This is a genomic window from Micromonospora sp. WMMD730, assembly GCF_049178955.1.
GTDB classification, from domain to species: Bacteria; Actinomycetota; Actinomycetes; order Mycobacteriales; family Micromonosporaceae; genus Micromonospora; species Micromonospora wenchangensis.
Window position 1 is genome coordinate 1,371,433 of record NZ_JBMHML010000002.1, and the last position, 461,373, is coordinate 1,832,805.

A 461,373-nucleotide genomic window follows, 5' to 3' on the forward strand; every position below is an offset into this window, starting at 1 on the left:
ATCGACCCGGGACGGGTGCTGCTCAGCGGCGCCGCCGCCGACCTCGACGACGCCGCCGTCGGCCGGCTCCAGGACCTGGTCGCCGCCGCCGCGCCCAGCACCACCGAGGTACGCCGGGCCGTGCTCGGCGACCGCGCGGTGCTGCACGGCGCGGTCAGCTACGCCCTCTCGGCCGCCGCCGCCGGGCTACCCACCCTGTTACCAGCCCCTTGACCTGCTCAAACCGCTGATTCTTCCGCCCACACCCCTCGGAGGTACCCCATGAGACGTCGACTTCTGCTCGCCGGAGCGCTCGCCACCGTCCTCGCCGCCGGCACCGCCTGCGGCGGCGGCTCGGACGACACCGCCGCCGGTGAGACGGAGAAGCTGACGATCTACACCGCCCGCGACAAGAAGGTCTCCACCTTCGTCGTGGACAAGTTCACCGCCAAGTACCCCGAGTACAAGGGGAAGGTGGAGATCCTCAACCTGGGCGCCCAGGAGATCCTGGAGCGGGTCCGGGCCGAGAAGGCCAACCCGCAGGCCGACGTCTGGTGGGGCGGCACCCAGCAGGGGCTGGCCGCCGGTGCCGGTGAGGACCTGCTCGCCGCCTGGCAGCCCGCGTTCGCCGGCAAGATGGACGCCAAGTACAAGGACGCCGAGGGTCGCTGGTTCGGGGAGATCCTGCTGCCCGAGGTCATCATGTACAACAACAAGGCGCTCACCCCGGAGCAGGCCCCGAAGGACTGGGACGACCTGCTGAAGCCGGAGTGGAAAGACAAGATCGTCATCCGCGACGTGGCCGCCTCGGGCACCATGCGGTCGATCTACGCCGCGATGATCATGCGGCAGTCGCCGGACGGCAGCAACCCGCAGCCCGGCTACGACTGGCTCAAGAAGCTCGACGCCAACACGGGCGCGTACGCGGCCAACCCGGCCGACCTCTACCTCAAGCTGTCCCGCCAGCAGGGCACCCTGAGCGCCTGGAACCTGCAGGACATCCTGCTGCAAGCCAACCAGTCCAACATGCCGTTCGGCTACGTGATGCCGGCCTCCGGCGCCCCGGTGCTGGTCGACGGGCTCGCCGCGGTCAAGGGCGGCAACAGCACCGGCGCGCAGAAGTTCATCGAGTTCCTCTTCGACGACACGCTGCGCGCCGACCTGGCCAAGGACTACTACCAGATCCCGGCCGTGGAGATCGCCCAGCAGCCGGAGTGGCTGGCCCAGCTCAACCTCAAGCCGCTCGACGTCAACTGGGACATCATCGGCAAGAACGAGACCGAGTGGATCAACCACTGGAACAGCCAGATCAAGAACAAGGGCTGACCTGTACGGGTGCCGGGGGCCGTCCCGCCCCCGGCACCGCCCGTCCCGCCACCCCGCCCGGCCAGGTCCGGTACCGCATGAAGGAGAAGACATCATGATCGATGTCACGCTGGAGTCGGTGAGCAAGCGCTTCGCGCGTGCCGGCGACACCGCTGCCGTCGACGACGTCGACATCAGCATCGCCGCCGGGGAGTTCTTCACCCTGCTCGGGCCGAGCGGCTGCGGCAAGACCACCACCCTGCGGATGGTGGCCGGGTTCTACTTCCCCACCTCGGGGCGGATCAGGTTCGGCACGGAGGACGTCACCCACCGGCCGCCGAACAAGCGCGACACCGGCATGGTGTTCCAGAACTACGCCCTCTTCCCGCACATGTCCGTCGCGCAGAACGTCGCGTACGGGCTGAAGATCCGCAAGGTGGGGCGGGCCGAGTCCGCCCGGCGGATCACCGAGGCCCTCGGCCAGGTGCACCTCGCCGGCTACGGCGACCGCCGGATCGACCAGCTCTCCGGCGGCCAGCAGCAGCGGGTGGCGCTCGCCCGCGCGCTGGTCATCCGGCCGCGTACCCTGCTGCTCGACGAGCCGCTGTCCAACCTCGACGCCAAGCTGCGCGAGGAGACCCGGGTGGAGATCCGGCGCATCCAGCAGGAGGCCGGCACCACCGCCATCTACGTCACCCACGACCAGTCCGAGGCGATGGCGATGTCCGACCGGATCGCCGTGATGGAGTCCGGCCGGGTCCGCCAGATCGGTGCCCCGCAGGAGATCTACCACCGGCCGGCGACCGCCTTCGTGGCCCGGTTCATCGGCCGCAGCAACGTGCTCAGCCTGCCGGTGGTCACCGCCGCCGCCGACACGGTCACCGTGGGCCTGCCCGACGGCAGCGAGACCGCCGTCGCCGCCCCCGCCGACCACGGCCTGCGCGCCGGGGACACCGCCCTGGTCTCGGTACGCCCCGAGCACCTCGGCCTGACCTCGGCCACCGAGCCCGGCGCGCTCACCGGCCGGGTGACCGAGGTGGAGTTCACCGGCATGGCCACCAACCTCGTGGTCGAGGTGGCCGGCGAGCCGGTGCAGGTCGCCGCGATCGACGTCCCGGCCGGCATCGCCGTCGGCGACCAGGTCGGCCTGCGCCTCAACCGGGACCGCATGTGGGTGGTGCGCCCGTGAGCGCGAGGAGTGAGCCGGTTTTGCGAGCCCCGCAGTCGCGAACTGAGGTGACGCCGTGAGTACCATTCCCGCCACGCCGAGCCCGGCCACCGTGCCGCCGGTCACCCAGGACCCCGTCGGGCCGAAGGCCGCCCGGCCCCGGCGCGGCCTCAACGCCAACTCGCCGTGGTTCCCGTACCTGCTGGTGTTCCCGCTGGCGCTGATCCTCTTCGGCTACGTGGTGCAGCCGATGTTCGCCACCTTCGCCGAGAGCGTCGGGGTGGACGGGGTGGCCAACTACACCGAGTTCGTCACCGGCACCGGGGTCGCCCGGTCGGCGTTGCTCACCTCGCTGGGGATCTCGGCGGCCAGCGTGCTGCTCTGCGGGATCGTCGGGGTGGCGATGGCCTTCCTGCTCAAGCGCTTCTCGTTTCCCGGCCGGCGGCTGATCGAGGCGATCATCCTGGTGCCGGCGGCGCTGCCGCCGCTGATCGGGGCGATCTCGTTCCAGCTGCTCTACAGCGAGACCGGCATCCTGCCGCGCGGTCTGCAACAGCTGCTCGGCACCGAGAACCCGGTGCTGCCGTTCACCGGTATCGCCGGGGTGCTGGTGGTGCACACCTTCACCATGTACCCGTTCTTCTACCTCGCCGCCTCGGCCGCCCTGGTGGGGATGGACCCGTCGGTGGAGGAGGCGGCCTACAACCTGGGCGCGAGCCGGGTCCGGGTGTGGCGCACCGTGCTGCTGCCGATGCTCACCCCGGCGCTGGTCTCGGCGTCGCTGCTGGTCTTCATGACGTCGCTGGCGTCGTACACCGCGCCGTTGCTGTTCGGCGTGGACCGGACGATGACCATGCAGATCTACATCAACCGCACCAACGGCGACCTGCCGATGGCCTCGACCTACGCGTCGGTGCTGGCGGTGGCGTCGGTGCTGTTCCTGCTCGGGATGCGCTGGTACGAGGGGCGGCGCAGCTACCGTTCCCAGTCCAAGGGCGTCGCCTCGCACCGCCGGGAGATCACCAACCCGTTCGGCAAGTGGCTGGCGCTGCTGGCCTCGGTGCTGGCCACCATGGTGCTGCTCGCCCCGGTGGCGACGATCGCCCTGGTCGCCTTCTCCCGGGACGGCTCGTGGACCACCGAGGTGATCCCGTCGGAGTACACGATGCAGAACTTCGTCACGATCTTCTCGGACCCGGGGGCGTACCGGCCGATCCTCAACTCGTTGCAGATGAGCCTGCTCGCCACGGTCGGCTGCGTGGTGGTCGGTGTGCTGATCGCGTACGCGGTGCGCCGGCTCGACTTCCGGGGCCGGGGGCTGCTCGACGTGGCGGTCATGCTGGCCTGGGCGCTGCCCGGCACGGTGGTGGCGATCAACCTGATCTCCGCGTTCAGCACGGGCAACGCGTTCAGCTTCGGTCAGGTGCTGATCGGCACCTTCTGGATCATGCCGTTGGCGTACTTCGTGCGGTTCCTGCCGCTGGTGTTCCGGTCGAGTTCGGCGACGCTGGCCCAGATCGACCCGTCGCTGGAGGAAGCCGCCCGAAACCTCGGCGCGCCCTGGTGGCGGGCGTTCGGCACGGTCACCCTGCGGCTGATGCTGCCCGGCGTGCTGGCCGGCGCGCTGCTGGCGTTCGTCAACGGGGTGGGCGAGTTCGTCGCCTCGGTGCTGATCTACACCTCGGAGACGGCACCCATCTCGGTCGAGATCAACAACCGGATGTACTCGTTCGAGGTCGGCACCGCCGCCGCGTACGGCATGCTCCAGGTGGTGTTGATCTTCATGGTGATGGTGTTCTCCGGCCGCCTGCAGAACGGCGGCCGGGCCACCCGGGAGGCGGCGAAGTGGACGGCGTGACCTGGCCGGCCGGGGGCGGGCTGCTGCCCGCCACCCGGATTCCCGGCGGTGAGCTGGCCGCCGTCGCGGCGGCGGCCGACTACGCGGTGCTGCCCGTCGGCGCCGTCGAGTGGCACGGCCCGCACCTGCCGCTCGGCACCGACCTGATCCTCGCCGAGGGCTTCGCCGCCGAGGCCGGCGGCGCGTCGGACCGGGTCGCCGAGGCCGGCGGCGCGTCGGACCGGGTCGCCGAGGCCGGCGGCGCGTCGGACCGGGTCGCCGAGGCCGGCGGCGCGTCGGACCGGGTCGCCGAGGCCGGCGGCGCGTCGGACGGGGTCGCCGAGGCCGGCGGCGCTGCCGGGCCGCGCGGGGTGCTCTTCCCGGCGGTGCCGTACGCGGCCTGCCCGGGGCAGACCCGGCCCTGGCCGGGGACGGTGTCGATCCGGCCGGAGATCGCCGTCGGCTACCTCGCCGACGTGATCGAGGGGATCGTCGCCGCCGGTTTCCCCCGGCTGCTGATCGTCAACGGCCACGACGCCAACATGTCCACCGTCCGGGCCGCGATGGAGTGGGTCTCCGGCCGGCGTACCGCCAGCCTGCTGCTGGTCAACTGGTTCCAGCTGGTGACCCCGGCGGAGACCACCGAGTTGTACGGGCCGCTGACAGCCCGGGGGCACGGCGGCGCGTACGAGACCTCCGGGGTGCTCGGCTTCGATCCCGGCGCGGTCCGCCTCGACGCAGTGACCGACCTGCCGCCGAAGCCGAAGCTGCCGGTGGGCCATCCGTACGTGCTGGTCGAGTCCCGGCCGGACCCGTGGCAGGGCTGGTCGGGGCACATCTCGCTGGCCTCCGAGGCGGCCGGCCGGCAGGTGCGGGCCACGGCCGGCGCGCGGCTGCGGGAGATCGTCGCCGCCTGGGTGGCCGCCCCACCGCCCGCCCCACCCACCGCCGACCCGCTGCCGACGCCCGCCGACCCGGCCCCGGCGGCCGGTGACCCGGCGGTCGGGCCGACCCCGACGGCGGCGGACGGGGCGACCGGGGGAGACCGATGAGCGTGGACCGGGGACTCGACATCGTCGACTTCCACCTGCACTTCCGCATCGGCACCGACGAGACGATCCACGCCTGCGAGGACGCCGCGGGGATGCACCCGGGCGGGGAACACGAGCGGGCCGTGCGGGCCGCCGGCTCCGCCCCGTACGCGAAGGCGTGGCGGCAGGCGTGGAGCTTCCCCGACCCGGAACCACCCGCCCCACGCTGGCAGGACGAGGCCGACCGGTGGGCCGACGAACTGCGCGCGGTGCGGGTCCGCCGGGCCGTCTTCGTCACCGGCGGCGGCAACGACACCGTCGCCGACGTGGTCGACCGGCACCCGGACCTGCTGCTCGGCTTCGCCCACCACGACCCGTACGCGCCGGGGGCCGCCGCCGAGCTGGAGCGCGCGGTGACCGAACGGGGTCTGCGCGGGTTGAAGCTGTTCGCCCCGCTGCTGCGCGGCCCGCTGGACCACGCCGACCTGGACCCGCTGTGGTCCACCGCCCAGCGCCTCGGCGTGCCGGTGCTGATCCACATCGGCCACTACGGCAGCGCCGGTGGCCTGTCCTTCGGCCGGTACGGCGGCCCCGACGAGCTGGCCCGGATGGCCCGCCGCTTCCCCGAGCTGGCCGTGGTGGTGCCGCACTTCGGCGTCCAGCACGTGCAGGATCTGCTCTTCGCCGCCTGGGGCTGCCCCAACATCCACGTCGACACGTCCGGCTCCAACCAGTGGGTGCGCTGGATGCCGTACAGGCTGATGCTGGAGGACCTGTTCCGCCGCTGCTACGAGACGATCGGCCCGCAGCGCATCGTGTACGGCAGCGACTCGTCGTGGTTCCCGCGCGGCTACGTCACCCGCTACCTCGACGACCAGCTGCGGGTCTGCCGTGAGCTGGGGATGCCCGACGACCACCTCCGCGCGATCTTTGCCGGTAACGCCGAACGGCTGCTGGGCCTGACCGACCGACCAGCCGAGAACCCGGGACCCGGCCCCCACGCCGCGTCCCGGCCCGGAAGGAAGTAAGGAACCGCCATGAGCGAGCTGACCACCTACCAGCGGCACCACCTGGCCCCGACCTACGAGCACCACGTCGGCCACCTGTACCCGGCGATGGTGCGCGCCAGCCAGGCGCACGTGGTGATGCTGACCGAGCAGGGCCTCATCCCGGCCGAGCGGGGGGCCCGGCTGCTGCGCGGGCTGGCCACGCTGCGCGCCGACGGCAGCCCCGCCCCGGCGTTCGACGGCAGCTTCGAGGACACCTACTACCTGCTGGAGAAGACCCTCGCGCAGGCGTGCGGCCTGCCCGCGTCCGAACTGGACGTGCAGATGGCCCGCAGCCGCAACGACCTGGACGCCGGGGTGTTCCGGATGCTCCTGCGCGACCAGTTGCTCGGGGTGCTGGAGAGGGTGCTGGCCACCGGAACGACCGCGCTGGACGTCGCCGACCGGTACGCCGACGTGGTGATCACCGGTTACACCCACCGCCGGCCCGCCCAGCCCACCACCATCGGGCACGCGCTGGCCGGTTACGCCGAGGCGCTGGCCGGTGAGGCCGTCGCGTACGCCGACGTGATCGACCAGCTCAACGTCTCGCCGCTGGGCTCCTGCGCGTTCGCCGGCACCGACCTGGACATCGCCCCGGCCCGGGTGGCCGAGCTGCTCGGCTTCGACGGCCTGGTCACCAACTCCTACGAGGCGGTGGCCGGGGCCGACCACCTGGTCCGGGTGGGCACCCTCAACGCGCAGGCCCTGGCCACCGGCGCCCGGCTCGCCCGAACCCTGATGGACTGGCTGACCTGGCAGTGGGTGGCCACCCCCGGCGACTTCACCCAGGGCAGCAGCATCATGCCGCAGAAGCGCAACCCGGTGGTGCTGGAGCACCTGGTGTCGATGGCCGGCGCGAGCGCCGCCGACGCCGCGTCGGTGCTCAACAACGTCGGGGCGGCCTGGTGGGAGGACTCCAACAACGCCACCACCGACGTGCAGGTCCGGCTCTGGGACAGCAACGACCGGGCGGAACGGTTCTTCGCCCTGGTCGGCGGCTTCCTCGCTGAGCTGGAGCCGCTGCACCCGCCGACCCGGGAGGAGATCGTCGCGTCCGGGGCGACCACCACCGCGGCGGCCGACGCGCTGACCCGGCACGGGGTGCCGTTCCGGGCCGCCCACTCGGTCGTCGGCCGGCTGGTGCGCGCGGGCGCGCCGGACAGCTGGACCGCCGACGGGGTCCGGACCGCCGCCGCCGGCCTGGCCGACGGGCTCACCGACGACGCCGTGGCCGACCTGATCGCCGCCGCCGTCGACCCCGAGCTGGTGCTCGCCCGGGCGCAGGTGGACGGGCCGGGTGCCGCCGCCGTCCGTGCCCAGGTCGGCACCCTGCGGAGCGCGTTCGACGGCGTCGCCGACCGGCTCGCCGCGACCCGGGACCGGCTGGCCCGCGCCGACGAGGCGCTGGACACGGTCGCCGCCGAGGTGGCCGGCCGGTGAGCGCGTCGATCCGACGATCCGGTTCCGGTCCGGCCCGGCTGCCCGGCGGGGCACCGCCACGACCGCGGTCGACGGTGGTGACCGGGCGGTGGACCAGGTGAGCATGCGACTGGCCGGCCGGGCCGTCGCCGGCACCCGCACCGACGAACTGCTGCTGGGCATCGACTTCGGCGGAACGAAGATGGCCGTCGGGGTGGCCGACGGCACCGGCCGGTTGCTGGCCCACCGGCGGATCGCCACGCACGCCGAGCGGGGTGCCCCGCAGGCGTTGGACCGGGCGCTGGAACTGGCGGCCACGCTGGTCGCCGAGGTCGGCGGGCCGCTGGTGGCGGCCGGGGTGGCCTCGCCCGGGGTGGTCCGCCCCGACGGCATCGACCTGGCCCCGAACGTACCCGGCTGGGAGCGGTTGCGCCTGGCCGACGCCGTCTCCGACGCCCTCGGGGTGACCCGGGTGGCGGTGGACAACGACCTGAACGCCGCCGCCCTGGCCGAGCTGCGGCTCGGTGCGCTGCGCGACGCCGACCCCGGTCTGGTGGTGGGGATCGGCACCGGCGTGGCGGCGGCGGTCACCGTCGGCGGCCGGGTCCTCGCCGGGCACCGGGGCGCGGCCGGCGAGATCGGGTACGCGGTGGCCGGCGGCCCGTGGCCCGGCACCATGCTGGAGCTGGACTTCTCCGGCCGGGCGCTGGACCGGTTGGCCGACGAGCTGGGGGTGGCCGGGCACGCGGCCGGGCTGGCCGCCGCGGCCGAGCTGCCCGGTGCGGCCCGTGACGCGCTCACCGCCCGGGTCGGCGAGCTGGCCCGGCACCTGGTCACCTGCTGCCTGCTGCTCGATCCGCAGCGGGTGGTGCTGGTGGGCGGGGTGGCCGGCAGCGCGCTGATCCGGGGACTGCTGGTCGACCGGCTGGCCGAGGTGCTCCCGCACCGTCCCGACGTGGTGCTGTCCCGGTTCGCCGACGACGCGGCGCTGCTGGGCGCGGTCACCCTCGCCCGGGAAGCGGTGCCGGCCCCCCGCTGACCTGACGATCCGTGCGTCCGGGCCGTGAGGGGCGGACCGGTCGAACCGGGTGTCCGGCCCGCGAAGGGGGCGGGCCGGACGCCCGGTGCGTCACTCCGGCAGGTTGGCGCTCGACTTCGCCAGCTGGTACGCCGGCAGCATCGCCTCGAACTCCTCGGTGTCCAGGCCGCCGAGGGTGATCATCAACTTGCCGTACAGGGTGGACACCAGGATCGCCCGCTTACGCTCGCCGTCCTCGGTCCAGGTGGCCTCGAAGGCGTCCAGCGGGCCGGCCTTGGTCCGCCGGTACTGCTGCTCCTTCGGACCGTCGAACTCGGCGAGGTACTTGTCCACCGTGTCCTGCGGGTTCAGTGGCGTGCCCCCGGTGATCTGCCAGACCCGCAGGAAGCCGATGTTCCCGGCCGGCTTCGCGTCGATCTCGCACAGCGGCACCGCCGGGCCGAGTTTGAAGTCGGCCCCGCCCTTCACCGCCTTGGCCTTCCACTTCGCCGGCACCGAGAAGGTCATCGACAGCGTGCAGGCGCTGCCCTTCGGGCCGATCGTGGTGGCGGCGGCGGCTGGGGCGACGTCGTCGTACCACGGCGGGCCGGCGACGACGGGCGAGGCGGTGGGGCTGGCCGGCGGGGCGGGCGTCGTCGCCGGTTCCGGGGTGGCCCGGGCGCAGCCGGTGGCGAGGGTGACGGTGAGGGCGGCCAGTGCGGTCGTACGTCGGATCATCGTCGTTTTCCCCGTGAAGAGTTCCCGCCGTCGATCACGGCGGCCGACGGATGCTAGCTGACGGCGCGGGGCCGTGCTGCCCCCCGACCGGCGGCCGGCGGGCCGCCCGGACGCACACCGGCCCGGCACCGTCGCGGTGCCGGGCCGGTGTGCCGGTGCCGTCAGGGGCGGGTGAAGACCAGGGCGACGTTGTGACCGCCGAAGCCGAACGAGTTGTTCAACGCGGCGGGCACGTCCAGGTGGCGGACCTTGTTCGCGGCCACGTCCATGTCGAGACCGTCGTCCGGGTCGTCCAGGTTGATCGTCGGCGGGATGACGCCGTCGCGGATGGTCAGGATGGTGGCGATCGACTCCAACGCACCGGCCGCGCCGAGCAGGTGCCCGGTCATCGACTTGGTGGCGGTCAGCACCGGGTGGTCGCCGAGCGCCCGGTGCAGCGCCTTGATCTCGGCGAGGTCACCCACCGGGGTCGAGGTGGCGTGCGCGTTGACGTGCACGATGTCGGCCTTGGCCACGTCGGCGTCGGCGATCGCCTTGGCGATGGCCCGGATCGCGCCGGCCCCCTCCGGGTGCGGCTGCACGATGTCGTACCCGTCGGAGGTGATGCCGGCGCCGGCGAGTCGGGCGTAGACGTGCGCACCCCGGGCGGCGGCGTGGTCGGCCCGCTCCAGCACCAGGATGCCGGCGCCCTCGCCGAGGACGAAGCCGTCGCGGCCCTTGTCCCACGGGCGGGAGGCCTGCTCCGGCTCGTCGTTGCGGGTCGACATGGCCCGCATGGAGCTGAACCCGGCGATCGGCAGCGGGTGGATGACCGCCTCGGTGCCGCCGGCCACCACCACGTCGGCCCGCCCGGACCGGATCATGTCCAGGCCGAGTGCGATCGCCTCCGCACCGGTCGCGCAGGCGCTCGCCACCGAGTGCACCCCGGCCTGCGCGCCCAGCTCCAGCCCCACCCAGGCGGCGGGACCGTTGGGCATCAGCATCGGGATGGTGTGCGGGGAGACCCGGCGCGGGCCGGACGCCTCCAGGATGTCGTCCTGGGCGAGCAGGGTCAGTGCGCCACCGATGCCGGAGCCGACGCTGGCGCCCAACCGCTCCGGGTCCAGCCCGGAGTCGGCGAGCCCCGAGTCCGCCCAGGCCTGCTGGGCCGCGATCAGCGCGATCGCCTCGGAACGGTCCAGTCGGCGCAGCTTGACCCGGTCCAGCACCTCGCTCGGTTCGACCGCGAGCTGGGCGGCGATCCGGACCGGGAGCTGGCCGGCCCACTCCTGGGTGAGCGGACCCACCCCGGAGTGGCCGGCGAGCATGGCGTCCCAGGTCGACGCGACGTCCCCGCCCAGCGGGGTGGTCGCGCCGAGCCCGGTGACGACGACGTCGACGTGACTCATCTCAGGACTGCGCCTCGATGAAGCTGACGGCGTCCCCGACGGTCTTCAGGTTCTGCACCTCGTTGTCCGGGATCTTGACGCCGAACTTCTCCTCGGCGGCGACCACGACCTCCACCATGGAGAGCGAGTCGACGTCGAGGTCGTCGGTGAAGGACTTCCCCTCGGCCACGTCGTCCGGGTTCACCCCGGCAACCTCTTCGAGGATCTCGGCGAGGCCGGAGGTGATCTCGTCACGGGTCATTACGGTGGGTTCCTCTCATCGGGGTTGGTTCTCCGCCGGATGGCGGCGCGCCGCGGTCGCCGACCGCGTCGGGTCTTCAGGGGCAGCGGACGACCTGACCGGCGTAGGTCAGCCCGCCGCCGAAGCCGAACAGCAGCACCGGCGCGCCCGAGGGCACCTCCCGGCGCTCGACCAGCTTGGACAGGGCCAGCGGCACGCTCGCCGCCGAGGTGTTGCCGGACTCGACGATGTCCTTGGCGATGATCGCCTGCGGGATGTTCAGCCGCTTGGCGATGCCGTCGATGATCCGCGAGTTGGCCTGGTGCGGCACGAACGCGGCCAGCTCGGACGGGTCGACACCGGCCTTCTCGCACGCCTGCAGCGCCAGCGGGGCCAGTGCGGTGGTGGCCCAGCGGAACACCGACTGCCCCTCCTGCGCGATGTACGGCCGCCAGCCCTCGATGCGTACCGCGTCGCTCTTGTCCGGCGCGGAGCCCCACACCACCGGACCGATCCCGGTCGGCTCGTCGCCGGTGGTGGCAGTGACCACCGCCGCGCCCGCGCCGTCGGCGAAGATGATGCAGGTCGAACGGTCGGTCCAGTCGGTGAAGTCGGAGAGCTTCTCGGCGCCGATGACCAGCGCGTTGCGGGACGCGCCGGCCCGGATGGCGTGGTCGACGGTGCCCAGCGCGTAGGCGAAGCCGGAGCAGGCGGTGTTCAGGTCGAACGCGCCCGGGGCGGTGATGCCCAGCTTGGCGGCGACCCGGCAGGCCACGTTCGGGCTGCGGTCGATCGAGGTGCAGGTGGCCACGACGACCAGGTCGATGTCGGCGGCGGTGAGGCCCGAGTTGGCAAGCGCCTTGTCGGCGGCGGCGGTGGCCATGTCGGCGACCGTCTCGCCGTCGGCGATGCGCCGGCTGGCGATGCCGACCCGGTCCCTGATCCACTCGTCGTTGGTGTCGACGAACTGGGCGATGTCGTTGTTGGTCACCACCCGCGAGGGTTGGTAGTGCCCGAGGGCGACGATCCGACTGCCGCTCATGCCTGGCCTCCGATGCGGGCGATGGGTCGGCCCGGCGCGACCGGGTCGGCGGGGTGGGCGAGCCACTCGGTGAGCGGGCCGCTGTCGTGGGCGGTGACCTCGACCGGCCCCTGCCGGGTGGTCACCTGGCCGAGCACCTGGCCGGCGCTCAGTTCGGCGCCCTCCGCGAGGCCCTCGGCGGGGGTGAAGGTGCCGACGGCGGGGGCGACGACCACCCGGGCGCGGGGGGTCGGCCGGTGACCGGGCGGGCCGCTGTGCCGGGCGATGAGGTCGCGGGCGGCGGGCAGGTCGGCGGGGGTGTTCAGGGTGACGATCTCCGGCACGCCGGTGGCCTTGAGTTCCCGCTTGACCAGCCCGGCGAGGGTGCCGGCCGGGGGGAGTTCGAGCACGCCGGTGACCCCCAGCCCGACGAGCGTCCGCATGCACAGGTCCCAGCGCACCGGGGCGGTGACCTGCCGGACCAGCCGGTGCACCAGCTCCCGGCCGTGTGCCACCGCGGCGCCGTCGAGGTCGGAGAGCAGGAGCCGGGCCGGGGTGGACGGGGTGATCCCGGCGGCGACGGCGGCCAGCGCCTGCTCGGCGGGGCCCATGTACGGGGTGTGGAACGCCCCGGCGACCTGGAGCCGGACGATCCGGGCCTTGGCCGGCGGTTCGGCGGCCAGCTTGTCCAGGGCGTCGAGTGTGCCGGCGGCGACCACCTGACCGCCACCGTTGCGGTTGGCCGGGTGTAGCCCGTGGGTCTCCAGCGCGGCGAGCACCTCGTCCGGGTCGCCGCCGAGCACGGCGGCCATCCCGGTGGGGGCGAGGGCGCAGGCGGCGGCCATCTCCCGGCCGCGTACCCCGGCGAGGGTGACCGCCGTCTCGGCGGAGAACACCCCGGCGAGCGCGGCGGCGGCCAGCTCGCCGACGCTGTGCCCGGCGACCAGGTTCACGTCGTGCAGGGGGAGCTGCTCGGCCGCGAGCAGGGCCGAGGCCACCAGCAGCGGCTGGGTGCGGGCGGTGTCCCTGATCTCGTCGGCGTCCGCCTCGGTGCCGAGCCGGACCAGGTCGACCCCGGCCGGCACCGACCACCAGCGCAGCCGCGACTCGACGCCGCGCAGGGCGAGCCACGGTGTCAGGAAGCCGGGCTTCTGGGAACCCTGGCCGGGAGAGAGGACGGCGAGCACGTCTATGACTCTTCCCGATACCCCGGGGTAAGCGCTGTGCGGGCTGACACCAAACCGCACTAGAACTCTTGGAGGGTTCCTACAAACATCGGCCGTGATCGTCGCCTAGCGGCCCTGCTCACCGGTCACCCGGTGTCATTTCTGGCTCGGGCCGGGCGCGCCCGCCGGGACGATCGGGTCCAGCCGGCCCACCGTCAGCGCCACCTGGAGCGCGAACGCGTCCCGGGGGGTCAGCGGGGAGAACCCGGTCACCTCGGCGATCCGACGCAGTCGGTAACGCACCGTGTTGGGATGGACGAACAGGGCGCGGGCGGCGCTCTCCAGCGTCCCGCCGGCGGCGAAGAAGGCGTCCAACGTCTCCAGCAGCTCACCGCCCGCGCGGACCAGGGCGGCGTACACGTCGTGGCGCAGCCGGCGGCGGGCCTCGGCGTCACCGGCGAGGGCCCGCTCGGGCAGCAGGTCGGCCGCCGGCACCGGCCGGGGCGCGGTCGGCCAGGCCGGCGCCGCCCGGTAGCCGGCCAGCGCCGCCCGCGCCGAGTCCGTCGCCTCGTCCAGACTGGGTACGGCGGGACCGACCACCACCGGGCCGTCGCCGAACCCGGGGAGCAGCTTCTCGGTGGCGGCCATCGGGTCGGCCGCACCGCCGAGCACGATGACCAGCCGGTCGCCGTGCACGCCCCCGATCACCTCCACCCCGATCCGACGGGCGTACCGGTAGACGGTGTGCAGCACGGCGGACACCTCCCCGCCCGGGGAGCGGCCCACCGCCACCGCCACCGGTGGGGCGTCCGCCCAGCCCAGCGCGGCGGCCCGGCTGGCCAGCACGTCGGGGGAGTCCCCGCGTAGCAGGGCGTCGACCAGTAGCGCCTGCAACCGGGCGTCCCAGGAGCCCCGGGACTCGGCGGCGCGGGCGTACACCCGGGCGGCGGCGAAGGCGATCTCCCGGGAGAACCGCAGCACCGCCTCGCGGAGCTGCTGCTCCTCGCCGGGCGCGGCCAGGTGCGACACCTGCTCCTCGACCACGTCGATGGTCACCTTGATCAGCGCCACCGTCTGCTGGAGGCTGATCGACCGGGCCAGGGCCAGCGGCGCGGTGGCGAAGACCTCGTCGGACACCTCCTGGGTGCTGTCGGTGGTGCCGCCGCCGGAACCCAGCCACTCGACCAGCGACCGGGCGCCTGCCTGCGCCACCAGCATCACCCAGGAGCGCTGCTCGGCCGGCAGCTCACGGAACCAGGGCAGGCTCTCGTCCATCCGGACCACGCTGGCCGTGGCCAGCGCCCCCGCCGCCCGTTCGATCCGGCGCAGGGTGGCCGTCAGTTCCATCCCGTCCGGCTCGCTCACCGCTCCAGCGTGACATGCCCTGAGCAGGGGCTCGACGTCGGCTCCGGGGCGACCCGCCGGGGGCGGGCCGCCGGGCGTCGGGGCGCAGGTCGGCGGCGTGCCGGGTCAGTTGGTGACGGTGACGTGCACCACCCAGCGCACCTGGGGGGACGGGCAGGGGGTCGGCTGGTGCCGGCAGAGGTTGTCGGTGATGGTGGAGACGTCGACCCGGCCGGGCGCGGTCGCCACGTAGCGGGCGACGAGCGGCTGGCCGCTCGGGTAGCCACCGGTCACCTCGCCCGCCACGACGACCCCGGCGGGGGAGAGCGTCGGGGGCAGGTAGTTGCTGGCCAGGCTCACCACGAGCGTGTCACCGACGCGCAGCGTGAGGTCGCGCTGGTTGTCGGGCGCGGAGACGACGACGGTCTGCCCGCCGTCGGTCGGCGGCAGCTCGATGACCGCGACGTGCACCGTCCACAGCACGGTCGGCAGGGCGCACGGCGGGGTGGTGTGCCGGCAGGCGTGGTCGGTGCTGGTGGTCAGCTCGGCGGTGCCCGGGGCCACGGCCCGCAGCGTCGCCACGAGGGGCTGCCCGGTCGGGTAGCCGCCGCTGGTCGACACGGGGGTCAGTGCGCTCCCGGTGGTGGTGACCGGCAGGTAGTCGGCCGCCAGGGTCACGCCCAGCGTCTGCCCGACGAACAGGGTGACGGTGCGCTGGTTGTCGGCCTCGCCGACGGTGACGTCGGCGCCGCTCGGCGGGCTGGCGGTGGTCGGCGGGGCGGCGTCGTTGGTGCAGCTCGGCGTCGGTGCGGTGGTGGGGCCGGCGAGCTGCACGCCGAAGGTGGTCGACGCGCCAGGAGTGAGCACCCCGTTGTACGACGCGTTGGTCGCGGTCGCGGTGCCACCCGTCGCGCTGATCGAGGTGTTCCAGGACGACACGATCCGCTGGCCGTCGGCGAGCGGCCAGGTGACCGTCCACCGGCTGGCGGTCGCCGACGCGGTGTTGGCGACGGTGAAGGTGACGATCTGGCCGCCGCTCGCGCCGCTGCCCCAGCGGGAGTCGACCCGGACCGTGGCGGTGCAGCCGCCGGCCGGGGTGGCCGTGGCGGGTGCGCCACCGGCGACCGTGGTCATGCCGAGGGCGACGATGGTGGTGGCGGCGAGGATGCCGCCGGCAGTCAGGACGGACCGCCTGGACGCGATCATGACGATTCCTCCGATCCCCGTCGGAGCTCCGATCGGGGGGCGGCGTCGGACCGGCCGCCGGCCGGGGAGCCCATGGTTCCGCTCGCACCCTACGGCCAGCAATGGGTCGTGGTCAATATAGATAGAGACCTATGTCATGGTGGCGGCGCGGGCAGCGCCAGCTCCTGCGCCAGGATCGCCGCCTGCACCCGGCTGCGCAGCGCCAACTTCGCCAACACCCGGCTCACGTGGGTCTTCGCGGTGCTCTCCGCCACCGCCAGCCGGTCGGCGATCTCCCGGTTGGACAGGCCGACGCCCAGGCAGGCCAGCACGTCACGCTCCCGGGGGGTCAACCCGGCCACGGCGGCGCGGTCCGCCCCGTCGACGCCGGGCGCGGTCGCCGCGAACGCCGCGATCAGCCGCCGGGTCAGCGTCGGGGCGATCACCCCCTCGCCCCGGGCCACCGTCCGCACCGCCGCCACCAGACCGGCCGCGTCGGTGTCCTTGAGCAGGAAACCGGCCGCCCCGGCGCGCAGCGCGCCGAAGACGTACTCGTCGAGGTCGAAGGTGGTCAGCACCAGCACGTCGGCGGTGCCGGCGGCGACGATCTCCCGGGTCGCCGACACCCCGTCCAGTCGGGGCATCCGGATGTCCAGCACCGCCACGTCGGGACGCAGCTCCCGGCACAGCCGTACCGCCGCCTCCCCGTCGGCCGCCTCGCCCACCACCTCGATCTCCGGCGCGCCGGCCAGGATCAGCACCAGACCGGCCCGGACCGCCGCCTGGTCGTCGGCCAGCACGACCCGGACCGGGGCGGTCACGGCCGCTCCCCGGCCGGCAGCGTCGCCCGCACCCGAAAGCAGCCGTCCCGGGGACCGGCGGTGAACTCGCCGTCGAGCAGCGCGGCCCGCTCCCGCATCCCGATCAGGCCCGCACCCCCGGCCGGCAGTCCCGCACCGGCACCGGGCCCGCCGGAGCGAACCGGATTCTCCACCGTCACCGCCACCTCCGTCGGCAGGTACGCCACGGTCAGCTCCGCCGTGCCCGTGCCGTGGCGCAACGCGTTGGTCAACGACTCCTGCACGATCCGGTACGCCGCCAGGTCGACCCCCACCGGCAGCTCCCGGGGCGACCCCCGCACCGTCGTGCGGACCCGCAGGCCGGCGCCGGCCATCCGGGCCAGCAGCCGGTCCAACTCGTCCAGCCGGACCCGGGTCGCCTCCTGCACCGGGTCCACGGACGGCTCCCGCAGCAGCCCGATGAGCTGCCGCATCTCGGCCATGCCCTGCACGCTGCTCTCCCGGATCACCCGCAGCGCCGCGTCGATGCGGGGCCGGTCCAGCCCGGGGGCGGCGAGTACGGCGGTGGCGTGCAGGGCCACCGCGCTGAGCTGGTTGGCCACCACGTCGTGCAGCTCCCGGGCCATCCGGGCCCGTTCGGCCAGCACCGCCTGCCGCCGGTCCAGCTCGACCAGCCGGGCGGTCTGCTCGGCGCGGGCCCGTTCGGTCGCCGCCTGGTCCCGGTACTGCCGCACGCTGATCCCGGTGACCACCGGCAGCACCCCGAGCAGCGCGAACGGCATTCCGACGGCGGCACCCCGCCAACCCCAGCAGAGCAGGCCCAGCACCGTGCCGCCGACGCTGAGCCCGACGGTGACCCGCAGCAGCCAGCGCCACCACCGGGGCGGGCCGTACACGCACGTGTCGTACAACACCTGGGTGTAGATCACCGTGCAGCCCACCGACACGCCGAGCGCGGCGTCGGCGAGCACCGCCACCGTGCCCACCGCCAGGCCGGTCCGGGTGGCCACCCGTCGCAGCCCGACCGCCACGCTCACCGCCAGCAGCGGCAGCAGGAAGGACACCCGCGGCACGTCCGGCGCCCAGGGGAACTGGGGTTGCAGGCCGACGCCGTAGGCCGCCAGGCCGCCGACCAGGGACACCCCGGCCAGGGCCAGGTCGCGTCCCGGCCGGCCGGAGCCGACCCAGCCCGGCATCCGCATGGTCCCGATCCCACCACATCCCGGGTCGGCACCCCTCCCACCTGCGGAGGAGGCCGCCCGGTCGGCCGTCCGCCGAAGGGGGTACGCCGGGCCGCCGCTCCGCCGAAGGAGGGACCCGCAACTCGTCCCCGCCGGTGAGGTGACCACCTCCCCGCCCCGGCACGCTGGACCGGGACGGGGAGGTGGACATGCTGCTGGCGGTCATCGTCGGGTGTGAGATCGGGTTCTGGGTGCTGCTCGTGGCCGGGCTGGTCGCCCGGTACCCGCTGCGCCGGCCCCGGCTGGGCGCGGCGCTGCTGGTCTGCGTCCCGCTGGTGGACCTGGTGCTGCTGGGCGCGGCGGCGGTGGACCTGCGCCGGGGGGCCACCGCGGACGCCACCCACGGGCTGGCCGCCGTCTACCTCGGGTTCTCGGTGGCGTTCGGGCACTCCATGATCCGGTGGGCCGACCAGCGCTTCGCGCACCGTTTCGCCGGCGGCCCGCCGCCGGTGAAACCACCCCGGTACGGCTGGGCGCGGGCCCGCCACGAGTGGCGGGAGTGGGGCAAGGCACTGCTCGGCTGGGCGGTCGCCTGCGCCCTGCTGGCCGCCGCGATCGTCGTCGTCGGTGACGCCGAGCGCACCCGGGAGCTGGCGAACTGGATCCGCACCCTCACCGTCGCGCTGCTGATCTGGCTGGTCGCGTTCCCGGTCTGGGAGACGATCTTCCCGCGTCGGCCGAGGTCCTGACCCCGGGGGTACGCGCTGCACGGCGCGTCGGTGCCGGCCAGTACGGTGGCACTGCCGCGCCGGGGTGTCGTCCCGGCGGGCGACGCGAGTGTGAGGAGACCGGGATGGCGCACGGGGAGGCCGACCACGGCTGCGCCCAGGGCGAGCCCTGCCGGCCGGGCCACCACGACCAGCCCGGGGCGGCCCGACCGCACCGCCGGCTGGCGACGGAGCAGGTCTGTCGGGCGGCCGAACGGGCCGACGACGAGCTGGCGCTGCCCCGCCAACGCGGCGTCGAGACGGTCGACGGCGCGGCGGCCCGACCGGCGGCGGTGGAACCCGGCCCGACCGGCCAACCGGACCCGCCGACCCGGGCCTGCCGCAGCGACCTGGCCGGCTGGGCGGGCGGGCACCGGCACGGCCCGGTCCGCCCCGGCCGGCGTCGGCAGCGCGTGCAACGCCCGCCACACCGTTGGTGCTGATCACCTGACGGCCCGTCGACCGTTAGCGTGGGTGACGTGCAGGCGATCGCGATCGACGGGTGGGGTACGGCCGACCGGCTGACCCTGCGGGAACTGCCCGACCCCCCGGTGGGTCCGGACACGGTGCTGGTGCGGGTCCGCGCCGCCGGAGTGAACCCGGTCGACGCGAAGATCCGTGAGGGGTTGCTGGCCGACGCGATTCCCGCGCACTTCCCCCTGGTGCCCGGCTGGGACGCGGCGGGCGTGGTGGTGGCGGCCGGCCCGGCGGTGACCGGGTTCGCCGTCGGCGACGAGGTGATCGGGTACGTCCGCCGCGACCACCTCCAGTACGGCAGCTATGCCGAACTGGTCCCCGCCCCGCAACGCTGCCTGGCGATCCGGCCGTCCCAGGCGTCCTGGGTCGAGGCGGCCGGCCTGCCGCTGGCCGGGTTGACCGCCTACCAGGCGTTGCGGCGGGCCGGCACCGGCGCGGGGGACACCGTGCTGGTGCACGGGGCGTCGGGCGGGGTGGGGCACCTGGCGGTGCAGGTGGCGCGGGCGTTGGGGGCGACCCGGGTGATCGGCACGGCGGGTCCGGCCAATCACGACTTCGTCCGGTCTTTGGGTGCCGAACCGGTCGCCCACGGCGACGGCCTGGCCGACCGGCTCCGCGCGCTCGCGCCCGACGGGGTGGACGTGGCGCTCGACCTGTTCGGCGGGGCGGCGCTGGACGTCTCGGCGGTGCTGTTGTCCCGGCCGTCCCGGCTGGTCTCCGTCGCCGACCCGGAGCACGTCACCCGGCTCGGCGGCAGCTACCTGTTCGTGCAGCCGTCCACGGCGGACCTGGGGTTGCTGGCCGCGCTGGTCGACGCGGGCCGGCTCACCGTCCACATCGAGCGGGTGCTCCCGCTGGCCCAGGCCGCGGACGCGCACCGGCTGGTCGAGGCCGGGCACGTCCGGGGCAAGGTGGTGCTGGCGGTGTGGTCGGCGGCGGGTACGGCGGCCGACCGGGCACCGGCGTGACCCGCACCGGGGCGCGGCGGCGTCCCGGCCGGCCGGGCGGGGCCGGTACCGGCGGCCGGCCCGTGGTCAGCGGGTGCGGCGGCGGACCAGCAGGGCGATGCCCGCCAGGCCGAGCGTGATCACCAGCATCACGCCCACGTTGAGCAGCAGCAACCGCTGAAGTTCGGAGATCGCGTCGTCGATGTCGCGACCCGGGTTGAGGGCGTCGTCCGGAAGGGCCCGTTCGCCGCCACCCACGCCGCCGCTGACCGTGTCGAGCTGCGGCTCCAGCGGCACCCCGGCGGCGCGCAGCGTCTCGGACATGGTGAGCCGGCCGAGGAACCAGCCGGCGGTGGTCTTGCGCGCGTCGGGCTGCTTGGCCGGCCGGAAGGCCCGGGGACCGCCCTTGGCCAGCGGGTAGAGGTCGAACGTCTGCGTGGCGGTGTCCCCGGCGAGCACCACGATGGTGTACTTCGGACCGAGGTCGGCGGCCGTGGGGCCCTTGGCCTGGCCGGTGCGGCCGAACCAGCTGACCTGGTCGATGACCGCGACCACGTGGGTCGGGGCGGTGTCGCTGCGCAGGCGCAGCGGTTCGGTCAGCCCCACCCCTGTGATGTCCACCCCGGCGGGTGGCGTCTTCGGTGCCGCCCGGTGCGCCCCGGCCGCCTGCGCCGCCGGCCCGGTGCCGAGCACCACCGCCGCCGCCACGCCCACCGCGACCGCTGCCAGCAGCCGCCTCACCCTGTCGACCATCGCCGCCTCCTCGCCCCGTTCGATGGATGGCTGTGCTGCGGGTCACGCGCGGGCCGGTCGGCATCGGTGCGTGACCGGGCAGCGCCGGCCCCACCGCACAGACTTCCTGGAACATCGCTCGGATGCAGCTCTGGGAACAATATGTGGAACTATCTGCGATCCTGGAACGACCAATTTCTCAGCCGCGTGATCAGCGGGCGGATCGTACCTTTGCGGAGGGCTTCATGGGGGGCAGGGTCCCACGGCTGGTGCGGGCGGTGCCAGTGCTCGTCGGCGTGGCGCTCGGCGTGGCGTTGTTGCCGGCGTCGCCGGCGCTGGCACACAACTCGCTGACCGGGAGCAATCCGGCCAACGGGGCCAAGGTCGCCACCGCGCCGGCCGCCGTCGAGCTGCGTTTCCTGGCCAAACTCGATCCGGACAGGACGAAGATCACAGTGACCGGGCCGGACAACATCCCGGCCGCCGGTGGCGAGCCGACCTTTTCCGGCAGCCGGGTCAGGGTGCCGTTCGCCCCGGGCGCGGCCGGTCTCTACATCGTCGACTATCAATTGCCGTCCAGCGACGGCCACCCCGTCAAGGGGGAGGTGCGGTTCACCCTCACCACCGGCACCGCCGCCGCGCCCCCGTCGCCGTCGGTCAGCCCGTCGGCCAGTCCCACCCCGTCGCCGACGCCGAGCAGCGCGGCACCCGGCTCCCCGTCGACCACCCCGGTCGCCGCCGGCACCGACGACAACGGCCGGGGTTGGCTCTGGGCGGCGGCCGGTGGCCTGGTGCTGCTCGCCGCGCTCGCCGCGGGCCTGTTCCTGCGCCGCCGCTCCACCCGGTCCTGACCGGACACCGACGCGGGGCCCGCCGGTCACCGGCGGGCCCCGCGTCGATGTCGTGGTAGAGCTAGACCAGGCGGAGCCGGGCGGCGCGCAGCCGGGTCAGGGTGCGCTCCCGACCGAGCACCTCCAGCGACTCGAACAGCGGCAGCCCGACGGTACGGCCGGTGACCGCCACCCGGACCGGGGCCTGCGCCTTGCCCAGCTTGAGGCCGCGCTGGGCACCGACCGCCTCCAGTGTCGACTTCAGCGACTCCGCGTCCCAGGACTCCAGCGCCGTGTAGCCGGCGACGGCCGCGTCGAGCAGGTCGGCCGCCCCCTCCTTCATCGCCTTGGCCCAGGCCGCCTCGTCGATCGACGGCTCGGCGAGGAAGAGGAAGTCGACGTTGGGCACGATCTCGCTGAGCACCGCGATCCGGGTCTGCGCCAGCGGCGCCACCGCGGCGAACGCGTCGGCGTCGAACTCCTCCGGCAGCCACGGCGGCGGGGCGATGGTGCCGGTGCCGGTCAGCCACGGCTGGCAGGCGGCCACGAACTCGTCGACCGGCAGCGCCCGGATGTACTCGCCGTTGAACGCGCGCAGCTTCTTCTCGTCGAAGAAGGCGGGGGAGGGGTTGACCTCGGTCAACCGGAACTCCTCCTCGATCACCGACCAGGGCACGATCTCCCGGTCGCCCGACGGCGCCCAGCCGAGCAGCATCAGGTAGTTGCGCATCGCGGCGGCGAGGTAACCCTCGTCCCGGTACGCCTCCAGGGCCACCTTGTCGCGGCGCTTGGAGAGCTTCTGCCGCTTCTCGTTGACCACCACCGGCACGTGCGCCCAGATCGGCGGCTTGACGCCCAGGGCGTCCCAGAGGAGCTGCTGCTTCGGGGTGTTCGGCAGGTGCTCCTCGGCCCGGATCACGTGGGTGATGCCCATCGTCATGTCGTCCACGACGTTGGCGAGCAGGAACACCGGGGAGCCGTCGCCGCGGGCGATGACGAAGTCCTCGATCAGCTTGTTCTCGAACGTCGGCTCGCCCCGGATCAGGTCGACCACCACGGTCGCGCCCTCGTCGGGGGTACGGAAGCGCAGCGCCCGCCCCTCGCCGGGTGGCAGGCCCCGGTCCCGGCAGAAGCCGTCGTAGCCCTGGTACTGCGAGCCGGTACGGGCCTGCACCGCCTCCCGGGTGCAGTCGCAGTAGTAGGCCCGCCCGGCGTCGTGCAACCGCTGGGCGGCGGCCCGGTGCTCACCGGCGTACGCCGACTGGAAGTAGGGGCCCTCGTAGGTGTCGCGGGCGATGCCGATCCACTCCAGCGCGGACAGGATGCCCTCGGTCCACTCGGGCTTGTTACGGGCGGCGTCGGTGTCCTCGACGCGCAGCACGAACACCCCACCCTGCTGCTTGGCGAAGATCCAGTTCTGCAGCGCCGAGCGGGCACCGCCGACGTGGAACATACCGGTCGGGGAGGGGGCGAAGCGCACACGTACCGTCACGCCGTCCAGCCTACGGCCGGCCGCGACCCGGTTTCGCCAGGGGGCCCGTCAGCGCACGCCCCGGATCTTGAGGACCAGGGCGCTGCCGAGCAGGGTCACCACGGCGGTCACCGCGTACAGCGTGGGGTAGCCGCCCAGGTGGACCACGATCGGGGCGGACAGCGCCGGGCCGAGCACCTGGGGTGCCGAGTTCGCGATGTTGATCACGCCGAGGTCCTTGGCCCGGTCGGTGGCGCGCGGCAGCACCTCGGTGATCAGCGCCGCGTCGACCGACAGGTAGACGCCGTAACCGGCACCGAGCAGCACCGCGGCGACCAGCGCCATCGACCAGGTCGGCGCGACCGCCAGCAGCAGCGCGGCCACCGCCATCACCACCCCGGAGACGATCACGTAGACCTTGCGCCGGCCGGACCGGTCGGACAGCATCCCGGCGACCACGGCGGTGAGCATCATGCCGAGGGTGTAGAGCAGGATCAGCACCAGCAGGCCACCCTCGGGGTCGGGGTAGCGCACCCCGTCGGTGAGGAAGTACAGCAGGTAGAGGGTGCCCAGGGCGTTGCCGATCTGCACCAGGAACCGGGTGATCCAGGCCCAGGCGAAGTCCGGGTGCCGGCGCGGGTCGATCCACATCGAGGCGACCAGCGCGCGCAGCCGCAGCGGCGGGCGGTGCTGCCGGGGCAGCGGGTCGTCGGGGGTGAGGAACGCGAACGGCAACGACAGCAGCAGCACCGCCAGCGCCATCGCGGTGTAGCCGGGCACGGTGCCGCTGACCAGGGCGGTGACCAGCACCGCGCCGAGCACCAGGCCCAGCGCCTGCGGGATGCCCACCCAGCCGGAGACCCCGCCGCGCTGCACCACCGGCACCCGGTCGGGGATGCCGGCGGTGAGGCTGGCCAGCATCGCGTTGAAGCAGACCTGGGCGGCGACCCAGCCCAGCGCCACCCCGGCGATGGTCTGCTGCCGGGCCAGCAGCACCAGCGCCAGCGCGCCGAGCACCGCGCCGCCGGCCGTCCAGACGTGCCGGCGGCCGAACTCCCGCCCGCCGATGCGCAGGCAGGTGCGGTCCGACAGCGCCCCGGCGAGCGGGTTGGCCAGCACCGCCGCGAGCGCGCCCAGCCCGGTGACGACGGCCAGCATCGCCTCCTTGTGGTCCGGCGAGATCCGTTCCACCTGCTGCGGTAGCAGCACCTGGATGGGGGTGAAGAAGGCCATCCACACCCCGAGGTTGGCCGCGAAGATCAACGCGATCCAGCTCCGCCGGACCGGGACGACCGGGTCGGCGAGCGCCGCCGGCAGCGAGGCCGGCGTCGGGTCGACGGTGGTCACCCCCGGCCGACCTGGGCCCGGTACCAGGCGTACGAGGACTTGGGCGTGCGGGTGCCGGTGTCGAAGTCGACGTGCACCAGGCCGAAGCGCTTGGTGAAGCCCTCGGCCCACTCCCAGTTGTCCAGCAGCGACCAGACGAAGTACCCGGTCACGTCGACGCCCTCGTCGATGGCGGCCCGCAGGGCGCGCAGGTGCCCGTCGAGGTAGCCGATCCGGTCCGGGTCGTGCACCATGCCGTCGGCGTCCGGGACGTCGTCGAAGGCGCAGCCGCCCTCGGTGATCTGGATCGGCGGCAGCGCGTCGCCGTACCGGTCGCGCAGGCCGACGAGCAGGGTACGCAGCCCGTCCGGGACCACCGGCCAGTCGAACGCGGTACGCGGGTAGCCCTCCAGCGGGACCAGTTCGAACGGCAGCGGGGAGTCCTCCTCGGGGGCGCGTACCCCGGTCGGGTTGTAGTAGTTGACCCCGAGCACGTCCAGCGGCGCGGCGATCACCGCGAGGTCGCCGTCGCGGACCACGCCCGGGTCGAAGCCCTCGGGGTAGCCCCGGCCCAGCAGCGGGTCGGTGAACAGGTGGTTGTGCAGGGCGTCGTACGCCGCCGCGGCGGCATGGTCGGCGTCGGTGTCGCCGTGCCGGACGACAGGCGAGTAGTTGTTGGCGATGGCCACCGGTGCGGTGCTGTGGGCGCGCAGCGCGGTCACCGCCAGCCCGTGCCCGAGCAGTTGGTGGTGGGCGGCGGGGAAGGAGTCGAAGAGCAGGGTCTGGCCGGGGGCGTGTTCCCCGGTGCCGTGGCCGAGGCTCAGGTGGATGAACGGCTCGTTGAGGGTGATCCAGAGTTTCACCCGGTCGCCGAGGCGGGCGGCGGTCACGTCGGCGTACTCGGCGAAGTGGGCGGCGGTGTCCCGGTTGAGCCAGCCGCCGGCGTCCTGGAGCGGCTGGGGCAGGTCCCAGTGGAACAGGGTGGCGACCGGGTCGATGCCGGCGGCGAGCAGGTCGTCGACGAGCCGGTCGTAGAAGTCCAGGCCGGCGGTGTTGACCGGGCCGGTGCCGCCGGGCCGCACCCGGGGCCAGGCGATCGAGAACCGGTACGCCGACACCCCGAGCCCGGCCAGCAGCGCGACGTCCTCCCGGTGCCGGTGGTAGTGGTCGCAGGCCACGTCGCCGGTGCTGCCGTCGATGATCCGGCCGGAGGTGTGGGCGAAGGTGTCCCAGATGGACGGTCCCCGGCCGTCGGCGTCGGCGCCCCCCTCGATCTGGTACGCCGAGGTGGACACCCCCCAACGGAAACCGGCGGGGAAACCGGGGATCGGTGCGGTCGTCATCCACCCTCCCAGAACGCGAAACGTGTTCGCACTCTAGGGCGCGAAGTCCGCGAGCGCCATAGGTGCGAGGCAATGCGGGCGCAAGGGTTGTCGGCGTGTCTTTTTCCGAACACGTCCCGGTAAGTCCGATTTAGCGCATAGAGTGCGGAATATCGCGGATGTCCTCAGTGGGGGAAGAACAGAATGATCCTCGTCGAACGCAGTGCGCACGTGACGGCGCCGGTGGAAGCGGTCTGGGAAGTTGTCCAACGGGCCGAGCAGTTGCCCGCCTGGTTGGCCGGGGTCCGGGCCGCCGAGGTCCTCTCGGGGGAGGGCTTCGGCCGTCGACAACTCGTCCAGGCCGGGCGCGGCTCGGCGCACGAGGCCGAGGTGATCGCCTACCAGGAACCCACCCTGATCGGCTGGCGGGAACGCGCCCGGGGTGCCGGGGCCCGCGCCGAGGCGCGCACCGAGATCTACGTGCAGCTCACCGCCGACGAGGAGGAGGGCGGCACCATCGTCCGGCTGATCGTGGTCCGCTGGCCGGCCGGCCCGGTCAAGGGCGCCCTGCTGCGCCTCGGGCTGCGCCGGGTCGGTGCCGACCTGGAGGAGTCGCTGGCCCGGCTCACCGACCTGGCCGCCGTCGGCTGACCCGACCCGACGACGCGAAAGGGCCCGGCGCACCGCGCCGGGCCCTTCGTCGTACCTCGGGGACTAGCTGTCCCCGCCGGTCTCGCCGACCGGGGCGGCGTTGACGTCGTCGATCGCGTACTTCTTGGCGGCCTCGGCCGGAACACCGGCCGGCACCACGCCGCGCAGGGCGAGCTGCCGCAGCGTCGCCACCGCCACCGACTCGGCGTCGACGTGGAAGTGCCGCCGCAGCGCGTGCCGGGTGTCCGACATGCCGAAGCCGTCGGTGCCGAGCGAGGTGTAGTCGCCGGGTACCCAGCGGGCGATCAGGTCCGGTACCGCGCGCATCCAGTCGCTGACCGCGACCTTCGGCCCGTCGGCGTCGGCCAGCTTCTGCTGGATGTACGGCACCCGCTGCTCCGCGCCCGGGTTGAGCAGGTTGTGCTCCTCACAGAGCACCGCGTCGCGGCGCAGCTCCGTCCAGGAGGTCACCGACCAGACGTCGGCGGCCACCCCCCAGTCCTGGGCGAGGAGCTGCTGCGCCTTGAGCGCCCACTGCATGCCGGTCCCGGAGGCCAGGATGTTCGCCTTCGGGCCGTCGACCTGCGGGGCCGGCGCGTAGCGGTAGATGCCCTTGAGCAGCCCCTCGACGTCCAGCTCGGACGGCTCGACCGGCTGGTGGATCGGCTCGTTGTAGACGGTGAGGTAGTAGAAGACGTTCTCCTGGTCCTCGCCGTACATCCGGTGCAGGCCGCGCTCCACGATGTGCGCCAGCTCGAACCCGAACGCCGCGTCGTAGGCGACCACCGCCGGGTTGGTGGCGGCCAGCAGCAGCGAGTGGCCGTCCTCGTGCTGGAGGCCCTCACCGTTGAGCGTGGTCCGCCCGGCGGTCGCGCCGAGGACGAAGCCCCGGGCCATCTGGTCGGCCGCCGCCCAGAAGCCGTCACCGGTGCGCTGGAACCCGAACATCGAGTAGAAGATGTACATCGGGATCATCGGCTCGTCGTGGGTCGCGTACGCGGTGCCGGCGGCGGTGAACGAGGCGACCGAACCGGCCTCGTTGATCCCCTCGTGCAGGATCTGCCCGGTCGTCGACTCCTTGTAGGACAGGAACAGGTCCCGGTCGACCGAGGTGTACCGCTGGCCGTGCGGCGAGTAGATCTTCGCGGTCGGGAAGATCGAGTCCAGGCCGAAGGTGCGCGCCTCGTCCGGGATGATCGGCACCCAGCGCTTGCCGAACTCCTTGTCCTTCATGATGTCCTTGAGCAGGCGGACGAAGGCCATCGTGGTGGCCACCTTCTGCTTGCCCGAGCCGCGCTTGACGTCGGCGAACCGCTCCGGCCCCGGGATCGCCAGCTTCTTGTGGCTGGTCCGCCGGGACGGCAGGTAGCCGCCGAGCTGCTCGCGCCGCTCCCGCAGGTAGGCCATCTCGTCCGAGGACTCACCCGGGGTGTAGTACGGCGGCAGGTAGGGGTTGTCCTCCAGCGCCTTGTCCGGGATGTCCAGGTAGAGGCGGTCGCGGAACAGCTTGAGGTCGTCAAGCGTCAGCTTCTTCATCTGGTGCGTGGCGTTGCGGCCCTCGAAGTGCGAGCCCAGCGTCCAGCCCTTGATGGTCTTGGCCAGGATGACGGTCGGCTGCCCGGTGTGCTCGGTGGCCGCCTTGTAGGCCGCGTAGAGCTTGCGGTAGTCGTGCCCGCCCCGCTTGAGGTTCCAGATCTCGTCGTCGGACAGGTGCTCGACCATCTTGCGGGTCCGCTGGTCACGGCCGAAGAAGTGCTCCCGCACGTACGCCCCGGACTCCGCCTTGTAGGTCTGGTAGTCACCGTCGGGGGTGGTGTTCATCAGGTTGACCAGCGCGCCGTCGGTGTCCGCGGCGAGCAGCGGGTCCCACTCCCGGCCCCAGACCACCTTGATCACGTTCCAGCCGGCACCCCGGAAGAACGCCTCCAGCTCCTGCATCACCTTGCCGTTGCCCCGGACCGGGCCGTCCAGCCGCTGGAGGTTGCAGTTGATCACGAAGGTGAGGTTGTCCAGCTCCTCGCGCGCGGCCACGCCGATCGCGCCGAGCGACTCGACCTCGTCCATCTCACCGTCGCCGAGGAACGCCCAGACGTGCTGCTGGGAGGTGTCCTTGATGCCCCGGTGCTGCAGGTAGCGGTTGAACCGGGCCTGGTAGATCGCGTTCAGCGGACCCAGACCCATCGAGACCGTGGGGAACTCCCAGAAGTCCGGCATCAGCCGCGGGTGCGGGTACGACGGCAGCCCGCCGCCCGGGTGCGACAGCTCCTGCCGGAACCCGTCGAGCTGGTCCTCCGAGAGCCGGCCCTCCAGGAACGCCCGCCCGTACATGCCGGGGGAGGCGTGGCCCTGGTAGAAGATGTGGTCGCCGCCGCCCGGGTGGTTCTTGCCCCGGAAGAAGTGGTTGAAGCCCACCTCGTAGAGGGAGGCGGAGCTGGCGAAGGTGGAGATGTGCCCACCGACGCCGATCTCCGGCCGCTGCGCGCGGTGCACCAGCATCGCCGCGTTCCACCTGACGTACGCCCGGATCCGCCGCTCGATGTGCTCGTCGCCCGGGAACCAGGGTTCCTGCTCCGGGGCGATGGTGTTGATGTAGTCGGTGGTGGTCAGGGACGGCACCCCGACCTGCCGCTCGCGGGCCCGCTCCAGCAGGCTGAGCATGACGTACCGGGCGCGTTTGGTTCCGCGCTCGTCGATGACACCGTCGAGCGACTCGACCCACTCGCTGGTCTCTTCGGGGTCGATGTCCGGAAGCTGGCTCGGCAGACCAGCGGTGATCACCGGGCGCTTGCGTTCCGTAGCCACAGGCGTTCCCTCGGTTGTGTGTGGGATAGGTCTCTCCGCCATCCTGCCCTCTGGTGGCACCCGTCGTCACGTGTAGCTCCCCCAGACGCGACGCTGAACACAGGTACCCGCCGGTAACTTTGCGTGGGTGGCCACCCGGCCGCACTCCCGGCCGCCCGGACACGGCACCGTCCGGCGGCCGGCCGTGCCCGGCACCCCGAACCGGCCGTCCCGGCCCCCGGGCCGGGGGCGGTGGCGCGACGGATGCGGCAGAATGCGCCGTATGCGCAGTGAGGTGATCACCGTCCGGACCGGTTCCCGACCCACCGTCGTCGACGTCACGGCCGAGGCGGAACGGTTCGTCGCCGGGCAGGGCGACGGCCTGCTGCACGTCTTCGTGCCGCACGCCACCGCCGGGGTGGCGATCATCGAGACCGGCGCCGGCTCCGACGACGACCTGCTGCGGGCCCTCGACGACCTGCTGCCCACCGACGACCGCTGGCGGCACCGGCACGGCTCACCCGGCCACGGCCGCGACCACGTGCTGCCCGCCTTCGTCCCGCCGTACGCGACGCTGCCGGTGCTCGGGGGCCGGCTCCAGCTCGGCACCTGGCAGTCGGTCTGCCTGGTCGACCCCAACGGCGACAACCCGTCGCGTCAGGTCCGCTTCTCCTTCCTCCCCGGCTGACCCGCACCCGGCCGAACCGTCCCGGCCGACCCGGGCGCGGGCCGCTCAGCGCAGCCCGGTCTCCGTCTCGACCGTGTACCGGTCCCGGTCCACCGGCCGGGCGCGGGCGGTGGACGGCGGCCGGTCGTACGTCTGGTGCAGGCCGGGCACCCGGTCCTCGACCACGAACGACGCCCGGGGGTACGCCGGCGCGCCCGCCCGGCTCACGTACGGCAGCACCATGAAGTCCGCGCTGAGCTGTGCCGGGGTGATCGTGGTCCGGACGAAACCGCGCAGGTCGTTCTGGAACCGCAGGTGCGGGTTGGTGCGCAGCCAGGGGTGCGAGCCGCTGGCCGAGTCGAAGCCGTCGCCGCCCGAGGTGACCGAGGAACAGACCAGCTCGGTGCCGACCGTCCGCGCCGCCGGGTCGAGGTAGTCGAGCTTCAGGTCGGCCGCCCAGTGCGCGTGCACGTCGCCGGTGAGCACCACCGGGTTGCGGACCCCGGCGGCCACCCAGCCCCGGGTGATCCGGTCCCGGGAGGCCAGGTAGCCGTCCCAGGCGTCCATGCTGGTCAGCCGGGTCGGCCCCGGGTCACGGTCGCGGGCGGCGAAGAACACCTGCTGGGCGAGCAGGTCCCAGCGGGTGTCGGAGCGGCGGAACCCGTCCAGCAGCCACTGCTCCTGCGCCGTGCCGGTGATGGTGCGGCCCGGGTCGGCCGCCGCCGGGCAGTCCCGGTAGCCGTCCCCGCACGCCTGGTCGTCCCGGTACTGCCGGGTGTCGAGCAGGTGGAAGGTGGCCAGCCGCCCCCAGCGCAACCGCCGGTACAGCGCGATGTCCGGACCGCGCGGCACCGAGGCCCGCCGCAACGGCATGTTCTCGTGGTACGCCTGGAAGGCGGCGGCCCGCCGGGCCAGGAAGTCTGGGTCCGGCTCCTCCGGCACCGCGCCGGCCCAGTTGTTCTCCACCTCGTGGTCGTCGAAGACCACCGCCCAGGGGGCCACCGCGTGCGCCGCCTGCAGGTCCGGGTCGGTCTTGTACTGGGCGTGCCGCTGCCGGTAGTTGGCAAGCGTCCGGGTCTCCGGCCCCTCGTGCCCGCGCGGCCGGTCCGGGCCGTACTCCCGGGCGTACTCGTACTGGTAGTCGCCGAGGTGCAGGATCAGCTCCGGCGCGCTCTCGGCCAGCCGCCGGTAGGCGGTGAAGTACCCCTGCTCGTAGTGGGAGCAGGAGACGAAACCCATCGCCAGCGCGGCGGGCAGGGACGCCGGGTCGGGTGCGGTGCGGGTGCGCGCGGTGGGGGAGAGGTGCCCCTCGGCCCGGAACCGGTAGAAGTACTCCCGGCCGGGCAGTAGCCCGGTCAGCTCGACGTGCACGCTGTGCGCCGACTCGGGCCGGGCGGTCTCCGTGCCCCGCTGGACGACGTGCCGGAACAGTTCGTCGGCGGCCACCTCCCACTGCACCTCGACCGTCCGTCCGGGCATGCCGCCCAGGCCGTCCTCGGCCAGCGGCTGCGGCGCCAGCCGGGTCCACAGCACGACCCCCTGGTGGTCGGGGTCGCCGGAGGCCACCCCGAGGGTGAACGGCCAGAGCAGCGGCCGGTGCCGGGCGGGGACCGCCGGCCGGGCGGGACGCCCGTCGGCGGCGTCGGCGGGCGTGGGCAGGCCGGCGGTCGCGCCGGCCGCCCCCAGCGCCGCGCCGGAGAGCAGGACGGTGCGTCGGGACAGTGCCATGGGAGCCTCCCCGGGGTCCGGTGCGTTCCTGACCCCGGCAGCGTCGCGACCCACGGTGGCCGTCAGGTGACCACCGGAGACCGTCGCCCCCTCCGGCAGCCGAACAGCGCCCGGCGAACGGGTGCCCGGCAGCCGATGCCGCTGCGCGAACCGGTCGGGTCGGTGTCCTGCCGGGACCGTCCACAGCGGGTGTGGTGGACCGCCGTATCCCGGTCGGGTCGTGTCTGAGTGGGCGAGCGTGGCCTCCGTCGGTAATGCTGATCGCGTGACCACCCCGCAAGATCTCGACGACCGGTTCCGGGAGACCCTGGGCGCGTTGCCCGAGCCCGAGCGGCGGCGTGACCCCGGGCGACCCGTCCGGCCCGGTGCCGCGCTGACCGGGCGGCAGCTGCTCGCCCTGTTCGACGCGCAGGTGACCAGCCGCCAGCTCGACCTGGCCGCGCGTTGGCTGCGCAGCTTCGACGAGGGCTTCTACACGATCGGCTCGGCCGGGCACGAGGCCAACGCGGCGGTGGCCGCCGCACTGCGCCCCACCGACCCGGCCCTGCTGCACTACCGCTCCGGCGCCTTCTACTGCCTGCGTGCCGCCCAGGCCGTCGGCGACTTCCCCGGCGGCGACGTCGGGGCCGGCGGGGATCCCGCGGCGGTGACCGGATACCCGGACGCCGACGACCACCCGCCGGCCGGTGACCCCGACGGCGTCCATGATCCGGCCGACACCCCTGACGGCGACAGTCGGCCGGCCGACGCCCCCACCGACGGCGGCCGCTCGGCGGTCGACGACGTCCCCGCGCCCACCGGAGCGCACCACAGCAGCCCACCCGCCGCAGGTCCGGACACCGGCTCCCGGCCGGGTCACCCGGACGTGCCCGTTTCCCCGCAGGCCACGGGCCCATCGGTCGGGGCGTCGCACACCGTCGCCCCGCCGCCCGCAGCCCCGGACGCCGGCGGCTTGTCGACCGGCCTGCCGGACACCGTGGCCGCGTCGCCGGGAACCCCGGACACCGTGGCCGCGTCGCCGGGAACCCCGGACGCCGTGGCCGCGCCGCACCGGGCTCCGGACGCCGCCGGTCTGCCACCCGTGGCCCCGGACGCCGCCGGCCCGCCGGTCGGGTCGGCCGCCGGTGCCGGGTGGGGCGGGGAGACCAGCCCCGGCTCCCCGGTCCACGACCCGCACCCCGCGTCGGTGCGCCCGACGGACGCGCTCGACGGCGTCGCCGTGCCACCACCCCCGGCCGGAGCGGTCGCCTACCGGGTGGGTGCCGACGGCACCGCCGAGCCGGTGCCCCGCCAGCGGCCCGCCCCGGTAGCCGTCCCCACCGGCCAGGCCGTCACGTCCGCCGCCGGTGCGCCCGGCCCGGCGGGCGACCCGGCCGACGCCGGACCCGTCGTACCCGCCGGCCCCCGCCCCGAGCCGGCGGTGGCCGATTCGGCGGGCGGCCCGGACCTGGACGGGTGGCAGGAGGCGTACGCCGAGGCGGCCCGGGACGTGCTGCGGGGCATCGTCGCCTCGACCCGGGACCCGATCGCCGGGGGCCGGCACAAGGTGTTCGGCCGTGCCGACCTGGCCGTGGTGCCGACCACGTCGACCATCGCCTCGCACCTGCCCCGGGCGGTCGGGCTGGGGCTGGCCGTGGAGCGGCTGCGCCGGATGGACACCGCCGGCCGGCGCGACGACCCGGACGGCCCGCCGCGCTCGCCGTGGCCCCGGGACGCCATCGTGGTCTGCTCGTTCGGCGACGCCTCGGTCAACCACGCCAGCGCCACCGCCGCCTTCAACACCGCCGGCTGGTACGACCACACCGGCCTGCGGATTCCGGTGCTCTTCGTCTGCGAGGACAACGGCCTGGGCATCAGCGTCCGGTCGCCGGAGGGCTGGGTGGAGCGGACCCTGCGGGCCCGGCCGGGGGTGCGGTACTTCGCCGCCGACGGCACCGATCCGGTGGCCGTGCACGCGGTGGCCGCCGAGGCCGCCGGCTGGGTGCGTCGGCACCGTCGCCCGGCGGTGCTGCACCTGCGTACCGTGCGGCTGTTGGGCCATGCCGGTGCCGACGCCGAGCAGGCGTACCGCAGCACCGCCGAGATCGCCGCCGACGAGGCACGCGACCCGGTGCTGGCCACCGCCCGGCTGCTCGTCGAGGCCGGGGTGGCCACCGGGGAGGAGCTGCTGGCCCGCTACGACGAGCGGGGCTGGCAGGTGCGCCGGACCGCCGAGGAGGTGCTCGACGAGCCGAAGCTGTCGGCCGTGGCCGAGGTGGTGGCCCCGCTGTCGCCCCGCCGGCCGTCGCGGGTCGCCGCCGCCGTGGCACAGTCCGCCCAGCGGGCCGCCGGGCCGGACGCGGCCGGCCGGGCGGAGGCGTTCGCGGGCAGGCCGCCGGAGCTGGCCGGCCCGCTGACCCTCGCGCAGAGCATCAACGCGGCGCTCGCCGACGGGATGCTCAGCCACCCGCAGCTGGCGGTGTTCGGCGAGGACGTCGCCGCCAAGGGCGGGGTGTACGGGGTCACCAAGGGGCTGCGGGAGCGGTTCGGGGCGGCCCGGGTCTTCGACACCCTGCTGGACGAGACGTCGGTGCTGGGGTTGGGGCTGGGCGCGGGGCTGGCCGGGATGCTGCCGGTGCCGGAGATCCAGTACCTGGCGTACCTGCACAACGCCGAGGACCAGTTGCGGGGCGAGGCGGCCACCCTGCAGTTCTTCTCCCAGGGGGCGTTCCGCAACCCGATGGTGGTGCGGGTGCCGGGGCTTGCGTACCAGGAGGGGTTCGGGGGGCACTTCCACAACGACAACTCGGTGGCCGTACTGCGGGACGTGCCCGGTCTGGTGGTCGCGGTGCCGGCGCGGCCGGACGACGCCGGCCCGCTGCTGCGGACCTGCCTGGCCGCCGCGGTCGTGGACGGCACGGTCTCGGTCTTCCTGGAGCCGATCGCGCTCTACCACACCCGGGACCTGTACGAGCCGGGTGACGGTGAGTGGCTGGCTTCCTACGCTGAGCCGTCCGCCTGGGCCGCCGGCCACGCCCCGATCGGCCGGGCCCGGGTGTACGGCGTCGGCTCGGCCGAGGACGTCACGATCGTCACGTTCGGTAACGGGGTGCGGATGTCGCTGCGGGCGGCGTCGACCCTGGCCGACGAGGGGATCGGCTGCCGGGTGGTGGACCTGCGGTGGCTGGCCCCGCTGCCGGTGGCGGACCTGATCCGGGAGGCGTCGGCGACCGGGCGGGTGCTGGTGGTCGACGAGACGCGGCGCTCCGGCGGGGTGGGGGAGGGCATTCTCGCGGCGCTGGTCGACGCCGGATACGTGGGGGCGGCGCGGCGGGTGGCGGCAGTTGACTCGTTTGTACCATTAGGTCCGGCTGCCCGTCAGGTGCTGGTCTCCGAGGATGCCATTACCCAGGGTGCCCGTACGCTGCTGGCACGGTAAATTCCGTTCCACCCGGTGCGCCACTTGCGCGACGGACCACAACTGTGTGGACTCTGCCTGACGGCGTCACCGCGACGCCGCCGGGCAGGGACGAGATGAGGAGGCACGCGACAGTGAGCGCGACCGCTGGTCAGGCCGCCGACGGGGTACGTCTCCTGGCGGACCGGTTCGGGATCGAACCGGGCATGGTCGTCATGGAGATGGGGTACGACGAGGACGTCGACCAGGATCTCCGGGACGCCCTGACCGACCGCTGTGGAGAACTGGTCGACGAGGACACCGACGAGGTGGTCGACGCGGTGCTCGTCTGGTACCGCGACGGTGACGGTGACCTCTTCGAGCTCCTCGTCGACGCCCTCGGTCCGCTGGCCGACGCCGGAGTCGTGTGGCTGTTGACCCCGAAGGCCGGCCGCGACGGCCACGTCGAGCCGAGCGAGGTCGCCGAGTCGGCGCAGACCGCCGGGCTCCAGCAGACCTCGACCCTCAACGCCGGCAAGGACTGGAGCGGCGCCCGGCTGGTGCTGCGCCGCGGGTCCAAGGGCCGCAAGTAGGCCGTACGCGACTGAGCAGTCCCACACCCCGGGCGTCGCCCGCGGGTGTGGCAGGCTGAACCCACCTCAGACTCGACCCACCAAGGAGTTCGCATGCCGATCGAGGTTGGTGCCGAGGCACCCGACTTCCTGCTGAAGGACCAGAACAACCAGGAGGTACGGCTCTCGGACTACCGGGGCAACCGCACCGTGCTGCTGGTCTTCTACCCGCTCGCCTTCACCGGCATCTGCCAGGGTGAGCTGTGCGAGGTGCGGGACAACCTCAACGACTACGTCAACGACGACGTGCAGGTGCTCACCGTCAGCGTCGACTCGGTCTACGCCCACAAGATCTGGGCCGAGAAGGAGGGCTACCAGTTCCCGCTGCTGTCCGACTTCTGGCCGCACGGGGCGGTCGCCCAGGCGTACGGCGTCTTCAACGACCTCGCCGGCATCGCCAACCGGGGCACCTTCGTCATCGACAAGGCCGGGATCGTCCGGTTCGCCGAGATGAACATGCCGGGTGAGGCGCGTGACCAGCAGGGCTGGCGCAAGGCCCTCGCCGACACGGTCGCCGCCTGACCGGTCACCGGGCACACCGTTGCGACGGGCCGGTGGCCGGCAGGTAAGCTTGCCAGCCACCGGCCCGCTCGTACGGGCGTTCCGGGCGCGTAGCTCAGTGGGAGAGCACTCGCCTTACAAGCGAGGGGTCGCAGGTTCGAAACCTGCCGCGCCCACCCTCCGACCAGCAACGACAACGGTCGTCGATCATCGGCGGCCGGATCGTTGAGCCGATGGGACACCGCCGGCAGGTCCGCCGGGGGCGTCGCCGTGGCGGCTTCCGGCGGCCCGCGTCCCGACGCCGGTCGGAGGTGAAATCGTGAGCTACGCGCACGTCAACGGGCTGCGGCTGTGGTACGAGGAACACGGCGACGGCCCACCGCTGGTGCTGCTGCACGGCGGCTACGGCGCGGCGGAGATGTTCGCCCCGATCCTGCCGGCGCTGGCCCGCCGCCGCCGGGTGATCGCAGTCGACCTCCAGGGCCACGGTCGCACCGCCGACGTGGATCGTCCACTGCGCTACGAGTCGATGGCCGACGACGTCGCCGCGCTGCTGCGGCACCTCGACCTGCCCGGGGCGCAGCTACTGGGGTACTCCCTCGGCGGTGGCGTGGCGCTGCGGACCGCCATCCAGCATCCGGACCTGGTACGCCGGCTGGTGCTGGTCTCCACCCCGTTCCGGCGGCAGGGTTGGTATCCCGAGGTGCTGGCCGCCATGTCCAGCCAGGACGAGCGGGCCGGCGAACGGATGCGCGGCACGCCCCCGCACCAGCTCTACACGCGGATCGCCCCCCGACCGCAGGACTGGCCGGTGCTCTGGGCCAAGACCGGTGACCTGCTGCGCCGCGAGTACGACTGGACACCGCAGGTGGCGGCGCTCGCCGTACCGACCCTGCTGGTCTTCGCCGACGCGGACGCGATCCCGGTCGCCCACATGGCCGAGTTCTACGGGCTGCTCGGCGGCGGCCACCGCGACCCGGGCGGCGACGGCACCGCCCGCCCGACCTCCCGCCTCGCGATCCTCCCCGGCCTCACCCACCAGGACATCCCCACCACCCCCCTGTTACCCCACCTCGCCCTCCCCTTCCTCACCCACCAACTCCACTGACCCCCGCCCCCTCTCTCCCCCCGCCCCCCCGCCGCCCGCCTTCCGCCCGCGTGATCAAGAGGTTTGCGTCACGGAATCCGCGGTCGGTGACGCCAACCTCTTGGTCAACCGGCGGTCTGCGGGTGGTCGAGGCGGTGGCGCAGCCAGGGCAGCAGAGCGTCGGCCTGGGCCTGCTGGAAAGCGCGAACGGTGGGAATGTTGGGCGGCGGTGGGCGGCGCGCGCTGTCGGTGAAGAAGCCGGCCAGCCCGGCGTAGAAGCCGGTCAGGGCGGCCGGGTCGGCCCCGGCGGTGAGCGGCAGCCGGCGCAGCAGTGCCTCGGTGTCGTGCCCGCCGTGCAACCGTACGTTGACCAGCAGCAGCGCCGTGTCCAGCCAGGCGGGACCCCGGCAGGCCCACGGCCAGTCCACCACGGTGACCGTGCCGTCCGGACCGATCAGCAGGTTGTCGGCCCGCACGTCCAGGTGGCACAGGGTGTCCCCGGTCAGCCCGGCCAGCCCCCGGTCGGCCGCCGCGCACAGCTCGTCCAGGTGCCCGGCGACCCACGGGTCGAGCCGGGGTGGCGGGTCGGCGGCGATCCGCCGCCAGCCGCCGAAATCGTGGGCCAACCGTTCGGCCGCCCTCGGCGTGCCCGGCACCGGGTTCGGCGTGAGTGTCCCGGCCAGGGCTTCCAACGTACGCAGCGTCGCGTCGAGTTCGGCGTTCCGCCAGGGGGTGTACGGGTGCCGTCCGTCGACGTCGGTCAGCACGAGCGCCACCCAGTCGCCGTCGTCGTGGCAACCGAGCAGCCGGGGCGTCGGCGCCGACGGGGGCAGCGCGGCGGTGTGCCGGGCCTCGGCGCGGTGCATCCGGGGACTGTCCGGGTTCTGCGCCGGGCTGACCGCCTTGACGAACGCCCGTCGACCACCGGCGGTCCGCACCCGGTCGGCGGTGCCCGGGGAGTACCCGCCACTCTGGGAGACCGCCTCGACCACCCGGTCCCCGATGATCCGCTCCACCGCCTGCCGGACATGCCCAGGCAGCTCGTCCCACCCGATCCTGCCCGCACCCGCGCTCACACCCGCCATCTCCCCACCCTGGCGAGCACCCCGCACCCCAGGCAACCCGATTACCCCACCCACCCCACGCCCCGCCCTCCCGCTCCTGCCCCCTGCCCCTGCTCCTGCCCCGGCTCCCGCTTCTGCCCCGCCCTCCCGCTCCGGTGATCAAGAGCTTTGCGTCAACAGCCCGGCCCAACCCGACGTGAACCTCTTGGTCACCCCTCCACCCCCGTCGATGTCCCTGTTGACCAAGAGCTTTGCGTCAGCCAGGCGGGGTGGCCTGACGCAAACCTCTTGATCACCCGCCCACCCTCACCGCTGTGCCTGTTGACCAAGAGGTTTGGGCCAGCAAGACGGGGGTGGGTTGACGCAAACCTCTTGATCACCACCCCGCTCCCGTAGGTGTCCCCGGTGACCAAGAGGTTTGGGTCGGGAAGAGCGGGGTGTGGTGACGCAAACCTCTTGATCACCGGGGCGGGAGAGCCGGGTGGGCCGGGTGGGCGGGGCGGGAGCTGGGCGGGGGTGGAGGGCGGGAGAGGGAGGGGAGGGCGGAGGTGGGGGCATGGGTGGGGTGGGAGGGGGAATGCGCGCCGGGACGTTCCTGGGGAGGAGTGACGGATGAGGGGTCCCACCGGATTGACCATCGGTGTGCTCGGCTCGTACGGCGGTCGGAACCTGGGAGACGAGGCGATTCTCACCGGTCTGCTGGCCGACCTGCGGGAGCAGGAGCCGAATGCGCGGATCATCGTGTTCTCCCGCAACCCGGCGCACACCGCGCTCGCCCATCCCGACGTCGAGGCGGTGCCCTGGGAGGGCGTGAGCCGGGTCGACTCCGCCGAGGTGCTCAGCCAGCTTGACCTGCTGATCCTCGGCGGCGGCGGCATCCTGTACGACAAGGAGGCCCGCCGCTACCTGCGGGTCGTGCGGGTCGCCCAGGAACGCGGCCTGCCCCTGCTGACGTACGCGGTGGGTGTCGGCCCGCTCAGCGACGGGGTGGACACCGGCATGGTCCGGGAGACGCTGGCCGGGGCGACCGAGGTGACCGTCCGCGACCAGGAGTCCCGGATGGTGCTGGAGGAGGCCGGGCTGCTCAACCCGATCACCGTCACCGCCGACCCGGCGTTCCTGCTGGAACCGGAGGACTTCCCGGCCCGGCTGCTGCGCGAGGAGGGGGTGCCCGCCGGCAAGCGCCTGGTCGGGCTGAGTGTCCGGGAGCCGGGGCGGGCGGCCGAGCGGCTCGACGTCGACGGGTACCACCGGTTGCTCGCCCAGATCGGCGACTTCCTGGTGCAGCGGATCGACGCGCACGTGCTGTTCGTGCCGATGGAACGCGACGACATCAGGCACTCGCACGGGGTGCTGTCCCACATGATCGCCGCCGACCGGGGGCGCATCCTGCACGGCGACTACTCGCCCCGGCAGGTGCTCGGCCTGATGAAGCACTTCGACCTGGCGGTCGGCATGCGGCTGCACTTCCTGATCTTCGCGGCGATGGTCGGCACCCCGTTCCTGCCGCTGCCGTACGCCGGGAAGGTCTTCGACCTGGCCCAGCGGCTCGGGGTGCCGGCGCTGCGCGGCGTGGAACGCGAGGTGGAGGGTCCGCTGCTGGCGGAGGTCGACCGGCTCTGGGACGAACGGGATTCCCGCCGCGAGGCCACCGCCCGCCGGGTCGCCGAGGTGTGCGACCAGGCCCGGGGCACCTCCCAGGTCACCCGCGCCGTGTTGGACGGCCTGCGCTCGCGCACCCTGGCCCGGATGGCCGCCTGACCGGCGGCCTGACGGCCGGGATCGCGACGACGCCGGCGGTCCGACGGCCGGGTCGCCACCACCGGCGACCCACCCGACCGGCGACCTACACGACCAGAAGTGGTCGTGCCGGCCCCGGCTGTCGGGTCGGCACCCGACCGGAAGCGGTCGTGCCGGCCGGGTCAGACGGCCGGGCCGCGCCAGCGGTAGCGCCACTGGTCGCCGGCGGACTCCAACTCGTAGATCTGGGCGTCGACCAGACCCTGCGGGCCGAGGTGATGGTGGGTCAGCGGGGGACGCTCGTTGCTGTCCAGCTCGACGTCGACCGCCTCGCCGTCAGCCGGGCCGTCCGCCAGGGGAATCCGTACCGTCGCAGCCATGCGCCCATCCTGCCAAGCCGGCCGCCGGAGCGCAGGGTTTGCCGGCGACAGCGGGTTCGCGGGGGGACAGCGGGACGACACGGTCGCCGCTACCGTCCGGTGATGACGGAAATCCGGATCGATCCGACGCTCGCCCCGGTGCTGGCGCGCACCGGCGACGAGCGGGCGGTGCTCGACGCGTTCCTCGACTTCCACCGGGCGACCGTGCTGCGCAAGGCACGGGGCCTGAGTGACGCCGAGGCGACCCGCCGGCTGGTGCCGTCGGCCACCACCGTGGCGGGCATCCTGCAGCATCTCGCCCTGGTCGAGCGAAACTGGTTCCCGTTCCTGCTCGATCCGACCCCCGGCGACGTCTTCCCGACCTCCGAGGAGGACGCGGCGGCCAGCTTCGCCCTGGCCGAGGGGAAGACCCTCGACCAGCTCGCCGACGCCTACGAGCGGGCCTGCGCCCGGTCCCGTGAGCTGGCCGCCCGGTTCCCGCTGGACCATGTCGTGGCGCAGCCGCAGCTCGGCGAGGTGTCCCTGCGTTGGATCATGGTGCACATGATCGAGGAGACCGCCCGGCACGCCGGCCACGCCGACATCCTCCGTGAGCTGACCGACGGCAGCACCGGCGCGATCTGAGCGGCAGGGTCCGACCCTCGCCGCCTATCCTGACCCCTGGGCGTCGACGAGGGGGAACGAGTGCTGGTCGTCCACGGGGTGTGGCTGGTGGGGGCCGGTCTGGCGGTGTGGGCGGAGGATTCGGCCCGGCCGACGCAGGTGCCACGTCGCCCCGGCCGGGCCCCGCGCGAACGCCCCCACCCCTTCGCCGCCGACCCGGGCACCCTGGCCGCGCTGCTCGGTGACCGCCCGGCCGGCACCGTGCCGCTCACCCTCCCCACCCGGGCGGGCGCGCCCCTGCACTCGCCGGAGCTGGTCCCGGCCACCGTCGCGGAACCGGCCCGTGGCCCGGTCACCCTCGCCGCCTGGCGCACCCCCGTCCTGCGGTACGCCCCGGACGACGCGTTCGACCTGCTGCGTACCCTCGACGGGCTCGACGCCGTGGTGGGGGCCGGCCTGCGGCACCTCGCCGAGCTGGCGGGTTTCGCGGTCGACCTGGTGGCCCGGGGTCGGCTGCTGCCCGGTGTGGCCGACCTCCCGCCCGGGGACGTGCCAGCGGACCGGCGCCCGACCGACCGCCCGGAAGAGGACGGGCCGCCGGACCGGAGGCCGGAAGCGGACGGGCCGGTGGACCGGCGGCCGGGCGGCGACGCGCCGGTGGACCGGCGGCCGGGCGGCGACGCGCCGGTGGACCGGCGGGCGTCCGGCCGGTCGACGGGCAAGGCGGTCGGGTGGGCGGTGTGGCGGCCCCTGCTGACCGGCGCGGACGCCGCCTGGGCCCGGTCGCTGGCCCTCGCCCTGCCCCCGGCGGTCCGCGCCGCCGTCGACCCCGGACCGCCCCCCGCCCGCCCGCGTCCCGGTGCCGGCCGGACGGCCGGGAAGCGGCCCGGCCCCGAGGGGGCGTCCGCCTCGGCGCTGCGCGAGGGAGCCGCACCGCCCGCCGGTGCCGGCCCGGCCGGTGGACCCGGCGTGCCCGCCGGTGCCACCGGCGTCGACGGGCTCGGCGGGCTGGTCGCCGACGTGCTGGACCTGCTCACCGATGCCGCCGCCCGCCGGGCGCTGACCGACGTCGACCTGCTCCGGGGCGGTCGACGCGACGGGGTGACCGCCGGGTGGCTGGCGGCGCTGACCGGCCCGCAGCGGCGGTTCACCGCCGAACCGGACGGGTTGGCCACCCTCCGCGCCGAGCTGCACGCCTGGCAGCGCGATGCCGTCGGCGGCCCGGTCCGGGCGAGTTTCCGGCTGGTGGAGCCGGCCGACGACGAGATCGTCGACGCCCTGACCGTGGTGCCGGCCGACCCGTCGACGGTCGTCGGGCAGGGCGGCCGGTGGCGCATCGAGTTCGGTCTCCAGGCCGCCGACGAGCCGGGCCTGCACGTCGCCGCCGGTGACGTCTGGCGGCACCCGGAGCGGCTACCGGCGCTCGCCGGCCGCTGCGGTGACCCGCAGGAGACCCTGCTGGCCGAGCTGGGCCGGGCCGGGCGGCTCTGGCCGGAGCTGGACGGCGCGCTGCGCACTCCCGCCCCGGAGCTGCTGGAGCTGGACGTCGAGGGGGCGCACCGGTTCCTGCGCGAGGGCGCGCCGGTGCTGCACGCCGCCGGGTTCGGGGTGCTGCTGCCGTCCTGGTGGCGGCGGCCGGCGGCGCGACTCGGCGCCCGGTTGCAGGCCCGCAGCCGCACCGCCCCGGGCACGGTCGCCGCGACCGGGGCGCTCGGGCTGGACGCGCTCGTCGACTACCGCTGGGAGGTGGCGCTCGGCGACGAGACGGTCGACGCCGACGAGTTGGCCGCTCTGGCCGCGTTGAAGACCCCACTGGTGCGGCTGCGCGGCCGGTGGGTGGAGCTGGACCCGAAACGGCTGGCCGCCGGCCTGCGGCTGCTGCGCAACTCCGGCGAGCTGACCGTCGCCGACCTGTTGCGGATGGGCTTGGCCGGGGCGGAGACGCCCGACGCCCTGCCGGTGCTTGCGGTGACCGCCGACGGCCCGCTCGGTGACCTGCTGGCCGGGCAGGCCGAACGGCGGCTCGTCCCGCTGGACCCGCCGCCGGCCTTCAAGGGCACCCTGCGGCCCTACCAGCGACGTGGCCTGGCCTGGCTGGTGTTCCTCCAGTCGCTCGGGCTCGGCGGGGTGCTCGCCGACGACATGGGGTTGGGCAAGACCGTGCAGTTGCTGGCCCTGCTCGCCGGGGACCCGCCGGACGCCGGGCCGACCCTGCTGGTCTGTCCGATGTCGCTGGTCGGCAACTGGCAGCGGGAGGCGGCCCGGTTCACCCCCGGCCTGCGGGTGCACGTGCACCACGGCGCGGACCGGGCCCGGGACGACACGTTCGACCAGGCCGTGCACGCCGCCGACCTGGTGCTCACCACCTACGCGGTGGCCGCGCGGGACGCGGTCGCGCTGGCGTCGGTCGGCTGGCACCGGGTGGTGGTCGACGAGGCCCAGGCGATCAAGAACGCGGCCACCCGGCAGGCCGAGGCGGTCCGGGCGTTGCCCGCCCGACACCGGATCGCCGTCACCGGCACGCCGGTGGAGAACCGGCTGGCCGACCTCTGGTCGATCATGCAGTTCGCCAATCCCGGCCTGCTCGGCCCGGCCAGCAGCTTCCGGCAGTCGTACGCGGTGCCGATCGAGCGGCACGGTGACACCGAGGCGGCGGCCCGGCTGCGCCGGGTCACCGGCCCGTTCGTGCTGCGGCGACTCAAGACCGACTCCTCGATCATCAGCGATCTGCCGGAGAAGCTGGAGATGGAGGTGGTCTGCAACCTCACCGCCGAGCAGGCGTCGCTCTACCGGGCGATCGTCGACGAGATGCTGGCGAGGATCGAGACGAGCGACGGGATGGAGCGCCGGGGCCTGGTGCTGGCCACGATGACCCGGCTCAAGCAGGTCTGCAACCATCCCGCCCAACTGCTGCACGACTCCTCGCCGCTGGCCGGCCGCTCCGGCAAGCTGCAACGGCTGGAGGAGATCGTCGACGAGGTGCTCGCGGCCGGCGAGAAGGCCCTGCTGTTCACCCAGTACGCCGAGTTCGGCGCGCTGCTGCGCGGGCACCTGTCGGCGCGCTTCGGCCGGGAGGTGCTCTACCTGCACGGCGGGGTCGGCAAGGCCGACCGGGACGACCTGGTCACCCGGTTCCAGTCCCCGGACGGTCCGGCGCTGTTCGTGCTCTCCCTCAAGGCCGGCGGCACCGGGTTGACCCTGACCGCCGCCAACCACGTGGTGCACGTCGACAGGTGGTGGAACCCGGCGGTGGAGGACCAGGCCACCGACCGGGCGTTCCGGATCGGCCAGCGGCGGCGGGTGCAGGTCCGCAAGTTCGTCTGCGCCGGCACCGTCGAGGAGAAGGTGGCCGCGATGATCGCCGACAAGCGGGGGCTGGCCGCGTCCGTGGTGGGCAGCGGCGAGCAGTGGGTGACCGAGCTGTCCACCGGGCAGCTGCGGGAGCTGTTCTCCCTGGAAGCCGGGGCGGTGGTCGAGTGAGCCCCGGGGGTGCCGGGGCGGAGGGCCCGTTCGCCGGGTTCGGGCCGCCGCGCCGGGTCGACGGCGGGCTGAGGGCACGCAGCACCCGGGGTGCGATCGGGGTCTCCTGGTGGTCCCGGCGTTTCCTGGAGGTGCTGGAGTCGTTCGCGCTGGGCACCCGGCTCACCCGGGGCCGGGCGTACGCGCGCCGGGGTCAGGTGCTCCGGCTCGACGTGTCACCCGGGCGGGTCGAGGCGAGCGTGCAGGGGTCCCGGCCCCGGCCCTACCCGGTGACCATCGCCCTGCCGCCGTTCCCGGACGCGCTCTGGGGCCGGATCGAACGGGAGCTGGCCGGGCAGGCGTTCTTCAGCGCCCGGCTGCTCGCCGGTGACCTGCCCGCCGAGCTGGAGGAGCTGTTCGCCGCCGCGGGCGCGCCCCTGTTCCCCCGGTCGGTGGGGGAGCTGACCCAGCGCTGCGGCTGCCCCGACGTCGCGGTGCCGTGCAAGCATCTCGCGGCGACGTTCTACCTGCTCGCCGAGGCGTTCGACGCCGACCCGTTCCAGTTGCTGCACTGGCGGGGTCGCAGCCGCGACGCGTTGCTGGGCCGGTTGCGCGTCCTGCGCGCCGACGCGGTCGGGTCGGCGCACGACACCGACGGCACGCCGGGGTTCTCCGCCGGCGGGCAGGTCACCGGCCCACCCTCCGCCGCCGGGCAGGTCACCGGCCCGTCCGACCGGGCACCCTCCGGTGCCGGGCCGGTTGCCGGCCCGTCCGACCGGGCACCGGCCCGCGTACCGTCGGTCGTGGACGGTGCGCAGGCCGCTGCGGCGGGGGCGGGCCGGGTGCTCGCCGACCTGCCCGACGTGCCGCTCACCGGGGCGGTGGACCGGTTCTGGGTGGCGCCGGTGCCGCTGCCTGACCGGCCGAGCGTCCTGGCCACCGGCCCGGAGCTGCTGCTGCGGCAGCTCGGCTCACCCGCGGCGGCGATCGGCGGGCCCGGCCTGCTGGAACGCCTGCGTCGGGCCTACCGGGCGTTCGACCCGGGCTGACCCGGCGCGCGGGTCATGATCGACACCAGTGGGGCGATGTCGGGGTGTCCCGTCGCTGCGATGCCGCACCATCGCGCCCCTGGTGTCGATCATGGCCGTGCGGCTCAGCGCCAACGGTGCCGGAAGTGCCACATCAGGCCGGTGTTGGCCGCCAGGACGACGACGCACGCCGCGCCGGCCGTCCGTCCGGCCAGGACGGTCATCGCGGGCAGCGACGCCCACAGGATGACCGTCAGCAGCATCAGCCAGCGCCCGCGTCGGGCCCGGATCCGATGGTCGAGTCGCGCGAAGAACTTCGGGTCGCTCTCCCGGAGCTGCCGGGTGATCTGTTCGAACCTGCGCTGATCCTCTTTGCTGAGCATGGCGGTGCCTTCCCCTCAGGCTTCAGCGGTTCGGCGGCTTACCCGCTGCGGCGGCCGGTCACGCCCTGCTCCTGCTGCTACTTTCGCCCCCGGGCGCCGCCTGCGGGGCGGAGCCGGGAACAGCCGGGGACGGGCCGCCCAAACCGGGCCGGGCGGGCGCGGAGCACCTCAGCGTCGGCTTACCGGGGGCTTAAGTTTCGCTGTGCCGGTGAACGCCGCGCGCCGGGACACGTACCGCCAAAACGTTACGGCCGGCGCGCGGCCGGACACGTCGTCCCTGCTGGGGACGGTGCGGCCCGGCCGGGGCGGAACCACCCGCCCGGCGACGCCGCACAGCGGCACCTTAAGTGCCCCCGCCGACGGCCGTGACCTGCCTTGTCGGCAGCTCAGCGCTTGACTACCTTCCCGTGGCAACTCCTCCGGCAGCCGCCGCCGCACCCTCCGCCCCCGGTCGCAGCGGTACGGCGCATCGAAAGAAAACGGGACCGGTACATGGCCGACCAGAATGTGCCACCGCATCGACCGCACACCCCCGGCGGGCACACCCCGACGTACGAGGTTCCCGCCGCGCCGTACGGGCCGCCGCCGGTGTCCCGGGGCCCACAGTGGGTGGGGCCCGAGGGGTTGGGTCGGCAGGCGTTCCACCAGCCGGCCGGCACCGGACTGCCCCACCTGGACGACGACGGCGACGACCGCGACCGGGTCGGCCGGCGGCGCGCCCTGGTCGCGTTGGGCGGCACCGCCGCCGTGGTGGCCGGCGGCGCGGCGCTGGCGATGAGCCCCCAGGTGCGCGGCCTGTTCGGCGACGCCGCCGCCGGGGACGCCACCGGCGCGACCGCCACCGACGGCACGCCGGCCCGCCCCAGCGGCCAGCAGCCCAGCACCGTACGCACCTACACCGAGCAGAACGAGAGCTACATGGGCTCCCGGGCCGGTGCGGCGCTGAAGAAGAACTCGCCCAGCGGCGGGCGTACCTTCTCCGGCCCGGCCGACGCGGCGGCGCGGACCCCGGTGACGGTGAAGACGGTGCTGGCCAAGGACCCCGTCCGGCACCTGGCCAGCCGGGCCACCTTCGGGGCCACCCCGACGGTGCTCGCCGACATCAGGCGGATGGGCATCGACGCCTGGGTGCGTCAGCAGCTCGACCCGGAGAAGATCGCGCCGAGCGCCGCCGAGCTGAAGCTCGCCGAGCTGCCCACCCTCAAGCTGACCAGCCAGCAGGTACGCGACCAGCGGGAGCAGCTCAACGAGCGGGGCGCGCAGCCGGAGAAGGAGATGGTCGACGGCACGCTGGCCCGGCAGATCTGGTCGCAGCGGCAGCTCTACGAGGTGATGGTCGACTTCTGGAACGACTTCCTGCACGTCGCGGCGGACTTCGACGGCGGTGAGGCGTACCGGAACTCGTTCGACCGGGACGTGGTCCGCAAGCACGCCATGGGCAGCTACCCGGACATGCTGGTGGCGGCGAACAGGCACCCGGCGCTGCTGCTCTACCTCAACCAGAACGACTCCCGGGCCGACGCGGTCAACGAGAACCTGGCCCGGGAGAACCTGGAGCTGTACTCGGTCGGGGTCGACGGCGGCTACACCGAGAAGGACGTCCGGCAGGCCGCCCTGCTCCAGACCGGCCGGGGCGTCGACGACGGGAGGTACGTCTTCCGCCACGACCGGCACTACCGGGGCAAGGTGAAGATCCTCGACTTCAGCCACCCCAACGACTCGACCGACCCGAAGAAGGCCGACCAGGTCATCGACGCGTACATCACGTACCTCGCGCTGCACCCGTCGACCGCCCGGTACGTGGCCCGCAGCCTGGCCACCCGGTTCGTCTCGGACACCCCGCCGAAGTCCCTGGTGGACCGGCTCACCCAGATCTACGTCGTCAACAAGGGCTCGGTGAAGCCGCTGCTGATGTCGCTGTTCAGCTCCTCGGAGTTCTGGGCGGCGGTCGGGCAGAAGGTGCGCCGGCCGATGGAGTACCTGGTCGCCACCTACCGGACGCTGGGCGTCGCGCCGCAGGCCGGGCCGGGCTTCCGGCAGGGCGACAGCAAACGCACCGCGTTCGCCCAGGGGCTGCGCCAGATCCACGACAAGCTGCGCGAGCTGGGCCAGTACCCGATGGGCCAGCCCACCCCCGACGGCTACCCGGACGTCTACGTCGCCTGGACGTCGGCCGGCACGATGGTCAACGGCTGGAACGAGGCCGCCGACCTGATCGCCGGCAACCGCACCCAGTTCACCTACACCCGGCCGGAGAAACTGGTGGCCAAGCCGCCGACCACCGCCGGGGCGTACGTGGACGCGTTGGCCCTGCGGCTGGTGCACCAGAAGTTGTCGACGCGGGAGCGGAACCTGATCCTCGGGGTGGCCGGGGTGTCCGCCACCGCCCGGGTCGACGCCACGTTCAACGGGGCGATCGCCGCCGTCGCGCGGGCGATCCTCGCGTCCCCCCAGCACCACCTGCGGTGAGGCAGACGATGGAGAAGCCGGTGACGCACCCGATGGAGAAGACCGTGCCCGCGTTCCCCCTGCACCCCGAGTGCCCCGACCTGCGCCGGCTCGCCGACGACCCGGCGCAGGCGCTGCTGCGCGCCGAGGCCGACCTGGTCGCCGCCGAGAACGCCGCCGAGGCCGACCGGTACCGCCGGCTGGAGGACCTGGAGGAGGCGCAGCAGGACGGGCGCGGGGTGACCCGGCGGACGTTCGTCGCCGGTGCCGCCGCCACCGCCACCGCGCTGGCCACCGCCCAGTTCGTCACCACCTCCGCGTCGTTCGCGGCGACGAGGACCGGCACCCTGATCCACGTCTTCCTCTACGGCGGGCTGGACGGGCTGAGCCTGGTCGCCCCGGCCGACGACGCGGTGCTCGCCAAGGCCCGCCCCGATCTGCTGCTCGGCGGCGACTCGCTCGCCCTGGGCCGGGGCTTCGCGCTGACCAGCGCCTTCGCCCCGCTGGAGAAGTGGCTCAGGGCGGGTCAGCTCGGGTTCGTCCCGGCGGTCTCCGACGAGCGGCTGTCCCGCAGCCACTTCCAGGCCGCCGACGCCTGCAACCTCGGCGGCCTGCCCAGCGAGACCGGCGGCCGGGGCTGGCTGGACAGCCTCGTCGACTCCCTCGGCAAGGGCACCGCGTTCCGCAGCGTCGGCATCGGCAGCACCCTGCCCCGCTCGCTGGTCGGCACCAACGGCGCGCTGTCGCTCAACAGCGTCGGCTCGCTGCGGCTCAACGGCGACGACCGCTACCGGGCGGCCACCGAGAAGGCGATCCGGGGCCTGTTCACCGGGATCAACCACCCCGTCGAGGAGGCGGTGATCGAGGGGATGGGCGCGCTGTCCACCGCCCAGCAGCTCGCCGCCAAGCCGTACCAGCCGGCCGAGGGCGTGACGTACGAGGGCGTCGGGTACGCCTTCGGGCAGCTCGCCCAGCTCATCAAGGGCGGGGCGAACGTCCGGGTCGCCACGGTCGGGATGGGCGGCTACGACACCCACGAGAACCAGGGCACCCGCTCCGGCGGCCAGCTCCACCGCCGGCTCGGCGAGCTGGCGAAGGCGATGGCGGCCTTCTTCACCGACCTGGGCGACCGGGCCGCCGACGTCACCGTCATGGTGTCCAGCGAGTTCGGCCGTCGGGTCGCCTCCAACGGCGGCGGCACCGACCACGGCCACGGCGGGGTGGTCACCATCCTGTCCGGGCGTAAGCTCGCCGGTTCGCTGCTGGGCCGCTGGGACGGGCTGAGCGATCTGGACTCGGGGGACGTCCCCGAGTACAACAACATGTTCGACGTCTACGGCGCGGTGGCGCAGGGCCGGTTCGGGCTGACCACCGCCCAGGTCGACAAGATCTTCCCGCGTCGGAAGTACACCCCGATGAAGCTCTACGCGTGACCTATCAGGACCTGCCCGCCGCCGGTCGTCGTACCCGGGACCCGTCCCGGTACGGCGGCCGGCCGGCTGCGTCCGTACCCCCGCCGCCGGCCCGGCCCCGGCGTGGGTCCGCCGGCCGACGGGTGCTGTCCGGGCTGTTCTGGGTCGGCCTGGTGGCCGCGGTGCTGCCGTGGTGGCTCGACACCCCGGCCGGTTCGCTGACCGGCACCGCCGACGTGCTCACCGCCGCCGGCCGGGTCACCGGCCTGGTCGCCGGCTACCTGCTGCTGGTGCAGGTGCTGATGATGAGCCGCCTCGGCGTGCTGGAACGCGGGGTCGGCGGCGAGCGGCTGTCCCGGGTGCACCGGGACCTCGGCGCGACCCTGCTGGTGGCGGTGCTGGCGCACCTGTCGCTGCTGGTGGTCGGTTACGCGCGCACCCGGGGCAACCCGGTCACCGCACAGGTGGGGCTGCTGCTGCGCGACTTCGACGACATGGTGTCCGCCTTCGCCGCGGCCGGCATCCTGGTGCTCGTCGGCGGCACCGGCATCCGGGCGGTCCGCCGGGCGCTGCCCTACGAACTCTGGTACCACCTGCACCTGACCAGCTACCTGGCGCTGCTGCTCGGCTTCGGCCACCAGTTCAGCAACGGCGCGCAGCTCTTCCCGCCCGGCCCGGTGCGCACCGGCTGGACCGCCGGCTACCTGCTGGTCGCCGCCGCCCTGGGGTGGGGTCGGCTGGTCGCGCCGCTGCTGCTCAACCTGCGGCACCGGCTGCGGGTGGCCGACGTGGTGGCCGAGAGCCCGGACACCGTCTCGATCTACCTGACCGGCCGCCGGCTGCACCAGCTCGACCCGCTCGGCGGGCAGTACCTGCGCTGGCGGTTCCTGGCCCGGGGCTGCTGGTGGCAGTCGCACCCGTTCTCGCTGTCCGCCGCCGCGAACGGCCGCTGGCTGCGGCTGACCGTGAAGGTGGTCGGCGGGCACACCCGGGACCTGCGTGACCTCGACCCGGGCACCCGGGTCTGGGTGGAGGGGCCGTCCGGCACGTTCACCGCCGCGCACCGCACCCGGGAGCGGGCCCTGCTGATCGCCGGTGGCAGCGGCATCGGCCCGCTGCGGGCGATGCTTGAGGAACTGCCCGCCGGAGCGGCCCTGATCTACCGGGCCCGCACCCCGGCCGACGTGCTGTTGCAGCACGAGCTGGACTGGCTGGCCCAGGCCCGGCAGACCTCCGTCTGGTACGTCATCGGCTCCCGCGACGACGCCGGCCCCCGCCAGGTGATGAGCCCGGACGGGTTGCGCCGGCTGGTGCCCGACCTGACCCGCCGCGACGTCTACCTGTGCGGCCCGCAGGGGCTGGTCGACTCCTCGGTGCGGGTGCTCCGGCAGGCCGGCGTGCCCCGCCGGCAGATCCACCTCGCCCCGTTCGAGCTGTAGGAGGGCACCTGACATGCGTCGCGCGTTGCTCGCGATCACCGGGCTGGCCGCCGGCACCACCGCCCTGGTGGTGCTCAAGGGCGCACCGCAGGACCGCCAGGTCGCCGTGGACCTGCCGGCCGGCGTACCGGTCGGCACGCCGGACCGTACCGGACCCGCCACCCCCGGCGCGACGCCGCAGCGGACCACCGCGACACCCCGGCCGACCGGCCGGCCCGACCCCACCGCCGGCCGCACCCCGGCCGCACGGCGCACCACCCCCGGCGGGGACACCGGCACCCGCCGCACCCCGGCCGCCGGCCGGACCACCGCGCCGAAGCCCACCACCCGTACGGTCACCGGCCCGGTGGTCTCCACCGAGTTCGGCAACGTGCAGGTGCGGATCACCGTCGCCGGCACGCGGATCGTCGACGCGGTGGCGCTGGAACTGCCCCAGGGCGGCCAGTCCGACCTGCGCAGCGACCGGGTCGATGCCGCCTACAGCGGCACCAGCGGCGACGTGGTGCGTCAGCAGGGCGCGAACCTGGACACGGTCTCCCAGGCGACCGCCACCAGCGACGGCTACCGGCGGTCGTTGCAGGCCGCCCTCGACCAGGCCCGCTAGGTGGGCGCGGCGTCGACCCGGCCCGGCCTGCGCCGGGTCGAGCAGGTCATGGGTACGGCGATCAGCCTGGACCTCGCCACCGACCTGCCCGCCGCCAGCCTGCGGGAGTTGGCCGACGACACGTTCCGCTGGCTGCGTGAGGTCGACGCCCGGTTCACCACCTACCGCGAGGACAGCGAGGTGCGCCGCGTCGACCGGGGGGACCTGCCGCTGTCCGGGGCGTCGGCGGACCTGCGCGCGGTGCTGGCCCGCTGCGCCGACCTGTGGGGCGACACCGACGGCTTCTTCGACGCGTACGCCACCGGTCGGCTGGACCCCTCCGGCTACGTGAAGGGCTGGGCCGCCCAGGTCGCCTCGGACCGGCTGGTGGCCGCCGGGGCGGTCGACCACTGCCTCAACGCCGGCGGCGACGTCCGGGTACGCGGGCACTCGTCGTCGGGGCGGCCGTGGCGGATCGGCGTGCGGCACCCGTGGGACGCGGACGCCACCTGCCTGGTGCTCACCGGCACCGACCTGGCCGTCGCCACCTCGGGCGTCTACGAACGGGGGCACCACGTGCTCGACCCGCGCCGGGGCGTACCGGCCCGGGGGTTGCGTTCGGTCACCGTGGTCGGCCCGGACCTGGGTGTCGCCGACGCGTACGCCACGGCGGCGGTGGCGATGGGCGTGGCCGGCGTCGGCTGGCTCGACCGGCTCCCCGGCCACCTGCACGCGGTGGTCACCGACGACGGTCGGCTGCTGCGTTCCACCGCCCTGCCGCTGGCCGACTGAGGCGTCGACGTGGTGGCGGGGTCACCTGCCGGTGGGGGAGTTCACCGGGTCGGACGGTGGGTGCCGGCCGGGCGGGAGCCGTTCGGCCGGGGGCGACCGGGGCGGGAGCCGGCCGGTCGGGTGTCCGACCAGCGGCGGGGCCGTCGCCGGTACGGCGGTTCGGTACCGCCGGTGTGCCGCATCTCGTCCCTGGCCATGTCGTACCCCCGCTCCGGTGGCGCGTGCGCGCCGTCGTGGTGTGCAACGAGTCCGGTGGCGGCGGGGACGCTGGCGGGAACCCGACCCGGCCACGTCCCGCCCCGCCGCTGCCGGCCGGTCAGCGACCGGCGGGTCGGTGGCCGGCGGGTCAGTGGCCGCGTCGGGGCAGCGGGAGCTGGCCGGGCAGCAGCTCCGGGGTCAGCGTCACCCCGTCGGCCCGTAACGTCTCGATCAGGGTGTTCTGCAACAGGTACGAGTCGGGCAGCCGCCAGCGGGCCTGCTCCGGGGCGACCGCCCAGCGCACCGGGCCCTCGGGCAACCGGGTGGGGGGTGCCGGAATCCACGAGCCGGTGCCGTGCCGGACGACGTGGAAGCAGTGTTCCAGCTCGGGGCGCAGCGGGTCGCCGGGGCGGACCAGGAACATCCAGCGTCCGGTCGGGGTCACCACCACCGGGCCCCGGACGCCCGGACCGGCGGGGTGCCCGGGTACGGCGTCGAGCAGTCGCCGGCCCAGGTGTGCCGAGACCTCCAGCACGTCGAAGGCGCGGCCGGTGGGCAGCAGTACCCCGTGCGGGCGGCTGCGCCACCAGGTGGCCACCCGGGCCGGGTCGGTGCTCGCCCCCCGCTCCCAGTTCTCCAGCGCGGGATGGCAGCCGACGGTGGGACAACCGGCCCGGCCGCACACGAACCGGCTGCGCGCCAGGCAGGCGCCGGGGGTCACCTCCCAGCCGTGCACCGCGTACCGCACGGCGATCCGGCGCAGCCGGACCCGTTCGATCGGGGCCAGCTGGGCGACCCGTGGCCCGACGTTCCCCCACATGTCCCGTGCTCTCCTCTGGCCTCGACCGGTCACCGCCACCCCTCACGTCGAGCGCCGTCACTGTCGTGATCCGGGCTCGTTGACACCTGACGAACGACTCGTGCAACTTGCACGAAGGTATGAGAACTGGCTGTACGTGTGACGTACACGCTGTGCGACCAGCGGCAACCTGGGCGGACGGATCGAAGGCGCCCGGTGTGGTCGGCCGGAGCCCGGCCGGACGACCCGGCAGGGGGAGGAACAGGAGAAGATGGACGAGCTTCCGATCGGGCGACGGGTGGCCTACTGGCGCGGGCGACGAAAGATGTCCCAGCAGGTCTTCGCCGACCGACTCGGCAAGTCCAAGAGCTGGGTCGACAAGGTCGAACGCGGGGTCCGCCGGCTGGACAAGTTCTCGGTGCTGTACGAGATCGCCGTGATCCTGCGGATCGACGTGCAACTGCTGCTCGGCAAGGACCCGGAACGGCGTACCGACGCGTTGAGCTGCATCGACCAGTTCGAGGTGCAGGAGATCCGGGCCGCCCTGGAGCAGTACTCCTCGATGACCGCGTACTTCGACGGGGTGTCGTACCCGCCGCCCCTGGCCGACCTGCGCAAGGCCGTCACCCATGCCTGGCTCACCTACCAGTACGGCCGCTACGCGATGCTCACCCGGGCGCTGCCGAAACTGCTGCGCGACGCCCAGGCCGCCGACGCCGGCTACGGCGGCGAGTCGGGGCGGGAGGCCGCCCACCTGCTCGGGCAGGTCTACCAGATCGCCTCCTCGGTGCTGCGCAAGCTGGGCGAGTGCGAGCTGGCCTGGCTGGCCGCCGACCGGTCGATGGCGGTCGCCCAGCGCGCCGACGACCAGCTCCTGGCCGGTGTCGCCACGGCCCGGGTCTGCAACGCGCTGGTGGCGATGGGTCGGGCCCGACCCGCCCTGGAGCTGAACCTCAGCATCGCCAACCAGCTCGCCCCCGGCGGCATGAACGACAGCACGCCGGACCGGCTCTCCGTCTACGGCATGCTGCTGTTGCAGGGGGCGATGGCCGCCGCCCGGTTCGGCGACTCCGACGCCGTCGAGGATCTGCTGTACGGGGCGAACGAGGCGGCGCTGATGCTCGGCAGCGACCAGAACCACTACTGGACCTCGTTCGGCCCGACCAACCTGGAACTGCACCGGGCCGCCGCCGCCGTGGAGCTGGGCGACGGCGGGCGGGCGGTGGAGATCCACCAGCGCATCCCCGAGCCGAGCTTCAACGGGCTGCTGCCCGAGCGGCGGGCCCACCACCTGCTCGACCTGGCCCGGGGCTACACCCAGCTCGGTGACGTCGCGATGGCGGGGGAGATGCTGCTGCGCGGCGACCGGCTCGCCCCGTCCGAGATCCGCTGCCGACCCATCGCCCACGAAGTGATGACCGACGTGCTGCGTCGCACACGGGGTGCGTTGCCCGCGCCGATTGCGGAGTTGGCTGAGCAGATGGGAGTCGGAGTATGAACACGGCGGCGGCCGGATGAGCGGCAGCCCCCACCAGAGCAGTGAGCACCGCGGAGTGCTCTACGTCATCGCCTGCGGTTCGCCGCTGGCCCGTCACCTCGATCGGCTCGTCGGCCTGGCCCAGGACGACGGCTGGGAGGTCTGCGTCGTCACCACCCCCGACGGGGCGAAGTTCGTCGACCGGGCCGCGCTGGCCCGGCAGACCGGGCACCCGGTGCGCACCCACTACAAGAACCCGGGCGACCCGGACCTGCTGCCCGCCGCCGACGCGATGCTGGTCTGCCCGGCCACCGTCAACACGGTCAACAAGTGGGCGGCCGGGATCACCGACACGCTGGCGCTGGGCCTGCTCGTCGAGGGGCAGGGCCGGGGTGTGCCGGTGGTGGTGGTGCCGTTCACCAACGTGGCGATGGCCGCGCACCCGGCGTTCCAGACCGGCCTGCGACGGCTGGGCGAATGGGGTGCCACGGTGCTCTTCGGCGACGACGTCTACCCGCTGCACCCACCCGGTACGGGGGAACGGCACCTGCACGCCTTCCCCTGGGAGGCGGCGGTGGCGGCCCTGCCCGGCCGCTCCCGGGCCACCTCGGCCGCCTGACCCGTCGACGGGCGTGGGCGTGACCGCCACCGTGCGCCGGTAAGCTGACCGGCCGTGAGCACAACCGCGTCCCCGCCGTCCGTCGCCGATGTGGTTGCCGAGCTGGATCGGCGTTACCCGCCCGCCTGGGCCGAGGAGTGGGACCGGGTCGGTCTGGTGCTCGGCGAGCCCACCGACCCGGTCCGCCGCGTCTACGGCACGGTGGACGTCGTCCCCGAGACGGTCGCCGAGGCGCTCGCCGCCGGTGCCGACCTGATCGTCGCGCACCACCCGCTGCTGCTGCGCGGCGTCTCCTCGGTCGCCCCGACCACCTGGAAGGGGCGGATCGTGCACGACCTGATCCGCGCCGGGGTGGCCCTGTACGTCGCGCACACCAACGCCGACATCGCCGCGCCGGGCGTCTCCGACGCGCTGGCCGCCCGGTTCGGGTTGACCGGCCTGCGCCCGCTGCAACCCTCCGCGCCGGGTTCGGCGTCGGCCGGCGGTGGCCGGGGCATCGGCCGGGTCGGTGAGCTGCCCGCCCCGCTGACGCTCGCCGCGTTGACCGAACGCGCCGCCGCCGTCCTACCGGCCACGGTCTGGGGGGTTCGCGCCGGGGGCGATCCCGCGCGTATCGTGCGTACCCTCGCGGTCAGCGGCGGCTCCGGCGACGGCTTCCTGGCCGCGGCGACCGCCGCCGGTGCGGACGCGTTCCTCACCTCCGACCTGCGGCACCATCCCGCCGGTGAGCACCTCGCCGCCGGTGGGCCCGCCCTGCTGGACGCCGCACACTGGGCGACCGAACGACCCTGGCTGGACGACGTGGCCGCCCACCTGCGGGCCGGCTTCGGCGTCGAGACCGTGGTGTCCGACCTGGACACCGACCCGTGGACCGTGCACGCCGCCGCACCCACGACGGACGACAAGGAGCCCCGACCGTGAAGGCTGAACCCCAGGTCCAGCGCCGCCTGCTCGACCTCCAGGCGATCGACACCACCCTCGCCCAGCTCGCCCACCGCCGCCGGTCGCTGCCCGAGCGGGCCGAGCTGGAGGGCCTGGCCCGGGAGCTGTCCGCCCTGGAGGACGAGCGGGTCCGCGCCCAGGTCGCCGTGGACGACCTGGACCGGGACATCGCCCGCCTGGAGAAGGACATCGACCAGGTGCGGGCCCGCAAGAGCAAGGACGAGGCCCGGCTGGCCAGCGGCAGCGGACCGGCCCGGGAACTGGAGGCGCTCCAGCACGAGCTGGTCTCGCTCAACCGCCGCCAGGGTGACCTGGAGGACGCCGAGCTGGAGCTGATGGAGCAGCGGGAGACGGCGCAGGCCACCCTCGACGGGATCGAGGCCCGTCTCACCGAGGCCCGGGACCGGCGGGCCGCCGTCGAGCAGCGCCGCGACGAGAACCTGGCCGCGATCGCCAAGGAGGAGGAGTTCAAGCAGGGCGCCCGCAAGCCGCTCGCCGCCGACCTCCCCGCCGACCTGGTCACCCTCTACGACAAGATCCGCGAGGACACCGGCCTCGGTGCGGCGCTGCTCACCGCGGGGCGCTGCGGCGGCTGCCGGTTGGAGCTGTCCGGCGCCGACCTGGCCCGGATCCGCCGCTCGGACCCGGACGAGGTGGTCCGCTGCGAGGACTGCCGCCGGATCATGGTGCGTACCAACGAGTCGGGGCTGTAGCCCGGTGGCGGTGCGCGCGGTCGTCATCGAGGCCGACGGCGGGTCCCGGGGCAACCCCGGGCCGGCCGGTTACGGTGCCGTCGTCCGGGACCCGGCCACCGGTGAGGTGCTGGCCGAACGGGCCGAGTCGATCGGGACGGCCACCAACAACGTCGCCGAGTACCGGGGTCTCATCGCCGGGCTGGAGGCCGCCGCCGAGCTGGGCGCGGCCGAGGTCGACGCCCGGATGGACTCGAAGCTGGTGGTCGAGCAGATGTGCGGCCGGTGGCAGATCAAGCACCCCGGTCTGCGTCCGCTCGCCGCCCGGGCCGCCGCGCTGGTCGACCGCTTCGAGTCGGTCCGGTTCAGTTGGATCCCCCGGGACCGCAACCGGCACGCCGACGCCCTCGCCAACGCCGCGATGGACACCGCCGCCGGCAGGCCCTCCCGGTCGGCGGCGGGTTCGGCCGGTGGTGAGCCGCCCCGGGAGGTGGCGGGCGCCGACTCGCCCGGCCGGGCGCAGGCCCGCGAGGTCGCCGCCCGGGCCGCCACCCGGTCCACCGGCACCGACCCGGCGACCGCCAAGGCGTCCTGGGAACCGAGGCCGAGTTTCACCGCCACCCGGCTGATCCTGGTCCGGCACGGGGAGACCGAGTGGACCGTGCAGCACCGCTACGCCGGCCGCGCCGACGTGCCGCTGTCCGAGTCCGGTCAGGCCCAGGCACGGGCCACCGCCACCCGGGTGGCCGCGCTGGCCCCGTCCGTCGCGGCCGTGCTCAGCTCCCCGCTGTCCCGGTGTACGGCCACCGCCGAGGCGATCGCCACCGCGCTCGGCGGTCTGCCGGTACGCCCGCAGGACGACTGGATCGAGTGCGACTTCGGCGACTGGGACGGGCACACCTTCGCCGAGGTCCGCGACCGGTGGCCCGGCGAACTGGACGCCTGGCTCGCCTCGACCCGGGTCGCCCCGCCGGGTGGTGAGTCGTTCACCGAGGTCGGGCAGCGGGTCGACCGGGCGATGGTGGCGCTGCGGGAGGCGTACCCCGGGGAGACCGTGGTGGTCGTCTCGCACGTCTCGCCGATCAAGCTGGCCCTGCGCGACGCCCTCGCGGCCGGCGACGCCCTCCTGCACCGGCTCTACCTGGACGCGGCCGGCATCTCGGTGCTCGACATGTGGCCCGACGGGGGCGTCGCGGTCCGTTCCGTCAACGACACCGCCCACCTCCCGGTCCGCTGATTCCGGATCGTCCCCCGAACCGGCCCGGGATTCCCGGGCCGGTTCGTCGTCGGTCGATGCGTCAGGCCCCTCGTCATGCCGTTCGGCGCAGCCGGAACGCCGTTCGGCGCATCGTCAAGCGCCAATTGATCGTGACCGGCCGCACCGGGTCGTAGCGTCCGGCCGTTACTGGCCGGAACGACTACCGGAGGTAGGTCAGATGACCGCTGGCGAACCGGAGACGCCGGGTACGGCGTCGTCCAGGGCGAAGGACCACAGCCCCTGGAACTGGTTGCTCTTCGTACCGATCGTGGTGCCGCTGATCCCGGCGCTGTTCAACGCGGACTCGCCCCGGATCTTCGGCTTCCCGCGCTTCTACTGGCTGCAACTGGTCTGGATCCTGCTCGGGGTGGCCACCACCACGCTGGTCTACCAGATGACCAAGAAGCGGGGAACCCGCTGATGTGGCGTGATCATCTGACCGAGATCATCGTATTCTCGGCGCTCTTTCTGCTGGTCAGCGCGATGGGTTTCGTGGCGGCCCGGTGGCGGGCGCCGAAGGACATGGCGCACCTCGACGAGTGGGGGCTGGGCGGGCGCAGCTTCGGCGGCTGGATCACCTGGTTCCTGGTCGGCGGTGACCTCTACACGGCGTACACGTTCGTGGCGGTGCCGGCGCTGATGTTCGGGGCGGGCGCGGCCGGGTTCTTCGCCGTGCCCTACACGATCGTCATCTATCCACTGGTGTTCCTGGTGCTCTGCCGGCTCTGGTCGGTGTCGCACCGGCACGGGTTCGTCACCCCGGCCGACTTCGTCCGCCGCCGGTTCGACTCGCCGGTGCTGGCGCTGCTGATCGCGATCACCGGCATCGTGGCGACCATGCCGTACATCGCGTTGCAGCTGGTGGGCATCGAGGCGGTGCTCAAGACGATGGGGGTCACCGGGGACAGCGCGGTGGCGCGGCACCTGCCGATCATCATCGCCTTCGCGATCCTGGCCGCCTACACCTACCAGTCCGGGTTGCGCGCCCCGGCGCTGATCGCGTTCGTCAAGGACAGCCTGATCTACATCGTGATCCTGGTGGCGGTGATCTACCTGCCGTACAAGCTGGGGGGTTGGGGTTCGATCTTCGACGCGGCGGACGCGAAGTTCGCGGCCTCGCCGAACCCGAACGACGGCATCCTGCTCAACGCCAACAACCAGCTCCAGTACGTCACCCTGGCGTTCGGTTCGGCGCTGGCGCTGTTCCTCTACCCGCACAGCATCACCGGTGTGCTGGCCAGCCGGAACCGGGACGTGATCAAGCGGAACATGTCGGCGTTGCCGGCGTACAGCCTGCTGCTCGGCCTGATCGCGCTGCTCGGCTTCATGGCGATCGCGGCCGGGGTGAAGCCGCTGCCGGGGGCGAAGGAGGGCACCGTCGACAGCAACACGGTGGTGCCGGTGTTGTTCGACCAGCAGTTCCCGGACTGGTTCGCCGGGGTGGCGTACGCGGCGATCGGCATCGGCGCGCTGGTGCCGGCGGCGATCATGTCGATCGCGGCGGCGAACCTGTTCACCCGCAACATCTACAAGGAGTACCTGAAGCGGGACGCCAGCCCGGCGCAGGAGGCGAACGTCTCGAAGATCACCTCGCTGGTGGTGAAGGTCGGCGCGGTGGCCTGCATCGTCTTCCTCGACCCGCAGTTCTCCATCGACCTCCAGCTCATCGGCGGTGTGATCATCCTCCAGACGCTGCCGGCGGTGGCGCTGGGCCTCTACACCCGCTGGTTCCACCGGGGCGCGCTGATCGCCGGCTGGGCGGCCGGCATGGGGCTGGGCATGTGGATGCTCTACCAGATCCCCAACCCGGCGTCGAAGCGCGCGCACTTCGGCGGGTCGGCGTTCCCGCTGTCCGACTTCGGCTTCGACACCAAGAAGACGATCTACGTGGGCATCGTCGCCGTGCTGGTGAACCTGGTGGTGGCGGCGCTGGTCACGCTGGTGCTGCGGGCGGCGAAGGTGGCCGAGGGCGTGGACGGCACCACCCCCGACGACTACTTCGCCGACGAGGGCGACCCCCGCGTCACCCCCGGCCCCGACCGCGACGCCGACTCGGCCCGCGAACCGGTCGCCTGACCCCGCCGGCCCCCCACCCTCCCCGCTGCGCCCCCGCCCCGCCCCGCTCCACCCCGCCCCGTCCCGCTCCACCCCGTCCCGCCCACCCCGGTGATCAAGAGGTTCGCGTCAACATTCCGCTGGAAACTGACGCGAACCTCTTGATCACGCGACCGACCCGGCCGTCAGGCCACCCGCCGGCCGGTGGGAGGCGGTGGGGGTCGGTGATCAAGAGGTTCGCGTCACCTATCGGGTGTGCAGGTGACGCAAACCTCTTGATCACCGGGGCGGGGAGGGGGAGCCGGAGCGGGTGAGGGTGGGGGAGCCGGGGCGGGTGGGAGGGGGACCGGGGCGAGGGAGTGGCGGGGCGGGTGGGCGGGGTCAGCGGCGGCGGGTGCGGGAGTCGAGGGCCTGGTTGAGCCGGCCCAGCAGGGTGGCCAGGGTGTCCCGGTCGGTGGAGGACCAGTCGGCCAGGATGTCGCCGTAGAGCCGGGTCCGGGCGGCCTGGACGGCGGCCATCCGGTGCAGGCCGGCGGGGGTGGGGGAGATCACCGTGCCCCGGCCGTCCGCCGGGTCGGGGGCGCGGGCGATCAGGCCGTCGCGTTGCAGCGCCGAGACCTGCCGGGTGACCGTGGAGCCGTCCAGGTTGAGCCGGGCGGCCAGCGCCGAGACGTTCTGCGGGCCGGTGGCGTCCAGGTGGCGCAGGATCACGTACGCCGCCCGGTCGAGGACCCGGTGCTCGGCGCTGCCGGTGGCTCGGCGGGTGGCCTCGCCCAGCCGCATCAACAGGGCGACCTCGGTCTCGATCCGGCCGAGGGTGGCCTCGCCCGACTCCGTTCGCTTCGCCTGGTCGTCGCTCATAGCTGTATGATACAACAGAATTACCTGTACGATACAGCTATATGTGGCTTCGGCCCGACAGGAGGCGGAGTGGACCGGCGAACCGAGCCCCACCGCAGTGCCATCTACGCCACCACGCTGGTGGCCTTCCTCGCCATCGCCGGCATCGCCGTGGTGGACCCCATCCTGCCCGTCATCGGCACCGCCATCGGCGTCACCGCCTGGCAGGTCGAACTGCTGTTCACCGCGTACATCGCGGTGATGGCCGTCGGGATGATCCCGGCGACCCTGGCCAGCGGACGCTTCGGCTTCAAGCCGGTGCTCGTCACCGGCGTCTCGGTGGTCGGCCTCGCCGCCATCGCCGCCTCGTTCAGCAACGACATCGTGCAACTGTCGGTGCTGCGCGGCGTGTGGGGGCTGGGCAACGCGATGTTCTTCGCCACCGCCATGGTGGTCCTGGTCAACCTCGCCAACGACCGGGAATGGGTGGTCGGCCTCTTCGAGACCGCGCTCGGCCTCGGCTTCGCCGTCGGCCCGCTGATCGGTGGCCTGCTCGGCGAGATCAGCTGGCGACTGCCGTTCTTCGTCTGTGGCGTGTTCATGGTGTTCGCCCTGCTGGTGGCCGCCCGCAAGCTCCGTGAGCCGACCCACCGGCAGCCGCCCGTACGACTGGGGCAGATCTTCGCCACCTACCGCCGGCCGGCGTTCATCACCCTCTGCGTGGTCACCGCCGCCTACAACTTCGTCTTCTTCGTGGTGCTCGGCTACACGCCGCTCTTCCTCGGCCTCGACGTCATCCCCCTCGGCCTCGCCTTCACCGGCTGGGGCCTCGGGCTGGCCGCCGGCATCCTGCTCATCGGCCACCGGCTCGCCCACCGGATCGGCGCGGTGCAGACCGTCGGGGTGGCCCTGGTCGGCCTGCTGGCCTGCATGGTCCTCTTCGCCACCTCGGCCGGCACCGTCGAGTCGCTGGTGGTGCTCGTCGTCGCCGGCCTGTGTATGGGCATGGCCAACGCCAACCTCACCGACCTGGCCCTCGGCCTCGGCTCCGCCGACCGGCGGGTCGCCACCGGCGCGTTCAACCTGGTCCGCTGGGGTGCCGCCGCACCCGCCCCGATCCTCGCCGGCAAGCTCGCCGAACACGGGCTGGCGCTGCCGTTCTGGGTCGGCGCCGGGGTACTCGCCGCCGGCCTGCTGGTCTACCTGGCCTGCGCGCACCTGATGGCCGCCGGCTACGGCGAACGGCTGCTCTGGTCCCGCTGGAACCGGGCCGCCCGGCAGGCCGAGCACGAACCCGTCGGGGAGGCGTACTGAGCGGCCCCGGGATCGCTCAGCCCAGCGCCCGCCAGAGCAGGTAGAGGCCGATCGCCGTACCGAAGCAGACGATCAGCGTCCGGAGCACCACCGGTGGCAGGCGGCGGGTCACCCGCGCCCCCACGTACCCGCCGAGCATCGTGGCCGGCGCGACCACCGCGACCGCCGCCCAGTTGACCGGACCGAACAGGGCGAACACCACGAGCGTGGTCAACCCCACCACGGCCGACAGCAGGTTCTTCACCGCCGACACCCGGGCCAGCGTCGCGTCCAGCACCAGGGCCAGGCCGGCCACCAGCATCACCCCGAGCGCCGCGCCGAAATAGCCGCCGTACACCGTGCCGACCGCGACCATCGCCTGCACCGTGAGGGTACGGCGGCGCGGGCCCAACTCGGCCGGATGCCCGACCAGCCGACGCAGCGGCCCCTGGAAGGCCAACACCGCGGTCGCCCCGAGCACCAGGAACGGCACCACCAGGTCGAACGCCCGCGCCGGGGTCGCCAGCAGCAGCACGCAACCGACCCCCGTGCCGAGCACCGCCGTCGGCAGCAACGGCCACAGCGTCCGCCGGGGCGGCAGATCCATCCGGCTGCCCGCCACACTCGCCGCGTAGCCGGGGAAGACCGACACCGAGTTGCTGACGTTCGCCGCCACCGGCGGGATGCCCACCGCGATCATCGCCGGGAAGGTGATCAGCGAACCACCGCCGGCCGCCGCGTTCACCGTGCCCGCGGCGAGACCGGCGATGACCAGCAGAAAAACGTCCGAGAGCCCCATGGTGCCCAGAGGCTAGTACCACGGACGTACGGCGGGATCAGGCGGACCGCCGCACACCGCCCCGTGGGACCGACGCAGGTCCGCGCGGTCATCTGTCAAGGATCAGGCAGTTCGTGGTGCCGACAGTCGGCAGAGCCTAATGTCGATGCCTCCCGGGGCGGTCGCGCCGGCCGGACAGCAGCTGCGGAGGAACCTTGCTCGGGAGATTCATCGCGTTGGCCGGCGCCGTCGTCAAGAACGCCATGCTCTACATCCTCATCGCGGGCCTGTGCCTCTACGTCCTGGGCATGTTCCTCTGGCGCGAGCTCGGCGCCCTGCAGAAGTACCAGGTGCCGTTCCTGGCCACCACGCTCTTCTTCATCCTCGTCTTCGTGGTGGCGCAGACGGCGGTGCTGGACCGGCACCGTCAGTCGCTGGCCTCGATCGAGCTGAACGTGTCCGGCCTGGCCCTGCTCGCCGAGCAGGCCGGTCGCGCCGTCGACGTGCAGGTGTACGAGGACGACCAGGTCTACGAGGCCACCCGGCAGGCCGTGCAGAACGCCCGCGAACGGGTCTGCGTCAGCTACCTGCGCAGCCACGGGCCGAACCCGGTGGGCGCGGCGGCCCGCCACATCCAGGCATGCCGGGAGTGGGCGCTCAGCTCGCCGCACCACCGCTTCCGCCGGGTCATCCTGCACAGCGACGAGGAGGCCATGGCCGAATTCCTGGCCACCGAACTCGCAGCCGTGCGGGCGGCCAAAGCCAAGGGCCACCGGTACGGGGTCAAGCTGCTGACCGAGTCCCGGCACGCGGCGGAGGCGTTCAGCATCGGCATCTACGACGACGATCTGGTCATCATCACGTACTCCACCGACTCCCACCGGCACGTCGCCTTCAGTATCCGCAGCCAGGACGTGGTGAACCGCTGCTTCCGCTTCTACTTCGAAAGCCTCTGGGGGTCCGCCACCGACATCGAGAAGTGCATCGGTACCCCCTCCGCAGCCGAGCTGCCCGCCCCAGCCGAGGCCGACCGGTAGCCACCGCTACGACGCGTCCCGCCGGCACCTCGTTAGGATGGGAGCGCGACGGACGAGTCGACCGGGCGGTCGCGTCGGCGGGCTGCGGCCCGCCGCCGAGGAACGTCCGGACTCCACAGGGCAGGGTGGTTGCTAACGGCAACCCGGGGCGACCCGCGGGACAGTGCCACAGAAAACAGACCGCCGACCCCACCCGGGGACGGTAAGGGTGAAACGGTGGGGTAAGAGCCCACCAGCACCCCGGGTGACCGGGGTGGCTCGGTAAACCCCACCCGGAGCAAGGCCAAGCAAGGGCCGTCACCGCAAGCTGACGACCCGGCGCAGACGCTTGAGGGCTGCCCGCCCGATGTCTGCGGGTAGGCCGCAGGAGCCTGTCGGCGACGGCAGGCCGAGATGGATGGCCGCCGCCGGTGCGGGCCCCGCGAGGGGTACGCACCGCGCACAGAATCCGGCGTACAGGTCGACTCGTCCGTCGCCCACCAGCTCAGAGCCGTGATTATGGCTCTGAGCTGGTTCTATGTTCGGGCATCGATGGTCTACCCCGGCTTCACCCCTCCGGTCTGCACCCACCTGCTGCCCACCAGCGGGGAACGCGCCCGGCGTGCGACCGACAATCTCACCCAAGAACCCCGGCCGACGACCTGACCTCCGACCTGTTGTGATCGGTAGCGAAATTCGCTGTTCGGTCGTCGGAACCCAGTGATACAAAGCCCGGTGCACAAAGTTCTCACGTTCCCTGACCATCTGCGGCTGATCGACGAACGGTCGACCGCCTTCCGCGCTGCGGTCGCCGCAGCACCCAGCCTCGACATGCAGGTGCCGACCCATCCCGGGCGGACGCTGTTCGATCTCGTGCAGCACGTGGGCATGAGCCGCCGCAAGTCAGCCGCCATCGTCGCCGCTGGGCCCGCAGACGCGCCTCCGGAGAAGTCGGCCTGGGACGACGGCACGGGTGCGCCTCGTGAACGCGATGCACTGCTGGTCTGGTGGACGGAGTCCGTCGAGTTGCTGACGAGCGTGCTACGTGAGGCTGGCCCGGACCGCAGGTGTTGGACGTGGTGGGATGACTCGCCGTCACCGCAAACCTCTGGTGCGTGGGCCCGGCGTCAGGTGCCGGAGATCGCGGTGCACACCTACGACGTCCAGCTCACCCTGGGTGCCCCGCAGCCGCTACCGGAGGAGGTCGCCCTCGACGGTTTCGACGACTGCCAGTTCACCCTTTGCGCGACGACGATCGCCTGGCCGCATGCCGCAGCCGTCGTCGACTACCACGCCACCGAGGGCCGTTCCTGGCGCCTTCGGCTCTCCCAGGCAGGCGCGGACGTCGCCCGCCTCACGCCCGGTGCCGGAGGGGGCATCGGTACGCCCGACGCCTCCGCCGAGGGCACGGCCAGTGACCTGGTCCTGTTCTTCTACGGCCGGATACCGCTGGAGTCGCTGAAGTTCGAAGGCGACCGTCGTGTCTTCGATCAGCTCGCGGCCTGGGACCCATCTGTGTGACAACCAACGACACGGTGTGATGATCTTGAGCCGGCATCCAGGTCGACTCGTTCGTCGCCCACCAGATGCGCATCGGCTCCGCTCACCGCACGACCGTCCGTTCATCGATGCTGTGATGTGGCTCGGTGAGGAAGACGTCGAGGGAAACGGGGCCGTGGGCGATGTTCCACGTGTCCAGACGGTAGAGCCAGTCTCCCGTGCAGTGACCGGTGAAGCGGTAGTTGATCTGCCAGCGCAGCCAGCGGCCCCGGGCGAGGCGTACGGCCGGCGGGCGACGGTGTCGGCGGGGCATGCCCCGGGCCGACGGGATCACCTCGACGCGGATGTGGTCCCCGCTGTGACGAAGCTGGACGGCATCGCGGGCTGGCACGCGTCGTGCAGTCGGGCATGCGGTTGAAACCCGTCCCGCTCGTGCATGGTGACTTCATGGGTGTGGCGGGCGTGGATCTGCGGTAGCGCGAACGCCGAGGGAGCGGCGTTGCGGCGGGCAGCGTGGTGACCTCCCCGTGACTGCTTGGTCCAGCAGACGCGTACCCACTGAGCCACGATGTCCACCCGATCGATGCTGCCTGCTCCCTGGTCGCCGGACAATCCGATACCACTCCCGTGGGCGTGCAGACAGCGACGCAGGGGCTCGCTGGTCGCGAGGTGCCGACGGTGTGACAAGTCTGAGCCGTACTTGCCTCGGCTCAGACTTGTCACACCGGTGCCCCGCCTATCCTGAAATGCGATGCCGGGACACCCGTCGGAGAATGGTCAGCTGCGTGCTTCCAGCCAGCGGTAGCTCAGGATGACACCGATGGCGGGGCATTCCCTGCGGGAGATGCGGGTCGCCGACGTTCCCGTGTTCTTCCATTCCCCGTAGTAGTCCTGGCCGTTCGAGCAGTGGATGCCCACCCGATGTGTTCCGGTACCCGACGTGCACTTCGTCGTGCCACCGATCCCCACACCGTCCTCGTAGATGGTCGCGACCTCGCAGTTGCTCGGGAATGCGTGTGCCGGCGTTGCTCCCACCAGTCCGGCCGCACCGACCATGGCGACCACCGCGACTCGGCCGAGTTGACGGCGAACGCCCTTAGTCACGAAACTCTCCATTTGCTATCTCCTCGCCTGCGGGAAAGGACTCGGCGGACGCCGAGGCTCCACATTGAGGATCCCCGTGTATCGTCGTACGACTGCCTGTGACCTTAGCAATCGGTTCGGTTGGCGACCAGCCCCGGGCGCGCACAATTCTTGTCGGATCGTCGCGACAGCGTTTCTGGCGCTGAAAGACAACGCAGAATGGCATGCACGGACAACGTCGACCGTTGACTGCGGGACTTTCGTGCCATTCCGACCTGCGGCACCGCCAGCACGTTCCTGTCAGTCGTGGTCGCGGCAGCCGACCTGGTCGCCGATCTCCTTCGGGATGCCGTACGGGCTGCACTCCAGCGCGCTGCCCTCACCGATCTTCTTCCACCCGCTCGCCGAGTGCTCGAACACCAGCACCCCGTCCCCCTGCTGCGACGGGTCGACGGCGAGCACCCCGGCGGTCGCCCACTGCCGGGCGCATTTGATGTGGTCGGGGTCGATCCGGTGGGTCTTCCTGTCCAGCCCGGACACCTGCTGGAGGGTCGCGGCACCGACCGGGCAGGCCGCTCGGGTGGCCGCCGGGGCGGCGGACGCCGTGCCGCGCGTCGGCGACGGGCTGCCGGCGGACGAGGGAGCGGCGGTGCCGCCGGGTGGGGACGACGCGGCGTCCGAACCGGTCACCGGGCCGGGGGAGCCGGAGCCGGCCACCGGACCGGCCGGCGCGGGGTCGCAGGCGGCCAGTGCCGCCAGCAGGGCGAGGGGTACGAGGGCACGCAGGGCGTTCAGGGACATCGTTCCTCCAGATCGGACGTCTCCGGGACTCTGTGGAGTACACCCCTGGGCGGTGGTGCAGGTTTACCGCTGTCGGGCATCCGATCGGCGTGTGGTCGCGGTGCAACGACAGGGTCGTCCGGGCGTTGACGAGGCCCGGACGACCCGTCTGTTCAGCTCAGGTGGTGCACACGCGACCCCCGTCGGCGGCCAGGCTGGCGAGGGAGCACACCTTCAGCAGCGGATAGTGCGGCCCCATCACGGTGGCGGCCGTCTCCGCCGTGCTGTCCACCGGCACGTTCTGGGTGGCGTGCGGGAACCCGGCCACCGGCAGCAGGTTCCGCAGCAGCACCATGTGTGGGGCCAGCGGGTACGAGACGGAGAACGGCAGGAAGGTCGCGTCGGCCACCGCCTCGATGGCCGCCCGCTGCTGCTCCCGGCCGAGCACGTACGTGTAGTAGCCGTGCCGGTCGAGGCGGGTGTCGTCGTCGTAGCGGCAGCCGAGACTCGCCGGCGCGTCGGTGAACCGGTTGATCACGACGGGCTTGACCTGGCCGCCGAGGTTGGTGCACATCGAGAAGTAGCGCAGGTCGGCGTGCCGGCGCGGCCAGATGTCCGGATGGTTGCCGGTGACCGCCCGCGGTGCCCGACCCCGGATCACCAGCACCTGGTCCGCCGCGGGCGGGGTGACCCAGGTCCCGAGGTAGGCGTTGTCGGGGTTGGGGGCGAGGTTCTCCACCTCCGACGTCCGGGTGAAGAGCTTCTGCCCGGTCTCCTCCGGATGCCCCGGCCCGCCCGGCCCGCCCGGCCCGCCCGGCCCGCCCGGCCCGCCGGGTCCACCTGGCCCGCCGGGTCCACCTGGCCCGCTGGGTCCGCCGGGTCCGCCCGGCCCACCGGGATGACCAGGGCCGCCGGGGTGGCCGGGTCCACCAGGGCCAGGTCCGCCGGGGTGACCGGGGCCGCCGGGTCCACCGGGGCCGGGGCCGCCGGGATGGCTGGGTCCGCCGGGATGCCCCGGCCCGTCCCCGGGACCGCCTGCGCCGGACAGCCCCGCCTCCCGGGCGTTGGTGGTCGCCGGGGTGGTGGGGGTGCCGCCTCCTCCCGGCGGGCAGGGCGGCAGGGTCTGCGACACCCCGTCGAGGGTGAGGGTCATGGTGGGCAGGACGACGGTCGCGTCGCCACCGGCGGGCAGGTAGACCCGGAAGATGACCGATGCCTTCGCGCCGGGCAGTGCGTCCTCCCGCGCCAGGGGCATCCGGTTGGTCTGCCCGAAGGCCACGTCGTGGGCGATGGTGAGGGTGAACCGACCGCCCGGCGCGGCGCCGGTCTGCCACGGATTCCTGCTGCCCGCGTCCGGCGTGATGAGGTAATCGGGCATGCTGGAGCTGACGCCATTGCGGGTGAAGTAGGTGGGCTTGTCGTCGTACACGTTGAAAGACACGTACCTGGCGTCGGGGAAGGTTCCGGAGAGCGTGATTTCCAGGCCCGGCGTGACCGGATAGACGGTCGACCAGTAGGTGGCGGCGGTGTCCGGCCAGTAGGCGTTCAGGCTCGTCGCCCCGTACTTCGACGGCCAGGCGCAGGTGGGCATGGTGACGCCGGAGCCGACGGCACGGTCTGCCTCGGCGGGGGCGGCTACCAGGGGGACGGTCAGCGCGAGCAGCCCTGACAGCAACAGAAACTGCCGACGCGTGGCCCGCGTCGCAGGTGCGGATACGGAGAGTCGCATGCGTCGACTTGATCAGAAACATGTGTCGACGTAGTTACTTTCACGGTCAATTATCGTTGCTGTGTCGCGCGTTTTCGGCCAATCTGTGATTACTATTTCCCGGCAGTGGAGATTATTTCGGACAAGCCAGTTCCAGGGGGTCTGGTCGGCTGCTGCGGTGGAGTGTGGACAGAGGTCGGGATTCACCCGTTAGATCGGGTCTTCCGTCCCTTCCGGCGGGGGAGCGGCGTGCACGGCCGCGCCCCCGCCGTGCGGGTCAGGCCTCCGTCGGGACCGGGGTCAGCAGCGCCGCGATCCGGCCGGCCACCCCCGGGGCGTTCAGGTGCAGCCGGGCGACGTTGACGGTGTCCGTGCCGATCACGGCGAGCAGGGCCTGCTCGCTGACCGCGTAGACGCTCAGGTAGCCGCCCTGGTTGCGGACCGTCGACTGTTGGAAGTCGCCCTGGCCGAGCCGCATGCCGACCTGCCGGCCGAGGCCGAAGGTGGTCGCGGCGAGCGCGGCCAGGTCGTTCGGGTCCACCTCGTTCTGCAGATTGTGCGTGATGAGCAGGCCGTCGACGCCACCCAGGACGCAGCCCTGAACCCCGGGGATCTCGTGCCTGAGCTCCGCCAACTCACGACTGATCGCCGGGTACGGCAGCGAGCGGTCCCCGGCCAGCGACGGCGGGAGCGGCCGGGCGGCAGGCGGGGCGGCGGCGCGGGACGCGCGGGCCGAGCGGCGGGGCAGGGCGGTCTCGGTCTTGTCTGCGGTCACAGTTCCAGGCTCTCCTCGATGGTGCGCAGCTGGTGCCGGGCCATCGCCAGGTTGGCCCGGCTCTTGCTCACCATCAGGTAGAGGAAGAGGCCCTTGCCGGTGCGGCCGGTCAGCGGGCGGATCAGATGGTACTGGCTGCCGAGGGTGATCAGGATGTCCTCGATCTCGTCCTCGATCTTGAGCATCTCCAGGGTGCGCATCTTGGCGCGGACGACGTCGGTGTTGCCGGCGGCGGCGACGGTCAGATCGATCTCGCCGGTGCCGCCGGCCACGCCGAGGGTCATGCCGCTGCTGTAGTCGACGAGCGCCACCCCGATCGCTCCGTCGATATTCATCGCGTTCTTCAGGGCGACGTCCAGGCTAGCCACGGTGGTGTTCTCCCGGTTCGGCAGGGCGGCGCCGTCGACATCGTCGTCGTCCCGCCCAGGTGGCGGGCGATGGCAGCGCCGCAAGAGGTCTGACGAGGCTCGCACACACCCCGGGTCGGTCGCACCCGGGGCCGCCGCATCGGGGCTGTCCGGCCGACCCGGGTCGGCCGGCGGTCCCGTCGAGGGGACCAGGTGAGGGATGGTCCGTCTCGGCGGTGAGCTGATAGCAGGTACCTGGTCCGGATGGTAGGGCCGGAAGTCCCCGACCCGTCGGCCACCGCGCGCCACGGCGGCTGTCCCGACCGTGGACACCACGGACGACGGTTCAGCCGGACCAGGCGACGGTCCGGGCCGTCCGGTCGAAGTGCCGGCCCAACTCCGCGTCGAGACGCTCCATCCGGCTGTCGTCCAGCGTCACCGTCGGCTCCTGCGGGGTGCGGGCGGTGAGCATCCGGTGGCGCAGCCCGGCCGGCGGGTGCGGGCGTCCGGTGTCGTACCACCGGCTTTTCGGCCCACCCCGCGCGGCGTCGCGGCGGCCCCGCAACCCGGGCCGACCCGGTGTGGCGGGGGCCGGTTCCGACGACGTCCGGGCAGGTCGGGGGCGATTTCGCGGTTTCGCCTCCGGGACCGTCGAGCACGTCTACTGTGGATGTGGTCGCGACCAATTGCGGCGATCCGGTGGCGGTCGGGCTGCGCCCGGTGCACAGTGATCTCATGAACGACAGCGGAAGTGGTGGGCACTACTACTGGTGCACCCGACACCACCGGGTCGAGACCGATGCCGACGTGTGCCCTGCCAAGCACGTTCTCGGACCGTATCCCTCGGCTGCCGACGCGGAGAACGCCCTGCAGAAGGTGCAGGAGCGTAACGAGGCGTGGGAGGCCGAAGACGCCCGCTGGGCCGGGGAGGGCAACTGAACGGCGCGGGACGGCCCGCGTCGAGGACTCCGTGCCTCCGTGAGGAGGCACGCGGGAGCATGTCCCCAAGGAGGGAACCGAGATGGCCGAAGCAGCACAGGCCACCACCCGCCCGGCCGCGACGAAGACCGCCGCCGCGCAACGAACCGCAGGCGCGACCCGGAGCACCGCGGCCCGCCGCTCGACCACGACCACGGCTGCCGCCCGCAAGGCGTCGGCCGGCCGGGCCACGGCGAGCGCGGCGGGCGCCGGCTCGGGCCGGACCCCGTCCACCGGCACCGCCAGGAAGACGGCGACGAAGGCCCCGGCCGCCAGGAGCACCGCGTCGAAGGCCCCCGCCTCGAAGTCGACGGCGAAGAAGGCGCCGGCGGCCCGCAGCGCCGCGTCGAAGGCCCCCGCGTCGAGGTCCACGGCGACGAAGGCCCCGGCGAAGAAGACCGCCAACAAGACCACCGCCGCCGCCCGTAAGACCGCCGGGGCGGCGAAGAAGACCACTGCCGCCGCCCGGAGCACCGCGGCGAAGAAGACCACCACGGCGAAGCGGACGACCGCGGCGGCGGCGAAGAAGACCACCGCGACCGCCCGGACGGCAGCCAAGAAGGCGACGGCCGTGAAGAAGACGTCACCCGGCAGGAAGACGACACCCGCCGCGAAGAGCACGGCCGCCAGGAAGACCACGGCCGTGAAGAAGACGACGCCCGCGAAGACGACGGCGGCCCGCAAGACCACGCCCGCGAAGAGGGCCACGCCCGCGAAGAAGACCACGGTGGCGAAGAGGACCACGGCGGCGAAGAAGGCCACGCCCGCGAAGAAGGCCGCCGCCACGAAGGCCCCGGCCCGCAAGTCGACCGCCAGGACCGCCCCCGCGTCGAAGTCGACCGCGAAGGCGGCGCCGGCCCGGAAGACGAGCGCGACGACCGCCCGCAAGGCGGCGGCGACGAAGACCACGGGCACGACCGCCCGCAAGGCCACCGCCCGCAAGGCCACCGCCCGTAAGGCGCCCGCGCGGACGGCGGCGGCGCGGGCCACCGCACCGGCGCGCGCCCGCAGGACCACCGGCTGACCGTACGGGGCCTGCGGCCCGATCGCCGGCGAGCGGATCACGCGGCACGCTGCCAGGATTGACCCGTGGTCATCCGACGTGTGCTCGCGCCCCGCATCGACTTCGGCGCGCTGCGCCGTGAGCTGGGACTGCCTGACGGCTTCCCGGCCGCGGCGCAGCGCGAGGCGGACGAGGCGGCCGACGCCCCACCGCCCGCCGTGGCCGACCGTACCGACGTCCCGTTCGTCACGGTCGACCCCGCCACCTCCCGCGACCTGGACCAGGCGATGCACCTCAGCCGTCGACCCGGCGGCTACCGGGTGCGGTACGCCATCGCCGACGTCGCCACCCACGTACGCCCGGGTGGGCCGCTGGAGGAGGAGACCTGGCGGCGTGGGCAGACCGTCTACCTGCCCGACGGCAACGTGCCGCTGCACCCGCACACCCTCAGCGAGGGTGCCGCCAGTCTGCTGCCCGACGTCGACCGGGCGGCCGTGCTGTGGACCATCGACCTCGACGCCGACGGGGCCACCGTCGCCGTCGGACTGGAACGCGCCCTGGTACGCAGCCGCGCCAAGCTGGACTACCCGGGCGTGCAGGTGGCCGCCGACGCCGGCCGGCTGCCCGACCCGATCGCGTTGCTACCCGAGATCGGTGCCCTGCTCACCGCCCGTGGCCTGCGCCGGGGCGCGGTCAACCTGCCCCTGCCCGAGCAGGACGTCGAGCCCGACGGGGACGGGTGGCGGCTGGTGCTGCGCGGTCCCGGCCCGATGGAGGACCACAACGCCCAGATCTCCCTGCTCACCGGGATGGCGGCGGCGGACATCATGCTGGCCGGCCGGATCGGGCTGCTGCGCACCATGCCGGCCCCGAAACCGGAGGCGGTGGCCCGGCTGCGCGCGGCGGCGGCCCCGTTGGGCGTGCACTGGCCCGACGGGGTACGGGTCGGCGAGGTGCTGGCCGGGTTGGACGCCTCCCAGCCCCGGGCCGCCGCCTTCGTCGACCAGGCGGCCGAGCTGATGCGCGGCGCGGCGTACACGGCGTTCGACGGTGAGCTGCCGGAGCAGCCGGAACACGGCGGGGTGGCCGCCGCGTACGCCCATGTCACCGCCCCGCTGCGCCGGTTGGCCGACCGGTACGCCACGGAGGTGTGCCTGGCCCTGCACGAGGGCCGCGAGGTGCCGGACTGGGCCCGGTCGGCGCTGCCCCGGCTGCCGGAGGTGATGGCCTCGACCGACCGGACGGCGGGGGCGGCCACCCGGGGCGCGATCGACCTGGCCGAGGCGGTGCTGCTGGAGCACCGGGTGGGGGAGACGTTCTCGGCGGCGGTGCTGGACACCGACGCGCCCCCGAACGGCCCGGCGAAGCCCGGCCGGGTTCCCGGCGGGACGGTGGCGTTGGACGATCCGCCGGTACGGGCCCGCTGCACCGGTGAGCTGCCGCGGGGTGAGCGGGTCACCGTACGCCTGGTCACCGCCGACCCGGTCGGCCGCAAGGTGCTCTTCGAGCGGGCCTGAACCCGGCCCCGGCGGCCCGGCCCTGCCCGGCGGGTCCGGTCGCGGCCTGGCTCTGCCGGACGGTCCGGTTCCGCCGCCGGGGTGGCGTGGCGGGCGGTCAGCGTCACAGTGCCTTGCGCTGCTGGTGGCGTGGCGGTTTGCGAGGATGACGCCATGGCATACGACGCGAGCACCCTCCCCGACGTGTCCGGGCTGACCGTCGGCATCATCGGCGGCACCGGCGACCAGGGACGGGGGCTGGCCTACCGGTTCGCCCGCGCCGGCCAGCGGGTGCTGATCGGGTCCCGCTCCGCCGACCGGGCGGCCGAGGCGGCGGCCGAGATCGCCGCGCTGCCCCGGCTGCCCGCCGGGGTCGACGTGACCGGCGCGGACAACGACGAGGTGGCCCGCCGCAGCGACGTGGTGGTCGTCGCGGTGCCCTGGGACGGGCACGCGGCCACCGTCAGCGCGCTGGCCGGGCCACTGGCCGGCAAGATCGTCGTGGACTGCGTGAATCCGCTCGGCTTCGACAAGCAGGGCCCGTACGCGCTGCCGGTCGCCGAGGGCAGCGCGGTGCAGCAGGCGGCGGCCCTGCTGCCCGACTCCCGGGTCTGCGCGGCGTTCAACCACGTCAGCGCGCCGCTGCTGGCCGACCCGGAGATCGACCGGATCGACCTCGACGTGTTGATCTGCACCGAGGAACGGGAACTGGTCGACATCGTCGGCGCGTTGGCCGCCCGGATCCCCGGCATGCGCGGCATCTACGCCGGCCGGCTGCGCAACGCCCACCAGATCGAGGCGTTCACCGCCAACCTGATCGCCATCAACAAGCGCTACAAGGCCCACGCCGGCGTCCGGGTCACCGACCTCTGAGACCCAACCGCTTCCTGCCGCGATCTTGAAGGGGAAGTGCTCCCAGGGGGCCGGTGCCCTCCAAGATCGCGGCGGGTGGGGCGGTACTCAGAAGTTGGTGTCGACGCCGGCCTTCTTGCAGGCGGAGTTCGCCATCGCGCTGGTCTTCTGGAACTCGGGGGCGTCGGCGGCGGTGTCCAGGTTCGCCGCCGTCGCCACCCGGCCGGACGCGACCCCGAACGCGGCCAGCGCGGTGACCGCCTCGCTGGCGGGGGCACCGGCGGTGGCCTTCGCCAACTCCTGCGCCATCTCCGTGTAGGCCTTGCGGATCGTCGGCGTGGGGTCGCCACCGGACGTCGCGGCCTTCATCACGTCGGCCTTCGTCGTGTCGGCGATCTTCTTGGCCGCCGTGCAGAGCTTCTTGTCGGCCGCCGGGTCGGCGGCGGCGGTCGGGCCGCCGGTGCTCGGGTCGGTGGTGGCCGGGTCGGTGGTGGCCGACGGGGCGGCAGTGGTGGCCGACGCGCTGGCGGACGTCGACGGCGCGGCAGTGGTCGACGGTTCCGCCTCGCTGCACGCCGCGAGGGCCAGCACGGAGACACAGGTCAGGACGACTGTTGACAAGCGAACATGATCCACGGGCGGAACCCTAGCCGCTCCCGCCGCACCAGGGGACCCCCGGCCTGCGGTGGCTCGTTCCGCGACGGTGGGGCGGGGGCACCGCCCCACCGTCCGTACTCAGAAGGTGTGCTCGGTGGCGGGGAAGTCGCCGCCGCGTACCTCGTCGGCGAACCGGCGGGTCGCCTCGGTCAGCGCCCCGGCCAGGTCGGCGTAGCGCTTGACGAACCGGGGGGCCTTCCCGGTACGCAGCCCGGCCATGTCCTGCCAGACCAGCACCTGGGCGTCGGTGTCGGGGCCGGCGCCGATGCCGACGGTGGGGATCGCCAGTTCGGCGGTGACCCGCTTGGCGACCTCGCCCGGCACCATCTCCAGCACCACCGCGAACGCGCCCGCTTCGGCCACCGCCCGCGCGTCGGCGAGCACCTCGTCGGCGGTGTCGCCGCGCCCCTGCACCCGGTAGCCGCCCAGGGTGTGCTCGCTCTGCGGGGTGAAACCGATGTGTGCCATCACCGGGATGCCCGCCCCGGTGATCGCCGCGATCTGGTCGGCGCAGCGCCGGCCGCCCTCCAGCTTCACCGCGTGGCAGCCGCCCTCCTTCATGAACCGCACCGCCGTCCGCAACGCCTGCGTCGGCCCCTCCTCGTACGAGCCGAACGGCAGGTCGCCGACGACCAGGGTGTGCCGGGTCGCCCGGACCACGGCGCGGACCAGCGGCAGCAACTCGTCGACCGTCACCGGCAGGGTGGTCTCGTAGCCGAACACGTTGTTCGCCGCCGAGTCGCCGACCAGCAGCGCGGGGATCCCCGCCTGGTCGAAGATCCCGGCCGTGTACTGGTCGTACGAGGTGAGCATGGCCCACCGGTCGCCGCGTTCCTTGGCGGCGATCAGGTCGCGGGTGCGGACCCGGCGGGTGGCCGGCCCGCCGTACAGGGCGGTCACCTCGGTCGGGGTGGACTCCACCATGACTGTCTCCTTTCCTCGAGGCCGCTGTCGCGGTCCCCGGGTTCTGCCGCGATCGTCGCACCGCGCGACCGGCCGACGGCAGGGAACAGTGCAGGATTTCACTCCGCCGGGGCGACGCCGACCGACCGGGGCCGGCCGACGCCGGATGCTCAGCCGACCGAAGGCCGGCCGGCCTGGATGCTCAGCCGTCCTCGCGCCAGCGGTTGGTGATCGGCAGCCGACGGTCGCGGCCGAACGCCTTCATCGAGATCTTCGTGCCCGGCGCGGACTGCCGACGCTTGTACTCGGCGGTGTCCACCAGCCGCAGCACCTTGTCGACCACCGCCGGGTCGTGGCCGGACTCGACCAGGCCGGCCCGGCCCAGGTCGCCGTCGACGTAGCCGATCAGGATCGGGTCCAGCACGTCGTAGTCGGGCAGGCTGTCGCTGTCGAGCTGGCCGGGGCTCAGCTCGGCCGACGGGGGCTTGCCGATGGAGTTCTCCGGGATCGGCGGGGTCTCGCCCCGGCGGGCCGCGTCGGCGTTGCGCCACTTCGCCAGCCGCCAGATCAGCGTCTTCCAGACGTCCTTGACCGGGTTGAACCCGCCGACCGAGTCGCCGTAGAGGGTCGAGTAGCCGACCGCCAGCTCGCTCTTGTTGCCGGTGGTGAGGACCAGGTGGCCCTCCTGGTTCGACAGTGCCATCAGGATCACCCCGCGCACCCGGGCCTGGAGGTTCTCCACCGCCACCCCCGACAGTGAGATGTTCGCCAGGAAGGTGTCCACCATCGGCTGGATCGGCTCGACCCGGTAGTCCAGGCCGGTGCGCTTGGCGAGGTCCTCCGCGTCGGCCCGGGAGTGCTCCGAGGAGTGCTGGCTGGGCAGCGAGACGCCGACCACCCGCCGGGGTCCGAGCGCGTCGACGGCCAGCGCGGCCACCACCGCCGAGTCGATGCCGCCGGACAGGCCCAGCACCACCGAGGGGAACCGGTTCTTGTTGACGTAGTCGCGCAGACCCAGCACCAGCGCCTGCCACACCTCGGCCTCGTCGGCCACCGGCGCCAGCGTGCCGCCGTCGGCCGCCGGCCCGGTCGGGGCCGCCGGCACCACCTCGACGGTACGGCGGACCACCCGCATCCCGTCGGCGAGATCCTCGGTGTCGGCGGCGTGCGGGCCCGCCCCGGCCAGGTCCACGTCGTGCACGAGCAGGTGCTCGACGAACTGCGGCGCGCGGGTGAGCAGGTCGCCGTCGGGGGTGACGATCATCGAGTCGCCCTCGAAGACCAGCTCGTCCTGGCCGCCGACCATGTTGACGTACGCGATAGGCGCACCGGCCTCGGCGGCCCGGCGACGCACCAGCGGCAGCCGGACGTCGTCCTTGTTCAGCTCGTACGGCGAGCCGTTGATGTTGACCACCAGACCGACGCCGGCCTGCCGGGCCACCGCGAACGGGCCGCCGGCCTGCCAGAGGTCCTCGCAGATGGTCAGCGCCACGTCCACCCCGCCCACCCGGACCACGGTCAGGGTGTCGCCGGGCACGAAGTAGCGGTCCTCGTCGAAGACGCCGTAGTTGGGCAGGTGGTGCTTGAAGTAGTGGGCCACCACCCCGCCCCGGTGCAGCAGCGCGGCGGCGTTGCGGGCCCCCCGGCCCGGCTGGGCGTCCCCGCTGACCTGCGGCGGCCCGTCGGCGTCCAGGTAGCCGACCACGACCGGCAGGTCGCCGAGGCCGTCGGCGGCCAGGTCGGCGGCGAGCTGCCGCAGCGCGGCCTGCGAGGCGGCGACGAAGGAACGACGGAAGACCAGGTCCTCGACCGGGTAACCGGTGAGCACCATCTCCGGGAAGGCGACCAGCTGGGCGCCGGCGTCGGCGGCCCGCCGGGTCCAGGCGCGGATCAGCTCGGCGTTGCCGGCCGTGTCGCCGACGGTCGGGTTGACCTGGCACAGGGCCAGACGCAGGGTGGGCATGCCCTCATCTTGCCCCAGCCGCAGCCGGTCGACCCGGCGGCTGCGACGAGACGCCGGCCACCCTTTCACCGCGCCCGCCCGGCCCGCCGCTGGTGGCGGGGCCGCCCGTCGATCCGGCCGTCGGGACACCGCAGGACGAGCGGCGGCAGGTCGCGTAACGTCTGCTTAACCAGGCCGGTGAAGACTGGGCGGTCAGGACGGACCGGCCGACCGGTGCCGGACGTACGTGGCGAGGGGTTGGGGAAGTGGACCGTCAGCAGGAGTTCGTCCTCCGTACGCTGGAAGAGCGGGACATCCGGTTCGTCCGGCTGTGGTTCACCGATGTGCTGGGCACGCTCAAGAGCGTCTCAGTGGCCCCGGCGGAGCTGGAGGCGGCCTTCGAGGAGGGCATCGGGTTCGACGGCTCGGCCATCGAGGGCTTCGCCCGGGTCTTCGAGTCCGACATGGTCGCCATGCCGGATCCGACGACCTTCCAGGTGTTCCCGTTCGAGGGCGGGGTCAGCGGCGAGAGCGCCCGGATGTTCTGCGACATCCTGCTGCCCGACGGCGGCCCGTCCTGGGCCGACCCGCGGCACGTGCTGCGCCGGATGCTGTCCAAGGCGGCCGAGAAGGGCTTCACCTTCTACACCCACCCGGAGATCGAGTTCTTCCTGCTGGAGAACGGCCCGCAGGACGGCTCGGTGCCCACCGCCGTGGACACCGGCGGCTACTTCGAGCACACCACGCACGCCGTGGCGCGGGACTTCCGCCGCCAGGCCGTGCTGGCGCTGGAGCGGATCGGCATCTCGGTGGAGTTCAGCCACCACGAGGTCGCCCCCGGCCAGCAGGAGATCGACCTGCGGTACGCCGACGCGCTGACCACCGCCGACAACATCATGACCTTCCGGCACGTGGTCAAGGAGGTGGCGCTCTCCACCGGCGTGCAGGCCAGCTTCATGCCGAAGCCGTTCACCGACCAGCCGGGCAGCGGCATGCACACCCACCTGTCGCTGTTCGAGGGGGAGCGCAACGCGTTCCACGACTCCGGCGACCCGATGAAACTGTCGAAGGTGGCGAAGTCGTTCATCGCCGGCCTGCTGATGCACGCCCGGGAGTACACCGCCGTCACCAACCAGTGGGTCAACTCGTACAAGCGGCTGTTCCCGCAGGCGTTGCCGGACCGGATCACCGAGAGCCCGGCGTACGTCTGCTGGGGGCACCTGAACCGGTCCGCGCTGGTCCGGGTGCCGGCGTACGGCAAGCCGAACTCGGCCCGGGTGGAGGTCCGGTCGCTGGACTCGGCGACCAACCCGTACCTGGCGTTCGCCGTCATGCTCGGCGCCGGCCTCAAGGGCATCGAGGAGGGCTACGAGCTGCCGCCGGGCGCGGAAGACGACGTGTGGTCGCTGAGCAGCGCCGAACGGCGGGCGATGGGCTACGAGGCGCTGCCGGAGAACCTGTCCGAGGCGATCGACGTGATGGCCGGCTCCGAACTGGTCGCCGAGGTGCTCGGCGAGCACGTCTTCGACTTCTTCCTGCGTAACAAGCGGGCCGAGTGGGAGCAGTACCGCCGCGAGGTCACCCCGTACGAGCGGCAGCGTTACCTGTCGCTGTAGCGCGTACCGCCGCCGGCCCGGGTCGTCCGCACCCGGGCCGGCGGCGGGCCCGGTCGCACCGACGGCCCGCGTATCCGCCGCTGCGGGGGTGTCGGGGGTTGCGTGGTGCCGCTATCGTCTCGATCACCGTGCCGGCACCTCCGCCGGGCGCAGGAGGTCGGGAGGCCGTCGGTGCTGGAAGATCTGCTCACCGGAGCATGGCAGAGCGTCGTGTTCGGTGTCGTCGGGGTGGCGCTGATGGCGGCCGGCTTCGTGCTGGTCGACGTGCTCACCCCCGGCAAGCTGCGCGAGCTGATCTGGGTGCAGCGCAACGCCAACGCCGGGCTGCTGCTGGCCGCCAACCAGCTCGGTGTCGCCGGCATCGTCTTCACCGCCATCGTCACCAGCTACGACGACTTCGCCAAGGGGCTCGCCTCGACGGTGGTCTTCGGCCTGATCGGGCTGGCCGTCATGGCGCTCGCCTTCGGTGTGCTGGACATGCTCACCCCGGGCAAGCTCGGCGAGGTCATCTGCTCCGACCAGCCGCACCCGGCGGCCCGGGTCAGCGCCGCCACCCACTTCGGCGCGGCCCTGATCGTCTGCGCCTGCATCGCCTGACCCCCGCCGCCCGCGCGGCCCGTACCACCTGAGCCAGGCCCGTGGTCTGAGCTGTCCCTGCGGGGACGGTCCAGACCACGGGCCTGGCGTCGTCTGCGCCCGGTCCCGCCGGCCCACCGGATGCCCGGTGACGTGCCCCGCCTCCACCGGCCGACGGGACGGGAAGAAATTTCCGTTGGTGAAAGCTACTGCGGGCGGGTCGCGAAATGTCCTCCACACTTCACCGGGATGAACCTCTGGTTTCGGCGTATCGAAGCTGCTAACTTCCTGGCACCGCGTTCGCAACTTCTTGCAACGCCTTCAGTAGCTTGCACCCGTCGGTCGGGTGCGGGTGTCAGGAGAGCCATCATGAGGCGGACCACTACCACCACCCACCGCCGACGGGCCGGCGCACTCGCGCTCGTCGTCGGCGTGGCCGCGAGCCTGTTGCCGCTCACCGCGGCGGCAGCGGCCAACACCGTCACCGTCTACTACCAACCCCCGGCGGCCTGGGGCACGTCGGTCAACATCCACTACGGCGTCGACGGCGGCAGCTGGACCGCCGTGCCCGGCGTCGCCATGGAGGCCGCCTGCGCCGGCTGGCGACGCCGGACCATCGACCTGGGCGCCGCCACCGGCCTCCAGGTGGTCTTCAACAACAACGCCGGCACCTGGGACAACAACAACGGCGGCAACTACCGGCTCGGCACCGGCGCGGTCACCGTCGCCGGGGGCCGGACCGGCGTCGGCGACCCGTGCACCACCACCCCGACGCCCACCCCGACCGCGACCGCCACCCCGACCCCGACCGCCGCCCCGGGCGGTGCCACCGCCGAGGTCTGGTACCACCTCGCCAGCCGGGGATGGCCCGGCGCGAACCTGCACTACCGGCCGACCGGCGGCAGCTGGACCGTCGCGCCGGGGGTGGCGATGCAGGCCGCCTGCGCCGGCTGGGCGCGCCGCACCGTCGACCTCGGCACCGCCACCGGACTCACCGCCGCGTTCAACAACAACGCCGGCACCTGGGACAACAACAACGGGGCCGACTACACCCTGCGCGCCGGGCGCAGCACCGTACGCGGCGGGGTGGTCACCCCGGACGCCGCCGACCCGTGCCTGCCCGCCACCCCGGACACCACACCCCCGTCCACCCCCGCCGGGCTCGCCGCCGCCGCCGACGGGTTGTCCGTCACGCTGTCCTGGACGGCTGCCACCGACGACCGGGCGGTCACCGGGTACGAACTGACCCGTACCGGCGGCACCGGTGGGACCACCACCGTCACCACCACGGCGACCCGGTACGTGGCGTACGACCTCGCCGCGGGCACCGCGTACAGCTGGACGGTGCGGGCCCTCGACGCGGCCGGCAACCGGTCGGCGGCGAGTGCGCCCGCCAGCGCGACCACCGGGACCACCCCGCCGGTGGGTGGTTCGCCGCTCGGCGGCGACCCGCGCGAGGACAGCATCTACTTCGTGATGACCGCCCGCTTCGCCGACGGTGACGTCACCAACAACCGGGGCGGCAGCCAGCACGTCAGGTCCGGCAACGCGGCGAACGACGACCCGATGTTCCGGGGGGACTTCAAGGGCCTGGTCGACAAGCTGGACTACATCAAGGGGCTGGGCTTCTCGGCCATCTGGGTCACCCCGGTGGTGCTCAACCGCTCCGACTACGACTTTCACGGCTACCACGGTTGGGACTTCTACCGGGTGGACCCCCGGTTGGAGAGCCCCGGGGCCAGCTACCAGCAGCTGATCAACGCGGCCCACGCCAAGGGCATGAAGATCTTCCAGGATGTGGTCTACAACCACAGCTCCCGCTGGGGCGCGAAGGGGCTCTTCGTCCCCACCGTCTACGGCGTCCGCGACGAGCAGTGGAAGTGGTACTACGACCAACCGCAGGCCGGCCGCGAGTACGACCCGATGGTCGAGCACGACGGCAACGACCCGACCCTGACCGCCGCGCAGAACGCCAAGGCCAAGGGCCGCCCCTACAACGGCGACCTCTGGTCGGGCACCGCCCCCACCGCCAACCGCTGCCTCAACTGGGGCACCCCCAACGGCGCGTACAGCCAGGAGGGCTACACCGTCTACCACTGCCAGTGGCCGGTGCCGACCGGCAGGCTCTTCCCCGCCGACCTCTACCACCAGTGCTGGATCGGCAACTGGGAGGGCGAGGACGCCCGGAGCTGCTGGCTGCACGAGGACCTGGCCGACTTCAACACCGAGAACGCCACCGTCCAGCAGTACCTGATCGACGCGTACAACAGGTACATCGACATGGGGGTGGACGGCTTCCGGATCGACACCGCCGTGCACATCCCCCGGGTCACCTGGAACCGGCGCTTCCTGCCGGCGATCCAGCAGCACGCCGTCGCCCGGCACGGCGCGAAGGGCCGGGACTTCTACGTCTTCGGTGAGGTGGCCGCGTTCGTCAACGACAAGTGGAACCGGGGTTCGGTCAACCACTCCGCGCAGTTCTTCACCTGGAAGGAGCGCAGGGAGTACAGCCCGGACGACGTGAAGGCCGCCATCGAGCAGTACGACTACGAGCAGCTGATCGGCACCGGCGGGCAGCCGACCAGCGACAACGCGTTCCTGCGGGGCAACACCTACCACGCGCCGGACCACTCGAAGTTCTCCGGCATGAACGTGATCGACATGCGGATGCACATGAACTTCGGCGACGCCGGCAACGCCTTCGGCAACGGCCGGGACTCCGACGACAGCTACAACGACGCCACCTACAACGTCGTCTACGTCGACAGCCACGACTACGGGCCGAACAAGTCGAACACCCGCTACGCCGGGGGCACCGACGCCTGGGCCGAGAACATGAGCCTGATGTGGACCTTCCGCGGCATCCCGACGCTCTACTACGGCTCCGAGATCGAGTTCCAGAAGGGTGCGAAGATCGACTGCGGGCCGACCTGCCCGTTGGCGACCACCGGTCGGGCGTACTACGGCGACCACCTCGCCGGCAGCGTCACCGCCACCGACTTCGGGGTGGTCAGCAGCGCCAGTGGGGCGGTGGCGACCACGCTCAGCGCGCCGCTGGTCAAGCACGTACAGCGGCTCAACCGCATCCGGCGGGCCATCCCGGCCCTCCAGAAGGGCCAGTACTCGACCGAGGGGGTCAGCGGCAACCAGATGGCCTACAAGCGCCGGTTCACCGAGGGCGGGGTGGACAGCTTCGCCCTGGTCACCGTCTCGGGCACGGCCACCTTCGCCGGGGTGCCGAACGGGACGTACCGGGACGCGGTGACCGGGGACGTCCGGACCGTCACGAACGGCACCCTCACCGCTGCGGTCAGCGGCCGGAGCAACCTGCGGGTGTACGTGCTGGACCTGCCCGGCAACCCGGCCCCCGGCAGGATCGGCACCGATGGTCCCTACCTGAGGTGACCACCTGCCCCCGTCCGCCCCGCCGGGGTGGACGGGGGCGGTGCGTCGTACCCCCGTCGTAGCGTGCGGGGGTGAACCGCACGGATCGTCTCTATGCCCTGGTGGAGGAGCTGCGGGCGGTGTCGCCCCGGCCGCGCAGCGCCCGCTGGCTGGCCGACCGGTTCGAGGTGAGCACCCGCACCGTCGAACGCGACATCGCCGCCCTCCAGGGCTCCGGCGTGCCGATCTGGGCCGAGCCCGGCCGCACCGGCGGCTACGTGGTCGACCGGTCGCACACCCTGCCGCCGGTCAACCTGACCGCCACCGAGGCGGTGGCGATGGCGGTGGCCCTGCACCGGCTCGCCGGCACCCCGTTCGCCGTGGCCGGCGGCACGGCGCTACGCAAACTGCTCGCGGTGCTGCCGGCCGCCGACGCCGCCGACGCGCGCCTGCTCGCCGGCCGGGTGCTGCTGGTCGGCACCGGGCCGACCACGTCCGTCCCGGCCGTCGTCGCCGACGCGGTCGCCGCCCGCCGGGTGCTGCGCCTGCGGTACGCCGACCGCTGCGGCGTGGCCTCCTCGCGCGAGGTCGAGCCGCTGGGCTACCTCGGCAACGACCGGCACTGGTACCTGCTCGCCTGGTGCCGGCTGCGCGCCGGGCTGCGCTGCTTCCGTACCGACCGGATCGTCGGGGTCGAGGCGTTGCCGGAGCGGGTGACCCGGGAGTTCTCCCCGGCCGACCTGGACGTCCCGGCCGAGCGGGTACGCCGGCTGACCCTGGTCTGACCCGGCATGCCGGCCGCCCGGGTCGGCCGGCGCGTGGGCTTCCCAGGCCGGCCGCGTTGGCTGCCCAGGCCGGTCGGTGCGGGGCTGTCCGGCCGGATCGGTGGGGGGCTGCCCGGACGGATCGGTGCGACGTGGCCGGGTGGACCGGGCGGTAAACACCGACAGGACGGTGTCGCGGACACCCGGGAGGCTGGCTGCCGAGCCCGCCGGCCGCCCGGTCGGCGGGGGAACAGGAGGCAACGCGTGACCAGCACACCCGTCACCTGGTTCGAGATCGGCACCGACCGGCCGGACGAGGCGCAGAGCTTCTACGCGGAGTTGTTCGGCTGGACCTTCACCGAGGAGGGCACGGCCGAGGGCGGTTCCTACCGGACGACCACGGCGGGGGAGTCGACCGGCATCGGCGGCGGCATCCGGGCTCTCGCCGAGGGCGCACCCGGCTACGCGATCCTCTACGCCGAGGTGGCCGACGTGGCGCAGACCTGCGGGCGGGCCGAGGCGGCGGGCGGCACGGTGCTGACCCCGCCCCGGACCACGCCGAGCGGCCTGACCCTCGCCCTGGTGCGCGACCCGGTGGGCACCCACCTCGGTCTCTTCTCCTCGGGCGGCGGTGCCTGACACCAGGGGGCCGACGTTGCGGTGTCCCAGTGCGTCGGACACCGCAACGTCGGCCCTGGTGTGTCGATCATCGGCCCTGCTGTGTCGACCGTCGGCCCGCCGGGGCGGGCGGGCCGCAGCGGGTCACCTGCCGGGCGTACCCTCCGGGCCGCCGTGGTGGCCGCGACCGGCCGGGCCCGGGAAGACCCCGGCCTCGACGGCCTTGGTGATCGCGTCGGCCTGCTCCTGGGTGAGCTTGCCGTCCTTGACCGCCTGGGCCAGCCGCTCCGCCAGCTTCTCCTGCCGGTCCTCGGCCGACGGACGCTCCGGCCGGTCACCCTTGGCGCGGTCCTTGTGCTGCTCGCGCACCTTCTCCAGGGCGGCGGTCACCTTGTCGGTGTCCACCCCCAGCTCCTTGGCGAGCGCCTCGGTGAACTCGTTCTGCCGGTCGGCGCGCTGCTGCTGCCGGTCGGTGCCCGGGTCGGCCTCGCTGCTGACGCCGGCGGTCGGGGTGGCCGACTCCTCGGCGAAGGCCACCGTCGGAGCGGCGATCCCCACCCCGAGCACGCCGGCGGCGGCGAGGCCGACCAGCAGTTGCTTCTTCGACATCGTGCGGGACATCGGTCCTCCATGGGTCGGTGGTGCTGTTGACGTCACCGACAGTGACCACCGAACCTGGAAAACCCCCGTCCCGACCCTGTCCGCCAGCTGAAAGTTCCACCCTCCACCCCCGGTGATCAAGAGGTTTCGGTCAGGAAGGCGCTTTCCTCTGACGCAAACCTCTTGATCACCGAGGCGGGGCGGGGCACGGCGAGGCGAGGCACGGCGAGGCAGGGCGCGGCCGGGCCGGATCAGGCGGGTGGGGCGGGTTACCGGACGGCGGGGGCGACGGTGAGGGTGCCGGCGGTGGCGTCGAGGGTGGCGCTGGTGCCCACGGGGACGGAGAGCTGGCCGGGGCCGTGGCCGATCGGCAGGCCGCCGAGGACCGGCACGCCGAGGTCGCCCAGCCGGTCGGTCAGCACGTCCACGACGGTGGTGTCCCAACCGTCCGCGCAGTCGGTAAACTGGCCCACCGCCACCCCGGCCAGGCCGTCGAGCACCCCGGCGCGGCGCAGGTGGGTGAGCATCCGGTCGACCTTGTACGGCGGCTCCTGCACCTCCTCGACCAGCAGCACCGCCCCGGTCAGGTCCGGCATGTCCGGGGTGCCGAGGGTGGCGGTGATCAGGCAGAGGTTCCCGCCGAGCAGCCGACCCACCGCCCGGCCGGGGACCCGGACCGGATACGTCTCCTCCCCGGGCACCGCCTCGACGGTGACCGGCGCGGTGGTCATCAGCGCGGTGTGCAGCGACTCCGCCGAGCGCAGCGGGGTCCGCTCGTCCACCCAGGCCGCTCCGGGGCCGTGCACCCCGGCCAGCCGGGCACCCCGCCAGAGCGCGAACTGCAGGGCGGTGATGTCGGAGAACCCGGCCACCACCTTCGGGTCCCGCCGCACGGCGGCCATGTCGATCAGGTCCACCACCCGCTGCGCGCCGTACCCGCCCCGGGTGCAGATCACCCCGCGCACCCGAGGGTCGGCGAAGGCGGCGTTCAGGTCCGCGGCGCGTAGCGCGTCGTCACCGGCGAGGTAACCCCGCCTGGCGTACGCGTTCGGCGCCACCTGCGGGCGCAGCCCCCAGCCGGTCAGCAGCTCGATGCCCCGGGCCACCCGCTCCGGCCTGGTCGGCCCGGACGGCGAGACCAGCAGCACCGTGTCCCCCTCCCGCAGCACGGGTGGGCGCAGGACGGACGGGTCGTCGGCGGTCACAGCGGCCGAGCATAGCCGCCCCGCCGGGCGGACCGAGGCGTTCCCGGCGGCGGTCGACGCACCCGCTAGCCTCGACGGCGTGGGAACCGCACTGGTGATCGAGAACGACCCGACCGACGACCCCCGACGGCTGGGGGAGTGGCTGGTGGAGGGGGGCCTTGAGCTGCGGGTGCTGCGTCCGCACGCCGGCGACGAGCTTCCCGACGACCTCGACGGGTACGTGGCGCTGGTGGTGCTCGGCGGTGACCAGCACGCCTACCCGGCCCCCGACGGCACCCCCGGCGCACCCTGGTTCCCGAAGCTCGAAGGGTTGCTGCGCAAGGCCGTGCGGCACCGGGTGCCGACCCTCGGCGTCTGCCTCGGCGCGCAACTGCTCGCCACCGCGCACGCCGGCCTGGTCGAGCGCAGCCCGTCCGGCCCCGAGGTGGGCCCGGGGGTGGTCGGCCGGCGCGACGCCGCCGAGAGCGACCTGCTGTTCCGGTACGTGCCGCTGATCCCGGACGTGCTCCAGTGGCACACCGACGAGATCACCGAGCTGCCCCGGGCCGCCACCCTGCTGGCCGCCTCGACCCGCTACCCGCACCAGGCGTTCCGGCTCGGCGACCGGGCCTGGGGCCTGCAGTTCCACATCGAGTGCGACACCGCCATGATCGCCGAATGGGCGCACGGCTCCGAACTGCTCGCCGAGCTGGGCTACGACGAGGACCTGGTGGTGGCCGCCTGCGACCGGGTGATGGCCGACGTCGAGGAGGTGTGGCAGCCGTTCGCCGTCCGGTTCGCCGCCCTCGCCCTCGGCGAGTTGGACGACGACACCCGCCGCAGCCTGCCCCTGCTCGGGCACTGAGATGAGCAGACCGACCAGGGGACGGCTGGCCCGCTACGGGTTCGCCGAGGGTGACGGTGGGGTCCGCGCCGCCGATCTGCTCGGCGCGGACGGGCTCGGGCTGTGGCAGGCCGACGAGCAGGAACCCACCGACAGGTCGGCGGCCGACCTGCTGGCCGCGCTCTCCCGGGCCGCCGACCCGGATCTGGCGCTGCGCCAGCTGCACCGGATGGTGGAGACCGAACGCCGCACCGCCGACGACGCGACCGGGTCGGAGCTGCTGGCCGCGCTCGCCGCCGACCCGGGGCTGCGCCGCCGGCTGGTCGCCGTGCTCGGCGCGTCCGCCGCCCTGGGCGACCACCTGGTCGCCAACCCCGGTCAGTGGACGGTGCTCGGCACCGCCCCGGACGGGCTGGCCCCCACCGCCGACGGGCGGCTCGACCTGGCGCTCGCCGGGCGGCTGACGGCCGCCACCGCGCCGGTGGCGGTGCTGCGGCAGGCGTACCGGCTGGCGCTGCTGCGGATCGCGGCGGCCGACCTGACCGGCGGACGCGGCCTGGAGCAGGTGATGTCCGCGCTGTCCGCGCTGGCCGACGCCACCCTCGCGGCGGCGTACGAGATCGCGGTGGGTGAGCTGCCGGCGGGCACGGCCCGGCCCCGGCTCGCCGTGGTGGCGATGGGCAAGTGCGGCGGCGACGAGCTGAACTACGTCTCCGACGTCGACGTGATCTTCGTGGCCGCCACCGACGAGGACCTGCCCGCCGCGACCACCGTCGCCGCCCGGCTGATCCACGTCTGCGGGCTGGTCGCCTGGCCGGTGGACGCCGCGCTGCGCCCCGAGGGCAACCGGGGGCCGCTGGTGCGCACCCTCGCCAGCCACCTCGCCTACTACCAGCGGTGGGCCCGCACCTGGGAGTTCCAGGCGCTGCTCAAGGCCCGCCCGGCCGCCGGTGACCTGGCGTTGGCCGGCGAGTGGATCGACGCGCTCGCCCCGCTGGTCTGGCGGGCGTCCGAGCGTCCCGAGGCGGTCTCCGACGTACGCGCCATGCGCCGCCGGATCATCGACAACGTCCCGCCGAAGGAGTTGGAGCGCGAGATCAAGCGGGGTCCGGGCGGGCTGCGGGACATCGAGTTCGCCGTCCAACTGCTGCAACTGGTGCACGGCCGGGGTGACGAGTCGCTGCGGGTGCCGGGCACCGTGCCGGCGCTGCGCGCGCTGGTGACCGGCGGCTACGTCGGGCGGGCCGACGGTGAGGCGCTGCTGCGCGGATACCGCTTCCTGCGCGGTGTCGAACACCGGCTCCAGCTCCAGGCGCTGCGGCGGACCCACACCGTGCCGACCGAGCCGGCCGCGCTGCGCTGGCTGGCCGCCGCGCTCGGCTACGCCGCCATCCCCGGCCGCAGCGCCGTGGAGAGCTTCCGCGCCGACTGGGTCGCCCACGCCACCGAGGTACGCCGGCTGCACGCCAAGCTGCTCTACCGGCCGCTGCTGGAGTCGGTGGCCCGGGTGCCCGCCGACGGGCTGCGGCTCACCCCGGAGGCGGCCCGGCACCGGCTGGAGGTGCTCGGCTTCGCCGACCCGGCCGGGGCGCTGCGGCACCTCCAGGCCCTCACCGGCGGGGTGAGCCGGACGGCGGCGATCCAGCGCACCCTGCTGCCGGTGCTGCTCAGCGAGTTCGCCGACGCGCCCGAACCGGACCGGGGGCTGCTCAACTACCGCCAGGTCTCCGACAAGCTCGGCAGCACCCCGTGGTATCTGCGGCTGCTGCGCGACTCCGGCCCGGTGGCCCGCCGGCTGGCCCGGGTGCTGTCCTCCTCCCGGTACGCGGCCGACCTGCTGGCCCGGGAACCGGAGGCGCTGCGGCTGCTGGCCGAGGAGAACGAGCTGACCCCCCGGCCCCGGGAGGTGCTCTGCGACGGGTTCGCCGCCGCTGCGGCCCGGCACGCCGACCCGGTCGAGGCGACCCGGGCGGTACGCGCGCTGCGCCGCCGGGAACTCGTCCGGATCGCCTGCGCCGACGTGCTCAGCCGGGCCGACGGGTTGGCCCCGCGACCCGAGCGCGGCGCGCCGGCCGGCCCGCTGGCCGACGTCACCCGGGTCGGCACCGGCCTGTCGTACGTCACCGACGCCACCCTGTCCGCCGCGCTGCGCGCCGTCCGGGCCGCCCAGCCGGAGCTGCCCGGCCTGCGGTTCGCGGTGATCGGTCTGGGCCGCCTCGGCGGGTACGAGTCGAACTACCTCTCCGACGCCGACGTGCTCTTCGTCTACGACCCGCCGGCCGGGACGGCGGAGAGCGCGGCCAGCGCCGCCGCGCACGCGATCGCCGAGGAGCTGCGCCGGCTGCTCGGTGCGCCCGCCCCCGACCCGGCGCTCGGCGTCGACGCCGACCTGCGCCCCGAGGGACGGCAGGGGCCGCTGGTGCGTAGCCTCGCCGCGTACGCCCAGTACTACGCCCGCTGGTCGCGGGTGTGGGAGGCGCAGGCGCTGCTGCGGGCCCGGTTCGTCTGCGGCGACGCCGACCTGGGCACCGAGTTCGAGACGATGATCGACCCGGTCCGCTACCCGGCCGACGGGTTGACCCGGGAACAGGTGGTCGAGATCCGGCGGATCAAGGCCCGGGTGGAGAACGAACGGCTGCCCCGGGGCGCCGACCCGGCCACCCACACCAAGCTCGGCCGGGGTGGCCTCGCCGACGTCGAGTGGGCGGTGCAGCTGCTCCAGCTCCGGTACGCCGGGGCGTACCCGCAACTGCGCGGCACGCGTACCCTCGACGCGCTCGCGGCGGCCCGGGACGCCAAGCTGGTCGACCCGGCGGACGCCGTCGCGATGACCGCCGGGTGGACCCTCGCCGCGCAGGTCCGCAACGCGTTGATGCTGGTCCGGGGACGCGCCGGTGACCAGCTTCCCCGGCACGGGGTGGAGTTGGCCGGCGTGGTGCGGCTGCTCGGCGCGGACGACCCGGGGGAGTTCCTCGACGACTACCTGCGCACCGCCCGGAGGTCCCGGGCCGCGATGCAACGCGTCCTCGACGCCGGGGTCTGAGCCCCGGCGTCGAGGACGGCTGAGGGTACGCCGAATTGACGCGTCATCCGACGGTGACGGCTCGGTGAATGGTTGTGGGACGCATTTTCCGCGCTATTTTCAAGCTACGGAGAAAGGCGTTCCGATTGGCTCGGGGTCAGCACCAGATCTGCGCGTAGCTGATCGAGTCGTTCCACTGTAGACCCCAGAACGTCCCGAGGTTGGAGATCTCGGTGCGCGGGCCGACGGTGATGGGGCTGTCGGAACGGTCGCCGTTGCGGTAGAGCTTGTAGGCGCAGTTGCCCCGGTTGCGGACCGAGGTGACCGCGTTGTCGGCGTTGGTGTTGACCAGGCTGGCGCTGCCGTTGAGCACGTCCAGGATGTTGAGGAAGCCGGCGTCCTTGTAGAGGCAGAGCGCGCCGGTGGAGGGGCAGCTCAGGGCCAGTGCGTCCGTCGCGGAGGGCGCCGCGGCCTGGGCCGGGGCGCCGGCGAGGACGGTGGTGCCGACGAGGGCGAGGCCCGCGAGTGCGGTCCCGATGTGTCGCATGGTTCCTCCCGTGAAGTGGTGGCGGGGGGCATGGCGCGACGCGGCACGTGGCCGGTCAGCGAGCGACCTCCGACCGAGACGTCGACTGTCAATGCTGAGAATTGCGGGTACCCGCATGTGCGGCGGCAGGGCGTGCCTGCGCCGTCGTTCAACAGTTCTCCCAGAGGCCCCCGTGGCCTGTTGTCGGTCCTTAACCTACGTGAAGGGAAATGGGGCGTCAATACTTCTCGATTTCTTTGATGGTCGTCCGGTGATTCCTTCAAGCATGCGGATCTCCGGTCGACCGGTCCATGGTGGACGGAAATCGGGGCGACCTACCGGCGGCGTGCCAACACCAGATGGTCGATCAGGGTGCCGGTCTGGCCGTCAGGGCCGGTCGCCTGCCGCTGCGGGGCGTCCAGCCGTTCGACGTCCCAGCCGTCCGGGTCGAGGTCGAGGTCGGCCAGGGTCTCCTGCGGGGTGGGGAACCGGGTGTGGTGGTGCGCGGCGTTGCCCCACGGCGGCACCGCCCCGTGCTCGACCACCAGCAGTCGGCCGCCCGGTGCGACCGCCCGCGCCGCCGCCCGCAGCACCTCGGCCCGGGGGAACTCCAACGGCGACTGGAGGAACTGCGCGGAGACCAGGTCGAACTCCCCGGCCGGGAAGGTCCGGGCCAGGTCGTGCCGCTGGAAGTCGACAAGGGCCGCCACTCCGGCGGCGGTCACGGCGGCGGCCGACCGCTGCAGGGCGGCGGTGGAGACGTCGACGGCCGTCACCCGCCAGCCCTGCCGGGCCAGCCACACCGCGTCACCGCCCTCGCCGCATCCCAGGTCCAGCGCGGTGCCCGGCGGCAGCGTCCCGGCCACGTCCACCAGGTGCGGATTGGGCCGCCCGCTCCAGTACCGCTCCCGACCCCGGTACAGCTCGTCCCAGTGTCGGGCGGTCGCCTCGTCCACCGCCCCGGCCTGCCCGCCGTCCGTCCCGGCCTGCTCGACCACGGCCCCGGCCTGGTCGTGCCCTGCTCCGGCCTGGTCGTGCCCGGCCCCGGCCTGGTCGTCCACCGACCCGGTCCGCTCGGGCGCGGGCCCGGTCTGCCCCCGTGCGGCCGTGCGTCGCGCGGCGACGGCCCGGTCGGTTTCCTCGGCGATCAGGTCGGCGTTGAGGGCGGCGGCGGCCTTCAGCCCCGCCGCCGCGGCGGCGATGACGGTGGCCTGCGGATCCGTGACGTTGCCGGCCACCCAGACCCCGGGCACCCCGGTCGCACCGGAGGCGTCGGCGGCGACCCGGTCACCGAAGGCGTGCCCGCCGACGATGAAATCCTCCGGGGTCAACCCGAGCCCGGCGAGGAAGGCGGCCCGTGCGGCGAACCGGGGCGCGACCACCAGTGCCTCCCGGGGGACCACCCGCCCGGACCGCAGCCGTACGCCGGTGAGTCGGTCGGCGGTGACCTCCAGCTCCGCCACCTCGCCGTCGACGACGGCGACCCCCCGGGCGGCCAGCCGCTCCGCGTCGTCGGCCGGCAACGGCCCGGCGGTGTGGGTGAAGACCACCAGGTCATCGGTGAGCTGCCGGAACAGCAGCGCCTGGTGGGCGGCCATCGGGCCGGTGGCGAGCACCCCGACGGCCTGGTCGCGCACTTCCCACCCGTGGCAGTACGGGCAGTGCAGCACGTCGCGGCCCCACCGCCCGGCCAGCCCCGGCACGTCGGGCAGCTCGTCGACCAGGCCGGTGGTGACCAGCATCCGCCGGGCGTGCAGCACCTGACCGTCGGCCAGCGTCACCGCGAACCGCGCCGGTCCGACGCTGCCGGCCGGGCGGGGGTTCTCTCCCGCGCCTCCGGCCGGGTTCGCACCGGTGGTCCCGGGTAGGCCGTCGAGCGGGTGGGCGGCGGTGACGGTGGCGTCGAGCAGGGTCACGCCGTACCGGGCCACCTCGGCCCGGCCCGTCGCGTACAGGGTGGCGGGTGGGACACCCTCGTTGGTCAGGAAGTTGTGCACGTGGTCGGCCGGGGCGTTGCGCGGGGCGCCGCCGTCGACCACCACCACGTCGCGGCGGAACCGGCCCAGGGCGAGCGCACCGCTGAGCCCGGCCGCGCCGCCGCCCACCACGACCACGTCGTGCACCATCGGGTACGTCATGACCACTGCCTCCCTACGGGCGGGTCCGTCCCGCCGGTGCTCCGGATCGTCCGCCCGGCTCACCGTACTGCCAAATTTTGTTGCCGGAATGGCAAACTGGTGCGGTGACCGACGATCACAGCGACCAGCTGGCTGCACCCCGACGAGCCGGCCCACCCCCGGCGCGCGACGAACCCGGGCGGGCCGTGGCGGGCCAGGGGCCCGGCCCGGGGCAGTGGACGGTGCCGGGCGACACCGGCGTCACCACCGAGGAGGAGGTGCTCACCACCGTCGGGCCGCGGCTGCGGGCGTTACGGCAGCAGCGCGGCGTGACGCTGAGTCAGCTCGGCGCGGCGACCGGGATCTCGGTCAGCACCCTGTCCCGGCTGGAGTCCGGTGGCCGGCGGCCCACGCTGGAACTCCTGCTCGCCCTGGCCCGTTTCCACCGGGTGCCGCTGGACGACCTGGTCGGTACGCCGATGATCGGGGATCCCCGGGTCCACCGCCGTCCGGTCGTCCGGCACGGCGTCACCATCGTGCCGCTGACCCGCCGCCCGGGTGGCGTCCAGGCGTACAAGATGACGTATCCGCCGCAGGTGCCGACGGGGGAGCCGACCCCGCAGGTGCACGAGGGGTACGAGTGGCTCTACGTGCTCTCCGGCCGGATCCGGCTGCTGCTCGGCAGGCACGACCTCACCCTCGACGCCGGTGAGGTCGCCGAGTTCGACACCCGCACCCCGCACTGGTTCGGCAACCCGTTCGACGTGCCGGCTGAGATCCTCAGCCTCTTCGGCCCCCAGGGCGAGCGCCTGCACGTCCGCGCCCGCCCCACCGCCCCCTCCGCCACCCCCACCCCCACCACCCGACCGAGTTGATCAAGAGGTTTGCGTCAGGTGAACCGTGGCGGATGACGCAAACCTCTTGATCACTCGACCCGGACGGGGTGGTCTGCGGTGATCAAGAGGTTTGCGTCAATTCCAGGCGGCGGGGTGACGCAAACCTCTTGATCAACCCGAGCAGGTGCGGGACGGGGCGCGGGGGTGGGGTGGGGGCGGGTCAGGTGTGGAGGGTCCAGGTGCCGGCGCGGGGGACGGTGACCAGGGTCCAGGGGCCGTCGGGGGTGACGGTGGCACCGGGTGAGACGGTCAGCCAGCGGGAGTGACGGACCCGGACCGGCACCTGGCCGGCGGCGGTGGTCCGGAACGTCAGCGTGGCGGCGTCCTGCCCGACCAGCACCCCGGGCGCGGCGACCAGGGGCGTCGGGTCGGTCACCGCGTACAACCGCCAGTGCCGGTCCGACCAGACCTCGGTCAGGTACGGCAACCCCGCCCCGACCAGTTCCGCCTCGGCCCGGCCCACCCAGGACAGCGGCGCGTCGGCGACGGCGACGTACTGCACGGCGTACTCGTCCAGCCAGGCCCGGTAGCTGTCGGCGGTCAACGGCACACCGGTGCCCCCGGCCCCCGGCACGGTGGTGAAGAACAGCGGGTTACGCCCGATGTCGACCTGGCGCAGCCAGCCCCGGGCCAGCGGCACCTCGCCGAGCTGCGCGGCCTCCCAGTAGTTACGGGTCGGCGGCACCTCCACCCGCCCGGTGAGCCCGCGCCGGCCCAGCTCGGCGGCGAGCGGGGCGAAGTAGCTCCGGTCGGCGGTCGGATCGTCGGCGCTGCGGACGTCGGCGGCGACCACCGGCGGCAACCACCAGCACACCACCGCCAGCAGCACGGCCAACGCCACCGCGCCGGTCCCGACGGACAAACTGACCGGCGGGACCGGTCGGGTGGCCCCGCCGGACCCCGGGGCGGCCCGGCGGCGGGACAGCCGCGCGGTGAGCCGGGCGGGTGGCCGGGCGGCGGCGGCCAGCACCGGCAGCGCGAACATCGTCACCAGGCGGGTCGCGTTCAGCCCGACCGGGGTGTGCACCAGCGCCGCCGCCAGCACCCCGCCCGCCGACAGCAACGCCCCCACCCGCACCGGCCGGTACGCCACCACCGCCGCCACCAGCAGGCTGACCGTGACCGACCGCAGGGTGTCGGAGCCGCTGATGTTCATCCAGCCGCCCTCGCCGAACAGCAGCCCGGTGACCCCCAGCGGCACCGCCGCCGCGACCCCGAGCAACAGGCCGTCGGCCCATCGGCGGGTGACCAGCAGCGCCACCCCGACCAGGCCGACGAACAGACCCGCCACCGGGCTGCTCGCCGACGCCAGCGCCGCGCCGGCCACCGCCAGGACCGGCCGGCCCCAGCGCCCGCCCCGTGCCCAGCGCCCACCCCGGCCGCCCGCCCCGCCCTGGTCGCCCGCCCTGTCCTGGTCGCCCGCCCCGTTCCGGCTGGCTGGCGCGGAACTCGGCCCGTCCGGGCCGCGCCGGTCGGCCGGCAGGGTCAGGGCGAGCAGGGCGGCCAGCCCGAACGCCACCCCGAGGGCGTAGGTGACCCGGCCGGAGACCAGGTTGCCGGTGATCGTCAGCACCCCGACCAGGCTGCCGAGCAGCGGCCGGGGCACCCGGGTACGCACCAGCAGGGCGGCGAACGCGGCTGCCGAGCCGACCAGCGCCAACGCCCCGGTCAGGCGCACCCCGAGGGTCGCCATCAGCGGCGGCGAGACCAGGCTGTAGCCGAGCGGCGTGATGCCGGCGTACCAGCGCAGGTCGACCAGGGCCCAGCCGTGCCCGGCGAAGAAGTCGGCGCGGGCCACCTGGGCCGACAGGTCCGACCCGAGCGGGGGCAACGCCAGCCACACCCCGGCGAGCACGGCGGCGATCACGGTGGCCGACCCCACCACCCTGCTGCCCCGCATGCCCACCTCCGGTCCGCGCCCACGCTACTGGCAGCATGACGGACGTGCCTCACCACCTGTCCCGCTGGCTCGGTCTGTCCGGTTCGGTGCTGCTCGCCATCGCCGCGTACCTCGGGGGCGCGCTGCCGGGGTCGGAGCTGCGGCCCACCCCGGTCAGCATCTGGCAGAGCCGGCACGGGCCACTGATCATCGTGCTCTGGCTGGTCGGCACCGGGCTGCTGGCCTGGGCGTGGTGGACCCTGCGCGACCGGGTGCCGTCGACCCGGTGGGCGCTGGTCACCGCCGGGCTGTGGGTGCTGCCGCTGCTGGTCGCGCCGCCGCTGGCCAGCCGCGACGTGTACGCGTACTCCTGCCAGGGCGCGAGTTACGCGGCCGGGATCAACCCGTACGAGCAGGGGGTGTCGGCGCTGCCCTGCCCGTGGATCGACACCATCTCCTACATCTGGCGGGACACCCCCGCCCCGTACGGGCCGCTGTTCGTGATGATCGCCGGGGCGGTGGTACGGCTCACCGGTGGCCTCGACCCGGACACCGCGCTGACCGTCAACATCGCCCTGTTCCGGCTGCTCGCCGTGGCCGGGGTGGCGCTGACCGCCGCCTGCCTGCCGACGCTGGCCCGGCGCTGCGGCGTGCCGGTGCCCCGGGCGCTGTGGCTGGCGCTGGCCTCGCCGCTGGTCGGCGTACACCTGGTCTCGGGGGCGCACAACGACGCGCTGATGATCGGCCTGCTGGTCGCCGGCCTGGCCGTGGTGGCGGCCAACCCGGGCCGGCGCTGGCCGCTGCTGGCCGGTGGGGTGCTGCTCGGGCTGGCCGGCGCGGTGAAGGTGACCGCGCTGGTGGTGGTGCCGTTCGCGGTGCTGGCCGCGCTGGTCGGGCCGTACCGGATCAGGGCGCTGTTGCGCGACGGCCTGCCGGTCGCCGTCGGCGCGCTGGTCGCGGTGGCCGGCGCGACCCTGGCGGCGGGCCTGGACTTCGGGTGGATCGCCGGCCTGGAACAGGGCGGCCTGGTGATCGCCTGGACCTCGCCGCCGACCGCCGTCGGGCAGACCGCCGGCTACGTGGCGGCCCTGTTCGGCGCGGACGTCGACGCGCTGCCGGTGACCCGGACGATCGGCATGCTGGTGCTGGCGGTGCTGCTGGTCTGGCTGTGGTGGCGGGCCCGCACCCGCGACCCGCTGTGGCACGCCGGCCTGGCGCTGGCCGCGACGGTGGCCCTCGCGCCGCTGTTCCACCCCTGGTACTGGCTGTGGCCGATGGCCGTGCTCGCCGCGACGACCCACCTGTCGACCCGGTGGTTCGCGCTGGTGGCGTTGGTCTCGTCGTTCCTGGTGCTACCGGACGGCACCGGGCTGCCCCGGTTCACCAAGATGCCCGGCGCCCCGCTGATGACGCTGTTGGTGATCGTGGTGGCCGTGCGGTTGGTACGGTCGGCTCGGGCGGGACGGCGACCCGCCACCGTGGATTCGTCCGCCGACTGAGGAGAGGTGGCCGGTGACCGAGGCCGGCGCACCGACCGGGCGGGCCCGCGCGGCGCGCCACCTCGGGCTGACCGGGGCGGTGCTGCTCGCCGTGGCCGGTTGGCTGGGTGGGGTGCTGCCCGAGGTGCCGCCGACCGGCCCGTGGCGCGCGCCGTACGGCCCGGCCGCCGTGAGCTGCTGGCTGGTCGGTACGGCGCTGATGGTGGGCGCCTGGTGGGCGTTGCGTGCCGGTGCCCCGTCGACCGGGTGGGCGTACCGCACCGCCGGGCTGTGGTCGTTGCCGCTGCTGCTCACCCCGCCCCTGGCCAGCCGGGACGTCTACTCGTACGCCTGCCAGGGCTGGTCGTACGCGGCCGGGCACGACCCGTACCGGGTGGGGGTGGCGGCGGCCGGCTGCCCGTGGGTGGACGCGGTCGCGCCGATCTGGCGGGACACCCCGGCCCCGTACGGCCCGGTCTTCGTGCTGTTGGCCGCCCTGGCTGCCGCCGCCGGCGGTTCCCTGCTCGGCACCCTGGTGGTGCTGCGGCTGTACGCGGTGGCCGGGGTGCTGCTGGCGGCGCTGTGCCTGCCCGGCCTGGCCCGTGCCGCCGGGGTGCCCACCCGCCGGGCGGTGTGGCTGGGGCTGGCCTCGCCGCTGGTCGGGGTGCATCTGGTGGCCGGCGCGCACAACGACGCGGTGCTGCTCGGCCTGCTCGCGCCGGGTCTGCTGGTGCTGGTGCGCGCGCCCGGCCGGACCCGGGGGCTGCTCGTCGCCGGGGTGCTGCTCGGGCTGGCGGTGGCGGTGAAGGCGACCGCGCTGGTGGTGCTGCCGTTCGCGGCGTTGACGGCGGTGCACGGCCGCTACACCCTGCGGGCCCTGCTGCGCGACGGCGGTCGGCTCGCCGGGGCGGTCCTGGTCACCCTGGCGGCGGTCTCGGCGCTGTTCGGGTTGGGGCTGGGCTGGGTGGCCGGGCTGGCCCGCAGCGGGGACTCGCAGCAGTGGACGTCGGCGCCGACGGCGGTCGGCTTCGTCGTCGACTACGTCGGTGAGCTGGCCGGTCGCCGGCCGGACGCGGTGCCGGTGACGAGGGCGGTGGGCCTGCTGGCGCTGGTGGTGCTGCTCGCGGTGCTGTGGTGGCGGGCGTGGACGGCGCTGCGCCGGCTCAACGACGTCCGGCAGCGGGTGCACCGGCTGGCGGCGGCCCGACCCCGGGTCACCCTGGGCGCGGCGGGTGCGGCGCTGGCCGCGACGGTGCTGCTCGCCCCGGTCCTGCACCCGTGGTACGTGACCTGGCCGCTGCTGCTGCTCGCGGTGTCGGCGACCCGGACCACCTGGTTCGTGGTGCCCGCGGCGGTGGCGGCCTTCCTCACCCTGCCGGACGGCACCACTGTCGCCCGCTACACCAAGGCGCCCGGCGCGATCGTGATGACCGCGCTGCTGGTGGTGCTGCTGGTCGGTGTGGTGCGGAGCCGGCGCAACGGAACGGGCCGGCCCCGCGGAAGCGGAGCCGGCCCGGCCGGTGGAGCGTGACCGTCGAGGGGGGACCTCAGCAGTCGAAGTACATCGCGAACTCGTGCGGGGTCGGGCGCAGGCGCACCGGGTCGACCTCGTTGGCCCGCTTCCACCCGATCCAGGTGGAGATCAGGTCGGGGGTGAACACGCCACCGTCGAGCAGGTAGTCGTGGTCGGCCTCCAGGGCGTCGAGCACCTCCGGCAGCGAGCCCGGCACCTGCTTGACGTCGCCCCACTCCTCCGGCGGGAGGTCGTAGAGGTCCTTGTCGATCGGGGCCGGCGGCTCCATCTTGCTCTTGATGCCGTCCAGGCCGGCCATCATCATGGCCGAGAACGCGAGGTACGGGTTGCTGGACGGGTCCGGCACCCGGAACTCGACCCGCTTGGCCTTGGCGTTGCTGCCGGTGACCGGGATGCGGGTGCAGGCGGAGCGGTTGCGCTGCGAGTAGACCAGGTTGACCGGGGCCTCGTAGCCGGGCACCAGCCGGCGGTACGAGTTGACCGTCGGGTTGGTGAACGCCAGCAGCGACGGGGCGTGGTGCAGCAGGCCACCGATGTACCAGCGGGCGGTGTCCGACAGGCCGGCGTAGCCGGTCTCGTCGTAGAACAGCGGCTCGCCGTTGAGCCAGAGGCTCTGGTGGGTGTGCATGCCGGAGCCGTTGTCGCCGAAGAGCGGCTTGGGCATGAAGGTGGCGGTCTTGCCGTTGGCCCAGGCCTCGTTCTTCACGATGTACTTGAAGAGCTGGAGCTGGTCGCCGGCGTGCAGCAGGGTGGAGAACTTGTAGTTGATCTCCGACTGGCCGGCGGTGCCGACCTCGTGGTGCGAACGCTCCACGGTGAAGCCGCCGTCGACCAGCCGACGCACGATCGAGTCGCGCAGGTCGGCGTAGTGGTCCACCGGCGGCACCGGGAAGTAGCCGCCCTTGTACGCGGTCTTGTAGCCGCGGTTGCCGCCGGCCTCCTCACGCCCCGTGTTCCACGCGCCCTCGACCGAGTCGATGTAGTAGAACGACTGGTGCGCCGAGGTCTCGTGGCGGATCGAGTCGAAGATGTAGAACTCCGCCTCGGCACCGAAGTACGCGGTGTCGGCGATGCCGCTGGCGGCCAGGTAGGCCTCGGCCTTCTTGGCCACGTTGCGCGGGTCCCGGGAGTAGGCCTCACGGGTGAACGGGTCGTGGATGAAGAAGTTGAGCGCGAGGGTCTTCTGCGCGCGGAACGGGTCGATGAAGGCGGTCGCGACGTCCGGGAGCAGGAGCATGTCCGACTCGTGGATCGCCTGGAAACCGCGGATCGACGAACCGTCGAACGCGAGACCGTCGGTGAAGACGCTGTCGTCGAAGGACTCCACCGGCAGGTTGAAGTGCTGCATCACGCCGGGCAGGTCACAAAAACGTACGTCGACGAACTTTACGTCCTCGTTCTTGAGGTATCGCAGGAGTTCCTCGGGATTGGCAAACACACGTCCTCCTGGCACGTCCACTCCGGTGGCTGGGCTCTGGCGACGCTATGACCGCGGGGTTGCTCGCCCGTGTCTCCAATGTTTCTGCCGTGTTACGCCGCTCGCGGAGCGTCATCTGCGCCGCTCAGTACCCGCCGGGTTGTCCGTTCGGACGATACCGGCTGAAGCACTGTATCGCTTTTCGGGGTGATAAGACCGAATTTGCACAGACTGCGGGAACGCCCCTGCAGTCCACCTGCTGGTCCGCCCCCGAGCCGCCCCGGGGCCGGCGGTGGGCTGCGGGGCGGCCCCGAGACGGTGCTGACTACCCTGGACCACCGTGACGAGTCCGCCCGCCGCGGCACCGGTGCCGCCCGCCACCGACCCCACCTTCGACCCGCCGGGCCTCGGCCGACGGTTCGGCGCCCTGGTGATCGACTGGGTGCTCTGCCTGCTGGTGTCGAACTTCTTCGCCGACCCGGTCCGCGACGGCTGGGCCCCGGTGGTGGTGCTCATCGTCGAGTACGGCTTCTTCCTCGGCCTCTTCGCCCAGACCCCCGGCATGTGGATCACCCGGCTGCGCTGCCTCGACTGGTCCGACGGCGGGCGGCTCGGGATACCCCGGGCGCTCCTGCGTGGCCTGCTCCTGGCCCTGGTGGTACCGCCCCTGATCATGGACGCCCAGCGTCGCGGCCTGCACGACCGGCTCACCGGGGCGGTCGTCGCCGACGCCCCCCGCCCCGCCCGCTGACTCCGGCTCACCCGCCGGCCCCGGCCTGCCCGCCGACCCCGGACACGCCGCGAGCCGGGCCCGACGGACGGGCCCGGCTCGCGGAGGCGTACCAGAGGGGGTCAGCGGCCCCGGGTCTGGCGGAACGCGCGGCCCGGCGGCCGCATGTTCTTGGGAATCGCACCCTTGGGCATCTGCGGGCGGGCGGTGAGCGCCTTGAGCCGCTTGTCGAGGGAGTTGACGTCCTTGCCGTTGAGCGTGCGCGGCAGCCGCATCAGGGTCATCCGCAGCTTGCGGATCGGCAGCTCACCCTCGCCCTGGCCGATCACGTAGTCGTGCAGCGGCGCGGAGCCGATCACCTTGGCCAGCCGGCGCTTCTCCTGGCCCAGCAGGCCCCGGACCCGCTGCGGGTGCCCCTCGGCCAGCAGGATCACGCCGGGCCGGCCGATCACCAGGTGCACCATGTCCATCTGGGTGGTGGAGCTGACCGCCGGGGTGACCCGCCAGTCACCACGCATGCTCTCCATGATCTGCGCCGCCGCGCCGGGCTGCCCCTCGGCGGCGTTCATCATCGCCTTGTTGGACCGCAGGTTGAGCACGACCAGCAGGGCGAGCAGGGCGAGCAGGATGCCGATCGGCAACCAGAGCCAGCCCCAGAGGATCACCGCGACCACGGTCAGCGCGAGCGGGATCAGCACCGCCCCGGCGGCCAGTGGCGCGAACCACCTGTCCTGCTTGGCGGTGAACTTGAACACCATCCCGATCTGCTTCAGCCGTTGGCCGAACGAGACCTTCTCCTGGGGCTTTGCCATGCCGCCGAGTCTAGTGGTCGCCGCCAGGACGGATGATCCCCGGCCGGTGGGCGGCCGGGGCCCGTCCGTGACGGTGGTCAGCCGGTGGGTGAACGGTCCCCGACCGGCGCGGTACGGGGGCGGGGCACCACCGGTGCGGCGCGGCCGGTGCCGGCCTCGCCGCGACCGGCGTGGGCGCCACTGTCGGTGCCGCCCTCCTCGTGGTAATCCTCCTCGACGTTGACCGCCCAGACGTCGTGGTCGGTGCCGTCGAGGATGTTCTCCGCGGCAAGCATCGCGGTGAGCATCGAGTGGTCCTGGTTGTTGTACCGGTGCATGCCGTTGCGACCCACCGGGTGCACGTTCGGCACCGCCTCGGCCAGCCAGCGGCGGATCACCTCGACGGCCTCGGCGTACCCCTCGTCGTAGACCGGGTACGCCTTCGGCATCCGCACCACGTACCCGGTGGTGACCGAGCCGGGGCGGACCAGGCCGAGCCGCTCCAGTTCGGCGGTGCCGAAGGCGACCAGCTCCGGGTCGGGGGTCGACCACAGCTCGTCGCCCTCGTTGACGAAGTACTCCAGGCCCAGGCAGGTGCCGCCGGCCCGGACCATCTCCGGTGACCAGGCGCCGTAGTTCTGGATCCGCCCGACCTGCACCCCGGGGGTGTGCACGTAGATCCAGTTGTCGGGGAAACCGGCCTCGGCCGGCACCACCAGCGCCACGGTCAGGAAGTCCCGGTGCCGCAGCGCGTCGGCGGCCTCGCGTACCTCGGTCGGCGCGGGCGGGTCCATCGCCCGGACCAGGGCCGAGATCGGCATGCTGGAGACCACGTGGTCGGCGGCGATCCGCCGCTCACCGGACGGGCCGTCGACGGTCACCGCGACCGCCCGGCCCTCCTCGCGGTGCACGGTGCGTACCGCCGTCTCCAGCTCCACCGTCCCACCGCCCTTGACCACCAGCTCGGCGCAGCGTTCCCACATCATCCCCGGGCCGAGCCGGGGGTAGCGGAACTCCTCGATCAGGCTGGTCACCTCGGTGCCGCCGCGCTGGGGCAGCAGCGCGCCGCGGATCGCGGCGCCGAGGGAGAGGTTGCGGATGCGCTGGGCCGCCCAGTCCGCCTGCAGCTCCGTCGCGGGGATGCCCCAGACCTTCTCGGTGTACGTCTTGAAGAACATCCGGTACAGCCGGGCCCCGAACCGGGCCGACACCCAGCCCTCGAAGTGGCTCTGGTCGGCCGGCGGACGCACCCGCGCCCACAGGTACGACCCGACGCACCGGCAGGCCTCCCACACGCCGAGGTTGCGCAGCGCGTTGCCGGCCCGCAGCGGGTAGTCGAAGAGCCGACCCTGGTAGTGGATGCGGCTCATCCGGGGCCGCAGCAGGAAGTCGTCGTCGGAGAGCAGCTCGTGCCAGAACGCCTCGACCCGCGACACCTTGGTGAAGAACCGGTGCCCGCCGATGTCGAACCGCCAGCCCTCCCGCTCCACGGTGCGGCTGATCCCGCCCACCACGTCGTCGGCCTCCACCACGTCGACCGGGGCGTGTCGCCGGGTCAACTCGTACGCGGCTGTGAGGCCGGCAGGGCCGGCGCCGATGACAACCGTGTGCGGCTGCGCCATCAAAGACACCACCATCGATGAGTTGCGGGTCAGGGCTGGCGGAATCTAACACGATCCCGGCCTGCCCGGACAGCGCCGTCGAATCGACGCCGAGCTGCGGCCGGACACCTCTTGCGGGTGCGGCCGAGGTCTGGGAAGATCGACACATTCGAATGCCCGGCGGTCGTCGCCGTGGCCGGTGGTTCTCCGCAGGCGTGCCCGGTGGCGTCCCGGGGTCAGCCGACAGTGACCGAGGCGTCCCGGCGGGCCGTCAACGCCTGCTGGTAGAGCCGCCCCGCCCGGTACGACGACCGCACCAGCGGCCCGCTCATCACCCCGGCGAAGCCGATCTCCTCGGCCTCCTCGCGCAGCTCGACGAACTCCTCCGGCTTGACCCAGCGGGTCACCGGGTGGTGCCGGGGGGTGGGGCGCAGGTACTGGGTGATGGTGATCAGCTCGCAGCCGGCCTCATGCAGGTCGCGCAGCGCCTGGGAGACCTCGGCCCGCTCCTCGCCCATGCCCAGGATCAGGTTGCTCTTGGTGACCAGCCCGGCGGCGCGGGCCTGCCGGATCACGTCGAGCGAACGCTCGTAGCGGAACGCCGGACGGATCCGCTTGAAGATCCGCGGCACCGTCTCGACGTTGTGCGCGAGCACCTCGGGCCGGGCGCCGAACACCTCGGCGAGCTGCTCGGGGACGGCGTTGAAGTCGGGGATCAGCAGCTCGACACCGCAGCCGGAACGCAGCGCGTGGATCTGCCGGACCGTCTCGGCGTAGAGCCAGGCACCGCCGTCGGGCAGGTCGTCGCGGGCCACCCCGGTGATGGTGGCGTAGCGCAGGCCCATCGTGGCCACCGACTCGGCCACCCGACGCGGCTCGTCGGCGTCGAACTCGGCCGGCTTGCCGGTGTCGATCTGGCAGAAGTCGCAGCGCCTGGTGCACTGGTCGCCACCGATGAGGAAGGTGGCCTCCCGGTCCTCCCAGCACTCGTAGATGTTGGGGCAGCCGGCCTCCTGGCAGACGGTGTGCAACCCCTCGCGGGAGACCAGCCCGCGCAGCTCGGTGTACTCCGGCCCCATCTTGGCCTTGACCTTGATCCACGGCGGTTTGCGCTCGATCGGCGTCTCGGCGTTGCGCGCCTCGATCCGCAGCATCCGTCGCCCCTCGGGGGCGACCGTCGCGGAGCGCGCTGCCTGCTGGGTCGTCGGCGCGGAGTGCTCGATCGTCACAAAACCGAGCCTACGCCCGACGGCGGCGATCGATGCACGTCGGGCGACCGGCGTCACGTCACGGGTCTTGTGACACCGGCCACCCGGCGGCCGGAAAAGCCCGTTACAGCCCGGTGGGACGGGTGCTAGCGTGCCGGCAGAGCTGTGACGGAGCCGAGTAACGCCCCGATCCGCCAGTGCAGAGAGCCGCCGGTTGCTGGAAGGCGGTCTGACGCCGGGGCGCGAAGACCCTCCCGAGCCGCGGGAAGAACAGCGCGTCCGCGCGCCCAGTAGAGCCCGCCCGGCTGGCCCCGGTGAAAAGGCGACGAATGAGGCTCCCGCCACGGCGGGGGCGAAGGTGTGGTGGCACCGCGAGGTTCCCGCTCGCCCACACCTCCCGGGGATCGCGTTGCGATTGATCGAGGAGGTAACCGCCGTGCAACGCATCCTTTCCGCCCACCTGTCCACCCGCACCGGCACGACCGTGCGGATCGCCGGCTGGGTGCACCGCCGCCGACTGCTCAAGTCGGTGGCCTTCCTGATCGTCCGGGACGCCACCGGCCTGACCCAGGTGGTGGTCACCGACCCGGACGTGCGAGCCGCCGTGACGGCGCTGCCCGAGGAGACGGTGGTCGAGGTGGTCGGCACGGTCACCGCCAACGGCACCGCGCCCGCCGGGGTCGAGCTGACCCACCCGACGGTACGACCGCTCGGCCCGCCCGCCGTGCCGCCCCCGTTCGACCTCTACCGGCCGACGCTCACCGCGACCCTACCCACCCAGCTCGACCACGCGCCGGTGGCGCTGCGGCACCCGACCCGCGCGGCGGCCCTGCGCATCGCGGCGGCGGCGGTGGCCGGCTTCCGGGCCACCCTGGACGCCCGCGACTTCGTGGAGGTGCACACCCCGAAGGTGGTCGCGACGTCCACCGAGAGCGGGGCGAACGTCTTCGCCCTCGACTGGTTCGGCCGGCCCGCGTACCTGGCCCAATCGCCGCAGTTCTACAAGCAGCTCATGGTGGGCGTCTTCGAACGGGTCTACGAGGTGGGGCCGGTGTTCCGGGCCGAACCGCACGACACCGTCCGGCATCTGGCCCAGTACACCTCGCTCGACGTCGAGTTGGGCTTCGTCGAGGACCACCGGGACGTGATGGCGGTGCTGCGGGACACCCTCGCGGGGATGCTCACCGAGGTGGCCCGGCGGGCCGGCGGCGCGGTGGCGGCCCTGGGGCTGACCCTGCCCGACGTGCCGGTCGAGATCCCGGCCGTGCACTTCACCGAGGCGCTGCGGATCGCCGGTGCACCCGCCGACGAACCCGACCTGGCCCCCGCCCACGAACGGGCGCTGGGGGAGTGGGCCCGCGCCACCCACGGGTCGGACTTCCTCTTCGTCACCGGGTACCCGATGGCGAAGCGGCCCTTCTACACCCACCCCGACCCGGCCCGGCCCGCGTACTCGAACGGTTTCGACCTGCTCTTTCGGGGTCTGGAGCTGGTCACCGGCGGGCAGCGGCTGCACCGCCACGCCGACTACCTGGCGGCCCTCGCGGCGCGCGGCGAGCCGGTCGAGCCGTACGCCGGGTACGTGGACGCGTTCCGGCACGGGATGCCGCCGCACGGCGGCTTCGCGATCGGCCTGGAGCGGTTCGTGGCCCGACTGGTCGGCGCGGCAAACGTCCGGGAGGTGACCGCCTTCCCGCGCGACCTGCACCGGCTGACCCCCTGAGCTGCGGTGCGCTACCCGGTGGCCCATCGGTGCCGGCCTTGCGGGGCCGGCCTTGCGGTGGCGGCCCTTGCGGTGGCGGCCCTTGCGGTGCCGGCCCTTGCCGGGGTCACCCGCATGTCGGTCGACGCTGCCGCCTTGGGCGGGTCGAGCACCCTGGGTGACGAATCGGGCTGAGGTCGCCCGCGATCACCCTGGGTGATCGATTTTGGGGGGTGCCGGCGCTGCCCTGCGTCCGAAATTCGCACTCACCCCGCTGAGCAGGACTTCCGCCCCCATCTCCGGCTGCCCCACCTACCTGCCCCTCCACGCTTTGCTCTGCTGCCACCGACGCGACGGTTACCTTCCGCGCTCGGTGCGCCCAGGGCAGCAGAGCAAAGCGTGTGGGGAAGGGTGGGTGGCAGGGGGAGATAAGTGACGCTACGTAGTGAAGGTGAGGTTGTGGGTGCGGTCGCGCACTGTTGCGCTGACCGGTTCAGACCCAAGCTGATGCTTGGTGGCAGCGGGGTCAGGCCGTGCCGAGCAGATCCCAGCGGTTGCCGGCGATGTCCCGGAACACCGCCACCCGGCCGTACGGTTCGGTGCGCGGTGGCCTCACGAACTCAACGCCGGCGTCGACCAGCCGCCGGTGGACGGCGTCGAAGTCGTCCACCTGGAGGAAGAACCCGACCCGGCCGGCCACCTGGTCACCGACCACCGCCTCCTGCCGCTCACCGTCGGCGCGGGCCAGCAGGATGCCGGTCTGCCCACCGGGCGGGCGGACCACCACCCACCGCTTCGGGCGGCCGTCGTTGGTCAGCGACGGCGCGTCCTCGACCAGCTCGAAGCCGAGAATCCCGGTGAAGAACGCGATGGCCGGGTCGTAGTCGGCGACGACGAGGGTGACGAGGTCGATCCGCATCGGCTCAGCCGAGCAGGGTGGGCAGGTGCCGTTCCACCACGGGCAGCACCTCGGCCACCGTCACGGGGCGGCCCAGCTCGGCGGTGAGCGAGGTGGTGCCGGCGTCGGCGATGCCGCACGGCACGATCCGGTCGTAGTACGACAGGTCGCAGTCGCAGTTGATCGCGAAGCCGTGCTGGGTGACGCCCCGGGCGACCCGGATGCCGATGGCGGCCACCTTGCGGGCCGGGCCCCGGTCGTCGTCGGGCACCCAGACGCCGCTGCGTCCCTCGACCCGGCCGGCGGTCAGCCCGAACTCGGCGCAGACGTCGATCAGTAGCTGCTCGGTGCGGCGGACGTAGGCGACCACGTCGACCGGGTCGGGCAGCCGGACGATCGGGTAGCCGACGAGCTGCCCCGGACCGTGCCAGGTGATCTTGCCGCCCCGGTCCACGTCGACGACGGGGGTGCCGTCCATCGGCCGGTCCCAGGGCTCGGTGCGCTTGCCTGCGGTGTAGACGCTCGGGTGTTCCAGCAGCAGCACGGTGTCGCCGCGCTGGCCGGCCACCACCGCCTCGTGCAGCCGCCGTTGCTCGTCCCATGCGGCCGAGTAGTCGACCACACCCGCCCGGACGGCGGTCACCCCGGAAGTCGTCACGCTCACCCTGCCACCCTAGCCCCGCCGGTCTCCGCCGTGCCCCGTGAGCCTCGTCGCGCCACCCTGCGTGACCCCCCTACAGGTCGCGGACCCGTCAGGTGGTGGACCCGTCAGGTGGTGGGGACCGTCCAGAGCCACACGTCGTCCACCCGGCGGGGCTCGCCGAGCAGGGCGGTGGCGGTGCGGCGCAGGGCGTCCTCGTCGAGGTCGTACTTGGCCCCGTGCACCTCGTCGGGGAGCACGACCGCCTCGACCCCCCAGTACCGCAGGTCGGCCCGGGACAGGCGGATGCTGCCCTCGGTGACGATCGGCACCAGCCCGGTCCGCCCGGCCTGGTCCATCAGCGTGTCGAAGGTGCGCGGCGGCGGCCCGATCCGACCCCGCCCGTCCGGGCCGCCGGGGCCGAGGAAGAAGCCGGCGGGCAACCGGAACTCGCCCTGCCGGTGGGACAGGGCGTACGCCTGCCAGCGCTGCCCGTCCGGGGTCACGTCCAGGGTCAGCGGGATCGGGGTGAGCACGCCGCCCGGTGAGACGTACTCCCGCCAGGTGCCGGCGGTGACGAACTCCGGCACCGGCGGGCGGACGCTGGTCAGCAGCGGGGTCGGCAGCAGCGGCAGCAGCGCCGCCGCGAAACCCACCCCCCACACCCAGGCGGCCGTGCGGCCCGGCGGTGTCGCCCGCAACCGGTCGATCGTGTACGCCAGCAGCACCCCGATCACCGGGGCCACCACCAGGGCCAGCCGGGACGGCAGGGCGGCGTTGACCACCGGCAGGTTGTCCAGCACCCCGAAGGGCAGCAGTTGACCGGTGCGCTGACCGTTCCACTTCGCCAGCGGCCCCCAGGACAGCACCGCGAACACCACGGCGGTCACCCCGAGCGCTGTCAGCGTGGCCTGCCGGCCCGGACCGGCCCGACGCCACAGCCACCCGAAGCAGACCACGGTGAGCAGCAGCAGCGGCACCCCGAAGAAGCTGTTCTCCTCGGTGGGGTTGGGCGCCAGCGTGGTGTCCCAGCCCAGCGCCCCGGCCAGCGACCGGCTCGGGTACGCCCCGAACGCGGCGATGTCCTCGGCGTGGATGACCGGGTCGAAGCCGGTGCCGTGGAACCGTTGCGGCCCGGCGAAGTGCAACCACAGCGGGTACGCCAGCAGCACCCCGGCGACCAGCGCGGTCACCCCCAGCCCGCGTAGGAAGTCCGGCAGCGCGGCGCGGGCCTGCGCCCGGCGGGCCGGGTGCACCGCCCAGACGGCGAGGAAGACGACGACCGCCAGGGCGGTGAAGAACAACCCCTCGGCGGCGATCGAGAAGGCCACCGCGACCAGCACCCCGAGCACCAGCCCGCCCCGCAGCCAGCGCCCCGGCCGGCGCAGCGCGAACACCCCGGCCGCCAGCAGCGGCACCAGCCAGCCGGCGGTCCAGTTCAGGTGGGCGTTGGCGTGCGCGACCATGCCGGGGGAGAAGGCCACGAACAGCGCCCCGACGCCCGCCGCGAGCCGACTGGCGACCAGGTGCCGGGAGAGCAGCCAGTACCAGGCCAGCGCGGTGGCGGCGAGGTTGAGGGTGAGGATCACCAGGAACGTCGCCGGCGGCCCGATCAGGTACGTCAACGGCGCGAAGACCACCGCGTACACGGTGATCGAGGTGTTGACGGCGAGGTTCACCCCGTCCGGCACGTTGAGCAGGTGGGTGAAGAGCGGGTTCTCCCCGTGCGTGACGGCGTGCCCGCCGAAGGCGAGCAGCCACTCGAAGAGCGCCTGGTCGCTGGAGTTCACGGTGATCGCCCGCTGGTTCGGGTCGCGCCACAGCCCGCTGGTCACCCAGACCGCCAGCGCCACCGCGACGACCAGCACGGTCAGGTCGGCCCGCCGACCCCGGGCGGCGTCCGGGGCGGCGGTGGGCGGCGGGTCGGCGGCCAGGGTCGGGGAAGTCGGCACGGAGCGGACGTTACCAACCGGAACTGGACCGACCGGTCGGACCCGCGACCCCGGCCACTCCCGGTTCGACCGGGCCGCCGCGCCGGCCCACCCGCAGCGCCGCCCGGGTCGGTCGTCGGCCGGCGGGCCGCCCGGGTCAGTCGTGCAGGGCGGCGTGCAGCGCGGCGGGCAGCTCGGGGTGGGTCCAGGGGAAACCGGCCCGGGTGAGCACGGCGGGCAGGACCCTCGCGCTGGTCAGCGCCTCCTGGGCGAAGCCGCCCAGGGCGACCTTCAGGGCGACCGCGGGAATCGGGACGATCGCCGGCCGGTGCAGTTGGCGGGCGAACTCCCGGGTGAACTCGGCGTTGGTGACCGGGTTCGGGCCGACCACGTTGACCGCGCCGGCGACCTCCCCGGCGGTCAGCAGGAACACCGTCGCGTCCAGCCAGTCCCGCAGCGAGATCCACGGCAGCCACTGCCGCCCGCTGCCGAGCCGGCCGGCGATGCCCAGCTTGAACGGCAGCAGCTGCGGCTTGAGCAGCCCTCCGTCGCGGTGCAGCGGCAGGCCCGTCCGCAGCCGTACCACCCGGACCCCGGCGTCCTCGGCGGGTCGGGTCGCCGCCTCCCAGACCCGGCACACGTCGGCGAGGAACCCCTCACCCGCCGGGGCGTCCTCCTCGACCACCCGGTCGCCGGTGTTGCCGTACCAGCCGACCGCCGAGGAGTTGAGCAGCACCGGGGGCCGGTCCGCCGCCGGCATCCCGGCGATCGTGACGGCCAGCGTGGTGGTGGTGTCCACCCGGCTGGACCGGATCACCCGGCGGTAGTCGTCGGTCCACCGCTTGTCGCCCACCCCGGCCCCGGCCAGGTTGACCACCGCGTCGGCCCCGGCCACCACGGCCGGGTCGAGCTGCCCGGCGGTCGGGTCCCACCGCCGCTCGTCGGGGGTACGCGGTGACCGCCGGACCAGCCGGGTGACCTGGTGCCCGTCGTCGGTGAGGCGGTCGACCAGCCGGCTGCCGAGGAAGCCGGACACGCCGGCCATCAGGATCCGCATACCCCTATCTTCGGGCACGCGCCCCCGATCGGATGCGCCGACCACCAACCCCCACCCAACCCCACCCCCCGACGTCCACCCCCGGCCGGCTCGTTCCGGTGATCAAGAGGTTCGCGTCAAGTTGAAGATCAATCTTGACACGAACCTCTTGATCAACTGACGCGAACCTCTTGATCACCGGGGACGGGGCGGCGACCCGCCGAGGCGGGGCGGGGGAGTCGGGGGCGAGTGGTCGGGCGGGAGGGCGGGGGCGGGAGGATCGGAGCTCGCGGTGGCGGGGACCTACCGGGTGGTCGCGTTGCCGGCCGGGGTCGGGCGCAGGTCGGTCAGGAGGCGCTCCACCTCGGCGAACGCGTCCGCCGGGAGCGGGCCGAGGGTGAGGGCGGCGAAGTTCTCCCGGGCCTGCGCGACCGTCCGGCACCCGGGGATCGGCAGCGTCCGGGGGCTGCGGGCCAGCAGCCAGCCCAGCGCCCCCTGGGTGAGGGTACGGCCGTCCACGGTCAACGCCGCCCGGATCGCCGCCACCCGGGCCGACCACTCGGGGGTGGGCCGGCCGTCGCGGAACCAGACCAGCCACTCCGGCGCCCGGCCCCGCACGTCGTCCGCGCCCAGCGTGCGGGTGGCCCCGGTGAGCAGGCCCATCGCCAGTGGCCCCCGGTTGAGGCTGGCCAGGTCGAAGGCGTCGCAGACGGCGAGCACTTCCGGGTTGTCGTTCAGCACCGACTCGTCGTGTTCGACGGCGACGCAGTGCGGCCCCGCCCCGGCGAGCGCCCGAGCCGAGTCCGGGTTGTCGGTGCTCCAGCCGTACCCCCGGATCTTGCCCTGGGTGACCAGACCCTCCAGGGTGTCGACCAGGTCGAGCGCGGCGGACGCCGGCAGGTCGTTGATGTGCAGCAGGTAGAGATCGACGTGGTCGGTGCCGAGCCGGCGCAGCGATCCCTCCAGGCTGGCCACCGCGTACGCTGGGCTGGCGTCCACGCCCAGCGCCCGCCGGGTCGCCTCGTCGCTGCGGTTGCCGAACTTGGTGACGATCACCGCCCGGTCCCGCCGGCCGGCGAGCGCCCGGCCGAGCACCCGCTCGCTGTGCCCTGCCCCGTAGTTGCTGGCCGTGTCGAAGAGGGTGACGCCCAGGTCGAGGGCCTGGTGGATGGTGGCGACCGACTCGTCGTCGTCCACCTCACCCCAGCCGTACGGCTGACCGTCGTCGCCCCACAGCGGGCCGCCGATCGCCCAGCACCCCATGCCGATCGCGCCGACCTCGATTCCACTGCGGCCCAGAGTCCGTGTCGTCGTCATGCCGACCAGTTTTCAACCTGGAGTGCGCTCCAGGTCAAGCGGTAACATCCGGCCCATGTACCCGCCCTCGGAGGCCGCCCGGCGCAGTGGGTTCAGCCTCGACACCCTGCGCTACTACGAGAAGATCGGCCTGCTCAGCGGCGTCGGCCGCACCTCGGGTGGCCGTCGGGTGTTCACCGACGACGACCTGAGCTGGCTGGTGATCTTCCGCTGCCTGCGCGACACCGGCATGCCGATCGCCGAGATGTGCCGCTACGCCGAGCTGTCCCGCGAGGGGGAACACACCGTCGCCGCCCGGCAGGAGCTGCTGGAACAGCACGCCGCCCGGGTCGAGGAACAGTTGACCCTGCTGCAGCGCCAGTACGCCCACCTGCGCGAGAAGATCCGCTTCTACCAGGGCCTCACCGGGGCGACCCCCACCCCCTGAGCGCCCGGCCGGCCGGTCACGGTCGGGCGGACCCCGACCCGTCCGGAGCGGATGGGGCACCGGGCAGCCGGGCCAGCACCGGGACGAGCGGTTCGAGGGCGTCCCGGCGTACCACGAAGCGGGTGACACCCCAGCGACGCCGGTGGGCCGCGACCGCCGCGACGATCTCGTCCACCGTGCCGATCAGCACGAACGGGGTGGCCAGCAGTTCGGTGACGGTCAGCCCGATCCGTTCGGCCTGCTCGGCGGCGGCGGCCCCGGCGTCGTCGGTGACCACGACCGTCTGCACCAGCGCCTCCAGCGCGGGCGGGGTGTCCCGGCCGGCCGCCCCGGCGGCCACGTGCGCGAGCTGCGCCTCGATCTGGTCGACCCGCCAACGCGCCTCGTGCCGGTGGCCGTCGGCGAGGGTACGCCCGAAACCGGTCAACCCGACCACGTCGGCGTGCGCGCCGGCCCAACGCAGCAACGTCGAGTTGGCGGTGCCCATGGTCAACGGGATGCGGTCCTGCACCGGCCGGGGCGAGGTCAGCCGGGCCTCCCGCGCCGCCAGGTCGGGGGAGTCGACCGTCACCGGGGAGCCGTCGAGCAGGGCGCGGACCGCCTCGGCGACGGCCACGCAGCGGCGTACCCGACCGGCCACGTCGGGGCGTACCCGGCCGACGGCGGCCCACTCGGCGGGGGTGTGGCCGGCGCCGACACCGAGCCGGGCCCGTCCACCGGAGACCAGGTCGAGGGTGGCCACGTCGGCGGCGAGCAGGATCGGTTCCCGCACCCCCAGATTCGACACGTACGAGCCGAGCCCGATCGTGGTGGTCACCGACGCGGCGGCGGCGAGCGCGACGAACGGGGACGTCACGTCGCCCGGGTGGTCGGCGGCGAGCAGGGCGTCGAAGCCGACCGACTCCGCCCGGCGGGCGAGGTCGACCCAGCCCGCCGCGTCGGTCGGAGTGGCCTGGAGCGAGAAGACGGTCACCGGCCCAGCTTCGCCGTCGCGGGTCGTCCCGGCCATCCCGCAGGCCCGGATTCTGCCAACCGGAGAATCGCCCGCCGCCCTCGCCTCGGGGTCCGCCGGGGCCGGCGCGCAACCGTCGGCGCGGAATCCGGCGGCCCGGCTCACCAGTCCGGTGGTGGGGTCACCCCGAGCAGTGCCGTGGTGTCGCCGGCCCGCTGGCCGAGCGCGTCGAGGGCGGCGGTGAGGGTGCGTTCCTCGTAGCGGAAGTGCGAGGCGAGGATCGCGGACAGGCCCTCCAGCTCGACGCGTACCCGGTCGACGGCCGCGGGGTCGTCCGCCGGTGGAGCGGTGACCAGCGCCTCGATCCGGCGGACGATCCAGTCGACCATGCGGTGGTCCCGGCTGAGCTTGTCGAGCACCGGCCGCAGCTCGGGTGCCTCGTCGGCGAGCACCCGGAACGCACCGGCGTCCTCGCCGGTGTGGTGCCGGGTGAGCGCCGAGCAGAAGCTGAGGCAGTGGGTACGCAGACCGCGCAACCGTTCCGCGCCGGGTGACCCGTCGGGACCGGCGGCGAGGCCGGCCCGGAGCTGGTCGAGCAGCCAGAGATGGATCTCTACCAGTTGGTGGCCGAGCGCGGTCAGGCGGTCGGCGGAGGTGGAATCGGGGTGCACAGGTGTCCCTGCTGTCCGGCGCCTCCGTGCCCTCGGCGGTCTGTGTGCCGGGTACACCGCGACGCTGACGACGATTCTACGGCCCCCCGGCGTCGGCGCGGCCCACGCCTGACGGGCCGGGTGCGGCCCGTCGTCAGGGTCGGCGCAGCCCTGCCATGAGCAGGTCGAGCAGGCGACCGGCGAGGTCCCGTTGCTCCGGCCCCTGCGCCGCAAGCGACATCCCGCCCAGCCCGGCCAGCACGTCCCCCGGGTCGACGTCCGGGCGGATCGTGCCGGCGGCGACACCGGCCGCGAGCAGCCGGGTCAACGCGGCGACCAGCAGGTCCCGGCTCTGCGCGTACGGGTTGGTGCCGGCGGCGATCACCAGGCGCAGGGCGTCGGCCATGCCCTGCTTGGTGGCGAGGTAGTCGACGAAGCGGTCCATCCAGGCCCGGGTGGCCTCGGCGGGCGGTAGGCGGGTCAGCAGCTCGTCGGCGGCGTCGCAGAGTTTGGCCAGCTCGTTGCGGTAGGCGGCCTCCACCAGCGCCTCCCGGGTGGGGAAGTGCCGGTAGAGGGTGCCGATGCCGACCCCGGCCTCCCGGGCGATCGACTCCAGGGTCACCTCCGGCCCCTGCCGGGAGAACGCCCGGACGGCGGTGTCGAGCAGTCGCTGACGGTTGCGCAGCGCGTCGGCGCGCAGCGGCCGGGCACCGGGCTGCGGCGCGCCGCCGCTCGGGCCGGTCTGCCCCGTGTGACGACTCGGCCGGGTCTGCGGCGCGTCGCGGTCCGGGCCGGTCTGCGGCGTGTCACGGCTCGGCCGGGTCTGCGGCGCGTCGCCGCCGGGGCTGGTGGGCGGCACGTCGCCTCCTGACATCGGGTGCGGCGGGGCCACCGCACGGGTGCGTGCCGGCGGCCGTCGGCCGCCCCGTTGCGGGGTGACGACGGCGACCCGGACCGGACCGGCCCGGCGACCGGTTGGCAAACGGAGGAACCTCCGGTTAGTCTCGGAAGTCGTAACGGAGGGCCCTCCACTTCTCATCGTACCGGCCGGGCCGCCCGGCCCGCGCCGCACCGACAAGGACGGATCATGACCACCGACACACCGGTCCACACCCCCTTCGACGCCCGCACCACCGCCCTGGAGGTGGTCCGCGACGTCGACCTCACCGGCCGACGCGCCGTGGTCACCGGCGGCGCCTCGGGCATCGGCGTGGAGACCGCCCGCGCCCTCGCCGCCGCCGGAGCCGACGTCACCCTGGCCGTACGCGACCTCGACGCCGGTCGGCGCGCCGCGACGGACATCACCGACAGCACCGGCAACGACCGGCTGCTGGTCGCCCCGCTCGACCTCGCCGACCGGGCGTCGGTGGCCGCCTTCGTGGCCACCTGGGACGGGCCGCTGCACCTGCTGGTGAACAACGCCGGCATCATGGCCTCGCCCGAACGGCGTACCCCCGAGGGCTGGGAGTTGCAGTTCGCCACCAACCACCTCGGGCACTTCGCCCTCGCCACCGGGCTGCACCGCGCCCTCGCCGCCGCCGAGGGGGCCCGCGTCGTCGCGGTCAGCTCCGCGGCGCACCTGCGCTCCCCGGTGGTCTTCGACGACATCCACTTCCGGCAGCGCCCGTACGACCCGTGGGAGGCGTACGGGCAGTCGAAGACCGCGAACGTGCTGTTCGCCGTCGAGGCGACCCGGCGCTGGGCCGACGACGGCATCGTCAGCAACGCGCTGATGCCCGGCGCGATCCACACCAACCTCCAGCGGTACGTCAGCGCCGAGGAACTGGAGCGGATGCGGGCCGCCAGCGGGGGCGGCGCGGCCACCTGGAAGACCGTCGAGCAGGGTGCCGCCACCTCGGTGCTGGTCGCCACCTCGCCGCTGCTCGACGGGATCGGCGGCCGGTACTTCGAGGACTGCCAGCAGGCCGCCCCGAACCAGCCCGGCACCCGCACCGGCGTCGCCGCGTACGCCCTCGACCCGGCCGCCGCCGAGCGGCTCTGGACGGTCTCCGAGCAGACCCTGCGCGGCTGAGCCGCCGGCCGCCGGGAGGTACCGTGCCGGCGTGCCCGGCGGTGCCGTGACGACGAAGGGCGCCCCGGTCGACGACCGGGGCGCCCTTCGCGCAGGCGGGTGTTACAGGCCCAGCTCGGCCTCGAAGTTGCCGCCCTCCAGCCGCTCCTTGACCGCGACCAGGAACCGGGCCGCGTCGGCGCCGTCGATCAGCCGGTGGTCGTAGGACAGGGCCAGGTAGACCATCGACCGGACCGCGATGACCTCGCCAAGGTCCGGGTCGTTGACGACGACCGGACGCTTCACCACGGCACCCGTGCCGAGCATCGCCGACTGGGGCGACGGCACGATCGGGGTGTCGAACAGCGCGCCCCGGCTGCCGGTGTTGGTCAGCGTGAAGGTCGCCCCGGCGATCTCGTCCGGGCTGATCTTGTTGGTCCGGGTGCGCTCGGCCAGGTCGGCGACGCGCTTGGCGATGCCGCCCAGGTTGAGGTCACCGGCGTTGTGGATGACCGGCGTCAGCAGGCCCCGCTCGGTGTCCACCGCGATGCCGAGGTTCTCGGCGTCCGGGTAGGTGATGGTGCCCGCGTCGAGGTCCATCCGGGCGTTCACGATCGGGTACGTCTGCAGGGCCTCGATGGCGGCCAGCGCGAAGAACGGCAGGAACGACAGCTTCACGCCGTGCCGCTGCTGGAACGAGTCCTTCGCCTGCGCCCGCAGCTTGGCGATCCGGGTGACGTCCACCTCGATCACCGTGGTGAGCTGCGCCATCTCGTGCAGCGACTCCTGCAGGCGGTTGGCGATGGCCTTGCGGATGCGGGTCAGCTTCTCGGTGGTGCCCCGCTTGCCGCTCGGCTGCGGCTTCGCCGCCGGTGCGGCCGGGGTCGCCGCGGCGGCCGGCTGCGCGGCGGGGGCCGGAGCCGCCTTGGCCGCCTTCGCCTTCTCCGCCGCCTCCAGCACGTCCTGCTTGCGGATCCGGCCACCCACGCCGGTGCCGTTGACCGACGCCAGGTCGACACCGTGCTCGCCGGCCAGCTTGCGGACCAGCGGGGTCACGTAACCGGGGGCGTCGCCGCCACCCTGGGCGGGCGCGGCCGGTGCCGCCGGGGCGGCCGGCTGGGCGGCCCGCTCGGCCTGCACCGGCTGGGCCGCCGACTCGGCCTCGGCGGCCGGCTCGCTGTAGCCCGCGCCCGGCGTCGGCTCGGTTACCTGCGGCTCCGGCTTCGCCTCGGCCTTGGGCTGCTCCGCCTTCGGGGCCTGCGCCTTCGGGGCCGGCTCCGGCTCCGGCTTCGACTCGGCCGGGGCCGCGCCCGCCGCGCCGATGATCGCCAGGTCCGCGCCGACGGCGGCGGTCTCGTCCTCGGGGACCTTGATCTCCAGGACGGTGCCGGCGACGGGCGACGGGATCTCGGTGTCGACCTTGTCGGTGGAGACCTCCAGCAGCGGCTCGTCGACCTCGACGGTCTCGCCGACCTGCTTGAGCCAGCGGGTGACCGTACCCTCGGTGACGCTCTCGCCCAGGGCCGGCATCTTCACCGGGGTGCCCTCGCCCGACGACGCCGGGGCGGCCTGCGCCGCCGGCTGCTCCCGGGCCGGCTCGTCCTGCTCCGGCTCCGGGCCGGTGCCCTCGGCGGCGGCCGTCGGCTCGGGGGCCGGCGCGGCCTGCTCCTGCCCGTCGGCCTCACCGTCGGCCTGCGGGGCGTCCCCGCCGGCCGACTCGCCCTCACCCGAGATGACGGCCAGCTCGCTGCCCACCTCGGCGGTCTCGTCCTCGCCGACCACGATCCGGCTCAGCACCCCCGCGGCGGGGGAGGGGATCTCGGTGTCGACCTTGTCGGTGGAGACCTCCAGCAGCGGCTCGTCGACCTCGACGGTCTCGCCCTCCTGCTTGAGCCAGCGGGTGACGGTGCCCTCGGTGACGCTCTCGCCGAGCCGAGGCATGGTGACCGATACCGGCATGTTCTGAAACTCCTTCGTGGCCTGGTGCGATCCTCGCCCGCTTGCCGCCGGCGTCGCGGAATGAGTGTGGGTCAGGCGTGCGCGTGCAGCGGCTTGCCGGCCAGGGCCAGGTGCGCCTCGCCCAGCGCCTCGTTCTGGGTCGGGTGGGCGTGCACGAGCTGCGCCACCTCCGCCGGGTAGGCCTCCCAGTTGTAGATGAGCTGCGCCTCGCCGATCAGCTCACCGACCCGGGCACCGACCATGTGGACGCCGACCACCGGGCCGTCCTCGACCCGGACCAGCTTCACGAAACCGGCGGTCTTGAGGATCTGGCTCTTGCCGTTGCCGCCGAGGTTGTAGTTGTAGACCTTGACCTTGTCGCCGTACTGCTCCTTGGCCTTCGCCTCGGTCAGGCCCACCGACGCAAGCTCCGGGTCGGAGTAGGTGACGCGCGGGATGCCGGCCTCGTCGATCACGGCCGGGTTCAGGCCGGCGATCTCCTCGGCGACGAAGATGCCCTGGGCGAAACCCCGGTGGGCGAGCTGGAGGCCGGGCACGATGTCGCCGACCGCGTAGACGTTCGGCACGCCGGTGCGCAGCCGCTCGTCGGTCAGCACGTACCCCCGGTCGAGCTTGACGCCCTGCTCGGCGTAGCCGAGGTCGGCGGTGTTCGGGCCCCGGCCGACGGCGACCAGCAGCAGCTCGGCCTCGACGGTCTCGCCGCCGGCGATGGTCAGCTTCACGCCCTTCTCGGTCTTCTCGACCTTCTCGAACGGCTTGCCGACCTTGAAGTTGATCTTCCGCTTGCGGAACGCCCGCTCCAGCGCCTTCGACGACTCCTCGTCCTCGGCGGCCACCAGCCGGGGCAGCGCCTCGACGATGGTGACGTCCACCCCGAAGGACTTCCACACGCTGGCGAACTCGACGCCGATCACGCCGCCACCCAGCACGATCACCGACGCCGGCACCCGGTCCAGGGTCAGCGCGTGGTCGCTGGTGATGATCCGCTCGCCGTCGACCTCCAGGCCGGGCAGGCTCTTCGCGTACGAGCCGGAGGCCAGGATCACGTTGCGGCCGGTGTACCGCTTGCCGTCGACCTCGACGACGTTCGGGCCGACCAGCCGGCCGTGGCCCTCGACGACGGTGATCGCCTTGTTGCCCTTGATCATCCCCTGGAGGCCCTTGTAGAGGCGGGCGATCACCCCGTCCTTGTACGAGTTGACCCCGGCCATGTCGATGCCGACCAGCTCGGCCTTGACGCCGAACTGCGCCGACTCGCGGGTCTGGTCGGCGATCTCCGCCGCGTGCAGCAGCGCCTTGGTCGGGATGCAGCCGTTGTGCAGGCAGGTGCCGCCGAGCTTGCCCTTCTCGACCAGCGCGACGGAGAGGTCAAGCTGGGCGGCACGCAGCGCCGCCGCGTAGCCGCCGCTGCCACCTCCGAGAATGACGATGTCGAAGGTTGCGTCGTTCGGCTCGCTCACGTCCAACTCCCTGGTCGCTTCGCTGCATCGGGGGGTCACGGTGGGGCGCCACGGGCAGACCCCACCTCGGTCATCTTGTCACTAGCGCGTCCGCAGCGCGTACCGAGGTGCCCAACGACACGTCCCCGACACGTACTCTTGGCACCGGTTCCCGACGACGGACGGGGGAGAGGAGTGCCCGGTGGCGCTGTTCCGGCGACGCAAACCGCCGACCCCGGCCAACCGTGACCGGCCGGCCGACCGGGCCGACCTGGATCACCTGGCCAACTTCGCCCGCACCCGCCGGGGGGTCGAGGCGTTCGTCGAACCCCGGACCACGATGACCGACACCACCGTCATCATGATCGCCGACGACGGCGAGTGGACCCGGCGACGCATCGACGGCCCGGACGCCGCCCGTCGTTTCGCCCATGCCCTGGGCATCCCGATCTACGACGTCCGGCTGATGGGCTACCCGCAGCGGATGCGCGACTACAACGAACGCCGCAAGCGCCGCCCCGAGCGGTACTGACGGCGACCCCGGGCCCGACGACCCGGGAAACACGGACGGGACGCCCGCAGGCGTCCCGTCGTCGTGTCGCGAATCCGTCAGCCGTTGGCGGCGACGTCCTCGACCAGCTGCACCAGGGTACGCACCGGCACGCCCGTGCCGCCCTTGGTCCAGTAGCCGGTCGGCTCCCCCGAGTGGTAGCCGGGACCGGCGATGTCGATGTGCGCCCAGGCCACGTCGTCGGTGACGAACTCGCGCAGGAACACCCCGCCCTGCAACATGTGGCCGGCCCGGTCCATGCCCGCGTTGACCTGCGAGATGTCCGCGACGTCGGAATCCATGCCCTTGCGGACGTCGTCCGGCAGCGGCATCGGCCAGGCCGGCTCGCCGACCGTGTCACCGGCCACCTTCACCCGCTCGCACAGCTCGGGGGTGCCCATCACCCCGGAGATCCGCTTGCCCAGCGCGATCACCTGCCCGCCGGTGAGGGTGGACGTCTCGAACAGGTAGTCGGTGCCGTCGGCGCAGGCGCGGGCCATCGCGTCGCCGAGGATCATCCGGCCCTCGGCGTCGGTGTTGAGCACCTCGACCCGCTTGCCGTTGAACATGGTGACCACGTCACCCGGCCGGTAGCTGGTGCCCGACGGCATGTTCTCCGCCATCGGCAGGTAACCGGTCACCGCCACGGCCGGCCTGAGCGCCGCGATCGCCAGCATCGCCGCGCCGACCGCCGCCGCGCCGGCCATGTCGGACTTCATCTCCCACATGCCCTGCGCCGGCTTGATCGAGATGCCGCCGGTGTCGAAGGTGATGCCCTTGCCGACCAGCGCCACCCGCTTGCCGTTCGTCTGGCCCTGCGGGGTCCAGGTCAGCTTGACCAGCCGCGGCGGGGCCTCCGAGCCCTGCCCGACGGCGGTGATCCCGCCGTACCCGCCGGCCCGCAGCTGCTCCTCGTCGAGCACCTCGACGTCGAGCCCGGCGGCCCGGGCGGCGGTGGCGACGGCCTCGGCGAAGGCCGGCGGACGCAGCTCGTTCGGAGCGGTGTTGACCCAGTCGCGGCTGGCACGCACCGCGCCGGCCACGGCGGTGGCCCGGTCGACCTCGGCCCGCGCGGTCGCGTCGGCGGCGTCCGGCACGGCGATCAGCACCTCGGCCACCGGCTCCCGCCGGGACGGCTGCGGCTTGGTCTTGTAACCGGCGAACCGGTAGCCGCCGAGCAGCGCCCCCTCGGCCACCGCGCGCAGCGCGGCCGGGGCGTCGGCGTCGTCGGGCAGCGGTAGGCTCAGCGCCACCCGGGGCGCCCCGGCCAGCGCCCGGACCGCCGCGCCGGCGGCCCGGCGCAGGGTCTCCGGGGCGGGGGCGGCACCGGTCGGCTCCGGACCCAACCCGACCGCCACGACCAGCGGGGCGGTGACCGTGCCCAGCGTGGCCAGCTTGATCACCTCACCGGGGCCACCGGTCGCGCCGAGCAGGGCCAGCGTCGCGGTCAGCTTGCCGTCGAAGGCGGCGGCGATGCTCTCCGCGCCGTCGGCGAGCAGCAGGGTGCCGGCGGGACCGCTCGTGGCGTCCGGGCCGGTGGTCTGGCTGTGCACGCCGATCACGATCGCGTCGACCGCGAGCTCGGCGGGGTCGGTGTCGACCAGGCTGAGGGTGGTGCTGGACGATGTCACTGAAGCTACTCCGGGCGGGCCGGGCCGGCCGCGGCGTCGCGTACCGGCGGTGATGGTCTCCGGCGGCAACCTACCCGCCGGAGCGCGGGTGCGTCCCGCCGAAGTGCCGACGGGTCCCGCCGATGCTAACCAGCGGGACACCCGGCGGTAAGTTGCCACCCATGACGGACGTGACCTCCGACGCCGCCGCGACCCGGCTGCGCCGTTCCCCGCTGCACGCGCGACACACCGCGCTCGGTGCCAAGTTCGCCCCCTTCGGGGGTTGGGAGATGCCCCTGGAGTACGCCGGTGGCGGCGTGCTCAGGGAACACGCGGCGGTCCGGACGGCGGTCGGGGTCTTCGACGTCTCGCACCTGGGCAAGGCGCGGGTCACCGGCCCCGGCGCCGCCCGGTTCGTCAACTCCTGCCTGACCAACGACCTGGACCGGATCGGGGCGGGCCGGGCGCAGTACACGCTGTGCTGCGACGACGCCACCGGCGGGGTGGTCGACGACATCATCGCCTACCGGTACGCCGACGACCACGTCTTCCTCATCCCCAACGCGGCGAACACCGCCGAGGTGGTCCGTCGGCTGCGCGCCGCCGCCCCGGCCGACGTCGAGGTCACCGACGAGCACGACCGGTACGCCGTGCTGGCCGTGCAGGGCCCCCGCTCGGCCGAGCTGCTCGACGCGCTGGACCTGCCCACCGGGCACGAGTACATGAGCTTCTCCCCGGCGACGCTGGCCGGTGCCGAGCTGACCGTCTGCCGTACCGGCTACACCGGTGAGCTGGGCTACGAGCTGGTGGTGCCGGCCGACCACGCCGTCGCCGTCTGGGACGCGCTGTTCGCCGCCGGGGAGCGGGTCGAGCTGCGGGCCTGCGGGCTGGGCGCCCGGGACACCCTGCGCACCGAGATGGGCTACCCGCTGCACGGGCAGGACCTCTCCCTGGACATCACCCCCGTGCAGGGGCGCTCCGGCTGGGCCGTGGGCTGGGACAAGCCGGCCTTCTGGGGCCGCGACGCGCTGCGCGCCGAGAAGGCTGCCGGCCCCCGCCGGACGCTGCGCGGCCTGGAGGCCGTCGACCGGGCCATCCCACGTGCCGGAATGACCGTGTACGCCGGTGACGCCCCGGTCGGCACGGTCACCAGCGGCACCTTCAGCCCCACCCGCAAGCAGGGCATCGCCCTCGCCCTGCTGGACACCACCCCGAAACTCGCCGACGGCGACCTCGTCGAGGTCGACATCCGGGGCCGCCGCGCCCAGATGCGGGTCACCCGTCCACCCTTCGTCACCCCCTCCGTCCGCTGACCCCACCCCCACCCCCGTCGCCCCGCCCCGGCCCTCCGGTTCGCCCCGGCTCGGTTCGCCCGGTTCCGGTTCGCCCGGGTGATCAAGAGGTTTGCGTCATCCCGCCCCTGGATTTCTGACGCAAACCTCTTGATCACCGGGGTGGGTGAGTGCCGGGGGGTGGAGGAGTGCCCGAGGGCGGGGTCAGTGGGTGGGGTGGGGGCGTTCGCCGGCGTCGAGGACGGCCTGGGTCCAGCCGCCCTCGATGACGCCGGTGCCGTCCAGGACCGCCCAGTCGACGACCTCGGTGACCGCCACCACGACCGGGGAACCGATCTGCACGGTGGGGTCGGTGTTGGCGTCGCTGGCGCTGGCCCCGACGATCCGCTCCGGGGCGTCCCAGGAGCTGACCCCGGCCCACACGTACTCGGGGCCGTCGTCGCCGGGCAGGCCGTACTTGACCACCAGTTGCGCCTCCGGCGGCAGCCCGTCGGCGAGGAACCGGGCCCGGATGTCGTCCAGCCCGGCGCGGGCGGTGGCGACGGCCCGGCTCATCGCGTCGCCGGACCGGGCGTACCGGACGTCCGGCTCGATGCCGGAGAACAGGGTCGCGCAGGCCGCCGCGAAGTAGCGGCCGTCCGGGCCGGGATGACCGGGCGGCGGGCGCAGGCTCAGGAACGAGTCGGCGTCCGGGTCGGTCGCCGGGTCCAGCTCCAACCGCAGCAGCACCGGGGCCGTCGCGCCGTGCTGCTCCGGATTGCCGTACGCCACCGCGATGTCGTGCCCGGTCACCGTGGCCAGCACCGGTAGCTGCACGAACGCCGGCACCTCCTCGCCGGCCAGCCCGTCGGTCCAGTCCCGCAGCAGCCGGCGGGCGGCACCGGTCAGCACCGCGCCCCAGGCCCGGGTGAGATGGTCGGGCACCCCCTGGGTCTGCAACTCCAGCAGCCCGAAGCGGCGCAGCCCCTTGGTGGTGAACCACAGCCCCTCGGTGTCCGAGGAGTACGGCACGAGCACCCAGTCGACCAGCCGGATCCGGCCCTGCGCGTCCGGCAGCGACTTCAACGCCGTCGCCGGGTCGAGGAACTGCAACCCGAACACGTCCACCACGTCACCGCCGACGGACTCGGCCACCGCGGCGGCCACCGCGCGGGCCGCCCACTCGTGCGCCGGTGGCCAACCCGGCCGGTACTCGGCCTGCACCACCACCAGGTGACTGGCGGCGGCGAGCCGGCCCAGCTGGGCCTCGGTCGCGCCGAACGCGGTGAGCAGGTCCGGCGGCAGTTGCGGGAACTCGTCGATCGACCGGGTGTCCACCGACATCAGCGGACTGTCCAGCATCTGCGTGGCCAGGCCGTACACCGGGTCGGCGAGGCGGCCGGCGAGACCCCGTACCGCCGTTTTCGGGCTCACCGGTGGCAACCCCGCCACCGGTACCAGGTAGGTCGCGCTGAGCGACTCCGGGACCGGTACGGGCAGGAAGTCGTCCGTGATGAGCAAGTCGTCCCCCGGAAGGCCGTGCCGGTGCTGTCGGGGCAAACGCTACCCGGCGCGCCGCGTCGTCCTCAGCCGGACAGCACCAAGCCCAGGTAGACCAGCGTGGTCACCACCTCCACGACGGCCCCCAGCACGTCGCCGGTGATGCCGCCGAGCCGGCGTACCAGATGGCGCAGCAGGCCGGTGGCGACGGCGAGCGCGGCGAGCACGGCCAGCGGCCCCTGCCACGGCCGGCCCGGCACGGCCGGCACCGCCACCAGCGCGACGGCGACCGCGCCGACGACCGGCGCGACCGGCCCGACCGTCCCGGCGACCAGCGCGCCCAGCCCGTCGGGGCGGGCGGCCGGCACCCCCCGGCGGCAGGCCAGGGTCACCCCGAGCCGGCCGGCGGCGGTACCGGCCAGCACCGCCGCGAGCACCGCCGGCCAGGACCGTCCGGCCAGCTCGGCCAGCGTCGCGGTCTGCAGCAGCAGGACGACCACCAGCGCGACCACGCCGAACGGGCCGACGTCCGGCTTCTTCATGATCTCCAGTGCGGCCGTGCCCCGCCGGTAGGAGCCCAGCGCGTCCACGGTGTCGGCCAGCCCGTCCAGGTGCAGCCCCCGGGTGAGCAGGGCCGCCGCCGCGACGGTCACCCCGGCGGCCACCAGGGGCGGGGCGAGCGCGGCCAGACCGAGCAGCAGCGCGCCCAGCACCGCCCCGAGCAGCAGCCCGACCAGGGGAGCGAGCGCCATCGCGGTGCCCGCCGTCGCCCGGTCGATCCGGCCGGCCCGGACCGGGACGGTGGTGAGGGTGGTCAGCGCCAGCCGGAGCCCGTCGCCGCGCCCCGACTCAGCCGGCACGCCGGCCGGACGGGTCGGGCTCCGGCCCGGTGTCGGTGGGTGCGGTGGTGGTCGGCCCCGGACCGGCCGGCGTCGGCTCGGCGAACTCCGGGATGACGTCGGGCTGCGCCGCCTCGTCCCCGGCGGCCACCGGCGCTGAGGGTTCCGGCGCGGCGGGCTCCGGCTCGGCGTCGGGGGTGGTCGCGGCGGCACCGGAGGCCTCGTCGTCGGGGCCGCCGTGGTGCGGGTGCACCGGCAGCGACCCGGCCAGCGCCAGCACCGAGCGCAGCAGCGGCAGGGCGGCCAGCGCGTTCGCCCCCTCGCCCAGGTCGAGCCGCAGGTCCAGCAGCGGGGTGAGGCCGAGCACGTCGGCGGCGAGCCGCACCGCCGGGTGACCGCCGTGGTCGACCAGCAGGCACCAGTGCCGGGCCTGACCGGCCAGATCCCGGGCGACCATGCCGGCGGCCAGCCCGACCGGCCCGTCGAGCAGCACCGGCACCCGGCGGGCGGTCGCCCCGAGCAGCACGCCGCAGGCCACCGCCACGTCACCGCCGCCCAGCTCGGCCAGGATGTCCTTGGCGTCGCGGGGGGAGCGGCGGGTGCGGTGCAGCGCGTCGCGGACCGTCGCGCACCGCACCATCCAGGCCGCGTCGTCGATCTCGCCGTCGGCGGTGTGCACCCGGCCGAGCACCGTCGGGGCCTCCGCGCCGGCCGTCGCGACCAGCACCGCCGCGGCGGCGGCCTCCGCGCCCGCGCCGCACGCCCCCAGCACCAGCAGTCGTACGCCCGCCTCGGCGGCCTCCTCGGCCAACCGCCAGCCGTAGCGCAGCGCCGACTCGACGGTGTCGGCGTCCAGCGCCGGCCCGTGCTCGATCGGCGCGGCCGGCGGGGCGTCCACCACCTGCAGGCCGGCCCCGTTCTCGGCGGCCAGCCGGGCCAGCGCCCCCCGGCCGGCGCGGGCCTGCCGGGCCAGCCGGGTCGACTCCCCGACCGGTGCCCCGGCCGCCACGCCACCGGCGTGGTCGCCGTGCAGCAGCAGCACCCGGACGTCCGTCCACGGCGTCGGGGTGGAGGTGCCCTGGGTGGCGGCGGCGAACTCGACCACCCGTTCCAGCACACCCAGCCCGGCCCCCGGCAGGTCCAGGGTGCCGAGCCGCTGCACCGCCTGCGGGCCGGCGTACTCGTCGGGCATCGGCAGTTCCATGCCGGGCTGGATGACCAGCCCGGTGGCGACCACCGGCAGCGCCATGGTCGGCGTGGTCCAGGTCGTGCCGGTCGGGGTCTGCGGGGCCGGCGGCACGGTGGGGGTGAGCACCTCCGGCAGCGGCCCGTCGGCCGGGACCGTGGCGACGGCGGCCGGGGCGCTGCCGTCCAGCCCGTCTGCCGGGGCGGCGGCCCGGGTGGGTACGCCGGCCGGCGGGACCGGTGCCGACGGCTTCAGCCAGGCCGGCTGGCCGGCGACCACCAGCGCGACCGCGTCGCAGGCGTCCGCGACGGCCCGGTTGGCGGCGCCCAGCGCGTCGGCGAACGCCCGCCCCAGCGGGGTGGTCGGCACCAGTGACAGCCCCACCTCGGGGCTGACCAGCACGATCCGTGCCTCGCTGGCGCGTACGGCGTCGGCCAGTTCGGTGATGGTGGCGACGTCGTCGGCCGGCTGGTGGGCCGGGTCGAGCAGCACGGTCACCCAACCGCCCAGGTCGTCCACGAGCAGCGTCTCGTTCGGCCCGGCCGAGGCGAGCACGTCGGCCAGCCGGCGCGGGTCCTCGGCGGTCTCCTCGGTGGTCCAGCTGCCCGGCCGGCGGGCCCGGTGGGCGGCCAGCCGGGCGGCCCACTCGGTGTCGTCCGGGTCGGCGGCGGCCGAGGTCGCCACATAGCGCACCGTGGGCGCGTCGGCCACCAGGGACTCGGCGAACTCCGACTTGCCCGAACGGATACCGCCGAGCACCAGGACCGTGTTCCACCCCTCAACCGACATGCCCGTACCTTAAAGCCGCCCGACCCGGCCCCGCCCGCCGGCCCGGACCCGTCACGCTGGGCGGAACCCGGGTGCGGTGGCGTGCGTGCGGTGCGCGGCGGTGCCGGCCGACTACGCTTGCGGGGGTCCGTCCCCCGGGGACGGTTGAGCGGCGAGGGGAGACGCGGCATGGCGTGGAGCTGGCGGTACGAGGGCACGGACGGCGCAGCGGTCGACGGGCCGGCGGAGACGTTCAGCAGCCAGGCGGACGCCGAGTCCTGGATCGGGCAGACCTGGCGGGAGCTCGCGTCGTCCGGCGTCACCGCGGTCACGCTCGTCGAGGACGACCGGGTCGACTACCGGATGAGCCTGCTGCCGACGGCGGAGTGATGGCGGGCGACCGCCCGGGGGGCGAGCCGCTGGTGCTCGGTGTGCCCCGGGCGGCGTTCCGGCCCAGCCCGGTCTTCCTCGCCCTGGTCGCGCTCTTCGTCACCAGTGGCGTGCTCACCTGGAACGGGGTGGGCAACGTCCGGTTCGACGTGTTCCTCTTCGTCGTCTCCGGCTGGCTGGTCTCGCTGTGCCTGCACGAGTACGCGCACGCCGTGGTCGCCTACCGGGCCGGCGACCGGGACATCGCCCACCGGGGCTACCTGACGTTGAACCCGCTGAAGTACACCCACCCGCTGCTGTCGATCGTGCTGCCGGTGGTGGTGGTGCTGCTCGGCGGCATCGGCCTGCCCGGCGGGGCGGTCTGGGTGGACCGGCACGCCATCCCGGGCCGGCTGCGGCACACCCTGGTCAGCCTCGCCGGCCCGGCCACCAACGTGCTGTTCACCCTGCTGCTGGTGGTGATACTGCGGGTGGGCCTCGACGCGGGCGGCCCGATCGAGTTCTGGGCCGGGGTGGCGCTGCTGGGGTTCCTCCAGCTCACCGCGAGCGTGCTGAACCTGCTGCCGGTGCCCGGCCTGGACGGCGGCAACATGATCCAGCCGTGGCTGAGCCCGCAGTACCGCCGGATGTACGACATCTTCGCGCCGTTCGGGTTCATCCTGCTGTTCGCGCTGCTGTGGAACCCGCGCATCGGCGGCTGGTTCTTCAGCGCCGTGTTCTGGCTCAGCGACCTGCTGGGGCTGCCGCCGTGGCTCTACGGCACCGCGTTGTCCCTGATCCGCTTCTGGCAGAGCTGACCGCACCCCACCCCGAACCGACCGGGGGTGGGGTGCGGCCGGTGCCGGTCAGGGCCGCTTGGCCGGGCTCTCCGTCTTGCCCGGGTCGCGCTCGGTTACCGGGGCGACGATGTCGTCGATGGCCTTGAGCAGGTCGGCCTCCAGGGTCACCCCGGCGGCCTTGACGTTGTCGTGCACCTGGTCCGGGCGGGACGCGCCGATGATCGCCGAGGCGACGTTGGGGTTCTGCAACACCCAGGCGACGGCGAGCTGCGGCATGGTCAGCCCGGCCTGCTCGGCGAGCGGCTTGAGCTGCTGCACCCGGGTCAGCACCTCGTCATTGAGCCACTGGGCGATGAAGTTCGCCCCGGACTTCTCGTCGGTGGCGCGGGAACCGGCGGGCGGCGGCTGGCCCGGCAGGTACTTGCCGGACAGCACGCCCTGCGCCATCGGCGACCAGACGATCTGCGAGATGCCCAGCTCCTCGCTGGCGGGCACGACCTCGGCCTCGATGACCCGCCACAGCATCGAGTACTGCGGCTGGTTGGACACCAGCGGGATGCGCAGCTCCCGGGCGAGGGCGTGCGCCTCACGCAGCTGTGACGCCTTCCACTCCGAGACGCCGATGTAGTGCGCCTTGCCGGCGTGCACGACGTCGGCGAACGCCTCCATCGTCTCCTCCAGCGGCGTGCTGTAGTCGTACCGGTGGGCCTGGTAGACGTCCACGTAGTCGGTCTGGAGGCGACGCAGCGAGCCGTTGATCGACTCCATGATGTGCTTGCGGGACAGGCCCCGGTCGTTGCGGCCGGGACCGGTCGGCCAGAAGACCTTCGTGAAGATCTCCAGCCCCTCCCGGCGCTCCCCGGCCAGCGCCTTGCCGAGCACCGTCTCGGCCCGCGTGCCGGCATAGACGTCGGCGGTGTCGAAGGTGGTGATGCCGGTGTCCAGGGCGGCCCGGACACACGCCAGCGCCGCCTCCTCCTCGACCTGCGAACCGTGGGTGATCCAGTTGCCGTACGAGATCTCACTGACCATGAGGCCCGAGCGGCCAAGGTGTCGGAATTCCATGCTCCGACCCTAGCCCCGTCCGGTGCCGGGCACCCGCCGGCGCAACCGGCGTCAGAGCACGGGGTGGGCGTCGGCGAGCAGCCGGTCGATCTCCGCCACCACCGTGTCCCAGTCGGGGTGCACCGGGGGGATCAGCGGTTCGCCCCGCCGGTCCAGCGCTCCCCAGTGGTTCATCCCGTCGCCGACGAGGAACGCCACCGGGTGCACCACCAGCGCCGGGTGCACCGGCCGGACCAGCACGGCGCCGGTGCGGTCGAGCACCCCCCGCCGGCCGGCCAGCTCCACCACGGCCAGCCCCTCGTCGGTGAACCCGTCGAGCCGGCGGCCGTCGGACAGCGTCGTGTCGATCCCGTGGTAACGCGGCGGGACGACCAGCCGACCGTGCCGGTCCACCGCCCCCCAACCGCCCCGGCGCACCACCGCCACCCCGGCCCGGAACGGCCTGACCTCCTCGAACCCCGCCGGCACCACCACCGTCCCGTCCGGCTCGATCGCCGACCAGTCCGCGTCGCCGCCCTGCGACACCCAGGCCAGGCCGTCGGAGAAGGCCAGCACCCGGGCGTACGCGGGACCGAGCAGGGTGCCGCCCGTCTCGTCGATCAGCTCCCACCCGGCCTGGTCGGGGTGGCGTACCCAGGCCATCCGCTCGTGGAACGGCTGCGCCTCGACGTACCGGTAGTCGACGACCAGCTCGCCGTCGGTGTCGGCGTACCCCCAGCGACCCCGGCCGTCGTGGGTGGGGCGCGGGGACCGGCGGCCGTGCCGCACCTCGTCCCGACTACGCGGGTACGGCCCGAAGCCGCCCCGGGCCGCCGCGCGGGCGTGCACCGCGTCCAGGCACACCGCGATCCGGTCGGTCAGCTCCTCGTCCTCGGCCCGGTACAGGTCCAGGGCCCGTTCGAAGTGTCCACACGCCTCGATCAAGCGGCCCTGGTCGTAGCAGGACCGGCCGGCGTGCTCGTGCAGCGCCGAGCGCAGCCGGTCCGGCAGTTCCGTCGAGTTGGCCTCGGTGAACAGCCGGTCGGCCTCGGTGAACTCACCCTTCCACCGCAGCGCCTCGGCCAGCCGTGCCCGGGCCAGTGCGGTACGCCGCAGCTCACCGGTCGCCTCCGCGTAGGTCAGCGCGAGCCGGCCGTCGGCCACCGCGTCGTCCAGGTCGTCGACCAGCCGGGACAGCACCGCCCGCAGGCTGAGCAGCCGGGCGCGGGCCCGGTTGTCCAGGGCCGAGGCGAGCTTCTCGGTCAACCGGCGGCGGATGCCGCGTAGCTCCGCCGGGTCGTCGACCACCTCGCGCAGGGTCTCCGGGTCCAACCGCCACCGGTAGCCGGCGAGCACCTGCTCCGGGTCGGCCTGCCGGAGCGTCGTCGCGGCGTCCCCGGCCGCCGGGGTGCCCGCGTTCGGGCCCGCAGCGGTGGCCCGGTCCCCGTGCCGCGTGGTGCTGACGTGGTCCCCGGTGGCCCCCCGTTCCGTGGTGCCGGCCCGGTCCGCGCCTGCCGGCCGGTCCGCGAGGGCGGCCTGGTCGTCGGGCGCGGTCCGGTCCGGGGCGGTGGTCCGGTCGGTGCCTGTCGGGCGGTCCGTGGTGCCGGCCCGGTCCCCGGTCGCCAGCGGGTCGGTGGCGGTGGGTCGGTCCGGGGTCGCCGGCCGGTGCGCGGTCGCGGCCGGGCTCGCCGGGACGGCCCGGTCCGGCGACGCCGGTCCGTGCGGGTCGCCGACCGGCACCGGGGCCGCCGGATCGCCGCCGCCCGTCCCGGCGCCGTCCGGTCCGGTGCCGCCGGTCGGGGCGCTGTCCGGTCCGGTGCCGCCGGTCGGGGCGCTGTCCGGTCCGGTGGCGACGGCCACGGTGCTGTCCGGGCCGGTGCCGACGGCCACGGTGCTGTCCGGGCCGGTGCCGACCTGACAGGTGCGGCGCGGTTCGTCGTCTCCCGTGCCGGTGCCGACCGGACCGGCTTCGGTCGATGCGGTGTCGCCCGGACCGGTGCGGGCCGCTCCGTCGTCCTTCGTGGGGGTGCCGCCCGGTCCGGGGCCCGTCGGCCGGGCGCGGGCCAGGTCGTCGCGTCCCACGGCGCTGCCGGCCGGACCGGCCCCGGTCGATGCGGTGCCGGTCGGTGCGCTGTGGGGCAGGGTGGTGTCGGGTAGGGCGGTGTCAGGTGTGGCGGTGTCGACCGGATCGGTGACGGTGCTGCCGGTGGCGGGTGCGGGGGACACCGGGGCGGTGCGGTCGGGGACGACCGCCGGGACGGCGTAATCGTCGGCCGGGTCGCGGCCGGTGGTGGCGACCGGGGTGGACTCCCGCGTCGGGCCGACGTCGACCGCGCCGGACCGGTTCTCCGGGCCGTCCCCGCCCGGCACGTCCAGCGGGGTGGCCGGGTCCGGCGTCGCGGAAGGACCACTCCCGGCGGTTCGGCGGGGGTCACCGACCGGATCGGGGGCGTCGGGCAGGGCGTCGGGGGTCGCCGGGACGGGACGCCCGGTACCGGGCTGCCGGGTGGCGGCTCCGACGTCGGCCGGGCCACCGTGCACGGGGTGCGCCCCGGTTGCGGCGGAGGCCCGGACACCGGGGTCGGCGGGGCCGTCGACCGGGGTGGTCGACCGGCCCGGGTCGCCGGTGGTCGGTGGGGGCGGGCCCGGGTCGGCGGGGTGCGACGGGGGTGCCGGCGAGCGGGGCACGGGAACGTCAGTGCCACCGGTCGGTGCCCCGTCGGGCGTGGCCGGGCGGCCGGGCGTGGCCGGGTCCGGCGCGGCACCGCCCGTCGGCCGGCCGGCCGCCGTCGTGCCGTCGGGCGGGGTGGCCGGCGTGGGGGTCGACCGGCCGGGCCGGAACCAGGCCGTCGAGCCTCCCGGCGTGGTCGGGGCGGTGCTGACGGGACGGCCGGTGCCGCCGGACTCCGGTGCCGGCGGAACGTACCGGCGGGGCCGGTCGGGGGTGATCTCCAGGGCGGGCCGGTCGGTGGCGGCTGCCGCCGGTGGGCGTCCGGCGGTGCCCGGGTCGGTCGGCCGTTCGGTCCCGGTGGTGGGTGCGGCGGAGGAGCGCCGGAAGCCATCCGGGTCGGTCGGCCGGTCGGCCCCGGGTGCGGTCGGGGAGTGTCCGGCGGGCCGGTCGACCGGTGGCGCGTTCTCCGACGGCTGGCGGAACTCGACGTGCAACCGGGCGGCCGGCGGCGCGGAGACCGGGGCGGCCTGGTCCGGGGCGGGGATGGGCGGCCGGCCGGCGGCGTGACGCCTGCGGGTGGGCAGCTCGGTGGGGGACGCGGGGGCGTCCGGTGGTAGGGGGGTCGGCCGGCTGGCCGTCGGTGCCGGTGCATCGGCGTCACCCGGCCGGGCGTCGGCCGGCGGTGGGGGAGGACCGGGCCGGGGACCCCACGGACCGGTCGCGGGCCGGCCCGCCGTGGTCGTGCCGGGTGGCGACGACACCGGAGCCGGTGACACCGGAGCCGGTGACACCGGGAGCCCGGAGACCGGTGCCCCGGACACCGGACGGCCGGGCGGTGGGCCGAGGGGCGGCACGACGCCGCCGGGACGGGTGTCGCCGGGCTGCCCCGGCGCGGTCCAGGCCGCCGGACGGTCCTCGTGGCGGGTGGGTGGCTCGTGCCGGGTGGGGTACGCCGGCCGCCCGTCGCGGCCCTGGTCCGGTTCCCGTGTCGGGCGGGGCCCGGTGCCGGTACGACCCCACGGCTCGCGGTACGGCTCGTCCTGCGGACGCAGGTCGGGGTACGCCACCTGGCGGGCCGCCGGCTCGTACGGCTGAGCCGGCCGACGCTCGCCGTGGCCACGCGGATGCTGCCACCGCTCCTCGGGGATGGCCGGCGTCGTGCCCGGGGCGTCGTGGCGCGGCGGGCGGCCGGGCGGGGTGTCGTCGCGCGGGCGGACCGGCGGGGTGTCGTGGAGCGGGCGCTGCCACCGGTCCGCGTGCCCGTGCGCGGCGGGCCGCCGGTCGGCGTCCCGACGGGGCGGGTCGTCCTCCCGGAACCGGGCCGGCAGGTCCCCGCCCGGTGCGGGTCCGCCCGGGTACGGGTCGTACCGGTCGGGGGCGCGGTGGAGCGGCTCGTCGTCGCCCCGGTGACCGGGTCCGCCGGTGGGGCGTTCGCTGGTGGTGCGCCGCCGGGGCGGGCCCTCGTCGGGTTCGCGCCGCCGGTCCGGCCCGGTGAACCGGTCGGGACGGTCGCGGGGCGGCTCGTGGCGGGGCGCGGGGGACACGGGTGGGCCGCCGGGGGAGACCGGCGTGATCCCGGGGGCGCTGCGCTCCTGCCGGGGCGGGCTGTCGTACCGGTCGGTGTCGGCCCGGTCGCGGTGCCAACCGGTCGGTGCCGGTTCGGCGCCGCCCCGCCGACGGTCCGACCAGCTGACCCGGTCGGCCGGCCGGTCGTCGTGCCGCTCGGCTGCGGGCTGCCGGCGTTCCCGCTGCCAGACCGACTCGTCCGACGGCCGCCGGTACGCCTCGTCGGTGGGCCCCCGGTACGTCTCGTCGGCCAGCCGGCGGTACGGGTCGTGGGCGTGCCGCTCGTCGCGGGGGTCGTCCCGGCGGGGCGGCCCGTCGTCCAGGTCGGACCAGGACCGGCCGAGGTACGTGCCGTCGGAGCGGGTCGGGGCGAGCGGGGGCACCTCGGCGCGGCCGGTGGCGGTGACCCGCCCCCGGGGGTCGGCGTACTGGGAGCCGAGGTCGCCGGGATAGCGCTGCCCGGGGAACTGCGGGTGCCACTCGCTGGTCGGCTCGATCACCCAGGACGGTTCCGCGGGGGCGTCCCAACGGTCGGACCAGCCCGTCACCGGGGGGCTCCGGGTCCACGCGTGCGGCGCGGCCCGATGCCTGGCTCGCGTCGCTCGCTCACGGCGGTGTCACCTCGTTGCAAATTGTCGTGCAGGGCGCCCCGGGATGCCGGTAGAGTCCCCCGTCCGGCACGGCGGGGCTGCGGAAGGAGGGTAACGGCGTGGGCTCGGTCACCGCCACTGCGGCTCCGTCCACGAGCGCAAACGTTACCCGATGGTTCCGGACATTCGGGGCTTTATCCCGGGCCGGCTTCCGTCGCTACTCCACCTACCGGCAGGCGGCCGTGGCCGGTGCCGTGACCAACACCGTGTTCGGCTTCCTGCACTGCGCGGTGCTGCTGGCCGCGGCCGGTTCCGGGACGGTCGGCGGGTACGACCGGACCCAGCTCGCGACCTTCGTCTGGATGGGTCAGGGGCTGCTCGCCGTGGTGCTGCTCTGGGGCTGGAGCGACCTGGCCGACCGGATCCGCACCGGCGACGTGGCCGCCGACCTGCTCCGCCCGGTGCACCCGGTGACCAGCTACCTCGCCACCGACCTGGGTCGGGCCGGGTACGCGGCTCTGGCCCGGCTGCTGCCGCCGGTCCTGGTCGGGCCGCTCTTCTTCGACGTCTACCTGCCGTCGCGGTGGCCCACCGGCGGGCTCTTCGTGGTCTCCGTGGTGACCGCCGTGGTGCTCTGCTTCGGTTGCCGGTTCCTGGTCAACGCCGCCGCCTACTGGTGGCAGGACGCGCGGGGTCCGCTGCTGCTGTGGACCCTCGGCTCGGGGGTGCTGGCCGGGCTCTACTTCCCGCTGCGGTTCCTGCCGCAGTGGCTGCAACTGGTGCTGTGGTGCGGCACCCCGTTCCCGAGCCTGATGCAGACCCCGCTCGACGTGCTGGTGGAGCGGGACCCACCGGCGGTCCAGGTCGGCCTGGTCGCGCTCCAGCTCGGCTGGGCGGTGCTGGTGCTGGCCGCCTGTCGGCTGGTGCAGCGGCGGGCCGAACGCCGCCTGGTGGTGCAGGGTGGTTGAGCACCGGGCGGCGGTGACCGCAGCGGACCGTCCGCTCCGGCCGGGTGGGACGTTCGGGGCGTACCGGGCGCTGCTCGGGGCGCAGGCCCGCGCGCAGACCACCTACCGGGCGTCGTTCCTGCTGGACCTGGTGGGCAACGTGGGGGCCACCGTGTTCGACGTGGTCACCGTCCTGGTGATCTACGGGGTGACCCGGGAGCTGGGCGGGTTCACGCTGCGCGAGACGCTGGTGATGGTGGGGTTGTCGTCAAGCGCCTTCGCGGTGGCGGACCTGCTGGTCGGCAACATCGAGCGGCTGCCCACCCACGTGCGGACCGGCCTGTTCGACGCGGTGCTGCTGCGCCCGCTCGGCGCGCTGCCCCAACTGCTGCTGATGAACCTGCCGCTGCGCAAGGTGTCCCGGGGCGTGTTCGGGGTGGGCGTGCTGGTGGTGGCGCTGACCTCGGCCGGGATCGACTGGACGCCGGCCCGGGTGGCGTTGGCGGTGGTCGCCCCGCTGGCCGGGGTGGTGTTCTTCGGGTCGCTCTTCGTGGCGACCGCCACCGTGTCGTTCTGGTGGGTGGACTCCGGTGAGCTGGCCAACTCGGTCACCTACGGCGGGCGGGACTTCACCACGTACCCGGTGACCATCTTCGACGGGTGGTTCCGGGCCGCCTTCGCGTACGGCCTGGGGTTCGCCTTCGTCAGTTACCAGCCGGCGCTGGCGCTGCTGGGCCGCGCCGACCCGCTCGGCCTGCCGTCGTGGGCCGGCTGGGCCGCGCCGGGGGTGGCCCTGGTCGCCGTCGCGGGCGCGGCGGCGGCCTGGCGCACCGGCATCCGCCACTACCGGAGTACGGGGTCATGAGCGTCATCGAGCTGGACGGGCTGCGCAAGGAGTTCACGGTACGGGTGAAGGCGGGCCGGCTGCGTCGGCAGAAGCGGACCGTCACCGCCGTGGACGGCATCGACCTGCGGGTGGAGCGCGGCGAGATGCTCGGCTACATCGGCCCGAACGGGGCGGGCAAGTCGACCACCCTGAAGATGCTCACCGGGGTGCTGAGCCCGTCGGCGGGTCGGGCCCGGGTGTGCGGGCTGCGTCCGGTCGCCGACCGGACCCGGCTGGCGCTACGGATCGGGGTGGTCTTCGGCCAGCGTTCCCAGCTCTGGTGGGACCTGCCGCTGGCCGACTCGTTCGACCTGCTGCGCCACCTCTACCGGGTGCCGGCCGCCGCGCACGCCGCCCGGCTGCGCCGCTGCCGCGACCTGCTCGACCTGGACGACTTCCTGGCCACCCCGGTCCGCCAGCTCTCGCTGGGGCAGCGGATGCGGGGCGAGTTGACCGCCGCGCTGCTGCACGACCCGCAGGTGCTCTTCCTCGACGAACCGACCATCGGGCTGGACGTGGTGAGCAGGCAGGCCGTCCGGGGCTTCCTCGCCGAGCTGGGCCGTACCGGCGACACCACCCTGGTGCTCACCACGCACGACCTGGCCGACATCGAGCGGCTCTGCGCCCGGCTGGTGGTGGTCGACCACGGCCGGGTGGTGCACGACGGGACGATCGCCGCCCTGCACGCCCGGTACGGCTCCCGCCGGCTCGTCGTCGCCGACCTGGACGCCCCGCTGGCGGTCCCGCCGCGACCGGCGGGGGCGGCGCTGCACCGGGTCGAGGCGGACGGCCACCGGCTGGTCTACGCGTTGGAGTCGGCGGGGGTGACGGAGGTGGTCGCCGCGCTGGCCGGGTTGGTCGCGCTGCGTGACCTCTCGATCGTCGAACCGGACATCGAGGACGTGGTGGCCCGGCTCTACCGCAGCCCGGCCCCCGACCCGCGCCGCCCGTCCTGACCGCCTGTCAGATCGGGTCGCCGATGTTCACCCGGGGGGCCGGGGCGCGCATCCGACGGAAGGTGATCGACCGCATGATCGCGTAGAGGTACAGCGACCCCATCCGCTCGCCGCTGTTGGGGTGGCGTTCCCGCACCAGCTTCTTGATCCGCCGGGAGATCAGCACCGAGTCGATCACCACGCCGAGCGCGAGCGCACCCCACACCACGTTGGAGGCGAGCCGGATCGCCTGCGGCATCGCCGCGTTCGAGCCGATCAGCACGATCAACGCGCCGCCGAAGAACCAGGTGCCGATGGTCCGCCGGGAGTCGACCACGTTGCGGGCGAGCAGCCGTTCCGGCCCCCGGTCCCGGGGGCCACCCTCGCGGCGGAACTCGGCGGCGGCCTCGGTGCGCGCCTTGCGACGCTGCTCCCGGGCCTCCTCCTTGGTCAGCGGCCGGGTCGGGCCGGCCGGCCGGCGGCCGGCGACCGGCCGCTTCGGGGTCTCGACGCCCAGTTCCTTCTTGCTCGGGGTGTAGCCCCGGGGGCGCGCGGCGGGTGGCTCCTCGGTCACCACCGGGGCGGTGGCGGAGGAGTCGGAGTCGGCGGACTTGCGGCGAAACAGCGACGGCACGAGGTGAAGGGTAGCCATACGACGGCGCCCGGTGCACATCACGGGTGCACCGGGCGCTCGATGGAGCGGGTCGGCCGGGCCGACGGCAGGGGTCGGGGCCGGTCGGGGGACGCGGCTGGTTACGGCCGCTCGACGTGCGCGCCGAGGTTGGCCAGCTTGGCCTCGAAGTCCTCGTAGCCCCGGTTGATCAGGTCGACGCCGTACACCCGGGAGGTGCCCTCGGCGGCGAGCGCCGCGATCAGGTGGCTGAACCCGGCCCGCAGGTCCGGGATGACCAGGTCGGCGGCGTGCAGCTTGCTCGGCCCGGCGATCACCGCGGAGTGCTTGAAGTTGCGTCGGCCGAACCGGCAGGGGGTGCCGCCGAGGCAGTCGCGGTAGACCTGGATGTTGGCGCCCATGGTGTTCAGCGCCTCGGTGTAGCCCAGGCGCTGCTCGTAGACCGTCTCGTGGACGATCGACAGCCCCCGGGCCTGGGTCAGCGCCACCACGAGGGGCTGCTGCCAGTCGGTCATGAAACCGGGGTGCACGTCGGTCTCCAGGGCCACCGCGTTCAGTTCGCCGCCCGGGTGCCAGAAGCGGATGCCACCCTCCTGGCCCGGGTCGCCGAGCTTCGGCGGGCGGGCGTCGGTGACCTCGTACTCGCCGCCGACGGAGCGGAAGACGTTCAGGAAGGTCATCATGTCGGCCTGCTGCGCGCCGAGCACCTCGACGTGGCCCCGGGTGGCCAGCGCCGCCGCCGCCCAGCTCGCCGCCTCGATCCGGTCGGGGATCGGCCGGTGGGTGTAGCCGTGCAGCTTCTTGACGCCCTGGATCTCGATCACCCGGTCGGTGTGCACCTTGATGATCGCGCCCATCTTCTGCAGGATGCAGATCAGGTCGATGATCTCGGGCTCGACGGCGGCGTTGCGCAGCTCGGTGACGCCCTCGGCCATCACCGCGGTCAGCAGCACCTGCTCGGTCGCGCCGACGCTCGGGTACGGCAGGGCGAACTTGGTGCCGTGCAGCCCGTTCGGCGCGGACAGGTGCAGACCCTCGGGGGTCTTGTCGACCGTCGCGCCGAACTCGCGCAGCGCCTGCAGGTGGAAGTCGATCGGGCGGGGGCCGATGTGGCAGCCGCCCAGGTCGGGGATGAAGGCGTGGCCGAGGCGGTGCAGCAGCGGGCCGCAGAACAGGATCGGGATCCGGCTGGACCCGGCGTGCACGTTGATCTGGTCGGTGCTGGCGCTCTCGACGTTGGACGGGTCGAAGACCAGCTCGCCGTCCTCGGTGCCGTCGGTCACCTTCACGCCGTGCAGGCCGAGCAGCCCGCGGACCACCTCGACGTCACGGATCTTGGGGACGTCGAACAGCCGGCTGGGCGAGTCGCCCAGCAGGGCCGCGACCATCGCCTTGGAGACCAGGTTCTTCGCGCCGCGCACGCGGATCCGCCCTTCGAGCGGGGTACCTCCGTGTACGACCAGGACGTCGTCCGTCAACGCAAACCTCCAGCGCGCGTCGGGTGGTGCGGGGTGAGTCGATGATGGGGCATGCTGTCCAGCTGTCCGGTACGAGCTGTCCAGGTACCCGGAGCGGGGCCGGCCCAAAACGGTCCCCGCGGTACGTCGCCCCGGCAGCATAGCCCTCCGTGACGAAATGCAAATTGGTCACCGCGCCGGTACGGGAACGAACCGGTGAATCCGGTACGTTCCCGTACCTCGGCGGTGACTTCGGGTAATCAGGCGGTGGCGGGTGGCGGGGTGTCGGCCCCCGGCAGCGCGAGCATCTGGTCCAGCGCCACCCGGGCGTGGTGCGCGGTGTCCGCGTCGACCGTGATCTGGTTGACCACCCGGCCGGCTACCAGCTCCTCCAGCGCCCAGACCAGGTGCGGCAGGTCGATCCGGTTCATCGTGGAGCAGTAGCAGACCGCCTTGTCCAGGAACATGATCTGCTTGTCCGGGTGGGCCAGCGCCAGCCGGCGTACCAGGTTCAGCTCGGTGCCGACCGCCCACGCCGAGCCGGCCGGGGCCGCCTCGATCGCCTTGATGATGTATTCCGTCGAACCGACCTGGTCGGCGGCGGTGACCACCTCGTGCCGGCACTCCGGGTGCACCAGCACGGTCACCCCGGGCACCCGGGCCCGGACGTCCTGCACGCTGTCCAGCGTGAACCGGCCGTGCACCGAGCAGTGCCCCCGCCAGAGGATCATCTTCGCGTCGCGGACCTGCTCGGCGGTGAGCCCGCCGTTCGGCTTGTGCGGGTCGTAGAGCACACAGTCGTCGAGCGAGTAGCCCAGCTCCAGCACGGCGGTGTTGCGGCCGAGGTGCTGGTCGGGGAGGAACAGCACCTTCGAACCCTGCGCGTACGCCCAGTCCAGCGCCCGCTTCGCGTTCGACGAGGTGCAGACCACGCCGCCGTTGCGGCCGACGAAGCCCTTGATGTCGGCCGAGGAGTTCATGTACGTCACCGGGACGGTGTCCGCCGCGACACCCAGGTCGGTCAGCACCTCCCAGGCCCGCTCGACCTGCGACAGCACCGCCATGTCGGCCATCGAACAACCGGCCGCCAGGTCGGGCAGGATGACCCGCTGCGCGTCGGTGGTGAGGATGTCGGCGCTCTCGGCCATGAAGTGCACGCCGCAGAAGACGATGTACTCCGCGTCCGGGCGGGCCGCCGCCTCCCGGGCCAGCTTGAACGAGTCGCCGGTGACGTCGGCGAACTGGATCACCTCGTCGCGCTGGTAGTGGTGGCCGAGGACGAACACCTTCGTGCCCAGCGCGGCCTTCGCCGCCGTCGCCCGGGCCACCAGGTCCGGGTCGCTCGGCGCCGGCAGGTCTCCCGGACACTCCACGCCACGCTCGGTGGCGGGGTCGCTGCCGCGGCCGAGGAGCAGCAGCGCGGTCGCCGTGTTGGAGGGTTCCACCCAGGTCGAAGTCACGTCCTCATGGTCCCACAACGGGGCGTTCGCACGACCGCTGCCGGTGTGGGCTGCCACACTGCCGCCGCGCCGATGTGGCCTGCCACACTCGGGGCATGCGCGTGCTGCTCTGCCCGGACAAGTTCGCCGGAACCCTGGAGGCCCCGGAGGTGGCCGCCGCCGTCGCCGCCGGGTGGCGCGAGGTCGACGACGCCGTCGAGCTGCTCATCCGTCCCCTCGCCGACGGGGGGCCGGGCTTCGTCACGGTGCTCGCGGGCGCGCTCGACGGCCGCCGGGTGGCGGTCCCGACGGTCGACCCGCTGGGCAGGCCCGTCACCGGTGAGATCCTGCTCACCGCCGACGGCGTCGGCTACCTGGAGAGCGCCCAGGCGTGCGGGCTGCACCTGCTGTCCGCCGCCGAACGCGACCCGAAGGCCACCACCTCGTACGGCCTCGGCGCGCTGGTCGCCGCCGCCGTCGAGCACGGAGCCCGCACGGTGGTGGTCGGGCTGGGCGGTTCCGGCACCAACGACGGCGGGGCCGGCCTGTTCGCCGCGCTCGGCGCGGCCCCGCTCGACGACGCCGGCCGGGCCCTGCCGTACGGCGGGGCGGCGCTGAGGGCCGTCGCGGCCCTCGACGGGGTGCCCCGGCTGCGCGACGCCACCCTGGTCGCCGCCACCGACGTGGACAACCCGCTGCTCGGCCTGCACGGCGCGAGCAGCGTCTACGGCCCGCAGAAGGGCGCCGACCGGGCCGACGTGCTGCTGCTCGACGCCGCACTGGAGCGCTGGGCGGCGGTGCTGGAACGGGACCTGCCCGGCTGCCCGCCCGGCCTGGGCACGCTGCCCGGGGGCGGAGCGGCCGGCGGCCTCGGCGCGGCGATCCTCGCCCTCGGCGGGCGCTGCGAATCCGGCATCGACCTGGTCGGCCGGGCGATCGGGCTGGAGGCCGTACTTGACGACTGCGATCTGGTGATCACCGGGGAGGGCTCGTTCGACCACCAGTCGCTGCGCGGCAAGGTGGTCGCCGGGGTGGCCGGGGCGGCCCGCGACCGGGGGGTGCCCTGCGTGGTGCTGGCGGGACGGGTGAGCACCGGCCGGCGGGAGGCCGCCTCCGCCGGGGTGACCGAGGCGTACAGCCTGGTGGAGCACTTCGGCGGTGAGGAACGCGGCGGGGTGGCGGCGGCGATGGGCCGGCCCGCCGAGGGGCTGCGGGCGCTCGGCGCGCGGCTGGCCCGGCAGTGGAGCCGCTGAGCTGTCGGGGCGGCTCCGCCGGTGGCCCGGTGGCCGGGCCACCGCGGGCGGCCGGCGGTGGCGATCGCGCCGGCCGGGTGGGTTCCGCCGGGGCGGCGTACCATCGGAGCTGGACCACACCGGGAATCACTGGGCGACGCGTGCTGTTGGCCAGGGTGTCCGGACCCATACCGCGCAGGGAGATTTCCACGTGACCACGCCAGCGCAGACCGACTCGACCGAGGCCCAGGCCCCTACTTCCGTCGTCCTCACCGACGTCGCGGCGCAGAAGGTCAAGGCCCTGATCGAGCAGGAAGGCCGCGACGACCTGCGGCTCCGGGTCGCGGTGCAGCCGGGTGGCTGCTCCGGCCTGCGGTACCAGCTCTTCTTCGACGAGCGCTCGCTCGACGGTGACGTCGTCACCGACTTCGACGGCGTCGGCGTCGTCGTCGACCGGATGAGCGCCCCCTACCTGGCCGGGGCGACCATCGATTTCGCCGACCGGATCGACGCCCAGGGCTTCACCATCGACAACCCCAACGCGGGCAGCTCCTGCGCCTGCGGCGACTCGTTCAGCTGAGTCCCGGTCCGTCCGAGGGGGCCGTCCCGCGCCGGGACGGCCCCCTCGTCGTTCCGCCCGGACCGGTAGGCTGACCCGCGCCGTGCTCCCGACCCCGAGGGTTGACATGAAGATCGCCGTGACCGGCTCGATCGCGACCGACCACCTGATGAGCTTCCCGGGTCGCTTCGCCGACCAGCTCATCGCCGACCAGCTGCACAAGGTGTCGCTCTCCTTCCTGGTGGACGACCTGGTGCTGCGTCGGGGCGGGGTGGCCGCCAACATCGCCTTCGGCATGGGGCAGCTCGGGCTGAGTCCGATCCTGCTCGGCGCGGTCGGCGCCGACTTCGCCGACTACCGCTCCTGGCTGGAGCGGCACGGCGTCGACTGTGACTCGGTGCACGTCAGTGAGGTGGCGCACACCGCCCGCTTCGTCTGCACCACCGACACCGACATGTGCCAGATCGCCTCGTTCTACGCGGGCGCGATGAGTGAGGCCCGCAACATCGAGCTGGGCCCCGTCGCGGACCGGCTCGGCGGCCTCGACCTGGTCCTGGTCAGCGCGAACGACCCGGAGGCGATGATCCGGCACTCGGCCGAGTGCCGGGACCGGGGCTACGCCTTCGTCGCCGACCCGTCCCAGCAGCTCGCCCGGATGGACGGCGCGGACGTGGTCTCGCTGATCGACGGCGCCGAGTACCTGATGACCAACGACTACGAGAAGTCACTGCTGCAGAGCAAGGCCGGCCTGACCGACGCCCAGCTCCTGGAGCGGGTGAAGGTCCGGGTCACCACCCTCGGCAAGGACGGTGTCGAGATCGCCACCCGGGACGCGGAGCCGTTCCGGGTGCCGATCGCCCGGGAGATCCGGGCCGTCGACCCGACCGGGGTCGGCGACGGCTTCCGGGCCGGTTTCTTCGCCGCCCTGTCCTGGGGTCTCGGCCTGGAACGCGCCGCCCAGGTCGGCTCGCTGCTGGCCACCCTGGTGCTGGAGACCGTCGGCACCCAGGAGTACGACGTGCGCCGCGACCTGTTCGTCAAGCGGCTGGCCGAGTCGTACGGGGACGCCGCCGCCGAGGACGTTCGGCCGCACCTGGTGCCATGACGCAGCTCCTGGTCGTCTTCGCCGGCCTGCCGGGGGTGGGCAAGAGCACCCTCGCCGGGCAGGTCGGCGTGGCGCTGGGCGCGGCGGTGCTGGCGGTCGACCCGATCGAGCGGGCGCTGGCCCGGCACGGGCTGACCGGCCCCGGGTCGGGCCCGGCCGGCTACGACGCGCTGGCCGGGCTGGCCGAGGTGCAGCTGGGGCTGGGCACCAGCGTGGTGGTCGACGCGGCCAACCCGGCAGCCGGCACCCGGGGGCTCTGGTTCGAGCTGGCCGAGCGGGCCGGGGTGCCGCTGCGGCTGATCGAGGTGTACTGCGGCGACGAGGCGGAACTGCGCCGCCGGGTCGAGGCTCGGCATGCCGCCGACCCGCTCGCCCCGACCTGGGAGCAGACCCGGCAGCGCGGCACGGGGTACGAACCGCTGATCGGCCCCCGCCTGGTGGTCGACACCACCATCCCGATCGACCCGCTCCCGGCGATCCTGCGGTACCTCACCTGACCCCGGCCCGACTGGCTGTTCCGGTCCGGGCACCTGGCTGTCCTGGTCCGGGCACCTGGCTGTCCCGGTCCTGGTCCGCACCTGGCGTGCGGCCGGTTCGGCTGGCGGCCGGTTTCGGAGAAGGCGGCCCGCGTCGGGCGGGGTCAGCCGGCCTGACCGGGGGAGCGGGCCGGGGTGGCGGCGACGAACGCCGCCCACTGACGGGCGGGGAAGATCAGCACCGGGCCGGCGGGGTCCTTGCTGTCCCGCACCGCCACCCCGTCGGGCAGGACGGCACACTCGACACAGTCGCCGTTGTTGGCGCTGCGGCTGCTGGTGAACCAGCGGGCGGTGGTGAGGTCGGGGGTGCGCACGGTGGCCTCCGAGGGGCGCTAGGCCGCGCCGGCCAACTCCCTGATCAACGCGCGCGACTCGGCGGGCGAGAGGGCGACCTGGCGCAGGTTGTCTGCCACCATGCTATAGGTGCGTACCCCGTCCGGGTCCTGCACGTACATCGCCCCGTCGAGCACCTCGGTGTAGGCGATCGGGCGGACGTTGGCGAAGTCCAGCAGGACGAACTTTCCCAGTGGCGTCGCGGCGTGCGGGCCGTCCTCGGGGCGGAGCACCTGCACGGTGACGTTCGGCAGCTCGGACATGGTGGCCAGGTGGGCGAGCTGGGCCCGCCGGGTCTCGTCGCCGTTGACCCGTAGCCGCAGCGCCGCCTCGCCGATCACCGCGTGCAGGGTGAGCGGGTCGTCGTCGGTGAGCCGCCGGGCCCGGGTCTGCCGGAACGACACGAAACGTTCGGCGTGGTCGGGGCGGACGAATCCGGTGCCCAGGGTCAGCGCCTGGGCGTACTCCTCGGTCTGGAGCAGACCGGGGATGACCATCGACTCGAACACGAACGCCCCGTCGGCCAGCCCTTCCAGCCCGACGTACGTCTTGAACCAGTCCGGCATCACCGCGGCCCAGGGTGCCCACCAGGTCTTGGCGTCGGAGCGGCCGGCCAGCGTGGTCAGCCGGTCGATCGCGGGCTGGTCGGCCCCGCAGGCGCGGAGCACGGCCGCGATGTCCTCGGGAAACTGCTGGTAACGGCCGGTCTCCATGTGGCCGAGCTTCGGCTTGCCGATGCCGGTGCGGGCCGACAGCTCGGTCAGCGTCATCGGTGCCTCGCGGCGATACCGACCCAGCTCGGCACCGATCAGCCAGCGCAGCGCCGAAGGATCTGTTCGCCTGCCCATGTATCGCCTCCACGACTCGTACCGACGAAGAACATCATGCCGTCGAGTCTTCCGAAGAGCAAGGATAGGAGCTATACGTATAGCAACGACTCTTGGAGGTGGTCATGCCTGACCCCGCGCCGCTCGGCACGCCCGAGGAGTTCCACCTGATGCTCGTCGACCTTGCGAACGAGTTCGCCCCACGCCGGTTCGCGCTCTGCGAGGAGTACGGCGACCGCCTCGACGGCGGGGTCTTTGCCTGGGGCCTGGCCTTCCCCGACAGCGCCCTGCTGCGCCACGACGGAAGAACGTCGACCGGGCACTTCGCCACCGCCGAGAGCGCGCTGCGGCTCTTCGCCCGCACCGGCCGCCGCCTCCACCTGATCTGGATCGACACCCCCACCCCCACCCCCGCCCCTGTCGATCATGGAGTTGTGGTGCCTTCGAACCGGCAGTAATGCCGCAGATCGACCACCACAACTCCATGATCGACGGAGTGGGGCAGGGTGGGGCGGAGCGGGGTGGGGTGGGTCAGTGGGTGCGGCGGATGTCGTAGCCCGGGCCCTCGGGGGTGGTGGCGACGAACTCCTGGGCGCGCATCCGGCACCAGGCGGGGATGTCGACGGCGGCGGCTGGGTCGTCGGCGAGGACCCGCAGGACCGTGCCGACGGGCAGCTCGGGCAGCCGGCGGGCCAGCGCGATCACCGGCAGCGGGCAGCGCTGCCCCCGACAGTCCAGCACCTCCACCGGCCCGGTCCCGTCGCCGCCCGCCCCGGTCGGTCGGGCCCCGTCGCCGCTGGCCCCGGTCCGGGGGCCCACCGGTCCCGCCTCGCCGCCGCCCGGCCCGGTCGGGAGGCCGTCCGCGCCGGTTCGGCGGCCGTCCGGCCCGGGTGGGGTGGTCACAGGCCGACCACGCCGGCGTCGGCGCGCAGCTCGGCGACGATCCCGGGCAGCTCGGCGAGGAACCGATGCACGTCCGCCTCGGTGGTCTCCCGGTGCAGCGACACCCGGACGTTGCCGTGCGACAGCACCCCCATCGCCTCCAGCACGTGCGACGGGCGCAGGGTGGAGGAGGTGCAGGAGGAGCCGGAGGAGACGGCGAAGCCACGCCGGTCCAGCGCGTGCAGCAGCACCTCGCCGTCGACGTACAGGCAGGAGAACGTCACCAGGTGGGGGAGCCGGTCGACCGGGTCGCCGACCACCTCCACGTCCGGCACCTCGGCGGCGACCCGGGACCGGATCAGGTCCACCAGGGGCGTCAGCCGGGCCGCCTCGGCCGCCGCGTCGGCCGCCGCCGCGCGCAGGCTCGCCGCCGCCGCCACCGCCGCCGGCAGGTTCACCACCCCGGGGGTACGCCCGAACTCCCGCTCGTCGGCCGGCCACGGCGACTCCCAGCGGGTGCCCTTGCGGACCACCAGCAGCCCGACCCCCGGCGGACCGCCCCACTTGTGCGCGCTGGCGGTCAGCACCGACCAGCCGGCGGGCACCGGCACCCGGCCGACGAGCTGGGCCGCGTCGACGTACAGCGGCACCCCGACGGCGGCGCAGGCGTCGGCCGCCCCGGCGACCGGCTGCACGGTGCCCACCTCGTGACTGGCCCCGATCAGCGTCGCCAGCGCCACCCCGGGGGAGCGCACCGCCGCCGACCACGCATCCAGGTCGAGGCGTCCGAGCCGGTCCACCGGTACGGAGGTGGCGGCCCCGCCGGCCGCGACGTGCCGCTGCGCGGCGTGCAGCACCGCGGAGTGCTCGATCGCCGAGTGCACCAGCGTCGCCCCGGCCCGCTGTCGTCCGACCAGGCCACCGAGTACGGCGGAGTGCGCGGCGTGCGTACCGCTGGGGGTGAAGGAGACCTCGTCGGGGCGGACGCCGAGGGTGGCGGCGGTGGCCTCGCGGGCGGCGTCGAGGAGCTGCCCGGCCCGGCGGGCCCGGCTGTAGAGGCGGGCGGGGTCGGCCCAGCCGTCGTCGAGGGCGGCCAGCAGCGCCTGCCGGGCCACCGGGTGCAGCGGCGCGGCGGTGGCCGCGTCCAGGTAGACCGGGTGGGCACTCACGACCGCAGACGCTATCGCGTCGAAGGCGGACGGCACCCCCCGATGGGGGCGGACACTGACCCCAAGACCGTCGAGCCCGCCATGGTCGAGTAATCTGCGACCGTCGGTGACGCCTTTGCCGTCGGTGCTGATGGAATACCCCACCGCGGCGCGCTAGGGAGGCAGGACCAGGTGGTCGCAAGGAGTTCGGAGGTACGGCCGTCGGCCGTACGGCACGGTGCTTCCCCCGGAGCCGGTGTGCGTCGGCGGCGTGGTGCTGGCCGGCTCGCCGGGCTCGGTCTCGGCGGAGCTGCGCTGCTGGTTCTGCTCACCGGGTGTGACGTCGGCCGCTCGGTCGACGGCTTCGGCTGGCCGCAGGGCGGCATCACCCCCGAGTCGCACCGGATGTACGACCTGTGGATCGCCTCCTGCATCGCCGCCCTGGCGGTCGGTGTCTTCGTCTGGGGCCTGATCTTCTGGTGCGTCGTGCGTTACCGCAAGCGCGGCAACGAGCTGCCGGTGCAGACCCGCTACAACCTGCCGATGGAGTTCCTCTACACCATCGCGCCGATCCTGATCGTCTCCGTGCTCTTCTACTACACGGCCGTGGTCCAGACCGACGTGGTGCGCACGACGAAGAACCCCGACGTCACCGTCGAGGTCGTCGCCTTCAAGTGGAACTGGCAGTTCAACTACCGCGACGGCCAGGGCACCGAGGCCAACACCGTGGCGTCGGTGCTGGGCACCAGCGAGGTCATCCCGGTGCTGGTGCTGCCGACCAACCGGTCCATCCGGTTCGAGGAGACCAGCCGCGACGTCATCCACTCCTTCTGGGTGCCGGAGCTGCTGTTCAAGCGCGACGTGATGCCCGGCAAGATCCGTAACGTGTTCGAGGTCTCCAAGCTGGAGTCCGAGGGCGCGTACGTGGGTCGCTGCGCCGAGCTGTGCGGCAGCTACCACGCCTTCATGAACTTCGAGCTGCGGGTGGTCTCCCCGGAGGCGTACGACCAGTTCCTCGCGGCCAAGCGGGACGGCAAGTCGACGCAGGAGGCGCTGACCGCCATCGGTCAGGACCCCTACGCGAAGACCACGCAGCCCTTCGACACCCGTCGTACGAAGGACAACTTCAACCCGGACGACGCGTCCGCGAGCGCGGGAAACTGAGGTATCCGGCATGAAGACCGAGTGGCGTATCTTCCTGATCATCGCCGTGTTCCTGCTCGGCGCGACGGCCCTCTACGGCGCGTGGACGTACGGCGACTCCGGCGGCCAGGTCGAGTGGGTCGGCACGGTGGCCCTGCTGCTGTCCTTCCTGCTCTGCGCGATGTGCGGCGGCTTCTTCTGGTTCGTCTCCCGCCGCATCGACCTGCGTCCGGAGGACCGGCCGGACGGTGAGATCGCCGACGGCGCGGGCGAGATCGGCTTCTTCAGCCCCGGCAGCTACTGGCCGTTCGGGCTGGCGCTGGCCGCCGCGGTCGCCGGTCTCGGCCTGGTGTTCTGGCAGTTCTGGCTGCTCGGCCTGGGCCTGGTGATGGTCATCTTCGCCGCCTGCGGCCTGCTCTTCGAGTACTACTCCGGCACCCGGCGTACCGCCGAGCACTGATCCGACGACGACGGGCCTGTCTCCCCACCCGGGAGGCGGGCCCGTCGTCGTCGGGTGATCGACTCCAGCGGGCCGAAGTAGCGGTATCGCCGCGACCTGATACCGCTGTTTCGGCTCAATAGTGTGGATCAACCATGCTGTGGATCAGGCTGGCTCGGGCCAGACGGGCCCCTGGTCGGTCCAGGTGACACCCCGGTTGCGGCAGAGGCAGAAGGGGTGGCCGACGGGGTCGGTGTAGACCCGCCATCCGTAGCCTTCGGGGCCGACGAAGTCCTGCGCCAGGGTCGCGCCGAGGGCCAGGACGCGGTGCTGTTCGGCCTCGATGTCGTCGACCTCGAAGTCGAGGTGGAACTGCTTGGGGTGCTCGCCGTCGGGCCACCGTGGGGCGCGGTAATCCGCCACCCTGATGAAGGCCAACTCGATGTCGCCGAACCGGATGCCGGCCCACTCCTCGTCGCTGCCCTCCTTGACCGGGCGACCCGTCACCTCGGCGTAGAAGGCCGCCAGCCGCATCGTGTCCGGGCAGTCGATGATGAAATCCGTGAGTCGGAGCATCAGGTGATCCTGTCATGCCGCTCAGCAGACCGGATTGCGCGACGGGGCCTCCGGGCGGACCCCGCGACGGGACCTCCGGGCGGCGTCCCGCAGGGGTCAGGCCGCGTGGCGGCCGGGTGACGGGCGGCGGCGACGGTCGGCCAGGCGGGTGGGCTGGAAGGCGAAGGTGGCGATCAGCACCGCCGCGCCGCAGCCGGTGCAGAGCAGCTCGGGGCAGTCGGCACCGTGGCCGTCGGCGCACGGTGGCGCCTCGAACGGCTGAACGCCCTCGCAGGTGTCGCAGTAGAGCTCGCGGTCCGACACGGGCGTCTCCTCTCGCTCCGGAACCCGCCGATGGACATCGCCGCCATCGTCGGAAACGGAAGAACTACTCCCGTGTAGTTTCCCACGCCCCTCCGACACCTCCCCGCCAGCCCCGCCAGTCCACCAGCCCCGTCAGTCCATGCCCGGCACACCGCTCGGCCCGGGGGAGCGGGTCAGAGCGGGCCAGGCGGAACGGCGGGTCAGAGGGAGCGGGCTACGTCGACCCAGCGGTCCAGGACGGCCGCCGCCGCCCCCGAGTCGACGGACTCGGCGGCCCGGGCCATGCCGGCGCGCACTGCCTCGGTGAGGTCACCGTCCAGCGGGGTCTGGGTGGCCAGTGCGACGGCCGCGTTGACCAGGACGGCGTCGCGGACCGGACCGGTCTCGCCGGCCAGCAGCCGGTGGGCCACGGCGGCGTTGTGGGCCGCGTCGCCGCCCCGCAGGTCGGCCAGGGTGGACCGGGGTACCCCGAGGTCGGCTGCGTCCAGCAGCGCCTCCCGTACGGTGCCCTGCTGGGCCACCCAGACCCGGGTCGGCGCGGCGGTGGTGAACTCGTCCAGGCCGTCCTCGCCGCGCATCACGATCACCGAGTCGCCCCGACGGGCGAAGACCTCGGCCATCACGGAGGCCATCCGGGCGTCGAAGCAGCCGACCGCGCCGGCGTGCGGCCGGGCCGGGTTGGTCAGCGGGCCGAGGAAGTTGAACGCGGTCGGCACGCCGATCTCCCGGCGGACCGGGCCGGCGTGGCGCATCCCCGGGTGGAACCGGGGCGCGAAGCAGAAGCCGATCCCCGCCTCGGCCACGCACCGGGCCACCTGCTCCGGGCCGAGATCCAGCGGTACGCCGAAGAACTCCAGCAGGTCGGCGGTGCCGCACAGCGAGGACGCGGCCCGGTTGCCGTGCTTGACCACCCGGACACCGGCACCGGCCACCACCAGGGCGGTCATCGTGGAGATGTTGACCGTGTGGGCGAGGTCACCCCCGGTGCCCACCACGTCGACCGCGGTGCGCCGCAGCTCCTCCGGCAGGGTCACCGGCACCGCGTTGCCGAGCATCGCCTCGACCAGGCCGGCCAGCTCGGCCGGGGTCTCGCCCTTGGCGCGCAGCGCGACCGCGAAGCCGGCGATCTGCGCCGGGCCGGCGGCACCCGCCATGATCTCGTTCATCGCCCAGGCGGTGTCGGCGGTGGACAGCTCGTCGCCGCGCAGCAGCGCGTTGAGCAGGTGCGGCCAGGTCCGTTCGCCCATGGTGGGCCTCCCGAGCGGGCGTGGGGGTGCGGGTGGACGGGTGCGCCCGTCACCCCGGGCGCCTGGGCGCCGCCGAGTGCGTCTGACTCAGGCGGCGGCGTGCGTACGCAGCAGCTCGGCGACCGTGGTTCCGGTGGTCACCGGGTCGAGCGGGTGCATCAGCACGCCGTCGACCTGTGCGTACGAGGCGAGCCATCGGTCGGCGGCCCGGGCGATGACCACGCAGGTGGGTGGGGCGTCGTCCCGGTCGTCCTTGATCTGGCGGGCGATGCCGAGGCCGCCGCCGGGGCTGGCCTCGCCGTCGAGCAGCATCAGGTCGATCTCGTAGTCGTCGACCAGCCGGACGCAGCCGAAGTAGTCGGACGCCTCGACGAACTCGATCTGGATGCCCGGCGCGGGACGGGTGCCGACGGCCAGTCGCATCCGGTCCCGGACCTGCTGGTCGTCGCTGTAGAGCAGGACGGTGCAAAGACGCTCGCTCATGCCGGCACTCCGCTTCGCTCCGTGCCGTGATGAGGCACCGTCGCACTGAGCCTGACTCGCTCGCTGCGCTCACTCATGGGCTGTACTCCTCGTTGCTGCCCGTTGATCGTACCGGGCGGTGTGGCGTACCCGACATCCCGCCCGCCGGCCCCCGTCAGGGCGGGTGTCGCGGCAGCTCAGGACGGGGTTCCGGGGGCCGCGGCGGGGGTGGCGGGCGGACCTGCGGGGGCGGTGGTCGCGGCGTCGGAGGCGGGGACGGCGGCGGCCTCGGCGGCGCGGTCGCGGGCCTCCTGCCGGTCCAGCTCGCGGTCCACCCGGCGGGCCTCCCGCTCGGACTGCTTGATCCACTGGACCACCAGTACCGCGATCATCGTCACGCTGACGAACTCGCCACCGGCCCACAGGATGCCGCCGGCGACCACCTGGTCGTTCCACGGGTCGGACCAGGCCAGGTTGAGCGAGGGGTACCAGTCGCCGCCGAACAGCGTGGTGCTCTGCATGATGGTGAGCCCGAGCACGGTGTGGAACGGCACCGACAGCAGCATCAGCAGCGCCCGCGCCGGGTACGGCCAGCGGCCGGGCAGCGGGTCGAGCCCGAGCAGCGGCCAGAAGAACACGCAGCCGGTCATGATGAAGTGCGCGTGCACCAGCTCGTGCGCCCAGGCGTGTTCGAGGGTGTAGCGGTACAGGTCGGTGAAGTAGAGCGCGAACGGGTTGACCACGAAGATGGCGAACGCCACCAGCGGGAAGCCGTAGATCCGGGCGATCCGGCTGTGCACCACCGCCAGCAGCCGCTTGCGCGGGCCGACCGGCAGGGTGCGCAGCGCCAGGGTGACCGGCGCGCCCAGGGCCAGGAAGATCGGGGAGATCATCGACAGCACCATGTGCTGCACCATGTGCACCGAGAGCAGGGCGGTGTCGTAGGCGTGCAGGCCGCTGACCGTGACCGCGGCGATACCGCCCAGGCCGGGCCCGAGGAAGCAGACCGTACGGATCACCGGCCAGCGGTCCCCGCGCAGCCGCAGCCGGTGGACCCCGTAGAGGTAGAGGCCGGCGGCGAGGACCAGGCCCAGGGCGAGCCAGCTGTCCAGCCGGGTCTCGGTGAAGACCCGGGTGATGTCGAACGGCGGCGGTACCTCGACGCCGCCGGCCGCGAGGCCGGCGGGCGGGGCCCCCGAGGTGGCGGCGAAGATCGAATCGACGTGCAGCACGCTTTTCAGGCTAGGCCAGGCGAACCGGACCGCCACGATCGGGCCATCCCCGCCCCGGGTTTGGCACCCCGCTGATCGCCCGCCCCGGTCAAGGGCAATAATGACCGCGTGACTGCGGCCCCAGCCATTGACAAGAGCCGGATCCACTCTCTGACGCGGCCCAACATGGTCAGCGTCGGGACGATCGTGTGGCTCTCCAGCGAACTCATGTTCTTCGCGGCGCTGTTCGCGATGTACTTCTCGATCCGCGCGGCGGCGCCGGAGCAGTGGGAGAAGCACACCGAGGTCCTCAACATCCCCTATGCGACCACCTTCACGGTGATCCTGGTGCTGTCCTCGGTGACCTGCCAGCTCGGTGTGTTCGCGGCCGAGAAGGGTGACGTCCACGCCCTGCGGCGCTGGTTCACGATCACCTTCGTGATGGGCCTGATCTTCGTGCTCGGCCAGGCGAACGAGTACCTGACCCTGGTGCACGAGGGCGTGAAGATCAACGAAGACGGTTACGGGTCGATGTTCTACCTGACCACCGGCTTCCACGGCCTGCACGTGACCGGCGGTCTCATCGCCTTCATCATCTTCATGATCCGCACCACCATGGGTCGGTTCACCCCGGCCCAGGCCACGTCGGCGATCGTCGTGTCGTACTACTGGCACTTCGTCGACGTCGTGTGGATCGGGCTGTACGGCATGATCTACTGGCTTCAGTGATCTTGGCGTGTCAGGTTCCGCGCCGCTGCTCCGTCCCCTGAGACAAGGTCCAACCGGTTAAGGACACAGGTCATGACTTCTGACAACGACCGCCGACGCGGTCTGCTCGCGCGCCTGCGCGGGCGGCCCGCGGCGCGCAGCAGGGGCCGCCGCCGGCTGGGCGCGGCGTTCCGGCTGATCGCCGCGTTGACGCTGGCCGGCGGCGCCTACACCGTCTTCGCCCCCGGCGTGCAGGCGCAGGAAAACCCGCCGCTCACCGGCGCTGCGGCCGAGGGCAGGGTGCTGTTCGACGTGAGCTGCGTGACCTGCCACGGACGCAACGCCCAGGGTGTCGAGGGTCGTGGCCCGAGCCTGATCGGGGTGGGCTCCGCGTCGGTCGAGTTCCAGGTCGGCAGCGGTCGGATGCCGATGGCCCGGCAGGAGGCGCAGGCCATGCGCAAGCCGCCGGTCTTCACCGACGAGCAGGTGCGCCAGCTCGGCCAGTACATCCAGGAGCTCGGCGGGGGCCCGCAGGTCCCGCAGGGCAACCTCCGCGAGGGCGCCAACCTGGCCACCGGTGGCGAGCTGTTCCGGATCAACTGCTCGCAGTGCCACGCCTTCGGCGGTGGTGGCGGCGCGCTCTCCTCCGGCAAGTACGCCCCGAGCCTGAACCCGGCCAGCGACGCGCAGATCTACGCCGCGATGCTCAGCGGCCCGCAGAACATGCCGGTGTTCGGCGACAACCAGATCACCCCGGAGCAGAAGGCGGACATCATCGCCTACATCCAGGAGACCCTGAAGGCCGACCAGGACCAGGGCGGCTTCAACCTCGGTCGGTACGGCCCGTCCACCGAGGGCCTGGCGATCTTCCTGGTGGGCATCGTCGCACTGGTCTTCGCGAGCCTGTGGATTGCGGGCAAGTCGTGACCGGGCGGATCGTCAACACCATTGCCGTGGTGCCGTGCGCCGGCACCGCCCGTAGCGAGGTGACGGCATGAGCACCAAGACCGAGCAGCACGCCCCGCAGGACCGGGAGCCGCTCGACGTCCACGACCCCCGGCTCTCCCGGTTCGACATCGTCACCGAGGGCGCCCGCCGGGACGACATCGAGATCGTCCACTACGAGGAGCAGGTCGTCCCGGGCAGCAAGGCCGAGCGCCGGCTGACCCGTACGGTCGCGGCGATGTTCCTGCTCACCGGCCTGGCCGCCACCGCGTTCCTGGTCGTCTACATCTGGTGGCCCTGGGAGTACGAGCCGGGTCGCGGCGGCGACAAGTGGTACACCCCGCTGCTCGGCCTCACCCTGGGCATCGCCCTGCTCGGCATCGGCTTCGGCATCCTCACCTGGGGCAAGAAGCTGCTGCCCAAGGAGGTCTCGATCCAGGACCGGCACGACGGTCCCGGTTCGGCGGAGGACCGGAAGATCACCGGCGAGACCATGCTCTACCTCGCCGACGAGATGGGGGTACGGCGTCGTCCGCTGCTCGGCGTCTCGCTGGTCGCCGGCCTGCTGCCGGTCGGCGCGGTCGCCGCGGCCCCGCTGGTCGGCGGGCTGATCTCCAACCCGCACAAGAACAACCAGATGTTCACCACCGGCTTCGCCCCGCAGGACGGGAAGAAGATCCGGCTGGTCCGCGAGGACGGCCGGCCGATCCGCCCGGCCGACGTCAGCGCCGGTGGCCAGCTCACCGTGTTCCCGGGCATCGAGCACGGGGTGAGCAACAAGCACGCCGACTCGCCGACCCTGCTGATCCACCTGCGGGAGACCGACGCGGAGAAGTCCCGGCAGGCCAACTCGCGGGTCGGCCACGGTGACTACATGTGGGGCAACTACGCGGCGTACTCCAAGATCTGCACCCACGCCGGCTGCCCGGCGAGCCTGTACGAGCAGCAGACCAACCGGCTGCTCTGCCCGTGTCACCAGAGCCAGTTCCTGATCACCGACAACGCCCGGCCGGTCTTCGGCCCGGCGAGCCGGCGGCTGCCCCAGCTGCCGATCGAGGTGGACGAGGACGGCTTCTTCGTGGCGAAGTCCGACTACACCGAAACCGTCGGCCCCGACTTCTGGGAGCGGCCATGAAGCGCCGAAAGTTTGACGTAGCAGCGGTGCCGGGCAAGGCCGCCGGGGGAGTGGACGACCGCTTCCAGGTAGCCACCCCGCTGCGCAAGCTGCTCAACAAGGTCTTCCCGGACCACTGGTCGTTCCTGCTCGGCGAGATCGCGCTCTTCTCGTTCGTCGTGCTGCTGCTCACCGGGGTCTTCCTGACCTTCTTCTACGAGCCGGCGATGACCGAGGTGGTCTACAACGGCAGCTACGCCCCGCTGCGGGGCACCCCGATGTCGGCCGCGTACGCCTCCAGCCTGGACATCTCGTTCGATGTCCGGGGTGGCCTGATCATGCGGCAGATGCACCACTGGTCCGCGCTGCTGTTCATGGCCGCGATCGTGGTGCACATGATGCGGGTCTTCTTCACCGGCGCGTTCCGCAAGCCGCGGGAGACCAACTGGATCATCGGCTCGCTGCTGTTCTGGGTCGGCTTCCTGGCCGGCTTCACCGGCTACTCGCTGCCGGACGACGGCCTGTCCGGCACCGGTCTGCGGATCGCCTCCGGCATCATGCTGTCGATCCCGGTGATCGGCTCCTGGGTCACCTCGTCGGTCTTCGGCGGCGAGTTCCCCGGCGAGATCATCATCAGCCGGTTCTTCATCGCCCACGTGCTGCTGATCCCGGGCCTGCTGGTCGCGCTGATCAGCGCCCACCTGGGCCTGGTGTTCAAGCAGAAGCACACCCAGTGGCCCGGCCCCGGCCGGACCAACGAGAACGTGGTCGGCGAGCGGATGTTCCCGCGCTACGCGCTCAAGCAGGGCGGCTTCTTCATGGTCGTCTTCGGCGTGATCGCGCTGATGGGTGGCCTGTTCCAGATCAACCCGATCTGGTACTTCGGCCCGTACGAGGCGTGGGTGGTCTCGGCGGCCAGCCAGCCCGACTGGTACGTCATGTTCCTCGACGGCTCGACCCGCCTGATGCCCGCCTGGGAGATCAACATCCCGATCGGCAACGGGTACGTCATCCCGCCGCTGTTCTGGCCGACGGTCGTGCTGCCGGGCATCCTGGTCGGGCTCTCCACGCTCTACCCGTTCGTGGAGGCCCGGCAGCTCAAGGACTACCGGCACCACAACCTGCTGCAGCGCCCCCGGGACGTCCCGGCCCGGACCGCGGTGGGCGCGATGGCCGTCGCCTTCTACATCGTGCTGACCCTCTCCGGCGCCAACGACGTGATCGCCGACAAGTTCCACATCAGCCTGAACGCGATGACCTGGGCGGGCCGGATCGGGCTGCTGTTCATCCCGCCGCTGGCGTACTACGTCACGTACCGGATCTGCCTGGGTCTGCAGCAGCACGACCGGGAGGTGCTGGCCCACGGCGTGGAGACCGGCATCATCCGGCGGCTGCCCGACGGCCGGTTCGAGGAGGTCCACCAGCCGCTCAGCGCCGGTGACGGCCACGGGCACGGGCACGGCGAACTGGACTACGTCGGCTGGGTGGTGCCGAAGAAGATGAACCGGCTCGGGGCGCTCGGCCCGGCGATCCGGGGCTTCTTCTACCCGATCGAGAAGCCGGTCGAGGCGCCGGTCTCGCCGGGGCACCCGCCGGTGGAACCCCGCCCCGAGCGGGAGGAGATCGGCAGCGGGGATTCCCGCCGCTGACCTCCCCGTAGCACTGCACCGAAGCGCCCGCCGGAGTCCTCCGGCGGGCGCTTCGTCCGTTCCGGTGGCTGTCCGCCGGGCGGCCGGTGGGCGGCGTGACCGGCCCCCAACGGGTGGAAAGCGCAGGAATAACCCGCGCCAGCCGGGTATCCGTGCGGTCCAACGAAAACGGGGAGGGAACATGGTGGGTATCAAACGCCTGGGACTGCTGGCCACGCTGGTGGTGGTCGGCCTGGCCCCCGCGGCTGCCGCGCAGGCCGCCGCGCAGCCGTCGGCGCAGGACACCCAGTACCTGCAGGCGGTGCACCAGGTCAACCTGGCGGAGATCGTCACCGGCAACCTGGCCCAGAAGAAGGGTCAGAACGAGCAGGTCAAGCAGTTGGGACAGCAGTTCGTCACCGATCACACCCAGCTCGACCAGACGGTGAAGAGCACCGCCCAGCAGCTGAACGTGACCCTGCCGAACGCGCCGACGGCCGACCAGCAGAAGGTGATCGACAAGCTCAACGGTCTCAACGGCGCCGCGTTCGACAAGGCGTGGGTGACCGCTGAGCTGGCCGGTCACGTGCAGGCCATCCAGGCCACCCAGACCGAGATCTCGCAGGGCTCCGAGCAGTCGGTGGTCCAGCTCGCGCAGGACGCGCTGCCGGTGTTGCAGGCGCACTACGACGCGCTGGTCGCCCTGGCCCAGGAGTTGGGCATCCCGGTCCCGCAGACCAGCGCCAGCGGCACCGCGAGCCCGGGTGGCAGCGGTACGCCGGCACCGGGTGGCACGACCGAGTCCCCGGCCCCGGGCGGCACCACGGAGTCGCCGGAACCGGGTGGCACCACCGAGACGCCGGCTCCGGGTAACAGCTGACGTCCCGCACCACCTGACGGTGGCCGGTCCCCGACGGGGCCGGCCATCGTCGCCTGTCCGGCGCGGCGGTCAGTCGGCGCTGGCCAGGCCGATCGCGAACGCCTCCTCCAGGTCGTGTTGCGAGTAGGCGCGGAAGGCGATGTGCGACTCGGTGTTGAGCACGCCGGGGACCTTGGAGATGCTGCCGGCGATGACCTTGGCGATCTGCTCGAACTCCCGGACCCGGACGATGGCGATCAGGTCGACATGCCCGGCCACCGAGTAGACCTCGCTGACCCCGGGCAGGTTGGCCAGGTTCTCGGCCACCTCGGGGATCGAGTCGGTGGCGCAGTCGATCAGGACGATCGCGGTGATCACTGACGATTCTCCGTTCGTCGTGCCGGGCGCGACGCCGGCCTGGCGTCGCTGACCATGCTAGTGCCGCACGGCGTGGGTCAGAGCAGCATGGTGCGGGGGTCGGCGGCCATGGCGCGCAGCCAGGCGGCTGCCTCCGGGGCCCCCGGGCAGCGGGCGGTGTCCAGCGCGGCGGCCAGGGCGTACATCTCGGGCGGCGGGATGAGCAGGCTCTCCTTGCTGCGCAGCCCCAGCTTGACCGTGCCGGTGTCGGTGGTGACGGTGAGCACCGGGGTCCGGGTGACCGCGCCGGTGGCGACCACCGAGCCGTCGCTGGCGACGCCGGTGTGCGCGACGGCCGTGGCCTGCAACGTCACCGACCGGGCGGCCCGCAGGTCGACGCTCTTCGTGGTGAGCCTGACCACGGTGAGCCGGGAGCCCTCCAACCAGGCGTTCGTCCGCACGACGCTCGTGACCAGCAGACCGACGAAGACGATGACCAGCCCGGCCGACAGCAGCGCGACGACGGCCGGCACCGCCCCGCTGCCCGAGGTGCCCTGACCGGTCGTCGCGTTCAGGACGGTCCCGAGGATGGCACCGACACAGCCGCAGGTCACCGTGAGGAGGACACCCAGCACCACCAACGAGACGACCCGACCGGTACGGCTCGACCGGTAGCCGATCGACAGGGGGATCCGGGGCACGGAGGGCTGCATGCTGGTGATTCTGACACCGACGATCAACGTCCGCCCGGTACGGCCGCCACGGTGAGCCCGTCCGCGGCCCGGATCACGTCGCGGAGCCGTTCGTGGCGGCCGACCGTCGCGCCGGGCCAGACCACCACGCGCTCCACGTCACCGCGTACCACCGCGCCCGCGCCGACCACCGCGTGCCGGGCCCGGCCGGTGACGGTGGCGTCCGGGGCGACCAGCGTGCCGTCGCCGGCGGCGTGCAGGTTGGCCGCCAGGTAGTCGGCGGGCGTGCCGGTGTCGAAGAACGTGCCCGGGTACGGCACCACGGTCAGCTCGCCGGCCGCCTCCGCCGGCCGCCACACCGTGCGGACCAGGTCACCGAAGCTCGCCGGCAGCTCCCGCACCCGGTGCCAGGGCAGCAGCGAGAAACCGGTGAAGACGTGCCCGTCGAAGGTGCCGGGGGCGCGCGGGTCGGGTGCCGGCCGGCCCAGCAGGCGTACGGACCGGAAATCCCACCCGGCCAGCAGCGCCGCGACGTCCGGGCCGGGGGCGGCACCCGGATCGGCCAGGTACGCGTCGGCGTTGCCGACCAGCACCCCCCGCCCGGCGATCCAGTCCCGCAGGTTGCCCAGGCCGCCGGCGGTGCCCAACGGGTCACCCGGCTCCACCGACAGGTGCGCCCGGTCGCCGACGTGCGTCACCACCTGGTCGGCCAGGTAGCAGGCGTTCACCGCCACCCGCCGCGGCCCGGTCAGACCCAGCCCGGCCAGCCGGTGCAGGGCCCGGTCCAGCAGCGGCACGTTGCCGACCGGGCAGAGCGCCTTGGGCACCCGGGCGGTCAGCGGGCGCAGCCGGGTGCCCTCACCGGCGGCGAGCACCACCGCGCACACGCCGTCCGGGGCGGTCACGTCGTCGGCTGGCCGGCCTGCGGCCCGATGCCGTAGTGGCCGAGCAGATTGGCGGTGGCCCGGCTCAACCGGGGCAGGTCGTCCAGCGGGTGCCAGGCCGCCTCGAAGACCTCCGCGCCGTCCACCTTCAGCGGCGTGGTGGCGGCGGGCACCTCCGCCTCGAAGACCATGTCCACCCAGCCCCGGGTGTGCACCACCGCGTTCGGCACGGCCGGGCGGAGCTGTTCCGGGGCGAGCCGGACGCCGGACTCCTCGTACAGCTCGCGGGCCGCGCCGACGACCGGGGCCTCCCCGCGCTGGAGCAGGCCGGCGGGCAGCGTCCAACTGTGCCCGGGGGGCTGGCGCAGCAGCAGGAGCCGGCCGGCCCCGTCGGCCCCGCTGTCCCGGACCAGGGTCACCGCGCCGACGACGTACTTCGGGCCGGCGAGCCGGACCAGGCGACGACGCACCGAGACCGGCAGCCGGTAGAAGACCTTGTACGCGACGGCCCGGCCGGTGGCGCGGGAACGGAGGATCATGGCCTCCAGGCTAGGCCGTCGGTGCGCTGCCGTGGGGTGCGGGGCGACCGGTCACCCGGCCAGGGCCTCACTGTCGATGGTCGACCAGGTCGATGAGCTGGCGGACCACGGTGTCCGGTTCGACGGCCCGGTCGAAGACCGCGACCAGCAGGGTCTCCAGGTCGGGATAGCCGAGTTCCTCCGACAGCCGCAGCAGCGGCAGGTCGCTGGCCAGGCCCCGGTCGTGCTTGCGCAGCGCCAGGCCGATGGTGGCCCGCCCGAGGCGGACCTTGTCGGCGATGGAGATGCCGGGCTCGGTGTGCTCGGTGAACCAGCGGCTGATCTGCATCTGCGCGTGCGGCGACTTGACGAAGTCGAGCCACTCGCGGCGGGGCCCGCGGGGGGCGACGTCCGCCTCGAAGCCGCTCTCCGTGTCGCTCTCGGTGTAGATCTCCACCACGTCGCCCTCGTCCAGTTCGGACGCCAGCGGGGCGAGCCGGCCGTTGATCCGCGCCGCGAGACAGTGGTCGCCCCGCTCGGTGCCCAGCTCGTAGGCGAGGTCGACCGGGGTCGCCCCGGCCGGGAGCACCACCTGCCGGCCGTCGGCGACCACCTGGATCTGCGCCTCGGCGAGGTCGCACCGCAGCGACTGGAGGAACTGGGCCGGGTCGGGCGCCTCCTGCTCCCAGTCGAGCACCCGGCGCAGCCAGGAGAGCTGGTCGGTGTTGCTGGACCCGGTGGCGGCCCGGGGGAAACGGAAGTCGGCGGCCACCCCGTACTCGGCGCAGCGGTGCATCTCCCGGGTGCGGATCAGCACCTCGACCGTGCGCTCCTGCGGGCCGCAGACGCTGGTGTGCAGGGAACGGTAGAGGTTGTTCTTGGGGGAGGCGATGAAGTCCTTGAACCGGCCGGGGATCGGCCGCCAACGGCCGTGCACCGCGCCGAGGGCGGCGTAACAGTCGGTGGCCGGGCCGTCCACCACGATCACGATCCGGGGCAGGTCGTACGGCACGGCGTGCCCGCCGGCCACGGTGTCCTTCCAGATCGAGTAGAGGTGCCGGGGGCGGACGCTCACCTCGGCGTCGACCCGGCTGCGGCGCAGCGCCACCCTGGCCTGGGCCACCACGTCGTCGAGGTAGGCGTCCCAGCCGGGCCGGTCGTGCACGTGCCGGGCCAGCCGGGCGTGCTCGTCGGGTTCCAGGTGCAGCAGCACCACGTCGTCCAGGTCGCGCTTGAGGGTCTGGATGCCGAGCCGGTCGCAGAGCGGGACCAGCACCTCCTGGGTCTTGCGGGCGATCCGCTCCCGGGAGGCGGCCGAGCGGACCCCGAGGGTACGCATGTTGTGCAGCCGGTCGGCCAGCTTGATGATCAGCACCCGGACGTCCTTGCCGGCCGCGATGATCATCTTGCGGATCGTCTCCGCCTCGGCGGCCTTGCCGTAGAACGCCTTGTCGAACTTCGTCACCCCGTCGACCAGGTGCGCCACCTCGGGCCCGAAGTCCTCGCTGAGCGCCTGGAGGGTGTAGCGGGTGTCCTCCACCGTGTCGTGCAGCAGCGCCGCGACCAGGGTGGTGGTGTCCATCCCGAGGTCGGCGCAGATCTGGGCGACCGCCAGCGGGTGGGTGATGTACGGCTCGCCGCTCTTGCGGAACTGGCCGCGGTGCATGTTCTCGGCGATCGTGTACGCCCGACGCAGCACCGAGGCGTCCGCGCTCGAATGGATGCCCCGGTGGGTGCGGACGAGCTGGGTCACCGGGTCGGCGTCGTTGGCCGGCCAGCTCAACAGGGACCGGAGCCGCCGGGTCAGGGGCAACTCACCCGGCTGGGCCGGGAGCGCACCCCCCAGGGCGGCGCCGTGTCCGGCGTCGACGTCCACGAGGGACACCTCCTCACCCCGGCTCCACGGTCACCGTCGCCGGCAACCGGAAGCAGGCCCACGAAACGGGCAGGACTGCACTCCCTTAACAGACTAAGCGAGGCGGGGTCGTCCGATCGGACACTTGCTCATGAGCGTTCGGTCGAGAGTTGGTGGGACCCGCCGCCCTCGGCCTTCTCCAGCAGGTCACGGAACCGTCCCGCGCCGGCCACCGGGGACGACCAAACGGAGGTCATCTCCACCAGCCGGGTCTCCGGTCGTTCCAACCAGGACAGGATGCGTTCGGTCTCCTCGGCGGTGGCCCGGGGCACGGGCCCGTGCCCGCCCGGCTCCACCGTCTCCGCGGTGGCCCGGATCGCGGTGATCGTCGGTCGGGGGTGGACGCCCGGCGGGGACACCCCCGCCCCGGCGAGCCGCCCGTACCGGACCAGCGCCAGCTCCCAGCCGCCCCCGGCGGCGGGCCGGGCGGCGGCCAGCTCGGCGATCCGGGTCAGCCCGGCCAGCCGCTGCATCCGGACGGTGGCCCGCAGCACCGCCGCCAGCCGGGAGCGCACCACCGCCGCCTCCTCGTAGCGCTGCGCGGACGCCAACGCCTCGATCCGGGCCAGCAGGGCGTCCACCACCACCTGCGGGTCGCTGGTGGTGGCGGTGCGGAACGGGGCGACCGCGCGGTCGTCGTACTCCTGCGGGGTGATCCGGTGCTCGCAGGGCGCCGGGCAGCGGCCCAGCTCGGCCAGCGCGCAGGCCGGCGTGACCGTGCGCAGCGACAGCCGGTGGGTGCACTGGCGCAGCGGCACCGCGTCGTGGAACCCGGCGGCGGCCAGCTCGGCGGCCCGGGTGGAGCGGAACGGGCCGAGGTAGGCGGTGTCACCGGGGGCCAGGCCGCGCACCACCGACAACCGGGGGTACGGCCCGCCGGTGAGCTTGAGCCACACCATCCGCTCCGGATACTTCGACCGCCTGTTGTACGGCGGCGCGTGCGCGGCGATCAACCGCAGCTCCCGGACCTCCGCTTCCAGCGGGTGGGCGCACTCCACCGCCTCCACCCGCTCGGCGGCGGCCAGCATCTCCGACATCCGGGCCCGCTTCTCGGCGGCGGTGAAGTAGCTGCGGACCCGGGTGGCGATGTCGCCGGACGTGCCGACGTAGAGCGGCCGGTCGTCGGCGGCCCGGAAGATGTAGACCCCGGGCCCCCGGGGCAGCCCGTCGGCGAGGTGCCGCTTGCGCCGCTGGGTGGGGCTGACCGCGCGGGAGAACTCGATCGCCTCGCCGACGGTGTCGACCCGGTGCCCGCCGAGCCGGGCGATCAGGCCGTGCAGCACGTCCACCGTGGCCTTGGCGTCGTCGAGCGCCCGGTGGGTGGGCTGGGTGGTGGTGCGGAAGTAGGCGGCCAGGGTGCCCAGCTTGCGGTTGGGCACCTCGTCGCGGGTGAGCACCCGCCGGGCCAGCGCCGCCGTGTCCAGCACCCGGGGGTTGGGCCAGCGGTAGCCGTGCTTCGCGCAGGCGGCCTTGAGGAAACCCACGTCGTACGGGGCGTTGTGGGCCACCAGCACGGCGTCGGCGACGAACTCCAGGAAGCTCGGCAGCACCTGCTCGATCGGCGGGGCGGGCAGCAGCATGGCCTGGGTGATGCCGGTCAGCACGGTGATGAACGGCGGAACCGGCACCCCCGGGTTGACCAGGGTGGCGAGCACCCCCAGCTCCTCGCCGCCGCGCACCTTCACCGCGCCGATCTCGGTGATGCCCCCGCCGTCGGGTGAGCCGCCGGTGGTCTCCAGGTCGACCACCACGAACGTCGTCGCGTACAGCGGCAGGGCCGGATCGACGCCGCCGGCCGACCGGTCCAGACCGGCCAGGGTCTGCTGGACGTACTCCCCAGGTGCCACGGGCGGCAGGCTAACCGTTCGGTCCGACACTCCCGTCACCGCAGCCCCAGGGGCCCCTGGCGGCGTAGGATGAGAGATCGGCTCACTCATCCGGCGGTGGGCCCGGTCGCGGTGGGAGACTTGCCCCATGCCCCTCACCGACCCGCACGACGACCACCTCCCGCTGGAGGGGTCGTCCACCGCCGCGCCCGGGGCCGGCGGGGACCTGGGTGCGGGGGCACCCGAGCCCGGGGCCACCCCTCCCACGAGCGACGGATCCGACGCCGGTGAGCCGGTGGACGGGCTGCCGGAGCCGGAGCCCGTCCTGCCCGAGCCGGTCCGGCAGCGGATCGTGGCGCTCACCGCGGCGGTCCTGCCCGGCCTGCCCGCCGACGAGGTGCCGGTGCCGCTGCGCCGGGTGGCCAAGTTCGCCCCCAACCGGCGGGCCCGGCTGGGTGGCTCGGTGATCGCCGCCCAGCTCACCGCCGACCCGCTGTTCCGGCAGCGGGTCACCGCCCGGGTGCTGACCGACGCCGGTGACCTCGGCGCGGCCGTGGTCGAGGGCACCGCGCCGGCCGCCGCCGACCCGGTCGAGGTGGCCGCCCTGGCCTACCTGGTCCGCCCCCGGGGCTGGCGGGAGCTGATCGACGCCAGCGGCGCGGCGGTCCGCGCCGAGGTGGACAGCGCGGTCGTCGCCGAGCTGGTCCGCGAGGCCGAGCAGCGGGCCACCCGGGCCGAGCACGACCGGGCGGTGGCCCGGGTCGAGGCGGACAAGCTCCGCGACGAGCTGGCCCGCGTCCGCGAGGAACTCGGCCAGCTCCGGGAGGAGAACCGCCAGCTCCAGCGCGGCCTGCGGGAGACCCAGGCCCGGGAACGCCGGGCCACCGAACTGCTCGCCACCGAGCGTGGCCGGGCCGCCCGCGCCGCCGCCGACAGCGACGCCGAGCTGCGTCGGGCGCGGGCCCGGCTGGCCGAGGCCGAGGCGGCGGCCGGCGTGGCCAAGGCCAGCGCCAAGGAGGCCCGTTCGGTCGACGACGCCCGGCTGTGGCTGCTGCTGGAGACGATCGGTCAGGCCGCCGTGGGGCTGCGCCGTGAACTGGCCCTGGACCCGGTGGACAAACTCCCCGCCGACTTCGTGGCCGACGCCTTCACCGACGCCCCGGCCGCCGCCCAGGGCGGGCCGGCCGCCCGCGCCCGGGACACCGACGACCCGGCCCGGCTGGACCAGCTCCTCGCCCTGCCGAGGGCGCACCTGGTGGTGGACGGCTACAACGTCACCAAGCGCGGGTTCGGCGAGATGTCCCTGGAACAGCAGCGCAAGCGGCTGATCACCGGGCTGGGTGGGATCGCCGCGCAGACCGGCGACGAGGTGACCGTGGTCTTCGACGGGGCGGAACGGATGCACGGCCTGCCGCCCACCCCGCGCGGGGTGCGGGTGCTCTTCTCCCGCAAGGGCGAGACCGCCGACGAGCTGATCCGCCGGCTGGTCCGGGCCGAGCCGCCCGGCCGCCCGGTGGTGGTGGTCTCCTCCGACCGGGAGGTCGCCGACGGGGTACGCCGGCACGGGGCGTACCCGCTGGGTGCCGACTCGCTGCTGCGCCGGCTGGCCCGCTCCTGAGCCGGGCGGCGCGCGGCGGTGGTCAGGTCGTCGGGGACGGGCTGAGTACCGCGCAGGCGGCCAACGCCTCGCGGGTCTTCGGATCGGTGTCGACGAGCCGGTCCGGATCCTGGCCCCGGTCGGTGAGGCAGGTGCGGTAGGCGGTGGACCGCCCGTCGCCCGGTCCACCCGGCCGTGCGCCCGGTGCGCCGGATGCGCCGGGGCCGCCCGGCCGACCGCTGGGCCGCACCGACGCACACGCCTGCTGCGCCTTCTGCCAGGTCTGTTCGTCGACCCCCTCGGGTCGGCCGCCGCCCGGGAAGCCGCGCCCCGGGCGCCGCGACGGGTCGGCGCTGCCGGTCGGGAAGCCCGACGGTCGGGCGGTCGGACGGTCGGTCGGGAAGCCCGACGGGCGTGCGCCGCGGGGGCCGCGTGACGGGTCCATCGTCGGCAGCGCCACGCCGTTGTTCCGCAGGCACTCCTGGTAGGCCGCGAAGGCGTTCCCGGCCCCACCCGCGTCCCCCGGCCCGTCGTCGTCGGACCCACCACCGCAGGCGGCCAGCAGCAACGCGGCCGAGGCGGCGGTCATCACGGTCGCCAACCGACGGCACCTCTTGGTCAACGGCACGGGCACTCCTCAGGCTTCGTCCGGTAGCTGTTCAGCGAACCGGTCGTACCTCGTCGGCGGCTCAGACCCGGCTCGGAGTTCCCTCGGAGCGCGCCCCGGGGCGCCCGCCCACCGGTTTCCCGCCCTGCGGCCGGGCGGGCACCCGGGCCGGGGCGCGGTTCCGAGCGAACTCTGAGGTGCGGTCGAGCCGACCGCGAGGCGGGCTGCGCAGACTGCCCGACCATGGGGATCGGTCTGAGACGACGCTGGCGTACCCGGCGGACCCGGTGGTGGGCGGCCGGTGCCGCCGGTCTGCTGCTGCTCGGCGCGGTCGGCGTACGCGCCTGGACGGCGGACACCTCGGACGCGTCGACCCGACCGGTGACGGTGGCCGTCGACCGGGGGCCGGTGGTCGTCGAGGTGGCCACCACGGGCACCGTCCAGCCGGCCACCACCCGCAGTCTCAGCTTCACCGTCGCCGGCACGGTGCAGACGGTCAGCGTGCGGCCGGGCAGCGTGGTCACGGTCGGCCAGCGGCTCGCCACGCTCGCCGAGGCCGACATGGCCGACGTGGCGGACACCGTCCAGGATGCCAGGACCGAGCTGGCCGAGGCGCGGGACGCGCTGACCGCGGCGTGGGACGCGGCCGACGACCCGGCACCGGACTGCCCCACCGGCACCGGGTCCGGCTCCGGGGCACGACCGGTGCTCTGGCGCTCGCCGGAGCCCACCGGCACGACCGGGGCGACGCCGACCGCCGGCCCGCCCACCACCGGCAGCAGTCCCACGCCCCGACCCACCGCGGGTTCGGCCTCGCCGAGCCGTACGCCAGGTGGCCCCGTGCCGACCGCCACCGGTGGACCGGGCGCGGCCCCGGCACCGGCAGGCCCCGGGGGCGGTGGCGCGAACTGCGGCGCGGACGCCGGAAACGCTGCCCGGGGCACCGACCCGATCCTGGCCGCCCAGCGCCGGGTCAACCGGGCCGAGGCCGCCCTCACACAGGCGCAGGAGGCCCTCGACGGTGCCACCATCAGCGCGCCGATGGCCGGCACCGTGCTCTCCGTGGCCGGGCCGGTGGGCAGCCGGGTGAACCGGGACAGCACCTTCATCACCCTGGCCGACACGTACGCCATGCAGGTGGTGGCGAAGTTCCCGGAGGCCGACGCCGGGGCGCTCGCGGTCGGCCAGAGCGCGACACTCGCCCTGGCCGGCCGGCCGGAGCAGCCGTTCGAGGCGAGCGTGGTGCAGGTCGACCCGGTCGGCACCTCCGACGGCACGATGGTCCGCTACGGCGTCGTGTTGTCCTTCACCACCGCCCCGGAGGACCTGCTGGTCGGGCAGAGCGCCGCCGTGACGGTGCAGACCGGTGCGGTGCGGGACGCGCTGCGTGTGCCGTCCACCGCCGTGCACGACGGGGCCGACCGTACCGGCCGGGTGCTGCCGGCGGACGGCGGGCCGGCCCGCACCGTCACCGTCGGGCTGCGCGGCGACCGGTACACCGAGATCACCTCCGGGATCGACGCCGGTGAACTGGTGCGGCGCTCCTGGTGACAGCCGGCGCACAGGTCCGGCACAGCAGGCGTGGAGGCTCGTCCGGTACGCAGTTCGGGTGCACACCGACATCCTCCGGCCGCCCACGGCCGGTCCGACCCCGAGCGTCGAGGGCGAACCCGCCCGTGCCCGCCTGCTGGTGGTCGACGACGAGCCGAACATCTGCACCCTGCTGGCCGCCACCCTGCGGCTGGTCGCGTACGACGTGCGGGTGGCGGGATCCGGGCGGGCCGCGCTGGCCGGTGTGGAGGAGTTCGCCCCGGACCTGGTGATCCTCGACGTGATGCTGCCCGACCTGGACGGCTTCGAGGTGGCCCGGCGGCTGCGCGCCGCCGGCCGGCCGGTGCCGGTGCTCTTCCTGACCGCCCGGGACACCGTCGAGGACCGGGTCGCCGGGTTGGTGGCCGGTGCGGACGACTACGTGGCCAAGCCCTTCAGCCTGGAGGAGGTGGTGCTGCGGATCCGGGCGATCCTGCGGCGTACCCGGGCGGAGCTGCCGCCGACCCCGGGCAGTCGGCTGCTGCGCTACGCCGACCTGGAGCTGGACGACGACGCCCACGAGGTACGCCGGGCCGGGCGGCCGGTCGACCTGTCGCCCACCGAGTTCCGGCTGCTGCGCTACCTGCTGATCAACGCCGGGCGGGTGGTGAGCAAGGCGCAGATCCTGGAGCAGGTCTGGAACTACGACTTCGGGGGCGACGGGCGGATCGTCGAGTCGTACGTCTACTACCTGCGGCGCAAGGTCGACCGCTCCGATCCACCGTTGATCCACACGGTGCGCGGTGTGGGCTACACCCTGCGGCTGCCGCGCGGCAACGAGTGAGGCGGCTGGCCCGGGTGCGCCCCTGGTCGCACTGGACGCTGCGGTCCCGACTGGTCCTGGTCGTCGGGGCGCTCGCCACGCTGGCCCTGCTCGGGGCGAACACCGCCGGCCTGCTACTGCTGCGTAGCTACCTGGTGGACCGGGTCGACGCCCGACTCGCCGGACAGGTCCGCCCGTTCACCGGCGAGCCCCGCCCGGTCCCCGGGTCACCGGGCAGCGGGTCGGCGGGTGCGCCGGCCGGACGGCTCGCCCGGCTCGGGCCCGACCAACTCGTGCTGTTCTACCGCGCCGACGGCACCCGCGACGCCGCGCACAGCAGCACCCCCAGCGAGACGGCACCGGACCCGGGCACGCTGGCCGAGGTGACCGCGCGGGCCCGTACCGGCCGGCCGTACACCGTTGCGGGTCGCCACGGCGGCGCCGACTGGCGGCTGTTCGCGGTGCCGGCGGGCGGAACCGGCGCGGTCGTGGTGGTCGGCGCCTCGTTGGCCGAGGTGAGCCGGACCACCGACCGGCTGCTGCTCATCGACGTCGCGGTCACCGGCGGGGTGCTGCTCGGCCTCGGGCTGCTGGCCGCTTCGGTGGTGCGGCTCGGGCTGCGCCCACTGACCAGGATGGAGCGGGTCGTCGCCGGCATCACCGGCGGCGACCTGACACACCGGGTGGACGACACCGACCCGCACACCGAGCCCGGTCGGCTCGGTGCCGCGGTCAACCTGATGCTGGACCGGATCGGCACCGAGATGAGCGCCCGCGCCGCCTCCGAACGCCGGCTGCGGCAGTTCGTCGCGGACGCGTCGCACGAGCTGCGGACGCCGCTGACCTCGATCCGCGGCTTCGCCGAGCTGTACCGGCGCGGGGGTGCCCCACCCGGTGCCGCGCTGGACGAGACGATGGGCCGGATCGAGAGCGAGGCGGCCCGGATGGGTGTGCTGGTGGAGGACCTGCTCCTGCTCGCCCGACTGGACCGGCAGCGCACCCCCGCGCGGCGTCCGGTGGACCTGCTGGGGATCGCCGCCGACACCATCCGCGACGCGCACGCCCGGACGCCGGGCCGGCCCGTGCGGCTGAGCACCCTCGCCGAGCACGACCCGACCTTCGAGACACCGACCGTGCTCGGCGACGAGCACCGGCTGCGCCAGGTCGCCGCGAACCTGGTCGGCAACGCGGTGCAGCACACCGGGCCGACGGTCCAGGTGACCGTCCGCGTCGGTCGGCTCGCCGCCCCGCCGGCCGGGCCGGTCGTCCGCTCGGGGCCGGTGCCCGCGTCGGACGCGGACGGATTCGCCGTGCTGGAGGTGCACGACGACGGGCCGGGCATCCCCGCCGGGCACGCCGGTCGGGTCTTCGAGCGGCTGTACCGGGCCGACCCGAGCCGCGGCCGGGCCGGCGGGGGCGGCTCCGGCCTGGGACTGTCCATCGCCGCGTCGATCGTGCACGCACACGGCGGCTGGATCGAGCTGGACACCGGTCCGGGCGCGGGGACGACCTTCCGGGTGCTGCTGCCCGCCGTACCCCCGCAGTCGACCTCGTCGCGCGACGACCCGGCGGCGTCGATTCCGAGCCAGCTCTGAGCTTGCGCCGAAGCTCCTCCCAGCCGTGCCGGCGAAGCTGACCGCCATGCGAGTGCGCCTGCCGGCCGTCCTGCGCCGGCCCCCCGTCGCGGTCAACGCCGCCCTGGTGCTGCTGTTGGCCGGCGGCGGCTGCTGGGCGTGGCTGTCGGTGCGCGGCGACGCGGCGGCGGACGCCCGGCCGACCGGCACCCGGACCGTCAGTGTGTCCAGGGGCACGGTGACCGCCACCGTCACCGCCGACGGCTCGGTGCGCAGCGCCGCGACGGCCAGTGCCAGCTTCGCCACCGCCGGCACCGTCACCGCCGTCCGGGTACGGGTGGGCGACCGGGTGAAGAAGGGCCAACTGCTGGCCACCGTCGACCCGGCCGCCGCGCAACGCGACCTCGACGTGGCCACGGCGGACCTGACCGCCGCGCAGGACGCCCTGGACCGCGCCGAGGATGCCGGTTCGGACACCTCGTCGGCACAGACCTCGGTCACCCAGGCCGAGCTGGCGGTGTCCGAGGCCGAGGCCGCGGTGGCCGGCACCCGGCTGACCGCGCCGATGGCCGGTACGGTCGTCGCGGTCAACGGCACCGTGGGCAGTTCCTCCGGCGGGTCGGCCACCGGCGGTGGCTCGACCGGTCAGCAGGGTGGCAGCGGTTCGACGGGTGCCGCCGGCTCCGGGTCCACCTCCTCCAGCGGGTTCGTCGAGCTGGCCGACCTGACGAAGCTCCAGGTCACCGCCGGCTTCGCCGAGGCGGACGCGACCCGGCTCAAGGACGGTCAGGCGGCCACCATCACCTGGAACGCGCTGCCGGGAGCCCGGGCCGGCGGGCAGGTCGTCGCCATCGACCCGCAGGCCACCACCACCAACAACGTGGTCACCTACGGCGTCACGGTCAGCGTCGACGAGCTGCCCGCCGAGGCCAGGCCGGGGCAGACCGTACGGGTCTCGGTGGTCACCGGCACCGCCGCGGACGTCCTCACGGTCAGCTCGGCGGCGATCAGCGGCACCGGCGACCGGCGCACCGCCACCGTGCTCACCGAGACGGGGCAGGAGAGCCGGCGGGTCACCGTGGGTCTCGCCGGCGACCAGGCGTACGAGGTCACCTCGGGGCTGACCGAGGGGGAGCGGGTGGTGCTGCCGCAGAGCACCGGCACGGGCGGCACCAACGGCGGAGTCCCCGGCGGCGGTCGCCTTCCCGGCGGGGGTGGCTTCCCGGGCGGTGGCCTGCCCGGCGGGGGTGCCGGCCCCGGCGGCGGCACCCGGGGCGGGAACGGAACCCGGTGATGACCCCGGCAACCGCACGCCGGCCGGTCCTGGACGTCCGGATGCTGACCAAGGTGTACGGCGATGGCCCGTCCGCCGTGCACGCCCTGCGCGGGGTCTCGCTGGCCGTCAACGCCGGTGACTACGTGGCCATCATGGGCTCCTCCGGTTCCGGCAAGTCCACCCTGATGAACATCCTCGGCTGCCTCGACGTGCCCTCCGACGGGCAGTACCTGCTGGACGGGGTGGACGTGGGCAGCCTCGCCGACCGTCAGCTCGCCCTGGTCCGCAACCGCCTCATCGGCTTCGTCTTCCAGGCGTTCAACCTGATTCCCCGGACCAGTGCGCTGGCCAACGTCGAGCTGCCGCTGGCGTACGCCGGGGTGCGGGCCGGCCGGCGGCGGCAGCGGGCGCTCGCCGCGCTGGACGCCGTGGGGCTGGCCGATCGCGCCGACCACCAGCCCAACCAGCTCTCCGGTGGTCAGCAGCAGCGGGTCGCGGTGGCCCGGGCGCTGGTCACCGAGCCGGCCCTGGTGCTCGCCGACGAGCCGACCGGCAACCTCGACAGCACGTCCACCGAGGACATCCTGGCCGTCTTCGACCAGCTCAACGCGGCCGGGCGGACGATCGTGCTGATCACCCACGAGCCGGAGGTGGGTGCCCGCGCCGGGCGGCTGATCCGGCTGCTCGACGGTCAGGTCCGCTCGGACGTCCGCCAGGGCGGGCGGCACGCGGTGCCGGGGGCGGGCCGGTGAGCCTCACCGAGACCGTCCGGTTCGCGCTGCGCGGCGTGGCCGCCAACAAGCTGCGCTCGGCGCTGACCATGCTCGGCATCCTGATCGGTGTCGCCGCGGTGATCCTGCTGGTCGCGGTCGGCAACGGCTCGGCCCAGGCGGTCAACGACCGGATCGAGGCGCTGGGCACCAACACGCTGACCGTCACCGGCACCAACCGGAGCGGCAGCGGCGGCGGGCTGACCATCGAGGTCGCCGACGCGCTCGCCGATCCGGTGCTCGCGCCCGACGTACGGTCGGTCTCCCCGCTGGCCACCACGAGCGCCACCCTGACCTTCGAGGGGGCCGACCACGAGGTGCCGCAGTTCGTGGGCACCCGGCCGAGCTGGTTCGCCGCGTCGAACTCGCCGCTGGCCAGTGGCACGGCGTTCAGCGCCGACGACGAGGCGCAGGGCCGCCGGGTGGTGGTCCTCGGCCGGACCGTGGCCGACGAGCTGTTCGCCGGGGTGGACCCGGTGGGTCGGCAGGTCACCGCGGGCGGCGCGCTGTTCACCGTGGTCGGGGTGTTGGCGGCGAAGTCCTCGACCGGCTTCCAGGACGCCAACGACACCGCGGTCGCGCCACTGCGGGCGGTACGCGAGGTGCTCACCGGGTACGGGTCGCTGAGCTCGATCCTGGTGGAGGCGGCTGATCCGGCCCGCGTGCCGGCGGCGCAGGGGCAGATCTCCACGGTGCTCGCCCAGCGCCTGCCGACGTCGGCCTCGGGCGGCACCCCGTACCGGATCCAGAACGCCGCGCAGCTGTTGCAGACCCAGTCCGAGACGGCCGACACCTTCACCGTGCTGCTGGGCGCGGTGGCCGCGATCAGCCTGCTGGTCGGCGGCATCGGCATCACCAACATCATGCTGGTGACGGTGACCGAACGGACCCGGGAGATCGGCATCCGCAAGGCGCTGGGTGCCCGTCGGCGTACCGTGCTGACCCAGTTCCTGGTGGAGGCGACCCTGCTGAGCCTGCTCGGCGGGGCGCTCGGGGTGGCGGCGGCCCTGATCGGCGCCCGGTTCACCATCGTCGGGGTCCACCCGGTGATCGTGCCCAGTTCGGTGGGGCTGGCCCTCGGGGTCTCGGTCGCGATCGGCCTGTTCTTCGGCGGTCTTCCGGCGGCCCGGGCGGCCCGGCTGCGCCCCATCGACGCCCTGCGCTACGAGTAGGCCGACATGCGAGGAACCGACATGGACAGCAGCGACACCGTCAGCTTCGACCGGGTCGACGAGCCACCACCGGCCCCGGCGGACGCTCCGGACCGTGAGCTGACCGCCGCGCTCGCCGCAGCGGCACCGCGCCGCTGGTGGGACCGGACCACCCTGGCGCTCGGTGTGCTGGTCCTGGTGCTGGCCGGCTTCCTGGCCGGGGTTCACGTGCAGCAGCGCTGGGGTGGTGAGGAGTCGAGCACCGCCGGGGCGGGGCGGGCCGGGTTCCCCGGTGGTGTGCCCACCGCCTTCCCCGGTGCCGGCGGGCGTGGCCAGGGCGGCGTCGGGCCGGGCGGGGCAGGTCAGCCCGGTGGCGCGACCGCTGCGGCGACGACCAGCGGCACGGTGAAGTTGGTCGACGGCGCAACGCTCTACGTGGAGACCGCCGACGGCACCGTGCTCACCGTGCGTACCACCGACACCACCGCGGTCCGTACCGCCAAGGCCAGCAGGCTGAGCGCGCTCAAGGCCGGGCAGAGCGTCACCGTGCAGGGCGGCCCGGCGACCGACGGCACGGTCACCGCCACCGCGGTCACCGCCGGGGGCTGATCCCGGTGCACGTCGAGCCCGGTCCGTCACCGGGGAGTCGCCGATGCCCCGTGTGACGCTCTGCACGCTTCGACGCCACTCTCCACCGGTTCGACCCTGGTTGATCACCGGTTGTCCGATTGTGTCGTACCCGATGGTTAGTGTCCGACCTGACCGACGGTGCTCGGGTGGTGACGAGGGTTTCCGCCCGACGCCGCACTGCGTCAGGAGGCACGATGCTCATCGACTGCGACGGCTGCCGGGTCCGGGGCGCGGGCTGCGCCGGCTGCCTGGTGACGGCCCTGCTCGACACCGACTCCCCGGCCGCCGGCCTGGGTGCCGCCGAGCACCGGGCGATCGAGGTGCTCACCCGCTCCGGCTTCGAGGTGGAGGTCCTGGCCCACGAGACCGCCCGCCCCGCCCGCCGCCGGGTCGCCTGACCGCCGCCGCGCCGCAGCGGCGGCTGGTGGACACCACGGCGGGGCCGCGCCGGCGGGCCATAGGATGGGCGCTCACGGCGGGAGGAGCGGCGGCATGACACGGGTACGACGCCACGCCCGCAGACCCGTACCCGGGGTGCCCCGGTGAGCCCGCGCGGCTGGGCGGTGCTCACCCTGGCGGCGCTGGTGCTGGCCCTGGTCGTCCTGGGTGCCCTGCTGGTCCCGTGGAGCCGGCCCCCGGCCCCCCGCGCCGACCAGCTCGCCGCCCTGCGTGACCTGCCCGCCGACCAGGTCGCCCGGGGGCGCGCGTTGCAGGCGGCCCTGCGCCCCGGCCGCTACACCGGGCTCGCCGTCGGCCTGCTGGTGGCCCTGCTGCTCGGGCTGACCCCGCTCGGGGCGCGGCTGGTCGAGCTGGCCGGCCGGCCGTTCGGCGACCACTGGATCGCCCGCGCGGTGCTCGGCGGGATCGCCGTGGTGCTCGTCGCCGACCTGCTCACCCTCCCGTTCGCCGCCTGGCGGCAGTCGGTGCTGACCCGGTACGGGCTCGCCACCCAGGGCTGGGGCGGCTGGACGGTCGACCTGCTCAAGTCGTACGCCCTCAGCGCGGTGCTCGCCGCGACCGTGCTGCTCGGCTTCTACACCGTCACCCGGCTCGCCCCGCGCTGGTGGTGGGCGTTCGGGGCGGCCGGCGCGGCCGGCTTGGTGGTGCTGCTGTCCTTCGTGCTGCCGGTGCTGGTGGAGCCGGTGTTCAACCGGTTCACCCCGATGGAGCAGGGGCCGCTGCGCACCGAACTGACCGCCCTGGCCGCGCGGGACGGCGTACCGGTGCGGGACGTGCTGGTCGCCGACGCCTCCCGCCGCACCCGGGCGGTCAACGCGTACGTCTCCGGTCTGGGGCCGACCCGGCGGGTGGTGGTCTACGACACCCTGCTGCGCGAGGCCACCCCGGCCGAGGTGACCAGCGTGGTGGCGCACGAGCTGGGCCACGCCAAGGACCGTGACGTCTGGACCGGCACGCTGACCGGTGCGCTCGGGGCCGCCGCCGCGGTCGTCGCGCTCTACCTGGCCGGCTCCTGGACGCCGCTGCTGCGCCGGGCCGGCGTCGACTCGATCGCCGAGCCCCGGGCGTTCGCGCTGCTGATCGCCCTGGTGACGGTCGTCGGGCTGGTCGCCGGCCCGGTGCAGGCGCTGGTGTCGCGCCGGATCGAGGCACGGGCCGACGCGCACGCCCTAGCGCTCACCGGTGACCCGGCCACCTTCGAGGCGATGCAACGCCGGCTCGCCGGGGTCAACCTGGCCGATCCCGACCCGCCCCGGGCGGAGTACCTCTGGTTCGCCTCGCACCCGTCCACGGTGGAGCGGATGGCCGCCGCCCGCGCGTACGCCCGGGAGGCCGGCCGGTGACCCGGACCCTGCTGATCACCAACGACTTCCCGCCCCGCCCCGGCGGCATCCAGTCGTTCGTGCACCACCTGGCGGTCCGCCAGCCGCCCGGCTCGGTGGTGGTCTACGCCTCCAGTTGGCGCGACACCGCCGGGTTCGACGCCGCGCAACCCTTCCCGGTGGTCCGGGACGCGACCCGGGTGCTGCTGCCCACCCCGCGGGTCGCCCGCCGGGCCGCCCGGCTGGCCCGGGAGCACGACTGCGACACGGTGTGGTTCGGTGCCGCCGCGCCGCTGGGCCTGCTCGCCGGCGGACTGCGCCGCCGGGCCGGCATCCGCCGCGCGGTGGCGCTGACCCACGGTCACGAGGCCGGCTGGGCGACCCTGCCGGGGGCCCGCGCCGCGCTGCGCCGGATCGGTCGGGACACCGACGTGGTCACCTACCTCGGCGACTACACCCGGGTACGGCTGGAGCGCGCCCTGCGCGGCGTCACCGAGCTGCACCGGCTCGCCCCCGGGGTCGACGTGGACACCTACCACCCCGGGGTGGACGGCGCGCCGGTGCGGGCCCGGCTCGGGCTGGCCGACCGGCCGGTGGTGGTCTGCGTCTCCCGGCTGGTCGCCCGCAAGGGCCAGGACATGCTGATCCGGGCCCTGCCGGCGATCCGCCGCCGGGTGCCCGACGCGGCGCTGCTGGTGGTCGGGGGCGGGCCCTACCGGGCGACGCTGGAGAAGCTGGCCCGGTCCACCGGCGTGGAACGTGACGTGGTGTTCACGGGCTCGGTGCCGTGGGAGGCGCTGCCCGCCCACTACGCGGCCGGTGACGTCTACGCGATGCCCTGCCGTACCCGCAACCGGGGGCTGGACGTCGAGGGGCTCGGCATCGTCTACCTGGAGGCGTCGGCGACCGGACTGCCGGTGGTGGCCGGTGACTCCGGCGGCGCACCGGACGCGGTCCGCGAGGGCGAGACCGGGTACGTCGTCCCGGGGCGTGACGTCGCCGTGCTCGCCGACCGGGTGGCCACCCTGCTCGCCGACCGGGACCTGGCCCGGCAGCTCGGCACGGCCGGGCGGGCCTGGGTGGAGAAGGAGTGGCGCTGGGAGACCCAGGCCCGTCGCCTGACGGACCTGCTCACCGGCACCGCCGCACCCGGCTGAACCGCCGACCGACCCGTCTACCGACCCGTCGCCGAACAGGGTGGCGGGGTGGGCCGCCGGCGGTGGGTCAGCGGATCTGTTCGAGGATGCGGGCGGCGGGGGCGGGCTTGCCGAAGTGCCAGCCCTGGCCGGTGTCGCAGCCGATGGAGCGCAGCAGGTCGGCCTGGTCGGCGGTCTCCACCCCCTCGGCGGTGACCGTCAGGTCCAGCGCGTGGGCCAGCGACACCAGCGAGGCCAGGATCTGCTCGTCGTTGCGGCTGGCCGGGTCGACCTGCGGGCTGCGCAACCTGGTCACGAACTCGCCGGCCACCTTCAGCTCGGTGACCGGCAGGTCCCGCAGGTAGACCAGGTTGCTGTAGCCGGTGCCGAAGTCGTCGATGGCGATCCGGACACCCAGGTCGTTGAGCATCCGCAGGGCCCGGACCGGGTCCTCCCCGCCGGTGCTCATCATGGTGCTCTCGGTGATCTCCAACTGGAGTCGTTGCGGCGGCAGGCCGGTCTGCGCCAGCAGCCCGCGCACCTCCTGCACCAGGCCGGGGCGGTGGACCTGCCGGACGGCGAGGTTGACGCTGACGAACGGTGCCGGCCCGCCGCCGGCGGCCCAGCTCTCCGCCTCCCGGCACGCCTCGGCGAGCACCCAGCCACCGAGCCGGACGATCAGCCCGGTCTCCTCGGCCAGCCCGATGAAGCTGTCCGGGCCCAGCACCCCCAGCTCGGGGTGCCGCCAGCGGACCAGCGCCTCCACCCCGACCACGGTGCCGTCCCGCAGCGACGTCAGCGGCTGGTAGTCCAGGAAGAACTCGCCCCGGTCCAGGGCGGCGGGGATGGCCGCCGACAGGGCGTACCGGGCCAGCTCGGTGCGGTGCCGGGCCGGGTCGAACAGCGCCCAGCGGGCACCGCCGGCCGCCTTGGCCCAGTGCAGGGTGCTGTCGGCGGCCCGCATCAACTCACCCGGGGTGGTGCCGGCCACCGGCCGTTCCACGATGCCCGCGCTGGCGGTGACGGTCAGCTCGTGCCCCTCGACCAGGGCCGGCTCGGCGACCGCGGCGAGCGCCGACTCCGCCACCTTCACCACGTCGTCGGTGCCGTCGGTGCGCTCGACGAGGATGACGAACTCGTCACCGCCGAGGCGGGCCACCAGGTGCTCGCCGAGGGCCCGGCTCAGCCGCTGCGCCACCTGCACCAGCAGGGCGTCGCCGAGCTGGTGACCGAGGGAGTCGTTGACCACCTTGAACCGGTCGAGGTCGAGGAAACACACCCCCACCCGGGCGGAACCCCGCCCCGGGACGGTGAGGGCGGTGGCGAGCCGTTCGGTGAACAGGGTGCGGTTGGGCAGGTCGGTGAGCGGGTCGTGGGTCGCCTGGTGGCGGAAGCGGGACTCACTGTCGCGCAGCGCCCGTTCGGCCTGGGCGCGGGCCACCATCGCCGCCCGCCGGATGGACTCCTGCTCGTCGAGGGTCCGGTCGCGCAGCGCGCGGGCGTACCCGGTGGTGATGGTGGCGAGCAACCGGGCCAGCCGGTCGGAGATGTCGTCGCCGACCAGGCCGAGGTCGCGCAGCAGGCGGAGCTGGACGACCTCGACGGTCCGCCCCAGCCCCTCCGCCGAGGCGATGTGCGCGGCCACCAGCTCCGCGCCCACCTGGTGACCGACCCGCGGGTCGAACGGCTCGGCCCGCAGCGCGGCCGCCAGTCGTACGGTGAGCCGTTGCAGCAGCTCCTCCAACTGGGCCTGGGTCATCGGCAGGTAGCTGGTGCCGGAGACCGCCTTGGCCCAGGCGCGGGCGAACGTACCCGGGCAGGACGCCCGGGGGCCTGTCGGCTCACCCATCGAGACGCCCGACGCCGCCGAGGAAGACGGCCTGTTCGGCGTTCTCGGCGCTCTCCGGCGTCTCGGGCCGCCACTGCGGCACCCAGACCACCCCGGGGTCGACGATCGTGAAGCCGTCGAAGAACGCGGTCAGCTCGGCCCGGCTGCGGATGCACAGCGGGTTGTCGGTACGCCGGTAGACCCGTTCCGCCTCGGTCCGCTCGGCCCCGCCCCGGGTGTCGTCGCTGGCCTGGGAGAGGACCAGGTAACTGCCCGGGGCGAGCGCCGCGCGCAACGTCCGCAGGATGTCCTCGGGATGGTCGGCGTGCGGGATGAAGTGCAGCACCGCCACGATCATCACGGCCACCGGCTGGGAGAAGTCGATCAGCCGGGTCACCTCGGGGTGCGCCAGGATCGCCTCGGGCCGGCGCAGGTCCTCCTGCACGACGGCGGCGGCGGGGTTGCCGGCGAGGATCTCCTGGCTGTGCGCGACGGCGACCGGGTCGACGTCGACGTAGACCACCCGGGCCCGCGGGTCGGCCCGCTGGGCGATCTCGTGCACGTTGCCGACGGTGGGGATGCCGGAGCCGATGTCGAGGAACTGGCGGATGCCGGAGTCGACCAGGTGCTGCACCACCCGGCGCAGGAAGGCCCGGTTGGCCTGGGCCATCAGCGGCGCGTCGGGAACCGCCTCCACCATCGCGCGGGCGGCGACCCGGTCGGCGGCGAAGTTGTGCGAGCCGCCGAGGTAGTAGTCGTACATGCGGGCGACGCTGGGGCGTTCGATGTCGATGTCGTCGGGTGCCCAGTTCGGTCGCTGCATCCCCAACCCCTTTGTCGAGTACCACCGCAAACATGGTCGACCGTGCGGTTCACCCGGGTATTCTGCCTGTCCACCGCCCACGTGCAAAGACCGCGATCAGTGCGCGACCGGTCGCTCACCGGGCGCAGTCGAACCGGTGGTGTGCCGACGGCAGGCCCGGGTCCGGGGTGGACCCGGGCCTGCCGGCCCGGCGGGGTGGCCCCGCCTCAGAACTTCGGGGCGTCCGGCGCCTCGAGCAGACCCAGCCGCAGGGCGGTCATCAGCGCCTGCGCCCGGTTGGCCGCGCCCAGCTTCTCGTAGAGCTTCGAGATGTGGGTCTTGGCGGTGGACTCGCTGACGAACAGCTGCTTGGCGATGCCGGCCACGCTCATGCCGTCGGCGAGCAGCCGCAGCACCTGACCCTCGCGGGGGGAGAGCTGCGGGCCGGACGGGGCCAGCCGGCGCTTCATCGCCTCGGCCAGGTCGGCGGCGGTGAACGCGCTGGGCGAGGAGGCGGCGTGCCGGGCGGCGGCCACCACCTCGTCGGCCGGCGCGGTCTTCGGCACGAAGGCGCTCGCCCCCGCCTCCAACGCACCGAAGAGCTGGTCGTCACCGGCGTACATGGTGAGCACCACGATGCCCATCGACGCGCTGGACTTGCGCAGCGCCCGGGTGGCCTCCAGGCCGCTGCCGTCGGGAAGCCGCAGATCCATGATCACGACGTCCGGTTGCAGCGCGCCGGCCTGGCGCACGCCCTCCGCCGCCGTGGCGGCCTCGCCGACGACCTCGAACTGACGGTCCCGCTCGAAGGCGTGCCGCAGCCCCTTGCGGATCAGATCGTGATCGTCGACAAGGAGGACCTTGGTACGGGTGGCCGGTGTCGGGCTTGTGGTCATCCTCGAATTACTCCACTTCTGCTGCTGCGCTGCCACGCACGTTATCGCGCCGGGGCGACGAACCCACCACCACCGCCACGGTCGTACCACTGGGTTGCCGGGGACTGATCTCCAACCGGCCCCGGATACGTTCCGCCCTCTCCGCCATGATCGCAAGGCCGTAGTGACCGTCGGTGCGCTGGTCACCGATGCCGTGACCGTCATCCGACACTTCAATTTGCGCGTACGGGGGGTCCACCTCGCAGGTGACCCAGAGATTCGACGCCCCGGCGTGCTTGCGGGCGTTGGTCACCGCCTCCTGGGCGATGCGCAGCAACTCGGCCTCGGTGGCGGCCGGCAGCCGGGCGGTCGACTCGTCGAGCGACAGGTGCACCCGCAGGCCCCCCGACGCGCCGACGGTGCGGGCGTACTCGGCGATCGCCGCCGCCAGGCCGCCGTGCCGGTCGACCTCGCTGCGCAGCTCGAACAGGCTCAGCCGCAGCTCGGTGATCACCCGGGTCACCTCACCGCGCAGGGTGCGCAGCGCCTCGGCGGTCTCCTTCGGGTCCTCGTCGACGTAGGCCAGCGCGTTGTCGATGCCGTAGCCGACCATCACCAGTTCCTGCGCCACCCCGTCGTGGATCTCCCGGGCCAGCCGCTGCCGCTCCTCGTTGGTGGCCAGCGACCGCACCTCGTCGAAGAGCAGCGCCGCCTCCAGGCGCAGCGCCGCCGGGCCGGTCAGCGCGGTCACCCGGGACACCACCGGCGGCGGGTAGGCGTGCGCCGCGTCCGCCTCCAGCACCACCAGGCCGACCGTACGCACCCCGGCGACCAGCGGCACGATCAGCGCCGAGACGTCCCCGCCGCTGTGCGAGCGGGCCTGCGACCGGGCCGAGGTCTGCGGCTGCTGGCTGGCCCAGGCGTCGGCGATCGCCGAGTCGGCGTCCAACGTCGTCTCCCAGTCGACCCGGTCGACGCCGACCTGGGCGAGGACCACGAGCCGCCCGCCGCCGCTTGCCGACAGCACCGCGCCCCGGTTGCCGGGGGCGACGGTACGCAGCTCCTCCAGCAGGTGTTCGGAGATGCCGCCCGGGTCGAGGGTGGCCCCGGGCAGCTGCCGGGCGACCGTCCGCAGCTGGGTCAGCAGCCGGGTCGCCTCGGCGTACGGCTGGGGCTTGCCGTCGGCCCGGACCCGCATCACCTGGTGCAGCGTGCCGGCGGCGTAGAGGCCGAGCCCGGCGAGGATCAGCCACTGCGCGCAGACCGCCAGGTAACCGGCCTGGCCGAGCTGCCGCCCACCGGCGACCTCGGTGAAGGCGCCCGCCACCAGCAGGGTGGCCGCGGTGACGCCGAGCAGCACCGCGCCCTCGCGGAACTGCCGGCGCAGCGCGGTGACGGTCACCGGCACCGCCAGGTAGGGCAGCACCGCCGAGGCGCCCAGCCCGCCGACCGACGAGCCGAGGGCGGAGGAGACGGCGACCTGGCTGGCGGCCAGCCCGATCACCACCGCCTCGGCGAGCCGGCTCAGCGGGCCGATCAGCCGGTGCTCGGGGGCGAGCAGGGCGGGCGCTCCGGCGACCGCCAGCAGGGCGATCCACCAGAGCTGGGCGGGATCGCGGGTGGCGACCAGGGTCAGGACGCCGACCAGCGCGAGCATCACCGCTCGCGCGGCGGCGGCGACGGGACGCGTCTGGGGGCGGGCGGCTGTGGAGGCGGGCACGTGACGGATCGTAGTCAGCCTTGGTAGATGTCCGCGATCTCGGCCGCGTACGTCTTGTGGACGACCTGCCGCTTGACCTTGAGTGAGGGGGTCAACTCGCCGGTCGCCTCGGTGAAGTCGCGGGGCAGGATGCGGAACACCTTGATCGCCTCGGCCTTGGAGACGGCCAGGTTGGCGGTGTCCACCGCACCCTGGATCTCGGCCCGCAGCGCGTCGTGCGCCACGAGCTGCGCGACCGGGGTGTCCTCGGGCATCCCGTGGGCGGCCAGCCACTTCGGCAGCGCCTCCTCGTCGACGGTGACCAGGGCGGCGATGAACGGCTGCCGGTCGCCCACCACCACGCACTGGCTGACCAGCGGGTGCGCCCGGACCTGGTCCTCCAGCACCGCCGGGGCGACGTTCTTGCCGGCGGCCGTCACGATGATCTCCTTCTTGCGGCCGGTGATGCTGAGGAAACCGTCGTCGTCGAGGTGCCCCAGGTCGCCGGTGCGGAACCAGCCGTCGGCGAGCGCCTCGGCGGTGGCCGCCTCGTTCTTCCAGTAGCCCTGGAAGATCAGGTCACCGGCGATCAGGATCTCGCCGTCGTCGGCGATCCGGATCGTCACGCCGGGCAGCGGCCGGCCGACCGTGCCGATCTTCGTGCCGGTGGGCAGGTTGGCCGCGGCGGCGGGGGAGGTCTCGGTGAGGCCGTACCCCTCGCAGATGGTCACCCCGATGCCCCGGAAGAAGTGCCCGAGCCGGGCGCCGAGCGGGGCGCCTCCGGAGATCGCGTCCCGGCACCGGCCACCGAGGGCGGCCCGCAGCTTGCGGTAGACCAGCCGGTCGAAGACCGCGTGCTGGGCACGCAGCGCGAACCCGGGACCGCCCGGGGTCTCCTGCGCCTCGCTCCAGGCGATGGCGACCTTCTCGGCCCGGTCGAAGATCGCGCCCTTGCCGTCGGCCTCGGCCTTCTGCCGGGCGCCGTTGTAGACCTTCTCGAAGACCCGCGGCACCGAGAGCACGAACGTCGGCCGGAACTCCTGGAGCTGGGCGACCAGGTCCCGGGTGTCGGCGCAGTGCGCCATCGTGGCCCGCGCCTGCACCACCCCGATCTGGATGAGCCGGGCGAAGGCGTGCGCCAGCGGCAGGAAGAGCAGGGTCGAGGCGCCCGGGCGGAACAGGTTCGGCAGCACCGGCACCGCGTTGGCGATGTCGGCGTACATGTTGCGGTGGGTCAGCACGCAGCCCTTGGGGCGGCCGGTGGTGCCGCTGGTGTAGATGATCGTGGCGACGTCGGCGGCGCGGACCGAGGTGCGGCGGCGCTCGATCTCCTCCGGGTCGACCGAGGTGCCGGCGGCGACGATCTCGTCGACCCCGCCCAGCTCGATCTGCCAGACGTCGCGCAGCTCGGGCAGCCGGTCGCGGACCCCGGCGACCAGGGTGGCGTGGCTGTTGGTCTCCACCACCACGGCGACCGCGCCCGAGTCGGCGAGGATCCAGGCGGCCTGTTCGGCGCTGGAGGTCTCGTAGATCGGTACGGTGACCGCGCCGGCCGCCCAGATGGCGTAGTCGAGCAGGGTCCACTCGTAGCGGGTGCGGCTCATCAGGGCGACCCGGTCGCCGGGGGAGACCCCCGCGCCGGCCAGCCCCCGGGCCACCGCGACCACCTCGTCGCGGAACTGCCGGCAGGTGACGTCGACCCCGGCGCGGCCCTCGACGGCGGGCCGGACGAACTGCACCGCGTCCGGCGCGGCCTCGGCGTTGTCCCAGACCGGGTCGGTCAGGTTTGCCGCGTCGCCGATGGTGACGATCGGCGGGACGGAGAACTCGCGCACCTGCACTCCCTCGTGCTCGCACTGGCCGGGCCGACCACGGGCCGGCATGGTCGAAACCTACCCGGCCGGCCGGGCGGACGCCCCAGCCAGGTTGCCCGGCCCCTGCCCGGGGGGGTGGAGCGGGGCATCCGTCGGGCGCGCCGGGTAGCCTCCCCCCATGGCGGACTCCTCCACCCAGTCGATCGTCATCGGCGCGTCACCGGACCGGGTCGCGGCGGTCGTGTGCGACTTCGCGCGCTACCCCGAGTGGACCGAGGCGGTGCGCCGGACCGAGGTCGTCGAGGAATACGAGGACGGCTACGCCAGCCAGGTCCGGTTCACCATCGACGCCGGGGTGATGGCCGACGAGTACGTGCTGGCCTACGAGTACGCCGAGGACCTGTCCCGCATCGAGTGGCACCTGGTGTCGCCCTCGACGATGCAGAAGTCCCAGCGTGGCTCGTACGACCTGGTCGGCAACCCGGACGGCACCTGCACGGTGACCTACACGCTGGAGGTCGAGTTGTCGGTGGGCATGCTCGGCATGTTTCGCCGCAAGGCCGAGAAAATGATCATGGATACGGCGTTGAAGCAGCTCAAGCGCCGGGTAGAAGCAACCGGTGCGGCGTAGCGACGCGACGGCCGGCGACACGACGGAGGAGCCGACCATGGGCGCAACGGAACCGGGCTCGGCCCGGGAGGAAGCGGAACGGCTGGTCGCCACGCTGCTCGCGACGGCCCGGCTGGCCTCCGCCGGCTCCGGGTCGGCGTCGGGGCCGTGGGGTCCGCTCGGTGGGATCGTCTCGGGTGTCCTCGGTCACAGTGCCACCCCGTCCCGGTCTGCCGGCGGCGGCCACCGCGCGCAGGGTTTCGCCACCGGATCGGCCGAGTGCTGCGTCTGTCCGATCTGCCGGGCGGTCGCCGCCCTACGCGATCCCAGTCCCGAATTCGCCGAGCGGCTCGCCACCGGCGCGGGGGATCTGGCGGCCGGCGTCGCCAGCCTGATGCGCGCGTTCGCCCCGCCCGGAGCCGGGGAAGCACCCCCCGGGGACGCCGGTGACGCCACCGCCCCGACCGGCCCGTCCGATTCCGGAGCCGATCATGTGTGGCGCGAGGCCACCCGCACCGGGCATGATTCTGCGTCGGCGCCGGAGCGGGACGTCTGGTCCGCCGCCACCCGGGCGGAGGACGCGGTCGAACCGGCCGCCGCCGCACCGCCCGTCGACGACGCCGGGCCGGCCGCGCCGGCCCAGCAGGTCCGGCCCGCGGCCGACGGTCCCGTGGTGCCCGCCTCGCGTGCGCCGGCCGGCGCGGACGGGGACGCACCAGGCGACGGGGCCTGACCACCGGACATCCCGGCAGCGTACGGCCGGTTTCGGCCGATGTCGGGCAGCACAGCAGAGGGGAGTGGCCGCGGTGACGCTGACCATCGGAGTCGACGTCGGTGGCACGAAGGTGGCCGGCGGTGTCGTGGACGACACCGGCAGGGTGCTCGTGCAGGCCCGGCGGGACACCCCCGCGGACGACGTCGGCAAGACCCGCGACGTCATCATCGAACTGGTCACCCAGCTCGCCACCGGCCACCAGGTCGACGCGGTGGGGATCGGCGCGGCCGGCTGGATCGACGCGTCCCGCTCCACCGTGCTGTTCGCCCCCAACCTGGCCTGGCGCGACGAACCGCTGCGCGACTACGTCAGCGCCGCCACCGGCCTCCCGGTGATCGTCGAGAACGACGGCAACGTGGCGGCCTGGGCCGAGTTCCGGCACGGCGCGGCCCGCGACGCCGACGACTCCATGGTCATGTTCACCATCGGCACCGGTGTCGGCGGCGGCATCGTCCTCGGCGGCGAGCTGGTCCGCGGCGCCCACGGCATCGCCGCCGAGCTGGGACACATGCTCACCGTCCCCGACGGCCACCAGTGCGGCTGCGGCCGGCTCGGCTGCATCGAGCAGTACGCCAGCGGCAGCGCCCTGGTCCGGTTCGCCCGCGCCGGGGCCCGGCAGGAACCGCAGCGCGCCACCGCCCTGCTGGAGCTGGCCGGCGGCGAGGCCGAGGCGATCACCGGCCCGATGGTCACCACCGCCGCCCAGGCCGGCGACCCGATCTCGGCCGAGGCGTTCGCCCAGATCGGCCGCTGGCTCGGCACCAGCCTCGCCGACATGGCCCAGATCCTCGACCCGCAGGTGCTGGTGGTCGGCGGCGGCGTGGTGGATGCCGGTGACCTGCTGCTCGGCCCGACCCGGCGGTCCTTCGCCGATGCGTTGGCCCAGCGCAGCCGGCTCCCGGTGGCCGAGGTGCGGCCCGCCGAGCTGGGCAACAGCGCCGGCGTCATCGGTGCCGCCGACCTGGCCCGCCGCCGATGAGCGCCGCGCCGACGGGGCCGCGCCCGGACGCCCCCGCGCCCGCCGACACCGCCCCCGCGCCCGCCGACACCGCCGCCGCGCCGCCGGCACCGGCACCGACGGGAGCGGCCGGGTCCAGCCCGACCGACGCCCGGCGGGTGCCGCTGCGGGTGGTGTCGTACAACATCCACAGCCAGCGCGACGACACGGCGGCGCTGGCCAGCGTGGTCCGCGAGGCCGCCCCCGACGTGGTGATCGTGCAGGAGGCGCCGCGCCGGTTGCGGTGGCGACAGAAGTCCGCCACACTGGCCGACTCGTTCGGCCTGGTGGTGGCCGCCGGTGGGCTGCCGTCGCTGGGCAACCTGCTGCTGACCAGCCTGCGGGTCCGGGTGACCGGGACGCACTGCCAGCGGTTCCCGCTGACCCCGGGCCGGCACCTGCGCGGCGCGGCGTACGCCCGCTGCCAGGTCGGCGGGGCCCGGTTCCTGCTGGCCGGCTCGCACCTGTCCACCGACCCGGCCGAGCGGCCCGGCCAGGCGACGCTGCTGCGGCGGGAGCTGTCCGCGAGCGACCTGCCGGTGGTCTTCGGGGCCGACCTCAACGAGGGCCCGGACGGCCCGGCCTGGGGCACCGTGGCGGCCGGCCTGACCGACGCCGCGATCGCCGCCGACGCGGCCGACCGGCACACCTACTCGTGCACCAACCCGCGCCGCCGCATCGACGCCCTCTTCGTCGACCCCCGGGTCGAGGTGGTCGGCTACGACGTCGTGGACACCCCGACCACCCGCCGGGCCAGCGACCACTTCCCGGTCCTGGTCGACCTGCTGCTGCCGGTCACCGACTGACCGGCCGGCAGCGTCCCCGGGCCGGCCGCTGCGGCCGCCCGGGGGTCGTCCCGCGACGCGTCACGACACCTCCGCGAGCCGGGCTGGACAACGGGTCGGGGGCCCGGAAGGATGCCGGTCGAACCGGCGTACCTGGCCGCACATAAGGAGAATCCCGGTGTCCCCCTCCACCGAGCACGGCCGGCCCGAACCGGAGCCCACGACGCTCCCTGCGAACCGGGACGGCCGCCCGGTCTCCGACCGGGGCGACACGGTCTGCGTGATCGGGGCCGGGGCCAGCGGCCTCACCGCCGTCAAGAACCTCACCGAACACGGCTTCGGCGTCGACTGCTACGAACGGGAGACCGGCGTCGGCGGCGGCTGGAACTGGCGGCACGACCGCAGCCCGGTGTACGCCAGCACCCACCTCATCTCGTCGCGGCCGTTCACCCAGTTCCCCGACTTCCCGATGCCGGACTCCTGGCCGGACTACCCGCACCACAGCCAGCTGCTGTCCTACTTCGAGCGGTACGCCGACCACTTCGACCTGCGCCGGCACATCTGGTTCGGCACCGAGGTGGTACGGGTGGAACCCGTCGACGGCGACCGGTGGGACGTGACCACCCGCAGCACCGGCGGGTACGGCCCGGAACGCACCTCCCGGTACGCCGCCGTGCTGGTCGCCAACGGGCACAACTGGTCGCCGAAGCTGCCCCGCTACGAGGGGCTGGAGGAGTTCCGGGGCGAGGTCATGCACGCCTCGTCCTACAAGGACCCCGCCCAGCTGCGCGGCAAGCGGGTGCTGGTGGTCGGGGCCGGCAACACCGGCTGCGACCTGGCGGTCGAGGCGGCCCAGCAGGCGTCCCGCTGCTGGCACTCCACCCGCCGCGGCTACTGGTACGCCCCGAAGTACGTCCTCGGCCGTCCCGCCGACCAGGTCAACGACGCGCTGCTGGCGCTGCGGGTGCCGCTGCGGCTGCGGCAGTGGCTCTACCACTGGACGCTGCGGCTGACCGTGGGTGACCTCACCCGGTTCGGGCTGCCGAAGCCGGACCACCGGGTCTACGAGACGCACCCGATCGCCAACAGCCAACTGGTCTACTACGTCGGCCACGGCGAGATCACCCCCGTGCCGGAGCTGGCCCGGTTCCATCCCGGCGGGGTGACCCTCACCGACGGCCGGGAGATCGACCCGGAGCTGGTCGTCTTCGCCACCGGCTACCTGCCCCGCTTCGAGTTCCTCGACCCGGGCGTCCTCGGCGACGCCGACGGCTCGGGCCGCCCCCGGCTGTGGCTGCACGCGTTCCCGCCGGGCCACCCGACGCTGGCGGTGGCCGGGCTGTTGCAGCCCGACTCGGGGCTGTTCCCCCTGGCGCACTGGCAGACCGTGCTCTTCGCCCGGTCGCTGCGGCTGCGCCGGGAGCAGCCACAGCGGGCCGCCGCGTTCGCCTCGCGGGCGGCGGCCGGCGCGGGCGAGCGGTACGCGGGGAAGGTCAAGGACAGCAGCCGGCACTGGTTCGAGGTGGGCCACGTCGACTACCTGCGCGCGGTGCAGCGCGCCCTCGACGAGCTGGAGGGCAAGTGACCGGCACGACCGATCAGCGGGTCCGGATCATGCGGGGCCGGGAGTGGGCCCACCCGGTCCGTCCGGCCCGCCGCGAGGTGCTCGGCGTCGACCCGGAGCTGGAGGAGGGGCGTCCGCCGCTGCTGTTCGTCCCCGGGTTCGGGCACGGGGCGTGGGCGTTCGCCGAACACTGGCTGGAGCACGCCGCGTCGCGCGGTTTCCCCGCGTACGCGATGAGCCTGCGCGGGCACGGCGGCAGCGAACCGGCGCCGGGGGCGACGCTGCGGGCGTACACCCACGACGTGGTCCAGGTGGCGGCGGGGCTGTCCCGGCAGGCGGTGCTGGTGGGGCACGGCGCGGGCGCCCTGGTGGTGTCGCACGCGTTGGCGCGGTACCCGGCCCGCGCGGCGGTGCTGGTCGCGCCGGTGCTCGGCGGTGCGGCCACGGCCGGCGCGGCGCTGCGGGCCAACCCGCTCGGCACCCTGCCCGCCCTGTTCGGTGGCGCGTTGCGGCTGCACCGTCGGCAACTGTTCAGCCGGGAGCTGCCCGAGGCGGACGCCCGCCGGCACCTGGCCCGGCTGGGTCGGGCCGGCCGGCGGGCGCAGTGGCAGCTGCTCGCCGGCCGGCCGGCGGAGCCGGCGGTGGGCCGCCCGCCGGTGCTGGTGCTGGGCAGCCCGGACGACCGGGTCGTCCCGCCGGCCGCGCTGACCCGGGCGGCCCGCCGCTACGGCGCGGCTCCGTTGCTCTTCCCCGGCATGGGGCACGACCTGATGCTCGACACCCGCTGGCAGGAGCCGCTGGACGCGCTCCTGGACTGGCTGGTCAAGGAGCCGGGCCGCGGCTGACCACCCACCGTACGGGCCGGGTGGACATCGGCCCGTACGGTGCCCGCCGTCTGCCGCAGCCCGGCCAGCCGGTCCCGCAGCCCGTCCCGCCGTCCGGCCGTGGCCCGGCCGTCGGTCCCGCCGTCCGCCGGGGCCGGGTGCGGTCAGCCGCTGCTGCTGAGCCGGGTGAGCAGCGAGCCGGTGTCGTCCAGCGCGCTGAGGTAGGAGCGCGCCCAGGCCCGGATGTCGTGCCGGTGCAGGTGGTGGCGCATCGCCCGCATCCGGTCGCCGAGGTCGGTGGGCCCGGCCCGCAGCGCCGACAACAGCCCCTGCTTGAGCCCCTCCAGGTCGTGCGGATTGACCAGGTACGCCCGGTCCAGCTCGGCCGCCGCCCCGGCGAACTCGCTGAGCAGCAACGCGCCGGTGTCGTCGACCCGGGCGGCCACGTACTCCTTGGCGACCAGGTTCATCCCGTCGCGCAGCGGGGTGACCGCCATGACGTCGGCGACCCGGTAGAGCGCCGCGAGTTCGGCCCGGTCGAAGGGCTGGGTGAGGTAGTGGATGGCCGGTTCGCCGACCCGGCCGAACTCGCCGTTGATCCGGCCCACCTCGCGTTCGATCCGCTCCCGCAGGATCTGGTACTGGCCGACGCGTTCCCGGCTCGGCATGGCGACCTGCACCAGCACCGTGTCCCGGACCTTGACGTCACCGCTGGCGAGCAGCTCGCTGTAGGCCTTCAGCCGCTGCTCGATGCCCTTGGTGTAGTCCATCCGGTCCAGGCTGAGGATTACCCGCTCCGGGTCACCCAGGTCGTGCCGGAGCCGGCGGGCCCGCGCGGTGACGTCCGGCCGGGCGGCCAGCGCCGCCATCTCGGCCGTGTCGATCGAGACGGGGTACGCCCCGATCCGCACCACCCGGTCCTGCACGCCGATCCGCCGGTCGGTGGCCGGCAGGCCGAGCACCTTGGTGGCGAGCTGGGCGAAGTTGTGCGCCGCCTGGGCCCGCTGGAACCCGATCAGGTCGGCGCCGAGCATCCCGCGCAGCAGTTCGGCCCGGCGGGGGAGCTGCATGAACAGCTCCGGCGGCGGGAACGGCACGTGCAGGAAGAAGCCGATCCGCAGGTCGGGCCGCAGCTCGCGGAGCAGGGCGGGGACCAGTTGCAGGTGGTAGTCCTGCACCCAGACCACCGCGCCCGGGTCGGCCACCTCGGCGGTCGCCTCGGCGAACCGCTGGTTGACCCGCTGGTACGCCTCCCACCAGCGGCGGTGGTACTCGGGCTGCTCCACCGCGTCGTGGTAGAGCGGCCAGAGCGTCGCGTTGGCGAAGCCCTCGTAGTGGTCGCGCAGGTCGTCGGCGCTGAGCGGGACGGTCCGCATGTGCACGCCGTCGACGTCGGGCAGCACGGGCGCGGGCCCGGTGCCGCCGGCCCAGCCGACCCAGGTGGCCGGGGTCTGCCGGAGCAGGGGGTGCAGGGCGCTGACCAGCCCGCCGGGGCTGCGCCGCCACTCACAGGCGCCGTCGGGCGCCACGCTGTCGTCGATGGGGAGCCGGTTGGCCACCACCACCAGTGAACTCTGTCGCATCTCGGGCATTCCGATCGGCAGGGGACCGACCACGCGAGCAAGGAACAACCGGGCAGTCGGTGGGGGAAGTGACCTACAGCGGTATTCCTACTGACCGTAAGTTACACCACTGTTACGCCCGGCGTGAGGGCTGTGGTGTCCCGGGATGCGGGCGGGATGACCGCCGGCCCCGGCGGGGTGCCGCAGGGCTCAGACGACCGCGCCGTCGTCGGGGTCGTGATCCTCCTCGTCACCGGGACGCAGCCGCCAGATCAGCGTGACGAACCCGGCGAGGATGCCGGTGAAGCCGAGCAGGGTGACCACCGAGGCGTCCACGGGCAGTAACGACGGGTTGAGGAAGAGCACGAAACCGAGCACGATCCCCAGCACCCCGACCACCGCGTACTTCGAGATCCGGGGCAGCGGCGGAGGCGGCGGCGGGGTGTAGCCCTCCTCCGGGTCGTCCGGCAGGTCGGCCCCGAAGGTGTCCAGGCCGTCCAGCAGCGACGGCTCGTCCTGCTGCCGGCCCCGGGGGGTCACCGAGATGCCGGAGATGTCGGCCGCGTACGGCAACCGGCGTACGTCGGTGGCGGTCGGACCCGTCGGCTCGTCCGCCCTGGTGGTCGGGCCACCCGCGCGGGCGGCCGGATCGGCCCCGTCGTCGATGTCCTCGGACGCGGGCCAGGGATGGCTGCCGGCGGCGGGCGCGGTGTGGAAGGCGGCGACGAGACGTTCCCACTCGGCGTCGACGTCCGGCTCGGCGCGGGCCGGCTCCGGCATCGCCTCGTCGGCGAGCTGGGTCAGGTAGTCCCGGGCGGTGGTCAGGTGCGAACGGTCCACGTAGAGCCGATCGACCGGCCGGGACGGCACGGTGGTGGTCCGGGTGATCGGGTTCAGGTCGGCGGAGGGCTGGAGGTAGGCGGCGATCCCGCCCGCGGCGAGCACGTCGAGCAGGTGCTCACCGACGCGCGGGTCGACGTCGCCCGCGACGGCGTACTCGCTCGCGTCGAGCCCGTTGTCCCGCCGTCCCCGGCGGGCGCCACCCGCTGACACCGGACATCCTCCTCCGCGCACCTGCCGGTGCGGTCGTGTCGGCGCCCCGTACGCCGTGCTCTGAATCGTGACACGTCGGCACCCGGTTCCGGGAGTGCGTTGTGGCGCGCCGCTCGTGGTTCGTCGGCTCCGCCGTCGGTGGGCGGGCCCGACGGCAGCCCTCCGAGTGACCCACCCATCACCGTCGCGACCTGCCCGGACGACCCCGGCCCGGGGTCGCCGACGGTGGGCGGGACGGGAATCCGGTGCCGTACCGGCTGGTAGTGCCGCTGATCGGCGGTCCGCCGCACCCGGCGGGCGCACCGGTTCCGCAACGCGGGGTGCCCAAGCTGCCCGCCGACGGGCCGGTGCCCCGGGCCGGCGGCCGGCCCGGTCGCCGTCGCCCGCCGCACACTCGCCCCTCACCCGCAAGAAGTCACATTCCACGCGAAAGCGGAATACCTCCCCGGACCCCGCCGGGGACGTCGTCTGGGGTGATCGACTCCGGTGAGCCCGAACAGCGCCTTCAGATCTCCCGGACACCGCATCGTCGGCCCAGGGAGTCGATCATCGATCCCCGTCAGCTCCGATCGGCCCCGCCCGGGGTCGATCTCGGCCCCGGTCAGCTCCCGGGCGTCACCCGGGTGGCCAGCCGGAGCAGACCGGGCATCGCGTTACGGTCGGCGAAGTCACGGACCCGGTCGAGGGTGGCCGCTGCCTGCGCGGGGTCGGCCACGGTCAGGGCCGGCACCGACAGCGCCGTGGTGAGCATCTGGTCGGTGGTGTCGGGCATCCGGGAGTAGCGCTCCGCCGCCGCCGCGAACAACCGGGCCGCCCGCCGGGCGTCCCCGTCGCCGAGGGCCAGGGTGGCGTCGGCGGCCTGCCCGGCCGCCTCCACCCAGGGGGTCGTCCGGGGTGACCGGGCGAGGATGTCGTGCACCAGCCGGGCGGCGTCCGGGCCGAGCACCGCGGCGACGTGCCCCACCGCCGGCACCCACTCGGCGAACGGGATCACCCGGGTCCGGCTCCAGTCCCCGTCCAGCTCCACCAGCAGCCGCATCGCCTCCTCCCGGCGGCCCCGGACCGCCCGGCAGAGCGCCGCGTGCGCCAGCGTCGACTGCAACACCCGGTGGAAACCACTGCGCCGCGCGGCGACCACCGCCTGGGTCACCAGATCGTGATCCCCGCCGGCCTCTCCCGACCCAGCCCCCGGTGCGGAGTCGGCGCGCAGGGCCCGCATCCAGCCGGAGACCGCCACGATGTGCAGGTCCCACTCGGCGGTCGGCAGTCGGGTCGACTCGGTGCCCAGCTCCAGCGCCGCCACCCAGTCACCGGCGTAGTACGCCCGCGCCCACTGGTCGGCGAAGCTGGTCGCCAGGCTGTGCCCGCCACCCGGGTCGAGCGAACGCTGCTCGTCGACCAGCCGGGCCGACCGGGCCAGGTCACCCTCCTCCTGCGCCGCCCAGGCGAGGTTGTGCACCGCCCGGCGTCGACTGACCAGCCGGTCCACCCGGCACTGCTCGGCCACCTCGGCCAGTTCCGCGTACGCCTGCTTCTCGCCGGCCATGTAGCGGGCCACCGCCAGGGTGATCCGGGCGTTGGCCCGCACCTCGGGCAGCCGCAGCCGCTCGGCCAGCTCGGCTGCCGCGGACGCCGCCACGCAGGCCGGCTCGGTCTCGGCGTTGAGCATCCGGACCCGGGCCAGCTCCAGCAGCGCCTCCGCCTTCTCCTCGGACTCCGGCAGCTCGGCGTAGATCGCGTTGGCCCGGTGCAGGCAGCGCAGCGTCTCGGACCGGTCGGCCCGGCTCCAGGCGGCGGTGGCGAGCAGGGTCCAGGCGCGGGCCGCGCCGGACCGGTCCCCGACGGCGGCCAGCCGTTCGGTGAGCCCGGTCAACGCCTCGGTCCCCCCGTCGACCAGGAACGCGTCGCCGTCCCGGAACAGGGCCAGTTGGGCGGCGAACAGCTCCAGCCCCGGGTCGGGTGCCCCGCCGACCTGCAGCGCCCTGCCCACCAGCCCGGCCGCGTTCTCCAGCGCGTGCAGCTCGTACGCCCGGCGGGCGGCCCGGTGCAGCGCGGTGCGGGCCGCCACCGCGTACGGCATGGGGTCGAGTCCGACCGTGCGGGCGATCTCGTGGGCGGTCCAGCGGTGGTTGGCCAGCACCTCGGCCAGGTCCTGCTGGCCGGCCTGGGTGAGCTGGGCCAACCAGTCGGCGGTGCGCTGGTGGCGCAGGACCCGTTCGGCGCGGGGCAGCCGCTGGTAGCACACGTCACGCACCAGGATGTGCCGGAAGCGGTACTCCGGCTGACCGACCATGGTGGAAGTGGGCAGCTCGAAGACCATGTCCCGGCGCTGCAGGCGGTCCAGCGCCCGCTCCACCCACTCGACCGTCCGGCCGAGGGCGGCGGCCACGGGCGCCGGCCAGAACTGGACCCCGACCACGGCGGCGGCCTGGAGGACCGCCCGGTCTGCCGGGTCGAGCAGGTCGAGCCGGTTGGCGATGACCGCCTGGACGGTACGCGGCATGTCGGTGGTGCCGGCCGGATCGAAGGCGGCACTGGGCTCCAGCAGCCCGCCGTCCATCAGCATCCGGGCGTACTCCTGGGCGTAGAGCGGGTTGCCGTCGGCGAACTCGATGAGCGGTGCCCGCGACGCCGCCGGCAGGGTGGCCTGACCGAGCAGCAGGGAGTAGAGGGTGTCGATGTCGGCGTCGTGCATCGGCGGCACCGAGATGGACATCGCGCCGCTGATCGTGCCCGTCCAGGCCGGCTGCCGCTCCCGCAGCTCGGGCCGCGCGGTCGCCACCACCAGCAGCGGTACGCCCCGGGCCGCCGCCCCGAGCTGTTCGACGAAGGTGAGCATCGCCTGGTCGGCCCAGTGCATGTCCTCGAAGACCAGCACCGTCGGGCCCCGCCCGGCGAGGGTGAGCAGGAACCGCCGCCAGGCCGCCTCGGTCTCACCCGGGTTGAGTCGTTCCCCGGTCATCCCCAGCAGCGGCCCGAGCGCGCCGGCCAACCGCATGGCGTGCGGGTCGTCGAGCTGACGCAGCCGGTCGCGGAGCCGGTCGCGCAGCGGTTCCGGGTCGTCGGTGTCCGGCGCGCCCAGCCACCCCTTGACGATGTCCGCCAGCGCGGCGTAGGTGACGTTCTCGCCGAACGGCGGGCACTGCCCGACCAGCCAGGTGACCCGGTGGCCGGGCAGGTTGGCGGCGTGCCGGGACAGCTCGCGCAGCAGCCGGCTCTTGCCCACCCCGGCCGGGCCGAAGACGGTCACCAGCTGGGAGGTGCGTTCGGTGACCGTCCGGTGCAGGGCGCTGACCAGCAGGCCCCGTTCGTGTTCCCGGTCGACCATCGGGGTCAGTTCGGCGGCCTGCGGGTCGGTCCGGGGCCGGGCCCGCACGGCGAGCCAGATCCGGCTCACCGTGGAACGTCCCCGCAGGGTGACCGGCGGCCGGTCGACGTAGTCCAGCTCGTGTCGGGTGGCCGACCAGGTGCTCTCGTCGACGACGACTCCGCCGGTGGGGGCCAGCGCCTGCAACCGGGAGGCGGTGTTCACCACGTCGCCGGTGACGAACGCCTGACCGCCGTCGCGGGTGGCGGAGAGGTCGACGAGCGCCTCACCGGTGGCCACGCCGACCCGGAAACCCAGCGGCGGGTGCGGGCCGGCGGCCTGCCGGGCCAGGTTGCGTTGCAGCTCCAGGCCGGCCCGTACGCAGCGCAGCGCGTCGTTGTCGGTGGCGACCGGGGCGCCGAACAGCGCCATCACCGCGTCCCCGATGTACTTCTCCACCACCCCGCCGTACTGGTGGACCAGCTTGCGGACGGTGGCGAAGTACGCCTGCTGGAGGCTGCGCGCCTGCTCCGGGTCGGCGCGTTCGGCGTACGTGGTGAAGTCGACGATGTCGATGAACAGCACGCTGACCTGGCGGCGGTCCTCCTGCACGGTGACCGCGTGGTCGCGCAGCGGCTGCCCGCAGCTGGTGCAGAAGTTGGCCTCGGGACTGTTGCCGTGCCCGCAGGAGGCACAGTTGAGCGTCAGCGCCTGTCCGCAGCCGCCGCAGAAGCGGTCGTCCGGTCCCGCCGCCCGTGAGCAGTGTCCACACTTGAGGTCGATGACGAACTCCGTACGTGAGGAGATCCCATTATCGCGCCGCGGAGGGCCAGTCGGGTACCCGACGTGCGGGCGGACCCTGCGGCTGGTCGGCCGCCACTAGTGTTCCTCACGAGGAAAACTCACTGTCAGGAGAGTGCCGTGCAGGTGCGATTGTCCGCCTACTGGACCGACCCGGACGGTACCGTCCGGTCCCCCGGGGAGACGGTCGACGTCGACGCGGTCACTCTCGCCAGAATGGAGGAGCAGGGCATGGTGGAGAATCCCGACAGCAAGACCACCTCGGACGCCGGCACGACCACGACCACGACGCCGAAGCCACAGAAGATCGGGCCCGGGCCGGGTACACCGCCGGACCAGATCGGACCCGGGCCGGGCGCCCCGCCGGCCGACGACAGCGGCAAGTGAACGACCGGCGCGGCCGGCGGACCGAGGTCCGCCGGCCGCGCCGCTGTGGCGTTCCCGCTCACCCGCCGGGCGTCACCGCCCGGGAAAGTCCCTGGTCAGCGGTCGCTCATGCCGGCGCGTCGGCGCAGCGCCGCCACGTCGGTGACCACGATCCGACGACCTTCGGTACGCAGCCAGCCGCGGCTGGCGAAGGAACCGATCGCCTGGTTGACGCTCTGCCGGGAGCCACCCGCCATCTCGGCGAGCTGGCTCTGGTTCAGCTCGATGGTGATCATCGGGGCCTGGCTCTCACCGGCCAGCCGGACCAGCGTCTTGGCCACCCGACCGGGCAGGTCGAGGAAGACGTGGTCGGCGTTCTGCTCGGTGAGCCGCCGGATCAGGCCACCCAGCGAGCGCATCACCGCGTCCAGGATGCGCGGGTTGGAGTGCACCAGCTCCATGAAGGCCGGGCGGGACAGGGCGAGCGCCGCACAGTCCTCGATCGCCTCGGCCGAGGCGGAACGGGTGGAGGCGTCCAGCAGGGACACCTCGCCCAGCACGTCCGGTGGTCGGATGACCGACAGCACCGCGCGTTCCCCGGTCGGCGCGGTGCGGAACACCGCCACCGCCCCCCGGCGGAGCACGATCAGCGACTCGCCGGGATCGTTCTCGACGAAAAGCAACTGACCTTTGCGATAGGTGCGCGGCACGGCCGCGGCGATCACCCGCTGGCGCACCTCCGGCTCCAGCCCGGCGAACATCTCCACCCCCGTGAGGGCGTCACCCGGCTCCGGCAGGCGCATTTCCACAGCCCCACCCCTCCCCGGTCACGGACCACAATTTTCGCTCACCGGGTGAACCCTGACGGCCCCGCAAGAGGTGAACTGACACCGCTTCGGCGTCCGGTAGCGGTACACATCAGATCATGACGGCCCAGTCGCTTGCTGTACACCCCTGTAAACCTTTCCGTGACCCTCCGCGAGCTGCGACGGACCACCGGGTCGGGGTCGGCGGGGGTCCGCGCGGCCGACGGCGCCGGTGCCCGCCCCGCCCGTCGACGGTCACCGACGGTGGGTGAGGATGGACGGCGATGGTCTACCGCTATTTCTACGACTGTGAATTCATCGAGGACGGCCGGCTGGTCGACCTCGTGTCGATCGGCGTCGTCGACGAGTACGGCCGCGAGTTCTACGCGGTCTCCACCGAGTTCGACGACTCCCGCGCCGTACCCTGGGTCCGCCGCAACGTGCTGGACAAGCTCCCCTCGCCGGCCGACCGGGCCTGGCGTTCCCGGGCCCGTATCCGCGACGACCTGCACGAGTTCCTGCTGGAGCCGATCCGGGACCGGCCGGGCGAGCAGCTGGAGCTGTGGGCCTGGTACGCCGCGTACGACCACGTGGTGCTGGCCCAGCTCTGGGGGGCGATGCCGGCGCTGCCCCGGGAGATCCCCCGGTTCACCAAGGAGCTGCGGCAGCTCTGGGACGACCTCGGCCGGCCCCGGCTGCCCGAGGCGGCGGCCGACCGGCACGACGCGCTGGTCGACGCCCGGCACAACCTTGCCCGCTGGCAGGCGATGACGGCCCGTCGGGGCTGATCCCGGCCTCGGCGACCCGTCCGGGCTGGTCCCGGCGTCGGCGGCCCGTCGGGGCTGGTCCCGGTGTCGGCGGCCCGTCGGGGCTGGTCCCGGTGTCGGCGGCCCGTCGGGGCTGGTCCCGGTGTCGGCGGCGCGGTGTCGGCGGGGGCCGGCCGGTGGTGACGACAGCCCGTGACGATCGGCAGGTTTGACCGGTCCCGTCGGGGGCACCGGATCCGGGCGAGCCGATCCGAGGGAGTGCGCCATGGCCGACGACGCGACCACCATCACCGACGCCCGGCGGCGGGTGACCGAGCTGATCCGGGACGCCCGGATCTGCATGTTGACCACCATCGGGGTCGACGGCCGGATGCTCAGCCGGCCGATGGGGCTGCAGGCGGCCGAGTTCGACGGGGACCTGTGGTTCTTCGCCTACGCCGACTCGGCCAAGATGCGTCAGGTCCGGGTCAACCCGGAGGTCAACGTCGCCTTTTCCGACCAGCGTCACCACGCCTGGGTGTCGATCTCCGGCACCGCCCAGGAGGCGTACGACCGGGCGCGGGCCGAGCAGCTGTGGAACCCGGTGCTCACGGCGTGGTTCCCGGACGGGCTGGACACCCCCGGGCTGACCCTGCTCAAGGTGCACGCCAGCTCGGCCGAGTACTGGGACTCCCCGGGCGGCACGGTGGTCAACCTGCTCGGGTTCGCCAAGGCGGCGGTGACCGGGACGCCGCCGAAGCTGGGGGAGAACCACGAGGTGAGCTACTGACCGGTAGCCGCCCGGGTGGGCGGGACCGGCCGGGGCGCGGTGTCGGCGTGCACCTGAGCCGACTACAGTGCGCACTGACGGCCCGCCCCGGGCCGGCAACGACGCCGATGGTCTGAGCGGACACATATCCTGGGGCTTATCCGGGCTTCACCTGACGTTCCAGGAGGATGAGCAGATCATGCGTATCGGCGTGCTCACCGGCGGCGGCGACTGCCCAGGTCTCAACGCGGTCATTCGGGCGGTGGTCCGTAAGGGCGTCGCTACTTACGGTCACGAGTTCGTGGGTTTCCGGGACGGGTGGAAGGGTCCGCTGGAGGGCCTGTCCAAGCCGCTCGGCATCCCCGAGGTGCGGGGCATCCTCCCGCGCGGTGGCACCATCCTCGGCTCGTCCCGCACCAACCCGTTCAAGATCGAGAACGGCGTGGAGCGGATCAAGGAGAACCTCGCCGCGCAGGGCGTGGACGCGCTGATCGCGATCGGCGGCGAGGACACCCTGGGCGTCGCCACCAAGCTGCACGAGCTGGGCGTCAACGTGGTCGGCGTACCGAAGACGATCGACAACGACCTGGGCGCCACCGACTACACCTTCGGCTTCGACACCGCCGTCAACATCGCCATGGAGGCGATCGACCGGCTGCACACCACCGCGGAGAGCCACCACCGCACCCTCGTCGTCGAGGTGATGGGCCGGCACGCCGGCTGGATCGCCCTGCACGCCGGCCTCGCCGGTGGCGCCAACGTGATCCTGCTGCCCGAGCGCAAGTTCGACGTCGACCAGGTCGCCGGCTACGTCGAGAAGCGCTTCCAGCACCAGTACGCCCCGATCGTCGTGGTCGCCGAGGGCGCCCAGCCGCTGGACGGCCAGATGGTCCTGCACAACCAGGAGCTGGACGCCTTCGGGCACGTCCGGCTCGGCGGCATCGGCCAGTGGCTGGCCGAGCAGCTGGAGGCCAAGACCGGCAAGGAGGCCCGCACCGTCGTGCTCGGGCACATCCAGCGCGGCGGCACCCCGACCGCGTTCGACCGGGTGCTCGCCACCCGGCTCGGCCTGCAGGCCATCGACGCCGCCCACGAGGGCGACTGGGGCAAGATGGTCGCGATGCAGAGCACCGACATCGTCCGGGTGCCGCTGGCCGAGGCCACCCGCGAGCTGAAGACCGTCCCGATCGAGCGCTACGACGAGGCCGAGGTCTTCTTCGGCAGCTGATCGCAGCCCACCCCCTTCCCCTCCGCCCTGTCGGAGGGGAAGGGGCGCGGGACCGGACGAACGGGACGGAAGGGTGACATGGGGTCGGCGAGACACACCGTCGCGGTGATCGGGGCGGGAAAGATCGGCGAGCTGATGCTCTCCGGGTTGTTGCGGTCCGGCTGGCCGGCGCAGCGGCTGCTGGCGACCGCCCGCCGCCCCGTCCGGGCCGAGGAACTGGCCACCCGGTACGGCGTACGGGTGGTCGACAACCTGACCGCCGTCGACGAGGCGGCGGTGCTGGCGATCGCGGTGAAGCCGCAGGACGCGGGCGTCCTGCTGGACGAGATCGGCCCCAAGGTGCCGGCCGACAAGCTGGTCGTCTCGCTCTGCGCCGGACTGCCCACCAGCTTCTTCAGCCGCCGGCTGCCCGAGGGCACCCCGGTGGTGCGGGTGATGACCAACACCCCGGCCCTGGTCGACCAGGCGATGAGCGCCATCTCGGCCGGCGCGCACGCCACCGGCGAACACCTGGCCCTGGCCGAGGAGATGTTCGCCCCGCTCGGGTCGACCCTGCGGGTGCCCGAGTCGCAGCAGGACGCGGTCACCGCCCTCTCCGGCTCCGGCCCGGCCTACTTCTACCTGCTGGTCGAGGCCATGATCGACGCCGGCATCCTGCTCGGCCTGCCCCGGCAGGTGGCGCACGAGCTGATCGTGCAGACCGCGATCGGCTCGGCCATGATGCTGCGCGACTCCGGCGAACACCCGGTCAAGCTCCGCGAGGCCGTCACCTCCCCGGCCGGCACCACCATCTCCGCCGTCCGCGAGCTGGAGAAGCACGGGGTACGCGCGGCGCTGCTGGCGGCGCTGGAAGCGGCCCGCGACCGCGCCCGCGAACTCGCCGCCCAGGCCGACTGACCCGGCCCGCCGTGTCAGGGGCCGGGGCCGACGGCACCGCGGATCTCGGCCCGCCGCCCGAACGCGTCGTCGTCGACGTGGAGCAGGTACGCCGCCTCGTCGCCACCCAGTTCCCGCACTGGGCCGAACTGCCGGTCGAGCCGGTGGCCAACGGCGGCTGGGACAACTGGACCTTCCACTTCGGCCCCGGCATGTCGGTACGCCTGCCGAGCGCCGCCGAGTACGCCGAGGCGGTCGACAAGGAACACCGGTGGCTTCCCCTGCTCGCCCGCCACCTCCCGGTGCCCGTCCCCACCCCGCTGGCGAAGGGCGGGCCCGGCGAGGGCTACCCGTACACCTGGTCGGTCTACCGGTGGCTCGACGGAGAAACCGCGCGGTTCGAGCGGATCGCCGATCCGGTCCGGTTCGCGCTCGACCTGGCCGGGTTCGTCGCGGCACTGCACGAGATCGACACCACCGGTGGCCCCCGACCCGGTCGACACAACTGGTACCGGGGTGGCCCGCTGCGCACCTACCACCGGCAGGCCCGCCGAGCGATCAGGGCTCTCGACGGCCGTATCGACGCCGTCCGCGCCGACGAGATCTGGGAATGCGCCCTGGACGCGCGCTGGGACGGTACCGAGCGCTGGTTCCACGGTGATCTGGCGCAGGGGAACCTCCTGCTCGACGGGGGACACCTCGCCGGGGTCATCGACTTCGGCACCTGCGGCGTAGGCGATCCCTCCTGCGACCTGGCGGTCGCCTGGACACTGTTGACCGCCGACGGTCGGCGGGCGTTGCGGGAGCGGCTGCCGGTCGACGACGCGACCTGGGCGCGTGGGCGCGGGTGGGCGCTCTGGAAGACGCTTGTCAGCTACGTCCACGCGCCGGACGACGGCGTGGCCGCGGTGAACTCACGGAGGATCCTCGCAGAGATCTTCGGCGAGTACACCGACGGCGGACGGTCGACCGGGGGAGATCAGCCCTGATCAGGGTGAGGAGTGTCGTCCTGTCGGCGTCGCCTGGTCTCCAGCGGCCACTCCAGGCCGACCGTCTCGGCGATGCCCCGCCTGTCGAAGTACTCCTGGAGTTTCCGCTTCTGTGCGGCGTACCAGGTGATCTGCGCCCGGTGGAGGTCGTCGGGGAGCATCCGGGCGATGCGCTCGTGCCGGGCCGCGATCGACACCGCCATCCCGACGGCGGCGTGGGCGTCGTTCGTGGCGTCGTGGGCGGAGCCGAGGGGCACCTCGTAGTACCTGCACAGGTCACCGAGTTTCTGGCTGCCGTACCAGCGAGGTTCGACCTCCTGGTGCAGGATCGAGGGGTCGATGACGACGGCGCGGTCCCAGTCCAGCGACGGCAGGGCGTGCCGGGCCAGCTCGGCGTGCAACGTCGTGACGTCGAAGTGGGCGCAGAAGGCGACGAGCGGCGTACCGTCGGCGATCACCTTTCCGACGGCCGTGCCCAGCTCGGCCAGCGCCGTCCCGGCCGGAGTCCCGGCACTGCGGACCAGCTCGTCGGTGATTCCGTGGATCTCGGTGGTGCGGGGCGGGATCGGCACTCCCGGGTTGACCAGCCACCGCCTGGTCGTGCCGTCGGAGTAGACCAGCGCGGCGGAGACGATGCGGGCGTCCAACGGCTCCCTGCCGGTGGTCTCGATGTCGAAGCCCACCACCGGCAGGTGGTGCCACCCACGGTGGGTGCCCGGCGGCGGCGCCGTCTCCACCGGCGCGCAGTCGTCGTGGTACACGGTCCAGCCGGCGCCGAGCCGGAGCGCCTGTCCGGCCCCGGCCTCCACCCGGCCTCGACAGGTGCCACAGGTGCCGGCGTACTTGTTGATCACGATGGGACTCCTGGTTCGGTCGTGCGCCGCACTGGTGCGTGCGGCGGGAGGGGGAGGCGACGGACCGCGCGCCTGAAGATCATGATCCATCGGCCGCGTCCTCGGCACCCGCCGGCCGGGCCACCCCGCGACCTATGTGGACGGTCCGTGGTGACCCTTCATCCACCGTCCCCGCCCGGACCCCCCGTCCCGTTCCGGGCACCCCCGGTGCGGGCGAAGCCGGCGGACGGGTCGGTGTGGATCACGCGGGTGCCCCATACTGGCCCCGTGTTCACTCTCGCCCAGGCGCGGTACCTGGTCGCCACCCTGCACCCCCGCATCGACGAGCTGATCGGCATCCGGGCCGACCTGGCCGAGCTGCGGGCCGACCTGGCCGGCCCGGGGATGTCGGCGCTGGGCGGCCGGGCCGAGGTCAAGGCCCTGGAGGCCCGGCTGCACGGCGTGCTGGAGGAGCTGAACTCGCACGACATCCAGGTCAAGGGGATCGCCCCGGTGCTACTCGACTTCCCCGGCGAGCACGAGGGCCGGGCGGTGCTCTGGTGCTGGCTGGAGGGTGACCCCGACGTGCGCTGGTACCACCGCGTCGAGTGCGGCTTCGCCGGCCGCCGCCCCATCCGCTAACCCCACCCCACCCGCCACCACCCCTCCGCGTCGATCATGGAGTTGTGGTGGGCGCGAAAGGGTATACATCCCCGCGAATGTGGCACCACAACTCCAAGATCGCGCGCGCGATGGAGCGGGGCGAGCGCAGGGCGGGGCGGGGTCAGCGCATGGTGGCGAGCATGGTGGGGGAGATGTTGCCGCCGCTGAGGACCAGGATCGTCCGGGTGCCGGGGGCGGCGGTGACCCGGCCGGTGCGCAGTGCGGCGAGGGTGACCGCCGCCGCCGGTTCGAGCAGCAGCCTGGTGGCGGCCATCAGGTCCCACCAGGCGGCCCGGATGTCCGCCTCGGTGACCTCCACCAGGTCGTCCACCAGCTCCCGGACGTGGGCCAGGGTGAGCCGGCCGGCGAACGGGGCGGCCAGCCCGTCGGCCATCGAGACCGGCCGGGTCGCCGGGGCATCGCCGCCGGTGCGCAGCGCGTGGCCGACGACGTTGGCGGTGGCCGGCTCGACACCGACGATCCGGGCGGTCGGCACGGCATCGCGTACGGCGGCTGCCACCCCGCTGATCAGTCCGCCGCCGCCGACCGGGACCAGCACCAGGCCCGGCGGTGGACCGTCGGCCAGCAGTTCCCGTCCCAGGGTGGCCTGGCCGGCGATGACGTCCGGGTCGTCGAACGGCGGCAGCAGGTGGTAGCCGCGTTCGGCGGTGATCTCCTCGCAGGTGGCGAGCAGGTCGTCGGTGAGCACGACCTCCCCACCCCACCGGCGGACCGCTTCGATCTTGGTGGGTACCGCGTGCGGGGGCATGCAGACGACGGTGGGCAGGCCGAACGCACGTCCGGCGAAGGCCACCGCCATGGCGTGGTTGCCGGCCGAGAAGGCGGTCAGCCCGGTGGGCGTCGCCTGCCGTTCGGCCAGGGCGAGCAGCGCGTTCAGCGCGCCCCGGACCTTGAAGCTGCCGGTGTGCTGGAGGTTCTCCGCCTTCACCGCGACGTCGAGCGCGAACTCGTCGCCGAGTTGCGGGCAGGGCAGGAGCGGGGTCCGGACGATCCGCCCGGCGAGCCGGCGTTCGGCGGCCGTGACGTCGTCCACGCTGGTCAGTCGCACTGCCGGAGCCTAGCGGGCGGGGCGTGCGGGGCCGTGCCGGTGGGCGGGTCAGCCGGCCGCGGAGCGGGGGAGGGGGTCGACCGGCGGGTCGGCGACGGCGAAGACCACCACGTTGTCCCGGTAGTGGCCGACGCGCCTGTCGAAGTCGCCCCCGCAGGTGATCAGCCGCAGTTCCGGGCCGGGCGTCGGGCCGTACACGGTGGCGGTGGGGAAGGCGTCCTTGGGCGTCCGCAACGTGCCGGTGACCCGGAACGTCACCCGGCGGTCGTCCCGCCACACCTCGATCCGGTCGCCGGGGCGCAACTCGCCGAGCCGGGCGAAGACGGCCGGGCCGCGCCGCGAGTCCAGGTGACCGGCGATCACCGCCGGTCCCGGGTCACCCGGCGCCGGGCCGCCGCCGTACCAGCCGGCCCGGGTGAAGTCCGCCGGGGGGACCAGGGTGCCGGCCCCGTCCAGCCCGAGGGCGGTGAGCGGGGAGTCGACGCCGATCCGCGCGACGCGTACCCGGGTGGGGAGGGCCGGGGTGGCGCGGGGGGTGCCGGCCCCGGTGGCGCAACCGGTCCCGCAGCCGGGCTGCCAGGCCCCGGCCACCGCGACCGGCCGGGGTGCTCCGCCCGGCCCGCCGAGGCCGGTGGCGGCGGCCAGCGCGACGCCGGCACCGGCGGCGAGGCAGCACGCCGCGCCGGCCGCGACCAGGACGGTGGCCGGCGCGGGCCGGGCGCGGTGCCGGCGGATCGCGAAGCCGGGCCGGCTCACCAGACCGGCCGCCGCCGACGCCGCACCAGCACCGTCGTGCCTACCACCACGGCCCCCGCGAGCACCCCGCCGGCCATCATCGGGTACGCCCCGAGCCCACTCGTGGCCAGCCCGCCGGCCCCCGCCGGCACCCCGCCCGCCGGTGCGGTCCCGCCGCCCCGGGCGTCCTCGCGCAACTCGACCGTCAACCCGCCCCGCTTGCCGTCGAGCACCAGCAGCGAGTAGACCCGTCCCCCGGTGAGGGTCACCTCGACGTCGGTGCCCGGCCCGCCGCCGCCACCGAGGCGCAGCCGCCAACGCCCCGGCTCGACCTGCCGGTAGTCGGTGGTGGTGGCGAACCGGACGGCGTCGGCGATGGTCGGCCCGTCGTCGGCGGCCACGTCGACCACCGGGGCGCGTACGGACGCCTGGACGACCCGCACCTTCGCCCGGCCGGCCGCCGGGGCGCTCAGGTCGTCGGCGAGCACCCGCAGGCCGAGGTCGGCGTACCGGCCCACCCCGGCCACCGTGTACGCCTCACCCGCGCGCAGGGCCACCTCGGTGGTGAGCACCGGTGGCTCGCTGGCCGGGGCGCCGGCCTGCCGCATCGCCACCGCGTACCGGCCGACGGCCAGCGGCAGGTAACGGGAGACGACGCCGTAGCCGACGGCGGGGAAGACCTGCGGCGTCGCCGCGCCCGGGGCGGAGAGGTAGACGTCCACGGCCGGGGTGTCGGGGGAGAGGTGGGCGAGCCGGACGTAGCCGACGTCGCCGGCCGCCGCCCCGGCCGGCGTGCCGCCGAGCGGGGCCAGTGCGGTGCCGAGCAGGAGCGTGCCGGCGGCGGCGAGCAGCCGGCGCGGCGCGGTACGGAGCTGGGGCATCTCGCCTCCGGAGGTGGTGTCGGTGCCGACCCCCAGCGTCCCGTGGACGGGACCCGGCCGCAAGTTGGTCGATCGTCGTGTACCCGTCGTTCCCGATCACCGTGGTGCGGTCCGGAGGCCGGTGCCCGCCATCCGGTACCGTCCGTTCGTGATCAACGTTCGACGGGCCGTGGTCGCCGACGCCGGTGAGATCGTCCGCCTGCGTGGGGTGATGCTGGCCGACATCGACCAGATGGCCCCCGCGCCGGGGCCCTGGCAGCAGGCGGCCCGGGAGGTGCTGCACCGGCGGCTGGCCGAGCCGGCCGACCTGATGGCGGTCTTCGTCGTCGACGCCCCCGACCGGCCCGGTGCCCTGGCGGCCTGCGCGACCGGGACCATCGAGCAGCGCCTCGGCGGCCCCGGCAACCCCGACGGCCTGACCGGGTACGTGTTCAACGTGGTCACCGAGCCGGTGCACCGTCGGCGCGGCTACTCCCGGGCCTGCCTGGAGGCGTTGCTCGACTGGTACCGGCAGCGCGGGGTCGGCAAGATCGACCTGCGGGCCTCGCCCCAGGGTGAACCGCTCTACCGGTCGCTGGGGTTCGTGCCCACCATCGGGCCGACGCTGCGGCTGAGCCTGCCCGTCGCACACCGGAGGAACTGAAACGATGTTCGCGCTGCCGTTGACCGGGGACGCCGAGCTCCGCCCGCTCCCACCGTGGCAGGCCGAGGAGTTCCTGGCCCACCTGGACCGGGCCCGGGAACACATCGCCCCGTGGGTGGGTGCGTCCTTCGTGGCCACCGACCTGGAGTCGGCCCGCCGGGTGCTGCGTCGTTCCGCCGACAAGTGGGCCGACGACGCCGGGGGCATCTGGGGGATCTGGCTCGACGGCACCCTGGTCGGCGGGGTGCTGTTCGTGTCGTTCAGCACCGCGACCGGGGTGGCCGAGGCCGGCTGCTGGCTGGAGCCGGCCGCCGAGGGCCGGGGACTGGTCACCCGGGCGGCGACCCGGATCGTGGACTGGGCGATCCGGGAACGCGGCATCCACCGCGTCGAGTGGCGGACCAGCGTCGGCAACGTCCGCAGCATCGCGGTGGCCCGGCGGCTCGGCATGCGGCACGAGGGCACGCTGCGTCAGGTCGCCCGGGGGCCGGCCGGCCGGGTGGACATGGAGGTGTGGGCGGTACTGGCCGACGAGTGGCAGGCTCCTCGCTGAGCACGGCGTCCCGCCCGCCGGGCGGGACGGGCCTCACGGCTGCCGTCCCGCCCGGCGCGGTGGGGCGTCGGTCAGGCGTCGGCGTAGCGGCGGGCGGCGGCCAGGGCGTCCCGCAGCCGCTGCGCGTCGGTCGGCAGGCCCGGCTGCTCGAAGCCCGCCGCCGGATCGGCCGTGTAGAAGACGCCGTACGCGGTGGTGTCCCGCTGGAACCGCCAGCCCTCGGCCAGCGGCCCCACGTCGACCGCGTCGTACCCGACGGAGTCGATGAACGCGGTGACCTCGGCCTTGGCCGCCTCGTCGTCCCCGGCGACCGGCAGCGAGGTGCGGTCGGCGGCCCCCGCCGGGCGGGCCAGGGCGAGCAGGTGCTTGAAGTAGATGTTGTTGAAGGCCTTGACCACCCGCGACTCCGGCAGGTGCCGCTGGAGCAGTTCGCTGGTGGTGGTCGACTCGTCGTCCAGCTCCGGGAAGCTGCCGTCGCGCTCCGGGTAGTAGTTGTTGGTGTCGATGACGGTCTTGCCGGCGAGCGGCGCGGCCGGCACGTCCCGGTAGGCCCGCAGCGGGATGGTGACCACCACCAGGTCACCCGCTGCCGCCGCCTCGTCCGGGGTGGCCGCCCGGGCCCGTATGCCCAGCTCGTCGACCAGGTCCTTGAGCGTCTCCGGACCGCGCGAGTTGCTGAGCACCACGTCGTGGCCGGCGGTGACCGCCAGCCGGGCCAGGGTGCTGCCGATGTTGCCGCTGCCGATGAGTCCCACAGTTGTCATGCCGGTGACCAACCGTCCTGGTTGGATGCGTATTCCCGACCTGATCGACGGGTTATGCGGGTGGATGTCGACCGTCCACGTCGGCCGGACGGGTCGGCCGCGCGTCGGGGACGTCGCGCGTCGGTGAACCCCTAGTCACCCCTGTTGCCCATCGATAATCTTCCGTAAACACGTGATAGAGTGATATCTATCTCCCACCACCACTTCCTCACCCCCAGGAGTGCGACGTGCGGAGATCCCGACTCGTGACCCTCGCCGTGAGTCTCGCGGCGTCCATCGGCGTGACCCTCGGCGCGGCGGTGCCCGTCCAGGCCGCCCCCACCGACCGGTACGTGGCCCTCGGCGACTCGTACGCCTCCGGTGTCGGCGCCGGCAGTTACACCTCCGAGAGCGGATCCTGTCAGCGCAGCACCAACGCGTACCCGGCGCTGTACAACACCAACATCAAGCCGGCGTCGTACAAGTCGGTGGCCTGCTCCGGCGCGACCACCACCGACGTGGTCAACAACCAGCTCTCCGCGCTGACCTCGACCACCACCCTGGTCAGCGTCACCATCGGCGGCAACGACGTCGGGTTCACCACGATCATGTCGACCTGCGTGCTGCAGGGGGAGACCCAGTGCGTCGCGGCCGTGCAGGCCGCCGAGAACAAGGCCCGCGCGGAACTGCCCGCCAAGCTCGCCACCGTCTACAACGGGATCAAGACCCGCGCCCCGTCGGCCCGGGTGGTGGTCGTCGGCTACCCGGTCTTCTACCAGCTCGGCACGGTCTGCGTGGGGCTCAGCGCGAACTCCCGCGCGAAGATCAACGAAGGCATCAACCTGATCGACGACATCACCCGCACCGCCGCGACCTCCGCCGGCTTCACGTTCGCCGACGTACGGTCCATCTTCGTCGGTCACCAGCTGTGCAGCTACGGCGAGAAGTGGCTGCACGCGTTGAACTTCGCCAACCTCGGCGTCTCGTACCACCCGACGGCGGCCGGCCAGTCCGGCGGCTACTACCCGGTCTTCCGGTCCGCCGCCGGCTGACCTGAACCGCGTCCCGCCGGCTCCACCGTGACCGCGTCGCCCCGCCCGGGTCGGCGCGGTCACGGCCGTCGGGCGGGTCTGCGGCCTGCTGTCCGGCCGGGTCGGGTCCGCAGGTGTCCCTGTTGCGGGCTGCTCCCCGGACGCAGGTGCGCCGGCTTCCGAGCGTGGGTGGGCTGCCCGGTCGAGTGCCGCACGCCGGCCCACGTGCCGGTGTCGGTGCGGGTGCTTTCGAGCTGATGACGTTGACGACTCGCAGCCCGGTCCCCGGTCCCCGACGCCCGTCCGGGCCGGGTGGGTCGTCGTGATCGGTAGGCGATCACGTGGCGTGGGTGGTGGCGGGGCGGTCCACGTCGTGGGCGGGGCTCGGCGGGTGGGGCGCACCGGCCGAGGGTGGCTCAGCCGGGCACCGTCCCTCGGGACGGTGCCCGGCTCCGGAGGGTGGGGGCGCGCCGTCAGGCGGGGAGAACCTTCTCGACGGCGGCGCGCAGCTCGGCCGAGTCCGGCGTGACCGTCGGCGCGAACCGGGCGGCGACCGTGCCGTCCGGGGCGACCAGGAACTTCTCGAAGTTCCACCGGACGTCGCCGGTGTGCCCCTCGGCGTCGGGGGTGTCGACCAGCGCCGCGTAGAGGGGGTGGCGGGCCGGGCCGTTGACGTCGACCTTCTCGGTCAGCGGAAAGGTGACGCGATAGTTGACCTGGCAGAACTCGCCGATCTCGGCGGCCGTGCCGGGTTCCTGCCCGGCGAACTGGTTGCACGGTACGCCGAGCACCACCAGGCCCCGGTCGGCGTACTCGGCGGCCAGCTCCTGGAGGCCGGCGTACTGCGGGGTGAGGCCGCAGCGGGAGGCCACGTTGACCACCAGTAGCGCCCGACCCCGGTAGTCGGCCAGACCCACGGGTCCGCCGGTCAGCGCGTCGATCTCGATGTCGAAGACGGTCATCCCCTGAGGCTACGCGTGGTGCACGTCGCCCAAGCCGCCCCCGGGCCGTCCCCTGGGCCGCCCCCGCCTCGGGCCGCCGTCGCCCTAGGCCACCCCCCGCCCTGGGCCGCCAACCGTGCCGTCCGGGGGATGGAGGCCGGATGGGCTGGGTCGGGGCTGGCGGGGGTGACGGCCCGCACCTCGGAAGCCTGCCGTGGAGCTTCAAGATCACATTGCGATTTGAAGCACTCTCTCCAGCGTGTCGTCTGCATTTCGGCAATCTGATCATGGGGTGGGGTGGGTGGGGGTGCGCAGTCGGTCGAGCCGTCCCTCCCGCTCCGGGTCGGTGATGAATCGACGGATGCGCATCTTGACGAAGTGATGACGGTGTGAGTAGCGTCTCCCCATCGATTTGGAAAGTTTCCTAACTGTTTGAGGAGGCGCCTCATGAAGAGATCGCTCCGCCGCGCCCTCTGGGCCGGCGCCGTCATGGCGCTGACCGTGGCGGCGGTACCGGTGACCTCGGCGTTCGGCGCCGGAAGCGTCACCGCGACATTCGCCTCGGCCCAGGACTGGGGGACCGGCCACGAAGGGCGGGTCACCGTGGCCAACGGCTCCAGCGCCAGCGTCAGCACCTGGCGTATCGAGTTCGACCTGCCGTCCGGCACCACCATCAGCAGCTTCTGGGACGCCGACGTCACCAGCAGCGGCAACCACTACGTGGCGGTGAAGAAGAGCTGGGCCGGGCCGCTCGCCCCGGGGGCCAGCTTCAGCTGGGGCTACAACGGCACCGGGCCGTACAAGGCGCCGCTGAACTGCACGATCAACGGCGCGTCGTGCGGCGGCGGCACCCCGCCGCCCACCACGAAGCCGCCGACGACCCCGCCACCCACCACCGCCCCGCCGACGACCCCGCCCCCGACGACCCCGCCGCCCACCACCCCGCCGCCCAGCGGGGACAAGAAGGTCGTCGGCTACTTCGCCGAGTGGGGCGTCTACGGCCGCAACTACCACGTCAAGAACATCGCCACCAGCGGCTCCGCCGCCAAGCTCACCCACATCCTGTACGCCTTCGGCAACACCACCGGCGGCCGGTGCACGATCGGGGACAGCTACGCCGACTACGACAAGGCGTACACCGCGGCCGACAGCGTGGACGGCGTCGCCGACACCTGGGACCAGCCGCTGCGCGGCAGCTTCAACCAGCTGCGCAAGCTCAAGAAGATGTACCCGCACCTCAAGGTGATCTGGTCCTTCGGCGGCTGGACCTGGTCGGGTGGCTTCACCCAGGCCGCGCAGAACCCGGCCGCCTTCGCCGAGAGCTGCTACAACCTGGTCGAGGACCCGCGCTGGGCGGACGTCTTCGACGGCATCGACGTCGACTGGGAGTACCCCAACGCCTGCGGTCTGAGCTGCGACAGCAGCGGCCCGAACGCGTTCAAGAACGTGATCTCCGCGCTGCGGGCCAAGTTCGGCTCGTCGGCCCTGGTCACGGCCGCGATCACGGCCGACGGCAGCAACGGCGGCAAGATCGACGCCACCGACTACGCCGGTGCGGTGGGCAACCTCAACTGGCTGATGCCGATGACGTACGACTACTTCGGCGCGTTCAACGCCCAGGGTCCCACCGCCCCGCACTCGCCGCTCACCTCGTACACCGGGATTCCGCAGCAGGGCTTCAACTCCGACGCGGCGATCCAGAAGCTCAAGTCCAAGGGCGTACCGGCCAGCAAGCTGCTGCTCGGCATCGGCTTCTACGGTCGCGGCTGGACCGGGGTGACCCAGGCCGCCCCGGGTGGCACCGCCACCGGCGCGGCCCCCGGCACCTACGAGGCGGGCATCGAGGACTACAAGGTGCTGAAGAACACCTGCCCGGCCACCGGCACGATCGCCGGCACGGCGTACGCCAAGTGCGGCAGCAACTGGTGGAGCTACGACACGCCGGCCACCATCGGCGGCAAGATGACCTACGCGAAGAACCAGGGCCTCGGCGGCGCGTTCTTCTGGGAACTCTCCGGCGACACCGGCAACGGTGAGCTGATCGGCGCCATCAAGGGCGGCCTCGGCTGAGCCGAGCGCCCGACGCACCACCCGCGCGGGGAGGGACCGGCCACCGGTCCCTCCCCGTCCGGCTGTCCGGCCCGGTCGGCGGCGGCCCCACCGGGCGAAACGCCGACCGGCCGGGCCGGCGCGGCCGTGACGGGTTGCCACCGGACGGGTGCGGTGTGGCAGACTCGCCGCTCGGCATCCGTACCCAGGGAGGACGCATGGGCCGCAGGCTCCGCACCGCCGGCGTCGTACCGCTGGCCCTGTTGCCGTTCGCCCTACTGGGCTGCGGCCAGAACGGCGACGGCGAGGCCGACGGCGGGCCCAGCCGGGTGCCCGCCCAGGAGGCGTCGGCCAAGGCCCGGGAGCGGGTCCAGGCGTACCTCGACGCGATGGCCGCCAAGGACCCGGCCGCCGGCCGCAACCAGCTCTGCGCGACGATGCAGGAGGGTTTCGACGCCGCCGCGACCGGGCCGAACGGTGATTTCGCCGACCACTTCCAGGTGCCCGGGGCGACCATCACCGACATCCGCACCGGTGCCCGGGGGCAGGAGGTCAGCACCTCGGTGACCGTTTCGGTGGGGTCGAAGAAGGTCACCCGACCGCTGCTGTTCACCGTCACCCGCGATGGCGCGGACTGGTGCATCGCGGGCGAGGAACCCGGCGGGCACAGCCCCGCGCCCTCGCCGACCCCCTGACTCCCACCTTCCGGAACCCCGTACCTCGGGGGCGCGGCGTCCGGACCGTCGCCGTACGCTTTCTCCCATGCGCCATGAGTGGCATCAGCTGAGCTACCCCGCCGTGAGCAGCCCCGGGCTGCAGACCAGCCGCCCCACCGTCGACTCGGCCGAGGACGCCGCTCTCGGCCTCGACCGGTGGCGTGACCTGCCCCGTCAGCAGATCCCGCCGTGGTCCGACCCGGCCCAGGTCGCCGAGGTGTGCAAGGTGCTCGACACCGTGCCGTCGGTGGTCGCCCCCTACGAGGTGGACCAGCTCCGACGCAAGCTCGCCCTGGTCTGCGAGGGCAAGGCGTTCCTGCTCCAGGGCGGTGACTGCGCCGAGACCTTCGCCGACAACACCGAGAGCCACCTGCTGGCCAACGCCCGCACCCTGCTCCAGATGGCGATCGTGCTCACCTACGGCGCGTCCCTGCCGGTGGTGAAGGTGGCCCGGGTCGCCGGCCAGTACACCAAGCCCCGCTCGCTGCCGACCGACGCCCGGGGCCTGCCCGCCTACCGCGGCGACATGATCAACGCGCTGGAGGCCGACCCGGCCGCCCGGGTCGCCGACCCGCAGCGCATGATCCGGGCGTACGCGAACTCGGCCGCCGCGATGAACATGCTGCGCGCCTACCTGGCCGGCGGGCTGGCCGACCTGCACGCGGTGCACGACTGGAACAAGGGCTTCGTCAAGAACTCCCCGGCGGGGGAGCGCTACGAGGCGATCGCCCGGGAGATCGACCGGGCCATCGCGTTCATCCGGGCCTGCGGGATGACCGAGGACGACGCGTTGCGTACGGTCACCCTCTACTGCTCCCACGAGGCGCTGGCCCTGGAGTACGACCGGGCGCTGACCCGGGTCTCCGACCGCCGGGCGTACGGCCTGTCCGGGCACTTCCTGTGGGTCGGCGAGCGGACCCGGCAGCTCGACGGCGCGCACATCGACTTCATCTCCCGCATCGCCAACCCGATCGGGGTGAAGCTCGGCCCGACCACCAGCCCGGACGAGGCGATCGAGCTGTGCGAGAAGCTCAACCCGGACAACATCCCCGGCCGGCTGACCCTGATCAGCCGGATGGGCAACCACAAGGTCCGCGACGCGTTGCCGCCGATCGTGGCCAAGGTCACCGCCGCCGGGGCGAAGGTGGTGTGGCAGTGCGACCCGATGCACGGCAACACCCACGAATCCTCCAACGGTTACAAGACCCGGCACTTCGACCGGATCGTCGACGAGGTCCTCGGCTACTTCGAGGTGCACCGGGGGCTGGACACCCACCCGGGCGGCATCCACGTCGAGCTGACCGGCGAGGACGTCACCGAGTGCCTCGGCGGCGCCCAGGGCATCGAGGACCTCGACCTGCCCGGCCGGTACGAGACCGCCTGCGACCCCCGGCTGAACACCCAGCAGTCGCTGGAGCTGGCCTTCCTGGTGGCGGAGATGCTCCGTGGCTGACCCCACGGCGGGCGTCGGTCCGGTGGCCGACCTGCGTTCCGACACGGTGACCCGACCGACCGCCGGGATGCGGGAGGCGATGGCCGCCGCCGAGGTCGGCGACGACGTCTACGCCGAGGACCCGACGGTCAACGCGCTGGAGGCCGAGGTCGCCGCGCTGTTCGGGCACGAGGCGGCGCTCTTCGCCCCGACCGGGACGATGGCCAACCAGATCGCCCTGCAACTGGTCGTCCCGCCCGGTGACGAGCTGCTCTGCGACGCCGACGCGCACGTGGTGACGTACGAGGTCGGCGCGGCTGCGGCGTACGGTGCGATCTCCACGCGGACCTGGCCGACCCTCGGCGCCGACCTGGACCCGGGCGTGGTGGAGGCGATGATCCGGCCGGACGGCTACTTCGCGGTGCCGACCCGGGCGATCGCCGTGGAACAGACCCACAACCGGGGCGGTGGTGGGGTGATCCCGCTGGCGACCCTGCGGGAGCTACGTCGCGTCGCCGACACCGCCGGCCTCGCCCTGCACTGCGACGGCGCCCGGATCTGGCACGCGCACGTCGCCGACGGGGTGCCGCTGCACGATTACGGCGCGCTGTTCGACACCCTGTCGGTCTGTCTCTCCAAGGGTCTCGGCGCGCCGGTCGGCTCGCTGGTCGTGGGCAGTGCCGCGCGGATCGACCGGGCCCGGTTCCTGCGCAAGCGGATGGGCGGCGGGATGCGGCAGGTCGGGGTGCTCGCCGCCGCCGGCCGGTACGCCCTGGCCCACCACCTAGACCGGCTCGCCGACGACCACGTCCGGGCCGCCCGGCTCGCCGAGGCGCTCGCCCCGTGTGGGGTGCTCGCCGGCCCGGTACGCACCAACATCGTGCCGTTGGACCTGACCGGGCACCGGCTCGACGCGCGGGCCCTGGCCACCGCCGCCCGCGCCGAGGGGGTGCTGCTGTCGGTGCTCGGCCCCCGCACCGCCCGCCTGGTCACCCACCTCGACGTCGACGACGCCGCCATCGACCACGCCGCCAAGATCCTCCCTGACCTCCTCACCCCCTGACCCCCCACCGGCACCGCCCGCGCCCTCCGCGCCTTCCCCGCCTTCCGGTGTTGATCAAGAGATTCGCGTCAGCCTGGAGATCACATCTGACGCGAACCTCTTGATCACCGCGCGAACCTCTTGATCAGCGGGGGCGTCGAGCCAGGGCGTCGAGCGGGCGGCGTCGAGTGGGGGAGGGGTGCCGGCGGAGAGGACGGCCGTCAGGGGTGAAGGCGGGTGAGGGTGGCTATGTCGGCGGCGTGGCCCTCGTGCTTCTCGGTGGGGGTTTCCACGACGACGGGGATGCCGGCGGTCGCCGGGTGGGCCATCAACTCGGCGAAGGCCGGCTCGCCGATGTTGCCCTTGCCGATGTTCTCGTGCCGGTCCCGGGTCGAACCGCACAGGTCCTTGGAGTCGTTGGCGTGGATCAGCTTGAGCCGGTCCGCCCCGACCGTGGCGACCAGGGTGTCCAGGGTCGCCGTCATGCCGCCCGCCACGGCCAGGTCGTGCCCGGCCGCCCAGGCGTGGCACGTGTCGAAGCAGACGCCCAGCCCCGGGTGCCTGTCGACCGCGTCCAGGTAGGGGCCGAGGTGCTCCACCCGCGAGGCCAGTGACCGGCCGCCACCGGCGCTCGGCTCCACCAGCAGCAACGGACCGCCGCTGGCCGTGGTCTCGTCGAGCAGCGGCAGCAGCGCCTCGCGTACCTGTCGCATGGCGGTCTCGGCGTAGCCGGCGTCGACCGCGCTGCCGGCGTGGAACACCACGCCCCGCGCCCCGATCGCCCGCCCCCGGCGCAGCGCGTGCGCCAGCGTCTGCGTCGACTTCTCCACCGTCGCCGCCGTGGGCGAACCGAGGTTGACCAGCAGCGACGCGTGGATGTAGACCGGTACGCCCCGGGCGGCGCAGCCCTCGGCGAACAGCGCGTCCTGGGCGGGGTCGCCGGGCGGCAGCGCCCAGCCCCGCGAGTTGGAGACGTAGACCTGCACCACCCGGGAGCCGGTCGCGTCCACGTACGGCAGGGCCGCCCTGGCCAGCCCACCCGAGGTCGGGGTGTGCGAGCCGACCGGCCGGTGGCCGCTCACAGGCAGCCCAGGGTGACCGGGGTGCCCGGTGGCACCTGCGAATTCTCGCCCGGGTTCTGGAACCGGACGATGCCGTTGGGGTTGAACTGCACGTTCACCGTGAACCCGGCCCCCTCCAACTGCTGCTTGGCCTGCTGGCAGGGCAGGTCGACCACCCGGGGTACGGTCACCTGCGGCGGGCCCTTGCTGACATCCAGCTTGACCTTGGTGCCCTTCTCCACACCCGCGCCGTCGGCCGGGCTCTGCCCGAGGACCTCGTCGCGCGGCTTGTCGGACTCCTTGTACGTCTCGACCAGCTCCAGGCCGAGCCGGGACAGGGCGGTGCGGGCGTCGGTGAGGCTCTTGCCGACCAGGTCGGGCACCGTGATCGGGGCGCGGCCCCGGCTCAGGATGACCGTCACCTTGGTGCCCGGCTTCACCTCGGTGCCCACCTTCGGGTTGGTGTCCACCACCACCCCGGCCGGCAGGTTGTCGTCGTAGCGGGGCGTGCCCTTGGCGACCACCAGTTTCGCGCTGGTCAGGTCGGCCTCGGCCAGGTCGAACTCCTTGCCGACGACGTCCGGCAGCGGAAACCGCTCCGGGCCCAGGGAGAGGGTCAGCGTGATGGTGCCACCCTTGAGGATCTTGGCAGCCGAGCCCGGGTCCTGGGTGATCACCCCGTCGCGGGGCACCTTCTCGTCGTAGCGCGGCGTGGCGAAGGCGACCTGGAAACCCGCCCGGTCCGCCTGCGCCTGCGCGTCGGCCCGGCTCAGGTTCACCAGCTGCGGCGCGACCGTGTACCGGCCCACCCCCACCCACCAGCCGCCCATCGCGGCGAGCAGGCCGACCACCACCACGGCCGCCGCGACCGACAGCCGCCCGCGCGGGGTGCCCATCACCCGGGTACGCAGCTCCGCCAGGCGGGATCCCAGGCCGGCGCTCTCGGCGGCCCGCCGCCGGTGCGGGCGCTGCGGGGCGGCCGGCTCGGGCAGCCGGGCCCAGGTCGGCCGGGTCGCCGGGCTGACCGCCGCGACCACCATCGTCGGCTCGGCCACCACCGGCAGCTCCCCGGCCACCCGGCCCAGCACGGCGGTGTGCGCGTTCGGGTTGCCCAGGTCGTCCCGGGCCACCTGCACCTCGGCCAGCAGGGCGCCCGCGTCGGCCGGCCGGGCGCCCGGGTCCCGCCGGGTCGCCCGCGCGACCAGTTCGTCGAGCACCCGGGGCAGGCCGGGCACCAGGACCGAGGGAGCCGGGACGTCCTTGTCGACGTGCTGCCAGGCCACGTCGACCGGGCGGTCCCCGTCGTACGGCACCCGGCCGGTGAGCATCTCGAACAGCACGATGCCCGCCGAGTAGACGTCGGTGCGCGGGTCGGCGCGTCCGTCGGTGACCAGCTCCGGCGCCACGTACGCGACGGTCGCCATCAGCTGGTTGCCGTCGCCCTCCTCGGCGCTTGCCTCCACCGCCCGGGCCAGGCCGAAGTCGGCGACCTTGACCACACTGTCGACCAGGTTGGCCACCCCGCCGGTGGGCGCCTCGGCCACCAGCACGTTCTCCGGCTTGACGTCGCGGTGGACCAGCCCGGCCCGGTGCGCGGCGGCGATCGCGGCGAGCATCTGCTCCATGATCGCCAGTGCCTCGTCGGGGTTGAGCCGGCGGCGTTCGGCCAGCACCTCGCGCAGGGTGCGGCCCCGGACGTACTCCATCACCAGGTAGGGCAGCCCCTGGTGGGTGCCCTGGTCGTAGACGGCGACCACGTTGGGGTGGGTCAGCCGGGCGATGGCCTTGGCCTCGTCGGTGAACCGGTCCGGGAAGCCCGCCAGCCGGGACCGCGCCTCCGCGGCCTGGGACGGGTGGATGATCTTCACCGCGACGGTACGCTCCAGGCGCTCGTCGGTGGCGGTGTACACGGTCGCCATGCCGCCACGGGCCACGCGACCGCGTATGCGGTAGCGCCCGTCGAGCAGCGAGCCCAGCAACGTGTCGGCGACCTGTATGTCCATCGGCAGGGAGTCTATGTGTCCTGAGGGTGAAGGTTGAACAGGATGCTACAGCCGGGGTCGGTGCCGGTCGGTCCCGCCGCGCTCGCCCCGGCCCGACGGGGTGCCGCTGCACGGGCGGCCGGGCGACGTGGCAGGGTGGTCCGGTGACCGAACCCGTACCCGCCGACCAGTCCGCCGGCAGCGACCTCGGCGGCCCCAGCGACCCGGCCGCGTGGCTCACCCTCCCGGACGTCGCCGAGCGGCTCGACCTGTCGATCAGCAAGGTCCACCAGATGATCCGGGACCGCGAACTGCTCGCCGTCCGCCGCGACGGGGTGCGCCGGATCCCCGCCGACCTGGTCGCCAACAAGACGGTGCTCAAGCACCTGCCCGGCGTGCTCACCCTGCTCGCCGACGCCGGCTACGACGACGAGGCCGCCCTGCGCTGGCTCTACGAGCCCGACGACACCCTCTCCGGCGGCACGGGCGCGGCCACCCTCGGCGGCGACCACGCCCGCGAGGTCAAACGCCGCGCCCAGGCCCTGGGCTTCTGACCCCACTGCCACTCCTGCTCCCGCCGGCCCCCACCGTGCCGGCGGTCCGCCGCACCGCGTTGATCAAGAGGTTTCGGTCATCCCCGGGGACATCCGTGACGCAAACCTCTTGATCAACGCGCCCCAGCGACGGGCTCAAGCGACGCGCCCCCAGCGACGCGCCCCAGCGACGGGCTCGAGCGGAGGGCTCCAGCGGGGTGGGCGGGTCAGTCGGCGCGACGGGTGGCGGCGATGGCGAGGTCCACCAGGGCCTGCCGGGCCTCGGTGTCGAGGTCGACGCCGGCCAGGGCGGCCAGCGCGGCGTCGGTCAGGGTGACGATGCGCTGTTCGGTACGGGCCAGCGCGCCGGTGCCGGAGATCAGCTCACGGAGCCGGGTCACCCCGTCCCCGTCCAGCTCCGGATCGCCGAGCCGGCCGAGCAGCAGCTCCCGGCCGGCCTCGTCGGCGGCCTCCACCGCCGCCGCGACCAGGTAGGTGCGCTTGCCCTCGCGCAGGTCGTCCCCGGCCGGCTTGCCGGTCTGCGCCGGGTCGCCGAACACCCCGAGCACGTCATCGCGGAGCTGGAACGCCTCACCGAGCGGCAACCCGTACGCCGAGTAGGCGGTGCACACGTCGGCGGACGCGGCGGCGAGCGCGCCACCGAGCAGCAACGGCCGCTCGACGGTGTACTTGGCCGACTTGTACCGGGCCACCTTGCCCGCCCGGTCCAGCGACACCTCCCCGGTGGCCTGGGTCAGCACGTCCAGGTACTGCCCGACGGTGACCTCGCCGCGCATCTCGTCGAAGACCGGCCGGGCCCGCGCCACCGTGTGCGGGTCCAGCCCGGCGGAGTGCAGCAGCTCGTCGGACCAGACCAGGCAGAGGTCGCCGAGCAGGATCGCCGCCGCGTCGCCGAAGGCGTCCGGGTCGCCGCCCCACCCGTGGGCGCGGTGCCGGGTGGCGAACCGCCGGTGCACGGCGGGCTCACCGCGCCGGGTGTCGGAGCGATCCATCAGATCGTCGTGGATCAGGGCGCTGGCCTGGAAGAACTCCAGCGCCGCCAGGGCGGTCACCACCTGGTCGGCGTCCACCCCGCCGGCCCCCCGGAACCCCCAGTACGCGAACGCCGGGCGCAGCCGTTTGCCGCCGCCGAGCACGAACCCCTCGATGGTCTCGGCGATCGGCGTCAGGGCGTCGTCGATGCCGGCCATCCAGCTACGCCGGCCGGCCAGGAACTCGGTCAGCGCCTTGTCGACACGCTGCCGTAGGCCGGCACGGTCGACGGGGGAGACGGGAGCAGCGTGGGTCACGCCACGACGCTAGCCGGTCCCCACCTCCACCGCCTCACCAGCGCCTCGGCGCGTCACCCGGCCCGCTGCCCGCCCCGGGCGGACCGGACGGTCGGGGCGGGCAGCCGGACGGGACGGAGCGCGTCCGACGCCGGGCCGCCCCGACACCGCGCCGGCCCGGCGTCGCTCCGGTGGCGGGCCGGCCCCTGCGGACGCCGTTCGGCTCGGCCGCAGGCCGTTCGGCCCGGCGGCCCCGGTGCGGCGGTTCCGGCCCGGACCGGCCCGCCGGGCGCGGGACGACCCGGCGGACGGCGGCCCGATCGGGGCGTCGAGCACGACGGCGAGCTGCCGCCGCCAGCGGTCGCCCGGCACGCGTACCGAGCGTTCCCAGCGGGACACCTCGTGCCGGGTGAGGGTGGCCGTGCCGGCGGCGGCGCAGAGTTCGTCGGCGAGCCGCCGCTGGCTCCAGCCCCGGGCCAGCCGGAGCTGCGTGATCAGCGGCCCGAGCGGGCGGGGGTCGGACGGGGTCATCGGTCCTCCGGGGGATGTCGGCGCGGCCCGCCCGCCCGCGGGGCGGCCGACGTGCCACGGTCGCGTGCTGCCGACCCCCGCGCGTGACCCCGGGCGTCGGCCCCCACCGACGCCACCCGCGCACCCTCGTTCTACCCCCGGGGTACGACGTCGTCCGCAGCGGCGGCCGACGCCGGTTTCGGCGGGTGTCGATGCTCCGGTGGGAAGTGTGTGAGGGCGGGCGGCGTCGCCCGCTAGAGTCGTCACGTGGCGCTCGGTCTTCCCTCCGTCCTTCCCAATCCCCAGCCGGCGATCGGGGAGCTGATCCGCGACCGCCAGCCGACGTTCTCCTTCGAGTTCTTCCCGCCCAAGACGGCGCAGGGGGAGCGGCTGCTCTGGCAGGCGATCCGGGAGCTGGAGTCGTTGCGCCCGTCGTTCGTGTCGATCACCTACGGGGCCGGCGGCTCGACCCGGGACACCACGGTCGCGGTGACCGAACGGATCGCCACCGAGACCACCCTGCTGCCGATGGCCCACCTGACCGCCGTCAACCACTCCGTCGCCGAGCTGCGCAACGTGATCGGGCGGCTGGCCGGCGTGGGGGTGCGCAACGTGCTCGCCGTCCGGGGTGACCCGCCCGGCGATCCGGGTGGCGAGTGGGTCCGTCACCCCGAGGGCGTCGACTACGCCGAGGACCTGGTCCGGCTGGTCCGCGAGGCCGGCGACTTCAGCGTCGGGGTGGCCGCCTTCCCCTACAAGCACCCCCGCTCGGCCGACGTGGCCAGCGACACCGCGCACTTCGTCCGCAAGTGCCGGGCGGGTGCGGAGTTCGCCATCACCCAGATGTTCTTCGACGCCGACGACTACCTGCGGCTGCGCGACCGGGTGGCGGCGGCCGGCTGCGACACCCCGATCCTGGCCGGGGTGATGCCGGTGACCCAGATCGGCACCATCGAACGCTCGGTGCAGCTGTCCGGCGCGCCGTTCCCACCCGCGCTGGCCGCGCGGTTCGAACGGGTCGCCGACGACCCGGAGGCGGTCCGCCGGCTCGGCATCGAACAGGCCAGCGAGATGTGCGCCCGGCTGCTCGACGAGGGGGTGCCCGGCATCCACTTCATCACCCTCAACCGTTCTCCCGCGACCCGGGAGGTGTGGCGCAGCCTGCGGGCCGACGCCCGGGTGTGAACGCGCAGGCCCCGACACCTCGACCGCGCCGCGACGGTTGACCGATGGTGGGCACACAGCTGAAGTGGGACGAGTACGCGACCGCGTGGGCGCGGTTGCACGGCGGCTTCGACCCCCGGGTCGCCGCGCCGGTGGTCCGTGCCTGGCTGCGTTTCGCGTACCACGTCGGTTACGTGCTGGGTCGGCTGCGGGTGACCCCGACCGCGGTGACCGTCGGTGGGGTGCTGCTCTGCCTGTGCGTGCCGTTGTTCAGCGCCCGGTCGGGGCAGGGGCCGATCGTCGGCGCGCTGTTCGTGCTGCTCGCCTCGGTCGCCGACAGCGTCGACGGGGCGGTCGCGGTCGCCACCGGCCGGACCACCCGGCTCGGCTACGTCTACGACTCGGTCGCCGACCGGCTCGGTGAGATCGCCTGGCTGGCGGCGTTCTGGCTGGTCGGAGCGCCGGGTGCGCTGGTGGTCGCGGCCGGCGCGCTGTCCTGGCTGCACGAGTACGTGCGGGCCCGCGCGGTGGCCGCCGGGATGCGGGAGATCGGCGCGGTCACCGTGGGGGAGCGGCCCACCCGGGTCTGCGTCGCCCTGGTCGGGCTGCTGCTGGCCGGGCTGACCGGGCTGATCGACCTCGACCTGGCCGCCGGCACCATCACCATGGCCACCGCCGTCTGGGTGCTGCTGGCCGGCTTCGGCCTGGGGCAGTTGCTGTCCACCGTCCGCCGCGCCCTGCTCGACGCCGGCTGACCCGCCCGCCCCCGCCGCGGGCTCCCGCTCCCGCTCCCGCCCCCGCCTCCCGGCTCCTCGACGCCGGACCCGCCGCCACACTCCCGCCGCCTGGCCGGCGACGCGGCCGGGCGATGATCAACTCAATGTCGGCGAAACAGCGGCTTCCGAGACGCGGGACACCGCTGTTTCGCCGCAACAGCGGCCACCCGCCCTGGCCACCCGGCCACCCGGCCCGGCCCGGCGGGCCAGGCAGGGCTGGGTCTACCAGGCGGGGCCGATCTCGTCGGCGACGATCTGCGCCGACAGGGTGACCATGGGCAGGCCGCCGCCGGGGTGGGTGGAGCCGCCGACCAGCCACAACCCGCGTGCCGGGCCCCGGTTGGCCGGGCGGAGCAACCCACCGGCCGTGCCGTAGATCGACCCGCCGGGCGCGGCGGTCGCGGCGTCCAGGTCGGCGGGGGTGCGGGTCTCGCGGAACACCAGCCGGTCCCGCACGTCGACCCCGCGTGCGGCGAGCACGTCGAGGATCCGGTCGGCGTACGCGTCGGCGAGCCCCGGCCGACGCCAGTCGACGGCATCCGGGGCGGTGCCGTGGCGGGCGGCGTTGACCAGTACGAACCACGCCTCGTGCCCGGCCGGGCGGACCATCGGGTCGTCGGCCACGGTCACGAAGACCGTCGGGTCGGTCGCCGGTCGGGCCCGGATCCCCCGCCCGGGGTCGCCGAAGACGGCGTCGAACTCGGCGTCGTAGTCCTCGGGGAAGAAGACGTTGTGGTGGGCCAGCCCGGAGTCCCCGCGTACCCCGAGCAGCAGCACGAAACCGGCCAGGCTGCGGTCGGTGAGCGCGGCCAGCCGGCCCGGGTGCGGCAGCAGGTCCCGGTAGACGGTGAGCGCGTCGGCGTTGGCGACGACCACGTCGGCGGGGACGGGCGCGTGGACCCCGGCGAGGCGTACCCCGTGCACCCGGCCCCCGGCGGCGTCGATCCGGGTGACGGTCTCCCCGGTGCGGACCGTCACGCCCAGGTCCAGGCAGCGGGACAGCAGCGCGTCGGCCAGGGTGCCCAGCCCGCCGCGCAGGTACCAGCCACCGAAGGTCAGCTCGGCGTAGGGGACGGCGACCAGCGCGGCCGGGGCGCGGCGCGGGTCCGCGCCGGTGTAGGTGGCGTACCGGTCGAGCAGCATCCGCAGCCGGGGGTCGGACAGGTGGCTGCGGCCCAGCCCGCGCAGGGTGCGACCGGGCCCGATCGCGGCCAGGTCACCCAGCCGCCAGGCCAGCGCCGCCAGGTCGCGCGGCGAGTCGACGGCACGCCGCAGGATGTCCCGGTGCGACGCGGTCCACACCCGGGCGGCCCGCCGCCACAGCCGCCGCCAGTCGGCGGCGGCCCGGTCGCCGAGGGCGGCGCCGATGCGGGCGGCGAACTCGTCCGGGTCGGCACACGAGTCGAGGGCCGGCCCGCCGCCGGGGAAGACGTGCCGCACGATCGGGTCCAGCGGGGTCAGGTCGAGGTACTCGTCGAGCTTCGCGCCGGTGGCCTCGAACAGCTCGTGGAAGACCTGCGGCAGGGTGAGCAGGCTCGGCCCGGTGTCGAAGTGGAAGCTGCCCGCCGGGGTGTCGTGGACGTGCCGGCCGAGTTTGCCGCCGACGGTGTCGGACCGTTCGAAGACGGTCACCTCGTGCCCGCTGACGGCGAGCCGGGCGGCGGTGGCCAGCCCGCCCACGCCGGCGCCGATGACCACGATCCGCGCCATGCCGCCCTCCTAGCTGACCGGGCGGCCACGCCAGGACAGGCGACGCCGCTTCCGCAGATGGTACGACCGCAGGGTCAGCCAACCGAGCACCACGACCGAGCCGGGGTGGGCCAGCGCGTCGGGCCAGGCCCGGCCGCCGGTGGCGCGGGCGGCGACCACCCGCCCGGCGACTCCCGCCGCGTACCCGGTCAGGGCCAGCCCGGCGGCCGGCGGTGAACCCGCCACCAGCGCCGCCACCGCCAGCAGTGGCGGCGCGGTGTAGAGCAGCAGCAGCGCGGCGACCACGGCGGCTGCGGCACCCGGGTGGCCGAAGGTGGCCCAGAGCGACTTGGTGTAGCCGTCACGCAGCTGCGGCCAGGTCTCGTACATCCGGCAGGCGGCCAGCCGGGAGCCGTCGGCAAGCGCGATCCGGCCACCGGAGCGTTTCACCGCCCGGGCCAGCTCGATGTCCTCCAGCACCCGGTCGGCGACCGCGGCGTGCCCGCCGGCCCGCTCGTAGCCGGCCCGGTCCACCAGCAGGAACTGCCCACCGGCGGCGGCCAGCGACGGCCGCGGCGAGCGTTCCATCGCGCGCAGCGGCAGGAAGGTCAACCACAACCACTGCAACAGCGGCTGCACCAGCCGGTCACCCACCGTCCGCACCAGAATTTTCGGGTACGCCGACAGCAGCGTCGCCCGCGCGGCGCGTAGCTCGGTCACCGCAGCCGCGACCGCGTACGGGGTGAGCACCACGTCCGCGTCGACGAAGGCGTACACGGCGGCGTTCGGCCCGGCGTGCCCGGCGAGCTGGTGGCAGGCGTACGGCTTGCCCAGCCAGCCCGGTGGCGGGGTGACCCCGGTGCGCAGGGTGACCCGGGGGTCGTCGCCGGCGACCGCGCGGACCACCTCGGCGGTGCCGTCGGTCGAGCCGTCGTCGAGCACCACGATCCGTAGGTCGGGCACCCCCTGCTGGGCGAGCAGCGCGCGCAGGCACGGGGTGACCCGGTCGGCCTCGTCGCGCAGCGGCAGCAGCACCGCCACCGTCTCGTCGACCCCGACCGCCCCGTCGGCGGGCCGGCGCAGCCAGTACCGGGCGTTGACCCAGGTGTGCGCGGTCAGCGCGGTCACCGCGACGGCCAGCACGACCGCGACGACGGTCACCGCCACGCCCTGACCGACCCGGCCGGGCGCGGTCGTCGTCCCGGTGTCGGGTGCCGGCGCGGTGGCGGGGCGGGTCGACCGGGTCGGGTGCCGCTCATGCCGGTGTGTCGACGCCGGTGCGGGCCGGTGCCGGCCGGTCGGTGGGCCGGCGACGGGCACGCAGCAGGGTCACCGCCAGCGGCACCGCCACCACCGCCATGCCCACCGCGCCCCAGATCGCCGAGGCGGGCAGCCGGAGGAAGACGGCGTGCGCCAGCACGCTGGAGAAGTACGTCCACAGGTAGAGGGCGGACATCGGGGCGTCGCGGGAGTCGGTGACCGCGACGGCCGGCCCGGCCAGCGGGCGCAGCGCGCTCATCAGCAACACCGCGAAGAGCAGCCAGCCCAGGTAGTTGCTGACCGGGATGCCGGGCAGTCCGGGCAGCGCCGGGGTGGCGTCGCGCCACACCCAGTAGCCCTCGGCCACCATCTGCGGGTCGAGGAAGAGGTCCCAGCCGGCCAGCCCGACGGTGGCCAACGCCACCCGCCCGACGTGCCCTCCCGGGGTCAGGGTGCCGGGCGTCCGACCGCCGGGGGGCACGGTGCCGGGCGTCCGGCCGGCGGGCGTGGTCAGCCGGACGGCGGCCAGCCAGGCGGGCCAGGCCATCCAGGTCCAGGCCAGCGGGATGATCAACGGCACCCCGGCCAGCTTCGGCCCCAACTCCCCCGAGTAGTCGTAGCTGCCGAACGGGAAGCCCGTCGCCACCCCCAACGCCTCGATGGCGAACCCGCCGCCGGTGGCCACCGCGACCAGCGCCGCCGCCGTGCGGGGACCCCGGGTGAGCAGCGCATGCCCCACCGACAGCAGGTAGCCCAGCACGACCGTGGCGACGGTGAGCCGGGCCCGGGTGGCCCCGGTGGTGAGCGGGTAGCAGATCTGGATCAGCACCAGCAGGGCCAGCAGCAGCCACGGGACGTGCCGGCGGGTCACGACGCGGCCGGCCCGGACGTGTCGGGCCGGGGCAGCGGCAGGTCCCGGCCGAGCACCCCGAACGGTCGTTCGTCGCCGGGGAACCGGAAGTGCCGCAGCACGTCGACGAAGCCGAACCGCCGGTAGAGCCGCCAGGCCCGCGACGCCTGCTCGTCGGCCTCCGGGGTGGACAGCAGGGTGGTGCCGCCCTCGGCGATGCTGAGCAGGGCGGTGAGCTGCCGGGCGCCCAGTCCGTGCCCCTGCGCGGGCGGCCGGACGTGCAACTCGACCACCTCGAAGCAGTGGGTCAGCCAGCGCTGCCGGGCGTCCGGGTCCAGCGCCCGGTAGACCTGGTCGTGCCACCACTGTCCACCCGCGCCGAGGTAGCCGTATCCGAAGCCGGCCAGGTGGCCCTCGCTGGTGAGGCTGGCGACGGCGCGGAACCCGGGCCGGCGGGCGTGGGTGGCGATGTAGCCGCGTCGGGCCTCCAGCAGGTCGCTGCGGTAGCCCATCGCCTCCCCGTACACCGCGACCACGTCGTAGAGCCGCCGGACGAGATCCTCCGGCGTCCACCGCACCAACCTCATGCGCGTCCTCTCACGGTTGCGGATCACCGTCGGCGACCCAACCCAGCACCGACCGGTCACCGACCACTGCGCGCACCTCGAAGCGCGCGAACAACTCCTCCGCGTACCACCCCTCGGTGGGGGTGCGGGTGATCGCCGCGCGGTGCTCCGGGTGACGGTACGCGAAGGCCACGAGGTCCGTCGGGTCGCGCCACACGCTGACCGTGCCCTGCCAACCCAGCGGGGCCTCACCGACACCGAACCGGGCGAGCAGCCCCGGCGCGGCGTGCAGCGCGGCGGCGACCGGCGGGACGGCCCGCCAGAAGGTGAGCGCCCGGCGGGGACGCAACCGGGCCCGGGTCAGCGCCAGCACCGGCCCGTCGACCCGGCCGCCCGCCGGTTCGCCGAACGGCCGCCGGCCCGACCACTCGCCCCGGCTGGTCACCGGGCGCAGCTCCAGCCGGGCCGAGGCATGGGCGATCCGGGCCCAGGAGCGGCCGACCGGGGAGGCGTCGAAGCCGGCCGCCGCGGCGGGGGAGTCCCACACCACCAGCGCCGCCCACCGGGTCAGGTCGGCGTCCCCCGGGCCGAAGCCGGTGCCGGTCCCGGTGCCGAGCAGCTTGCCGAACCGTACGCCGGGGGTGTGCCGCAGCCGCCACGGATGCCGGGCCATCCGGGCCAACGCCCGCCCGACGGCGACCCGGGGCACCCGCCACACGTGCAGGGTGACCAGCTCCGGGGTGGTGTTCACGCCACCTCGGCGGGGGTGCCGCCGGTGATCCGCAGCAGCTCCGGGTAGGTGGTGGGGAAGACCGCCTGCGGTACGCCCCCGGCGGCCCACACCTGCGGGTGCCCGGCCAGGGCGGTGTCGACCAGGGTGCGCAGCGGCCCGGGGTGGCCGACCGGGGCGACCCCGCCGATCACCTGGCCGGTGTGCTCCCGGACGAAGTCGGGGGTGGCCCGGCGCAGGTGGGTCACCCCGAGCCAGGCGGCCAGGCCGGCGGTGTCGACCCGGTGCGCGCCGGAGGTGAGCACCAGCAGCGGCGTGCCGTCGGCGTCGAAGACCAGCGAGTTGGCGATCGCGCCGACGGTGACGCCGAGCGCGTCGGCCGCCGCGACGGCGGTGTGCGCCGCCGCGGGCAGCAGGCGGACCCGGCTGGCCGCACCGGAACCGTCCCGCGCGCCCGCCTCGTCGAGCGCCCGCTGCACCGCCTGCACGTTCGGGTGTGACTGCATGCGGCCCATTCTCCCCGGTACGCCCCGACGCCCCGCACCCGGCCGCCCACCGTGGCGGGTCAGCGGGCGGGTGGCGACCCGGGACGGGTGCCGGGCCAGTGCCCGGTGGCCCGGATCCGGCCGTCGGCGGTCACCAGCAGCGCCTCGTGGTCGGCCAGGCCGGTCAGCCAGGTCAGCGCGTCATCGGCGTCGCGGGTCATCGCCGCGGTGGCGTACACGTCGGCCCAGAGCAGTTCCGGCCCGACCACGGTGACCGACCGCAGCGCGGTCGCCGGTCGGCCGGTACGCGGGTCCACGATGTGCGCGCCGCGCCGGGCGGTGCCCGAGGTGGCGACCGCGCCGTCGCGCCGGTCCAGCACGTCCAACAGGTGGCCGGGGCGGTCCGGGTCCTCGATGCCGACCCGCCAGGCCGGCCGGTCCGCCCCGGCGTGCAGCACCACGTCCCCACCGGCGTTGAGACAGAGGTCGTGCCCGGCCAGATCGGCCAGCCACCCGGCCGCCCGCTGCACCGCCCATCCCTTGACCAGCCCGGACGGGTCGTAGCCGGCACCGCCGGTGGGCAGCGGCAGCCGCCGGGCGTCGAACCGGCCGCCGGTGCGCGTCCGGGCCAGTTCGCACAGCTCCGCCACCTCCCGCACCAGTGGGCTCGCGGTGGCCGGATCGGGTTCCCGCCCGGCCAGCCGTCCGATCTCGCTCTCCGGCCGGTAGGCGCTGAACGTCGCGTCGATCGCGCCCAGCCAGGTGAAGAACCGTTCCACCCGGGCGGCGACCGCGTCGTCGTGCACGTCCGGGCCGCGCAGGTGCACGCTGACCGGCAGCCCCATCACCTGCACCACCCAGGCCCGCCGGTCCAGCTCCGCCGTCAGGCCCGTCGGCGTGCTCATCTCAGGTGCGCCGCGTCGATGGCGGCCTGGAGGGACTCGCGGTAACCGTCGCTGGTGACGGTCGCCCCGGACACGGTGTCGATCCGGGCGCTCTGCGCGGTGAGCGCCGCCTGCCGCAGGATCGGCACCGCGTAGTCGTTGATCTGCTGGTCCCGGAAGTTGCCGTCGGGCACCTGGAGGGTCGTGACGTCGGTGATCCGCCCGCCCGCCACGGTGATCCGGACCTGCACCGGCCCCCACCGGGTCTGCGCCACCGACCCGTCGTGGCTTCCGTCGCCGCCCTCGCCGGTGTCTGCGCCGTCGCCGGTGTTTGCGCCCGGCGCGCCCGAGCCCGGGTCGGTGCCGGTGGGCGTGTCCCCGGAGCCGGGGGTGGTGCCGCCGCGGTCGACGGCGACGGCGCTGGTACCCCCGCCGACGCCCATGGTGCTGGTCCGGTAGCTGAACAGCAGCACCAGGGCGGTCACCGTGGAGAGCAGCCAGATGGTGATCCGTCGCACGGTTCCCCCTTCCCGCCCGTCACCAGGCGAAGCGTTCGTGATGGACGTGCCGCTCGGGCACCCCGGCGGCCCGGGTCGCGGCCTGTACCGCGTCGACCCAGCCGTCCGGGCCGCACAGGTAGACGTCGTGGTCGGCGATGTCGGGGGAGAGCCGACGCAGCGCCTCGGCGTCCGGGAGCCCGGCCGCGTAGCCGGGCAGCCAGGCGGGCTGCCGGCCGCGCGGACCGACCAGGTAGTGGACCGACACCCCGCGTTCGACCGCGAGCCGCTCCAGCTCCGCCCGGAAGGCCAGCTCCTGCGGGGTACGCACGCGGTAGAGCAGCACCGCCTGCCCGGGTGCGTACGGCAGCTCCCGGAGCAGGGCCAGCAGCGGGGTGACGCCGATCCCGCAGGCGAGCATGGTGATCCCGCCGCCGCGCCAGTGTTCACCGGTCAGCCGCCCGTACGGGCCCTCCAGCAGCACCCGGGTGCCCGGTCGCAGGGCGGCCACCCGGGAGCTGTCGTCGCCGAGGTCCTTGACGGTGATCCGCATCAGGTCGCCCGTCGGCGGGGCGGACAGCGAGTACGGGTGCGCCCGGGACCAGCCGGGGCCGGTCAGGAAGCGCCAGCCGAAGAACTGCCCGGCCCGGACCGGCAGCCGGTCCAGGTCCCGCCCGCGCAACCAGACCGAGGTGACGCCGGGTGCCTCGGGGACCACCGCGGCCACCTCGACCCGGTGCCGCAGCGAGCGGTACGCCGGCAGCCCGAGCCGGAACATCAGCACGCTGCCCAGCGCCCCCAGGTACACCGTCCACCAGTACGCCCGCGCGGCGGCCGAGGCGACGAAGTCCGCGCCGGTCCACAACTGGTGCGGCAGCGCCAACCCGATCCCCAGGTACGCGTACAGGTGCAGCAGGTGCCAGGACTCGTAGCGCAGCCGACGGCGGGCCGCCCGGACGGAGGTGACCACCACCAGCACCAGCAGTGCCAGTGCGGCGGTGGCCAGCAGCATCCCCGGGTAGCCGGTGACCAGCAGCCAGAGCTGCGTCACGGGGTTCTCCCGGGCGGTGCCGGCGTACCCCAGGGTGGTCAGCAGCACGTGGGCCAGCAGCAGGTGGAACGAGGTGAAGCCGGCCAGCCGGTGCCAACGGGCGATCCGGTCCTGGCCGAAGCGCCGTTCGACGAGCGGCACCCGGGCCATCAGCACCACCTGGACGAGCATCAGGTCGGCGCTGAGCAGGCCGGTGAGCCGGCCGGCGGAGGTGAGGCCGGTGGCCACCCCGGAGACCAGTTCCTGCACCCCCCGGTCGGCGGTCCAGAGCGCGACGACGACCAGCAGGCTGAGCACCGCCGCGCTGCCGGCCAGGTCGGCCCACCAGCCGGGGGCGGTGGGCAACGGCCGGCGCGGGGTACCCCGGTCCAGGACGGTGGCGCTCATCCGCGGGTCGTTCCGGCGGGTCCTTCACTCATGCGTTCCACCCTGCGGCGGTGACCTCGGGCCAGGCTTTGCCGTCGCTGTGCGCGGGCTGGGAATCGTCGCTGGCACGCCGTACGCCAGACGTTGCGTTTTCGTCGGGGGCAGGGTGTACTGTCAGAGCAGTTAGAACGAGTGTTCGATTCACTCGCACACCCGTTCCAACGCCCCCGGGCGGTGTTTCGCGGCGTCGACCCGGGCAGGTGCGGTTTCGCGGACCGCACCGGGTTCCGGGCAGTCGCGAGCCCGGTCCCGTCAAGGCAGGTCGTCGCCCGCCGCCCACGACCCCCGGGCGGCGGGCGACGAACCCGCCGGTTCGCCGGCCGGGTGTGGTGTGGGGAAGCATCCGCACCCGGCCGGCCCTCAGCGGTGCGTCTTCCTCCGCACCACCCGCACCACCCGCCCCGGGCGTCACGTCGGTGGACCTCCTCCACCGGGCGTCCCGCCCGATCCGGTCACGCGGAGGAGACAGTCATGCCGACCAACCCGGCCCAGGCGCCGACGGTGCCCGCGCACGTGCTGCCGCACCGCACCCCGACCCAACTCCTCACGGCGGCCCGACACGGGCTGGCCGAGGCCGCCCAGACCCGCCCCGACGGGCTGCGCTACGCCGCCGCCCACCTGGCCGCGCTCCGTGCCGCCGCCGCCCTGCTGGCCGCCCGGGCCCGGCCCGCGCCCGCCCGCCGCCGCCGGATCACCAGCGTCTGGGTGCTGCTCGCCGGGGTCGCCCCCGAACTGGACGAATGGTCCCGCTACTTCGCCGCCGCCGCCGGCAAGCGGGCCGCCGCCGAGGCCGGCATACCCCGGGTGGTGAACGCCCGGGAGGCCGACGACCTGCTCCGGGCCGCCGAACAGTTCGTGACGGTGGTGGAGCAGGCGCTCGGAGTGACCCACCAGCCCGCCCTCGACGGTCTCGCCGCCTGACCCGGGGCGTGCCCGGGTCCCCGCCGGGCACCTGAACCGGCCGGCACCGGGCCCGCCGCAGCACCTCGACGCAGCGTCCCACCGCGTCCGGGGTGAGCACGCAGTGCACCTGATCCACGCAACGACACGACGGGGGGTTGGTCCGATGGCGGGCCGCATGGTGGTCGGTTCCGCCGCACTGGCCGATCTGGTCCGCCCGGCGAGCGCCCCGGACCCGGCCGGCAGCCACCGGGTGCTCCCGGTGGCACCCGAGTTGACCGGCCTGCTGCCGCACCGGGGGCTGCGCCGGGGCAGTACGGTCGCCGTCACCGTCGGCCAACCCCGGCGCAGCGGCGGCACCTCCCTGGTGCTGGCGTTGCTCGCCGAGGCGTCCCGGGCCGGGTCGTGGTGCGCGGTGGTCGGGGTGCCCACCTTCGGCGCCGGTGCTGCCGCCGAGCTCGGCATCGCCCTGGACCGGCTGGCCCTCGTCCCGCATCCCGGTCCGGAGTGGCCGACCGTGGTCGCCGCCCTGATCGACGGGGTCGACGTGGTGGTGACCGCCGTACCGCACACCGTCTCCGCCCCGGTGGCCGACCGGCTGGCCGCCCGGGCCCGGCAACGCGGCTGCGTGCTCGTCCCGTACGGCCGGTGGACCGGTGCGGACGTGACGCTCCAGGTGGTCCGGGGGGTCTGGGAGGGGCTCGGGTCGGGGCGGGGCCGGCTGCGCCGACGCGAGGTCACCGTGTCGGCACGCGGACGCGGAGCGGCAGCCCGTCCGAAGGAGATCACGATGTGGCTGCCCGGCGACGCGCTCACCCGGGTCGTGCCCCCCGCCGCGCCGGCCGTCCCCGCCGCAACCGTCGGGCCCCGGCCGGGCGGATTCACCGTGGTCGGGTCCGGGTGACCGGCGCGCCCGTGCGCACCCTGCTGCTCTGGTGCCCGGACTGGCCGGTGCTCGCCGCCGAGATCGTCGACGGGGTGCCCGCCACCGGCCCGGTGGCCGTGCTGCACGCCAACCGGGTGGTGGCCTGCTCCGCACCGGCCCGTGCCGCCGGGGTACGCCGGGGCCTGCGCCGCCGGGAGGCGCAGGGGCGCTGCCCCACGTTGACCGTCGTCGACCACGACCCCGGTCGGGACGCCCGCGCCTTCGAACCGGTCGTCGCCGCCGTGGAGGAGGTCGCCGCCGGGGTCGAGGTGGTCCGCCCCGGCGTCTGCGCGCTCGCCGCCCGGGGGCCCGCCCGCTACCTCGGCGGTGAGGAGGCCGCCGCCGAGCGGATCATCGAACAGGTCGCCGAGTCCTGCGCGGTGGAGAGCCAGGTCGGGATCGCCGACGGGGTCTTCGCCGCCGGTCTCGCCGCGCGCACCGGTCAGGTGGTGCCGCCGGGCGGGACACCGGGCTTCCTGGCCGGGCTGCCCGTCGAGGCGATCGGCCGGCCGGCCCTGGCCGACCTGCTGCGCCGGCTCGGCGTACGCACGCTCGGCGAGTTCGCGGCGCTGCCCGCCGGTGACGTGCTGGCCCGGTTCGGCTTCGACGGCGCCCTCGCCCACCGGCTCGCCGCCGGGCACGACCACCGGCCGCTCGCCGTCCGGCAGCCCCCGGTCGACCTGACCGTCACCGCCCACCACGACGAGCCCCTCGACCGGGTCGACGCGGCGGCCTTCGCCGCCCGGATGCTCGCCGAACGGCTGCACGACCGGTTGGCCGGGCACGGGCTGGCCTGCACCCGGCTCGGCATCGAGGCGGTCACCGCACACGGCCAGGAACTGCACCGGGTGTGGCGGCACGACGGGCTGCTCACCGCCGCCGCCATCGCCGACCGGGTGCGCTGGCAGCTCGACGGCTGGCTCTCCGGCAGCACCGGTCGGGCCGGTGCCCGGCCGGCCCGGCCGACCGCCGGGATCGTCCGGCTGCGGCTGGTGCCCGACGGGCTGCTGGCCCAAGGCGGGCTGCAACCCGGCCTGTGGGGGGAGGCCGGCGAGGAACGGGACCGGGCGCACCGGGCGTTGAGCCGGGTGCAGGGCATCCTCGGCCCGGAGGCGGTGGTCACCGCCGTGCTGGGCGGTGGTCGCTCCCCGGCCGACCAGACCCGCCTGGTCCCCTGGGGCGACGAACGCCTCCCCGCCCGCCCCGGCCCGCCCCCGCTGCCGGGCGTCGTCGAGGCGTCGCCGGATGCCGCCGGGCGGGCGGTGACGCAGCCCGGTGGTGCCGGGCGGGGCCGGCCACGGCGGCCGGGTCCCGTACCGCCGTGGCCGGGGCGGCTACCGCCACCCGCGCCGGCCGTGGTGCTGCCCGTTCCGCTCACCGCGACCGTGCACGACGTCACCGGGGAACCGGTGCTGGTCAGCGCCCGGCTGGCGGTCAGCGCCGCGCCCGCCCGGCTGGCCGTCGGCGGTGCCACCCCGACGGAGATCGTCGGCTGGACCGGCCCGTGGCCGGTGGACGAGCGGTGGTGGGCCCCCGCCGAGGCCCGTCGCCGGGCCCGGTTCCAGGTCTGCCTGGCCGACGGTGCCGCCCTGCTGCTGGCCGTCGAGGCGGGCCGGTGGCTGGTGGAGGCGATCTATGACTGACCGGTGGGCGGTCCGGTCCGGGCTGGTCCGGTCCGCGCCGGTCCGGTCCGGCCGGTGGTGCTTGCGCTGCCGGTCGGTGCGGCGTTCCGTCCGGGGCCACCTCGCGTCCGGACGATGCTTCCGGGTGAGCGGTATGCCTGGCGGTCATGAATATGACTCAGCGGCATACCGCTCACCGAGCGGACCATTCCCGGCCGCGACGCCCCGGCCGCGCCACGCAGCCGGTCGCCGGAAGACAGCCGGATGAGCTTCCACAATCCGAAGCTGCCCTGGTCGGAGCTGGAGCGGGTGCTGTCCGGACGGTCCACCACCGACGGCGGCGGGCCCCGGACCGGCGGACCCCAGGGTGCCGGGCGGCGGCGCGCGGAACGGCACCTACACGTGGTGGACCCGCTCGCCGAGGCCGACGGCGGCGACTCACCGGCCTGGACCCGGCACCGTGAGCGGTACGCACCGCCGGAGCTGGACCGCCCGGACGACCCGGTGCCCTACGCCGAGCTGCACGCGCACACCAACTTCAGTTTCCTCGATGGGGCGAGCCACCCGGAGGAGCTGGCCGAGGAGGCCGCCCGGCTGGGGTTGACCGCGCTCGCCGTGACCGACCACGACGGGTTCTACGGGGTGGTCCGGTTCGCCGAGGCGGCCCGTACGTTGCACCTGCCCACGGTCTTCGGTGCGGAACTGTCGTTGGGGCTGCCCGGCCCGCAGCAGGGCGAGCCCGACCCGCTGGGCCGGCACCTGCTGGTGCTCGCCCACGGCCACGAGGGGTACGCCCGGCTCGCGTCGGTCATCTCCCGGGCCCAGCTACGCGGCGGCGAGAAGGGCCGGCCGGTCTACGGCGAACTGGAGGAGGTCGCCGCCGAGCTGCGCGACCACGTGCTGGTGCTGACCGGCTGCCGCAAGGGGCACGTGCCGGCGGCGCTGCTCACCGAGGGGGTGGACGCGGCGGCCCGGGAGCTGGACCGGCTCACCGCGCTGTTCGGCGCGGAGACGGTGGCGGTGGAGCTGACCGACCACGGGCACCCGGTCGACGCCGACCGCAACGACGCGCTCGCCGAGCTGGCCGCCGCCGCCGGGCTGCCCACCGTGGCCAGCAACAACGTGCACTACGCCAGCCCGGGGCGACGGCGGCTGGCGACCACCCTGGCCGCCGTACGGGCCCGACGCAGCCTGGACGAGGTCGACGGCTGGCTGCCCGCCGCCGCCACCGCCCACCTGCGCAGCGGCGCGGAGATGGCGGCCCGGTTCGCCGGGTACCCGGGCGCGGTGTCCCGGGCCGCCGAGTTCGGCGCGGAACTCGCCTTCGACCTGCACCTGGTCGCGCCCCGGCTGCCGGCGTACCCGGTGCCGGCGGGGCACACCGAGATGAGCCGGCTGCGCCACCTGACGATGGCCGGGGCGCACGAGCGCTACGGGCCGCCCGGGGCGCACCCGGAGGCGTACGCGCAGCTGGAGCACGAGCTGCGGATGATCGACGAGCTGGGCTTCCCCGGCTACTTCCTGGTGGTCTACGACATCGTGGCGTTCTGCCGCGCACAGGACATCTACTGCCAGGGCCGGGGTTCGGCGGCCAACTCGGCGGTCTGCTACGCGCTGCGGATCACCAACGTGGACGCGGTACGGCACCGGCTGCTGTTCGAGCGGTTCCTCGCCCCGGAACGCGACGGCCCGCCCGACATCGACGTGGACATCGAGTCCGACCGACGGGAGGAGGTGATCCAGCACGTCTACGCCCGCTACGGCCGGGAGCACACCGCCCAGGTCGCCAACGTCATCTCGTACCGGCCCCGGTCGGCGGTGCGGGACGTGGCGAAGGCGTTCGGCTACTCGCCCGGCCAGCAGGACGCCTGGAGCAAGCAGATCGACCGCTGGGGTTCCGTCGCGGCGGTCGACGTCGAGGGCATCCCCGAGCAGGTGGTGGCGTACGCCGACGAGTTGCAGACCTTCCCCCGGCACCTGGGCATCCACTCCGGCGGCATGGTGATCTGCGACCGGCCGGTGATCGAGGTGTGCCCGGTGGAGTGGGGGCGGATGCCCGGCCGCAGCGTGCTCCAGTGGGACAAGGACGACTGCGCGGCCGTCGGGCTGGTCAAGTTCGACCTGCTCGGGCTGGGCATGCTGTCGGCCCTGCACTACGGCTACGACCTGATCGGGTCCAGGCTGGACCTGGGTGACATGACGTTGGACGACCCGGAGGTCTACGACATGCTCTGCCGGGCCGACTCGGTAGGGGTGTTCCAGGTGGAGAGCCGCGCCCAGATGGCCACCCTGCCCCGGCTGAAACCCCGCGAGTTCTACGACCTGGTGGTGGAGGTGGCGCTGATCCGGCCCGGCCCGATCCAGGGCGGCTCGGTGCACCCGTACATCAGGCGCAAGAACGGCCAGGAGCCGGTGACGTACCCGCACCCGCTGATGCGCAACGCGCTGGAGAAGACCCTCGGCGTGCCGCTGTTCCAGGAGCAGTTGATGCAGCTCGCCATCGACCTGGCCGGTTTCGACGCTGCCGGGGCCGACCAGTTGCGTCGGGCGATGGGGGCGAAACGGTCGGTGCAGCGGATGGCGCAGCTCGCCGACCGGCTCTACGCCGGGATGGCCGAGCGGGGCATCACCGGCGAGCTGGCCGACGACGTCTACCGCAAGCTCACCGCGTTCGCCAGCTACGGCTTCCCGGAGAGTCACGCGATGAGTTTCGCCTACCTGGTGTACGCCAGCTCCTGGCTCAAGCGGCACCACCCGGCGGCGTTCCTGGCCGCCCTGCTCAACGCCCAACCGATGGGCTTCTACGCGCCGCAGACCCTGGTCGACGACGCCCGGCGGCACGGGGTCGAGGTCCGCCGGCCGGACGTCAACGCCAGCGGGGCCGGTGCGGTGCTGGAGTCCACCCCGCAGACCCGCTGGGGGAGCGTGCCGGGGGAACCGCCGCACGCCTGGGGGCTGGGCGGTCCGGCGGTCCGGCTCGGGCTGGGTGGCGTCCGTACCCTCGGCGACGACCTGGCGGGGCGGATCGTGGCGGAGCGGACGGCGCACGGGGCGTACCGGGACATGCCGGATCTGGCCCGGCGGGTCGGTCTCACCGCGGGTCAACTGGAGGCGCTGGCCACCGCGGACGCCTTCGCCTGTTTCGGGCTGACCCGGCGGGAGGCGCTCTGGGCGGCCGGGGCGGCGGCCCAGGACCGGCCGGGCCGGCTGCCCGGCACGGTGACCGGCGCGGCGGCCCCCGCCCTGCCCGGGATGGAGGCGGTGGACCGGCTCGTCGCCGACGTCTGGGCCACCGGGCTGTCCCCGGAGACCCACCCGGCCCGGTTCGTCCGGGACCGGCTCGACGAGCTGGGCGCGGTGCCGATCGCCCGGCTGGGGCGGGTGGAGCCGGGTCGGCGGGTCCGGGTCGGCGGGATCGTCACCCACCGGCAACGGCCGGCGACCGCCGGTGGGGTCACCTTCCTCAACCTGGAGGACGAGACGGGGATGCTGAATGTCACGTGCTCCCCGGGGCTGTGGCAGCGCTATCGTCGAATCGCCCGCACCAGCAGCGCCCTCGTGGTCCGTGGTCGGTTGCAGCGGCACGAGGGGGTCACCAACCTCACCGCCGACCGGCTGGACCCGATCACGCCGCCGGTGGAACCCGCCTCCCGCGACTTCCGGTGAAGTGATCCACATTACGGTTTTCCCGGCCGGGAGACAGGAGAATTCCGGCACGCGCGGGCAGAGCGGCCCGCGCGCGGCAAGGGGGAAGACCAGTGACGATGGACAGTACGTACACCGGTGGACTGGCGAACGCCCGGCGCACCCGGCTGGGTGCCGGTTGGACGCCCGCCCAGGACGCCGAGCCGCGGGAGTACCAGGTGACCGAGGGGCCGGTGGCGAACACCCGCCGGTCCCGCGCCGAGGAGGACCCGGCCGGCGGCGGGGAGATCTGAGCCGGCGACGGCCCCGCCGACGGGGGGTCGGGTGGCGCGGGTGACTAGGCTCGACCGGGTGGAACAGAGCACCCGCAGCCGGTTCGCCGAGCCGCCGTTGACCCCCCGTACCGCCGTCATCTGGTCGGTGCTCGCCGCCGAGTTGCGGCGGCGGGCCGACGACACGTTGACCGTGCTCGACGTGGGCGGTGGCACCGGTGGGTTCGCCGTGCCGCTCGCCCAGGCCGGCCACCGGGTGACCGTGGTCGACGCCAGCCCCGACGCGCTCGCCGCCCTCACCCGCCGGGCCGCCGAGGCCGGGGTCGCCGACCGGGTGCGCGCCGTGCAGGGCGACGGGGACGCGTTGACCGGGCTGGTCGAACCGGCCACCGTCGACCTGGTGCTGTGCCACGCGGTGCTGGAGGTGGTCGACGACCCGACGCCGGTGGTGACCGCGCTGGCCGCCGCGCTGCGTCCCGGTGGCGCGGCGAGTGTGCTGGTCGCCGGCCGGGCCGCCGCCGTGCTGGGGCGGGCCGTGAACGGCCACCTGGACGTCGCCGCCGCGCTGGCCGCCGCCCCCGACGGGGCCGCCGGCCCCCGGGACACCCTGCGCCGCCGCTTCGACGCCGAGGAGGCCGCCGCCCTGTTGCGCGCCGCCGGCCTCACCGTCGAGGAGATCCACGGGGTACGCGTCCTGGCCGACCTGCTGCCCGCCACCGTCGCCGACGGTCAGCCGGGTGCCCTGGTCGAGCTGGAGAAGGCGCTGGCCGGGCGTCCGCCGTACCGGGATCTCGCCGCCCAACTGCACCTGTTCGCCCGCCGCCCGGCATGACCGACCTGCCCCCGGCCGGGACGACCGGGCCCCCGGCCGCTGTGCCGGTGGACCGGGCGTCGGGGCCGGTGCCTGCGGCGGACCCGCTCGCGGTGGTGCCGCCGTGCTACGGCGGGGGCAGCCTGGCCGACGTGCTGCCCAGCGCGCTGGCCGTGCTCGGCGTGCCGGGCGCGGTCGACCTGCTCGGGCTCGCCCCCGGCCTGGCCGGGGTACGTCGGGTCGCCGTGCTGCTCGTCGACGGCCTCGGCTGGTACCAGCTGCCCACCGCCGCCCGGTACGCCCCGACCCTGACCGGGCTGGCCGCGACGGTGGGCCGCCCGTTGACCTCCGGCTTCCCCTCGACCACCCCGACCAGCCTGGTGACCCTGGGGGCTGGGGCGGCCCCCGGCGCGCACGGCGTGCTCGGCTTCACCGTCCGGGTGCCCGGCACCGACCGGGTGCTCAACCACATCGACTGGCACGGCGACCCGGACCCGCTGCACTGGCAGCCGGTACGCACCCAGTGGCAGCGCGCCCGGGCCGCCGGGGTCGCGGTGAGCGTGGTGAGCCGCCCCGAGTACGCCGGCAGCGGGCTCACCCTGGCCGCGAACCGGGGCGGCGACTACCGGGGCGTCGGCGGGGTGGACGCGCTGGCCCGGACGATGCTGGCGGCGCTGTCCGCCGGGGCCGGCCCCACCCTGGTCTCCGGCTACCACCCCGACCTGGACCGGCACGGTCACCTCAGCGGGGTCGACTCGGCCCCGTGGCGGATCGCCGCCGCCGAGGTGGACGCCCTGCTCGCCCGCCTCGTCGACGGGTTGCCGGCCGACGCCGCGCTGCTGGTCACCGCCGACCACGGCCAGCTCGACGTGCCGGCGGGGCACCGGTTCGACCTGGACACCGACCCACGGCTGCGGGCCGGCATCCGGGTGGTCGCCGGTGAGCCCCGGGTGCGGTACCTGCACGTCGACCCGGGGGCGGTGGACGACGTGGTGGCCACCTGGTTGGCGGTGCTCGGGCCGGCCGCCCGGGTGTGCACCCGGGCGGAGATGGTGGCCGAGGGGTGGTTCGGCCCGGTCGCCGAGGAACACCTGTCCCGGGTCGGCGACGTGGTGGTGACCTGCCGCGACACGTACGCGGTGCTGGCCACCCGGTCGGAGCCGCCGGCGGTGTCCCGGCTGGTGGCGTACCACGGGGCGGACACCGCGGCGGAGATGACCGTGCCGCTGCTGGTGGTCCGGGGCTGACCGGGGCCGTCGCCCGTGGGGCGGGCGGGCCGGTTGTCGTACCGGGCGGTTAGCCTGCCGCAATGGGTCGGAGCCAGTCGTTGCCGCGCGGTGGTGACCCGCGTTTCGGGCCCGACGCCGACGACTCGGCCAGCCCGATCCTGCACGTCGACATGGACGCCTTCTTCGCCTCGGTCGAGGTGCGCCACCGGCCCGAGCTGCGGGGCCTTCCGGTGGTGGTCGGCGGGGTCGGGCCGCGCGGCGTGGTCAGCTCCGCCAGTTACGAGGCCCGCCGTTTCGGCGTGCGCAGCGCCATGCCCACCGCGCGGGCCCGCGCGCTCTGCCCCGGCGCGGTCTACCTGCCCCCCGACTTCGCCCGCTACCGGGCGGCCTCCGACGCGGTGATGCGGATCTTCCGGGACGTCACCCCGCTGGTCGAGCCGCTCTCCCTCGACGAGGCGTTCCTCGACGTGGCGGGTGCCCGTCGGCTGTTCGGCCCGCCCGCCGCCATCGCCCGGCGGATCCGGGAGCGGGTGACGGCCGAGCAGGGGCTGACCTGTTCGGTCGGGGTGGGCCCGAGCAAGTTCGTGGCCAAGCTCGGCTCCACCCGGGCCAAGCCGGACGGCGTGCTCGTGGTGCCGGCCGACCGGGTGCTGGAGTTCCTCCACCCGCTGCCGGTCGACGCGTTGTGGGGGGTGGGGGAGCGGTCCGCCGAGACGCTGCGCCGGCTCGGCCTGCGGACCATCGGCGATCTGGCCGAGGCGCCGGTCGGGATGCTGCGCAAGGCGCTCGGCGCGGCGTCCGCGACCCACCTGCACGAGCTGGCCCGGGGGCGGGACCCGCGTCCGGTCAGCCCGGAGCACGTGGAGAAGTCGATCGGGGCCGAGGTGACCTTCGACGTCGACGTCGTCGACCCGCAGCAGATCCGGCGGGCGCTGCTGGCCCTCAGCGAGAAGGTGGGCAGCCGGCTGCGCGGGGCCGGTCAGGTGGGCCGGACGGTCTCGCTGAAGGTGCGGCTGTCCGATTTCCGCACCGTCAACCGGTCCCGGACGCTCGGCGTGGCCACCGACGTGGCCCGGGAGATCTTCGACACGTCCTGGGACCTCTGGACGGTTCTCGACCCGGGTGAGCCGGTCCGGCTGGTCGGTGTGCGGGTGGAGAGTCTGGCCGGGGCGGTCGACACGCCGCGACAGCTCACCCTCGGCGCACCCGAGCGTGGTTGGCGGGAAGCGGAAACCGCCGCCGACGCCGCGGCTGCCCGTTTCGGGCGGTCCGTCATAGGTCCGGCCAGTCTGCTCGGCAGGCGTGACGCCGGCCCCGGCGAAAATAGCAGTCGGCCATAGGTCGTCCCGCTTTCCGACGCGCGACCCCCCTCGTAGACTTGGCGGCAAGCAGCCGGTTGGCTGCCACGGTCTGTCGGCCCGACCGGGCCGACCAACGTGACCGGGGAGGAGTGCCGTGCCGCTCTCGGAGCACGAGCAGCGGCTGTTCGAGCAGATCGAGCGGTCGCTTGCCGAGGACCCCAAATTCGCCTCGGCCGTGCGCGCCAGCGACCCGCGTTTCCACACGCGGCGTCGCCTGCTCGTCGCTGCCGGCGTGGTGGTCGTCGGCCTGGCCCTGTTGGTCTACGGCGCGGTGATCAAGACGCCGCCACTGGCAGTGGCGGGCTTCGTCGTCATGCTGGCCGCGCTGGGCTATGCGGTGCAGTCGCACCGGCGGGGGCAGTCACCTGACCTGCACGTGGTGGGCGGCACGACGAGTCGTCGTCGCCCGCGTGGCCGCGGCGGCCGGCGGCCGTCGCTGCTGGACCGCATGGAGGACCGGTGGCGTCAGCGCCCGGAGGGACATCGTTGAACCCCGCCCACCCCTGAGGTGGACGGGCGACACCGACGACGGTAGGTGCCGGACCTGGTCCGGCCACCTCCGTCGCATCTTCCTGTCCGGCGACAGCTCGCGCAGGTGGCGAGGTAGCTACGCATGTGGGGCGAGGTAGCGGTATCAGTCGTTTCGGATACCGCTACCTCGCCCCACATGCGCCTACCCCACCCCCGGCCCGCCCGACCAGCCCCGCGGTCAGGCGCGGCGGGTGGCCAGCAGGCGGCGGGGGTTCCAGCGCAGCAGCAGGCGACGCAGCCGCCCGGAGGCCGTCACCAGCCGCGCCGAGCTGTCGCCCAGCGAGGCACGCCAGCGCAGCAGCACCGACGGCGGCAGCACGGCGGCCAGCAGCCGGGTACGCCGGTCGGCCCGCGCGGCGAGGGTGTCCCGTACCGTCCGCAGCGCCGGGTGCAGGGGCTCGCCGGTGAGCGGGTCCCGGGCGTACCGGGCGCGTTCCTCGGCCCGGCCGAGCAGCCGTACCGCCGTGGCGGAGCCGGCGTCCTCGCCGACCGCCTCCCGGGCCAGGCGCTCGGCGGTCGCCCGGGGCGTCTCCGTCCGGTCGACCCGGACCCGGTAGTCGACCAGGGTGTCCAGCAACTCGTCCCAGGCGGCGTGGGCGTCCGCGCGGGCCCGCTCGGCGTCCGCGCCCAGCACCGTCATCGGGATGCTCGCGCCCGCCCCGTCGTCGGGGGCGGCGCCGGCCGCCACCGGAACGGGCCGACGGTGCCGCTGCCGGCGTAGCGCGCGCCGCCGCAGCGCCGGCAGCGCCAGCAGCGCCGCCAACGCCAGCAGCGCGCCCAGAGTCCACCAGGGCCAGGTCGGGGCCCGCTCGACGGGGGCGCCGGTGGTCGGGTCGAACCCGGCGTCGGTGTCCTTGTCGATGGCCTCGTCACGCTGCGGCCCGGCCGTGGCGCCCGGGTCCTCCGGCGCGGCCGGCGCGGCCGTGTCCGACGGCTCCGGGTCCGGGGCGTCGGAGTCCGGCGCCCACGCCGACCGGGTCGACCCCTGGACGCCGTACGCCGGGGTGGCGTCGAACGGCACCCAGCCGAACCGGTCGAAGTAGACCTCCGTCCAGGCGTGCAGGTTGCGGTTGGTCAGGACGGCGGTGTCCCCGTCGACGCTGCTGCCGTTGGTGAAGCCGAACGCCACCCGGGCCGGGATGCCGGCCTCCCGCACCAGCCAGGCCAGTGCCGCCGCGTACTGCTGGCAGTAGCCGACCTTGTTGGTGAGGAAGTCGACGATCTCCTGGCCGCTGGTGCCGCCCTTGGTGCTCAGCGAGTAGCTGAACCCGTTCTCCCGGGAGAAGTAGTCGTAGAGCGCCCGGACCCGGTCGTAGTCGGTGGACTTCCCCTCCACGAGCCGGTTGACCAGCACGCTGACCTCGCGGACCTCCGGGGTGCGGGTCTGTTGCAGCCGGATCGGGTGATCGGCCGGCAGCGGGCGGGCCCGGCGCAGCGCCGCCGGGGTGTACGTCGAGCGCACGTACTCGAAGGAGTAGCGCTTGCCCCGGGAGTTGTCCCGGTTGGAGAAGACCACCCCGAGGTTCTGGTCGTACGACCAGTTGCCGTTGAGCCCGTCGAAGCTGACCGGGTCGGTGTAGACCGGCACGAAGGGCATGTTCAGCGACCGGTTCACCTCGACGGTCGCCCGGTAGGTCTGCTGCTCCACCCCCGCCTGGGCCCGGTCGGCCGGGTCGGGCAGGTCCCGGTTCACCGGCCGGCCGTTGGGCGGGCGCACCCGGAAGCCGTCCGGGCGCAGCTCGTCGGCGACGCCGAAGCGCAGGTAGAACGGGTTCTGCTCGGTGGTGGTGACGGTGACCATGTCGGCCACCTCGGACTGGTTGAGCTGCCCGCTGAGGGCGGCGAACAGGTCGATCCGGCCGGGGCCGCCGCCCTGCCCGAGGCGTCCGTTGCCGGTGCCGTTGCCGGCGGTGTTGAACTGGTCCAGCAGCCCGCCGGACATCCCCGGTACGGCCAGCGGCAGCACCACGGCCAGCACCACCCCGACCACCGCCAGCCGGCGACCGGCGGCGGCCAGCGGGGACGACTCCCAGACGTCCACGTCGCGGCCCTCGCCGGTGAACCGGCGGCCGAACCGGCGGACCCGGTCGACGTTGTCGGTGACCAGCAGCCAGAGGTAGCCGGCGGCGCCGACCACGAACGGCAGCGCGGGGACGCTGTCGACGTAGACCGCCACCGGCACCGAGTAGATGGCCAGCATGGGCAGCCCGGCCAGGGCCGGTCGGCGCAGCCCGACGGCGAGCACGTCGACCACGATCGCCACCGAGCCCACCCCGAGCACGCTGATGAACAGCAGCGGGGTGGTGTCGGGCACCTTCACGCCGTAGGAGCGCATGTCCTGCAACGAGCCCTGCGCCAGCTCACCGAAGTGGGCCAGCGTCGCCGGCGTGGGCAGGAAGGCGACCAGCTCGCCACCGCCCGGGAAGAGCCAGGTCAGGGCGAGCAGCAGGCCGGCGAGCATGCCCAGCACCTGGCCCCACAGCGGGGCCCGGACCAGCCGGGTGAGCGCCGCCGCGCCGGCCACCACGGCGACCGCGATGGCCGACTGGATCAGCCAGGTCCACTGTTGGAAGATCGACGACAGCGGGGCTGCGGCGAGCAGGGTCGCCGTGGCGGCCACGAAGCCGATGTTCCGGGACGCGTTCACGACGTCACCCTCTCTGTCGTCGGGCGTCGGTGGCGGGGCCGACCGCACGGCGGCCGACGACGGCGGTACGCCCGTCGGCGGCGCGGCGGACCGGCCGGTGGTGCCGGTGCGGGGCCGGTCGACGGCTCACCGGACGGCCCCGGCGACCGTCTCGGCGAGCGCCGCACGCAGCGCGAAGCCCTGTGAACCGCGGCCGGCCTGCGGCCAGAGCGCCGGGAGTTGGCCGTCGTGGTCGACCCCGATGACCCGCCAGCCGCCCTGCAACAGGGACAGCGCGGCGGCGGCGTGGGCCTGCTCGGACTCGAACCGGGCCCGCTCGGGCAGGCTGAGCCAGGTGGAGCTGTGCAGCACGAAACCGACGCAGGTCGCCCCGTTGCCGCGCAGCCCGCCGAGCAGTTCCGCCTCACTGGTGGTCAGCGACCCGAACAACGCGATGATCAGGCCACCGTCGGCGCGCTGGCGGACCCGCTGCACCAGCGTCGCCACGTCGCCGCGCTGGTCGAGCCGGACGTCGGAGAGGTGGTCGAGGAGCAGGCCGTCCCCGGTGGCCTCGTTGGCGTCGACGTCGACCCCGTCGCCGGTGACCAGGCGCAGCTTGTATCCGGCCTGGCGCAGGTGCACGGCGATGCTGGCGGCGGCGGAGACCGCCCACTCGAAACTGGCCGTCGGGCCGTCACCCCGGTGCCCGTGCGCCCGGGTGTCCAGCACCACCGTGGCGCGGCTCTCCCAGGGCTGCTCCTCGCGGCGCACCATCAGCTCACCGGTGCGGGCGGTCGACTTCCAGTGCACCCGGCGCAGGTCGTCGCCCCTGCGGTACTCCCGGGTGGCGGCGTCGTCCTCGCCGTGCACCGCCACCGACCGGGCCCGGCTGTCGCCGCTGCCGGCGTACTCGCCGGGCAGCCGTACCGAGGGCAGCGGGGTGACCTGCGGGATCACGGTGAGCTGTTCGGTGCTGGGGAACGCCCGGCTCAGCTCGCACAACCCGAACGGGTCGGTCATCCGGATCACCAGCGGACCCACCTCGTACCGGCCGCGCACGTCGGCGCGCACGGTGTACGCCACCGAGCTGGCCTGGTGCGCGCCGAGCCGTTCCAGCACCACCCGGGGCCGGCTGCCCAGCGCGTACGGCAGCCGGTCCTCCAGCAGCAGGGTGCCGGTGGGCAGCCGGGACATGTTCTGCAACCGCAGCACCACCCGGGAGCTGGCCCCGACCGGCACCCGGTGCGGGTCCAGCGAGCGGTTGCAGGCCAGCTTGTACCGGGTCCGGCCGACGTAGAGCGCGGCGAGCAGCGGCAGGACGGCGAGCAGCACCGCCACCCGGAGCAGGTCCCGTTCGCCGAGGATGCCGGCCGAGATCGCGGCGGCGATGGCCGCCGCCAGGAACGAACGGCCCCGGGTGGTCAGGCCACGCAGCCCGTCCCGCACGTCACGGCCTCCGCGGCTCGAACGGCGGGCGGCCGTTGCCGGCGGCGGGGCGGGGCGTGTCGTACCCGGTGGGGCGCTTGCGGTCCGGCGGCAGGGCGAGCCGGTGCACCAGCTCGGCGACGATCGCGTCGGTGGTGCGGCGGGCGAGCTGGGCGTCGGCCGTGGGGATGATCCGGTGGGCCAGCACCGGCACCGCGAGCGCCTGGAGGTCGTCGGGGAGCACGTAGTCGCGGCCCTCCAGGGCGGCCACCGCGCGGGCGGTGCGCAGCAGCTGGAGGGTGGCCCGGGGGGACGCGCCCAGCCGCAGGTCGGGGGCCTCCCGGGTGGCGGTGACCAGGTCGACGGCGTACTGCTTGACGGCGTCGGCGACGTGGACGTTGCGCACGGTGGCGATCAGCCGGCGTACCGTGTCGGCGTCGGAGACCGGGCGCAGCTCCTGGAGCGGGTCGGCGGCGCCGTGCCCGTCCAGCATGGCCAGCTCGGCCTCCGGGCCGGGGTAGCCCATCGCGATCCGGGCGGTGAACCGGTCGCGCTGCGCCTCCGGCAGCGGGTACGTCCCCTCCATCTCGATCGGGTTCTGGGTGGCGATCACCATGAACGGGGTCTGTAGCTGGTAGGTGACGCCGTCGACGGTGACCTGCCGTTCCTCCATGCACTCCAGCAGCGCGGACTGCGTCTTCGGCGAGGCCCGGTTGATCTCGTCGCCGACCACCAGGTTGGCGAAGACCGCGCCGGGGCGGAACTCGAAGTCGTGCGTCTCCTGGTTGTAGACGCTGACCCCGGTGACGTCGCTGGGCAGCAGGTCGGGGGTGAACTGGATGCGCCGCACCGAACAGTCGATGGACCGGGCGAGCGCCTTGGCCAGTTTGGTCTTGCCGACGCCCGGGACGTCCTCGATCAGCAGGTGCCCCTCGGCCAGCAGGACGGCCAGGGCGAGCCGTACGGTCGCCGTCTTGCCCTCGATGACCTGCTCGATGTTGGCCACGATGGCCTCGCTGGCGGCGCGGAACTCGTCGTGCGGCAGCACGCCGCCCACCTCGTCCCAGGTCTGTTGTGTCACGGGCCTTCTCCTCGTCGCGACGGCAGCTCGGTAAAGAGCACCTGGACCCGTCGTTCGGTTCGCAACGGGAAGCCTCGTCTGCCGCAGGAATCGCACTGGTCTCTCAGGCTAACCATGTTTACGGTGAACGCCGAACCCTGCCGGAAGTCGGCCGGTCACCCGGCGGATATTCGTCAGGTCGGGGGACCGGACGCGGCCGGGCGACCACGGAAGGTGACGGTCGCGGGGTGGATGTGCCGGGCGGTCGCCCGACGCCACGGGGTACACTGCGGAACATGACCGGAGTCTTCCTGCTTCTTACCGGGCCGTGCTGATGCGCTGACGCGCGACAGCACGGCGGCCCCTCCTGTGCGAGGGGCTTTTTCGTGCCCGCGGCGGGGTCCTGCGGGCCCGACGCTCCCCAGACCCGACACGACCGCGCCAAGGAGCCAAGGAGAAGGCATGAGCGAGGCAGCCGCACCGGCGGGCGACATCCCCCCGTACCGGTACACCGCGGCCATGGCCGACGAGATCGAGCGTCGGTGGCAGGACACCTGGGAGCGGGAGGGCACCTTCCACGCGCCGAACCCGACCGGCCCGCTGGCCGACCCGGGCCACCCCCGGGCGGGCGCGGAGAAGCTGTACGTGCTGGACATGTTCCCGTACCCGTCCGGGGCGGGGCTGCACGTCGGGCACCCGCTGGGCTACATCGGCACCGACTGCTTCGCCCGCTACCAGCGGATGGCCGGGCGCAACGTGCTGCACGCGATGGGCTTCGACGCGTTCGGCCTGCCCGCCGAGCAGTACGCGGTGCAGACCGGCACCCACCCCCGCACGACCACGGTGGCCAACATCGAGCGGTACAAGGCGCAGCTGCGCCGGCTGGGGCTGGCCCACGACGAGCGGCGCTCGGTGGCCACCATCGACACCGACTTCTACCGGTGGACCCAGTGGATCTTCCTGCAGGTCTACAACTCCTGGTACGACCCGCAGGCGCGGCGGGCCCGTCCGGTCGCCGAGCTGATCGCCGAGTTCGCCGCCGGTGACCGGCCCACCCCCGACGGTCGGGCCTGGGCCGAGCTGAGCCCGGCCGAGCAGCGGCGGATCGTCGACGACCACCGGCTGGCGTACGTCTCGCAGGCGCCGGTGAACTGGTGCCCGGGGCTGGGCACCGTGCTGGCCAACGAGGAGGTCACCCCGGACGGCCGCTCCGACCGGGGCAACTTCCCCGTCTTCAAGCGCAACCTGAAGCAGTGGATGATGCGGATCACCGCGTACGGTGACCGGCTGCTGGACGACCTGGACACGCTGGACTGGCCCGAGTCGATCAAGCTGCAGCAGCGCAACTGGATCGGCCGGTCCACCGGCGCGCACATCGACTTCCCGACCGGGACCACTGATTCCGGTGTCGCGGGCGGAGCCCGCATCAGAGTTTTCACCACCCGGCCGGACACCATCTTCGGGGCCACCTACCTGGTGCTGGCCCCCGAGCACGAGCTGGTCGACGCGCTGACCCCGGCGGCCTGGCCGGCCGGGACGCGGGACGCCTGGACCGGTGGGCACGCCGGCCCCCGGGAGGCCGTCGAGGCGTACCGGAAGGCGGCGGCGGCCAAGACCGACGTGGAGCGGCAGGCCGACACCAAGGAGAAGACCGGCGTCTTCGTCGGCGCGTACGCCACCCACCCGGTCACCGGCGGCCAGATCCCGATCTTCATCGCCGACTACGTGCTGGCCGGCTACGGCACCGGCGCGATCATGGCGGTGCCCGCCCAGGACGAGCGGGACTGGGCCTTCGCCGAGGTGTTCGACCTGCCGATCGTGCGGACCGTGCAGCCGGCCGACGGGTTCGACGGGAAGGCGTGGACCGGGGACGGGCCGGCGATCAACAGCGCCGCCCCCGAGCGTGGCCTGGACCTGAACGGGCTGGGGGTGGCCGACGCCAAGGCGGCGATCATCGCCTGGCTGGAGGCCAACGGCCACGGTGTCGGCGCGGTCACCTGGCGGCTGCGGGACTGGCTGTTCTCCCGGCAGCGCTACTGGGGCGAGCCGTTCCCGATCGTCTACGACGCCACCGGCGCGGCGATCGCGCTGCCCGAGGAGATGCTGCCGGTCGAGCTGCCCGAGGTGGACGACTTCTCCCCGAAGACGTTCGACCCCGACGACGCCGACAGCAACCCGGAGACCCCGCTGTCGCGGCGGCGCGACTGGGTCGAGGTGGAGCTGGACCTGGGCGACGGGCCGAAGCGGTACACCCGGGAGACCAACGTGATGCCGCAGTGGGCCGGCTCCTGCTGGTACGAGCTGCGCTACCTGGACCCGACGAACTCCGGGCGGTTCGTCGACCCGGAGAACGAGGCGTACTGGATGGGCCCGCGCGCCGAGGGCGACTGCGGGGGCACCGACCTGTACGTCGGCGGTGCCGAGCACGCCGTGCTGCACCTGCTGTACGCCCGGTTCTGGCACAAGGTGCTGTACGACCTGGGCCACGTGTCGTCGTTCGAGCCGTTCCGCAAGCTGTTCAACCAGGGCATGATCCAGGCGTACGCCTTCCGCGACTCCCGGGGCACGCCGGTGCCGGCCGAGGAGGTCGTCGAGGTCGACGGGCGCTGGTTCCACGGTGAGCACGAGGTGACCCGCGAGTACGGCAAGATGGGCAAGTCGCTGCGCAACGTGGTCACCCCCGACGACATGTGTGCGGCCTACGGCGCGGACACCTTTCGGGTGTACGAGATGTCGATGGGCCCGCTGGAGGTGTCCCGCCCCTGGGAGACCCGGGCGGTGGTCGGGTCGTACCGGTTCCTGCAACGGGTGTGGCGGGCCGTGGTCGACGAGCAGACCGGCACGCTGCGGGTCACCGACGCGCCGGCCGACGAGGCCACCCGACGGCTGCTGCACCGGGTGATCGACGGGGTCCGGACCGACATGGAGGGCATCCGGTTCAACACCGCGATCGCCAAGCTGATCGAGCTGACCAACGCGGTGACCCGGCTGGAACAGACGCCGCGCGAGGTGGCCGAGCCGCTGGTGCTGATGCTGGCCCCGTTCGCCCCGCATGTGGCCGAGGAGTTGTGGCGGATGCTGGGCCACGGCACCTCGCTGGCGTACGCCGACTTCCCGGCCGCCGACCCGGCGCTGCTGGTCGCCGACACGGTCACCTACCCGGTGCAGGTCAACGGCAAGGTCCGGGGCCGGATCGAGGTGCCCGCCGACGCCGCGGAGGAGGCCGTCCGGGCGGCGGCCCTGGAGGCGGTCGCGTCCGCGCTGGCCGGCAAGGAGCCGCGCAAGGTCATCGTGGTGCCGGGCCGGCTGGTCTCGGTCGTCGCCTGACGTGAAAGGGCCCCTCGTCGACGCTTCACGCGGCGCGAGGGGCCCTTCCCGACGGCCCGCCCGGCGTGCTGCCGCCGGCCCGTGGGGCGGGTCAGGGTTCGCGGTGGTGCACGACCAGCGCGGCGACCAGGGTGGCGACGACCGGCCAGGCGGCGAGCGCCACCCAGGAACCCGGGACCGTGGCGAGGTGCTCGTTGAACTGGATGTACGGGTTCGCGACGAGCCGTTCCCAGGCCGGTACCGGCAGGGCGTTGTGGATCGCGGCCGTCCACCGGTTCTCCAGGTCGAAGGCCAGCGGCAGCAGGAGCAGCAGCCCCGTGGTCGCGACGATCGCCGGGGCGGTGTGCCGCAGCAACGCGCCGAAGCCCAGGCCGATGAGCGCGCAGACCGGTAGCAGCAGCGCCGAGGCGACCACCGCCCGCAACGCCTGCGGCTCGCCGAGCGACGCGCCGGCCCCCCGGTCGGCGAGGATGGCCTGCGACAACCCGAACGACACACCTGCGGTCAGCACCCCGACGACCAGCATGACCGTCGCCAACACCAGCACCTTGGCGGCGGCGACGGCGGATCGGGCCGGTACGGCGGCGAACGTCGTACGGATCTGGCCGCTGGCGTACTCACCGGCGATCGTCACCGCGCCGACCGCCCCGGCGGCGAGGATGACGAACAACCACCCCTCCTCGGGGAAGGCGTCGTGGATCGGGTCGAACGCGGCCTGCCGCTCCGCCGAGTAGCCAGGCCAGTTGTGGTGGTCGGCCAGGGCCGCCCGCACGCTGAACAGCATGGCCGACACCGCGATCAGCGCCAGCGACCCGTAGGTGGACCGCAGCGACCACAGCTTGAGCCACTCGGCGGCGAGCAGGTCACGGAAGCGGGCGGCGGGCTCGACGGCCCGGCGGCCGGCGCCCCGGGCGGCCTCGGTCGGTGCGGTCACCGGTGTTCTCCCGCCCGGTAGTCGACGCGGTCGGCGGTGAGGTTCATGAACGCCTCCTCCAACGAGGTGGACCGGGTGATCAACTCGTGCACCGGGATGCCCCGGGTGAATGCCAGGTCGCCGAGCGCCGTCGGGCTCAGGCCGGTCACCGTGAGCGCCCCGTCGGGGGCCGTCCCGACGTCCGCGCCCACCTCGCGCACCGCGACGGTCAGCGCCGTCGGGTCGGGCGTACGGACCACGACCTGCGTCCGGACGCTGCGGGCGGCGAACTCGGCCAGGCTCTCGTCGGCGATCAACTCGCCCCGGCCGATCACCACCAGGTGCTGGGCGGTCTGTTCCATCTCGCTCATCAGATGGCTGGAGACGAGGACGGTCCGGCCCTCGGCGGCGAGCCGCCGGAACAGTTCGCGCACCCACCGCACCCCCGCCGGGTCGAGGCCGTTGAACGGCTCGTCGAACAGCAGCGTCGGCGGATCGCCCAGCAGCGCGGCGGCGATACCGAGCCGCTGCTTCATGCCGAGCGAGAAACCACCGATCCGGCGTCCGGCGACCCCGCTCAGGCCCACCTCGCCCAGCACCTCGTCGACCCGCGACCGGCCGATGGCGTTGCTGGCGGCCAGCGCCCGAAGGTGCGACCGGGCGCTGCGCCCGCCGTGCACGTCGCCCGCGTCGAGCAGCGCGCCGACGTGCCGCAACCCGCGCCGGCGTGCGGCGAACGGCTGCCCGTCGATCAGGGTGCTGCCGCTGGTCGGGCGGTGCAGGCCGAGCAGCAGCCGGAGGGTGGTGGACTTGCCGGCGCCGTTGGGCCCGAGGAATCCGGTCACGTGCCCGGACCGGACGGTGAGGGTGAGCCGGTCGACGGCCGTGGTCCGGCCGTACCGCTTGGTGAGGTCACGTATCTCTATCACGGGTTCGACGCTGCCGGACGGTGCGCTGCCGGGCGTCGTACCGCCGGCCGCTTCCGGCCCCGCGGGGTAGGCCCCGGGGCGTACGCCCGCCGGCCGATGACCACCCGGCCGCCCACTGGCTACGGTGTCCCCATGCGTGCCGTCGCCGCCCGTCCGGCTCCCGTCGCCCGCCGGGTGCGGACGGTCCTGATCTGGGCCGGGGTGGGCCTGTTCCCACTCGTGGTGCTGCTCGCGTCGACCGTCGGCATCGGTGGTCCGCTCCTGCCGGTCCCCACCCCCGACGGGAGCGTGCCGGGAATTCCGCTGCGCTACCTCGCGCCGGCGCTGGTGGTGCTGCTGCCCGCCGCCCTGCTGGGGCGTCGCCCGCTGCTCGCGCTGGGGCTGGCGCTCGCCGGGGCCTGCACGGTGACCGTGGCGACGAGTGCCTGGGAGAACGGCTACCTGTCCGCCGTCTGGTACCTGCAGTTCCTCGTCGTCGATGCGATGGTGGGGCTGGTCGCGGCACGCTTCCCGGGCCGGATCGCGGTCCCCGCCGCCGCCGTGGTGCTCGTGCTGCAGGTCACGGCGGGTTTCGTCAACTCAGCCACCGGCCCGGTCGACCGGGCCACCAGTTCGGTGCTGCTGGTGGTCGCCGCCGTGGTGGCCGGCGGCGCGGCACGGGCCCGCCGTCGGCACGCCGAGGAGTCACGCGCGCACGCCGCCGTCGAGGCGGTCACCGCGGAGCGGCTGCGGATCGCCCGGGAGGTGCACGACATGGTGGCGCACAGCATCGGTGTCATCGCCATCCAGGCGGGTGTCGGTGCCCGGGTCATCGACACCCAGCCGGGACAGGCCCGGGCCGCACTCGCCGCCATCGAGCAGACCAGCCGGGACACGCTGGCCGGGCTGCGGCGTACCGTCGGAGCGCTGCGTCACCCGCAGCAGGCGGCGGCGTCCCTGGATCCGCCGCCGGGTCTCGCGGACCTGGGCCGGCTGGTCGACGTCGCCGCCGACGCGGGGGTCCGGGTGACGGTACGCCGGGAGGGCCCGCCCCGACCCCTGCCCGGGGAGGTCGACCTCGCCGCCTACCGGATCGTGCAGGAGGCGCTGACGAACGTGGTCCGGCACGCGGGCGTCGACCAGTGCCGGGTCACCCTCGGCTATCTGCCGGACGGGCTGCGTGTCGAGGTGGTCGACGCGGGCCGGGGCACTCCGCCCTGCGGCGCGGGCGTCGGACACGGGATCGTCGGCATGCGGGAACGGGTGACGCTGCTCGGGGGCCGGTTCGCCGCCGGGCCGCGCCCGGAGGGCGGCTTCCGGGTCGCCGCCCGCCTGCCGGTCGACGGCGGACGGGTCCCCGCCGGGGCCGACGGGTGAGCATCCGGGTGCTGCTCGTCGACGACCAGCCGCTGGTCCGCGCCGGTCTGCGGGTGCTGATCGCCGACGCGCCCGACATCGAGGTGGTCGGTGAGGCCGGCACCGGCGCGGAGGCGGTCCGGCTGGCCCGGGACGTGCTGCCCGACGTGGTGCTGATGGACCTGCGGATGCCCGGGACCGACGGCATCACCGCCACCCGGGCGATCACCGCCGCCGGTGGCCCGACCCGGGTGCTGGTGCTGACCACGTTCGACGACGACGCGCACGTGCACGGCGCACTGCGTGCCGGGGCGAGCGGATTCCTGGTCAAGGACATGGCCCTGGACGACATCCTCGGCGCGGTCCGGGTCGTCGCCGCCGGCGACGCCCTCATCGCGCCGGCGGTGACCCGTCGGCTGATCGCCGAGTTCGCCCGCCGCCCCGACCGGGTGCCCCACCAGCGCCCCCTGCCGGGGGTGACCGGGCGGGAACGCGAGGTGCTGACCCTGGTGGGTCGGGGACTGTCCAACGCGGAGATCGCCGCGCACCTGTTCATCAGCGCGGCCACCGCCAAGGCCCACGTGGCCCGGCTGTTCACCAAGCTCGGCGCACGGGACCGGGTGCACCTGGTCATCGCCGCCTACGAGGCCGGACTGGTCGACCCCGCACACCGGGACGCGGAACGGGGGTCCTGATCCACCGGGGCGGTGGCACGTCACCTGACGGTCCGGCCGGGGTCAGCCCGGGTCGAGACGGCGGGCGCGCTCCGCCCGCCACCACTGGTACGCCAGCACCGCGCTGGCGATCAGCCCGAGGCTGGCCGGGGCGGCGGCGTACCAGTTGATGCTGCCGGGGGAGCTGGCCGCCGCGCCGATGGCGGCGTAGCCGAAGGCGGTCGGGGCGGAGGCCAGCACGCTGCCGACCAGGAACGGCAGCACCCGCGCGCCGGTGGTGCCGTAGCCGTAGCTGACCAGCCCGAACCCGGCGACCGGCAGCATCCGTACGGTGATCACGCCGAGCACGCTCTGCCGGGCGAACCAGCCGTCGAGCCGGGCCAGCCGGCCGCGTACCCGCTCGGCGACGAACTCCCGGCCCAGCACCCGGCCGACGGCGAAGCCGAGCGCGGCGGCCAGCAGTGCCGCGCCGAGCGCGTACGCCGCGCCCTCCAACGGGCCGAACACCGCTCCCGCCGCCAGCGTGACGAAGGTCCGGGGGACCAGGGCCACCAGCAGCAGCGCCCCGACCACCACGCCCAGCACCGGGGCGTACCCGCCGAGCGAGTCGGCCAGCCGGGGCAGCTCGGCGACGTCCGGGTGCGGCGTGACCAGCAGCAGCACCAGGAACCCCGCGAGCATGACCAGCAGCAGGGCGAACCGACGTGCCGACGGCTGGCGAAGCAGCCGCCGGACGGCGGTGGTCACGGGCGGGCGGCGGGCGTCACGGGCGGGCGGCGGCGGCCACGGCGGCGCGGCGTTCGGTGCGCAGCCGCTCGGCCCAGGTGTCGTCCAGCGGCGGGAGCTGGTGCGCGCCGGTGGCCCAGCGCAGCAGCAGGTCGGCCAGGGCGGGGTTGCGGGCCAGCGCCGGCCCGTGCGAATACGTGCCCAGCAGCTTGCCCCGCCACGCGCCCTCGGTGACGCCGTCGTTGCCGACCCCGGCACTGACCCGGGCCAGCGGCGACACGCCGGGGCCGAGGTGGGTCCGGCCGCCGTGGTTCTCGAACCCGGACAGCGGCGGCACGCCCAGCCGGGGGTCGATCTCGCCGGCCAGCTCGCCGACCGCCCGGGTCGGACCCCGGTCGGAGGAGAGGTCGAGCAGCTCCAGCCCGGCGCACCGGGTGCCCTTGGCGAAGAAGGAGGTGCCGAGGAGTTGGTAGCCGGCGCAGACGCCGAAGACCACCGAGCCCTGGGCGACGGCCCGGTGCAGGCCGCCGTCGGCGAGCAGCCGCTGCGCGCCGAGCGCCTGCGGGCCGTCCTCGCCGCCGCCGAGCAGGTAGATGTCGGCGGTGGCGGGCAGCCGCTGGTCGGAGCGGACCTCCAGCACCTCGACCGGCATCCCGCGCTGCTGCGCCCGGCGGGCCAGGATCAGCAGGTTGCCCCGGTCGCCGTAGGTGGAGAGCAGGTCGGGGTAGATCCAGACGATACGCAGGCTCTCAGTTGACACGGTCCAACTCCGCTCGGATGTCCTGGAAGGCGGTGTAGTTCGCGATGACCTCCAGCCGGCCCGGCGGGACCGCCCGGACCGCCTCGCCGAACGCCCGGACGTGCTGGAACGGCACCCCGTTGACGTCGAGCCGGACCGCCAGGTCGTACGCGCGGTCGCCGGTGATCAGCACCTGCCGGCCGCGCAGCGGGGCGAAGTCGACGTCGAACAGCCAGGAGGTGTCCAGCCCGTCGGGGTCACGGGCGTTGATGGACAGCAGGGTGGGCGCCTCGTCGGCCATGTCGAACGCCTCCAGCCAGCTGGCCGGGTTCTTGGCCAGCAGCAGCCGGATGTTGCGCCCGTCCCGGTCGACCTGGGCGTACCGGCCGGCGACCGAGGTGACCGTGTGCAGCCGGGAGACGGCGTCGACGGGGCGTACCCCGAACTCGGCGGCGACGGCCAGCGCGGTGGCGGCGTTGCCGAGGTTGACCTTGCCGGGGAGCTGGAGGGTCACCTTGTGCCAGGCCCCGGTGGGGTCGAGCACGCCGTCGTCCTCCACCGTCCACTGGGCGTCCGGGCGGCGCAGCGGGCAGCCGGAGCACCACCACTGCTCGCCGGAGCGCTGGATGGTGGAGCCGCACTCGGGGCAGACCCAGGAGTCGTCGTGCCAGCGCTGGCCGGCGCTGAACCAGGTGACGTGCGGCGGGCGGATGCCCTGCGCGGGGTCGGCGGGCGGGGTGGCCGCCCAGACCACCATCGGGTCGTCGGCGTTGGCCACCACCCGTACGTCGGTGTGCCGGACCAGCGCCGCGCGCCAGAGCTGCGCCATCATGGCGACCTCCTTGGCCCGGTCGAGCTGGTCGCGGGAGAGGTTGAGCAGGGCCACCACGTGCGGCTCGGTGGCCTCCAGCACCTGCGCGAGGTAGTGCTCGTCGACCTCGAGCACCGCGTACGGGGTGCTGCCGGCCTTGGCCAGCGCCGAGGTGTGCCCGGTGGGCATGTTGGCGCCGAACGAGTTGGTCGCGACCCGGCCGAGCACGCCGACGGCGGCGGCGCTGAGCCGGGTGGTGGTGGTCTTGCCGTTGGTGCCGGAGACCAGCGCGATGGCGCGTCCGGCCGAGAGGTGGGCCAGCAGGTCGGGGTCGATCTTCAGGCCGATCCATCCGCCGATCACCGAGCCGTCGCCCCGGCCGGCGGCGCGCGACAGCGCCGCGGCGGTCCTCGACACGGAGCTGGCCACCTTCGCCCGCAGGGGCATCTTCGCGTCCGTCACGCGAGCGAGGTTACCGGACCCCCGCGCCCGCCAGATCGCCGCCGACGGCGAACCGTTCGGTCGGGGCGGGCCGGGCATCCGGTCGGCGGACGCTCCACCGGATGGAGTCGATCTATGTCGGGTAGCGGACGCGGCTGCGGCCCGGCGCGCCCCTCCACTCCGCTCCACCCGCTCTGACGTGCGGTTTTAGCCGCGACGGCGACGGGCCGGGGCGGCGATTCTGGTTGCAGGTGGAGGGAAGTGGAGTAGAGTGGGGCGCAATGGTGAGGCCGGGAGGGCCCACCGGCCCAGGGGGTCAGCGGCGCCGCGAACGCCGCTCAGGGCAAGGGGGTTGGGCCGATGTTCCTCGGCACCCACACTCCGCGCCTGGACGAAAAGGGCCGTTTGATCCTTCCGGCCAAGTTCCGGGACGAGCTGGCGGGGGGTGTCGTGATCACCAAAGGGCAGGATCGCTGCCTTTACGTCTTCCCCACGCCCGAGTTCCACCGGATCGCCGACCAGTTGCGCGCGCAACCGATGACGAACAAGGCGGCCCGGGCCTACAGCCGGGTCTTCTTCGCCAGCGCGCACGACGAGGTCCCCGACAAGCAGGGCCGGGTCACCATCCCGTCCCACCTGCGGTCCTACGCCGCGCTCGACCGGGACCTGGTGGTGATCGGGGCGTCCACCCGGGTGGAGATCTGGGACCGGACGGCCTGGGAGAGCTACCTCGCCGACAGCGAAGACGACTTCGCCGACATCGAGGAGGGGGTGCTGCCCGGCGGTCTGTAGGGCGCGGCGACGCCCGACGTACTGCGAGATCTCCAGCCGCTTTCGAGTTCCTGGCGCCCCTTCCCCGGTGCCAGGGGCACGATCTCCACTCCGGGCGTCGGCCCGGGGCCGGGGCGGGAGCGGATGGGGATCTGGCGGTACGACGGCACGGCGTCGTCCGACGGGCAGAGCGCGACACGACGAGACATATTCCACAGTGGGGGTCGACATGGGGGAGCTTCGCGGCACGCACGTGCCGGTGCTGCTTGAGCGGTGCCTCGAGCTGCTGGCCCCCGCGCTGGACCGGGGCGGCCGTACGGTCCACGTCGATGCCACGCTGGGGCTGGCCGGTCACGCCGAGGCGGTGCTGCAACGGCATCCGCACACGGTGCTGATCGGCCTGGACCGGGACACCGAGGCGCTGGCGCACGCCCGGGTCCGGCTGGCCCGGTTCGCCGACCGGATCCACCTGGAGCACGCCGTCTACGACGAGCTGCCCGAGGTGGTGGACCGGCTGGGCTACCCGGGCATCGACGGGGTGCTGTTCGACCTGGGCGTCTCGTCGTTGCAACTCGACGCGCCCGACCGCGGGTTCGCCTACGCCCAGGACGCGCCGCTGGACATGCGGATGGACCAGACCTGGGGGGTGACCGCCGAAGAGGTGGTCAACAGCTACTCCCACCCGGACCTGGCCCGGGTGTTGCGGGTCTACGGCGAGGAGAAGTTCGCCGGCCGGATCGCCTCGGCGATCCTGCGGGAGCGGGAGCGGGGTCGGATCACCTCCTCGGCCCGGCTGGCGGAGCTGGTCAGGGAGAGCATTCCGGCACCAGCGCGACGAACCGGGGGACACCCGGCCAAGAGAACGTTTCAGGCTTTACGCATCGAGGTAAACAGGGAACTGGCGGTGCTGGAGACGGCGCTGCCGGCCGCCCTCGACAAGCTCCACGTGGGCGGTCGCATGGTGGTCCTGTCCTACCACTCGCTGGAGGACCGGCTCACCAAGCAGGCGCTCGCCGACCGGGTCCGCAGTAAGGGCCCGGTCGACCTCCCGGTGGAACTCCCCGGGTCGGGTCCGACGTTCCGGCTGCTCAGCCGGGGTGCCGAGCTCGCCGGGGAGGCCGAGGTCGCCGCGAACCCGCGGGCCGCGTCCGTGCGGCTGCGGGCGGCGGAGCGACTCGACCCGGCCACCGGTCACCAGGGGCGGACCGACCGCGAACGGTCCGGCCGACGGGTCAGGGCGATGCACCAACCGGGCACGGGGTCGACACGGGGTTCCACAGTGGACCTGGAGGCGATCCCGGGGGACGGCAGGACGGACGAACAGGGGGAGGGGACATGAACGTCAACAAGCGTGACGGCCGCGACGCGGTCGTCGGGCAGCGCGCACCGCGGTCGGGGGGCCGGACCACGGCGCAGCGCACGGCCCGTACCACGACGCCGGCGGACCTCACCGGTCGAGCGGGGGAGGCGCGCCGGGGGGCGCGCGAGTTCCCCACCCAGGGCAGTGCCGCATTGCGGCCGGCGGAGCAGCCGGCCACCCGTACCGCCGCCACCGCCGCCGGGTCGCCCCGGCTGCGGGTGGCGCCGCCGCCGCCGGTCCGGGTGCCCCGGGCGCCGTTCGCGGCACTGATCGTGGTGCTGGTCGTCGGCGGGGTGCTGGGCATCCTCGCGGTCAACACCAAGATCAACGAGAACGCGTTCAAGCTCCAGCAGCTCCAGCAGCAGCAGGCCCGCCTCGACGTCGACCAGCAGCAGCTGGAGAAGGAGATCGAGGAGGCCAAGGAGCCGGGCAACCTGACCGCCGAGGCCCGCAAGCTGGGCCTGGTCGAGGCGGGCGAACCGGCGTACATCCGGCTGCCGGACGGTCGGCTGATCGGCGTGCCGCAGCCGGCCGACGGGCAGCCGGCGATCACCAGCCAGCAGGGCAACGGGGGGTAACGCCCGTGCCACCGAGATCCGACGATCCGCGCCGGGACCCCACGGGCTCCCGGCGCGGATCGGTTCGTGGCGGGGCCGCCCGGAGCGGCGGGCCCCGGACGCCGGAACCCCGCACCCCGGAACCCCGCACCCCGGAGCCGCGCGGCGGAGAATCCCCGGCCGCCGGACCCCGCGCCGGTGAGCCCCGGGGACAGGGCCGCGCCGGTGAGCCCCGCACCGGGCAGCCCCGGACCGGGGACGTCGGGGGGATCTCCGACGCGCGGGCGTACACCCCCCGGGGCCGAACCATCCGGGAGAGCAGCGAGGACCGGGGCGGACAGCGGCGTACCCCCCGGGCCGGCCGCTCCGGCGACCCGTTCCGGCCCGCGTTGCAGGTGCTCGACGGCGGCCGGGCCGCCGCCGGTCGCGCCGCGGCCAACCGGGCGGGCCGGCGGGAGGCCGCCCCGACCGGGCGCACCGGCGTCATCCGGACCGTGCCGCCGCGCGCCGTCCCCGACGACGACGAGTTCGCCGAGCCGCCCGCGCCCCGCCGCCGCCCCGGCCGCCGCACCGACACCCCCGGCCGGGGCGCACCGCGCCGGACCGAGGCACCCCGGCGCACCGACCGGCCCGCCGGGCGTAGGCCGGTGCGCAAGCCGCGCCGCCCGCCGAAGCTCGCCGAGCCGCGTCGCCGGCTGCGCCTGGGCACCATGCTGGTGCTCGCGGTCTTCGCCGTGATCGGCATCCGGCTGGTCGTCCTGCAGGCCGTGGACACCCCGGCGTACGCCGGCGGCGGCGTCGACAACCGGCTCGCCCGCATCGACCTGCCCGCCCCGCGCGGCTCGATCCAGGACCGCACCGGCGCACCGCTGGCCCGCAGCATCGAGGCCCGTTACGTCTTCGCCGACCCCACCATGATCAAGGACCGTACGGAGACCGCGAAGCTGCTCTCCCCGCTGCTCGGCGTCCCGGCCTCCGAACTGGCCGAGAAGATGAAGCGCAAGGGCAAGCTCCAGTTCCGCTACCTGGCCCGGGGCGTCGACATCGCCCGGGCCAAGCAGATCGAGGCGCTCGACCTGGCCGGCATCGGCACCCACCGCGACGAACGCCGCGAGGTGCCCGGCGGCGACCTGGCCGCCAACCTGGTCGGCTTCACCAGCCAGGACATGGACGGACTGGAGGGTCTGGAGGCCCGCTACGACGACGTGCTGCGCGGGCAGGACGGCCGCCGGGTGTACGAGGCCGGCCTCGGCGACCTCAACGCGCCCATCCCCGGCGGCTACAGCCAGACCACCGACCCCAAACCGGGCAGCTCGCTGGTGCTCACCATCGACCGGGACCTCCAGTTCCAGGTGCAGCAGATCCTCAGCCGGCAGATGGCACAGACCCGGGGCGCGATCGGCGCGGCGGTGGTGCTCGACGTCAAGACCGGTGACGTGCTGGCCCAGGCCAGCAACCCGACCTACAACGCGGCCACCCCGGAGCAGAGCCGGCCCACCGACCGGGAGGACGCGGCCACCAGCTTCGTGGTCGACCCGGGCTCGGTGCACAAGGCGATCACCTATGGCGCGGCCCTGCAGGAGGGCATCATCACCCCGGACAGCGCCTGGCCGGTCGCCAACACCATCACCCGGGGCGACGTCACCTTTCGCGACACCCACCCGGCCGACGGCAAGAAGCTCAGCGTGGCCGGGATGCTGGCCTACTCGTCCAACGTCGGCACCATCGAGATCGGCGACCGGCTCGGCCCCGACCGGCTGATCGACTACCAGAAGCGGTTCGGGCTGGGGCAGCCCACCGGCGAGGGGATGCCCGGCGAGGCGTCCGGGCGGCTGCTCCCTTCCGACCAGTGGAGCGGCTCGTCGTACGGGTCGGTGCCGATCGGGCACAGCGTCGACGCCACCCCGTTGCAGATGGCCGCCGCGTACGCCACCATCGCCAACGACGGCACCTACGTCCAGCCGCACCTGATCAAGGAGGTGGTCGGGGCGGACGGGACACGCACCCCGTCCGCCGCCCCGGTCACCCGCCCGGTGCTCAGCCCGCAGAACGCGGCCGCCCTGCGTACCCTGCTGGAGGCCGTGACCACCGTCGACGGCGCGACCGGACTGGCCGCCGCGGTGCCCGGCTACCGGGTGGCCGGTAAGACCGGCACCGGGCTGCGCTACGTCGACGGCAAGCAGCAGCCCGGCGAGGTCGGTTCGTTCATCGGGATGGCGCCCGCCGAGGCGCCCCGGTACGTGGTGGCGGTCTTCGTGTGGAACCCCGAGGGCGGTGGCGGCGCGGTCGTCGCCCCGGCGTTCCGCGAGATGATGGGATTCACGCTGCGTCACTACCGGGTTCCGCCGTCGCGCGGGAAATCCCCCAACTTCGAGGTCTTTCCGCGCTGACCGGGAACGGCGGGACATCATCGGTGAGTGCCGACGAACCACCGGGGCGGCTGTGCGGCCGGAACCGGACGACCGGGTAGGGTCTGACGCCGTGCCCGGCAATCCACGCCCCCGTACCGTGCCCGGAGTCCGGCTCGGCGACCTCGCCGACCGGCTCGCCGTGACGCCGCCGGCCGACGCCGCCGCGCTGGTCGTGACCGGGGTGACCCACGCCAGCCAGGAGGTCCGCCCCGGCGACCTGTACGCCGCGCTGCCCGGCGCCCGCCGGCACGGCGCGGAGTTCGCCGCCGCCGCCGCCACGGCCGGCGCGGTGGCCGTGCTGACCGACCCGGCCGGCGCCGTGGCGGCCGGCGCGACCGGGCTGCCCGTCCTGGTGACCGCCGACCCCCGGGCGGTGCTGGGCGAGCTGGCCGCCGCCGTCTACGGCGACCCGACCGACGGACTCACCGTGATCGGGGTGACCGGCACCGCCGGCAAGACCTCGACGGCCTACCTGATCGAGTCCGGGTTGCGCGCCGCCGGCCACGTCACCGGCCTGATCGGCACCGTGGAGACCCGGCTGGGTGACCTGGTGACCGACAGCGTCCGGACCACCCCGGAGGCCACCGACCTGCACGCCCTGCTCGCCGCCGCGCGGGAACACGGGGTGACCGCGGTGGTCATGGAGGTGTCCAGCCACGCCCTGGCGATGGGGCGGGTCGGCGGGGTCCGGTTCACCGTCGGCGGCTACACCAACTTCGGCTCCGACCACCTCGACTTCCACGCCGACTCGGCCGACTACTTCGCGGCGAAGGCGAAGCTGTTCGACGGGCGCTGCCGGGTCGAGGTGCTCAACCACGACGACCCGGCGCTGCGTCCGCTGTACCGGTCGGCCACGGTCAGCTACTCGGCGGCCGGTGACCCGACCGCCACCTGGTGGGCCGACCGGGTCGGCGGCGAGGGCTACGCCCAGCGGTTCACCGCCCACGGCCCGGACGGGCTCGACCTGCCCGCCGGGGTGGCGCTGCCCGGCCGGCACAACGTGGCCAACGCGCTGCTCGCGATCGCCTGCCTGGTCGCCGCCGGGGTCGACCCGACGACGGCCGCCGCCGGGGTGGCCGCCTGCGGCGGGGTGCCCGGCCGGCTGGAACTGGTCAGCGGGGACGCGCCGGTGCGCGGCGTGGTCGACTACGCGCACAAGACCGACGCCGTGGTGGCCGCCCTGGCCGCGCTGCGTGACTCCGGCACCGGCCGGCTGATCTGCGTCATCGGCGCCGGCGGCGACCGGGACCGGGGCAAGCGTCCGGCGATGGGCGCCGCCGCCGCCCGGGGCGCCGACGTGGTGCTGGTGACCGACGACAACCCGCGCACCGAGGACCCGGCGACGATCCGGGCCGAGGTGCTGGCCGGGGCGTACGGGGCCGAGGCGGCCGCCCGGATCGTCGAGGTGCCGGGCCGGCGGGAGGCGATCGCCGAGGCGGTCCGGCTGGCCGGGCCGGGTGACGTGGTGGCGCTGCTCGGCAAGGGGCACGAACGCGGTCAGGAGATCGCCGGCGAGGTGCACCCGTTCGACGACCGGACCGAGCTGGCGGAGGCGCTGCGCGTCCGCTTCGGTGACCTGGCGGGTCGACGGTGATCCCGCTGAGCCTGGCCGAGGTGGCCTCGGCGGTCGACGGCCGGCTGCACGCCGCCGACCCGGACACCCGGGTCACCGGCCCGGTCGAGTTCGACTCCCGCAAGGTCGTCACCGGGGCGCTGTTCGTGGCGTTCCCCGGCGAGCGGGTGGACGGGCACGACTACGCCGCCGGTGCGGTCGCCGCCGGCGCGGTGGCGGTGCTCGGCACCCGGGAGCTGCCCGGGGTGCCGATGGTGCTGGTGGACGACGCGCTGGCCGCGCTGGGCCGGCTGGCCCGGGCCGTGGTGGACCGGCTGCCCGGGCTCACCGTGATCGGGCTGACCGGGTCGTCGGGCAAGACCACCACCAAGGACCTGATCGCGCAGCTCGCCGTCCGGCTCGGCCCGACGGTCGCCCCGCCCGGATCGTTCAACAACGAGCTGGGGCACCCGTACACCGCGTTGCAGGCCACCGCGCAGACCCGGTACCTGGTGATGGAGAAGGGGGCGCGGGGCGTCGGGCACGTCCGCTACCTCTGCGACGTGGTGCCGCCGCGGATCTCGGTGGTGCTCAACGTCGGGGTGGCGCACCTGGGCGAGTTCGGCTCGGTGGAGAACATCGCCCTGGCCAAGGGGGAGCTGGTGGAGGCGCTGCCGGCCGACGGGCTGGCGGTGCTCAACGCCGACGACCCGCTGGTCGCCGCGATGGCGTCGCGCACCGCCGCCCGGGTGGTCCGCTACGGCGAGTCCGCCGACGCCGACGTGCGCGCGGTGGACGTCACCCTGGACGGGCGGGGCCGCCCGGCGTACACCCTGGTCACCCCGGAGGGGACGGCCCCGGTGCGGCTCGGGCTGACCGGCCGGCACCAGGTCTCCAACTCGCTCGCCGCGGCGGCGGTGGCCCGGGAGCTGGGTATGCCGCTGGCCGAGCTGGCGGCGGCCCTGGGTGACCTGGGGCTGGTCTCCACCCGCCGGATGGACGTGTTCACCCGTCCCGACGGGGTGACCGTGATCGACGACTCGTACAACGCCAACCCGGCCTCGACGGCGGTGGCGCTGCGCGCGCTGGCCGGGATGCACCGGGGCGGGCGGACGTTCGCCGCGCTGGGCTACATGGCCGAGCTGGGCGCGTACGAGGACGAGGGGCACCGGGAGGTCGGCCGGCTCGCGGCCGAACTCGGTGTCGACCGGCTGCTCGTGGTGGGTGAGCCGGCCGCGCCGATCCACGAGGGCGCGACAGCGGTAAGTGACTGGGGAGGAGAGTCGGTGCTGCTCACCGATCAGGCGGCGGCAGTCGAGGTGCTGCGCAGCGAGCTACGACCGGGCGACGTCGTCCTGGTGAAGGGCTCCCGGTACCGCACCTGGGAGGTCGCCGACGCGCTGCGGGTCGACGCCTCCGGGGCCGGCGCGGGCGCGGGGGGTGCCGCGTGAGGGCGGTCATCGTCGCCATCGGCGTGGCGTTCCTGGTGTCGTTGCTGGCCACCCCGCTGGCGATCAAGGTGTTCGCCCGGCTCAAGGCCGGCCAGCCGATCCGGTCGAACCTCGGGCTGGCCAGCAACGAGGGCAAGAAGGGCACGCCGACGATGGGCGGCGTGGTGTTCATCCTGGCCACGGTGATCGCGTACGTCGCCGGCCACCTCGCCCTGACCACCCTGCCGGACGCGCAGATCGCCCAGGTCGAGCCGACCATCACCGCCCTGGTGCTGCTGGGGCTGATGGTCTTCTCCGGCGCGGTCGGCTTCATCGACGACTTCCTCAAGGTGCGCAAGCGGCACAGCGGCGGGCTCAACAAGCGCGGCAAGCTGTTCGGGCAGATCCTGGTCGGCGCGGTCTTCGGGGTGGTCGCGCTGTACTTCCCGAGCAGCATGACCGACGCCAGCGGCGCGACGACCAACACCGAGACCGTGGGTAGCACCACGCTGAGCTTCATCCGGGACATCCCGGCCCTGGAGATCGGCAAGGTCGCCTCGGTGATCGTGATCATCATGGTGGTGATGGCGGCGACCAACGGGGTCAACCTCACCGACGGGCTGGACGGGCTGGCCACCGGCGCCTCGGTGATGGTGCTGGCGGCGTACGCGCTGATCGCGTTCTGGCAGTACCGGCACTGGTGCGCCGACCCGACGTACACCGCCAACCCGAACAACTACTGCTACGCCGTCCGGGACCCGCTGGAGATCGCGCTGATCGCCGGGGCGGCGGCCGGGGCCTGCGTGGGCTTCCTGTGGTGGAACACCTCCCCGGCCCGGATCTTCATGGGCGACACCGGCGCGCTGGGCCTCGGCGGGCTGATCGCCGGGATGGCGATGTCCACCCGGACGGTGCTGCTGCTGCCGATCCTCGGCGGGCTGTTCGTGATCATCACGATGTCCGTGGTGATCCAGATCATCTCGTTCCGCACCACCGGCAAGCGGGTGTTCCGGATGTCCCCGCTGCAGCACCACTTCGAGTTGGCCGGCTGGAGCGAGGTCAACATCGTGGTCCGCTTCTGGATCATCGCGGGCATCGGGGTGGCCATCGCGCTGGGCCTGTTCTACAGCGACTTCCTGGCCAGCATGGGCTGACCGACCGGGTGTGCCGGACGGGGGTTCCTCCTACCGGAGGGCCCCCGTTTCGTATTTCGACACGCCGACCGGGGGGAACGGCCGGAACGGGCCGCCCGCAGCGGCGATGATGGGCGGGTGGGGGAGGACCGAGGCACGAGCACCGGGACGACGACGGAGACCCAGCCGCGGCGGGCCGCGGGGACGGGACGTACCGCCGACCCGCCCGGCGGGCTGTCCGGGCTGGGCCCGGCCAGCGGCCTGGCGGCGCTGCGCGGCCTGCTGGCCCGCCCGCTGACCTCCTACTACCTGTTGCTGTCCAGCGCCGGCCTGCTGCTGCTGATCGGCCTGACCATGGTCTTCTCGGCCACCAGCGTGCGCGACTACGCCGAGGCCGGCGACGCCGCCGCCTCGGTGACCAAGCAGGCCATCTTCGCGGTGATCGGCATCGTCGCGTTCTGGGCCTGCCAGCGGCTGCCGGCCACCACCTTCCGTTCGCTGGGCCGGCCGCTGCTCGGCGGGGCCGTGGTGCTGCTGCTGGTGCTCAACCTGCTGGTCGCCCTGGAAGCGCTGTTCGGGGTGACCTCGGTGGGGCCGCTGCGGGCCCACCTGCTCTGGCTCTACCTGGGGCCGATCCAGGTGCAGCCCGCCGAGCTGACCAAGCTGGCGCTGGTGCTGTGGGGCGCGCACGTGATCGCCCGCAAGGGCGCGGCACTGGGCTGGTGGCGGGAGCTGGCCACCCCGCTGTTCCCGGTGGTCGGCCTGCTGTTCGTCCTGGTCGGCTACAACGACCTGGGCAGCATGCTCTGCCTGCTGGCCATCGTGGTCGGGCTGCTGTGGGCGGCCGGGGTGCGGCTGCGGGTCTTCGCCGCGCTGTCCGCGGTCGGCCTGGTCGGGGTCGGCCTGCTGATCGCGGTGGCCTCGCTCGGGGCCGGCTCCGGGGCGCGCGGCCAGGAGAACTACCGGCTGGCCCGGCTCACCTCGTTCCTCGACACGCCCGACCCCAAGGTCTGCGCCGAGCAGGCGCTGGAGGGCTGCTGGCAGATGGTCCAGGCGCGCAACGCCATCGAGCACGGCGGCTGGTTCGGCGTCGGCCTGGGTAAGAGCAGCATCAAGTTCGGCTGGCTGCCGGAGGCCCACAACGACTTCATCTTCGCCGTCATCGCCGAGGAACTGGGCGTGGTCGGCTGCACCGTCATCCTGGTGCTGTTCGCCGTGCTGGCCTACACCGGGCTGCGGATCGCCCGCCGGGTCGCCGACCCGTTCCGCCGGCTCGCCGCCACCGCCGTCACCGCGTGGCTGGTCGGCCAGGCCGTGATCAACATCGGTGGGGTGACCAAGCTGCTGCCGCTGACCGGCGTACCGCTGCCGTTCATCTCCGACGGGGGCAGCGCCCTGGTCGTCACCCTGGCCGCGGTGGGCATGCTCGCCTCCTTCGCCCGCGCCGAGCCCGACGCGGCCCGAGCCCTGCACGCCCGTCCGCCCGCCCGATGGGTCCGACTAGTCTGGGCCCCGTTGCCGCCGCTTCCCGGTGCGCGGAGCCGACCGGCGTCGCCACCGGCTGCCCCGGGGTCCGTACCCCGGGCGCGCGGGCGGCGACCCGACGATCAGGCCGTACCGCGCGGCGTCCGGCAGGACCGGACCCGGGGCGGGCCGGCGAGCGAGAGGAGACGCTGATGGGTCCGCTGCGTTCGGTGGTGCTCTGTGGAGGGGGCACCGGTGGGCACATCTACCCGCTGCTCGCCTTCGCCGACTGCCTGCGCCGACACGACCCGGGCGTCCGGATCACCTGCCTCGGCACCCCCAAGGGCCTGGAGAACGAGCTGATCCCGCCGGCCGGCTACGACCTGCGGCAGATCCCCGCCTACCAGCTGCCCCGCTCGGTCAACATGGGCCTGGTCCGCACCCCGGACCGGATGTGGAAGGCGGCCCGCGCCGCCGGCAAGGTGATCGACGAGGTCGCCGCCGACGTGGTCGTCGGCTTCGGCGGGTACGTCTCCGTCCCCGGCTACCTGGCCGCCTGGCGGCGCGAGATGCCGATCGTCATCCACGAGGTGAACGTCCCGCCGGGGGTGGCCAACCGGCTCGGGATGAAGTTCACCAAGAACATCGCCGTCGGTTTCCCGCACCAGCCGGCCCAGGCCGAGGCGCTGCGCGACGCCCGGGTGGTCGGGGTGCCGCTGCGCCGGGGCATCGCCGGGCTGGACCGCAACGCCGTGCGGGCCGCCGCCCGCGCCCACTTCGGACTCCGCCCCGACCTGCCGGTGCTCTTCGTCGCCGGCGGCTCGCAGGGTGCCCGGTCGATCAACCTGGCGGTCTCCGGCGCGGCCAAGGAGCTGGCCCGCAACGGCGTGCAGGTGCTGCACGTGATGGGCGCCCGCAACGAGCCGGTGCCGATCCCCACCGACCTGCCGGTGCCGTACGTGGCGCTGCCCTACCTGTCCGAGATGGAACTGGGCTACGCCGCCGCCGACCTGATGCTGGCCCGGGGCGGGGCGATGACCTGCGCCGAGGTCGCCGCCATCGGACTGCCCACCATCTACGTGCCGTACCCGCACTCCAACCAGGAGCAGAAGCGCAACGCGCTGCCCGTGGTGGAGGCCGGCGGCGGGCTGCTCGTCGACGACGCCGAACTGACCCCGGCGTGGCTGGAGCGCACCGTGCTGCCCCTGCTGCGCGACCCGCAGCGGCTGTACGCGATGGGTGCCGCCGCCGCCGCGTACGGGCGACGCGACGGCGACGTGGCCCTGCTCAACTTCGTCTACGAGGCGGTGGCCCGGTGAGCCGGTCCAGCGCGACGGGAAGGTACCTGGCATGAACACCGCGCAGTTCACCCCGGCCGGCACGCTCACCGCGGAGGACCTGGGCCGGATCCACCTGATCGGGGTGGGCGGGGTCGGCATGAGCGGCCTGGCCCGGCTCTTCCTCACCCGGGGCCTGCCGGTCTCCGGCAGCGAGCTGCGCGAGTGGCCGTCGCTGGCCGGGATGCGGGCGCTGGGCGGCACCATCCACATGAGCCACGAGGCGACCAACCTCGACGGGGTGGACACCGTGGTCTACTCCTCGGCCATCCCGCAGGACCACCTGGAGATGGTTGAGGCGCGGCGGCGCGGGCTGCGGGTGCTGCACCGCTCCGAGGCGCTGGCGGCGGCGATGACCGGCCGGCGGACGGTGGCGGTGGCCGGCACCCACGGCAAGACCACCACCACCTCGATGGTGACCATGGTGCTCCAGCAGGCCGGGGTCGACCCGTCCTTCGTCATCGGCGGGGAGATCTCCGAGGTGGGCTCCGGGGCGCACCACGGCACCGGCGAGCACTTCGTGGTCGAGGCCGACGAGAGCGACAGGTCGTTCCTGATCTACCGCCCGTTCGTCTCGATCATCACCAACATCGAGGCCGACCACCTGAACACCTACGGCGACCTGGCCACCCTGGAGGCGACCTTCGCCGAGTTCGCCCGGCTCACCGACCCGGCCGGGTTCGTCATCACCTGCGCCGACGACCCGGGCGGGCGGCGGCTGGCCGAGACGCTGCGCGCCGAGGGGCGGCGGGTCTGGACGTACGGCGAGGCGGCCGACGCCGACCTGCGGCTGTCCGAGATGGCCTCGTCGGCCCAGGGGGTTCGCTACCTGGCGGCGCTGGACGGCCGGTCGCTGGGCGAGATCCGGCTGCCGGTGCCGGGGCGGCACATGGGGCTCAACAGCGCCTCGGCGGTGCTCGCCGCCCACCTGCTCGGCCTGCCGGTGGCGGCGGCCGAGGCGGCGCTGGCCGCGTTCCCCGGGGTACGCCGACGCTTCGAGCGTAAGGGCGTCGCCGACGGGGTGCTGGTCTACGACGAGTACGCCTACCACCCGACCTCGATGACGCTGGCCCTGCAGACGCTGCGGGAGGTGGCCGGCGACGGCCGGCTGATCGTGGTGTTCCAGCCGTACCGGCTCTACCGCACCCGCGACCTCCAGGCGGAGATCGCCGCCGCCCTGGGCATCGCCGACGAGCTGGTGCTGCTGGAGGTCTTCGGCCCCGGTGAGCTGCGCCAGCCGGGCGAGGGGTCGGCGGCGTTGCTGGCGGCGGTACCGCTGGACGCGGCGCACAAGGTCTTCGTGGACTCGTTCGACGACGCGCCGGTGGAGGTGGCCCGCCGGGCCCGCCCGGGCGACGTGGTGGTGACCATGGGCGCTCCGCCGAGCTCGCTGCTGGGTGACCAGCTGCTCGACGCGCTGACCGCCCGGGTGACCGGGCCGGCGACCGGGTCGGGCCGGGACGGCACGGCCTTCACCACCGGATGAGTCCCGGCCCGGCCCGGGGCCGGACCGGCCGTGCCACGGGCGCGGACGGCGGCCCCCGACGTGGTCCGGTGCGGCGCTGGCAGCTCGTGCGGGCCGGCAGCGACGCCGTCCCGCCGTCCACCCGGCGGTTCATGGCGCGGGCCCGGCAGCGGCGGATGCGGGCCGCCCTGCCCTGGGCGGTGCTGGCCGGGGTGCTGGTTCTCGTCGCCCTGGTGGCCTGGACGGTGCTCGGCTCCGGCCTGTTCGGGGTGCGCGAGGTCCGGGTGGAGGGGGCCCGGCTGGTCACCCCGGTCGAGGTGCGCGACGCGGCGGCGGTGCCGGACGGGGTGCCGCTGGCCCGGGTGGACCTGGCGGCGACGGCCCGGCGGATCGGCGCGCTGCCCCCGGTACAGCGGGCCTCGGTCCGCCGCGACTGGCCGGACACCCTGGTGGTGACGGTGGTGGAGCGCACCGGGGTGGCGGCGGTGCCCCGCGACGACCGGTTCGTGGTGCTCGACGCCAGCGGGGTGGTGTTCCGCGAGCTGCCCCGCGCCCCGCAGGGACTGCCGCTGGTGCGGTTGGCCACGCCGGGGCCGGACGACCCGGGTACCCGGGCGGCGTTGCAGGTGCTGGCCGTCCTCACCCCGCAGCTGCGGGCCGTGCTGGTCGAGGTGGGCGTCGAGGGGCTGGCCCGGATCGGGTTGCGGCTGCGCGACGGGCGGACGGTGGTGTGGGGCGACGCGACCCGCAGCGAGGACAAGGCGCGGGTGGCGACGGCGTTGCTCGGTCGGAAGGCCGACACGATCGACGTCAGCGCGCCGGACGTGGTCACGTTCCGGTGAGGTCCGCAGCGAACGTGAGTCGTTACGCTCCCGGCGGCGACACGCCGGTGAGGTCCTTGGCTCTCGGCGTGGGGGCGCTTACGTTGCCCCGAAGAGGATCAGTGGTTGACATAACTGTAAGCCTCTAGTAGAGGGTTAGGGTTCACCACTGATCCTCGCTGGTGACAGCTCGTCGACCACCGGTCTGGGCCACGCCGTACCGGGGCGCTGCGAGCCAATCTCGAAGGGAAAGGACCGGAGATGACACCTCCGCACAACTACCTGGCGGTCATCAAGGTCGTCGGCATCGGCGGCGGCGGCGTCAACGCCGTCAACCGCATGATCGAGGTTGGGCTCAAGGGCGTCGAGTTCATCGCGATCAACACCGACGCGCAGGCGCTGTTGATGAGTGACGCCGACGTCAAGCTCGACGTCGGCCGGGAGCTGACCCGGGGGCTCGGCGCGGGCGCCAACCCCGACGTCGGCAAGAACGCCGCCGAGGACCACCGCGACGAGATCGAGGAGGTGCTCAAGGGCGCCGACATGGTCTTCGTCACCTGCGGCGAGGGCGGCGGCACGGGCACCGGCGGCGCGCCGGTGGTCGCCAACATCGCCCGCAAGCTCGGCGCGCTGACCATCGGCGTGGTGACCCGGCCGTTCTCCTTCGAGGGCAAGCGCCGCCAGGTGCAGGCCGAGGCGGGAATAGACGAGCTGCGCAACCAGTGCGACACGCTGATCGTCATCCCGAACGACCGGTTGCTCGCGCTGGGCGACCGGGGGATCAGCATGATGGACGCCTTCCGCACCGCCGACCAGGTGCTGCTCTCCGGTGTCCAGGGCATCACCGACCTGATCACCACGCCCGGCCTGATCAACCTCGACTTCGCCGACGTCAAGAGCGTGATGAGTGGGGCGGGCAGCGCGCTGATGGGCATCGGCAGCGCCCGGGGCGAGAACCGGGCGGTCGAGGCGGCCGAGGCGGCCATTTCCAGCCCGCTGCTGGAGCAGAGCATGGACGGCGCGCGGGGGGTACTGCTGTCCATCGCCGGCGGCTCCGACCTGGGCCTGTTCGAGATCAACGACGCCGCGCAGCTGGTCACCGACGCGGCCCACCCGGACGCGAACATCATCTTCGGCGCGGTCATCGACGACGCGCTCGGCGACGAGGTGCGGGTCACCGTGATCGCCGCCGGCTTCGACGGGGGCACGCCCGCGTACAAGGCGTCCGAGTCGCCGCGCAAGAGCAACCAGAACCAGCCCACGCCGCAGGCTCCGGCGGTCACCGCACCGGCCGTCATGCCGCCGCCGCAGCAGTCGCCGCGCCGGGTGCTCTTCGACGACGTCGACGTGCCCGACTTCCTCAAGAACGGTTCCTGATCCCGCCGATGACGGACAACCACGTCGGCGACCACGCCACCCCGCCCCCGGCGGGCACGTCCCCGGTGGGTCGCGCCACCGCGTCGCCGACCGGGCGGCCCGGCCGATGACCGCTGCGCCGGATCCGGTGGGTGCCGACCGTCGCGCCGCGCTCGCGGCCGGGCTGGCCGCGGTGCGGGCCCGGATCGCCGACGCCTGCGCCGCCGCCGGCCGGGACCCGTCCGAGGTGACGATGATCGCGGTGACCAAGACGTACCCGGCCGGCGACGCGGTCGCGCTGGCCGGGCTCGGGGTCACCGACCTGGGGGAGAACCGGGACCAGGAGGCGGCCCCGAAGGCGGCCGAGGTGGCGGCGGCCGGCGCGGCCGTCCGCTGGCACTTCATCGGTCAGTTGCAACGTAACAAGGCCCGCTCGGTGGTGCGCTACGCCGACGTGGTGCACTCGGTGGACAGTGTGCGGCTGGCCCGCGCGCTGGGCACCGCCGCCGAGTCCGGACGGGACCGTCCGTTGACGACGTTGGTGCAGGTCAGCCTGGACGGTGACCCGGCGCGTGGCGGCGCCCTGCCGGACGCGGCCGACCCCGACCGGGGGCTGCGCCCGGTGGCCGAGGCACTGGCCGGCGCGGCGGCGCTGCGGCTGGCCGGGCTGATGGCGGTGGCGCCGCTGGGCTGGGAACCGGAACGGGCGTTCGCCCGGCTGGCCGAGGTGGCGGCGGCGTTCCGGGTCGGGTATCCGACGGCCACCGTGCTCTCCGCCGGGATGAGCGGCGACCTGGAAACGGCCATCGGATACGGCGCGACACATGTCCGCGTCGGCAGCGCGTTGCTCGGAATGCGTTCCACGCTGCGGTAGCCTGACCGCGGTAGAAGCAAATTACATCAGTGTTGTTCAGGGGTGGCGCCCCCGGTCGGGGGCCACGACGGGCGAGCCGCGAATCGCACGTCGGGGATTGCCGCTCTGATCCGGTGGGCATGGAGTCCACTCGCGATCATGGCGACACGGCACGGGGGTGCGTGCCGCACGGCGGACGGAAGGGCGCGGGATGGGTGCACTGCGCAAGGCGGGGGTCTGGCTCGGTCTCGTCGAGGAGGACGACGAGCGGGGCTACGACGAGGGCTACGACAAGCCCGGCTACCGCGAGTCGCGGTACCGGTCGAGCCGGTACGCCGAGGAGTTCGCCGACGACGACGAGGACGACGCGGAGGAGCCGCCGGCGCCGCGTCCGCGCCTCGGTGACCGGGGCCGGCTGAGCGAGCGGTCGAGCCGGCTGGCCGACGCCGACCGGGCCGACGACGAGCGGTCGGAGCGTGCCGAGCGGCCGGAGCGCCCGGAGCGGGCCAGCGTCCGGTCGATCACCCGGTCCGGGGGTACGGACACCTCGGGCGCGCTGAGCTACCACACCCGGGACAATCTCGCGCTGGCGCCGCAGGCGTCGCCCCGGGAGCGGCCGGTGGTGGCCGAGGAGGAGCAGCGCTACCAGATCACCACCCTGCACCCGACCACCTACCGCGAGGCGCGGACCATCGGCGAGCACTTCCGCGACGGTGTCCCGGTGATCATCAACCTCACCGAGATGGACGAGGCCGACGCCCGCCGGCTGGTGGACTTCGCCGCCGGGCTGGCGTTCGGGCTGCGCGGTACGATCGAGCGCGTGACCAACCGGGTGTTCCTGCTCTCACCGGCCAACGTCCAGGTCACCGCGGAGGACAAAGCCAAGATCGCTGAGGGCGGCTTTTTCTCCCTGAGCTAAGTCCACCCGACCGAGGGACGTCGCTGCCGTGTTGTCGATCATGTTCCAGCTGCTCTACCTGATCTTGTACGTCTTCCTTATCGTGCTGCTGGCCCGATTCGTTCTCGGTGCCGTCCTCCAGTACGGTCGTCGGTGGCAACCGGGGCGTGGCGCGTCCGCCGGACTCGAGTCCGTGTGGAGCGTCACTGATCCGCCTCTGAAGGCGTTGAGGCGGGTGATCCCCCCACTGCGAATTGGTACCGTGAGCATCGACCTGGCCTCCCTTGTGCTCCTGGTTATCCTGTTCGTGCTGATGAGGTTTGTGTTAGATCCGCTGATCAGGAACTTCTCCTGACCAGCGCGCGCTTTCGCGGCCGCAACTGACCCGAGGAGTTTCGATGCCGCTGACACCGGCCGACGTGCACAACGTCGCCTTCAAAAAGCCGCCGATCGGCAAGCGGGGGTACGACGAGGAGGAGGTCGACGCCTTCCTGGACGAGGTCGAGCGTGAGCTTGCCCGTCTGATCGAGGAGAACAACGAGCTGCGCGCCCAGGTGGAGCGCGGCGGTCGTGGCGGGGCCCCTGCCGGCCCCGGTGGCGATGCCCGGCTGGCGGCTGAGCTCAACGACGTCAAGGCCCAGCTCGACCGGGTGCAGCGCGACAAGGCCGCCGCCGAGCAGGCCGCCCGCGCCATGCAGGCCGAGCTGGAGCAGGTCCGCACCACCGGTGGCCCGGCCGTCGGCGGCGACGGCGAGCAGCAGGCGCTGCGGGTGCTGATGATGGCCCAGCGCACCGCCGACGACCACGTCTCCGACGCCCGTCGGGAGGCCGACCAGCTGCTCTCCGAGGCGCGCTCCAAGGCCGAGGAGGTCACCCGCGAGGCGCGGGCCAAGGCCGACGCGCTGGAGCGTGACGCCCGTCAGCGGCACCAGGAGGCCATGGGCGGCCTGGACGCCAAGCGGACCGCGCTGCAGAAGCACATCGAGGAACTCAAGCAGTTCGAGCGCGAGTACCGCACCCGGCTCAAGGCGTACCTGGAGAGCCAGCTGCGGGACCTCGACGGTCGGGGCCAGGGCCTCGAGGCCGAGATGACCCGCGCCGAGGGCACCCGTGCCGTCGGCGGCAACGGCCTCGCCGCGGCCGGCCTCGCCGGCTCGTACGGCGGCGGTCGCTCCGGCGCCCTCGAAGCAGGTCGCTGATCCACGGTCGGCGACCGTCCCCCGACGGTCGCCGACCCAGCCGACGACCCACGACGCGGCGGGGGTGAGCTGTGCTAGTCGCCAGTCTGCTGCTCATCCTCGTCGCGGTCGTCCTGCTGGCGTTCGGTCTCGTCGACGGCTCCAGCACGTTGTTGACCAGTTCCATCGCGGCCAGTCTGCTGGCCGCCGTCGCGTTGGTGGCCGGTGCCCGCCAGGCAGCCGTCACCCGGGCGAGGGCGGCGGACCAGGCGCGGGGTCGGGGCGCGACGGAGTCCCGCCCGACCACCCCGCCGGCCGCGACCACGCCGTCGGACGAACCGACGACGTACCCTGCGACGACGTTCGGCACCGGTGACGCCGGGTGGCGGCAACCACCCGGCGCGCCGGTGGCCGGCGACCCCGTCGACGTTTCCACCCGCCCCGACGCCGGCGCCTGGGAGCCCGACGCGGAGGCACCCTGGGAGCCCGTCGTCGTGTCCGCCGCGCCGGACCGGACGAGCTCGGGCCGCACCGAACCGGCGACCGACCGTGCCCCCGATCCCGATCCCGACCGGCTCGACCCGGACGACCCCCGGTGGGACCCGGTCACCGACCCCGACCGGCCCGACCCGGACGACCCGGCCTGGGCGGCCGGGGACGATCTCGCGCCGCCCTGGGAGCACTCGGACGACGCCGCGTCGCCGTGGGACCCACCGGCCCAGCGGGTCCCGCCCGCCGACGCCGCCCGGGTCGCCCAGCTCGACGCCGAGGTGCGGGTGGTCGACGGGCACCCTCGCTACCACCTGCTCTCCTGCGCCCACCTGATCGAACGGGAGCACGAGCCGCTGCCGGTGCACGAGGCGGTCTCCCTCGGGTTCACCCCGTGCGGCCTGTGCAACCCGGACACCGCCCTGCTCGCCGACACCTACCCCCGCTGAGGCCGGCGTCGATGCCCACGGACGACACGGTGACCGTCGCGGTGCGGGTCAAGCCTGGGGCGTCCCGGCCCCGGGTCGGCGGCTGCTTCACCGGACCGCACGGGCCCGCCCTGGTGGTCGCGGTGTCCGCGCCGGCCGTGGACGGCCGGGCCACCGAGGCGGCCCGCCGGGCGCTGGCCGACGCCCTGGGCGTCCGCCCGGCGGCGGTGGCGCTGCGCACCGGCGCGGCCAGCCGGGACAAGCTCTTCCTGGTGGACGGGGCGACGCCGGAGGTCACCGCGCTGGTGCGGCGGCTGCGCGACGGATCGGCCGGGTGAGGACGCCCCGGGTGGGGCGCCCGTGACGCCGGGACTGGATCTGGCCCTGCTCCTCGGGGCGGCCGTGCTGCTGGTGGCGATCGGCGCGGTGCGGTTCTCCACCCGACTGGGTGTGCCGAGTCTGCTGGTCTATCTCGCGCTCGGGGTGGCGATCGGCGAGGCCGGGCTGGGCATCCGGTTCGACGACGCCGAGCTGACCCGGATGCTGGGGTTCTGCGCGCTCATCGTGATCATCGCCGAGGGTGGGCTCACCGCGCGGTGGAGCACCCTGCGCCCGGTGCTCGGGCTGGCCGGCGCGCTGTCCACCGTCGGGGTGCTGGTCAGCATCGTCGTCGTCGGCCTGGTGGTGCACCTGCTGCTCGGGCTGGACTGGCGGTTGGCGCTGCTCTACGGCGCGGTGCTCTCCTCCACCGACGCGGCGGCGGTGTTCGCCACGCTGCGCCGGTTGCGGCTGCCGCCCCGGCTGGTGGCCGCCCTGGAGGCCGAGTCGGGCATGAACGACGCCCCGGTGGTGATCCTGGTGGTGCTGCTGTCGCGCACCGGGCCGGTGGAGCACCCGTGGTGGTTCGAGGTCTTCCTGGTCGGCTACGAGCTGGGGGTGGGCGCGGCGGTGGGGTTGGCCGCCGGGCTGGCCGGCCGGTTCGCGCTGCGTCGGGCGGCGCTGCCGTCGTCCGGCCTGTACCCGATCGCCGCCGTCGGGTTCACCGTGCTGGCGTACGCCGCCGGTGCGGTGCTGCACGCCTCCGGGTTCCTCGCCGTCTACGTGGCCGGGGTGCTGCTCGGCAACGCCCGACTGCCGCACCGGCAGGCGATCCTGGGGTTCGCCGACGGGCTGGCCTGGCTGGCCCAGATCGGGTTGTTCGTGCTGCTCGGGCTGTTGGCCACGCCGGAGCGGCTGCACACCGCGCTGGTGCCGGCGGTGGTCACCGGGCTGGCCCTGCTGCTGCTGGCCCGGCCGCTGTCGGTGCTGGTGTCGGCGTTGCCGTTCCGGGTGGGCCTGCGCGAGCAGCTCTTCCTGTCCTGGGCGGGGTTGCGCGGCGCGGTGCCGATCGTGCTGGCCACCATCCCGCTGTCGGCCCGGGTGCCCGGGGCGGACCGGCTGTTCGACGCGGTGTTCGTACTGGTGGTGATCTTCACGGTGCTCCAGGCGGGCACGCTCGCGCCGGCCGCCCGCCGGTTGCGGGTGACCGCCCCCGCCGAGCCGGCCGAGATCCGGGTGGAGACCGCCCCGCTGGAGCGGATGCGGGCGGACCTGCTCCAGTTGGAGGTGCCGGCGGGGTCGCGGCTGGCCGGGGTGCACGTGGACGAGCTCCGGTTGCCGGTGGGCGCGTCGGTGACCCTGGTGCTGCGCGACGGGGTGGGGTTCGTGCCGGGCGCGGACACCCGGCTCAAGACCGGCGACAGCATGTTGATCGTGGCGACCGCCGGGGTGCGGGACGAGGCGGAGCGGCGGCTGCGGGCGGTCAGCCGGCGGGGTCGCCTGGCGCGGTGGTTCGGCGAGTACGGCGAGGACCGGGACGGCTGATCTGCTAGTCTTCGTTTTGCCCCAATTAGCGGTTATTAGGGGCTGAATAGCGGTACGACAGTGCGGCACGTTGTCGGACGCCTGTACGTTCCGTATTCTTGCCAACCTCCGGAGTGCGCGGCCACCGTTGCCGTGCGCCCGTTTTGTTACCCGGGGACGCCACGTCGGCGGACCCTGTCCGGGCACCGCCGAGCGCCGCGTCCCGCGGCTGAGGGAGCTGACGATGGCGAAGCCAGCCGACACCAGGACGGCCGGTCGCAAACCTGCGGCGAAGGCCACCGCGCAGGCCACCCGCAGCACGGCGGAGACCGAGAAGATCCGGGCGGCCCTGGCGGCCCGCCGCGACGAGCTGCGCGCCGAGTACGATCAGACGCTGAGCGAGATCACCGAGCTGCAGCGCGACCGGCTGACCGACTCGGCCGGGGACGACCAGGCCGACACCGGCACCAAGACGTTCGAGCGTGAGCAGGAGATCTCTCTCGCCAACAGCATCCGGGAACGGATCACCCAGGTCGAGCGTGCCCTGGAGCGGCTCGACGAGGGCGGCTACGGATGGTGCGAGCGGTGCGGGAACCCGATCCCGGTGGAGCGGCTCGCGGCCTTCCCGTCGGCGACCCTCTGCGTGACCTGCAAGCAGCTGGAGGAGCGGCGCTGACATCCGCTCCCCGGTGACCTCGCGAGACGGCGGACCTGCGTCGTCGGGACAGTCGATGGGGAGTCGATGACCACAGCACCGACCGCCGGACCCGGCACCACCGAGCCGGCCGGCCGTACGCCCCGCCGCAGGGCGGTCGTGCTCCTCGTCGGCATCGCGCTGCTCGCGCTGCTGACGGATCTGCTCACCAAGCACCTCGCCCTGCAACAACTCGACGACCGCCCGCCGGTCCGCCTGCTCGGCGGGGCGGTCTACCTCACCCTGACCCGCAACAGCGGCGCGGCGTGGAGCATCGGCGCCGACCACACCTGGGTGTTCCCGCTGATCACCATCGGGGTGGTCGGCTGGATCACCTGGATGGCGCTGCGGCTGCGCTCGCTGCCCTGGGCGGTCTCCCTGGGGCTGGTGCTGGGCGGGGCGCTGGGTAACCTCGCCGACCGGATCTTCCGGGCACCCGGTCACTTCGTCGGGCACGTGGTGGACATGGTCAGCCTCTTCGACCCGTACGGCCAGGTCTGGCCGGTGTTCAACCTGGCCGACAGCTGCCTGGTCGCCGGGGTGCTGCTGGCCGTCCTGCTGGAACTGACCGGCCGGCAGCGCGACGGGCGACGGATCGGGGCCAGGGGCGACACCGCCCCGGAGGCGGCCGGGCCGTCCACCGGGCCGGTGTCCGCCGAGACCGCGCCGACCGACGCCGAACCCCGGGAGCGGGCATGACCTCCACCGCCACCGGTGGCGACCACCGGTCCCTGCCCGTCCCGGACGGCCTCGACGGCATGCGGCTCGACCAGGCGGTGTCCCGGCTGTTCGGGCTCTCCCGCACCGCCGCCGCCGCACTCGTCGACGCGGGGGACGCGCTGGTCGACGGCGCGGCCCGGCAGAACTCGCACAAGGTCAGGGCCGGCTCCTGGCTGGAGGTGACGCTGCCCGCCCCGGTCGCGCCGCCGACCGTGGTCCCGCAGGCGGTCCCCGGGCTGACCGTGGTCTACGCCGACGACGACATCGTCGTGGTGGACAAGCCGGTCGGGGTGGCCGCCCACCCCAGTCCCGGCTGGACCGGCCCGACCGTCATCGGTGGCCTGGCCGCGATCGGGCACCGGATCTCCACCAGCGGGGCCGCCGAGCGGCAGGGCGTGGTGCACCGCCTCGACGTGGGCACCACCGGGATCATGGCGGTGGCCAAGAGCGAGCAGGCGTACACCGCGCTCAAGCGGGCGTTCAAGTACCGCGAGGTGGAGAAGCGCTACCACGCGGTGGTCCAGGGGCACCCCGACCCGTCGCGCGGCACCATCGACGCCCCGATCGACAGGCATCCGCACCACGACTACCGCTGGGCGGTGGTCTCCGACGGCAAGCCGAGCGTCACCCACTACGACACCATCGAGGCGTTCCCGGCGGCCAGCCTGCTCGACGTCCGGCTGGAGACGGGGCGTACCCACCAGATCCGGGTGCACTTCTCGACCCTGCGGCACCCCTGCGTCGGCGACCTCACCTACGGCGCCGACCCGACCCTGTCGGCCCGGCTCGAACTGCGCCGGCAGTGGCTGCACGCCAGGTCGTTGACCTTCGCCCACCCGCGCACCGGCGACGACGTGACCTTCGTCAGCGAGTACCCGGACGACCTGGCCCGCGCGCTGACCATCCTGCGCGACTGACCGTGCGGCACGACCCGTCGGCCGGCCCGGGGCCGGACGGCGACGACACCCCGGCGACCGGCGTCCCGGCCGCCGGGACGTCCCGGCCGGCCCGCTGGCTGGTCACCACGGCGGTGTTCGCCGTCGGCGCGGTGCTGCTCGCCGCCGGCTGGTCGGCCCGCCGGCCGGCCCCCGTCGGTGACCGTACGGTCGGGCAGGTCACCCGGGTCGGGGTGCTGCCCGGGGACTCGCTGCCCGGCTACGCCACCGCCAGCCGGGCCGAACTGGCCGCGCTGACCGCCGGGGCGTACGCGCTGGTGAGTTTCGACAGGTACGTCGCGCCGGACGAGCTGCCGGCGCTGCTGGCCGGCGTCGAGGTCACGGCGGTGGTGGTCCGGGTGCCGCTGCCCGACCGGCAGACCGAGGTGGTCCGGCTGCCGGCGCAGCGGCTGCCGCAGGACGTGACCGCCGGCATGGCCGGCCTCGCCGACCGCAAGGACCGGGAGGCCGCCGACCAGCGCACCCGGGCCGCCGCCGGCACCGACCCGACGACCCGCCGGGGGTACGAGACCGGGGCGCAGGTCGCGGCGCGGGAGGCGGCCGGTTACCGGTCGGCGTGCGCCTGCGTCTACGCGGCGGTGGTCCGGGCCGAGCCGCCCGCCCTGCGCGCCACGGCCGGGCGGGACGGGGTCCGCGCGGTCGACCCCGCCCCGGAGGTGACCCGGCTGGACCGGACGGTGTTCCTGCCGCCGCTGCCGGAGCAGCGGGACGTGGCCCGGCCCCCCGCCGACACCGCCACGTCACCCGGCTGACCCGCTCCCGACCGCCCGGCCCGGCCCGGCCACCGACCGTGGGGCCGTCTGTCCGAGCGGGCCGTCCTGCCCGAGCGGCCCGGCGAAGCGGTCCGGGACGTCCCACCGCAGCGGGTGGACGTCCCGTCGACCGGCCAGGACGTCCGGTGGCGGGTTCCGGTGGGGGCGCGGGGATGGGCGATTCGTCGGAAGGAGCACCCGCTGTGATCGGTCCGGTACCGTCGCCGACCGGGGCGGGGTGGGGCCGGCCGGCGCCGACCCCCGCCCCACCTCCCCGGACGCCCGTCGCGGTGCGTCTCGCGTCCGATCGCGGTAAGTATTGTCCCCGGCAGATGTGTGCAGACCGGTGTGGTCCGAATAGGGTTTCGTTCGTAGCCTGTCAGGCGGAGATCGACGGCGCGGGAGGGCGAGCCTTGGACGGCACCGAGACCGGCTGGGGCCGGTCGGCCGAACCGGCACCGCGATGGCGGACGCTCTTCGAGCGCGCCCGCCTCGGCGGGCGCGCCGCCGAACCGGCGGAGCCGGACCGCCGGGGCGAGGACGCGACCCGGGAGCCGCTGCCCGGCCGGATGCCCGGCGGTGGCTGGTCCGGCCGGGGATCGGCCGCCGTGCCGCCACCGCCCGACCCGGGCTACGGCCCCGATCCCGGCTACGGCCCCGACCCGGGCTACCGCGCCGGCGCCGCCTACCGGGCGGACCCGGGCCACCGCGCCGACCCCGGCTATCCGGTCGACCAGGGTTACCGGGCCGACCCGGGGTATCCGGCCGATCCCGGCTACCGCGCCCCCGGCGGCTACCCGGCCGACCCCGGATACCTGCCGGAGCCGGCCCGGCCGCCGGAGCCGCCGGTCGTCCCGTCCCGCTACGCGCTGCTCGACAACGGCTACCGGGCCGAGCCGCCGCCCCCCGAGTCCCGCTACGCGCTGCTCGACAACGGCTACCGCGCACCCGGCTACGCACCCCCCGAGCCGACCTACCAGCCGCCGCAACCCGCCTACCCCGAGCCGGCGGCGTATCCCGAGCCCGGCTACCCGGCGACGCCGACGTACCAGCCGGAGCCGGTCTACCAGCCCGAACCGACGTACCAGCCGGAGCCGACCTACCAACCGGAACCGACGTACCAGCCCGAGCCGGCGGCGTATCCGCCGGCGGTGACCGCCGACCGGGGCTACCCGGCCCGGATCGAGCCCGCCCGCATCGAGTGGCGTCAGCAGGGCCCCCAGGACGAGCAGGAACGGGCCGCCGGCATCCTCCGCCGCGACCTCGGCACCCCCCGGGTGCTGGCGTTCGCCAACCCCAAGGGCGGGGTGCACAAGACCACCGCCACGGTGCTCGCCGCCGCCACCGTCGGCAGCGTCCGGGGCCGGGGCGTGCTCGCCTGGGACGACAACGAGCTGCGCGGCACCCTCGGCCTGCGCGCCGGCAGCGCCCGGCACGCCCGGACGATCCGGCACCTGATCAGCGACCTGGCGCACATCGAGATCCGCGACGGCGCGGAGCTGCTGGAATCCCTCGACGACTACCTGCGGCACGCCTCCGACGGCTCGTACGACGTGCTGGCCGGGGAGGAGAGCCCCCGGTTCGCCCAGCGGCTCGACCAGTTCACCGTCAAGCGGGTGCTGGAGCTGCTGCGCCGTACCCACGACGTGGTCTGCGTGGACACCGGCAACAACGTGGAGAGCCCCAACTGGCGGACGGTCATGCACGCCGCCGACCAGCTCGTGGTGACCACCGTGCCCCGCGAGGACGCCGCGTTCAGCGCCGACTGGATGCTCGACCTGCTGCACGAGGAGGGCATGGGTGAGCTGGCCGACAACGCGGTCACCCTGATCTCCTGCCCCACCCCCGGCCGGTCGACGCTCCAGGACGACCTGGAGCGGCACTTCGCCACCCGCACCCGGGCCGTCGCCGTCGTGCCGTACGACCCGGTGCTGGAGACCGGCTCGTCGATCGAGTACCACCAGCTCCAGGCGGAGACCCGGGCCGCGTGGCTGCGGGCGGCCTCGGTGATGCTGGAACCGTTCGCCCGGTGAGGGGTGGTACGGGCTCCGCCGCCCCGCCGTACCGCCCGGCCTGAGAGGATCATCGGGTGAGCCCGGACACCCCCGATCCGCACCGCCCCGCCGACACCCCGGCGGGTGCCGCGCCCACCCCGCACGCCGTCCCGACCGGGACAACGGCCGACGGACCGCCCGCTGACGGGCCACCGGCCGGGCCCGGGTACGCCCCGACCCCGCCGGGACCCGAACCGACCGCGCCCGGCCACGCCGCGACCGGACCCGAACCGACCGCGCCCGGCCACGACCCGGGTGGGTCGTACCTGCCGTGGCCGCCGCCGTCCGGCTGGCCGGTGCAGCCGGTGCAGCAGCGGCCCCGGCACACCCGGGCGGTGGCGGCCGGCCTGGTGCTGGGCCTGACCGCGTTGGGGGTGCCGCTGGGGCTGCTCTGGGCGGCGCTGGCCCCGGACACCCCCGTGCTCAAGACCGCAGAGGGGGCCGTCTACGCCCAACCCCAGCCGGAACAGCCGATCGCCGCCGACGGCTGGTTCAGCCTGCTCGGGATCGGGTTCGGGGTGCTCGCCGCGATCGCGGTGTGGACGCTGCTGCGCCGCCGCCGGGGTCCGGTGAACCTGGTCGCGCTGACCGTCGGCGCGCTCGGTGCCGCCCTGGTCGCCTGGCAGGTGGGCCGCCGGGTCGGGCTGGACGGCTACCAGCGGCTGCTCGACACCGCCCCCGCCGGCACGTCCTTCGGCAAGCCGGCCGACCTGCGGGCCGGGGGCATCGACCGGCTCTTCGGCGTGCTGCCCGTGCCGTACGGCAACCTGCTGCTGGCCGCGTTCGCCGCCGCCGTCACGTACACCCTGCTGGCCGGCTGGTCGCGGTGGCCGTCGCTGCGCCCGGAGCCGGAGCCCGGCGGCCCCGGCTGGCCGGACGCGCCGGGCACGGTCGGTGCGCCCGACGGGGGCGGCCCGCCGGGGGCGGCCGGTACGCCGGGCGAGGTCGGCCCGGCGGGCGGGGTCAGTTGGGGGCCGGCGGGGACGCCAGCTCCGACAGCGGCACCGGAACCGCCCGCACCTGGCGCAGCAGGGCCGACTCGCGGTTGAGTAGCCGCAGCTCGGCGCGGAGCCGGGCGGCGGTGTCGTCGATGGCGAGTAGCCGTTGCCGGTCGGTCAGGGTCAGCACGGCGGTGGCCGCCACCAGGTGCGACAGCACCGTCGGGTCCTCCGGGAGCTGCTCGGACAGCTCCTGCGGGTCGTCCCGGATCAGGCCCAGGTACTGCCGGAACACCGCGATCACCCGGGCCGCCAGCAGCTCGGCGGCCTCGTCCGGGCCGGCCGGCTCGGGCAGCCACTCGACGTCGGCGGTCAGGTAGGGGGCGGCCTCCCGGTCGACCCCGGCGACCCGGAACCGCCGCCGGCCCACCGTGACGATGTCGAAGCCACCGTCGTCCAGCTCGGTGACCTGCCGCAGCTCGGCGGTGCAGCCTACCTCGTGCAGGGTCACCTCGCCGCCGCCCGGGGTGGCCCGGCCCGCGCCCGGGGCGACCTCCCAGCCGGAGCGGATGGCCACCACACCGAACTCGCGGGGCACCCCCTCGGGCCGCCCGACCAGGTCCCGCACCAGGTGGCGGTACCGCTCCTCGAAGATGTGCAACGGCAGCACCAGACCCGGGAAGAGCACCGTTGCGAGGGGAAACACCGGCAGCCGTGCGGTCACGCGTCCGAGCGTAGCCCGATCCGGCGCGGTCGGCGTGTCCCGGCTCACCGTCCCGCGGTGCGGGCGGCGCGGGTCGCCCTGCGGGCCGCCGCCTAGACTCGGGGGCGTGTTGAAACGGATCGACCTGCGCGGCGGGGTTTCCGACCCGCGTCGCCTGCTGCCCCGTGCCCAGCTCGACGTCTCCGTGGCGGTCGAGCGGATCCGCCCGCTCGTCGAGGCGGTCCGGGACCATGGGTACCCGGCGATCCGGGAGGCCAGCGAACGGTTCGACGGCGTCTGCCCGCCGGTGCTGCGGGTCCCGACCGAGGCGATCACCGCGGCCGAGGGGGTGCTCGACCCCGACGTGCGGGCCGCGCTGCTGGAGTCGATCGCCCGCGCCCGTCGGGTGCACGACGACCAGCGGCGCACCGACCACACCACCCAGGTCGTGCCGGGCGGCACGGTCACCGAGCGCTGGGTGCCGGTCGACCGGGTCGGCCTCTACGTCCCCGGCGGGCTGGCGATGTACCCGTCGACCGTGGTGATGAACGTGGTGCCGGCCCAGGCGGCCGGGGTCCGCTCGCTGGTGGTGGCCAGCCCGCCGCAGCAGGACAACGGCGGCCTGCCGGACGCCCGGGTCCTCGCCGCCTGCGCGCTGCTCGGCGTCGACGAGGTGTACGCCGTCGGCGGCGCCCAGGCGGTCGCCATGCTGGCGTACGGGTCGACCGTCGACGCCGAGGGCACCCGGCGCTGCGCGCCGGTCGACATGATCACCGGGCCGGGCAACATCTGGGTGACCGCCGCCAAGCGGCTGCTGCGCGGCGTGGTCGGCATCGACGCCGAGGCCGGACCGACCGAGATCGCCGTGCTGGCCGACGACACCGCCGACCCGGCGCACGTCGCCGCCGACCTGATCAGCCAGGCCGAGCACGACCCGTTGGCGGCCAGCGTGCTGGTCACCCCGTCGGTCGAGCTGGCCGACGCGGTCGACCGGGAGCTGGCCCGGCAGGTGCCGGCGACCAAGCACGCCGAGCGGGTCGGCACCGCGCTCGGCGGGGAGCAGAGCGGCGTCGTGCTGGTCGACGACCTGGCCGACGGGCTGCGGGTGGTCGACGCGTACGCCGCCGAGCACCTGGAGATCCAGACCCGGGACGCCCGCGACTGGGCGCTGCGGGTGCGCAACGCCGGGGCGATCTTCATCGGGCCGTGGGCGCCGGTGTCCCTCGGCGACTACTGCGCCGGCTCCAACCACGTGCTGCCCACCGGGGGCTGCGCCCGGCACTCGTCGGGGCTGTCCGTGCAGTCCTTCCTGCGCGGGGTGCACCTGGTGGAGTACACCCGCGAGGCGCTGCGCGACGTCGCGCCGCACGTGGTGACCCTGGCCACCGTGGAGGACCTGCCGGCGCACGGGCAGGCGGTCGCCGTGCGGTTCGCCGGGGAGGCGTCGTGACCACCCTGGACGACCTGCCGATCCGCGACGACCTGCGGGGCCGGTCGCCGTACGGGGCACCGCAGCTCGACGTGGCGGTCCGGTTGAACACCAACGAGAACTCCTACGCCGTGCCCGAGCCGGTGGTGGAGGCGATCGGCAAGGCGCTCGCCGCCGAGCTGCGCGACCTCAACCGCTACCCGGACCGCGAGGCGGTGGCGCTGCGCGCCGACCTGGCCGGCTACCTCGGGCACGGGATCACCGCCGACCAGGTCTGGGCGGCCAACGGCTCCAACGAGATCCAGCAGCAGCTCCTGCAGGCGTTCGGCGGGCCGGGGCGCAGCGCGTTGGGCTTCGTGCCGGCGTACTCGATGCACCCGTTGCTGTCCCTGGGCACCGGCACCCGGTGGGTGCCGGCGCAGCGGGGGGTGGACTTCGGGCTGACCGCCGACGAGGCGGTCGCCGAGGTCCGGGCGCACCGCCCCGACGTGGTCTTCCTCTGCTCGCCGAACAACCCGACCGGCACCGCGCTCGACCCGGCGGTGGTCGCCGCCGTTCTCGACGTCGCCCCCGGCATGGTGGTCCTCGACGAGGCGTACGCCGAGTTCGCCCGGCCCGGCACGGTCAGCGCCCTGACCCTGCTCACCGGGCACCCGCGGCTGGTGGTGACCCGGACGATGAGCAAGGCGTTCGGGTTCGCCGGTGGCCGGCTGGGTTACCTGGTCGCCGACCCGGCGGTGGTGGCGGCGGTGCAGCTCGTCCGGCTGCCGTACCACCTCTCGTCGCTCACCCAGGCCGCCGCCCGCGCGGCGCTGGCCCACCGCGACGTCCTGCTGGGCACCGTCGACGCGATCAAGGAGCAGCGGGACCGGATCGTGACCACCCTGCGGGCCCGGGGGCACCGGGTGGCCGACAGCGACGCCAACTTCGTGCTGTTCGCCGTCGGCGACGACCAGTCGGCGGCCTGGCGGACCCTGCTCGACGCCGGGGTGCTGGTGCGCGACGTGGGCCTGCCCGGCTGGCTGCGGGTCACCGCCGGCACCCCCGCCGAGACCGACGCCTTCCTCACCGCGATGGAGAAACTGTCATGAGCCGCACCGCCCGGGTGGAACGGATCACCAAGGAGACCAAGGTCCTCGTCGAGATCGACCTCGACGGCACCGGCCGGGCCGAGATCAGCACCGGGGTCGGCTTCTACGACCACATGCTCCACCAGATCGCCCGGCACGGCGGTTTCGACCTGACCGTGCGCACCGTCGGTGACCTGGAGATCGACGCCCACCACACGATGGAGGACACCGCGCTGGCGCTGGGCGCCGCGTTCGACCAGGCGCTGGGGGACAAGGCCGGCATCCGGCGGTACGGCTCGGCCACCGTCCCGATGGACGAGGTGCTCGTCCGGGCCGCCGTCGACCTGTCCGGCCGCCCGTACGTGGTGCACGACGAGCCGGCGCTGTCGCCGTACATCGGGCCGGTCTACCCGACCAGCATGACCCGGCACATCTGGGAGTCCTTCGGCCAGGCGGCCCGGGTCACCCTGCACGTGGACGTGCTGCGCGCGGCCCGGCCGGGTGGTCACCCGGACGCCCACCACGTGGTGGAGGCCCAGTTCAAGGCGGTCTCCCGGGCGCTGCGGGAGGCCACCGCGCTCGACCCGCGCACCGCAGGTGTGGTGCCCAGCACCAAGGGCGCGCTGTGAGCGGCCCGCTCGGGGTCGGAGGGCGGCGCTGATGGGCCCGGTGCTGCCGACCCTGCTGCTGATCCTCGCCGGCATCCTGGTCGGTGGGGCCTGGTCGTTGTACCGGCAGGACGCGCCGCGCGGTGCGATCGTGGTCACCGGGCTGCTCGCCGTGCTGGCCACCGTCGGCGGGGTGCTCTGGCTGCTACCCGGGGAGGGCTGATGGGCGCGCACGTCGCCGGTGCCGGCAAGCGGATCGTGGTGCTCGACTACGGCTCGGGCAACCTGCGTTCGGCCGAGCGGGCCCTGGCCCACGCCGGGGCGGACGTGACGGTCACCGCCGACCTGTCCGCCGCCGCCCGGGCCGACGGCCTGGTGGTGCCGGGTGTCGGGGCGTACGCGGCCTGCATGGCCGGGATCGAGGCGTCGGGTGCCGGCCCGGTGATCGCCGAACGGGTCGCCGCGGGCCGCCCGGTGCTCGGCATCTGCGTCGGCATGCAGGTGCTCTTCGCCCACGGCGACGAGCACGGTGTGGTGACCAAGGGGCTGGGGCTGCTGCCGGGCGGGGTGACCCGGCTGCCCGCCGACCGGCTGCCGCACATGGGCTGGAACACGGTGACCCCACCGGACGGGTCGGTGCTCTTCGCCGGGCTGCCCGCCGACAGCCGGTTCTACTTCGTGCACTCCTACGGGGTGCTCGACCAGGCGTCGTTGCGCGAGGCGGGCGCCCGGGTGACCACCGCCCACCACGGCGCGGACTTCGTCGCGGCGGTGGAGTGGGGTCCGCTGTCGGCGGCCCAGTTCCACCCGGAGAAGTCGGCCGAGACCGGTGCCGTGCTGCTGCGCAACTGGCTGGCCACGGTTGACTGAGACGCGCGGCCGCACCGGACCGGGTGCGCGGTGAGTAAGGAGCGGGCCCGTCGGCGGGCCGTCCGGGAGGCGGAGGCGGCCCGCGACCGCGTCGTACGTCAGCGCAAGTTGGCCCGTCGGCAGCGTCGCCGCGCCCTGGTCCGCCGGGCCACCCCGCAGTGGCGGCGGGGCCGGACGGGCCGGCTGGCCCGCCGCACCCGGGGTGAGCGGGCCGCCATCATCGGGTTGACCGCGGCGGCGCTGGCGCTGATCTGGGTGTTCGTCGACGATCTCGCGCTGCGGGTGGTGCTGGTCGTGCTGTTGCTTCTGGTCCTGCCGGCGATCGTGGTGATCGCCCTGGACCGTCGGATCTGAACGAGGAGTAGGAAACGTGACCCTGACCCTGTTGCCTGCCGTGGACGTCGCCGACGGCCAGGCCGTCCGGCTGGTGCAGGGCGCCGCCGGCAGCGAGACCGCCTACGGCGACCCGCTCGACGCGGCGTTGGCCTGGCAGAACGACGGCGCGGAGTGGATCCACCTGGTCGACCTGGACGCCGCCTTCGGCCGGGGCTCCAACGCCGCCCTGCTGGCCGAGGTGGTCGGCAAGCTGGACGTGCGGGTGGAACTCTCCGGTGGCATCCGCGACGACGCGTCGCTGCGCGCCGCGCTGGGCACCGGCGCGGCGCGGGTGAACATCGGCACCGCCGCGTTGGAGGACCCGCAGTGGTGCGACCGGATCTGCGCCGAGTACGGCGACCGGGTGGCGATCGGTCTGGACGTGCGGGGTCGTACCCTCTCGGCGCGGGGCTGGACCCGCGACGGCGGTGACCTGTGGGAGGTGCTGGCCCGGCTGGACGCCGCCGGTGCGTCCCGGTACGTGGTGACCGACATCACCAAGGACGGCACGATGCGCGGGCCGAACCTGGACCTGCTGCGCGAGGTCTGTGCCCGTACCGACGCCCCGGTGATCGCCTCGGGTGGTGTGTCGACCCTGGAGGACCTGCGGGCCCTGGCGACCCTGGAGGAGGCCGGCGTGGAGGGTGTGATCGCCGGTAAGGCGCTGTACGCGGGCGCGTTCACGGTGGCCGAGGCGTTGGCGACGCTGCGGGCCGCGGGGTGACCGACGCGGCGGACCCGGACGACGGGACCGTCACCCGGCTCGGCTCGGGCGGCCCGTGGGAGGCCCGGTACGGCTACTCCCGGGTGGTCCGGGCCGGCCGCTCGGCCTGGACGTCGGGCTGCACGTCGACTGTCGACGGGGTGGTGACGCACGTCGGTGACGCGGCGGCGCAGACCGCCCAGGCGTTGCGCATCGGTCTGTCCGCGCTGGCCGAGGTGGGCGCGGGCCCGACCGACGTGGTGCGGACCCGGATGTACGTGACCGACCGGCTCTTCGTCGACGAGGTGGGCCGGGCGCACCAGGCGGTCTTCGGCGCGGTCCGGCCGGCCGCCACGATGGTGGTGGTGGCCGGCCTGCTCGATCCGGACCATCTGGTCGAGATCGAGTTGGAGGCGCACCTCCCGCCGTCCTGACCGGCCCGGCCGGTCGGTCGGTTCGGGAGACGGGTGTCACTCCCGGCCCAGATAAGTTGTGCGCAATTGAATTGTGGGCTACCTTTGCCGGGTGAGTGACCATCTGGTGTTGCGCGATCAGGTCTGCTTCGCGCTCTATGCGGCCTCCCGGGCGCTCACCGACGTGTACCGGCCCATCCTCGACGAGTTCGGGCTCACCTACCCGCAGTACCTGGTGCTGCTGGTGCTCTGGGAGCGCGGCGACGACCCGCCCACGGTCTCCGAGCTGGGCGCCGCGCTCCGGCTCGACTCCGGCACCCTCTCCCCGCTGCTCAAGCGGCTGGCGGCGGCGGGCCTGGTGGTCCGCACCCGCTCCGCGCTCGACGAGCGGCGGGTGGAGGTGGGGCTGACCGCCGAGGGCGCGGCCCTGCGCCAGCGGATGACCGACGTGCCGCTGCGGGTGGCCTGTTCCACCGGCCTCGACGAGACCGAGCTGGTCGCGTTGCGCGACACCCTCACCCGGGTCACCGAGACGATCCACCGACAGAAGGAGCAGTGATCCCCATGCAGGTGCTCTACACCGCCTCCGCGACGGCCACCGGCGACGGGCGCGACGGCCACGTCCGCACCTCCGACTCCACCCTCGACCTGGACCTGGCCGTGCCGAAGGAGATGGGCGGCGCCGGTGGCGCGGCCAACCCCGAGCAGCTCTTCGCCGCCGGCTACGCGGCCTGCTTCCACTCCGCGCTGCGCGTGGTCGCCCGCCGGGCCAAGGCCGACGTCACCGGCTCGGTCGTCGAGGCCGAGGTCGGTATCGGCGCGAACGGCAGCGGCGGCTTCGGTCTGGCCGTCACCCTGGTGGTGGACCTGCCGGCCGTCGAGCGCGCGGCCGCCCAGCAGCTCGTCGAGGCGGCCCACCAGGTCTGCCCCTACTCCAACGCCACCCGGGGCAACATCGAGGTGACCCTCACCGTGCGCGAGGCCGCTGCGGCCTGACCACCGCACCGGGCCACCACCATCGGGTACGAGAGGACGACACCGTATGACCAGCAACCGTGAGATCCACCTGGCCTCCCGCCCACAGGGCTGGCCGACCGCCGACAACTTCCGCCTCGTCGAGACCGGGGTGCCCACCCCGGGGCCGGGGCAGATCGTGGTCCGCAACCGGTTCATCTCGGTCGACCCGTACATGCGGGGACGGATGAACGACGTGAAGTCCTACGTGCCGCCGTTCGCCCTCGACGCACCGCTCGACGGTGGCGCGGTCGGCGAGGTGGTGGCCGGCGGCGGCGACGGGATCAGCGTCGGCGACACCGTGCTGCACGGGCTCGGCTGGCGGGAGTACGCGCTGCTCGACGCCGGCTCCGCCCGCCGGGTCGACCCCGACCTCGCCCCGGTCACCGCCTACCTGAGCGTGCTCGGGATGACCGGGCTGACCGCGTACGCCGGGTTGCTCGACGTGGCGGCGATGCGGCCGGGGGAGACGGTGTTCGTCTCCGGCGCGGCCGGCGCGGTGGGCAGCATGGTCGGCCAGATCGCCAAGCTCAAGGGGGCTGGCCGGGTGGTCGGCAGCGCCGGCTCGCCGGCCAAGGTGGCCCGGTTGACGGAACTCGGCTTCGACGCCGCCTTCGACTACCACGACGGTCCGGTCCGCGACGCGCTGAAGGCCGCCGCCCCGGACGGGATCGACGTCTACTTCGACAACGTGGGCGGCGAGCACCTGGAGGCGGCGATCGGCGCGATGAACCTGCACGGCCGGGCCGCCATCTGCGGAATGATCGCGCAGTACAACGCGGCCGAGCCGCCGGCCGCGCCGCGCAACCTGGCGCTGGTCATCGGCAAGCGGCTCACCCTGCGCGGTTTCCTGGTCGGCGACCACGGCGGCCTGCGCGAGCAGTTCGTCACCGAGGTCGCCGGCTGGCTGCGCGAGGGGAAGCTCTCCTACGACGAGACGATCGTCGACGGCATCGAGAACGCCCCCGACGCGTTCCTCGGCCTGCTGCGCGGCGAAAACCTCGGCAAAATGCTCGTCCGCCTCTAACCCCCCCCGCCCCCGCCCCCGGCCCCCTGGCCGTGGTGATCAAGAGGTTCGCGTCACGCTTCGAGATCGAACTGACGCAAACCTCTTGATCACCGGCGGGGTGGCGGGTTTGGCGCGCGGGCGGGGCAGGGCGGGTGCGGGGGCGTTGGATAGGCTCGGGGCATGACGGTGGCGGTGCGGGTGATCCCGTGTCTGGACGTGGACGCCGGTCGGGTGGTCAAGGGGGTCAACTTCCTCGACCTGCGCGACGCCGGTGACCCGGTGGAGCTGGCGGCCGCGTACGACCGGGCCGGCGCGGACGAGTTGACCTTCCTGGACGTCACCGCCTCCTCCAGCGACCGGGGCACCATGCTCGACGTGGTACGCCGCACCGCCGAGTCGGTGTTCATCCCGCTCACCGTCGGCGGTGGGGTACGCCAGGTCGCCGACGTGGACACCCTGCTGCGCGCCGGGGCCGACAAGGTGGGGGTGAACACCGCCGCCATCGCCCGCCCCGAGCTGATCGCCGAGATCGCCGACCGGTTCGGCCGGCAGGTGCTGGTGCTCTCGCTGGACGTCCGACGGGCGCCCGCCGGCACCACCCCCAGCGGTTTCGAGGTCACCACCCACGGTGGCCGCCGGGGCACCGGGCTCGACGCGGTCGAGTGGGCGGCGCGCGTGGCCGAGCTGGGCGCGGGGGAGATCCTGCTCAACTCGATGGATGCCGACGGCACCAAGGCCGGCTTCGACCTGACCCTGATCGAGGCGGTCCGGGCGGTGGTCGACGTGCCGGTGATCGCCAGCGGCGGCGCCGGCCGGGTGGCGCACTTCCCGCCCGCGATCGGCGCGGGCGCCGACGCGGTGCTGGCCGCCAGCGTCTTCCACTTCGGCGAGCTGACCGTCGGCGAGGTCAAGGACGCCCTGCGCGACGCGGGCCACCCCGTCCGCTGACCCGCGCCCGCCCGGGCCACACCGCCCGTGCCGACCCGGGTGGGCGGCTCAGCGGCGGCGCGGGCCGGCTCAGCGCCCGCTCTGCCCCTCGGGCGAGCGGCGGGGGGCCGGGATCGAGCGGACCACGTACTCCTGGACGGCGGCGGCGTGCTCCTCCTCGGCCAGTTGCCAGTCGGCGCTGCCCGGGGCGTGCCGCCGGACGAGCACCCCCTGCATGCTGTCGACCGTGCCCCCCACCCCGGCCCGGGGTCGGGTACGCCAGAGCTGCTCACCGTCCGGGGTGATCCGGAACCAGCCGTCGGAGACGGTGACCAGCCCCGCGCCGACCAGCCGCCGGACCGCTGTCTCCACGTCCTGTCGTTCGGGTATCGCCTGGTTGAGGTGGTCGGCGGTGGACAGCACGTCGGTGAGCCGTACCCCTTCCGGGCGGCGGGAATCCGCCGCCCGCCGGTGCCGTCCGGCCCCGCTGGCGATCACCAGTGACACGAAGATCCAGGCGTCCGTCCAGCGCCACGCGTTCTCCCCCATGCACGAATGATGCCCGTAGGTGTCCGTTGAGGAAACACCTACTTTCCCCCTGTCCTGTCAGCGCAGCTCAGCGTGCCCACGTGCGGACGCAGCGCCGCACGGCGGGGTGGGAACCGGTGCCGGGGCACCGGATCGCGGGGCGGTGGGGGCCGCCGCCGGCGGGTCGGGAAGCGCGAGGCGGGGGATGAAGAACTGGGCCAGCGGGCCGATGCCGAGCGCGTACGCGACGGTGCCCACGCCGACCGTGCCGCCGAGCAGCCAGCCCAGGGCCAGCACGGTGACCTCGATCACGGTGCGGACGAACCGGACCGAGCGGCCCGGCCGGCGGGCGACGTACCCGGTCATCAGGCCGTCGCGGGGGCCGGGGCCGAGCCGGGCACCGAGGTAGAGGCCGGTGGCGGCGCCGTTGGCGACGATGCCGCCGATCAGCAGGGCGATCCGGGCGGGCAGCGGCCACCCGGCCGGCAGCAGGGCCACCGTGGCGTCCACCACCAATCCGATCACCAGCACGTTGCTCACCGTGCCGAGCCCGGGTCGTTGCCGCAGCGGGATCCAGAGCAGCAGCACCACCGCGCCGACCGCGATGGTCACGGTGCCGAACGACAGGCCGGTCTGCCGGGACAACCCCTGGTGGAAGACGTCCCACGGGTCCAGCCCGAGCCCGGAACGGATCATCATGGCCATGCTGACCCCGTAGAGGACCAGCCCGGCGTAGAGCTGGGTGAGCCGGCGGCCGGGCCGGTGCCGGAGATTGCCAATCGGAGCCATGCATGCCACCCTAGGGTCCAATATCGCCCACTGAAGAGCCAATTCCGAAGGGGTGGCCGTGACCAGCCAGGTGCGAGGGGTCCAATTGGCGCGGTTGCTCGGGCAGTGGCATGCGCTGCCCGGTCGCCGTCGCAGCCCCGACTACGCCGCGCTCGCCGCCGCCGTCCGGGGTCTGCTCGCCGACGGCCGGCTCCCCCTGGGGGTACGCCTGCCGGCCGAACGGGAGTTGGCCGAGGCGCTGCGGATCAGCCGTACCACGGTCACCGCCGCGTACCGGCAGCTGCGGGAGACCGGCCACCTGGCCAGCCGGCGCGGTGCGGGGAGCTGGACCATGCTGCCCGGCACCCACCGGGTCGCCAGCACCGGCCTGTGGACCCCGCTGGACGACCGCGACATGATCGACCTCGGGGTGGCCGCGTTGGCCGCCCCACCCGAACTGGTCCCGGCCGCCCGCGCCGCGGTGGAGGACCTGCCCCGGTACCTGTCCGGCGCGGGCTACCACCCGACCGGCATCATCGAGCTGCGCGAGGCGGTCGCCCGGGCGTACACCGAGCGGGGGCTGCCCACCAGCGCCGAGCAGATCATGGTGACCAGCGGCACCCAGCACGCGTTGGACCTGGTGCTGCGGCTGGCCCTGGTGCCCGGCGGGAACGTCCTGGTCGAATCGCCCACCTACCCGAACGCGCTCGCCGCGCTGGCCGCCCGGCGGGCCCGGATCACCACCCACGGCCTCGCCGTCGACGGGATCGGGTGGGACGCCGACCTGCTGCTGGGCAGCGTCCGGCAGACCCGGCCGAAACTGGCCTACCTGATCCCCGAGTTCCACAACCCGACCGGGCACCTGATGGCCGCCGAGCTGCGGGAGCGGCTGGTCGCCACCGCCCACGCCGCCGGCACCGACCTGGTCGTCGACGAGTCCTTCGTGGACCTGCCGCTGGACGGCACGCCGCTGCCCCCGCCGATGGCCGTGTTCGACAGGCACTCCCGGGTGATCTCCATCGGCGGGATGAGCAAGCCCTACTGGGGTGGCCTGCGGATCGGCTGGGTCCGCGCCTCGGCCCCGCAGGTGCAGCGGCTCGCCGCCGCGCGGGTCGGGGTGGACATGGCCAGTCCGGTGCTCGACCAACTGGTGGCGGTGCACCTGCTCGCCCAGGCCCCGGCCATCGTCGCGGCCCGCCGGGCGCAACTGGTCACCCAGCGCGACGCGCTGCTCGCCGTGCTGGCCGAACGGCTGCCGGACTGGCGCTTCGACGTCCCCCGGGGCGGCGTCACGCTCTGGGTCGAGCTGGACGGCCCGATCTCCAGCGCGCTGGCCCGCGCGGCCGAGGAGGTCGGCGTACGGCTGGCGCCCGGTCCCCGGTTCGGCCTGGACGGCACCCTGGAACGGTTCCTGCGGCTGCCCTTCACGCTGCCCGTCGCCGACCTGGTGGAGGCGGTCGGCCGGCTGGCCGCGATCCGCTACGACCTCGACCGGGGCGCGGGTCGCCCGCGCTGGCGGGAACCGGCCGTCATCGCCTGACCGGCCGCCCGCGACGTTCCGCCGACCCGGGCCTCGACCGCACCGGGCGGGCCATCCGTCGCCGTCGGTCGGCCGGGTCGCCGGTCGGGGCGAACCGGCCTGACCGGGCGGCCCCGGCTGGGAGACTGCCGGTGTGGGTGGCCCGGGACGGTGGCACGGGATCCGGCCCGGTGCGCCCGGCTCCCGGACCACCCGGCTGGAGCTCTTCTACGACCTGGTCTTCGTCTTCGCGTTCTTCACCGTCACCGCGCTGACCTCACAGGAGCCCACCGGGGCCAACCTGCTGCGCTGCCTGCTGGTGCTGGGCCTGCTGTGGTGGTGCTGGACCGGTTTCGCGGGCCTGGGCAACGCGGTCCGCGCCGACCAGGGACCGCTGCCGCTGCTCGGCTTCCTCACCGTCACCGCCACCTTCCTGCTGGCGCTGAGCATGCCGGGGGCGTTCGTCGACGAGCCGGGCGGGCTGAACGGCCCACTGGTCTTCGCCGGCTGCTACTTCCTCGTCCGGGCCTGCCAACTGGGGGTCTTCGGGGTGCTGGCCCGGGGCGACCCGGCCCGGTGGCGGCAGTGGACCCGGCTCGCGCTGCTGCCGGTGGCCGCCACGGCGCTGCTGGTCGCCTCCGCGCTGCTGCCCCACCGGGTCGCCGCCGACGGCACCGCGACCGTCCTGCAACTCACCCTCTGGACGCTGGCCCTGCTGGTGGAGTACGTGGCCGGGATCCGCCTCGGCGGGACCTACTGGGCGGTGCTCTCCGCCGGGCACTGGGCCGAACGGCACGCCCTGATGGTGCTGATCGCGCTCGGCGAGTCGATCATCGCGCTCGGCGTCGGCCCGAAGTTCGTCACCGGCCTGCCGCTGACCTGGCCGGTGGTGATCGCCGCGGTGTTCGGCATCGCCGTCGCGTCGGTGCTGTGGTGGGCCTACTTCGACACCCTGGCGCTCGCCCTGGAGCAGGCGTTGCACGGCAGCCGCGATCCGGTGGGCAGGGCCCGGTTGGCCCGCGACGTCTACACCTACCTGCACCTGCCGATCATCGCCGGGGTGATCTTCTTCGCCCTCGGCCTCAAGGACCTGCTGGCCGAGGTGGCCGACCCGGACACCCCGACCTGGGGGGTGCCGCTGGGCGGCTTCTGGGTGCTGGTGCTCTGGGGCGGGGTGGGCCTCTACCTGCTCAGCCTCGTGGCCTGCGAGCTGCGGGCGACCCGGGTGCTGCGCTGGCCGCCGGTGCTGGCGGTGCTGGCCCTGGCGGCGCTCGCCCCGGCCGGGGCCTGGGTGCCCGAGGTGGGCGCGTTGGCCCTGCTGGCGCTGGTCTGTGTGGTGCTGGCCGCGGTGCAGACCCGCAGCCAGGGCCGCCGTCGGCGGCGGGTGCGCCGGCTGGCCCTGGCGCAGGAGGAGGCCGTCGAGGAGGCACAGAGCCGGTGGCGTCACGAGCACCTGTGACCGGCCGGCGGCCGTGTCCCGGGACGGGGGGACACGGCCGCCGGCCGGTCGGCGGGGCTCAGATCTCGGCCAGGCTGCCCTCGTACATCCGGTCGATCTCGGCGGCGAAGTTGCTCTCCACACCGCGCCGCTTGATCTTCAGCGAGGGGGTCATCTCGCCGTCCTCGATGGTCAGGTCGCGGGGCAGGACGGTCACCTTCTTGATCGTCTCCCAGCGGTTGAGCCTGGTGTTGAGCTGGGCGACGTGCTCCTCGACCATCGCGCGGGCCTCGGGCGAGGCGACGATCTCGGCGTAGTCGCGCCCCTGGAGCGGACCGCCCGCCGCCCAGCCCCGGATCGCGTCCGGGTCCAGGCTGACCAGCATGGTGCAGTAGTTGCGGGCCTGGCCGATGACGATCGCCTGCGAGGTGTACGGGCAGATGGCCTTGAACATGCCCTCGATGTGCGACGGCGCGACGTACTTGCCGCCGGAGGTCTTGACCAGGTCCTTCTTACGGTCGGTGATGCGCAGGTAGCCGTCGTCGTCGAGGCTGCCGATGTCACCGGTACGGAAGAAGCCGTCCTCGGTGAACGCGGCGGCCGTCTCCTCGGGCAGGTTGTGGTAGCCGCGCATGACCGGCCGGCCGCGTACCAGGATCTCCCCGTCGGTGTCGATCCGGCACTCCAGGTCGCCCATCGCCCGGCCGACCGTGCCGATCCGCAGCCCGTCGGGCGGGTTGACGAAGTTGCCGGCGCTGGTCTCGGTCAGGCCGTACCCCTCGGAGATCGGCAGGTTGGCCGCGGCGAAGAAGGTGGCGATCTCGGCGCTCAGCGGGGCCGCGCCCGAGACGAGCACCCGGATCCGGCCGCCGAGGCGGGCCTGAAGCTTGCTGAACACCAGCTTCTCGGCCACCGCGTACTTGGCCTTCAGCATGCCCGGCACCGGCCGGCCGGCCTGCTCCAGGGCGACCTTCCGCTTGCCGACCTCGACCCCCCAGGCGAAGATCTTCGCCTTGGCGCCCCCGGCGTCCTGCGCGGTGGTGACCGCCTTGTTGTAGACCTTCTCGTAGACCCGGGGCGCCCCGCACATCAGCGTCGGCCGGATCACCCCGAGCAGCTCGACGAGCTTGTCCACCCGGCCGTCGACGTAGGTGGGCAGGCCGACGTGCGTCGAGCCGCAGAGCAGCGTCTTGCCGAACGAGTGCGACAGCGGCAACCACAGGTACTGCACGTCGTCGTCGCGCAGCAGGCCCGTCTCCGCCTGCACCACCCCCTCCCAGCACCAGCCACCGTGCAGCAGCTCGACCCCCTTCGGCCGGCCGGTGGTGCCCGAGGTGTAGATCAGCGTGGCCAGGTGCTCGGGGCCGACCGGGGCGATCAGCCGGTCCACCAGGCCCGGGTCCGCGGCGAGCGCCCGCGCGCCCTGCTCCTCCAGCTCGGCCAGGGTGAGCTGGGGCACGGCGGCGGTCGGGTCGGGGGTGCCGTCGAAGAGGACCACGTGGGTCAGCGCGGGCAGCTGCGCGCCGGACACCTTGGCCGCCTGGGCCGGGTTCTCGGCGAACAGCACCCGCGAGCCGGAGTCGGCGATGATGTACGTCGCGTCCTGCGGCTCGGTGGTGGGGTAGACGGTGGTGGTCGCGCCGCCCGCGCACATGATGCCGAAGTCGGCGATGATCCAGTCCAGCCGGGTGTTGGCCAGGATCGCCACCGGGTCCTCCAGCCCGACCCCGAGCCCGTGCAGGCCGGCGGCGACCGCGTCGGCCCGCTGGCCGACCTGCGCCCAGGTCAACCAGACCGGCCCCGAGTCGTCCGCCGCCGGGTGGGCGAAGGCGCGCTGGTCGGGGGTGGCGGCCACCCGCTTGCGGAACATATCGGGGATGGAACGGTAAGGGACATCGAGAGCCATCGAGGTTGCCGCCTTCGGGGGTGGGTGACGTGACGGGGGTCACGTCGCTCTGCGGTTACCGAAGGGTATTGCCTGCACCCGGGCATCGGCTAGCCCTCGAACCTGTGAGGCGGCTGAGTCCCGCCGGACGGCCCGGCGTACCGGTCCGCCCGCATCGACCAGTCGTAGGTGGCGCGTAGCCAGGCGCGGCGGGCCGCCAGATAGGGCGTCACCGCCGGCCCGGCATGCGCGACCAGGGCCGCCTCCCGCACCAGGTAGCCGGCCAGCCCGTCGTTGAACCAGCCGGCGGCCAGTTGGAAGGCCGCCGCCTCGTCCCGCCCGTGCTGCACGGCCAGGACGGTCACCAGGTTGTGCGGGTCGGCCGCCGCGTCCCGTTCCTTGCGGTAGGAGAACAGGTCGTTGCACCAGCAGACCAGGTCGACGGCGAGGTCGTCCAGGGCGAGCAGCGCCGGATCGACCCGCCGGGCCGGGGCGGGCGGGTGGCCGTACGCCAGGTCGGTGAGGGTGAGACTGGGGCGTACGCCACCGGTGTGCCGGCGCATCTGGCGGTACTCGGCCAGCCCGGGGACCCGGCGGCGCTCCCGGTTGGTGGCCTCCCACAGCAGTGCCAGCAGGTACTCCCGCAGTTGGCTCACCAGGCGCAGCAGCAGGGTGGGGCGGCGCTGGTCGACCACCCGCCGGCACAGGTCGGCCAGCGCGACGCCGAGTGCCCCGGCCGGCGTGTCCCGGTCGCCCGGGGGAACACCGTCGCCGACCGATCCGCCCCGGCCGGTCGACGCCCCGGCCGATCCGCTCTGGCGGGTCGACGTCCCGGCCGATCCGCCCTGGCTGGTCGACGCCCCGGCTGATCCGCCCCGGCCGGGCCACGCGCCGGCGTCGGTCGGCCCGCCGTGCCGGTCGAGCACGTCCAGCAGTGCGGCGACCGTCGGCGCGAGGGTGGCCGGCGCGCTGCCCAGGCCGTCGTCGTCGCAGACGTCGTCCATCACGAACAGCCAGGAGAACAGGTCGGTGAGCAGTCGCAGCCGGGTGACCGGGGCCTGCGGGCAGGCCCGTCCGGCCAGTTCGGCCGCGCCGGCCCGGTGCAGCCGGGAGGTCGACGGTCCGGCCCCGACCAGGCCCTGCCCCCGGGCCCACTCCAGGCTCTCCGCCGCCACCCGGTCGGTGGCGACGTGCCGGCGGCTGACGAACGGTGGCTCGTACAGGGCCGAGACGTCGAAGCTTCGCATGGCGTCCCCAGTCGGCCGCCCTCCACGGGCGACGTCGCCGGAGAGTACGGCAAAGAGATCGACATCAGTCGTTGTCAGGGCGGTCGGGGTGACCGATTCCACCCCTGTTGCGAACAGCGACGCTCCTCACTGCGCCAGGTGATCAACCGGCCGCACAGGGTGTCCGCCGCAGTGGTCCCGCCGGACGGCCCGACGGAGGCGACGCGGGGCTCACAACCCCAGCGCGGCCGTCCGCAGCCGCTCGGTCAGCGCCGGTGGGCCGTCGAGCTGGACCCGGGCCACCCGCTGCCGGCCGGACAGGAAGAGCACCAGCTCACCGGGGGGCCCGACCAGCCGTACCCGGTCACTGCCCCGGCCGGCGGTCAGCTCGCCGTGGCCGGGGGCCTGCACCAGCAGGTGCGCCGGGAAACGTCGGGCCCGGGTCCGGGTCAGCAGGGACACCGGCTTCCACAGCCGGGCGGCCAGCCCCGCCGGGACGTCCCGGGGGTGCCAACCCGGGCGGGCCCGCCGGACGTCCTCGTGGTGGATGAAGAACTCCATCGTGTTGGCCAGCTCGTCGGTCAGCGGATTGCTGACCGGGCTCCACACCGGGGGCCGGCGCACCTGGTCGACCAGTTCCGGCCAGGGGCGGGCGGCGACCCGCAGCCGCACCCGCTCGGCGTACCCGTGCAGGGGCGGCAGCAGGATGCCGCCGGCGGCGTCGGGGCGGCGCTCCCGCACCACCAGGTGGGCGGCGAGGTCCCGGGCGGTCCACCCCTCGTTGAGGGTGGGGGCGTCCGGGCCCACTTCCAGCATCAGGTCGGCGAGCGCCTCGCGCTCCGCTCGGGCGTACCGCGGCATGCAGCGATCGTAGGTCGGCGGGCCGCCGTCGGCGCGGCGGAGACCCGCCGCGACGGGCGCGGGCGGGACGTGACGGTGGACATACGTCGCCGGGCGGCGGCGGTGGCCGGGACCGGTAAGGATAAGGGAGATAATTGCGGCTTACGGCGGGGGAGAGCGTGGCGAGCGGGACGAGTCGGGACGTGATCCGCCGAGGGTTGTGGGTCCTCGGCCGGGCGATCCGGGAACAACCGCGCATCTTCGCGGTGGCGGTGGCCGGCAGCGTGCTCTTCGGCGGGTTGGTGATCGCCAGCGCGTACGTGGTCGGCGCGGTCGTCGGCGACGTGGTGGTGCCGGCGGTCGAGGCCGGCGAGGTCGGCACCGGCACGGTGGCCCTGGCCGCCGTGGCGCTGTTCGGGATCAGCGTGCTGCGGGTGGTCGGCATCTTCGGCCGGCGGCTCGGGGCCGGCTACATGCAGTTCCGCCTCCAGGCCGCCTACCGTCGCCGGGTCACCCGCCGCTACCTCGACCTGCCGCTGGCCTGGCACCACCGCAACGCCACCGGCACGTTGCTGTCCAACGCCAACTCCGACGTCGAGGCGGCCTGGTACCCGATCGCGCCGCTGCCGTTCGCGGTTGGCACGCTGGTGATGCTGGTCGGCGCGGTCGGCTCGCTGTTCGTCACCGACTGGGCGCTCGCCCTGGTCGGGCTGGCCGTGTTCCCCGCCCTGTTCGCGCTCAACGTGGTCTACTCCCGCCGGATGGCCCCCCGCCAGGCCCGCGCCCAGCGGCTGCGGGCCGAGGTCAGCGGCATCGCCCACGAGAGCTTCGACGGCGCGCTGGTGGTCAAGACCATGGGCCGGGAGGCCCAGGAGACCGCCCGCTTCGCCGAGCGGGCCCGGGAGCTGCGGGACTCGCTGATCGCGGTCGGCCGGTTGCGCGGCGTCTTCGACCCGCTGCTGGAGACGCTGCCCAGCCTCGGCACCCTGGCTGTGCTGGTGGTCGGCACGGTCCGGCTGCGGCAGGGCGCGATCACCGTCACCGAACTCGTCAGCGTCGCCTTCCTGTTCACCGTGCTGGCGTTCCCGGTGCGGGCGATCGGCTGGGTGCTCGCCGAGCTGCCGCGCAGCGTGGCCGGGTGGGACCGGGTCAGCCGGGTGCTCGACGCCACCGGCGAGATGCCCTACGGCGAGGTCACCCTCGACGACGCCGGCCCGGCGACCCTCTCCTTCGACGGCGTCCACTTCGGCTACGAGCCCGCCGAGGCGCACCTGCCCGGCACGTCTGTGCTCAGCGAGGTCGCCTTCACCGTGCCCGCCGGGCGGACGGTGGCGCTGGTCGGGCCGACCGGCGCCGGCAAGTCCACCATCGCCTCGCTGGCGGTCCGGCTGGTCGACCCGGACGCCGGCACGGTCACCCTCGACGGGGTGGACGTGCGCCGGCTCACCGCCGCGTCGCTCGCCTCGACCGCCGCCCTGGTCGCCCAGGTGCCGTTCGTCTTCGACGACACCGTCCGGGCCAACATCAGCCTGGACCGTCCGGGCATCGACGACGAGGACGTCTGGGCGGCGCTGCGGCTGGCCGAGGCGGACGGTTTCGTCGCCGCCCTCCCCGACGGGCTGGACACCATGGTCGGTGAGCGGGGCACCTCGCTCTCCGGCGGCCAGCGGCAGCGGCTCACCCTGGCCCGCGCCCTGGCCGGCCGGCCCCGGCTGCTGGTGCTCGACGACGCCACCAGCGCGGTCGACCCCCGGGTCGAGGCCGCCATCCTGGCCGGGTTGCGCGCCCCGGCGCCCGGACAGCCGGCCGCCGCGTCGATCCTGGTGGTGGCGTACCGGCGGGCCACCATCGCGCTCGCCGACGAGGTGATCTACCTGGAGCACGGCCGGGTGCTGGCCCGGGGCACCCACGCCGAGCTGCTGGCCACCGTGCCCGGCTACGTCGACCTGGTCACCGCCTACGAGCAGGCCGAACAGGAACGCGCCGAGAACCGGACGTACGACGAGGTCGCCCCGCTGCCGACGGGCCTGGAGATCGAGGTGGACCGGTGAGCGCGAGGAGTGCAGCGCAGCGGAGCCCCGCAGTCGCGAGCGGAGAGGCAGTTCGGTGAGCGCGAGGAGTGCAGCGCAGCGGAGCCCCGCAGTCGCGAGCGGAGAGGTAGTCCGGTGAGCGCGAGGAGTGCAGCGCAGCGGAGCCCCGCAGTCGCGAGCGGAGAGGTAGTCCGGTGAGCGTGAGGAGTGCGGTGCGGGGTCGGGTGGTCGCGAGCGGAAGGTCGACGGCGGTGGGCGAGGGTGGCGGGGACGAGCCGGTCGAGCGGACCGAGGGGACCTGGCAGACGTTGCGGCGGGGGTTGGCGCTCTCGCCGGAGCTGCGCACCGGACTGGCCGGCACGTTGGCGCTGGCGCTTGTCTACATGGTCGGCCGGGTGGCCGTGCCGGTGGCGGTGCAGCGCGGCATCGACCAGGGGATCGCCGTTCCCGGCGGGCCGAATCTCGGGGTGATCGTCACGGTGGTCACCGCGACGGCGGCGGTGCTGGTGCTCACCACCGTCTGCGGTTACCTGATGATGCGGCGGCTGTTCACCGTCAGCGAGACCGCGCTGGCCAACGTCCGGACGAGGGCGTTCCGGCACGTGCACGACCTGTCGATGCTGCACCAGCAGTCGGAGCGGCGCGGATCGCTGGTCTCGCGGGTGACCAGCGACGTCGACCAGATCACCCAGTTCCTCCAGTGGGGCGGGGTCATCCTCATCGTCAACCTGGGTCAGCTCGCGGTCACCACGGCGGTGATGCTGGCGTACTCCTGGCAGTTGACGCTCGTGGTGCTGGTCGCCTTCGCGCCGGCGGTGCTGATCATCCGGTTGTTGCAGCGCCGGTTGGCCGGGGCCTACGGGGTGGTCCGGCAGCGGATGGGCGTCCTGCTCGGCACGGTCGCCGAGAGCGTGGTGGGGGCGCCGGTGATCCGGGCGTACGGCGTCTCGGGGCGCACGGCCCGGCGGTTGGACGCGGCGATCGAGGGGCAGCGGCTGGCCCAGCAGCGGGCCATCCGGATCAGCATCATGGGCAGCTCGGTGGGGGAGTTGGCGGCCGGGGTGGCGCTGGCCGGGGTGGTGGTGGTCGGGGTGTCGCTGGGGGTGGACCGGACGCTGTCGGTCGGCCAGCTCACCGCGTTCCTGTTCCTGGTCACCCTGTTCATCCAGCCGGTGCAGATCGCCACCGAGGTGCTCAACGAGGCGCAGAACGCCATCGCCGGCTGGCGGCGGGTGCTCGACGTGCTGGACATCGCGCCGGACGTGGCCGATCCGGGGGAGCAGGGCCGGGACCTGCCGGCCGGCCCGTTGGACATCCGCTTCGCCGACGTGACGTTCGCCTATCCGGGTGGGCCGCCGGTGCTGCACGGCGTCACCCTGGACATCGCCGCGAAGAGCCGGGTGGCGGTGGTCGGTGAGACCGGCAGCGGCAAGACCACCTTCGCCAAGCTGCTCACCCGGCTGATGGACCCGACGCAGGGGCGGGTGCTGCTGTCCGGGGTGCCGCTTCACGACGTGCGGTTCGACTCGCTGCGGTCCCGGGTGGTGATGGTGCCGCAGGACGGGTTCCTGTTCGACGCCACGGTCGGGGAGAACGTCCGCTTCGCCCGTCCCGAGCTGACCGATGCGGAGTTGACGGCGGCCTTCACCGAGCTGGGCCTGGCCGACTGGCTGGACGGCCTGCCGGCCGGACTGGCCACCCCGGTGGGGGAGCGGGGGGAGGCGTTGAGCGTGGGGGAGCGGCAGCTGGTGGCGCTGGCCAGGGCGTACGTGGCGGATCCGGACCTGCTGGTGCTGGACGAGGCGACAAGCGCGGTCGATCCGGCCACCGAGGTACGTCTGCAACGCACCCTGGACGCGGTGACCCGGGGGCGTACGACGCTGGCCATCGCGCACCGGTTGTCCACCGCGCAGGCCGCCGACGAGGTGGTGGTGGTGGACCGGGGCAGGATCGTCCAGCGGGGTCCGCACGAGGAACTGCTGCGTGATCCGGACTCGGTGTACGCCCTGCTCTACGCGTCCTGGTTGGAGCAGACCCGCTGATCCACGTGCTGCCCACCGGTGGGAATGCCGTCCGGTGGACGTGGTCGCCCCGGTGCTCTACTCTGCGGGTTAGGTAAGGCTAACCTTTTTCGGAGGTGCCCGTGGCTCCGACCCCTGCTGAGCTGATCCGTACCCTGGTGGCCGGTCGGTTACCCGGCCTGGTGCACCTCGCCCACCGCCCCGGTCCGTTCCACGTCCGGCACGCCACCGACGCGGAGGGGCGGGTGCTGCTGCTCGTCCCGGTCTTCAGTGACCTCGCCGCCGAGCTGGACCCGGCCGCCGCGCGGGAGGTCGCCCTGGTGCTCGACGTGCTCGACCTGCCCCCGGCCGCCGGTGCGCCGTCGACCGGCCGGGCCTGGGTGTCCGGCTGGGCGGCGCCGCTGACCGGCGACCCGGCCCGTCGGGCGGCCGTCGAGTTCGCCGCCGTGGACCCGACCGGCGACCTGCTCGACGTCGGGAGCCGGTTCCGGCTGCACCGCTTCGAGGTGGCCGAGGCCCGGCTGGAGACCGCCGGTGCGGTGCACCGGGTCGATCCGGGCGACTACGCCGCCGCCGAACCGGACCCGCTGCACGCCGACGAGGCCGCCCTGCTGGCCGACCTCGCCGACCACCACGGGCCGCAGGTGACGGCGTACCTGTGCCGCCGGCTCGGCCTGACCGGCGGCGAGCCCCGGGTGGTCCGACTCGACCGGTACGGACTGGTCGTGGCGCTCGGCGGCCCCGGCGACAGGCGTCGTGCCCGCCTGCCGTTCCCGCAGCCGGTGACCGACCTGTCGGAGCTGTCCCGGGTGCTGCACCCGCTGCTCTGCACCCGTTCCACCGCGCACCCCCGCACCCCCCGTCACCCCGCCAACACCCGAACCGACCGCGACTAGCCCCGCCACAGCCCGTGGCCCTCCAGCCACGGGCTGTCGCGCGCCCGGCCCCGCGCGTCCCCGCCCCGCCCCGGCCCCGCGCGTCCCCGCCCCGCCCCGGTGATCAAGAGGTTTGCGTCAGGGCAGCCGACCGGCGTGACGCAAACCTCTTGATCACCGAGCCGGAGTGGCGGGCGGCGGAGTGGCGGGCGGCGGGGCGGCGGGTGGTGGGGCGGTGGGTGGGTGGGGGAGGGGGGCGGTGAGGTAGCGGTGGATGGTGGGCCCGAGGGTTGCGGCCAGGGTGTCGGGGGTGGCGGAGGCGACCGGTTCGAGGCGGATGACGTAGCGCATCATGGCCAGCCCGATCATCTGGGTGGCCACCAGTGCGCCGCGCAGCGGCCGTTCCGCCGGGTCGAGGTCGAGCTGGTCGAGCACCCGGCGCAGCACCTGGGTGGTCAGGAACTCGCGCATCAGCCGGGCCGTCCACTCGCTGTTGGCCGCCGAACGCAGCAGCGCCGCCGCCGCCCCACCGGCCGGCGAGTCCCACACCCCGAGGAACGTGCGGACGAGCCGCTCGCCGATCCCGTCCGGGTCGCCGGCCAGCACGGCGGGCAGCAGCGCGGCCGGGTCGACGGGGATGTCGACGGTGGCCCGGAACAGCTCCTCCTTGCTGCCGAAGTAGTGGTGCACCAGGGCCGGATCGACCCCGGCGGCGGTAGCGATCTGCCGGATCGGGGCCGCGTCGAAGCCGCGTTCGGCGAACGCCGACCGGGCGGCGGCGAGGATCGCCTCCCGGGTGTCCTGGTTGCCGGGGCGGCGGCCGGTGCGTCGGGCCACCGGGCTCACCCGCTGCGCCGGCGCAGGGTCGCCGCCGCCAGCACCAGGGCCAGCACCGCCGCGCCGGCCACGATCGACACGTCCCGCCACATCAGGCCGGTCGGTGCGGAGTGCGCGCCGACCTCCTGGAGGGCCTCCACCGCGTACGACAGGGGCAGCGCGTCGCTGACCGCCTGGAGCCAGCCGGCCATCTGGTCGCGGGGCACGAACAACCCGCACAGCAGCAGTTGCGGGGCGACCACGACCGGCATGAACTGCACCGCCTGGAACTCGGTGCGGGCGAAGGCGCTGCAGAAAAGCCCGAGCGCGACGGCCAGCACCGCGTTGACCGCGGCGATCAGCACGACCAGCCCGGCGGAGCCGGCGGTGGTCAGCCCGAGCAGCCGGTACGCCGCCGCGGCGGCGACGGTCGACTGCACCACCCCGGCCAGCCCGAACGCGATGCCGTAGCCGAACAGCAGGTCGAGTTTGCCCAGCGGGGTGGTGAGCAGCCGCTCCAGCGTTCCGCTGGTGCGTTCCCGCAGCATCGCGATGCTCGTCACCAGGAACATGATGATGAACGGGAAGAAGCCCAGCATCACCAGGGCCACCCGGTCGAAGGGGGACGGCCCACCGGGCGGGGCCGGCTGGTCGGCGTACATGAAGTAGACCAGGGTGAGCAGCACCGTCGGCACCACCACCAGCAGCGCCACCGTACGCCGGTCGTGCCGTAGCTGACGCAGGATGCGCCCGGTGGTGGCGGCCAGGATCGTCGGGTTCACGCCGCCTCCCCGGTGCCCGTCGGCTCCGTCCCGGCGGCCCGGATCAGCCGCAGGAACGCCTCCTCCAGGTCGTCCACCCCGGTGGCGGCGCGGACCGCGTCGGGGGTGTCGTCGGCGATCAGCCGGCCGTGGCGGATCAGCAGCAGCCGGTCGCAGCGGGCCGCCTCGTCCATCACGTGGCTGGACACCAGCAGGGTGGTGCCGGCGGCGGCCAGGGCGTGGAACCGGGCCCACAGGTCGGCCCGCAGCACCGGGTCCTGCCCGACGGTGGGTTCGTCGAGGACGACCAGTTCCGGCTCGCCGACCAGCGCGCAGGCCAGCGAGGCACGGCTGCGTTGCCCGCCGGAGAGGGTGCCGACCAGTTGGCCGGCGGCGGCGGACAGGCCGACGTCGGTGACCGCCGCGTCGGCGTCGGCGGCGCTGCGCCCCTGGAGGGTGGCGAAGTAGCGGGCGTTCTCCCGGACGGTCAGGTCGGCGTAGACGCTGGGCGCCTGGGTCAGGTAGCCGACCCGGTGGCGCAGCTCGGCCGCGCCGGCCGGATGGCCGAGCACGGTGACCGTGCCGGAGCTGATCGTCTGCACCCCGACGACGGCCCGCATCAGGGTGGTCTTGCCGCTGCCGCTCGGGCCGAGCAGCCCGGTGACCGTGCCGCGCGGCACCGTGCAACCGATGCCGTCCAGCACCCGTCGTCGACCCCGGTCGACGACGAGGTCGCGGACGGCGATGGCGTCGTCCATCGCACCTCCCTAAAACTCATCGCTTGTTGAAATCAACGCTAGTTGAATTACCCGGTGGTGCGCAACGGTTGACTTCGAGCGCGCTCGAACTGAGAACCTGGGGCACGTGGACATCAGCACGCGGGAGAGAGGCCTGTCGGTCGGCGAGGCGGCGGCCCGGGTCGGCCTGACCACCTACACGCTGCGCTGGTACGAACAGGAGGGGCTGGTCGCTCCGGTCGGCCGCGACTCGGCCGGCCGCCGCCGCTACACCGAGGCCGACCTGAACTGGCTGGTGCTGATCACCCGGCTGCGCCGCACCGGGATGCCGGTGCGCGACATGCGCCGGTACGCCGAACTGGCCCGCCAGGGCGACCGGACGCGGGCCGCCCGACGGGCGCTGTTCGAGGCCCACCGGGTCCGGGTACTGACCCGGATGGCCGAACTGGAGGAGGACCTCAAGGTGCTCAACTACAAGATCGAAACCTACGGCTGCACGGAGGAGGGACGATGATCCGTCGACGGATCGGGGTGGACGGTCCGGAGGTCTCCGCCATCGGACTGGGCTGCATGGGCATGAGCTTCGCCTACGGCGGGCAGGACGACGCCGAGTCGACGCGTACCCTGCACCGCGCCCTCGACCTCGGCGTCAACCACCTCGACACCGCCGACATGTACGGCTTCGGCGCCAACGAGCGGCTGCTCGCCCCGGTGGTACAGGCCCGCCGCGACGAGGTCTTCCTGGCCACCAAGTTCGGCAACCGGCCCCACGCCGACGGCTCCGGGGCGTACGTCGACAGCAGCGCCGCCTGGGCCCGCGAGGCCTGCGACGCCTCCCTCGGCCGGCTCGGCGTGGACACCGTCGACCTGTACTACCTGCACCGCCGCGACCCGGGCACCCCGATCGAGGAGACCGTCACGGCGATGGCCGACCTGGTCGCGGCGGGCAAGGTACGCCTGCTCGGCCTGTCGGAGGTCAGCCCGGCGACACTGCGCGCGGCCCACGCGGTGCACCCGATCGCGGCCGTCCAGATGGAGTACTCCCTGTTCACCCGGGACGTCGAGGGGGAGATGCTGGACACCTGCCGGGAGCTTCAGGTGGCGCTGGTGGCGTACTCGCCGGTCGGGCGGGGGCTGCTCACCGGGGCGATCACCGGCCGGGACCAGCTCACCGAGGGTGACTGGCGGGCGGCGGCACCCCGCTTCGCGGCGGACAGCCTCGACGCCAACCTGCGGCTGGTGGCCGCCGTGCGGGCGGTGGCCGAGGAGATCGGCTGCACCCCGGCCCAGGCCGCCCTGGCCTGGCTGCTCGCCCAGGGCGAGGACGTGCTGCCGATCCCCGGCACCAAGCGGGTCCGCTACCTGGAGGAGAACGCCGCCGCCGCCGACCTGCGGCTCACCGCCGAGCAGCAGGCCCGGCTGCGGGAGGCGGTCCCCGTCGACGCGGTGGCCGGCGAACGGTATCCGGCGGCCGGGATGCGGACGGTCGGGCACTAGCCGATCGATCGACATCTTCGGACACTTGGCTTCGGACCGGGCGCTAGCCTTCGGACCGGACAGGAAGTCCGCCTTCGGGCATTGCGCCCCGATCGGACCTACGGCACGATGGCGCGGTGGATCACGCTCCGTTGCCGGAGGCCGCTTTCCTGGCCGACTGGACCGACCGGCTGCGCGCGTCCGCCGAGCACCCGGTGGTCGGGATCCTGCTGCGTGGCAGCCACGCCCGGCGGGCCGCCACCGCGTACAGCGACGTCGACCTCGACGTCCTGGTGAGCACGACCGGGCCCACCCCGGCGACACCGCCGGACGGGCCCGGTCCGGGCTGCACGTCGACCGCGCCCGTCGCACCCGGGCAGCCCCGTGCGGCGGGCCGGTCCGCGCCGGCCGACCCACCGGGCCGGGCGGGTGGCACGCGGCGCGGCGCGGCGACCGACCCGGTCGACCCACCGGGCGGGTCCGCGCGTGGCCGGTGGCCGACCGGGACGCCGTACGACGCCCGCCGGGCCTACCTCGCCGAGGTCGACGGGCGGATCGTGCACGTGTCGGTGGCCGCCCGGGACGTCCGCACCTGGGTCGACCGGCTCGGCGAACCCGCCGACTGGGCGTTCGGGCTGCCGGTGACCACCCCCACCCGGCTGCTCTGGGCCGACCCGACCTGGCGTCGCCGCATCGACCTGCCGGTGCTCTGCCAGCCCGCCGACCAGCCCCGCCTGGAGGAGCTGGTGGCCACCCTCGGCAAGGTGGCCGGGGCGCTGGCCGCCGACGACCCGCCCGGCGTCCGGCTGGCCGCCGCCGACCTGGCCCGGCTCTGCCCGTCCGTGCTGCGCCCGGCCAACCCGGGGGTACGGGTTGCGTCCCGAAGGGCCGCCTTCGCCGCCGCCCTGGACCTGCCGGTCGCACCGCCCGGCTACCGCGACGACATGCTGCTCTGCCTGGGGGTACGCCCCGCCGGCACCGTCGAGGTCGGGCTCGCCGCCGCCCGCCTGGTCAGCGGGGTGCTCCCGCTGGTGCGCCCGTACGCGGAACGGGTCGCCGAGACCGCCGGCCCGGACCTCGCCCGCGCCCTGTGCGACGGCCGGCTGGAGCGGTACGTCGCCCAGCTGTCCCGGGCGGTCGGGGACGGCCCGCAGGTGCCCGCGCCGCGTGCGGGACAATCGGTAACTGTGCCCGTACCTGACTCTTCCCCCCGCGACGGCGGACCCGGTGGCGCGGTCCGCCCCTCCCGTCTCGACCCGGCCGTCGCCGCCCGGCTGCGCCGCACCCCGGACGGCCTGGTCGCCGCGGTCGTGCGCCAGCACGACACCGGCGAGGTGCTGATGGTCGCCTGGATGGACGACGAGGCGCTGCACCGCACCCTCACCACCGGCCGGGCCACCTACTGGTCGCGCAGCCGGCAGGAGTACTGGGTCAAGGGCGCCACCTCCGGCCACCACCAGTACGTCCGCTCGGTGGCGCTGGACTGCGACGGCGACGCGCTGCTGGTCGGCGTGGACCAGGTCGGCGCGGCCTGCCACACCGGTGAGCGCACCTGCTTCTTCACCGAACTCCCGGTCACCTCCGAGCGGGGAGCGTCCTGATGACCGACGGCGCGCTCAGTCCCGACCTGGCGGGCTTCGTCGAGGCGGCGGCCCGGTGGCGGGTGGTGCCGGTGACCCGTCGGCTGCTGGCCGACGCGGAGACCCCGGTGGGGGTCTACCGCAAGCTGGCCGGCGGGCCGGGCACCTTCCTGCTGGAGTCCGCCGAGCAGGGCGTCGGCTCGGCCGGCATGGCCTGGTCGCGCTACTCGTTCATCGGGGTGCGCAGCAGCGCCACCCTGGTCGAACGGGACGGCGTCGCGCAGTGGACCGGCACCCCGCCGCCCGGCGTGCCGGTCTCCGGCGACCCGGTGCACGTGCTGCGGGAGACCGTCGCGGCGCTCGCCGGTGGGACCCCGGACCCGGCCGCCGGTCTGCCGCCGCTGACCGGCGGCATGGTGGGCTACCTGGGGTACGACCTGATCCGCCGGTTCGAGCGGCTGCCCGAGCTGACCGGGGACGACCTCGGCCTGCCGGAGCTGGGCATGATGCTCGCCACCGACCTGGTGGTGCTGGACCACTACGACGGGTCGGCGATCCTGGTCGCCAACGCGGTGCTGCCGCCGCTGGATGACCCGGACCGGGCCGAGCGGGTCACCGCCGCCTACCACCACGCGGTGGGACGGCTCGACGCGATGACCACCGCGCTGTCCCGACCGATTCCGCCCATGATCTCGACGGTGGGCCGGCCGCCGTCCGGTGACGTGGTCAGCCGGACCCCGGACGGCGGGTACCCGAAGGCGGTCGAGGCGGCGAAGGAGGCGATCCGGGCCGGCGAGTGCTTCCAGATCGTGCTGGCCCAGCGCTTCGAACGGGCCACCGACGCCGACCCGCTGGACGTCTACCGGGTGCTGCGGACCACCAACCCGAGCCCGTACATGTACCTGCTGCGCTTCGACGGGTTCGACATCGTCGGCTCGTCCCCGGAGGCGCACCTCAAGGTCAACGCCGACACCGACGGGCAGCGCCGGGCGATGCTGCACCCGATCGCCGGGACCCGGCCGCGCGGGGCCACCCCGGTGGCCGACGCCCGGCTCGCCACCGAGCTGCTGGCCGACCCGAAGGAACGCGCCGAGCACGTGATGCTGGTCGACCTGGGCCGCAACGACCTGGGTCGGGTGTGCCGGCCGGGCACCGTGCAGGTGCCGGAGTTCGCCACCATCGAGCGGTACAGCCACGTGATGCACATCGTCTCGACGGTGGTGGGCACCCTGCGCGAGGACCGGACGGCGTTCGACGCGTTGGCCGCCACCTTCCCCGCCGGCACCCTGTCCGGGGCGCCGAAGGTGCGGGCCATGGAGATCATCGAAGGGTTGGAGCCGGTGCGCCGGGGCCTCTACGGCGGCACCGTGGGCTACTTCGGGTTCGGTGGCGACCTCGACATGGCGATCGCGATCCGGACCGCGCTGATCCGCGACGGCCGGGCGTACGTGCAGGCCGGGGCGGGGGTGGTGGCCGATTCCGATCCGGCCGCCGAGGACCAGGAGACCCGGAACAAGGCCGCCGCCGTGCTGGCCGCCATCGCCGCCGCCGAGACCCTGCGACCGGCGCGGTGAACGGCACCGGGGCCACCGCGACGACGACGGCCGACGGCCCGTCGACCGGCCGGCGCGAGCTGACGTACGCGGTGCTGCTCTGCCTGGCCGGCGCGGGCCTGGCGGCCTGGGCGGCGACCCGGACCTGGTCGGTGGAGGTGCTCGCCCGGGGGACGCTGCCGCCGAGCCGGCAGGAGCGTTCCGGGGCGGACCTGCTGCCGTGGCTGTCGGCGTTGGCGCTCGTCGCGTTGGCCGGCGGCGGCGCGGTGCTGGCCACCCGGGGGCGGGTGCGACGGCTGCTGGGTGGCCTGGTCGCCCTGCTCGGCCTGGCGGTGGCGGCCGGTGGCGGTTACGGGCTGGTCGCCACCGGCGGCGTCGAGGTGCACCGGCAGTGGCCGGCGCTCTGCCTGCTCGGCGGGCTGGTGGCGGCCGGCGGAGGGCTGCTCACCGCGCGGCGCGGCGCGGCCTGGCCGGCGATGGGCGCGCGTTACGAGCGGACGGTCCGCGCCGAAGGGCCGGCCCGGTCGGGTGGCCGGTCGATCGCCGAGGGCGGCAACCGGGAGGCGTGGGACGCGCTCGACCGGGGTGAGGACCCGACGGTCAGCTGACCGGCTGCGGCGCGCGGGCGGCCTGCCGGTCCCGGGTCGCGGCCCGGCTCGCGGCCAGCTCGGCGACCAGGCGGTCCAGGGCGGCGCGCTGGTCGGCGCGGGCCCGGTCGGCGCAGACCGCCTCCCAGGCGTTGCCCCGCGCGGTACGCACCCGGCCCTCGCCCACCACGACGCGTTCGACGGTGTGCACCACCTCGACGGCCAGCGCGGCGACGGTCCGGGAGATGGTGGTGAGTCCGATGCCGGCGTTCGGCCCCGCAGTGCTCATAGGTCACCCCGCACGATGAGATCCGATGGTGGGCAGGCGCATCGTCGAGTCTGCCCGACACCGATGCTGCCGGGCTCACGTTTCGCCCGGGTGACGGCCCGGTCAACGGCCCCCACCTGCGTTGCGGGGCCCTCCTTGAGCTTGGTCACAGCCGTCGGGCCGGACCGGTCGAGCTGCGCGCCGGGCCCGGACGTGATCTCATAGCGTATGGGCATCGATCGATGGTCCGGGGCGGCCCGGACGACGGGTGTCGATGACACCCACCGACGGGCCTGGTGGCGCTGCGTGACATTCCGTTCACCGGAGGTCCGGCATCATGCCACAGCCCATCTCGTGAGGAGCGCCATACCCCCGGCGTCTGTCGCCAGGTGGCGCCCCCTAGCATCGGCCCATGACACCCGGAGAGGGGAGTCCGTTGGTGACTGCTGAGCATGCGCACGCAGAGGGGGACGGGGCCGGTTCGGCGGCGTCCGCAAGCGTGCTCGACGAGATCCTGGCCGGCGTCCGCGAGGACGTGGCCCGGCGGCAGGAGCAGCTTCCGCTGGAGCGGCTGCGCGAACTGGCCGCCGCCGCGCCGCCACCGCTGGACGCGTACGCGGCCCTGCGCAAGCCGGGCGTGGCCGTGATCGCCGAGGTGAAGCGTTCCTCGCCGAGCCGGGGACGGCTGGCCGAGATCGCCGACCCGGCCGAGCTGGCCGGCGAGTACGCCTCCGGCGGCGCCCGGGCGATCAGTGTGCTGACCGAGGGGCGCTGGTTCGGCGGTTCCCTCGACGACCTGGCGGCCGTGCGGGCCGCCGTGCAGGTGCCGGTCCTGCGCAAGGACTTCGTGGTCTCCAGCTACCAGGTGCACGAGGCGCGCGCGCACGGTGCCGACCTGGTGCTGCTGATCGTCGCCGCGCTGGAGCAGAACGCCCTGGTCGGGCTGCTGGAGCGGATCGAGTCGCTGGGCATGTGCGCGCTGGTCGAGGTGCACACCGAGGAGGAGGCCGACCGGGCCCTGGAGGCCGGCGCGCAGGTGATCGGGGTCAACGCCCGTGACCTGCGTACCCTGGAGGTCGACCGGTCGGTGTTCGAGCGGATCGCCCCCGGCCTGCCCAGCAGCGTCGTCAAGATCGCCGAGTCGGGGGTGCGGGGCCCGCACGACCTGATCCGGTACGCCTCGGCCGGCGCCGACGCCGTCCTGGTGGGCGAGGGGCTGGTCACCCAGAAGAGCCCCCGCGAGGCGGTCGCCGAGCTGGTCAACGCCGGGAACCACCCGGCCACGCCCCGCCCGGCGCGCTGACCCCGACGGGCAGATCCGCGCAGCGAGAGGACATCGCGATGAGCGAGCGATTCGTCACCGGCGACGCGACGGTGCGTCGGCGCTCGACCGGCCGGGGAGCGGCGGCATGAGCGCCGACGAGGCGGTCGAGCGGTTCCCCGACTCCGCCGGTCACTTCGGCCGTTTCGGTGGCCGGTTCGTCCCCGAGGCGCTGGTCGCGGCGCTCGACGAGCTGGACGCCGCGTACCGCAAGGCGATGACCGACGAGGAGTTCCGCGCCGAGTTCGACGCCCTGCTGCGCGACTACGCCGGCACCCCCTCGCTGCTCTACCCCGCCGAGCGGTTCTCCGCCAAGGTCGGCGCCCGGGTGCTGCTCAAGCGGGAGGACCTCAACCACACCGGCGCGCACAAGGTGCGCAACGTGCTGGGCCAGGCGCTGCTCACCCGGCGGATGGGCAAGCGCCGGGTGATCGCCGAGACCGGCGCCGGCCAGCATGGGGTGGCCACCGCCACCGCAGCCGCCCTGTTCGACCTCGAGTGCGTGGTCTACATGGGCGAGGTGGACACCGAGCGGCAGGCGCTCAACGTGGCCCGGATGCGGATGCTGGGGGCCACCGTGATCCCGGTGACCACCGGCTCGCGCACCCTCAAGGACGCGATGAACGAGGCGATGCGGGACTGGGTCGCCAACGTCGACGACACCCACTACCTGATCGGCACCGCCGCCGGGCCGCACCCGTTCCCGGAGCTGGTCCGGGACTTCGTGCGCGGCATCGGCGACGAGGCCCGCCGGCAGTGCCTCGACCTGACCGGCGCGCTGCCCGACGCGGTGCTGGCCTGCGTCGGCGGCGGCTCCAACGCGCTGGGCATCTTCCACGCGTTCGTCCCCGACACCGAGGTGCGGCTGTACGGCTTCGAGGCCGGCGGCGAGGGCGTGGAGACCGGCCGGCACGCGGCCAGCATCACCGGCGGCACCTCCGGGGTGCTGCACGGCACCCGCACCTACGTGCTGCAGAACGCCGACGGCCAGACCATCGAGTCGCACTCCATCTCCGCCGGCCTGGACTACCCCGGGGTCGGCCCGGAGCACGCCTGGCTGCACGACACCGGCCGGGCCCGCTACCAGCCGGTGACCGACGCCGAGGCGATGGCCGCGTTCGAGCTGCTCTGCCGTACCGAGGGGATCATCCCGGCGATCGAGAGCGCGCACGCCCTGGCCGGCGCGGTGCAGATCGCCCCGCAGCTCGCCGCCGAACTGGGCCGGGAGCCGGTCCTCGTGGTCAACCTCTCCGGCCGGGGCGACAAGGACGTGCACACCGCCGGTGAATACTTCGGCATCCTCGACAAGGAGCAGTGAGACCGTGAGCCGGATCGGGGTGGCCTTCGACAAGGCCCGCGCCGACGGGCGGGCCGTCCTGGTCGGCTGCATGCCGGCCGGGTTCCCCACCGTCGAGGGCAGCATCGCCGCGATGACCGCGATGGTCGAGGCCGGGGTGGACGTCATCGAGGTGGAGATCCCCTACTCCGACCCGGTGATGGACGGCCCGGTGATCCAGAAGGCCAGCGACATCGCCCTGGCCGGTGGCGTCCGCACCGCCGACACGCTGCGCATCATCGAGGCGGTCGCGGCCACCGGCGCCCCGGTGGTCACCATGACCTACTGGAACCCGATCGAGCAGTACGGGGTGGACGCGTTCGCCCGTGACCTGGCCGCCGCCGGGGGCACCGGCCTGATCACCCCGGACCTGATCCCCGAGGAGGCCGGCGAGTGGCTGGCCGCCTCGGACGCGTACGGCCTGGACCGGACGTTCCTGGTCTCCCCGTCGTCGACCGACGCGCGGCTGCGGATGACCGTCGAGCACTGCCGGGGCTTCGTCTACGCCACCGCCATCATGGGGGTCACCGGGGCCCGGTCGCAGACCTCCGACGCCGCACCGGTGCTGGTCTCCCGGGTGCGGGAGGCCAGCGAGCTGCCCGTCGGGGTGGGGCTCGGCGTCGGCACCGGCGCGCAGGCGGCCACCGTCGCCGGGTACGCCGACGGGGTGATCGTGGGCAGCGCGCTGATCCGCCGGCTGCTGGACGCGCCGGACCTCGACGCGGGGCTGGCCGCCCTGCGTGCCCTCTCCGCCGAACTCGCCGAGGGCGTCCGCAACCCGGCCCGCTGACCCGCCCGGCCCCGGTCCGGGGGCGATCGCACGGGCGCGCCGGTGGCCCGACCGGTCTCCCGACGACGGCGCACCGCCGTGCCACGGGCCGGGCCGACGCGCGCGGATCACCGGGCCGGACCGCCGCGCGGCCGGTCGGGCCGGGGCTCTGACCGGACCGGGGTGCCACGGCGGGCGTCCGCAGCGGTAGCCTGTGCACCCGTGACCCTCGTCTCGATGACGCCCCTGGCGGCGCTGCCCAGCCCGACCACCGCCGTCTGGCAGCTCGGGCCGGTCCCGCTGCGGGCGTACGCCCTCTGCATCGTCGCCGGCATCGTGGTCGCCTGCCTGGTGACCGAGCACCGGCTGCGCCAGCGGGGCGTCGCCCCCGGCGCGGTGCTCGACATCGCGGTGTGGGCGGTCCCGACCGGCATCATCGGCGCCCGGATCTACCACGTCGTCACCTCACCCGAGAAGTACTTCGGCACCGGCGGTGACCCGTGGAAGGCGTTCGCCATCTGGGAGGGCGGTCTCGGCATCTGGGGGGCGGTGGCCGGTGGCGCGGTCGGCGCCTGGATCGCCGCCCGGCAGCTCGGCATCCCGCTGACGGTGGTGGCCGACGCGCTGGCCCCGGGCCTGCCGCTGGCCCAGGCGGTGGGTCGGCTCGGCAACTGGTTCAACAACGAGCTGTACGGCGGGCGGACCACCCTGCCGTGGGGCCTGGAGATCCACCGGATGGACCCGGACAACCCCGGGCACGCGCTGCGCGACGACGCCAACCAGCCCATCCTGGAACCCGGCCTCTACCATCCGACGTTCGCCTACGAGGCGCTGTGGAACCTCGGTGTCGCCGGCCTGGTGTTCGCCCTGGACCGGCGGTTCAAGCTGGGACGCGGCCGGGCCTTCGCGCTCTACGTGATGGGTTACACCGCCGGCCGGTTCTGGATCGAGCTGATGCGCACCGACGAGGCGAACCGCATCCTCGGCCTGCGGCTCAACGTGTGGACCGCCGGGTTGGTCTTCGTCGGCGCGTTGATCTACTTCCTGCGGGTACGGGGGCCCCGCGAGTACCTGATCCCGCTCCCCACCCCCGCCTCCGGACCCGCCGGTGACGGTGGCGACGTCTCCCAGGTCGACCTCTCCGCCACCGGGAAGGGGTCCCCGACGGCTCCGCCGGCGGGGTACCGGGTGGTCGACGAGGAACAGTTCACCGCGTACCGGGAACGCGGGGAGCTGCCCGAAGCGCCGGGCGATCCGGCAGCCGACGACCGGTCAGCCGGGCCGCGGGACGGTGACCCTGACACCGACGACCGGCCCACCGACGCCGACGCCGACGACCGGCCTTCCGGGGCCGACAGCGGCGACGGGCCCGCCGGAGCCGACCGGTCCGCCGGTGCCGGTGGCCGGTCCACCGACCGGGACAGCTGAGCGGGCGCGGCGTGCGCAGCGCGGTGGTGGTCGGCGCGGGCCTCGGCGGTCTGGCGGTGGCCGGCGCGCTCGCCCGCTCCGGATGGCGGGTCACCCTGCTGGAACGGGCCGACCGGGTGCGCCCCGAACCCACCGCCGTGGTGCTGTGGCCCAACGGGGTACGCGCGTTGCAGGTGCTCGGCGTCGGTGCCGGCCTGGACGCCATCGCGACCCCGCTGCCCGACGGCGGTATCCGCCGCCCCGACGGCCACTGGCTGGTGCAGCCCCGGCCCACCCCGGCCGACCGGATGCCGGTGGTGGTGCACCGGGAGGACCTGCACGACGCGCTGATCGCCGGCCTCGGTGACCGGGTCGAACTGCGTACCGGGGTCGCCGTGGACCACGTCCGGGCCGATGCCGCCGAGCGGCCCGGGGTGGGATGCAACGGCCAGTTCGTCGAGGCGGACCTGGTGGTCGCCGCCGACGGCACGGACAGCGTGCTGCGCCGCCAGCTCGCCCCCGAGGCCGCCGTGGTCAGCTCCGGCTGTGCCTCCTGGCGGGCGGTGATCCCCTGGTACCGGGCACCCGTGCCGGCCGACCAGCCGGTCGGGGGTGAGGTGCTGGGCGCCGGCTACCGGTTCGTGGCCGCCTCGCTGGGGGAACGCGGCTCCTCCGGGGCGTCCCGCCGGGGTGGCGTCTACTGGGTGGCCACCGCCGCCGGTGCGCCCCGGCCGGAGCCACCGCAGACCCAGCTCGCCCTGCTGCAACGCTGGTACGCCGGCTGGCCCGCGCCGATCGGTGAGCTGCTGGCCGCCACCGAACCCGCCGACCTGGTGCAGCAGGAGATCCGGGAGCTGCGCCCGCTGCCCCGCGCGTACGGCTTCCCGGCCGGGCCGGGCGGGGTGGTGCTGCTCGGCGACGCCGCCCACGCCATGCCGCCGCACCTGGGGCAGGGCGCCTGCCTGGCGTTCGAGGACGCGGCCACCCTGTCGTCGTTGCTGCGCGAGTCCCGGCTCCCCGACGCCGTGCTGGCGTACGACCGGGTGCGGCGTCCCCGCGCGGCCACCGTGGTCCGGCAGACCCGGCGGATGTCGGCGGTGCTCCAGACCCGGGGTCGGCTGGCCCTGCGCGCCCGTGACGCGGCCCTCGGCACGATCACCCCCCGCCTGCTCTCCGGCGCCGCCGCCACCGCCGCCACCTGGCGTCCCCCCACCCCCTGAACCGCTGCCTCCCGCGCCCGCCCCGACCCCTTCGGGCGGTGGTCGCCCTTCGGACGGCGGCCCCCTTCGGGCGGTGATCAAGAGGTTTGCGTCACGGTGAGCGCCCGAGGTGACGCAAACCTCTTGATCAACCCGCAAACCTCTTGATCACCGGGGGCAGCGCGGGGTGGGGGCAGTGCGGGGGTGGGGGTCAGATGAGGGCGGTGGGTTCGGCTATGCAGGCGGTGCCGATACGGCGGAAGCCGACGCGCAGGTAGATCCGGGCGACGTCCTCGCTGCCGGCGGAGAGGAAGACCAGGTCGGTGCCGGCGGCCCGCAGGGTGCGGGCCAGGGTGGCGGTGACCGCGGCGGCGAGCCCCCGGCGGCGGGCGGCCGGCAGGGTGGCCACCCCGGCGATCTCGGCGACGTCGTCGACCCGCATCGCCATCCCGCTGGCCAGCGCGCCGTCGTCCGGCGTCCCGGCGACCGCCGACAGTCGCCGGCCGGCGGCGATCGCGGCCCGCTCCTCGTCCAGCGCGGCCACGTCCAGTTCGGTCATCGCGGCGTCCCGTTCGGCCGGGCCGGCGTCGCCGGGGACGGTGCCGGCGGCGGAGAACCCGACCGCGGCGACCGCGCGCCGGGCCGCCACGTCGAGCGCGAAGCCGGGCGCGTCCGGGTCCAGCACCCGCACCGGTACGTCGGTGAGCGTCGCCGGGTCGGACGGTTCGGCCTGCGGGTCGAGGACCATCAGCGGGGCCTCCAGCACGCTCAGGCCGGCGGCCCGGGCGGTGGCGAGCAGGTCCGGGGTGGTCTCGTGCACCCACTCGAACGCCTCGGGCAGGCCCAGCTCACGCTGCCGTTCCCGGACGGTGTGCAGGTCGGCCAGCGACGGTGGCGTGTCGGCGTCGAGGCGGGGGCGGGCATAGAACGGCCAACCGGCCCCTTCCCGCGCGAACAGCACCAGACCACCGTGTTCCTCGGCGCGGGCGGCGTCCCGGGGCACCGCGTCGTAGAAGCGTTCCAACCGGTCGAACAGGTCGCGGTGCGCAGGATCCACCGCGCGAGACTACACGTCCCAGAGTCTGGAAGGTGTGATCAATCCGCACTGGCCCTGCCCGGGTCGCCCTAACGTAGACTCAACAGACCGCCCAGGGCCGACGTCGTCCCGACCATGAAACAACCTGAGTGACGACAGGAGACCCGGTGGCCCTTCCGTACCCGCACAGCCCGCAGCCGGTCCCTTCCGCGACCGGTCTGTACGACCCGGCGCACGAGCACGACGCGTGCGGGGTGGCCTTCGTGGCCGACCTCTACGGGCGGCGCTCCCACGCGGTGGTGGCGAACGGCCTCGGCGCGCTCTGCCGGCTCGACCATCGCGGCGCCCGGGGCGCCGAGCAGAACACCGGCGACGGCGCGGGCATCATGATCCAGGTGCCGGACGCGTTCCTGCGCGCGGTGGTGGACTTCCCGCTGCCCCCGGCCGGCCAGTACGCCACCGGCCTGGTCTTCCTGCCCGACGACGACGGCGGTGAGGCCCGCGCCCGTCAGGTGGTGGAGAAGTACGCCCTCGTCGAGGGGGCCGAGGTGCTCGGCTGGCGCGACGTGCCGACCGACCCGAGCGGGCTGGGTGAGACCGCGCTGGCGGCGATGCCCCGCATCCGGCAGCTCTTCCTGGCCGCGCACCGGCTCACCGACACCCCGGCCGGCCCGGCCGGCTCCCCGCTGTCCGGCATCGACCTGGACCGGGTGGCGTTCTGCGTGCGCAAGCAGGCCGAGCGGGAGACCGCCGAGCGGGGGGTGACCGCCTACTTCCCGTCGCTGTCGGCGCGGACGATGACCTGGAAGGGCATGCTCACCCCCGACCAGCTGCCGGAGTACTTCCCGGAGCTGACCGACGAGCGGGTCGACAGCGCGATCGCGCTGGTGCACTCCCGGTTCTCCACCAACACGTTCCCGTCCTGGCCGCTGGCCCACCCGTACCGGTTCATCGCGCACAACGGCGAGATCAACACGATCCGCGGCAACCGGAACTGGATGCAGGCCCGCGAGGCGCTGCTGCGCAGCCCGCACCTGCCCGGCAACATCCGCCGGGTGTTCCCGGTCTGCACCCCGGCCGCCTCCGACTCGGCCAACTTCGACGAGGTGCTGGAGCTGCTGCACCTGGCCGGCCGGAGCCTGCCGCACGCGGTGCTGATGATGATCCCGGAGGCCTGGGAGAACGACCCGGCGATGCGCCCGGACAAGCGCGCGTTCTACCGGTTCCACGCCAGCCTGATGGAGCCGTGGGACGGACCGGCGTCGGTCGCCTTCACCGACGGCGAGATCGTCGGGGCGGTGCTGGACCGCAACGGCCTGCGGCCGGGCCGCTGGTGGCGGACCGCCGACGGGCTGGTGGTGCTGGGCAGCGAGGCGGGCGTGCTCGACCTCGACCCGGCCACGGTGGTCGCCAAGGGCCGCCTCCAGCCGGGCCGGATGTTCCTGGTCGACACGGTCAACGGCCGGATCGTCTCGGACGACGAGATCAAGACCGAGCTGGCCGCCGCCCAGCCGTACGACGAGTGGCTGCACGCCGGCCTGATCGATCTCGGTGACCTGCCCGCCCGGGAGCACGTGGTCTACACCCACGACTCGGTGCGTCGCCGGCAGCAGACCTTCGGCTACACCGAGGAGGAGCTGAAGATCCTGCTCGCCCCGATGGCCCGGACCGGGGCGGAGCCACTGGGCTCGATGGGCACCGACACCCCGATCGCGCCGCTGTCGACCCGGCCCCGGCTGCTCTACGACTACTTCCACCAGCTTTTCGCCCAGGTCACCAACCCGCCGCTGGACGCGATCCGGGAGGAGCTGGTGACCAGTCTGGCGTCGACCATCGGCCCGGAGGGCAACCTGCTGGACCCGGGTGCGGCGAGCTGCCGGCAGATCGTGCTGCCCTACCCGGTGATCGACAACGACGAGCTGGCGAAGATCCTCTCCGTCGACGAGGACGGCGACCTGCCCGGCTTCAAGGCGGTCCGGGTCTCCGGCCTCTACCGCCTCCGCGACGGCGGGGCCGGCATCAAGGCCCGGCTGACCGAGATCTGCCGGCACGTCTCCGAGGCGATCGAGGACGGCGTCCGCATCCTGGTGCTGTCCGACCGGGACTCCAACGCCGACCTGGCGCCGATTCCGTCGCTGCTGCTGACCGCGGCGGTGCACCAGCACCTGGTGCGGGAGCAGACCCGGACCCAGGTCGCGCTGGTCGTGGAGTCCGGTGACTGCCGCGAGGTGCACCACGCGGCGGTGCTCATCGGGTACGGCGCGGCGGCGGTGAACCCCTACCTGGCCTTCGAGTCGGTGGAGGACATGATCGCCACCGGGGCGCTGGTCGGGGTGGAGCCGGGCAAGGCGGTCCGCAACTACGTCAAGGCGCTCGGCAAGGGCGTCCTCAAGATCATGTCCAAGATGGGCATCTCGACGGTGTCGTCGTACTGCGGCGCGCAGGTCTTCGAGGCCGTCGGCCTGGACACCCGGCTGGTCGACCGCTACTTCCGGGGCACCCCCAGCACCATCGGCGGGATCGGGCTGGCCGGGATCCACACCGAGGTCGCCGCCCGGCACGCGCAGGCCTGGCCGAAGCCCGGCACCGTCGGCTCCACCCGGCTGGAGGTGGGCGGCGAGTACCAGTGGCGGCGCGAGGGTGAGCTGCACCTGTTCAACCCGGAGACGGTCTTCCTGCTCCAGCACGCCACCCGCAGCCGGCAGTACGACGTGTTCCGCCAGTACACCGCCAAGGTCGACGAGTTGGCCGCGCAGGCCGGTTCCCTGCGCGGGCTGTTCACCCTGCGGACCGGGCTGCGCCCGGCGGTGCCGATCGAGGAGGTCGAGCCGGCCACCGAGATCGTCAAGCGGTTCGCCACCGGCGCCATGTCGTACGGGTCGATCTCGGCGGAGGCGCACGAGACGCTGGCCATCGCGATGAACCGCCTCGGCGGCAAGTCCAACACCGGCGAGGGCGGCGAGGACGTCGACCGGCTGCACGACCCGGCCCGCCGCTCGGCGGTCAAGCAGATCGCCAGCGGACGCTTCGGGGTGACCAGCGAATACCTGGTCAACGCCGACGACCTCCAGATCAAGATGGCGCAGGGCGCGAAGCCCGGCGAGGGTGGGCAGCTACCCGGCAACAAGGTGTGGCCGTGGATCGCCCGCACCCGGCACGCCACCCCCGGCGTCGGCCTGATCTCCCCGCCGCCGCACCACGACATCTACTCCATCGAGGACCTCGCCCAGCTCGTGCACGACCTCAAGTGCGTCAACCCGGCCGCCCGGGTGCACGTCAAGCTGGTCAGCGAGGTCGGTGTGGGCACCGTCGCGGCCGGGGTCGCCAAGCTCAAGGCCGACGTCATCCTGATCTCCGGGCACGACGGCGGCACCGGTGCGTCCCCGCTCAACTCGCTCAAGCACGCCGGCACCCCGTGGGAGCTGGGCCTGGCCGAGGCGCAGCAGACGCTGCTGCTCAACAAGCTGCGCGACCGGGTCACCGTGCAGGTCGACGGGCAGCTCAAGACCGGCCGGGACGTCCTGGTCGCGGCGCTGCTCGGCGCGGAGGAGTTCGGCTTCGCCACCGCTCCGCTGATCGTCGAGGGCTGCGTGATGATGCGGGTCTGTCACCTCGACACCTGCCCGGTCGGCATCGCCACCCAGAACCCGGTGCTGCGCGAGCGCTTCACCGGCCGGCCGGAGTTCGTGGAGAACTTCTTCCTCTTCCTCGCCGAGGAGGTCCGCGGCTACCTGGCCGAGTTGGGCTTCCGCAGCATCGAAGAGGCGATCGGGCAGACCGAGGTGCTCGACGTCGTACCGGCGATCGACCACTGGAAGGGCCACGGCCTCGACCTGGCCCGCGTGCTGCACACCCCCCAGCTGCCGGAGGGAGCTGCCCGGCGCGGCATCCGCGCCCAGGACCACGGTCTGGAGCAGGCCCTGGACAACGAGCTGATCGCGCTGGCCGAGCCGGCGCTGCGCGACGGCAGCCCGGTCCGGGTGGAGGTGGCGGTGCGCAACGAGCACCGCAGCGTCGGCGCGATGCTCGGCGGCGAGGTGACCCGCCGGCACGGCGGCGCCGGCCTGCCCGACGACACCGTCGAGTTCGTGCTGCGCGGCACCGCCGGGCAGTCCTTCGGCGCGTTCCTGCCGCGCGGGGTGACCCTGCGGCTGCACGGCGACGCCAACGACTACGTCGGCAAGGGGCTCTCCGGCGGCCGGATCGTGGTCCGCCCGGACGCCGCCGCGCCGTTCGTCGACCCCGAGGCCGCCACCGGGCAGCGCGCCGAGGACCAGATCATCGCCGGCAACACCATCCTGTACGGGGCCACCGGCGGCGAGCTGTTCCTGCGCGGCCGGGTGGGGGAGCGGTTCGCGGTCCGCAACTCCGGCGCGGTGACCGTCGTCGAGGGCGTCGGCGACCACGGCTGCGAGTACATGACCGGTGGCACGGTGGTGGTGCTCGGCGAGACCGGTCGCAACTTCGCCGCCGGCATGTCCGGCGGTACGGCGTACGTGCACCGGCTCGACACCGGGCGGGTCAACACGGAGCTGGTCGACCTGTCCCCGCTGCGTGACGCCGAGCGGGAGCTGCTGCACGACCTGGTGCAGCGGCACGTCGCCGAGACCGACTCGGCGATCGGCGCGGAGCTGCTCAAGCGCTGGCCGGATGCGGTACAGGAGTTCACGGCCGTGGTCCCGAGGGACTACCGCCGGGTGATGGAGATCATGAAGGCCGCCGAAGCCGCCGGCCGCGACGTCGACGACGCGGTCATGTCTGCGCTGACCGCGTCGGTGCCGCCCGTCCCGCGGGTGGTCGCCCAGGAGGTGGCTCGTGCCTGACCCGAACGGTTTCCTGCGCTACGAGCGGCGGCTGCCGGCCCGTCGACCGGTGGCGGTGCGGATCACCGACTGGCGGGAGGTCTATCCGCCCGCCGGGGAGGAGCTGATCCGCGAGCAGGCCACCCGGTGCATGGACTGCGGCATCCCGTTCTGCCACGACGGCTGTCCGTTGGGCAACCGCATCCCGGACTGGAACGACCTGGTCCGCACCGGCAGTTGGGACGCCGCGGTCGAGTCGCTGCACGCCACCAACAACTTCCCCGAGTTCACCGGCCGGCTCTGCCCGGCTCCGTGCGAGGCGGCCTGCGTGCTGGGCCTGGGCGGCCAGCAGCCGGTCACCATCAAGCAGGTCGAGGTGGAGATCGCCGACGCGGCGGTGGCCCGGGGCGGGCTGAACCCCCGCCCGGTGCCGGCGTCGACCGGGCGGTCGGTCGCCGTGGTCGGCTCCGGGCCCGCCGGGCTCGCCGCCGCCCAGCAACTCGCCCGCGCCGGTCACGCCGTCACCGTGTACGAGCGGGACGACGCGATCGGTGGTCTGCTCCGCTACGGCATCCCCGACTTCAAGCTGGAGAAGCAGCACATCGACAGGCGGCTGGCCCAGCTCGCCGCCGAGGGCGTGCAGTTCCGCACCGGGGTGAACGTCGGTGTCGACGTGACCGCCGAGGAGCTGCGGGCCCGGCACGACGCGGTGCTGTTGGCGTGTGGCGCGCTGCAGGGGCGGGACACCCCGGAGACGCCCGGTCGGCCGCTGCGCGGCGTGCACCAGGCGATGACCCACCTGGTCGCGGCGAACCGGGTGGTGGCGGCGGCCGGGGAGGGCCGGCCCGCCCCGGCGGTGCTGCCCGACGGCACGCCGATCGACGCGGCCGGCAAGCACGTGGTGATCATCGGTGGTGGCGACACTGCCGCCGACTGCCTGGGCGTGGCCCACCGGCAGGGCGCGGCCGGTGTCCACCAGCTCGACCTCTACCCCGAGCCGCCGCACGGCCGCGACGCCGAGCGGGACCCGTGGCCGACCTGGCCGTGGGTGCTGCGCAACTACCCGGCGCACGAGGAGGGCGGTGAGCGGGTCTTCGCGGTGGCGGTGCAGGAGTTCGTGGACGACGGTGCCGGCCAGGTCAAGGGCGTCCGGATCGCCGAGGTGACCGTGGAGCGGCGCGACGGTCGACGGATCGTCACCGCGCTGCCCGGCTCCGAGCGGGAGTTGCCGGCCGACCTGGTGCTGCTGGCCATCGGCTTCGAGGGCACCGAGGAGCAGCCGCTGCTGGCCCAGTTCGGGGTGACCCGCAACGCCCGGGGCGCGGTCGACGCCCGCCCCGACTGGCAGACCGACGCCGACGGCGTCTTCGTTGCCGGTGACATGCACCGGGGCGCGTCGCTCATCGTCTGGGCGATCGCCGAGGGCCGGGCCGCCGCCGCGGCGATCCACTCCTACCTGGGTGGGGTGGGTGACCTGCCGGCCCCGGTCGACCCGGCCCGCCAGCCCCTCGCCGCCCGCTGACCCGCCCGCTGCCCTTCGCCAGGCCCGGACCCTTCCCACTGGCTGGTTCGTCCGGCCTGCTGGTCTGTCGGGCCTGCCGGCAGACGGTGTCGGGCAGGCTGATCGGTGGTCGTCAGCCGACCTGGAAACCAGGTCGGCTGACGACCCGGCCCGGCGAGCCCGCCGCCGTTTCGCCCTCCGTGCCCAGCCGGCCCGCGGCCGCTTCTGCGGCACGACCTGTCCGGGCTCTGCCGTGTTGTGCCATGGGGCTGTCGGAGCCTGCCCTCCGCGGGGCACATGTCCCCACGGAGCGCGTTATGCCTGACAGGCATGTTTATGACTCTCCGGAATACTGCTCTCCGGGACCACCGTTTCCGGCCGGCCTCGACGCAGCCCCCGAGCGGCATCGACTGCCGGGCCGGGCTGGTTGCGGGCCGAGTCGGAGTCAAATCGGAGTCAAACCGGAACCAGCCCGGGGCCGGGGTCACGGGTCTGGCCGGCCTGCGCGGTCTGGGCCGGTCCGGGCTGCCCGCGCCGGTGCCGGGGGCGGGCAGCCCGAACCGGGGTCGGTCAGCGCGCCAGCAACTGGTGCGCCGCCCGGATCTGGGTCCACGACTTCGGCTGGGCCGGGGCGGTCGTGGTGCGGGTGGCGGCGGCCGGAGCCGGCCGGCCGGGGGTGAACAGCCAGGTGGTGAAGACCGGGTCCAGGTCGAGGCCGGAGATCTGCTCGGCGAGGGCCTGGAAATCGGCGATGGTGCCGTTGCCGTACCGGTGGGCGGCGGTCCAGGCGGGCAGGATGCGGAAGAACGCGTCGTCGCCGACGGCCAGCCGGAGCTGGTGCAGCGCCATCGCGCCCCGGTCGTAGACCGCGCCGTCGAACACCGCGCCGGCACCCGGGTTGCCGGGCAGCACCTGCCAGAACGGGTCGTCGGCCGGGTAGTCGGCGTAGGTGAAGTCGAACAGTTCCTGCGCGGTGCCCTCACCCTGCGCCTCCGACCAGAGCCACTCGGCGTACGAGGCGAAGCCCTCGTTCAGCCAGATGTTGCTCCAGTTCGCCACCGAGACCGAGTCGCCGAACCACTGGTGGGCGTTCTCGTGCACCACCACGTACGGGTTGCTGCCGCGTCGCCAGAAGCCGGGCCCGTACACCGGGCGGGTCTGCGTCTCCAGGGCGAAGCCGAGACTGTCGAGCGGCGCGGCCACGCCCCCCTGCGCCTCGAACGGGTACGGCCCGAAGATGCCGCTGGCCCAGTCGACGATCTCGGCGGTGCGTTCGATGCTGGCCCGGGCGGCCGGCTTCCGGTCGCCCAGGGTGGTGCTGTAGGCGTTGATCACCGGCTGCCCGTTCGGGGCGGTGTCGGTGACGATGTCGTACTGGCCGATCGCCAGGAACGCCAGGTAGGTGGCGCCGGGCTTGGTGCTGCGCCAACCCCACCGCATCCGGTTGCCGGCCTCGGCCAGCGGGGGTCGGGGCTGCACGCCGTTGCTGATCACCTCGACGCCGTCGGGCACCGACACCGAGATGTCCCAGGTGGCCTTGTCCAGCGGGTGGTCGTTGGAGGGGAACCACCACCAGGCCGACTCGGGCTCGTTGACGGCGAGCGCGCCGTCGACGGTGCGGGTCCACCCGGAGTAACCGTTCACCAGGGTCTCCGACGGCACACCGGCGTAGGTGACCACGACGGTCATCGCCTGACCGGTGGTGAGGCCGCGCGGCGCGGTCACCACCAGCTCGTGGTCGCCCTCCCGGTCGAACCGGGCGGTCCACCCGTTGACCCGCACCGACTCCACGTCGAGCAGGAAGTCGAGGTTGAACCGGGAGAGGTCCTGGGTGGCGGTGGCCAGGATGGTGGTGGTGCCGCTGAGCCGGTCGGTGGCCGGCTCGTAGCGCAGCCGGACGTCGTAGTGCTCGACGTCGTAGCCGCCGTTGCCGTAGTCGGGGAAGTAGGGGTCGCCGAGGCCGGGGCTGCCGGGTTTCGGGGCGGCCGAGACCGCGACCGACCGGCTCTTGCCCGGTCGGGCGTCGGCCTGGCCGGGGGCACCGGTCACCAGGGTGCCGGCGGTGGTGACGGTCAGGGCGGCGATGGCCGCCGTGAAAACACGTCGCACGGGGTGGACTCCCTCCATCGGGGTGTTCGCACCGACAACCTAATCGACGACGGTGGAAACGTGCGCCCCGGATGGTGGGGATCGACTGTTCTCATCCTGTCGATGTTTCGCTAGCATTACCGACTAGTAACAACGCCTCACCCCCCTGGCCACGCGCGCGGTCCAGAGGCTTCCCCCGTTGCTGCCCCTGGAGGATCCGTCATGCCCCACCGCGCCCTGCCGCGCCGCGCTCTGGCCCGGGCCGTCACCGCCCTGGCCGCCGTCCTCGCCACCGTCACCGGTGTCCTGCTCGTCCCGACCGCCGCCCAGGCCGCCACCGTCCACTACGTCGCGTTGGGCGACTCGTACTCCTCCGGTGTCGGCGCCGGGCCGTACGACCTGTCCACCTGCCTGCGCAGCCAGAAGTCGTACGCCCCGCTGTGGGCCGCCGCCAACGCGGTGACCAGTTTCGCCTTCCCCGCCTGCGGCGGCGCGGTCACCGCCGACGTGATCAACAAGCAGGTCGGCTCGCTGAGCGCCACCACCACCCTGGTCACCATCACCATCGGCGGCAACGACGCCGGCTTCGCCGACGTCATCACCAGCTGCCGGTTCGGCAGCACGGCGACCTGCACCGCCGCCGTGGACAAGGCCAAGAGCTTCGCCACCGCGACGCTGCCCGGCCGGCTCGACGCCACCTACGCCGCGATCCGTGACCGGGCCCCGAACGCCCGGCTGGTGGTGCTCGGCTACCCCCGGCTGTTCGAGACCGGCTCCTGCGGGGTGCTGGCGATGAGCAGCTACAAGCGGACCATCCTCAACGAGGCCGCCGACGTGCTCGCCACGGTCACCGCCGCCCGGGCCGCCGCGGCCGGGGCCACCTTCGCCGACGCCCGCCCGTTCTTCACCGGGCACGGCGTCTGCGCCGCCACCCCGTGGATCCGCGACGTCAGCGGCGTCATCGAGGCGTACCACCCGAACGCCGACGGCTACCGGTACGGCTACCTGCCGACGCTGACCGCCGCGCTGCGCTGACCGGCCCGGCCGGGTGACCGGCAGCAGCCCACCGGACACCCTCGGTTGCCTCCGTCGTCGACAATGGGAGCCCTTCCTGGTTCCCTGTCGGCGGCGGAGGTGCCCGTATGCGTGAACCGGTGACCCCGCCGCTGCCCCGGCCACCCACCGTGGACGGCCCCCCGGTCGGCGGCACCGAACTGCTCGCCCTGCTCACCCGGCTGCTGCGCCGCCCGCGTCGGGGCGACCGACGGCTGCCGGTGCTCTGGCTGGTCCGGGCCGCCACCGGTGGCGACCCGGCGGCCCTGTTGCGCCGCTTCGTCGGGCGGGGCGCGGGGCGTCGGGTCCCGCACGCCGTGCTCGACCTGGCCGCCCGCCCCGACCTCGTCGACGTCCCGGCGGTGCTGCGGGAACTGCACCGGCAGTTGTCGCTGGAGGCGTTCGGGACGGCCCGGCTGCGGTTCCGCCACCACCCGCTGGCCGACTGGCTGATGCAGCAGACCCTCGACGTGGGCGTCGACGCCGCCGACAGCGGACGGGCCACCCTGGTCCGCCGGCTGCGCGACTGGCGGGGCCGCCGTCCCGTCGAGGAGCCGCAGGTCAGTGGGGAGTCGGGGGTCGGCACGGCGCTGCAGGTGCTGCTCTGGCTGCTGCGCCGGGCGGTGCCCAGCGCGGTGTTCCGGATCGCCGTCTCCGGCCGGGTGCCCGGTGTCGGCGGCCACTACCGGTGGTTCATGCGGCAGCAGTACCTGGCCCCCCGCCAGTCGGTGACCTTCCTCGGGTTCGCCGAACGGCTCACCGCCGGCTGGCGCGACGGCGAACAACCCGCCCAGGTGGACAAGCTGCTGCTGCACGCGTTCCTGGAGGACCTGCGGCAGGCGTACCGGCGACGGGTGTGGCGGCCCGGGGACTGGCGGCGCACCGCGTACCCGGTGCTGCTGCTCGACGGCGTGGAGGTCGACGGCGTCGGGCACACCCTGGTCCGGCTGCTCACCGACGTGCGCAACGAGACCGGCCGCAACGACCCGCTGCTGGTGGTGGCCCTGGCCACCGCGCCGCCGCCGGAACTGCCCGGCACCCGACCGCTGCGCGAGGCGGACGACGCCTACGACGAGTGGGCCGAGGCGTTGCCCGAGACCCGGCGGCTGCGCCGCTCCGCCGCCTGGCTGGTGGCGCTGCGCCCCGACGACGAGGACGCCACCCCGCCACCGGGGGTCGTCCCGCCCGCGCTGGTCGCCCCGGACCCGCCGTGGTGGGCACGGCGGTTCCTGCCGGCGGCGGTGGCGGTGGTCCTGCTGGCCGGGATGCTCGTGTGGGCGGACAGCCGGTGGACACTGGACTGCCATCCGACGCCGACCGGTCAGGTGCGGGTGCAGGTGCTCGCCGGGGAGTGCGTCGGCTACAGCGACACCGCCGCGCAGGTGTTCAACAGCGAACCCGGCCAGGAACGGCTGCGCGCGGTGCAGCGGCGGATCTTCGCGCAGAACCGGGCCGCCGAGGAGGTGTGGCGGCGCAGCGACCAGCGCCGGCCCTACCTCACCCTGGTCTACCTGGGCACCCTCACCGGCAACCGGACCCGGATCGACGAGGAGTCCTATGTCTCCGAACGCGAGGAACTGGAGGGCCTGGCCACCGCCCAGTACGCCCTGCTCAAGGAGTCCGCGGCGGCCGACGGGGCGGCCCTGCTGCACGTGGTGGTCGCCAACGGGGGCCGGCAGATGCGCCACGCCGGGCCGGCGGTGGCCATGCTGGAACGGTTGGCCCACGACGACCCGACCGTGCTCGGGGTGGTCGGGCTGGTGGAGAGCCGCACCAGCACCGCCGCGGCGTTGCGGGAACTCAACCGGGTCGGCCTGCCGGTGCTCGCCCCCACCCTGTCGGCCGACCGGATGGACGGGAACTCCAGCCTCTACCTGCAGATCTCCGCGCCGAACTCGGCGCAGGCCGCGATGATCGAGACGTACGCCCGCCAGGTGCTGCGGGTGACCGAGGCGCACGCCTACTTCACCACCGGCGAGGGCAGCTCGCTCACCGAGGATCTCTACGTCGGCACGCTGGTCGACGGGCTGCGCCAGCGGTTCGGCAGCCGGCTCACCCGGCTCGACGAGTGGAGTACCGGGCGTCGGTTGACCGCCGAGTGCGGCTACCGGGGGGTGCTGGTGTTCGCCGGGCGCTGGTCGGAGTTCGACGGGTTCCTGCGGGCGTTGAAGGAGTGCGGCAACGATCCGCCCCGGCACCTCGTCGCCGACGACTCGGTCAACCGCTACATGGCCAACCCGGGGCTGCGGGCCAGCGCCCCGGGCAACCTGCCGGTGACGTACGTGTCGAAGGCTGCGCTGGCCACCTGCGCCGCGCTACGGGCCGCTCAGGCCGCCCGGGACGACGTCCGGGGCAGCTTCCTGACCTGGGTCGGCGCCGACGACCTGCTCGACCCGCCGCGCTGCCGCGACGGTGCCGGCGCGCCCGTCGGTGAGCGGGTCAGCCTCGCCTACGACGCGGCGATGATGATGGTGCGGGCGCTGGAGAGCCTCGCCGCCCGGCTGCGCCACGCCGACACCGGCCGGCGCTGGGAGCCCCGCTCGGTCAACCCGGTCGGCGTGCACGCCGAGGTGCTGCGGCAGAACGCCGCCGCCGGCTACCCGGGGGTCGCCGGGGTGATCCGGTACGCCCCCGACTCGGGCGAGCCGGTCGCCAAGCGACTGGCGTTGCTGCGAGTGGCCCGGGTGCCGGACGTGGCCGCCGAGCCGGTCGAGGTGTTCCACTGTGGGGCGGCCGACAGCGGACCGGACCCGGGCTGCCGACCCGCCTGACCCGTGGGCGGGTCGTGCGTCCCGACCCGCCGGGGCGCTAGGGTTCCCTCGATTCGTCCGCACGTGGGTGGGGAGCAGTGGGTGGGCAGGCTCGCATCGGCGTACGGGCAGGCGGTCGCCGCGCACCGGCAGGCCCGGCAGCGGTGGTCGGTGGCCCGTGCCCTGCTGGACCGGCTGGCCGGGCAGCCCGTCCCGGAGCGCACCGCCGACCTGGTCGCCCGGCTGGCCCGGCTGGCCGACGCGCTGGCCGCGCCGCCGCCCGGCAGCACCGACCGGACCGACCCGACCGCCCCCGCCGGCCCGCCCCCCGGCCCCACCGCCGGGGCACCCGGTGGCCCGCCGCCGGGGCACGTCGTCGTGTCGCCGGGCGGCCCGGCCCGTGGTCACCGGGCGACGCCCTCCGGCGACGAACCGGCGGCGGTGCGCATCGGCGAGGCGTCCACGGCGGACGGCCGGTTTCCGCTGCTGCTGCCGCTGGGCGCCGGCCGGCACCTGGCGGTCGACGGCGACGCCCGCGATCCCCGGGTGGCGGTGCTGCTGCGGGTGCTGGTGCTGCGGCTGCTCACCACGGCCGCCCCGGGCAGCGTGCGGGTGGTCGGCATCGACCCGGCCGCCTGGGGGGCCACCTTCATCCCGCTGCGTCCGCTGCGCGACGCCGGGGTGCTCGGTGGGGTCGCCACCACCGAGGCCGAGATCGGCGCGCTGCTGGACGCCGCCGAGGCGCACGCCCGCGCGGGGGAGGCCGAACTGCTGCTGGTGGTGGCCGCCTCCGCGCCCGGCCCGCGCGAACTGGCCCGGCTCGCCGCGCTCACCCACGCCGGGCCGTCCGCCGGGGTGTGCGTACTGTTCGCCGGGCGCGCGGTGACCACGCCCGGCCAGGCCCCACCCGTGCTGGGCGGCACCACCGAGGTACGTCTCGACGAACGGTACGCCCGGGTCGGCGACCCGCCGGGGTACCCGTTCAGCGCCGACGGCACCGGCCTGCCCGTGCCGGTGCTGCTCGACGGTGACCCGCCCGTCGGGGCCGTCCAGGCGCTGGCCGACCGGCTGGGCGCGCAGGTGCGCCGGGACACCGCCCTGCACCTGGCCGACCTGCTGCCCGAGCGACGCTGGACCGGCTCCGCCCGGGGCGGTCTGTCGACGGTGGTCGGCCGCTGCGGGCGTACCCCGGTCAGTCTTGCCTTCGACGACGCGACGCCGCACTGGCTGGTCGGTGGCCGCACCGGCGCGGGCAAGACGGTCTTCCTGCTCGACGTGCTCTACGGCCTGGCGGCCCGCTACTCCCCGGCCGAGCTGCACCTGTGGCTGCTCGACTTCAAGGAGGGGGTGAGCTTCACCGAGTTCGTCCCCACCGATCGGGACCCGTCGTTCCTGCCGCACGCGCGGGCCGTCGGCGTCGAGTCCGACCGGGAGTACGGCCTGGCCGTGCTCCGTGAACTGCGCCGGGAGCTGGGCCGGCGGGCCGGGCTGTTCAAGCGGCACGGGGTGAGCAAACTCGCCGACCTGCCGGACACCGAACCGGTGCCCCGCACGGTCGCCGTGATCGACGAGTTCCACGTGCTGTTCGCCGGCAACGACCGGCTGGCCCGGGAGGCCGTCGACCTGCTGGAGGAGTTGGCCCGCAAGGGCCGCTCGTACGGTGTGCACCTGGTGCTGGCCAGCCAGAGCACCAGCGGCGTGGAAGCCCTGTACGGCCGGGCCGAGTCGTTGTTCGGGCAGTTCGCGTTGCGGGTGGCGCTGCCCGGCGGTGAGGCGGTGCTCGGCCCCCGGGCGACCGTCGCCGGCCCGACCCGGATCGGCACGGCGCTGGTCAACACCGCCGCCGGGGCCGCCGGCGCGGACATCCTGCTGCGGTTCCCCGACGCGCACGCCGACACCCGCCAGCTCGCCCGGCTGCGCTACGAGCTGTGGGACGCCCGCCCCGACGACACCGGCCCGCCCGAGGTCTTCCGGGGGTACGCCACCGCCCATCTGGAGGACGAGCCGTCCCCTGCCGCCACCCGCCGCCCGGCGGTGCTGGTGGGCCGGACGGTCGACGTGGTCGGCAGCACCGCGCGGTTCGACCTGGACGCCTCCCCGGGCCGGCACCTGGCCGTGGTGGGCACCTCGACCACCGGCGCGCACGTGCTGCGGGCCGCCGCGCTGAGCCTGGCCGGGCAGCACCGGCCCGGGGAGGCCGAGTTCGTGCTGGCCGCGCTGGTGGCCACCGCCGACGAACTGGCCGACGACACGGCCGCCGGGCTGAAGGCCGCCGGGCACCCGGTGACCCAGGTCGACGCGGCCGGGCTGCGGGCCCGCATCGCCGGGCTGGCCGCCGACCCCGGGGAGCGCGGCCGGACGTACCTGGTGGTCTTCGGGGTGGACGCGGCCCACGCGGTGCTGGCCGCCGCCGACCCCGACACCTACCGCACCGGCCACGACGACCTGCGGGCGCTGCTGCGGGCGGGGCCGGGGCACGGGGTGCACCTGCTCGGCTGGTGGCGGGGCCTGCGCCGGCTCGCCGACGACCTCGGCGGCAGCCAGAACCGCGACGACGTGGCCTGCCTGGTGGCGCTGAACGTGCCCGCCGACGATCTCGGGCTGCACCTCGGGGTGACCGACCTGGTGTGGACCCCCCGCCCCAACCGGGCCCTGCTCGTCGACCGGCACGTCCCGCGCACCGCGCTGATCGTGCCGTTCGTCCGCCCCGGGTACCACCCCGACGAGGAGCACTGAGTGGCCGGCTACGACGAGTACGCGGCGGCGGTCCGGCAGCTCTCCGCCCGGATCAGGGAGGGGGAGCGGGGTGCCGTCGCCGAGGCGGAACGCCGCCGTACCCTGCACGCCGGGGTGACCCAGCTCGGTCAGCGGCTGGCCGCCCAGGAACAGCGTCTCGCCCAGCTCGCCGCAGCCGCCGGCCTACCTGCCGTGGCCGACCCGGCCCTCGGCCCGCCCGCCGTGCCCGAGCTGGCTCCCGGCCCGGGGGCCTTGCCGGGGTCGGTCACGGGTCCCGGGCCGGGGGCCTTGCCGGGGTCGGTCACGGGTCCCGGGCCGGGAGCCGCGCCGGGGTCGGTCACGGGTCCCGGCGGGTCCGGGGTGGACGGCGATCCGGCGGTGGTGCTGGCGGAGACCGGGCGGCTGGTCGACGAGGTCGACCGGCTGGGCCAGCAGGCCGAGGCCCTGGCCCAGCGGCCCGCTCTGCTGCCCACCTGGTCGCCGACCGCCCGCGCGGTCGCCGTCTACGCCGGCTGCGCCGCCGTCGGGGCGCTGATCATGCTGGTGCTGGTGGTCGCCAACGGCATCGGCGTGGTCGACGGCGTCACACTGGGCGCGCTGACCTGCGCCGGGCTGCCGCTGATCTCCTTCGTGGCCGGTTGGCTGGTCCTCGGCCGGTGGGGGCGGCCGGCCCTGGCCACCACCGACCCGCCCCGCTACGCCCCGCTCGGCTTCTTCATCTGCGCCCTGCTGGTGCCCCTCGCGTACTGCGTCACCCTGGTCCTGTTCCGCCTCGTCCGCTGACCGTGATCGACCCGCATGATCGACCCGTTCGCATGATCGACTCATGTGGGCCGATGATGCGGGGTCCGGCCCGTTCCAATGCCGCTACGTCGGCCCACATGAGGCGGACGCGGGGTGGCTGCGTCCGGGCCGCGTCGTGAGCGGAGCCGGGCGCACCCAAGCAGGGGATACCAACGGCGTGATCGACGTATGTCTGCGCCGGTTGCCCGGCTGACCCGGTCCGACACCGCGCCGGCGGCCCCGACCACCCGGGGGCCGCTGGCGCCCCGGACCGCGCCGTCGTCGCCCGACCCCTTTGCCGCACCCTCTATCGTGGACGGCGCACCACGCGGTGTTGCCAGTGACCGTCCGATCCGGGTGGTGTCGATGGGGTGTCAGCGTGATTGATGGCGGTCGGCGCGAGAAGCTCCTCCGGGAGTTGTCGATATCGCTGGTCAGTGGGCTGATCCTCGCCATCGCGGGGAAGGCGTACGCGTCGTGGGCGGCCACCGCGTGGGCCAGGTCGGCCTGGCTGGTGCTGCCGGCGGTCGTCGCGGCCGCGGGGACCGCGTTCGCCGTCACCCGCTACCGCCATCACGCCGGCCGGCGACAGGTGTTCCTCCTGGTTTCGGCATTCGTGCAGAAACACTGGGTCGCCGAGTTGGTGGAGAACCTGGTCCGGTCGCTGGACCGGCACGGTATCGACCTCGTCCTCAAGATCCCGCCGTACGACTACGGCGGGCACGGCCAGCTACAGCAGCTCGCTGAACTCAAGCGGAACTCCCGGGCCTTCCTCGGTGGCTTCGTCATGGCCGCCGACAGCGCGGCCAACCGGATCGAGTTCGAACGGTTCTGCCGGAGCCTGCGCATCCCGATCGTGTTCATCGACTCGTCGCCGTTCGAGCACGTGCGCGACTTCCCGCCGAACGCCGCCTTCGTCGGGTGCGAGGATGCCGAGATCGGCACCCGGTCGGCCGAGTCGGTGGCCCGGATTCTGAAGGACCGGGGTGTGCCGTCCCCGAACGTGCTGGTGGTCGGCAGCAACGAGCACTCCGGCCGACAGGACGCCTTCGCCGCCCGGCTCCGGGCAGAGGTGGCGACCGCCGAGATCACCATCAACGGCCAGGGCCGGTTCGATCGCGGGCGGGCCGCCGGGATAGTCGGCCAGACGTTGCAGGAGGCCCACCGCAGAGGCACCGCCGTGGACGTCGTGTTCTGCACCAACGACGAGATGGCTCTCGGTGCCGTGGACGCGGTGCAGAAGCGGGCCGCCGCTGGCGAAAGCGTCGGGGATCCGGTCATCGTCGGGGTGGACGGCACCCGTGAGGCGATCGCGACGATCGACGCGGGCGGCACCCGGTTCCGGTCGACCGTCGTCCAGGAGTCCGGCCGGGTGGCCGAGGTAGCGGTGAGCAACCTGCTCAGGCTCCGGGAACACGAGCCACTTGACGTCAGGACGTACATCCCGACGATGATCTATCCGCTCGGCGACGCCTCCACGGCGGTGTCCGGCCCGAGGGGTGCCAGGCAGAGCGACGCGTCCTGAGCGGCGTACCGACCGGACAGGGTGGAGGAGATGCTGTGATGGGGATGACCGTGCCGGGTGGGCGCGACGGTGGCGAGCTGGACGGGTTCCACGTCGGGTGGGTGCCGGCCGCGACGGGCGACATGGTGTCGGATTTCGCGTCCGAGTGGGAGGACGTCACCTTCGCAAGCCGGGTCTGGGAACGGGCGGTCGAGACCGGCTACCAGGTCGACCTGCGGGTGCACGTGCTACGCGGGGACCGGCTGGCCAACCTGGCGGAGCTGCGCGACTACCTGGCCGAATACCACGAACGCGATCCCGCCGACTGGCCGCTGACCGGGTTCGACCACGCTCAGGGGAGCGGATTCGTCGGTGGCGGTGAGGCGTTCTGGCTGGTGGGGCCGGGTCTGGCGGTCGACGTACTGGTGGATGTGGAGCGGTTCGGCGCGGACGCCGCACGTGCCGTCGCCGAATCGGTCGTCACCGCCGGCTGAGGGGCGAGCGTGGCGGTGGCCCTCCGGGTACGGTCACCAACGCACCCTGGCGGCCGGCCGGTGCGCGGTAGCCGTCACCTGCCGTCTTCCAGTACCAGCTCGCCGCCCTTCCGAAGTCGTCGTGCTCAGCAGGAGCCGGAGGTCCCCACCATGGCCGAAAAGACCTATCAGGTCATCGTGCGCGGTAGGTTCGCGCCACTCGGCGACGTGCAGCGGGCAGCGCTGCTCGCCAGGGCGGATGAGCACGAGGTGTTCGGAGCGAAGTTCACCGAAGAGGGCACGGTGACCTACGAGCGGTCCCTGCTCGCGTTCACCTTCCGCTGCCTGATCCCGGCCACAGAGGACGACGGGGAAGCGGTCGTGATCGGTCGGGCGGAAGCGATGGCCGCAGCCGCCGTCGCCGAACTCGGTGCCGACCACCGTGACCTCCGGTCGGTGGCGACCGACCTCGACGACATCAAGATCCGCCGCCGGGCACGCCCGTAAGGGGCGCTCCCGTCACCGGCAAGCGTTGGCCTTGGCGCTGATCCAATCCACCCTTCTTCGGGGAGAGTTGTTGTCGTCCTGGGCGCAACAGATCTCCACGAACATGGCCTTTCTATCGATGCGGGTGCCGGCGAAGCTGACTCACGAGCAGAATGCCGACCGCCGGGTGTGGCATGGGTGCGCATCTCACGCGTCGGCCGAGGCAAACTCTCTACATTCATGATTCGCGCTACGGCCTCGCTGGGCACGGTCAGCACGTGTCGTCGTGACGTCCTCGCCCGCGACGCCGCCGCGCTCGTGGTACGCAGGTCTGTGGACCGGTTCGGGGCTTCGCAGCGCTCCAGCGGGGCGGCCGGTTACTCCGGGGTGTCGTCCTCGGTGGGGCGCGGGGGCCGGTGCTTCGTGATCCACTCTTCGACGTCCACGGCCAGCCACACCTTCATGCCGCGCAGCTCCTGGTGGGGGCGCGGGAAGGTGGGATGCCGGGTGAGCTGCTGGAACCGCTGCCGCGAGACACCCATCCGCTGGGCGATCTCGTACGGACCCATCAGCAGCACCGGGTCGCGACTCATGTCGCCGAGCGTAGTTACTCGCTGACTTTCCGATCGGCTATTGCCAACTGACCAAACCTCCACCGGGGACCGTGTCGGTATGTCACGACGAGTGTCCTACCACGAGTATCTGCTCGCCACGGCGATGACGTTGGCGCGGCGGCACCGGCCGGCGTGGTCGTGGCGGCGGTGGCGGTTCGTCTGCCGGTGCGGCAGCGAACTGCCCTGCCGCCACCGGCACCGCATCCCGGTCAACCAGCTCCACTGGCCGAGCCAGGACGAGCCGCGATGATCGAGCTACGGGCCGGGGTGCTGGTCCAGGTGACGCGGAAGGCGAGCCCGCAGTTCGTCAGGCCGATCCTGTTCCGCCTGATCCGGGTCCGCACCGAGTGGATCACTTACGACGGGTGGGCCTGGCTCGACGGCTACCAGATCGACGCCAGGGGCGACGCGGTGGCCCGCCGGTCGATCTACGTCCAGCCCGGCGAACTCCTGCCGCCCGAGCCCGCCCCGCAAGCCACTCCGACCCGCCGGCCCGTCCCCGCCTCCCGTGCCGCCACCTCCCGGCGCGCCCCGTCGACCCGACCGCCCCGCCCGTAGTGACTCGGAGCCGATGACCGAGGCGATCATCCCTCCGCGTCGGGGAGAGATTCGTTCACCTCGGTTCCGCCAGCCGCACGGTGCAACTCGTCCAGGGTGCGTCGGGCTGCTTGACGGCGTTTCTCGAACGCTGCCGGATCCGCCGCCGTGAGTTCGTCGAAATAGCGGACACCTTCGGCGGTCAAAGCAATGACCTCTTCGGTCACGCTGCCGACCATGAGCCCGACGTATCCGACGTTCCACAGTGACATCGCGAGTTTGGGCAGATGAGCGTCGCGGTTGGTGGTGGTGAGTTCTTGGTAGAGGTTGACGGCTTCGTGGCTGGTGGTGAGGGCTTCGGTGTGTTGTCCGGCTTCGGTGAGTCGGCCCGCGTGGTTGTAGAGCGTCATGGCGAGGCCGGGGAGGTGGGTGTCGCGGTTGGTGGTGGTGAGTTCTTGGTAGAGGTTGACGGCTTCGTGGCTGGTGGTGAGGGCTTCGGTGTGTTGTCCGGCTTCAGCGAGTCGGATTGCGTGGTTGTTGAGCGTCATGGCGAGGTCGGGGAGGTGGGTGTCGCGGTTGGTGGTGGTGAGTTCTTGGTAGAGGTTGACGGCTTCGTGGCTGGTGGTGAGGGCTTCGGTGTGTTGTCCGGCTTCAGCGAGTCGGTTCGCGTGGTTGTTGAGCGTCATGGCGAGGTCGGGGAGGTGGGTGTCGCGGTTGGTGGTGGTGAGTTCTTGGTAGAGGTTGACGGCTTCGTGGCTGGTGGTGAGGGCTTCGGTGTGTTGTCCGGCTTCAGCGAGTCGGTTCGCGTGGTTGTTGAGGGATGCGGCGAGGTTGGGAAGGTAGGCGTCGCGGTTGGTGGTCGAGAGTTCTTGGTAGAGGTTGACGGCTTCCTGGCCGTTGATCAGTGCTTCGCTTCGTCGCCCGATTTCGGCGAGTCGTATTGCGTGCTCGTCCATCCATAGCGCCCGAACGTGGGGCGGAGTGTCCGGGGCGAAGCCGGCGACGATGCGGGTCGTCAGCGCCAGCGCCAATCGCCCCAACTCGATCGACGGATACGGCACGCGAGCGGCGACCGGTCGCGCCCACTCCAGCTCGATGTCCGCGTCCGCCAGCAGCCGCACCGCGCCCGGCGTGAACACCCCCGGGAACTGCACCCCGACCTGGACCACCGCCTCGACCATCCGGGGCACGTCCACCGCCAACGCCACCTCGATCAGCGCCACCGCGTCGGTCTGGTGGGTGCGTGCTCGGCCGAGCACCGTCAACGCCCGTACCGCCTGCGCCACCGTCAGGCCGGTGAACACCCGCGCCCGGTCGGCCGCCGGGTAGTCCCGCAGCACCCGCACCGCCAGTGCCTCCGCCAGCAGGTCGGGCTGCACCACGCCGAGCCCGGTGCCGTCGGCGGTGGGGTACAGGTCGGCCAGCCACGCCGCGTACCGGGCCACCCGCTCCGGCTCGGCGGCCACCAGCGCGGGCACCCGCCGGACCAGGCCGGCGACCTCGTCCGGGGCGTCCGCGCCGAGCAGCGCGGCGACCCCGGCGACCTGCCGCAGCAGCGCGTCCGACGCCGGGTCGTCGGCGGCCAGCAGGCCCGCCCGGCGGGCCGCCGACCGCCAGTAGCGGGCCTCGTGCCCCAGCACCTCGGTCAGCACGTCGTACCGGCCGTGCCGGGGCTTGCCGTCCAGGACGGTCAGCAGCGCCTCGGCGTGCAGGCGCAGCACCGGCGTGTCGGCCGGGCGGTCCCGCGCCTCGACCGCCGGCACCGGCAGCCCCAGGTGGGCGGCGAAGTCCCGGGCCGCGAGGGCGACGATCTCGTCGGGTTCGCTCTCCTCGATCCGGGCCGGCAGCTCCACCACCTGCGACCGGCCGGTCAGCGCGTCGAGCAGTTGCGCCTGCTGCGGGTACGCCGCCGACAGCGTCTCCCACCACAGCCCGGCACCCCGGGCGATGAGCAGCACCCGCACCCCGGCGGCCCGCTGCGCCGCGCAGACCAACGCCGCCACGCCGGCCCGGTCCCGCGTCTCGGCGTAGTCGACCACCACCAGCAACCGCGACGGTACGCCGCCCGAGGTGATCAGGGCGGCCGTCTGCTCCTCCGCCCCGGCGTGGATCCACTCGCACCGCCAACCGGGCAGCCGGCCGGCGAACTCCCGGGCCAACCGGGTCTTGCCCACCCCGCCCGCGCCGGTCAGCAGGCGTACCGTCACCGCGTCGGGGTCGGTCGCCCAGGATTCCAGTTGGCGCAGCACCCAGCCGCGACCGATGAAGTCGACCACCGCCTGTCCGGGGTGCAGCAGCCAGGCCACCGACGCCGGCAGCTCGGCCGACGTCACCCCGTGTAGCGCGTCCTCCTGTCGCCGCCGGGCCTCCCGCTTCGCCGCCAGTCGGTCGGCCACCGTCGGCCCGAAGCCCCCGACCACCCCGGCGGCGGCAGCGGAGACGACCGTCCAGCCGGTCTTGTCGTCGGCGACCGCCGCCCAGGCGCCGAACCCGGCGACCACGCTCGGGATGCCCGCCCACCACGCATGCCGCCGCCAGGCACCCCGATTCATGCGCGACACCCTACCGAGGGTCACCAACAGGACACGAAACGATCTTCACGGATGTCGGGGCGGACGCGTCGCTCGGCCGGGAGTCGACGGCATGCTATCGAGAAGCATCGATTGACAGAAGTTTGTCCGATCGGGACACTCGATGAAACATAACCGTGCGTGCAAGGCGTGGCGCTGCCGCTCCGGGAGGACCAGATGAGGCTCGTACACCGGCGGCCCCTGTTCGCGGGAGCGCTCGCCGCCGCCACCCTGGTCAGCGTCGTCGGGGTCGCGACGGCGGCCTCCGCCGCCACCGGCTGCCGGGTGACCTACACCGTCTCCAGCCAGTGGAGCGGCGGCTTCGGGGCCAACGTCGCGATCACCAACCTCGGTGACCCGATCAACGGCTGGCAGCTCACCTGGTCGTTCACCGCCGGCCAGCAGGTCACCCAGTACTGGAACGGCACCGCCAGCCAGAACGGCGGCCGGGTCACCGTCGGCAACACCACCTGGAACGCGGCGCTCGGCACCGGGGCGAGCACGTCGTTCGGGTTCAACGGCTCGTGGAACAACGTCAGCAACCCGGCACCTACCGACTTCGCGCTCAACGGCACCCCCTGCACCGGCAGCACCACGCCCACGACACCGACCACGCCCACCCCGGGCACCCCGCCCCCGACCACGCCGCCACCCACCCCGACCACCCCGCCGCCGACCACCCCGGCACCGACCACCCCACCACCACCCACCCCGAGCACCACCCCGAGCGGCGCGGAGGCGACCATCGTGCCCGACCCGTCCTGGACCTGCGGCCGGTCCACCGGCCTCGTGCCCCCGACCCGTGGCCGGCTGGTGTTCCGGGCGACCGCCCAACTCGGCGCGATCCGCGACGTCGGCGTCACCCAGTACGGCCACCGCCGCATCCTCGACATCCGGGGCGGCACGGTCACCGGCGACCGGATCAACGGCAGCATCCTCACCGGCGGCCTCGACCTCGAACTCACCCTCGGCACCGGCGCGACCGAGCTGGAACAGGTCGCCATCCTGCGCACCGGCGACGGCACCCCGATCTACCTGCGCACCTGCGGGGTCGCGCCGGCCGGCGACTCCACCGTGCGGATCGTGCCCGACTTCGAGGCCCCGAACTCCAGCGCGTACGCCTGGTTGAACACCGGCACCTACGTCGGCACCCGGACCGTCGACACCGCGACGAACACCCTGAACCTGGCCGTGTACGACGTCTCCGGGGTGTCCTCGGCCGACCCGCGCGTGCAGCTACGGGACCCTGCCGGGACGGCCAACCAGTCGTGGGACTGCCTGACCGGCAGCGGCACCCGGGGCGCGGCGGTGTTCACCGAGACCGTCACGCTCGGGGCCAGTGTCTCGGTCGGGGCCAGCAAGCGCGGCACCCGCAACATCATCCCCATCACCGGCGGCACCGTGACCGGCCGGGTGACCGGGACCGTCCTGCCCGGCGGGGCTGACTACCAGCTCATCGGCGCGACCAGCACGCTCGACGCCCGGTACGTGCTGTCCACCAACGACCGGGAGCTGATCCTGGTCCGCAACTGCGGGGCGTTCGGTCGGCTGGTGCCGACGTTCGAGGCCCGCGCCGCCGGCCCGTACGCCTTCCTCAACGCCAACACCTGGCTCAGTTCCGACCCGGGTTCCGCCCCGGGCGGCGTGAGCATCACCTTCTACGAACGCCGATGACGTGGGGGAGGGGGCCCGCCCTCCACCCCGGCACCCGGCCCCGCCCCACGGTCCCGAGGGGCGGGGCCGGGGTGCGTCCGGCCCGGCCGGTCAGCCGGACAGTGCCAGCCCGGCCACCTCGTCGGCGCAGCCCCAGGACAGGGTCACCCCGGCGCCCCCGTGGCCGTAGGCGTGCACCAGCCGCTGCCCCGGGGCCGGCCCGGCCTGCACCGCGACCCGGGGGCCGCCGTGCCGGGCCGGCCGCAACCCGACCCGTACCCCGAGCACGGGGGCGTCGGCCAACTCCGGCACCAGCGCCACGCACCGGGCCCGGACCGCCGTCGCGGTGGCCGGGTCGGGGTCGGTGTCCCACCGGTCCGGTTCGGCGGTGCCGCCGAGCACCACGTCGTGCCGGCGCGGGTGCACGTAGGTGATGCCGGCCGGGTTCTCCTCGTCGCGTACCGAGGTGGTCAGGCCCGGGTTCGCTACCAGCACCAGCAGTCCGCGTACCGGGTGCACCGCCGGGTCGCAGGCGAGCCGCCCGGCGGCCAGTCCGGTGGCGTTGACCACCGTCGGGGCCAGCGCGAAGCCGTCGTCGAGCCGCGCCAGCCGGCCGGTCACGATCCGGCCGCCGGCCGCCGTGAACCGGGCGACCAGCCAGTCCAGGTACGGCGACATCTCCACCGTCGGCGCCGTGAACCGCAACTCGGTGGCGTACGGTCCGGAGCCGGGGTGGGCGGCCAGGTCACCGGCCGCCGCCGCCCACCACGGCGGGCCGGTCCACGGACGGCGCAGCAGCATCCGCGTCGGCCGGGCCACCACCCCGGGCACCCCGGCCTCGGCCTGCCGGCCCAGTTCCGTGTACGTCCCGGCGGCCCAGCGCAGCACCCGGGGGTCGGCGTCGGTGTGGCTGGGGTACCAGACGGCGGCGGCGACCGCCGACACCGTGTCGCCGGGCGGGTCGGCGGTCAGCAGGGTCACCCGCGCGCCGCGCTCCCGCAGCCGTACCGCCGCCGTCAGCCCGATGATCCCGCCCCCGACCACCAGCACGTCCGTGTCCATCGTCGACCTCCCCGCCGGTGCCGCCCGCAGGTAGGGGTGGCCGGACCCGGATCGTCTCTCCGACCGGCCCGACGGGTCCACGACGGAAATGGCACCGGAGCCGTCGGCGGACAGATATCCGACAGTTATTCGGAAAGCCGATCTCCGGTGGGAAATGGGATCGCGGACGGTATTCGTCATCGGTAATGTCCAGCGGCGTCGAATTCCGCCACCTGCGGAGTCGACCGACAGCATTGGTGTCATTCGCCGCCGGTGGCGACCGGTCAGGCGGTCCTGTCGATCTGCCGACCCGTTCGGCCTGCGGGCCGTCGGGTCCGCCGACCGACCGGTCCGCCGGTGGCCCGGTCCGCCGGGCCCGCGCCACGGCCGGCGACATCCGTAGTCGAGGAGCCTCCCGTGCCCGACCTGGAACCCCAGCCGCAGCCCGATCCCTACGCGGCCCAGCCCGGCCCGACCACCGACCGGCAGCCCGACCCGCCGGCCGGCACACCCCTGCGACCTGCGGGCGACCCGGCGTCGCCCGGCGGACCGGCGTGGCCTGGCGGACCGGCGTGGCCTGGCGGACCGGTGTCGCCCGGCGGACCGGCGTCGCCTGGCGGACCGGCGTCGCCCGGCGGCGACCCGCCGGCCGGTGCGACGGCGTCGGGCGGTGCCGCGCAGGCGCAGGAGTCCCCGGCCGCCGGGGACCGGTTCGCCCACCGCCCGCCCGGCTACCCGAGCGCCCTGGTCTGGCTGCGCGCCGGCATCGTGCGGGACTGGCGGGGCGCGCTCGGCGCCTTCCTCGCCACCTGGTTCTACGTGCCGTTGGCGCTGGTCGCGGCGGTCTGGGGTGGCCTCGCCCTCGGCCTGTACGGGCTGGTCGCCGGGGGCACCCAGTCCGACGAGACGGTGCCCGCGCTGCTGCGGGACGCCCCGCTGGTCGGGCCGCTGCTGGAGGCCTTCGTGGCGCGTTCCGGCGGGGTGGTCGGCGGGTTCGCCGGGTTCGCGCTCGGCGCGCTGGTCGGTTTCCTGGCCGTGCTGGTGCTGCCCTGGCGCAACGCCTTCGACGAACCGGCGAACCTGTTCACCGGCCTGGCCGGCATGGTGGTCGCCGCCGGCCTCGTCGGGTTGCTCTACACCGTCGGGCGGGTGCTGCTGGAGCCGTGGCTGCTGGGCGTCTCGGGGGCACGGCCGCTCAGCAGGCGGGAGGCCGAACGGCTGCGTCCGCTGCTGAGCGACTGCGCGGCCCGGCTCGGCCTGCCCGGGGAACCCCGGCTGCTGATCGAGGACGACCCGGTGCTCGCCAACGCCCGCGCGTACGCCCGGCACGTCGTGGTGAGCACCGCCGTGCTCGACTGCACCGACGAGGAGATCGCCGCGCTGCTCAGCCACGAACTGGTGCACTGGCGCACCGGCGACGAGGTGACCAGCGCGTTCATCCGGGGTGTCGGCCTGCCGCTGGTGCTGGTGCACGCCCTGCCGGCCTGGCTGATGCGCCGGTTCCCGCACCCGGCCACCGACTTCGTGGTGTTCCTGTTCTTCTGGCCGGTGCTGCTCACCATGCGGTACGTGGTCCTGCCCTGCCACCGCCGGGACGTCCGGGCCGCCGAGTACCGGGCCGACGCGGGTGCGGTGCTCGCCGGGCACCGGGACGGGATGCGGTCCATGTTGGAGCGGCGACGCTCCTTCGAGACCGGGCGCAGCGGCTGGGACGAGGCGGTCTGCGCCACCCACCCCCCGTCCGAGCTGCGCCTGGACCGGCTGGACCGGCCCGTTCCCGACCCGATGACCGACCGTGCGGCCACCGCACGCGGCCTCGACGAGCTGTTCGGCGGTACGACGACGACGGCGGTCGGCTCCCGTCGCGCCCTGCTGCTCGTCGGCGCGCTGGTGCTGGTGAGCTGCCTGGGCGGTGGGCTGACCACGGCCCAGTGGGCGTTCTTCCGCCCCCAGGCGGCCGTCGGCGACTACTTCGCGGCCCTGGCCGACCACGACGGCCCGGAGGCGCTCGACCAGCTCACCCCCGACGTGCGGGCGACGCTGGGCGACACCGGGCAACTCGCCCGGATGGTGGCGGCGAAGGACTACCGCCCGCCCACCGACGTGTCCGTGACGGAGGTGGAACGCGACGGCGACGAGGCGGTCGCCACGGTCGCCTACACCCTCGCCGGGCGGAAGCTGACCGCCGAGCTGCCGTTGCGCCGCGACGACTCCGCCGTGCTCGGGCTGTTCCACCGCTGGCACATCGACGCCGCCCCGGCGACCCTGACCCTGCCCGGCGGCCCGGCCCCGCTGACCGTCAACGGGGTGCCCGCGCCCACCGGCGCGCAGGAGACGGGGGTGGCGGTGCCGCTGCTGCCGGGGGCGTACACGGTGGCGGGGGAGAGCACCGCGCTCAGCGAGACGGCGCCCCGGGTGGTCTACGTCGTACCCGGGCAGCAGAGCGTGAGCGGCGCGGAGCTGACGCCCACCCTGCGGCCCGAGGCGCAGGCGGCGGCGGAACAGAGCGTACGGTCCTATCTGGACGGCTGCGCGGCGCAGGCGGTGGCCACCCCGCAGGGGTGCCCGTTCCGCTACTACACCGGCGGCTCGCCGGTGAAGAAGATCGCCTGGAAGATCACCCGGTACCCGACCATCGAACTGACCCTGACCGGCCCGGCCACCGCACGGGTCTCCACCTCGTACGAGTCGCAGGGGTCGGCGCAGGCCACCGGCAGCACCGTCGGCTACTTCGGGACCACCCCGTTCACCGAGAACGAGACGTTCGGGGTCAGCGGCGTGCTGTCGGTGGTCGACGGCACGCTGACCTTCCAACCCGGTGACGACTGAGCCGCCGTCGGCCGGACCGCATGACTGAGAGGCAGACCGAGATGACCGCGCCCCGCTCCACCGCACCGGCCCGGCTGGTGCTGGCCCCCCGTGCCGCCGGCCCGCAGCGCACGACGCTGCTGGCCTGGCTGCACCGCGACCCGCGCTACCGGGCCCTGGTCCGCGACGCCGGGCCGGGGGGCGGGGCCGGTGGCCGGGCCGGCTTCAGCGACGCGGTGATCATCGCGGTGGTCGCCCAGGGGCTGCTGCCCGGTCTGTTCAACCTGGTGCAGAGCTGGGTGGACCAGCAGCGGACCGAGGTGAGCATCCGGCTGCAGGTCGGCGACTCCGAGGTGGAGATCCAGGTCAACGGCCGCACCGACGCGGCGAAGCTGTTCGACGAGGCCCAGCGGGCGCTGCGCCCGACCGACCCCGGCAACGAGATCACCCCCGACGGCTGACCCACCTCCGACGGCCCTCGCGCCCGCTGGGCGGCGCTCGGCCCGGCGGCGCTCAGCAACGGGGGTGATGTAGCGGTATCCGCAGCTTGGGATGGCGCTACATCGCCCCCGTTGTGTGCCGGGCGCCCGGGGCGGCGGGGTGGGACGGTCAGGCGGCCTTGGCCAGGGAGTCGTACTCCTCGTCGGTGAGCTGCACCTGGGCGGCGGCGACGTTCTCCTCCAGGTGACCGACCGAGGACGTGCCCGGGATGGGCAGCATGACCGGCGAGCGGCGCAGCAGCCAGGCGAGCGCGAGCTGCGCGGGCGTCGCGTCGTGGCCGGTGGAGATGGCGTCCAGCGGGCCGCCCGGCTTGGCCAGGTTGCCGGTGGCGATCGGGAACCACGGGATGAACGCCAGGTCGTTGCGCTCGCAGTGGTCCAGGACGTCCTCGGCGCTGCGGTCGGCCAGGTTGTAGAGGTTCTGCACCGACACGATCGGGGTGATCTTCTGGGCCGCCTCGATCTGCGCGACGGTCACCTCGGACAACCCGATGTGCCGGATCTTGCCCTCCTGCTTGAGCAGGGCCAGCTCGCCGAGCTGATCTTCCAGCGGCACCTTCGCGTCGATCCGGTGCAGCTGGTAGAGGCCGATCGACTCCAGGCCCAGGTGCCGCAGGCTCAGCTCGCACTGCTGGCGCAGGTATTCCGGCCGCCCCACCGGCCGCCAGTCACCCGGCCCGGAGCGGGTCAGGCCGGCCTTGGTCGCGATGACCAGGTCGTCGGCGTACGGGTGCAGCGCCTCCCTGATCAGCAGCTCCGAGACGAACGGCCCGTACGAGTCGGCGGTGTCGATGAACGTGACGCCCAGCTCGTACGCCCGGCGCAGCACCCGGACCGCCTCGGCCGGGTCCTTCGGGTCGCCCCACACCCCCGGCCCGGTGATCTGCATGGCCCCGTAACCGAGCCGGTCGACCTGCAGGTCGCCGCCGATCCGGTAGGTGCCTGACGCCTTCGCGGGCTGACTGCTGGACCCCATGTGCCGTACCCCGATCCTGTCGTTGTCGTCGGTGGCAAATCTAGCCACCCACCCCGACGGCTTTCCCGAAGATCGCGGTCGGCAACACCCCCGGACCGAATGTGGGCACCGACACTCAGCCGGCGTGCCGGATGATCACCAGCGCCTGGTCGTCGTCGGAGCCGGAGAGCTTGGTCAGCAGGGTGTCCGCGATGACCTCCACGGGCTGGTCCCGCACCGGTACGAGCACCTCGTGCAGGGCCGTCACCCCGGCGTCGTACGCCTGGTCGCGCCGCTCCACCAGCCCGTCGGTGTACGCCACCAGCAGGTCACCCGGGCCGAACGCCACGGTCGTCACCGGCACCGGGTCACGGACCAGCCCGAGCGGCAGCGAGTGCCCCGTCCAGACCGTCTCCGGCGGCCGACCCGGCCGCAGCAGCACCGGATGCGGATGCCCCACCCGGGCGACCTGCGCCTGCCCGGCCACCGGGTCGACCACCATCGCCAGACAGGTGCCGAGGAACCCGACCCCGAGCAGCCCGGTCAACCGGGGGAACACCTCGGCCAGCGGCACCCCGGAGCGGATCAGCGTGTTCACCACCGTCCGCAGCTGCGCCATGTCGGCCGCCGCCTCGACCTGGTGGCCCACCACGTCCCCGACGACCACGGCCAGCCGGCCGTCGTCCAGGTCGACCAGGTCGTACCAGTCGCCGCCCAGGTGCAGGCCGCTCATCGCCGGTTGGTAGCGGGTCGCCAGCTCCAGGCCGGGTGGCCCGATCGTCGCCGAGGTACGCAGCCGGCCCGCCAGCCGGGTCACCAGGTTGTGTTCGGCGGCGGCCAGCCGGACCCGCTCCAGGGTCTGCTCGCACAGGTCGGCGACGGTGTCCAACAGGGCCAGGTCGTCGTCGTGCAGCGCCCGTTCCCGGGGCCAGCCGAAACCCAGCGCGGCGATGGGCCGCCGGGAGGCGTCCAGCAGCGGGAGCACGACCGTGGTCACCATCCCGTACTCGCCGGCCGGGTCCGGCAGGCCGGGATGCCGGGCGGCGAACTCGGCCCGGTTGCGCAGGATGATCCGTTCCCCGGTGCGCAGCGCGTGGGCGATCGGCCGGGGGTCGTCGATGGTCAGGTCGTCGAAGGTGGCGACCAGCCCGCTGGGCAGCTCCGCGTGCCACAGCCGGACCCGCCGGCCCTCGTCGCGCATCGCCAGGCCGGGCAGCGCCGCGCCGAGCGCCGTCGGGGCGGCGTCCAGGATCACGTCGATCGCCTCACCGGTGGAGCGGGTGACGCTGAGCCGGGCGGCGAACTCCGCCATCGCCCGCGCCGACGCGGTCAGCTCGGCCCGCCGCAACGCCTGGCTGCACAGCCCCGCCACCGCGTCGAGCAGGATGCGGCGGGCCTCCTCGTCGGCGGCCGGCCCGTCCCAGCGCACCTCCAGCGCTCCGAGCACCGCGCCGCCACCGTCGCGCAGCGGCAGGCAGAGCCCGTCCGGCAGTGGCACGGTGGTCTCCTCACGTACCGCGCGGGCCAGCGGCTCGTCGTCGGTGACCCGCAGTTCGCCGGTGCCGGTGTCGTCGGTCACCGTCAGCTCCCAGGCGCCCGCCGTGGCCGCCGCGACCCGGACCCCGTCCGCGCCGACCAGACCGGGGGTGACCGCGCCGACCACGTCCATCACCGCCTCCCGGCTGTCGGCGGCGCTGAGCGCCCCGGCGAGCCGGGCCAACCCCTTGGCCTGCCGCAACGCCCGCCGCCGGTCCCCGTCGGCGGCGACGACCGGGCCGCCGTGCGTGGCGGCGTCGGCGGTGCCGCCGGGCGCGGCGGTGACGGTGGTGAGGACGCCCTGCGGATGGCCGGCGGCGTCGACCACCGGGCCCGACGAGAAGACCGGCCCGGCTCCGTCGTCGCCGTGCCGGCAGCTGACCCGGGCGGCGGTGAGCACCCCGGTCAGCGCGGGCACCGCGTCGGGCCAGACCGCCGAGGCGGGCCGGCCCAGCGCCCGCGTGCCGGCCGGGCCCAGCAGGGCCAGGTAGCCGTCGTTGGCGAGCAGCACCAGCTCCGGCCCCCACCACAGGGCGGCCGGCGTCGGGCTGTGCAGGCAGAGGACCAGGGCGGTACGCAGGCTGGGCGGCCAGTCGGCCGGCGGGCCGAGCGGGGTGCCGGCCCAGTCGTGGTCGACGATCCACCGGCCGGCCGGGCCGGCGTGGGAGAGCAGTTCGCGCCAGCGGGAGTCGTCCGGCGGCCGGGGGGCGTCGGACGAGCGAGCCATGTCGGGACCTCCGCTCCGCGGATCGAGCGCCTTCCCCATCAGTCGGACCGTACCAGCGTCGGCTGACGGGCACGTCTGCCGATCTGTCGGCGTGGGCCGGCCGAAAGGCCGGCCACGCCGCCCGCCGCACCCGGTGTCCGACCGGGGAGGGCCCCGTCCGGCCCGCAGTTGTCCCGACCGGCGGTCAGGGGCGTCCCCACCGTGGGACGCTGGCCGGGTCCGGGGGACGCCACCGGCGCGGTGTGGCGCCGACGCGGGGAGGGGACGCGATGACGGGTACGCCGCAGCTGGACTTCGCACTCGACACGTACGAGTGCATCGTGCTCTATCCGGGTCCGGCCGGTCGGGTGCTGCCGAAGGAGACCGTGCAGCGCCTCCAGGCCGAGCACACCGCGCACATGCGGGCCCTGCAACGGCGGGGTTTGGTGCTGGTGGCCGGTTCGATCGACGGCCCGGCCCGGGAGCCCGCCCCGCCGATCGGCATCGGCCTGGCCCGCACCGGTTCGGTCGAGGACGTACGCAGCGTGATGGAGGCGGACCCGGCGGTGCAGGCCGGCCTCTACATGGTCGACGTGCTGACGTTTCTCTGCCCGGCGGGCTCGCTGGAGTTTCCGCTGGTCAAGACCGACAGCTGAGCGCCGGGTCGACGGGCGTGGCGCGGCGGTGACCGACGGTGGCGGCGTCGGCGCACGGGAGCACGGGAGCGCGCGGACGGCGATTGCCGTCGGGCGGTACGATTCCCGGCGCGCGGTCGCCGATGCCCGCCACTTTCCGACGTGCCCCCGGCGTGGCCCGCGTCCCGCCGGCCACGCGCCCACCCCGCGCGTCGTCGGACCCTGTTCCTCAGTCCGCAAGGGGTCGGCCCGCAGGTCGACCCGGAGGAGAGACTAGCCTGATGGGCGTGAACCGCCGCGCGAAGATCGTCTGCACTCTTGGCCCCGCCACCTCGTCCCCGGAGCGGCTCCGGGGCCTCATCGAGGCGGGCATGAACGTGGCCAGGCTGAACTTCAGCCACGGTAGTCACGCCGACCACGAGTCGGTGTACCGGATGGTCCGCGAGGCAGCCGAGGCGGTCGGCGTGCCGGTCGCCATCCTGGCCGACCTCCAGGGCCCGAAGATCCGGCTCGGCAAGTTCGCCGACGGGCCGCACGAGTGGCGCACCGGCGACTCGGTGGTGATCACCGGTGACGACATCCTCGGCACCCGGGACCGGGTCTCCTGCACCTACCGCAAGCTGCCCCAGGAGGTGAAGCCGGGCGACCGGCTGCTGATCGACGACGGCCGGGTCGCCGTCGAGGTCAGCGACGTCACCGGCAACGACATCCGGTGCCTGGTCACCGAGGGTGGCCCGGTCTCCAACAACAAGGGCGTCTCGCTGCCGAACGTGGCGGTCAGCGTCCCGGCGATGTCGGACAAGGACGCCGAGGACCTGCGCTTCGCCCTCGGCCTGGGTGTCGACCTGATCGCCCTCTCCTTCGTCCGTACGGCGGAGGACATCAAGCTCGTCCACGGCATCATGGACGAGGAGGGTGTGCGCCGGCCGGTGCTGGCCAAGGTCGAGAAGCCCGAGGCGGTCGACCACCTGGAGGCGATCGTGCTCGCCTTCGACGGCGTCATGGTGGCCCGGGGCGACCTCGGCGTCGAGATGCCGCTGGACCAGGTGCCGCTGGTGCAGAAGCGGGCCGTGCAGCTGTGCCGGGAGAACGCCAAGCCGGTCATCGTGGCCACCCAGATGCTCGACTCCATGATCGAGAACTCCCGGCCGACCCGCGCCGAGGCCTCCGACGTGGCCAACGCGGTGCTCGACGGCGCGGACGCGGTGATGCTCTCCGGCGAGACCAGCGTCGGCAAGTACCCGGTGCTCACCGTCAGCACCATGGCCAAGATCATCACCACCACCGAGGCCGGTTCGATCGGGGTGCCCCGGCTCCAGCACGACCCGCGTACCCACGGCGGCGCGCTGACCGTGGCCGCGTCCTCGATCGCCCGCGCCATCGGGGCGAAGGCGCTGGTGGCCTTCTCGCAGACCGGTGACACCGTCAAGCGGCTCAGCCGGCTGCACTGCGACCTGCCGCTGCTGGCGTTCACCCCGGTCCCCGAGGTGCGCAGCCAGCTCGCGCTGTGCTGGGGCGTGGAGACCTTCCTGATGCCGTTCGTGCAGCACACCGACGACATGTTCCGCCAGGTCGACCAGGCGTTGCTGGGTCTCAACCAGGCCACCCCCGGCGACTACGTGGTGATCGTCGCGGGCAGCCCGCCCGGCACCCCCGGCTCCACCAACACCCTGCGCGTGCACCAGCTCGGCTCCCTGGTCGACGCCGCCAGCGCCCGGGCGCTCCAGTGAGCACAGCGGCAGTTCCGGTGAGCGCGAGGAGCGCGCCGGGTTTGCGCGCCCCGCAGTCGCGAGCAGCGGCAGTTTCGGTGAGCGCGAGGAGCGCGCCGGGTTTGCGCGCCCCGCAGTCGCGAACAGAGCAAGCTCGGTGAACGGGCGTCCGGCGGCGACCGGCCAGGCCGCGGTCGACCAGCTCCTCGAGGTCCTCGACCTCGACCACACCGGCGCGACGTCCTTCCGTGGGGTCAGCCCCTCGGTCGGCCCGCAGCGGGTGTTCGGGGGGCAGGTCGCCGGGCAGGCTCTGGTCGCCGCCGGGCGCACGGTCGACCCGGAGCGGTTCGTGCACTCGCTGCACGGCTACTTCGTCCGGCCCGGCGATCCGGCCGAGCCGATCGACTACCAGGTGGAGAACGTCCGGGACGGACGCTCCTTCTCGGTCCGCCGCTCGGTGGCGTTGCAGCACGACAAGCCGATCTTCTTCATGTCGGCGTCCTTCCAGCGGCAGGAACAGGCCCTGGAACACCAGGCTCCGACCCCGCCGGACGTGCCCGGTCCGGACGACGTCCCGACGATGTCCGACCGGTTGGCCCGCTATCCGGAGCGGCTGGGCATCTGGGGGCAGATTCCCCGTCCGATCGACGTCCGCTACGTCGGCGAGCCCGGCTGGGTACGCCCCGGCGACCGGCCCGCCGACCCGTACCAGCGGGTCTGGATGCGCATCGACGGCAAGCTGCCCGACGATCCGCTGCTGCACGCCTGCGCGCTGACGTACGCCTCGGATCTGACCCTGCTGGATTCGGTCCTGTCGGTGCACGGCGAGGTCTGGGGGCCGGGCGGCCTGGTCGGGGCGAGCCTGGACCACGCCCTGTGGTTCCACAGGTCGTTCCGGGCCGACGAGTGGTTCCTCTACGACTGCTGGAGCCCGTCGGCCTCGGGCGCGCGGGGGCTGGCCACCGGCCGGATGTTCACCCTCGACGGTCGGCACATCGCCAGCGCCGTCCAGGAGGGCCTGCTGCGTCGCGTCGGCGACTGAACACCCCCGCCGCCGGGGTGCGGCGGGGGCCGGCCGGGCTCAGAAGCTGCTGACCACCTTCACCAACGCCTCGTCGATGGTGGTCGGGTTCTTGGCGTCGAACGCCTTGCCGGCCGACGCCTTGGCGATCCGGTCCAGCGCGGCCAGGTCGGAGTCCTGGTCGAAGGCCACGCAGAAGACCTTCACCGGCTTGTTCGGGTCCAGCGCGATGTCGCGCAGCAGCCGGTCGAGGTCGCTGTCCTTCTGGTATTCGTTCTTGCCGTCGGTGAGCACCACCACCGCGTTGATCCGGTTCGGGTCGTACCTGTCGAGCAGCGTGCGGTGCGCCGCGCGGACGGTGGCGTACAGGGCGGTGTTGCCGCCGATGCGCAGCCCGGCGAGTTTCCGGTTGAACGCGTCCCGGTTCAGCGGCGCGAGCCGTACCTCCTCGCTGTACGGCCGCTTCGGTCGTTGCGGGGTCTCGCTGGAGAACGACCAGAGCGCCACCTGGTCGGCGGCGTTGAGCAGCCCGATCGCCTTGCTGGCGGCGTCGGTGGCCACCTGGAACCGGGTCCGGTCGCCGACGCTTGCCTTCATCGAGCCGGAGGTGTCCACGGCGAGCAGGATGTTGGCCTTCTTGCGCAGGGTGTCCCAGCTGCCGAGGATCGCGCCGACCACCTCCGGGGTGGGCGGGTCGAAGTAGGTGAGCCGGTCGCCACCCGGCCCGGCCACCGTGGCCAGCAGCGTCTCGGCGGGCCGGCGTTCGTCGTCGCGGAAGCCGAGCGCGGCGAAGCTGCGCTGTTGCGGGCCGTCGCGGAGGAAGGTGAGGAAGTCCTCGGCGGCCTCGCGTTGCGCCGGGTCGGCCGACGGCAGCACCACGTACGGGTGGTCGAGGTTGAAGGTGCCCTCCTTGGGGTGCACCGCCACCAGCGGCACCCGGGGCTTGCTGCCGGTGGGGCTGAGCTGGCCCTGGTTGTAGAGGTAGACCAGCTCCTCCTGGAGGACGATCGCGCTCATGTCGGTCGCCGGGGCGTCCCCGGTGGCGGCGGCGTCGGCCTCGGCGAGACCGCGCAGCAGGTCCACCGAGTCGTCGCTGTAGTGCGAGACGTTGGCCTCGATCCGCCTGACGAACTGGGTCACCGCCGGCTGGGCGAGGTCCTCGCTGGTCAGGTCGCTGGCCCGGTTGACCGCCGCGTAGTAGGTGGCGATGGTGGCGGCCAGACCGGAGGTGGACAGGTGCGGGTTGTCCTTGCCGAAGGTGAACCGGCCCCACTCGGGCTTGCCGAACGCCGCCCAGCCGGTGCCGCCGGAGAGGCCGAGCACGTCGGCCCAGCCGAGCGGGCCGCGCTGCTGCACCAGCTCGCCCCGGTCCTTCGGCATCGCGATGACCAGCGGACTGTTGGCGATCGACGGGTACTGCCCGGGGGTCTGCGCGGGCCGGCCCGCCGCCTTGTCGAGCAGACGCAGCTGCCCGGTCCACAGTGACGAGGTGGGCAGCCACACCTGTGGCTCGGCGACCTTCGGCTGGGTGAGCGCCCACCCGCCGGCCAGCGCCTCCATCGCCTCGCCCGAGTTGAGGCCGTGCACGGTCACCTGCGCGCACCGCCCGCCGAAGCGCCGGTCGGCGGTGTTGTACCGCTCGGCGAGCTGGGCGACCAGCGCGCTCTTCTCGGTGGAGGAGCTGACCTCCAGCGGTACGCAGTCGGCCCGGTCGGTGCCGGGCGTCGGCCGGACGTACAGGTACGCCCCGGCGATCACCGCGAGCCCCGCGACGACGGCCACCGCGTGCGGCAGCCACGGTCGGGCGGGACGCTGACCGGCGGCCATCGGCTCCTCCAGGGGTTCGTTCGGTGGGTCAGGCGTCGGTGCGGGTTGCCGGCGCGGGCCGGGTGCCGGGCTGCGCCACCTGGCCGTCCGGCGGGCCGGACGGGGTCAGCGCGGCGGCGACGAGCAGACGGACACCGTAGACCACGACGAGGGCGAGCAGACCGACGGCGGCGGCGGTGCCCATGTCGGTGCTGGCGACGTACCCGGTGGCGAAGCCGACCGCGCCGAGGAGGAACGCAAGGGACATCCCCCACGGGTCGGCCCACTGTCGACGCAGCCGCCGGCCGAAGCCGTCCCGGGCCGCTGCTGTCGGGGTGGCCGGCCGGTCCGTGGCGGCGTACGGGGTGGGGGCCGCCGGGGCGGACCAGGCCGTCGCCGGTGGGGCGCTCGGCGTCGGCGGCGCGGGGTGGGCGGTCGACGTGGTGGGCCACGGCGTCGGCACCGGGTCGTCGGTCGGCTGCGGGGCGGCCGGGATGCCCGGCGGGGCCTGCGCCACCCCGGCGGTCGGCCAGGGGTCCGCCGCCGCCGTCGTCGGCCACGGGTCGGCCGCCGCGACGACCGGTGCGGCCGGCGGGGTGGCGGCCACGGTACGCGGAACGTGCTGGGTGGCCGCGGCGTCGGTGCCGGCCCGCAGCACGCTCTGCAACGGCACCTCGCCGCTCGGGTGGGCGTCGCGCCCGAGCAGCCGCAGCAGCACCTCCTGGGCGGTGGGCCGGACCCGGTGGTCCTTGTCCAGGCACTGCCCGATCAGGGTGGCGAGCGGACCGGTGAGCCCGGTCAGGTCCGGCGGCTCGTGCAGGACCCGGTGCATCACCGCGACGACCGGGCCGGTACCGAACGGCGGCTGACCACCCGCCGCGAAGGCGATCGTCCCGGCCCAGGCGAACACGTCGCTGGCCGGGCCGACCTCGTCGTCGCGGAACCGTTCGGGGGCCATGTAGGTGGCGGTGCCCATGATCCGGCTGGTCATCGTCTCGGTGACGTCCAGCGCGCGGGCGATGCCGAAGTCGATCACCCGGGGGCCGTCCGCCGCGAGGATCACGTTGTCCGGCTTCAGGTCGCAGTGCACCACGTCGGACTGGTGGATCGCGGCGAGCGCGGTGGCGGTGCCGACGGCCAGCCGGTGCAGTGCGTTGCCGGCGACCGGCCCCTGCTCGCGGACGTGCCGTTGCAGGGTGACGCCCTCGATGAACTCGCTGACTACGTAGGGCAGCTCACCGTCCACGTCGGCGAAGAGGATCTGGGCGGTGCAGAACGGCGCGACCCGGCGGGCGGCGGCGATCTCCTTGACGAACTGGGCCTTCGCCCGGGGATGCTGGTGCAGGTCCACGTTGATGACTTTGACCGCGACCCACTTGCCCTGCTCGTCGCGGCCCAGGTAGACCACACCCTGACCGCCCGCGCCGAGCCGACCGATCAGCTCGTACGGCCCGGCCTGGCGCGGGTCCCGCGGGTTCAGCGGCGTCACGTCCGGCATCGCTGTCGCTGCCCCTATCGGCCTATGCTCCGGTGCGCTGGTGTCCGCCACCGGCGACCCTGCCGGCGACACGGGTATGGTGCCATGCCCACGCCACCGGGACAGCCCACCCTGGCCGTTCGGTGGAGGGTGGCGGTCCGGCCGGCGGGGCCGGCGACTAACCTTGCGGCCATGCGCCTCTCCGCCCGGGTCGACTACGCACTGCGTGCGGCGGCCGAACTCGCGTCGGTCGCCGATGGCGCGGACTCCGGCCGGTCCCGTCCGGTCACCGCCGAGCAGATCGCCCGGTCGCAGGACATCCCGCCGAAGTTCCTGGAGAGCATCCTGCTCCAGCTGCGCCGGGGTGGCATCGTGCACGCCCAGCGGGGCCCGGAGGGCGGCTACTGGCTGGCCCGGCCGGCGGCGGAGATCTCCCTCGCCGAGGTGATCCGGGTGATCGACGGTCCGTTGGCCCACGTGCGGGGGCAGCGTCCCGAGCAGCTCGGCTACCACGGCGCGGCCCGCGCGTTGCAGGAGGTCTGGATCGCGCTGCGGGCCAGCGAACGGGAGATCCTGGAGCAGGTCACCATCGCCGACGTGGCGGCCGGGGTGCTGCCGGGCCGGATCACCGAGTTGGCCGCCGACCCGCGCGCCTGGAGCTGACACCCCCGGGCCGTACCCGGCCCGCCGGACCTGCCTGCCGCACCGGGCCCGCAGGACCTGCCCACCGCACCCGGTCTGCTGGCGTCTGACCTGGTCTGCGGGGTTCAGGCCGGGGCGTCCCGCTGCGCCGGGCCCGTCCCACCCACCGATCTGGGGGTTGACCGGGGAGCGTCCCGTGCCGCATTCTCGACCAAGTCGATAGGAGATGCCGAAAAGTTCGGAGGGCTCGTGCGCAAGCTTCTGATCCTCGCTCTGGTCGGGTTGGCCGCGCAGCTCGTCGACGGCGCGCTCGGCATGGCGTACGGGCTGACCTCGTCGACCCTGCTGCTCTTCGTCGGGGTCGCCCCGGCCGCCGCCTCGGCGTCGGTGCACCTCGCCGAGATCGGCACCACGCTCGCCGCCGGTGTCGCCCACTGGCGGTTCGGCAACGTCGACTGGCGGGTGGTGACCCGGATCGCCCTGCCCGGCGCGGTCGGCGCGTTCGTCGGGGCCACCTTCCTCAGCTCCATCTCCACCGAGAACGCCGCCCCGTGGATGGCCGGCATCCTGTTCACCCTCGGCGCGTACCTGCTGGTGCGCTTCTCCCGGCCGCTGCGCCAGCGTTCCGGCGCCGGGCGGCTGCGCGGCCGGTTCCTCGGCCCGCTGGGCCTGGTCGCCGGGTTCGTCGACGCCACCGGCGGCGGGGGATGGGGCCCGGTGGCCACCCCGGCACTGCTGGTCTCCGGCCGGATGGAGCCCCGCAAGGTGATCGGTTCGGTGGACACCGCCGAGTTCGTGGTGGCCGGGGCGGCCAGCATCGGCTTCCTGATCGGCCTGGGCAGCGAGGGCTTCCTGCTGCCGACCGTCGCGGCGCTGCTGATCGGCGGCCTGATCGCCGCGCCGGTGGCCGCCTGGCTGGTGCGGATCGTCCCCGCCCAACTGCTGGGCGCGACCATCGGCGGGGTGATCGTGCTGACCAACGCCCGCATCCTGCTCAAGGCCGGTGACGCCGGCTCGACCGTCCGCCCGGTGGTCTACGTGCTGCTCGCCGTGGGCTGGGTGGTCGCCCTGACGTTCGCCGTCCGGGCGCTGCGCCGCACCCGCCGGGCCCGCGCCATCGTCGACGCCGCCGCCACCGCCACCGCCACCACTGCCGTCGCCACCGCCGACACGCCCGCCGTCGGTGCGACGCCGTCGCCGGACACCGCGGCTGCCGTCGTCGGGGCCGGCGCCGTCGCCGGGTCCGCCCCGGCCGGGGCCGACGACGACCGGCTGGCCGTCGTCGAGCGCTGAACCCCGGCAGGGGTACGCCGCCCGCCCCGCTGACCGTCGTACCCCACCGGTGATCCGGCACGGGGGCGGCGACGGTCACCCGGGAAGCGTGCCGCCCGGGGCGGGTCCGGCCGGGGCCGGGTGCCCGGCGAGCAGGTCGGTCGCCGCCGCCGACAGCAGCGCCCAGGCCCGGTCCACGTGCTCCGGCCCGGTCAACGGCGAGCCGACGGCCAGGCGCAGGGTGTACCGCCCGTTGACCCGGGTGTGGGTCAGGTAGACCTGCCCGCTGTCGTTGACCCGGGCCAGCAGCGCCGCGCCGGCCTCGTCACCGGCCCGCAGCCGGAATGTGACCAGGGAGAACGGGTGCGGGGCGGCGAGGGCGAACCGGTCGTCGGCGCGGACCAGGGCGGCGAACCTGTCGGCCAGGGCGATCCCTGCGCGCAGGTGCGCACGCAGTCCCTCGACGCCGTACCAGCGCAGGACGAACCAGAGTTTCAGCGCCCGGAACCGGCGGCCCAGTGGCACCTGCCAGTCCCGGTAGTCGATCACCGCGCCGGATTCGCTCGCCGCGTTGCGCAGGAACTCCGGCATGACGGTCAGCGCCTCGATCAGCTCGCCCCGGTCGGCCACCCAGAAGGCGTCGCAGTCGAATCCGGTGAGCAGCCACTTGTGCGGGTCGAAGCAGTACGAGTCGGCGTGCTCCACCCCGGCGTGCGTCCAGCGCAGCTCGGGGCAGACCGCCGCCGCCCCGGCGTAGGCTGCGTCGACGTGCAGCCACACGCCGTACCGGGCGCAGATCGTGCCGATCTCCGGCAGCGGGTCGACGGCGGTGGTGGAGGTGGTCCCGATGGTCGCCACCACGATGGCGGGCACCACGCCTTCGGCCAGGTCCGCCTCGATCGCCGCGCGTAGCGCCGCCGGCCGCATCGCCTGGGTCGTCGGGTCCACCGCGATGGTCCGGACGCCCGCCTCGCCGAGACCGGCGATGCGGGCCGCCTTCTCGATCGAGGAGTGCCCGTGCGCCGAGGTGTACGCCCGGTAGCGGCGGTCGACGCCGACGTCGCGCCAGCGTCCGCCGCTGGCCCGGTGCAGGGCGGCCAGGGTGGCGACCAGGGTCGCCGAGGAGGCGGAGTCCTGGATGACGCCGCCGCCGGTGCCGGTGGAGCGGAACCGGGCGGGCAGGTCCATCAGGTCGGCCAGCCAGTCCAGCACGACCGTCTCCAGTTCGGTGCCGGCCGGGTTGGTGGCCCAGAGCATGCCCTGGCTGCCCAGACCCGAGCTGACCAGGTCGGCCAGCACGCTGGGACCGCTGGTGTTGGCCGGGAAGTAGCCGAAGAAGCCGGGGTGCTGCCAGTGGGTGACCCGGGGCGCGATGATCGCGTCCAGGTCGGCCAGCATCGCCGCGACCGGCTCGCCGTGCACGGGCGGGCCGGCCGGCAGGGCGGCGGTGACCGTGCCGGGCGGGTCCTGCGGGGTGACCGGGCGTCGGTCCAGCGTCCGCCAGTAGTCGGCGACCCAGTCGACCACCGCGTACCCGGCGCGGCGGAACTCCTCGGGGTCCATGTGCTCAGCCATCCGCCGAGTCGATCAGGTGGGCCGGCCGGGAGCAAGAGCGGGTACGGCTTGTGCGGGCGGAAAGCGTTGTCCTACGATCCGACTGCGCGGAGTCGAACTATGGATGTCGATGCAAAGGCGTCCGTCACCACCGTCAGCGCGGCGTCATCCCGCCGGCCCGGGCAGGCCGGCTTCGCCACCGTGCGCTGACCTCCGCGAAAGGCGTTTTCCGTGCACCTGAGCCCCACCCGTCGTCGCGCCGCGCTGCTCGCCGCCGCCGCGGCCACCACCCTCGCCGCCGGCACCCTCACCGCCGTGACGGCCTCGGCCGCCGCCGCCGGCTGCCGGGTCGACTACAAGATCAGTAGCCAGTGGGGCGGCGGCTTCGGCGCCGACGTCCTCGTCACCAACCTCGGTGACCCGATCAACGGCTGGACGTTGACCTGGTCCTACACCGCCGGCCAGCAGGTCACCCAGGCGTGGAACGCCACTGTCACCCAGTCCGGGGCGCAGGTCAGTGCCAAGGACGCCGGTTACAACGCGGCGCTGGGCACCAACGGCACCGCGAACTTCGGCTTCAACGCGTCGTGGAACAACGCCGGCAACCCGACGCCTGACAGCTTCGCCCTCAACGGCACGACCTGCACCGGCGGCACCGCGCCGACCACCGTGCCCGGAACGACCGCGCCGCCGACCACGCCCCCACCCACCACGCCGCCACCGACCACACCACCCCCGACGACACCGCCGCCGACCACGCCCCCGCCGACCGACCCGCCGGCCGGGGCCAAGCAGATGGAGGATCTCGACCGGGGGCTGATCAGCGTCCGCTCCGGCAACGGGAACCTGGTCTCCTGGCGGCTGCTGGGCACCGAGACCGCCGGGGTGTCGTTCAACCTCTACCGGGGCTCCACCAGGGTCAACGCCGCACCGATCACCGGCGCCACCAACTACCTGGACAGCGGGGCGGCGGCCGGCTCGGCGTACACCGTGCGGGCCGTGGTGGGCGGTGCCGAGCAGGCGGCGTCCGCGCCCGCCCTCCAGTTCGCCAACGGCTACCTGGACGTGCCGATCCAGCCGCCGGCCGGCGGCACCACCCCGGCCGGGGAGGCGTACAGCTACTCGGCCAACGACGCCAGCGTCGGTGACCTCGACGGCGACGGCGACTACGAGATCGTGCTCAAGTGGGACCCGTCCAACGCCAAGGACAACAGCCAGTCCGGCTACACCGGCAACGTCTACGTCGACGCGTACACCCTCACCGGCAGCCGGTTGTGGCGCATCGACCTGGGCCGCAACATCCGTGCCGGGGCCCACTACACCCAGTTCCAGGTGTACGACTACGACGGCGACGGCAAGGCCGAGGTGGCCATGAAGACCGCCGACGGCACCCGCTCCGGCACCGGTCAGCTGATCGGCTCGTCGTCGGCGGACTACCGCAACTCCAGCGGCTACGTGCTGTCCGGCCCCGAGTACCTGACCATGTTCAACGGGCAGACCGGCGCGATCGCCTCCACCGTCAACTACGACCCGCCGCGCGGCACCGTCTCCTCCTGGGGCGACTCGTACGGCAACCGGGTCGACCGGTTCCTCGCCGGCACCGCCTACCTGGACGGTCAGCGGCCGTCCCTGATCATGGCGCGCGGCTACTACACCCGCGCGGTCATCGCCGCCTGGGACTTCCGCAACGGCACGCTGACCAAGCGGTGGACGTTCGACTCCAACGCCTCCGGCAACTCCGCCGCCGCCGGCCAGGGCAACCACCAGCTCTCGGTGGCCGACGTCGACGCCGACGGCCGCCAGGAGATCGTGTACGGCGCGGCCACCATCGACGACAACGGCCGGTTGCTCTACTCGACCGGCAACGGTCACGGCGACGCCCTGCACGTCGGTGACCTGGACCCGAGCCGTTCCGGCCTGGAGGTCTTCAAGGTCGACGAGGACGCCAGCAAGCCCAGCTCCTGGTTCGCCGACGCGCGCACCGGCCAGATCATCTGGAAGACCGCGGCCAACGGCGACAACGGCCGGGGCGTCTCGGCGGACATCTGGGCCGGCAGCCCCGGTGCCGAGTCGTGGTCGTCGGCGGTCGACGGGCTGGCCAACACCCGGGGGCAGAACATCGGCCGCAAGCCGTCGTCGGCGAACTTCCTCGCCTGGTGGGACGGCGACCCGGTACGGGAACTCCTCGACGCCACCAAGATCGACAAGTACGGCACCGGCGGCGAGACCCGGCTGCTCACCGGCAGCGACGTGGCCTCCAACAACGGCACCAAGTCGACCCCGGCGCTGTCCGGCGACATCCTCGGCGACTGGCGCGAGGAGGTGATCTGGCGCACCAGCGACAGCCGGGCGCTGCGGATCTACAGCACGCCCACGCCGACCAGCACCCGGATCTACACGCTGATGCACGACGCCCAGTACCGCGCGGCGATCGCCTGGCAGAACACCGCCTACAACCAGCCGCCGCACCCGGGCTTCTTCATCGGTGACGGCATGTCCACCCCGCCCACGCCCAACATCTACCTGCGTTGACGGTGCGGGCCCGGCGCTGGCCGGGCCCCACAAAGCAGGCACCGGGTCGCCAGCCGCGGAATCCGCTCAGCTGGCGACCCGGTGCACCACACCGCAGCACCCCCGACCCGTCCCGACCGGGAGTGCCGTACCACCACCGGTAATAAAGTTAGAGGTCGTCCGCAACGGTGGGGTGACGTCGCTATGAAGAGCGTGTTTCAGACGCCCCGGGAGAGCCCGCCGACCACCTTCTCGGCCACCAGCTCGAACGAGCGCACCCGGTCGGCCACGTCGTACACCATGGTGGTGAGCATCAGCTCGTTCGCGCCGGTGCGGGCCAGCAGCTCGGTGAGCTGCCGGCGGACCGTCTCCGGCGAGCCCATCGCCTGCCCGTCGCGGCGCTGCAGCACGAACTCCCGCTCCAACTCCGTGTACGGGTACCGGGCGGCGTCCTCGGGGCTGGACAGCGGCTCCGGCCGCCCCGAGCGCAGCTTGAGGAACGACAGGCCGGCCGGCCCGGACAGCCACTCGGCCCGCTCGTCGGTGTCGGCGCAGACCACGTTCACCGCCACCATCGCGTACGGCTCGGTCAGCCAGCGCGACGGCCGGAAACTCTGCCGGTAGAGCTGGAGCGCGGGCAGCGTGTGCTGGGAGCTGAAGTGGTGCGCGAACGAGAACGGCAATCCGAGCAGCCCGGCGAGCTGGGCGCTGAACCCGCTGGAGCCGAGCAGCCAGACGGCGGGGGACTGGCCCAGCCCCGGGCTGGCGGTGATCGCGCCCGGGTCGTCGCCGCTGAAGTAGTTCATCAGGTCGGCCAGCTCCCGGGGGAAGCCCTCCGCCGACAGCCCCTCCATGGTCCGCCGCAGCGCCAGCGCGGTGCGCTGGTCGGTGCCGGGGGCCCGGCCGATGCCCAGGTCGATCCGGCCCGGGTGCAGCGCCTCCAGGGTGCCGAACTGTTCGGCGACCACCAGCGGCGCGTGGTTGGGCAGCATCACCCCGCCCGAGCCCAGGCGGATCGTGGTGGTGTGCGCCGCCAGGTGGGCGAGCAGCACCGCCGGCGCGGAGCTGGCGATCGCCGGCATGTTGTGGTGCTCGGCCACCCAGAACCGGCGGTAGCCCAGTTCCTCGGTCCGCCGGGCCAGCTCGGTGGTGTGCCCGAGTGCCTCGGAGGCGGTGGCCCCGGCGGCGACCGGAGCAAGATCAAGAACAGACAACGGTACGTCGATCACGCCTGTTCCCAACCCGCCCCGGCCCGGACTTGTTCCCTGGTCGGGCCCGGTCCGTGGTCCGGGGGCCATGCCCGGCCCGGCCGGCCCGGGTTCAGGGGAGTCGCACACCGCACCATCAGCGATGTCGCGGCATCCGGCTCTGCGGATACCGCAACACCGCTGCCATTGAGTCGATCTCGGCGGGCGGGCGGACCGTTGGCCGGCCGGCCAACGGGCGGTGGCCGGTGGGCGACGGGCGTCAGCCCCGGCCGCGGGCCTGCTCGAAGATCAGGCTGGTCTGGGTGTGCTGCACCGCCGGGTCCACCGCCAACTGGTCCAGGACGAAGTCGCGCAGCGCGTCACCCGACGCCGCCCGGACGTGCAGCACGTAGTCCTCCGCGCCCGCCACGTGGAACACCGACACCACCCCGGGCAGCCGTACCGAACGGGCCCGGAAGGCGTCCACCGCGGCCCGCTCGTGCGCGGTCAGCCGGACCGACACCAGCGCCTGCAACGGCAACCCCACCGCCGCCGGGTCCACCTCGGCGTGGAAGCCCCGGATCGCCCCGCAGTCCCGCAGCGCCCGGGTCCGGGTCAGGCAGGTCGACGGGGCCACCCCCACCCGTTCGGCGAGAGCGTTGTTCGGCAGCCGGCCGTCGGCGGCCAGTTCGGCCAGGATCGCGCGGTCGACGTCGTCCAGGGTGGCGAAGGGTCGTACATCGTTCGGTGCGGAGGGCATCCCCGCATCCTTCCGCGAATCCGAGCACAGGAAAAGTTGCCTCGCCAGAATATCGTTCGAAAGTCTTGCCTGTCGTCATGCTGATGTTCGAGGCTTCCGGCATGACGGCGGCTACGGCATGAATCCCACCACCAGCGTCGGAACGACCCTCGACGACACGTCCGTGGACACCCGGGCCGTGCATGCCGGCCGGGAGGAACTCGCCGCCCTCGGGGTGCACGTACCGCCGATCGACCTGTCCACCACCAACCCGCTGCCGTCGGTCGAGGCCGGCGGCGCGGCCTACGAACTGCTCGCCACCGGCGGCACCCTCCCGCCCGGCGACAGCGCCGTCTACCAGCGGCTGTGGAATCCCACCGTGGCCCGCTTCGAGACCGCGCTGGCCGCCCTCGAAGGCACTCCGGCGGCGGTCGCCTTCGCCAGCGGCATGGCCGCGCTCACCGCGGCCCTGCTCGCGGCCACCCGGGACGGTCGCCGGCACGTCGTCGCCGTCCGTCCCCTCTACGGGGGCACCGACCACGTGCTCGCCACCGGCCTGCTCGGCACCGAGGTCAGTTGGGCCCGTCCCGACGAGGTCGCCGACGCCGTACGGGCCGACACCGGCCTGGTCGTCGTGGAGACCCCGGCCAACCCCACCCTCGACCTCGTCGACATCGCCGCCCTGGCCGCAGCCGTGGGCGACGTCCCGCTGCTGGTCGACAACACCGTCGCCACCCCCGTGCTCCAACAGCCGGCCCGGCACGGCGCCGCGCTCGTCCTGCACAGCGCCACCAAGAGCATCGGCGGGCACGGCGACGTACTCGCCGGGGTGGTGGCCTGCGACGCCGGCTGGGCCGCCCGGTTGCGCCAGGTGCGCGCGGTCACCGGCGCGGTGCTGCACCCGCTCGGCGCGTACCTGCTGCACCGGGGCCTGCAGACGTTGCCGCTGCGGGTCCGCGCACAGCAGGCCGGCGCGGAGAAGCTGGCCCTGCGGCTCGCCGGGCATCCCGCCGTCGCGCGGGTCCACCACCCCTCGGTGCACGACCCGGCCGGGCTGGTCGGCCGGCAGCTCGCCGGCACCGGAAGCCTGCTCGCCTTCGAGGTACGCGGTGGCGCGGCGGCCGCCGCCCGGGTCGCCGGGGCCTGCCGGCTGATCACCCACGCGGTGTCGCTGGGCGGGGTGGACACCCTGATCCAGCATCCCGCCTCGCTGACCCACCGGCCGGTGGCCGGGGAGGCGAAGCCGGGCGACGGGCTGCTGCGGATCTCGGTCGGCCTGGAGGACCCCGAAGACCTGTGGACCGACCTGGCCCGCGCGCTCGCGGCGGGGTGAGCGTCCGTTACGGCGGCCGGCCCCGCTGGCGAGTCAGTGCTTGGGGCCGACGTGGCCGTCCAGGGTGGCGACCGCCGTCCGCCGTGCCACCGACAGGCAGTTGCGGCGGTTCATCGTCCAGGCGACACCGAGCAGGTCGAGCGCCCACCGGCAGAGGCCCATGATGTGGGTGGACTCGTTGCTGAAGTGGTAGCGCGGGTAGACGTACGGTCGACCCCGCACGGTCACCCGGTTGTCCACCCGGCAGCCGTCGGAGTGGAACAGACCCCGCAGGAAGTCGCCCGGCCGGCGCTGGACGATCTCGCGTTGCCAGTCGGCCAGGCCGATCCGGCGTTCGTGCTTGCGGCCGGGCCCGTGCTGGGGAAACAGGCACGGCCAGTGCCGGCCGTAGCTCTGCACGCCCACGCAGCCCTGTTTGCGCACCCGCTGCACCGTCGTGGCGAGCACGGCCCGCATGGCCAGGTCGCACGCGTCGACCAGCCCCGGCCAGGCGGCGGCACAGTAGATCCGCAGCACGGGCACCCGGGCCGTCGTCACCAGGTGGCCGTCGCCGAGGTACAGGCCGAGGAGATAGGCGTACGCCGCCGGGTCGGCGGGACCGTCGAGCCCGTCCCGGCACCGGAAGCACCGCAGCTCGGTGCCCTGCTGCCGCGCCTCGGGACGGTCGTTGCACCAGTGCCAGACGGTGCGGTAGGGAAGGCCGACGGCACGTGCCGCGTCGGCGACCGAACCGCCGGCGCGGTGCACCTGCCGGGCGCGGGCCCGGATCTCTGGGGGATGCACCGGGGCATCATCGAACAGGTGTGTGACAAGGTGCCGGGAGCGGGACTCGAACCCGCACGCCTGTTAAGGCAAATGCTTTTGAGGCATTCATGTCTGCCGATTCCATCATCCCGGCGTCACCCCGAGGGGCGCGTGGCTCACTGTACCCGACTAGGCTCATGCGGGAGCATGGGTGGTAGCCGGTGTGGGATCGATGGTGGGGGTAGGGCTGGTGGCCGAGACGCAGACGGATGCCGAGCGCAGGCGGGTGCTGATCGCCGAGGACGAGGCGCTCATCCGACTGGACCTGGCCGAGATGCTGGTCGAGGAGGGTTACGAGGTCGTCGGCGAGGCCGGTGACGGCGAGACCGCCGTCCGGTTGGCCGAGGAGCTCAAGCCTGACCTCGTCATCCTCGACATCAAGATGCCGATCATGGACGGCCTGGCCGCCGCCGAGCGGATCGCCGGCGCCCGGATCGCCCCGGTGATCATCCTGACCGCGTTCAGCCAGCGTGACCTGGTGGAACGGGCGCGGGCCGCCGGTGCGATGGCCTACCTGGTCAAGCCGTTCCAGAAGAGCGACCTGGTGCCGGCGGTGGAGATCGCGCTGTCCCGCTACTCCGAGATCGCCGCCCTGGAGTCCGAGGTGGCCGGCCTCACCGACCGGCTGGAGATCCGCAAGACCGTCGAACGCGCCAAGGGCGCGCTGATGACGACGTACGGGATGACCGAGCCGCAGGCGTTCAAGTGGATCCAGCGCACCGCGATGGACCACCGGATGACCATGAAGGAGGTCGCCGAGCGGATCCTCGCCGAGACCGCCGGTGGCGAGATCGCCGAGCAGCCCACCTCCTGACCCGTCGGCGCACCGGTCGCCGATCGGTCCGTCTTTCCTCCCCGCCCGGCGGCCCACCCTGTCCGGTCGACGCGGCGGCCCGCTCCGAACCGGCGGACGAATCCGCCCCGACGGTCGTCCGGCTCCGTCCTGACGTCGACCGGTGAAGGCGCGGTCCGTCACATACCGGTGACCACCGGGAGCAACAGGGCGCACCACGGCGTACCGGTCGGCCGGTGGCCGCCGCCCCCGATCGCCCGGCTCCCGTCTCCGGACCGGTCGGGCCGGCCGCCGGTCGGGCGGCCCGACCCGCCCCCCACGGCGGGGGTCCGCTGCCTAGCATCGATGCATGTCTGCCCGGCGCGTGCTCGTGGTGTGCGCTCTGTTGGTCCTGCTGGTCGCCGGCTGCGACCGGCCCGGAACCGGAAACGACGAGGCTGGCCCGGGTGGCGGCCGGTCGGCGCCGGTCGAGCCGGCCTGGCGGGAGGCGACCCTGCCGGTGCCGCCCGGTCCGGCCGGCCGGCTGGTGCTGCGCGACGCGGTCTCCTGCGCCGGGGTCTGGTTCCTGGTCGGCGGGGTCGTCGACGCCGTCGGTGGGAGCCGCCCGGCTGCCTGGTCCAGCGCGGACGGTGCCACCTGGGTGCCGGTGCCGGTCGCGGCCAGCACGTTCTACGGCCGGCAGCACGTGCTCTACGCGGCGGCCTGCGCCGGGGACCGGGTGGCGGCGCTGGGTGCCAAGAACGGTGGGGTGCACGGCAACCCGCGTACCGGGACCTGGGTCCGCGACGGTGCCGGCCCGTTGCGGGAGGTGCCGGCGGCGTTCGAGCTGTTCGGCGGCCCCCGCGCGGTCAGCGTGGCCGGGCTGGCGGCCGGTGCCGGGGGCTGGTTGATCGCGGGTGCCCGGGCCGACGGCGCGGCGGTCTGGACGTCGCCGGACGCGGGCGGGTTCACCCTGGCCGAGGGGCTGCCGGAGCTGGCCGGCGACGCCCGGGGGCGGACGGCGGCGTACGACGCGGTGGCGCTGCCGGCGGGTTGGCTGGTGGTCGGGTCGCTGCTGCCGGCGGCTGGGTCGGCGCTGCGGCCGATGGCGTGGACCTCGGTCGACGGGCGCTCCTTTCGGCGGGCGGAGCTGCCGGTGCAGGACGGTCGGGGGCGGGCGGAGCGGGTGGTGCTGCGCGACGGCGTACCGGTGGTGGTGGGGGCGGTTTCCGACGGTTTCGCCGTGTGGCGGGCCGACGACGGGGTGCGGTGGCGGCGGGTCGGCGGGTTCGGGGCGACCGGGCCGGGCGTGCTGTCGGTGGTGGGGCTGACCGTGGTGGGTGGCGCGCTGGTGGCGGTCACCGGTGACGGTGCCGGTCGCGCTGCGTGGGTGTCGACCGACGGTGGGGTGTCGTGGCGCTCCGTCCTGGTGCCGCTGACGGTGGTCGATGGCGGTGACACCGCCCTGACGGTGGCCGGCGGCGATGATCGACTGCTGTTGCTGGCCGACGACGGCAGGGGCTCCCATGCCTGGTGGGGGCGGGTTTGAGTGGCTATAGGCGGGGGTGGTTGCCGGCGGCGTCCCGCACCTTCGAATAGAAAGTGAAGATCTCTCGGAACTGACGGTTCTTACAGCGATCGTTTCGAATCCGCCACGGCGTGTAACGGTTCGATCAACCCCGCTTGCTGGGGCTTACGTCGCAGCTTCCTGGTGGGATAACGTCCCGGCCCAGACCGGCGACGACGGTCTGGTTCGTCCGCCCCCGCAAGGGCCAATAGGCAGCGGGTGGTTCGGACCATGCGACGGAGGAGGGTTCCGGCCTTGAGGCAGAAGCTCGCACGCGTGATCGGTGGAGTCGCCATGCTGGCGCTCGTCGCCGGCGGCACCGCTTGCTCCAGCGGCAGCGACGACGAGGCGTCCGGTGGAGACGGCTGCGGCAGCAAGATCGCGTTCTTCGGCGCGCTGACCGGCAGCTCGGCGGCGCTGGGCATCAACGAGAAGAACGGCGTCAAGCTCGCCGTCGAGAAATACAACAAGGAGAACGCCGACTGCAAGGTCGAGCTGTCCGAGCTCGACTCGCAGGGCAGCCCGGACCAGGCCCCCGGTCTGGCCCAGAAGGCCATCGACGACACCAAGCTCCTGGGCATCGTCGGCCCGGCCTACTCGGGTGAGTCCGAGGCCGCCGGCCCGCTGTTCAACGAGGCCGGCCTGGTCACCATCACCCCCTCCGCCACCCGTCCCAGCCTCGCCCAGCAGGGCTGGAAGACCTTCTTCCGCGCGGTCGGCAACGACCTGAGCCAGGGCCCGGCGGCCGGCACCTACATCAAGAACGTGATGAAGGCCGACAAGGTCTACGTCATCGACGACCAGTCCGCCTACGGCGCGGGCCTGGCCGACGAGGTCAAGAAGGTCCTCGGCAGCGCGGTCGTCGGCTCGGACAAGGTCCAGGGCGAGGGCAAGCAGACCGAGTTCTCCGGCGTGGTCACCAAGGTCAAGGCGGCCGGCGTCAAGGCCGTCTTCTTCGGCGGTTACTACCAGGAGGCCGGTCTGATCCGCAAGCAGCTCACCGCTGCCGGCGTCACCGCCCCGCTGGTCGTCGGTGACGGCTCCAACGACCCGGCGTACATCACCACCGCCGGTGCCGCCGCCGCCGAGGGCACCATCCTCACCTGCCCGTGCGCGCCGGCCGCCGAGGCCCGTGGCACGTTCGTCGAGGAGTTCAAGGCGCTCAACGGGGCCGACCCGGGCACCTACAGCGACACCGCCTACGACGCCGCGAACATCCTGCTCGCCGGCATCAAGGCCAAGAAGACCACCCGGGCCGACCTGCTGGAGTTCGTGAAGAGCTACAACGGCGAGGGTGTCGCGTCGAGCTACAAGTTCGTCGAGGGTGGCGAGCTGGACCCGGCGCAGGTCAAGGTGTGGGCGTTCAAGGTGCAGGGCGGCAAGGTCGTCCCCGACCAGGAGATCCCGAAGTCCTGACCACGGTCGCCGAGAGCGATTGACGACAGATCGCGGGTGCGGCCGGGAGCTCGCTCCCGGCCGCACCTTCTCTTTCTCCACACCTGACGGAGCGGCCCTCCCGTGAACTTCGACGGACTGTTCTCCAACTTCGGGGAACTCACCACGACCGGCCTGACACAGGGTGCGATCTACGCCCTGGTCGCGCTCGGCTACACGCTGGTCTACGGCGTACTCAGACTCATCAACTTCGCCCACTCCGAGGTCTTCATCGCCGGCGCGTTCGCGGCCATCTGGACCTGGAACGGCTTCGGCCTCAACCAGGACTCCCAGGTCAGCGGGGTCGGCTCGATCCTGTTCTACCTGCTCGTCGCGATGATCGTCGCGGCCATCGCGTCGGCCGGCACGGCGACCGTGATCGAGCGGGTGGCGTACCGGCCGCTGCGCAAGCGCAACGCGCCGCCGTTGGCCTTCCTGATCACCGCGATCGGCGCGTCCATCGCGATCTCGGAGGCGTTCGGCATCTGGACCCGTCGGCGTCCCGAGGGGGCACCGATCCTGATCAGCCAGAAGCCGCTCTTCCACATCTTCGGGGTGCCGATCGACGGGGTGCAGTTGCTCACCCTCGGTGCCGCGCTGGTGATGATGGTCGCGCTGGACCAGTTCATCAACCGCAGCCGGGTCGGCCGGGGCATCCGGGCGGTCGCCCAGGACGCCAACACCGCCGCGCTGATGGGGGTGAACAAGGACCGGATCATCCTGATGGTCTTCATCGCCGGTGGCACCATGGCCGGCGTCGCCGGCCTGCTCTACGACGTGCGGATCCAGAGCCTGACCTACAGCGTCGGCTTCCTGCTCGGTCTCAAGGCGTTCACCGCCGCCGTACTCGGCGGCATCGGCAACCTGCGGGGCGCGCTGGTCGGCGGCCTGCTGCTGGGTGTGGTGGAGAACTACGCATCGGGGCTGTTCGGCAGCGAGTGGAAGGACTTCGCCGCCTTCGCCGTGCTGGTGGTGCTGCTGATGTTCCGGCCGACCGGTCTGCTGGGCGAATCGCTGGGAAGGGCACGGGCATGACGACGACGGTTAATCCGCCGACCCCCGAGCAGCAGCAGGGGATCGGGACACGGCTGCGGCACGGCCGCGAGGCCATCGGGCAGCGGTGGCACGACGCCCCGCGCTGGGTGCGCTGGGCGGCGCTGGTGGCGCTGATCGCGTTCTTCTACGCGCTGCCCAACAAGGAGTTCTACCAGTACCTGGGCCCGATCCCGACCACGGGCTCCAACTTCACCCAGGTGCTCTTCACCGTCTCGATCTACGTGTTGCTGGCGGTCGGGCTGAACATCGTGGTCGGCTTCGCCGGCCTGCTCGACCTCGGCTACTTCGGCTTCTTCGCCGTCGGCGCGTACACCGTGGCGGTGTTGACCTCGCCGAGCAGCAACCTCAAGACGCTCTGGCCGTGGCTGCTGGTGGTGCCGATCGCGATCGCCCTCACCATGGTCTCCGGCGTCATGCTCGGCACCCCGACCCTGCGGCTGCGCGGTGACTACCTGGCGCTGGTGACGCTCGGCTTCGCCGAGATGATCCGGATCGCGGCGGTCAGCTCCGACTTCCTCAAGGGCCAGCGGGGCTTCAACCAGATCCCGCACCCGCCCGGCAAGTACGCCGACGGCAAGCCGTTCTTCGGGGTGCTCGACGCCCGCCCGTACTACTGGCTGGTGCTCACGCTGATCATCCTGGTGGTGATCGGGGTGCGGAACCTGACCCACAGCCGGGTCGGCCGGGCCTGGATCTCGATCCGTGAGGACGAGGACGCCGCGCAGCTGATGGGCGTGCCGACGTTCAAGTTCAAGCTCTGGGCGTTCGCCTCGGGCGCGGCGATCGCCGGCCTGGCCGGTGCGCTCTTCGCCGGCAAGCAGAACTTCGTCAACTCGCAGAACTTCGAGCTGCTCAACTCGATCATCATCCTGGCCGCGGTCATCCTGGGCGGCTCGGGCAACATCGTCGGCGCGATCGTCGGCGGCGGCCTGGTGGCGTACATGATCGAGCGGTTCCGCGGCATCGAGCTGTTCGGCGTGGAGCTGTACGAGTACCGGTTCCTCTTCTTCGGCCTGGTGCTCGTGGTGATGATGATCTTCCGGCCGCAGGGCCTCATCCCGAACCGACGACGGGCGGCGGAGTTCAAGGACCGTCGCAAGGAGGTGATCGTCGGTGAGTGACACCGAACAGACCCCGGCCGTTCCGGCCCAGGCGGGCGCGCCCGCCGTCGAGACCATCCCCGGGCGGGAACCGCTGCTGGAGGTCGACCACGTCACGCTGCGCTTCGGCGGTGTGGTGGCGCTCAACGACGTCGACTTCACCCTCTACAAGGGGGAGATCCTCGGGCTGATCGGCCCGAACGGCGCCGGCAAGACCACCTGCTTCAACGCGATGACCGGTATCTACCAGCCCAGCGAGGGGCAGATCCGATTCCGTGGCGAGAAGATCAGCGGCAAGAAGCGGCACCAGATCACCAAGATGGGCATGGCGCGGACGTTCCAGAACATCCGCCTCTTCCCGGAGATGACCGCGCTGGAGAACGTGCAGGTCGGTGCCGACGCGCACCACAAGACCAGCGTGGTCTCGGCGCTGCTGCGGCTGCCCCGGCACTGGCGCGAGGAGCGCGAGGGCCGGGAGAAGGCGGAGCGGCTGCTGGAGTTCGTCGGCATCCGGCCCCGGATGCACGAGTTCGCCCGCAACCTGTCCTACGGCGAGCAGCGCCGGTTGGAGATCGCCCGGGCCCTGGCCACCGACCCGGTGCTGCTCTGCCTGGACGAGCCGGCCGCCGGCTTCAACCCGGCGGAGAAGGAGGAGCTGCTCCAGCTCATCCGGCAGATCCGCGACACCGGCGTGACCGTGCTGCTGATCGAGCACGACATGCGCCTGGTCATGGGTGTCACCGACCGGATCGTGGTGCTGGAGTTCGGGAAGAAGATCGCCGAGGGGCTGCCCGCCGAGGTGCGGGACAACCCGAAGGTGGTCGCGGCGTACCTGGGGGTACCGGACGATGCTGCTTGAGATTGACGACGTCAGCCTGCTGTACGGGCGCATCCAGGCGCTGCACGGGATCAGCCTGACCGTGGGGGAGGGCGAGATCGTCGCCCTGATCGGCGCGAACGGCGCCGGCAAGTCCACCACCATGCGGGCGGTCTCCGGCATCCGGCCGATCGCCTCCGGAGCGATCCGCTTCGAGGGCGAGGACATCTCCAAGCTCCGGGCGGACCTGCGGGTCCGGCGGGGGCTGTGCCAGGCCCCCGAGGGTCGCGGCATCTTCCCCGGCATGACCGTGCTGGAGAACCTCGACATGGGCGCGTACACCCGGCGGGACCGGGCGGGCATCGCCCAGGATCTCAACCGGGTGCTGGAGCTGTTCCCCCGGCTGGCCGAGCGGCGCAAGCAGGCCGGCGGCACCCTCTCCGGCGGCGAGCAGCAGATGCTGGCCGTCGGCCGGGCGCTGATGAGCCGACCCAAGCTGCTGCTGCTCGACGAGCCCTCGATGGGGCTGGCCCCGATGCTGATCCAGCAGATCTTCTCCATCATCACCGAGATCAACGAGCAGGGCACCACGATCCTGCTGGTGGAGCAGAACGCGCAGCAGGCGCTCGCCCGGGCCCACCGGGCGTACGTGCTGGAGACCGGCCGCATCGTCAAGAGCGGCACCGGCGCGGAGCTGCTGCACGACCCGTCGGTCAAAGAGGCCTACCTCGGCGTGGCCTGACCGTCGCCCCCCTCGCAAAGGAGTACTGCCATGTTCCACCTCACCCCTGGTCGGCGGGCGGCGTTCGGCGTCGCCGGCGCGACCGCCCTGCTGCTCTCCCTCGCCGCCTGCGGCGAGGAGGAGAGCACCGAGCAGCCCGGCGGCGGCCCGTCGGTCAGCGCGTCGGCCGACACCTCGCTGGCCGACAAGGTCCCCGCGGCCATCAAGGCCGACGGCAAGATCGTCGTGGGCACCGACTCGACGTACGCCCCGGCGGAGTTCCTCGACGCCGACGGCAAGACGGTCATCGGCTTCGACGTCGAACTGTTCACCGCCGTGGCGGCCAAGCTCGGCCTCAAGGCGGAGTTCGTCTCCGCGCCGTTCGGCGACATCATCTCCGGCGTTGGCAGCGGCAAGTACGAGGTCGGCGTCTCGTCGTTCACCATCAACGACGAGCGCAAGCAGCAGGCCAACATGGTCAGCTACTTCCAGGTCGGCACCCAGTGGGTGACCAAGAAGGGCAACCCGGCCGGCGTCAAGATCGACGACGCCTGCGGCAAGAAGATCGCCGTGCAGAAGGACACCGTCCAGGTCGAGGACATCCAGAAGCGCTCCAAGACCTGCACCGACGCCGGCAAGCCGGCGATCACCGTCGAGCAGTTCCCCGGTCAGGACGCCGCGACCGCCGCGGTGGTCTCCGGCAAGGACGACGCGATGCTGGCCGACTACCCGGTCGGGGTGTACGCGGTGACCCAGTCCAACGACGCCCTGGAACTGCTCGACAAGCAGTACGAGGCGGCCCCGTACGGCTACGTGGTCGGCAAGGACCAGGCGGCGTTCGCCGAGGCGGTGCGGGACGCGACCAAGGCGCTGATCGCCGACGGGTCGTACAAGGCCGTGCTGGACAAGTGGAAGGTGGCGGACGGCGCGATCACGGACCCCGCGATCAACCCGTAACAGGTCATGGAATCCCACGACACTTCCACCGTACGGGCGCGGCCGGAGCCTCTCCGCGCCGTGCCCGTACGGCACCCGGGGCGGTGGGTCGCGGTCGCCGTGCTGGCCGTGCTCGTCGCCATGTTCGTCCACCTGCTGGTCACCAACGACGCCTTCAACTGGTCGTTCATGGTGGACAAGATGTTCCGTCCGCCGATCATCGAGGGGCTGCTGCGCGGCACGGTGCTGATGACGGTGAGCGCGATGCTCATCGGTGTCACGCTGGGCGTGGTGGTCGCGGTGATGCGGCTGTCGGACAATCCGATCCTGCGCGGGGTCGCCTGGCTCTACACCTGGTTCTTCCGGGCGGTGCCCCGGCTGGTGCTGTTGGCGGTCTTCGGCAACATCGGCATCCTGTGGAGCCGGATCGAGTTCGGGGTGCCGTTCGACACCCAGCTCGGTCAGCTCTTCGGCATCGACAACCTGCAACTTCGGCTGTTCGGTTTCTCCTCCCGGGACATCCTCACCGGCTTCATGGCCGGTCTGCTGGGGTTGGCGCTGTCCGAGGCGGCCTACATGGCCGAGATCGTCCGGGCCGGCATCCAGTCGGTCGACGAGGGGCAGACCGAGGCCGCCCAGGCGCTGGGCATGAGCCGGGGTCAGTTGCTGCGTCGGGTGGTGCTGCCGCAGGCGATGCGGGTGATCATCCCGCCGACCGGCAACGAGACCATCGCGATGCTCAAGGACACCTCGCTGCTGCTCTACGTGCCGGTGAGCGTGGAGCTGTTCTTCCAGCTCGACGCGGTCGGCAAGCGGACCTTCCAGATCTTCCCGATGTACGTGGCCGCCTGCCTGTGGTACCTCTTCCTGACCAGCATCCTGCTGGTCGGGCAGTACTTTTTGGAGCGGCACTTCGGCAAGGGCTACGGTCCGGCCGGCCGGGCGCGGCTGCGGTTGCGCGCGATGGCGGCGGAGACCGGTGGTGGCGGCAACTCGTCGGGGACGGTGGGTCAGGCATGAGCGAGCTGATTCCCGGCCAGCCGGGCGCGCCGGCCGCCGAGTCGCGGGCCGGTGCGCCGGCCGACGGGTCCGGGCTGATGGTCCGGGCCGAGCAGGTGCACAAGTCGTTCGGGTCGCTGGAGGTGCTCAAGGGCATCGACCTTCAGGTCCGGTCGGGCGAGGTGTGCTGCCTGCTGGGGCCGTCCGGTTCCGGCAAGTCGACCTTCCTGCGCTGCATCAACCACCTGGAGAAGATCAACGCCGGGTCGATCCGGGTGGACGGCGAGCTGATCGGCTACCGGGAGCGCGGCGGCCGGCTGCACGAGATGCGGGAGAAGGAGGTGGCCGCGCAGCGCCGTTCGATAGGCATGGTGTTCCAGCGGTTCAACCTCTTCCCGCACATGACGGTGCTGGGCAACGTGACCGAGGCCCCGGTGCTGCTGGGCCGGGAGAAGAAGGCGGCGGCCCGGGAACGGGCCGCGCAGCTGCTGGAGCGGGTGGGGTTGGGCGACAAGCTCGGGGCGTACCCGGGTCAGCTCTCCGGCGGGCAGCAGCAGCGGGTGGCGATCGCCCGCGCGCTGGCCATGCGGCCGAAGCTGATGCTCTTCGACGAGCCGACGAGCGCGCTCGACCCGGAGCTGGTGGGCGAGGTCCTGGACGTGATGAAGGACCTGGCCCGGGACGGGATGACCATGATCGTGGTGACCCACGAGATCGGTTTCGCCCGGGAGGTCGGCGACACGCTGGTCTTCATGGACGGCGGGGTGGTCGTCGAGTCCGGCGACCCGCGCGAGGTGATCGCCAACCCGCGGCACGAGCGGACCAGGACGTTCCTCGCCAAGGTGCTCTGAGACCCGGGCCACCCCCGGCGTCGGCCGTGCCGCCGCCGGGGGTTGTCGGGGGTACGGACTAGAGTCGCTGCCGTGACAGCTACGACGCCGCGCCTGCTTCTCGTCGACGGACATTCCCTGGCATACCGGGCGTTCTTCGCCCTGCCGGTGGAGAACTTCTCCACCACGACCGGGCAGCCGACCAACGCGGTCTACGGCTTCACCTCGATGCTGATCAACGTGCTCCGCGACGAGCAGCCCACCCACATCGTGGTCGCCTTCGACGTCTCCCGCCGCTCCTTCCGCACCGAGAAGTACGCGGAGTACAAGGCCGGCCGCAGCGAGACCCCGGCCGACTTCAAGGGCCAGGTCAGTCTGGTCAAGGAGGTCCTTGACGCGCTGCGCATCCCGGTCGTCGAGCGGGAGGGCTACGAGGCCGACGACGTCATCGCCACCCTCGCCTGCCAGGCCCGCGACCAGGGCATGCAGGTGCTGATCAGCACCGGCGACCGGGACGCCTTCCAGCTCGTCGGCGAGGCCGTGACCGTGCTCTACCCGCGCAAGGGCGTCTCCGACCTGGCCCGGATGGACCCGGCGGCGATCGAGGCGAAGTACGGCGTCGGCCCGCAGCGCTACCGCGACCTGGCCGCCCTGGTCGGTGAGACCAGCGACAACCTGCCCGGCATCCCCGGCGTCGGCCCGAAGACGGCCGCCAAGTGGATCAACACCTACGGCGGGGTCGAGGGCGTGATCGCCCACGCCGACGAGATCAAGGGCAAGGCCGGCGACAGCCTGCGCGAGCGGCTCGCCGACGTGATCCGTAACTACGAGATCAACTGCCTGGTCTCCGACCTGGAGCTGCCGGTCCGCCCCGAGGACGCCCGCTGGCAGGGCTGGGACCGCGAGGCCGTGCACCAGGTCTTCGACACCCTCCAGTTCCGCATCCTGCGCGACCGGCTGTATCAATACCTGGAGGCGGTGGAGCCGGAGGCCGAGGCCGGCTTCGACCTGGCCGGCGAACGGCTCACCGAGTCCGGCGCGCTTGTCGACTGGCTGGCCGCGCACGTCTCCGCCGGCACCCAGGTCGGCGTCGCGGTGAAGACGCCGGCCAAGCCGAAGGATCCCCGCGAGCGCTACGAGCCGCAGCTCGAAGCGCTGGCCCTCGCGCTGGCCAGCGGCCCGGCCGCGTGGCTCGACCCGGCGTCGCTGGCCGAGGCCGACGAACGCGCCCTGGCCGACTGGCTGGCCGACCCCGGGCAGCCCAAGGTGCTGCACGACAGCAAGCACGCCCGGCTGGCGTTCGCCGCGCGGGGCTGGTCCCTGGCCGGCGTCGCCCGGGACACCGAGCTGGCCGCCTACCTGGCCCGTCCCGACCAGCGCTCCTACGACCTGACCGACCTGGCGCTGCGCTACCTGCACCGCGAGCTGCGGGTCGACGCGCCGGAGACCGGTCAGCTCACCTTCGACGGGCTCGGCGACGACGGCGAGGCGGAACAGAACCTGATGCTCCAGGCGCGGGCCACCCTCGACCTGGCCGACGCGATCGACGCCGAGCTGTCCCGCGACGGCGAGCAGTCCGCCCGGCTGATGGCCGAGGTGGAGCTGCCCCTGTCCGAGGTGCTGGCCGGGATGCAGCGTGTCGGCATCGGCGCCGACCTGGACTACCTCCAGGAGCTGGAGGCGCACTTCGCGGGCGAGGTGAAGTCCGCCGCCCAGGGCGCGTACGCCGCCGTGGGGCGGGAGTTCAACCTCGGCTCGCCCAAGCAGCTCCAGGAGCTGCTCTTCGGGGAGCTGGGGCTGCCCAAGACCAAGAAGATCAAGACCGGTTACACCACCGACGCCGACGCGCTCCAGTGGCTCTACGCCCAGAACCCGCACCCGGTGCTGGAGCACCTGCTGCGCCACCGGGACGTGGCGAAGCTCAAGACCACGGTCGACGGCCTGCTCAAGTCGGTCGCCGACGACGGGCGCATCCACACCACGTTCAAGCAGACCGTGGCGGCCACCGGTCGGCTCTCCTCCACCGACCCCAACCTCCAGAACATCCCGATCCGCACCGAGGAGGGCCGGCGCATCCGCCGGGCGTTCGTGGTGGGCGACGGCTACCAGACCCTGCTCACCGCCGACTACAGCCAGATCGAGATGCGGATCATGGCGCACCTGTCGTTGGACGAGGCGCTGATCGAGGCGTTCAACTCCGGCCACGACTTCCACGCCGCGACCGCGTCGTCGGTCTTCGCGGTCGGGGTCGGCGAGGTCACCGCCGACCAGCGTCGCAAGATCAAGGCGATGAACTACGGCCTGGCGTACGGCCTGAGTGCCTTCGGCCTGTCCCAGCAGCTCGGCATCACCGCCGACGAGGCCCGGGGGCTGATGGAGAACTACTTCGCCGGCTTCGGCGGGGTGCGCGACTACCTGCACGAGGTGGTGGCCCGCGCCCGCCAGGACGGCTACACCTCCACCGTCCTGGGTCGCCGCCGCTACCTGCCCGACCTGGTCAGCGACAACCGGCAGCGCCGGGACATGGCCGAGCGGATGGCGCTCAACGCCCCCATCCAGGGCTCGGCGGCCGACATCATCAAGGTCGCCATGCTGCGCGTCGACACCGCGCTGCGCGACGCCGGGCTGCGGTCCCGGATGCTGCTCCAGGTGCACGACGAGCTGGTCTTCGAGGTCGCCCCCGACGAGCGGGAGGCGTTGGAGACGCTGGTCCGGCAGGAGATGGGGGCGGCGTACCCGCTGTCGGTGCCGCTGGAGGTCTCCGTCGGCGTCGGCCGGGACTGGAACAGCGCCGACCACTAGCCAGCCTCCGCACTCCACCGCACCGGCCCGACCAGGGGGAGACATGAGCACACTCGCCGACCGCCCGCACACCGCACTGCTCGTCGTCGACGTGCAGAACGGGGTCGTCGCCGGGGCGTACCGGCGTGACGACGTGGTCGCCAACGTGGCCGACCTGGTGCGGCGGGCCCGCCAGGAGGGGGTGCCCGTCGTCTGGGTGCAGCACTCCGACGCCCGCCTCGTCCGGGGCGGGGACGACTGGCGGATCGTCCCCGAGCTGGTTGCGGCCGACGCCGAACCACTTGTCGAGAAGCTCTACGGCGACTCCTTCGAGGACACCGAGCTGGAGTCGGTGCTGGCCGGGCTGCGCGTCGGGCGGCTCCTGGTGGTCGGTGCGCAGACCGACGCCTGCGTCCGGTCGACCCTGCACGGCGCGTTCGTCCGGGGCTACGACACCACGCTGGTCAGCGACGCCCACACCACCCAGGACCACACGCGGTGGGGCGCGCCGCCACCCGAGCAGGTCGTCGCGCACACCAACCTCTACTGGACGCACCAGGAGGCCCCGGGGCGCACGGCGGGCACGGTCGCGACGAAGGACGTCGACTTCGCCACGACGGCCTGAGGCCACCCTGCGGCTGTCGCGGCCGGCCCGCCTGACCCGGGCGGCACCTGGCCCGGCGGCAGGCCCGGCCCGCTCGGTGCCGGGCCTGCGGCGGTCAGCGCAGCGGGTCGTGGCCCCAGTTCATCAGCGACCAGCGCCACTTCGTGTCCCGCACGTCGCCGGCCGGTCGCTGCGCCAGGTGCCGGTGCACGTAGCCGATCACCGTGCGCATGTGCCGGTAGTCGGCGGCGGACAGCTCGGCCCGCTTGCGACGCAGCAGGTCGACGATCCGCCGGCCCGACGAGTGCCCCACCGACTCGCCGCCACCGGCCCGGCCCCCCTTGTGCCAGCCGACCTGTTTGGATTCCGGCGTCTGCAACCAGGACGCCAGCTCCCCGGGTTTCATGTTCACCGCCTCGGTGAACTCCCGGTAGGTCTGCTGCGGGTCGTCAGCTCGGCTCACGGCGCAACGCCTCAGGCCGGTGGGCGACGTCGCGCCCCGAGTCGTCGTTGCGGATGCGGTACCGCGGGTCGTCCGGGGTGGCGTTCACCGCGCGCCCCCGCACGTGCGTACGTTCGGTCAGCTCCTCCTGCACCACTCCGTGGGCGCGACCGCTGTGGCTGGCCCAGGAGACGTGGTCACCCTGCTGGAACCGGTGCTCGGCCATGGCCGGCGGGTACCCGACGGCACCGCCCCGAAACAACGCGCCCGGCCGGCCGGCGATGCCGGCGGGCCCGTGCGGGGCCGGTCAGGTGCCGGTCCGGTCAGGTGGCGGCCGGTTTCTCGGTGACGAAGATGGCGGTGCCGGGGAAGAGCCGCCCGCGTAGCGGGCTCCACTGCCCCCAGGTCTCCCGGTGGCCGGCCGGCCACTCCGGCTCCACCAGGTCGACCAGGCGGAAGCCGGCACCGACCAGTTCGCGGATCCGGTCGCCGAGGGTCCGGTGCTGCTCCACGTAGCTGGCCACCCCCCGCTCGTCCTGCTCGACGTAGGGGGAGCGGTCGAAGTACGAGTGCACGGCGGTCAGTCCGCCCTCGCCGGGGTCGTCGAGGAAGACCCAGCGCATCGGGTGGGTCACCGAGAACACCCAGCGCCCGCCGGGGCGCAGCACCCGGTGTACCTCGGCCATCAGGGCGGCCGAGTCGGCGACGAACGGGATCGCCCCGAACGCCGTGCAGGCGATGTCGAACGACGCCCCGGCGAACGGCAGGGCCAGCGCGTCGGCCTGCACCAGCGGCACGCGTACCCCGCTGGTGCCGGCGGCGCGGGCGGCGTGCCGCAGCATGCCGGCGGAGAGGTCGAAGGCGACCGGCTCGGCCCCCTGGGTGGCCAGCCAGCGGGCGCAGGACGCCGCGCCGCAGCCGACCTCCAGCACCCGCCGCCCGGCCAGCTCGCCGAGCAGCCGCGCCTCGGACTCGCGCAGCCCCTCCGGGCACCAGCGGAAGTCCACCTCGCCCAGGAATGCGCCGTGCTCGGCCTGGTAGTCGTCGGCATCGGCGTCCCACCAGCCGCGGTTGGCCCGTCGTGCCTCGGTGTCGCCCACCCGGCGTCGGATCACCCGCTCGTCGTCGTCCACCCGTTCACGCTAGGCCCTGCGGTGGCGTCGTCCGCCGGACCCCGCCGTGCGCGGCGCGGCGCGCGGCCGTACGCTGTCGGTCCCGTGGGGTGGATGTGACGGATGAGACACCGGAGGTGCTTTCCCACCGAAATCTCCGCTTTCGCAGCAGACGAGGTCGTGAGGACCCGGGAGGGCTTGCACGCTGTGGTAATGCAGCGGGTAGGCTAGACGATGCGCTCGTGGATCGTGTACCTCGGCAGGGAGCAGGTGCGCGGTCACCGGAGCACCGATGATCCTCTTCTGGCGATCGTCAGGTGGGGACGGTGGCGGATCCGCTGGCGCGAACGGGTCACTGCGACACCACGCCTGCTGTGACAACCCATCCGACCGGAGCAACCGCCCACATGACGAGCAGCATCGAGGCCCCCTCGAGCGCCACCCGGGTCACCCACGACGATCTCGGTTCCGAGGAGGCTTTCCTCGCCGCGATCGACGAGACCATCAAGTACTTCAACGACGGCGACATTGTCGAAGGCACCGTCGTCAAGGTCGATCGGGACGAGGTCCTGCTCGACATCGGCTACAAGACCGAGGGTGTCATCCCCTCGCGGGAGTTGTCGATCAAGCACGACGTGGACCCCGCCGAGGTCGTCTCGGTCGGTGACCACATCGAGGCCCTGGTCCTCCAGAAGGAGGACAAGGAGGGTCGGCTGATCCTCTCCAAGAAGCGGGCGCAGTACGAGCGGGCCTGGGGCACGATCGAGAAGATCAAGGACGAGGACGGTGTCGTCCGCGGCTCGGTCATCGAGGTCGTCAAGGGTGGTCTCATCCTCGACATCGGCCTGCGCGGCTTCCTGCCCGCGTCGCTGGTCGAGATGCGGCGGGTGCGTGACCTGCAGCCGTACGTCGGCCGCGAGCTCGAAGCCAAGATCATCGAGCTGGACAAGAACCGCAACAACGTGGTCCTGTCCCGCCGGGCCTGGCTGGAGCAGACGCAGTCCGAGGTGCGCACCGAGTTCCTCAACAAGCTCCAGAAGGGGCAGGTCCGCAAGGGCGTCGTCTCCTCGATCGTCAACTTCGGCGCGTTCGTCGACCTGGGCGGCGTGGACGGCCTGGTGCACGTCTCCGAGCTGTCCTGGAAGCACATCGACCACCCGTCCGAGGTCGTCGAGGTGGGCCAGGAGGTCGAGGTCGAGGTCCTGGACGTCGACCTGGACCGCGAGCGGGTCTCGCTGTCGCTGAAGGCGACCCAGGAGGACCCGTGGCGGCAGTTCGCCCGCACCCACGCGATCCAGCAGATCGTGCCGGGTAAGGTCACCAAGCTGGTGCCGTTCGGCGCGTTCGTCCGGGTCGACGACGGCATCGAGGGCCTGGTCCACATCTCCGAGCTGGCCGAGCGCCACGTGGAGATCCCGGAGCAGGTCGTCCAGGTCGGCTCCGAGGTCATGGTCAAGGTCATCGACATCGACCTGGAGCGTCGCCGGATCTCGCTGTCGCTCAAGCAGGCCAACGAGGGCTTCGTCGAGGGCGAGGAGCACTTCGACCCGACCCTCTACGGTATGGCTGCGACGTACGACAACGAGGGCAACTACATCTACCCGGAGGGCTTCGACCCGGAGACGGGCGAGTGGCTCGAGGGGTACGACAAGCAGCGCGAGACCTGGGAGAACCAGTACGCCGAGGCGCGTCAGCGCTGGGAGGCCCACACCAAGCAGGTGCAGACCTCCCGGGCCGCCGACGCCGAGGCCGCTGCGAACCCGGCCCCGCCGGTCGCCACCGGTGGCACCACCACCTCGACCAGCTCGTCGGCCCCGAGCCGGCAGGCCGAGGAGCCGGCCGGCACCCTGGCCACCGACGAGGCGCTCGCCGCGCTGCGGGAGAAGCTCGCCGGCGGCAAGTGAGCCGGAGGCTGGCTCCCACCGGGTACGACGTCTGACGTCGTACCCGGGCGCGGGTAGCCGCTGACACACCGGAGCCCCGTCCCCGATCCGCCACGCGGACCGGGGACGGGGCTCCGTGCTGTCCGGGTGTCTCCGCTCCCGTCCCGCGACGGGAATGATCGACTCAGGGGTGGCGATGTTGCGGTCTCACCGGCGCCGGATACCGCTACCTGGCCGACTGTGCGCGACGTCCCGGGCGGGGCGACCCCGGGCGCCCCGGGCCGGTTCGGCGTGGCGGTGTCGGGTGGGGCGGTGTGGTGGGGTGGGCGGCGATCCGGTTGACTGGGTCGGTGCTGAGGGTGGGGTTGACCGGTGGCATCGGGTCCGGCAAGAGCGCCGTGGCGGCCCGGCTGGCCGAGCGGGGCGCGGTGATCGTCGACTCCGACCGGATAGCCCGGGAGGTGGTGGCACCGGGCACCGAGGGGTTGGCCGCGATCGTCGCCGCCTTCTCCGACCGGGTGCTGACCGCCGACGGGGCACTGGACCGGGCGGCGCTGGGCGCGCTGGTCTTCGCCGACGCGACCGCCCGTCGCCGGCTTGAGGAGATCATCCACCCCCGGGTACGCGCCCGGTCCGCCGAGCTGTTCGCCGCGGCACCCGCCGACGCGGTGGTGGTCAACGACGTACCGCTGCTGGTGGAGGTGGGGCTCGCGCCGACGTACCACCTGGTGGTGGTGGTGCGGACGGCCGTGGCCACCCGGCTGGAGCGGTTGACGCGGACCCGGGGGATGAGCCGTGCGGAGGCCGAGCGGCGGATCGCCGCGCAGGCCGACGACGCCCGTCGTGGCGCGGCGGCCGACGTGGTGCTCGACAACGACGGCGGCCTCGACGAGCTGCACGCCGCCGTGGACGCCCTCTGGTCGGCACGCCTGGTGCCCTACGAACGCAACGTGCGGGAACGGCGGGTCGCCCCGGGCCGGCCGGTGGTGCCGACCGCGCCTGACCCGACCTGGCCGCAGCAGTACGCCCGGCTCGCCGCCCGGATCCGGCACGCGCTGGCCCCCGACGACCTGCGGATCGACCATGTCGGTCCCACCGCTGTCCCCGGGCTGGCCGGGCCGGACGTCATCGACGTGCAGGTGACCGTGCCGTCGATGGCCGAGGCGGACGGTCCGTTGGCGGGCCGGCTCGCCGACGCCGGCTTCCCGAGGGTGCCCGGCGTACGGGGGGACCGCCCCCGCTGGCTGGGTCGCGACGCCGGGACGGGTGGGGGCGGTGACGAGGGCTGGGAGCAGCGGCTGCACGGCAGCGCCGACCCGGGCCGGCCGGTCGCCGTGCACCTGCGGGTGGCGGGCTCGGCCGGCTGGCGGCACGCCCTGCTGATGCGTGACCACCTGCGTGCCGATCCCGATCGACGGGCGGCGTACCCGGCGGTGCAGCGGGAGCTGGCGGCGTCGGCACCGGACGGCGGAGGGTCCGGCATCGCCGACGCCCCGTGGTTCGCCGAGGAACACCTGCGGGCGCAGGACTGGGCGGCGCGGAGCGGCTGGCGGCCCTGACCGTCCTGCCAGGTCAACCGCGCGGCGTGGGCGGGGACGGCTTCCGGTGCGCGGGGACGATCCCCGCCGGCAGCGGGCCGGGGGTCAGCTCCAGTTGTGCCCACAGCCCGCCGGTGGTGCGCAGCTCCAACCGGTGCAGGAAGCCGGAACGGTCCAGCCAGTACCGCAGCCGCTGGCCCTGGCGGCGTACCTCGAACACGTCCACCGGGCGGCCGGCCCGTCGGTCGCTGCGGACGTGGACCGTGGTGGTGGCGTCCGGGGCCGGTCCTGCGGCCCGCACCGCCGCGTCGAGCAGTGCGTCCAACTCGTCGACCGGCTGGCCCGCGAGCCGCCAGCCGGCCCCGGTCGGCAGCGGCAGCGGCGGCGTCGCCGACGGGCCGGCGGCCGCGGTGTGCGGTCCGACCGGTACGTCCGCCCGGGCGAAGCCGGCCCGGTCCCGACGCCGCAGCGTCCGGCGGCCGAGGGTGTCCAGTTCGGCGACGGACAGGTAGGCGACGCCGGCCGACCAGCTCAGCCAGCCGCCGCCGCGCAGGTTGGCGGCGCTGCCGAGGGGTGCGGACACGGTGACTGCCGCGCTTCCGGTCCCGGCGCGCAGCCGGGTGGCGAGCCGGCCCAGCCGGGCGGTCTCCTCGTCGGTGGCGGCGCGGGGCAGTCCGGGCCGACCGCCGAGCGCGTCGACGGGCCAGGGTGTCGGCCGGTCGACCCGGTCCAGGTCCACCGTGACCGGGGTGCCGTCGGCGAGCCGACCCGACCAGCGGCGCAGCCGCGCGTCGCGGTCCACCCACCAGCGGGGGTCGGCGTCGTCGGCCGGCCGCCCGTCCGGCGCGGCGGCGGATGCGGTGGTGACGGGTGTGGTGGTGGGTGCGGTGGCGGCGGGTGCCGGGGGCGGCCACAGCGCCGCCTGGAGGATGTCGACCGGGTCGCCGCCGAGGGTCTCCCGGCCGAGCCACCGGCCGGCACCGGCACGTAGCGGTGCGGCGGGTGCGGGCCGGTCCGCGGCGAGCGCGAAGAGCACGGTGAGCGCCCCGGCGAGCCCCCGCCCGGGTGGCGGGTTCCGCAGCCGCCAGCGGTCACCGGGCGGCACCAGGGGTGGCCGGGCCGGGGTCACGATCGCGGCGGGGTCGGGGCGCTGCACCACCGCCGACGGGGTGGCCTGCACCAGGCCCCGGTCCTGGCCGGCTCCCGGGCCGCCGACGTCGAGGTAGGCCAGCGGACGGGACCAGTCGACCCAGCCGACCAGGTCGGTGCGGCCGGCCCCGGTGCCGACGGCCACCCGTACCCCGGCCCGGACGTCCCGGTAGGTGCCGACCCGGACGGCGGCGAGCCGCTCGGCCTCCTCGTCGGTGAGCGCCCGCGTCGTGGCGGTCGGGGCCTGTGTGTCGGCGAGCAGGCCGGCCACGAGGGTGGCGGCGGCGGTGACGGCGACCACGACCAGGGCGACCAGGGTGATCCGCCGCCGGCCCGACGGGCCCTCCGCCGCGGCGTGGCGGTGGTGGCCGGCACGGCGGCGGCCCGGACCGGCTCCCGGTGGGCGTGGTGGCTGGTCGGGCGAGGTGTCCACGTGTGGTTGAACGGGCCGGCCGGGGCGGAGTGACGCCGGCGGGGGTGCCGGGACGCGGCCCGGGGGTGCCGGCGGCCGGGGGAGACAGGTGCAGGGGCGCTCGCGGCGGCCGGTCTGCGCCAGGGGCGCGACCACGCGGGATGCGCACGCCGGTGATGTCCGGGTGCTGCGACCCCAGGTGCCGGGCGGTGGGAGCCTGTCGAGGGCCCGGCCACCGCCGCGGTCGGCCGCCGCGAGCGGCCTACGGTGTCCAGGCTAGCCGGCTGCGATGTGGGCCACAATGGCAATATCGAAGCTGATCACCGGCTGTCCGGCGATCGCGGGGAAGTGTCGGACCTGCGGCGTACCGTGGGGACCATGGCGCTCGACATTCCCCGGCTCGATGGTCGCTTCCAGGTCGTCAGTGAGTTCCAACCGGCCGGCGACCAACCGGCCGCCATCGATGATCTTGAGCGTCGGGTCCGGCGCGGCGATCGTAACACCGTGCTGCTCGGGGCCACCGGCACCGGCAAGAGCGCCACCACGGCGTGGCTGGTCGAGCGGCTGCAACGGCCGACCCTGGTGCTCGCCCCCAACAAGACCCTCGCCGCCCAGCTCGCCAAGGAGTTCAGCGAGCTGCTCCCGCACAACTCGGTCGAGTATTTCGTCTCCTACTACGACTACTACCAGCCCGAGGCGTACATCCCGCAGACCGACACCTACATCGAGAAGGACTCCTCGATCAACGAGGAGGTCGAGCGGCTGCGGCACAAGGCGACCATGTCGCTGCTCACCCGGCGGGACACGATCGTGGTGGCGACCGTCTCGGCCATCTACGGCCTGGGCACCCCGGAGGAGTACCTCGACCGGGCCGTGCGGGTCGTCGTCGGGCAGGAACTCGACCGCGACCAGTTGCTGCGCCGCCTGGTCGACATCCAGTACACCCGCAACGACATGGCCTTCCAGCGGGGCACGTTCCGGGTCCGGGGCGACACGCTGGAGATCATCCCGGCATACGAGGAGCTGGCCGTCCGGATCGAGCTGTTCGGTGACGAGGTGGAGAAGCTCTACTACCTCAACCCGCTCACCGGCGACGTGGTCAAGGAGGTCGACAATCTGTTGATCTTCCCGGCCACCCACTACGCGGCCGGCCCGCAGCGGATGGAGCGGGCCACCCGGGACATCGAGGCCGAGCTGGGGGAGCGGCTGGCCGAGCTGGAACGGCAGGGCAAGCTGCTGGAGGCGCAGCGGCTGCGGATGCGCACCACCTACGACCTGGAGATGATGCGGCAGGTCGGCTTCTGCTCCGGCATCGAGAACTACTCGATGCACATCGACGGCCGGTTGCCCGGCAGTCCGCCGCACTGCCTGCTCGACTACTTCCCCGACGACTTCCTCACCGTGGTCGACGAGTCGCACGTCACCATCCCGCAGATCGGCGGCATGTTCGAGGGCGACGCCTCGCGCAAGCGGATGCTCATCGACCACGGGTTCCGGCTGCCCAGCGCCGCCGACAACCGGCCGCTGCGCTTCGACGAGTTCCTGGAGCGGGTCGGCCAGATGGTCTTCCTCTCCGCCACCCCCGGCCCGTGGGAGCTGGAGCAGGCCCAGGGCGAGTTCGTCGAGCAGGTCATCCGCCCCACCGGTCTGATCGACCCGGAGGTCGTGATCAAACCGACCAAGGGGCAGATCGACGACCTGATGCACGAGATCAAGCTGCGCACCGAGCGCGACGAGCGGGTGCTGGTCACCACGCTGACCAAGAAGATGGCCGAGGACCTGTCCGACTACCTGCTGGAGAACGGCATCCGGGTGCGTTACCTGCACTCCGAGGTCGACACCCTGCGCCGGGTGGAGCTGCTGCGCGAGCTGCGCAAGGGCGACTACGACGTGCTGGTCGGCATCAACCTGCTGCGGGAGGGTCTCGACCTGCCCGAGGTCTCCCTGGTGGCGATCCTCGACGCCGACAAGGAGGGCTTCCTGCGCAGCGGCCGGTCGCTGATCCAGACCATCGGCCGGGCCGCCCGTAACGTCTCGGGTCAGGTCCACATGTACGCCGACAAGATCACCCCCTCGATGGCGTTGGCGATCGACGAGACCAACCGTCGCCGGGCCAAGCAGATCGCGCACAACGAGGCGCACGGGATCAGCCCCGAGCCGCTGCGCAAGAAGATCCACGACATCCTCGACGACATCTACCGGGAGGCGGAGGACACCGAGAGCGCCCGGGTCGGCGGGGCCGCCCGGCAACTGTCCCGGGGCAAGGCCCCGGTCAAGGAGACCCGCAGTCGCGGTCGGGCCACCGCCGGCACGCCCTCCCGGGAGGGGATGGCCCGGGCCGACCTGGCACAGCTCATCCAGGAGCTCAACGACCAGATGCTCGCCGCCGCCCGGGAGTTGCAGTTCGAGCTGGCCGCGCGGATCCGCGACGAGGTCGCCGACCTCAAGAAGGAACTGCGGGGGATGGACGCCGCCGGGGTGAAGTGACGGGCGGGCCGGTGCTGGACGAGGTGTGTGTCGGGGTGCCGGCGGCACGGCTGGGTCCCGTCGTGGGTCGGTACCTGGGCTACCGGGAGGGTGTTCCGGTCGGTACGGCGTCCGGACGGGGCGCACCGCCGCCACTGGTCCGGCACGAGGCGGCCGGCGCGTTCGTGGTCCTCATCCTCGGCTGGGGCGCCCCGCTCGACGTGCTGAACCCGCGCTCGGCGGCACACAGCGCGTACCGGGTGGACTCGTTCGTGGCCGGGCCGTACGACGGCTACTGCACGACCTCGACGGCCGGGGCCGGTGCGGGGGTGCAGTTGATGCTCACCCCGCTGGCGGCCCGCCGGGTCCTCGGGATGCCGCTGGGGGAGTTGGCCAACCGGGCGGTGGCGGTCGACGGGCTGCCCGACCCGTGGCTCGACCGGTTGCGGGCCCGGCTGGCCGGGGCACCGGACTGGCCCCACCGGTTCGCCCTGCTCGACGCGGCGCTCGACGCCCGGATGGCGGACGCCGAACCGGTCGATCCGCACCTCGGCCGGGCCTGGGAGCTGCTCGCCGGCTCGGCCGGCCACATCGGCATCGGCGCGTTGGCCGGCGAACTCGGGTGGAGCCGCCGGCACCTGGCCGCGCGGTTCCGCCGGGAGCTGGGGCTGGGCCCGAAGACGACCGCCCGCCTGCTGCGTTTCCAGCGGGCGTACGCGACGCTGGGCCGGCAGGACGCGGTGTCCGCCCCGCCGGACCCCGCCGGGCCGGCGGACGACCGGACGGGGCCGGCGGACGGCTGGGCCGAGCTGGCGGCGCGCTGGGGGTACTACGACCAGTCGCACCTGATCCGGGAGTTCCGGGAGTTCACCGGGACGACCCCGGCGGCACTGGGTCGGCCGGGTTCCCATTCGTCCAATCCGGGTTGAGCGCCGGCCGGCACACTCGACGCATGACGAGCATCTACCCCACCTTCCGGTACCCCGACGCGCGGGCGGCGATCGACTGGCTCTGCGCCGCGTTCGGGTTCCGGGTCCACGCGGTGCACGACGGTCCGGACCAGACGGTGGCGCACGCCGAACTGGCGCTCGGCGACGGCATCGTCATGCTCGGCACCGGCCGGGGTCGACCGGACCGGCCGGCCGACGACGACTACGCCGTCTACGTGGCGGTCGACGACCTGGACGCCCACCACGACCGTGCGCGGGCGGCCGGGGCGGAGATCATCCGGGAGCCGTTCGACACCGACTACGGTTCCCGGGACTACGCGGCCCGGGACCTCGCCGGCAACGTCTGGTCGTTCGGCACCTACCGGCCCTGACCGGGCTGCCCCGAACGGCCGCCGTGGAGACGGGGGGGCTGCCGTTCGGGGCCGCCCGGCGGCGGCGTCATCCGAGGGCGGCTCAGATAAGCATTGCGGTGTGCAAGCAAACTGTTGCCCTGGGTGATGATCCTGCGTACCCTCCCTCGTGGGGAGGCTGGGATGCCATTGTCATCGAGTCCTGTCATTCGACGCGCGAGGCTCGGCGCCGAACTGCGCCAGTTGCGCAGGCGGGAGGCGCTGACCCTGGAACAGGTCTGCGCCCGGCTGGGCTGGGCCTCCACCTCCAAGCTGTCCCGCATCGAGCTGGGGCAGAGCCGGCCCGACCTCGCCGACGTGCTCGACCTGCTCGACATCTACGAGGTCCCGTCGCCGCAGCGGGAGGCGCTGATCGTCATCGCCCGCGACGCGGCGACCGGGCGCGGCTGGTGGAAGGCGCTCGGCGAGATGAGCGAGCGGCAGCGCACCTACGCCGAGTTGGAGGCGGGCGCGGCGACCATCGTGGAGTACCAGCCGGCGGTGCTGCCCGGCCTGCTCCAGGCACCCGGCTACGCCCGGCTGCGGATCGCGGCCGGCCGGCTGCTGCACCCGGACGTCGACGTCGAGGCCGACCTGCGGGCCCGGCTCACCCGGCAGGGGCTGCTGCGTCGCCCCGACCCGCCGCACTACACGGCCCTGCTCGACGAGCGGGTCTGCGACCCCGCCGGCCTGCCCGCCGACGTCTGGCACGAGCAGTTGGCGCACCTGCTGGCCCTGGCCGAGCTGCCGCACGTGACGATCCGGGTGGTGCCGGGGACGGCGGCCCCGCGCGGTGGGGCGTACCCGTTGACGGCCTTCTCGTGTTACTCGTTCCCCGACCCGGCCGACCCGCGCACGGTGATGCTGGAGGCGTTGACCACCGACGTGCGGCTGGCCTCCGAGGTCGACGTCGGGCGCTACGACCGGATGACCGGCTGGCTGTCCGCCGCCGCGCTCAGCGCGGTGGAGACGGCGGAGCTGCTCCGCCGCCGGGTCGCCGCCCTCACCACCGGTACGGCCGGTCCGGCGGCGGACGACGTGGCCGGGTGGGACGGTCGGGAGACCACCGGTACGCCGTCCCCCGCCCCAGAGGGCGCCGGTCGGGCGGACTCACCGGTAGCGGTTGAAACCACCCTCGGAGTCGATGACCTGGCCGGTGATCCAGTCCGCCTCCCGTGAGCAGAGGAAACGCACGAGCCGGGCGGCCTCCTGCGGGGTGCCCCAGCGGCCGGACGGGAAGAGTGCCGCCACCGCGGCGTGCGCCTCGGGTGGGGCGTAGCCGGTGTCGGTCGGCCCGGGGTTGAGGCAGTTGACGGTGATCCCGCGGGGCATCAGCAGCGGGGCGAGCTGCGCGGCGAGGTTCTCCACCCCGGCCTTGCTGGCCGCGTAGGCCAACTCGTCGGGCATCGGGCCGAGGCGCTGGCCGCTGGAGAAGAGCACCAGCCGGCCGCCCGACCCGGCGGTGAAGGCGGTGGCGAACGCGTCGGCCAGGAGCAGCGTGGCCCGGACGTTCACCACCAGGTGCCTGTCGATCTCGGTGGCGTCCAACCCGCCGAGGCTGGTGCGGGTGGAGTAGGCGTGGGTCGCCACCACACCGTCGAGCCGGCCGTGCCGGCGTACCGCCTCGGCGACCAGCGCGGCCGGGGCGGCCGGGTCGAGCAGGTCGGCGGCGGTGTGGGCGGCGGCCCCGCCCAGTTCGGCCAGCAGCGCCGGTACGCCCTGCGGGTCGCCGCCGTAGGGCTGTGCCTCGTCGTAGCCGGGCAGCCCGGTCAGCAGCAGCCGGTGCCCGTCGGCGGCGAGGGTGCGGGCGACCGCCGCGCCGATGCCGATCCGGCGGCTCACCCCGGTCATCAGGAACACCCGTGCGGTCATCCGGGCAGTCAACCGGACCGTCGTTGCGGACGCCACGGATTAACCCCGCACGACAACCACCGGCGGTGCGCCCACGGGCCGGCGGCGGTGCGCCGAGGCCGCCCCGGTGCGCCGAGGCCGCCCCGGTGGCGCCCAGGCCGCCGGTGGCGGCGGTGCGCCGAGGCGGCGGCGGGGCCGGCCGGTCACCGGGGTCGGCCCGGCGGCCGGCGGCCACGACGGTTCACCGCGTGACCACCGGACCCGGCACCCCCGAACGTGTCGGGACCGGTCGCCGCGCGTGCGCCGCACGGTAACCCGGGGGTACGACAAAATCCGATCGACCGGAGTGAATTTTTTCGGGAAGTTGTCGGAGGCTGTCGGGACGCCGGTCGGATCGCGGCCCCGACCCGGCTCAGGCCGGTACGTCGACGAAGTGCTCGACCCGGGGTGGACCGGCGAAGTGCGGGCCGATCAGCGCCCGCCACTTGCCGAACGCCTCGGTGGCCCGGAAGTTCTCCTCGTGGGCCTGCACCGAGTCCCACTCGACCAGCAGCACGAACCGGGAGGGGGACTCGACGCCCCGGGTCATCCGGACCGAGCGGCATCCCTCGGCGGCGACGATGATGGCGTGCGCCTGCGCGTAGGCGGCGGCGAAATCGTCCTCGTGTCCGGGCAGTACGTCGATGAGCGCGACCTCAAGCACCATGCCGACAGCCTGCCACGCCGCGCCCCACCCGTGGTGCGCCGGGGCGACTCCATCCCCCCACCCCGCAGAACGCCATCAATCGCGCGTATACCGCTACACCTAGCCTCCTAGGATGGTTAGGCGGGGTGACCGGGAGGGCAGCCGACAACCAGGTCGGTTGAGGTCGGAACGTGATGCTGCCGGCAATGCACGCCGCAGGAGATGCGCCCGCAGCCCTCGATGGTGAACAATGGCGGCCGAGGAGGGGAGTATTCCCCCGCGACGGAGTCGTCAGCACGGTCGAGCGTCACCCGACAGCTCGACCCGGCTCCGCCGGTCAGCGCCCCGCCCGCGGGTCGCTGGCGGAAGAGACCTCCGACAGTCACCAGTGTGTGCGTCGTCGCCCACCTCGCCGTCACGCGGCGTACGGTGTGCCCGACGCCGCGTGTCTGCCGGAGGAATGGATTGAACGTGTCCGGAATGGTGTGGGCGGGAACCCTCGTCGCACTGACGGCGGTGCTCCTCGCCGATCTCTTCATCATCGGCCGCCGGCCGCACGAGCCCAGCGTCCGTGAGTCGAGCCTCTGGGTCAGCTTCTACGTCGGCCTGGCGCTGCTGTTCGGGGCGGGGCTGTGGGTCACCGCCGGTGGCGACGTGGCCGGCCAGTTCTACACCGGCTGGCTCACCGAGTACAGCCTCTCGGTGGACAACCTCTTCGTCTTCGTGATCATCATGGCCCGGTTCCGGGTGCCCCGGAAATACCAGCAGAAGGTGCTGCTCATCGGCATCGTGCTGGCCCTGGTCATGCGCGGTGGTTTCATCGCCGCCGGTGCGGCGCTGATCTCCCAGTTCTCCTGGGTGTTCTACATCTTCGGCGCGTTCCTCATCTACACGGCCGTCAACCTGGCCCGACAGGGCGAGCCGGAGGAGGACGAGTTCAAGGAGAACATCCTGATCCGGTGGAGCCGCAAGGCGCTGCCGCTGTCGCGGGACTACGACGGCGCGAAGCTCACCACGTACGAGGCGGGCCGGCGGCTGTTCACCCCGATGCTGGTGGTGATGATCGCGATCGGCACCACCGACCTGATCTTCGCGCTGGACTCGATCCCGGCGATCTTCGGGATCACCAAGGAGCCGTACCTGGTCTTCACCGCGAACGTCTTCGCGCTGATGGGCCTGCGACAGCTCTACTTCCTGGTCGGCGGGCTGCTCGACCGGCTGGTCTACCTCAGCTACGGCCTGTCGGTGGTGCTCGGCTTCATCGGCGTCAAGCTGGTGCTGGAGGCGCTGGCCGACAACAACCTGCCGTTCCTCAACGACGGTGAGCCGATCGGCTGGGCCCCGCACATCCCGATCTGGCTGTCGTTGACGGTCATCATCGGCTGTCTCGCCGTGGCGACGGTGGCCAGCCTGGTCAAGTCGTCCCGGGACCGGCGGCGCGAGCTGATCGAGGCGCGCCGCTGACCGTAGTGGCACCGATGGGCGTCACCGCACTGCGGTGACGCCCATTTCCCGGTCAGACCCGGTGCGCGCCGACCAGGGTGGCGACCCGGTCCGGTGGCAGCGGCTCGGTCAGCACCCGCCGCTGCCGATAGCAGGCGTGCAGCATCCGTGGCCCCCGGCCGGCGGTCACCAGGCCGACGTGGTGGATGCCCCGCCCCGGTCGGGCGAAGAAGTACAGGTCGCCGGGGCGTTCCTCACCGGCCGGCACGGGCGTGGTGGCCGCCGCCTGGTCGTCGGCGTCGCGGGGCAGCGTCACGCCGAGCCGTCGCCACACCAGGTGGACCAGGCCGGAACAGTCGATCCCGTGCCCGGAGAGCCCACCCCAGACGTACGCGACGTCGCGCAGCCGGGCGGCGACGGCGAGCACGTCGTCGGCCGTCGGCGGGGTGGCCGGTAGCTCGGTGACGTCGGCCTCGGGAACCCACAGTGGGTCGGGCCGTCCGGGCACCCGGACCGGCCGCCACCCGTCGACGGCGGGACCGGCCGGGTGCAGCCGGGTGCCCAGGACGACCCCGGGCAGGGCGACCGGGCCGGCGGGGGTGACCCGCAGCCCGGTGCTGACCGCGTCGACGACGAGCGGGTCGGCCGGGCCGCCGGCGGGGGTGGCCGGGGTGAGTTGGGCGGCGGGCAGCCAGCCGGGGTAGCCGCGCGCATCGAGCCGGGGTGCGGCCTGCTGCACGGCGACGACCCGGGCCCAGCCGTCGGGGTGCAACGCGGTCACCAGCACCCGTTCGCCGAGCAGTAGTTGACTGAGCACACAGTCACCGACCCGCTGGCTGGCGTCCATCCCGGTGATCCAGCCGCCGGTGTCCGAGGGCACCGCCAGGGCGGGCCGGTCGACCGGGCGGGTCGCGCCGGGGTCGGTCCAGAGGGTGGCGACGGCCACCCGGACGAGGGCCTCCCGGCCCGGCTCCAACTCCACGTCGACCTCCGGCTCACGTGTCGGTGCCCCATCCGGACCATAGGAAGAAAAGCTGCGATCATCAACCTCGGTGTTGAATCTTTGTTTCGGTCACGGCGGTGATGCCGAGCCCCGGCGCGTCCGGCAGCACCACGGTGGCGCCCTCGTAACGCGGCCCTCCGTGCACCGGCGACCAGGCCAGCCACCAGGCCGCGTCCAGGTCGGACACGGCGTTGGTCCGGTAGGCGGCGGCCAGGCTGGCCGCCGCGCCGACCCCCACCTGACTTTCCATCATGGACCCGACGAGGGTGCCCATGCCATGTTCCCGGGCCAGCTCCAGCAGGGTGCGCGCCGGGCGCAGACCACCGCACTTGGCGAGCTTGACGTTGACCAGGTCGGCCGCCCGCCGCCGGATCACCGCGACCAGGTCCCGCACCCCGAACACCGCCTCGTCGGCGAGGATCGGCACGTCCACCCGGTCGGCGACCCAGGCCATGCCGTCCAGGTCCCACCGGGCCACCGGCTGTTCGACCAGCTCCACGTCGAGCCCGGCGTCCTCGACACCCCGGATCACCCGGACCGCCTCCCGGGGCGTCCACCCCTGGTTGGCGTCCAACCGCAGGCGCACCTGCGGGCCGACGGCCGCCCGGACCGCGCGGACCCGTTCCAGGTCGCCCGCCGCGTCGGTGCCGACCTTCAGCTTCAGCACGTCGAAGCCCTCGTCGCACCGCTGCCGGGCGGCCACGGCCAGGTCCGCGCCGGTCCCGGCGGCCAGCGTGACGTCCGTCGGCACCCGCAGCGCCGTCCCCCCGAGCAACCGCACCAGGGGTACGCCGAGCCGCCGTGCCGCCAGGTCGTGCAGCGCCACGTCCAGCGCGGCCCGGGCCGCCTCGTTGCCGGCGACCGCCGCCGCGACCTCGGCGCAGCGGGCCAACACGTCGTCGGCGTCCCGGCCGACCACCGCCGGGGCGAGCACGTCCCGGACGCAGGACTCCGCGCCGGCCACCGACGCCCCGGTGACCTGCCACACCTGCGGGGCCTCGCCGAAGCCGGACCGCCCGTCGGCGTCGGTCACCTCCACCACCAGGGTCTCCACGGTGGTGGTACGCCGCAGCGCGGTGACGAACGGGGTGTGCAGCGGCGCGGACAGCCGGTGGGTGCGTACCACGGCGATCGTCATGTGCGGCACCCTATACGCACGCCGTCACCGAAGGAGCGCGCCGATGACCGTGGGAAGCTGGACGCTGGCGGGTGCCCCGAACGCCCGTGACCTGGGCGGACTGCCCACCCGTGACGGCCGGCGGGTACGCCCCGGCCGACTGATCCGCACCCCGGCGCTGGGTCGGTTGACCGAGGCCGACCTGACGGTGCTGGGTCGGCTCGCCCCGGCCTGCGTGGTGGACCTGCGGGACGACACCGAGACGGCGTCCGCCCCGCCGAACCGGCTGGTCGGTGACCACAACCTGGTGCGGCTGCCGGTGCTCGACCCGGCGCACCCCGGGTTCGGCTACCTGTCGGCGGTGCTGCTCGGTCACGACCTCACCGGCCACGACGAGGCGGCCCGGCGGGGTGCGGCGGCGGCGATGGCGGAGCTGTACCGGTGGTTCGTCAGCGGTGCGGTGGCCCGGGAGGGGTTCGCCCGCGCGGTGCGGCTGGCGGCCGACCCGGTCAACCTGCCGCTGCTGTTCCACTGTTCGGCGGGCAAGGACCGTACCGGGTGGTTGGCGGTGGTGCTGCTCACCGCCCTCGGCGTCGACGAGGAGACGGTCCGGGCCGACTACCTGCGGCACAACGCGTTGACGGTGGAGCTGCGTGGGGAGGCGTCGGCGGCGATGCTGCGGCGGCGTCCGGAGCTGGACCCGGAGACGGTCCGGGCGGTGCTGGAGGTGCGCCCCGAGTACCTGGACGCCGGCTTCGACGAGGTGCGCCGCCGGCACGGGTCGTTCGACGCGTACCTGGCCGACGGGTTGGGGGTGACCCCGCAGCTCCGCGCCGCCCTGCGGACCCACCTGCTGGACTGATCTGCCGGTCAGCCGGTGAGGTCGTGCCGGGCGGCCCAGGCCGTCGCCGAGACCTCCGCCAGCAGCCGGCAGGCGTCGAGGTCGTCGGGCGCGGTGGCGGGGTCGGTGGTGGTGCAGACGGCGATCACGTACGCCGGGGCGTCGTCGGGCAGGACCACGCCGGCGCTGTGCCGTACGCCGCGTACCCAGCCGTTCTTGTGGGCGATCCGGGTGCCGGCGGGCAGCCCGGCGGCGAGATCGTCGCGGTGGCGCTGGTCCAGCAGCACGTCGATCATGGCGGTGCAGGCCGCCGGGGAGGCCAGCGGGCCGGGCCGGTGTGCGCCGACGGCCAGCCCGCCGAGCAGGGCCGCCAGATCGGCGGCGGTGACCAGGTTGGTGATGCCGGCCTCCCGGGCGGCGGCGTCCTCGATGCCCCGGCCGGTGACGCTGTGCCGGGCCCCGGCGAGCCGCCACGCCTCGGCGACGGCGGGCAGGCCGAGGAGTTCGATGATCAGGTTGGTGGCGAGGTTGCCGGACCGGGTGATCATCCGGTTGGCGAGCCAGCGCGGGGTGGCCCGCCCGCCGAGCCGCTGCCAGACGGCGTCGTCGTTGTCGTAGGGCCGGGCGCAGGTGAACCGGGGTGCGTCCGGCCTGGCCGAGGTGAAGTCGTTGACCACCGGCACCGGGGTGTCCAGGTCGAGGGTGCCGGCTTCGGCGGCCCGGTGCAGGGCCAGCAGCACCGCGACCTTCATGGTGCTGGCCGCGTAGTGGGTGGCGTCGGGGTTGCGGGTCCAGGTGGGTGGGGCGTCGGGCCGGCCCAGGTACGCCGAGACGGTGCCGGGCCGCCGGTCCAGTCGGGCGTCGAGGTCATCCCAGGTCATGCCCGTGACGCTAGCCGAATCCGGCCCGCCGGGACGGCCCGGCGGCATTCGGGGGAGGGTGCCGGGGCGGGCTGGCGGCACCGGGGAGGGTGCCGGGGCGGCCCGGCGGGCACCCGGGGTGGGGTCGGCCGCGCCCGGGGTGGGGGACGGGCGGAGCCCCGGTCCGGGTGAGGCGGACCGGGGCTCCGGGTGAGGCGGGGTGTGGCGACGGGTGCGACCCGGGTGGGTCAGCCGGCGTGCTTGCGGCGGGCGGCCATCCGGCCGCGCTGGGTCTGGTCCAGCACCACCTTGCGGATGCGTACGGCGACCGGGGTCACCTCGACGCACTCGTCCTCGCGGCAGAACTCCAGCGCCTGCTCCAGGGAGAGCTTGCGCGGGGGGATCAGCTTCTCGGTCTCGTCGGAGGTCGAGGCCCGCATGTTGGTGAGCTTCTTCTCCTTGGTGATGTTGACGTCCATGTCGTCGGAGCGGGAGTTCTCCCCGACGATCATGCCCTCGTACACCTCGGTGGTGGGCTCGACGAAGAGCTGGCCGCGCTCCTGGAGGTTGATCATCGCGAACGGGGTGACCACGCCGGAGCGGTCGGCCACCAGCGACCCGTTGTTGCGGGTACGCAGCTCACCGAACCACGGCTCGTAGGACTCGAAGACGTGGTGCAGGATGCCGGTGCCCCGGGTGTCGGTGAGGAACTCGGTACGGAAGCCGATCAGGCCCCGCGCCGGCACCAGCCACTCCATCCGGATCCAGCCGGTGCCGTGGTTGACCAGCTGCTCCATTCGGCCCTTGCGGGTGGCCAGGAGCTGGGTGATCGCGCCGAGATACTCCTCCGGGGCGTCGATGGTCAGCCGCTCGACGGGCTCGCAGGTCTTGCCGTCGATCTCCTTGGTGACCACCTGCGGCTTGCCGACGGTCAGCTCGTAGGACTCGCGGCGCATCTGCTCGACCAGAATGGCCAGGGCCAGCTCACCACGGCCCTGCACCTCCCAGGCGTCCGGCCGCTCGGTGGGCAGCACCCGCAGCGACACGTTGCCGACCAGCTCCTTGTCGAGCCGGTCCTTGACCATCCGCGCGGTGACCTTGGCGCCCTTGACCCGGCCGACCAGCGGCGAGGTGTTGGTGCCGATGGTCATCGAGATGGCCGGCTCGTCCACGGTGATCAGCGGCAGCGGGACCGGGTTCTCCGCGTCGGCGAGGGTCTCGCCGATCATGATCTCGGGGATGCCGGCGACGGCGATGATGTCGCCCGGCCCGGCCGACTCGGCCGGCTTGCGCTCCAGGCCCTCGGTCATCAGCATCTCGGAGATGCGGACCCGCTGGGTGCTGCCGTCGGTGCGGCACCAGGCCACCGTCTGGCCCTTGCTGATGGTGCCCTGGCGTACCCGGCACAGCGCCAACCGGCCCAGGAACGGCGAGGCGTCCAGGTTGGTGACGTGCGCCTGCAACGGCGCGCCCTCGTCGTAGGAGGGCGGCGGGATGGTGTCGAGCAGGGTCCGGAACAGCGGCTCCAGGCTGGTGCTGTCGTCGGGCACCGAGCCGTCGGCGGGCTGGGTCAGCGAGGCGATGCCGTCGCGGGCGCAGGCGTAGACGATCGGGAAGTCGATCTGCTCCTCGTCGGCGTCCAGGTCGAGGAAGAGTTCGTAGGTGTCGTCCACGACCTCCTTGATCCGGGCGTCCGGCCGGTCCACCTTGTTGATCACCAGGATGATCGGCATCCGCGCCTTGAGCGCCTTGCGGAGCACGAACCGGGTCTGCGGCAGCGGGCCCTCGCTGGCGTCGACCAGCAGCACCACCCCGTCGACCATGGTCAGGCCCCGCTCGACCTCGCCACCGAAGTCCGCGTGGCCGGGGGTGTCGATGATGTTGATGGTGACCGGGTCGGAGCCGTCCGCCGGGAGGTAGCGCACGCCGGTGTTCTTGGCCAGGATGGTGATGCCCTTTTCCCGTTCGAGATCCATCGAGTCCATGACGCGCTCGGTGTTCTCACCACGGGCCCCGTAGGCGCCGGCCTGCCGCAACATGGCGTCGACCAGGGTCGTCTTGCCGTGGTCGACGTGGGCGATGATGGCGACATTGCGGAGGTCGGTGCGAAGCTGCATACCCTCCATACTCCTGTCTGCGGTTGCCGGGGCAGGTGTCGGGGTCGTCCCGTCACCGCCCGGATCTGTGCCGGAACTGCTGTTCCGGCCGTGCCAGCGGCGGGTCTGCCGAGCCCACCGGCGGGCCGGCCGGCCCACCGGCCGGCCGGGCACCTGGTCGTCGCGACGGTCACCGCGGACGAGGCCACAGTGATCTTCGGTCTGTCGGTGCCGGGGGAGTCGACCCTGCTGGTCGGACTCCTAGCGTACGCGGGCCCGCGCGGGCCCGTCCGGGCACTGCTCCCGGTGACCGGACGGGCCCGTGACGGGCGACACATCCGCCGGGGTACGCCGACGGCCGGGGGCCCCCACTGGTGCAGGTGGGGACCCCCGGCCGGGCTGGACGGGCGGGTCAGTCCCGGGCGGCGACGGCCGGCGCGGGCGTGGCCGCCCCCGCGTCGTCGTCGGCCTCCCGGTCGATCCGCCCCGGCCACCAGAACCGGTCGCCGAGCAGGAACGCCAGCGCCGGCACCAGCACGGTGCGCACCAGCAGCGTGTCGAGCAGCACGCCGATGCACACGATGATGCCGATCTGGGTGAGCAGGATCAGCGGCAGCACGCCGAGGACGGCGAAGACCGCGGCGAGCAGGATGCCGGCGCTGGTGATCACTCCGCCGGTGACCCGCAGGGCGGAGAGCATGCCGTCGCGGGTGCCGGCGACGCGGGCGTCCTCGCGGGCCCGGGTGACCAGGAAGATGTTGTAGTCCACGCCGAGCGCGACGAGGAACACGAAGGCCAACAGGAGCACCCCGCTGTCGAGCGCGGGGAAGCCCAGCACGTGGTCGAAGAGCAGCCACGCCGCGCCGAGGCTGGCGAAGAAGGACGCGATCACGGTGAGCACCAGCAGCAGCGGGGCGAGCAGGCCGCGCAGCAGCACCACCAGCACGGCGAAGACGAGCACCAGGATGATCGGCAGGATCAGCCGCAGGTCCCGGGTGTTGGCCTCGTCGGAGTCGTAGGTGGCCGCGACGGTGCCGCCGACCAGCGCCCCCTCGGCCGGGTCGGCACCGCCGACGGTCGGCGGCGCGGAACCGGGCACGGCGGCCACCGCGTCGCGCAGCGCCTCGACGGCGCGGTCGGAGGCGGGGCTGCCCGGTTCGTCGGTGAGCACCACGTCGACCTGGGCGACGGCGGTGCCGGCCACGCCGGGCCGGGCGGAGGCCACCCCGGGCACGGCGGCGGCGGTGCGGGTGACCTCGGCGGCGGCGGCCGGGTTGGTGAGCACCGCCACCGGCTGGGTGGTGCCGGCGGGGAAGGCGCGGGCCAGCGTCTCGGCTCCGGCGACCGCCTCGGGCTTGACCCGGAACTGTTCGGTCTCGGACAGCCCGGTGCGCAGGGTGAGCCCGCCGAGGGCGAGGCCGGCGAGCAGCAGGGTGGACAGCGCGGCGACCGGCAGCGGGCGGCGGACCACGGCGGCACCGAGCCGGCCCCACAGCTTGCCCTCCCGGGCCGGGCCGCCGACCTTCGGCACGAACGGCCAGAACAGTCCCCGGCCGAAGATGACCAGCACGGCGGGCAGCACGAACAGTGCGGAGAGCATGGCGAACACGACGCCTGTGGCGCAGGCCACGGCGAGTGCCCGGTTGGTCTCCTGCTCGGACAGCAGCAGGGTGAGCACGCCGAGCACGACGGTGCCGCCGCTGGCGAGGATGGGTTCGGCGGTCCGGCGTACGGCGGCGCGCATGGCGGCGAACCGGTCCTCGTCGCGGCGCAGTTCCTCCCGGTAGCGGGCGATGAGCAGCAGGGCGTAGTCGGTGGCGGCGCCGAAGACCAGCACGCTGGCGATGCCGGTGACCGCGCCCTCCTGGAGGTTGATGCCGACGGCGGGGACGACGGTGTCGACGGCCCGCAGGGTGAGCTGTTCGGTGGCGGCGACGACGATCAGCGGCACGATCCACAGGAACGGGCTGCGGTAGGTCACCAGCAGCAGCAGGGCGACCACGCCGGCGGTGACGGCGAGCAGGGTGAGGTCGGCGCCCTCGAAGACCTTGGTCAGGTCGGCGGTGAACGCGGGTGCGCCGGTGACCGCGGCGGTGAGGCCGTCGGGCAGGCCGGTGAGGCTGTCGCGGACCTTCGCCACCTCGTCGGCGACGGCCTGCTGGCCGCCGGCGGTGTCCAGCGGGACGGCGAGCAGCGCGACGGTGCCGTCGGGGGAGACCTGCGGCGGGCTGACCTGGCCGCCGACGGCGAGCCGGCCCAACGCGCCGGAGCGGTCGGTGACGGCGGCCCGGTCGGTGTCGGTCAGCGGGCTGCCGTCGTCCCGGCTGACCACGACGATCGCCGGTTGGACGTCGTTGTCGGGTAGCTGTTCCTGGAGGCGTTCCACCTGGGTCGACTGCCACTGCACGGACAGGCCGGTGGCCGAGACGGGGGCGGGGTTGTCGGGCTTGGGGAGCCCGAAGACGACCGCGCCGACGACGATCGCGGCGGCCACGGTGAGCCAGGCGGCGAGCCGGCTGCGGGCGACGCGGGTGAACAGAGACATCGGAGGCCCTCGTGGTCTGTCGGTGGGAACGCGGACGGCAAGATAGCCCGTCCTTCGAGTATCTTGATAGCCGAGATTATCGGCCGCTGTTCTATGCTGCAACCGGACACAGCGACAGGGGGCAACGGCGGGCGTGGCAACGCACGGGATGTATCGGCGGCGGGACGACCCGCGCGGGCGGATGGTGGCCGACATCACCAACGACCTGCGGCGCTACTCGGTCGACGCGCAGCACATCGGGCACGCGTTCGCCAACCTGCACGGGCTCAACCCGACCGACCTGCACGCCCTGATCGCCGTCATGGACGCCGAACTGCTCGGCGACCCGATCACCCCCGGCCGGCTCGGCGAACAGCTCAACCTCTCCTCCGGGTCGGTGACCGCGCTCGTCGACCGGCTGGAACGCGCCGGGCACATCCGCCGCGACCGCGACACCGCCGACCGGCGCAAGGTGTTCCTGCACTACGCCGACCAGGGGGCCGCCCTGGCGATGAGCTTCTTCGGCCCGCTCGGGCGGCGCACCGACGAGGTGATGGCCCGGTTCACCGACGACGAGCTGGCGGTCGTGCACCGGTTCCTGGCCACCATGGTCGACTCGATGCGGGAGCACCGCGACGCGATGCGGGCCGCCCGCGCCGAGCCGTCCCGCCGGCCGGCGGACTGAGCGCCGTGCCGGACCTGTCGCTCGCCCGCCTCGCCGCCGCCGTGCTGCGCCTGCCGGCCGCCGCCACCCACCGGGTCGACGTCACCCGGGGCGTCACGGTCCGGGCCCGCGACGGGGCGCGGCTGCGCACCGACCACTACGCCCCCCGGCTGCCCGGCGCGCCGACCGTGCTGATCCGCACGCCGTACGGGCGGGGCGGGCCGATGCGGCTGCTCGGCCGGCTCGTCGCCGGTCGCGGCTTCCACCTGGTGATCCAGTCCTGCCGGGGCACCGACGGGTCCGACGGGCTGTTCGACCCGCTGGTGCACGAGCGCGACGACGGGCTCGACACCGTCGACTGGCTGCGCCGGCAACCCTGGTACACCGGCCGGTTCGGCATGTTCGGGGCCAGCTACCAGGGTTTCGTCCAGTGGGCGCTGGCCGCCGACGCGGGGGAGGAACTGGCCGCGATGGTCGCGGTGGTCACCGCCTCGGCCACCCGCGACTCGACGTACGCGGGGGAGTCCTTCGCCCTGGACACGGTGCTCACCTGGGCCGAGCTGCTCCAGGCGCAGACCGTGCCGTGGCTGGCCCGGCAGTGGGAACTCAAGCGCGGGCAGCCCCGGCTGGCCGCCGCCCTGGCCCACCTGCCGCTGGCCGAGGCCGACCGGGTGGCGACCGGGGTGACCGTGCCGTTCTTCCAGGAGTGGCTGCGCCACCACACCCCGGACGCCGACTACTGGCGGACCCGGGTCTTCGGCGCGCGGATCGCCGAGGTGCGCGCCCCGGTGACGATGGTCAGCGGCTGGCAGGACATCTTCCTCCCCGCCCAGCTCGCCGACCACGCCGCGCTGCGGGCGGCGGGCGTGCCCACCCGGCTCACCGTCGGCCCGTGGACACACGGCAGCCCCGGTCTGCTGGCCGAGGCGCTGCGGGAGGGGTTGGGCTGGCTCGACGCCCACCTGCACGGCCGGCCGCCGTCGCCGCGTGCCCCGGTGCGGGTGCACGTCGGCGGGGACGGCGGCGGCTGGCGGGATCTGCCCGAGTGGCCGCCGCCGGCCACCGCGATTTCCTGGCACCTGCACGCCGGGGGCCGGCTCGACCCGCAGCCGCCGGCCGCGTCGCCCCCCGACACCATCCGGTACGACCCGGCCGACCCCACCCCGTCGTTGGGCGGCCCGCTGCTGGTGGCCCAGCGCGCCGGCCCGGTCGACAACCGTCCCGTCGAGGCCCGGCCCGACGTGCTGGTCTACACCGGCGCGGTGCTGACCGAGCCGGTCGAGGTGGTCGGCCCGGTGCACGCCGAGATCCACGTCCGCAGCGAACTGTCGTACCTGGACGTGTTCGTGCGGTTGTGCGACGTGGACCGGCGCGGCCGGTCCTGGAACGTCTGCGACGGCCTGGTCCGGGTCGCCCCCGGCCGGTTCCCGGTCGACCCGGACGGGGTGACCCGGGTGCCGGTGCCGCTGTGGCCGGTGGCGCACCGGTTCGCGGTCGGGCACCGGCTGCGGGTGCAGGTGTCCGGCGGTGCCCATCCCCGCTACGCGCGCAACCCCGGCACCGGGGAACCACTCGGCGCGGCGATCACGCTCCGCGCTGGGGTTCGGCAGATCCTGCATGATCCATCGCATCCGTCGCGGCTCGTGCTGCCGGTGGTCCCAGCCGGTTCCCAGCTTCTACCTATCTGAAGACAACCCCTTTGAGCTGGGGTTTTTATCGCAACTGGGACTATCGTTTCTCGCAACGCTCGATGACGTGCACCAGTGGTCGGCTTGGTCTCCTGTGGGCGATGCATACGCGGAGTAGCGAAGATTCCCCGACCCTGGCCTGTTGCTGAAGCAGTCGGCACTTCGGTTCCGGCTGCGGAGAGGGGGCGTCATGACGACGGCTCCGGCCAATCTGCTGGCGGTCCGCCGGCTCCTGCTCGACACCATCAAGGGGCTCGATCCCGCCGCGGTGGGGATCGTCGGTGATCCGGCCCACCGGGGCGGCTACCACTGTGGCTCCGACCGGGTGGTCACCAACGACTACTCGGTGGTGGAGTCGCCCCGGGACTCTGGCGGCCTCACCCTCTACGCCTCCGGGCTGGACGTGGGCACGTTCACTGTCCGCTCCGGGGGCACCACGCACAACCTCCAGACGTTCTCCACCTGGTGCGTCGCCCAGTGCCGGGCGAACACGCCGGACAGCCGTGACCTGCGGGAGATCATCTACAGCCCGGACGGCAAGGTCGTCCGGCGGTGGGACCGGCTGGGCAAGCGCAGCTCCGGCGACGACTCGCACCTGTGGCACACCCACTTCAGCTTCTTCCGCGACTCGACCAAGGCCGGACGGGACCAGACCCCGCTGTTCCGGCGCTACCTGACCGGCATCGGACTACTGGAGGACACCGACATGACACCCGAAGAGCACGCCTGGCTGGAGACCGTCCACAAGAACCTGACCGTCCTCGACGGCCGCAACCCGGTGGGTCAGATCTACACCCGGATGGCGATGGGGGAGGACCACACCAACCCGGACTTCGTCGTCCCGCACCCGAGCCTGAAGTCGCTCGGCGCGCAGCTGGCCTCGTTGCAGACCGCGCTGACCGTACTGGCCAACAAGGACTTCACCGACGAGCAGGCGATCGTGGCCGGCGTCCTGGCCGGGCTCACCCCGGAGAAGATCGCCGCCGCCATCCCGCCCACCATCGCCAAGCAGGTCGCCGACGAGTTGGCCAAGCGGCTGGTGGCCTGACCCGGACCCCGTGGCACCCCTTCCGCCCCGCCTCCTGCGGAAGGGGTGCCCACGGCTGCCGGCGGTCATCCCCGGGCCCGGGCCCAGGTGAGGAAACGGTCGGTCAGCTCCGGGCGTCGCCCGGGGTGGAGCTGGCCGAGCTGATGATCAGCCTCGGTCATCAGGGCGGCGAGATAGACGAGCAGGGCGGTCCGGTCGTCCCGGTACTCGACCAGCAGGCCCAGCCGGGCCGGCTGGCAGGGCCACTCCGCGCCGCAGTTGCGGCAGCGCCACAGGGGACGCATGGCGACGTGCGGGACCACCCGGCGGGCCGACGTCGGGATCGCGCCGCGACGCCGTGCGGTGTCGTCGTCGACGCCGGTCACCGGTGACCTCCGGTCGGCCGGCGGGTTCGGTGCCACCTGGTCCTGGCGGGCACGGGCTACCTCCTCGGGACTGGAGGGGCCGCCCCCAGGGCAGGGGGCGGCCCGGCGGAGCCGGCCCGAGCCCCTCCGGCGTCGGGCAGGTCCGCCACAGGTGACAGTCTGGTGAGGATGCCGTTACCGTCGGAAGGCATTCGCGCTGCACCGCAGCGGGCGTGCAGCACCGTCGTCCTTCACGTACAGGAGTTGTGCAGATGGAGCCGCTGCCCATGCTGGAGCTGTTCGCCGGGGAGTTGCGTCGGCTGCGGACGCGGGCGGGGCTGTCCCAGGAGGGGCTGGGCGAGCAGGTCAACTACTCGGCCTCGCTGGTCGCCGCCGTCGAGCAGTGCCGCCGGCCGCCGCGCAGGGAGTTCGCCGAGCGCTGCGACACCGTGCTGGCAAGCGACGGCCTGTTGGCCCGGATCAGGGACGCCCAGGTGCGCGAGAGCCTGATGCCCTGGTTCCGCGAGTGGGTCACCATCGAGCAGGAGGCGACCGCGCTGTGCTCGTTCCAGCCCTTGGTGGTACCCGGCCTGTTCCAGACCGAGGACTACGCCCGCGCGCTGCACGAGGGGGCGAGCCAGCTCATCGGCGACGAGATGGAGCAGCAGGTCGCGGCGCGACTGGCCCGGCAGGAGATCCTGCACCGGGCGTCCCCGCCGCTGTTCGTGGCGGTGCTCGACCACACCGTGCTGGAACGCCCGGTCGGCGGGCCGAAGGTGATGCGGGAGCAGTTGCTGCACCTGCGGGAGATCGGCGACCGGCCGAGGGTGCACCTGCACCTGGTGCCGAGGGACACCGGCGCCTACCCCGGGCTCAACGGCGCGTTCGTGATCGCCACGCCGCCGGAGGGCGACGACGTCGCCTACCTCGACAACCAGCTACAGGGCACCCTCGTCGAACGGACGGCGGACGTACAATCGCTGCGGCGATGCTGGGAGTCGGTGCGCGCAGAGGCGCTGTCCCACGGGGCCACCGTCAAGCTGATCTCGGAGGCGGCAGATTCATGGACCTGACCGGCGCGATCTGGCACAAGAGCACCCGCAGCAGCGGCAACTCCGGCGACTGCGTGGAGGTGGCCGCCAACCTGCCCGGCGTCGTCGGCGTCCGCGACAGCAAGGACCCGTCGGGCCCGGTGCTCACCTTCGCGCCGGCCGCCTGGCGGTCGTTCCTGCGCAACGCCAAGCGGCCCTGACCGGGGCTTGACGCGCGCCCGTCGGCGACGCGGCACCGACGGGCACACGGTCGGCTGGCCGACGGGGTATAGCCCGGCCCGGGAACACCCGGCCGGGTTTCAGTGGACCCGGCAGCGGAGTCGACGGCTGCCGGAAGCGCTCGGTGGCGGCGGCCCCGGGCCGCCGCCACCGGCACGGAGACTTACAGCGGGCGGACGTTCTCCGCCTGCGGACCCTTCTGCCCCTGGGTCACATCGAACTCGACCTTCTGGGCCTCCTGCAGTTCCCGGTAGCCGCTGGTGGCGATCGCCGAGTAGTGAACGAAGACGTCGGGGCCTCCGCCGTCCTGCTCGATGAAGCCGAAGCCCTTTTCCGAGTTGAACCACTTGACCGTGCCGGTTGCCATGCATCTCTCCCTGTTTACAACGGGTGATCCCGCCGCTGCGGCGGATGATCGCCCTGTACTGCCCCGACAGTAGCCGGCCGAGGCGGTTTTTGCCGGCTGAAAAGCCGCAGGATGCGGACGGAAACTCGCAGGTCGCCGGAATGCCGCCCGGCGGGAGGCCCGTTGCGGCACACTCGACCGGTGAACCGACCGCGCGTCGACGCGTTGACCGAGCTGGAACGCGAGATCGACGCGCCGGGCGACGGACTGGACCGGCTGCGGCTGGTGCCCACCCCCTTCGTGCCCGAGGTGCGGCTGCACCTCGCCGAGGACGCGATCGTCTGGTGGGCCCGGATGGAGGCCAGTGCCGGGCACACCCTGCCCCCGCCGTTCTGGGCGTCGGCCTGGGCCGGCGGGCAGGCCCTCGCCCGCCACCTGCTCGACCATCCCGACCTCGCCGCCGGCCGCCGGGTGCTCGACCTGGCCGCCGGCTCCGGGCTCGTCGCCATCGCCGCCGCCCTGGCCGGTGCCCGTCAGGTCGTCGCCAACGACGTCGACCCCTACGCGGTGGCGGCGGTCACCGTCAACGCGCGGGCCAACCGGGTCGACGTGCAGGCCAGCCACCAGGACCTGCTCGACGACGACGGCACCCAGGCCGACCTGCTGGTCGCCGGGGACGTCCTCTACGACCGGGACCTCGCCGTACGGGTGCTGCCGTACCTGCGGCGGGCCGCCGACGGCGGGGCACAGGTGCTGGTCGGCGACCCGGACCGGGGACACCTGCCGCCGGACGTGCTGGAGGTGGTGGCCAGCTACCCGGTGCCGACCACCGAACCCTCCGTCGACTCCCCGATCCGTCGGGTCCAGGTGCTCCGCCCCCGCTGAACCACCCTGCCGGGAGGCCCCCGGGCCACGCCGTCGCGCGGCCCGGGGGAAGCCCGTAGGAAAAGTCGGGGAGTGATCAGGGTCGCGACCCGATGCGCCGGGAGGCCCGGTGGCCGTAGCGTCATCTCGTGCTCGACGAATTGGCCCAGCTCGGAGACCTACCGACCGCCCTGTTGATGGCGGCACTCGGGCTGGTGATGCTCGCCGACGCCGTACCGCTGCTCGGGGTGCTCGTCCCCGGCGACGTGGCGATCCTCGCGGCGGTGGGGGTGGGTCGACCGGTCGCCGGGGTGGCGACCGTCGTCGCCGTGGTCGCCGGCTGCCTCACCGGTTGGTCGCTGAGCTTCCTCGCCGGGCGGATCTTCGGCGAGCGGCTGCGGCACAGCCGGGTCGGCGACTGGATCGGTGAGGGCCGCTGGTCGGCCGCCGAGCAGCTGCTGCGCTCCGGCGGTGGGCGGATGGTGCTCGTCGCACCCTTCCTGCCGGTGTTCAACACGCTGCTGCCGTTGGCGGCCGGGAGCCTGCGGATGTCGTACCGCCGGTTCGTCGTCTGCGCCGCGTTCGGCGCGGCGGCGTGGGCCGGCCTCTACCTGGCCCTGGGCGCGGCGTCGCGGGCACTGGCCGGGCTGCTGCCCGGCAACCCGCTGCTGGTCACCATGGCCGTCGGCCTGCTGCTGGCCGGCCTGGTGCTGCTGGGCACCAGGCGTCGGCTGCGCGCGGTGACCGGCGTCGGCCAGCCGGGCTGACCGACGCCGGTCACCGCCGGCCCGTCAGCGGCTCACCAGCCGCGCGCCCGCCACTGCGGCAGCGACGCCCGTTCCGCGCCGAGCGTGCTGTCCGCGCCGTGCCCCGGGTAGAACCAGGTCTCGTCGGGCAGCCGGTCGAACAGCTTGTGCTCGACGTCGTCGATGAGCTGGCCGAACCGCTCCGGGTCCCGGTCGGTGTTACCCACCCCACCGGGGAACAGCGAATCGCCGGTGAACAGGTGCGGGGTGCCGGCCGGGTCGCGGTAGAGCAGCGCGATCGACCCCGGGGTGTGCCCCTTGATGTGGATCACCTCCAGCGTCTGGTCACCCACCGCGACGGTGTCGCCCTCGGCCAGGGTCTGTGCCGCGATCGGCAGCCCCTCGGCGTCGTCGGCGTGCACCAGGGCGGACGCGCCGGTCGAGGCCACGACCTCCTCCAGGGCGACCCAGTGGTCCATGTGCCGGTGGGTGGTGACCACCGAGGTCAGCCCGGCGTCGCCGATCAGGTCGAGTAGCCGGGGCGCCTCGTTCGCGGCGTCGACGAGCACCTGCGCGCCCGTGTCACGGCAGCGCAGCAGGTAGGCGTTGTTGTCCATCGGGCCGACCGACATCTTGGTGACGGTGAGCCGGTCCAGTTCCCGCACGGCGGGTGGGCCGCCGTGGGTGACGTCTCCGGTGTAGCTCATACGCGGTCTATATCCATTCCGGTGGGGTCGGCAGGGCACCGTCCGGGGTGACGGTCAGCCCGTCGCCGCTGCTGCGGCCGATCAACCAGGCGGCCAGCGCGGCGCAACTGCCGGCGACCTGCGGGGCGTCCTGCGCGTCACCCAGCACCAGTTCCGGCCGGTTGCCGTCGGTGGGCCGCAGCACCAGCGCGGGCGCGTCGGGCCGCTCGGCGAGCCCACCGGCCACCTCGTGCAGCAGGTGCGGGGCGAACGCGGCCGGCCAGTCCACCGGCCGGTAGCCGGTGGCCAGGTCGACGTGGTGCACCTCCAACTCGCGCCACCGGCCCCAGAGCACCAGGGCGGCCGGCCACGGGCCACGTCGGGTCTGCACGGTGGCGCTCCACGCCGACGCCGTCATCGCGGCCACCGCCTCGGCGAACCGGTCGGTGCTGCGGCGCAGGTCGGCCAGCAGCTCGGCGGGCGGCCGGCCGGCACCGGCGGCGATGTCGGCGTCGCGGGCCGCGGCGCTTGCGTACATCGGAATGTCCTGCCCGGTGCGGGCGGCGGTGAGCAGGTTGACGAACCCGTCGGCGTTGCGTGCCAGGTGGGTGAGCACGTGGCCCCGGGTCCAGCCGGGCAACAGGCTGGGGGCCGCGACGGCCGCCGTGTCCAGCACGGTGGCGGTGTCCAGCAGGCGGGCGGCCGAGTCGGCCACCTCACCGGTAAACATCAGTGGATCCGTCGTCACGCCACGACCCTAACGGTCCGGACAGCGTTGCGCCGCCGGGGAATTCGCTTTCGGCGCGTCGGTGCGACGCCTACCGTCGGGCTACGACGCGGTACCGGGACGACGGACGGGGGTGGTGATCATGCCGGTCGCAGGACGCGTGTTCGGCCACGACCAGTTCCGACCTCGGTGAGGATGACATGACCATCGATCTGACCGCCCTCGGCCTGGACGCCGAGCGGGCGGCGTACGCGCGGCGGCGCCCGGACCGCCGGCCCGGCCGGGTGGCCCGGGTCGACCGGGGGGTGTGCACGGTGCTCGCCGCGGACGGACCGGTCCGGGCCAGCCTGGGCCCGGCGGTGCTGGCCGCCGCCGCCCGTGACCTGACCGCCCTGCCGTGCGCCGGTGACTGGGTGCTGCTGGCCCGCTGGCCGGACGGCCCGGTGACCGTCGACGCGGTGCTGCCCCGGCGGACCGCGCTGGTCCGCCGCACCGCCGGCAAGGACGCCAGCGGCCAGGTGCTCGCCGCCAACCTCGACACCGCCGCGGTGATCGAGCCGGTGCACCCGGAGCCGGACGCCGCCCGGATCGAACGGCTGCTCGCGTTGGCCCACGAGTCCGGGGCCACCCCGCTGGTGGTGCTCACCAAGGCCGACCTGGCCGCCGATCCGCAGGCGGTGGCCCGGCAGCTCGCCGCCCTCGCCCCCGGGGTGCCGGTGCTGCCCGTCAGCGCCGAGCGGGGGACCGGCCTGACGCCGCTGCGTCCGCTGGTCGCGGCGGGGCGCACGCTGGCCCTGCTCGGCCCGTCCGGGGCGGGCAAGTCGAGCCTGGTCAACGCCCTGGTGGGGGCGGAGGTCATGCCCACCCAGGCGATCCGGCGGGTCGACGGCAAGGGGCGGCACACCACCACCTGGCGGGCGCTGGTGCCGGTGCCCGGCGGCGGCGCGGTGCTGGACACCCCGGGGGTCCGGGCGGTGGGGCTGCTCGACGGGCACTCCGGGCTGGACCGGGCGTTCACCGACATCGCCGAGCTGGCCACCGGCTGCCGGTACGCCGACTGCGGGCACACCGCCGAGCCGGCCTGTGCGGTGCGCGAGGCGGTGGAGACCGGGGAGTTGCCGGGCCGGCGCTTCGAGAGCTGGCGTCGGCTCCAGCGGGAGCTGGCGTACGAGAGCGGTCGCCGGCAGAGCCGGCTGGCGGCCGAGCGGCGGGGTGGCTGGCGGGGTGGTCGTCGGCGGCCGGCCCGGCCGGCGACGCCGCCCCTGCCGGGCGGTTTCTGACCGCCCCGGTCCGGCCGGTCGTGGCCGGCCGGATCGGGGCGCGGGACGCGCACACCGGGTCGGCCGGCCCCCGGCAGGCGGGTCGGCCGACCTGGTGTGAGCTGGGGGAATGTTGGCGTGCGGGAAGTTGTCGTACCCCGGGGCTAGAGTTGCGCAGGCGTTCCTTCTGCGCCGCGTAAAACCGCTCGGATCACCCTCGGAGCGGACAGATCCGCCTCATATTCTTCTTCCGGGAGCACCCGCACCGTGTCCGACCGTCTGATCATCCGTGGCGCGCGCGAGCACAACCTGCGTGACGTCAGTCTCGACCTGCCCCGGGACGCCCTCATCGTCTTCACCGGGCTCTCCGGCTCCGGCAAGTCGAGCCTGGCCTTCGACACCATCTTCGCCGAGGGGCAGCGCCGCTACGTCGAGTCGCTGTCGTCGTACGCGCGGCAGTTCCTCGGCCAGATGGACAAGCCCGACGTCGACTTCATCGAGGGCCTGAGCCCGGCCGTCTCCATCGACCAGAAGTCCACCTCGCGTAACCCGCGGTCCACCGTCGGCACCATCACCGAGGTCTACGACTACCTGCGGCTGCTCTTCGCCCGCATCGGTGAGCCGCACTGCCCGGTCTGCGGCGAGCGGATCTCCCGGCAGAGCCCGCAGCAGATCGTCGACCGGGTCCTCGCCATGGCCGAGGGCACCAGGTTCATGGTGCTCGCCCCGGTGGTCCGGGGCCGCAAGGGCGAGTACGTCGACCTCTTCGCCGAACTCCAGGCCAAGGGCTACGCCCGCGCCCGGGTCGACGGGGTGGTGCACCCGCTGACCGAGCCGCCGAAGCTCAAGAAGCAGGAGAAGCACACCATCGAGGTGGTGATCGACCGGCTCAGCGTCAAGCCGGGCGCCAAGCAGCGGCTGACCGACTCGGTCGAGGCCGCGCTCGGTCTCTCCGACGGTCTGGTGCTGCTCGACTTCGTCGACCTGCCCGAGAACGACCCGGCCCGGGAACGCCGCTACTCCGAGCACCTGGCCTGCCCCAACGACCACCCGTTGGCGATCGAGGACCTGGAACCCCGGGTGTTCTCGTTCAACGCGCCCTACGGGGCCTGCCCGGAGTGCACCGGCCTGGGCACCAAGAAGGAGGTCGACCCGGAGCTGGTCGTCCCCGACCCGGAGCGCACCCTGCGCGAGGGCGCGCTGCAACCCTGGGCCACCGGGCACAACCTGGAATACTTCCTGCGCCTGCTGGAGGCGCTGGGCGAGAGCCAGCACTTCGACGTCGACACCCCGTGGCGGGCGCTGCCGGCACGGGCCCAGAAGATCATCCTGCACGGCTCCGACGACCAGGTGCACGTGCGCTACCGCAACAAGTACGGCCGCGAGCGCTCCTACTACACCGGCTTCGAGGGCGTGGTGCAGTGGATCGAGCGCCGGCACACCGACACCGAGAGCGACTGGTCGCGCGACAAGTACGAGGGCTACATGCGCGACGTGCCCTGCGCGGCCTGCGGCGGCACCCGGCTCAAGCCCGAGGTGCTGGCGGTCACCATCGCCGGCAAGAGCATCGCCGAGGTGTGCAACCTGTCGGTGGGTGAGGCGGCCGAGCTGCTCGCCGGCATCGCGCTGACCGACCGGCAGAAGATGATCGCCGAGCGGGTGCTCAAGGAGATCAACGCCCGGCTGCGGTTCCTGCTCGACGTCGGCCTGGACTACCTCTCCCTGGACCGGCCGGCGGGCACCCTGTCCGGTGGCGAGGCGCAGCGCATCCGGCTGGCCACCCAGATCGGCTCCGGCCTGGTCGGCGTGCTCTACGTGCTCGACGAGCCGTCGATCGGCCTGCACCAGCGGGACAACCACCGGCTGATCGAGACCCTGCTGCGGCTGCGCGGCCTGGGCAACACCCTGATCGTCGTCGAGCACGACGAGGACACCATCCGGGTGGCCGACTGGATCGTCGACATCGGCCCCGGCGCGGGCGAGCACGGCGGCCGGATCGTGCACAGCGGTTCGGTACCGGCGCTGCTGGACAATCCCGAGTCGGTGACCGGGGCGTACCTGTCGGGCCGGCGGGAGATCCCCACGCCGAAGCAGCGTCGGGCGCAGACGCCGGAGCGGGAACTGGTGGTGCACGGGGCGCGCGAGCACAACCTGCGCAACCTGACCGTGCCGTTCCCGCTGGGTCAGCTCATCGCGGTCACCGGGGTCTCCGGCTCGGGCAAGTCGACGCTGGTCAACGACATCCTGTACGCGGTGCTGGCCAACCAGATCAACGGGGCGCGGCTGGTGCCGGGCCGGCACACCCGGGTCTCCGGGCTGGAGCACGTCGACAAGGTGGTCGGCGTCGACCAGTCGCCGATCGGCCGTACCCCGCGCTCCAACCCGGCCACCTACACCGGGGTCTGGGACCACGTCCGCAAGCTGTTCGCCGAGACCACCGAGGCCAAGGTCCGGGGGTACGGCCCCGGCCGGTTCTCGTTCAACGTCAAGGGCGGCCGCTGCGAGGCGTGCTCCGGCGACGGCACCATCAAGATCGAGATGAACTTCCTGCCGGACGTCTACGTCCCGTGCGAGGTGTGCAAGGGTGCCCGCTACAACCGGGAGACCCTGGAGGTGCACTACAAGGGCAAGACCGTCTCCGACGTGCTGGAGATGCCGATCGAGGAGGCGGCCGAGTTCTTCTCCGCCATCCCGGCCATCCACCGGCACCTGCGCACGCTCAACGACGTGGGCCTGGGCTACGTCCGGCTGGGCCAGCCCGCGCCGACGCTGTCCGGCGGTGAGGCGCAGCGGGTCAAGCTGGCGTCGGAGTTGCAGAAGCGCTCCACCGGCCGCACGGTCTACGTGCTCGACGAGCCCACCACCGGCCTGCACTTCGAGGACATCCGCAAGCTGCTGATGGTGCTGGAGGGCCTGGTCGACAAGGGCAACACGGTGATCACCATCGAGCACAACCTCGACGTGATCAAGTCGGCCGACTGGCTGATCGACATGGGCCCCGAGGGCGGTCACCGGGGCGGCACCGTGCTCGCCACCGGCACCCCGGAAGAGGTCGCCGAGGTCGCCGAGAGCCACACCGGGCAGTTCCTGCGTTCGGTGCTCAAGCTCGACGGCCAGGCCCGGGGCGCGAAGGCGGCGGTGACCCGGGCGGCCCGCGCCAACGGCACGACGCCGAAGGCGCGTACCCGCAAGGTGCCGGCCAGGGCCAGCTGACCCGGCGGGTCGGGCTGCTCCGCCCGGTGTTCCCGGGCGGCCGGGGTGAACCGTCGGGCACAGTGGTGCGTGTGCTCCAGTGAGCCGCGCGGGTCGACGACCGGCGGCAGCAGTCGAGAGAAAGGCCGGAGATGACAGACGACCAGGTGCCGACCGGGCCCGGTACGCAGACCCGACGTGCCCTGCTGGCCGGGGCCGGCGCGGTGGGGGCAGCGGTCCTCCTGACCGCCTGCGGCGACGACTCCGGTGACGAACCGGCCACCCCGGCCACCGGCGGACCGGCCGCGACCTCCGGCGGGTCCGGCGCCGCCGCGATCGCCAGGACCGGTGACATCCCGGTCGGCGGCGGCCAGGTCTACGCGGCGCAGGGCGTGGTGATCACCCAGCCGACGGCGGGGCAGTTCAAGGGGTTCGACCCGATCTGCACCCACCAGGGTTGCCCGGTGTCGAACGTCGACGGCGGGACGATCAACTGCACCTGCCACAACAGCAAGTTCGCCATCGCCGACGGCGCGGTCAGGGAGGGGCCGGCGACCAAACCGCTGGCCGCCAAGGAACTCAAGATCGACGGCGATCAGATCTCGCTGGCCTGACCGGCACCGGCCGGCCCGGAGGACGTCCTCCGGGCCGGCCGGTCGGATTCACTGCGGGTAGACCGCCATCTCCCAGATCGAGTAGCCGTACGTGGTGGCCCGGGTCACCCCGTGCATCCGGACGTAGCGGGCGGTCGTGGTGGGGAAGGCCGCCACGTCGGTGCCGCCGTCGCCGGCCGTGGTCGACCACACCGTCCGCCACGTCGACCCGTCGGTCGACACCTCGATCCGGTACGACCGGGCGTACGCCGACTCCCAGGCCAGCGTCACCCGGCCCACCTGCCGGGCCGACCCGAGGTCCACGCTGAGCCACTGGTCGTCGGCCCAACTGCTCGCCCAGCGGGTGCCCAGGTCGGAGTCGACGGCCTTGGCCGCCCCGAAGAACAGCTCGCTGCCCGATGCGGTCGCCGTCCGGCCGGCGGCCAGGTTGGTCAGGTCGTCGCCCCGCCGGGCCGGGAACGACACCACCTGCTGGAAGGTGGGCCGGTTCTGCCAGGCGATGGTGGCGTGCTTGATCCCGCCCAGCGGCGACTGGATGATCGCGTCCGCGCACCACTGGTCACCGGCGGCGCAGCTCGCGTCGCCGGGGTACACCTGGGCCGCCGGGGTGGCCGCCGCGGTGCGCAACGTGTCCAGCAGCACCTGCCGGCAGCCGGCCAGGTTCCCGGCCCCGCAGTAGCCCCGGCCCAGCCCGCCGCGCACCGGGTCGCCGAGCACCGCGCGCAGGTCCTTGTCGACGTAGCCCCACCAGCCGTACTGGAAGGACGAGCCCTTGTGCGACTGGGCCTCGTTGGCCGAGGTCGGCAGGTTGGACTTGTCGCCCTGCTGGTACCCGGAGGGGGACTCGTTGATCTGGATCGCGTTGATCAGCGACTGGTAGAGGTCCGGGCCGAGTTGGTCGCGGAACATCCCCCGGACCAGTAGCGGCCACCAGGCGTCGAAGGTGCGGATCGCGTCGGCGTGCCGGTAGACCTTCGACCCCTTCGCCGTCTCCACCCGCAGCGCGCCGTCCTGCCGCCACGCCTTGAGCCGGCTGACCTCGGTGGCCAGCGCGGCGTCGGCGACGGGCTGGCTCTCCAGCACCCGGATCAGCTCGTCGAGCACCTCGGCCCCGCGCAGGTCGGTCACGCCGGCCTGCGCGACCAGCGCGGTCAGCGAGCCCCGGTCGAACTTCCGGCCGGCCGCAAGGCCCGCCTTGAGCGGGCGGTCCAGCAGGTCGGCCCGGTGCACCGCGCCGAAGCTGTAGTTGCCGTCCGCGCCGCCGAAGTCCTTGGCCTGCTTGTTGTTCCAGCTGACGTAGTAGTCCTGGTTGACCGACCGGGGGTGGGCGGCCAGCGGGGCGTAGTCGGCGGTGTTCGTCGCCGGGTCGAAGCCCTGCCACTCGTAGGCCGGCTCGGCCTTCATCGGCAGGTTCGGGTTGGACCCGGCGGCCCGCACCGGGTTCAGCCCGGAGTTGAAGTACGCCGACTCGGTGGAGTTGACGTAGAACCAGTTGAACGCGTACTCGACGTTGTTGGCCGAGGCGACGAAGGCGTCCGCCGAGCCCATCTGGGTCGGGTCGTTGAACATCTGGAAGCCGATCGCCGAGTCGGCCTCGTGCCGGTAGGTGGAGCGTAGCTGGGTGAACGCGTGCGGTTTGCCGCCCACCGTGCCCCGCCAGGACACCAGGCCGAGCCTCGTCCGCCAGGCCACCAGCTTGTACGACCCCTTGGCGGTGCCGTCGGCGAGGGTCGGGGTCCACTTGTTGACGTGCGCGAGCTGTTCCATCGCCACGCACTGCCCCCGGTAGAGGTAGTGGTCGGCGGCGAGGGTGGGGGCGCTGCCGTCGGTGGTGCACAGCGGCACCGCGTAGGTGTCGGTGATGTCGTGGATCGACGAGGTGGCGCTCCACGCGTAGTCCTGCCCCCGGCCGAGCAGCACGTAGAGGTTGAGACCGGCGAACGCCGCGCCCCGGGCGCTGATCCCCGGTCCCTGCAACTCCTGCACCATCAGCAGTTGCGGGGAGAAGTAGCCGGTCTGCGGGCCGAAGACCGCGACCGGGTGCCCGGTGGCCGAGTTCGCGGCCGAGACCACCGCCGCGTTGGACATGCCCCGGTGCGCCGGGCTGATGGTCAGCCCGGACAGCGCGGCGGCCAGCTCACCGGACGCGCCGACGCCGGTGGCACGGGCCGGGGCGGCGGTGCTGCCGGCGGAGCCGGTCGGGTCGGTGAAGATCGGCTCGACCCGGGCCGAGCCGGCGTCGGGCAGTGCCACGCTCGCCGCGTCCGGGGAGGCGTCGCCGTACGGGAAGCTCTGCCCGTCGTGCAGGGTCAGCACGGTCTCCGGGTCGTTCTGGTTGCGGAACGCCGTCCACACCCGGTCGCCCTCGGTGGCCCCGTACTTGGCGCGGGCGGCGATGCGGACCAGCGCGGACTGCATCTCGGTGCCGCCCCCGCCGCCGAACAGCCCGCCCACCACGCCGGCGATGGCGATCAGGTCGGTGAGCTGGAACGGCTCCGGGCCACCGGCGTTGGTGACCGCGTCCAGGTGGCCGGTCAGCACGTACTCGCCGGGGCAGTTGCGGGCGCCCATGCAGACGCCGATGTAGGCGTTGATGCCGGCGATGTACTCCTGCACGTCGGCGTAGAGCTGCTGGCCGCGCGGACCCTTCGTGCGCAGCGCCTCGACCTGCGCCTGGAGGTCCGCCTCGGTGTACGGCGAGTTGCGCCAGACGCTCTGCTCCAGCGCCCGGTTGCCGGGGGCGCCCCCGGCGAACGAGGTGAGGGTGCCCCGGCCGACGTGCCGCAGCAGGTCCATGGTGAACAGTCGGTCCTCGGCCCCGGCGTATCCCGCGCCGTACATCGTGCCGCCCCGGGTGGTGCCGGTGACGTGCGGGACGCCTGTCGCCTTGTCCCGCAGGATGCGGACGTCGGAACGGGGCGAGTAGTCGCGTTCGACCTGCCCCTGCGGCACCCCGAAGGAGGCGTCGTTGAAGAACGAGCCGATCTGTTCCTCACGTAGCCCGGCGTAGCCGTAGACCAGGTCGGCGTAGCGGCCGAGCTGGTCGGCGGAGTGCCGGGGCAGGGTGCCGAGGGTCTGGTTGCCCAGCACCTCGACGAGGGTGGCGTTGCCGTTCTGGCCGGGCGGCAGGATGTCGCCGCACTCGCCGAGGCAGTAGTCCTCGGGGGCGTAGGCGGTACGCGGCGCGGCGGCCTCGGCCGGTGTGGCGGGGGTCGCGGTGAGCAGGGCGGCGACGCTGATGCCGGCGGTCAGGCCGGCGAGCAGGCGGCGGACGGTGGGGGGACGGGGCATGCGATCCTCCGATGAGGATGGGGATCTTTACGTGAATAACATTCGGTTACCGGATGGTAATCTCCGTTCGTCGATATCGGAAGACGTCCATCGAGCCGCCGCCGGATCTTTACTCCGGAGTGTCGAGTCGGTCGGGGCGGGTGGATATCTTTCGATCCGGTACCGGGCCGACGCCCGCCGTCGCCCCGCCCCCGACCGGTGTCCCCCGCCGGTTCCGCCGCTCCAGATTGGATCGTCGATGAAGGTCGTCCGTCTGCTCGCGTCCGCGACGCTGCTCGCGGTCGCGCTCACCCCGTCCGGGGCGGCCGCCGCCTCGGCCGCCCCCGCCCCCGCCGGGACCGCCGCCGCCCCCACCTCGGGGGCGTTCTCCGTGCTCACCTACAACGTCGCCGGCCTGCCGGACATCATCTCCAGCGGCGACCCGGCGACGAACACCCGGCCGATCGGCGAACGGCTCGGTGGGTACGACATCGTGCACGTCCAGGAGGACTTCAACTACCACGCCGACCTGTACGCCACCGACCAGCACCCGTACCGGACGCCGACCAGCGGGGGTGTGCCGTTCGGCAGCGGCCTCAACACGCTGTCGAACTACCCGTACAGCGACTTCGCCCGGGTGAAGTGGAACTCCTGCAACGGCACCGACTGCCTCACCCCGAAGGGCTTCACCGCCAGCCGCATCCGGCTCGCCGAGGGCGTCTACGTCGACTTCTACAACGCCCACCCCAACGCCGGCACCACCGACGCCGACCTGGCCGCCCGCCGGTCCAACCTCAGCCAGCTCTCCGCGTACGTCGCCGCCAACTCGGCAGGCAACGCGGTGGTGCTGATGGGTGACCTGAACGTCCGTTACACCCGTACCGGTGACAACATCCGCGACCTGGTCGCGGCCAACGGGCTCACCGACGTCTGGGTGCAGCAGGAACGGGCCGGCCAGCCGCCGGCCGCCGGTGACCCGGCGCTGGTCTGCGACGAGGCCAACGTGACCGACTCCTGCGAGGTGGTCGACAAGATCCTCTACCGGGGCAACAAGCTGGTCCGGCTCGCCCTGAACCGCTACCACAACGAGCATGCCCGGTTCCTCACCCCGACCGGCGGGCCGCTGTCCGACCACTACCCGCACGCCGCCTGGTTCGACTGGACCCTCGACCCGACGCTGCAGGCCAGCGACACCTGGGGCGGCCCGCACGGCACCCCGTTCACCGACGCCGACCGGGTCGGCCCGGCGGTCACCCGGGTCACCCTGCGCGGCGGCTCCCGGCTCGACGCCGTCGGCGTCGACCTCGCCGATGGCGGCCAGCTGCGCCACGGCGGCACCGGCAGGACCGAGACCGGCCTCACCCTCGCCCCCGGCGAGCGGATCACCCAGGTCACCCTGACCCAGGGGCAGAAGGACGGCCGGACCAGGATCTTCTCGGCCCGGCTCAGCACCGACCAGGGTCGCGTCCTGGCCGCCGGTACGCCCACCTCGGCGGCGGTCACCTTCACCGCACCGCCTGGCGGTCGGCTGGCCGGATTCTTCGGTCGCAGCGGCACCGAGGTCGACCAGCTCGGCGTGATCTGGAGTGTCGGGGGCAACGGATAGTCTCGGTGCCGTGGCTGATCCCTCGACCTACCGCCCCGCGACCGGCACGATCCCCGAGTCCCCCGGGGTCTACCGGTTCCGCGACGGCACCGGCCGGGTGATCTACGTCGGCAAGGCCAAGAGCCTGCGCAGCAGGCTCAACTCCTACTTCGCCGACCCGTGGGGGCTGCACGAGCGCACCCGGCAGATGGTCACCACGGCCGAGTCGGTCGACTGGGTCACCGTGGGTACCGAGGTCGAGGCGCTCCAGCTCGAATACACCTGGATCAAGCAGTACGACCCCCGGTTCAACGTCCGGTACCGCGACGACAAGTCGTACCCGTACCTGGCGGTCACCCTCGACGAGGAATACCCGCGGCTGCAGGTCATGCGGGGCGCGAAGCGTAAGGGCGTGCGGTACTTCGGGCCGTACTCGCACGCCTGGGCGATCCGCGAGACGCTCGACCTGCTGCTGCGGGTCTTCCCCGCCCGCACCTGCTCCACCGGGGTGTTCAAGCGGGCCGGGCAGGTGGGCCGGCCCTGCCTGCTCGGCTACATCGGCAAGTGCTCCGCGCCCTGCGTGGGCACCGTCTCCGCCGACGCGCACCGGGCGATCGTCGACAACTTCTGCGAGTTCATGGCCGGCCGCACCGACAGCATGGTGCGTCGCCTCGAACGCGAGATGACCGAGGCCAGCGAGCAGTTGGAGTTCGAGCGGGCGGCCCGGCTGCGCGACGACGTGGCCGCCCTGCGCCGGGCCATGGAGAAGCAGACCGTGGTGCTGGGCGACGGCACCGACGCCGACGTGGTCGCCTTCGCCGACGACCCCCTCGAAGCCGCCGTGCAGGTCTTCCACGTCCGCGACGGCCGGGTACGCGGCCAGCGCGGCTGGGTGGTGGAAAAGACCGAGGAGCTGACCACCGGCGACCTGGTGCACCACTTCTGCACCCAGGTCTACGGCGGCGAGCAGGGCGAGGCGGACGTCCCCCGGGAGTTGCTCGTCCCCGAGCTGCCCGGTGACGCCGACGCGCTCGCCGACTGGCTCAGCGCCCGCCGGGGCAGCCGGGTGTCGCTGCGGGTGCCCCAGCGGGGCGACAAGAAGACCCTGCTGGAGACGGTGGGCCGCAACGCGAAGGACGCGCTGGCCCGGCACAAGCTCAAGCGGGCCGGCGACCTGACCACCCGGGGCAAGGCGCTCGACGAGATCAGCGAGGCGCTCGGCATGCGCACCTCGCCGCTGCGCATCGAGTGCTTCGACGTCTCCCAGATCCAGGGCACCGACGTGGTGGCCAGCATGGTCGTCTTCGAGGACGGGCTGCCCCGCAAGAGCGAGTACCGCCGGTTCATCGTCCGGGGCGCCACCGACGACCTGTCGGCGATGTCCGAGGTGCTGCGTCGGCGCTTCGCCCGCTACCTCGACGCCCGCGCCGAGACCGGCGAGCTGGGCGAGGAGACCGCGTCCGACCCCGACCGCCCCGGCATCGACCCGACCACCGGCCGGCCGCGCAAGTTCGCGTACCCGCCGCAGCTCGTGATCGTCGACGGTGGCGCCCCGCAGGTGGCGGCGGCGGCCCAGGCGCTGGCCGAGCTGGGCATCGACGACGTGGCACTGTGTGGGCTGGCCAAGCGGCTGGAGGAGGTCTGGCTGCCCGACGACGACTACCCGGTCATCCTGCCCCGCACCTCCGAGGGGCTCTACCTGCTGCAACGCGCCCGCGACGAGGCGCACCGGTTCGCCATCACCTTCCACCGGCAGCGGCGCTCCAAGCGGATGACCGAATCGGCCCTGGACACCGTCCCCGGGCTGGGCGAGGTACGCCGCAAGGCGCTGCTGCAACACTTCGGCTCACTCAAACGGCTCTCCGCCGCCACCGTGGAGGAGATCGTCGAGGTGCCCGGGGTGGGCCGCCGCACCGCCGAGGCGATCCTCGCCGCCCTCGACGGCGACCCGAAGACCACCGCCCCCACCCCGACCGACTGACCCCGTCGGGCCCTGGCCCGTCCCGGTCCGGGTCCGGGCGTCTGTCCCGGTCCGGGCGTCCGTCCCGGTCCCGGCGTCCGTCCCGGTCCGGGCGTCCGTTCCGGTCCGGGCGTCCGTTCCGGTCCGGGCGTCCGTTCCGGTCCGGGCGTCTGTCCCGGTCTCGGCGTCTGTCCAGGACCCCGTCCGGCCGAGCCTGACCGGGCCCGTTGAGCTTGGCGTGATCAACTCGACTGGGGCGAAGTTGCGGTGTCCGGGGGCGGGGATAGTGCAACATCGGCCCAGTCGAGTGGATCAACGGCGGTGGGGCCGCGAGTGGGTCGGTCAGGGGTGGGCCGGGGGTGATGTTGCGGTGTCCGGGGGCGGGGATAGTGCAACATCGGCCCAGGTGAGTCGATCAACGGCGGTGGGGCCGCGAGTGGGTCGGTCAGGGGTGGGCCGGGGGTGATGTTGCGGTGTCCGGGGGCGGGGATAGTGCAACATCGGCCCAGGTGAGTCGATCAATGGCGGTGGGGCCGCGAGTGGGTCGGTCAGGGGTGGGCCGGGGGTGATGTTGCGGTGTCCGGGGGCGGGGACAGTGCAACATCGGCCCAGGTGAGTCGATCAATGGCGGTGGGGCCGCGAGCGGCCGGTCAGGGGTGGGGCGGGGGGCGATGTTGCGGTATCCGACGGGCGGGATACCGCAACATCGACCCACGGGGGTGGATCAAGGAAGGCCGGTCAGGGCTGGTCGGCGAGGACGGCGAGGATGGACTCGCCGTACTTGGCCAGCTTGTTCTCGCCGACGCCGCTGATCCTCGACAGCTCGGCCAGCGAGGTGGGGGCGTCGGTGGCGATCTGCCGCAGCGTCGCGTCGTGGAAGATCACGTACGCGGGAACGCCCTGTTCCTTGGCGGTGGCTCCCCGCCAGGCCCGCAGCCGCTCGAAAAGCGACCCGGCCGCCGGGGACAGCTCGGCGACCACGGTGGCCGCGCCGCGTGGCTTCGCCGATCGGGCCGAGGCGACCTTCTCCGGCTCCCGGCGCATGGTCACCGTGCGGCGGCGGGCCAGCACCTCCGCGCTGGCCTCGGTGAGCGCCAGCGTGCCGTAGTCGCCCTCGACCGCCAACAGCCCCTCGGCGAGTAGTTGCCGGACCACCCCGCGCCACTCCGCCTCGCGCAGCTCGGTGCCGATGCCGAAGGTGCTCAGCGCGTCGTGGCCGTACTGGCTGATCTTGTCGTTCTGCTTGCCGAGCAGGATGTCGACGCAGTGCCCGGCCCCGAAGCGCTGGTTGCGTTCCCGGTCGAGCCGGTAGACGGTGGACAGCAGCTTCTGCGCGGCCACCGTGCCGTCCCAGGTCTCCGGCGGGGTCAGGCAGGTGTCGCAGTTGCCGCAGTCGGCCGTGCCGGATTGGCCGAAGTATTCGAGCAGCTGTACCCGGCGGCAGCGGACCGTCTCGCAGAGCGCCAGCATGGCGTCCAGGTGGGTGGCGAGGTTACGCCGGTGGGCCAGGTCGCCGTCCGACGTCTCGATCATCTTGCGCTGCTGCACCACGTCCTGCAGGCCGTAGGCGAGCCAGGCGGTCGACGGCAGCCCGTCCCGGCCGGCCCGCCCGGTCTCCTGGTAGTAGCCCTCGACCGACTTGGGCAGGTCGAGGTGGGCCACGAACCGGACGTCCGGCTTGTCGATGCCCATCCCGAAGGCGATCGTGGCGACCATGACCAGGCCGTCCTCACGCAGGAACCGCTGCTGGTTGGCGGCGCGGGTGCCCGCGTCCAGGCCGGCGTGGTAGGGCAGCGCGGCGACCCCGTTGGCGACCAGGAACTCGGCGGTCTTGTCCACCGAGGCCCGGGACAGGCAGTAGACGATGCCGGCGTCGCCCGGGTGCTCGTCGCGCAGCAGGGCCAGCAACTGCTTGCGGGGCTCCTTCTTGGGCACGATCCGGTACTGGATGTTGGGCCGGTCGAAGCTCGCCACGAAGTGCTTCGCCTCGGTGAGCTGGAGCCGGGTGGCGATCTCGGCCCGGGTGGCGCTGGTGGCGGTCGCGGTCAACGCGATCCGGGGCACCGCGGGCCACCGCTCGTGCAGCATCGACAGGGCCAGGTAGTCGGGGCGGAAGTCGTGCCCCCACTGGGACACGCAGTGCGCCTCGTCGATGGCGAACAGGCCGATCCGCCCCCGGTCGAGCAGTTGCTGCACGCCCCGGGTGCCCAACGCCTCCGGGGCGAGGTAGAGCAGGTCCAGCTCACCGGCGACGAACGCCTGCTCGACCGCGCGCCGGGCCGCGTAGTCCTGGGTGGAGTTGAGGAAGCCGGCGCGGACGCCGACCGCCGTCAGCGCGTCGACCTGGTCCTGCATGAGGGCGATCAGCGGGGAGACGACCACCGCGACGCCGTCGCGGACCAGCGCCGGGACCTGGTAGCACAGCGACTTGCCGCCACCGGTGGGCATCAGCACCAGCGCGTCCCCGCCGGCCACCACGTGGTCGATGACCTCCTGCTGGAAGCCCCGGAAGGCGTCGTAGCCGAAGACCCGGCGGAGCACGTCGAGGGCGTCGGAGGCGCGCAGCTCGGTGGGGGAGACCATCCGGGGAGTCTACGGACCCGCACCGACACCGCCGGCCACGACGCCCCCGCGCCGTGCCCCCCGCCGGGCACCGCCCTGACGTCACCGGCGTCGGTCCGTTGCGGTTGGATGGCCCGATGGCGGTACGCATCGACATCGACGCACTCCGGGACGCGGCCGGGGCCGACGTCTGCGCAGCGGCGGACGAGCTGACGGTCGCCGGCCAGCCGGCGGAGATCAACCCGGCCGGCGGCGGGGTGACCGGGGTGATCCGTACGGCGGGACAGCCGTCGTACGAGGTCTGGGTGGGGGTCACGGCGGACGGCTTCACCACCGAGTGTGACTGCGCCGCCGACACCGATCTGTGTGCGCACGCGGTGGCCCTCACCGCCGCCGCGCTGGCCGACGGCTTCGCGTGGTCCTCGACGGCCACCCCCTGGTCGGATGCGGCGGTCGATCCCCGGGTCGCGGAGCTGACCGCGCTCGCGCAGGCTCTGCCCGCGCGTCGGCTGGCGGCGTTGGTCGGCGAGTGGGCGGCCACGGACCCGGTGTGGGAGAGCGCGCTGCGGGCGCAGGCCGGCCACTCCGCCTCCCGCGCCGCCACCGAACACGACGACAGCTAGGCGACCGGGCCGCCACCGCCGGGGCAGGGAGGGCACACGGCGCTGGTCAGCTGCCGTGCCGGACCCATCGGGCAACCCGCCGTCGGGCGTGCCGGGATCGACGCCGCCCGCCGGGATAGAGTCGTCGACTGACCCTGTGCGGTACGGGGCCCGAGGGCCCGCCGCCACGAAGCGGGAGTGGTGGGATGGTCGAGGCGCGGACAACCGGCGGGTACGCCGAGGGCGGCACGGCGGAGTCGGACACCACGCTGGTGGTGGTCACCGGCCTGTCCGGCGGTGGCCGTAGCACCGTCGCCCGCGCCCTGGAGAACGTCGGCTACTACGTGGTGGACAACCTGCCGCAGGCGCTGATGCTGGACATGGCCGAGCTGGCGATGAAGGCCGGTGGGGCGGCCCGGCGTACCGCGATGGTGCTGGACGTCCGGTCGCGGGCCTTCTCCACCGACCTGGCCGGGGCGATCCGGGAGCTCAAGGAGCGCGGCTTCTCGCCCCGGGTGGTCTTCGTCGACGCCGACGACGAGGTGCTGATCCGACGGTTCGAGAGCGTCCGCCGCTCGCACCCGTTGCAGGGTGAGGGCCGGCTCGCCGACGGCATCGCCGTCGAGCGGGAGCTGCTGGAGGAGGCCCGGGACCAGGCCGATGTGATCATCGACACCAGCCACCTCAACGTCAACCAGCTCCGGCGCCGGGTCGAGGAGCTGTTCGGCGGGGAGGACGCCCGTCGGTTGCGGCTCACCGTGCTCTCCTTCGGCTTCAAGTACGGCCTGCCGCCGGACGCTGATTTCGTGCTCGACGCCCGGTTCCTCCCGAACCCGTACTGGGTGCCCGAGCTGCGGGAGCACACCGGGCGGGAGGCGGCGGTCAGCGCGTACGTGCTCGGCCAGGAGGGCGCGGACGCCTTCGTCGCCTCGTACGCCGAGCTGGTCAACGCCACCACCGCCGGGTTCGAACGCGAGGGCAAGCGGTACCTGACGGTCGCCGTCGGCTGCACCGGCGGCAAGCACCGCAGCGTGGCGATCGCCGAGGAGTTGGCCGAGCGGCTGCGCCAGTCGGGGCTGGCCGCCAACGCGCAGCACCGGGACCTGGGGCGGGAATGACGGCGATGTCGGTGGTCGCCTTCGGCGGGGGACACGGCCTGTCCGCCTCGCTGCGGGCGCTGCGGCACTGCGCCGGGGAACTCGAACTGGACATCACCGCCGTGGTCACCGTCGGCGACGACGGCGGCTCCAGCGGTCGGCTGCGCGCCGAGCGCGGCGGCCTGCCCCCGGGTGACCTGCGGCAGGCCCTGGTGGCACTGGCCGGCGACCATCCGGCCACCCGCCGCAGCGCCGGGCTGTTCCAGCACCGGTTCGCCGGTGACCCCCGCGACGGGCTGGCCGGTCACGCGGTGGGCAACCTGGTGCTCTGCGGCCTGATGGAGCAGCTCGGCGACCCGGTGGCCGCGCTCGCGCACGCCGGGGCGATGCTCGGCGCGGTCGGCCGGGTGCTGCCGATGTCCGCCGAGCCGCTGGACATCGAGGCCCGGGTCCGCGGGGTGGACCCGACCCGCCCCGACGAGGTCCGCACGGTGCACGGCCAGCGCCACGTGGCGGTGACCACCGGCACGGTGGAGGCGCTGCGGATCACCCCGGACGCGCCGGTGGCCTGTGCGGAGGCGGTGGCCGCGGTCGGCGGGGCGGACTGGCTGATCTTCGGGCCGGGGAGCTGGTACACCAGCGTCCTGCCGCACCTGCTGGTGCCGGGGTTGGCCGAGGCGATCGTGACCAGCCCGGCCCGCCGGCTGGTCACCCTGAACCTGGCCGCCGAGCAGGAGACCCTGGGGCTCTCGGTGGCCGACCACCTGGCCGCCCTGCGCTGGTACCTTCCGCAGCTCACCGTGGACTACGTGGTGGCCGACTCCAAGGCGGTGGGTGACCCCGAACCGGTCGGGCGTGCGGCAGAATCGCTTGGTGCCCGGTTGGTCCTCGCCCCGGTCGCCGTCGACGACGGCACACCCCGTCACGATCCGGCCGCCCTGGCTGCGGCACTGGTGCCTGTACTGGGCGCCGATCGTTAAGCACGTACGTAATCACCGGCGACACGCCGGTACCGGTCCGTGAGGGGGCGCACAATGGCGATGACGGCTGCGGTCAAGGACGAGCTGAGCCGGGTCGACGTGCCCAAGCCCTGCTGCCGGCGGGCGGAGATGGCCGCGCTGCTGCGGTTCGCCGGTGGGCTGCACATCGTCTCCGGTCGGGTGGTGGTGGAGGCCGAGTTGGACACCGGGGCGGTGGCCCGTCGGCTGCGCCGGGAGATCGCCGAGGTCTACGGCTATCCCAGCGAGATCCACGTGCTCGCCTCCGGGGGGCTGCGCAAGGGCAGCCACTTCATCGTCCGGGTGGTCAAGGACGGCGAGGCGCTGGCCCGGCAGACCGGCCTGCTCGACGTCCGGGGCCGGCCGGTACGCGGGCTGCCGCCGCACGTGGTGGCGGCGAACGTCTGCTGCGCGGTGTCGGCCTGGCGGGGCGCGTTCATGGCGCACGGCTCGCTGACCGAGCCGGGCCGCTCCAGCGCCCTGGAGATCACCTGCCCGGGTCCGGAGTCGGCGCTGGCCCTGGTCGGCGCGGCCCGCCGGATCGGCATCACCGCCAAGAACCGCGAGGTGCGCGGCGTGGACCGGGTGGTGGTCAAGGACGGTGACGCGATCGCCGCGCTGCTCACCCGGATCGGCGCCCATTCCAGCGTGCTGGCCTGGGAGGAGCGTCGGGTCCGCCGCGAGGTGCGGGCCACCGCCAACCGGCTGGCGAACTTCGACGACGCCAACCTGCGCCGCTCGGCGCGGGCCGCGGTGGCCGCCGCCGCCCGGGTCACCCGGGCGCTGGAGATCCTCGCCGACGACGCCCCGAACCACCTCACCTCGGCCGGTCAGCTCCGGCTGGAGCACCGGCAGGCGTCGCTGGAGGAGTTGGGCGCGCTGGCCGACCCGCCGTTGACCAAGGACGCGATCGCCGGGCGGATCCGCCGGCTGCTGGCGCTGGCCGACAAGCGGGCCCGTGACCTGGGCATCCCGGATACCGAAGCGGCAGTCACGCCGGACATGCTCGTGGTCTGATAGGACGGTGGGCCGCCATCCCGCGGGCGCGTGCGAGGCACGGGCCGGTGGGCGTGACGTGCCCCGGGTCGGGTGGGTGGGGCGTGCCGTGCCGTCGACCCGACGGGGTCACCACCCGCCGCATGGCGGCGGGGCACGCTCGGATAGGGTCGATGGGTACGGCAAGGGGGCCGGCACAGGCACTCCTCGCCGTGCACGCCGCCTCGGGCGGTCAGGTCCTCCCAGACCGTGGCGGGGTGGCCGAGACGAATCGTCAACGGCCGGCTCACCGGCCGGCGCACACACCTCCGCCGGCCCGTTCTGACGTCGGCGGACCAGAACGCGAGGAGATGGGACCTGTGACCATCCGGGTTGGCATCAACGGCTTCGGCCGCATCGGCCGTAACTTCTTCCGGGCCGTGCTGGCGTCCGGCGCCGACATCGAGGTCGTCGCCGTGAACGACCTGACCGACAACGCGACGCTCGCCCACCTGCTCAAGTACGACAGCATCCTCGGTCGCCTGCCGCACGAGGTCAAGGCCACCGCCGACGAGATCACCGTCGGTGGCAAGACCATCAAGGCGTTCGCCGAGAAGGACCCGGCGAAGCTGGCGTGGGGCGACGCCGGCGCGGACGTCGTCATCGAGTCCACCGGTTTCTTCACCGACGGCACCAAGGCCAAGGCGCACATCGACGGCGGGGCCAAGAAGGTCATCATCTCCGCCCCGGCGAAGAACGAGGACGTCACGGTCGTCATGGGCGTGAACCACGACCAGTACGACCCGGCCAAGCACACCATCATCTCGAACGCGTCGTGCACCACGAACTGCCTGGCCCCGATGGCGAAGGTCCTGCAGGACACCTTCGGTATCGAGAAGGGCCTGATGACCACGATCCACGCGTACACGCAGGACCAGAACCTCCAGGACGCGCCGCACAAGGACCTGCGTCGCGCCCGCGCCGCCGCGCTGAACATCGTCCCCACCTCGACCGGTGCCGCCAAGGCGATCGGGCTGGTGCTGCCGGTGCTCAAGGGCAAGCTGGACGGTTACGCGCTGCGGGTGCCGATCCCGACCGGCTCGGCCACCGACCTGACCGTCGAGGTCGGCCGGGAGACCACCGTGGACGAGGTCAACGCCGCGATCAAGGCTGCCGCGGACGGCCCGCTCAAGGGCATCCTGGTCTACAACGAGGACCCGATCGTCTCGTCCGACATCGTCACCGACCCGGCGTCGTGCATCTTCGACGCGCCGCTGACCAAGGTCATCGGCAACCAGGTGAAGGTCGTCGGCTGGTACGACAACGAGTGGGGCTACTCCAACCGGCTCGTCGACCTGGTCAAGCTGGTGGGTTCCTCGCTGTGAGTGCGAGGAGTGAGCTTGCGAGCCCCAGCCGCTGGCGCGAGGAGCGAGCGCAGCGAGCCCCGCAGTCGCGAGCTGAAGCCGGCGCAGTCACGAACGGAGAGTTAGCTCTGTGAGCATCCGCAACCTCGACGACCTGCTCGCCGAGGGGGTGTCGGGTCGGCGCGTGCTGGTGCGCGCCGACCTGAACGTCCCGCTCGACAAGCAGACCGGGGAGATCACCGACGACGGCCGGATCCGGGCCGTCCTGCCCACCCTGGGCGCGCTCGTGCAGGCCGGGGCGAAGGTCGTGGTCTGCTCGCACCTGGGTCGCCCGAAGGGTGCCCCGGACCCGCAGTACAGCCTCCGCCCGGTCGCCGGGCGGCTCGGTGAGCTGCTCGACGCGCCTGTGCACTTCGCCACCGACACCGTCGGCGAGTCCGCCCGCGCCACCGTGGACGCGCTGGCCGACGGCCAGGTGGCCCTGCTGGAGAACCTCCGCTTCAACAAGGGGGAGACCAGCAAGGACGACACCGAGCGGGGGGCCTTCGCCGACCAGCTCGCCGCGTTCGGCGAGGCGTACGTGGACGACGCGTTCGGCGCGGTGCACCGCAAGCACGCCAGCGTCCACGACGTACCGGCCCGGCTGCCGCACGTGGCGGGCCGGCTGGTGCTGCGTGAGGTGGAGGTGCTGTCCCGGCTGACCGGCGAGCCGGAGCGCCCGTACGTGGTGGTGCTCGGCGGTTCCAAGGTCTCCGACAAGCTGGCGGTCATCGAGGCGCTGCTGCCGACCGTCGACCGGCTGCTCATCGGCGGCGGGATGTGCTTCACCTTCCTCAAGGCCCAGGGCCACGAGGTGGGCACCTCGCTGCTGGAGGAGGAGATGGTCGAGACCTGCGGCAACCTCCTGGCCCGTGCCGACGGCAAGATCCTGCTCCCGGTGGACGTGGTGGCGGCCGACGCCTTCGCTCCGGACGCCGCGCACGACACGGTGCCGGCCGACGGCATCCCCAGCCACCGGCTCGGCCTGGACATCGGCCCGGAGACGGTGGCCGGCTTCACCGCCGCGCTCGCCGGGGCGAAGACGGTCTTCTGGAACGGCCCGATGGGCGTGTTCGAGATGCCGGCCTTCGCGGGCGGCACCCGGGGTGTGGCCGAGGCGATCACCAAGACCGACGCGTTCACCGTGGTCGGTGGCGGTGACTCGGCGGCGGCGGTCCGGGCCCTCGGCTTGGACGAGTCGTCGTTCGGGCACATCTCCACGGGTGGCGGCGCTTCCCTGGAGTACCTGGAGGGCAAGACCCTCCCCGGCATCGCGGCCCTGGAGAACTGATGGCGAGCGTCACCCGCCGGCCGCTGATGGCCGGCAACTGGAAGATGAACCTCAACCACCTCGAGGCCAACCTGCTGGTGCAGAAGCTGGCCGCGAGCCTCACCGAGCAGCAGCTCACCGCCGTCGAGACGGTGGTCCTGCCGCCCTTCACCGACCTGCGCACCGTGCAGACCGCGGTGGACGGCGACAAGCTGCTCATCGGCTACGGCGGGCAGGACCTGTCGCCGTACCAGTCCGGCGCGTACACCGGGGACATCTCCGGGGCGATGCTGGCCAAGCTGGGCTGCACCTACGTGGCGGTCGGGCACTCGGAGCGGCGGCAGTACCACTACGAGGACGACGCGATCGTCAACGCGAAGGTGGCCGCCGCGCTGGCCAACGGGCTCACCCCGATCCTCTGCATCGGTGAGGGCCTGGAGATCCGCGAGCAGCTGCGGCACGTCCCGCACTGCTGCGACCAGCTCGACGGCGCCCTCAAGGGGCTCACCGCCGAGCAGGTCACCAAGGTCGTGGTCGCGTACGAGCCGGTCTGGGCGATCGGCACCGGCAAGACGGCCACCCCCGAGGACGCCCAGGAGGTCTGCGGGGAGGTCCGCAAGCGGCTGGTCGAGACCTACGACCAGGGCACCGCCGACCAGGTCCGGATCCTCTACGGCGGCTCGGTGAAGTCGTCGAACGTCGCGTCGATCATGTCCCAGCCGGACGTGGACGGGGCGTTGGTGGGCGGGGCCAGCCTCGACGCCGAGGAGTTCGCGAAGATCTGCCGCTTCCCGGAGCACACGGTCGCCTGATCGCTCGCTATTCTTGACTCCGCCCGTCCACCGGTCGGTGCCGCCGTGCCCGATCTGTCCGGGCGAGGATCGTAACGAGAGGACTGACCCCAGCCATGCCGATCTGGTTCGCATACACGTTGATCGTGTTGCTGGTCATCACGAGCGTTCTGCTCACCATGCTCATCCTGCTGCACCGGGGTAAGGGCGGCGGGCTGTCGAGCATGTTCGGCGGTGGGGTCAGCTCCAGCCTGGCCGGCTCGTCGGTGGCCGAGAAGAACCTGGACCGCTACACCGTCCTGGTGAGCATCGTCTGGTTCGCCTGCATCGTCGGGCTCGGCCTCTGGCTCCGGCTCCAGCTCAACAGCGGGTCCTGAGCGACACGATCAGGTCGTACAATCTGCGCGCGGTCCGTCACGGACCGCGCGCAGTTGTTTTCTCCGCCACCGTCGCCCACCGCCAGCCTCAGGCGGTGGTCCCCTCCGACGACAGGAGCGAGTGTGCCCAGTGGCAACGTCATCCGCGGTTCCCGGATCGGTTCGGGGCCGGAACGCCCCACCGAACGGTACGAGCCGGCCCCCCGCCGCGCGGTCACCTACTGGTGCCGCAACGACCACGCCACCGAGATCCGGTTGGCGTTGGACGCCGAGGAGCCGGCCGTCTGGGACTGTCCGCGCTGCGGCCTGCCCGCCGGCCAGGACGCCCAGAACCCGCCCGGACGTACCCGTCCCGAGCCCTACAAGACCCACCTGGCGTACGTGAAGGAACGGCGTACCCCGGAGGAGGGGGAGGCACTGCTGGCCGAGGCGTTGGCCGCGCTGCGCCGCCGCCGCGGCCGGGAGTGACCACCGCGGCGGCGTGAGCCGACCGGCGGGCGGGCGGACCGCCCGGCGCTCAGCGCAGGCTGCGCAGCCGGGTCGGCACGTCGGCCGCCGCCGCCCGGTCGAGCAGCCACAGGGTCCGCGAGACGCCCTGCACCCCGGCCGCCGGGAGCTGCTTCGGGCCGGCCCCGGCCAGCGCCATCCCCACCGCCCGCGCCTTGTCGGCCCCGCTGGCGACCAGCCAGACCTCCTCGGCGGTGTTGATCGCCGGCAGGGTGAGGGTGGTCCGCACCGGCGGCGGCTTCGGGCTGCCCCGCACCGCGCTGACCGGCCGGGTGTCGTGGTGCACCGGGTGCTCGGGGAAGACCGACGCCACGTGCCCGTCCTCACCGACACCCAGCATCAGCACGTCGAAGTGGGGCAGCGCGGCATGGCCGGGCCGGGCCGCCCGGGCCAGCTCCTCGGCGTACGCGGCGGCACCGGCCTCCGGGTCGTCGCCGGTCGGGCCGTCGGTGGCCGGCATCGGGTGCACCCGGGCCGGGTCCAGCGGCATCGCGTCCAGCAGCGCGGCGCGGGCCTGCGTCTCGTTGCGCTCCGGGTCGCCCGCCGGCAGGAACCGCTCGTCGCCCCACCAGACGTCCACCCGGGACCAGTCGACGGCGTCGTGGGCGGGCAACGCGCCCACCGCCCGGTAGACCGCCGCGGCGATCCGCCCCCCGGTCAGCACGATCGACGCCGCGCCCCGCTCCGCCTGCGCGTCGAGCAGCTTCACCACCAGCCGGGCCGCCACCGCCTGCGCCAGCAGGTCGGCGTCGGCGTGCACGGCGACACTCGCCTCACTCATGTTGGCCTTTCCTGACCGCGCGACGCGGTCCTGGTCGTCGTGGCGGGAACCGGTCGGCCCGCCGGGTGCCGGTGGGGAACTCGTCGTGCCGGGCCGCCCGTGGGCGGGCAGGCACCGTACGCCGGTGGGCGGCCCCGCAGGACCGCCCACCGGCGTACGTCAGGATGCGCTGGTGCCGGCGTGTGTGCTGACGCCGGCCTCCGCCCGGCGCGCGGTGGCCGGGTCCTTCCAGACGTGCACCCGCTGCGCCGGGCGCTGTTCCAGGCCGGACAGGCCGGCCGCCGCGCCCAATGCCTCGGCGTACACCTGGTCGGTGTCGAGCCGGCGCAGCTCCTCGGCCAGCTCGTCACCGAGCGGCCGGCGCACCAGCGGCAGCACCCGGTCGTCCTGGCCGGTACGCCGGAACGTCGCCAGGCTGTCGTCCCGGGTCAGCGTCAGCTCGTCACCGTTTTCGCAGCGTAGCTGCACCTGACGCATCCTCGGGTGGTCGTCGGTGTGCTGCCACTGCGGGTCGATGCCGAGCCGGGCGGCCAGCCAACCCCGCATCAGCGCCGCCGTCGGGTCGGTACGCGGGGCGACCACCGTCGCCTCGGTGACCCGCGCCTCGGTGGTGTCGAACGCCCCGGCGACCAGGGTGCGCCACGGGGTGATCCGGGTCCACGCCAGGTCGGTGTCCCCGGGGGCGTAGTCCCGCGCCCGCTCCCGCAGCGCCTCGATCGGGTCGACGGCCTGCGCGCAGTCGGTGATCCGCCGGTCGGCGACCACCCCGAGGAAGTCGGTGGCGATCTCCGCCGGTGGTTCGCCGTGCCACCAGGTGACCACCGGCACGTCCGGCACCAGCAGCGGCATCACCACCGACTCGGCGTGCAGGGCGAGCCGGCCGTACATCCGGGTCACCACCGCCTCGCACGGGCCCAGCCGGCCGCCGACGACGATCTCCGCGTCCAACCGGTTGCGTTCCCGCTCCACGTCGGCGCGGACGACGACGAGCAGCCGGCACGGGTGCGCGGCGGCGGCGATGGTGGCCGCCGCCTCCGCGTCCCGGACCCGCTTCTCGTCGACCACGACGATCAGGGTGAGCGCCATCCCGCTGGCCACCCCGCCCGCGCTGCGCCGCTCGGCGGCGAGCGCCTTGACCACCTCGTTGCCGGTGGTGTCCCACAGCCCGATCACTGGTGCCTCCCGGTCCGCCCGCTGTGCCTGCTACCTACCTGCCCGTTCACGCCCGCCGCCAGGCGCGGCCCTCGCGGGCCAGCATCTCGTCGGCGGCCCGGGGACCCCACTCGCCGGAACGGTACGGCTCCGGCTTGGTGCCCTCCCAGGCGTGCTCCAGCGGGTCCACCACCGCCCAGCTCTGCTCCACCTCGGCGGCGTCCGGGAAGAGCGTCCGGTCGCCGATCAGCACGTCCAGCACCAGCCGCTCGTACGCCTCGGGGCTGGACTCGGTGAACGCCTCGCCGTACTGGAAGTCCATCGCGATGTCGCGGACCTCCATCGTGGTGCCGGGCACCTTCGACCCGAACTTCAGCACCACGCCCTCGTCCGGCTGCACCCGGATGACGAGCTGGTTGTTGCCCAGCGACTCCATGTCGGCCGTGTTGAACGGCAGGTGCGGCGCCTTCTTGAACATGATGGCCACCTCGGTGACCCGCCGGGGCAGCCGCTTGCCGGCCCGGATGTAGAACGGCACCCCGGCCCAGCGCCGGTTCTGGATGCCCAGCTCGACGGCCACGTACGTCTCGGTGGTCGAGTCGGCGGGGACGCCCTCCTCGTCGAGGTAGCCGACGGCCCGCTGGCCGCCCACCCAACCGGGCAGGTACTGGCCACGTACGGTGTCCCGGGCGACGTCCTTCGGCAGGGTGATCGCCTTGAGCACCTTCAGCTTCTCGGCCCGGATCTCGTCGGCGTCGAAGCTGGTGGGCTCCTCCATGGCGACCAGGGCGAGCAGTTGGAGCAGGTGGTTCTGGAGCACGTCGCGGGCGGTGCCGACCAAGTCGTAGAAGCCGGCCCGGGTGCCGATGCCGACGTCCTCGGCCATGGTGATCTGCACCGAGTCGACGTACTTGGAGTTCCACAGCGGCTCGAACAGGTTGTTGGCGAACCGCAGGGCGAGGATGTTCTGGACCGTCTCCTTGCCGAGGTAGTGGTCGATCCGGAAGACGTCCTGCCGGGTGAACACGTCGTCGACCAGGTCGTTGAGTTCCTTGGCCGAGGGCAGGTCGTTGCCGAACGGCTTCTCCACCACCACCCGCCGCCAGCCGCCGCACTTCTCGTTGTCGGCCATTCCGGTGCGGGCCAGTTGCTTGAGCACCACCGGGAAGGCCGTCGGGGGGATGGAGAAGTAGAACGCGGCGTTGCCGTGGATGCCGTGGCTGTCGCGCAGCTGGTTCAGCGTCGCGGCGAGCTTGTCGAAGGCGGCGTCGTCGTCGAACGAGCCACCGACGAACTTGATGTTGCCGGCCAGCCGGCCCCACACCTCCTCGCGCCACGGTGTCCGGGCGTGCTGCTTGGCCGACTCGTGGGCCAACGCCTCGAAGTCGCCGTCGCCCCAGTCGCGGCGGGCGAAGCCCAGCACCACGAAACCGGGGGGCAGCAGGCCCCGGTTGGCCAGGTCGTAAACCGCCGGCAGCAGCTTCTTGCGCGCCAGGTCACCGGTCACCCCGAAGATCACCAGGGCGCACGGCTCCGGGATCCGGGGGAGTCGTCGGTCCTGCGCGTCGCGCAGCGGATTCACGCCGCCTCCTCGCTCCGTGTGGTCCATGTCGTCCATCGTCACGCCCGCCATCGTCCGATCGCATCCAGCAGCCGGGCCGGCCCGGCCGGCCTGTCGGTCAGGTACGGCGGTGGCACCGGCCCGGGTCGGTCGGCCGGTGCCACCGGGCCGCCCCGCGCGTGCGGGGCGGCCCGTACGGCGGCGGGCGCGGTCGATGCGACCGCGTCCGCCCCGTGCACCGCGAGACCGGCGGCGGCATCGGCCGGGCCGGTCAACAGGTCAATCACCCGCGACACCCCGTCGGGGCGCCGGCGGCGTGGGGCGTCGCGGGGACCGGCCCCGCGACGCGTCCGACGCCGTTGGTCACGCGTTCCCGCCGGCCCGCTGGGCCGCCTCGGCGTTGCCCTTCGCGGCCTCGTTCGGGGCGCCGGCGCCCTGCGCCGCGGCGGCCAGCGACGTGCGGACGCCGTCGAGCAGCTCGCTCCAGCTCGCCTCGAACTTCTCCACGCCCTCCCGTTCCAGGGTGGCGATCACGTCGTCCACGTCGATGCCGACGGCGGCCAGGTCGGCGAAGACCTGCCGGGCCGCGTCGTACGCGCCGGTGATGGTGTCGCCCCGGGTCTCCCCGTGCTCGGCGTACGCCGTCACGACCGACTCCGGCATCGTGTTGACGGTGCCCGGCGCGATCAGCTCCTCGACGTAGATCACGTCGCGGTAGTCCGGGTTCTTGGTCGAGGTCGACGCCCACAGCGGGCGCTGCGGGTGCGCGCCGGCGTCGGCCAGGGCCTGCCACCGGTCGGAGGAGAAGACCTCGGTGTAGCGCTCGTAGGCGAGCTGGGCGTTGGCCACGGCGGCCTTTCCGCGCAGCGCCTTGGCCTCCTCGGAGCCGATCTTGTCCAGCCGCTTGTCGATCTCGGAGTCGACCCGGGAGACGAAGAACGAGGCCACCGAGCCGATGGTGGACAGGTCGTGGCCGTTGGCCTTGGCCTGCTCCAGGCCGGCGAGGAACGCCTCCATCACCGCCGAGTAGCGGTCCAGCCCGAAGATCAGCGTCACGTTGACGCTGATCCCCTCGGCCAGGGTCGCGGTGATCGCCGCCAGCCCCTCCTCGGTCGCCGGGATCTTGATGTACAGGTTCGGCCGGTCCACCAGCCACCACAGCGCCTTGGCCTCGGCGACCGTCTTGTCGCTGTCGTGGGCGACCCGGGGGTCGACCTCGATGGAGACCCGGCCGTCGACGCCGGCACTGCCGTCGTACGACGGGCGCATCACGTCGCACGCCCAGCGCACGTCGTAGGTGGTGAGCATCCGGACGGCCTCTTCGACCTCGATGCCCCGGGTGGCGAGGTCCTTGAGCTGCCAGTTGTACTCGTCGGCGTCGCTGAGCGCCTTGGCGAAGATGGTCGGGTTGGTGGTCACCCCGGCCACGTGCTGCTCGCGGCGGAGCTTGTCCAGCCCGCCGGAGCTCAGTCGTACCCGGGAAAGGTCGTCGAGCCAGACCGCCACTCCGGCGGCGGTGAGTTCACCCAGTCTGTCCGTCATGTCGTCCACGCTCCCCTCAGTTGCCGGTCGTGAAACCGGTGATGTCGCCCACCCGGGTCAGCGCCGCGTGCGCGGCGGCGACGATCCGGTCGGGGGTGAAGCCGAACTGCTCGAACAGCACGGTGTGCGGGGCGCTGGCCCCGTAGTGCTCCAGGCTGACGCTCTCGCCCAGGTCACCGACGATGCCCCGCCAGGACATCCCGATCCCGGCCTCGACGCTCACCCGGGCCTGCACCCCGCGCGGCAGTACCGACTCGCGGTACGCCTCGTCCTGCTCGTAGAACCACTCCTGGCAGGGCATCGAGACGACCCGGGTGGGGGTGCCGTCGGCCTCCAGCCGCTCCCGGGCGGTGAGGCAGAGCTGCACCTCGGAACCGGTGCCCACGATGATCACCTGCGGCTTGCCGTTCGACGCCTCGGCCAGCACGTAGCCGCCCTTGGCGGTGCCCTCGGCGCCGGCGTACTGCTCGCGGTCCAGGGTCGGCAACGCCTGCCGGCTCAGCGCCAGCGCGGTCGGCCGGTCGGTGTGCTCCAGGGCCTGCCGCCACGCCCAGGCGGTCTCGTTGGCGTCGGCGGGCCGGACCACGTCCAGGCCGGGGATGGCGCGCAGCGCGGTCAGGTGCTCCACCGGCTGGTGGGTCGGGCCGTCCTCGCCGAGACCGATCGAGTCGTGCGTCCAGACGTACGTCACCGGCAGCTTCATCAGGGCGGCGAGCCGCACCGAGGGGCGCATGTAGTCGCTGAACACCAGGAAGGTGCCGCCGTACGGGCGGGTGCCGCCGTGCAGGGCGATGCCGTTGAGGATCGCGCCCATCGCGTGCTCACGGATGCCGAAGTGCAGCGTGCGGCCGTACTCGTGGCCGGGGAAGTCCTTGGTGGCGTGGGCGGCCGGGATGAACGACGGCTCGCCCTTCATGGTGGTGTTGTTGCTCTCGGCCAGGTCGGCCGAGCCGCCCCACAGCTCCGGCAGCACCGGGGCGAGGGCCTCCAGCACCTTGCCGGAGGCGGCCCGGGTGGCCACGCCCTTGGCGTCGGCGGGGAAGGTCGGCAGCGCGTCCGTCCAGCCCTGCGGCAGCACCCGGCCGGCGATCCGGTCGTAGAGCGCCTTGCGCTCCGGGTTGGCCTGCGCCCAGCCGTCGAACTCGCCGGTCCACGCCTGCTCCGCCTCGCCGCCGCGGGTCAGCACCCCACGGGCGTGCGCGAGCACCTCCTCGTCGACCTGGAAGCTCTGCTGCGGGTCGAAGCCGAGGATCTCCTTGGTGGCCTTCACCTCGTCGCCGCCGAGCGCCGAACCGTGGATCTTGCCGGTGTTCTTCTTGTTGGGCGCGGGCCAGCCGATGATGGTGCGCAGCGCGATGAACGAGGGGCGGCCGGTCTCGGCCTTCGCCGCCAGCAGCGCCTGGTACAGCGCCTCGACGTCCTCGTGGTAGTCGCCCTGGTCGGCGTCGCCGGCCCGCCAGTCGACGGTCTGCACGTGCCAGCCGTACGCCGCGTAGCGGGCCGCCACGTCCTCGCTCTTGGCGATGCGGGTGTCGTCCTCGATGGAGATCTCGTTGTCGTCGTAGATCAGCGTGAGGTTGCCCAGCTGCTGGTGCCCGGCCAGCGCACTCGCCTCGTGGCTGATGCCCTCCTCGATGTCGCCGTCGGAGGCGATGCACCAGATCTGGTGGTCGAAGACCGACGTCCCCGGCTCGCTCTCCGGGTCGAACAGGCCCCGCTCGCGGCGGGCGGCCATCGCCATGCCCACCGCGTTGCCCAGGCCCTGCCCGAGCGGGCCGGTGGTGGTCTCCACCCCGGGGGTGTGGCCGTGCTCCGGGTGGCCCGGGGTGAGCGAGCCCCACTGCCGCAGCGACTTCAGGTCGTCCAGGCTCAGCGGGTAGCCGGCGAGGAAGAGCTGGATGTAGAGCGTGAGGCTGGAGTGCCCGGCGGACAGCACGAACCGGTCCCGGCCGGGCCAGTTCGGGTCGGCCGGATTGTGCCGCATCACCCGGTTGAACAGCAGGTACGCCGCGGGCGCGAGGCTCATCGCGGTGCCGGGGTGGCCGTTGCCGGATTTCTCCACGGCATCCATGGCCAGGACGCGGACGGTGTCGACGGCCCGGCGGTCGAGGTCGGTCCAGTTGAGTGCGGGTCGGTTGGCAGCCACTATGGTTGTGCTCCTCGGCAGATGGGCGGAACCCTCACTGGTGACCCTATCGAGCGGGTCTAAACGTCCGCCCGGGGATCTCAGCAGGCAGTTACGTACGGGCGGGCCGGATCGTTCGGTCACCCGTCAGGTGTGACGGCCCGCACCGTTGTCGGGTCGCCCGGGCAGCGAAAACGACGACGCGTAGTGTGTGGTGCGGTGTGTGGACCCCGACGGGGTCCCGCCGAACCGACTTCCCCTGCCGACGCCGGAAGGTGGCAATCCGTGAGCATGATCACCGAGCGCCCCGTCAGCAACTCTGCCGGGCAGCCGCCGGTGCGCACGGTGGGCGGGCGGCCGACGGCCCGTCGGCGGGACGTCCGGGCGGTGGTGTCGGCGTACGTGACGCTCACCAAGCCGCGCATCGTGGAGCTGCTGCTGGTGACCACGGTGCCGGCGATGATGCTCGCCGACGGCGGCCTGCCGTCGCTGTGGCTGATGGCGGTGGTGCTGGTCGGCGGCTCGCTGGCCGCGGGTGCGGCGAGCGTGATCAACTGCTACATCGACCGGGACATCGACCAGTTGATGCGGCGCACCAAGCGGCGTCCGCTGCCGACGCACACCGTGTCGCCGCGCAGCGCCCTGGTCTTCGGGCTGGTGCTGGCGGCGGTGTCGCTCGCGCTGATGGCGACGTTCACCAACCTGCTGGCCACCGCGCTGACGCTGGCCGCGATCGTCTACTACGACCTGGTCTACACGCTCTGGCTCAAGCGCACCACGACGGCGAACACCTTCTGGGGTGGGGCCTGCGGGGCGGCGCCGGTGCTGATCGGCTGGGCGGCGGTGACCGGGTCGCTGGCCCCGGCTGCCTGGGTGCTGTTCGCGGTGGTCTTCTTCTGGCAGATGCCGCACTTCTACCCGTTGGCGATGAAATACAAGGACGACTATGCCCGCGCCGGCATCCCGATGCTGCCGGTGGTGGCCTCGCCCCGGCGGGTCAACGCCGAGATCCTGATCTTCGCCTGGCTGACGGTGGTGACCTCGCTGGCGCTGTGGCCGCTGGGTATGAGCGCGGTCTACGGGGTGCCGACCGCCGTGGTGGGCGCCGTCTTCCTGGTCGAGGCGCACAGGCTCTGCCGGCGGGTGACCCGGGGTGAGCCGGTCAGGCCGATGCGGCTGTTCCACTGGTCGACGACCTACCTGACCATCGTGTTCGTCGCGGTGGCCCTCGACGCCCTGATCTGACCCGGCGTCCCGGTCGCCGCCCGCCGCGTCGACCGGCGCGGCCCGTCGGGCCGGGTGTGGTCGTCGCGTGGGGGAGCGTCGTGGGCGGTCCGGACGATCCGACCCGCCGGACGGGTCCGGAATCCTGCCCGGATGGTGGGATTTTCGGTGGGCGCGGCAAGCCGCCGCAAGCTGGACACATCGGGGCAATGTCGCTGGCGCTTTTTGCCCGCACTTATCCGACACGGTCGGACAATCCGCCCGCGCTTTCCGATAAACCCTCGGGTAATTGGTATCACAAATAGTTCATGATTCTCGCGCGTCGGGGTGGAAGTCTGCTTAGGCTTCGCGTCATGGCAGAAGGTTCCGATACGACGCTGACGGCCGAGCAGACCGCCGGAGCGGCCCCCACCGGGCTGGTCGCGGGCATCAGGTCCTTCGCCGCCGCCCACGGCGGCGCGAAGGCGGTCATCGAGTACGTCGGCAAGCGTGGTGCCCGGATCGTCCTGGTCGGCACCGACGGTGCGTGGGGCGACCAGTTCGCCGAGGACACCGTCACCGCCCGGGAGGCGTGCTCCCAGGCGGGAGTCGCCGTCGAGAACGCCTGGGAGCGCGAGCTGATGGACCAGATGCGGCCGAGCAACGACCTGTGGCGGTCGATGGCCCGGCGCACCATGTCCCGTTGATCCACGACCCGACCCACCACCAGTCGACCCGGGGGGAACCCCGGGTCGCTCTCGTCACCTGCTCCCGTTTCGCCGACCTCTACTCCGACGACCGGCTCGTGCTCGCCCCGCTTTCGGCCCGGGGCGTCACCGTCGAGGCGGCCGTCTGGGACGACCCCCGGGTCGACTGGGCCGGCTACGACCTGGTGGTGCTCCGCTCGCCCTGGGACTACGCCCCGCGCCGCGACGAGTTCGTCGCCTGGGCCGGCACGGTGCCCACCCTGGTCAACCCCGTCGACGTGGTGCGGTGGAACACCGACAAGCGCTACCTCGGCGAGCTCGCCGCCGCCGGGGTGCCCACCGTGCCGACCTCCTGGGTCGCGCCGGGCGACGACTGGGTCCCGCCGTCGACCCCCGGCTGGTACGTGGTGAAGCCGACGGTCAGCGCCGGCAGCCTCGACACCGGCCGGTACGACCCCGCCGACCCGACCCACCGGGACCTGGCCGTGGCGCACGTGCGCCGGCTGACGGCCGCCGGCCGGACCGCCATGGTCCAGCCGTACCTGGACGCGGTGGACACCGCCGGGGAGACCGCCCTGCTCTTCGTGGCCGGCCCGGACGGCCTGACGTTCAGCCACGCCATCCGCAAGGGTGCCATGCTCGACGGCCCCGACCTGGGCGTCGAGGGCCTGTACCGGCCGGAGCGGATCGACCCGCGCACCCCCACCGGGGAGCAGTTGGCCGTCGCCGACCGGGTGCTGGCCGAGGTCCCCGGCGGGTCGCAGCGGCTGCTCTACGCCCGGGTGGACCTGATCCCCGGGCCGGACGGCGCACCCGTGCTGATCGAGCTGGAGCTGACCGAGCCGTCGCTGTTCCTCGGCCACGCCGACGGCGCCGCCGAGCGGCTCGCCGACGCGGTGCTGGTCCACCTCGCCCGCCGCTGACCCGGCCCGGCCGCGCCCGGCCGGCCGCGCCGCCTCGGGGCCGGCGCGCGGCCGAGCCCGGTGACGCTCAGACGGTCGCCGGCACCCGCTGCTGCTCGGCCGGCGGCGTCGCCGGGTCGGCGGCGACCGGCCGGCGCTCCCGGGTCGACCAGAGCACCGCCAAGGTGGCCAGCAGCACCAGGCAGGAGCCGAGCATGTGCGCGGCGACCAGCACGCCCGGCAGGTGGGTGAAGTACTGCACGAAACCGATCAGGCCCTGCCCCAGCTCCACCGCCACCAGCACGAGCGCGGCGCGGGCCGGGCCGGTCGCGCCGACCGCCCGAAACGCCAGGACCAGCGCGACGGAGAGGCCGATCAGCAGGAACACCCCGTCGGCGTGCACCTGGGAGATCGTCTCCGGGTCCAGCCCGTTGCGGGCGGCCCCGTGGTCGCCGGCGTGCGGGCCGCTGCCCGTCACCCAGGTCCCGACCACCAGCACCGCGACGCTGACGGCGGTGGTGATCCGGGCGAGGGTACGCAGCGGCCCGGGCACCACCGGCACCACCGGCCCGTCCGGGTCGACGATCCGCCGCCAGAGGGCGTACGCGGCGGCGATGACCGCCATCGAGGCGAGGAAGTGCAGCCCGACCACCCACGGGTTCAGGTTGGTCAGCACGGTGATCCCGCCGATCACGGCCTGCGCGGGGATGCCGAGGAACACCGCCACCGAAAGCCCCGTCAGCCCGGCGCGTCGGGGCCGGTGGGCCAGTACGGCCAGCAGGGTGGCCAGCGCGATCGCCCCGACGGCGAAGGTGAGCAGCCGGTTGCCGAACTCGATCACCCCGTGCACGCCCATCTCGGCCGTGGTGGTGTACGACGCGTCGGTGCACCGGGGCCAGGTCGGGCAGCCGAGCCCCGACGCGGTGAGCCGGACCGCCCCGCCGGTCACCACGATGGCCACGTTGGCGACGATCGAGGCGTACGCGAGGCGGCGCAGCAGGGTGGTCGAGACCGGGAACCGGACGGATCGCTTCACGGAGCGAATCCTACGCACCGTAGTTGATCCCGATCGGGTGACTCGGCCGGCCCGGTGGGCCGGATCACCGGGGTCGGGTTTGCGACCCCCCGGCGAATTACGTAACGTTGGCGTTGTGAAAAACGCGGCGGCGCTCTCCGGGCACCCGCCGACGGCCGCCCCGGCCGTCGGCGTCGGCGCGCGGTCCCGCCGTGCCGTGCGGCGCGGACCCGACGCACCGCACCGCGGCGCGCCGGACCCGACGCCGGCCGCCGCCGACCTGTCCACCCGTGACCGGGTGACCCGGCTCCTGCTGGAGCAGGGGGCGGCCACCGCCGGCCAGCTCGGCTCGGCACTCGGTCTCAGCCCGGCCGCGATCCGCCGGCACCTCGACGCGATGCTCGCCGACGGCGACGTGGTCGCCCGGGAGCAGACCGTGCGGGGCAGCCGGGGGCGGGGCCGACCGGCGAGGGTCTTCCTGCTCACCGACGCGGCCCGGGGGCGCTGCGGCACCCACCACTACGACAACATGGCCACCGCCGCGCTGCGCTGGATCGCCCGCAACGGCGGCCCGGACGCGGTCGAGGCGTTCGCCGCCGACCAGGTCGCCGCGTTGGAGGCCCGCTGCCGGGCCGCCATGGAGGACGCCGGCGACGATCCGTTGGCCCGGTCCGAGGCACTTGCCGGTGCGCTCACCGCCGAGGGCTACGCTGCCAACGCGTCCACGATCGCCTCGGGCGGGCAGCTCTGCCAGCACCACTGCCCGGTGGCGCACGTGGCCGCCGAGTTCCCCCAGCTGTGCGAGGCCGAGACGGCGGTCATCTCCCGTCTGGTCGGCACCCACGTGCAGCGTCTGGCCACCATCGCGCATGGCGACGGGGTGTGCACCACGCACATTCCGACCCAGCCGCGCGCCCAGTCCGGTAACACCGTCACCACTGTGAGGACAGATAGATGACCGAGCAGATCGTCCAGCCCCTGACCCAGGAAGAGCAGCTCGCCGCGCTCGGTCGCTACGAGTACGGCTGGGCCGACCCCGACGTCGCCGGGGCGGCCGCCCAGCGCGGTCTCAACGAGGCGGTGGTGCGGGACATCTCGGCCAAGAAGAACGAGCCGGCCTGGATGCTCGACCTGCGGCTCAAGGGTCTGCGGCTGTTCGGCCGTAAGCCGATGCCGTCCTGGGGCGCCGACCTCACCGGGATCGACTTCGACAACATCAAGTACTTCGTGCGCTCCACCGAGAAGCAGGCCACCAGCTGGGAGGACCTGCCGGAGGACATCAAGAACACCTACGACCGGCTGGGCATCCCGGAGGCCGAGAAGCAGCGGCTGGTCGCCGGCGTCGCGGCCCAGTACGAGTCCGAGGTGGTCTACCACAAGATCCGCGAGGACCTGGAGGAGCAGGGTGTCCTCTTCCTGGACACCGACACCGCCCTCAAGGAGCACGAGGACGTCTTCAAGGAGTACTTCGGCACGGTGATCCCGGTCGGCGACAACAAGTTCGCCGCGCTGAACACCTCCGTGTGGTCCGGTGGCTCGTTCATCTACGTGCCGAAGGGCGTGCACGTGGAGATCCCGCTGCAGGCGTACTTCCGGATCAACACCGAGAACATGGGCCAGTTCGAGCGGACGCTGATCATCGTCGACGAGGGCGCGTACGTGCACTACGTCGAGGGTTGCACCGCGCCGCTCTACTCGTCCGACTCGCTGCACAGCGCGGTCGTCGAGATCATCGTCAAGAAGAACGCGCGCTGCCGCTACACGACCATCCAGAACTGGTCGAACAACGTCTACAACCTGGTCACCAAGCGGGCCGTCTGCCACGAGGGCGCGACCATGGAGTGGGTCGACGGCAACATCGGCTCCAAGGTGACCATGAAGTACCCGGCGGTCTACATGACCGGCGAGCACGCCAAGGGCGAGGTGCTCTCGGTGGCGATGGCCGGTGAGGGCCAGCACCAGGACGCCGGGGCCAAGATGGTGCACGCCGCGCCGCACACCAGCAGCACCATCGTGTCGAAGTCGATCGCCCGGGGCGGCGGCCGTACCTCGTACCGGGGGCTGGTGCAGGTGCTGGAGGGCTCGCACCACAGCCGCAGCACGGTCAAGTGCGACGCGCTGCTGGTCGACACCATCTCCCGCTCGGACACCTACCCCTACGTCGACATCCGCGAGGACGACGTGTCGATGGGGCACGAGGCGACCGTCTCCAAGATCAGCGACGACCAGCTCTTCTACCTGATGAGCCGGGGGCTGAGCGAGGACGAGGCGATGGCGATGATCGTGCGCGGCTTCATCGAGCCGATCGCCAAGGAACTCCCGATGGAGTACGCCCTGGAGCTCAACCGCCTGATCGAACTCCAGATGGAGGGCGCGGTCGGCTGACGCCGCCCCGCCGCCCCACGACACCGTCGTCCCGGACAGACAGACCAAGGAAGAGATGACTACCCAGGCTTCCGCGCCGCCCAGCACCAAGTCGCAGGCGCTCCGCTCGTACGACGTCGCCGACTTCCCGGCCCTGACCGGCCTCGAGGAGGAGTGGCGCTTCACCCCGCTCAAGCGGCTCCGTGGGCTGACCGACGGGGCGCAGGCCGCCACCGGCACGGTCCGCCACGAGTACGCCGACCTGCCGGCCGGCGTCACCGTCGGGCGGATCGGCCGGGACGACCCCCGGGTGGGCAGCGTGCTCACCCCGGTCGACCGGGTCAGCGCGCTGGCCTACGGCGGCGCCGGTGAGGCGCTGCTGGTCGAGGTCGCGGCCGAGGCCGTGGTCGACGCGCCGGTGAGCCTGCGGGTGGTCGGGGACGACGCCGCCGGGCTGGCCTTCGGGCACACGTTCGTCGACGTGGGCCGGTTCGCCGAGGTGGTGCTGGTGCTGGAGCACGTCGGCGCGGCGACGCTCGCCGACAACGTCGAGGTGGCGGTGGCCGACGGGGCGAAGCTGACCCTGGTCACGGTCGCCGACTGGGCCGCCGACGCGGTGCAGGCCCAGCACCTGAAGGTCCGCCTCGGCCGCGACGCCAAGGTGTCGCACATCCAGGTCAGCCTGGGTGGCGACCTGGTCCGCCAGTACACCACTGTCGAGTACACCGGCCGGGGCGGCGAGGCCGAGCTGTACGGCGTCTACTTCGCCGACGGCGGCCAGCACCTGGAGCACCGCCAGCTCGTCGACCACAACGTGCCCGACTGCCGCAGTCACGTCGGCTACCGGGGCGCGTTGCAGGGCGAGCAGGCGCACACCGTCTGGGTGGGCGACGTGCTGATCCGGGCCGAGGCGACCGGCACCGACACGTACGAGATCAACCGGAACCTGCTGCTCTCCGACGGCGCGCGGGCGGACTCCGTACCCAATCTGGAGATCGAGACCGGCGAGATCGCCGGTGCCGGCCACGCCAGCGCGACCGGCCGGTTCGACGACGAGCAGCTGTTCTACCTGATGGCCCGGGGCATCCCGGCGGACGAGGCGCGTCGCCTGGTGGTCCGGGGCTTCTTCGCCGAGGTGATCAACAAGATCCCGGTCGAGTCGCTGCGTGAGCGGCTCGGCGACGCGATCGAGGCCCGGCTCTCGAAGGCCGGGGCCTGACATGATCAGGATCTGCGCGACCGAGGACGTGCCGAAGGGCACCGTGATCAGCGCCGACGTGGACGGCCTCCAGGTCGCCGTCGTGCACGGCACCGACGGCGAGTTCTACGCGGTGCACGACGAGTGCTCGCACGCCTCGGTGGCCCTGTCCGAGGGTGAGGTCGAGGGCTGCACGCTGGAATGCTGGCTGCACGGTTCCCGGTTCGACCTGCGCACGGGTGAGCCCACCGGGCTGCCCGCCACCGAACCCGTTCCCGTCTACGCCGTCGAGGTCCGCGACGGCGACATCTACCTTCCCGTGGGCGCCGACGGCCGCCCGACGCCGAGCAATGGAGTGACCCGATAATGAGCACCCTGGAGATCCGCGACCTGAAGGTGTCGGTCAAGCTGCCCGAGGGTGAGCTCAAGCCGATCCTGTCCGGCGTCGACCTGACCGTCCGGTCGGGGGAGACCCACGCGATCATGGGCCCGAACGGCTCCGGCAAGTCGACCCTGGCGTACTCGGTCGCCGGTCACCCCAAGTACGAGATCACCGGCGGCTCGGTGACCCTCGACGGGGTCGACGTGCTGGAGATGACCGTCGACGAGCGGGCCCGCGCCGGCCTCTTCCTGGCCATGCAGTACCCGGTCGAGGTGCCCGGCGTCTCGGTGGCGAACTTCCTGCGTACCGCGAAGACCGCCATCGACGGCGCGGCCCCGAAGCTGCGTACCTGGGGCGGCGAGCTGCGCGGCGCGATGGAGAAGCTCCAGATGGACCCGGCGTTCGCCCAGCGCAACGTCAACGAGGGCTTCTCCGGCGGCGAGAAGAAGCGGCACGAGATCGTGCAGCTCGAACTGCTCAAGCCCAAGATCGCCATCCTCGACGAGACCGACTCCGGCCTCGACGTGGACGCGCTGCGGGTGGTCAGCGAGGGGGTCAACCGGGTTCGTGACACCGGCGACACCGGCCTGCTGCTGATCACCCACTACACCCGCATCCTGCGCTACATCAAGCCCGACTTCGTGCACGTCTTCGTGGCCGGCCGGATCGTCGAGCAGGGTGGGCCGGAACTGGCCGACAAGCTCGAGGACGAGGGCTACGAGCGGTACGTCGCCGGAGCCGGCGCGGCGCGGGCCTGACACACGGACGGGGACCGCTGAGATGACCACCATCGCCATCCCGGACGGGATGCCGCAGTACGACGACGTGCCGCGCTTCGACGTGGCCGCGGTGCGGGCCGACTTCCCGATCCTCGACCGGGAGGTCAACGGGCACCGGCTGGTCTACCTCGACAGCGCCAACACCTCGCACAAACCCCGCCAGGTGCTCGACGTGCTCGCCGGGCACTACGCGATGCACAACGCCAACGTGTCGCGCTCGGTGCACACCCTGGGCACCGAGGCGACCGAGGCGTACGAGGGGGCGCGGGCGAAGATCGCCGCGTTCGTCAACGCGCCGAGCGTCGACGAGGTGGTGTTCACCAAGAACTCCACCGAGGCGATCAACGTGGTGGCGTACGCCTTCTCCAACGCCTCGCTGCGCGCCGACGCCGACGAGCGGTTCCGGCTCGGCCCCGGCGACGAGATCGTGATCTCCGAGATGGAGCACCACTCGAACATCGTCCCGTGGCAGTTGCTGGCCGAGCGGACCGGCGCGACGCTGCGCTGGTTCCCGGTCACCGACACCGGCCGGCTGGACGAGTCGGGGCTGGCGGACCTGGTCACCGAGCGGACGAAGATCGTCGCGCTGGTGCACACCTCCAACATCCTCGGCACGGTCAACGCCACCGCCCGGATCACCGAACGGGTCCGCCAGGTGGGCGCGCTGCTGCTGCTCGACTGCTCGCAGTCGGTGCCGCACCAGCCGATCGACGTGGTCGACCTGGACGCCGACTTCATCGTGTTCACCGGGCACAAGATGTGCGGGCCGACCGGCATCGGCGTGCTGTGGGGGCGGGGCGAGCTGCTCGCCGCGATGCCCCCGGTCATGGGCGGCGGCTCGATGATCGAGACGGTGTCGATGGCCCGGTCCACGTTCGCCGCGCCGCCGGCCCGGTTCGAGGCGGGCACCCCGCCGATCGCCGAGGCCGTCGCGCTCGGCGCGGCGGTCGACTACCTCACCGGCGTCGGGATGCGGGCGATCCAGTGGCACGAGAAGGAGCTGACCGCGTACGCGCTGGACGCGCTCGCGACCGTGCCGGGCCTGCGGATCTTCGGCCCGACGGTGCCGGTGGGCCGGGGCGGCACCATCTCGTTCGCGCTCGGCGACGTGCACCCGCACGACGTCGGGCAGGTCCTCGACTCGCTCGGCGTGCAGGTGCGGGTGGGCCACCACTGCGCCAAGCCCGTCTGCACCCGGTTCGGGGTGCCGGCGATGACCCGGGCGTCGTTCTACCTGTACACCACCACGGAGGAGATCGACGCCCTGGTGGCGGGTCTCGAACAGGTGCGGAGGATCTTCGACTGATGCAGCTGGACCAGCTCTACCAGGAGATCATCCTGGACCACTACAAGCGCCCGCAGGGGCGTGGGCTGCGCGACGCCGACCGCCCCGACGCGGAGGTGGGCGAGGCGCACCACGTCAACCCGACCTGCGGCGACGAGGTCACCGTACGGGTGGCCGCCGTCGGCGACATCGTGGTGGACATCTCCTACGACGGTGCGGGCTGTTCGATCAGTCAGGCGTCGGCGAGCGTGCTGTACGACCGGCTCTCCGGCCGGTGCGCGGGGGAGATCGCCGCCGTGCACGCGGGGTTCGTGGCGTTGATGTCCGGCCGTGGCCAGGTCACGCCGGACGAGGAACTACTCGGTGACGGGGTGGCTTTCGCGGGTGTCGCCCGCTACCCGGCCCGGGTCAAGTGCGCGCTGCTGCCGTGGATGGCGTTCAAGGACGCCGCGGCACGCGCGGGGGTGGGCGTGAGCCCGACGGAGGTGGAGGCATGAGCGAGAACACCGCTACCGCGGCGACGCCGGAGACCGGCGACGCCAGCACGACGACCGACGCGGTGACGCCGCCGGCCACCAACGGTGCCGCCGGCCCGGCGGACGCCGCCGCGACCCCGGCGACCGACGGTGTCGCCGGCACCACGGCCGCCGACGGTGTCGCCGGGTCCCCGGCCGCCGACGGCCCGGCGGAGGCCGCGTCGAGCGGCAGCCGGGCGGCCCTCGCCGACATCGAGGAGGCGATGAAGGACGTCGTCGACCCCGAACTCGGCATCAACGTGGTCGACCTCGGCCTGGTGTACGGCGTGCACGTGGACGACCAGAACGTCGCCACCCTGGACATGACGCTGACCTCGGCGGCCTGCCCGCTCACCGACGTGATCGAGGACCAGGCCCGGCAGGCGTTGACCACCGGCCCCGGTGGGGGACTGGTCGACGACATCCGGATCAACTGGGTCTGGCTGCCGCCGTGGGGGCCGGACAAGATCACTGACGAGGGGCGGGACCAGCTCCGTTCCCTCGGCTTCAACGTCTGACCTGCGGTCCGACCTCACGGGCGCGGCACCCACACCGGGTGCCGCGCCCGCCGTCGTCCACCCGCCCTGCCCCACCCGCCCTGCCGTGCCCCGGCCCGGGTCCGGGTCCGGGCGGGGTGATCGACTCAACGGGGCCGATGTAGGGGTGTCCGGGCCGTCCGATACCGCTGGTTCGCCCCCGTTGAGTCGATCAGTACGGTGGCGGCGGACAATCCGGTGGCTGGGTGTCGGGTGCGGGGCCGATGATGGGCCGGTGATCGAGACGTACCCGGTGCAGGGCCCTGTCCGCGCCAGCACCACCGCGCGCCGACAGCAGACCCGTCAGGGGCGCGGCTCGGCCCGCCACCGCTCGTCGTGACCGCCGCCTTCCTGGCCGGGCTGGTGGCCGGCTACGGGGTCGCCGTCCCGGTCGGTGCGATCGCGGTGCTCATCCTCGGGCTCAGCGCCCGTACCTCGTTGCGGGTCGGTGCGGCTGCCGCGTTCGGCGTCGCCACCGCAGACGGGCTCTACGCCGCCGTGGCGGTACTCGGCGGCGCGGCGGTGGCCGCCGTGGTCGCCCCGGTCGCCGGGCCGCTGCGGGTGGCGGCGGCGGTGGTGCTGCTGGTGCTCGCCGTCCACGGCGGCTGGCGGACCTGGCGCTCCCGACCGCCGTCGGGCGGGTCGGCGTCGGCTGGACCGGAGCCGCTCGGTCCGGGATCGGGTGGGTTCAAGCCGGGTGGGCTGGAGTCGGGCGGGTCGGAGCCGGGCGGGTCGCAGCCGGGGCAGTCGGGTCGGGGCGGTCCCGGGCCGGAGTCGGGCGGGTCGGAGCCGGTTCGGGGGATGAACACGCCGGCGCGCGCGTTCGTCGGGGTGTTGGCGCTGACTCTGCTCAACCCGGCCACGGTGGTCTACTTCACGGCGCTGGTCCTCGGCCGTGCCGATGCGGCGCGGGCGGCACCGGCAGCCGCCGCGCTGTTCGTCCTCGGGGTCTTCGTCGCCTCGGCGAGCTGGCAGTTGCTGATCGCCGGGAGCGGCACCCTGGTCGGCCGGGTGCTGGCCGGCCCGCGTGGTCGACTGGTGACCGGCCTGCTGTCCAGCCTGATCATCGCCGCCCTCGCCGTCGCCATGCTGGTCGTGCGGTGAACGGCCCCCACACCGGCCGCGTCGTTCCCGCCGGCCCCGACGGCGTCCGCCCGCCGGGCTGCCGTCGTGCGGTGGGTCGTCCACCGGGCCGCCGTCCGGCGTGCCGTACGGTCGGGTGATGAGCAGCCGACCCGCGGCCGGTGGCGGCCGGTGGATCGAGGTCGATCCGACCCGCGTCGCCCGCTGGGTGGCGGGTTTCGCCGACCGGCACGGCCCGCCCGTCGCCTCCCCGCAGGGGTACGGCCTGCTGCTCACCGCCGCCGACGGGGCGACCGCCGAGCTGCACCTCCCGCCGGGCGGCGGCACCGGGGCGGCGGCCCGGCAGGTCGACGACGTGCCGGGGTTCGTCGACGCCGCCGTCGCGCCCCGCCGGCTCGGGCTGCTGCTGGCCCGCAAGGGCGCGGTGGCGGTCGGCGTGGCGCTCGGCACCGAGCTGCTGGTCTCCAAGGTGGACACCCGGTACGTGCAGGGCCGCACCGCCGCCGGGGGCTGGTCGCAGCAGCGGTTCGCCCGGCGGCGGGACAACCAGGCCAGGGCGGCCCTGGGCGACGCGGCGGAACTGGCCGTACGGCTGCTGCTGCCGGAGGCGGCGACGCTGGCGGCGGTGGTCTGCGGGGGTGACCGGCGGGCCGTCGACACGGTCCTGGCCGACCGGCGGTTGGCCCCGCTCGCCGGGCTGCGGGCCGATCGGCTGCTCGACGTGCCCGAGCCACGGCACGCGGTGCTGGTCGGCGCGATCACCGCTGCCCGCGCGGTGCACATCCTGGTCCGCGACCCCGCCTGACACCGGGCCACCCGCCCCCGGGAACGACGGCGGCGGCCGGGGGGCGTGCGCCCCGCCGACCGCCGCGACCTGCCGACCCGGTGTCGGTCAGAGGCTGCCGCCGAAGGTGTCGCAGGACTTCGGGTCACCGGTGGTGTAGCCCTTGGTGAACCACTGCTTGCGCTGCTCGGAGGAGCCGTGGGTGAACTCCTCCGGGTTGACCGGGCGGTTGGCCCGCTTGGAGATGGCGTCGTCGCCGATCTTCTCGGCGGTGTCGATCGCCTGCGCGATGTCCTGCTCGGTGATGCTCTTGAAGATCTTCTGCCCCTGCTCGTCGGCGGTGCCGGTGGCGTTCTTGGCCCACGCGCCGGCGTAGCAGTCGGCCTGGAGTTCCAGCTTGACCGAGAGCGCGTTGGCGCTGCCCGGGTCCCGCTGCTGCTGGCGGCGCATCTGCGCCTCGGTGCCGAGCAGGTCCTGCACGTGGTGGCCGTACTCGTGGGCCAGCACGTACGGCTGGGCGAACTCACCCTCGGCACCGAGCTGGTCGGCGAGGGTCTGGTAGAAGGTCAGGTCGATGTAGACCAGGTCGTCGGCGGGGCAGTAGAACGGCCCGACGCCGGAGTCGGCCTGGCCGCAGCCGGTGTTGACGCCCTGGCTGAAGAAGACCGTCTTGGACGGCTGGTACTGCTGGCCGAACCGCTCGGGCAGGGCGGTGCGCCAGTACGCCTGGATCGAGTTGACGTAGAGGGTGTTGCGGCAGTCCAGTTGCTTGAGCGCGTCGTCGGCGGAGCACTTCTGGGTGAGTTCCGTGTTGTCGCCGGTCTCGGACCCGCCGCCGGTCATGGCGTTCAGCCCGAAACCGCCGCCCACCAGGGCCACCAGCACGGCGATGATCAGCCCGACGATGCCGCCGCGTCCGCCGCCGCCCGGGATCGGGATCGGGATGCCCCCGCCACCCCCACCGGACCCTCGCCGGTCGTCCACCTGGCCGGTGTCGATCCGCGCGTTCTCGTTCAGCTCCATGTTGACCCCGATCACCGATTCGTCACGTCTGAGGGTTGCGGTACCGGACCGGGTCCGGACGGCATTTTCGGTACCCGATGATCTTGTACGGTAATCCGGGCGGTGCGCGTCGGGCCGCCCGGTACACTTGTCGGGTGCTGCGCTGCGAAGGCTGAACCGCCCCGCGCCGACGGGAACCACTGACCCGCCGGCGCTTTCGCGTGCCCTGAGTCAGCCCTTCCAGACCCCCCGAGAGCGAGTACCGGAAATGATCAGTGTCACCGGCCTGGAACTGCGCGCCGGCTCCCGGATCCTCCTGTCCGACACCACCCTGCGGGTGCAGCCCGGTGACCGGATCGGACTGGTCGGTCGCAACGGCGCCGGTAAGACCACGACCCTCAAGGTACTGGCCGGCGAGGGGCAGCCGTACGCCGGGCAGATCGACAGGCGCAGCGCCATCGGCTACCTGCCGCAGGACCCGCGTACCGGCGACCTGGAGGTCACCGGCCGGGACCGGGTGCTCTCCGCCCGGGGGCTGGACGTGCTGATGGCCCAGATGAAGGAGATCGAGCAGCAACTCGCCGACGGCGTCGACGACAAGCTCGTCCGCCGCTACGGCGTGCTGGAGGACCAGTTCGCCTCGCTGGGCGGGTACGCCGCCGAGGCCGAGGCCGCCCGGATCTGCGCCAACCTGGGGCTGCCCGACCGGGCTCTCGCGCAGACCATCGGCACCCTCTCCGGTGGTCAGCGACGCCGCATCGAACTGGCCCGCATCCTGTTCCGCGACGCGGGGGAGAACGGCGGCGGCATCCTGCTGCTCGACGAGCCCACCAACCACCTCGACGCCGACTCGATCACCTGGCTGCGCGGCTTCCTCGCCAACCACAAGGGTGGGCTGATCGTGATCTCCCACGACGGTTCGCTGCTGGAGTCGGTGGTCAACAAGGTCTGGTTCCTCGACGCCACCCGATCCGTGGTCGACGTCTACAACCTGGGCTGGAAGGCGTACCTGGCGGCGCGGGAGACCGACGAGCGTCGTCGCCGCCGGGAACGGGCCAACGCCGAGAAGAAGGCCGGCGCGCTGATGGCGCAGGCGGACAAGATGCGGGCCAAGGCCACCAAGACCGTCGCCGCGCAGAACATGGCCCGCCGGGCCGAGAAGCTGATCTCCGGCCTGGAGGAGGTACGGGTCTCCGACAAGGTGGCGAAGGTCCGGTTCCCCAACCCCGCGCCGTGCGGCAAGACCCCACTGACCGCGACCGGCCTGTCCAAGTCGTACGGCTCGCTGGAGATCTTCACCGACGTGAACGTCGCGGTGGACCGTGGTTCCCGGGTGGCGATCCTCGGGCTCAACGGCGCCGGCAAGACCACGCTGCTGCGGATGCTCGGCGGCCTGCTCCCGCCGGACACCGGCGAGGTGCACGCCGGGCACGGCCTGCGGCTGGGCTACTACGCCCAGGAGCACGAGACGCTGGACGTGGAACGCACGGTGCTGGAGAACATGCGGGCGGCGGCGATCGAGCAGTCCGACACCGACCTCCGCAAGATTCTCGGTGCCTTCCTGTTCTCCGGCGAGGACGTGAACAAGCCCGCCGGGGTGCTGTCCGGTGGCGAGAAGACCCGGCTCGCCCTGTCGACCCTGGTCTGCTCCGGCGCGAACGTGCTGTTGCTGGACGAGCCGACGAACAACCTCGACCCGGTCAGCCGTGAGCAGGTGCTCGACGCCATCGCCAACTACCCCGGCGCGATCGTGCTGGTCACCCACGACCCGGGCGCGGTGCTCGCGCTCAAGCCCGACCGGGCCATCCTGCTCCCCGACGGCGACGAGGACGCCTGGAGCGACGACCTCCTGGAACTGGTCGAGCTGGCCTGATCCGGCCCCGACCCCGCCCGCGACGGCCGGCGGGGTCGGCTGCCCGGCCAACGGCCCGTGGCCGGTCCGGCCGGTGGTCAGCGGGCGAGGTCGGCCAGCCGGCCGAGGACGCCCGAGCCGACCAGGATCACCAGGCCGATGGCGACGAAGACGACCGGGACCAGCCAGTGCCCGGCCCGGCCGACCAGGTGGACCACCCGGGGGTGCCCGCCGAGCAGCGCGGCGGCACCGCACCAGACGGCGACCAGGAGCGCGAAGACCAGCAGGTAGACCAGTCCGGTGGCCGGGTCGAGGGCGCGGAACACCGGGACGTAGACGGCGATGTTGTCGGCGCCGTTGGCGACCGTCACCCCGGCGACCCCGAGCAGTCCGCCGACCACGGCCGGCGGCGAGTCGTCGTCGGTGCGGGCCAGCAGCGCCCGGACCCCGAGCGCGACCGGCAGCAGCCCGAGCAGGCCGGTCCACGGATCGGGCACCACCAGCAGGCCGGCGGCGACCACCAGGGCGGCCGCGACGAGGGTGGCGATGCCCAGGTACTGACCGGTGACGATCTGCCACGGGCGGGGTCGTCCCGTACCGCGGGCGGCCACGAAGAGTACGGTCAGCACCACGATGTCGTCGAGGTTGGTGGCGGCGAAGACGGCCGCCGCGCCGCTCACGTCGCCCAGCAGGTCGGTCACGACCGGCAGGCTACGGGCCGCCGACCAGGGCCACCAGGGCGCGCTAGCAGCCGTCGACCGAGTGCAGGGTCACTCTATCGGGTTGACGACACTGCATAGCGTGTCGGTTGGCGAAGAGTTGATATCTGGCGCATGATCGTTCGAGACGGTCTAATAGGTGGGACCGTATCGAACCGCACAGTCTGGGACGTGAGGAATCAGCATGGCAGCCACTGGCACAGCCACCAGCACTGAGAAGGGTCGCCGGATCGTCGGAGCCGAGCGTCAGACGCTCGCCAAG

403 protein-coding genes, 2 tRNA genes, 1 other RNA gene and 7 pseudogenes (2 of these 413 cut by a window edge) are annotated in these 461,373 nt (G+C 73.8%); 251 read left to right on the plus strand and 162 right to left on the minus strand.

The window, feature by feature from the left end; all coding sequences use genetic code 11:
* From ACN265_RS06265 to ACN265_RS06300, 8 genes are all read left to right on the plus strand, one after another.
* Positions 1-213 carry the end of an ROK family protein gene (locus ACN265_RS06265; RefSeq protein WP_204926388.1) on the plus strand. It extends 951 nt beyond the left edge of the window, so the window shows 213 of its 1,164 coding nt (coding positions 952-1,164); its start codon lies beyond the left edge, outside the window; its stop codon occupies positions 211-213.
* 48 nt (positions 214-261) lie between these two features.
* Complete coding sequence (locus ACN265_RS06270) at positions 262-1,305, plus strand: extracellular solute-binding protein (RefSeq protein ID WP_204926389.1); 1,044 nt, start codon at positions 262-264, stop codon at positions 1,303-1,305.
* Positions 1,306-1,399: 94 nt separating this feature from the next.
* Entirely contained in the window at positions 1,400-2,473 is a 1,074-nt protein-coding gene (locus ACN265_RS06275) for an ABC transporter ATP-binding protein (RefSeq protein WP_420115609.1), read from the plus strand.
* Positions 2,474-2,528: 55 nt separating this feature from the next.
* Entirely contained in the window at positions 2,529-4,310 is a 1,782-nt protein-coding gene (locus tag ACN265_RS06280; RefSeq protein ID WP_420115608.1) for an ABC transporter permease, read from the plus strand.
* Positions 4,298-5,341 (plus strand): creatininase family protein, encoded by a 1,044-nt coding sequence (locus ACN265_RS06285; protein WP_421406353.1) that lies wholly within the window; start codon positions 4,298-4,300, stop codon positions 5,339-5,341. Before ACN265_RS06280 ends, ACN265_RS06285 begins: the two co-directional genes overlap by 13 nt.
* Positions 5,338-6,348, plus strand: a complete 1,011-nt coding sequence (locus ACN265_RS06290) for an amidohydrolase family protein (RefSeq protein WP_421406355.1) — start codon at positions 5,338-5,340, stop codon at positions 6,346-6,348. The genes ACN265_RS06285 and ACN265_RS06290 overlap by 4 nt, the downstream gene beginning before the upstream one ends.
* 9 nt (positions 6,349-6,357) lie before the next feature.
* On the plus strand, positions 6,358-7,809 hold the full coding sequence (locus tag ACN265_RS06295; protein WP_421406356.1) for an argininosuccinate lyase: 1,452 nt from the start codon (positions 6,358-6,360) through the stop codon (positions 7,807-7,809).
* Positions 7,810-7,912: 103 nt separating this feature from the next.
* A complete protein-coding gene (locus tag ACN265_RS06300) occupies positions 7,913-8,827 on the plus strand; it encodes an ROK family protein (protein WP_421411391.1) in 915 nt (304 codons plus the stop codon).
* 90 nt (positions 8,828-8,917) lie between these two features.
* Here ACN265_RS06300 and ACN265_RS06305 read toward each other — a convergent pair whose 3' ends face one another.
* The 9 genes from ACN265_RS06305 to ACN265_RS06345 all read right to left on the minus strand — a co-directional run bounded on the left by ACN265_RS06305 (position 8,918) and on the right by ACN265_RS06345 (position 17,864).
* Entirely contained in the window at positions 8,918-9,544 is a 627-nt protein-coding gene (locus tag ACN265_RS06305) for a lipoprotein (protein WP_421406359.1), read from the minus strand.
* A 161-nt stretch (positions 9,545-9,705) separates the two neighbouring features.
* A complete protein-coding gene (fabF, locus tag ACN265_RS06310; protein ID WP_204926395.1) occupies positions 9,706-10,932 on the minus strand; it encodes a beta-ketoacyl-ACP synthase II in 1,227 nt (408 codons plus the stop codon).
* A gap of 1 nt (position 10,933) precedes the next feature.
* Positions 10,934-11,173, minus strand: coding sequence for an acyl carrier protein (locus tag ACN265_RS06315; protein ID WP_067313076.1), 240 nt, complete (start codon positions 11,171-11,173; stop codon positions 10,934-10,936).
* Positions 11,174-11,249: 76 nt separating this feature from the next.
* Positions 11,250-12,194 (minus strand): beta-ketoacyl-ACP synthase III, encoded by a 945-nt coding sequence (locus tag ACN265_RS06320; protein WP_204926396.1) that lies wholly within the window; start codon positions 12,192-12,194, stop codon positions 11,250-11,252.
* On the minus strand, positions 12,191-13,360 hold the full coding sequence (locus ACN265_RS06325; protein ID WP_420117393.1) for an acyltransferase domain-containing protein: 1,170 nt from the start codon (positions 13,358-13,360) through the stop codon (positions 12,191-12,193). The genes ACN265_RS06320 and ACN265_RS06325 overlap by 4 nt, the downstream gene beginning before the upstream one ends.
* A 135-nt stretch (positions 13,361-13,495) precedes the next feature.
* Entirely contained in the window at positions 13,496-14,686 is a 1,191-nt protein-coding gene (locus tag ACN265_RS06330) for a PucR family transcriptional regulator (protein WP_421411393.1), read from the minus strand.
* A gap of 123 nt (positions 14,687-14,809) precedes the next feature.
* Entirely contained in the window at positions 14,810-15,889 is a 1,080-nt protein-coding gene (locus ACN265_RS06335) for a cellulose binding domain-containing protein (protein WP_421406361.1), read from the minus strand.
* A gap of 134 nt (positions 15,890-16,023) precedes the next feature.
* Positions 16,024-16,689, minus strand: coding sequence for a response regulator (locus ACN265_RS06340; protein WP_420118347.1), 666 nt, complete (start codon positions 16,687-16,689; stop codon positions 16,024-16,026).
* A complete protein-coding gene (locus tag ACN265_RS06345; protein WP_421406363.1) occupies positions 16,686-17,864 on the minus strand; it encodes a sensor histidine kinase in 1,179 nt (392 codons plus the stop codon). The genes ACN265_RS06340 and ACN265_RS06345 overlap by 4 nt, the downstream gene beginning before the upstream one ends.
* 194 nt (positions 17,865-18,058) lie before the next feature.
* Here ACN265_RS06345 and ACN265_RS06350 point away from each other — a divergent pair, with 194 nt between their 5' ends.
* The 3 genes from ACN265_RS06350 (at position 18,059) to ACN265_RS06360 (ending at position 20,061) form a co-directional block, all read left to right on the plus strand.
* On the plus strand, positions 18,059-18,598 hold the full coding sequence (locus ACN265_RS06350) for a hypothetical protein (RefSeq protein WP_421406364.1): 540 nt from the start codon (positions 18,059-18,061) through the stop codon (positions 18,596-18,598).
* Between the two features lie 104 nt (positions 18,599-18,702).
* A complete protein-coding gene (locus tag ACN265_RS06355) occupies positions 18,703-19,059 on the plus strand; it encodes a hypothetical protein (protein ID WP_357935411.1) in 357 nt (118 codons plus the stop codon).
* A gap of 36 nt (positions 19,060-19,095) precedes the next feature.
* Positions 19,096-20,061 (plus strand): NADP-dependent oxidoreductase, encoded by a 966-nt coding sequence (locus tag ACN265_RS06360; protein WP_421406366.1) that lies wholly within the window; start codon positions 19,096-19,098, stop codon positions 20,059-20,061.
* 66 nt (positions 20,062-20,127) lie between these two features.
* On the opposite strand, the gene ACN265_RS06365 is transcribed toward ACN265_RS06360, so the two are convergent.
* A complete protein-coding gene (locus tag ACN265_RS06365; RefSeq protein WP_420118351.1) occupies positions 20,128-20,793 on the minus strand; it encodes a hypothetical protein in 666 nt (221 codons plus the stop codon).
* A 224-nt stretch (positions 20,794-21,017) separates the two neighbouring features.
* On the opposite strand from ACN265_RS06365, the gene ACN265_RS06370 reads away from it, so the two are divergent.
* A complete protein-coding gene (locus tag ACN265_RS06370) occupies positions 21,018-21,623 on the plus strand; it encodes a copper resistance CopC family protein (RefSeq protein ID WP_420118352.1) in 606 nt (201 codons plus the stop codon).
* A gap of 61 nt (positions 21,624-21,684) precedes the next feature.
* Here the strand turns inward: ACN265_RS06370 and gltX are convergent, their stop codons facing one another.
* Genes gltX through ACN265_RS06385 form a run of 3 tightly spaced genes read right to left on the minus strand, consistent with a single transcriptional unit; the run spans position 21,685 to position 25,742 of the window.
* A complete protein-coding gene (gene gltX, locus ACN265_RS06375; RefSeq protein WP_420116904.1) occupies positions 21,685-23,094 on the minus strand; it encodes a glutamate--tRNA ligase in 1,410 nt (469 codons plus the stop codon).
* A gap of 48 nt (positions 23,095-23,142) precedes the next feature.
* A complete protein-coding gene (locus tag ACN265_RS06380) occupies positions 23,143-24,420 on the minus strand; it encodes an MFS transporter (RefSeq protein ID WP_421406367.1) in 1,278 nt (425 codons plus the stop codon).
* Positions 24,417-25,742 (minus strand): GH1 family beta-glucosidase, encoded by a 1,326-nt coding sequence (locus ACN265_RS06385; RefSeq protein ID WP_421406368.1) that lies wholly within the window; start codon positions 25,740-25,742, stop codon positions 24,417-24,419. Before ACN265_RS06385 ends, ACN265_RS06380 begins: the two co-directional genes overlap by 4 nt.
* 183 nt (positions 25,743-25,925) lie before the next feature.
* Between ACN265_RS06385 and ACN265_RS06390 the strand changes: the two genes are divergently transcribed.
* Positions 25,926-26,372: an SRPBCC family protein gene (locus tag ACN265_RS06390; protein ID WP_088644846.1), complete on the plus strand. Its 447-nt coding sequence runs from the start codon at positions 25,926-25,928 to the stop codon at positions 26,370-26,372.
* Between the two features lie 63 nt (positions 26,373-26,435).
* On the opposite strand, the gene aceE is transcribed toward ACN265_RS06390, so the two are convergent.
* A complete protein-coding gene (aceE, locus tag ACN265_RS06395) occupies positions 26,436-29,174 on the minus strand; it encodes a pyruvate dehydrogenase (acetyl-transferring), homodimeric type (RefSeq protein ID WP_204926409.1) in 2,739 nt (912 codons plus the stop codon).
* 262 nt (positions 29,175-29,436) lie between these two features.
* Here aceE and ACN265_RS06400 point away from each other — a divergent pair, with 262 nt between their 5' ends.
* The gene (locus ACN265_RS06400; RefSeq protein WP_204926410.1) at positions 29,437-29,841 is read left to right on the plus strand and encodes a YjbQ family protein; all 405 of its coding nucleotides are present in this window, start codon (positions 29,437-29,439) and stop codon (positions 29,839-29,841) included.
* 45 nt (positions 29,842-29,886) lie between these two features.
* Here ACN265_RS06400 and ACN265_RS06405 read toward each other — a convergent pair whose 3' ends face one another.
* Positions 29,887-31,548, minus strand: coding sequence for an alkaline phosphatase D family protein (locus ACN265_RS06405; RefSeq protein WP_421406369.1), 1,662 nt, complete (start codon positions 31,546-31,548; stop codon positions 29,887-29,889).
* 238 nt (positions 31,549-31,786) lie between these two features.
* Here ACN265_RS06405 and ACN265_RS06410 point away from each other — a divergent pair.
* The 6 genes and pseudogenes from ACN265_RS06410 to ACN265_RS06435 all read left to right on the plus strand — a co-directional run.
* Positions 31,787-32,248, plus strand: a pseudogene (locus ACN265_RS06410) (transketolase); the annotation flags it as partial.
* A 372-nt stretch (positions 32,249-32,620) separates the two neighbouring features.
* The gene (locus ACN265_RS06415) at positions 32,621-34,966 is read left to right on the plus strand and encodes a thiamine pyrophosphate-dependent enzyme (RefSeq protein WP_421411395.1); all 2,346 of its coding nucleotides are present in this window, start codon (positions 32,621-32,623) and stop codon (positions 34,964-34,966) included.
* A 113-nt stretch (positions 34,967-35,079) separates the two neighbouring features.
* Positions 35,080-35,517, plus strand: coding sequence for a DUF3052 domain-containing protein (locus ACN265_RS06420; protein WP_067315614.1), 438 nt, complete (start codon positions 35,080-35,082; stop codon positions 35,515-35,517).
* Positions 35,518-35,610: 93 nt separating this feature from the next.
* Positions 35,611-36,078, plus strand: coding sequence for a peroxiredoxin (locus ACN265_RS06425; protein ID WP_204926412.1), 468 nt, complete (start codon positions 35,611-35,613; stop codon positions 36,076-36,078).
* 83 nt (positions 36,079-36,161) lie between these two features.
* Positions 36,162-36,233, plus strand: a tRNA-Val gene (locus ACN265_RS06430).
* A gap of 143 nt (positions 36,234-36,376) precedes the next feature.
* A complete protein-coding gene (locus tag ACN265_RS06435) occupies positions 36,377-37,165 on the plus strand; it encodes an alpha/beta fold hydrolase (RefSeq protein WP_420119710.1) in 789 nt (262 codons plus the stop codon).
* A gap of 104 nt (positions 37,166-37,269) precedes the next feature.
* On the opposite strand, the gene ACN265_RS06440 is transcribed toward ACN265_RS06435, so the two are convergent.
* Complete coding sequence (locus tag ACN265_RS06440; protein ID WP_420119711.1) at positions 37,270-38,229, minus strand: aminoglycoside phosphotransferase family protein; 960 nt, start codon at positions 38,227-38,229, stop codon at positions 37,270-37,272.
* Between the two features lie 591 nt (positions 38,230-38,820).
* Between ACN265_RS06440 and ACN265_RS06445 the strand changes: the two genes are divergently transcribed.
* Entirely contained in the window at positions 38,821-39,969 is a 1,149-nt protein-coding gene (locus tag ACN265_RS06445; RefSeq protein ID WP_204926416.1) for a polysaccharide pyruvyl transferase family protein, read from the plus strand.
* Positions 39,970-40,130: 161 nt separating this feature from the next.
* Here the strand turns inward: ACN265_RS06445 and ACN265_RS06450 are convergent, their stop codons facing one another.
* On the minus strand, positions 40,131-40,328 hold the full coding sequence (locus tag ACN265_RS06450) for a hypothetical protein (protein WP_088644837.1): 198 nt from the start codon (positions 40,326-40,328) through the stop codon (positions 40,131-40,133).
* Positions 40,329-40,430: 102 nt separating this feature from the next.
* Between ACN265_RS06450 and ACN265_RS06455 the strand changes: the two genes are divergently transcribed.
* Genes ACN265_RS06455 through ACN265_RS06465 form a run of 3 tightly spaced genes read left to right on the plus strand, consistent with a single transcriptional unit; the run spans position 40,431 to position 45,439 of the window.
* Positions 40,431-40,952 carry a DinB family protein gene (locus tag ACN265_RS06455; protein WP_420119712.1) on the plus strand — a complete coding sequence of 174 codons (522 nt, stop codon included), beginning with the start codon at positions 40,431-40,433 and terminating at the stop codon, positions 40,950-40,952.
* A gap of 60 nt (positions 40,953-41,012) precedes the next feature.
* Positions 41,013-44,411 carry an SNF2-related protein gene (locus tag ACN265_RS06460; RefSeq protein ID WP_421406371.1) on the plus strand — a complete coding sequence of 1,133 codons (3,399 nt, stop codon included), beginning with the start codon at positions 41,013-41,015 and terminating at the stop codon, positions 44,409-44,411.
* Positions 44,408-45,439 carry a hypothetical protein gene (locus ACN265_RS06465; RefSeq protein WP_421406372.1) on the plus strand — a complete coding sequence of 344 codons (1,032 nt, stop codon included), beginning with the start codon at positions 44,408-44,410 and terminating at the stop codon, positions 45,437-45,439. The genes ACN265_RS06460 and ACN265_RS06465 overlap by 4 nt, the downstream gene beginning before the upstream one ends.
* A gap of 104 nt (positions 45,440-45,543) precedes the next feature.
* On the opposite strand, the gene ACN265_RS06470 is transcribed toward ACN265_RS06465, so the two are convergent.
* Positions 45,544-45,801, minus strand: a complete 258-nt coding sequence (locus ACN265_RS06470) for a DUF3040 domain-containing protein (protein WP_088644833.1) — start codon at positions 45,799-45,801, stop codon at positions 45,544-45,546.
* A gap of 492 nt (positions 45,802-46,293) precedes the next feature.
* On the opposite strand from ACN265_RS06470, the gene ACN265_RS06475 reads away from it, so the two are divergent.
* From ACN265_RS06475 to ACN265_RS06495, 5 genes are read left to right on the plus strand one after another with little or no spacing between them, the layout of a single operon-like run.
* On the plus strand, positions 46,294-48,270 hold the full coding sequence (locus ACN265_RS06475; RefSeq protein ID WP_421406374.1) for a DUF1800 domain-containing protein: 1,977 nt from the start codon (positions 46,294-46,296) through the stop codon (positions 48,268-48,270).
* A gap of 20 nt (positions 48,271-48,290) precedes the next feature.
* The gene (locus tag ACN265_RS06480) at positions 48,291-49,682 is read left to right on the plus strand and encodes a DUF1501 domain-containing protein (RefSeq protein ID WP_421406376.1); all 1,392 of its coding nucleotides are present in this window, start codon (positions 48,291-48,293) and stop codon (positions 49,680-49,682) included.
* Entirely contained in the window at positions 49,679-51,100 is a 1,422-nt protein-coding gene (locus ACN265_RS06485; protein WP_421406377.1) for a ferric reductase-like transmembrane domain-containing protein, read from the plus strand. The genes ACN265_RS06480 and ACN265_RS06485 overlap by 4 nt, the downstream gene beginning before the upstream one ends.
* A gap of 13 nt (positions 51,101-51,113) precedes the next feature.
* Entirely contained in the window at positions 51,114-51,704 is a 591-nt protein-coding gene (locus ACN265_RS06490; protein ID WP_421406378.1) for an FMN-binding protein, read from the plus strand.
* Positions 51,705-51,752: 48 nt separating this feature from the next.
* A complete protein-coding gene (locus tag ACN265_RS06495) occupies positions 51,753-52,475 on the plus strand; it encodes an FAD:protein FMN transferase (RefSeq protein ID WP_204926425.1) in 723 nt (240 codons plus the stop codon).
* A 346-nt stretch (positions 52,476-52,821) separates the two neighbouring features.
* Here the strand turns inward: ACN265_RS06495 and ACN265_RS06500 are convergent, their stop codons facing one another.
* Entirely contained in the window at positions 52,822-53,493 is a 672-nt protein-coding gene (locus ACN265_RS06500; RefSeq protein WP_357935456.1) for a bifunctional DNA primase/polymerase, read from the minus strand.
* A 250-nt stretch (positions 53,494-53,743) separates the two neighbouring features.
* Here ACN265_RS06500 and ACN265_RS06505 point away from each other — a divergent pair, with 250 nt between their 5' ends.
* From ACN265_RS06505 to mctP, 7 genes are all read left to right on the plus strand, one after another.
* Positions 53,744-54,970: a helix-turn-helix domain-containing protein gene (locus ACN265_RS06505; RefSeq protein ID WP_204926427.1), complete on the plus strand. Its 1,227-nt coding sequence runs from the start codon at positions 53,744-53,746 to the stop codon at positions 54,968-54,970.
* A gap of 16 nt (positions 54,971-54,986) precedes the next feature.
* Positions 54,987-55,568 carry a flavoprotein gene (locus tag ACN265_RS06510; RefSeq protein ID WP_088644828.1) on the plus strand — a complete coding sequence of 194 codons (582 nt, stop codon included), beginning with the start codon at positions 54,987-54,989 and terminating at the stop codon, positions 55,566-55,568.
* A gap of 90 nt (positions 55,569-55,658) precedes the next feature.
* Positions 55,659-56,489, plus strand: a complete 831-nt coding sequence (locus tag ACN265_RS06515) for a Nif3-like dinuclear metal center hexameric protein (RefSeq protein ID WP_204926499.1) — start codon at positions 55,659-55,661, stop codon at positions 56,487-56,489.
* Positions 56,486-57,223 carry a zinc ribbon domain-containing protein gene (locus tag ACN265_RS06520; protein WP_420118595.1) on the plus strand — a complete coding sequence of 246 codons (738 nt, stop codon included), beginning with the start codon at positions 56,486-56,488 and terminating at the stop codon, positions 57,221-57,223. The genes ACN265_RS06515 and ACN265_RS06520 overlap by 4 nt, the downstream gene beginning before the upstream one ends.
* A gap of 4 nt (positions 57,224-57,227) precedes the next feature.
* The gene (locus tag ACN265_RS06525) at positions 57,228-58,439 is read left to right on the plus strand and encodes a bifunctional RNase H/acid phosphatase (protein WP_204926429.1); all 1,212 of its coding nucleotides are present in this window, start codon (positions 57,228-57,230) and stop codon (positions 58,437-58,439) included.
* A gap of 199 nt (positions 58,440-58,638) precedes the next feature.
* Complete coding sequence (locus ACN265_RS06530) at positions 58,639-58,881, plus strand: DUF3311 domain-containing protein (RefSeq protein ID WP_377683288.1); 243 nt, start codon at positions 58,639-58,641, stop codon at positions 58,879-58,881.
* Positions 58,881-60,536 carry a monocarboxylate uptake permease MctP gene (gene mctP / locus ACN265_RS06535; protein WP_377683286.1) on the plus strand — a complete coding sequence of 552 codons (1,656 nt, stop codon included), beginning with the start codon at positions 58,881-58,883 and terminating at the stop codon, positions 60,534-60,536. The genes ACN265_RS06530 and mctP overlap by 1 nt, the downstream gene beginning before the upstream one ends.
* 360 nt (positions 60,537-60,896) lie before the next feature.
* Here the strand turns inward: mctP and ACN265_RS06540 are convergent, their stop codons facing one another.
* The gene (locus tag ACN265_RS06540) at positions 60,897-61,376 is read right to left on the minus strand and encodes a MarR family winged helix-turn-helix transcriptional regulator (RefSeq protein WP_357935794.1); all 480 of its coding nucleotides are present in this window, start codon (positions 61,374-61,376) and stop codon (positions 60,897-60,899) included.
* 69 nt (positions 61,377-61,445) lie between these two features.
* Here ACN265_RS06540 and ACN265_RS06545 point away from each other — a divergent pair, with 69 nt between their 5' ends.
* Positions 61,446-62,669 carry an MFS transporter gene (locus ACN265_RS06545; RefSeq protein ID WP_421406380.1) on the plus strand — a complete coding sequence of 408 codons (1,224 nt, stop codon included), beginning with the start codon at positions 61,446-61,448 and terminating at the stop codon, positions 62,667-62,669.
* A gap of 16 nt (positions 62,670-62,685) precedes the next feature.
* Here ACN265_RS06545 and ACN265_RS06550 read toward each other — a convergent pair whose 3' ends face one another.
* Positions 62,686-63,447 (minus strand): sulfite exporter TauE/SafE family protein, encoded by a 762-nt coding sequence (locus ACN265_RS06550; RefSeq protein WP_421406381.1) that lies wholly within the window; start codon positions 63,445-63,447, stop codon positions 62,686-62,688.
* Between the two features lie 194 nt (positions 63,448-63,641).
* Here ACN265_RS06550 and ACN265_RS06555 point away from each other — a divergent pair, with 194 nt between their 5' ends.
* The 3 genes from ACN265_RS06555 to ACN265_RS06565 all read left to right on the plus strand — a co-directional run bounded on the left by ACN265_RS06555 (position 63,642) and on the right by ACN265_RS06565 (position 65,963).
* Entirely contained in the window at positions 63,642-64,463 is an 822-nt protein-coding gene (locus ACN265_RS06555) for a hypothetical protein (protein ID WP_421406382.1), read from the plus strand.
* A 53-nt stretch (positions 64,464-64,516) separates the two neighbouring features.
* An RNA gene (gene rnpB, locus ACN265_RS06560) (RNase P RNA component class A) lies at positions 64,517-64,935 on the plus strand.
* 242 nt (positions 64,936-65,177) lie between these two features.
* Positions 65,178-65,963, plus strand: coding sequence for a maleylpyruvate isomerase family mycothiol-dependent enzyme (locus ACN265_RS06565; RefSeq protein WP_421406384.1), 786 nt, complete (start codon positions 65,178-65,180; stop codon positions 65,961-65,963).
* 82 nt (positions 65,964-66,045) lie between these two features.
* On the opposite strand, the gene ACN265_RS06570 is transcribed toward ACN265_RS06565, so the two are convergent.
* The 7 genes from ACN265_RS06570 to ACN265_RS06600 all read right to left on the minus strand — a co-directional run bounded on the left by ACN265_RS06570 (position 66,046) and on the right by ACN265_RS06600 (position 72,630).
* Complete coding sequence (locus tag ACN265_RS06570; protein ID WP_421406385.1) at positions 66,046-66,333, minus strand: hypothetical protein; 288 nt, start codon at positions 66,331-66,333, stop codon at positions 66,046-66,048.
* A 386-nt stretch (positions 66,334-66,719) separates the two neighbouring features.
* A complete protein-coding gene (locus tag ACN265_RS06575; protein WP_421406387.1) occupies positions 66,720-67,058 on the minus strand; it encodes a hypothetical protein in 339 nt (112 codons plus the stop codon).
* A gap of 267 nt (positions 67,059-67,325) precedes the next feature.
* Positions 67,326-67,826, minus strand: coding sequence for a hypothetical protein (locus ACN265_RS06580; RefSeq protein ID WP_421406389.1), 501 nt, complete (start codon positions 67,824-67,826; stop codon positions 67,326-67,328).
* Positions 67,827-67,983: 157 nt separating this feature from the next.
* On the minus strand, positions 67,984-69,480 hold the full coding sequence (locus ACN265_RS06585; protein WP_421406390.1) for a hypothetical protein: 1,497 nt from the start codon (positions 69,478-69,480) through the stop codon (positions 67,984-67,986).
* 310 nt (positions 69,481-69,790) lie between these two features.
* Entirely contained in the window at positions 69,791-70,288 is a 498-nt protein-coding gene (locus tag ACN265_RS06590) for a roadblock/LC7 domain-containing protein (RefSeq protein WP_420119510.1), read from the minus strand.
* Entirely contained in the window at positions 70,285-70,656 is a 372-nt protein-coding gene (locus tag ACN265_RS06595) for a hypothetical protein (protein ID WP_088644871.1), read from the minus strand. The genes ACN265_RS06590 and ACN265_RS06595 overlap by 4 nt, the downstream gene beginning before the upstream one ends.
* Before the next feature lie 414 nt (positions 70,657-71,070).
* Positions 71,071-72,630, minus strand: a complete 1,560-nt coding sequence (locus ACN265_RS06600) for a hypothetical protein (RefSeq protein WP_421406391.1) — start codon at positions 72,628-72,630, stop codon at positions 71,071-71,073.
* A gap of 72 nt (positions 72,631-72,702) precedes the next feature.
* Here ACN265_RS06600 and ACN265_RS06605 point away from each other — a divergent pair, with 72 nt between their 5' ends.
* Positions 72,703-74,133, plus strand: coding sequence for an RNB domain-containing ribonuclease (locus tag ACN265_RS06605; protein ID WP_421406392.1), 1,431 nt, complete (start codon positions 72,703-72,705; stop codon positions 74,131-74,133).
* 153 nt (positions 74,134-74,286) lie between these two features.
* The gene (gene npdG / locus ACN265_RS06610; RefSeq protein WP_421406394.1) at positions 74,287-74,985 is read left to right on the plus strand and encodes an NADPH-dependent F420 reductase; all 699 of its coding nucleotides are present in this window, start codon (positions 74,287-74,289) and stop codon (positions 74,983-74,985) included.
* A gap of 87 nt (positions 74,986-75,072) precedes the next feature.
* Here the strand turns inward: npdG and ACN265_RS06615 are convergent, their stop codons facing one another.
* The 3 genes from ACN265_RS06615 to ACN265_RS06625 all read right to left on the minus strand — a co-directional run bounded on the left by ACN265_RS06615 (position 75,073) and on the right by ACN265_RS06625 (position 78,487).
* On the minus strand, positions 75,073-75,585 hold the full coding sequence (locus tag ACN265_RS06615; RefSeq protein ID WP_421406395.1) for a hypothetical protein: 513 nt from the start codon (positions 75,583-75,585) through the stop codon (positions 75,073-75,075).
* A gap of 114 nt (positions 75,586-75,699) precedes the next feature.
* Positions 75,700-76,545: a 3-methyl-2-oxobutanoate hydroxymethyltransferase gene (panB, locus tag ACN265_RS06620; protein ID WP_204926455.1), complete on the minus strand. Its 846-nt coding sequence runs from the start codon at positions 76,543-76,545 to the stop codon at positions 75,700-75,702.
* A gap of 181 nt (positions 76,546-76,726) precedes the next feature.
* Complete coding sequence (locus ACN265_RS06625) at positions 76,727-78,487, minus strand: NAD+ synthase (protein ID WP_357932405.1); 1,761 nt, start codon at positions 78,485-78,487, stop codon at positions 76,727-76,729.
* 245 nt (positions 78,488-78,732) lie between these two features.
* Here ACN265_RS06625 and glnA (ACN265_RS06630) point away from each other — a divergent pair, with 245 nt between their 5' ends.
* The 5 genes from glnA (ACN265_RS06630) (at position 78,733) to ACN265_RS06650 (ending at position 85,445) form a co-directional block, all read left to right on the plus strand.
* Complete coding sequence (glnA, locus tag ACN265_RS06630; protein WP_088644813.1) at positions 78,733-80,082, plus strand: type I glutamate--ammonia ligase; 1,350 nt, start codon at positions 78,733-78,735, stop codon at positions 80,080-80,082.
* Between the two features lie 171 nt (positions 80,083-80,253).
* On the plus strand, positions 80,254-80,679 hold the full coding sequence (locus tag ACN265_RS06635) for a DUF350 domain-containing protein (RefSeq protein WP_204926457.1): 426 nt from the start codon (positions 80,254-80,256) through the stop codon (positions 80,677-80,679).
* A gap of 348 nt (positions 80,680-81,027) precedes the next feature.
* Positions 81,028-84,063: a carbohydrate binding domain-containing protein gene (locus tag ACN265_RS06640; RefSeq protein WP_421406396.1), complete on the plus strand. Its 3,036-nt coding sequence runs from the start codon at positions 81,028-81,030 to the stop codon at positions 84,061-84,063.
* A gap of 71 nt (positions 84,064-84,134) precedes the next feature.
* Positions 84,135-84,827, plus strand: a complete 693-nt coding sequence (locus ACN265_RS06645) for a helix-turn-helix transcriptional regulator (protein WP_420119502.1) — start codon at positions 84,135-84,137, stop codon at positions 84,825-84,827.
* A gap of 243 nt (positions 84,828-85,070) precedes the next feature.
* Positions 85,071-85,445 (plus strand): VOC family protein, encoded by a 375-nt coding sequence (locus ACN265_RS06650; protein ID WP_420119501.1) that lies wholly within the window; start codon positions 85,071-85,073, stop codon positions 85,443-85,445.
* Between the two features lie 123 nt (positions 85,446-85,568).
* Here ACN265_RS06650 and ACN265_RS06655 read toward each other — a convergent pair whose 3' ends face one another.
* Together ACN265_RS06655 and ACN265_RS06660 are read right to left on the minus strand one after the other, a co-directional pair.
* Positions 85,569-86,045 carry a hypothetical protein gene (locus ACN265_RS06655; RefSeq protein ID WP_421406397.1) on the minus strand — a complete coding sequence of 159 codons (477 nt, stop codon included), beginning with the start codon at positions 86,043-86,045 and terminating at the stop codon, positions 85,569-85,571.
* Between the two features lie 248 nt (positions 86,046-86,293).
* On the minus strand, positions 86,294-87,229 hold the full coding sequence (locus ACN265_RS06660) for a S66 peptidase family protein (RefSeq protein WP_421406398.1): 936 nt from the start codon (positions 87,227-87,229) through the stop codon (positions 86,294-86,296).
* Between the two features lie 79 nt (positions 87,230-87,308).
* On the opposite strand from ACN265_RS06660, the gene ACN265_RS06665 reads away from it, so the two are divergent.
* Both ACN265_RS06665 and ACN265_RS06670 read left to right on the plus strand, forming a co-directional pair.
* Positions 87,309-88,073 carry a type 1 glutamine amidotransferase gene (locus ACN265_RS06665; RefSeq protein ID WP_204926463.1) on the plus strand — a complete coding sequence of 255 codons (765 nt, stop codon included), beginning with the start codon at positions 87,309-87,311 and terminating at the stop codon, positions 88,071-88,073.
* A 1-nt stretch (position 88,074) separates the two neighbouring features.
* Positions 88,075-91,095 (plus strand): bifunctional [glutamine synthetase] adenylyltransferase/[glutamine synthetase]-adenylyl-L-tyrosine phosphorylase, encoded by a 3,021-nt coding sequence (locus ACN265_RS06670; protein ID WP_421406399.1) that lies wholly within the window; start codon positions 88,075-88,077, stop codon positions 91,093-91,095.
* Between the two features lie 136 nt (positions 91,096-91,231).
* Here ACN265_RS06670 and ACN265_RS06675 read toward each other — a convergent pair whose 3' ends face one another.
* Together ACN265_RS06675 and ACN265_RS06680 are read right to left on the minus strand one after the other, a co-directional pair.
* On the minus strand, positions 91,232-91,621 hold the full coding sequence (locus ACN265_RS06675) for a peptidase inhibitor family I36 protein (protein WP_204926465.1): 390 nt from the start codon (positions 91,619-91,621) through the stop codon (positions 91,232-91,234).
* Positions 91,622-91,935: 314 nt separating this feature from the next.
* A complete protein-coding gene (locus tag ACN265_RS06680) occupies positions 91,936-93,738 on the minus strand; it encodes a methyltransferase domain-containing protein (RefSeq protein WP_421406400.1) in 1,803 nt (600 codons plus the stop codon).
* Positions 93,739-93,959: 221 nt separating this feature from the next.
* Between ACN265_RS06680 and ACN265_RS06685 the strand changes: the two genes are divergently transcribed.
* Positions 93,960-94,592, plus strand: a complete 633-nt coding sequence (locus ACN265_RS06685) for a helix-turn-helix domain-containing protein (protein ID WP_421411398.1) — start codon at positions 93,960-93,962, stop codon at positions 94,590-94,592.
* A 181-nt stretch (positions 94,593-94,773) separates the two neighbouring features.
* On the opposite strand, the pseudogene ACN265_RS06690 reads toward ACN265_RS06685, so the two are convergent.
* Both ACN265_RS06690 and ACN265_RS06695 read right to left on the minus strand, forming a co-directional pair.
* Positions 94,774-95,955, minus strand: a pseudogene (locus tag ACN265_RS06690) (hypothetical protein); the annotation flags it as partial.
* Positions 95,956-96,078: 123 nt separating this feature from the next.
* Positions 96,079-96,513, minus strand: a pseudogene (locus ACN265_RS06695) (hypothetical protein); the annotation flags it as partial.
* Between the two features lie 35 nt (positions 96,514-96,548).
* Here ACN265_RS06695 and mptB (ACN265_RS06700) point away from each other — a divergent pair.
* Together mptB (ACN265_RS06700) and mptB (ACN265_RS06705) are read left to right on the plus strand one after the other, a co-directional pair.
* Positions 96,549-97,991, plus strand: coding sequence for a polyprenol phosphomannose-dependent alpha 1,6 mannosyltransferase MptB (gene mptB / locus ACN265_RS06700; RefSeq protein WP_421406401.1), 1,443 nt, complete (start codon positions 96,549-96,551; stop codon positions 97,989-97,991).
* Positions 97,992-98,004: 13 nt separating this feature from the next.
* Positions 98,005-99,501, plus strand: a complete 1,497-nt coding sequence (gene mptB, locus ACN265_RS06705; protein WP_421406402.1) for a polyprenol phosphomannose-dependent alpha 1,6 mannosyltransferase MptB — start codon at positions 98,005-98,007, stop codon at positions 99,499-99,501.
* Between the two features lie 16 nt (positions 99,502-99,517).
* On the opposite strand, the gene glnA (ACN265_RS06710) is transcribed toward mptB (ACN265_RS06705), so the two are convergent.
* Complete coding sequence (gene glnA, locus ACN265_RS06710; RefSeq protein WP_088644628.1) at positions 99,518-100,942, minus strand: type I glutamate--ammonia ligase; 1,425 nt, start codon at positions 100,940-100,942, stop codon at positions 99,518-99,520.
* Between the two features lie 319 nt (positions 100,943-101,261).
* Between glnA (ACN265_RS06710) and ACN265_RS06715 the strand changes: the two genes are divergently transcribed.
* Positions 101,262-101,672, plus strand: a complete 411-nt coding sequence (locus tag ACN265_RS06715; RefSeq protein ID WP_204927878.1) for an RDD family protein — start codon at positions 101,262-101,264, stop codon at positions 101,670-101,672.
* A gap of 101 nt (positions 101,673-101,773) precedes the next feature.
* Here ACN265_RS06715 and ACN265_RS06720 read toward each other — a convergent pair whose 3' ends face one another.
* The 3 genes from ACN265_RS06720 to lipA all read right to left on the minus strand — a co-directional run bounded on the left by ACN265_RS06720 (position 101,774) and on the right by lipA (position 105,329).
* Complete coding sequence (locus tag ACN265_RS06720; protein ID WP_421406403.1) at positions 101,774-102,463, minus strand: DUF4191 domain-containing protein; 690 nt, start codon at positions 102,461-102,463, stop codon at positions 101,774-101,776.
* Between the two features lie 77 nt (positions 102,464-102,540).
* Positions 102,541-104,064: an NAD(P)/FAD-dependent oxidoreductase gene (locus ACN265_RS06725; protein WP_420116487.1), complete on the minus strand. Its 1,524-nt coding sequence runs from the start codon at positions 104,062-104,064 to the stop codon at positions 102,541-102,543.
* A gap of 215 nt (positions 104,065-104,279) precedes the next feature.
* Positions 104,280-105,329, minus strand: a complete 1,050-nt coding sequence (gene lipA, locus ACN265_RS06730; RefSeq protein WP_204927875.1) for a lipoyl synthase — start codon at positions 105,327-105,329, stop codon at positions 104,280-104,282.
* 358 nt (positions 105,330-105,687) lie between these two features.
* On the opposite strand from lipA, the gene aspS reads away from it, so the two are divergent.
* A complete protein-coding gene (aspS, locus tag ACN265_RS06735; protein ID WP_421406404.1) occupies positions 105,688-106,974 on the plus strand; it encodes an aspartate--tRNA(Asn) ligase in 1,287 nt (428 codons plus the stop codon).
* Positions 106,975-107,479: 505 nt separating this feature from the next.
* On the opposite strand, the gene ACN265_RS06740 is transcribed toward aspS, so the two are convergent.
* From ACN265_RS06740 to ACN265_RS06760, 5 genes are all read right to left on the minus strand, one after another.
* Complete coding sequence (locus tag ACN265_RS06740; RefSeq protein ID WP_357932373.1) at positions 107,480-107,872, minus strand: VOC family protein; 393 nt, start codon at positions 107,870-107,872, stop codon at positions 107,480-107,482.
* 4 nt (positions 107,873-107,876) lie between these two features.
* Positions 107,877-108,515 (minus strand): lipoyl(octanoyl) transferase LipB, encoded by a 639-nt coding sequence (gene lipB / locus ACN265_RS06745; RefSeq protein WP_204927872.1) that lies wholly within the window; start codon positions 108,513-108,515, stop codon positions 107,877-107,879.
* 104 nt (positions 108,516-108,619) lie between these two features.
* Positions 108,620-110,443, minus strand: a complete 1,824-nt coding sequence (locus ACN265_RS06750; RefSeq protein ID WP_421406405.1) for a DUF2079 domain-containing protein — start codon at positions 110,441-110,443, stop codon at positions 108,620-108,622.
* Positions 110,444-110,579: 136 nt separating this feature from the next.
* Complete coding sequence (locus ACN265_RS06755; protein WP_421406406.1) at positions 110,580-111,479, minus strand: TIGR01777 family oxidoreductase; 900 nt, start codon at positions 111,477-111,479, stop codon at positions 110,580-110,582.
* Positions 111,480-111,761: 282 nt separating this feature from the next.
* Positions 111,762-112,775, minus strand: a complete 1,014-nt coding sequence (locus tag ACN265_RS06760) for an aldo/keto reductase (protein WP_421406407.1) — start codon at positions 112,773-112,775, stop codon at positions 111,762-111,764.
* A gap of 55 nt (positions 112,776-112,830) precedes the next feature.
* Between ACN265_RS06760 and ACN265_RS06765 the strand changes: the two genes are divergently transcribed.
* Positions 112,831-113,202 (plus strand): MerR family transcriptional regulator, encoded by a 372-nt coding sequence (locus ACN265_RS06765; RefSeq protein ID WP_204927868.1) that lies wholly within the window; start codon positions 112,831-112,833, stop codon positions 113,200-113,202.
* Between the two features lie 16 nt (positions 113,203-113,218).
* Here ACN265_RS06765 and ACN265_RS06770 read toward each other — a convergent pair whose 3' ends face one another.
* The 3 genes from ACN265_RS06770 to ACN265_RS06780 form a co-directional block, all read right to left on the minus strand.
* Entirely contained in the window at positions 113,219-114,175 is a 957-nt protein-coding gene (locus ACN265_RS06770) for an LLM class flavin-dependent oxidoreductase (protein ID WP_421406409.1), read from the minus strand.
* A gap of 140 nt (positions 114,176-114,315) precedes the next feature.
* Positions 114,316-114,825, minus strand: coding sequence for a hemerythrin domain-containing protein (locus ACN265_RS06775; RefSeq protein WP_421406410.1), 510 nt, complete (start codon positions 114,823-114,825; stop codon positions 114,316-114,318).
* Between the two features lie 133 nt (positions 114,826-114,958).
* Positions 114,959-115,663, minus strand: coding sequence for a TetR/AcrR family transcriptional regulator (locus tag ACN265_RS06780; RefSeq protein WP_421406411.1), 705 nt, complete (start codon positions 115,661-115,663; stop codon positions 114,959-114,961).
* A 228-nt stretch (positions 115,664-115,891) separates the two neighbouring features.
* Here ACN265_RS06780 and ACN265_RS06785 point away from each other — a divergent pair, with 228 nt between their 5' ends.
* Positions 115,892-116,836, plus strand: a complete 945-nt coding sequence (locus ACN265_RS06785; protein ID WP_204927864.1) for an SDR family NAD(P)-dependent oxidoreductase — start codon at positions 115,892-115,894, stop codon at positions 116,834-116,836.
* A 102-nt stretch (positions 116,837-116,938) separates the two neighbouring features.
* On the opposite strand, the gene sucB is transcribed toward ACN265_RS06785, so the two are convergent.
* Entirely contained in the window at positions 116,939-118,774 is a 1,836-nt protein-coding gene (sucB, locus tag ACN265_RS06790; RefSeq protein WP_421406412.1) for a 2-oxoglutarate dehydrogenase, E2 component, dihydrolipoamide succinyltransferase, read from the minus strand.
* A gap of 71 nt (positions 118,775-118,845) precedes the next feature.
* The gene (gene lpdA, locus ACN265_RS06795) at positions 118,846-120,273 is read right to left on the minus strand and encodes a dihydrolipoyl dehydrogenase (protein ID WP_421406413.1); all 1,428 of its coding nucleotides are present in this window, start codon (positions 120,271-120,273) and stop codon (positions 118,846-118,848) included.
* A gap of 142 nt (positions 120,274-120,415) precedes the next feature.
* On the opposite strand from lpdA, the gene ACN265_RS06800 reads away from it, so the two are divergent.
* Positions 120,416-120,745 (plus strand): hypothetical protein, encoded by a 330-nt coding sequence (locus tag ACN265_RS06800; protein ID WP_204927861.1) that lies wholly within the window; start codon positions 120,416-120,418, stop codon positions 120,743-120,745.
* Between the two features lie 77 nt (positions 120,746-120,822).
* Here ACN265_RS06800 and ACN265_RS06805 read toward each other — a convergent pair whose 3' ends face one another.
* Positions 120,823-122,394 (minus strand): leucyl aminopeptidase, encoded by a 1,572-nt coding sequence (locus tag ACN265_RS06805; protein WP_421406414.1) that lies wholly within the window; start codon positions 122,392-122,394, stop codon positions 120,823-120,825.
* A 161-nt stretch (positions 122,395-122,555) separates the two neighbouring features.
* Here ACN265_RS06805 and gcvT point away from each other — a divergent pair, with 161 nt between their 5' ends.
* Positions 122,556-123,686, plus strand: a complete 1,131-nt coding sequence (gcvT, locus tag ACN265_RS06810; protein ID WP_421406415.1) for a glycine cleavage system aminomethyltransferase GcvT — start codon at positions 122,556-122,558, stop codon at positions 123,684-123,686.
* Between the two features lie 183 nt (positions 123,687-123,869).
* On the opposite strand, the gene ACN265_RS06815 is transcribed toward gcvT, so the two are convergent.
* From ACN265_RS06815 to ACN265_RS06825, 3 genes are all read right to left on the minus strand, one after another.
* Positions 123,870-125,165, minus strand: a complete 1,296-nt coding sequence (locus ACN265_RS06815; protein ID WP_421406416.1) for a DUF2314 domain-containing protein — start codon at positions 125,163-125,165, stop codon at positions 123,870-123,872.
* 65 nt (positions 125,166-125,230) lie between these two features.
* Positions 125,231-126,004 (minus strand): adenosylcobinamide-GDP ribazoletransferase, encoded by a 774-nt coding sequence (gene cobS, locus ACN265_RS06820; protein ID WP_421406417.1) that lies wholly within the window; start codon positions 126,002-126,004, stop codon positions 125,231-125,233.
* The gene (locus ACN265_RS06825; protein WP_421406419.1) at positions 125,994-127,958 is read right to left on the minus strand and encodes a bifunctional adenosylcobinamide kinase/adenosylcobinamide-phosphate guanylyltransferase; all 1,965 of its coding nucleotides are present in this window, start codon (positions 127,956-127,958) and stop codon (positions 125,994-125,996) included. The genes cobS and ACN265_RS06825 overlap by 11 nt, the downstream gene beginning before the upstream one ends.
* Before the next feature lie 168 nt (positions 127,959-128,126).
* Here ACN265_RS06825 and ACN265_RS06830 point away from each other — a divergent pair, with 168 nt between their 5' ends.
* Together ACN265_RS06830 and ACN265_RS06835 are read left to right on the plus strand one after the other, a co-directional pair.
* The gene (locus tag ACN265_RS06830) at positions 128,127-128,327 is read left to right on the plus strand and encodes a hypothetical protein (protein WP_088644650.1); all 201 of its coding nucleotides are present in this window, start codon (positions 128,127-128,129) and stop codon (positions 128,325-128,327) included.
* Positions 128,327-129,124 carry a site-2 protease family protein gene (locus ACN265_RS06835; protein ID WP_420119351.1) on the plus strand — a complete coding sequence of 266 codons (798 nt, stop codon included), beginning with the start codon at positions 128,327-128,329 and terminating at the stop codon, positions 129,122-129,124. The genes ACN265_RS06830 and ACN265_RS06835 overlap by 1 nt, the downstream gene beginning before the upstream one ends.
* 48 nt (positions 129,125-129,172) lie before the next feature.
* Here the strand turns inward: ACN265_RS06835 and ACN265_RS06840 are convergent, their stop codons facing one another.
* Entirely contained in the window at positions 129,173-130,171 is a 999-nt protein-coding gene (locus ACN265_RS06840; RefSeq protein ID WP_421406420.1) for an aldo/keto reductase family protein, read from the minus strand.
* Positions 130,172-130,222: 51 nt separating this feature from the next.
* Positions 130,223-134,935: a WG repeat-containing protein gene (locus ACN265_RS06845; protein ID WP_421406421.1), complete on the minus strand. Its 4,713-nt coding sequence runs from the start codon at positions 134,933-134,935 to the stop codon at positions 130,223-130,225.
* Positions 134,936-135,096: 161 nt separating this feature from the next.
* Here ACN265_RS06845 and ACN265_RS06850 point away from each other — a divergent pair, with 161 nt between their 5' ends.
* From ACN265_RS06850 to ACN265_RS06860, 3 genes are read left to right on the plus strand one after another with little or no spacing between them, the layout of a single operon-like run.
* Positions 135,097-135,945: an ABC transporter permease gene (locus tag ACN265_RS06850; protein WP_421406423.1), complete on the plus strand. Its 849-nt coding sequence runs from the start codon at positions 135,097-135,099 to the stop codon at positions 135,943-135,945.
* Positions 135,938-136,789 carry an ABC transporter permease gene (locus ACN265_RS06855; RefSeq protein WP_420115789.1) on the plus strand — a complete coding sequence of 284 codons (852 nt, stop codon included), beginning with the start codon at positions 135,938-135,940 and terminating at the stop codon, positions 136,787-136,789. The genes ACN265_RS06850 and ACN265_RS06855 overlap by 8 nt, the downstream gene beginning before the upstream one ends.
* The gene (locus ACN265_RS06860; protein WP_421406424.1) at positions 136,786-137,766 is read left to right on the plus strand and encodes an ABC transporter ATP-binding protein; all 981 of its coding nucleotides are present in this window, start codon (positions 136,786-136,788) and stop codon (positions 137,764-137,766) included. The genes ACN265_RS06855 and ACN265_RS06860 overlap by 4 nt, the downstream gene beginning before the upstream one ends.
* 7 nt (positions 137,767-137,773) lie before the next feature.
* Here the strand turns inward: ACN265_RS06860 and ACN265_RS06865 are convergent, their stop codons facing one another.
* The 3 genes from ACN265_RS06865 to nadA all read right to left on the minus strand — a co-directional run bounded on the left by ACN265_RS06865 (position 137,774) and on the right by nadA (position 141,293).
* Entirely contained in the window at positions 137,774-138,379 is a 606-nt protein-coding gene (locus tag ACN265_RS06865; RefSeq protein WP_281895406.1) for a DUF3043 domain-containing protein, read from the minus strand.
* A 119-nt stretch (positions 138,380-138,498) separates the two neighbouring features.
* Entirely contained in the window at positions 138,499-139,854 is a 1,356-nt protein-coding gene (murA, locus tag ACN265_RS06870; protein ID WP_204927850.1) for a UDP-N-acetylglucosamine 1-carboxyvinyltransferase, read from the minus strand.
* 239 nt (positions 139,855-140,093) lie between these two features.
* A complete protein-coding gene (gene nadA / locus ACN265_RS06875) occupies positions 140,094-141,293 on the minus strand; it encodes a quinolinate synthase NadA (RefSeq protein ID WP_204927849.1) in 1,200 nt (399 codons plus the stop codon).
* A 95-nt stretch (positions 141,294-141,388) separates the two neighbouring features.
* Between nadA and ACN265_RS06880 the strand changes: the two genes are divergently transcribed.
* The 4 genes from ACN265_RS06880 to ACN265_RS06895 all read left to right on the plus strand — a co-directional run bounded on the left by ACN265_RS06880 (position 141,389) and on the right by ACN265_RS06895 (position 144,665).
* The gene (locus ACN265_RS06880) at positions 141,389-142,525 is read left to right on the plus strand and encodes a glycerate kinase (RefSeq protein WP_421406425.1); all 1,137 of its coding nucleotides are present in this window, start codon (positions 141,389-141,391) and stop codon (positions 142,523-142,525) included.
* Positions 142,526-142,715: 190 nt separating this feature from the next.
* Positions 142,716-143,084, plus strand: coding sequence for an iron-sulfur cluster insertion protein ErpA (erpA, locus tag ACN265_RS06885; protein WP_067314213.1), 369 nt, complete (start codon positions 142,716-142,718; stop codon positions 143,082-143,084).
* 106 nt (positions 143,085-143,190) lie between these two features.
* The gene (locus ACN265_RS06890; RefSeq protein ID WP_421406427.1) at positions 143,191-144,168 is read left to right on the plus strand and encodes a carbohydrate kinase family protein; all 978 of its coding nucleotides are present in this window, start codon (positions 143,191-143,193) and stop codon (positions 144,166-144,168) included.
* The gene (locus tag ACN265_RS06895) at positions 144,165-144,665 is read left to right on the plus strand and encodes an AAA family ATPase (RefSeq protein ID WP_420115306.1); all 501 of its coding nucleotides are present in this window, start codon (positions 144,165-144,167) and stop codon (positions 144,663-144,665) included. Before ACN265_RS06890 ends, ACN265_RS06895 begins: the two co-directional genes overlap by 4 nt.
* A gap of 143 nt (positions 144,666-144,808) precedes the next feature.
* Here ACN265_RS06895 and ACN265_RS06900 read toward each other — a convergent pair whose 3' ends face one another.
* Together ACN265_RS06900 and ACN265_RS06905 are read right to left on the minus strand one after the other, a co-directional pair.
* Positions 144,809-145,018: a DUF397 domain-containing protein gene (locus ACN265_RS06900; RefSeq protein WP_421406429.1), complete on the minus strand. Its 210-nt coding sequence runs from the start codon at positions 145,016-145,018 to the stop codon at positions 144,809-144,811.
* A gap of 18 nt (positions 145,019-145,036) precedes the next feature.
* Entirely contained in the window at positions 145,037-145,885 is an 849-nt protein-coding gene (locus ACN265_RS06905) for a helix-turn-helix domain-containing protein (RefSeq protein WP_421406430.1), read from the minus strand.
* Between the two features lie 104 nt (positions 145,886-145,989).
* On the opposite strand from ACN265_RS06905, the gene ACN265_RS06910 reads away from it, so the two are divergent.
* Positions 145,990-146,322, plus strand: a complete 333-nt coding sequence (locus ACN265_RS06910) for a hypothetical protein (RefSeq protein ID WP_421406431.1) — start codon at positions 145,990-145,992, stop codon at positions 146,320-146,322.
* Between the two features lie 73 nt (positions 146,323-146,395).
* On the opposite strand, the gene ACN265_RS06915 is transcribed toward ACN265_RS06910, so the two are convergent.
* Positions 146,396-146,611 carry a sulfurtransferase TusA family protein gene (locus ACN265_RS06915; RefSeq protein WP_204927893.1) on the minus strand — a complete coding sequence of 72 codons (216 nt, stop codon included), beginning with the start codon at positions 146,609-146,611 and terminating at the stop codon, positions 146,396-146,398.
* A 152-nt stretch (positions 146,612-146,763) separates the two neighbouring features.
* Positions 146,764-147,915: a cysteine desulfurase family protein gene (locus ACN265_RS06920; protein ID WP_421406432.1), complete on the minus strand. Its 1,152-nt coding sequence runs from the start codon at positions 147,913-147,915 to the stop codon at positions 146,764-146,766.
* 171 nt (positions 147,916-148,086) lie between these two features.
* Here ACN265_RS06920 and coxB point away from each other — a divergent pair, with 171 nt between their 5' ends.
* The gene (gene coxB / locus ACN265_RS06925) at positions 148,087-149,058 is read left to right on the plus strand and encodes a cytochrome c oxidase subunit II (protein ID WP_088644664.1); all 972 of its coding nucleotides are present in this window, start codon (positions 148,087-148,089) and stop codon (positions 149,056-149,058) included.
* A 10-nt stretch (positions 149,059-149,068) separates the two neighbouring features.
* On the plus strand, positions 149,069-149,497 hold the full coding sequence (locus tag ACN265_RS06930) for a cytochrome c oxidase subunit 4 (RefSeq protein ID WP_420118887.1): 429 nt from the start codon (positions 149,069-149,071) through the stop codon (positions 149,495-149,497).
* Positions 149,498-149,641: 144 nt separating this feature from the next.
* Here the strand turns inward: ACN265_RS06930 and ACN265_RS06935 are convergent, their stop codons facing one another.
* The 5 genes from ACN265_RS06935 to ACN265_RS06955 form a co-directional block, all read right to left on the minus strand.
* Positions 149,642-150,052, minus strand: coding sequence for a VOC family protein (locus ACN265_RS06935; protein ID WP_421406434.1), 411 nt, complete (start codon positions 150,050-150,052; stop codon positions 149,642-149,644).
* Between the two features lie 96 nt (positions 150,053-150,148).
* Entirely contained in the window at positions 150,149-150,355 is a 207-nt protein-coding gene (locus tag ACN265_RS06940) for a hypothetical protein (protein ID WP_420118885.1), read from the minus strand.
* A gap of 200 nt (positions 150,356-150,555) precedes the next feature.
* A complete protein-coding gene (trpD, locus tag ACN265_RS06945; protein WP_420118884.1) occupies positions 150,556-151,602 on the minus strand; it encodes an anthranilate phosphoribosyltransferase in 1,047 nt (348 codons plus the stop codon).
* Positions 151,603-151,689: 87 nt separating this feature from the next.
* Positions 151,690-152,085 (minus strand): hypothetical protein, encoded by a 396-nt coding sequence (locus ACN265_RS06950; RefSeq protein ID WP_363651528.1) that lies wholly within the window; start codon positions 152,083-152,085, stop codon positions 151,690-151,692.
* Positions 152,086-152,261: 176 nt separating this feature from the next.
* Complete coding sequence (locus tag ACN265_RS06955; protein WP_421406435.1) at positions 152,262-153,296, minus strand: cytochrome c oxidase assembly protein; 1,035 nt, start codon at positions 153,294-153,296, stop codon at positions 152,262-152,264.
* 108 nt (positions 153,297-153,404) lie between these two features.
* Here ACN265_RS06955 and ACN265_RS06960 point away from each other — a divergent pair, with 108 nt between their 5' ends.
* The 5 genes from ACN265_RS06960 (at position 153,405) to ACN265_RS06980 (ending at position 158,550) form a co-directional block, all read left to right on the plus strand.
* A complete protein-coding gene (locus ACN265_RS06960; protein WP_088644671.1) occupies positions 153,405-154,004 on the plus strand; it encodes a cytochrome c oxidase subunit 3 in 600 nt (199 codons plus the stop codon).
* Between the two features lie 72 nt (positions 154,005-154,076).
* The gene (locus tag ACN265_RS06965; protein WP_421406437.1) at positions 154,077-154,910 is read left to right on the plus strand and encodes a cytochrome c; all 834 of its coding nucleotides are present in this window, start codon (positions 154,077-154,079) and stop codon (positions 154,908-154,910) included.
* Positions 154,911-154,977: 67 nt separating this feature from the next.
* Positions 154,978-156,063 carry a ubiquinol-cytochrome c reductase iron-sulfur subunit gene (locus ACN265_RS06970; RefSeq protein ID WP_204927834.1) on the plus strand — a complete coding sequence of 362 codons (1,086 nt, stop codon included), beginning with the start codon at positions 154,978-154,980 and terminating at the stop codon, positions 156,061-156,063.
* Entirely contained in the window at positions 156,060-157,691 is a 1,632-nt protein-coding gene (locus tag ACN265_RS06975; RefSeq protein ID WP_421406438.1) for a cytochrome b, read from the plus strand. The genes ACN265_RS06970 and ACN265_RS06975 overlap by 4 nt, the downstream gene beginning before the upstream one ends.
* Positions 157,692-157,872: 181 nt before the next feature.
* Positions 157,873-158,550 (plus strand): DUF4142 domain-containing protein, encoded by a 678-nt coding sequence (locus tag ACN265_RS06980; protein WP_363792301.1) that lies wholly within the window; start codon positions 157,873-157,875, stop codon positions 158,548-158,550.
* Positions 158,551-158,619: 69 nt separating this feature from the next.
* Here ACN265_RS06980 and ACN265_RS06985 read toward each other — a convergent pair whose 3' ends face one another.
* The 6 genes from ACN265_RS06985 to ACN265_RS07010 all read right to left on the minus strand — a co-directional run bounded on the left by ACN265_RS06985 (position 158,620) and on the right by ACN265_RS07010 (position 164,742).
* Positions 158,620-158,907 (minus strand): Lrp/AsnC family transcriptional regulator, encoded by a 288-nt coding sequence (locus tag ACN265_RS06985; protein ID WP_088644676.1) that lies wholly within the window; start codon positions 158,905-158,907, stop codon positions 158,620-158,622.
* A gap of 77 nt (positions 158,908-158,984) precedes the next feature.
* Positions 158,985-159,599 carry a hypothetical protein gene (locus ACN265_RS06990; RefSeq protein ID WP_357932288.1) on the minus strand — a complete coding sequence of 205 codons (615 nt, stop codon included), beginning with the start codon at positions 159,597-159,599 and terminating at the stop codon, positions 158,985-158,987.
* A 23-nt stretch (positions 159,600-159,622) separates the two neighbouring features.
* Entirely contained in the window at positions 159,623-160,483 is an 861-nt protein-coding gene (locus ACN265_RS06995; protein WP_420119367.1) for a sugar phosphate nucleotidyltransferase, read from the minus strand.
* Positions 160,480-161,001 carry an NUDIX domain-containing protein gene (locus ACN265_RS07000; RefSeq protein WP_357932284.1) on the minus strand — a complete coding sequence of 174 codons (522 nt, stop codon included), beginning with the start codon at positions 160,999-161,001 and terminating at the stop codon, positions 160,480-160,482. The genes ACN265_RS06995 and ACN265_RS07000 overlap by 4 nt, the downstream gene beginning before the upstream one ends.
* A 67-nt stretch (positions 161,002-161,068) precedes the next feature.
* The gene (locus ACN265_RS07005) at positions 161,069-162,856 is read right to left on the minus strand and encodes a RelA/SpoT family protein (protein WP_420119370.1); all 1,788 of its coding nucleotides are present in this window, start codon (positions 162,854-162,856) and stop codon (positions 161,069-161,071) included.
* Positions 162,857-162,984: 128 nt separating this feature from the next.
* Entirely contained in the window at positions 162,985-164,742 is a 1,758-nt protein-coding gene (locus ACN265_RS07010) for a DEDD exonuclease domain-containing protein (RefSeq protein WP_377686391.1), read from the minus strand.
* Between the two features lie 127 nt (positions 164,743-164,869).
* Here ACN265_RS07010 and ACN265_RS07015 point away from each other — a divergent pair, with 127 nt between their 5' ends.
* Positions 164,870-166,339: an NYN domain-containing protein gene (locus tag ACN265_RS07015; RefSeq protein WP_421406441.1), complete on the plus strand. Its 1,470-nt coding sequence runs from the start codon at positions 164,870-164,872 to the stop codon at positions 166,337-166,339.
* Between the two features lie 22 nt (positions 166,340-166,361).
* Here the strand turns inward: ACN265_RS07015 and ACN265_RS07020 are convergent, their stop codons facing one another.
* A complete protein-coding gene (locus ACN265_RS07020; protein ID WP_421411401.1) occupies positions 166,362-166,910 on the minus strand; it encodes a hypothetical protein in 549 nt (182 codons plus the stop codon).
* A 258-nt stretch (positions 166,911-167,168) separates the two neighbouring features.
* On the opposite strand from ACN265_RS07020, the gene ACN265_RS07025 reads away from it, so the two are divergent.
* From ACN265_RS07025 to ACN265_RS07070, 10 genes are all read left to right on the plus strand, one after another.
* A complete protein-coding gene (locus tag ACN265_RS07025) occupies positions 167,169-168,476 on the plus strand; it encodes an efflux RND transporter periplasmic adaptor subunit (protein WP_421406442.1) in 1,308 nt (435 codons plus the stop codon).
* A 133-nt stretch (positions 168,477-168,609) separates the two neighbouring features.
* The gene (locus tag ACN265_RS07030) at positions 168,610-169,299 is read left to right on the plus strand and encodes a response regulator transcription factor (protein WP_420117249.1); all 690 of its coding nucleotides are present in this window, start codon (positions 168,610-168,612) and stop codon (positions 169,297-169,299) included.
* Positions 169,300-169,304: 5 nt separating this feature from the next.
* Positions 169,305-170,873 carry a sensor histidine kinase gene (locus ACN265_RS07035; protein ID WP_421411403.1) on the plus strand — a complete coding sequence of 523 codons (1,569 nt, stop codon included), beginning with the start codon at positions 169,305-169,307 and terminating at the stop codon, positions 170,871-170,873.
* A gap of 46 nt (positions 170,874-170,919) precedes the next feature.
* Positions 170,920-172,146, plus strand: a complete 1,227-nt coding sequence (locus tag ACN265_RS07040; protein WP_421406444.1) for an efflux RND transporter periplasmic adaptor subunit — start codon at positions 170,920-170,922, stop codon at positions 172,144-172,146.
* Positions 172,146-172,880: an ABC transporter ATP-binding protein gene (locus ACN265_RS07045; RefSeq protein ID WP_421406446.1), complete on the plus strand. Its 735-nt coding sequence runs from the start codon at positions 172,146-172,148 to the stop codon at positions 172,878-172,880. Before ACN265_RS07040 ends, ACN265_RS07045 begins: the two co-directional genes overlap by 1 nt.
* Positions 172,877-174,070, plus strand: a complete 1,194-nt coding sequence (locus ACN265_RS07050; protein WP_421406447.1) for an ABC transporter permease — start codon at positions 172,877-172,879, stop codon at positions 174,068-174,070. Before ACN265_RS07045 ends, ACN265_RS07050 begins: the two co-directional genes overlap by 4 nt.
* 21 nt (positions 174,071-174,091) lie before the next feature.
* Positions 174,092-174,658, plus strand: coding sequence for a hypothetical protein (locus tag ACN265_RS07055; RefSeq protein ID WP_421406449.1), 567 nt, complete (start codon positions 174,092-174,094; stop codon positions 174,656-174,658).
* Positions 174,659-174,873: 215 nt separating this feature from the next.
* A complete protein-coding gene (locus tag ACN265_RS07060; protein ID WP_357932278.1) occupies positions 174,874-175,077 on the plus strand; it encodes a hypothetical protein in 204 nt (67 codons plus the stop codon).
* A gap of 144 nt (positions 175,078-175,221) precedes the next feature.
* On the plus strand, positions 175,222-176,481 hold the full coding sequence (locus ACN265_RS07065; RefSeq protein WP_421406452.1) for a M48 family metallopeptidase: 1,260 nt from the start codon (positions 175,222-175,224) through the stop codon (positions 176,479-176,481).
* Positions 176,478-177,617, plus strand: coding sequence for a glycosyltransferase family 4 protein (locus tag ACN265_RS07070; RefSeq protein WP_420117238.1), 1,140 nt, complete (start codon positions 176,478-176,480; stop codon positions 177,615-177,617). The genes ACN265_RS07065 and ACN265_RS07070 overlap by 4 nt, the downstream gene beginning before the upstream one ends.
* Positions 177,618-177,684: 67 nt before the next feature.
* Here the strand turns inward: ACN265_RS07070 and ACN265_RS07075 are convergent, their stop codons facing one another.
* The 5 genes from ACN265_RS07075 to ACN265_RS07095 form a co-directional block, all read right to left on the minus strand.
* Positions 177,685-179,445, minus strand: a complete 1,761-nt coding sequence (locus ACN265_RS07075; RefSeq protein WP_421406454.1) for a putative bifunctional diguanylate cyclase/phosphodiesterase — start codon at positions 179,443-179,445, stop codon at positions 177,685-177,687.
* Positions 179,438-180,247: an SAM-dependent methyltransferase gene (locus tag ACN265_RS07080; RefSeq protein WP_204927823.1), complete on the minus strand. Its 810-nt coding sequence runs from the start codon at positions 180,245-180,247 to the stop codon at positions 179,438-179,440. Before ACN265_RS07080 ends, ACN265_RS07075 begins: the two co-directional genes overlap by 8 nt.
* A gap of 206 nt (positions 180,248-180,453) precedes the next feature.
* Positions 180,454-181,122, minus strand: a complete 669-nt coding sequence (locus ACN265_RS07085; RefSeq protein ID WP_007072219.1) for a response regulator transcription factor — start codon at positions 181,120-181,122, stop codon at positions 180,454-180,456.
* A 7-nt stretch (positions 181,123-181,129) separates the two neighbouring features.
* Positions 181,130-182,821, minus strand: a complete 1,692-nt coding sequence (locus ACN265_RS07090; protein ID WP_204927822.1) for a GAF domain-containing sensor histidine kinase — start codon at positions 182,819-182,821, stop codon at positions 181,130-181,132.
* 14 nt (positions 182,822-182,835) lie between these two features.
* The gene (locus tag ACN265_RS07095; RefSeq protein ID WP_421406457.1) at positions 182,836-184,635 is read right to left on the minus strand and encodes an AMP-dependent synthetase/ligase; all 1,800 of its coding nucleotides are present in this window, start codon (positions 184,633-184,635) and stop codon (positions 182,836-182,838) included.
* 157 nt (positions 184,636-184,792) lie between these two features.
* On the opposite strand from ACN265_RS07095, the gene ACN265_RS07100 reads away from it, so the two are divergent.
* The 6 genes from ACN265_RS07100 (at position 184,793) to ACN265_RS07125 (ending at position 190,190) form a co-directional block, all read left to right on the plus strand.
* Positions 184,793-185,245, plus strand: coding sequence for an SRPBCC family protein (locus tag ACN265_RS07100; RefSeq protein ID WP_204927820.1), 453 nt, complete (start codon positions 184,793-184,795; stop codon positions 185,243-185,245).
* Between the two features lie 37 nt (positions 185,246-185,282).
* Positions 185,283-185,957, plus strand: a complete 675-nt coding sequence (locus tag ACN265_RS07105) for a hypothetical protein (RefSeq protein ID WP_421406459.1) — start codon at positions 185,283-185,285, stop codon at positions 185,955-185,957.
* Positions 185,958-186,030: 73 nt separating this feature from the next.
* Positions 186,031-186,978, plus strand: a complete 948-nt coding sequence (locus ACN265_RS07110; protein ID WP_204927818.1) for an ROK family glucokinase — start codon at positions 186,031-186,033, stop codon at positions 186,976-186,978.
* Between the two features lie 137 nt (positions 186,979-187,115).
* Positions 187,116-187,802, plus strand: coding sequence for an endonuclease/exonuclease/phosphatase family protein (locus ACN265_RS07115; protein WP_421411405.1), 687 nt, complete (start codon positions 187,116-187,118; stop codon positions 187,800-187,802).
* 157 nt (positions 187,803-187,959) lie between these two features.
* Complete coding sequence (locus ACN265_RS07120; RefSeq protein WP_421406460.1) at positions 187,960-189,366, plus strand: flavin-containing monooxygenase; 1,407 nt, start codon at positions 187,960-187,962, stop codon at positions 189,364-189,366.
* Between the two features lie 29 nt (positions 189,367-189,395).
* Positions 189,396-190,190 (plus strand): alpha/beta hydrolase, encoded by a 795-nt coding sequence (locus tag ACN265_RS07125; RefSeq protein WP_421411407.1) that lies wholly within the window; start codon positions 189,396-189,398, stop codon positions 190,188-190,190.
* A gap of 143 nt (positions 190,191-190,333) precedes the next feature.
* On the opposite strand, the gene ACN265_RS07130 is transcribed toward ACN265_RS07125, so the two are convergent.
* The 3 genes from ACN265_RS07130 to ACN265_RS07140 all read right to left on the minus strand — a co-directional run bounded on the left by ACN265_RS07130 (position 190,334) and on the right by ACN265_RS07140 (position 196,898).
* On the minus strand, positions 190,334-191,752 hold the full coding sequence (locus ACN265_RS07130) for an alpha,alpha-trehalose-phosphate synthase (UDP-forming) (RefSeq protein ID WP_204927816.1): 1,419 nt from the start codon (positions 191,750-191,752) through the stop codon (positions 190,334-190,336).
* 189 nt (positions 191,753-191,941) lie between these two features.
* Positions 191,942-192,784: a DUF308 domain-containing protein gene (locus ACN265_RS07135; RefSeq protein ID WP_421406462.1), complete on the minus strand. Its 843-nt coding sequence runs from the start codon at positions 192,782-192,784 to the stop codon at positions 191,942-191,944.
* A gap of 601 nt (positions 192,785-193,385) precedes the next feature.
* Positions 193,386-196,898 carry an AAA family ATPase gene (locus tag ACN265_RS07140; protein ID WP_421411409.1) on the minus strand — a complete coding sequence of 1,171 codons (3,513 nt, stop codon included), beginning with the start codon at positions 196,896-196,898 and terminating at the stop codon, positions 193,386-193,388.
* Between the two features lie 114 nt (positions 196,899-197,012).
* Here ACN265_RS07140 and ACN265_RS07145 point away from each other — a divergent pair, with 114 nt between their 5' ends.
* Positions 197,013-197,279 (plus strand): hypothetical protein, encoded by a 267-nt coding sequence (locus tag ACN265_RS07145; protein ID WP_204927814.1) that lies wholly within the window; start codon positions 197,013-197,015, stop codon positions 197,277-197,279.
* A gap of 95 nt (positions 197,280-197,374) precedes the next feature.
* Here the strand turns inward: ACN265_RS07145 and ACN265_RS07150 are convergent, their stop codons facing one another.
* On the minus strand, positions 197,375-198,067 hold the full coding sequence (locus tag ACN265_RS07150; protein ID WP_043967208.1) for a Crp/Fnr family transcriptional regulator: 693 nt from the start codon (positions 198,065-198,067) through the stop codon (positions 197,375-197,377).
* 281 nt (positions 198,068-198,348) lie between these two features.
* On the opposite strand from ACN265_RS07150, the gene ACN265_RS07155 reads away from it, so the two are divergent.
* The 5 genes from ACN265_RS07155 to ACN265_RS07175 all read left to right on the plus strand — a co-directional run bounded on the left by ACN265_RS07155 (position 198,349) and on the right by ACN265_RS07175 (position 202,672).
* On the plus strand, positions 198,349-198,852 hold the full coding sequence (locus ACN265_RS07155; protein ID WP_204927813.1) for a polyadenylate-specific 3'-exoribonuclease AS: 504 nt from the start codon (positions 198,349-198,351) through the stop codon (positions 198,850-198,852).
* Between the two features lie 244 nt (positions 198,853-199,096).
* The gene (locus ACN265_RS07160; RefSeq protein ID WP_204927812.1) at positions 199,097-199,600 is read left to right on the plus strand and encodes a pyridoxamine 5'-phosphate oxidase family protein; all 504 of its coding nucleotides are present in this window, start codon (positions 199,097-199,099) and stop codon (positions 199,598-199,600) included.
* Between the two features lie 178 nt (positions 199,601-199,778).
* Positions 199,779-200,807: a 6-phosphofructokinase gene (locus tag ACN265_RS07165; protein WP_088644698.1), complete on the plus strand. Its 1,029-nt coding sequence runs from the start codon at positions 199,779-199,781 to the stop codon at positions 200,805-200,807.
* Between the two features lie 78 nt (positions 200,808-200,885).
* Complete coding sequence (gene proC, locus ACN265_RS07170) at positions 200,886-201,704, plus strand: pyrroline-5-carboxylate reductase (protein ID WP_421406463.1); 819 nt, start codon at positions 200,886-200,888, stop codon at positions 201,702-201,704.
* Between the two features lie 11 nt (positions 201,705-201,715).
* Positions 201,716-202,672, plus strand: a complete 957-nt coding sequence (locus ACN265_RS07175) for an aminoglycoside phosphotransferase family protein (protein WP_421406464.1) — start codon at positions 201,716-201,718, stop codon at positions 202,670-202,672.
* On the opposite strand, the gene ACN265_RS07180 is transcribed toward ACN265_RS07175, so the two are convergent.
* Positions 202,663-203,526 (minus strand): exonuclease domain-containing protein, encoded by an 864-nt coding sequence (locus ACN265_RS07180; RefSeq protein WP_421406465.1) that lies wholly within the window; start codon positions 203,524-203,526, stop codon positions 202,663-202,665. The two genes, ACN265_RS07175 and ACN265_RS07180, sit on opposite strands and share 10 nt — an antisense overlap.
* A gap of 267 nt (positions 203,527-203,793) precedes the next feature.
* Between ACN265_RS07180 and ACN265_RS07185 the strand changes: the two genes are divergently transcribed.
* Positions 203,794-204,147: a DUF2203 domain-containing protein gene (locus ACN265_RS07185; RefSeq protein WP_145921023.1), complete on the plus strand. Its 354-nt coding sequence runs from the start codon at positions 203,794-203,796 to the stop codon at positions 204,145-204,147.
* Positions 204,148-204,289: 142 nt separating this feature from the next.
* Here ACN265_RS07185 and ACN265_RS07190 read toward each other — a convergent pair whose 3' ends face one another.
* Genes ACN265_RS07190 through ACN265_RS07200 form a run of 3 tightly spaced genes read right to left on the minus strand, consistent with a single transcriptional unit; the run spans position 204,290 to position 206,853 of the window.
* Positions 204,290-205,237, minus strand: a complete 948-nt coding sequence (locus tag ACN265_RS07190) for a threonine ammonia-lyase (protein WP_421406466.1) — start codon at positions 205,235-205,237, stop codon at positions 204,290-204,292.
* A gap of 48 nt (positions 205,238-205,285) precedes the next feature.
* On the minus strand, positions 205,286-205,993 hold the full coding sequence (locus tag ACN265_RS07195; RefSeq protein WP_421406467.1) for a class F sortase: 708 nt from the start codon (positions 205,991-205,993) through the stop codon (positions 205,286-205,288).
* Positions 205,990-206,853 (minus strand): DUF4397 domain-containing protein, encoded by an 864-nt coding sequence (locus ACN265_RS07200; RefSeq protein WP_421406470.1) that lies wholly within the window; start codon positions 206,851-206,853, stop codon positions 205,990-205,992. Before ACN265_RS07200 ends, ACN265_RS07195 begins: the two co-directional genes overlap by 4 nt.
* Before the next feature lie 148 nt (positions 206,854-207,001).
* On the opposite strand from ACN265_RS07200, the gene ACN265_RS07205 reads away from it, so the two are divergent.
* Complete coding sequence (locus ACN265_RS07205; RefSeq protein ID WP_420118459.1) at positions 207,002-207,496, plus strand: GNAT family N-acetyltransferase; 495 nt, start codon at positions 207,002-207,004, stop codon at positions 207,494-207,496.
* Between the two features lie 4 nt (positions 207,497-207,500).
* Positions 207,501-208,049 carry a GNAT family N-acetyltransferase gene (locus tag ACN265_RS07210; RefSeq protein ID WP_421406472.1) on the plus strand — a complete coding sequence of 183 codons (549 nt, stop codon included), beginning with the start codon at positions 207,501-207,503 and terminating at the stop codon, positions 208,047-208,049.
* A 71-nt stretch (positions 208,050-208,120) separates the two neighbouring features.
* Here the strand turns inward: ACN265_RS07210 and ACN265_RS07215 are convergent, their stop codons facing one another.
* Positions 208,121-208,813 (minus strand): NADPH-dependent F420 reductase, encoded by a 693-nt coding sequence (locus ACN265_RS07215; RefSeq protein WP_204927800.1) that lies wholly within the window; start codon positions 208,811-208,813, stop codon positions 208,121-208,123.
* Between the two features lie 227 nt (positions 208,814-209,040).
* Between ACN265_RS07215 and ACN265_RS07220 the strand changes: the two genes are divergently transcribed.
* Complete coding sequence (locus tag ACN265_RS07220; RefSeq protein ID WP_204927799.1) at positions 209,041-209,844, plus strand: SGNH/GDSL hydrolase family protein; 804 nt, start codon at positions 209,041-209,043, stop codon at positions 209,842-209,844.
* A 452-nt stretch (positions 209,845-210,296) separates the two neighbouring features.
* On the opposite strand, the gene ACN265_RS07225 is transcribed toward ACN265_RS07220, so the two are convergent.
* Complete coding sequence (locus tag ACN265_RS07225; protein WP_421406473.1) at positions 210,297-210,785, minus strand: glutathione peroxidase; 489 nt, start codon at positions 210,783-210,785, stop codon at positions 210,297-210,299.
* A gap of 426 nt (positions 210,786-211,211) precedes the next feature.
* Here ACN265_RS07225 and ACN265_RS07230 point away from each other — a divergent pair, with 426 nt between their 5' ends.
* The 4 genes from ACN265_RS07230 (at position 211,212) to ACN265_RS07245 (ending at position 216,024) form a co-directional block, all read left to right on the plus strand.
* Entirely contained in the window at positions 211,212-212,834 is a 1,623-nt protein-coding gene (locus tag ACN265_RS07230; protein ID WP_204927797.1) for a glycosyl hydrolase family 18 protein, read from the plus strand.
* Between the two features lie 197 nt (positions 212,835-213,031).
* Entirely contained in the window at positions 213,032-213,508 is a 477-nt protein-coding gene (locus ACN265_RS07235) for a hypothetical protein (RefSeq protein ID WP_204927796.1), read from the plus strand.
* 67 nt (positions 213,509-213,575) lie between these two features.
* Positions 213,576-214,982, plus strand: coding sequence for a class II 3-deoxy-7-phosphoheptulonate synthase (locus tag ACN265_RS07240; RefSeq protein WP_357934795.1), 1,407 nt, complete (start codon positions 213,576-213,578; stop codon positions 214,980-214,982).
* Between the two features lie 22 nt (positions 214,983-215,004).
* Positions 215,005-216,024 (plus strand): threonine aldolase family protein, encoded by a 1,020-nt coding sequence (locus ACN265_RS07245; protein ID WP_421411411.1) that lies wholly within the window; start codon positions 215,005-215,007, stop codon positions 216,022-216,024.
* 200 nt (positions 216,025-216,224) lie between these two features.
* Here ACN265_RS07245 and ACN265_RS07250 read toward each other — a convergent pair whose 3' ends face one another.
* The gene (locus tag ACN265_RS07250) at positions 216,225-217,085 is read right to left on the minus strand and encodes a deoxyribonuclease IV (RefSeq protein WP_421406475.1); all 861 of its coding nucleotides are present in this window, start codon (positions 217,083-217,085) and stop codon (positions 216,225-216,227) included.
* Positions 217,082-219,067, minus strand: a complete 1,986-nt coding sequence (pknB, locus tag ACN265_RS07255) for a Stk1 family PASTA domain-containing Ser/Thr kinase (protein WP_421406476.1) — start codon at positions 219,065-219,067, stop codon at positions 217,082-217,084. The genes ACN265_RS07250 and pknB overlap by 4 nt, the downstream gene beginning before the upstream one ends.
* 143 nt (positions 219,068-219,210) lie before the next feature.
* Here pknB and ACN265_RS07260 point away from each other — a divergent pair, with 143 nt between their 5' ends.
* Positions 219,211-219,600 (plus strand): Rv2175c family DNA-binding protein, encoded by a 390-nt coding sequence (locus ACN265_RS07260; protein WP_088643009.1) that lies wholly within the window; start codon positions 219,211-219,213, stop codon positions 219,598-219,600.
* A 206-nt stretch (positions 219,601-219,806) separates the two neighbouring features.
* On the opposite strand, the gene ACN265_RS07265 is transcribed toward ACN265_RS07260, so the two are convergent.
* Together ACN265_RS07265 and ACN265_RS07270 are read right to left on the minus strand one after the other, a co-directional pair.
* Positions 219,807-220,889 carry a polyprenyl synthetase family protein gene (locus ACN265_RS07265; RefSeq protein ID WP_204927792.1) on the minus strand — a complete coding sequence of 361 codons (1,083 nt, stop codon included), beginning with the start codon at positions 220,887-220,889 and terminating at the stop codon, positions 219,807-219,809.
* Between the two features lie 9 nt (positions 220,890-220,898).
* The gene (locus ACN265_RS07270) at positions 220,899-221,399 is read right to left on the minus strand and encodes a helix-turn-helix domain-containing protein (RefSeq protein WP_421406478.1); all 501 of its coding nucleotides are present in this window, start codon (positions 221,397-221,399) and stop codon (positions 220,899-220,901) included.
* 246 nt (positions 221,400-221,645) lie between these two features.
* Here ACN265_RS07270 and metF point away from each other — a divergent pair, with 246 nt between their 5' ends.
* Together metF and ACN265_RS07280 are read left to right on the plus strand one after the other, a co-directional pair.
* Entirely contained in the window at positions 221,646-222,563 is a 918-nt protein-coding gene (gene metF / locus ACN265_RS07275) for a methylenetetrahydrofolate reductase [NAD(P)H] (RefSeq protein ID WP_420117092.1), read from the plus strand.
* Positions 222,564-222,607: 44 nt separating this feature from the next.
* Positions 222,608-223,297: a CDP-alcohol phosphatidyltransferase family protein gene (locus tag ACN265_RS07280; protein ID WP_204927790.1), complete on the plus strand. Its 690-nt coding sequence runs from the start codon at positions 222,608-222,610 to the stop codon at positions 223,295-223,297.
* Positions 223,298-223,540: 243 nt separating this feature from the next.
* On the opposite strand, the gene ACN265_RS07285 is transcribed toward ACN265_RS07280, so the two are convergent.
* The 9 genes from ACN265_RS07285 to ACN265_RS07325 all read right to left on the minus strand — a co-directional run bounded on the left by ACN265_RS07285 (position 223,541) and on the right by ACN265_RS07325 (position 231,717).
* Positions 223,541-225,028 carry a phytoene desaturase family protein gene (locus ACN265_RS07285; RefSeq protein WP_421406479.1) on the minus strand — a complete coding sequence of 496 codons (1,488 nt, stop codon included), beginning with the start codon at positions 225,026-225,028 and terminating at the stop codon, positions 223,541-223,543.
* Between the two features lie 9 nt (positions 225,029-225,037).
* Positions 225,038-226,168, minus strand: coding sequence for a glycosyltransferase (locus tag ACN265_RS07290; RefSeq protein ID WP_421406480.1), 1,131 nt, complete (start codon positions 226,166-226,168; stop codon positions 225,038-225,040).
* A 94-nt stretch (positions 226,169-226,262) separates the two neighbouring features.
* Positions 226,263-227,138, minus strand: coding sequence for a carotenoid biosynthesis protein (locus tag ACN265_RS07295; RefSeq protein WP_421406482.1), 876 nt, complete (start codon positions 227,136-227,138; stop codon positions 226,263-226,265).
* Entirely contained in the window at positions 227,135-227,704 is a 570-nt protein-coding gene (locus ACN265_RS07300) for a GNAT family N-acetyltransferase (protein ID WP_421406485.1), read from the minus strand. Before ACN265_RS07300 ends, ACN265_RS07295 begins: the two co-directional genes overlap by 4 nt.
* Positions 227,705-227,714: 10 nt before the next feature.
* Positions 227,715-228,434: a monooxygenase gene (locus ACN265_RS07305; protein WP_420117087.1), complete on the minus strand. Its 720-nt coding sequence runs from the start codon at positions 228,432-228,434 to the stop codon at positions 227,715-227,717.
* On the minus strand, positions 228,431-228,919 hold the full coding sequence (locus tag ACN265_RS07310) for a YbaK/EbsC family protein (RefSeq protein WP_421406487.1): 489 nt from the start codon (positions 228,917-228,919) through the stop codon (positions 228,431-228,433). Before ACN265_RS07310 ends, ACN265_RS07305 begins: the two co-directional genes overlap by 4 nt.
* Before the next feature lie 59 nt (positions 228,920-228,978).
* Positions 228,979-229,803, minus strand: coding sequence for an FAD:protein FMN transferase (locus tag ACN265_RS07315; RefSeq protein WP_421406488.1), 825 nt, complete (start codon positions 229,801-229,803; stop codon positions 228,979-228,981).
* Positions 229,800-230,300 carry an FMN-binding protein gene (locus tag ACN265_RS07320; RefSeq protein ID WP_421406490.1) on the minus strand — a complete coding sequence of 167 codons (501 nt, stop codon included), beginning with the start codon at positions 230,298-230,300 and terminating at the stop codon, positions 229,800-229,802. Before ACN265_RS07320 ends, ACN265_RS07315 begins: the two co-directional genes overlap by 4 nt.
* A 19-nt stretch (positions 230,301-230,319) precedes the next feature.
* Entirely contained in the window at positions 230,320-231,717 is a 1,398-nt protein-coding gene (locus ACN265_RS07325; RefSeq protein ID WP_421406491.1) for a ferric reductase-like transmembrane domain-containing protein, read from the minus strand.
* Positions 231,718-232,227: 510 nt separating this feature from the next.
* Between ACN265_RS07325 and ACN265_RS07330 the strand changes: the two genes are divergently transcribed.
* The 9 genes from ACN265_RS07330 to ACN265_RS07370 all read left to right on the plus strand — a co-directional run bounded on the left by ACN265_RS07330 (position 232,228) and on the right by ACN265_RS07370 (position 243,011).
* The gene (locus ACN265_RS07330; protein WP_204927780.1) at positions 232,228-232,677 is read left to right on the plus strand and encodes an SAV_6107 family HEPN domain-containing protein; all 450 of its coding nucleotides are present in this window, start codon (positions 232,228-232,230) and stop codon (positions 232,675-232,677) included.
* Between the two features lie 145 nt (positions 232,678-232,822).
* Positions 232,823-233,560, plus strand: a complete 738-nt coding sequence (locus ACN265_RS07335) for a hypothetical protein (protein WP_420116511.1) — start codon at positions 232,823-232,825, stop codon at positions 233,558-233,560.
* Positions 233,557-235,224: a DNA polymerase Y family protein gene (locus ACN265_RS07340; RefSeq protein ID WP_421406493.1), complete on the plus strand. Its 1,668-nt coding sequence runs from the start codon at positions 233,557-233,559 to the stop codon at positions 235,222-235,224. The genes ACN265_RS07335 and ACN265_RS07340 overlap by 4 nt, the downstream gene beginning before the upstream one ends.
* 243 nt (positions 235,225-235,467) lie before the next feature.
* Entirely contained in the window at positions 235,468-238,869 is a 3,402-nt protein-coding gene (locus tag ACN265_RS07345) for an error-prone DNA polymerase (protein ID WP_421406494.1), read from the plus strand.
* A gap of 92 nt (positions 238,870-238,961) precedes the next feature.
* Positions 238,962-239,141, plus strand: a complete 180-nt coding sequence (locus tag ACN265_RS07350) for a hypothetical protein (RefSeq protein WP_204927776.1) — start codon at positions 238,962-238,964, stop codon at positions 239,139-239,141.
* 40 nt (positions 239,142-239,181) lie between these two features.
* Positions 239,182-239,952 carry a methyltransferase domain-containing protein gene (locus ACN265_RS07355; protein WP_421406495.1) on the plus strand — a complete coding sequence of 257 codons (771 nt, stop codon included), beginning with the start codon at positions 239,182-239,184 and terminating at the stop codon, positions 239,950-239,952.
* Positions 239,949-241,178 (plus strand): alkaline phosphatase family protein, encoded by a 1,230-nt coding sequence (locus tag ACN265_RS07360; RefSeq protein WP_421406496.1) that lies wholly within the window; start codon positions 239,949-239,951, stop codon positions 241,176-241,178. The genes ACN265_RS07355 and ACN265_RS07360 overlap by 4 nt, the downstream gene beginning before the upstream one ends.
* Before the next feature lie 62 nt (positions 241,179-241,240).
* Positions 241,241-242,500, plus strand: a complete 1,260-nt coding sequence (locus tag ACN265_RS07365; protein ID WP_420116516.1) for a DNA polymerase IV — start codon at positions 241,241-241,243, stop codon at positions 242,498-242,500.
* Positions 242,501-242,615: 115 nt separating this feature from the next.
* Entirely contained in the window at positions 242,616-243,011 is a 396-nt protein-coding gene (locus ACN265_RS07370) for a DUF3040 domain-containing protein (protein ID WP_088643026.1), read from the plus strand.
* 219 nt (positions 243,012-243,230) lie between these two features.
* Here ACN265_RS07370 and ACN265_RS07375 read toward each other — a convergent pair whose 3' ends face one another.
* The 3 genes from ACN265_RS07375 to ACN265_RS07385 form a co-directional block, all read right to left on the minus strand.
* The gene (locus ACN265_RS07375; protein ID WP_420119353.1) at positions 243,231-245,699 is read right to left on the minus strand and encodes a transglutaminase TgpA family protein; all 2,469 of its coding nucleotides are present in this window, start codon (positions 245,697-245,699) and stop codon (positions 243,231-243,233) included.
* Between the two features lie 126 nt (positions 245,700-245,825).
* A complete protein-coding gene (locus ACN265_RS07380) occupies positions 245,826-247,124 on the minus strand; it encodes a DUF58 domain-containing protein (RefSeq protein WP_204927771.1) in 1,299 nt (432 codons plus the stop codon).
* A gap of 1 nt (position 247,125) precedes the next feature.
* Positions 247,126-248,184 (minus strand): AAA family ATPase, encoded by a 1,059-nt coding sequence (locus tag ACN265_RS07385; RefSeq protein WP_421406499.1) that lies wholly within the window; start codon positions 248,182-248,184, stop codon positions 247,126-247,128.
* A gap of 441 nt (positions 248,185-248,625) precedes the next feature.
* Between ACN265_RS07385 and leuS the strand changes: the two genes are divergently transcribed.
* Positions 248,626-251,490 (plus strand): leucine--tRNA ligase, encoded by a 2,865-nt coding sequence (leuS, locus tag ACN265_RS07390; protein WP_421406501.1) that lies wholly within the window; start codon positions 248,626-248,628, stop codon positions 251,488-251,490.
* A gap of 91 nt (positions 251,491-251,581) precedes the next feature.
* Here leuS and ACN265_RS07395 read toward each other — a convergent pair whose 3' ends face one another.
* Both ACN265_RS07395 and ACN265_RS07400 read right to left on the minus strand, forming a co-directional pair.
* Positions 251,582-252,424, minus strand: coding sequence for a hypothetical protein (locus ACN265_RS07395; RefSeq protein WP_420115726.1), 843 nt, complete (start codon positions 252,422-252,424; stop codon positions 251,582-251,584).
* On the minus strand, positions 252,421-253,332 hold the full coding sequence (locus tag ACN265_RS07400) for an ABC transporter ATP-binding protein (protein ID WP_421406502.1): 912 nt from the start codon (positions 253,330-253,332) through the stop codon (positions 252,421-252,423). Before ACN265_RS07400 ends, ACN265_RS07395 begins: the two co-directional genes overlap by 4 nt.
* Before the next feature lie 132 nt (positions 253,333-253,464).
* On the opposite strand from ACN265_RS07400, the gene ACN265_RS07405 reads away from it, so the two are divergent.
* Together ACN265_RS07405 and ACN265_RS07410 are read left to right on the plus strand one after the other, a co-directional pair.
* Positions 253,465-254,688, plus strand: a complete 1,224-nt coding sequence (locus tag ACN265_RS07405) for a sensor histidine kinase (RefSeq protein WP_421406503.1) — start codon at positions 253,465-253,467, stop codon at positions 254,686-254,688.
* A complete protein-coding gene (locus tag ACN265_RS07410; protein WP_421406504.1) occupies positions 254,685-255,362 on the plus strand; it encodes a response regulator in 678 nt (225 codons plus the stop codon). The genes ACN265_RS07405 and ACN265_RS07410 overlap by 4 nt, the downstream gene beginning before the upstream one ends.
* A gap of 42 nt (positions 255,363-255,404) precedes the next feature.
* Here the strand turns inward: ACN265_RS07410 and ACN265_RS07415 are convergent, their stop codons facing one another.
* The 3 genes from ACN265_RS07415 to ACN265_RS07425 are packed head-to-tail and all read right to left on the minus strand — an operon-like array spanning position 255,405 to position 258,064.
* Positions 255,405-256,088, minus strand: a complete 684-nt coding sequence (locus ACN265_RS07415) for a TVP38/TMEM64 family protein (protein ID WP_421406506.1) — start codon at positions 256,086-256,088, stop codon at positions 255,405-255,407.
* Between the two features lie 16 nt (positions 256,089-256,104).
* Entirely contained in the window at positions 256,105-256,827 is a 723-nt protein-coding gene (locus ACN265_RS07420; protein WP_145920988.1) for a type 1 glutamine amidotransferase, read from the minus strand.
* Positions 256,817-258,064: a MurT ligase domain-containing protein gene (locus ACN265_RS07425; protein ID WP_363652083.1), complete on the minus strand. Its 1,248-nt coding sequence runs from the start codon at positions 258,062-258,064 to the stop codon at positions 256,817-256,819. Before ACN265_RS07425 ends, ACN265_RS07420 begins: the two co-directional genes overlap by 11 nt.
* A 354-nt stretch (positions 258,065-258,418) precedes the next feature.
* Between ACN265_RS07425 and mraZ the strand changes: the two genes are divergently transcribed.
* The 25 genes and pseudogenes from mraZ (at position 258,419) to ACN265_RS07550 (ending at position 285,628) form a co-directional block, all read left to right on the plus strand.
* Positions 258,419-258,850, plus strand: a complete 432-nt coding sequence (gene mraZ, locus ACN265_RS07430) for a division/cell wall cluster transcriptional repressor MraZ (protein WP_357931139.1) — start codon at positions 258,419-258,421, stop codon at positions 258,848-258,850.
* A gap of 208 nt (positions 258,851-259,058) precedes the next feature.
* The gene (gene rsmH / locus ACN265_RS07435; protein ID WP_421406508.1) at positions 259,059-260,168 is read left to right on the plus strand and encodes a 16S rRNA (cytosine(1402)-N(4))-methyltransferase RsmH; all 1,110 of its coding nucleotides are present in this window, start codon (positions 259,059-259,061) and stop codon (positions 260,166-260,168) included.
* Positions 260,165-260,767, plus strand: coding sequence for a hypothetical protein (locus tag ACN265_RS07440; RefSeq protein ID WP_421406509.1), 603 nt, complete (start codon positions 260,165-260,167; stop codon positions 260,765-260,767). The genes rsmH and ACN265_RS07440 overlap by 4 nt, the downstream gene beginning before the upstream one ends.
* A gap of 374 nt (positions 260,768-261,141) precedes the next feature.
* On the plus strand, positions 261,142-263,136 hold the full coding sequence (locus ACN265_RS07445) for a peptidoglycan D,D-transpeptidase FtsI family protein (RefSeq protein ID WP_421411413.1): 1,995 nt from the start codon (positions 261,142-261,144) through the stop codon (positions 263,134-263,136).
* A 52-nt stretch (positions 263,137-263,188) separates the two neighbouring features.
* On the plus strand, positions 263,189-264,751 hold the full coding sequence (locus tag ACN265_RS07450) for a UDP-N-acetylmuramoyl-L-alanyl-D-glutamate--2,6-diaminopimelate ligase (protein ID WP_421406511.1): 1,563 nt from the start codon (positions 263,189-263,191) through the stop codon (positions 264,749-264,751).
* Positions 264,748-266,160, plus strand: a complete 1,413-nt coding sequence (locus ACN265_RS07455) for a UDP-N-acetylmuramoyl-tripeptide--D-alanyl-D-alanine ligase (protein WP_377684393.1) — start codon at positions 264,748-264,750, stop codon at positions 266,158-266,160. Before ACN265_RS07450 ends, ACN265_RS07455 begins: the two co-directional genes overlap by 4 nt.
* A complete protein-coding gene (gene mraY / locus ACN265_RS07460) occupies positions 266,157-267,293 on the plus strand; it encodes a phospho-N-acetylmuramoyl-pentapeptide-transferase (protein ID WP_363652018.1) in 1,137 nt (378 codons plus the stop codon). Before ACN265_RS07455 ends, mraY begins: the two co-directional genes overlap by 4 nt.
* A gap of 240 nt (positions 267,294-267,533) precedes the next feature.
* Positions 267,534-268,949 (plus strand): FtsW/RodA/SpoVE family cell cycle protein, encoded by a 1,416-nt coding sequence (locus ACN265_RS07465; protein WP_204927883.1) that lies wholly within the window; start codon positions 267,534-267,536, stop codon positions 268,947-268,949.
* A complete protein-coding gene (murG, locus tag ACN265_RS07470; protein ID WP_088643040.1) occupies positions 268,949-270,055 on the plus strand; it encodes an undecaprenyldiphospho-muramoylpentapeptide beta-N-acetylglucosaminyltransferase in 1,107 nt (368 codons plus the stop codon). The genes ACN265_RS07465 and murG overlap by 1 nt, the downstream gene beginning before the upstream one ends.
* 31 nt (positions 270,056-270,086) lie before the next feature.
* Positions 270,087-271,559, plus strand: coding sequence for a UDP-N-acetylmuramate--L-alanine ligase (murC, locus tag ACN265_RS07475; RefSeq protein ID WP_204927757.1), 1,473 nt, complete (start codon positions 270,087-270,089; stop codon positions 271,557-271,559).
* Positions 271,556-272,380: a cell division protein FtsQ/DivIB gene (locus ACN265_RS07480; protein ID WP_421406512.1), complete on the plus strand. Its 825-nt coding sequence runs from the start codon at positions 271,556-271,558 to the stop codon at positions 272,378-272,380. The genes murC and ACN265_RS07480 overlap by 4 nt, the downstream gene beginning before the upstream one ends.
* A 240-nt stretch (positions 272,381-272,620) precedes the next feature.
* Positions 272,621-273,736 carry a cell division protein FtsZ gene (gene ftsZ, locus ACN265_RS07485; protein WP_088643043.1) on the plus strand — a complete coding sequence of 372 codons (1,116 nt, stop codon included), beginning with the start codon at positions 272,621-272,623 and terminating at the stop codon, positions 273,734-273,736.
* 106 nt (positions 273,737-273,842) lie between these two features.
* Positions 273,843-274,589: a YggS family pyridoxal phosphate-dependent enzyme gene (locus ACN265_RS07490; protein WP_357931154.1), complete on the plus strand. Its 747-nt coding sequence runs from the start codon at positions 273,843-273,845 to the stop codon at positions 274,587-274,589.
* A gap of 190 nt (positions 274,590-274,779) precedes the next feature.
* Positions 274,780-275,487, plus strand: a complete 708-nt coding sequence (locus tag ACN265_RS07495) for a cell division protein SepF (RefSeq protein ID WP_204927754.1) — start codon at positions 274,780-274,782, stop codon at positions 275,485-275,487.
* A gap of 28 nt (positions 275,488-275,515) precedes the next feature.
* Complete coding sequence (locus ACN265_RS07500) at positions 275,516-275,821, plus strand: YggT family protein (protein ID WP_088643046.1); 306 nt, start codon at positions 275,516-275,518, stop codon at positions 275,819-275,821.
* Between the two features lie 43 nt (positions 275,822-275,864).
* A complete protein-coding gene (locus tag ACN265_RS07505) occupies positions 275,865-276,665 on the plus strand; it encodes a DivIVA domain-containing protein (RefSeq protein WP_088643047.1) in 801 nt (266 codons plus the stop codon).
* Positions 276,666-277,360: 695 nt separating this feature from the next.
* A pseudogene (locus ACN265_RS07510) lies at positions 277,361-277,582 on the plus strand (hypothetical protein); the annotation flags it as partial.
* Positions 277,583-277,593: 11 nt separating this feature from the next.
* The gene (locus tag ACN265_RS07515; RefSeq protein ID WP_420118618.1) at positions 277,594-277,899 is read left to right on the plus strand and encodes a DUF167 domain-containing protein; all 306 of its coding nucleotides are present in this window, start codon (positions 277,594-277,596) and stop codon (positions 277,897-277,899) included.
* A 22-nt stretch (positions 277,900-277,921) separates the two neighbouring features.
* On the plus strand, positions 277,922-279,424 hold the full coding sequence (locus ACN265_RS07520) for a potassium/proton antiporter (RefSeq protein ID WP_145920974.1): 1,503 nt from the start codon (positions 277,922-277,924) through the stop codon (positions 279,422-279,424).
* Between the two features lie 223 nt (positions 279,425-279,647).
* Positions 279,648-280,079 carry a TraR/DksA family transcriptional regulator gene (locus tag ACN265_RS07525; protein ID WP_204927750.1) on the plus strand — a complete coding sequence of 144 codons (432 nt, stop codon included), beginning with the start codon at positions 279,648-279,650 and terminating at the stop codon, positions 280,077-280,079.
* A gap of 66 nt (positions 280,080-280,145) precedes the next feature.
* A complete protein-coding gene (gene lspA / locus ACN265_RS07530; RefSeq protein WP_204927749.1) occupies positions 280,146-280,796 on the plus strand; it encodes a signal peptidase II in 651 nt (216 codons plus the stop codon).
* Positions 280,793-281,734: an RluA family pseudouridine synthase gene (locus ACN265_RS07535; RefSeq protein ID WP_088643052.1), complete on the plus strand. Its 942-nt coding sequence runs from the start codon at positions 280,793-280,795 to the stop codon at positions 281,732-281,734. The genes lspA and ACN265_RS07535 overlap by 4 nt, the downstream gene beginning before the upstream one ends.
* A 2-nt stretch (positions 281,735-281,736) precedes the next feature.
* Entirely contained in the window at positions 281,737-282,525 is a 789-nt protein-coding gene (locus ACN265_RS07540; RefSeq protein WP_204927748.1) for a hypothetical protein, read from the plus strand.
* A 413-nt stretch (positions 282,526-282,938) separates the two neighbouring features.
* On the plus strand, positions 282,939-284,558 hold the full coding sequence (locus ACN265_RS07545; protein ID WP_421406513.1) for an AAA family ATPase: 1,620 nt from the start codon (positions 282,939-282,941) through the stop codon (positions 284,556-284,558).
* 56 nt (positions 284,559-284,614) lie between these two features.
* Positions 284,615-285,628 (plus strand): DUF2567 domain-containing protein, encoded by a 1,014-nt coding sequence (locus ACN265_RS07550; protein WP_421406514.1) that lies wholly within the window; start codon positions 284,615-284,617, stop codon positions 285,626-285,628.
* On the opposite strand, the gene ACN265_RS07555 is transcribed toward ACN265_RS07550, so the two are convergent.
* Positions 285,543-286,241: an LON peptidase substrate-binding domain-containing protein gene (locus tag ACN265_RS07555; protein WP_421406515.1), complete on the minus strand. Its 699-nt coding sequence runs from the start codon at positions 286,239-286,241 to the stop codon at positions 285,543-285,545. The genes ACN265_RS07550 and ACN265_RS07555 overlap by 86 nt on opposite strands.
* A gap of 106 nt (positions 286,242-286,347) precedes the next feature.
* On the opposite strand from ACN265_RS07555, the gene hisD reads away from it, so the two are divergent.
* From hisD to hisF, 12 genes are all read left to right on the plus strand, one after another.
* Positions 286,348-287,670: a histidinol dehydrogenase gene (gene hisD / locus ACN265_RS07560; RefSeq protein WP_204927744.1), complete on the plus strand. Its 1,323-nt coding sequence runs from the start codon at positions 286,348-286,350 to the stop codon at positions 287,668-287,670.
* Positions 287,667-288,740, plus strand: coding sequence for a histidinol-phosphate transaminase (locus ACN265_RS07565; RefSeq protein ID WP_204927743.1), 1,074 nt, complete (start codon positions 287,667-287,669; stop codon positions 288,738-288,740). The genes hisD and ACN265_RS07565 overlap by 4 nt, the downstream gene beginning before the upstream one ends.
* Positions 288,737-289,348, plus strand: a complete 612-nt coding sequence (hisB, locus tag ACN265_RS07570) for an imidazoleglycerol-phosphate dehydratase HisB (protein ID WP_088643058.1) — start codon at positions 288,737-288,739, stop codon at positions 289,346-289,348. The genes ACN265_RS07565 and hisB overlap by 4 nt, the downstream gene beginning before the upstream one ends.
* A gap of 31 nt (positions 289,349-289,379) precedes the next feature.
* A complete protein-coding gene (locus ACN265_RS07575) occupies positions 289,380-289,550 on the plus strand; it encodes a hypothetical protein (RefSeq protein ID WP_168222542.1) in 171 nt (56 codons plus the stop codon).
* Positions 289,550-290,197 (plus strand): imidazole glycerol phosphate synthase subunit HisH, encoded by a 648-nt coding sequence (gene hisH, locus ACN265_RS07580; RefSeq protein WP_421406517.1) that lies wholly within the window; start codon positions 289,550-289,552, stop codon positions 290,195-290,197. The genes ACN265_RS07575 and hisH overlap by 1 nt, the downstream gene beginning before the upstream one ends.
* A gap of 30 nt (positions 290,198-290,227) precedes the next feature.
* Positions 290,228-290,551: a hypothetical protein gene (locus ACN265_RS07585; protein ID WP_420118201.1), complete on the plus strand. Its 324-nt coding sequence runs from the start codon at positions 290,228-290,230 to the stop codon at positions 290,549-290,551.
* A gap of 16 nt (positions 290,552-290,567) precedes the next feature.
* Positions 290,568-291,296, plus strand: coding sequence for a bifunctional 1-(5-phosphoribosyl)-5-((5-phosphoribosylamino)methylideneamino)imidazole-4-carboxamide isomerase/phosphoribosylanthranilate isomerase PriA (priA, locus tag ACN265_RS07590; protein WP_204927740.1), 729 nt, complete (start codon positions 290,568-290,570; stop codon positions 291,294-291,296).
* A complete protein-coding gene (locus ACN265_RS07595) occupies positions 291,293-291,709 on the plus strand; it encodes a RidA family protein (RefSeq protein WP_088643062.1) in 417 nt (138 codons plus the stop codon). Before priA ends, ACN265_RS07595 begins: the two co-directional genes overlap by 4 nt.
* Positions 291,710-291,800: 91 nt before the next feature.
* Positions 291,801-292,247, plus strand: coding sequence for a MarR family winged helix-turn-helix transcriptional regulator (locus ACN265_RS07600; protein WP_204927738.1), 447 nt, complete (start codon positions 291,801-291,803; stop codon positions 292,245-292,247).
* Positions 292,248-292,252: 5 nt separating this feature from the next.
* The gene (locus ACN265_RS07605) at positions 292,253-292,684 is read left to right on the plus strand and encodes an organic hydroperoxide resistance protein (protein ID WP_420118203.1); all 432 of its coding nucleotides are present in this window, start codon (positions 292,253-292,255) and stop codon (positions 292,682-292,684) included.
* A 46-nt stretch (positions 292,685-292,730) separates the two neighbouring features.
* Positions 292,731-293,729, plus strand: coding sequence for an NADP-dependent oxidoreductase (locus ACN265_RS07610; protein ID WP_420118202.1), 999 nt, complete (start codon positions 292,731-292,733; stop codon positions 293,727-293,729).
* A gap of 162 nt (positions 293,730-293,891) precedes the next feature.
* Positions 293,892-294,659, plus strand: a complete 768-nt coding sequence (gene hisF, locus ACN265_RS07615) for an imidazole glycerol phosphate synthase subunit HisF (protein WP_204927735.1) — start codon at positions 293,892-293,894, stop codon at positions 294,657-294,659.
* 69 nt (positions 294,660-294,728) lie between these two features.
* On the opposite strand, the gene ACN265_RS07620 is transcribed toward hisF, so the two are convergent.
* Together ACN265_RS07620 and ACN265_RS07625 are read right to left on the minus strand one after the other, a co-directional pair.
* Positions 294,729-295,187 carry a hypothetical protein gene (locus ACN265_RS07620; protein WP_145920959.1) on the minus strand — a complete coding sequence of 153 codons (459 nt, stop codon included), beginning with the start codon at positions 295,185-295,187 and terminating at the stop codon, positions 294,729-294,731.
* 57 nt (positions 295,188-295,244) lie between these two features.
* A complete protein-coding gene (locus ACN265_RS07625; protein ID WP_421406521.1) occupies positions 295,245-295,955 on the minus strand; it encodes a YczE/YyaS/YitT family protein in 711 nt (236 codons plus the stop codon).
* 58 nt (positions 295,956-296,013) lie between these two features.
* Between ACN265_RS07625 and ACN265_RS07630 the strand changes: the two genes are divergently transcribed.
* Both ACN265_RS07630 and ACN265_RS07635 read left to right on the plus strand, forming a co-directional pair.
* A complete protein-coding gene (locus tag ACN265_RS07630; RefSeq protein WP_088643138.1) occupies positions 296,014-297,474 on the plus strand; it encodes a PLP-dependent aminotransferase family protein in 1,461 nt (486 codons plus the stop codon).
* Between the two features lie 133 nt (positions 297,475-297,607).
* A complete protein-coding gene (locus ACN265_RS07635; RefSeq protein ID WP_421406523.1) occupies positions 297,608-298,912 on the plus strand; it encodes a low temperature requirement protein A in 1,305 nt (434 codons plus the stop codon).
* Between the two features lie 58 nt (positions 298,913-298,970).
* Here ACN265_RS07635 and ACN265_RS07640 read toward each other — a convergent pair whose 3' ends face one another.
* From ACN265_RS07640 to ACN265_RS07650, 3 genes are all read right to left on the minus strand, one after another.
* On the minus strand, positions 298,971-300,797 hold the full coding sequence (locus tag ACN265_RS07640; RefSeq protein ID WP_420117525.1) for an AMP-dependent synthetase/ligase: 1,827 nt from the start codon (positions 300,795-300,797) through the stop codon (positions 298,971-298,973).
* Between the two features lie 89 nt (positions 300,798-300,886).
* Positions 300,887-302,023 (minus strand): terpene synthase family protein, encoded by a 1,137-nt coding sequence (locus ACN265_RS07645; RefSeq protein WP_421406525.1) that lies wholly within the window; start codon positions 302,021-302,023, stop codon positions 300,887-300,889.
* Between the two features lie 210 nt (positions 302,024-302,233).
* On the minus strand, positions 302,234-302,863 hold the full coding sequence (locus ACN265_RS07650) for a TIGR03085 family metal-binding protein (RefSeq protein WP_421406526.1): 630 nt from the start codon (positions 302,861-302,863) through the stop codon (positions 302,234-302,236).
* A gap of 158 nt (positions 302,864-303,021) precedes the next feature.
* On the opposite strand from ACN265_RS07650, the gene ACN265_RS07655 reads away from it, so the two are divergent.
* From ACN265_RS07655 to ACN265_RS07665, 3 genes are all read left to right on the plus strand, one after another.
* Positions 303,022-304,893, plus strand: coding sequence for an ABC transporter ATP-binding protein (locus ACN265_RS07655; RefSeq protein ID WP_421406528.1), 1,872 nt, complete (start codon positions 303,022-303,024; stop codon positions 304,891-304,893).
* Between the two features lie 230 nt (positions 304,894-305,123).
* The gene (locus ACN265_RS07660; RefSeq protein WP_421411416.1) at positions 305,124-306,914 is read left to right on the plus strand and encodes an ABC transporter ATP-binding protein; all 1,791 of its coding nucleotides are present in this window, start codon (positions 305,124-305,126) and stop codon (positions 306,912-306,914) included.
* Between the two features lie 101 nt (positions 306,915-307,015).
* Positions 307,016-307,789, plus strand: coding sequence for a DUF2470 domain-containing protein (locus tag ACN265_RS07665; RefSeq protein ID WP_421406529.1), 774 nt, complete (start codon positions 307,016-307,018; stop codon positions 307,787-307,789).
* Between the two features lie 153 nt (positions 307,790-307,942).
* Here ACN265_RS07665 and ACN265_RS07670 read toward each other — a convergent pair whose 3' ends face one another.
* From ACN265_RS07670 to ACN265_RS07680, 3 genes are read right to left on the minus strand one after another with little or no spacing between them, the layout of a single operon-like run.
* On the minus strand, positions 307,943-308,605 hold the full coding sequence (locus tag ACN265_RS07670) for a TetR family transcriptional regulator (protein WP_421406532.1): 663 nt from the start codon (positions 308,603-308,605) through the stop codon (positions 307,943-307,945).
* 5 nt (positions 308,606-308,610) lie between these two features.
* On the minus strand, positions 308,611-309,366 hold the full coding sequence (locus ACN265_RS07675; RefSeq protein WP_420117530.1) for an ABC transporter permease: 756 nt from the start codon (positions 309,364-309,366) through the stop codon (positions 308,611-308,613).
* Complete coding sequence (locus tag ACN265_RS07680; protein ID WP_421406534.1) at positions 309,363-310,103, minus strand: ABC transporter ATP-binding protein; 741 nt, start codon at positions 310,101-310,103, stop codon at positions 309,363-309,365. Before ACN265_RS07680 ends, ACN265_RS07675 begins: the two co-directional genes overlap by 4 nt.
* Before the next feature lie 106 nt (positions 310,104-310,209).
* On the opposite strand from ACN265_RS07680, the gene ACN265_RS07685 reads away from it, so the two are divergent.
* The 6 genes and pseudogenes from ACN265_RS07685 to ACN265_RS07710 all read left to right on the plus strand — a co-directional run bounded on the left by ACN265_RS07685 (position 310,210) and on the right by ACN265_RS07710 (position 315,299).
* Entirely contained in the window at positions 310,210-310,596 is a 387-nt protein-coding gene (locus ACN265_RS07685) for a MerR family transcriptional regulator (protein ID WP_204926001.1), read from the plus strand.
* Entirely contained in the window at positions 310,593-311,579 is a 987-nt protein-coding gene (locus ACN265_RS07690) for an aldo/keto reductase (protein ID WP_421406537.1), read from the plus strand. Before ACN265_RS07685 ends, ACN265_RS07690 begins: the two co-directional genes overlap by 4 nt.
* Positions 311,580-312,262: 683 nt before the next feature.
* Positions 312,263-312,586: pseudogene (locus tag ACN265_RS07695) on the plus strand (phosphoribosyl-AMP cyclohydrolase); the annotation flags it as partial.
* A 126-nt stretch (positions 312,587-312,712) separates the two neighbouring features.
* Positions 312,713-313,159, plus strand: coding sequence for a phosphoribosyl-AMP cyclohydrolase (gene hisI, locus ACN265_RS07700; RefSeq protein WP_372444609.1), 447 nt, complete (start codon positions 312,713-312,715; stop codon positions 313,157-313,159).
* The gene (locus tag ACN265_RS07705) at positions 313,159-314,712 is read left to right on the plus strand and encodes an anthranilate synthase component I (RefSeq protein ID WP_421406539.1); all 1,554 of its coding nucleotides are present in this window, start codon (positions 313,159-313,161) and stop codon (positions 314,710-314,712) included. Before hisI ends, ACN265_RS07705 begins: the two co-directional genes overlap by 1 nt.
* The gene (locus ACN265_RS07710; RefSeq protein WP_420116844.1) at positions 314,709-315,299 is read left to right on the plus strand and encodes a Trp biosynthesis-associated membrane protein; all 591 of its coding nucleotides are present in this window, start codon (positions 314,709-314,711) and stop codon (positions 315,297-315,299) included. Before ACN265_RS07705 ends, ACN265_RS07710 begins: the two co-directional genes overlap by 4 nt.
* On the opposite strand, the gene ACN265_RS07715 is transcribed toward ACN265_RS07710, so the two are convergent.
* Positions 315,292-315,567, minus strand: coding sequence for a hypothetical protein (locus ACN265_RS07715; protein ID WP_357931221.1), 276 nt, complete (start codon positions 315,565-315,567; stop codon positions 315,292-315,294). The genes ACN265_RS07710 and ACN265_RS07715 overlap by 8 nt on opposite strands.
* Before the next feature lie 478 nt (positions 315,568-316,045).
* Here ACN265_RS07715 and trpC point away from each other — a divergent pair, with 478 nt between their 5' ends.
* The 5 genes from trpC (at position 316,046) to ACN265_RS07740 (ending at position 321,599) form a co-directional block, all read left to right on the plus strand.
* The gene (gene trpC / locus ACN265_RS07720; RefSeq protein ID WP_176738808.1) at positions 316,046-316,849 is read left to right on the plus strand and encodes an indole-3-glycerol phosphate synthase TrpC; all 804 of its coding nucleotides are present in this window, start codon (positions 316,046-316,048) and stop codon (positions 316,847-316,849) included.
* Between the two features lie 106 nt (positions 316,850-316,955).
* Positions 316,956-318,185: a tryptophan synthase subunit beta gene (gene trpB, locus ACN265_RS07725; RefSeq protein ID WP_204926006.1), complete on the plus strand. Its 1,230-nt coding sequence runs from the start codon at positions 316,956-316,958 to the stop codon at positions 318,183-318,185.
* Positions 318,186-318,189: 4 nt separating this feature from the next.
* Positions 318,190-318,993, plus strand: coding sequence for a tryptophan synthase subunit alpha (trpA, locus tag ACN265_RS07730; protein ID WP_421406540.1), 804 nt, complete (start codon positions 318,190-318,192; stop codon positions 318,991-318,993).
* 201 nt (positions 318,994-319,194) lie between these two features.
* The gene (gene lgt / locus ACN265_RS07735; RefSeq protein ID WP_421406541.1) at positions 319,195-320,400 is read left to right on the plus strand and encodes a prolipoprotein diacylglyceryl transferase; all 1,206 of its coding nucleotides are present in this window, start codon (positions 319,195-319,197) and stop codon (positions 320,398-320,400) included.
* A gap of 11 nt (positions 320,401-320,411) precedes the next feature.
* Positions 320,412-321,599 (plus strand): FAD-dependent oxidoreductase, encoded by a 1,188-nt coding sequence (locus ACN265_RS07740; RefSeq protein ID WP_421406542.1) that lies wholly within the window; start codon positions 320,412-320,414, stop codon positions 321,597-321,599.
* A gap of 190 nt (positions 321,600-321,789) precedes the next feature.
* Here the strand turns inward: ACN265_RS07740 and ACN265_RS07745 are convergent, their stop codons facing one another.
* Positions 321,790-322,635: a GNAT family N-acetyltransferase gene (locus ACN265_RS07745; RefSeq protein ID WP_421406543.1), complete on the minus strand. Its 846-nt coding sequence runs from the start codon at positions 322,633-322,635 to the stop codon at positions 321,790-321,792.
* Positions 322,636-322,781: 146 nt separating this feature from the next.
* On the opposite strand from ACN265_RS07745, the gene gltB reads away from it, so the two are divergent.
* Complete coding sequence (gltB, locus tag ACN265_RS07750) at positions 322,782-327,437, plus strand: glutamate synthase large subunit (protein WP_421406544.1); 4,656 nt, start codon at positions 322,782-322,784, stop codon at positions 327,435-327,437.
* Positions 327,430-328,938 (plus strand): glutamate synthase subunit beta, encoded by a 1,509-nt coding sequence (locus ACN265_RS07755; protein WP_421406545.1) that lies wholly within the window; start codon positions 327,430-327,432, stop codon positions 328,936-328,938. The genes gltB and ACN265_RS07755 overlap by 8 nt, the downstream gene beginning before the upstream one ends.
* Positions 328,939-329,487: 549 nt before the next feature.
* On the opposite strand, the gene ACN265_RS07760 is transcribed toward ACN265_RS07755, so the two are convergent.
* Entirely contained in the window at positions 329,488-331,026 is a 1,539-nt protein-coding gene (locus ACN265_RS07760) for a M1 family metallopeptidase (protein WP_421406547.1), read from the minus strand.
* Between the two features lie 216 nt (positions 331,027-331,242).
* Between ACN265_RS07760 and ACN265_RS07765 the strand changes: the two genes are divergently transcribed.
* The 7 genes from ACN265_RS07765 to ACN265_RS07795 all read left to right on the plus strand — a co-directional run bounded on the left by ACN265_RS07765 (position 331,243) and on the right by ACN265_RS07795 (position 340,811).
* A complete protein-coding gene (locus ACN265_RS07765; protein ID WP_420119774.1) occupies positions 331,243-332,040 on the plus strand; it encodes an SGNH/GDSL hydrolase family protein in 798 nt (265 codons plus the stop codon).
* Positions 332,041-332,147: 107 nt separating this feature from the next.
* Positions 332,148-334,829: a hypothetical protein gene (locus ACN265_RS07770; RefSeq protein WP_421406548.1), complete on the plus strand. Its 2,682-nt coding sequence runs from the start codon at positions 332,148-332,150 to the stop codon at positions 334,827-334,829.
* Positions 334,830-334,910: 81 nt separating this feature from the next.
* Entirely contained in the window at positions 334,911-337,544 is a 2,634-nt protein-coding gene (locus tag ACN265_RS07775; RefSeq protein WP_421406549.1) for an FtsK/SpoIIIE domain-containing protein, read from the plus strand.
* Entirely contained in the window at positions 337,545-338,327 is a 783-nt protein-coding gene (locus tag ACN265_RS07780; RefSeq protein ID WP_421406550.1) for a hypothetical protein, read from the plus strand.
* A 379-nt stretch (positions 338,328-338,706) separates the two neighbouring features.
* Positions 338,707-339,852 (plus strand): substrate-binding domain-containing protein, encoded by a 1,146-nt coding sequence (locus ACN265_RS07785; RefSeq protein WP_420116524.1) that lies wholly within the window; start codon positions 338,707-338,709, stop codon positions 339,850-339,852.
* Positions 339,853-339,890: 38 nt separating this feature from the next.
* On the plus strand, positions 339,891-340,325 hold the full coding sequence (locus ACN265_RS07790) for a hypothetical protein (protein WP_421406551.1): 435 nt from the start codon (positions 339,891-339,893) through the stop codon (positions 340,323-340,325).
* Between the two features lie 150 nt (positions 340,326-340,475).
* Positions 340,476-340,811, plus strand: coding sequence for a DUF6204 family protein (locus ACN265_RS07795; RefSeq protein WP_357931257.1), 336 nt, complete (start codon positions 340,476-340,478; stop codon positions 340,809-340,811).
* Between the two features lie 356 nt (positions 340,812-341,167).
* On the opposite strand, the gene ACN265_RS07800 is transcribed toward ACN265_RS07795, so the two are convergent.
* Complete coding sequence (locus ACN265_RS07800; protein WP_421406552.1) at positions 341,168-341,383, minus strand: helix-turn-helix transcriptional regulator; 216 nt, start codon at positions 341,381-341,383, stop codon at positions 341,168-341,170.
* Between the two features lie 79 nt (positions 341,384-341,462).
* Here ACN265_RS07800 and ACN265_RS07805 point away from each other — a divergent pair, with 79 nt between their 5' ends.
* Both ACN265_RS07805 and ACN265_RS07810 read left to right on the plus strand, forming a co-directional pair.
* Positions 341,463-341,654, plus strand: coding sequence for a hypothetical protein (locus ACN265_RS07805; protein WP_421406553.1), 192 nt, complete (start codon positions 341,463-341,465; stop codon positions 341,652-341,654).
* Positions 341,651-341,962 (plus strand): hypothetical protein, encoded by a 312-nt coding sequence (locus ACN265_RS07810; RefSeq protein ID WP_421406554.1) that lies wholly within the window; start codon positions 341,651-341,653, stop codon positions 341,960-341,962. Before ACN265_RS07805 ends, ACN265_RS07810 begins: the two co-directional genes overlap by 4 nt.
* 26 nt (positions 341,963-341,988) lie before the next feature.
* On the opposite strand, the gene ACN265_RS07815 is transcribed toward ACN265_RS07810, so the two are convergent.
* Positions 341,989-344,493, minus strand: coding sequence for a hypothetical protein (locus ACN265_RS07815; RefSeq protein WP_421406555.1), 2,505 nt, complete (start codon positions 344,491-344,493; stop codon positions 341,989-341,991).
* Positions 344,494-344,688: 195 nt separating this feature from the next.
* On the opposite strand from ACN265_RS07815, the gene ACN265_RS07820 reads away from it, so the two are divergent.
* Entirely contained in the window at positions 344,689-346,185 is a 1,497-nt protein-coding gene (locus ACN265_RS07820) for a DUF3237 family protein (RefSeq protein WP_421406556.1), read from the plus strand.
* Positions 346,186-346,275: 90 nt separating this feature from the next.
* Here the strand turns inward: ACN265_RS07820 and ACN265_RS07825 are convergent, their stop codons facing one another.
* Positions 346,276-347,226, minus strand: coding sequence for an FAD-dependent oxidoreductase (locus ACN265_RS07825; protein ID WP_421406557.1), 951 nt, complete (start codon positions 347,224-347,226; stop codon positions 346,276-346,278).
* Positions 347,227-347,622: 396 nt separating this feature from the next.
* On the opposite strand from ACN265_RS07825, the gene ACN265_RS07830 reads away from it, so the two are divergent.
* Both ACN265_RS07830 and ACN265_RS07835 read left to right on the plus strand, forming a co-directional pair.
* The gene (locus ACN265_RS07830; protein ID WP_421406558.1) at positions 347,623-350,034 is read left to right on the plus strand and encodes a M48 family metalloprotease; all 2,412 of its coding nucleotides are present in this window, start codon (positions 347,623-347,625) and stop codon (positions 350,032-350,034) included.
* A 20-nt stretch (positions 350,035-350,054) separates the two neighbouring features.
* On the plus strand, positions 350,055-350,474 hold the full coding sequence (locus ACN265_RS07835) for an effector-associated constant component EACC1 (RefSeq protein ID WP_421406559.1): 420 nt from the start codon (positions 350,055-350,057) through the stop codon (positions 350,472-350,474).
* A gap of 148 nt (positions 350,475-350,622) precedes the next feature.
* Here ACN265_RS07835 and ACN265_RS07840 read toward each other — a convergent pair whose 3' ends face one another.
* Both ACN265_RS07840 and ACN265_RS07845 read right to left on the minus strand, forming a co-directional pair.
* A complete protein-coding gene (locus ACN265_RS07840) occupies positions 350,623-351,489 on the minus strand; it encodes an aldo/keto reductase (RefSeq protein ID WP_420117342.1) in 867 nt (288 codons plus the stop codon).
* 115 nt (positions 351,490-351,604) lie between these two features.
* Entirely contained in the window at positions 351,605-353,731 is a 2,127-nt protein-coding gene (locus ACN265_RS07845) for a PP2C family protein-serine/threonine phosphatase (RefSeq protein WP_421406560.1), read from the minus strand.
* Positions 353,732-354,000: 269 nt separating this feature from the next.
* Between ACN265_RS07845 and ACN265_RS07850 the strand changes: the two genes are divergently transcribed.
* The 3 genes from ACN265_RS07850 to ACN265_RS07860 all read left to right on the plus strand — a co-directional run bounded on the left by ACN265_RS07850 (position 354,001) and on the right by ACN265_RS07860 (position 357,096).
* The gene (locus ACN265_RS07850) at positions 354,001-354,366 is read left to right on the plus strand and encodes a YciI family protein (protein ID WP_088643099.1); all 366 of its coding nucleotides are present in this window, start codon (positions 354,001-354,003) and stop codon (positions 354,364-354,366) included.
* Positions 354,367-354,626: 260 nt separating this feature from the next.
* Entirely contained in the window at positions 354,627-356,075 is a 1,449-nt protein-coding gene (gene pyk / locus ACN265_RS07855) for a pyruvate kinase (protein WP_208569251.1), read from the plus strand.
* A gap of 136 nt (positions 356,076-356,211) precedes the next feature.
* Positions 356,212-357,096: an acyl-CoA thioesterase gene (locus ACN265_RS07860; RefSeq protein ID WP_204926033.1), complete on the plus strand. Its 885-nt coding sequence runs from the start codon at positions 356,212-356,214 to the stop codon at positions 357,094-357,096.
* 39 nt (positions 357,097-357,135) lie between these two features.
* Here ACN265_RS07860 and ACN265_RS07865 read toward each other — a convergent pair whose 3' ends face one another.
* Both ACN265_RS07865 and ACN265_RS07870 read right to left on the minus strand, forming a co-directional pair.
* On the minus strand, positions 357,136-358,902 hold the full coding sequence (locus ACN265_RS07865; protein WP_421406561.1) for an extracellular solute-binding protein: 1,767 nt from the start codon (positions 358,900-358,902) through the stop codon (positions 357,136-357,138).
* A gap of 28 nt (positions 358,903-358,930) precedes the next feature.
* Entirely contained in the window at positions 358,931-360,379 is a 1,449-nt protein-coding gene (locus tag ACN265_RS07870; protein ID WP_421406563.1) for a serine/threonine-protein kinase, read from the minus strand.
* 171 nt (positions 360,380-360,550) lie between these two features.
* Between ACN265_RS07870 and ACN265_RS07875 the strand changes: the two genes are divergently transcribed.
* Together ACN265_RS07875 and ACN265_RS07880 are read left to right on the plus strand one after the other, a co-directional pair.
* Positions 360,551-361,021: an RrF2 family transcriptional regulator gene (locus ACN265_RS07875; RefSeq protein ID WP_204926036.1), complete on the plus strand. Its 471-nt coding sequence runs from the start codon at positions 360,551-360,553 to the stop codon at positions 361,019-361,021.
* 228 nt (positions 361,022-361,249) lie between these two features.
* The gene (locus ACN265_RS07880) at positions 361,250-362,293 is read left to right on the plus strand and encodes a sulfite exporter TauE/SafE family protein (RefSeq protein WP_421406564.1); all 1,044 of its coding nucleotides are present in this window, start codon (positions 361,250-361,252) and stop codon (positions 362,291-362,293) included.
* Positions 362,294-362,368: 75 nt separating this feature from the next.
* Here the strand turns inward: ACN265_RS07880 and ACN265_RS07885 are convergent, their stop codons facing one another.
* Positions 362,369-363,847, minus strand: a complete 1,479-nt coding sequence (locus tag ACN265_RS07885; RefSeq protein WP_421406565.1) for a pyridoxal-dependent decarboxylase — start codon at positions 363,845-363,847, stop codon at positions 362,369-362,371.
* A gap of 210 nt (positions 363,848-364,057) precedes the next feature.
* Here ACN265_RS07885 and ACN265_RS07890 point away from each other — a divergent pair, with 210 nt between their 5' ends.
* Positions 364,058-366,358 (plus strand): cellulose binding domain-containing protein, encoded by a 2,301-nt coding sequence (locus ACN265_RS07890; RefSeq protein WP_420118740.1) that lies wholly within the window; start codon positions 364,058-364,060, stop codon positions 366,356-366,358.
* Positions 366,359-366,555: 197 nt separating this feature from the next.
* On the opposite strand, the gene ACN265_RS07895 is transcribed toward ACN265_RS07890, so the two are convergent.
* On the minus strand, positions 366,556-367,566 hold the full coding sequence (locus ACN265_RS07895) for an LLM class flavin-dependent oxidoreductase (RefSeq protein WP_421406567.1): 1,011 nt from the start codon (positions 367,564-367,566) through the stop codon (positions 366,556-366,558).
* A gap of 238 nt (positions 367,567-367,804) precedes the next feature.
* The gene (locus ACN265_RS07900; protein ID WP_145920916.1) at positions 367,805-368,284 is read right to left on the minus strand and encodes an Lrp/AsnC family transcriptional regulator; all 480 of its coding nucleotides are present in this window, start codon (positions 368,282-368,284) and stop codon (positions 367,805-367,807) included.
* Positions 368,285-368,402: 118 nt separating this feature from the next.
* Here ACN265_RS07900 and ACN265_RS07905 point away from each other — a divergent pair, with 118 nt between their 5' ends.
* Positions 368,403-369,596 carry a trans-sulfuration enzyme family protein gene (locus ACN265_RS07905; RefSeq protein ID WP_421406568.1) on the plus strand — a complete coding sequence of 398 codons (1,194 nt, stop codon included), beginning with the start codon at positions 368,403-368,405 and terminating at the stop codon, positions 369,594-369,596.
* A 33-nt stretch (positions 369,597-369,629) separates the two neighbouring features.
* On the opposite strand, the gene ACN265_RS07910 is transcribed toward ACN265_RS07905, so the two are convergent.
* Both ACN265_RS07910 and ACN265_RS07915 read right to left on the minus strand, forming a co-directional pair.
* Positions 369,630-370,379 (minus strand): transcriptional regulator, encoded by a 750-nt coding sequence (locus ACN265_RS07910; protein WP_357931292.1) that lies wholly within the window; start codon positions 370,377-370,379, stop codon positions 369,630-369,632.
* Positions 370,380-370,410: 31 nt separating this feature from the next.
* Positions 370,411-370,494: transfer RNA gene (locus ACN265_RS07915), tRNA-Leu, on the minus strand.
* Between the two features lie 96 nt (positions 370,495-370,590).
* Between ACN265_RS07915 and ACN265_RS07920 the strand changes: the two genes are divergently transcribed.
* The 12 genes from ACN265_RS07920 (at position 370,591) to ACN265_RS07975 (ending at position 384,038) form a co-directional block, all read left to right on the plus strand.
* Positions 370,591-371,214 (plus strand): ANTAR domain-containing response regulator, encoded by a 624-nt coding sequence (locus tag ACN265_RS07920; protein ID WP_088643111.1) that lies wholly within the window; start codon positions 370,591-370,593, stop codon positions 371,212-371,214.
* A gap of 328 nt (positions 371,215-371,542) precedes the next feature.
* On the plus strand, positions 371,543-372,721 hold the full coding sequence (locus ACN265_RS07925) for a hypothetical protein (RefSeq protein WP_421406569.1): 1,179 nt from the start codon (positions 371,543-371,545) through the stop codon (positions 372,719-372,721).
* A 273-nt stretch (positions 372,722-372,994) separates the two neighbouring features.
* Positions 372,995-374,155, plus strand: a complete 1,161-nt coding sequence (locus ACN265_RS07930) for a branched-chain amino acid ABC transporter substrate-binding protein (RefSeq protein WP_204926043.1) — start codon at positions 372,995-372,997, stop codon at positions 374,153-374,155.
* 102 nt (positions 374,156-374,257) lie between these two features.
* Positions 374,258-375,208 carry a branched-chain amino acid ABC transporter permease gene (locus ACN265_RS07935; RefSeq protein WP_204926044.1) on the plus strand — a complete coding sequence of 317 codons (951 nt, stop codon included), beginning with the start codon at positions 374,258-374,260 and terminating at the stop codon, positions 375,206-375,208.
* The gene (locus ACN265_RS07940; RefSeq protein ID WP_204926045.1) at positions 375,205-376,350 is read left to right on the plus strand and encodes a branched-chain amino acid ABC transporter permease; all 1,146 of its coding nucleotides are present in this window, start codon (positions 375,205-375,207) and stop codon (positions 376,348-376,350) included. The genes ACN265_RS07935 and ACN265_RS07940 overlap by 4 nt, the downstream gene beginning before the upstream one ends.
* A complete protein-coding gene (locus tag ACN265_RS07945) occupies positions 376,343-377,188 on the plus strand; it encodes an ABC transporter ATP-binding protein (protein WP_372444604.1) in 846 nt (281 codons plus the stop codon). Before ACN265_RS07940 ends, ACN265_RS07945 begins: the two co-directional genes overlap by 8 nt.
* Complete coding sequence (locus ACN265_RS07950) at positions 377,178-377,888, plus strand: ABC transporter ATP-binding protein (RefSeq protein WP_204926046.1); 711 nt, start codon at positions 377,178-377,180, stop codon at positions 377,886-377,888. Before ACN265_RS07945 ends, ACN265_RS07950 begins: the two co-directional genes overlap by 11 nt.
* A gap of 30 nt (positions 377,889-377,918) precedes the next feature.
* Positions 377,919-378,824, plus strand: coding sequence for an ABC transporter substrate-binding protein (locus tag ACN265_RS07955; RefSeq protein WP_357931299.1), 906 nt, complete (start codon positions 377,919-377,921; stop codon positions 378,822-378,824).
* 6 nt (positions 378,825-378,830) lie between these two features.
* Positions 378,831-379,823: an amino acid ABC transporter permease gene (locus ACN265_RS07960; RefSeq protein ID WP_204926048.1), complete on the plus strand. Its 993-nt coding sequence runs from the start codon at positions 378,831-378,833 to the stop codon at positions 379,821-379,823.
* A 77-nt stretch (positions 379,824-379,900) separates the two neighbouring features.
* A complete protein-coding gene (locus tag ACN265_RS07965) occupies positions 379,901-380,653 on the plus strand; it encodes an amino acid ABC transporter ATP-binding protein (protein ID WP_204926229.1) in 753 nt (250 codons plus the stop codon).
* A gap of 72 nt (positions 380,654-380,725) precedes the next feature.
* Positions 380,726-383,434, plus strand: a complete 2,709-nt coding sequence (gene polA / locus ACN265_RS07970; RefSeq protein ID WP_421406570.1) for a DNA polymerase I — start codon at positions 380,726-380,728, stop codon at positions 383,432-383,434.
* A gap of 43 nt (positions 383,435-383,477) precedes the next feature.
* A complete protein-coding gene (locus ACN265_RS07975; protein ID WP_421406571.1) occupies positions 383,478-384,038 on the plus strand; it encodes an isochorismatase family protein in 561 nt (186 codons plus the stop codon).
* A gap of 97 nt (positions 384,039-384,135) precedes the next feature.
* Here ACN265_RS07975 and ACN265_RS07980 read toward each other — a convergent pair.
* The 3 genes and pseudogenes from ACN265_RS07980 to ACN265_RS07990 all read right to left on the minus strand — a co-directional run.
* Positions 384,136-384,480: pseudogene (locus tag ACN265_RS07980) on the minus strand (DUF3140 domain-containing protein); the annotation flags it as partial.
* Complete coding sequence (locus tag ACN265_RS07985) at positions 384,467-384,685, minus strand: DUF2945 domain-containing protein (RefSeq protein WP_421406572.1); 219 nt, start codon at positions 384,683-384,685, stop codon at positions 384,467-384,469. The pseudogene ACN265_RS07980 and the gene ACN265_RS07985, both read right to left, overlap by 14 nt.
* Before the next feature lie 97 nt (positions 384,686-384,782).
* Entirely contained in the window at positions 384,783-385,592 is an 810-nt protein-coding gene (locus ACN265_RS07990; RefSeq protein WP_204926053.1) for a class I SAM-dependent methyltransferase, read from the minus strand.
* A gap of 386 nt (positions 385,593-385,978) precedes the next feature.
* Between ACN265_RS07990 and rpsA the strand changes: the two genes are divergently transcribed.
* On the plus strand, positions 385,979-387,475 hold the full coding sequence (gene rpsA / locus ACN265_RS07995) for a 30S ribosomal protein S1 (protein WP_088643126.1): 1,497 nt from the start codon (positions 385,979-385,981) through the stop codon (positions 387,473-387,475).
* 329 nt (positions 387,476-387,804) lie between these two features.
* A complete protein-coding gene (coaE, locus tag ACN265_RS08000) occupies positions 387,805-389,013 on the plus strand; it encodes a dephospho-CoA kinase (protein WP_421406574.1) in 1,209 nt (402 codons plus the stop codon).
* Positions 389,014-389,026: 13 nt separating this feature from the next.
* Here coaE and ACN265_RS08005 read toward each other — a convergent pair whose 3' ends face one another.
* Positions 389,027-390,574, minus strand: coding sequence for a hypothetical protein (locus ACN265_RS08005; RefSeq protein ID WP_421406575.1), 1,548 nt, complete (start codon positions 390,572-390,574; stop codon positions 389,027-389,029).
* A 357-nt stretch (positions 390,575-390,931) separates the two neighbouring features.
* On the opposite strand from ACN265_RS08005, the gene uvrB reads away from it, so the two are divergent.
* The 4 genes and pseudogenes from uvrB to ACN265_RS08025 all read left to right on the plus strand — a co-directional run.
* Complete coding sequence (gene uvrB / locus ACN265_RS08010) at positions 390,932-393,040, plus strand: excinuclease ABC subunit UvrB (protein WP_420119034.1); 2,109 nt, start codon at positions 390,932-390,934, stop codon at positions 393,038-393,040.
* A 62-nt stretch (positions 393,041-393,102) separates the two neighbouring features.
* Entirely contained in the window at positions 393,103-393,948 is an 846-nt protein-coding gene (locus ACN265_RS08015) for a helix-turn-helix domain-containing protein (RefSeq protein WP_421406577.1), read from the plus strand.
* 23 nt (positions 393,949-393,971) lie between these two features.
* Positions 393,972-394,340 (plus strand): VOC family protein, encoded by a 369-nt coding sequence (locus ACN265_RS08020; RefSeq protein ID WP_204926057.1) that lies wholly within the window; start codon positions 393,972-393,974, stop codon positions 394,338-394,340.
* Positions 394,341-394,502: 162 nt separating this feature from the next.
* Positions 394,503-395,360, plus strand: a pseudogene (locus ACN265_RS08025) (helix-turn-helix domain-containing protein); the annotation flags it as partial.
* A 108-nt stretch (positions 395,361-395,468) separates the two neighbouring features.
* Here the strand turns inward: ACN265_RS08025 and ACN265_RS08030 are convergent.
* Positions 395,469-396,230 (minus strand): SDR family oxidoreductase, encoded by a 762-nt coding sequence (locus tag ACN265_RS08030; RefSeq protein ID WP_421406578.1) that lies wholly within the window; start codon positions 396,228-396,230, stop codon positions 395,469-395,471.
* A 391-nt stretch (positions 396,231-396,621) separates the two neighbouring features.
* Positions 396,622-396,915 carry an antibiotic biosynthesis monooxygenase family protein gene (locus ACN265_RS08035; protein ID WP_204926060.1) on the minus strand — a complete coding sequence of 98 codons (294 nt, stop codon included), beginning with the start codon at positions 396,913-396,915 and terminating at the stop codon, positions 396,622-396,624.
* Between the two features lie 444 nt (positions 396,916-397,359).
* Here ACN265_RS08035 and ACN265_RS08040 point away from each other — a divergent pair, with 444 nt between their 5' ends.
* Positions 397,360-398,358: a TerC family protein gene (locus ACN265_RS08040; RefSeq protein ID WP_420119031.1), complete on the plus strand. Its 999-nt coding sequence runs from the start codon at positions 397,360-397,362 to the stop codon at positions 398,356-398,358.
* Between the two features lie 52 nt (positions 398,359-398,410).
* On the opposite strand, the gene ACN265_RS08045 is transcribed toward ACN265_RS08040, so the two are convergent.
* Together ACN265_RS08045 and ACN265_RS08050 are read right to left on the minus strand one after the other, a co-directional pair.
* Positions 398,411-399,319, minus strand: coding sequence for a C40 family peptidase (locus ACN265_RS08045; RefSeq protein ID WP_204926062.1), 909 nt, complete (start codon positions 399,317-399,319; stop codon positions 398,411-398,413).
* Positions 399,320-399,380: 61 nt separating this feature from the next.
* The gene (locus ACN265_RS08050; protein WP_421406579.1) at positions 399,381-400,478 is read right to left on the minus strand and encodes a mandelate racemase/muconate lactonizing enzyme family protein; all 1,098 of its coding nucleotides are present in this window, start codon (positions 400,476-400,478) and stop codon (positions 399,381-399,383) included.
* Positions 400,479-400,521: 43 nt separating this feature from the next.
* Here ACN265_RS08050 and ACN265_RS08055 point away from each other — a divergent pair, with 43 nt between their 5' ends.
* Positions 400,522-401,319, plus strand: a complete 798-nt coding sequence (locus ACN265_RS08055) for a tyrosine-protein phosphatase (protein WP_421406580.1) — start codon at positions 400,522-400,524, stop codon at positions 401,317-401,319.
* A gap of 8 nt (positions 401,320-401,327) precedes the next feature.
* Here ACN265_RS08055 and ACN265_RS08060 read toward each other — a convergent pair whose 3' ends face one another.
* The 3 genes from ACN265_RS08060 to ACN265_RS08070 all read right to left on the minus strand — a co-directional run bounded on the left by ACN265_RS08060 (position 401,328) and on the right by ACN265_RS08070 (position 406,799).
* On the minus strand, positions 401,328-402,179 hold the full coding sequence (locus ACN265_RS08060) for a serine hydrolase (RefSeq protein ID WP_421406581.1): 852 nt from the start codon (positions 402,177-402,179) through the stop codon (positions 401,328-401,330).
* Between the two features lie 227 nt (positions 402,180-402,406).
* Entirely contained in the window at positions 402,407-404,275 is a 1,869-nt protein-coding gene (gene typA, locus ACN265_RS08065) for a translational GTPase TypA (RefSeq protein ID WP_204926066.1), read from the minus strand.
* Positions 404,276-404,666: 391 nt separating this feature from the next.
* Entirely contained in the window at positions 404,667-406,799 is a 2,133-nt protein-coding gene (locus ACN265_RS08070; protein ID WP_421406583.1) for an MMPL family transporter, read from the minus strand.
* Between the two features lie 148 nt (positions 406,800-406,947).
* Between ACN265_RS08070 and ACN265_RS08075 the strand changes: the two genes are divergently transcribed.
* The 3 genes from ACN265_RS08075 (at position 406,948) to ACN265_RS08085 (ending at position 410,178) form a co-directional block, all read left to right on the plus strand.
* The gene (locus tag ACN265_RS08075) at positions 406,948-407,463 is read left to right on the plus strand and encodes a MarR family winged helix-turn-helix transcriptional regulator (protein WP_363652064.1); all 516 of its coding nucleotides are present in this window, start codon (positions 406,948-406,950) and stop codon (positions 407,461-407,463) included.
* A 5-nt stretch (positions 407,464-407,468) separates the two neighbouring features.
* Entirely contained in the window at positions 407,469-409,130 is a 1,662-nt protein-coding gene (locus ACN265_RS08080; RefSeq protein ID WP_420119718.1) for a CocE/NonD family hydrolase, read from the plus strand.
* A 190-nt stretch (positions 409,131-409,320) separates the two neighbouring features.
* Positions 409,321-410,178 (plus strand): hypothetical protein, encoded by an 858-nt coding sequence (locus ACN265_RS08085; protein ID WP_420119717.1) that lies wholly within the window; start codon positions 409,321-409,323, stop codon positions 410,176-410,178.
* Positions 410,179-410,243: 65 nt separating this feature from the next.
* On the opposite strand, the gene ACN265_RS08090 is transcribed toward ACN265_RS08085, so the two are convergent.
* Entirely contained in the window at positions 410,244-410,543 is a 300-nt protein-coding gene (locus tag ACN265_RS08090; RefSeq protein WP_420119716.1) for a flavin reductase, read from the minus strand.
* Positions 410,544-410,794: 251 nt separating this feature from the next.
* Between ACN265_RS08090 and ACN265_RS08095 the strand changes: the two genes are divergently transcribed.
* Both ACN265_RS08095 and ACN265_RS08100 read left to right on the plus strand, forming a co-directional pair.
* Positions 410,795-411,595 (plus strand): helix-turn-helix domain-containing protein, encoded by an 801-nt coding sequence (locus ACN265_RS08095; RefSeq protein WP_421406584.1) that lies wholly within the window; start codon positions 410,795-410,797, stop codon positions 411,593-411,595.
* A complete protein-coding gene (locus tag ACN265_RS08100) occupies positions 411,586-411,774 on the plus strand; it encodes a DUF397 domain-containing protein (protein ID WP_420119714.1) in 189 nt (62 codons plus the stop codon). Before ACN265_RS08095 ends, ACN265_RS08100 begins: the two co-directional genes overlap by 10 nt.
* A 182-nt stretch (positions 411,775-411,956) precedes the next feature.
* Here the strand turns inward: ACN265_RS08100 and ACN265_RS08105 are convergent, their stop codons facing one another.
* Entirely contained in the window at positions 411,957-412,160 is a 204-nt protein-coding gene (locus tag ACN265_RS08105; protein WP_067314937.1) for a cold-shock protein, read from the minus strand.
* Positions 412,161-412,340: 180 nt separating this feature from the next.
* Between ACN265_RS08105 and ACN265_RS08110 the strand changes: the two genes are divergently transcribed.
* Together ACN265_RS08110 and ACN265_RS08115 are read left to right on the plus strand one after the other, a co-directional pair.
* Positions 412,341-413,024 carry a class I SAM-dependent methyltransferase gene (locus ACN265_RS08110; protein WP_421406585.1) on the plus strand — a complete coding sequence of 228 codons (684 nt, stop codon included), beginning with the start codon at positions 412,341-412,343 and terminating at the stop codon, positions 413,022-413,024.
* Positions 413,025-413,152: 128 nt separating this feature from the next.
* Positions 413,153-413,770: a DedA family protein gene (locus ACN265_RS08115; protein ID WP_204926073.1), complete on the plus strand. Its 618-nt coding sequence runs from the start codon at positions 413,153-413,155 to the stop codon at positions 413,768-413,770.
* 32 nt (positions 413,771-413,802) lie between these two features.
* On the opposite strand, the gene ACN265_RS08120 is transcribed toward ACN265_RS08115, so the two are convergent.
* Together ACN265_RS08120 and ACN265_RS08125 are read right to left on the minus strand one after the other, a co-directional pair.
* Positions 413,803-414,456 carry an MBL fold metallo-hydrolase gene (locus ACN265_RS08120; protein WP_421406586.1) on the minus strand — a complete coding sequence of 218 codons (654 nt, stop codon included), beginning with the start codon at positions 414,454-414,456 and terminating at the stop codon, positions 413,803-413,805.
* A 7-nt stretch (positions 414,457-414,463) separates the two neighbouring features.
* On the minus strand, positions 414,464-415,183 hold the full coding sequence (locus ACN265_RS08125; protein WP_420117144.1) for a maleylpyruvate isomerase family mycothiol-dependent enzyme: 720 nt from the start codon (positions 415,181-415,183) through the stop codon (positions 414,464-414,466).
* A gap of 179 nt (positions 415,184-415,362) precedes the next feature.
* Here ACN265_RS08125 and rsgA point away from each other — a divergent pair, with 179 nt between their 5' ends.
* From rsgA to ACN265_RS08140, 3 genes are all read left to right on the plus strand, one after another.
* Positions 415,363-416,442 (plus strand): ribosome small subunit-dependent GTPase A, encoded by a 1,080-nt coding sequence (rsgA, locus tag ACN265_RS08130; protein WP_420117143.1) that lies wholly within the window; start codon positions 415,363-415,365, stop codon positions 416,440-416,442.
* 246 nt (positions 416,443-416,688) lie between these two features.
* Positions 416,689-419,634, plus strand: coding sequence for an excinuclease ABC subunit UvrA (gene uvrA, locus ACN265_RS08135; RefSeq protein WP_421406587.1), 2,946 nt, complete (start codon positions 416,689-416,691; stop codon positions 419,632-419,634).
* Positions 419,635-419,765: 131 nt separating this feature from the next.
* On the plus strand, positions 419,766-420,227 hold the full coding sequence (locus ACN265_RS08140) for a Rieske (2Fe-2S) protein (protein WP_420117714.1): 462 nt from the start codon (positions 419,766-419,768) through the stop codon (positions 420,225-420,227).
* A 48-nt stretch (positions 420,228-420,275) separates the two neighbouring features.
* Here ACN265_RS08140 and ACN265_RS08145 read toward each other — a convergent pair whose 3' ends face one another.
* Positions 420,276-423,518 (minus strand): penicillin acylase family protein, encoded by a 3,243-nt coding sequence (locus tag ACN265_RS08145; protein WP_421406589.1) that lies wholly within the window; start codon positions 423,516-423,518, stop codon positions 420,276-420,278.
* 238 nt (positions 423,519-423,756) lie between these two features.
* Here ACN265_RS08145 and ACN265_RS08150 point away from each other — a divergent pair, with 238 nt between their 5' ends.
* Positions 423,757-425,103: a jacalin-like lectin gene (locus ACN265_RS08150; RefSeq protein WP_421406590.1), complete on the plus strand. Its 1,347-nt coding sequence runs from the start codon at positions 423,757-423,759 to the stop codon at positions 425,101-425,103.
* 10 nt (positions 425,104-425,113) lie between these two features.
* Positions 425,114-427,063, plus strand: coding sequence for an excinuclease ABC subunit UvrC (uvrC, locus tag ACN265_RS08155; protein WP_421406592.1), 1,950 nt, complete (start codon positions 425,114-425,116; stop codon positions 427,061-427,063).
* A 717-nt stretch (positions 427,064-427,780) separates the two neighbouring features.
* Here the strand turns inward: uvrC and recQ are convergent.
* Positions 427,781-429,625, minus strand: a complete 1,845-nt coding sequence (gene recQ, locus ACN265_RS08160) for a DNA helicase RecQ (RefSeq protein WP_421406593.1) — start codon at positions 429,623-429,625, stop codon at positions 427,781-427,783.
* Positions 429,626-429,741: 116 nt separating this feature from the next.
* Between recQ and ACN265_RS08165 the strand changes: the two genes are divergently transcribed.
* The 9 genes from ACN265_RS08165 (at position 429,742) to ACN265_RS08205 (ending at position 437,585) form a co-directional block, all read left to right on the plus strand.
* Positions 429,742-430,227, plus strand: a complete 486-nt coding sequence (locus ACN265_RS08165) for a hypothetical protein (RefSeq protein WP_421406594.1) — start codon at positions 429,742-429,744, stop codon at positions 430,225-430,227.
* A gap of 185 nt (positions 430,228-430,412) precedes the next feature.
* Positions 430,413-431,324, plus strand: a complete 912-nt coding sequence (gene rapZ, locus ACN265_RS08170; protein ID WP_204926084.1) for an RNase adapter RapZ — start codon at positions 430,413-430,415, stop codon at positions 431,322-431,324.
* Positions 431,321-432,283: a gluconeogenesis factor YvcK family protein gene (locus tag ACN265_RS08175; protein WP_420117708.1), complete on the plus strand. Its 963-nt coding sequence runs from the start codon at positions 431,321-431,323 to the stop codon at positions 432,281-432,283. The genes rapZ and ACN265_RS08175 overlap by 4 nt, the downstream gene beginning before the upstream one ends.
* A gap of 54 nt (positions 432,284-432,337) precedes the next feature.
* On the plus strand, positions 432,338-433,318 hold the full coding sequence (whiA, locus tag ACN265_RS08180; RefSeq protein WP_067304387.1) for a DNA-binding protein WhiA: 981 nt from the start codon (positions 432,338-432,340) through the stop codon (positions 433,316-433,318).
* 338 nt (positions 433,319-433,656) lie between these two features.
* A complete protein-coding gene (gene gap, locus ACN265_RS08185; RefSeq protein ID WP_357935857.1) occupies positions 433,657-434,661 on the plus strand; it encodes a type I glyceraldehyde-3-phosphate dehydrogenase in 1,005 nt (334 codons plus the stop codon).
* A gap of 109 nt (positions 434,662-434,770) precedes the next feature.
* On the plus strand, positions 434,771-435,970 hold the full coding sequence (locus ACN265_RS08190) for a phosphoglycerate kinase (RefSeq protein WP_421406595.1): 1,200 nt from the start codon (positions 434,771-434,773) through the stop codon (positions 435,968-435,970).
* Positions 435,970-436,761: a triose-phosphate isomerase gene (gene tpiA / locus ACN265_RS08195; RefSeq protein ID WP_088645053.1), complete on the plus strand. Its 792-nt coding sequence runs from the start codon at positions 435,970-435,972 to the stop codon at positions 436,759-436,761. Before ACN265_RS08190 ends, tpiA begins: the two co-directional genes overlap by 1 nt.
* A gap of 95 nt (positions 436,762-436,856) precedes the next feature.
* Positions 436,857-437,117: a preprotein translocase subunit SecG gene (secG, locus tag ACN265_RS08200; protein ID WP_088645052.1), complete on the plus strand. Its 261-nt coding sequence runs from the start codon at positions 436,857-436,859 to the stop codon at positions 437,115-437,117.
* A gap of 123 nt (positions 437,118-437,240) precedes the next feature.
* Entirely contained in the window at positions 437,241-437,585 is a 345-nt protein-coding gene (locus ACN265_RS08205; RefSeq protein ID WP_302745032.1) for an RNA polymerase-binding protein RbpA, read from the plus strand.
* Between the two features lie 49 nt (positions 437,586-437,634).
* Here the strand turns inward: ACN265_RS08205 and pgl are convergent, their stop codons facing one another.
* The 6 genes from pgl to tkt form a co-directional block, all read right to left on the minus strand.
* Entirely contained in the window at positions 437,635-438,405 is a 771-nt protein-coding gene (gene pgl, locus ACN265_RS08210) for a 6-phosphogluconolactonase (RefSeq protein WP_420117706.1), read from the minus strand.
* 159 nt (positions 438,406-438,564) lie between these two features.
* Entirely contained in the window at positions 438,565-439,578 is a 1,014-nt protein-coding gene (locus tag ACN265_RS08215; protein WP_204926088.1) for a glucose-6-phosphate dehydrogenase assembly protein OpcA, read from the minus strand.
* A 46-nt stretch (positions 439,579-439,624) separates the two neighbouring features.
* On the minus strand, positions 439,625-441,166 hold the full coding sequence (zwf, locus tag ACN265_RS08220; protein ID WP_421411419.1) for a glucose-6-phosphate dehydrogenase: 1,542 nt from the start codon (positions 441,164-441,166) through the stop codon (positions 439,625-439,627).
* 11 nt (positions 441,167-441,177) lie between these two features.
* The gene (locus tag ACN265_RS08225; RefSeq protein WP_363651820.1) at positions 441,178-441,405 is read right to left on the minus strand and encodes a hypothetical protein; all 228 of its coding nucleotides are present in this window, start codon (positions 441,403-441,405) and stop codon (positions 441,178-441,180) included.
* Positions 441,406-441,481: 76 nt separating this feature from the next.
* On the minus strand, positions 441,482-442,660 hold the full coding sequence (gene tal / locus ACN265_RS08230; RefSeq protein ID WP_421406598.1) for a transaldolase: 1,179 nt from the start codon (positions 442,658-442,660) through the stop codon (positions 441,482-441,484).
* A gap of 16 nt (positions 442,661-442,676) precedes the next feature.
* Positions 442,677-444,806: a transketolase gene (tkt, locus tag ACN265_RS08235; RefSeq protein ID WP_421406600.1), complete on the minus strand. Its 2,130-nt coding sequence runs from the start codon at positions 444,804-444,806 to the stop codon at positions 442,677-442,679.
* A gap of 264 nt (positions 444,807-445,070) precedes the next feature.
* On the opposite strand from tkt, the gene ACN265_RS08240 reads away from it, so the two are divergent.
* The 3 genes from ACN265_RS08240 to ACN265_RS08250 all read left to right on the plus strand — a co-directional run bounded on the left by ACN265_RS08240 (position 445,071) and on the right by ACN265_RS08250 (position 447,618).
* Complete coding sequence (locus ACN265_RS08240; RefSeq protein WP_204926092.1) at positions 445,071-446,030, plus strand: heme o synthase; 960 nt, start codon at positions 445,071-445,073, stop codon at positions 446,028-446,030.
* A gap of 332 nt (positions 446,031-446,362) precedes the next feature.
* Positions 446,363-446,695 (plus strand): hypothetical protein, encoded by a 333-nt coding sequence (locus tag ACN265_RS08245; RefSeq protein ID WP_204926093.1) that lies wholly within the window; start codon positions 446,363-446,365, stop codon positions 446,693-446,695.
* Positions 446,695-447,618: an ATP-grasp domain-containing protein gene (locus ACN265_RS08250; RefSeq protein ID WP_421411421.1), complete on the plus strand. Its 924-nt coding sequence runs from the start codon at positions 446,695-446,697 to the stop codon at positions 447,616-447,618. The genes ACN265_RS08245 and ACN265_RS08250 overlap by 1 nt, the downstream gene beginning before the upstream one ends.
* Before the next feature lie 67 nt (positions 447,619-447,685).
* Here ACN265_RS08250 and ACN265_RS08255 read toward each other — a convergent pair whose 3' ends face one another.
* Positions 447,686-448,651 (minus strand): COX15/CtaA family protein, encoded by a 966-nt coding sequence (locus ACN265_RS08255; RefSeq protein ID WP_421406603.1) that lies wholly within the window; start codon positions 448,649-448,651, stop codon positions 447,686-447,688.
* Between the two features lie 178 nt (positions 448,652-448,829).
* Between ACN265_RS08255 and ACN265_RS08260 the strand changes: the two genes are divergently transcribed.
* From ACN265_RS08260 to ACN265_RS08305, 10 genes are all read left to right on the plus strand, one after another.
* The gene (locus ACN265_RS08260; protein WP_420115813.1) at positions 448,830-449,570 is read left to right on the plus strand and encodes a helix-turn-helix transcriptional regulator; all 741 of its coding nucleotides are present in this window, start codon (positions 448,830-448,832) and stop codon (positions 449,568-449,570) included.
* Positions 449,567-450,997, plus strand: coding sequence for a Fe-S cluster assembly protein SufB (gene sufB / locus ACN265_RS08265; RefSeq protein ID WP_204926097.1), 1,431 nt, complete (start codon positions 449,567-449,569; stop codon positions 450,995-450,997). Before ACN265_RS08260 ends, sufB begins: the two co-directional genes overlap by 4 nt.
* Positions 450,998-451,052: 55 nt before the next feature.
* Complete coding sequence (gene sufD, locus ACN265_RS08270; protein ID WP_204926098.1) at positions 451,053-452,195, plus strand: Fe-S cluster assembly protein SufD; 1,143 nt, start codon at positions 451,053-451,055, stop codon at positions 452,193-452,195.
* Between the two features lies 1 nt (position 452,196).
* Complete coding sequence (locus tag ACN265_RS08275) at positions 452,197-452,541, plus strand: non-heme iron oxygenase ferredoxin subunit (RefSeq protein WP_204926099.1); 345 nt, start codon at positions 452,197-452,199, stop codon at positions 452,539-452,541.
* On the plus strand, positions 452,541-453,314 hold the full coding sequence (sufC, locus tag ACN265_RS08280; RefSeq protein ID WP_204926100.1) for a Fe-S cluster assembly ATPase SufC: 774 nt from the start codon (positions 452,541-452,543) through the stop codon (positions 453,312-453,314). The genes ACN265_RS08275 and sufC overlap by 1 nt, the downstream gene beginning before the upstream one ends.
* 22 nt (positions 453,315-453,336) lie before the next feature.
* Entirely contained in the window at positions 453,337-454,641 is a 1,305-nt protein-coding gene (locus ACN265_RS08285) for a cysteine desulfurase (protein ID WP_088645040.1), read from the plus strand.
* Positions 454,641-455,117 carry a Fe-S cluster assembly sulfur transfer protein SufU gene (gene sufU / locus ACN265_RS08290; RefSeq protein ID WP_088645039.1) on the plus strand — a complete coding sequence of 159 codons (477 nt, stop codon included), beginning with the start codon at positions 454,641-454,643 and terminating at the stop codon, positions 455,115-455,117. The genes ACN265_RS08285 and sufU overlap by 1 nt, the downstream gene beginning before the upstream one ends.
* Positions 455,114-455,653 carry a metal-sulfur cluster assembly factor gene (locus tag ACN265_RS08295; protein ID WP_232378083.1) on the plus strand — a complete coding sequence of 180 codons (540 nt, stop codon included), beginning with the start codon at positions 455,114-455,116 and terminating at the stop codon, positions 455,651-455,653. Before sufU ends, ACN265_RS08295 begins: the two co-directional genes overlap by 4 nt.
* Positions 455,654-456,007: 354 nt before the next feature.
* Positions 456,008-456,775, plus strand: coding sequence for a LysE family transporter (locus tag ACN265_RS08300; RefSeq protein ID WP_421406608.1), 768 nt, complete (start codon positions 456,008-456,010; stop codon positions 456,773-456,775).
* Between the two features lie 118 nt (positions 456,776-456,893).
* A complete protein-coding gene (locus ACN265_RS08305; RefSeq protein ID WP_421406610.1) occupies positions 456,894-457,559 on the plus strand; it encodes an acVLRF1 family peptidyl-tRNA hydrolase in 666 nt (221 codons plus the stop codon).
* Positions 457,560-457,646: 87 nt separating this feature from the next.
* On the opposite strand, the gene ACN265_RS08310 is transcribed toward ACN265_RS08305, so the two are convergent.
* Positions 457,647-458,561 carry a neutral zinc metallopeptidase gene (locus ACN265_RS08310; RefSeq protein WP_357932017.1) on the minus strand — a complete coding sequence of 305 codons (915 nt, stop codon included), beginning with the start codon at positions 458,559-458,561 and terminating at the stop codon, positions 457,647-457,649.
* Between the two features lie 247 nt (positions 458,562-458,808).
* Between ACN265_RS08310 and ACN265_RS08315 the strand changes: the two genes are divergently transcribed.
* Positions 458,809-460,413, plus strand: coding sequence for an ABC-F family ATP-binding cassette domain-containing protein (locus tag ACN265_RS08315; protein ID WP_421406612.1), 1,605 nt, complete (start codon positions 458,809-458,811; stop codon positions 460,411-460,413).
* A gap of 77 nt (positions 460,414-460,490) precedes the next feature.
* On the opposite strand, the gene ACN265_RS08320 is transcribed toward ACN265_RS08315, so the two are convergent.
* On the minus strand, positions 460,491-461,093 hold the full coding sequence (locus tag ACN265_RS08320; protein ID WP_307826230.1) for a cadmium resistance transporter: 603 nt from the start codon (positions 461,091-461,093) through the stop codon (positions 460,491-460,493).
* A 202-nt stretch (positions 461,094-461,295) separates the two neighbouring features.
* Here ACN265_RS08320 and ACN265_RS08325 point away from each other — a divergent pair, with 202 nt between their 5' ends.
* Positions 461,296-461,373: the 5' end (the start) of a helix-turn-helix domain-containing protein gene (locus ACN265_RS08325; protein ID WP_007072022.1), read on the plus strand. Its footprint extends 150 nt past the window's final position; only the first 78 of its 228 coding nucleotides appear in the window; it begins with the start codon at positions 461,296-461,298; its stop codon lies beyond the right edge, outside the window.

Excerpts from the sequence above, each read along its gene's own strand:
- lspA (WP_204927749.1), top strand. The coding sequence starts at position 280,146 with ATGACCACAGCACCGACCGCCGGACCCGGCACCACCGAGCCGGCCGGC.
- ACN265_RS08150 (WP_421406590.1), top strand. The coding sequence starts at position 423,757 with ATGAAGGTCGTCCGTCTGCTCGCGTCCGCGACGCTGCTCGCGGTCGCG.
- ACN265_RS07315 (WP_421406488.1), bottom strand. The coding sequence starts at position 229,803 with ATGAGCACGCCGACGGGCCTGACGGCGGAGCTGGACCGGCGGGCCTGG.
- ACN265_RS08145 (WP_421406589.1), bottom strand. The coding sequence starts at position 423,518 with ATGCCCCGTCCCCCCACCGTCCGCCGCCTGCTCGCCGGCCTGACCGCC.
- ACN265_RS08245 (WP_204926093.1), top strand. The coding sequence starts at position 446,363 with ATGGCAGAAGGTTCCGATACGACGCTGACGGCCGAGCAGACCGCCGGA.
- ACN265_RS06510 (WP_088644828.1), top strand. The coding sequence starts at position 54,987 with ATGAGCGGCAGCCCCCACCAGAGCAGTGAGCACCGCGGAGTGCTCTAC.
- ACN265_RS07210 (WP_421406472.1), top strand. The coding sequence starts at position 207,501 with ATGTTCGCGCTGCCGTTGACCGGGGACGCCGAGCTCCGCCCGCTCCCA.
- ACN265_RS07515 (WP_420118618.1), top strand. The coding sequence starts at position 277,594 with ATGCCCACGGACGACACGGTGACCGTCGCGGTGCGGGTCAAGCCTGGG.
- ACN265_RS08100 (WP_420119714.1), top strand. The coding sequence starts at position 411,586 with ATGGACCTGACCGGCGCGATCTGGCACAAGAGCACCCGCAGCAGCGGC.
- sufB (WP_204926097.1), top strand. The coding sequence starts at position 449,567 with ATGACCGAGCAGATCGTCCAGCCCCTGACCCAGGAAGAGCAGCTCGCC.
- ACN265_RS08295 (WP_232378083.1), top strand. The coding sequence starts at position 455,114 with ATGAGCGAGAACACCGCTACCGCGGCGACGCCGGAGACCGGCGACGCC.
- trpB (WP_204926006.1), top strand. The coding sequence starts at position 316,956 with ATGAGCGCCGACGAGGCGGTCGAGCGGTTCCCCGACTCCGCCGGTCAC.
- ACN265_RS07330 (WP_204927780.1), top strand. The coding sequence starts at position 232,228 with ATGCCGACCAACCCGGCCCAGGCGCCGACGGTGCCCGCGCACGTGCTG.
- ACN265_RS07365 (WP_420116516.1), top strand. The coding sequence starts at position 241,241 with ATGGGTCGGAGCCAGTCGTTGCCGCGCGGTGGTGACCCGCGTTTCGGG.
- ACN265_RS07495 (WP_204927754.1), top strand. The coding sequence starts at position 274,780 with ATGGGTGCACTGCGCAAGGCGGGGGTCTGGCTCGGTCTCGTCGAGGAG.
- ACN265_RS08175 (WP_420117708.1), top strand. The coding sequence starts at position 431,321 with ATGACGGCGATGTCGGTGGTCGCCTTCGGCGGGGGACACGGCCTGTCC.
- ACN265_RS07155 (WP_204927813.1), top strand. The coding sequence starts at position 198,349 with ATGGTCTACCGCTATTTCTACGACTGTGAATTCATCGAGGACGGCCGG.
- ACN265_RS06450 (WP_088644837.1), bottom strand. The coding sequence starts at position 40,328 with ATGGCTGCGACGGTACGGATTCCCCTGGCGGACGGCCCGGCTGACGGC.
- ACN265_RS07360 (WP_421406496.1), top strand. The coding sequence starts at position 239,949 with ATGACCGACCTGCCCCCGGCCGGGACGACCGGGCCCCCGGCCGCTGTG.
- ACN265_RS06495 (WP_204926425.1), top strand. The coding sequence starts at position 51,753 with ATGGGTACGGCGATCAGCCTGGACCTCGCCACCGACCTGCCCGCCGCC.
- ACN265_RS07625 (WP_421406521.1), bottom strand. The coding sequence starts at position 295,955 with ATGGCTCCGATTGGCAATCTCCGGCACCGGCCCGGCCGCCGGCTCACC.
- ACN265_RS07505 (WP_088643047.1), top strand. The coding sequence starts at position 275,865 with ATGCCGCTGACACCGGCCGACGTGCACAACGTCGCCTTCAAAAAGCCG.
- ACN265_RS07285 (WP_421406479.1), bottom strand. The coding sequence starts at position 225,028 with ATGGCGCGGATCGTGGTCATCGGCGCCGGCGTGGGCGGGCTGGCCACC.
- ACN265_RS07240 (WP_357934795.1), top strand. The coding sequence starts at position 213,576 with ATGCGCCATGAGTGGCATCAGCTGAGCTACCCCGCCGTGAGCAGCCCC.
- ACN265_RS06275 (WP_420115609.1), top strand. The coding sequence starts at position 1,400 with ATGATCGATGTCACGCTGGAGTCGGTGAGCAAGCGCTTCGCGCGTGCC.
- ACN265_RS06670 (WP_421406399.1), top strand. The coding sequence starts at position 88,075 with ATGAGCAGACCGACCAGGGGACGGCTGGCCCGCTACGGGTTCGCCGAG.
- ACN265_RS06680 (WP_421406400.1), bottom strand. The coding sequence starts at position 93,738 with ATGACGTACCCGATGGTGCACGACGTGGTCGTGGTGGGCGGCGGCGCG.
- ACN265_RS06725 (WP_420116487.1), bottom strand. The coding sequence starts at position 104,064 with ATGGCGCAGCCGCACACGGTTGTCATCGGCGCCGGCCCTGCCGGCCTC.
- leuS (WP_421406501.1), top strand. The coding sequence starts at position 248,626 with ATGAGCGAGGCAGCCGCACCGGCGGGCGACATCCCCCCGTACCGGTAC.
- uvrB (WP_420119034.1), top strand. The coding sequence starts at position 390,932 with ATGGCGCTCGACATTCCCCGGCTCGATGGTCGCTTCCAGGTCGTCAGT.
- ACN265_RS06530 (WP_377683288.1), top strand. The coding sequence starts at position 58,639 with ATGACCGCTGGCGAACCGGAGACGCCGGGTACGGCGTCGTCCAGGGCG.
- mptB (WP_421406401.1), top strand. The coding sequence starts at position 96,549 with ATGACGGACGTGCCTCACCACCTGTCCCGCTGGCTCGGTCTGTCCGGT.
- whiA (WP_067304387.1), top strand. The coding sequence starts at position 432,338 with ATGGCGATGACGGCTGCGGTCAAGGACGAGCTGAGCCGGGTCGACGTG.
- ACN265_RS07130 (WP_204927816.1), bottom strand. The coding sequence starts at position 191,752 with ATGCGACAGAGTTCACTGGTGGTGGTGGCCAACCGGCTCCCCATCGAC.
- ACN265_RS07690 (WP_421406537.1), top strand. The coding sequence starts at position 310,593 with ATGATCCGTCGACGGATCGGGGTGGACGGTCCGGAGGTCTCCGCCATC.
- ACN265_RS08050 (WP_421406579.1), bottom strand. The coding sequence starts at position 400,478 with ATGACGATCGCCGTGGTACGCACCCACCGGCTGTCCGCGCCGCTGCAC.
- ACN265_RS07335 (WP_420116511.1), top strand. The coding sequence starts at position 232,823 with ATGGCGGGCCGCATGGTGGTCGGTTCCGCCGCACTGGCCGATCTGGTC.
- ACN265_RS07955 (WP_357931299.1), top strand. The coding sequence starts at position 377,919 with ATGTTCCACCTCACCCCTGGTCGGCGGGCGGCGTTCGGCGTCGCCGGC.
- ACN265_RS07080 (WP_204927823.1), bottom strand. The coding sequence starts at position 180,247 with ATGCAGCGACCGAACTGGGCACCCGACGACATCGACATCGAACGCCCC.
- hisH (WP_421406517.1), top strand. The coding sequence starts at position 289,550 with ATGGGCGCGCACGTCGCCGGTGCCGGCAAGCGGATCGTGGTGCTCGAC.
- ACN265_RS07345 (WP_421406494.1), top strand. The coding sequence starts at position 235,468 with ATGAGCTTCCACAATCCGAAGCTGCCCTGGTCGGAGCTGGAGCGGGTG.
- sufC (WP_204926100.1), top strand. The coding sequence starts at position 452,541 with ATGAGCACCCTGGAGATCCGCGACCTGAAGGTGTCGGTCAAGCTGCCC.
- ACN265_RS06930 (WP_420118887.1), top strand. The coding sequence starts at position 149,069 with ATGAAGACCGAGTGGCGTATCTTCCTGATCATCGCCGTGTTCCTGCTC.
- ACN265_RS06785 (WP_204927864.1), top strand. The coding sequence starts at position 115,892 with ATGACCACCGACACACCGGTCCACACCCCCTTCGACGCCCGCACCACC.
- ACN265_RS07645 (WP_421406525.1), bottom strand. The coding sequence starts at position 302,023 with ATGCGAAGCTTCGACGTCTCGGCCCTGTACGAGCCACCGTTCGTCAGC.
- ACN265_RS08095 (WP_421406584.1), top strand. The coding sequence starts at position 410,795 with ATGGAGCCGCTGCCCATGCTGGAGCTGTTCGCCGGGGAGTTGCGTCGG.
- ACN265_RS06315 (WP_067313076.1), bottom strand. The coding sequence starts at position 11,173 with ATGACCCGTGACGAGATCACCTCCGGCCTCGCCGAGATCCTCGAAGAG.
- ACN265_RS06980 (WP_363792301.1), top strand. The coding sequence starts at position 157,873 with ATGGTGGGTATCAAACGCCTGGGACTGCTGGCCACGCTGGTGGTGGTC.
- ACN265_RS07790 (WP_421406551.1), top strand. The coding sequence starts at position 339,891 with ATGGGGATGACCGTGCCGGGTGGGCGCGACGGTGGCGAGCTGGACGGG.
- ACN265_RS08165 (WP_421406594.1), top strand. The coding sequence starts at position 429,742 with ATGGCGGTACGCATCGACATCGACGCACTCCGGGACGCGGCCGGGGCC.
- tal (WP_421406598.1), bottom strand. The coding sequence starts at position 442,660 with ATGACGGACAGACTGGGTGAACTCACCGCCGCCGGAGTGGCGGTCTGG.
- ACN265_RS06740 (WP_357932373.1), bottom strand. The coding sequence starts at position 107,872 with ATGCGGATCGACCTCGTCACCCTCGTCGTCGCCGACTACGACCCGGCC.
- hisB (WP_088643058.1), top strand. The coding sequence starts at position 288,737 with ATGAGCCGCACCGCCCGGGTGGAACGGATCACCAAGGAGACCAAGGTC.
- ACN265_RS06765 (WP_204927868.1), top strand. The coding sequence starts at position 112,831 with ATGTACCCGCCCTCGGAGGCCGCCCGGCGCAGTGGGTTCAGCCTCGAC.
- ACN265_RS07055 (WP_421406449.1), top strand. The coding sequence starts at position 174,092 with ATGGACAGCAGCGACACCGTCAGCTTCGACCGGGTCGACGAGCCACCA.
- ACN265_RS06335 (WP_421406361.1), bottom strand. The coding sequence starts at position 15,889 with ATGATCGCGTCCAGGCGGTCCGTCCTGACTGCCGGCGGCATCCTCGCC.
- ACN265_RS06400 (WP_204926410.1), top strand. The coding sequence starts at position 29,437 with ATGCGCAGTGAGGTGATCACCGTCCGGACCGGTTCCCGACCCACCGTC.
- ACN265_RS07705 (WP_421406539.1), top strand. The coding sequence starts at position 313,159 with ATGACCGACGGCGCGCTCAGTCCCGACCTGGCGGGCTTCGTCGAGGCG.
- rapZ (WP_204926084.1), top strand. The coding sequence starts at position 430,413 with ATGGTCGAGGCGCGGACAACCGGCGGGTACGCCGAGGGCGGCACGGCG.
- typA (WP_204926066.1), bottom strand. The coding sequence starts at position 404,275 with ATGCAGCTTCGCACCGACCTCCGCAATGTCGCCATCATCGCCCACGTC.
- ACN265_RS07965 (WP_204926229.1), top strand. The coding sequence starts at position 379,901 with ATGGTCCGGGCCGAGCAGGTGCACAAGTCGTTCGGGTCGCTGGAGGTG.
- ACN265_RS07820 (WP_421406556.1), top strand. The coding sequence starts at position 344,689 with ATGAGGCTCGTACACCGGCGGCCCCTGTTCGCGGGAGCGCTCGCCGCC.
- rsgA (WP_420117143.1), top strand. The coding sequence starts at position 415,363 with ATGACCATCGATCTGACCGCCCTCGGCCTGGACGCCGAGCGGGCGGCG.
- ACN265_RS06270 (WP_204926389.1), top strand. The coding sequence starts at position 262 with ATGAGACGTCGACTTCTGCTCGCCGGAGCGCTCGCCACCGTCCTCGCC.
- ACN265_RS07680 (WP_421406534.1), bottom strand. The coding sequence starts at position 310,103 with ATGGACGACGCCATCGCCGTCCGCGACCTCGTCGTCGACCGGGGTCGA.
- ACN265_RS07490 (WP_357931154.1), top strand. The coding sequence starts at position 273,843 with ATGACCGCTGCGCCGGATCCGGTGGGTGCCGACCGTCGCGCCGCGCTC.
- ACN265_RS07225 (WP_421406473.1), bottom strand. The coding sequence starts at position 210,785 with ATGACCGTCTTCGACATCGAGATCGACGCGCTGACCGGCGGACCCGTG.
- ACN265_RS06905 (WP_421406430.1), bottom strand. The coding sequence starts at position 145,885 with ATGGGCAGGCGAACAGATCCTTCGGCGCTGCGCTGGCTGATCGGTGCC.
- ACN265_RS07850 (WP_088643099.1), top strand. The coding sequence starts at position 354,001 with ATGACGGGTACGCCGCAGCTGGACTTCGCACTCGACACGTACGAGTGC.
- ACN265_RS07015 (WP_421406441.1), top strand. The coding sequence starts at position 164,870 with ATGCCCCTCACCGACCCGCACGACGACCACCTCCCGCTGGAGGGGTCG.
- ACN265_RS08120 (WP_421406586.1), bottom strand. The coding sequence starts at position 414,456 with ATGAGCTACACCGGAGACGTCACCCACGGCGGCCCACCCGCCGTGCGG.
- ACN265_RS07280 (WP_204927790.1), top strand. The coding sequence starts at position 222,608 with ATGGTGGGCACACAGCTGAAGTGGGACGAGTACGCGACCGCGTGGGCG.
- ACN265_RS06350 (WP_421406364.1), top strand. The coding sequence starts at position 18,059 with ATGCTGCTGGCGGTCATCGTCGGGTGTGAGATCGGGTTCTGGGTGCTG.
- ACN265_RS07075 (WP_421406454.1), bottom strand. The coding sequence starts at position 179,445 with ATGGGTGAGCCGACAGGCCCCCGGGCGTCCTGCCCGGGTACGTTCGCC.
- ACN265_RS06760 (WP_421406407.1), bottom strand. The coding sequence starts at position 112,775 with ATGACGACGACACGGACTCTGGGCCGCAGTGGAATCGAGGTCGGCGCG.
- ACN265_RS08030 (WP_421406578.1), bottom strand. The coding sequence starts at position 396,230 with ATGACCGCACGGGTGTTCCTGATGACCGGGGTGAGCCGCCGGATCGGC.
- pgl (WP_420117706.1), bottom strand. The coding sequence starts at position 438,405 with ATGAGTGAGGCGAGTGTCGCCGTGCACGCCGACGCCGACCTGCTGGCG.
- ACN265_RS06910 (WP_421406431.1), top strand. The coding sequence starts at position 145,990 with ATGCCTGACCCCGCGCCGCTCGGCACGCCCGAGGAGTTCCACCTGATG.
- tpiA (WP_088645053.1), top strand. The coding sequence starts at position 435,970 with ATGGCGAGCGTCACCCGCCGGCCGCTGATGGCCGGCAACTGGAAGATG.
- ACN265_RS06320 (WP_204926396.1), bottom strand. The coding sequence starts at position 12,194 with ATGAGCGGCAGTCGGATCGTCGCCCTCGGGCACTACCAACCCTCGCGG.
- npdG (WP_421406394.1), top strand. The coding sequence starts at position 74,287 with ATGGCATACGACGCGAGCACCCTCCCCGACGTGTCCGGGCTGACCGTC.
- ACN265_RS07905 (WP_421406568.1), top strand. The coding sequence starts at position 368,403 with ATGAATCCCACCACCAGCGTCGGAACGACCCTCGACGACACGTCCGTG.
- ACN265_RS07795 (WP_357931257.1), top strand. The coding sequence starts at position 340,476 with ATGGCCGAAAAGACCTATCAGGTCATCGTGCGCGGTAGGTTCGCGCCA.
- mraZ (WP_357931139.1), top strand. The coding sequence starts at position 258,419 with ATGTTCCTCGGCACCCACACTCCGCGCCTGGACGAAAAGGGCCGTTTG.
- ACN265_RS06500 (WP_357935456.1), bottom strand. The coding sequence starts at position 53,493 with ATGTGGGGGAACGTCGGGCCACGGGTCGCCCAGCTGGCCCCGATCGAA.
- ACN265_RS07605 (WP_420118203.1), top strand. The coding sequence starts at position 292,253 with ATGCAGGTGCTCTACACCGCCTCCGCGACGGCCACCGGCGACGGGCGC.
- ACN265_RS06880 (WP_421406425.1), top strand. The coding sequence starts at position 141,389 with ATGCGCGTGCTGCTCTGCCCGGACAAGTTCGCCGGAACCCTGGAGGCC.
- ACN265_RS06490 (WP_421406378.1), top strand. The coding sequence starts at position 51,114 with ATGCGTCGCGCGTTGCTCGCGATCACCGGGCTGGCCGCCGGCACCACC.
- ACN265_RS07815 (WP_421406555.1), bottom strand. The coding sequence starts at position 344,493 with ATGAATCGGGGTGCCTGGCGGCGGCATGCGTGGTGGGCGGGCATCCCG.
- ACN265_RS07085 (WP_007072219.1), bottom strand. The coding sequence starts at position 181,122 with ATGACCACAAGCCCGACACCGGCCACCCGTACCAAGGTCCTCCTTGTC.
- ACN265_RS06305 (WP_421406359.1), bottom strand. The coding sequence starts at position 9,544 with ATGATCCGACGTACGACCGCACTGGCCGCCCTCACCGTCACCCTCGCC.
- ACN265_RS06405 (WP_421406369.1), bottom strand. The coding sequence starts at position 31,548 with ATGGCACTGTCCCGACGCACCGTCCTGCTCTCCGGCGCGGCGCTGGGG.
- ACN265_RS06935 (WP_421406434.1), bottom strand. The coding sequence starts at position 150,052 with ATGCTCCGACTCACGGATTTCATCATCGACTGCCCGGACACGATGCGG.
- ACN265_RS07230 (WP_204927797.1), top strand. The coding sequence starts at position 211,212 with ATGAAGAGATCGCTCCGCCGCGCCCTCTGGGCCGGCGCCGTCATGGCG.
- ACN265_RS06580 (WP_421406389.1), bottom strand. The coding sequence starts at position 67,826 with ATGTCCCTGAACGCCCTGCGTGCCCTCGTACCCCTCGCCCTGCTGGCG.
- hisF (WP_204927735.1), top strand. The coding sequence starts at position 293,892 with ATGACGGTGGCGGTGCGGGTGATCCCGTGTCTGGACGTGGACGCCGGT.
- ACN265_RS07325 (WP_421406491.1), bottom strand. The coding sequence starts at position 231,717 with ATGAGCGCCACCGTCCTGGACCGGGGTACCCCGCGCCGGCCGTTGCCC.
- ACN265_RS07040 (WP_421406444.1), top strand. The coding sequence starts at position 170,920 with ATGCGAGTGCGCCTGCCGGCCGTCCTGCGCCGGCCCCCCGTCGCGGTC.
- ACN265_RS07235 (WP_204927796.1), top strand. The coding sequence starts at position 213,032 with ATGGGCCGCAGGCTCCGCACCGCCGGCGTCGTACCGCTGGCCCTGTTG.
- ACN265_RS07480 (WP_421406512.1), top strand. The coding sequence starts at position 271,556 with ATGAGTCCCGGCCCGGCCCGGGGCCGGACCGGCCGTGCCACGGGCGCG.
- ACN265_RS07300 (WP_421406485.1), bottom strand. The coding sequence starts at position 227,704 with ATGAGGTTGGTGCGGTGGACGCCGGAGGATCTCGTCCGGCGGCTCTAC.
- ACN265_RS06455 (WP_420119712.1), top strand. The coding sequence starts at position 40,431 with ATGACGGAAATCCGGATCGATCCGACGCTCGCCCCGGTGCTGGCGCGC.
- ACN265_RS07925 (WP_421406569.1), top strand. The coding sequence starts at position 371,543 with ATGTCTGCCCGGCGCGTGCTCGTGGTGTGCGCTCTGTTGGTCCTGCTG.
- ACN265_RS07870 (WP_421406563.1), bottom strand. The coding sequence starts at position 360,379 with ATGCCGGACGTGACGCCGCTGAACCCGCGGGACCCGCGCCAGGCCGGG.
- ACN265_RS06970 (WP_204927834.1), top strand. The coding sequence starts at position 154,978 with ATGAGCACCAAGACCGAGCAGCACGCCCCGCAGGACCGGGAGCCGCTC.
- ACN265_RS07885 (WP_421406565.1), bottom strand. The coding sequence starts at position 363,847 with ATGGCTGAGCACATGGACCCCGAGGAGTTCCGCCGCGCCGGGTACGCG.
- ACN265_RS06830 (WP_088644650.1), top strand. The coding sequence starts at position 128,127 with ATGGCGTGGAGCTGGCGGTACGAGGGCACGGACGGCGCAGCGGTCGAC.
- ACN265_RS06890 (WP_421406427.1), top strand. The coding sequence starts at position 143,191 with ATGAAGATCGCCGTGACCGGCTCGATCGCGACCGACCACCTGATGAGC.
- ACN265_RS07975 (WP_421406571.1), top strand. The coding sequence starts at position 383,478 with ATGAGCACACTCGCCGACCGCCCGCACACCGCACTGCTCGTCGTCGAC.
- recQ (WP_421406593.1), bottom strand. The coding sequence starts at position 429,625 with ATGGTCTCCCCCACCGAGCTGCGCGCCTCCGACGCCCTCGACGTGCTC.
- ACN265_RS08075 (WP_363652064.1), top strand. The coding sequence starts at position 406,948 with ATGTATCGGCGGCGGGACGACCCGCGCGGGCGGATGGTGGCCGACATC.
- ACN265_RS07160 (WP_204927812.1), top strand. The coding sequence starts at position 199,097 with ATGGCCGACGACGCGACCACCATCACCGACGCCCGGCGGCGGGTGACC.
- ACN265_RS07825 (WP_421406557.1), bottom strand. The coding sequence starts at position 347,226 with ATGGACACGGACGTGCTGGTGGTCGGGGGCGGGATCATCGGGCTGACG.
- ACN265_RS08315 (WP_421406612.1), top strand. The coding sequence starts at position 458,809 with ATGATCAGTGTCACCGGCCTGGAACTGCGCGCCGGCTCCCGGATCCTC.
- ACN265_RS07215 (WP_204927800.1), bottom strand. The coding sequence starts at position 208,813 with ATGACAACTGTGGGACTCATCGGCAGCGGCAACATCGGCAGCACCCTG.
- ACN265_RS07960 (WP_204926048.1), top strand. The coding sequence starts at position 378,831 with ATGGAATCCCACGACACTTCCACCGTACGGGCGCGGCCGGAGCCTCTC.
- ACN265_RS07165 (WP_088644698.1), top strand. The coding sequence starts at position 199,779 with ATGCGTATCGGCGTGCTCACCGGCGGCGGCGACTGCCCAGGTCTCAAC.
- ACN265_RS06370 (WP_420118352.1), top strand. The coding sequence starts at position 21,018 with ATGGGGGGCAGGGTCCCACGGCTGGTGCGGGCGGTGCCAGTGCTCGTC.
- ACN265_RS07940 (WP_204926045.1), top strand. The coding sequence starts at position 375,205 with ATGACGACGACGGTTAATCCGCCGACCCCCGAGCAGCAGCAGGGGATC.
- ACN265_RS07270 (WP_421406478.1), bottom strand. The coding sequence starts at position 221,399 with ATGACCCCGTCCGACCCCCGCCCGCTCGGGCCGCTGATCACGCAGCTC.
- ACN265_RS07805 (WP_421406553.1), top strand. The coding sequence starts at position 341,463 with ATGTCACGACGAGTGTCCTACCACGAGTATCTGCTCGCCACGGCGATG.
- mctP (WP_377683286.1), top strand. The coding sequence starts at position 58,881 with ATGTGGCGTGATCATCTGACCGAGATCATCGTATTCTCGGCGCTCTTT.
- ACN265_RS06295 (WP_421406356.1), top strand. The coding sequence starts at position 6,358 with ATGAGCGAGCTGACCACCTACCAGCGGCACCACCTGGCCCCGACCTAC.
- ACN265_RS06655 (WP_421406397.1), bottom strand. The coding sequence starts at position 86,045 with ATGTCCCGCACGATGTCGAAGAAGCAACTGCTGGTCGGCCTCGCCGCC.
- ACN265_RS07640 (WP_420117525.1), bottom strand. The coding sequence starts at position 300,797 with ATGGCTCTCGATGTCCCTTACCGTTCCATCCCCGATATGTTCCGCAAG.
- ACN265_RS06895 (WP_420115306.1), top strand. The coding sequence starts at position 144,165 with ATGACGCAGCTCCTGGTCGTCTTCGCCGGCCTGCCGGGGGTGGGCAAG.
- ACN265_RS07405 (WP_421406503.1), top strand. The coding sequence starts at position 253,465 with ATGCGTGCCGTCGCCGCCCGTCCGGCTCCCGTCGCCCGCCGGGTGCGG.
- ACN265_RS06355 (WP_357935411.1), top strand. The coding sequence starts at position 18,703 with ATGGCGCACGGGGAGGCCGACCACGGCTGCGCCCAGGGCGAGCCCTGC.
- ACN265_RS06440 (WP_420119711.1), bottom strand. The coding sequence starts at position 38,229 with ATGGCGGGTGTGAGCGCGGGTGCGGGCAGGATCGGGTGGGACGAGCTG.
- ACN265_RS07875 (WP_204926036.1), top strand. The coding sequence starts at position 360,551 with ATGCGCCTCTCCGCCCGGGTCGACTACGCACTGCGTGCGGCGGCCGAA.
- ACN265_RS06840 (WP_421406420.1), bottom strand. The coding sequence starts at position 130,171 with ATGGAATTCCGACACCTTGGCCGCTCGGGCCTCATGGTCAGTGAGATC.
- ACN265_RS06365 (WP_420118351.1), bottom strand. The coding sequence starts at position 20,793 with ATGGTCGACAGGGTGAGGCGGCTGCTGGCAGCGGTCGCGGTGGGCGTG.
- ACN265_RS07845 (WP_421406560.1), bottom strand. The coding sequence starts at position 353,731 with ATGGCTCGCTCGTCCGACGCCCCCCGGCCGCCGGACGACTCCCGCTGG.
- ACN265_RS06540 (WP_357935794.1), bottom strand. The coding sequence starts at position 61,376 with ATGAGCGACGACCAGGCGAAGCGAACGGAGTCGGGCGAGGCCACCCTC.
- ACN265_RS08020 (WP_204926057.1), top strand. The coding sequence starts at position 393,972 with ATGACGAGCATCTACCCCACCTTCCGGTACCCCGACGCGCGGGCGGCG.
- ACN265_RS07985 (WP_421406572.1), bottom strand. The coding sequence starts at position 384,685 with ATGGCCGAGCACCGGTTCCAGCAGGGTGACCACGTCTCCTGGGCCAGC.
- ACN265_RS06550 (WP_421406381.1), bottom strand. The coding sequence starts at position 63,447 with ATGGGGCTCTCGGACGTTTTTCTGCTGGTCATCGCCGGTCTCGCCGCG.
- ACN265_RS07620 (WP_145920959.1), bottom strand. The coding sequence starts at position 295,187 with ATGGGGGAGAACGCGTGGCGCTGGACGGACGCCTGGATCTTCGTGTCA.
- ACN265_RS06675 (WP_204926465.1), bottom strand. The coding sequence starts at position 91,621 with ATGCGACACATCGGGACCGCACTCGCGGGCCTCGCCCTCGTCGGCACC.
- sufD (WP_204926098.1), top strand. The coding sequence starts at position 451,053 with ATGACTACCCAGGCTTCCGCGCCGCCCAGCACCAAGTCGCAGGCGCTC.
- fabF (WP_204926395.1), bottom strand. The coding sequence starts at position 10,932 with ATGAGTCACGTCGACGTCGTCGTCACCGGGCTCGGCGCGACCACCCCG.
- ACN265_RS07770 (WP_421406548.1), top strand. The coding sequence starts at position 332,148 with ATGCGTGAACCGGTGACCCCGCCGCTGCCCCGGCCACCCACCGTGGAC.
- ACN265_RS06625 (WP_357932405.1), bottom strand. The coding sequence starts at position 78,487 with ATGCCCACCCTGCGTCTGGCCCTGTGCCAGGTCAACCCGACCGTCGGC.
- murG (WP_088643040.1), top strand. The coding sequence starts at position 268,949 with ATGGGTCCGCTGCGTTCGGTGGTGCTCTGTGGAGGGGGCACCGGTGGG.
- gcvT (WP_421406415.1), top strand. The coding sequence starts at position 122,556 with ATGACGGACGTGACCTCCGACGCCGCCGCGACCCGGCTGCGCCGTTCC.
- ACN265_RS08140 (WP_420117714.1), top strand. The coding sequence starts at position 419,766 with ATGACAGACGACCAGGTGCCGACCGGGCCCGGTACGCAGACCCGACGT.
- ACN265_RS07100 (WP_204927820.1), top strand. The coding sequence starts at position 184,793 with ATGGCGGACTCCTCCACCCAGTCGATCGTCATCGGCGCGTCACCGGAC.
- ACN265_RS07865 (WP_421406561.1), bottom strand. The coding sequence starts at position 358,902 with ATGGCCGCCGGTCAGCGTCCCGCCCGACCGTGGCTGCCGCACGCGGTG.
- ACN265_RS06345 (WP_421406363.1), bottom strand. The coding sequence starts at position 17,864 with ATGCCGGGCTGGGTCGGCTCCGGCCGGCCGGGACGCGACCTGGCCCTG.
- ACN265_RS07105 (WP_421406459.1), top strand. The coding sequence starts at position 185,283 with ATGGGCGCAACGGAACCGGGCTCGGCCCGGGAGGAAGCGGAACGGCTG.
- ACN265_RS06965 (WP_421406437.1), top strand. The coding sequence starts at position 154,077 with ATGACTTCTGACAACGACCGCCGACGCGGTCTGCTCGCGCGCCTGCGC.
- ACN265_RS06425 (WP_204926412.1), top strand. The coding sequence starts at position 35,611 with ATGCCGATCGAGGTTGGTGCCGAGGCACCCGACTTCCTGCTGAAGGAC.
- ACN265_RS06445 (WP_204926416.1), top strand. The coding sequence starts at position 38,821 with ATGAGGGGTCCCACCGGATTGACCATCGGTGTGCTCGGCTCGTACGGC.
- ACN265_RS06640 (WP_421406396.1), top strand. The coding sequence starts at position 81,028 with ATGAGGCGGACCACTACCACCACCCACCGCCGACGGGCCGGCGCACTC.
- ACN265_RS08085 (WP_420119717.1), top strand. The coding sequence starts at position 409,321 with ATGACGACGGCTCCGGCCAATCTGCTGGCGGTCCGCCGGCTCCTGCTC.
- ACN265_RS08310 (WP_357932017.1), bottom strand. The coding sequence starts at position 458,561 with ATGGAGCTGAACGAGAACGCGCGGATCGACACCGGCCAGGTGGACGAC.
- ACN265_RS07810 (WP_421406554.1), top strand. The coding sequence starts at position 341,651 with ATGATCGAGCTACGGGCCGGGGTGCTGGTCCAGGTGACGCGGAAGGCG.
- ACN265_RS07310 (WP_421406487.1), bottom strand. The coding sequence starts at position 228,919 with ATGCAGTCACACCCGAACGTGCAGGCGGTGCAGCGGGCGCTCGACGAG.
- ACN265_RS06300 (WP_421411391.1), top strand. The coding sequence starts at position 7,913 with ATGCGACTGGCCGGCCGGGCCGTCGCCGGCACCCGCACCGACGAACTG.
- ACN265_RS06330 (WP_421411393.1), bottom strand. The coding sequence starts at position 14,686 with ATGGAACTGACGGCCACCCTGCGCCGGATCGAACGGGCGGCGGGGGCG.
- ACN265_RS06975 (WP_421406438.1), top strand. The coding sequence starts at position 156,060 with ATGAAGCGCCGAAAGTTTGACGTAGCAGCGGTGCCGGGCAAGGCCGCC.
- ACN265_RS07025 (WP_421406442.1), top strand. The coding sequence starts at position 167,169 with ATGGGGATCGGTCTGAGACGACGCTGGCGTACCCGGCGGACCCGGTGG.
- panB (WP_204926455.1), bottom strand. The coding sequence starts at position 76,545 with ATGGTGGAGTCCACCCCGACCGAGGTGACCGCCCTGTACGGCGGGCCG.
- sufU (WP_088645039.1), top strand. The coding sequence starts at position 454,641 with ATGCAGCTGGACCAGCTCTACCAGGAGATCATCCTGGACCACTACAAG.
- rsmH (WP_421406508.1), top strand. The coding sequence starts at position 259,059 with ATGGGGGAGCTTCGCGGCACGCACGTGCCGGTGCTGCTTGAGCGGTGC.
- ACN265_RS06950 (WP_363651528.1), bottom strand. The coding sequence starts at position 152,085 with ATGAGCGAGCGTCTTTGCACCGTCCTGCTCTACAGCGACGACCAGCAG.
- pyk (WP_208569251.1), top strand. The coding sequence starts at position 354,627 with ATGGGCGTGAACCGCCGCGCGAAGATCGTCTGCACTCTTGGCCCCGCC.
- ACN265_RS07060 (WP_357932278.1), top strand. The coding sequence starts at position 174,874 with ATGCTCATCGACTGCGACGGCTGCCGGGTCCGGGGCGCGGGCTGCGCC.
- ACN265_RS06390 (WP_088644846.1), top strand. The coding sequence starts at position 25,926 with ATGATCCTCGTCGAACGCAGTGCGCACGTGACGGCGCCGGTGGAAGCG.
- ACN265_RS06860 (WP_421406424.1), top strand. The coding sequence starts at position 136,786 with ATGAGCGTCATCGAGCTGGACGGGCTGCGCAAGGAGTTCACGGTACGG.
- ACN265_RS07650 (WP_421406526.1), bottom strand. The coding sequence starts at position 302,863 with ATGCCGCGGTACGCCCGAGCGGAGCGCGAGGCGCTCGCCGACCTGATG.
- murC (WP_204927757.1), top strand. The coding sequence starts at position 270,087 with ATGAACACCGCGCAGTTCACCCCGGCCGGCACGCTCACCGCGGAGGAC.
- ACN265_RS07045 (WP_421406446.1), top strand. The coding sequence starts at position 172,146 with ATGACCCCGGCAACCGCACGCCGGCCGGTCCTGGACGTCCGGATGCTG.
- ACN265_RS07610 (WP_420118202.1), top strand. The coding sequence starts at position 292,731 with ATGACCAGCAACCGTGAGATCCACCTGGCCTCCCGCCCACAGGGCTGG.
- ACN265_RS06575 (WP_421406387.1), bottom strand. The coding sequence starts at position 67,058 with ATGGAGAGTTTCGTGACTAAGGGCGTTCGCCGTCAACTCGGCCGAGTC.
- ACN265_RS07835 (WP_421406559.1), top strand. The coding sequence starts at position 350,055 with ATGACTGAGAGGCAGACCGAGATGACCGCGCCCCGCTCCACCGCACCG.
- ACN265_RS07535 (WP_088643052.1), top strand. The coding sequence starts at position 280,793 with ATGACCTCCACCGCCACCGGTGGCGACCACCGGTCCCTGCCCGTCCCG.
- ACN265_RS07800 (WP_421406552.1), bottom strand. The coding sequence starts at position 341,383 with ATGAGTCGCGACCCGGTGCTGCTGATGGGTCCGTACGAGATCGCCCAG.
- ACN265_RS06835 (WP_420119351.1), top strand. The coding sequence starts at position 128,327 with ATGGCGGGCGACCGCCCGGGGGGCGAGCCGCTGGTGCTCGGTGTGCCC.
- ACN265_RS07950 (WP_204926046.1), top strand. The coding sequence starts at position 377,178 with ATGCTGCTTGAGATTGACGACGTCAGCCTGCTGTACGGGCGCATCCAG.
- rpsA (WP_088643126.1), top strand. The coding sequence starts at position 385,979 with ATGACGAGCAGCATCGAGGCCCCCTCGAGCGCCACCCGGGTCACCCAC.
- ACN265_RS08060 (WP_421406581.1), bottom strand. The coding sequence starts at position 402,179 with ATGACCTGGGATGACCTCGACGCCCGACTGGACCGGCGGCCCGGCACC.
- ACN265_RS08275 (WP_204926099.1), top strand. The coding sequence starts at position 452,197 with ATGATCAGGATCTGCGCGACCGAGGACGTGCCGAAGGGCACCGTGATC.
- ACN265_RS07840 (WP_420117342.1), bottom strand. The coding sequence starts at position 351,489 with ATGGGGTCCAGCAGTCAGCCCGCGAAGGCGTCAGGCACCTACCGGATC.
- ACN265_RS06385 (WP_421406368.1), bottom strand. The coding sequence starts at position 25,742 with ATGACGACCGCACCGATCCCCGGTTTCCCCGCCGGTTTCCGTTGGGGG.
- trpD (WP_420118884.1), bottom strand. The coding sequence starts at position 151,602 with ATGGGCGAACGGACCTGGCCGCACCTGCTCAACGCGCTGCTGCGCGGC.
- ACN265_RS06505 (WP_204926427.1), top strand. The coding sequence starts at position 53,744 with ATGGACGAGCTTCCGATCGGGCGACGGGTGGCCTACTGGCGCGGGCGA.
- ACN265_RS08055 (WP_421406580.1), top strand. The coding sequence starts at position 400,522 with ATGACCGTGGGAAGCTGGACGCTGGCGGGTGCCCCGAACGCCCGTGAC.
- ACN265_RS07525 (WP_204927750.1), top strand. The coding sequence starts at position 279,648 with ATGGCGAAGCCAGCCGACACCAGGACGGCCGGTCGCAAACCTGCGGCG.
- ACN265_RS08070 (WP_421406583.1), bottom strand. The coding sequence starts at position 406,799 with ATGTCTCTGTTCACCCGCGTCGCCCGCAGCCGGCTCGCCGCCTGGCTC.
- ACN265_RS07715 (WP_357931221.1), bottom strand. The coding sequence starts at position 315,567 with ATGAGCACTGCGGGGCCGAACGCCGGCATCGGACTCACCACCATCTCC.
- ACN265_RS08285 (WP_088645040.1), top strand. The coding sequence starts at position 453,337 with ATGACCACCATCGCCATCCCGGACGGGATGCCGCAGTACGACGACGTG.
- ACN265_RS07575 (WP_168222542.1), top strand. The coding sequence starts at position 289,380 with ATGGGCCCGGTGCTGCCGACCCTGCTGCTGATCCTCGCCGGCATCCTG.
- ACN265_RS07125 (WP_421411407.1), top strand. The coding sequence starts at position 189,396 with ATGCGGGGCCGGGAGTGGGCCCACCCGGTCCGTCCGGCCCGCCGCGAG.
- ACN265_RS07900 (WP_145920916.1), bottom strand. The coding sequence starts at position 368,284 with ATGCCCTCCGCACCGAACGATGTACGACCCTTCGCCACCCTGGACGAC.
- ACN265_RS06720 (WP_421406403.1), bottom strand. The coding sequence starts at position 102,463 with ATGGCAAAGCCCCAGGAGAAGGTCTCGTTCGGCCAACGGCTGAAGCAG.
- ACN265_RS06755 (WP_421406406.1), bottom strand. The coding sequence starts at position 111,479 with ATGCGGATCCTGATGGCCGGCGTGTCCGGCTTCCTCGGCAGCCGGCTG.
- ACN265_RS07000 (WP_357932284.1), bottom strand. The coding sequence starts at position 161,001 with ATGATCCTCCGTTCCCGCGCCACCGGCCGGGCCGTCGCGTACAAGGTC.
- ACN265_RS06825 (WP_421406419.1), bottom strand. The coding sequence starts at position 127,958 with ATGTCGGTTGAGGGGTGGAACACGGTCCTGGTGCTCGGCGGTATCCGT.
- ACN265_RS08035 (WP_204926060.1), bottom strand. The coding sequence starts at position 396,915 with ATGGTGCTTGAGGTCGCGCTCATCGACGTACTGCCCGGACACGAGGAC.
- ACN265_RS06475 (WP_421406374.1), top strand. The coding sequence starts at position 46,294 with ATGGCCGACCAGAATGTGCCACCGCATCGACCGCACACCCCCGGCGGG.
- pknB (WP_421406476.1), bottom strand. The coding sequence starts at position 219,067 with ATGGACATACAGGTCGCCGACACGTTGCTGGGCTCGCTGCTCGACGGG.
- sucB (WP_421406412.1), bottom strand. The coding sequence starts at position 118,774 with ATGCCGGTATCGGTCACCATGCCTCGGCTCGGCGAGAGCGTCACCGAG.
- ACN265_RS06470 (WP_088644833.1), bottom strand. The coding sequence starts at position 45,801 with ATGCTCAGCAAAGAGGATCAGCGCAGGTTCGAACAGATCACCCGGCAG.
- ACN265_RS06290 (WP_421406355.1), top strand. The coding sequence starts at position 5,338 with ATGAGCGTGGACCGGGGACTCGACATCGTCGACTTCCACCTGCACTTC.
- ACN265_RS07440 (WP_421406509.1), top strand. The coding sequence starts at position 260,165 with ATGAACGTCAACAAGCGTGACGGCCGCGACGCGGTCGTCGGGCAGCGC.
- proC (WP_421406463.1), top strand. The coding sequence starts at position 200,886 with ATGGGGTCGGCGAGACACACCGTCGCGGTGATCGGGGCGGGAAAGATC.
- zwf (WP_421411419.1), bottom strand. The coding sequence starts at position 441,166 with ATGGACCACACGGAGCGAGGAGGCGGCGTGAATCCGCTGCGCGACGCG.
- ftsZ (WP_088643043.1), top strand. The coding sequence starts at position 272,621 with ATGACACCTCCGCACAACTACCTGGCGGTCATCAAGGTCGTCGGCATC.
- ACN265_RS06990 (WP_357932288.1), bottom strand. The coding sequence starts at position 159,599 with ATGCAGCCCTCCGTGCCCCGGATCCCCCTGTCGATCGGCTACCGGTCG.
- ACN265_RS07200 (WP_421406470.1), bottom strand. The coding sequence starts at position 206,853 with ATGCCCCAGCTCCGTACCGCGCCGCGCCGGCTGCTCGCCGCCGCCGGC.
- ACN265_RS08305 (WP_421406610.1), top strand. The coding sequence starts at position 456,894 with ATGAGCAGCCGACCCGCGGCCGGTGGCGGCCGGTGGATCGAGGTCGAT.
- ACN265_RS08105 (WP_067314937.1), bottom strand. The coding sequence starts at position 412,160 with ATGGCAACCGGCACGGTCAAGTGGTTCAACTCGGAAAAGGGCTTCGGC.
- ACN265_RS07425 (WP_363652083.1), bottom strand. The coding sequence starts at position 258,064 with ATGCCCCTGCGGGCGAAGGTGGCCAGCTCCGTGTCGAGGACCGCCGCG.
- secG (WP_088645052.1), top strand. The coding sequence starts at position 436,857 with ATGCCGATCTGGTTCGCATACACGTTGATCGTGTTGCTGGTCATCACG.